General features: G+C 40.7%; 350 protein-coding genes, 7 pseudogenes, 7 riboswitches and 1 other annotated feature (1 of these 365 cut by a window edge). Of the genes and pseudogenes, 292 read left to right on the forward strand and 65 right to left on the reverse strand.

What is annotated here, in order from left to right; all coding sequences use genetic code 11:
• The 68 genes and pseudogenes from LJD61_RS03255 to LJD61_RS03590 form a co-directional block, all read left to right on the forward strand.
• Window positions 1–85, forward strand: the 3' end of a protein-coding gene (locus LJD61_RS03255; RefSeq protein ID WP_255226077.1) for a PTS sugar transporter subunit IIC. 1,229 nt of this gene lie to the left of the window's left edge; the window shows 85 of its 1,314 coding nt (coding positions 1,230–1,314); the start codon falls outside the window, past its left edge; it ends in the stop codon at window positions 83–85.
• A 225-nt stretch (window positions 86–310) separates the two neighbouring features.
• Window positions 311–1,633 (forward strand): 6-phospho-beta-glucosidase, encoded by a 1,323-nt coding sequence (locus LJD61_RS03260; protein WP_255226078.1) that lies wholly within the window; start codon window positions 311–313, stop codon window positions 1,631–1,633.
• Between the two features lie 55 nt (window positions 1,634–1,688).
• On the forward strand, window positions 1,689–2,021 hold the full coding sequence (locus LJD61_RS03265) for a PTS lactose/cellobiose transporter subunit IIA (RefSeq protein WP_333783052.1): 333 nt from the start codon (window positions 1,689–1,691) through the stop codon (window positions 2,019–2,021).
• Entirely contained in the window at window positions 2,014–3,096 is a 1,083-nt protein-coding gene (locus LJD61_RS03270; RefSeq protein WP_255226079.1) for a DUF871 domain-containing protein, read from the forward strand. The genes LJD61_RS03265 and LJD61_RS03270 overlap by 8 nt, the downstream gene beginning before the upstream one ends.
• 405 nt (window positions 3,097–3,501) lie before the next feature.
• The gene (locus LJD61_RS03275) at window positions 3,502–3,765 is read left to right on the forward strand and encodes an HPr family phosphocarrier protein (RefSeq protein WP_255226080.1); all 264 of its coding nucleotides are present in this window, start codon (window positions 3,502–3,504) and stop codon (window positions 3,763–3,765) included.
• An 11-nt stretch (window positions 3,766–3,776) separates the two neighbouring features.
• Window positions 3,777–5,480 (forward strand): phosphoenolpyruvate--protein phosphotransferase, encoded by a 1,704-nt coding sequence (gene ptsP / locus LJD61_RS03280; RefSeq protein ID WP_255226081.1) that lies wholly within the window; start codon window positions 3,777–3,779, stop codon window positions 5,478–5,480.
• Window positions 5,481–5,896: 416 nt separating this feature from the next.
• Window positions 5,897–6,037, forward strand: coding sequence for a hypothetical protein (locus LJD61_RS03285; protein ID WP_255226082.1), 141 nt, complete (start codon window positions 5,897–5,899; stop codon window positions 6,035–6,037).
• 1 nt (window position 6,038) lies between these two features.
• Entirely contained in the window at window positions 6,039–6,977 is a 939-nt protein-coding gene (locus tag LJD61_RS03290) for a hypothetical protein (RefSeq protein ID WP_255226083.1), read from the forward strand.
• Window positions 6,978–7,390: 413 nt separating this feature from the next.
• Complete coding sequence (locus LJD61_RS03295; protein ID WP_255226084.1) at window positions 7,391–9,208, forward strand: hypothetical protein; 1,818 nt, start codon at window positions 7,391–7,393, stop codon at window positions 9,206–9,208.
• 70 nt (window positions 9,209–9,278) lie between these two features.
• Window positions 9,279–11,267 (forward strand): vWA domain-containing protein, encoded by a 1,989-nt coding sequence (locus tag LJD61_RS03300; protein ID WP_255226085.1) that lies wholly within the window; start codon window positions 9,279–9,281, stop codon window positions 11,265–11,267.
• Window positions 11,268–11,494: 227 nt separating this feature from the next.
• Window positions 11,495–14,878 carry a tubulin-like doman-containing protein gene (locus tag LJD61_RS03305; protein ID WP_255226086.1) on the forward strand — a complete coding sequence of 1,128 codons (3,384 nt, stop codon included), beginning with the start codon at window positions 11,495–11,497 and terminating at the stop codon, window positions 14,876–14,878.
• A gap of 452 nt (window positions 14,879–15,330) precedes the next feature.
• On the forward strand, window positions 15,331–17,679 hold the full coding sequence (locus LJD61_RS03310; RefSeq protein WP_255226087.1) for a hypothetical protein: 2,349 nt from the start codon (window positions 15,331–15,333) through the stop codon (window positions 17,677–17,679).
• A 139-nt stretch (window positions 17,680–17,818) separates the two neighbouring features.
• On the forward strand, window positions 17,819–18,067 hold the full coding sequence (locus LJD61_RS03315) for a hypothetical protein (protein WP_255226088.1): 249 nt from the start codon (window positions 17,819–17,821) through the stop codon (window positions 18,065–18,067).
• Entirely contained in the window at window positions 18,061–19,338 is a 1,278-nt protein-coding gene (locus LJD61_RS03320; protein WP_255226089.1) for a VWA domain-containing protein, read from the forward strand. Before LJD61_RS03315 ends, LJD61_RS03320 begins: the two co-directional genes overlap by 7 nt.
• A 12-nt stretch (window positions 19,339–19,350) precedes the next feature.
• The gene (locus tag LJD61_RS03325; RefSeq protein WP_255226090.1) at window positions 19,351–19,989 is read left to right on the forward strand and encodes a hypothetical protein; all 639 of its coding nucleotides are present in this window, start codon (window positions 19,351–19,353) and stop codon (window positions 19,987–19,989) included.
• 10 nt (window positions 19,990–19,999) lie between these two features.
• Entirely contained in the window at window positions 20,000–21,271 is a 1,272-nt protein-coding gene (locus tag LJD61_RS03330) for a TRAFAC clade GTPase domain-containing protein (RefSeq protein ID WP_255226091.1), read from the forward strand.
• Window positions 21,268–24,000 (forward strand): GAP1-N2 domain-containing protein, encoded by a 2,733-nt coding sequence (locus LJD61_RS03335; RefSeq protein ID WP_255226092.1) that lies wholly within the window; start codon window positions 21,268–21,270, stop codon window positions 23,998–24,000. The genes LJD61_RS03330 and LJD61_RS03335 overlap by 4 nt, the downstream gene beginning before the upstream one ends.
• A gap of 120 nt (window positions 24,001–24,120) precedes the next feature.
• Window positions 24,121–25,101: an AraC family transcriptional regulator gene (locus tag LJD61_RS03340; protein WP_255226420.1), complete on the forward strand. Its 981-nt coding sequence runs from the start codon at window positions 24,121–24,123 to the stop codon at window positions 25,099–25,101.
• A 595-nt stretch (window positions 25,102–25,696) separates the two neighbouring features.
• Complete coding sequence (locus LJD61_RS03345; protein ID WP_255226093.1) at window positions 25,697–32,413, forward strand: hypothetical protein; 6,717 nt, start codon at window positions 25,697–25,699, stop codon at window positions 32,411–32,413.
• Between the two features lie 17 nt (window positions 32,414–32,430).
• Window positions 32,431–39,246 carry an S-layer homology domain-containing protein gene (locus tag LJD61_RS03350; RefSeq protein WP_255226094.1) on the forward strand — a complete coding sequence of 2,272 codons (6,816 nt, stop codon included), beginning with the start codon at window positions 32,431–32,433 and terminating at the stop codon, window positions 39,244–39,246.
• Window positions 39,247–39,457: 211 nt separating this feature from the next.
• Window positions 39,458–39,679, forward strand: a complete 222-nt coding sequence (locus LJD61_RS03355; RefSeq protein ID WP_255226095.1) for a DUF1659 domain-containing protein — start codon at window positions 39,458–39,460, stop codon at window positions 39,677–39,679.
• A gap of 37 nt (window positions 39,680–39,716) precedes the next feature.
• Window positions 39,717–39,935, forward strand: coding sequence for a DUF2922 domain-containing protein (locus LJD61_RS03360; RefSeq protein ID WP_255226096.1), 219 nt, complete (start codon window positions 39,717–39,719; stop codon window positions 39,933–39,935).
• A gap of 17 nt (window positions 39,936–39,952) precedes the next feature.
• Entirely contained in the window at window positions 39,953–40,099 is a 147-nt protein-coding gene (locus LJD61_RS03365) for a YvrJ family protein (RefSeq protein WP_255226097.1), read from the forward strand.
• A gap of 163 nt (window positions 40,100–40,262) precedes the next feature.
• Window positions 40,263–40,751 carry a hypothetical protein gene (locus LJD61_RS03370; protein ID WP_255226098.1) on the forward strand — a complete coding sequence of 163 codons (489 nt, stop codon included), beginning with the start codon at window positions 40,263–40,265 and terminating at the stop codon, window positions 40,749–40,751.
• Window positions 40,748–42,082, forward strand: a complete 1,335-nt coding sequence (locus tag LJD61_RS03375) for a TrkH family potassium uptake protein (RefSeq protein WP_255226099.1) — start codon at window positions 40,748–40,750, stop codon at window positions 42,080–42,082. Before LJD61_RS03370 ends, LJD61_RS03375 begins: the two co-directional genes overlap by 4 nt.
• A gap of 7 nt (window positions 42,083–42,089) precedes the next feature.
• Window positions 42,090–42,740, forward strand: a complete 651-nt coding sequence (locus tag LJD61_RS03380; RefSeq protein WP_255226100.1) for a potassium channel family protein — start codon at window positions 42,090–42,092, stop codon at window positions 42,738–42,740.
• Window positions 42,741–42,842: 102 nt separating this feature from the next.
• Window positions 42,843–44,297 carry a sensor histidine kinase gene (locus tag LJD61_RS03385; protein WP_255226101.1) on the forward strand — a complete coding sequence of 485 codons (1,455 nt, stop codon included), beginning with the start codon at window positions 42,843–42,845 and terminating at the stop codon, window positions 44,295–44,297.
• Complete coding sequence (locus LJD61_RS03390; protein ID WP_255226102.1) at window positions 44,287–44,982, forward strand: response regulator transcription factor; 696 nt, start codon at window positions 44,287–44,289, stop codon at window positions 44,980–44,982. The genes LJD61_RS03385 and LJD61_RS03390 overlap by 11 nt, the downstream gene beginning before the upstream one ends.
• A gap of 103 nt (window positions 44,983–45,085) precedes the next feature.
• Entirely contained in the window at window positions 45,086–45,697 is a 612-nt protein-coding gene (locus tag LJD61_RS03395; RefSeq protein WP_255226103.1) for a hypothetical protein, read from the forward strand.
• Between the two features lie 48 nt (window positions 45,698–45,745).
• Window positions 45,746–47,992, forward strand: a complete 2,247-nt coding sequence (gene recD2, locus LJD61_RS03400) for an SF1B family DNA helicase RecD2 (protein ID WP_255226104.1) — start codon at window positions 45,746–45,748, stop codon at window positions 47,990–47,992.
• Entirely contained in the window at window positions 47,955–48,650 is a 696-nt protein-coding gene (locus tag LJD61_RS03405; protein ID WP_255226105.1) for a ComF family protein, read from the forward strand. The genes recD2 and LJD61_RS03405 overlap by 38 nt, the downstream gene beginning before the upstream one ends.
• A gap of 58 nt (window positions 48,651–48,708) precedes the next feature.
• A pseudogene (locus LJD61_RS03410) lies at window positions 48,709–48,939 on the forward strand (MerR family DNA-binding transcriptional regulator); the annotation flags it as partial.
• Window positions 48,940–48,956: 17 nt separating this feature from the next.
• Window positions 48,957–50,084 (forward strand): RNA-guided endonuclease InsQ/TnpB family protein, encoded by a 1,128-nt coding sequence (locus LJD61_RS03415; protein WP_255226106.1) that lies wholly within the window; start codon window positions 48,957–48,959, stop codon window positions 50,082–50,084.
• Between the two features lie 176 nt (window positions 50,085–50,260).
• On the forward strand, window positions 50,261–50,680 hold the full coding sequence (locus tag LJD61_RS03420) for a TIGR03826 family flagellar region protein (RefSeq protein WP_255226107.1): 420 nt from the start codon (window positions 50,261–50,263) through the stop codon (window positions 50,678–50,680).
• Window positions 50,681–50,775: 95 nt separating this feature from the next.
• Window positions 50,776–51,081 carry a flagellar biosynthesis anti-sigma factor FlgM gene (locus tag LJD61_RS03425; protein WP_255226108.1) on the forward strand — a complete coding sequence of 102 codons (306 nt, stop codon included), beginning with the start codon at window positions 50,776–50,778 and terminating at the stop codon, window positions 51,079–51,081.
• Between the two features lie 18 nt (window positions 51,082–51,099).
• Entirely contained in the window at window positions 51,100–51,597 is a 498-nt protein-coding gene (locus LJD61_RS03430; RefSeq protein WP_255226109.1) for a flagellar protein FlgN, read from the forward strand.
• An 11-nt stretch (window positions 51,598–51,608) separates the two neighbouring features.
• The gene (gene flgK / locus LJD61_RS03435) at window positions 51,609–53,054 is read left to right on the forward strand and encodes a flagellar hook-associated protein FlgK (RefSeq protein ID WP_255226110.1); all 1,446 of its coding nucleotides are present in this window, start codon (window positions 51,609–51,611) and stop codon (window positions 53,052–53,054) included.
• A 12-nt stretch (window positions 53,055–53,066) separates the two neighbouring features.
• Complete coding sequence (gene flgK / locus LJD61_RS03440) at window positions 53,067–54,542, forward strand: flagellar hook-associated protein FlgK (RefSeq protein ID WP_255226111.1); 1,476 nt, start codon at window positions 53,067–53,069, stop codon at window positions 54,540–54,542.
• Window positions 54,543–54,550: 8 nt separating this feature from the next.
• Window positions 54,551–56,620, forward strand: a complete 2,070-nt coding sequence (gene flgL, locus LJD61_RS03445) for a flagellar hook-associated protein FlgL (protein ID WP_255226112.1) — start codon at window positions 54,551–54,553, stop codon at window positions 56,618–56,620.
• Window positions 56,621–56,840: 220 nt separating this feature from the next.
• On the forward strand, window positions 56,841–57,269 hold the full coding sequence (gene fliW / locus LJD61_RS03450; RefSeq protein ID WP_255226113.1) for a flagellar assembly protein FliW: 429 nt from the start codon (window positions 56,841–56,843) through the stop codon (window positions 57,267–57,269).
• Window positions 57,269–57,493: a carbon storage regulator CsrA gene (gene csrA, locus LJD61_RS03455; RefSeq protein WP_255226114.1), complete on the forward strand. Its 225-nt coding sequence runs from the start codon at window positions 57,269–57,271 to the stop codon at window positions 57,491–57,493. Before fliW ends, csrA begins: the two co-directional genes overlap by 1 nt.
• 359 nt (window positions 57,494–57,852) lie before the next feature.
• The gene (gene hag / locus LJD61_RS03460) at window positions 57,853–58,683 is read left to right on the forward strand and encodes a flagellin Hag (RefSeq protein ID WP_255226115.1); all 831 of its coding nucleotides are present in this window, start codon (window positions 57,853–57,855) and stop codon (window positions 58,681–58,683) included.
• Between the two features lie 166 nt (window positions 58,684–58,849).
• The gene (locus LJD61_RS03465; protein WP_255226116.1) at window positions 58,850–62,110 is read left to right on the forward strand and encodes a glycosyltransferase; all 3,261 of its coding nucleotides are present in this window, start codon (window positions 58,850–58,852) and stop codon (window positions 62,108–62,110) included.
• Entirely contained in the window at window positions 62,110–65,661 is a 3,552-nt protein-coding gene (locus LJD61_RS03470) for a glycosyltransferase (RefSeq protein WP_255226117.1), read from the forward strand. Before LJD61_RS03465 ends, LJD61_RS03470 begins: the two co-directional genes overlap by 1 nt.
• Window positions 65,662–65,779: 118 nt before the next feature.
• Complete coding sequence (locus LJD61_RS03475; RefSeq protein ID WP_255226118.1) at window positions 65,780–67,564, forward strand: hypothetical protein; 1,785 nt, start codon at window positions 65,780–65,782, stop codon at window positions 67,562–67,564.
• A gap of 3 nt (window positions 67,565–67,567) precedes the next feature.
• Window positions 67,568–68,308 carry an NTP transferase domain-containing protein gene (locus tag LJD61_RS03480; protein ID WP_255226119.1) on the forward strand — a complete coding sequence of 247 codons (741 nt, stop codon included), beginning with the start codon at window positions 67,568–67,570 and terminating at the stop codon, window positions 68,306–68,308.
• Window positions 68,305–69,174 carry an SDR family oxidoreductase gene (locus tag LJD61_RS03485; protein ID WP_255226120.1) on the forward strand — a complete coding sequence of 290 codons (870 nt, stop codon included), beginning with the start codon at window positions 68,305–68,307 and terminating at the stop codon, window positions 69,172–69,174. The genes LJD61_RS03480 and LJD61_RS03485 overlap by 4 nt, the downstream gene beginning before the upstream one ends.
• A 1-nt stretch (window position 69,175) precedes the next feature.
• Window positions 69,176–69,547, forward strand: a complete 372-nt coding sequence (locus tag LJD61_RS03490; protein WP_255226121.1) for a cupin domain-containing protein — start codon at window positions 69,176–69,178, stop codon at window positions 69,545–69,547.
• Window positions 69,529–70,137, forward strand: coding sequence for an AAA family ATPase (locus LJD61_RS03495; RefSeq protein WP_255226122.1), 609 nt, complete (start codon window positions 69,529–69,531; stop codon window positions 70,135–70,137). Before LJD61_RS03490 ends, LJD61_RS03495 begins: the two co-directional genes overlap by 19 nt.
• A 32-nt stretch (window positions 70,138–70,169) precedes the next feature.
• Window positions 70,170–70,358, forward strand: coding sequence for a hypothetical protein (locus tag LJD61_RS03500; RefSeq protein WP_255226123.1), 189 nt, complete (start codon window positions 70,170–70,172; stop codon window positions 70,356–70,358).
• 138 nt (window positions 70,359–70,496) lie between these two features.
• Window positions 70,497–71,309: an acyltransferase gene (locus LJD61_RS03505; RefSeq protein WP_255226124.1), complete on the forward strand. Its 813-nt coding sequence runs from the start codon at window positions 70,497–70,499 to the stop codon at window positions 71,307–71,309.
• Between the two features lie 2 nt (window positions 71,310–71,311).
• Window positions 71,312–71,719, forward strand: coding sequence for a sugar 3,4-ketoisomerase (locus tag LJD61_RS03510; protein ID WP_255226125.1), 408 nt, complete (start codon window positions 71,312–71,314; stop codon window positions 71,717–71,719).
• A 14-nt stretch (window positions 71,720–71,733) separates the two neighbouring features.
• Window positions 71,734–72,831 carry a DegT/DnrJ/EryC1/StrS family aminotransferase gene (locus tag LJD61_RS03515; protein WP_255226126.1) on the forward strand — a complete coding sequence of 366 codons (1,098 nt, stop codon included), beginning with the start codon at window positions 71,734–71,736 and terminating at the stop codon, window positions 72,829–72,831.
• Window positions 72,832–72,852: 21 nt separating this feature from the next.
• Window positions 72,853–73,752 carry a dTDP-4-dehydrorhamnose reductase gene (gene rfbD, locus LJD61_RS03520; RefSeq protein WP_255226127.1) on the forward strand — a complete coding sequence of 300 codons (900 nt, stop codon included), beginning with the start codon at window positions 72,853–72,855 and terminating at the stop codon, window positions 73,750–73,752.
• 11 nt (window positions 73,753–73,763) lie between these two features.
• Complete coding sequence (rfbC, locus tag LJD61_RS03525) at window positions 73,764–74,327, forward strand: dTDP-4-dehydrorhamnose 3,5-epimerase (RefSeq protein ID WP_255226128.1); 564 nt, start codon at window positions 73,764–73,766, stop codon at window positions 74,325–74,327.
• A 22-nt stretch (window positions 74,328–74,349) separates the two neighbouring features.
• Entirely contained in the window at window positions 74,350–75,429 is a 1,080-nt protein-coding gene (gene rfbB / locus LJD61_RS03530) for a dTDP-glucose 4,6-dehydratase (RefSeq protein ID WP_255226129.1), read from the forward strand.
• 5 nt (window positions 75,430–75,434) lie between these two features.
• Window positions 75,435–76,292, forward strand: coding sequence for a glucose-1-phosphate thymidylyltransferase RfbA (gene rfbA / locus LJD61_RS03535; protein WP_255226130.1), 858 nt, complete (start codon window positions 75,435–75,437; stop codon window positions 76,290–76,292).
• A gap of 211 nt (window positions 76,293–76,503) precedes the next feature.
• Entirely contained in the window at window positions 76,504–76,872 is a 369-nt protein-coding gene (locus LJD61_RS03540) for a hypothetical protein (protein ID WP_255226131.1), read from the forward strand.
• Between the two features lie 59 nt (window positions 76,873–76,931).
• The gene (locus LJD61_RS03545) at window positions 76,932–77,129 is read left to right on the forward strand and encodes a YjfB family protein (RefSeq protein ID WP_255226132.1); all 198 of its coding nucleotides are present in this window, start codon (window positions 76,932–76,934) and stop codon (window positions 77,127–77,129) included.
• 50 nt (window positions 77,130–77,179) lie between these two features.
• Entirely contained in the window at window positions 77,180–77,581 is a 402-nt protein-coding gene (locus LJD61_RS03550) for a CBS domain-containing protein (RefSeq protein WP_255226133.1), read from the forward strand.
• A gap of 63 nt (window positions 77,582–77,644) precedes the next feature.
• Window positions 77,645–79,051 (forward strand): AmmeMemoRadiSam system protein A, encoded by a 1,407-nt coding sequence (gene amrA, locus LJD61_RS03555; RefSeq protein ID WP_255226134.1) that lies wholly within the window; start codon window positions 77,645–77,647, stop codon window positions 79,049–79,051.
• A gap of 219 nt (window positions 79,052–79,270) precedes the next feature.
• Window positions 79,271–81,835, forward strand: coding sequence for a sensor domain-containing protein (locus LJD61_RS03560; protein ID WP_255226135.1), 2,565 nt, complete (start codon window positions 79,271–79,273; stop codon window positions 81,833–81,835).
• 45 nt (window positions 81,836–81,880) lie between these two features.
• Entirely contained in the window at window positions 81,881–82,735 is an 855-nt protein-coding gene (gene amrS, locus LJD61_RS03565; RefSeq protein WP_255226136.1) for an AmmeMemoRadiSam system radical SAM enzyme, read from the forward strand.
• 79 nt (window positions 82,736–82,814) lie between these two features.
• Window positions 82,815–83,213: a flagellar protein FlaG gene (locus LJD61_RS03570; protein WP_255226137.1), complete on the forward strand. Its 399-nt coding sequence runs from the start codon at window positions 82,815–82,817 to the stop codon at window positions 83,211–83,213.
• A gap of 5 nt (window positions 83,214–83,218) precedes the next feature.
• A complete protein-coding gene (gene fliD, locus LJD61_RS03575; protein WP_255226138.1) occupies window positions 83,219–84,859 on the forward strand; it encodes a flagellar filament capping protein FliD in 1,641 nt (546 codons plus the stop codon).
• A 161-nt stretch (window positions 84,860–85,020) separates the two neighbouring features.
• On the forward strand, window positions 85,021–85,413 hold the full coding sequence (fliS, locus tag LJD61_RS03580; RefSeq protein WP_255226421.1) for a flagellar export chaperone FliS: 393 nt from the start codon (window positions 85,021–85,023) through the stop codon (window positions 85,411–85,413).
• 39 nt (window positions 85,414–85,452) lie between these two features.
• The gene (gene flgN / locus LJD61_RS03585; protein WP_255226139.1) at window positions 85,453–85,938 is read left to right on the forward strand and encodes a flagellar export chaperone FlgN; all 486 of its coding nucleotides are present in this window, start codon (window positions 85,453–85,455) and stop codon (window positions 85,936–85,938) included.
• A 409-nt stretch (window positions 85,939–86,347) separates the two neighbouring features.
• On the forward strand, window positions 86,348–86,629 hold the full coding sequence (locus LJD61_RS03590; protein WP_255226140.1) for a zinc-ribbon domain containing protein: 282 nt from the start codon (window positions 86,348–86,350) through the stop codon (window positions 86,627–86,629).
• Window positions 86,630–86,801: 172 nt separating this feature from the next.
• On the opposite strand, the gene LJD61_RS03595 is transcribed toward LJD61_RS03590, so the two are convergent.
• The 4 genes from LJD61_RS03595 to LJD61_RS03610 are packed head-to-tail and all read right to left on the reverse strand — an operon-like array spanning window position 86,802 to window position 92,809.
• On the reverse strand, window positions 86,802–89,903 hold the full coding sequence (locus LJD61_RS03595; RefSeq protein ID WP_255226141.1) for a type I restriction endonuclease subunit R: 3,102 nt from the start codon (window positions 89,901–89,903) through the stop codon (window positions 86,802–86,804).
• Window positions 89,900–91,018: a restriction endonuclease subunit S gene (locus tag LJD61_RS03600; RefSeq protein WP_255226142.1), complete on the reverse strand. Its 1,119-nt coding sequence runs from the start codon at window positions 91,016–91,018 to the stop codon at window positions 89,900–89,902. The genes LJD61_RS03595 and LJD61_RS03600 overlap by 4 nt, the downstream gene beginning before the upstream one ends.
• Entirely contained in the window at window positions 91,015–92,583 is a 1,569-nt protein-coding gene (locus LJD61_RS03605) for a type I restriction-modification system subunit M (RefSeq protein WP_255226143.1), read from the reverse strand. The genes LJD61_RS03600 and LJD61_RS03605 overlap by 4 nt, the downstream gene beginning before the upstream one ends.
• Before the next feature lie 4 nt (window positions 92,584–92,587).
• Window positions 92,588–92,809 (reverse strand): helix-turn-helix domain-containing protein, encoded by a 222-nt coding sequence (locus LJD61_RS03610; protein WP_013810668.1) that lies wholly within the window; start codon window positions 92,807–92,809, stop codon window positions 92,588–92,590.
• Between the two features lie 625 nt (window positions 92,810–93,434).
• Here LJD61_RS03610 and LJD61_RS03615 point away from each other — a divergent pair.
• The 11 genes from LJD61_RS03615 to LJD61_RS03665 all read left to right on the forward strand — a co-directional run bounded on the left by LJD61_RS03615 (window position 93,435) and on the right by LJD61_RS03665 (window position 109,561).
• Complete coding sequence (locus LJD61_RS03615; protein ID WP_456298959.1) at window positions 93,435–95,753, forward strand: phage/plasmid primase, P4 family; 2,319 nt, start codon at window positions 93,435–93,437, stop codon at window positions 95,751–95,753.
• Window positions 95,754–96,025: 272 nt separating this feature from the next.
• Complete coding sequence (locus LJD61_RS03620) at window positions 96,026–96,925, forward strand: phage major capsid protein (RefSeq protein ID WP_255226145.1); 900 nt, start codon at window positions 96,026–96,028, stop codon at window positions 96,923–96,925.
• 74 nt (window positions 96,926–96,999) lie between these two features.
• A complete protein-coding gene (locus LJD61_RS03625) occupies window positions 97,000–97,203 on the forward strand; it encodes a transposon-encoded TnpW family protein (RefSeq protein WP_024833073.1) in 204 nt (67 codons plus the stop codon).
• 57 nt (window positions 97,204–97,260) lie between these two features.
• Complete coding sequence (locus LJD61_RS03630) at window positions 97,261–98,913, forward strand: DUF4368 domain-containing protein (protein WP_255226146.1); 1,653 nt, start codon at window positions 97,261–97,263, stop codon at window positions 98,911–98,913.
• Window positions 98,914–99,493: 580 nt separating this feature from the next.
• The gene (gene hpf, locus LJD61_RS03635; RefSeq protein WP_255226147.1) at window positions 99,494–100,024 is read left to right on the forward strand and encodes a ribosome hibernation-promoting factor, HPF/YfiA family; all 531 of its coding nucleotides are present in this window, start codon (window positions 99,494–99,496) and stop codon (window positions 100,022–100,024) included.
• A gap of 188 nt (window positions 100,025–100,212) precedes the next feature.
• The gene (locus LJD61_RS03640) at window positions 100,213–100,845 is read left to right on the forward strand and encodes a hypothetical protein (RefSeq protein ID WP_255226148.1); all 633 of its coding nucleotides are present in this window, start codon (window positions 100,213–100,215) and stop codon (window positions 100,843–100,845) included.
• A 202-nt stretch (window positions 100,846–101,047) separates the two neighbouring features.
• A complete protein-coding gene (locus tag LJD61_RS03645) occupies window positions 101,048–102,313 on the forward strand; it encodes an HD-GYP domain-containing protein (protein WP_255226149.1) in 1,266 nt (421 codons plus the stop codon).
• Entirely contained in the window at window positions 102,303–102,872 is a 570-nt protein-coding gene (locus tag LJD61_RS03650) for a DUF5317 domain-containing protein (RefSeq protein ID WP_255226150.1), read from the forward strand. Before LJD61_RS03645 ends, LJD61_RS03650 begins: the two co-directional genes overlap by 11 nt.
• 438 nt (window positions 102,873–103,310) lie before the next feature.
• Window positions 103,311–105,905, forward strand: a complete 2,595-nt coding sequence (gene secA / locus LJD61_RS03655; RefSeq protein WP_255226151.1) for a preprotein translocase subunit SecA — start codon at window positions 103,311–103,313, stop codon at window positions 105,903–105,905.
• A gap of 255 nt (window positions 105,906–106,160) precedes the next feature.
• A protein-coding gene (prfB, locus tag LJD61_RS03660) for a peptide chain release factor 2 (RefSeq protein WP_255226152.1) occupies window positions 106,161–107,268 on the forward strand; the annotation gives its coding sequence in 2 pieces (ribosomal slippage) (window positions 106,161–106,235 and window positions 106,237–107,268; 1,107 coding nt in all).
• Between the two features lie 313 nt (window positions 107,269–107,581).
• The gene (locus LJD61_RS03665) at window positions 107,582–109,561 is read left to right on the forward strand and encodes a methyl-accepting chemotaxis protein (RefSeq protein ID WP_255226153.1); all 1,980 of its coding nucleotides are present in this window, start codon (window positions 107,582–107,584) and stop codon (window positions 109,559–109,561) included.
• 33 nt (window positions 109,562–109,594) lie between these two features.
• On the opposite strand, the gene thrB is transcribed toward LJD61_RS03665, so the two are convergent.
• The 3 genes from thrB to LJD61_RS03680 are packed head-to-tail and all read right to left on the reverse strand — an operon-like array spanning window position 109,595 to window position 111,958.
• Window positions 109,595–110,449: a homoserine kinase gene (thrB, locus tag LJD61_RS03670; protein WP_255226154.1), complete on the reverse strand. Its 855-nt coding sequence runs from the start codon at window positions 110,447–110,449 to the stop codon at window positions 109,595–109,597.
• 12 nt (window positions 110,450–110,461) lie between these two features.
• Entirely contained in the window at window positions 110,462–111,505 is a 1,044-nt protein-coding gene (thrC, locus tag LJD61_RS03675; RefSeq protein ID WP_255226155.1) for a threonine synthase, read from the reverse strand.
• Window positions 111,506–111,517: 12 nt separating this feature from the next.
• Window positions 111,518–111,958 (reverse strand): ACT domain-containing protein, encoded by a 441-nt coding sequence (locus tag LJD61_RS03680; protein ID WP_255226156.1) that lies wholly within the window; start codon window positions 111,956–111,958, stop codon window positions 111,518–111,520.
• A 483-nt stretch (window positions 111,959–112,441) separates the two neighbouring features.
• Between LJD61_RS03680 and LJD61_RS03685 the strand changes: the two genes are divergently transcribed.
• The 23 genes and pseudogenes from LJD61_RS03685 to tsaD all read left to right on the forward strand — a co-directional run bounded on the left by LJD61_RS03685 (window position 112,442) and on the right by tsaD (window position 136,262).
• Window positions 112,442–113,446, forward strand: coding sequence for an asparaginase (locus LJD61_RS03685; protein ID WP_255226157.1), 1,005 nt, complete (start codon window positions 112,442–112,444; stop codon window positions 113,444–113,446).
• Window positions 113,447–113,809: 363 nt separating this feature from the next.
• Complete coding sequence (locus LJD61_RS03690) at window positions 113,810–115,954, forward strand: Tex family protein (protein ID WP_255226158.1); 2,145 nt, start codon at window positions 113,810–113,812, stop codon at window positions 115,952–115,954.
• A gap of 275 nt (window positions 115,955–116,229) precedes the next feature.
• A riboswitch (cyclic di-GMP riboswitch) is annotated at window positions 116,230–116,313 on the forward strand.
• 260 nt (window positions 116,314–116,573) lie between these two features.
• Window positions 116,574–117,140 (forward strand): signal peptidase I, encoded by a 567-nt coding sequence (locus LJD61_RS03695; RefSeq protein WP_255226159.1) that lies wholly within the window; start codon window positions 116,574–116,576, stop codon window positions 117,138–117,140.
• A 339-nt stretch (window positions 117,141–117,479) separates the two neighbouring features.
• On the forward strand, window positions 117,480–118,004 hold the full coding sequence (locus LJD61_RS03700; protein ID WP_255226160.1) for a TasA family protein: 525 nt from the start codon (window positions 117,480–117,482) through the stop codon (window positions 118,002–118,004).
• 96 nt (window positions 118,005–118,100) lie between these two features.
• The gene (locus LJD61_RS03705; RefSeq protein WP_255226161.1) at window positions 118,101–119,162 is read left to right on the forward strand and encodes a TasA family protein; all 1,062 of its coding nucleotides are present in this window, start codon (window positions 118,101–118,103) and stop codon (window positions 119,160–119,162) included.
• A gap of 93 nt (window positions 119,163–119,255) precedes the next feature.
• Window positions 119,256–120,326 carry a CalY family protein gene (locus tag LJD61_RS03710; protein ID WP_255226162.1) on the forward strand — a complete coding sequence of 357 codons (1,071 nt, stop codon included), beginning with the start codon at window positions 119,256–119,258 and terminating at the stop codon, window positions 120,324–120,326.
• Between the two features lie 22 nt (window positions 120,327–120,348).
• Window positions 120,349–121,554: an S-layer homology domain-containing protein gene (locus LJD61_RS03715; protein WP_255226163.1), complete on the forward strand. Its 1,206-nt coding sequence runs from the start codon at window positions 120,349–120,351 to the stop codon at window positions 121,552–121,554.
• 18 nt (window positions 121,555–121,572) lie between these two features.
• Window positions 121,573–122,946 (forward strand): hypothetical protein, encoded by a 1,374-nt coding sequence (locus LJD61_RS03720; RefSeq protein WP_255226164.1) that lies wholly within the window; start codon window positions 121,573–121,575, stop codon window positions 122,944–122,946.
• Between the two features lie 153 nt (window positions 122,947–123,099).
• Window positions 123,100–124,257, forward strand: a complete 1,158-nt coding sequence (locus tag LJD61_RS03725; protein ID WP_255226165.1) for an amidohydrolase — start codon at window positions 123,100–123,102, stop codon at window positions 124,255–124,257.
• A 259-nt stretch (window positions 124,258–124,516) separates the two neighbouring features.
• Window positions 124,517–124,849, forward strand: a pseudogene (locus tag LJD61_RS03730) (reverse transcriptase domain-containing protein); the annotation flags it as partial.
• Window positions 124,850–125,136: 287 nt separating this feature from the next.
• Window positions 125,137–125,373, forward strand: a complete 237-nt coding sequence (locus LJD61_RS03735; protein ID WP_255226166.1) for a hypothetical protein — start codon at window positions 125,137–125,139, stop codon at window positions 125,371–125,373.
• A gap of 25 nt (window positions 125,374–125,398) precedes the next feature.
• Window positions 125,399–125,783 (forward strand): annotated as a pseudogene (locus LJD61_RS20860) (group II intron maturase-specific domain-containing protein); the annotation flags it as partial.
• A gap of 244 nt (window positions 125,784–126,027) precedes the next feature.
• Entirely contained in the window at window positions 126,028–127,272 is a 1,245-nt protein-coding gene (locus LJD61_RS03745; RefSeq protein WP_255226168.1) for a sensor histidine kinase, read from the forward strand.
• 6 nt (window positions 127,273–127,278) lie between these two features.
• The gene (locus LJD61_RS03750; RefSeq protein ID WP_255226169.1) at window positions 127,279–128,130 is read left to right on the forward strand and encodes a DNA-binding domain-containing protein; all 852 of its coding nucleotides are present in this window, start codon (window positions 127,279–127,281) and stop codon (window positions 128,128–128,130) included.
• A gap of 143 nt (window positions 128,131–128,273) precedes the next feature.
• On the forward strand, window positions 128,274–129,470 hold the full coding sequence (gltS, locus tag LJD61_RS03755; RefSeq protein ID WP_255226170.1) for a sodium/glutamate symporter: 1,197 nt from the start codon (window positions 128,274–128,276) through the stop codon (window positions 129,468–129,470).
• A gap of 68 nt (window positions 129,471–129,538) precedes the next feature.
• A riboswitch (FMN riboswitch) is annotated at window positions 129,539–129,652 on the forward strand.
• A gap of 195 nt (window positions 129,653–129,847) precedes the next feature.
• On the forward strand, window positions 129,848–130,423 hold the full coding sequence (locus LJD61_RS03760; RefSeq protein ID WP_255226171.1) for an ECF transporter S component: 576 nt from the start codon (window positions 129,848–129,850) through the stop codon (window positions 130,421–130,423).
• 100 nt (window positions 130,424–130,523) lie between these two features.
• Window positions 130,524–131,003, forward strand: a complete 480-nt coding sequence (gene tsaE / locus LJD61_RS03765) for a tRNA (adenosine(37)-N6)-threonylcarbamoyltransferase complex ATPase subunit type 1 TsaE (protein WP_255226172.1) — start codon at window positions 130,524–130,526, stop codon at window positions 131,001–131,003.
• Entirely contained in the window at window positions 130,984–132,120 is a 1,137-nt protein-coding gene (gene tsaB, locus LJD61_RS03770; RefSeq protein WP_255226173.1) for a tRNA (adenosine(37)-N6)-threonylcarbamoyltransferase complex dimerization subunit type 1 TsaB, read from the forward strand. Before tsaE ends, tsaB begins: the two co-directional genes overlap by 20 nt.
• A 680-nt stretch (window positions 132,121–132,800) precedes the next feature.
• A complete protein-coding gene (locus tag LJD61_RS03775; protein ID WP_255226174.1) occupies window positions 132,801–133,373 on the forward strand; it encodes an RNA polymerase sigma factor in 573 nt (190 codons plus the stop codon).
• Complete coding sequence (locus tag LJD61_RS03780; RefSeq protein ID WP_255226175.1) at window positions 133,355–133,900, forward strand: anti-sigma factor family protein; 546 nt, start codon at window positions 133,355–133,357, stop codon at window positions 133,898–133,900. Before LJD61_RS03775 ends, LJD61_RS03780 begins: the two co-directional genes overlap by 19 nt.
• Window positions 133,901–133,913: 13 nt before the next feature.
• Window positions 133,914–134,795, forward strand: a complete 882-nt coding sequence (locus tag LJD61_RS03785; protein ID WP_255226176.1) for a bactofilin family protein — start codon at window positions 133,914–133,916, stop codon at window positions 134,793–134,795.
• Between the two features lie 97 nt (window positions 134,796–134,892).
• Window positions 134,893–135,117 carry a hypothetical protein gene (locus LJD61_RS03790; RefSeq protein WP_255226177.1) on the forward strand — a complete coding sequence of 75 codons (225 nt, stop codon included), beginning with the start codon at window positions 134,893–134,895 and terminating at the stop codon, window positions 135,115–135,117.
• Between the two features lie 131 nt (window positions 135,118–135,248).
• Window positions 135,249–136,262, forward strand: coding sequence for a tRNA (adenosine(37)-N6)-threonylcarbamoyltransferase complex transferase subunit TsaD (gene tsaD, locus LJD61_RS03795; RefSeq protein WP_255226178.1), 1,014 nt, complete (start codon window positions 135,249–135,251; stop codon window positions 136,260–136,262).
• A gap of 161 nt (window positions 136,263–136,423) precedes the next feature.
• On the opposite strand, the gene LJD61_RS20665 is transcribed toward tsaD, so the two are convergent.
• Window positions 136,424–136,501: a putative holin-like toxin gene (locus tag LJD61_RS20665; RefSeq protein ID WP_408614823.1), complete on the reverse strand. Its 78-nt coding sequence runs from the start codon at window positions 136,499–136,501 to the stop codon at window positions 136,424–136,426.
• A 173-nt stretch (window positions 136,502–136,674) separates the two neighbouring features.
• Here LJD61_RS20665 and LJD61_RS03800 point away from each other — a divergent pair, with 173 nt between their 5' ends.
• Together LJD61_RS03800 and LJD61_RS03805 are read left to right on the forward strand one after the other, a co-directional pair.
• Entirely contained in the window at window positions 136,675–137,679 is a 1,005-nt protein-coding gene (locus LJD61_RS03800) for an isocitrate/isopropylmalate dehydrogenase family protein (protein ID WP_255226179.1), read from the forward strand.
• A 15-nt stretch (window positions 137,680–137,694) separates the two neighbouring features.
• Window positions 137,695–138,327 (forward strand): GntR family transcriptional regulator, encoded by a 633-nt coding sequence (locus tag LJD61_RS03805; protein ID WP_255226180.1) that lies wholly within the window; start codon window positions 137,695–137,697, stop codon window positions 138,325–138,327.
• Between the two features lie 12 nt (window positions 138,328–138,339).
• Here LJD61_RS03805 and abc-f read toward each other — a convergent pair whose 3' ends face one another.
• Window positions 138,340–140,247 (reverse strand): ribosomal protection-like ABC-F family protein, encoded by a 1,908-nt coding sequence (abc-f, locus tag LJD61_RS03810; protein ID WP_255226181.1) that lies wholly within the window; start codon window positions 140,245–140,247, stop codon window positions 138,340–138,342.
• 253 nt (window positions 140,248–140,500) lie between these two features.
• Here abc-f and LJD61_RS03815 point away from each other — a divergent pair, with 253 nt between their 5' ends.
• From LJD61_RS03815 to LJD61_RS03840, 6 genes are all read left to right on the forward strand, one after another.
• The gene (locus tag LJD61_RS03815) at window positions 140,501–141,157 is read left to right on the forward strand and encodes a redox-sensing transcriptional repressor Rex (protein WP_255226182.1); all 657 of its coding nucleotides are present in this window, start codon (window positions 140,501–140,503) and stop codon (window positions 141,155–141,157) included.
• 300 nt (window positions 141,158–141,457) lie between these two features.
• The gene (locus tag LJD61_RS03820; RefSeq protein WP_255226183.1) at window positions 141,458–142,558 is read left to right on the forward strand and encodes a sodium ion-translocating decarboxylase subunit beta; all 1,101 of its coding nucleotides are present in this window, start codon (window positions 141,458–141,460) and stop codon (window positions 142,556–142,558) included.
• Window positions 142,559–142,569: 11 nt separating this feature from the next.
• Complete coding sequence (locus tag LJD61_RS03825) at window positions 142,570–142,698, forward strand: OadG-related small transporter subunit (RefSeq protein ID WP_255226184.1); 129 nt, start codon at window positions 142,570–142,572, stop codon at window positions 142,696–142,698.
• Between the two features lie 125 nt (window positions 142,699–142,823).
• Window positions 142,824–143,660, forward strand: a complete 837-nt coding sequence (locus tag LJD61_RS03830) for an Asp23/Gls24 family envelope stress response protein (RefSeq protein WP_255226185.1) — start codon at window positions 142,824–142,826, stop codon at window positions 143,658–143,660.
• A 15-nt stretch (window positions 143,661–143,675) separates the two neighbouring features.
• Window positions 143,676–144,584, forward strand: a complete 909-nt coding sequence (locus tag LJD61_RS03835; protein ID WP_255226186.1) for a DNA-3-methyladenine glycosylase family protein — start codon at window positions 143,676–143,678, stop codon at window positions 144,582–144,584.
• The gene (locus LJD61_RS03840) at window positions 144,581–145,264 is read left to right on the forward strand and encodes a DUF554 domain-containing protein (protein ID WP_255226187.1); all 684 of its coding nucleotides are present in this window, start codon (window positions 144,581–144,583) and stop codon (window positions 145,262–145,264) included. The genes LJD61_RS03835 and LJD61_RS03840 overlap by 4 nt, the downstream gene beginning before the upstream one ends.
• Window positions 145,265–145,401: 137 nt before the next feature.
• Here the strand turns inward: LJD61_RS03840 and LJD61_RS03845 are convergent, their stop codons facing one another.
• Window positions 145,402–147,678 carry a M56 family metallopeptidase gene (locus tag LJD61_RS03845; RefSeq protein WP_255226188.1) on the reverse strand — a complete coding sequence of 759 codons (2,277 nt, stop codon included), beginning with the start codon at window positions 147,676–147,678 and terminating at the stop codon, window positions 145,402–145,404.
• Window position 147,679: 1 nt separating this feature from the next.
• Window positions 147,680–148,063, reverse strand: coding sequence for a BlaI/MecI/CopY family transcriptional regulator (locus LJD61_RS03850; protein WP_255226189.1), 384 nt, complete (start codon window positions 148,061–148,063; stop codon window positions 147,680–147,682).
• A 181-nt stretch (window positions 148,064–148,244) separates the two neighbouring features.
• On the opposite strand from LJD61_RS03850, the gene LJD61_RS03855 reads away from it, so the two are divergent.
• The 9 genes from LJD61_RS03855 to LJD61_RS03895 all read left to right on the forward strand — a co-directional run bounded on the left by LJD61_RS03855 (window position 148,245) and on the right by LJD61_RS03895 (window position 154,577).
• Window positions 148,245–148,583, forward strand: coding sequence for a DUF134 domain-containing protein (locus tag LJD61_RS03855; RefSeq protein WP_255226190.1), 339 nt, complete (start codon window positions 148,245–148,247; stop codon window positions 148,581–148,583).
• A 45-nt stretch (window positions 148,584–148,628) separates the two neighbouring features.
• Window positions 148,629–148,850 (forward strand): DUF5320 domain-containing protein, encoded by a 222-nt coding sequence (locus LJD61_RS03860; RefSeq protein ID WP_255226191.1) that lies wholly within the window; start codon window positions 148,629–148,631, stop codon window positions 148,848–148,850.
• 169 nt (window positions 148,851–149,019) lie between these two features.
• On the forward strand, window positions 149,020–150,573 hold the full coding sequence (locus LJD61_RS03865; protein WP_255226192.1) for a glutamate synthase-related protein: 1,554 nt from the start codon (window positions 149,020–149,022) through the stop codon (window positions 150,571–150,573).
• 153 nt (window positions 150,574–150,726) lie between these two features.
• A complete protein-coding gene (locus LJD61_RS03870) occupies window positions 150,727–151,146 on the forward strand; it encodes a MerR family transcriptional regulator (protein WP_255226193.1) in 420 nt (139 codons plus the stop codon).
• Between the two features lie 71 nt (window positions 151,147–151,217).
• Window positions 151,218–152,075 (forward strand): Mrp/NBP35 family ATP-binding protein, encoded by an 858-nt coding sequence (locus LJD61_RS03875; RefSeq protein WP_255226194.1) that lies wholly within the window; start codon window positions 151,218–151,220, stop codon window positions 152,073–152,075.
• A gap of 35 nt (window positions 152,076–152,110) precedes the next feature.
• Window positions 152,111–152,479, forward strand: a complete 369-nt coding sequence (locus LJD61_RS03880) for a NifB/NifX family molybdenum-iron cluster-binding protein (protein ID WP_255226195.1) — start codon at window positions 152,111–152,113, stop codon at window positions 152,477–152,479.
• Between the two features lie 2 nt (window positions 152,480–152,481).
• The gene (locus LJD61_RS03885; RefSeq protein WP_255226196.1) at window positions 152,482–153,342 is read left to right on the forward strand and encodes a nucleotide-binding protein; all 861 of its coding nucleotides are present in this window, start codon (window positions 152,482–152,484) and stop codon (window positions 153,340–153,342) included.
• Entirely contained in the window at window positions 153,314–154,189 is an 876-nt protein-coding gene (locus LJD61_RS03890) for an ATP-binding protein (protein ID WP_255226197.1), read from the forward strand. Before LJD61_RS03885 ends, LJD61_RS03890 begins: the two co-directional genes overlap by 29 nt.
• Window positions 154,190–154,217: 28 nt before the next feature.
• Window positions 154,218–154,577, forward strand: coding sequence for a NifB/NifX family molybdenum-iron cluster-binding protein (locus tag LJD61_RS03895; protein ID WP_255226198.1), 360 nt, complete (start codon window positions 154,218–154,220; stop codon window positions 154,575–154,577).
• Between the two features lie 25 nt (window positions 154,578–154,602).
• Here the strand turns inward: LJD61_RS03895 and LJD61_RS03900 are convergent, their stop codons facing one another.
• Together LJD61_RS03900 and LJD61_RS03905 are read right to left on the reverse strand one after the other, a co-directional pair.
• Window positions 154,603–154,971: a hypothetical protein gene (locus LJD61_RS03900; RefSeq protein WP_255226199.1), complete on the reverse strand. Its 369-nt coding sequence runs from the start codon at window positions 154,969–154,971 to the stop codon at window positions 154,603–154,605.
• Window positions 154,972–154,994: 23 nt separating this feature from the next.
• Window positions 154,995–155,399, reverse strand: coding sequence for a YtxH domain-containing protein (locus tag LJD61_RS03905; RefSeq protein WP_255226200.1), 405 nt, complete (start codon window positions 155,397–155,399; stop codon window positions 154,995–154,997).
• Between the two features lie 364 nt (window positions 155,400–155,763).
• Here LJD61_RS03905 and groES point away from each other — a divergent pair, with 364 nt between their 5' ends.
• The 26 genes and pseudogenes from groES to guaA all read left to right on the forward strand — a co-directional run bounded on the left by groES (window position 155,764) and on the right by guaA (window position 184,336).
• Window positions 155,764–156,048 (forward strand): co-chaperone GroES, encoded by a 285-nt coding sequence (groES, locus tag LJD61_RS03910; RefSeq protein ID WP_255226201.1) that lies wholly within the window; start codon window positions 155,764–155,766, stop codon window positions 156,046–156,048.
• An 18-nt stretch (window positions 156,049–156,066) separates the two neighbouring features.
• Window positions 156,067–157,698, forward strand: coding sequence for a chaperonin GroEL (gene groL, locus LJD61_RS03915; RefSeq protein WP_255226202.1), 1,632 nt, complete (start codon window positions 156,067–156,069; stop codon window positions 157,696–157,698).
• Between the two features lie 154 nt (window positions 157,699–157,852).
• Complete coding sequence (moaC, locus tag LJD61_RS03920) at window positions 157,853–158,347, forward strand: cyclic pyranopterin monophosphate synthase MoaC (RefSeq protein WP_255226203.1); 495 nt, start codon at window positions 157,853–157,855, stop codon at window positions 158,345–158,347.
• 498 nt (window positions 158,348–158,845) lie between these two features.
• Window positions 158,846–159,355, forward strand: a complete 510-nt coding sequence (locus tag LJD61_RS03925) for a MogA/MoaB family molybdenum cofactor biosynthesis protein (protein WP_255226204.1) — start codon at window positions 158,846–158,848, stop codon at window positions 159,353–159,355.
• Between the two features lie 93 nt (window positions 159,356–159,448).
• Window positions 159,449–159,570, forward strand: a riboswitch (molybdenum cofactor riboswitch).
• 108 nt (window positions 159,571–159,678) lie between these two features.
• Window positions 159,679–161,415, forward strand: a complete 1,737-nt coding sequence (locus LJD61_RS03930; protein WP_255226205.1) for an NADH-dependent [FeFe] hydrogenase, group A6 — start codon at window positions 159,679–159,681, stop codon at window positions 161,413–161,415.
• Between the two features lie 3 nt (window positions 161,416–161,418).
• Window positions 161,419–161,907: an ECF transporter S component gene (locus LJD61_RS03935; protein ID WP_255226206.1), complete on the forward strand. Its 489-nt coding sequence runs from the start codon at window positions 161,419–161,421 to the stop codon at window positions 161,905–161,907.
• Between the two features lie 175 nt (window positions 161,908–162,082).
• Window positions 162,083–162,709: a TrkA C-terminal domain-containing protein gene (locus tag LJD61_RS03940; protein WP_255226207.1), complete on the forward strand. Its 627-nt coding sequence runs from the start codon at window positions 162,083–162,085 to the stop codon at window positions 162,707–162,709.
• Between the two features lie 152 nt (window positions 162,710–162,861).
• On the forward strand, window positions 162,862–163,860 hold the full coding sequence (locus LJD61_RS03945; protein ID WP_255226208.1) for a glycine betaine ABC transporter substrate-binding protein: 999 nt from the start codon (window positions 162,862–162,864) through the stop codon (window positions 163,858–163,860).
• 25 nt (window positions 163,861–163,885) lie between these two features.
• On the forward strand, window positions 163,886–164,749 hold the full coding sequence (locus LJD61_RS03950) for an ABC transporter permease (RefSeq protein WP_255226209.1): 864 nt from the start codon (window positions 163,886–163,888) through the stop codon (window positions 164,747–164,749).
• A gap of 20 nt (window positions 164,750–164,769) precedes the next feature.
• Window positions 164,770–165,927, forward strand: a complete 1,158-nt coding sequence (locus LJD61_RS03955; RefSeq protein WP_303740663.1) for a quaternary amine ABC transporter ATP-binding protein — start codon at window positions 164,770–164,772, stop codon at window positions 165,925–165,927.
• Window positions 165,928–166,264: 337 nt separating this feature from the next.
• Complete coding sequence (locus LJD61_RS03960) at window positions 166,265–167,077, forward strand: formate/nitrite transporter family protein (RefSeq protein ID WP_255226211.1); 813 nt, start codon at window positions 166,265–166,267, stop codon at window positions 167,075–167,077.
• 37 nt (window positions 167,078–167,114) lie between these two features.
• A riboswitch (molybdenum cofactor riboswitch) is annotated at window positions 167,115–167,234 on the forward strand.
• 112 nt (window positions 167,235–167,346) lie between these two features.
• Window positions 167,347–168,042: an ABC transporter permease gene (locus LJD61_RS03965; protein WP_255226212.1), complete on the forward strand. Its 696-nt coding sequence runs from the start codon at window positions 167,347–167,349 to the stop codon at window positions 168,040–168,042.
• A 1-nt stretch (window position 168,043) separates the two neighbouring features.
• On the forward strand, window positions 168,044–168,778 hold the full coding sequence (locus tag LJD61_RS03970) for an ABC transporter ATP-binding protein (protein WP_255226213.1): 735 nt from the start codon (window positions 168,044–168,046) through the stop codon (window positions 168,776–168,778).
• 13 nt (window positions 168,779–168,791) lie between these two features.
• A complete protein-coding gene (locus LJD61_RS03975; RefSeq protein ID WP_255226214.1) occupies window positions 168,792–169,916 on the forward strand; it encodes a substrate-binding domain-containing protein in 1,125 nt (374 codons plus the stop codon).
• Window positions 169,917–170,151: 235 nt separating this feature from the next.
• A complete protein-coding gene (locus LJD61_RS03980; protein ID WP_255226215.1) occupies window positions 170,152–171,378 on the forward strand; it encodes a molybdopterin molybdotransferase MoeA in 1,227 nt (408 codons plus the stop codon).
• Window positions 171,379–171,470: 92 nt separating this feature from the next.
• Window positions 171,471–173,369 carry a molybdopterin biosynthesis protein gene (locus LJD61_RS03985; protein WP_255226216.1) on the forward strand — a complete coding sequence of 633 codons (1,899 nt, stop codon included), beginning with the start codon at window positions 171,471–171,473 and terminating at the stop codon, window positions 173,367–173,369.
• A gap of 237 nt (window positions 173,370–173,606) precedes the next feature.
• Window positions 173,607–174,566: a GTP 3',8-cyclase MoaA gene (gene moaA / locus LJD61_RS03990; protein WP_255226217.1), complete on the forward strand. Its 960-nt coding sequence runs from the start codon at window positions 173,607–173,609 to the stop codon at window positions 174,564–174,566.
• A 34-nt stretch (window positions 174,567–174,600) separates the two neighbouring features.
• Window positions 174,601–175,038: an MOSC domain-containing protein gene (locus LJD61_RS03995; RefSeq protein ID WP_255226218.1), complete on the forward strand. Its 438-nt coding sequence runs from the start codon at window positions 174,601–174,603 to the stop codon at window positions 175,036–175,038.
• 20 nt (window positions 175,039–175,058) lie between these two features.
• Entirely contained in the window at window positions 175,059–176,174 is a 1,116-nt protein-coding gene (locus tag LJD61_RS04000) for an aldo/keto reductase (protein ID WP_255226219.1), read from the forward strand.
• Window positions 176,175–176,289: 115 nt separating this feature from the next.
• Window positions 176,290–176,416, forward strand: a riboswitch (cyclic di-AMP (ydaO/yuaA leader).
• Between the two features lie 2 nt (window positions 176,417–176,418).
• Window positions 176,419–177,483, forward strand: coding sequence for a peptidoglycan-binding domain-containing protein (locus LJD61_RS04005; protein ID WP_255226220.1), 1,065 nt, complete (start codon window positions 176,419–176,421; stop codon window positions 177,481–177,483).
• Window positions 177,484–177,594: 111 nt separating this feature from the next.
• The gene (locus tag LJD61_RS04010; protein ID WP_255226221.1) at window positions 177,595–178,077 is read left to right on the forward strand and encodes a DUF456 domain-containing protein; all 483 of its coding nucleotides are present in this window, start codon (window positions 177,595–177,597) and stop codon (window positions 178,075–178,077) included.
• A gap of 73 nt (window positions 178,078–178,150) precedes the next feature.
• Window positions 178,151–178,960, forward strand: a complete 810-nt coding sequence (gene larE / locus LJD61_RS04015; RefSeq protein ID WP_255226222.1) for an ATP-dependent sacrificial sulfur transferase LarE — start codon at window positions 178,151–178,153, stop codon at window positions 178,958–178,960.
• Entirely contained in the window at window positions 178,953–179,705 is a 753-nt protein-coding gene (gene larB / locus LJD61_RS04020; RefSeq protein WP_255226223.1) for a nickel pincer cofactor biosynthesis protein LarB, read from the forward strand. Before larE ends, larB begins: the two co-directional genes overlap by 8 nt.
• A gap of 67 nt (window positions 179,706–179,772) precedes the next feature.
• Window positions 179,773–180,968: pseudogene (gene larC, locus LJD61_RS20455) on the forward strand (nickel pincer cofactor biosynthesis protein LarC).
• A gap of 83 nt (window positions 180,969–181,051) precedes the next feature.
• On the forward strand, window positions 181,052–182,503 hold the full coding sequence (gene guaB / locus LJD61_RS04035; RefSeq protein WP_255226226.1) for an IMP dehydrogenase: 1,452 nt from the start codon (window positions 181,052–181,054) through the stop codon (window positions 182,501–182,503).
• A 303-nt stretch (window positions 182,504–182,806) separates the two neighbouring features.
• A complete protein-coding gene (gene guaA / locus LJD61_RS04040; RefSeq protein ID WP_255226227.1) occupies window positions 182,807–184,336 on the forward strand; it encodes a glutamine-hydrolyzing GMP synthase in 1,530 nt (509 codons plus the stop codon).
• A 101-nt stretch (window positions 184,337–184,437) separates the two neighbouring features.
• Here the strand turns inward: guaA and LJD61_RS04045 are convergent, their stop codons facing one another.
• Both LJD61_RS04045 and LJD61_RS04050 read right to left on the reverse strand, forming a co-directional pair.
• On the reverse strand, window positions 184,438–185,187 hold the full coding sequence (locus LJD61_RS04045; protein WP_255226228.1) for a Fic family protein: 750 nt from the start codon (window positions 185,185–185,187) through the stop codon (window positions 184,438–184,440).
• A 17-nt stretch (window positions 185,188–185,204) separates the two neighbouring features.
• On the reverse strand, window positions 185,205–185,420 hold the full coding sequence (locus tag LJD61_RS04050) for a helix-turn-helix transcriptional regulator (RefSeq protein WP_255226229.1): 216 nt from the start codon (window positions 185,418–185,420) through the stop codon (window positions 185,205–185,207).
• Between the two features lie 269 nt (window positions 185,421–185,689).
• Between LJD61_RS04050 and LJD61_RS04055 the strand changes: the two genes are divergently transcribed.
• The 8 genes from LJD61_RS04055 to LJD61_RS04090 all read left to right on the forward strand — a co-directional run bounded on the left by LJD61_RS04055 (window position 185,690) and on the right by LJD61_RS04090 (window position 192,648).
• Window positions 185,690–185,866, forward strand: coding sequence for a hypothetical protein (locus tag LJD61_RS04055; RefSeq protein WP_255226230.1), 177 nt, complete (start codon window positions 185,690–185,692; stop codon window positions 185,864–185,866).
• A 139-nt stretch (window positions 185,867–186,005) separates the two neighbouring features.
• On the forward strand, window positions 186,006–186,140 hold the full coding sequence (locus LJD61_RS04060; RefSeq protein ID WP_255226231.1) for a hypothetical protein: 135 nt from the start codon (window positions 186,006–186,008) through the stop codon (window positions 186,138–186,140).
• Window positions 186,137–186,436: a hypothetical protein gene (locus tag LJD61_RS04065; RefSeq protein WP_255226232.1), complete on the forward strand. Its 300-nt coding sequence runs from the start codon at window positions 186,137–186,139 to the stop codon at window positions 186,434–186,436. Before LJD61_RS04060 ends, LJD61_RS04065 begins: the two co-directional genes overlap by 4 nt.
• Window positions 186,437–186,672: 236 nt before the next feature.
• The gene (locus LJD61_RS04070; RefSeq protein ID WP_255226233.1) at window positions 186,673–187,983 is read left to right on the forward strand and encodes an ATP-binding protein; all 1,311 of its coding nucleotides are present in this window, start codon (window positions 186,673–186,675) and stop codon (window positions 187,981–187,983) included.
• A 278-nt stretch (window positions 187,984–188,261) separates the two neighbouring features.
• Window positions 188,262–188,963, forward strand: coding sequence for a DUF5058 family protein (locus LJD61_RS04075; RefSeq protein ID WP_255226234.1), 702 nt, complete (start codon window positions 188,262–188,264; stop codon window positions 188,961–188,963).
• 17 nt (window positions 188,964–188,980) lie between these two features.
• The gene (locus LJD61_RS04080; protein WP_255226235.1) at window positions 188,981–189,661 is read left to right on the forward strand and encodes a hypothetical protein; all 681 of its coding nucleotides are present in this window, start codon (window positions 188,981–188,983) and stop codon (window positions 189,659–189,661) included.
• Window positions 189,662–189,679: 18 nt separating this feature from the next.
• Window positions 189,680–190,855 carry a M20 family metallopeptidase gene (locus LJD61_RS04085; protein ID WP_255226236.1) on the forward strand — a complete coding sequence of 392 codons (1,176 nt, stop codon included), beginning with the start codon at window positions 189,680–189,682 and terminating at the stop codon, window positions 190,853–190,855.
• Window positions 190,856–191,007: 152 nt separating this feature from the next.
• Complete coding sequence (locus LJD61_RS04090; protein WP_255226237.1) at window positions 191,008–192,648, forward strand: PucR family transcriptional regulator; 1,641 nt, start codon at window positions 191,008–191,010, stop codon at window positions 192,646–192,648.
• Between the two features lie 145 nt (window positions 192,649–192,793).
• On the opposite strand, the gene LJD61_RS04095 is transcribed toward LJD61_RS04090, so the two are convergent.
• The 3 genes from LJD61_RS04095 to LJD61_RS04105 form a co-directional block, all read right to left on the reverse strand.
• The gene (locus LJD61_RS04095) at window positions 192,794–193,057 is read right to left on the reverse strand and encodes a Txe/YoeB family addiction module toxin (RefSeq protein WP_255226238.1); all 264 of its coding nucleotides are present in this window, start codon (window positions 193,055–193,057) and stop codon (window positions 192,794–192,796) included.
• Window positions 193,057–193,305 (reverse strand): type II toxin-antitoxin system Phd/YefM family antitoxin, encoded by a 249-nt coding sequence (locus LJD61_RS04100; RefSeq protein ID WP_255226239.1) that lies wholly within the window; start codon window positions 193,303–193,305, stop codon window positions 193,057–193,059. The genes LJD61_RS04095 and LJD61_RS04100 overlap by 1 nt, the downstream gene beginning before the upstream one ends.
• Before the next feature lie 93 nt (window positions 193,306–193,398).
• Window positions 193,399–194,283, reverse strand: a complete 885-nt coding sequence (locus LJD61_RS04105; protein ID WP_255226240.1) for a LysR family transcriptional regulator — start codon at window positions 194,281–194,283, stop codon at window positions 193,399–193,401.
• 376 nt (window positions 194,284–194,659) lie between these two features.
• Here LJD61_RS04105 and LJD61_RS04110 point away from each other — a divergent pair, with 376 nt between their 5' ends.
• From LJD61_RS04110 to LJD61_RS04220, 23 genes are all read left to right on the forward strand, one after another.
• Window positions 194,660–198,421 (forward strand): phosphoribosylformylglycinamidine synthase, encoded by a 3,762-nt coding sequence (locus LJD61_RS04110; RefSeq protein ID WP_255226241.1) that lies wholly within the window; start codon window positions 194,660–194,662, stop codon window positions 198,419–198,421.
• 257 nt (window positions 198,422–198,678) lie between these two features.
• Window positions 198,679–198,780, forward strand: a riboswitch (purine riboswitch).
• A 31-nt stretch (window positions 198,781–198,811) separates the two neighbouring features.
• The gene (locus LJD61_RS04115; RefSeq protein ID WP_408614825.1) at window positions 198,812–200,245 is read left to right on the forward strand and encodes an NCS2 family permease; all 1,434 of its coding nucleotides are present in this window, start codon (window positions 198,812–198,814) and stop codon (window positions 200,243–200,245) included.
• Window positions 200,246–200,328: 83 nt separating this feature from the next.
• Window positions 200,329–200,829 (forward strand): 5-(carboxyamino)imidazole ribonucleotide mutase, encoded by a 501-nt coding sequence (gene purE / locus LJD61_RS04120; RefSeq protein ID WP_255226243.1) that lies wholly within the window; start codon window positions 200,329–200,331, stop codon window positions 200,827–200,829.
• A 228-nt stretch (window positions 200,830–201,057) separates the two neighbouring features.
• Window positions 201,058–202,413 carry an amidophosphoribosyltransferase gene (gene purF / locus LJD61_RS04125; protein ID WP_255226244.1) on the forward strand — a complete coding sequence of 452 codons (1,356 nt, stop codon included), beginning with the start codon at window positions 201,058–201,060 and terminating at the stop codon, window positions 202,411–202,413.
• A gap of 457 nt (window positions 202,414–202,870) precedes the next feature.
• Entirely contained in the window at window positions 202,871–203,911 is a 1,041-nt protein-coding gene (gene purM / locus LJD61_RS04130) for a phosphoribosylformylglycinamidine cyclo-ligase (protein ID WP_255226245.1), read from the forward strand.
• Window positions 203,899–204,531, forward strand: a complete 633-nt coding sequence (gene purN, locus LJD61_RS04135; protein ID WP_255226246.1) for a phosphoribosylglycinamide formyltransferase — start codon at window positions 203,899–203,901, stop codon at window positions 204,529–204,531. Before purM ends, purN begins: the two co-directional genes overlap by 13 nt.
• A gap of 200 nt (window positions 204,532–204,731) precedes the next feature.
• Window positions 204,732–206,273, forward strand: coding sequence for a bifunctional phosphoribosylaminoimidazolecarboxamide formyltransferase/IMP cyclohydrolase (gene purH, locus LJD61_RS04140; RefSeq protein ID WP_255226247.1), 1,542 nt, complete (start codon window positions 204,732–204,734; stop codon window positions 206,271–206,273).
• 362 nt (window positions 206,274–206,635) lie between these two features.
• Window positions 206,636–207,889, forward strand: coding sequence for a phosphoribosylamine--glycine ligase (gene purD / locus LJD61_RS04145; RefSeq protein WP_255226248.1), 1,254 nt, complete (start codon window positions 206,636–206,638; stop codon window positions 207,887–207,889).
• Between the two features lie 541 nt (window positions 207,890–208,430).
• On the forward strand, window positions 208,431–209,837 hold the full coding sequence (locus LJD61_RS04150; protein WP_255226249.1) for a sigma-54 interaction domain-containing protein: 1,407 nt from the start codon (window positions 208,431–208,433) through the stop codon (window positions 209,835–209,837).
• 480 nt (window positions 209,838–210,317) lie between these two features.
• Window positions 210,318–210,563, forward strand: a complete 246-nt coding sequence (locus LJD61_RS04155) for a hypothetical protein (protein ID WP_255226250.1) — start codon at window positions 210,318–210,320, stop codon at window positions 210,561–210,563.
• On the forward strand, window positions 210,547–211,317 hold the full coding sequence (gene alr / locus LJD61_RS04160; RefSeq protein WP_255226251.1) for an alanine racemase: 771 nt from the start codon (window positions 210,547–210,549) through the stop codon (window positions 211,315–211,317). Before LJD61_RS04155 ends, alr begins: the two co-directional genes overlap by 17 nt.
• Before the next feature lie 62 nt (window positions 211,318–211,379).
• Entirely contained in the window at window positions 211,380–212,537 is a 1,158-nt protein-coding gene (locus LJD61_RS04165) for a pyridoxal phosphate-dependent aminotransferase (RefSeq protein ID WP_255226252.1), read from the forward strand.
• A 74-nt stretch (window positions 212,538–212,611) separates the two neighbouring features.
• Window positions 212,612–216,151 carry a pyruvate:ferredoxin (flavodoxin) oxidoreductase gene (nifJ, locus tag LJD61_RS04170; protein WP_255226422.1) on the forward strand — a complete coding sequence of 1,180 codons (3,540 nt, stop codon included), beginning with the start codon at window positions 212,612–212,614 and terminating at the stop codon, window positions 216,149–216,151.
• A 367-nt stretch (window positions 216,152–216,518) separates the two neighbouring features.
• A complete protein-coding gene (locus LJD61_RS04175; protein WP_255226253.1) occupies window positions 216,519–217,415 on the forward strand; it encodes a dihydrodipicolinate synthase family protein in 897 nt (298 codons plus the stop codon).
• 21 nt (window positions 217,416–217,436) lie between these two features.
• Window positions 217,437–218,915 carry a 4-hydroxyphenylacetate 3-hydroxylase family protein gene (locus tag LJD61_RS04180; protein ID WP_255226254.1) on the forward strand — a complete coding sequence of 493 codons (1,479 nt, stop codon included), beginning with the start codon at window positions 217,437–217,439 and terminating at the stop codon, window positions 218,913–218,915.
• A 120-nt stretch (window positions 218,916–219,035) separates the two neighbouring features.
• Window positions 219,036–219,914, forward strand: coding sequence for a DMT family transporter (locus tag LJD61_RS04185; RefSeq protein WP_255226255.1), 879 nt, complete (start codon window positions 219,036–219,038; stop codon window positions 219,912–219,914).
• 422 nt (window positions 219,915–220,336) lie between these two features.
• Window positions 220,337–221,476, forward strand: a complete 1,140-nt coding sequence (locus LJD61_RS04190) for an acyl-CoA dehydrogenase (RefSeq protein WP_255226256.1) — start codon at window positions 220,337–220,339, stop codon at window positions 221,474–221,476.
• Between the two features lie 16 nt (window positions 221,477–221,492).
• Window positions 221,493–222,281 (forward strand): electron transfer flavoprotein subunit beta/FixA family protein, encoded by a 789-nt coding sequence (locus tag LJD61_RS04195; RefSeq protein ID WP_255226257.1) that lies wholly within the window; start codon window positions 221,493–221,495, stop codon window positions 222,279–222,281.
• 14 nt (window positions 222,282–222,295) lie between these two features.
• Complete coding sequence (locus LJD61_RS04200) at window positions 222,296–223,498, forward strand: electron transfer flavoprotein subunit alpha (RefSeq protein WP_255226258.1); 1,203 nt, start codon at window positions 222,296–222,298, stop codon at window positions 223,496–223,498.
• Window positions 223,499–223,511: 13 nt separating this feature from the next.
• Complete coding sequence (locus LJD61_RS04205) at window positions 223,512–224,288, forward strand: short-chain-enoyl-CoA hydratase (RefSeq protein WP_255226259.1); 777 nt, start codon at window positions 223,512–223,514, stop codon at window positions 224,286–224,288.
• Between the two features lie 14 nt (window positions 224,289–224,302).
• Entirely contained in the window at window positions 224,303–225,139 is an 837-nt protein-coding gene (locus tag LJD61_RS04210) for a 3-hydroxybutyryl-CoA dehydrogenase (protein WP_255226260.1), read from the forward strand.
• 247 nt (window positions 225,140–225,386) lie between these two features.
• Complete coding sequence (locus LJD61_RS04215) at window positions 225,387–226,682, forward strand: homoserine dehydrogenase (RefSeq protein WP_255226261.1); 1,296 nt, start codon at window positions 225,387–225,389, stop codon at window positions 226,680–226,682.
• A gap of 54 nt (window positions 226,683–226,736) precedes the next feature.
• Complete coding sequence (locus LJD61_RS04220; protein ID WP_255226262.1) at window positions 226,737–227,615, forward strand: DMT family transporter; 879 nt, start codon at window positions 226,737–226,739, stop codon at window positions 227,613–227,615.
• A gap of 15 nt (window positions 227,616–227,630) precedes the next feature.
• On the opposite strand, the gene LJD61_RS04225 is transcribed toward LJD61_RS04220, so the two are convergent.
• A complete protein-coding gene (locus tag LJD61_RS04225) occupies window positions 227,631–227,855 on the reverse strand; it encodes a hypothetical protein (RefSeq protein WP_255226263.1) in 225 nt (74 codons plus the stop codon).
• Window positions 227,856–228,460: 605 nt separating this feature from the next.
• Here LJD61_RS04225 and pcrA point away from each other — a divergent pair.
• The 11 genes from pcrA to LJD61_RS04280 all read left to right on the forward strand — a co-directional run bounded on the left by pcrA (window position 228,461) and on the right by LJD61_RS04280 (window position 244,188).
• The gene (pcrA, locus tag LJD61_RS04230) at window positions 228,461–230,386 is read left to right on the forward strand and encodes a DNA helicase PcrA (protein WP_255226264.1); all 1,926 of its coding nucleotides are present in this window, start codon (window positions 228,461–228,463) and stop codon (window positions 230,384–230,386) included.
• Window positions 230,387–230,898: 512 nt separating this feature from the next.
• Window positions 230,899–232,902: an NAD-dependent DNA ligase LigA gene (gene ligA / locus LJD61_RS04235; protein WP_255226265.1), complete on the forward strand. Its 2,004-nt coding sequence runs from the start codon at window positions 230,899–230,901 to the stop codon at window positions 232,900–232,902.
• Window position 232,903: 1 nt separating this feature from the next.
• Entirely contained in the window at window positions 232,904–233,188 is a 285-nt protein-coding gene (gene gatC / locus LJD61_RS04240; protein ID WP_255226266.1) for an Asp-tRNA(Asn)/Glu-tRNA(Gln) amidotransferase subunit GatC, read from the forward strand.
• Between the two features lie 128 nt (window positions 233,189–233,316).
• The gene (gene gatA / locus LJD61_RS04245; protein WP_255226267.1) at window positions 233,317–234,774 is read left to right on the forward strand and encodes an Asp-tRNA(Asn)/Glu-tRNA(Gln) amidotransferase subunit GatA; all 1,458 of its coding nucleotides are present in this window, start codon (window positions 233,317–233,319) and stop codon (window positions 234,772–234,774) included.
• A gap of 13 nt (window positions 234,775–234,787) precedes the next feature.
• Window positions 234,788–236,218, forward strand: coding sequence for an Asp-tRNA(Asn)/Glu-tRNA(Gln) amidotransferase subunit GatB (gene gatB / locus LJD61_RS04250; RefSeq protein ID WP_255226268.1), 1,431 nt, complete (start codon window positions 234,788–234,790; stop codon window positions 236,216–236,218).
• Window positions 236,219–236,604: 386 nt separating this feature from the next.
• On the forward strand, window positions 236,605–238,269 hold the full coding sequence (locus LJD61_RS04255) for a peptide ABC transporter substrate-binding protein (RefSeq protein ID WP_255226269.1): 1,665 nt from the start codon (window positions 236,605–236,607) through the stop codon (window positions 238,267–238,269).
• 152 nt (window positions 238,270–238,421) lie between these two features.
• Window positions 238,422–239,339, forward strand: coding sequence for an ABC transporter permease (locus LJD61_RS04260; RefSeq protein WP_255226270.1), 918 nt, complete (start codon window positions 238,422–238,424; stop codon window positions 239,337–239,339).
• Window positions 239,340–239,354: 15 nt separating this feature from the next.
• The gene (locus tag LJD61_RS04265; RefSeq protein WP_255226271.1) at window positions 239,355–240,269 is read left to right on the forward strand and encodes an ABC transporter permease; all 915 of its coding nucleotides are present in this window, start codon (window positions 239,355–239,357) and stop codon (window positions 240,267–240,269) included.
• 12 nt (window positions 240,270–240,281) lie between these two features.
• Entirely contained in the window at window positions 240,282–241,304 is a 1,023-nt protein-coding gene (locus LJD61_RS04270; protein ID WP_255226272.1) for an ABC transporter ATP-binding protein, read from the forward strand.
• Window positions 241,304–242,260: an ABC transporter ATP-binding protein gene (locus tag LJD61_RS04275; protein WP_303740648.1), complete on the forward strand. Its 957-nt coding sequence runs from the start codon at window positions 241,304–241,306 to the stop codon at window positions 242,258–242,260. The genes LJD61_RS04270 and LJD61_RS04275 overlap by 1 nt, the downstream gene beginning before the upstream one ends.
• Before the next feature lie 296 nt (window positions 242,261–242,556).
• Complete coding sequence (locus tag LJD61_RS04280) at window positions 242,557–244,188, forward strand: hypothetical protein (RefSeq protein ID WP_255226274.1); 1,632 nt, start codon at window positions 242,557–242,559, stop codon at window positions 244,186–244,188.
• A gap of 107 nt (window positions 244,189–244,295) precedes the next feature.
• On the opposite strand, the gene LJD61_RS04285 is transcribed toward LJD61_RS04280, so the two are convergent.
• Window positions 244,296–244,865: a DarT ssDNA thymidine ADP-ribosyltransferase family protein gene (locus LJD61_RS04285; RefSeq protein WP_255226275.1), complete on the reverse strand. Its 570-nt coding sequence runs from the start codon at window positions 244,863–244,865 to the stop codon at window positions 244,296–244,298.
• An 825-nt stretch (window positions 244,866–245,690) separates the two neighbouring features.
• Window positions 245,691–247,007, reverse strand: coding sequence for a hypothetical protein (locus LJD61_RS04290; protein WP_255226276.1), 1,317 nt, complete (start codon window positions 247,005–247,007; stop codon window positions 245,691–245,693).
• 766 nt (window positions 247,008–247,773) lie between these two features.
• Here LJD61_RS04290 and LJD61_RS04295 point away from each other — a divergent pair.
• Complete coding sequence (locus LJD61_RS04295; protein WP_255226277.1) at window positions 247,774–250,221, forward strand: N-acetylmuramoyl-L-alanine amidase family protein; 2,448 nt, start codon at window positions 247,774–247,776, stop codon at window positions 250,219–250,221.
• A 242-nt stretch (window positions 250,222–250,463) separates the two neighbouring features.
• Here LJD61_RS04295 and LJD61_RS04300 read toward each other — a convergent pair whose 3' ends face one another.
• Window positions 250,464–250,907, reverse strand: a complete 444-nt coding sequence (locus LJD61_RS04300; RefSeq protein ID WP_255226278.1) for a DUF2935 domain-containing protein — start codon at window positions 250,905–250,907, stop codon at window positions 250,464–250,466.
• A 250-nt stretch (window positions 250,908–251,157) separates the two neighbouring features.
• Between LJD61_RS04300 and LJD61_RS04305 the strand changes: the two genes are divergently transcribed.
• The 7 genes from LJD61_RS04305 (at window position 251,158) to LJD61_RS04335 (ending at window position 258,390) form a co-directional block, all read left to right on the forward strand.
• Window positions 251,158–252,819, forward strand: a complete 1,662-nt coding sequence (locus tag LJD61_RS04305) for a nucleoside kinase (protein WP_255226279.1) — start codon at window positions 251,158–251,160, stop codon at window positions 252,817–252,819.
• A gap of 113 nt (window positions 252,820–252,932) precedes the next feature.
• The gene (locus LJD61_RS04310) at window positions 252,933–253,187 is read left to right on the forward strand and encodes a putative signal transducing protein (protein WP_255226280.1); all 255 of its coding nucleotides are present in this window, start codon (window positions 252,933–252,935) and stop codon (window positions 253,185–253,187) included.
• Window positions 253,188–253,231: 44 nt separating this feature from the next.
• Window positions 253,232–254,488: a tyrosine--tRNA ligase gene (gene tyrS / locus LJD61_RS04315; RefSeq protein WP_255226281.1), complete on the forward strand. Its 1,257-nt coding sequence runs from the start codon at window positions 253,232–253,234 to the stop codon at window positions 254,486–254,488.
• A 100-nt stretch (window positions 254,489–254,588) separates the two neighbouring features.
• Window positions 254,589–255,080 carry a YhcN/YlaJ family sporulation lipoprotein gene (locus LJD61_RS04320; protein ID WP_255226282.1) on the forward strand — a complete coding sequence of 164 codons (492 nt, stop codon included), beginning with the start codon at window positions 254,589–254,591 and terminating at the stop codon, window positions 255,078–255,080.
• Between the two features lie 204 nt (window positions 255,081–255,284).
• Window positions 255,285–255,830, forward strand: coding sequence for a MarR family winged helix-turn-helix transcriptional regulator (locus LJD61_RS04325; RefSeq protein WP_255226283.1), 546 nt, complete (start codon window positions 255,285–255,287; stop codon window positions 255,828–255,830).
• Entirely contained in the window at window positions 255,830–256,756 is a 927-nt protein-coding gene (locus LJD61_RS04330) for a S66 peptidase family protein (protein WP_303740649.1), read from the forward strand. The genes LJD61_RS04325 and LJD61_RS04330 overlap by 1 nt, the downstream gene beginning before the upstream one ends.
• Window positions 256,757–256,848: 92 nt before the next feature.
• Window positions 256,849–258,390, forward strand: a complete 1,542-nt coding sequence (locus LJD61_RS04335; RefSeq protein WP_255226284.1) for a diguanylate cyclase — start codon at window positions 256,849–256,851, stop codon at window positions 258,388–258,390.
• Window positions 258,391–258,399: 9 nt separating this feature from the next.
• On the opposite strand, the gene LJD61_RS04340 is transcribed toward LJD61_RS04335, so the two are convergent.
• Complete coding sequence (locus LJD61_RS04340; RefSeq protein ID WP_255226285.1) at window positions 258,400–259,530, reverse strand: rhomboid family intramembrane serine protease; 1,131 nt, start codon at window positions 259,528–259,530, stop codon at window positions 258,400–258,402.
• Window positions 259,531–260,213: 683 nt separating this feature from the next.
• On the opposite strand from LJD61_RS04340, the gene tig reads away from it, so the two are divergent.
• From tig to LJD61_RS04375, 7 genes are all read left to right on the forward strand, one after another.
• Window positions 260,214–261,500 carry a trigger factor gene (tig, locus tag LJD61_RS04345; RefSeq protein WP_255226286.1) on the forward strand — a complete coding sequence of 429 codons (1,287 nt, stop codon included), beginning with the start codon at window positions 260,214–260,216 and terminating at the stop codon, window positions 261,498–261,500.
• Between the two features lie 27 nt (window positions 261,501–261,527).
• Complete coding sequence (gene clpP, locus LJD61_RS04350; protein ID WP_255226287.1) at window positions 261,528–262,112, forward strand: ATP-dependent Clp endopeptidase proteolytic subunit ClpP; 585 nt, start codon at window positions 261,528–261,530, stop codon at window positions 262,110–262,112.
• Window positions 262,113–262,126: 14 nt separating this feature from the next.
• Entirely contained in the window at window positions 262,127–263,425 is a 1,299-nt protein-coding gene (gene clpX / locus LJD61_RS04355) for an ATP-dependent protease ATP-binding subunit ClpX (RefSeq protein ID WP_255226288.1), read from the forward strand.
• Window positions 263,426–263,573: 148 nt separating this feature from the next.
• Window positions 263,574–265,286 carry an ATP-dependent protease LonB gene (gene lonB / locus LJD61_RS04360; RefSeq protein ID WP_255226289.1) on the forward strand — a complete coding sequence of 571 codons (1,713 nt, stop codon included), beginning with the start codon at window positions 263,574–263,576 and terminating at the stop codon, window positions 265,284–265,286.
• Window positions 265,287–265,608: 322 nt separating this feature from the next.
• A complete protein-coding gene (gene lon, locus LJD61_RS04365; protein ID WP_255226290.1) occupies window positions 265,609–267,942 on the forward strand; it encodes an endopeptidase La in 2,334 nt (777 codons plus the stop codon).
• Window positions 267,932–268,513 carry a ribosome biogenesis GTP-binding protein YihA/YsxC gene (gene yihA, locus LJD61_RS04370; RefSeq protein WP_255226291.1) on the forward strand — a complete coding sequence of 194 codons (582 nt, stop codon included), beginning with the start codon at window positions 267,932–267,934 and terminating at the stop codon, window positions 268,511–268,513. The genes lon and yihA overlap by 11 nt, the downstream gene beginning before the upstream one ends.
• A gap of 25 nt (window positions 268,514–268,538) precedes the next feature.
• Window positions 268,539–269,303, forward strand: a complete 765-nt coding sequence (locus tag LJD61_RS04375) for a CPBP family intramembrane glutamic endopeptidase (protein ID WP_255226292.1) — start codon at window positions 268,539–268,541, stop codon at window positions 269,301–269,303.
• Between the two features lie 141 nt (window positions 269,304–269,444).
• On the opposite strand, the gene LJD61_RS04380 is transcribed toward LJD61_RS04375, so the two are convergent.
• The 5 genes from LJD61_RS04380 to LJD61_RS04400 all read right to left on the reverse strand — a co-directional run bounded on the left by LJD61_RS04380 (window position 269,445) and on the right by LJD61_RS04400 (window position 274,452).
• Window positions 269,445–269,771, reverse strand: coding sequence for a hypothetical protein (locus LJD61_RS04380; RefSeq protein ID WP_255226293.1), 327 nt, complete (start codon window positions 269,769–269,771; stop codon window positions 269,445–269,447).
• Between the two features lie 103 nt (window positions 269,772–269,874).
• Window positions 269,875–270,567, reverse strand: coding sequence for a hypothetical protein (locus LJD61_RS04385; protein ID WP_255226294.1), 693 nt, complete (start codon window positions 270,565–270,567; stop codon window positions 269,875–269,877).
• A gap of 38 nt (window positions 270,568–270,605) precedes the next feature.
• Window positions 270,606–270,887 carry a hypothetical protein gene (locus tag LJD61_RS04390; protein WP_255226295.1) on the reverse strand — a complete coding sequence of 94 codons (282 nt, stop codon included), beginning with the start codon at window positions 270,885–270,887 and terminating at the stop codon, window positions 270,606–270,608.
• A 990-nt stretch (window positions 270,888–271,877) separates the two neighbouring features.
• Entirely contained in the window at window positions 271,878–273,119 is a 1,242-nt protein-coding gene (locus LJD61_RS04395) for an IS256 family transposase (protein WP_255226296.1), read from the reverse strand.
• Window positions 273,120–273,399: 280 nt separating this feature from the next.
• Window positions 273,400–274,452, reverse strand: coding sequence for a hypothetical protein (locus tag LJD61_RS04400; protein ID WP_255226297.1), 1,053 nt, complete (start codon window positions 274,450–274,452; stop codon window positions 273,400–273,402).
• Window positions 274,453–275,299: 847 nt separating this feature from the next.
• Between LJD61_RS04400 and LJD61_RS04405 the strand changes: the two genes are divergently transcribed.
• Entirely contained in the window at window positions 275,300–276,253 is a 954-nt protein-coding gene (locus tag LJD61_RS04405; protein WP_255226298.1) for an Rpn family recombination-promoting nuclease/putative transposase, read from the forward strand.
• A gap of 33 nt (window positions 276,254–276,286) precedes the next feature.
• Here LJD61_RS04405 and LJD61_RS04410 read toward each other — a convergent pair whose 3' ends face one another.
• From LJD61_RS04410 to LJD61_RS04455, 10 genes are all read right to left on the reverse strand, one after another.
• Window positions 276,287–277,402 (reverse strand): hypothetical protein, encoded by a 1,116-nt coding sequence (locus LJD61_RS04410; protein WP_255226299.1) that lies wholly within the window; start codon window positions 277,400–277,402, stop codon window positions 276,287–276,289.
• Between the two features lie 347 nt (window positions 277,403–277,749).
• Window positions 277,750–278,040, reverse strand: coding sequence for a transposase (locus LJD61_RS04415; RefSeq protein WP_255226300.1), 291 nt, complete (start codon window positions 278,038–278,040; stop codon window positions 277,750–277,752).
• A gap of 264 nt (window positions 278,041–278,304) precedes the next feature.
• Window positions 278,305–278,796, reverse strand: a complete 492-nt coding sequence (locus tag LJD61_RS04420; RefSeq protein WP_255226301.1) for a hypothetical protein — start codon at window positions 278,794–278,796, stop codon at window positions 278,305–278,307.
• A gap of 22 nt (window positions 278,797–278,818) precedes the next feature.
• Window positions 278,819–279,535 (reverse strand): hypothetical protein, encoded by a 717-nt coding sequence (locus LJD61_RS04425; protein WP_255226302.1) that lies wholly within the window; start codon window positions 279,533–279,535, stop codon window positions 278,819–278,821.
• A 129-nt stretch (window positions 279,536–279,664) separates the two neighbouring features.
• The gene (locus LJD61_RS04430; protein ID WP_255226303.1) at window positions 279,665–280,105 is read right to left on the reverse strand and encodes a hypothetical protein; all 441 of its coding nucleotides are present in this window, start codon (window positions 280,103–280,105) and stop codon (window positions 279,665–279,667) included.
• A 442-nt stretch (window positions 280,106–280,547) separates the two neighbouring features.
• Window positions 280,548–280,847: a hypothetical protein gene (locus LJD61_RS04435; RefSeq protein ID WP_255226304.1), complete on the reverse strand. Its 300-nt coding sequence runs from the start codon at window positions 280,845–280,847 to the stop codon at window positions 280,548–280,550.
• A 279-nt stretch (window positions 280,848–281,126) separates the two neighbouring features.
• The gene (locus LJD61_RS04440; protein ID WP_255226305.1) at window positions 281,127–282,092 is read right to left on the reverse strand and encodes a hypothetical protein; all 966 of its coding nucleotides are present in this window, start codon (window positions 282,090–282,092) and stop codon (window positions 281,127–281,129) included.
• 42 nt (window positions 282,093–282,134) lie between these two features.
• Window positions 282,135–282,692, reverse strand: a complete 558-nt coding sequence (locus LJD61_RS04445; protein ID WP_255226306.1) for a hypothetical protein — start codon at window positions 282,690–282,692, stop codon at window positions 282,135–282,137.
• A gap of 105 nt (window positions 282,693–282,797) precedes the next feature.
• Window positions 282,798–283,238, reverse strand: coding sequence for a YggN family protein (locus LJD61_RS04450; RefSeq protein WP_255226307.1), 441 nt, complete (start codon window positions 283,236–283,238; stop codon window positions 282,798–282,800).
• Window positions 283,239–283,326: 88 nt separating this feature from the next.
• Window positions 283,327–283,746, reverse strand: a complete 420-nt coding sequence (locus LJD61_RS04455) for a DUF4367 domain-containing protein (RefSeq protein WP_255226308.1) — start codon at window positions 283,744–283,746, stop codon at window positions 283,327–283,329.
• A gap of 122 nt (window positions 283,747–283,868) precedes the next feature.
• Between LJD61_RS04455 and LJD61_RS04460 the strand changes: the two genes are divergently transcribed.
• Window positions 283,869–284,705 carry a transposase gene (locus LJD61_RS04460; protein ID WP_255226309.1) on the forward strand — a complete coding sequence of 279 codons (837 nt, stop codon included), beginning with the start codon at window positions 283,869–283,871 and terminating at the stop codon, window positions 284,703–284,705.
• Between the two features lie 518 nt (window positions 284,706–285,223).
• On the opposite strand, the gene LJD61_RS04465 is transcribed toward LJD61_RS04460, so the two are convergent.
• The 4 genes from LJD61_RS04465 to LJD61_RS04480 form a co-directional block, all read right to left on the reverse strand.
• Window positions 285,224–285,826, reverse strand: a complete 603-nt coding sequence (locus LJD61_RS04465) for a hypothetical protein (RefSeq protein WP_255226310.1) — start codon at window positions 285,824–285,826, stop codon at window positions 285,224–285,226.
• A 157-nt stretch (window positions 285,827–285,983) separates the two neighbouring features.
• Entirely contained in the window at window positions 285,984–286,424 is a 441-nt protein-coding gene (locus LJD61_RS04470) for a YggN family protein (protein ID WP_255226311.1), read from the reverse strand.
• Between the two features lie 88 nt (window positions 286,425–286,512).
• The gene (locus tag LJD61_RS04475; protein ID WP_255226312.1) at window positions 286,513–287,193 is read right to left on the reverse strand and encodes a DUF4367 domain-containing protein; all 681 of its coding nucleotides are present in this window, start codon (window positions 287,191–287,193) and stop codon (window positions 286,513–286,515) included.
• Window positions 287,186–287,740 carry an RNA polymerase sigma factor gene (locus tag LJD61_RS04480; protein ID WP_255226313.1) on the reverse strand — a complete coding sequence of 185 codons (555 nt, stop codon included), beginning with the start codon at window positions 287,738–287,740 and terminating at the stop codon, window positions 287,186–287,188. Before LJD61_RS04480 ends, LJD61_RS04475 begins: the two co-directional genes overlap by 8 nt.
• A gap of 300 nt (window positions 287,741–288,040) precedes the next feature.
• Between LJD61_RS04480 and LJD61_RS04485 the strand changes: the two genes are divergently transcribed.
• The 7 genes from LJD61_RS04485 (at window position 288,041) to LJD61_RS04515 (ending at window position 295,677) form a co-directional block, all read left to right on the forward strand.
• On the forward strand, window positions 288,041–289,288 hold the full coding sequence (locus LJD61_RS04485; protein WP_255226314.1) for a glycosyltransferase family 2 protein: 1,248 nt from the start codon (window positions 288,041–288,043) through the stop codon (window positions 289,286–289,288).
• A gap of 153 nt (window positions 289,289–289,441) precedes the next feature.
• Window positions 289,442–290,863, forward strand: coding sequence for a MocR-like pyridoxine biosynthesis transcription factor PdxR (gene pdxR, locus LJD61_RS04490; RefSeq protein WP_255226315.1), 1,422 nt, complete (start codon window positions 289,442–289,444; stop codon window positions 290,861–290,863).
• A 454-nt stretch (window positions 290,864–291,317) separates the two neighbouring features.
• Window positions 291,318–291,884, forward strand: a complete 567-nt coding sequence (locus LJD61_RS04495) for a biotin transporter BioY (protein WP_255226424.1) — start codon at window positions 291,318–291,320, stop codon at window positions 291,882–291,884.
• A 214-nt stretch (window positions 291,885–292,098) separates the two neighbouring features.
• Window positions 292,099–293,088 (forward strand): acyl-CoA dehydratase activase-related protein, encoded by a 990-nt coding sequence (locus tag LJD61_RS04500; RefSeq protein WP_255226316.1) that lies wholly within the window; start codon window positions 292,099–292,101, stop codon window positions 293,086–293,088.
• 3 nt (window positions 293,089–293,091) lie between these two features.
• Complete coding sequence (locus tag LJD61_RS04505; protein ID WP_255226317.1) at window positions 293,092–294,183, forward strand: CoA protein activase; 1,092 nt, start codon at window positions 293,092–293,094, stop codon at window positions 294,181–294,183.
• 12 nt (window positions 294,184–294,195) lie between these two features.
• Window positions 294,196–295,161: an acyl-CoA dehydratase activase gene (locus tag LJD61_RS04510; protein ID WP_255226318.1), complete on the forward strand. Its 966-nt coding sequence runs from the start codon at window positions 294,196–294,198 to the stop codon at window positions 295,159–295,161.
• 63 nt (window positions 295,162–295,224) lie between these two features.
• On the forward strand, window positions 295,225–295,677 hold the full coding sequence (locus tag LJD61_RS04515) for an FMN-binding protein (RefSeq protein WP_255226319.1): 453 nt from the start codon (window positions 295,225–295,227) through the stop codon (window positions 295,675–295,677).
• Between the two features lie 106 nt (window positions 295,678–295,783).
• Here the strand turns inward: LJD61_RS04515 and LJD61_RS04520 are convergent, their stop codons facing one another.
• The gene (locus LJD61_RS04520) at window positions 295,784–296,200 is read right to left on the reverse strand and encodes a transcriptional regulator PerR (protein ID WP_255226320.1); all 417 of its coding nucleotides are present in this window, start codon (window positions 296,198–296,200) and stop codon (window positions 295,784–295,786) included.
• A 336-nt stretch (window positions 296,201–296,536) separates the two neighbouring features.
• Between LJD61_RS04520 and LJD61_RS04525 the strand changes: the two genes are divergently transcribed.
• The 3 genes from LJD61_RS04525 (at window position 296,537) to LJD61_RS04535 (ending at window position 299,838) form a co-directional block, all read left to right on the forward strand.
• Window positions 296,537–297,784 (forward strand): argininosuccinate synthase, encoded by a 1,248-nt coding sequence (locus LJD61_RS04525; RefSeq protein ID WP_255226321.1) that lies wholly within the window; start codon window positions 296,537–296,539, stop codon window positions 297,782–297,784.
• Entirely contained in the window at window positions 297,781–299,169 is a 1,389-nt protein-coding gene (gene argH, locus LJD61_RS04530; RefSeq protein WP_255226322.1) for an argininosuccinate lyase, read from the forward strand. Before LJD61_RS04525 ends, argH begins: the two co-directional genes overlap by 4 nt.
• 159 nt (window positions 299,170–299,328) lie before the next feature.
• Complete coding sequence (locus LJD61_RS04535) at window positions 299,329–299,838, forward strand: GNAT family N-acetyltransferase (protein ID WP_255226323.1); 510 nt, start codon at window positions 299,329–299,331, stop codon at window positions 299,836–299,838.
• Between the two features lie 26 nt (window positions 299,839–299,864).
• Here the strand turns inward: LJD61_RS04535 and LJD61_RS04540 are convergent, their stop codons facing one another.
• Complete coding sequence (locus LJD61_RS04540) at window positions 299,865–300,749, reverse strand: nitroreductase family protein (protein ID WP_255226324.1); 885 nt, start codon at window positions 300,747–300,749, stop codon at window positions 299,865–299,867.
• Between the two features lie 503 nt (window positions 300,750–301,252).
• On the opposite strand from LJD61_RS04540, the gene LJD61_RS04545 reads away from it, so the two are divergent.
• The 11 genes and pseudogenes from LJD61_RS04545 (at window position 301,253) to LJD61_RS04590 (ending at window position 317,936) form a co-directional block, all read left to right on the forward strand.
• The gene (locus tag LJD61_RS04545) at window positions 301,253–302,236 is read left to right on the forward strand and encodes a tyrosine-type recombinase/integrase (protein WP_255226325.1); all 984 of its coding nucleotides are present in this window, start codon (window positions 301,253–301,255) and stop codon (window positions 302,234–302,236) included.
• Window positions 302,237–302,662: 426 nt separating this feature from the next.
• Complete coding sequence (locus LJD61_RS04550; RefSeq protein WP_255226326.1) at window positions 302,663–305,053, forward strand: fibronectin type III domain-containing protein; 2,391 nt, start codon at window positions 302,663–302,665, stop codon at window positions 305,051–305,053.
• A gap of 50 nt (window positions 305,054–305,103) precedes the next feature.
• Window positions 305,104–305,685: a fibronectin type III domain-containing protein gene (locus LJD61_RS04555; RefSeq protein WP_255226327.1), complete on the forward strand. Its 582-nt coding sequence runs from the start codon at window positions 305,104–305,106 to the stop codon at window positions 305,683–305,685.
• A 48-nt stretch (window positions 305,686–305,733) separates the two neighbouring features.
• Complete coding sequence (locus tag LJD61_RS04560) at window positions 305,734–307,419, forward strand: S8 family serine peptidase (RefSeq protein ID WP_255226328.1); 1,686 nt, start codon at window positions 305,734–305,736, stop codon at window positions 307,417–307,419.
• A gap of 21 nt (window positions 307,420–307,440) precedes the next feature.
• A complete protein-coding gene (locus LJD61_RS04565) occupies window positions 307,441–313,878 on the forward strand; it encodes an RHS repeat-associated core domain-containing protein (RefSeq protein WP_255226329.1) in 6,438 nt (2,145 codons plus the stop codon).
• Window positions 313,879–313,890: 12 nt separating this feature from the next.
• Window positions 313,891–314,376 carry a hypothetical protein gene (locus LJD61_RS04570; protein WP_255226330.1) on the forward strand — a complete coding sequence of 162 codons (486 nt, stop codon included), beginning with the start codon at window positions 313,891–313,893 and terminating at the stop codon, window positions 314,374–314,376.
• A gap of 129 nt (window positions 314,377–314,505) precedes the next feature.
• Window positions 314,506–314,580 (forward strand): annotated as a pseudogene (locus tag LJD61_RS20670) (type II toxin-antitoxin system HicA family toxin); the annotation flags it as partial.
• A 19-nt stretch (window positions 314,581–314,599) separates the two neighbouring features.
• Window positions 314,600–314,857: a type II toxin-antitoxin system HicB family antitoxin gene (locus LJD61_RS04575; RefSeq protein WP_255226331.1), complete on the forward strand. Its 258-nt coding sequence runs from the start codon at window positions 314,600–314,602 to the stop codon at window positions 314,855–314,857.
• Window positions 314,858–315,484: 627 nt separating this feature from the next.
• The gene (locus LJD61_RS04580; protein WP_255226332.1) at window positions 315,485–316,333 is read left to right on the forward strand and encodes a BRO-N domain-containing protein; all 849 of its coding nucleotides are present in this window, start codon (window positions 315,485–315,487) and stop codon (window positions 316,331–316,333) included.
• A 173-nt stretch (window positions 316,334–316,506) separates the two neighbouring features.
• Complete coding sequence (locus LJD61_RS04585; RefSeq protein WP_255226425.1) at window positions 316,507–317,736, forward strand: RHS repeat-associated core domain-containing protein; 1,230 nt, start codon at window positions 316,507–316,509, stop codon at window positions 317,734–317,736.
• Window positions 317,733–317,936 carry a hypothetical protein gene (locus LJD61_RS04590; protein ID WP_255226333.1) on the forward strand — a complete coding sequence of 68 codons (204 nt, stop codon included), beginning with the start codon at window positions 317,733–317,735 and terminating at the stop codon, window positions 317,934–317,936. The genes LJD61_RS04585 and LJD61_RS04590 overlap by 4 nt, the downstream gene beginning before the upstream one ends.
• Before the next feature lie 395 nt (window positions 317,937–318,331).
• Here LJD61_RS04590 and LJD61_RS04595 read toward each other — a convergent pair whose 3' ends face one another.
• Both LJD61_RS04595 and LJD61_RS04600 read right to left on the reverse strand, forming a co-directional pair.
• On the reverse strand, window positions 318,332–318,880 hold the full coding sequence (locus LJD61_RS04595) for a flavodoxin domain-containing protein (protein ID WP_255226334.1): 549 nt from the start codon (window positions 318,878–318,880) through the stop codon (window positions 318,332–318,334).
• Complete coding sequence (locus LJD61_RS04600; RefSeq protein ID WP_255226335.1) at window positions 318,855–319,319, reverse strand: MarR family winged helix-turn-helix transcriptional regulator; 465 nt, start codon at window positions 319,317–319,319, stop codon at window positions 318,855–318,857. Before LJD61_RS04600 ends, LJD61_RS04595 begins: the two co-directional genes overlap by 26 nt.
• A gap of 172 nt (window positions 319,320–319,491) precedes the next feature.
• Here LJD61_RS04600 and LJD61_RS04605 point away from each other — a divergent pair, with 172 nt between their 5' ends.
• Window positions 319,492–319,749 carry a hypothetical protein gene (locus tag LJD61_RS04605; RefSeq protein WP_255226336.1) on the forward strand — a complete coding sequence of 86 codons (258 nt, stop codon included), beginning with the start codon at window positions 319,492–319,494 and terminating at the stop codon, window positions 319,747–319,749.
• Between the two features lie 431 nt (window positions 319,750–320,180).
• On the opposite strand, the gene LJD61_RS04610 is transcribed toward LJD61_RS04605, so the two are convergent.
• From LJD61_RS04610 to LJD61_RS04625, 4 genes are all read right to left on the reverse strand, one after another.
• A complete protein-coding gene (locus LJD61_RS04610; protein ID WP_255226337.1) occupies window positions 320,181–320,996 on the reverse strand; it encodes an SPOCS domain-containing protein in 816 nt (271 codons plus the stop codon).
• A 190-nt stretch (window positions 320,997–321,186) separates the two neighbouring features.
• Window positions 321,187–321,870, reverse strand: coding sequence for an SPOCS domain-containing protein (locus tag LJD61_RS04615; protein ID WP_255226338.1), 684 nt, complete (start codon window positions 321,868–321,870; stop codon window positions 321,187–321,189).
• A 241-nt stretch (window positions 321,871–322,111) separates the two neighbouring features.
• Window positions 322,112–323,728: an ArsB/NhaD family transporter gene (locus tag LJD61_RS04620; protein ID WP_255226339.1), complete on the reverse strand. Its 1,617-nt coding sequence runs from the start codon at window positions 323,726–323,728 to the stop codon at window positions 322,112–322,114.
• A gap of 613 nt (window positions 323,729–324,341) precedes the next feature.
• Complete coding sequence (locus LJD61_RS04625) at window positions 324,342–325,457, reverse strand: DUF4932 domain-containing protein (protein WP_255226340.1); 1,116 nt, start codon at window positions 325,455–325,457, stop codon at window positions 324,342–324,344.
• 172 nt (window positions 325,458–325,629) lie between these two features.
• Here LJD61_RS04625 and LJD61_RS04630 point away from each other — a divergent pair, with 172 nt between their 5' ends.
• From LJD61_RS04630 to LJD61_RS04690, 13 genes and pseudogenes are all read left to right on the forward strand, one after another.
• Window positions 325,630–326,316: a response regulator transcription factor gene (locus tag LJD61_RS04630; protein ID WP_255226341.1), complete on the forward strand. Its 687-nt coding sequence runs from the start codon at window positions 325,630–325,632 to the stop codon at window positions 326,314–326,316.
• The gene (locus LJD61_RS04635) at window positions 326,313–327,443 is read left to right on the forward strand and encodes a sensor histidine kinase (RefSeq protein ID WP_255226342.1); all 1,131 of its coding nucleotides are present in this window, start codon (window positions 326,313–326,315) and stop codon (window positions 327,441–327,443) included. The genes LJD61_RS04630 and LJD61_RS04635 overlap by 4 nt, the downstream gene beginning before the upstream one ends.
• 147 nt (window positions 327,444–327,590) lie before the next feature.
• Window positions 327,591–328,502 carry an NUDIX hydrolase gene (locus tag LJD61_RS04640; RefSeq protein WP_255226343.1) on the forward strand — a complete coding sequence of 304 codons (912 nt, stop codon included), beginning with the start codon at window positions 327,591–327,593 and terminating at the stop codon, window positions 328,500–328,502.
• A 14-nt stretch (window positions 328,503–328,516) separates the two neighbouring features.
• The gene (locus tag LJD61_RS04645; RefSeq protein WP_255226344.1) at window positions 328,517–329,188 is read left to right on the forward strand and encodes a cysteine hydrolase family protein; all 672 of its coding nucleotides are present in this window, start codon (window positions 328,517–328,519) and stop codon (window positions 329,186–329,188) included.
• Entirely contained in the window at window positions 329,189–330,631 is a 1,443-nt protein-coding gene (locus LJD61_RS04650; protein ID WP_255226345.1) for a nicotinate phosphoribosyltransferase, read from the forward strand.
• Window positions 330,632–330,837: 206 nt separating this feature from the next.
• Entirely contained in the window at window positions 330,838–331,722 is an 885-nt protein-coding gene (locus tag LJD61_RS04655; RefSeq protein ID WP_255226346.1) for a DegV family protein, read from the forward strand.
• A gap of 86 nt (window positions 331,723–331,808) precedes the next feature.
• On the forward strand, window positions 331,809–332,654 hold the full coding sequence (locus LJD61_RS04660) for a transposase (protein WP_255226347.1): 846 nt from the start codon (window positions 331,809–331,811) through the stop codon (window positions 332,652–332,654).
• A gap of 35 nt (window positions 332,655–332,689) precedes the next feature.
• Window positions 332,690–332,935, forward strand: a pseudogene (locus tag LJD61_RS04665) (integrase core domain-containing protein); the annotation flags it as partial.
• A 593-nt stretch (window positions 332,936–333,528) separates the two neighbouring features.
• Window positions 333,529–333,618, forward strand: a riboswitch (cyclic di-GMP riboswitch).
• An 876-nt stretch (window positions 333,619–334,494) separates the two neighbouring features.
• Entirely contained in the window at window positions 334,495–335,034 is a 540-nt protein-coding gene (locus LJD61_RS04670) for a sigma-70 family RNA polymerase sigma factor (protein WP_255226348.1), read from the forward strand.
• A gap of 246 nt (window positions 335,035–335,280) precedes the next feature.
• Window positions 335,281–335,688, forward strand: coding sequence for a phage holin family protein (locus LJD61_RS04675; protein WP_255226349.1), 408 nt, complete (start codon window positions 335,281–335,283; stop codon window positions 335,686–335,688).
• A 917-nt stretch (window positions 335,689–336,605) separates the two neighbouring features.
• Entirely contained in the window at window positions 336,606–336,794 is a 189-nt protein-coding gene (locus LJD61_RS04680) for a hypothetical protein (RefSeq protein WP_255226350.1), read from the forward strand.
• Window positions 336,795–336,800: 6 nt separating this feature from the next.
• Window positions 336,801–337,151 (forward strand): sigma-70 family RNA polymerase sigma factor, encoded by a 351-nt coding sequence (locus tag LJD61_RS04685; RefSeq protein WP_255226351.1) that lies wholly within the window; start codon window positions 336,801–336,803, stop codon window positions 337,149–337,151.
• 778 nt (window positions 337,152–337,929) lie between these two features.
• Window positions 337,930–338,970 (forward strand): leucine-rich repeat domain-containing protein, encoded by a 1,041-nt coding sequence (locus tag LJD61_RS04690; RefSeq protein WP_255226352.1) that lies wholly within the window; start codon window positions 337,930–337,932, stop codon window positions 338,968–338,970.
• 23 nt (window positions 338,971–338,993) lie between these two features.
• Here the strand turns inward: LJD61_RS04690 and LJD61_RS04695 are convergent, their stop codons facing one another.
• A complete protein-coding gene (locus tag LJD61_RS04695; protein WP_255226353.1) occupies window positions 338,994–339,521 on the reverse strand; it encodes a C39 family peptidase in 528 nt (175 codons plus the stop codon).
• A gap of 253 nt (window positions 339,522–339,774) precedes the next feature.
• Between LJD61_RS04695 and LJD61_RS04700 the strand changes: the two genes are divergently transcribed.
• Complete coding sequence (locus tag LJD61_RS04700; RefSeq protein ID WP_255226354.1) at window positions 339,775–340,620, forward strand: transposase; 846 nt, start codon at window positions 339,775–339,777, stop codon at window positions 340,618–340,620.
• A 118-nt stretch (window positions 340,621–340,738) separates the two neighbouring features.
• Window positions 340,739–342,367 carry a hypothetical protein gene (locus LJD61_RS04705; protein ID WP_255226355.1) on the forward strand — a complete coding sequence of 543 codons (1,629 nt, stop codon included), beginning with the start codon at window positions 340,739–340,741 and terminating at the stop codon, window positions 342,365–342,367.
• Here the strand turns inward: LJD61_RS04705 and pheT are convergent.
• The 4 genes and pseudogenes from pheT to LJD61_RS04725 form a co-directional block, all read right to left on the reverse strand.
• Window positions 342,327–344,708: a phenylalanine--tRNA ligase subunit beta gene (pheT, locus tag LJD61_RS04710; RefSeq protein WP_255226356.1), complete on the reverse strand. Its 2,382-nt coding sequence runs from the start codon at window positions 344,706–344,708 to the stop codon at window positions 342,327–342,329. The two genes, LJD61_RS04705 and pheT, sit on opposite strands and share 41 nt — an antisense overlap.
• 12 nt (window positions 344,709–344,720) lie before the next feature.
• Window positions 344,721–345,752: a phenylalanine--tRNA ligase subunit alpha gene (gene pheS / locus LJD61_RS04715; RefSeq protein ID WP_255226357.1), complete on the reverse strand. Its 1,032-nt coding sequence runs from the start codon at window positions 345,750–345,752 to the stop codon at window positions 344,721–344,723.
• A gap of 67 nt (window positions 345,753–345,819) precedes the next feature.
• Window positions 345,820–346,153, reverse strand: a binding site (T-box leader).
• Window positions 346,154–346,298: 145 nt separating this feature from the next.
• Window positions 346,299–346,573, reverse strand: a pseudogene (locus LJD61_RS04720) (type II toxin-antitoxin system YafQ family toxin).
• On the reverse strand, window positions 346,563–346,844 hold the full coding sequence (locus tag LJD61_RS04725) for a type II toxin-antitoxin system RelB/DinJ family antitoxin (protein ID WP_255226358.1): 282 nt from the start codon (window positions 346,842–346,844) through the stop codon (window positions 346,563–346,565). The pseudogene LJD61_RS04720 and the gene LJD61_RS04725 overlap by 11 nt, the downstream one beginning before the upstream one ends.
• A gap of 312 nt (window positions 346,845–347,156) precedes the next feature.
• On the opposite strand from LJD61_RS04725, the gene LJD61_RS04730 reads away from it, so the two are divergent.
• Window positions 347,157–348,227 (forward strand): M24 family metallopeptidase, encoded by a 1,071-nt coding sequence (locus LJD61_RS04730; protein ID WP_255226359.1) that lies wholly within the window; start codon window positions 347,157–347,159, stop codon window positions 348,225–348,227.
• 138 nt (window positions 348,228–348,365) lie between these two features.
• Here LJD61_RS04730 and LJD61_RS04735 read toward each other — a convergent pair whose 3' ends face one another.
• On the reverse strand, window positions 348,366–348,635 hold the full coding sequence (locus tag LJD61_RS04735) for a type II toxin-antitoxin system RelB/DinJ family antitoxin (RefSeq protein ID WP_255226360.1): 270 nt from the start codon (window positions 348,633–348,635) through the stop codon (window positions 348,366–348,368).
• Here LJD61_RS04735 and LJD61_RS20675 point away from each other — a divergent pair.
• The 20 genes from LJD61_RS20675 (at window position 348,627) to LJD61_RS04830 (ending at window position 370,643) form a co-directional block, all read left to right on the forward strand.
• Entirely contained in the window at window positions 348,627–348,890 is a 264-nt protein-coding gene (locus LJD61_RS20675; protein WP_408614795.1) for a DUF6809 family protein, read from the forward strand. The genes LJD61_RS04735 and LJD61_RS20675 overlap by 9 nt on opposite strands.
• Window positions 348,891–349,074: 184 nt before the next feature.
• Window positions 349,075–349,830: an IclR family transcriptional regulator gene (locus LJD61_RS04740; protein ID WP_255226361.1), complete on the forward strand. Its 756-nt coding sequence runs from the start codon at window positions 349,075–349,077 to the stop codon at window positions 349,828–349,830.
• A 271-nt stretch (window positions 349,831–350,101) separates the two neighbouring features.
• Window positions 350,102–351,394 (forward strand): YjiH family protein, encoded by a 1,293-nt coding sequence (locus tag LJD61_RS04745; protein WP_255226362.1) that lies wholly within the window; start codon window positions 350,102–350,104, stop codon window positions 351,392–351,394.
• Window positions 351,395–351,541: 147 nt separating this feature from the next.
• The gene (locus LJD61_RS04750; protein ID WP_255226363.1) at window positions 351,542–352,000 is read left to right on the forward strand and encodes a (2Fe-2S)-binding protein; all 459 of its coding nucleotides are present in this window, start codon (window positions 351,542–351,544) and stop codon (window positions 351,998–352,000) included.
• Between the two features lie 48 nt (window positions 352,001–352,048).
• Window positions 352,049–352,915, forward strand: a complete 867-nt coding sequence (locus LJD61_RS04755) for an FAD binding domain-containing protein (protein ID WP_255226364.1) — start codon at window positions 352,049–352,051, stop codon at window positions 352,913–352,915.
• A gap of 28 nt (window positions 352,916–352,943) precedes the next feature.
• A complete protein-coding gene (locus tag LJD61_RS04760) occupies window positions 352,944–353,810 on the forward strand; it encodes an FAD binding domain-containing protein (protein ID WP_255226365.1) in 867 nt (288 codons plus the stop codon).
• Window positions 353,811–353,835: 25 nt separating this feature from the next.
• On the forward strand, window positions 353,836–354,318 hold the full coding sequence (locus LJD61_RS04765; RefSeq protein WP_255226366.1) for a (2Fe-2S)-binding protein: 483 nt from the start codon (window positions 353,836–353,838) through the stop codon (window positions 354,316–354,318).
• A complete protein-coding gene (locus tag LJD61_RS04770; RefSeq protein WP_255226367.1) occupies window positions 354,318–356,624 on the forward strand; it encodes a xanthine dehydrogenase family protein molybdopterin-binding subunit in 2,307 nt (768 codons plus the stop codon). The genes LJD61_RS04765 and LJD61_RS04770 overlap by 1 nt, the downstream gene beginning before the upstream one ends.
• 44 nt (window positions 356,625–356,668) lie before the next feature.
• Window positions 356,669–359,008, forward strand: a complete 2,340-nt coding sequence (locus tag LJD61_RS04775) for a xanthine dehydrogenase family protein molybdopterin-binding subunit (protein WP_255226368.1) — start codon at window positions 356,669–356,671, stop codon at window positions 359,006–359,008.
• 519 nt (window positions 359,009–359,527) lie between these two features.
• Entirely contained in the window at window positions 359,528–360,907 is a 1,380-nt protein-coding gene (gene allB, locus LJD61_RS04780) for an allantoinase AllB (protein WP_255226369.1), read from the forward strand.
• 36 nt (window positions 360,908–360,943) lie between these two features.
• A complete protein-coding gene (locus tag LJD61_RS04785; protein WP_255226370.1) occupies window positions 360,944–362,140 on the forward strand; it encodes a Zn-dependent hydrolase in 1,197 nt (398 codons plus the stop codon).
• Window positions 362,140–362,478 (forward strand): winged helix-turn-helix domain-containing protein, encoded by a 339-nt coding sequence (locus LJD61_RS04790; protein WP_255226371.1) that lies wholly within the window; start codon window positions 362,140–362,142, stop codon window positions 362,476–362,478. Before LJD61_RS04785 ends, LJD61_RS04790 begins: the two co-directional genes overlap by 1 nt.
• Window positions 362,479–362,549: 71 nt before the next feature.
• Window positions 362,550–363,059 carry a (2Fe-2S)-binding protein gene (locus LJD61_RS04795; RefSeq protein ID WP_255226372.1) on the forward strand — a complete coding sequence of 170 codons (510 nt, stop codon included), beginning with the start codon at window positions 362,550–362,552 and terminating at the stop codon, window positions 363,057–363,059.
• Window position 363,060: 1 nt separating this feature from the next.
• Window positions 363,061–365,325, forward strand: coding sequence for a xanthine dehydrogenase family protein molybdopterin-binding subunit (locus LJD61_RS04800; RefSeq protein ID WP_255226373.1), 2,265 nt, complete (start codon window positions 363,061–363,063; stop codon window positions 365,323–365,325).
• Window positions 365,326–365,355: 30 nt separating this feature from the next.
• Entirely contained in the window at window positions 365,356–366,354 is a 999-nt protein-coding gene (locus LJD61_RS04805) for an FAD binding domain-containing protein (protein ID WP_255226374.1), read from the forward strand.
• A 90-nt stretch (window positions 366,355–366,444) separates the two neighbouring features.
• The gene (locus tag LJD61_RS04810) at window positions 366,445–366,978 is read left to right on the forward strand and encodes a nucleoside-triphosphatase (protein ID WP_255226375.1); all 534 of its coding nucleotides are present in this window, start codon (window positions 366,445–366,447) and stop codon (window positions 366,976–366,978) included.
• Window positions 366,962–367,717, forward strand: a complete 756-nt coding sequence (locus tag LJD61_RS04815; protein ID WP_255226376.1) for a class I SAM-dependent methyltransferase — start codon at window positions 366,962–366,964, stop codon at window positions 367,715–367,717. The genes LJD61_RS04810 and LJD61_RS04815 overlap by 17 nt, the downstream gene beginning before the upstream one ends.
• Before the next feature lie 21 nt (window positions 367,718–367,738).
• Window positions 367,739–368,752, forward strand: coding sequence for a FecCD family ABC transporter permease (locus tag LJD61_RS04820; protein ID WP_255226377.1), 1,014 nt, complete (start codon window positions 367,739–367,741; stop codon window positions 368,750–368,752).
• Window positions 368,743–369,540, forward strand: a complete 798-nt coding sequence (locus LJD61_RS04825; RefSeq protein WP_408614804.1) for an ABC transporter ATP-binding protein — start codon at window positions 368,743–368,745, stop codon at window positions 369,538–369,540. The genes LJD61_RS04820 and LJD61_RS04825 overlap by 10 nt, the downstream gene beginning before the upstream one ends.
• Before the next feature lie 14 nt (window positions 369,541–369,554).
• Window positions 369,555–370,643: an ABC transporter substrate-binding protein gene (locus LJD61_RS04830; RefSeq protein ID WP_255226379.1), complete on the forward strand. Its 1,089-nt coding sequence runs from the start codon at window positions 369,555–369,557 to the stop codon at window positions 370,641–370,643.
• 290 nt (window positions 370,644–370,933) lie between these two features.
• On the opposite strand, the gene LJD61_RS04835 is transcribed toward LJD61_RS04830, so the two are convergent.
• The 5 genes from LJD61_RS04835 to LJD61_RS04855 form a co-directional block, all read right to left on the reverse strand.
• A complete protein-coding gene (locus LJD61_RS04835) occupies window positions 370,934–372,826 on the reverse strand; it encodes a cadherin-like beta sandwich domain-containing protein (RefSeq protein WP_255226380.1) in 1,893 nt (630 codons plus the stop codon).
• Between the two features lie 16 nt (window positions 372,827–372,842).
• A complete protein-coding gene (locus LJD61_RS04840) occupies window positions 372,843–376,676 on the reverse strand; it encodes a fibronectin type III domain-containing protein (RefSeq protein ID WP_255226381.1) in 3,834 nt (1,277 codons plus the stop codon).
• Between the two features lie 78 nt (window positions 376,677–376,754).
• Window positions 376,755–377,102: a LytR/AlgR family response regulator transcription factor gene (locus LJD61_RS04845; protein ID WP_255226426.1), complete on the reverse strand. Its 348-nt coding sequence runs from the start codon at window positions 377,100–377,102 to the stop codon at window positions 376,755–376,757.
• Window positions 377,103–377,437: 335 nt separating this feature from the next.
• Window positions 377,438–378,004 carry a DUF1062 domain-containing protein gene (locus LJD61_RS04850; protein ID WP_255226382.1) on the reverse strand — a complete coding sequence of 189 codons (567 nt, stop codon included), beginning with the start codon at window positions 378,002–378,004 and terminating at the stop codon, window positions 377,438–377,440.
• A 216-nt stretch (window positions 378,005–378,220) separates the two neighbouring features.
• Window positions 378,221–378,496: a CD3324 family protein gene (locus LJD61_RS04855; RefSeq protein ID WP_255226383.1), complete on the reverse strand. Its 276-nt coding sequence runs from the start codon at window positions 378,494–378,496 to the stop codon at window positions 378,221–378,223.
• Between the two features lie 348 nt (window positions 378,497–378,844).
• Here LJD61_RS04855 and LJD61_RS04860 point away from each other — a divergent pair, with 348 nt between their 5' ends.
• From LJD61_RS04860 to LJD61_RS04935, 16 genes are all read left to right on the forward strand, one after another.
• Window positions 378,845–379,792 carry an ROK family protein gene (locus tag LJD61_RS04860; protein WP_255226384.1) on the forward strand — a complete coding sequence of 316 codons (948 nt, stop codon included), beginning with the start codon at window positions 378,845–378,847 and terminating at the stop codon, window positions 379,790–379,792.
• Between the two features lie 267 nt (window positions 379,793–380,059).
• Entirely contained in the window at window positions 380,060–380,644 is a 585-nt protein-coding gene (locus tag LJD61_RS04865; RefSeq protein WP_255226385.1) for a manganese efflux pump MntP, read from the forward strand.
• A gap of 87 nt (window positions 380,645–380,731) precedes the next feature.
• Window positions 380,732–381,949 carry a 2,3-bisphosphoglycerate-independent phosphoglycerate mutase gene (locus LJD61_RS04870; protein ID WP_255226386.1) on the forward strand — a complete coding sequence of 406 codons (1,218 nt, stop codon included), beginning with the start codon at window positions 380,732–380,734 and terminating at the stop codon, window positions 381,947–381,949.
• Window positions 381,950–381,968: 19 nt separating this feature from the next.
• Window positions 381,969–382,250, forward strand: coding sequence for a YkvA family protein (locus LJD61_RS04875; RefSeq protein ID WP_255226387.1), 282 nt, complete (start codon window positions 381,969–381,971; stop codon window positions 382,248–382,250).
• 13 nt (window positions 382,251–382,263) lie between these two features.
• A complete protein-coding gene (locus LJD61_RS04880) occupies window positions 382,264–383,334 on the forward strand; it encodes a CapA family protein (RefSeq protein ID WP_255226388.1) in 1,071 nt (356 codons plus the stop codon).
• 49 nt (window positions 383,335–383,383) lie between these two features.
• Window positions 383,384–384,091 carry a PrsW family glutamic-type intramembrane protease gene (locus LJD61_RS04885; protein ID WP_255226389.1) on the forward strand — a complete coding sequence of 236 codons (708 nt, stop codon included), beginning with the start codon at window positions 383,384–383,386 and terminating at the stop codon, window positions 384,089–384,091.
• Between the two features lie 122 nt (window positions 384,092–384,213).
• Window positions 384,214–387,177 (forward strand): AAA family ATPase, encoded by a 2,964-nt coding sequence (locus LJD61_RS04890; protein ID WP_255226390.1) that lies wholly within the window; start codon window positions 384,214–384,216, stop codon window positions 387,175–387,177.
• Window positions 387,178–387,750: 573 nt separating this feature from the next.
• On the forward strand, window positions 387,751–388,785 hold the full coding sequence (locus tag LJD61_RS04895; protein WP_255226391.1) for a zinc-binding dehydrogenase: 1,035 nt from the start codon (window positions 387,751–387,753) through the stop codon (window positions 388,783–388,785).
• A gap of 40 nt (window positions 388,786–388,825) precedes the next feature.
• Window positions 388,826–389,671 carry a class I fructose-bisphosphate aldolase gene (locus LJD61_RS04900; RefSeq protein WP_255226392.1) on the forward strand — a complete coding sequence of 282 codons (846 nt, stop codon included), beginning with the start codon at window positions 388,826–388,828 and terminating at the stop codon, window positions 389,669–389,671.
• Window positions 389,646–390,686: an anthranilate phosphoribosyltransferase gene (gene trpD / locus LJD61_RS04905; RefSeq protein WP_255226393.1), complete on the forward strand. Its 1,041-nt coding sequence runs from the start codon at window positions 389,646–389,648 to the stop codon at window positions 390,684–390,686. Before LJD61_RS04900 ends, trpD begins: the two co-directional genes overlap by 26 nt.
• 71 nt (window positions 390,687–390,757) lie before the next feature.
• Window positions 390,758–391,381, forward strand: a complete 624-nt coding sequence (locus LJD61_RS04910; RefSeq protein ID WP_255226394.1) for a phosphoribosylanthranilate isomerase — start codon at window positions 390,758–390,760, stop codon at window positions 391,379–391,381.
• Window positions 391,382–391,443: 62 nt separating this feature from the next.
• Window positions 391,444–392,379, forward strand: coding sequence for a phosphoglycerate dehydrogenase (locus LJD61_RS04915; RefSeq protein ID WP_255226395.1), 936 nt, complete (start codon window positions 391,444–391,446; stop codon window positions 392,377–392,379).
• Between the two features lie 107 nt (window positions 392,380–392,486).
• A complete protein-coding gene (locus LJD61_RS04920; protein ID WP_255226396.1) occupies window positions 392,487–393,155 on the forward strand; it encodes a class I SAM-dependent methyltransferase in 669 nt (222 codons plus the stop codon).
• A gap of 227 nt (window positions 393,156–393,382) precedes the next feature.
• On the forward strand, window positions 393,383–394,708 hold the full coding sequence (locus LJD61_RS04925; protein ID WP_255226397.1) for a YjiH family protein: 1,326 nt from the start codon (window positions 393,383–393,385) through the stop codon (window positions 394,706–394,708).
• A 193-nt stretch (window positions 394,709–394,901) separates the two neighbouring features.
• On the forward strand, window positions 394,902–396,281 hold the full coding sequence (locus LJD61_RS04930) for a TldD/PmbA family protein (protein WP_255226398.1): 1,380 nt from the start codon (window positions 394,902–394,904) through the stop codon (window positions 396,279–396,281).
• Between the two features lies 1 nt (window position 396,282).
• A complete protein-coding gene (locus tag LJD61_RS04935; RefSeq protein WP_255226399.1) occupies window positions 396,283–397,578 on the forward strand; it encodes a TldD/PmbA family protein in 1,296 nt (431 codons plus the stop codon).
• 11 nt (window positions 397,579–397,589) lie between these two features.
• Here LJD61_RS04935 and LJD61_RS04940 read toward each other — a convergent pair whose 3' ends face one another.
• The 4 genes from LJD61_RS04940 to LJD61_RS04955 all read right to left on the reverse strand — a co-directional run bounded on the left by LJD61_RS04940 (window position 397,590) and on the right by LJD61_RS04955 (window position 401,156).
• A complete protein-coding gene (locus LJD61_RS04940) occupies window positions 397,590–398,669 on the reverse strand; it encodes a CoA protein activase (RefSeq protein ID WP_255226400.1) in 1,080 nt (359 codons plus the stop codon).
• Window positions 398,666–399,619, reverse strand: coding sequence for an acyl-CoA dehydratase activase-related protein (locus LJD61_RS04945; protein ID WP_255226427.1), 954 nt, complete (start codon window positions 399,617–399,619; stop codon window positions 398,666–398,668). Before LJD61_RS04945 ends, LJD61_RS04940 begins: the two co-directional genes overlap by 4 nt.
• A gap of 473 nt (window positions 399,620–400,092) precedes the next feature.
• Window positions 400,093–400,623 (reverse strand): chromate transporter, encoded by a 531-nt coding sequence (locus LJD61_RS04950; protein WP_255226401.1) that lies wholly within the window; start codon window positions 400,621–400,623, stop codon window positions 400,093–400,095.
• Window positions 400,620–401,156 carry a chromate transporter gene (locus LJD61_RS04955; protein WP_255226402.1) on the reverse strand — a complete coding sequence of 179 codons (537 nt, stop codon included), beginning with the start codon at window positions 401,154–401,156 and terminating at the stop codon, window positions 400,620–400,622. The genes LJD61_RS04950 and LJD61_RS04955 overlap by 4 nt, the downstream gene beginning before the upstream one ends.
• Window positions 401,157–401,462: 306 nt before the next feature.
• Here LJD61_RS04955 and LJD61_RS04960 point away from each other — a divergent pair, with 306 nt between their 5' ends.
• The 14 genes from LJD61_RS04960 (at window position 401,463) to LJD61_RS05025 (ending at window position 415,240) form a co-directional block, all read left to right on the forward strand.
• Window positions 401,463–402,713, forward strand: coding sequence for an adenosylhomocysteinase (locus tag LJD61_RS04960; RefSeq protein WP_255226403.1), 1,251 nt, complete (start codon window positions 401,463–401,465; stop codon window positions 402,711–402,713).
• The gene (locus tag LJD61_RS04965; RefSeq protein ID WP_255226404.1) at window positions 402,714–404,009 is read left to right on the forward strand and encodes an amidohydrolase; all 1,296 of its coding nucleotides are present in this window, start codon (window positions 402,714–402,716) and stop codon (window positions 404,007–404,009) included.
• 12 nt (window positions 404,010–404,021) lie between these two features.
• The gene (locus tag LJD61_RS04970) at window positions 404,022–405,734 is read left to right on the forward strand and encodes a glycosyl hydrolase family 18 protein (RefSeq protein WP_255226405.1); all 1,713 of its coding nucleotides are present in this window, start codon (window positions 404,022–404,024) and stop codon (window positions 405,732–405,734) included.
• Window positions 405,735–406,177: 443 nt separating this feature from the next.
• A complete protein-coding gene (locus tag LJD61_RS04975) occupies window positions 406,178–407,383 on the forward strand; it encodes a DUF401 family protein (RefSeq protein ID WP_255226406.1) in 1,206 nt (401 codons plus the stop codon).
• 13 nt (window positions 407,384–407,396) lie between these two features.
• Window positions 407,397–407,663 carry a GIY-YIG nuclease family protein gene (locus tag LJD61_RS04980; RefSeq protein WP_255226407.1) on the forward strand — a complete coding sequence of 89 codons (267 nt, stop codon included), beginning with the start codon at window positions 407,397–407,399 and terminating at the stop codon, window positions 407,661–407,663.
• Window positions 407,660–408,034: a CoA-binding protein gene (locus LJD61_RS04985; protein WP_255226408.1), complete on the forward strand. Its 375-nt coding sequence runs from the start codon at window positions 407,660–407,662 to the stop codon at window positions 408,032–408,034. Before LJD61_RS04980 ends, LJD61_RS04985 begins: the two co-directional genes overlap by 4 nt.
• A 20-nt stretch (window positions 408,035–408,054) precedes the next feature.
• Window positions 408,055–408,816, forward strand: coding sequence for a class I SAM-dependent methyltransferase (locus LJD61_RS04990; protein WP_255226409.1), 762 nt, complete (start codon window positions 408,055–408,057; stop codon window positions 408,814–408,816).
• A 68-nt stretch (window positions 408,817–408,884) separates the two neighbouring features.
• Window positions 408,885–409,433 carry a hydrolase gene (locus LJD61_RS04995; RefSeq protein WP_255226410.1) on the forward strand — a complete coding sequence of 183 codons (549 nt, stop codon included), beginning with the start codon at window positions 408,885–408,887 and terminating at the stop codon, window positions 409,431–409,433.
• An 11-nt stretch (window positions 409,434–409,444) separates the two neighbouring features.
• Window positions 409,445–409,762: an MGMT family protein gene (locus LJD61_RS05000; protein WP_255226411.1), complete on the forward strand. Its 318-nt coding sequence runs from the start codon at window positions 409,445–409,447 to the stop codon at window positions 409,760–409,762.
• 79 nt (window positions 409,763–409,841) lie between these two features.
• Window positions 409,842–410,774 carry a DMT family transporter gene (locus tag LJD61_RS05005; protein WP_255226412.1) on the forward strand — a complete coding sequence of 311 codons (933 nt, stop codon included), beginning with the start codon at window positions 409,842–409,844 and terminating at the stop codon, window positions 410,772–410,774.
• Window positions 410,775–410,793: 19 nt separating this feature from the next.
• Entirely contained in the window at window positions 410,794–412,104 is a 1,311-nt protein-coding gene (locus LJD61_RS05010) for a patatin-like phospholipase family protein (protein WP_255226413.1), read from the forward strand.
• Between the two features lie 96 nt (window positions 412,105–412,200).
• Window positions 412,201–412,779: a class I SAM-dependent DNA methyltransferase gene (locus LJD61_RS05015; RefSeq protein WP_255226414.1), complete on the forward strand. Its 579-nt coding sequence runs from the start codon at window positions 412,201–412,203 to the stop codon at window positions 412,777–412,779.
• Between the two features lie 24 nt (window positions 412,780–412,803).
• Entirely contained in the window at window positions 412,804–414,462 is a 1,659-nt protein-coding gene (locus tag LJD61_RS05020) for a Na/Pi cotransporter family protein (RefSeq protein WP_255226415.1), read from the forward strand.
• A 31-nt stretch (window positions 414,463–414,493) separates the two neighbouring features.
• Window positions 414,494–415,240, forward strand: coding sequence for a YwaF family protein (locus LJD61_RS05025; RefSeq protein ID WP_255226416.1), 747 nt, complete (start codon window positions 414,494–414,496; stop codon window positions 415,238–415,240).
• Window positions 415,241–415,254: the final 14 nt, after the last annotated feature.

Raw genomic sequence — 415,254 nt, forward strand, 5'->3', positions numbered from 1 at the left:
CGTGAGGATAGCAGAGAAGCAGGCATCAGCAGGGGAGAAAGAAAAAATAGTGACGGCTAAAAAGGGAGAAAAATTGAATGCCTGATATATAGAAGGCCTTCAGAATTACTATGCGTTATCCGCACCACGATAAACGAAAACATATCTGGTCATTCTGAGAGCACAGCTCGAAGAATCTCAAATTAGATCCTTCGGGCGCAGCCCTCAGGATGACAAGAAAGCCGGTCTTTCATAACAATGACAGAAAATGCTTTAATTTACCGTGAAGCTGGCACAACAAATTAAATTAAATGAAAAGAGTGCAGCGAATATGGATAAAAAGCTTAAAATTGCAACCATAGGAGGAGGCTCTTCCTATACCCCGGAATTTATAGAAGGCATCATCAAGAGATATGATGAATTGCCGGTGGATGAGCTTTGGCTTGTCGATATAGATGAGGGGCTTAGAAAGCTTGAGATAATAGGAGCTTTATCCAGAAGAATGGTCAGCAAGGCAAATCTGCCCATAAAGATATTTACAACGACTGACAGGAGAGAAGCATTAAAGGACGCTGACTTTGTGACCACCCAATTAAGGGTGGGAGGATTGAATGCAAGGGCCAAAGATGAGAGTATCCCCTTGTCTCATGGCTTTATCGGGCAGGAGACAAATGGAGCGGGAGGTTTGTTTAAGGGATTGAGGACAATACCTGTCATACTCGGGATAGCCGAAGAAATGGCAGAGCTATGTCCGGAAGCCTGGCTGATCAATTTTACAAACCCTGTAGGCATGGTGACGGAGGCCCTGGCAAGGTATTCCAAACATAGAAGGTTTGTGGGGCTTTGCAATGTTCCCATAGGAATAGAGCGGGGTATAGCAGACATGCTGAACATAGATCATGATAGGATAAGAATAGATTTTGCAGGGCTGAACCATTTAGTATATGGCTTCAATGTATTCATTGACAACGAGAATAAGACAAAAGAGGTATTTGAGAAGTATATGGAAGGTTCTATTTCCGTCAATATGAAAAATATAGAGCCGATGGCATGGGATAAAGAATTCTTGCGAGCTTTAAATCTTATTCCCTGCCCTTATCACAAATATTATTATAAGACGGTCGAAATGCTGAAGAATGAACTGGAGCAATTCCAAAAAGGGATAACGAGAGCCACAGAAGTTATGAAAACAGAAAGAGAGTTATTTAAGATATATGAAGATCCAGGAGTGGATACAAAGCCTGTTGAATTGGAAAAGAGAGGGGGAGCCTATTACTCTGACGCGGCATGCAATCTAATATCTTCTATACACAATGACAAAGGCGATCTGCAGGTAGTCGATACCATAAATAACGGAGCAATAAAAGACTTTGCAGATGAATATACCCTGGAGATGACGTGCCGGATCACAAGATCAGGTCTCAAACCCTATAAATTTATAGATGAGTTTCCCATGACCGTCAAAGGCTTGATACATGAAATCAAAGCCTTTGAAATACTCGGAGCTGAAGCTGCGGCGGAAGGCAATATAAGCAAGGCAGTGCTGGCAATGATCCTGAATCCGTTAATAGCTGATGATTCAGCCGGCAAAAGGCTCTTTTATGATATGCTGGAAGCAAATCGACAATATTTGCCGAGGTTCAAAGGAATTTGAAGAATAAACTATGCCCTTACCACTAAAGTATAAATCAATACAAGGAGAGATAGATATGGAGCTGGAATTAATAATAATGAACATAATCAACTTCAGCGGCGAATCAAGAAGCCTTTGCATGGAAGCTATCAGTTATGCCAAGAATGGGCATTTTGAGAAGGCAGGAAGAGCTCTCGAAGAGGCAGGAGAGAAGCTATCAGAGGCTCATCAGAGCCAAACCCGCCTTATACAGGAAGAGGCAGAAGGAAAAGGGGAGCACGTATCCCTTTTGCTGGTTCATGCTCAAGATCATCTGATGAATGCCATAACTATGCGCGATATAGCAAATGAATTTATAGAATTATATCGATCAATAAGGAAAATAGAAGGAGCAGGAAGCCATGAATAAGCTTGGAGTTTCTATTTATCCGGACAAATCTTCCCAGGAGGCAAATAAAAGTTATTTAAGCCTGGCATCAAAATATGGCTTCAGGAGAGTATTTATAAATTTCCTGACTGTGGAAGGCAAAGATTCCTTGGAGGGATTCAAGGATATAGTCCGCTATGCGGGAGCATTGGGCATGGAGGTCATAGCGGATGTATCTCCTTCGGTTTTCAGAGATTTAAAGGCAGATTACAGGGATCTTACTATATTTCATGAAATAGGCCTGGCGGGAATAAGGCTCGACATTGGATTCAGCGGCATCGAGGAGAGCATCATGTCTTTTAATCCCTATGGGATAAAAGTAGAGTTGAACATCAGCAGCGGCACCAGATATTTAGACAATGTGATGAGCTTTTTGCCTAATAAGGATAATATCATAGCATGCCATAATTTTTATCCTCACAGATATACGGGCATATCCCGGGAGCACTTCGTGGAGACTACGGAAGGCTTCAAAGAATACGGGATCAGGACTGCAGCCTTTGTATCTTCTAATCATGCAAGCTTCGGGCCATGGGGCGTCAACGAAGGGCTTCCTACCTTAGAAGAGCATAGGGGGTTGCCTATAGCGGTGCAAGCTAAGGATCTGCTGAATACGGGATTGATAGATGATATAATAATAGCCAACTGCTACGCATCGGAAGATGAGCTCAGCGCATTGGGCTCCATGAATAAAGAGGTTTTGGAGCTTAGCGTTGAGGCATATGTCGATCTTCCTCAGGTTGAGAGAGATATTTTGTTTGAGGAGCTTCATATCAACAGGGGCGATGTTTCCGAATACATGATAAGATCAACTCAAAGCAGAGTGAAATACAAGAACTATGAATTCAAGCTGATGAATCCCATAGATATGGAAAAAGGCCATATTGTTATAGAATCCAGTCTCTATGGCCATTATGCCGGGGAATTGCATCTGGTATTGAAGCCCATGAAGAACAGCGGCAGGTCGTCGGTAGTGGGAAAGATCGTTGATGAGGAAATATTTTTGCTGGAGCACATCAAGCCCTGGCAGAAGTTTAAGCTGAATATACCGCGTTAAAGAGATTGATTATACAGCAATAATGTTATTATGACTGATAAAAGAGTGCAGCACTGAACTAACTCGCCCTAAGACCCACACCGCTATAGGCGGCGTGTGTCTAAGGGCGGCTAAGTCCAGCATGGACTCGACTAACATTCAGTGGAGTTGAAACCCCACTGAATGAAGTCTTGTTCAATGTGAAGGGACTTAGAGTTTGTTAGCGAAGTATAGGATAAGTTGCGTCAACTGTTTGAGCCAAAGCGAGTTTTGACGCAACCCTATACAAGCTTACAAAGTCTTAGTCTCGAAGCATAAGGTGAATTGCTCCGGAGGAGCAAGAGAGGATGCCCTGGGGCATTTGCAATCGTTATCAGTCATAATAACAGCTATATATAAGTATATCATCATGCAGGAGAGGATGTCATGTTTAGAAAAGAAGCAACATTATCAAATGAAACAGGCTTACACGCCCGCCCCGCATCCATGCTTGTAAAGGAAGCAGTCAAATATGGCTGTGATATAAAGATAATTAAGGGTGAGAAACAATATAATGCAAAGAGCATAATGAGCATATTGAGCATGGGTGCTGTAAAAGGAGATGCCCTCATAATTCAAACAGAAGGCCCTGATGCCGAAAGGGCTGCCCTGGAGCTGGCAGATTTTATTGAAAACAAGATAAGGGATTAGGGGGTGACCTTGTGAGGGGCTTAGGGATTTCAGCCGGCATTGGGATCGGCAAGGCATTTATTTATAAAGAGCCTGAGTTAAATATATCAAAGGGGCATATATCAGATCTCGAGGCGGAGATTCAAAGGCTTGAAGAAGCTATCAGCAAGGCTGCCGGGCAGATAGATGACCTTTATGAGATGACCTTAAAAAAGACAGGGAAAAAGGAAGCGGATGTATTTGCCGCTCACAGAATGTTTCTGGAGGATCCGGAATACTTATCGTATATTAAAGAAAAGATCATTGGAGATAGGGTAAATAGCGAATGGGCCGTTCGTGAGGCAGCCGATTTTTATACATCTCTGTTTGAGGCGATGGAAGATGAGTATATGAGAGCCAGGGCCGCCGACATAGAAGATGTCTCAAACAGATTGCTCAGGATTCTATCGAAGGCTGAGCAAAAAGAATTGCTGCAAATAAATGAAAAAACTATTATTGTGGCTAAGGATCTGGCTCCATCTGATACTGCACAGATAAATAAAGATATGATAGCGGGAATAGTGACAGAAGCAGGAGGCCGGACCTCTCATACGGCAATAATGGCCAGGACCATGAATATCCCTTTGGTATGCGGATTGAAAAATATTACTGATATTGCGAAGCAAAATGATTTTATTATTATTAACGGCAATACAGGTGAAGTCATAATAAATCCTACTAAGGATGAAATCGCATTTCATGAAAAGGAAGCGGAGAGTATAAAAAGGCTGCAAGAGGAATTAAACAAGATGAAGGGGCAGGAGAGCATAAGCAAGGATGGATATAAGGTGGAGGTGTTGGGAAATATCGGCACCTGCCAAGATGTGGACATGGTGATGGAAAACGACGGTGAAGGAGTGGGACTCTACAGGACGGAGTTTCTATATATGCATAATGACAGGCTTCCCACGGAAGAAGAGCAGTTTGCGGCATATAAGATTGCTGCGGAAAAGCTGGGCAAGAAGCCTCTCATAATAAGAACCCTGGATGTAGGTGGAGATAAAGGTATCCCTTATTTGAACATCCCTGAAGAGATGAATCCCTTTTTAGGATATAGGGCCATCAGGTTCTGCCTTGATATGAAGGAAATTTTTGCGGTCCAGCTAAGGGCTATTCTCAGAGCAAGTGCCTATGGAAATGTCAAAATAATGTTCCCCATGATTTCCGGCATTGAGGAAGTCCGAAGAGCTAAGGCAATGGTAGAGGAAGTCAAAGCCGAGCTAAGGAAAGAAAACCTTGATTTTAATGAAGATATTGAAATAGGAATCATGGTGGAGATCCCATCTGTCGCGATACATTCAAGAGCCTTTGCGAAAGAAGTCGATTTTTTCAGCATAGGCACCAATGATTTGATCCAATATACTCTGGCGGTAGACAGGGGAAATCAGAAGGTCGGTCATCTGTACAATCAATTTCACCCTGCTGTACTATCCTTGATAAAAATGACCATAGATAATGGACATGCAGAAGGCATCAGGGTAGGCATGTGCGGTGAAGCCGCAGGCGATGAGAGAATGATCCCGCTGCTTTTAGCCATGGGATTGGATGAATTCAGCATGAACGCTTCACAGATCCTGAAAGCACGGCATGTGATCAAAAACACCTCAAAAGAAGCTGCAGAAGGCATCCTGAACGCTGTACTGGAACTGCCCACAGCCCCGGAAGTAGAAAGCTGCATAGATGAAAATATTCCATAGAGCGCATGACGCTCTATGAGCATTCCGATACAGTAAAATAGCATCCATGTATAGACTAAGTATGCTTATATAAAAATTGTCAATGACCCTTATGAGCTGAGCCTTAGAAAAGCCGTATGTGAGGCACGGACGCCGAGCAAGCTTTCCAGGTCACGGATGACCTTTGGAAAGCGTTAGGATTTTCTTAGGCTCAGTGAATTAGTGTCATCAATTTTTATATACTATACGTGACTATACATGGATGCTATTGCTTATGAAGCTTGTCATTGAGCTTACAGAGTGCATGACGCTCTATTTTTTTATCAAATTGTAAAAGTTTATGCAATATCCTTCTTGTATTTACGTCAATATTGTATAATGAATATTGGAGATATAAATTTGAATTGTATATTTTGTCAAGAATAAAGGTGATTAATGTGGCTTTTTATATTATTATGGCAGTAATCGGGGCTCTGGCAATTTACAGGATTATTTTCTATATCAGGATAAGCAAAGGTGTAGAAAATTCCAAGGAAATTGATGAAGAGCTTTTAAGGCTGCTCAATGAGGAGGAATAGCGTGATAGAAAGGAAGCTGGTCAAGCTTAAGGAATTTTCCCATACCCCATATTCCTATGAGAAATTGAGCTATTGCTTAAATTGCAATACCTATACCACATTATCCTATAAGCCCTGCATCAGCTGCGGCAAATCAAAATTTATCAGCCTTGTTAAGCAAACAGAGCTTATAACCAAGAAGCATTATACCATACATAATATTTTAATAATTATGGCTTTCTTTACGGCGATAGCTTTTTCAGCAAATTTTAATCAAATATTGCTGAGCGTTTTTGCTGCCTTTGCTGTATTGGCATTGCAGATATTTGTGCAAAGGCTTTACTATAAAAAGCATATTCAATATACTTTAGCTAGGATAGTCAGAGAAGACATCGGCAAGATGAAAGAAGATATGGAGCAGGATTTACAAAGCGCCATGAAGGATTTCGAGTCGGAAAACTTTAAGGAAGCCTATGAAAGCTTGAGGGAGATTGGCGCCATTATACAAAATGACTTTATAAGAGAATTAAAAATACAATGCCTTAAAAGATTTGAATTAAGAAAAGATATGGATCTGGAATTGGACACTCTTATTGTAGAGGATTATAATGAGGATTTAATCGGATATATTTTTGAAATCATTAAGCTTAACAATGATCTCATAACAAAAAAGGTCATGGATTATATTGTGAGATATGAAGAGCAGGTTTTGGACGAAAGAAACGGGCAGGCGATCATCATCAATACCTGTGAAGCCATGCTGAAGAGCAAGAGCTATATAGACATTTATAAGGATTTTATAGTCAAATACATCGGATATATGAGAAAAAACAGATTGATAAGATTATGCAGCCTGCTGGCGAGCAATAATAAGCCTGATTGGCAGGATTTATATGAGGAGACATTCAGGGTTATCAAGGAGAAATACAGAGGAGATGCGGACTTTGGAGCCTATCTTTGATTTTGCTGCAGAACTCATTTTTAGCAGCCTGTTATGTTGACTGATAACGATTGCTAAAGCTCCGAAGCTAAGACTTTGTAAGCTTGCATAGGGTTGCGTCAAAACTCGCATGTAGCGTTTATCATTGCTGTTAAGACTCAAGTAAGCTATATGGTTTTCTGATTTAACAGTATATAGGCTCAAACAGTTGACGCAACTGTTCCTATACTTCGCTAACAAACTCTAAGCTCCTTCACAATGCATTCTTTTATCAGTCAGCACAACAGAAACAGATTGAAACAAAGAAATTGCAGTAAAATCAAACCTATGGGAAATAAAAAATTCCTGCCGTGTTAATCCGTGAAGGGAATCCGTGAAAATCCGTGCTCCCCGTAACCCATACTCCAGAGCCCTACTAAGGAGGAACATATATCATGACAATGCTGAGCTATAACTATAAAAAATTAAAAAAGCAGAGATTTTTAATACTTGTTATTGGGATACTGCTCTTCGCATTGGCAGTTTTAAAGCTTGGCACCATATATTATAAAATAAGATATATGAATCAAGGGGAAAAGCTTTATAAGGAAAACAGCCTGGTTTTGTCGGAAGAGTACTTTCAAAAGTCCAATAATATAAAGTATTTTGATTATAAAGATGAGCTGATAAATGACAGATTGACCGAATTGGCTCATGTCACCGAAACGAAGGCAAAGCTTAAAGCCTTGAGCAAGAGGGCTTTGCCTGCTGGAGAGAAAAATGATATCAGCGAGCTGCTGGATATATATAATACTTATAATGCTGACAAAGCAAAGATTGAGAAACAAGGAGATGAGGCTGAACACAAAATATTTATTGAAGCAGCAGATTTTTATGAAGTGGAAGATAATATTAAGACGGCTTTTTTAGACTATAAAAACCGTTTGATCAAGGATATGAGAGGGAAAATAAGCAAAAATGATTTTAAGGACAAGAAGTTTAAAAGCGATTTATTGAGCATACCGGCAGAATATTATGGAGATGAAGAAAAGAAGCACAATGAGATAGAGGGTTATTATAAGGAATACGATCATGCCATGCTCGGTCATATGTTTAAAAACAGCCCCTATAGTAGTATTCTTGATGAGGCGGTCAAAATAATACAGGCAAATAAGCAGCATAAAATGGACAGCTCCTGGGTTGAAGAGGAGATGCTAAGCTACCTTAAGGGTGTTTTTGGCAAAGACAAGGCTTACGTGAGCTATCGGGCCTTTGCCGATCATGCAGCTTACTACGAAAGCAGCTTTCAGGCTGAATTCAACAAATCAAAGAGAGCGGAGATCAAGAGCTTGCTCAAACAATACACCGATAGTTTTCTAGAGGATGGCCGGGCTTATATCAACGGCAAAGAGTATGCCAAGGCTGTAGAGCTATATGAGGCTCTGGCCGGTTATGCGGATACCGGTCATTTGATAAAGGAAGCGCAGATAAAATGGATAGAAGAAGAGCCCCAAAAGATGCTCGTTGATAAATATGGAAACAAGATGTTTGATAATATGAGCGTCATAAAAGATAAATGGGATTCAGGAGTATCTGTTATAGCGAGCGATGTATCCGGCGGAATGAGTACCCTGATATTATGCATGCAAAAAAAAGATGCGAGCATAATCGATATGACCACAGAGGTATTCAATGATGGAACATCAATAAAAGGAATTGCTGTAAAGAGTGAATACAATGAAAGCCATCCTTTTATTTTGGCGGAAGGGACCAGCGACCTTCGCAATTCCAAATATGTGTTGTATCAAATAGCGGAAGACGGCTTCAAAGAAATATTCAGAGCGGAAGCTGATGATTTGGCCTTGCTGGCTGACGGCACCATAGAAGTCAGCAATCCTGTAGGCCAATTTGAAGGCCTGTTGAGCTATTATCAACCAGCCGACGGATATTACAGACTATCCTTTGTTGAGATAAAAGGCTACAAGGATTTGATGGCTCATATACAAAGCAAGCCTGAATATGGTTTTATAATGAACCTCAATATTGTAGATGTGATTGAAGGCACTGATAAGGCGCTATCAATAATAAATGAGAGTCTTGACGATTCACATGGAGACAGATATATCATACTGGAGCACTCCGGCGGCTTTAAAACAGGAAATGCAGTTGTTGCCGGCTATTATACCGGCGATGAACAACTTTATATAGATAGTGAATATCTTAAGATAATACCGAAGATAAAAGTCACGAAGATAGGAGACGGAAAACGATGAAAAAATTAGGAATGAGGAGTATTCTTTTCATTCCTCACTCCTCATTAAAAAAAGGAGGTAAATGAAATATATGCTTAAAATAAATAAAAGAACCAAATCCATAATTGTTGCTATCATAATACTGTTTCAAATTGCATCAATAACTAATGCCTATGCTCCGTCTGCGGGGCCATCCAAAATAGATGCGGTGCTTGTGCTGGATTCGAGCGGCTCCATGAAATTCAGCGATCCTAAGGGGATCAGCATAGAAGCTGTCAAAATGTTTATAGATATGTGCTCCATAGAAGGGGATAAGATCGGTATAATCGCCTATAATGACAGCATTATTGCAGAAAAGCAGCTGACGGAGATAAAGAGCTCCAAGGATAAGCAGAGCTTAAAGGACATGGCAGCAAGTATTCCCAGAAAATCAGATACGGATATAGGCTTAGCCTTGAGAAGGGCAGCGGAAATGCTTGATAAAAACAGGGACGATGCACACAAGCCCATGATCATCTTGCTTTCGGACGGCAGAACAGATCTGGGAAAGTCCAAAAGGACCCTGAGCCAGTCGGAAGCAGACAAAAAAGAAGCATTGAGGATAGCCCAATATAAAGGCTACCCAATATATACAATAGGACTGAATGTGGATGGCAGTGTGGACAAAGATGAGCTTAAATCATTATCCGAAAGCACAAAGGCAAAAGACTTCATAACGGATAGGGCAGAGGATCTTCCCCAGATACTGAGTGAAATATTTGCGGATCATTTGAAGTTGAAGATAGTATCGCCGGGCTATTTTACCGGTACAGGAAGCTTTGAGGATATCAAGATACCCATACCTGATTCCAATGTAGTAGAGGCAAATATATCCATGCTTTCCCAAAGCCCTGTAGAGCTTAAGCTTTATGATAATAATGGCAAGGAAAGGGATATAAACTCCGACGGCATATATTATGCTACCTCCAGCAAGTATTCCATGCTAAAGATACTGAATCCGGAAAAGGGAGAATGGCTGTTAAAGGTCAAGGGAATCTCCGGAGATAAGATAAAAATAAACCTGATCTTTAACTATGATATAGATATCATCATGGAGCTTGACCCCGGCAAGGATATGCATGCAGGAGACAGTGTAAATGTTTCCTGCCATATGTCGAGCGGCGGACAGCCTGTCAGCGATCCGGAGATATATAAGTCCTCTAAGGCCAAGCTGATAGTGACTAATATTGATAAGGCCTCAGATCAGGAGATAGATTTAAAGAATGAAGGGCTGAATTTCTCAGGAGCATATACCTTCTCCGAAGAGGGTAAATACGAATTAAAGGCCAGAATAGAAACAGAAAGCTTTTTTAAGGAAAGCGAAGCAGTCATTATAGATATTCAAAACAGGGCCCCAATAATATTAAAGGATCCGGGAAACCAGAAAGTATTTTTGAACAGGACAAAGGAAATAGACCTCAGTAAAATATTCAGTGACCCGGATAACGATGCAATGACCTATACTGTTGTAAATGAAAAACCTGATATTGCTCAAGCTTCGATAAACGGAAATTTTTTGAACATAACAGGAAAGGAAAAGGGCAAGACTCAATTTAGTATTACGGCAGATGACGGAAAGGGCGAGAATATAAGCCTGAGCTTTACACTGGAATCCGCAGCGCTGCTGCCCTATATACTATTGGGAGTAGGGGGATTTCTGGCCATTGCTTTTGCCATAATCGGCATTCCCATCATAAAAAGGGCAAATAAAATCCTGCCGGGCCAGGTAATGCTGGAGATCAAGGATGATAATACGGGGAAGTCGGCTCCCCCTCAATACAGGAGACTCGATAACTACAAGGGAAAGGTCAGTCTCCACCATTTATTGCAGCTGCTTCCGGAATATAAGGAAACGGAGAAGATCATATTTGAAGCAGGCAAAAATGATTCGCTGATTTTGAAAAATAGATCATCCTGCACGATACAAAAATCAGGGAGGATCATAGATGCGGGCAAGGGATATCAAATCAGAATAAACGACAGGATAATAATAAATTTGGAAAATACCTCAAAAAGCATCGCTTTGGAATATTATTTGTAACGATATTTATGAGGAGACGGAAACCACGGAAAGACACGGAAGCTCCACAAAAAAGCACTGAAGGCTTGATAATATTAAACTTATGTGAAATAAAAAATATTTCCGTGTTTTTTCGTGAAAAATTCAGTGACTTTCAGTGGTTCCACGCTCCCTAAGACCCGAAAGGAATACATTCACCCTGAGCTCTGAGTTCTGAGCTCTGAGTTCTATTCTAAGGAGGAGAATTTATGAAGGCTATAGTAAAGGAACATATAGAACAGCTTGATGTAAAGCTGGGCGGCGGAATTATAAGCGATAAAATAAGAGTGGACACCATCGATAATCCTATGTTGGTCATAGGGATAGGCGGAACCGGCATTGATGCATTGCTCAGATTAAAATACCAGATAAACAGAAGATTTAATCTGCCTGAGGATAGGCTGACCAAGAGAAAGAAAGAAAAGCCAGACAACATGGAATTCCTGGCTTTGGAAACAAATCAGCATGACAGAAATAAAAAGTACAAGGGAATAGGCTTAGACCCTATAAATGAGCTGATCTTGCTTTCCAATCCGGAGATAGGCAGCATACTTCAAAACAGAAGCATATTGGACCCCTGCATTGCAGAATGGCTGTCGCCGGAATTGAATGTTGAGGACGGTATAACGGGAGCCAACGGAATAAGGCAGGCAGGCAGATTGCTGCTGTTTACCAAGGCTATCCAAGTAGTAAAAGGGATTGAAAAGAAGATAAATGTGCTTTTAGAGGGCACAAGCCAAAAGCTTATGGTGTTTATCCTCACAGGGCTTTCAGGCGGTACGGGAAGCGGATGCTATCTGGATATTGCATATATGGTCAGGGGGCTTATGGAGAGAAGATTTGGAAGTGCGGGTGTAGACCGGGTCAATATATTGGGCTACCTCTTTACTCCTGATGTAAACCTGAGCAGCCCGAGCCTGAGCAGCCATACCCAGGATTATATCAAAAAGAACGGCTATGCCGCACTGAAGGAACTGGACTACTGGATGAATGTGGCTGAAAGAGGAGAACGCTTCAAGCAAAAGTACAGGGACGTGCTGACTGTTGATTCACCGCTGCCGCCTTTTAATCTATGCCATCTGATATCCGCCACCAATACGGACGGCAAGCTGTTGGAGAATGCCTATGATTATTGCATGAATGTAACGGCGGAGAACATCACCAACTTTATGGCCAATGAAGAAAAGCATTCCGGTGAAGAATTTGCTATACACGATTATATAAGCAATATAAATACTAATATCGCACAGATGACCCACCCCTATAGTGCGAACTATAAATACAATATCATCGGCGCATCATCTGCAGTGCTTCCTATAGAAGAGATAACCACCTATCTCGCCTACAGGCTGTTTAAGAAGATTGAAAAGATGTTTACTGCAGGGCCGAAGGAAAATGATGTGGATGATTTTATGGGGCAAAACAGGATGAACAAGGATTCCATAGAGAGAAGATTTGAGCAGAATGTGCCGGATATGCTCCCGGGCTACCGGCATAGTGAAAGATTTAGTTTCAATAATGTGATCAAGACCCAGTCCATCAATATAGATAATGAGCTGGAAGGCTGCCTGACCAGGATAAGGGAAGAGTATATCAAGGTGAGGAGACAGCTTCCCGGAGAAATATTGGAGGAATTCAATGCTCAGATCAGTAGGATGTTTTTAAATGCCGATCAGGGCCCCTTCTATGTGTCAAGGCTTATTAACAATAGCACGGGCTTTTGCGTTCTAAAGACCATACAATCCTATATCGAGTCTTTAAAGGAAAGCTTGAAGAGGCTTCCACAGTATAAGGATGAACTGAAATTCAGTGCCGATGACAAGCTCCTGGAAGCAAGGAAGGCCATTATCAATAAAGAAAAGAAAAAGAACGATTATATAGAAGCTAAGATCAATGAGTATATGACCAAGGCCGAGGAAGAAAGAACGAGATACATCATAGAGTTTTACGAAGATTTATTCAACCTCATAAATGATGCGAATAATAAGATATATAATGTATTTACCGAAATACTGAATGCCCTCAATCAAATATTCGAGAAAAACGGCAGCATACTGGTAAGCAGTGAAGAAGTAGAGCATAAAGGAGGCAAGACCTATTATTGGAATGTGGTAAATATTCCCGATGTGCTGAAGACCATTGATAAGACCTTTGCCAATGAGGATGAGGACGATCTGATCAGGAACTTTACCAGGGAGCTTTTAGACAGCTCGGACAAGTGGATCAAAGAGCAGGATATAGATATCGTGGGCAGCATAAGCGATTTTATGTCGGATAAATTCGGGGATTTAATAACAAAATCCATGGAGGACTTTTTAATAATAAAATATGGCGAAGGCGAACTGATAGAGAAATTGGTGGAAAAGAATATCGCCAAAAGATTGGACGATGACGCTATACCGGTTTTCAATCTCAGCAACAGCGACGGCAATCTTGACTTCCCGTCCTGGGGCTTTGTATCCGTACCCATAAAAGCTCCCGGCATATTAAAGGGTATAAAAAACTATCAGACCAATGCTTTGGGCAAATCCACCTTTACTATAAAGGAAAGCGAAGTAAAGAACAGGATATTCTGGCTTAATACAAAAAACGGCATACCCCTTTATGCATATACGCCGCTTAAGATATATGAAGAGGCCTATGAACGCACCATCCGGGAGAGAGAAGGCATCGGCAGGCATCTCTCCCAGACTAAAGATAATAACTGGGCCAATCTGCCCTCGCCTATTCCTGTCCAGTCCTGGGGAGACAGCTACAGCTCAAGAAGGATAAAGGAGTATAATGATGAAATAAGGGTAATGTTTGATAAGGCGTGCAAGCTTGGCTGCATCAGGGAGAAGGAAACAAACAGCGGCACCAACAACCGGTTTGAATGCATAATCACCAAGGCTTTTGATCTGGATAAATACCTCACGGCCTATAATTTAGTGCTGCCCAACGAGCAGCCTAATTTCTCCGAAATGAAAAGATGTCTGACGGATCTGAAAAATATAATGGCAGCAGGCATTGAAGAGGAAGGCAGGAGGGATATATTCAGCAGCTTTGACAAGGAAAGGGCTTTTGTAAACCTCACCCGTTCTCCGGAGCTCATAAAGCTATTGAGGATAGAATTGAAAAAATACGAGGGAATACAAGATAAGATAGAAAGCCTGAATTCCGTCTTTGAAGCAATGGAGAATAAGGATAAGGTATTGGAGCAGTTTATTGAGGTGATGTATACGGACACCATCTATAAAAAGGGAGCCCAATATGTGTTTGACAATGAAAAGGAAGAAGACGGCTGCGAATCGCTGATAAACTTGCTGAGGGTCAAGAAATATTTCGAATACGAAATCTTTAATAGATTTACCGGACTTGATGAGAAGAAAAAAGCGCTGATAATGAGAAGGGCCGAAAAAAGGAGTGACGAATTAAGCTCTTCTGAAGATATTTCCGGGCTTTTGGGCAAGGTAAATTCGCTGATGGAAATTTGCTCCGCCTGCAAAGAAGAACTGGAATTCACAAAGGACGAACTCATCAACGGGACAGAGATTTATGATTTTTATAAGAATATGCTGGCAAAATTGAATGAGCTGAGAAAAAATATAGAATGAGAGGAGACGGGGAACACGGAAAGTCACGGATTAGCACGGAGGGGAACGGAAACAAGGTTTGATAATGTTAAACTTATGTGAAATTGTTGAGTGAGACCTTGGAGGAATACCTAGCTATGAAAGCCCAGCTTCGTTGTCATCCTGAGGGCTCTGCCCGAAGGATCTAATTTAAGATTCTTCAGTCGCTTTGCCCTTCAGAATGACAGGAAATGTTTTCGTTTATCGTAGTGTGGGTACCACATGCAAATTCTGAGCGTAAGCGAAGAATCTAGATCCTTCGGTCGTTCCTCTCTCAGGATGACATATATGATAAATAAACACTCCTAGCCGTGAAATCCGTGTTCCCCGTAACCCAGACCCTAGAGGAATACCCAAATACCAGAGGCTAGAGACCAGAGGCTAGAGACATGAAAATTGCTTCACAATTTTCATAGTATTTTCAGGAGGACGCTATGGAAGACTTGATCATCAAATATGCGGAAGGGTATGCTCTTTCTGCGGATAAAAGCATGAATATAGAGGATGAACAAAGGACTGCTTTTAATCCCGCAATATTTGTATTTGTAGGGGATAAGGTTTATGATGCCATAAGCTGTATCAGACAGGATATAGAGGGCAAATGGGATAATAGCAGCGGAGTATTATACTTCCATATATATTCTCAGGATAAATGCCGTGATGAAAATACGCCCGGCTTCAAAATTCAATGCTCAGGGGTTGATTATAAGGATCTAAGGGCCCATATCAGCCATAGCTTCTATAAAGATGAAAAGGGCCTGATAGAATTGAACGATGTCATAAGAAGGCTGAAGAATGATCTATTGCAATATGGGCGTATGTATTCCAACTTTGAAAAGGTCAATATATCATTGATTACCAGGGCAGATGATCCCTTGAATATATTGATCCCTGAAATAGCTTTGCTCTTGAAAGCAAAGCTTTATGAGGATTTTAAGATCGTATCGGCGGATTTGTATACGTTGATCCTGGAAAGAAACCATGAGGATAATTTCGGCTTTTATTCTGCTGCAGCCATGAGCTTTTTTAGAGAAATAGAATATTTTCAATCAAAGGATTATAATTTCAATGCACCCCTGGAAGTGCTCGAAGAAGGAATAGAAATAAATGTTTCAAATAATAGCACTCCCATATTTGATCTGGTCTATTTGCTGAGCGATAAGAATGAAGCAGGGCTGATACTGGAGAATGCACTGAGGAAAAACTATGAGACCATATCCTATATAAGCCTGCTGAAAAACAGGAGCGTTGATGAGAGTTCCTACGATGCCGAAAATGGGATATATAATAACAACCAATTCAAGAACAATATCGGCATAAATTCCCCGAGGGTTTCTTATGCTACGGCCGGGCTATCCAAAGTAAAAAGACCGAATAGCGCCATCGCTGTTGCCGTATTATATAATTTTTACAGAGGGCTGATAGAAAGGCTGAAGGATAACGGAAGCTGTGATAATCCGGTAATAATGAAAGCCCTGGGCCTGGATGCAGACAGGATTGAGGCCGCGGTGGCAGACATAACTGAAGACAGCTTTGATGTTGAGGATATGATGTGCCTTATGACCAATAACGTTTCCTTTACGGACTTGCAGGGCATGAACCTAGGTCTGGCAGAAAAAAAGCTCTATAATGATGTATGCAGCAAATTTTTTCAAGATAATTATGAAAAGCAGATGGAAAGGAATATTGAAGCGCTGGACCTGGGGAACGAAGTGATAAGGGATATAAGGGAAAACATAATAAACAAGCCGGAGCTGGGTATATACTGCGCTTATCTATGGACAAAGGGCAATGTGATATCCAATGAGATAATCGAATTAAATAAAAGCATTCAGAGGGATATCAACAGGCTCAATAAGGAATTGGATGCCATATATGAGGAACCGGTGTATTTCGGCCCTATGCAAAAAATATTTTTCAATCAAAAAAGTGCAATGAGAAATTTCAAACGAAGCATGCTGGAGAGGATATACGGGCATAAGCTTCAGATATTGAAGCTCAGAGGACAGCAATGCATTGTGAATAAATATGAAGAGATTTTGCTGAAGCTCAATTCAGACTTAGAAAAATATATCAACAGATTGCTCGATATTCAAAGCAGGATAGAAAAATGCCTATTGAAAAATGTTAAGCAGGAGGATGAATATCTGGGACAAAATATAGAAGAATATTATGAAACAGTGGTTAAAAAAATAATAGAAGATTTTAAAGCCAAATACGGAGATAATTTTTATTTCGAAGAAAGATTTATTGGAAATATATATGAGCTGCTTAACAGAGATGATGCGAAATTAATGGAGAAGCTGATAGATAGCTGCAATAAATACATCCTCCCTACAGAATACTTTAACAGGAATTTTGAGGATGAACTGCATGACAGGGCGAATATCAATATCAAGTTTAACGATGAAAGAGACATATTGACTAAAAAAGAATTATTTAAAAAGCTATATGATATACTTGAAGATAATGGAAAGGTAAATATTTATATATTGAATTTTACCACAAGGCATAGATATGAGGAAAAGTACTTATTCGGCAACTACAACAGCGATTTTATCCGTTATGCTTTTGAGCTTGATCATGGCAGCAGGACCTATAAACTAGGCTGTATACATGAGAGAAGGACCAGCGGGATTGAAAAGCTCAACCTTATGGGAGGATTCACGATAGAGGATGTCATATATGGAAAAAATGCCATGAAGTATTATGAAATATTTATGAAAAAGGGCTATAGATTACATGCAATAGATGAGGATAAGCTTCCTCGCATCGAATATTAGGTTTCAGAGCTCAGAGCTCAGAGTTCTGAAGCTATGGTATTCCTTATGGGTCAGCTGCTAGCTTCTGGCTTCTAGCCTCTAGCTTTGAGTATACCGCTGGGGTCAGATGGATACGGAAACACGGATGGGGTTTTATTATTTGTATCTGTTGTTTATTTGTGAGTGGCGTGTTGTACTGACTGATATAAGAGTGCAGCGCGGTGCCCGCACAACGGTAAACGAAAGTATTTCCTGTCATTCTGAAGGAGCAAAGCGACTGAAGAATCTTAAATTAGATCCTTCGGGCATAGCCCTCAGGATGACAAGGTCGCTGGACTTTCATAGCAATGAAGTCTCGTTCAATGTGCTAGGGTTTGAGTTCTATTTAAGGGGGAAAGGTAAATGGTAAAAAGAAGGGTTAGCATTTTAATGCTGTGCTTTAGTATGACCGGAGGGCTATTAGGATTTTTCTTTGGAGAATGGCTCATTGATAAATTTTTGCTGGTATGGCCCAGCACTGTTTTGATGGGGATGTATTTTGGAATTTTAGCCCTGTTTATCGGTATAATGTGCATATTGGCTGAAAAAATAAGGCCTGTTTTGATCAGTGCAAGCTGGACGAGCAAGTATTATAAAAGCTCCCTGAAATATCTTGTTCCCTGTACCCTTGTTCTATTGTTCTTATGCGCAGGCCTTTTCCAATATATTTATGGGCTGAATTTTCAAAAGGCAAGGAATATAGATGATATAGTTATACTGGTAGACAATTCGGGCAGCCTGAAAGACACTGACCCGCAAAATAAAAGATTTGAAGCCGTGGAAAGCCTGATCGCTGAAATGAATGTGCAAAACAGAATATCTGTTTCTGTTTTCAGCGACAATGTAAATAAAGTTCAAAATATGGAGGCTGTGACCCCGGAGGTCAAAAGCAATATTTTAAGTAAGCTTGATGATTACAAGATACCGGATGGAAGGACGAATATCAAAGGCGCTATTTTAAATGCCTTTTCAGATATATATAATGCGGCTCAAGATGACAGGGCTGCAATGGTTATACTCCTATCGGACGGAGGAGATAACTTTAATCTGGCCGATACTTTTCAAGAGACACTGGAACCCTATATAGAATCCAATATCCCTATATTTTCTATAGGAATGGCGGGCAGCGATGTAAAAATGCTGAAGAGGATATCCCAGGCCACAGGAGGCAATTACTATAATGTATCCAGAGTTGAAAATGTTGAAAATATATTCAACAAGATATACAGGGAGAAAGATTTAAGGCTATTGGTAGGAGAAAGGCATGGGAGCACTTCCTACAGCATTCTTTATTCAATAATGCGAATAGCTTTTATAGCCGTTATCGGCGCCATAATAGGAATTTCCGTGGGAGTGCTGTTTGATGATAAATATATTGCAAGAAGCTTTGCACTGGGAGGATTATTGGCAGGCATAGCAGGGGGAGCAATAATAGAAGCAGGCTTCCGATTGGCGCCGTGGATGGGCTTTTTCCACAGGCTGCTGGCGGATATTTCCCTCTCGGCAATATTTGCTCTCTTCCCCTTCGCCGTAGGTATCAACGAAGCTCAAAATACAGGGAAGAAAAATGCGGATATCCGGAAGGAATCAAGCTCAAGAGGATCAAGGGATATAGGCAAAACCCAAAGTAGAAGCTTTTAGGGGGGATGTTTTGTGGAATATAGAGAGCGCACATCATCGGGAGGGCAAATAAAAGACATTCAGGGTTTTGTGGATGGAGACAAGCTTGTTTTGAAATGGCTTTGGCCCAATGGGATAGATTTCGTATATATATACAAGTCTTGTGAAGATGAAGCAGCGACCGCAGACATGATCAATAATAATAACGCCAGGTTATACACAAAAGAAGAATATAAAGAGTTCTACGGATATTATGAAAGAATAAATGAAATAGAAAAGATCACATATTGGATTTTCCCATGTGTGAAAGAAAACGGGAAGCTATTGCTTATCGATCAAAATGGGATAGATAACAGGATAACATTGAGCCTGGGCAAGGCTAACATATTTTATTCCATTAAGGAAAAAAGAAGATTATTTAAGGATACAAAAATCATTAAAATAATTGTCAGATGCGATAAGGCCATAGAAAAAGAAGCGCTTTGCTACGTAATAAAATCAGGGGCCAGTCCAATAAATAAGGATGATGGCAAGTGCTATTCCTTTAATCAGGATTTTAATGTAGGAAGAAATCAGCTGCCGGAGATAGAGATCAAAAAAGACGACAGCATAAGAATATTTTTTCAGGACGGCAAAAAATACGGCGAGATTTATGAATTAATACGGGAGTAGGAGGATAAAAATGGGCATATTTGATAATATTAAAAAAAGCTTAGGCGGGAGGAACAAGAAAGAGCATATACCACCCTATTATGATATAGTCTGTCCTTTTTGCTTTAAGAAATACTCTCCCAAGGAAGTAGTTTTCAGGGCCGCACATGCAGAGGAAGATGATGAGGAATTCTTTCTGAAAGAGGACAGGCTTCTGAATGAGTATAGAAGCAAATTTAATCTGGCGCCTTTGCCCGATATGGAGGCGATCATCGAGGATCTGGACCGGATACCCGAGGAGAGCAAGAAGTATGCAGACGGGGTTTTGGTCCAAATAATAGACAAACACGGCATAGCCACGAATAAAAGATTATGCCCCAAATGCCATAATGAATTGCCTATAACAGCAGGGAAATTTCCCAGCAATATTATATCAATAGTGGGAGCATCCCAGGTAGGAAAATCTGTATATATGACCTCGCTGATACATACCCTCCAGAACTTCACCGCCTACAATTTTGATGCTGCTTGCCTCCCCGTAAGCGTTGATGTGAGCAAGAAATTCAGGGAATCCTATGAGGAGCCGCTGTATGACAGGGGAGTATTATTTGATCCGACACAAAAAGAAGTCAGGCAGGAGCCGCTGATGTTTCAGTTTAAGTTTAAAAATGAAAACAAACCCCCTGTCACTTTAGTCTTTTTTGATGTGGCGGGCGAAGGTATGATAGACCAGGATTATATGGATATATTTGCAACTCATATAAAGAATTCTGCAGGTATTTTATTTTTGGTAGACCCCCTTCAAATAAGGACCATAAGAAATAAAATTGATATAAAGAAAGGTGAGGATTCGGGAGAATTTGCCTCCAAGTATGATGAGCCCAGGGAGGTTATAATAAGTCTTTTCGAAAACTTTATCGGACATCAGGAAAAGGGCAAGACCGATATACCGACAGCCGTGGTCCTTACAAAAAGCGATATGCTGAGAATACTGTCAGAGGATGAGTATATAAAAGAGAATAGTAATATATTCTACAATGTAAATCACAAGAACACTTTTAATCTGACAGAATTTGAGAATATAGACGGTGAAGTAAAAAGATTTTTGGAAAAGGTTGACAGAGCCTTTACGGATGCTTTGGAAGTGCATTTTAAAGACAGAGCATTTTTTGCGGTATCAGCGCTGGGAAGCAATCCGATAGATAGAAGAGTTCAAGGGATAGTCAGTCCCGTTAGAGTAGACGAGCCTTTTTTGTGGCTTTTATATAAGCTTGGTTATATAGAAGGGAGCAGGTCTAAGTGATAGAGCAGCAGTATTATACAAGAGAGAGAAGGGGCATATTCCGTTCTGCCGAGGGTTATGACAGCATAGCGAAATCCAAGGGCTTGAATGATAATTTCATAAAGAAGTATCTCCATCCCTTTTGTTTCTACAGCCCGCCAAAAAGCCTGGAAGAGATCGATGAAAGGGATATTAGCAAGTTCCCTCAATGCCTGACCTGCTTTCAGGTTGAAAGCGGCGAATTGATCATAGGGAATACTTCTTATGTGGGCGCCGACTTCACCGGACTGAGGAATACCTTTTTCACCCATAACTTTATAATACCGGGCAATGAAAAGGAAGGGTACCTGAAGGACTTCAACAGATTAATATTTGCTGAAGGCTTTGCTTCGAGTTATGACATAGAAAAAGGGAAGCTGATAGAGCAGATCAGCCGGCTGCAGTATGATGATGCAGGAGACCTCAAGGCAAACAAGCGTGTGCTTACCGAGAAGCTTGGAATAACCAAAGAAATATTCAAGAAAATGCTTTATGCAGCATTTATGACTGTCGAGGGGAAGAAAAAGCTGTATATATCATTGAATGTGGAGGCAAAGGATATATCCCTGTATGCCAAAGTTTTATTGAAGCATATCTTTATGGGATTGCCCTATGATCTGAAGAGCAATATGGGGTTCATGACCTATTCGAGGGAAGCAGAGGCGAAAAAGTATATAAATATAACCTTTGTTGAAAAGGGCAGCATCAGAATGGGCGACAGCAGGTATGAAAGGGATTATGTATTCGATCTGTCTCAAAATAGGATTCCATATAATGATTTTAATATAGACCATCATGATTATTTAGATTTTATATGGGAAAACATGATGAGCGGCAAAAGCCCTGAGGAGTTTTATAGATTTTGTCAGCCTATTTTAGCGGATATGAAGCAGGATAAGCGGATTCAATTGGAAACCTATGATGAGCTGAGCAGGATTTTTCAGATCAGAAACGGAGATGAACAGCTGTTCATCGATAATAGGGAAGAAATCCTGGAAAGCTTTTTTAAGTATTTAAATAAAACCAACAGGCTTGATAAAAAGGAACTGGACGGTGTTTTCCTTGAGCTGCTGGATAAGGAAAAGAAGGATTTGATGGAGGCTAGCCGGTATATACCGACAAATAATACCATTTTGTCCTATATGAGATATTACGGATTTGGCGACAGTAGCGTTAATGTAAAAATAGCTTTTATAATACTGCTGGCTATAAAAAACAGCAAGGCCTTTAAAGATGCAAGCTATGCCTCCCAGGTATTTAAGACCATATCCAAGGACGGAGATCTCCTTAAAGAATTGATAGATATGACCTTCAAATATAATGCCCTATTTATCATAGAGGATTATTTCAATGAAAGGCTGAATAGCATAACCGGCCTGAAGGAGCTTTTCAATGAGATCAAATTCTGGGCTGATACATCCTATAAGGTTGTTTCAGAGGGATTTTTCATAAATGGAACTCTGGATAAGCTGCTGGGTTTTTTAGAAAAGTCAAGGGACAAGATCTATATGGGAAAGGAGATACATCAGTTTATCCCCGGGCTTTGCAATAACTCTGGGTCGCCCCAGGCCGGCAAAGCCTGCAAGGAGTACGGAGAATATATTCTGAAGAGAGTAAAGGAATATATATATAGAAACATAGAATTAAGCCAATTAGAGAGCAAAGACATAATAAATCTGGATTATCTGAAGCTCGGCACAGATGAAGAGAAATATTTAATACTGAAGGATATCAGGGGCCTGATGGCGGAAGACGGCGAAAAAGCCAGGAGCAGCATCAGGGAAAGAATGCTTGATAAGAGATATGGCATATACGCAGATAATATGAAATCCCTGATAAAGAAGCTTTATAAAAGCAATATTGAGCCTTCAAGCTTAGAGAATATTTCAATGGCATTTATCCAAGGGGGAACTGTGAGGGAGCCGAAATATGATGCGGAGCAAATGCTGGGCTATATTTATTCCAATGGAGGGAAAGCTTCGGTTTACGATTATATAATATGGTCCTTTGAAAACAATGTTTTCACCAATACTCTCAATTATGAAAGCCATAAAGATGCAGTGAAGAATTATTTTATAAATGATGACAGAGAAGCCATTAAGGATAAAGCGATAAGGAAAAGACTATATGGCTGCAATAACAAACTGTTGGATATGATGATAAAGGATATAGATTATGAGATTTCCAGTCCTCTTATGAAATTTATCGAAAAAAACAAGACTCAAATATTGGGGACCGCAGGAATAGCTTTAGCATCTCTTCTATTGCTGTTTGCCTCTTTATTTTTCCTGGAATATGTAAACAGAGGAGAGAATGGGCCTGATGAAAATCCTGCAAGGGTCCAAATAGCTGATATGAAGGCTCAGATTAAATCGGAGATAGATAATATAGCAGGAAAGGATTTTAACTATAAAATTTTTGCAGGTGTTGAAGACATCGGAGAAGATGATATTGAAACCGGGATCACCTATAAAAATATCATGATTGACAATGATGGTAATTCCTCTATAGAAGCAGAGGATGTGGAAGAGCTTGATAGAGAAGGAAAGAGCAAGATAAAGGATGATATTGTTCTGAAGTATTCCATAAGCTTAAAAGCAGAAAAGGGCTCGGAAGCTGAAAATGCTGACACTCAAGAAAGATTAGAAAAGGCTTATAAAGCTATAGAAAAGATATTGGTTGACAATTACCGCATGCTGTGGAGCTTGTAGGGGCGGTGCCATGCCGCCCCGCAGACTCAACATTACATTGCCAATTCTTGCAATATGCTAAATCTTGCAATATAATAAAACCAGGCAGCATATTGAAAGGGGGCATGGCCTGTGGATTATATGACCGTGAAGGAAGCCGGTGAAAAATGGGGGCTTGGGATCAGGATCGTGACGCTGTACTGTGTTGAGGGCAGAATAGGCGGTGCGGTGAAAAAGGGAAACCTGTGGCTTATTCCTGAAGACGCTGCTAAACCTGAAGATAGAAGACGCAAAAAAGCCCCGATTCAAGAAGAAAAGGGGCCGGCGATATCTAAAGACATATATGACCTATATGAACAAAGAAAGCACGAAGACTCATGGCCCTTTCAGTCACTGTATGAAAACAAAGAACTGTTTGTCCAAATCGTGAAGCACTTTCCCTATCCTATGCACATATGCACGCCGGACGGCACGATGCTCTTGGCCAATGAAGAGTATTTAAAGTTCGCTAAGATATCAAACCCTGAAAGGCTTTATAAAAAACATAATATTTTGCTGAATCCCAACCTTGAAAGGTGGGGAGTCAAAGACTTTGTTCTGAGGGCGTTTCAGGGAGAAACTGTTTACGCATATGATGTGAAAGTACCGCATCAGGAAATCATTGAACGGTTGGGAGATAATAAAGAATTGGTTTCCGGAAGCATGTTCCACAACATGACTGCCTTGCCTATACGCGACAGCAATGATCAATTGTTATTTATCGTGTTTATTTTTATCACATCCAGGTATTATCAGGACAGAGAAGAAATTATGAAAGGAAAAGAATACATAGACGACCACTGGAAAGAGGAATTTGACATAGATAAGCTGGCGGATATTGTTCACATGAGCAGGTATCACTATACCCGTTTATTTAAACAGTATACGGGCATCACGCCCTATAGCTATTATCAAGATGTAAAGTTCAGCAAGCTCAAGGAAATGCTTTGCGACAACAATCTGTCCATAACCCAAGTCTTTGACGAATGCGGTGTGGATTATAACGGGAATCTGGCAAAAAAATTTAAGCAAAAATTAGGAATGACTCCTTCCCAATATCGGGCGAAGATGACGCAAAAATAGGGAATTTGACAAAGGGCCTCCGACCATAACGGTTTTGGAGGTCTTTTTTTATATAAACATAGCAAAAATCACCGGAAATAGAGCTATCAATAGAATATACTGCTTGCCATTTTTTTATATATACTTGAATTAAAGAAATTTTTATATAACGCATTAAATATTTTACAAAACTGTCATTGCTATGAAAGACCGGCTTTCTTGTCATCCTGAGGGCTGCGCCCGAAGGATCTAATTTGAGATTCTTCGAGCTGTGCTCTCAGAATGACCAGATATGTTTTCGTTTATCGTGGTGCGGATAACGCGTAGTAATACGGCATATGCCTTTTTAAAACTACAAATGCATTTATCACTGAACTAACCCGCTCTATACCCACAGGGCACAGGCGACCCCCGCCTCTATAGGCGGCGGGTACCAAGAGCGGCTAAGTCCAGTGCCCCAGGGCACCTTCTCTTATCCCTGCGGGACAATTCACCTTGTATGGACTCGACTAACATTCAGTGGGGGTTGAATCCCCCTCTGAATGAAGTCTCGTTCAATGCGTTATATATAGAAGAAATAATACTTAAATAATTATATAAGGAGTTGAGTTGAAGAATGCAAGCAAAAAGGCTAATGCCGATAACGGTTATAATCGTGCTGTTACTGCTAATGATAGCTCCTGCCGCCGTATATGCCGGTCCATTTATTGATTATACGGTACCGGCGGACGATTATGGGTATGCATATCGCCTTTCAATAGCGGTGGAGGGTGACAAAAGTGACGGAACGGATGGAGATATCGATGCTCGCTTTGTTTTCCATGACGGCACAGTAAGGATGTTCCGTCTTGACGATCCCAAAAATAATGATTTCGTAAGAAACACCTTCAGCATGTATAGAATAAGGATCGACAAGCCTGGCTATATGCTGAAAACCGTTGAACTCATTAACCAGAGCGGGGATGGCCTGTGCATAAAAAGTATAGCTGTTACCCTGGGGGAGCTCACAGAAAAAGTATTCGAATTCAGCCATCGTTGGATCAGCAAAAGCGGCGGGAATCCGGATAGAATAACGCTGGATGTTACTGATCTGTCCAGAAGAAAGGTAAAGGGCAGCGGTGATTTCAATTCAGTCTTCAATGATGTCTTATATTTGGAAGAAGGCGCACAAAGCGGTATAAAGGATTTTAACTGGAATGCAATCATATCTGACCAGATCTACCTCAATCCGTATTTATATTATGAAAAACGCGGAGGAGATGTTCCTGTTTTCAGCATAGCTTTATCCGGGATGGGTTCCGGTAAAGCCAGATATACGGCTCCTGATGCCTTCATCACAACCAATAGCGTTAAATATGACGGTATTGATTACGGAAGAGGCTTTACCGTGGACAAAAGCAAAATTTACAGCGAGATGGCTAAAAAAGGCGTGAACAAGCTGACGGTTACGCCGACACTCACTTACGCCAGCCGCAGCACAAACAGCTTTAACGGCGGATATAAGTTTTCGGGTGCTGTGGATATAATAAGAAAGAATTTTGCAATCGGAGAGCTTGCTGTCGTAAATGATAGCGAGGCCTTCAAGGCTTATAAGGACAATAATTTTTATAATGCATCAGCCGGTCAAATAAAGCTGAGGCTTGAAATCATGAGCGGGGATAATCATGATAATTATAATGCGGCCGATATTGCCAAAAACATAAGCGGTATCTTCAGGCTGCGTTATAATGCGAATAAGGATTATGTGGAACCGACAGAAATAAAGAACGAAGGCAGGTATGTATATCTTACCTTCCCTGTTCCCCAGGGAAAGGATAATGACGGCAGCGGACTTACCCTGGAAATGAAGGGCGTAACCTCAAAGTCAGGCAATATGGCAGGCTTTAAGCTTGTTGACGGCGATAAGCCCTATTCCGAAACGGTTGAGCGCTACATCTCAACCCATAAGATAGATACCAAAGCCCCTGATTTAACGCTTTCAGGAAATATAACAGGGATATGGAAAAACACTCACGAATTCAGCGTAAATTCCAGCGAAAACCTATACATAAATAATGCCAGCCCCCGGGAAGAAAAAAACGCAGGGTATTTTTGCTATACTCTGTATGACTCGGACAGCTATGCTCAAAATGGTGAAAAGGCTCTCAGCATCAACATTAAAAACTTTGATAACAATAAGGGAAGCACGGGGAGCCACATCGCGCCCCGCTCCGCCGGCACAAAAATACCATTAAAGCTTATGAATAAGGAAGAAGGAAGGTATACGCTGGTTCTTTCGGGCTATGACTTTGCGGGGAATAAAGCGCAAAAGGCATATCCCGGCGTATGGCTTGACAATAAAGCTCCTGATGTCTCCTTTAATGCAACAGAGCGGCCGAAAAATAATATTGACAAATCAAGGTCAACCGAATTTAGGTTCACAATAAAGGACTTATCCGAGAGAGGCGTTTTATACTACTGCTTTGTTGAAGACGGCGAAGCTGTTCCGAAGGTTGAGGGAGAAACAAAGACAAGCGGGAACATCGTAAGCCTGATCGGAAAATGGGCATATATTGAACAAAGTGACGCTCCCACGTCAACGGTGGTGTTAAAACTAAAGGACGGCGATATTTTCAAAGGCAGGCTTTATTATTTCGCAACCGATTCCTCCGGAAACAATACAGCTGCCGATAATATTGAAATTAAGCAAAGCGGTGTTGACTATAAAACCGGATATAACTATGCAGATATCGATATGAATAACGAGAGTATAGAATGTACCCTTATTGCAGGTTCATATTCCTATCCGGCCTCTGACTATAACATCAGCTTTGATTACAATCCGAACTATACCATAAAATATAGATGGGTAGGCTATACGCCAAGCCATCTGTATACAAATCAAAATGTGGGAAGCGGCTCGCAGCTTAACGGGAGCGGCAAGGAAATTCTGCTGAATGGCGAGTGCACACTTGAATATACGGTAACAGATAAAAGCGGAAATTACAGGGTTTATACAAGAAGCTTTGTATTCGACAACAAACCGCCCGAGGCAGGTATCACGGTTAAAAACAGCGGGTCTGTGCGGAATTCACATAGCTTTATATTAAATGCAAACGATATTTCAGGAATAAAAAATGCATCATATATCATCGCCGACGCCTCCAATACGGATGTGGCGATAGCAGCGGGAAGAGCCGAAATAAACAACGGGATTGTCAATACCGACCTAAGTCTTGAAAATGTCAAGAGCGGCGCATATAAGCTGATTTTCACGGCGGAGGACAATAACGGCATCAAGACAGAGGTGCAAAGCAGCACGGTCTATATAAGAAGCGGTGCGCCAAAAGCCGAAGCAAAGCCTGATTTGAATGATACTGCGGGTGATTTTTATCTTACCTCTAAGAATGACTATAGGATAATGCTTAAGGTTATGGAGCTGATGAACGGTGCAGGTTTATTCGCTGAAAACCAGCATGTGAAATATAGGATATCGGAAGACGGAATAAAATACGGAGACTGGATGACCGGAGAAAAGCTTAAACCGGGCGACGGCGGCTTGTCTGCCGAGTTTGGCATAAGCAATCCCATAGGGTTGGAGGAAGGCCTGAACACGATATACATTCAAGTTGCAAACGCCGCATTTGCCGATAATCTGGCGGATATTATGCCGGACAGGATAACAACCATAGAGCCCATAAAAATCCTCTATGATATAAAGGGCCCTGAATACCTCCTCATGATGGAGGACAGCATGCCGACGAGGCTTAATATATCGGGGACAGTCATTCTTCAGGATACCGCTTCAGGCAATGAGGGGATGACACTTCGTTCCGATGACGGCAATATTGTTGTTTCAGAGCCTCAGCTTGACGAAGGAACCGGGCTTTACAACAGATATAATATTACGGTTACTGACAGTGTTGATTCCAAAATAACTGCAAGGGATAAGGCCGGAAACGAGACGATAATCCCGATCAAAGTCACATGCATTGATCGCCGGGGGCCAATAGCCGATGGAGGCATTATGGACAGAGAAGAAGATGATCTGGGGAATCCCGCTCCTACAGGCTTTATAAATGTAGAAGGGGCAATAGCTGAAAAAACAAGATTCGCCTTTATAAATGAAGTCTCGTTCAACGGCGAGATAAGAGAAGAAGACTTTATCTATAATTCACATGATTTTTCTGTAGTTATGGCTCTCAGCACTGAAACCGGCTTTGGAGAGACAGCAAGCTCATATTTTTATTATCTCAAGGGTGTAACAGGCTCATATAAGATAGGCGTTTACGCCGTTGACCATCTGGGCAATGAAACACTAGAAATAGTATGCCAGGGGGTTAAGGCAAAATATCAGGGGGAAGCGCAGATCATTGATTATAAAATTGCTTCGAACCTGGTCGGAAAAAATGCAGCAGTGACCATAAACTTTAACATGCCGGTTTATATACTTCCAAAGGACTTGCAGACAAGCCAGGCAAAAGAAGACATGACGCTGGACGAAACAAATGAGGAGCTTGCTTTAAATAACGCAGGAAGACATACAAAGACTCATATATATACGGCTTCTAAAAACGGCACATTTAAAATATATGCAGCCGACAATTACGGGCGCACCTATACCTTTGAGATAACTGTGGATGGTGTTGAGTTCGGCCAGGGCGTCCCTTTGACACAGAGGCTTTACCGTGATACAGAAGAGCTCGACATGGAGGAAATTCATGGGGAATACCGCACTGAGCCTGTGTATTTGCATATCACATTTGACAGTGATACATATGATGATTTTGTCTTAAATCCTTTGGATGATGAAAATGAAAATACTGATTTTGCCTTTGAGCCTAACCTTTCCGAAGAGTTCAGCGATGATAAAAGGTCTGGCGGATATAAGGAATTAGTCTACTACTCTAATTGTACGCCCAATTTCTATAAAAATGTCCAGCTAACTGTTAGTGAGGCAGTTTACGGCGCAGGTTTTATTGGAAGCTCCTATCAAGCCGGCAAGCTCACTGTGAGTGAAGCGGTTTATGGCTCCTATCCTGCCAATGACTTCTATCAAAATGGGCAGAGTATTTACGAAACACTGGTCATAAACTGCCTTGACAGCACAGCACCAAAAGTTGATTATTCCGTGAGCACGCCTTACATGACCGCAAACAATGTGTTTGTATCGCTCATGCCTTCAGATCCGGAAACAGGCATTAAATCATTGAAATACTATCTGAGGAAGGGGCTGGAGGAAATTGAATATATACCGATAGCTGACAATGCATTGATTGAAGTCCCCGAAAACGGCACACTGTATGTGCTTGCCGAAAATGGGTCAGGTATGGAAACGGAGATTCAAATACCCATACAAAATATTCAAAAAGAGCCGATTGTTTCCGGTGAGGACTACACGGTATCCTATTATTACCAGGACCACGAAGGCAACTGGCAGGAAATGAAGGATGGAAAATATTACAGAACTGCCAAAGCGGTGATAAACTTTACGGATAAAGGCAACACGCGGAAAATGTATGCAGCCAATAATTCCGGTTTGGCTGAACGGCTCCTTACCCCCTATGACAACACCTTTGAATTTGAACTGTCCGACGGCTTCGGATACACAGTGAAGCAAGAAGTCTCTGCGGATAGGTTTGACCTGGATGGCCCCGAAATTTCATATACCATTGATAATACTTCCAAAACAAATCAGCCGGTTAACATCTCAATAACAATAAAAGATGCAAAGAGCGGAATTGCCCAGGTGAAATTTTCTGCGAAGGGGACGGATGTACCGATCGTTTTAACGCCTGAGGGAGACGGAAGCATAACAGGCACTGCGGTTATCAGTGAGAACGGCACATATGTTATAACCGCATACGACTGGAGCGGAAATAAAGCGGTAAAGTCATTGGCTGTTGCTAATATAGATAAAGAGCCTCCGCAAATCACCGGTCTGTCATACAGCACAGAGGCCGTCACAAACCAAAACGTCAGCGTTCAGATCAAAGGCTTTACGAAATCCGGTGTAACCATAACGAACACAGAGCCTGTTGATCCGCTGACAACCAAGGACTATCAGGTATCCACCGCAAACAATCTGTTTAATTTCAGCAAAAACGGAGCTGTATCGGTGTTTTTCGAGGATGAATGCGGGAATAAAGGCAGTGATGTCATAACAGTAAGTAATATTTATGATAAGCCCCCAAGCCTTGCGGCAGTCGCAGAGCTTGCCGCTGACCAACTCAGTGTGAAGGTAACATTTGAGCGGGAAATGAAAGACGGTGAGCCTGTTGATCCTTTCAGAAAGCTTGAGGACTTATATGTGAGCTGCAACGGCATTGTATATCGTGCAAATGCCGCATCATTTACGCTTATAGAAAATGAGACCTATACCTTTAAGGTGTACGATGACGCGGGGATGATACAGTACATTGACCTGGCTGTTAGCGGTATTGATAAGGCCGCTCCGAAAATCACCAAGGTGACATGGAGCTATTACTACTACAAGAATGAAAACCGGGATTGGGTATTAAAACCGGCAAGCGGCTCTGTACTTCCGGGCAGCGAGGCAGGATATACCGTTGCGGACGATCTGTATCCCGCGACCAATCAGGATGTCACCGTTACCGTTACGACGGACAAAGAAACTTCATACATCGGAGGAGCGGAGGATGCGGTGCTTTCTACAGCTCATGAATTGAAATATAAGGAGAATGGACTTTTCAATTTTAACCTGAAGTCCGCAAATGGATTAAGCGATTCCTACGGCGTCGATATAGCGATCATTGACAAGAAGCCGCCTGTGATTGAGCTTACCAATGCCTCCGAGCTTATGTTCATAGAAAACAGCGGCACCTATAAAAAAGAGCTGCTTTTAGACTATAAGGCTTATGATACATTTAACGGCAAAACCACTGATCTGACTGCAAGTGTAGTCGTTGACTGGGGCGGGTTTGACCCCGATGACCTTGCCAGGAATACCTTTGACAGGGCAAGGCCATATTACATTACCTATAAGGTATATGACCCGGTGGGCAATTATTGTGAAATACGCCGGACAGTCAGCCTTATAGGGTTCTACGATACGGTTGCACTTATAGACGGCGCTGTGCCGGATGCGACATCTTCAGTGGTTGTAAATGGAAGAGGCTTTGATGTATCTCTCTATAATTTCAGCGGGACTGCATATGTCAAATACGCACCGGGTCAATACACCATGGGGCAAATGAAAACAAGGGGGACGGTTGTTGCCGAAAACAGCGGAAAGTATGCTCTCAGGCAGCTTTCAAAGGGCTGGTACACCATTTACATTCAGACCGATAAACGTGACTATTTCAATGTCTATGTCTATGTAAGCGGTAATTAAGTAAGGGAGGCGATTTGATGGAAATGATGAAAATACTGAAAAAGACACTTGCTGTGTTACTTGTTGCTTCAATGCTGACCGCCTTGATACCGCTGAATGTGTTTGCGGAAACAGCGGAAAAGGAATACAGCATTTCAAACGGCTATCTGACTTACACCATCAATAATAAAACCGGTGGCTTCTCAATAGTAACAACTGGGGGCCACCCTCAGAAAAAATACGACAACAATATTCCTCTTCTCTACAAGGAAGATAAAACAAGAAGCAATGGCACAAGCTTCACTACAGCCCGCATTGACGGAAAGGATTATATTTTCGGTCAGAGCTACGGTATGTTCGGTATTGCATCGCAGCTGCACGAACCGGTGATCTCCGAAGAAGGCAGGCTTTTGACCGTACGGTGGGATATCAAGGGATATTCGGTTGTTCAAAAAGTTGCTCTTTCTGTTGATGAAAAAAATGATCTGACGGGAAATGTGGGTATATCCTATCAGATTATAAACAATACCTCTTCATCGGGAAATGTGGGATTAAGGATCCTGCTTGATACGGCGCTGGACAACAACACTGACGCGCCTTATATCATGACTGATGCCAAACCAAACCCGCAGATCACCGAAAAAGAATACAAGGGCTCTGAGCTTCCTCAGCAAATAAGGCTTGTAGATTCGCTGTCATCTCCAACTAAAATGGCATATGCATTGCTGAAAGGGTGGAATGACGGAGCTGTTCCCGATAAGGTGATTGCCGGCCACTGGGCAAATCTTGCAAACACCAGATATAGCTATACCGCCGATGCTTACTGCGATTTTTCAAACTACTCCAACCAATACAGGACACCGGACAGCGCCCTGGTCTTCTACTGGAGTGAAAGCAACCTAGCGGCGGGAGGGAGCAAAAATGCGGAGCTGCTTTACGGCGTGGGCAACTTCTCGTCCGATACCGCCTCCGACAGGGTTGGACTTGATATCGCAGTGGATAAGGTAAAGCTGGACAAGGATAAAACAGGGTATGAAAATGACGGTCTGTTCGATGTTAGGATAAACCTTGATAACTCTGTAGACGGCGCAAACAAGCTTATGGCAGCCATGCTCACACTTACGGCGGACCCCGGCCTCAGTATCATAGGCGAAAACCATAATATCTGGACAGAGATTGAGAAGGGCGAAACCAAAACGGTAACTTTTAAGGTGCAGGCAGACAAGCAGAATTCTATTACCGCAAAAATGCTTTATGCATCTCTTACTGCAACGGAGGTCACAGTTGACAAAGATAAAACAATCGAGGCAAGCGCTTCAAGGGATATACTGCTGCCTGCTGTAACGGGAAATCTTCCTGATATTCAGATGAATTCATTAAAACCGGGGATTGTATATACGCAAGGTGAGAAATGCGTTACAATATCCGGCAAAATGAAGGAATTTGAATCGCTTAAGGGCAGTGATCTGTGGGATATGTATCTTGTTCATACCACCTCCGGGAGTGAGGTGCGGATTAAGAAGACTGATATGGCATTTACTGACGACACATATACGGCATTAAGCTTTAAAACGCGGGAAGAGCTTTCGGTAGGTGAATATAAGATGGTTTTCCGCTTAAGAGACCCTCAGCTTGAAGAGGGGTTCGGAACGGATGAAATCACTGCCGGCTGCCGTCTTACAGTATCTGCCGATGAGAAATACAAACAGCTTTCCTACGGTATTCTTGCCATTGTGAGATATAATAATTCGAATTATAAAATTATTACATTCGCCGGTGAAGGCGAATATAAGAAATTCTATAGAGGTATGACAACCGCTGACCGTATATGTCATGATTTCAGCGAAGAGGATACCAGTGATTACGAAATTCTACTTATCATACGCGGGTACATCATTCAGATGGAAAAGGAGGACGGCGGTCAAAAGAGGATATATTATCAGGCATCTTCCGCTGACAGCCCAATAACCATAAACAATATGCTCGCTTATGAAAGCGATACGCCTCTAATCATTCAAGAGGACGGAACAAATTATTCTGTAAGCGGCGACGGTAAAATAAACGTTATCAATTCCATCAGCGTTTGGAAATCAGAATGGAGCATTAATGTTAAAAAAGGAACCCCTTATACCCTTGATGAGGAAAGATATAATCCCGGCAAGGATCCGCGCATAAAAGACTGCAAAGGATTGACGCTGTCTTTTGAAGGCGCTGCATCCATGGTTCAATCCATTGGCGGACTGCTGATAAAGATGCAATACGGCGTCTTAAGCTCAGAACTGCAAAGGGATGAGGAAAAGTCCACAACCTATGGTGTCGGGTTTGGCGGTATGGTAAGCATTCCCATCAAGGATACAAAGAAAAAGGATAAGGACGATGATGATGATGCGCTTACAAAAAAGAATGTTTTTTCCAAGGGTAAGATTACCGCAGCAATAAATGAGATTCGTTACGGTGAAATGGCGGAAGTAACAGACGGAAAGCTTGAGGTTTATGATACCGGATTTATAGGTATAGACACCAAAGTTGAGATAGCTCTTCCCCAGGATATTCTGGGCTCCCTTATAAAAAATGCGCCCGGGATATACGCACTATTGGAAATCAACACAATAGATAATATATATAAGCTTGATTTGGGGGTAAAAGTAAAGGTACTGGAATGTCAGGGCGTCATATCCTTCAAAGAGGTTACGGTCAAGAATTCTGAAAAGATAATCCCGAACTCCCTTCAATTCTACATCAGGGACGGGCTGATAATCCCTATCGTTCCGCCCCTCTATATGACCGGCCTTGGGGGAGGGATAGATAATCTTGCCGATACCGTCGGAGGCGATACAGTCAGCGGATTGCCGCCGATAACGCTCCTTTTGTTTACAAGGCTTAAGCTTATGGATACGCTGATCGGAGATTTTGATCTGGCCTTAAGCCTGCAAGAGATGGGTCTGAACGGCTCATTGGCCTTCAGGGGCGACAAAAGAATTGTCAATCTTGACGCCGGAGTATATGCAAGATGGGTTGAACCGTGGCATTTAAAGGCTTACGGCAGTATAAGCGTGATTGATGGGCTGATAAAGGGAGGCATTACCATAACGATTGCGGAGAATTATCTGTACGGCTACGTATGCGCGAGCATCTGCATACCCGATTCAGTGCCTCTTGTCGGCGGCAAGGAAGTAGCCGGCGTTGAAGCCGCTGTGACCAATTCCTATATAGGAGCCAACTTCAAGATCATCGGGATAAAATTCGGTGTAATTTACTACTGGAGCGGCAGCCATAGCTTTGGCAGCGCCATTGATCTCACGCAGGGTTCAAAAATGATGCGAAGCGCTTTGACGGAGGATGAAAATACGGAAGGAAATTATGAAGCCTTATACGGTACGAATATTCATCCTCTGAGATCCGAAACGGTAATCCCAAGATTTGCCCTTATGAATACAGGCCATACTATCACAAAAAACTTCGATCCGAAGGATCAGGACGCGCTGCTCTTTGAAATCCCGTACAAAGGTTACGCCATCCCGAAACCGGAAGACCTGGGCATCACATCTCCAAGCGGTCAGGATATCACAATGATAGAGGATGATGGCAAGGGAGGCGGTAATTTCCTGGTTCAGGACAGAGCCGGGGACGGTAAGTATATCTATATCACCGTTACAGATAAGGCTTTGATTGAAAAGGGTGATTGGACTTTGACGGTTAAAACTGATTCTATAGAGATCACCACTTATTCCGTAAGCGGAGTTGACAATCTGCCGGAGCTTACAGAGACGGCTTATACACGCACCGGTGAGAATTCATTCGATGTAGATGTGAACTGGACAACCGATGGGCAGTACGATGAGGATACGACTCTGGACATTTATCTGACAGAGGATAAAGATGCGCTTGAAAAGATCAAGACCTCATCAAACGGAAAGGACGAAACACTGGGGATATCCGTTGCCCATGCAGAGCTCAAAAAGTATGAAAGCGGCAATCACAAGGTAACGCTGCCCGATAGCTTTGAAAACGGCACATACTATGTCATCACGACGCTGTCATCGAAAAGCTGCGGAATAAGCCTTGCAATAAGCGATAGCCCCTTTGAATTTGTCAACACCAATTTGCCTCAGCCCGTCAAATCCGTTAAGGTCGATTACGGCGGAGACGGAAACCTCCTGCTTGAGGTTGAAGACGCAGACAATATTGATTATACGGATTATCTGGTAAATATTGTGACCGCTGACGGTGCGAAGCTTGATAATGCTTACGGACAGTTTAAGGTCGGCGGCGACATCATTTTAGGAAAAGAAGCAAACCTTTCCCCGGGCGAAGCTTACTATGCAGAAGTGAAGACGCTTCGTGAAGGCAATAACAAATACTATTACGGTGCAGACACGGTGCGCAGCGGGCCTTATACAATGCCCGAACTGCAAAAACCCAGGCTTCTTTCTGTGACGACAAATGCGGGCTCCCAGTATCTCAATGACTCAAGCTTCACCGCAACCTATAAATTTGACAGGCCTGTGCAGATGGTGCTTTACAAAAATTCGGAGCCTGTAATAAAAGGCTATGAGTTCAGGGATACATGGACTTTTGACGAAGAACTGGATGATGGCGAGTATATCATAGACTTTTGTGCATATTCCGAGACCAAAGACTCTGCGACGGGTGCAGATTTTGCAGAAAGTGTGGATAATGCACAGCTTGGATTTACAGTTGATACCCAAGCCCCTGTTTTAAGCCTTGGGCAGAAAAATACAGAGAGCCTGGAGATGGACGGAGAGGGTCATATCACCTCAGCTTTCGGCACAAATGTGGTGTTTGCTGACAGTCACGGAAAGTATACTGTTACCGGAATGACTGAGGTAAATGCCGCCCTTACTGTAAACGGAAAGGCGGTCAGCATTGATAAGGCGGACGGAACCTTTGCGTACTCAGGGATTTGTGATAATAAAGATACTTATGCGGAGCTTACATTTAAGGCAGTGGATAAAGCGGGCAATACTACATCATTGCTTGTTTATGCAGTCAATCAAAAATATGCGTACATTAACAGCATTGAGCTTAGGGCAAACGGCAAACCAATAACCCTTGATCCGGAAGGAGTTCCTACTCTTGATGTAAAGGTGGGCGATACGATTGCTTTATCGATTGCCGGAAAAACAGCCGGCGATGAAATAACCATTGATAATGCCGACATACAATGGCATATCATGTATGCGAGAGAGCTGATTCAATTAGATGAAAGCAATATTAAGACCCTGCATACCGGCAAAACGGCAATACGGGCAAAATATATTTCCGCCCGGCTTTCAGGCGATATTCAAGTGGGGCCGGAAGGATACGCTGTCATAAACATCAGCCAAAATGATAAATCAGACCTGAAAGCCGCAATCGATGCCGCCAGGGCAAGCCTTGCTGCCGGAGGCAGAGCTTCTGAAGCCTTAAGGGCCTGGTATAAGGCTATAATTGACGAAGCACAGGCTGTTTATGATGATCCAAACGCCGGCGCCGAGGAGATATCCAGAGCAGCTGCAAAGCTGAAATTAGCCACAAAAACATTCAATGAAGAAAATAATAAAGGCGAGGATAAGGATAAGGATAAAGGCGACGGATCATCCTCCGGCAACAGCGCGCCTTCTATGCCGGGCATCACCACCGATAAAAAGCCCGCTCAGCCCAATATGGCATCCATGAATCTGACAGGCACGGTGGATAGGAGTGGTGTGGCTTATGTCACCATCACAGAAGCGCAAGTCAAAGCACTGATCGAAGCGGCGAAAAAGGATGGCAAAGGCCAAACAGCGGACGGCATCGGAGCAGCGCTAAATATCGGGTTCGGCGCAGAGGGCAAAAGCATGAGAATAAAGCTGGAGGAAAAAGCCCTTGAACTGCTGGAAAAGGAAGGCATAAAACGCTTTGATGTGAACACCCCACTTGTCAGCTTTTCCTTTGATAAAGAAGCCATAGGGGAGATGAAATCTCAGGCGTCGGGAACCGTTACCATTGCGGCTGACCCCATTACCGGGCTGTCCAATGCGGCAAAGGCACTGATCGGCAAACGGCCTGTTTATGATTTGAGCGTAAGCTATCAGAAAGATGGCAAGACTGTGCATGTTTCTGACTTCAAAAAGGGCAGGATCATGCTGGGCATCCAATATAAGCCTGAAAGCGATGAGCAGATCGGCAGCCTCTGCGGCGTATACGTCGATAAAAACGGCAGGCCGCATATGCTCAGCGATTCCGGCTATGACAACGGCAGACTGATTTTTGGAAGAAGCAGCCTGTCAATCTACGGCGTGGGCTATAAAGCTTTCGGGGCCGCTTTCACCGATACGGTGAACCATTGGGCAAAGGACGACATTGACTTTGTTGCCGGTCTTGGTCTTATCAGCGGAAAGAGTGCAATCACATTTGCTCCCAATACCGCCATCACCCGCGGGACATTCCTGATGGCGCTGGGCAAATTGTCAGGCGCAGATGTGAGCACCTATAAGGCCAGCAGCTTCACAGATGTAAAGAGCAGCGATTCCGCAATGCCCTACATCGAGTGGGCGTTCAAAAACAAGATAGTGCAGGGCATTGGCGGCGGCAAGTTTGACCCCGGCAGCTATATCACCCGTGAGCAGATGGCTGTGATGATGGTGAATTACGCCAAAGCTACCGGCTGCAAGCTGCCTGCATCACGGCAGGCTGTTGCCTTTGCCGACGGCACAAAAATCAACTTATGGGCGAAGGACGCCGTAAAAGCTATCCAGCAGGCAGGTATTATCATTGGCAAACCCAACAACCTGTTCGATCCTGCGGGAGAAGCTACCCGTGGGGAGGCTTCGGCCATCCTGCGCCGCTTCGTGGAGCTTGTTATCGACTAGGGCCTATGGCCGCAAAAGGGGCTGTTGCATAACGCGTTCAACTTGTCATTCTGAAGGAGCAAAGCGACTGAAGAATCTTTTTGTTGCAATGTCTTAAAGATTCTTCGCTGTGCTCAGAATGACAAAATTGGAATTTTGCAACAGCCTCTTTATTTTTTTGGAAAATCACCTTCCTTGCAGTTACTTGTATATCAGAAGGGAGGTGATATGAATGGCAGTAAGCGCGAACGTAAAAAATGTAAAGCTCCAGATAAAATATCTGGGCGAGGTCAAAGACGGCAAGCAGACATATATCTCAAAGACTTACAACAAGGTAAAGCCTGAAGTTGCAGATCAGGACATCTATGATGCCGCAGGGATCATAGCAGGGCTTCAGACCAAAGAAGTATTCAGCATAAACAAAGCTGAGGACTCCGAACTGGTAGAGGCTTAGCCCAATAAGTGAGAATGATTGAAGGGAGGTGTAAAGCATGGCAAAGAAACTTGAAATGGTATTTAAGGATGCTGCCGGCAAGACCATGAAGATAAGCGTGGACAATGCAGACGACAATCTTACTCCGGAAACTGTAAAGACAGCGATGGAGGGTATCATAGCCAAAGATGTGTTTGCAACTGAGGCTGGCGGCCTGGCTGCAATCCATGGAGCAAGAATAGTGGACACCACTATTCAAGAGATGGATATGAAATAGAGCAGGAGGGAGATATCGTGGAAGAGATATTTAACGGAGTGGCAAATGTAGGTTTTCCTATAGCGATATCCATCTATCTCCTGATAAGGATAGAGGGTAAAATGGAAAACCTCACCAGTTCCATAAACGAACTATCCAGAGTAATAGCATCAAAGCTTGATTAGAAGCAAATAAGGGGCCGGCATTTCTGCGGTAAAAGAAATGCCGGCCTCGTTGGATTTGTTTCCTTATACTATCTTTATACTGCAAGCGCCAATCTTAATACAAAATTTATACCATGCGTGCTACACTTATTTCTATCGGATAGATGCCTGGAAGGTGATGTTGATGGATGCGGCTCTTTTGATCATTTGTTTTTTATACATTGGAATATTGGGTTTTATTATGATGAGCAAGCTGGACTGTTTTATTGCTTCGGACGGTTTTGTCAAAGAGTATCCCGAGGATTGCACGCAGCCGGCTGATGCTGATGCAGTAGTTTATATAGGCAGTGATGTGCATGCACCTGCCTGGTCCTATAAAAATGGTGAAAATTTAAATATAGTTTTTATTACTGAGGTGAGTGAAATCTTAGATGAAAAAAATTTCGGATATATTTTTGCTTTTTCTGAAAGCGATTTGGAAAACTTGATGGTCTCGTCAATGGCGAAGAAAAGGGATGAGAAAGTATATGCCGGAGCTGTCTGCAATGATCCGGGAAACAAAAAACTTTTTAATATGCTCAATATTGCCATATTGCAGCCGGAGCATTTTTCTCCGGAATATATTGTCTCGATAATTAAATCAGACGTTGATAGAAGGGTTAATCTGATATGAAAAAATGGTATCTTTCATATATACAAATCATTGCTGTAGGATTCATGCTTATAATATTGACGGGCGCTGTTCTCCTGAGCCTGCCTGCAGCCTCACGGACGGGCACTTATACGCCGTTTATCGATTCATTCTTTACGGCGGCATCGGCGACCTGCGTTACGGGCCTTGTTGTTTATGATACCTACACCCACTGGTCATTTTTCGGGCAGATAGTCATACTTTTGTTGATCCAGACAGGCGGTTTGGGATTTATGAGCATGGCAACTCTCATATCCATGTTCCTGCGCAGGAAAATAGGCTTGAAGGAGCGTGAACTTATGAAGGAAGCAGTAAGCTCCATGTATCTCGGAGGAATCGTAAGGCTTACGCGCCATGTCCTCATAGGAACGCTCCTTTGCGAAAGCATCGGTGCTATACTTCTTGCTGTTCGATTCTGTCCTGAAATGGGGCTTTGGCAGGGGATATACTATGGAATTTTCCATTCGGTTTCAGCTTTTTGCAATGCCGGTTTTGACCTCATGGGGAGGTTCGAGCAGTTTTCATCCTTGACGAGATACTCGGGAGATATTTTGGTCAATCTGGTCATCATGTCCCTTATCATAATCGGCGGCATAGGATTTTTTGTTTGGGAAGATATCCATAAGCATAAATTGTCTTTCCACAGCTATCAGCTTCATACAAAGATCGTTCTTACCACCACTGCCGCTTTGATAATAGTTCCGTCCATATTGTTCTTCCTGATGGAGAGAGGTTATGCTCTCAAAGAGATGGATACTCTTCAGGCTGTCATAGCATCAGCCTTTCAATCCGTTACGCCCAGGACGGCAGGGTTTAATACCGTTGATATAGCTTCGCTCCGCAGCGGTACGCTGCTGTTGACCATAATCCTCATGATGATTGGAGGATCATCCGGCTCTACAGCCGGCGGTATCAAGACTACAACGCTTGCAGTGCTTATTATGTCGGCCATCTCGGTTATAAAGGGAAGAGATTTTTTGAGGGCATATGAGCGGAAGCTGGAGGGAAACGCTCTAAGGCGGGCTTGTGCGGTATTTCTTACGTATCTTGCCGTAGCCATGTCAGCTACGCTAATACTCAGCCTGCTGCAGGATTTTACCATGGAGCAGTTGCTCTTTGAAGTGTTTTCTGCAATGAGTACCGTAGGCCTGACTACGGGTATAACACCGGCTTTGAGTGCGGTATCAAAGCTGCAGATAGCTTTATTGATGTACTTCGGGCGCGTTGGAGTATTGTCCATCGCTCTGGCATTTACGAAAACCCCTGAAAATGTTCCGGTGGAGTATCCGTGTGAAAAAATAATGATAGGGTGAAGAAAAAATGAAATCTGTATTGGTAATAGGTATGGGTCGTTTTGGACAACATATAGCAATGAAATTTGAAGAGCTTGGCAACGAGGTCATGGCAGTCGATATTTCTGAAGAAAAGATCAACGAGATATTGCCTAAGGTGACCAGCGCTCAGATAGGGGATTGTACTAAAGAACCGGTTTTACGTTCGATAGGTGTCGGCAACTTTGACATATGCATCGTTGCGGTAGGAAATAATTTTCAATCATCCCTTGAAATCACGCTTTTGCTGAAGGAACTGGGTGCCCAGAAGATAATAGCGAAGGCCAGCCGGGATATACATGCAAAATTTCTCATGCGCAGCGGAGCCGATGAGGTCATATATCCGGAAAAAGAGATGGCTGAAAAGGCAGCGGTAAGGTATAACGCAAGAAATGTCTTCGATTACATCGAGCTGACACCGGAGTATTCGGTATTTGAAATCACACCGATGGATTCGTGGATAAACAAGACCATAGAACAGGTGGCCGTAAGAACCAAATATCACATATCCATCCTTGCAACAAAGATAGGAGATAACATAAGGCCCCTTCCTAAGCCGGATCATGTTTTTACACATGAAGAACATTTGATAGTTTTCGGCAGGAAGGAAGACGTATTTAAGTTCACAAAAAGAATATAGGGGAAACTGTGATATAATGGGAATATGAGGAGTTAATTTAACTTGTTATCAGCTGGCACAACAACAGATTAATTCAACACTTTTCTAAAGGTGGATAAGTCTATGGGGAAAATAAGAGCCGTATCCTTTGCCAAACAAATGGCATATGTAGTCATGATCACCGCCTTTGCCACGGGTGTATCCATACTGATCGGGAAATTGGGCATCAACAAGGAAAACGCATTAATGGTCTTTCTCGTTGGAGTCCTTGCGGTGACCGTTCTGACCAGTGGATATATTTATAGTATAACTGCGGCATTTTTCAGCGTGCTGCTCTTCAATTTTTTCTTTACGCCGCCGCTGAGAACTCTAAGGATGAACAATTCAAGTGATGCGATACTTTTGTTCTTCTTTCTCAGCGTAGCACTCATAGCAGGTTCATTGACATCAAGATTTCAAAAACAAGCGGAGGCAGCGCGTAAAAGCGAGCGCATGACAAAGCTGTTATTTGAGGTTAACGAAGGCTTTCTGAATGTCACGGGAGAAAAAAATGCCATAGAGCTTGCTCTGTCATATGCTCACAAATATACGGGATGTCATTGCTCCGTATTTATCGAAGGAAAGGATCAGGTTTTCACCAGCCTTCAGGATAAAGAGCCGGAGCAATTATCGCATCTTGCCGATTTTCAGGAATTGCCCATAATAAGCTCAGGCAAAAGCTTAGGCGTGATGAGAATATATGGAGATGCCTCACAGCTTACTACCGACGGCAGGCATATAGCTAAAAGCATCACTTCTCAGCTGGCTCTCATACTTGACAGAGAATTTATATACAGGGAACGTGAGAATATAAAAGTGGCGATGGAAAGAGAACACATAAAGAGCAATCTGCTCCGCGCCATTTCCCATGATCTGCGAACGCCCCTAACCGCTATTGTCGGAGCAAGCGGTCTGCTTGCGGAAGGCAGTGCCGGTTTCGATTCCGAATCGGTCAGAAAGCTGGCGGCAGATATAAACGAAGAGGCCCTCTGGCTTACGCAGCTTGTTGAAAACATTCTAAATATGACGCGCATTGACGAGGGAAAGCTTACGATCAATAAAAGCATGGAAGTGGTAGATGATGTGGTCAATGAAGCCCTCTCTCATATTCCCGGAACGGCATTCAGAGACAGATTGACAGTATACCTGCCGGACAATTTGATTTCGCTTCCAATGGATGGAACTCTCATAGCACAGGTGCTGACAAATCTTCTTGACAATGCTGTAAAGCATACAAGCGATAAGACAGATATAATATTGCGAGTATATGCTCAAAATGATAATGCTGTATTTGAGGTGCAGGACAATGGACCAGGTATTGACCGCAGCATCAAAGACAGCTTGTTTGACGGTTTTGTCAAGGCTTCTTTAGGCAAATCGGCGGATTCAACCCGCGGAATAGGGCTGGGCCTGGCCATCTGCAAGGCCATTATCGATGCCCATGGGGGCACGATATCGGCTGAAGCTCCGGCTGATGGCGGGGCTTTGTTCCGGTTTAGCCTTCCGATGAAAGAAGGTGATGAGGAAAATGGAAAATAGCTTTAGCATACTTCTTATTGAGGATGATAAATATATAGTCAATTTTATATCCATGTCGCTTAAAGCCTATGGATATGCGTTTGTTACAGCTGGTACGGGCAGAAGCGGGATTTCATTGTTTCGCTCCAATAATCCGGACCTCATCCTGCTCGACCTTGGTCTTCCTGATATGGATGGCATAGACGTCATAAGGGAGATCAGGAAAGACTCGGATACACCTATTATGATAATTTCGGCCCGGGGCCAGGAGCATGAAAAGATAACAGCTCTTGATGCAGGGGCAGATGATTATATAACAAAGCCTTTTCATATGGGTGAGCTCTTAGCCCGTATACGTGTTGTCGAAAGAAAAGCCAAAAGGGAAATGATTCCTGCACAGTCGGAAGAATTTATCTGCGATTATTTGACTGTCAATTTTGAAAAAGGGCGTGTATTCGTTGACGGCTCAGAGGTACATTTGACGCCTATAGAGTTTAAGCTGCTTTCGCTATTGATCGCGAACCGGGGGAAAGTCCTTACCCACAATTATATTTCAAAAGAAGTTTGGGGTTATGGGGAAGCCGGAGATCCGCAATCTATCAGGGTTTTCATGGCAAGCCTCCGGAGAAAGATAGAAAAGGACTCGGCACAGCCCCGTTTTATTATTACGAAGGTAGGAGTAGGATATCGCTTTGCAGACGAATGAGGCTTCGCTTTACTCAAGGATATATTACACAGTTGACACCGAACGTATGTTCGGTTATACTTTAAGAAAATAGTGGAATTTATCCGATGAGGAGGTGGCTTATGTGAATTTGGATTTTTTTCAACAATATGATATTTGTGCATTCACCCCGGAATATTTAAAGGGCGTGGGAGAAGTGACCAAAGTCGTGGTATCCGAAGGGGAAGACCTGATGATATCCATGACTATGAGGGCATTCAGGGCCAATCTGTGCAAATTTTATTCAATAGACTATGGAAGCTTGAGAAAAAAATACAGCCGGATTATAGAGAGTGTAAATTGTATACCTTTGCCTATAAACGGCAATAAGATATTTTTGCAGCTGAAGGTTCGGACTCCTGAGTTCAGAAATGATTGTGCCATGGGGTATCTGGATCTCGGCTCGATAGCGGAGATAAAGGAGTACAAGGATAGAAACAGGGCGCAAATCTGCCTTAGATGCGGGAGAAAGCTGGAGGTCTTATGCAGTATCGGTACGGTAAACAAGCATATAAAAAATGCAAGGCTGGTCCTGGAGCATTATAGAAATGAAAAAGGCTGCGGCCCGTATCCGGAGGTATTGGAGAAAATGTACTCCAACATGGATAAGCCGGCCACAAAAGCGGACATTCTAATTCTGGCCAGAGAGATACTTACCCTTAAAAATAGTTTGAAGGACTATGAAAATGGGGTATAATGAGAAATGAGGAATTAGGAATGAGAAAGTAAGATCGAGGGTTTTAGCATGGATGAAGTTCAAGGCATGATAAATGAAATAGTTTTCAGAAATGAAGTGAACGGATACTCAGTTATTGAGATTTGTGATGAGGGCGAAGAAACCACTGTAGTGGGGTACTTCCCCTATTTGAATATTGGAGAGACCATAAGGGTTGCAGGAGCGTGGGTGGAGCATCCGGATTATGGAAAGCAGTTTAAGATGGAGGCCTATCATGTGGTGACCCCTGCTACCTTAAATGGGATAGAGAGATATTTGTGTTCGGGCCTTATACCGGGTATAGGACCGGCTACCGCTAAAAAGCTGGTGGAAAGGTTCGGCCTGGATACTCTGGATATAATCCAGTACAACCCGCAAAAGCTTACGGAGATAGAGGGCATAGGAGATAAAAAAGCCCAGAAGATATATGATGCATTCATCGAGCAGAGGGAACTCAAGGACATAATGCTTTTCCTTGAAGGCTACAAGATAAGCCCCGCTTATGCGGTGAGGATATATAAGACCTATGGGGCCGAGACGATAAAGGTCATAAGGGAAAATCCGTATAACCTGGCCGAGGATGTATTCGGGATAGGCTTCAAAATGGCTGACAGGATAGCTCTCACAATGGGAATACCCCTTGATTCCGAATACAGGATAGCCTCCGGCACCAGGTATGTGTTGAATCAATTTCACAATAACGGGCATAGCTATGTTCCCCAGGAGCTGCTTATTAAGACTTCCGCTGAGCTTCTCAATGTGAGGGAAGAAGTGATTGAAAATATATTGCTCAGCCTTTTTATAGACAGAAAGATAGTAATAGAAAATCTGGACGATGTAAAGGCCGTATACTCTATAGCTTTTCACAAGGCAGAGGTAGGCATAGTGAGGAGACTTCTCACCTTAGCTCAATTTCCTATTTCAACGGTGCAATTTGATATAGATAATGAAATAAGAAAGCTGGAAGCAGAGGACGGTATAGACCTGGCGGCAAATCAAAGAGAAGCGGTGCAGCAGGCTGCAACAAAAGGCTTGCTGGTGATCACCGGAGGTCCCGGAACGGGGAAAACCACAACCATAAAGACCATAATAAGGCTTTTTGAGAGGATGGGGCTTGACGTCCTGCTTTGTGCGCCTACCGGAAGAGCAGCTAAGAGGATGCAGGAGGCTACGGGCAGGGAATCCCGCACCATACATAGGCTTTTGGAGTATGGTTTCGGTGACAAGGATGAGGATATGGTCTTTCAGAAGAATGAAGACTCTCCTTTGGAGGCGGATGCGATCATAGTGGATGAGGTTTCCATGGTCGATATATTGCTTATGAACAGCCTGCTCAAGGCTATATGTGAAGGTACCAGGCTCATCTTGGTGGGTGATGTGGATCAATTGCCCTCAGTAGGCCCCGGCTGCGTGCTCAAGGATATCATAGACAGCAAGGCTGTTTCTGTGGTAAGGCTGGATGAAATATTCAGACAAGCCCAGGAAAGCATGATCGTTGTCAATGCTCACAGGATAAACAAGGGAGAACCGCCTGTCCTCAATATAAAGGATAAGGACTTTTTCTTCATCCGAGAGGAAAATCAGGCGGAAATCCTGGAAAAGATAAAGGCGCTTTGCAAGGAGAGGCTGCCCAAATATTCGGGGTATAACAGCCATGAAGGCATACAAATACTATCTCCTATGAAAAAAGGAATCTGCGGAGTGATAAATCTCAATACTGAGCTGCAGAAAGTGTTGAATCCACCGCATTTCAGCAAGACTGAAAGACAGTTCAGGGATGTGATCTTTCGTCAAGGGGATAAGGTAATGCAGATCCGCAATAACTACAAGATGAAATGGCAGAGCCTGTCAGACCCCGATTATGAGGGAGAAGGGGTCTTCAACGGAGATATGGGTATAATATCCAAGGTGGATAATGAGGAACAAACCATTGAGGTCATATATGACGGCGAGAGAGTAGTGAAGTATGAAGGCTCGGATCTGGATGAACTGGAGCTTTCCTATGCAGTGACAGTACATAAAAGCCAGGGATCGGAATTTCCTGTATTGGTTATGCCTGTCACATCAGGACCTCCGATGCTGCTGACCAGAAACCTTTTATATACTGCCTTGACAAGAGCAAAGCAGATGGTGGTTTTGGTAGGGCAGGAAAGGTGTATTTATTCCATGGTAAAAAACAATTATGTTACAAGGAGGTACTCAGGCCTGGAGTACAGGCTCCAAAGGCTTGGAAACTTGAATGAACATAATGAAGCTTCTATATCCTCCCAAGAATAGATGCATATTGTGCGGGGTCAAAACTCCGAAAGCACTCTGCAATATCTGCAGTGCTTCCATAGAGTTCATACATGAAAGAAAATGTTTAAAGTGCGGAAAGGGTTTAGCCGATAATTATAGTAAGAATATATGCCCGGACTGTATGGAAAGAAGTTACTCTTTTCATTCTGCCTATTCCTGCTTTTATTACAGAGGAACCGGCAGAGAGCTGATTCATGCATTTAAATATGAAGGCAGGCTGGATATAGCCAAAATATTGGCCAGGCATATGGCAGATGTGATGCATGCTGAAAGCCTGAATGCCGATATGATCGTGCCTGTGCCTATTTTTCAAGCCAAGCTGCACAAGAGAGGCTTCAACCAGGCTGCGGTCATAGGAGAGCATCTTTCAAAGCTTGTGGGCATTACGATGCAGGATTGCCTCATAAGGAATAGGGATACAAAAGAGCAATATGGTCTGGACAAGCTGGAGAGAAGATTAAATGTAAATGATGCATTTTCTCTAAATATGTTATATAATGTAAAGAACATGAAGATTTTGCTGGTAGATGATATATATACCACAGGCAGCACTGTGGATGAATGCAGCAAAATACTTTTGACCTCGGGGGCAAAGCAGATTTATGTTTTAACTGCAGCGGCAGGAATAAATACTTAGATTTGGAGGTATTGTGACAGCTATCGAGTATTTACAAAACTTTATAAAACACCTAAAAATGAAATATTATTCAATCGGAGAATTTGTGAGATTAATAGGAGTTACTCAGCAAACACTTAGAAATTGGGATAAGGCAGGCAAATTAAAACCAAACCATTTAGGTAAAAGTGGTTACAGGTACTATTCTCAACAACAACTTCAATATTATTTAGGGCTTAAAAGTGAAAATTCTGCTAAAAGAAAAGTTGTAGGATATTGTAGAGTGCCGAGCAACAAGCAAAAAGATAATAAAGGAGTTGTTGGAAGATGATAACAGCCTTGAAGGTTAGACTTGAGCCAAATAACAAGCAAAAGTCAAAACTGTTTCAAAGTGCTGGAACAGCTAGATGGGCCTATAACTGGACCCTAACAAAGCAGGAAGAAAACTATAAAAACGGTGGCAAACTTGTAAAGGATGGAGATTTGAGAAAAGAGTTAACGCTTTTAAAGCAAACAGAAGAATACAAGTGGCTTAATAATTACAGCAACAACATAACGAAGCAAGCAGTAAAAGATGCATGCGATGCTTACTATAAGTTTTTCAAAAAGCTTGCGGATAAGCCGAAATTCAAAAGTAGAAAGAAAAGCCAACCTAAATTTTATCAAGATACCGAAAAGATAAAATTCAAGAATGGAAAGGTAAGAATTGAAAAAATAGGTTGGGTACGGCTTTCCGAAAAATACAGGATACCGGAAGATACAAAGTACATTAATCCGAGAGTTAAATTTGATGGAGTTCACTGGTATTTATCGGTAGGTATTGAGGTGGAGCAAGAGCCTATTGAACTTACAGGCGAAAGTATTGGAATTGATGTTGGTGTAAAGGATATGGCAATATGCTCCAATATAGAGCAACCCTACAAAAACATCAATAAAACAAAAATAGTAAAAAAGTTAGAAAAGAAACTGCGTAGGTTGCAACGCAAAATATCGAACAAATATGAAATAAATAGAGAAGGGAGGAGTTACGTTAAAACAAGCAACATTATAAAACTTGAAAAAAACATTAGAAAGTTACATAAACGTCTTGATAATATTAGAACCGACAATAGGCACAAAGTAACTACCGAGATAGTGAAAACCAAGCCATCAAGGATAGTTATGGAAAACCTCAATATTAGCGGAATGATGAAGAATAAGCATTTATCGAAAGCAGTAGCACAACAGGGATTATATGAATTCAAGCAAATGATGCAGTATAAATGCCAAAAGAATGGAATTGAATTTGTAGAAGCAGATAAATGGTATCCTTCATCAAAAACTTGTTCAGAATGTGGGCATATGAAAACCAAACTGTCACTTTCTGAAAGGGAATTCAAGTGTGAATGTTGTGGTTCTGTAATAGATAGGGATAAAAATGCTGCAATTAATTTATCAAGATACAAGGTATCGTAAGACACTAAACGGATTATGATACTATGTACGCTGAGTTACAGCGGAATCTAAGCCTCTGGAGCATCACATCAAACGATAGTAGGTTCGCCGAAGTCGGATGCGTTGAATGAGGAAGTAAACATAAACTTTTATAATGGTTTAAAGAGTTTTATAAGTTTTACGTAACGGGTGGGTCAATGGCAGAATTAAGAAATTGTGTAAGATGCGGTAAGATTTTTGCATATACCTATAATCCCATATGCAATAAATGCCTGGAAGAAGATGAAGAAGAGTTTAAGCTTGTGAAGGAGTACCTCTACGAAAACCCGGGTGCTATAATACCTGAGGTATCTGATGCTACGGGAGTATCGGTGGAAAAAATAATGAGATTCCTTAGAGACGAAAGGCTGGAAATAAATTCAGAGAACAGCAACTTGGTTCTGGAATGTGAGTCCTGTGGAAGGCCTATCAAATCGGGAAGGTTCTGTGAGGAATGCAAAAACAATATTACCTATCGAATGAAGAAAGAATTCGGCATAAACCAAAAAAGACATGATTACATCAAGACTTCAGGAAAAGAAAAAATGCATGTTATTAGAAGGAGAGAAGGCAGGTAGAAGAACTTAGCCTTCTTTTTTTTATTGCCCTATAAACTATATAGGTCTATATACCGATAGATAATATGAGTAGAAGATATAGATGAGGTGATATTATGGGATTTAATATAGACAAAATTCCGGGTATAAACAAAATATACAAGAGCTTTTCTGTGGAAAGGAAGAAGGAAACCCAAGAGGTGTTTTCTTTAAACGGCGGGAAGGATGAATTGACCATTTCTCAGAAGGCAATGGACTATCAAATTGTCAATAAAGGTATGAAAGCCATAGATCAGATTCCGGATATACGCGAGGATAAGGTCAACGACATAAAAGAGAAGATGGATAAGGGCCTGTATGACGTAGACGGCAAGGATATTGCAGAAAAGATGATGTCAGGCAAGTTTGATAAAAAGATATAATGTTGAGGTGCTGTGGTCATGGATAATTTAGATAAGATAATACTGTGCCTGGAAAATCAAAAAAATATATATGAGAAGCTTTTATCCCTATCCATGGAAAAAAAGGATGCAATAATAGAGGGTAAAGTCAATGAGCTTGACAACTTTATTAAGCTGGAAGGGAATCTTATACTTGAAATAGGAAAGTTGGAAGATGAAAGAGACAGTACCGCAGAGGCTTTAGCTAGGGAGCTGGGCTGCAGCCGGGAGAACTTGACCATAAGCTACATATGCAATGAGGTAAAGGACAGCCGCTGTGATCATCTCAAGCAGGTTGCAGGTTCAATAGGAAACACGCTAAACCAGCTGAAGGAAATCAATGATTTAAACGGTGAGCTTATAGAGCAGTCTCTTGAATACATAAATTTCTCCATAAACCTCATTTCAGACTCTATGGAGGGTCAAAATGTTATATACGAAGGGAAACCGGAAGAAAGCAAAGATAATAATGTAAGGCTCTTTGATGCTAAAATATAGGGGGTATTTTCATGAGTTCATTCGGCGGTTTGAGTATTGCAGTATCCGGTTTGTTTGCCCAGCAGAGATCTCTGGATGTTACCGGTCATAATATAAGCAATGTCAATACTATAGGATATTCGAGGCAAAGCGTCATCCATGCATCCTCCAGTCCCCAGCAGATAGGCTGGACCAGGGCAGGGGTAAAGATGGGAAAAGGCACCGGAGTAGATGCAGTTCTCATAATGCAATACAGGGATGAATTTTTAGATAACAAAATAAGAAGGATCAATAAGGATTTGGGCTATTGGACAGCCAAGCAAAGCGGCATAGAGGATATGGAAGGCATTTTCAATGATTTTTCCGATGAAGGCATACAATCTGCCATGAATAATTTCTGGAATGCTTGGGATCAGCTGTCTAAGCCAACCGGCAGGCTTACTTCCAGAGCTCTGGTAAAGGAAAGCGCAATAGCTCTGGTAGAGTCTATCAAAAACACAGATCAACTGCTTAAGGATTATAGAGCTGATAAAGATAGAGAAATCGTAGAGAATGTAGACAGAATAAACCAGATAACTAAGAGAGTAGCAGAGCTCAATGGATTGGTGCAGAAGGTTGAAACCAGCGGGGCGATTGCCAATGACTTTCGAGATGAGAGAAACCTTCTCATCGATGAGCTTTCAACATTGGCGAATATACAAGTCAGTGGCAGCAAATCAGTTACCATATTGATAGAGGGCAGGGCTGTGGTGGACTACGGAGTCGTGGAACAGCTTAAGGCAGTGCCGGATCCCTCGAAAAACGGCCTGGTCAAGCTTGTCTGGGAAGGGGATAATCAGCCTGCATCAATAGAAGGGGGCAAGATAAAGGCTCTCTTTGATACGAGAGATGAGCTGGTGGATAAATTCCGTACCAGATTGGATGAAATGATAAAGGGCCTGGCGGCAGAAATAAATAAGATCCATATTTCCGGCTACGGAGTGAGAGATGATATTCAGAGAAAGTTTTTTATAAACGGAGGAGATCCGGACAGCGATTTCATAGATATGTCAAATATCGCTTTTAACCCGGAGCTAAATGAATATGACAATATCGCAGCCGCAATAACTCCGCCTCCGTATAATGCGGAGGACAACAAGATAGCACTAAAAATCTTGGAGCTGCGCAGCGGCAAGGTTTTCGGAGAGGAAGCTTATGATTCGGCAGGCGGCAAATATAATTTTGATGAATACTACAGAAATATTATATTGGACCTTGGCAAAGCCGGTATGGAAGCCGCCATCAATGCTGAGGCTCAAAGTTCTATGGTGATAGAACTGGAGAATAAAAAAGGAGCCATTATGGGCGTCTCCATGGATGAGGAAATGGGCAATCTCATAAAGTTTGAACACTCCTATAATGCATCTGCCAGAATGGTGAATGTAATGGATGAGATGCTTGAAATCATAGTAAATAAACTTGGAATAGTCGGAAGGTAGGTATGCAGTGATATGAGAACTACATTCGGAAGCTTAAACATAGTGAATAGCGGTCTATTTGCCAGTCGCAGGGCTTTGGATGTGACAGGCCATAATATCGCGAATGTCAATACGGAAGGATACTCAAGGCAGGTATTGATGCAGAAAGCCTCTATGCCTCTTTGGGGAGACCCTAAAGGTGTCATAGGCACCGGGGTAGATACCTACAATATATTAAGGATCAGAAACGAATATTTGGATAAGAAGTATTGGAACCAGAACAGAGCGGTAGGAGAGTGGCAAATAAAGCAGCAGAACCTGGAGAATATGGAGTCTATCTTTAACGAACCCACCGAGACAGGCATAAGAAAGGTCATTGATGAATTTTTCATTGCTTTGGATGAGCTTTCTAAAAAATCCGGAGATTCCACCAGGCGCATAGCTGTTGTGGAAAATGCCAATACTTTGGCCAAATCTATAAACCGAAACGGAAATGAAATAATAAGCTCCATAAGAGAGACCAATGAGGAAGTAAAAACCAAAGTCGACGAGATAAACTCTCTGGCCTATCAAATATCAGTGTTGAACAATAATATATTCAACATGGAGCTGGGGGACTCTCAGGCCAATGACCTGAGAGATCAGAGAAATGTGCTGTTAGATAAACTCTCCAAGATAATCGATATAGATGTAAGCACAAGGAAAGACAGCAATAAAAATGAATACATGAGCATAAAAATAGGAGGCATAACCTTAGTCGATCATACAAATTACGACGAGCTCGCCTATGTAGAGGAGGATGTGGCAGGCATAACCGAGCTGGGTGCGGGCAAGATGGCCCAGGTGGTCTGGAAGGGCCTGGAGAGCCAGAAGGTGAGCATAAGAGGCGGCGAATTGAAGGGCCTGCTGGATATTAGAGATGGCAACGGGCAAGGATTGAATTATAGAGGTTTGGTCTACTATCTCGATAAACTCAATGAGTTTGCCAGGGACTTTTCAAGCAAGATAAATGAAGTGCATCGCAAGGGTATTGACTTTAAGGGCGAGGCCGGCGGTGATTTCTTTAATGTACCTGACGGAGATTACAGCAAAATCAACTGCACTAATTTCGGAGTAAGCGGAGCTCTGCTTGTAGATCCGGATTTGATAGCAGCTTCCTCTGACATAGGAGGAGAAAGCAATAATGATAATCTGAAGGAATTGATAAAGCTCAAGGACAAAGCGGATATGTTCAGCTCTACCACAGGTACCCCGGATGACTTTATAAAGGCCCTGCTTTCCTCTCTTGCAGTGGATTCACAGCAGGCAGAGAGAATGGCGATCAATTCGGAGATCCTCATCACTGATACGGATAACAGGAGAATATCCGCTTCCGGAGTCTTGATGGATGAAGAAATGGGAAACATGGTGAAATTCAGCCAGGCCTATAATGCGGCAGCGAGAGCGATAACTACTCTGGATGCCATTTTGGACACCACTATCAATAGGCTTGGGCTTGTAGGAAGATAGAACTCAGGATGAAGAACTCAGAACTCAGAGTGCATGTATTCCGTACTAACCCCATAGAAATACAAAGAGGTGATGAAATGCGAGTTACGAATACTATGATGGTTAATAACCTGTTAAGAAATCTATATAAAAACTATACAAAAATGGACAAGTCCCAACAGATGCTTTCTTCTCAAAAGAAATTTCTCAGGCCATCTGATGACCCTATAGGTGTCACCAGAAGTCTTCGCTTGTCCACTGAAATACTAAATATGCAGCAATATAAGAGAAATACTGAGGACAGCGACTCCTGGCTCCAGAGCAGTGAGCAGGCCGTCAATAACATAATATCTGTCATGCAGAGAATAAGGGAATTGACAGTCCAGGGCTCCAATACAGGCACCTATTCCCCTGATGATAGAAAGAAGATTGCCGACGAGATAAAAGAACTGAAGGAGCAATTAATAGGCATCGGCAATACTGCTTATGCCGGCAGCTACCTCTTCTCAGGCTTTAAAACCGACAAGCCCCTTCTCAATAAGGACGGCACCTATGATTTGGATGGAGGTATACTTAGAGCCGGGGAAACCATCGAAGTCAATGTAGGAATAAGCGATAGGATAGGCATGAATACTCTTGGCCAGAAGATCTTTGGCAGCATGGCCACCACCACCTATGATGAATACATTTTGAAAGGCGTCAGTGAATTTAAGGGCGTGACTTTCGACGGAAGCAACAATACCATAACCATAGAATATGAAGGCATGGCACCTATTAATATAACTATGGATAATGAGACCTATAACTCTATAGACGGCCTCAGATTCGTAAAGGACTTAAATGAAAAAATTGATGCCACTCCATTGAAGGGTCTGGTAAAAGCAGAACTGGAAGATGGAATCGTAGTATTCAAAGGACCCAGAAACTTTAATATAGATAGCGCCGGTACTACCATGGATGTCAAGGATATCATGGGCATTGAAAAGGGCAAAAACGCTGATTTATCAAAGGTTGTAGTGTCGGATATTGACGATATTGACCGGGAAATATTTCATGGTTCTACAGAGTATTTGCTGAAAGCCGAAGGCGGTTTTAGCGGAACTGCAGCAGGCGATAAATTTGTCATATATTATGGCGACAATAAATATGAGATTGAAATGGATAGAGCTTATGGTGCTGCAGAAGATAAAGAATTCATATATGATTTTAATAAAAAATTGGCTGAAACCTCCGGTTTGGCAGGTCATGTCAAACTGTATGAAAAGGATGGGGGCTTTGCCATATCCGCCGATAAGAATTTTAAATTAGATGCTGCAAATTTTGACAAACTGGGATTTGAAGATGCCACCAGCGGCTTAAAAGGCGCTAAAGCTGCCTATGCTATAGAAGGCGGCGCATTGGACTTGGTCTACGGCGATATCACAATACCTGCATCTCCAGATAACAAGCTTTATATAAACTATGGCGGCAATAATTATACAATAAACTTGACTGCAAAAACCTATGATAATACACCCGGTAATACATTTGATGATTTGATAAAAGATATTCAGCATCAAATTAATACTGACCCTGCTCTTAATGACCTTAAAGGGTACGTGACCGTTACCGGCGTAGATGGAAGCATAAAATTCAACTCGGATTCTCCTTTTGATTTGGTATATGGGGGCACTCCTGTTACTAATGTTGCATTGATGGCTTCCCTGGGATTTACTACGGAAAAAGAAGGGCTCCTTATAGGAGACAGGGTAGAATCCGGAGGTGCCACCCAATTATTAGGGATGCTTGATAAACTGATTGAAGATTTGAATACAAACAATTCTGATGGAATCAGCAAAAATCTTGCAAGGCTGGACGCTCATATAGGAAACCTTAACTCTGTGAGAGCAGAGATGGGTGTAAAAGCCAATAGATTGGAGCTGACACTTAATAGGATAGAGGATGACAATGTAAACCTGAGGGGCCTGCTATCCAAAAATGAAGACATCGACATGGCAGAAACCATAATAAAGCTTCAAATGCAGGAAAATGTATATAATGCTGCTCTCTCGGTAGGCTCTAAGATAATAAGCCTTTCTCTGGTTGATTTTATCAGGTAAGGGAGACGCAAACCACTGAAAGTCTCGCTTTGTAGGGAACGCATTCTATGCGTTCCGCGACCCTAGAGGAATACATTCACCCTGAGCTCTGAATCCTGAGTTCTATCACCTATTTATAAAATTCCTATTGTAAAAATTGGTTGAAAAATGTAGAATTGAATTATAAAACTGGGTTCAAAAGGCACTCATTCGCCTATGGCCCTGATAGGAGGCCTCCAAATTGAAAGTCAAAACCAGATTTTTTGGCGAAGTAAATATAGACGAAGATCAAATAATCAGCTTTGTAGAGGGAATTCCAGGCTTCCCGGAACAAAAAAAATACATAATTCTTAATGACGATGATACAGACTTTACATTTTTGCAATCAACTGAGGAAGAAGGCCTATGCTTTATCACACTGCCTCCTGCTATGATAGTAGGAGACTATAGCTTTGACATCAGTGATGAGACTGTAGAAAAGCTGGAACTCAAAAGCCCGGAAGATGTCTTAACATTAGCCATACTGAATATTCCGGAGGACTTAAAAAAAATGACGGCCAATCTGAGAGCTCCTATAGTTATAAACACAAAGAACAAAATAGGGGTTCAGGAGCTGTTGAATGACGACAATTACAGCATGAAGCATCAAGTCTTTAGGAGGGATGTCTAGTGCTGGTTTTGGCAAGAAAGAAAGATGAGGCCATAGTCATTGGTGACGATATTGAAATAATAATAACAGAGATATCCGAAGACAAAGTCAAGATAGGCATCAAAGCCCCAAAGCATATGAAAATCTTTAGAAAAGAGCTTCTGGCGCAAGTAAAAGAAGAAAATCTGGAATCTGCATCTGTCAAAGTAGACTTGGAAGCATTGGCAAAGGCTATGAAGAAATAGGACAGGAATCGCTAAAAGACACGTTTGTCATCCTGAGGGCTCTGCCCGAAGGATCTCAGATCCCAAAGTAAAACCCAAATACCAGTGGCTAGCGTCTAACATGTCATTCTGAACGATAGTGAAGAATCTAAGACCCAAAAGGAATACCCAGGCTTACCCATTTGCCAAAATATCTAAATAAACCACAAAATATTATAAAAAGAGCTAAAGTTCCATAAACCAACATCCGATATATAAATATGAAAGCAAAAGACAATATTTTCTATGAAGTAGGGCCCACGGATTAGAGAATGGAGTCTTTGCAAATAAATTCCGGAAAGGACTCCGGATAAAAAACATAATTCAAGGAGGAAAAATAAATGAGAATTAACAACAACTTAATGGCAATGAACACTCATAGACAGCTAGGTGTTAACAATGCAGCAGGTGCAAAGTCTATAGAAAAATTATCATCGGGCTTCAGAATCAACAGAGCAGGTGATGATGCAGCAGGCTTGGCGATATCCGAGAAAATGAGATCACAGATCAGAGGCCTCAATATGGCTTCAAGAAATGCACAGGATGGTATTTCCTTGATCCAGACAGCAGAAGGCGCATTGACTGAGACTCATGCAATGCTTCAGAGAATGAGAGAATTGGTTGTTCAGGCTGCCAACGATACGAACACTGATGAAGAGAGAGTTAGAATCAATGAAGAATTGGCTCAATTAGAAGAAGAAATAACTGCTATTACAGAAAAGACTGAATTCAATAAAAAGACATTGCTTGCCGGAAGCTTTGCTACTTCACAGATAAACCTTCAGGTTGGAGCAAACAGCGGTCAATTTATTTCCTTTAATATAGGAAATATGGATGCATCTGCAATAGGAGTTAGCGGTATTGCTGCTGCAGTTTCAAACGGAGATGCTACTGCAATTACTGCTAAGATAGCCGATGTTGATTCTGCAATAGAAATGGTTTCAGCTGAAAGATCCAAGCTGGGTGCTGTTCAGAACAGATTAGAGCATACTATCAAAAACGTGGATAATACTTCAGAAAACTTGTCAGCTGCAGAAAGCAGAATAAGAGACGTAGACATGGCTAAGGAAATGATGGAATTCACTAAGCAGAACATATTGCAGCAGGCAGCCACAGCAATGTTGGCTCAGGCAAATCAAGCTCCTCAGTCAGTATTACAATTACTGAGATAGTCATAATTAAAATAAAAACATTCGGAAGGATCCTTCCGAATGTTTTTATTTTAATTCAAGTATATTGCGGTATATGTCTTAAGCGAATCAAGAAAAATGTCGATATTAATAATATGGTGGTATATAATGAAATATAATAGAATTGGAAGTATAAGGTGGGATGAGAGTGAAAATTAGCCTTTGCATGATAGTAAAAAATGAAGAAAAGAATATAGTAAATTGTTTAGATAGAGCCCTTGAGGTGGTGGATGAGGCAATAATTGTTGATACCGGATCTACCGATAAAACAAAGGAGCTTTTAGGAGAAAAATATGCCCGGGATTCCAGGGTAAAAATAATAGAATATATCTGGGAAGATGACTTCAGCAAAGCAAGGAATAAATTCTTAGAATATGCTGAGGGAGAATGGATACTCGTATTAGATGCGGATGAAAGACTTTTTTGTGATAGGAAAAGGTTGGAGGAATTTTTGAATAGCCGGGAGGATAAGGCTTATATAATCCCTATTTATAACATTATGGACAGGGATAATATTACTATATCTTCTACAATGACAAGGCTTTACAGAAATGATAACCCAAGTTATAGGGGGGCTATTCATGAGCAGATTCTTATAGATGGGAAGATTCTTATTCCCGATATAGTGGACGGAGATATTTGTAAAATCTATCACTACGGTTATACAGGAACTGTTTTTAAGGAAAAAGGGAAACAAGGAAGAAATATGGATATCATAAAGGCTCAGATAGAAGAAGAACCAAATGTACCTTTCCACTGGTACAACAAAGGCGTTATGGAAATGTGCCAGGAAAACTATGATACTGCAATTGATGATTTTATAAAATCCCATAGACTGACTAATAAAACAAGGATGGCTTTCCACGATGATTTGGTAATCAGGCTCATACAATGTATGGTTATTGAAAAGAAATATAAAATGGCAATTGAATTTATAAAGACCGTAGCTAATGACCCATATATAGGGAAAATACCTGATATATATTATTATTGTGGGATAGCTTATGCCAATATAAAAAAATATTCTTTGGCAACAAAGAATTTCAAAAAAGCTGTAGAAATGGGAGAATATGAAAAAGGCACTTCAAAATACGGAGCAGGAAGTTTTTTGCCCAAAATTGAATGGGCTAAGGTATTGCTATTTCAGAAAAAGAAAGATGCAGCCATAGAAAAATATAAGGAAGCTGTTTTCGATAAGAATAACATAAAGAAGCAGGGTTTGGAAGAATTAAAGCATTTATTAAAAGAGGAAAATAAAATAGAGGAACTAAACCAGCTAGAAAAAAATTTATCCAACCATAAAACAAATCAATTAGATAATACGGATTTTGATAAATATAAAAGCGGAGTAAAAGAAAATATAAAAACCTTAGTTGAAAGCGGCATGTTGAAAGAAGCGAAAGAAGCTATTGAAGAGTATGAAAAGATAGTCAAGGATGATATAGATATCTATTCCATCAAAGGGGTCATAGCTATAATGGAAGGCTATATGGACGAAGCGGAAAAGGTGCTGAAAGAAGGACTTGATATAGATGGGACAAGCTTCGATTTATTATATAATCTTGCTTATTTATATCAATCAAATGGCCTCAATGAATTGGCAATAGAATACTATAAGAAAGTGCTGCAAAATGCCAGAAAAGAAAGCGATGAAGATGAGATATATGAGATATTGCAAGAACTGGGGGCTAAGGAGAGCAAGGAAGAGATATTAAAGTATGCGATACCTAAAACCAGCATTATCATATTGACTTATAATAATCTTCAATATAATAAGCTATGTATAGAAAGCATTAGAAAATACACACCAAAAGGTGCATATGAAATTATAGTAGTTGATAATAATTCTACTGATGGAACCGTAGAATGGCTTAAAGAGCAAAAAGATTTGAATCTAATCCTTAATGATGATAATATGGGATTTCCCAAGGGCTGTAACCAAGGGATTAAAGCAGCAAAGAATAATAATGATATTTTGCTGCTTAATAATGATGTGGTAGTTACACCGAACTGGCTGACTAATTTAAAAAAATGCTTATATAGCAGTGATGATATAGGGGCAGCAGGATCAATTACAAATTCTTGTTCTAATTATCAGACTATATCTGTTAACTATACTAATTTGGATGAGATGATTAACTTTGCAGAAATTAATAATATCAACAATGAGTCTCTATGGGAAGAAAGATTGAGACTTGTTGGTTTTTGCATGCTGATCAAAAATGAAGTAGTTAAAAAAGCAGGTTTATTAGATGAAATATTTACACCGGGGAATTTTGAAGATGACGATTATTCATTTAGGATAAGACGAGCAGGGTATAGGCTGATGCTGTGTAAAGATAGCTTCGTTCATCATTTTGGAAGCGTATCATTTGGAAAAGTATCTAAGGAATACAGCGAATTATTAATAAATAACAAAAGAAAATTCGCAGAGAAATGGGGATTTGATCCTTATTATATTATAGAGATAAAAAAAGAAATAACAGAATTGATTAGTAAAGAAAACAACAAGCATGATATCAGCGTATTACATATTGGATGTGCCGGTGGCGGGACACTGCTTGATATAAAAAATGCGATTCCATCTGCTGAGCTATATGGAATAGAGGCTATAGAAGAAGTAATAGTAAATACAAATCATTTTGCCCATATTGAAGCAGGTAAACTGGAGGAAATAAAGACTTTCAAGAAGAGCACTTTCGATTATATAATAATCACTGAACTTCAAGACAATGAAACAAGCATTTTAGAAATTTTAAGATACACAAAAAAGTACTTAAATGATGAAGGAAAAGTGTATATTTGTCTCTATAAAGATAAAGTAACACTAAGCAATAAACTAATGGAGAAGTTATTAGATGAGATAGGAAATTATAAATTTGAATTAATTCAAGTCAATGGTCAGCAAATTTTTTGTATGAAAAAAGACTGTATAAAAGAACCTATAAAAAATATAAAACTAACTTTTTACAGAAAAGAAGATTTAGATAAAATTAGCTATAGCTTAATAGATGGTAATGCTCACGACAACAAAGCCCTTGAAAAGCTTATCAGAAGATTGGACAACAATATAGATTTTGAGAACAATTTAGAAAAACTTAGAAATATGATTAGTGGCGGTAATATAGAAGCAGAAGATTTAAAATCGATTATAGTAAAGCATGGAATTGATAAAGTAAACCTGTTTAATATAGTCGGTATTGTATACTATCAATTTAATATTATTGATAAAAGCTTAATGTTTTTGGAAGAGGCATTTAAAATGAATAACAAAAATAGTGATACTATCTATAACATTGCTTATGTGCTGCATCAAATCAAAGAGAATAAACTTGCTTTAGAATTTCTAGCTGATATTGATGACTCGGAACTACAGCAGCTTAAACAGCAAATAGAGGAGGCAATATGATGAAGGAGAATAAGATTTGCTTTATAAGCTGTGTAAATAATCAACAGCTTTACAATGAAGCTCTTTATTACATTGATCAGCTAGAAGTGCCAAAAGGATATGAAATAGAATGTATTTCAATAGAAAATGCTAATTCTATGACAGCAGGATATAACAAGGCCATGGGAGCTTCAGATGCAAAGTATAAGGTATATATGCATCAAGATGTTTATATACGAAATCGGTCCTTCATAAATATCATGCTAAATATTCTAACGAGCAATAGAAATATAGGCATGATAGGGCTAACAGGCACTAAGGTTATTCCTGTCAATGGGGCCTGTAATGAATGCAGTCAAAAATATGGGCAGGTTTATAGTACCCCGACTGGAGTAATAAAGTTATTAGCATATAATGAAGTTGTAAGCGAATATGAAAAAGTTCAGGCAGTAGACGGATTCATTATGGTAACGCAGTATGATATTCCTTGGAGAGAAGATATTTTTGATGGATGGTCTTTTTATGATATATCGCAAAGCCTTGAGTTTATGAAAGCTGGTTATGAGGTAGTCATTCCAAAACAGGAAGAAACGTGGGTGATTCATGAGGCTAGTGGCTCTAATACCGGAGTTGAGTTCGGAGATTATTGCAATATATTTATGGAAGAATATCATAAATATATTATTGAAACTTTTATATATGATATAGAAAAAGAAAATAATATTCTTGACGAAGCTGCTATAGTATGGAGAAATTATTATGCTACTAAAACTAATGATAAAGAATATGTAAAGCCTATTGATGATTATATAATTAATAAATTTAATCTTCATTCAGAAAAAACTAGCGATTTATTTGATTTCGATAAAATTCCAGCTTTGGAGATTGTATACAATAATAAAAATGAATTTTTGAAGTATGTCCATAATGCAAAAAATAGTTTACATAATAGAAATTATGAGGAAGCATCAAGATGGTGTTTTGAAGGAGCAAGATATGCTTCAGAAAATCATCCGGGTTTTTATACATCACCAGAGCTGGAAAAAATATTGATAGAATGCGCAGAACATGTGCCACAAAGTAATTATAAGCTAGATATACCCCAAACTAACAACAAGAAGAGAAAGGTTCTGCATGTCTTGAGTGAGGGGTATTCTACTGGCGGGCACACCAGATTAGTTAAAAATTGGATAGGAAAGGATAATGAGTCAATTCATTCCCTCATAACTACTTGGCAAATTAACACAACTCCGATGGGGCTAATTAACGCGGCCCAAGAAAGCGGTGGGTGGGCTTATTCATTACAGCAGCTTGCTAATTTTATAGATAGAGCTTCCGTTTTAAGGAAAATAGCCTATGAATGGGCAGATATTGTTGTTCTTCATGTACATATGTTTGACCCTATTCCTATTATGGCGTTTGGCGTAGAAGGAGGACCACCGGTTTTATTTATGAATCATGGAGATCATGTTTTTTGGATAGGGACAAGCATAATTGACAACTTAATAAACTTTAGAGAATCCGGAAGAAAATTATCAAAAATAAGAAGAAATATATGTAGAACTTCACTTCTGCCTTTGCCTCTTGAGTTGCCAGATATAAAACTTGAGTATAAAAACAGGATTAGGAATAAGTTAGGTATTAAACAAAATGCCGTAGTTTTATTAACTATAGCGTCAGCTTATAAGTTTAAAACATTCGGTGAAATTCATTATATAGATATATTAAAAAGAGTGCTTGATAGACACAATGATGCTGTGGCTATTGTCGTTGGGCCTGATAATATGGAATTATGGGGGAAGGCGAATAAAGAAACAAAAGGTAGAATTCTTCCTATAGGGATACAACAAGATATAGAAAAATATTATGCCATAGCGGATATATATATAGATTCTTATATGGTTGGTTCCGTAACTTCGGCATTAGATGGCGGATTAAATAAACTGCCTGTTGCAGCATTACAAAACTATAACAATAGAACGCTTTCCTTTAATGACATATCATATAATAGTGATGATATGAATTTCAATAATATGGAGGATTTTGTTAATTATATAAGCAAGTTAATATCAAATAAAAACTATAGAGAAAAAGAAGGAAAAGAGTTATCCATACAAATTGAGAAGGATCATATTTACAAATGGTGTGACTATTTAAATGAAATATATAAAGGAGTAGAGAATAAAGCTCATAATATATATTTGAATCATAATGTTGAAAATTTATTAAGTAATGAAGATTTATCTCTTGCTTTATTCCAAAGAAAAGAAATTTGTAATGGAAATAAAGAGCAGTTAATTTTTTCGGAAAGTGTTTCTCAATTGATAGTAGAGACCACATGCGAAGATATAGAGATTGAAATACAACCACTACTCCATAAAGAAGCACTTGAAAGAGTGAAAAAGAAAGAAATTATTAAGGTAGCCTTTTTTGCAATTCATTCGTCAGTTTGGAAATATGATAAAATATATCAACTTATGGAGCAGGATCCAAGGTTTGATCCTGTTGTGGTAATATGCCCAGTAGTTAATTACGGTAAAGGAAATATGCTTGAAGAAATGGAAAAGTCATATAAACTCTTCAAAAATAAAGGATATAATGCGATTAAAACATATGACGAAGAGGATGATACTTATCTAGATGTGAAGCATGAAATTGCTCCGGATATTATTTTTTATACTAACCCTTATGAAGGATTAATAATGGATAAGTATTATATTACAAATTTTAAAGATACACTGACTTGTTATACACAATATGGCTTTTATATAGGGAAAATACATGAAGTTATGTATAACCTTTTTTTTCACAATATTCTATGGAAGGCTTTTTATCAGACAAATATGCATAAAAAAATGGCAATAGAAATCGCCAGAAATAAGGGACGCAATGTAATTGTCACAGGATATCCGGGAGTAGATGACCTTGTATACGGGGTTAGAACATGTGATAATATTTGGAAAAACCCTGATGAAAATTTAAAACGAATCATATGGGCACCGCACCATACGATTGATGATAGAGAAAAACTCAATCTTAATTTTTCAAATTTCATGAGGTATTATCAAACTATGATTGATATAGCGCGGAAATACAGCAATAAGATTCAGATTGCATTCAAACCTCATCCACTTTTAAAGGTTAAACTATATGATTATTGGGGCAAGGAACGCACAGATAGCTATTACAAGCAATGGGAGAATTTAAATAATACTCAGGTTGAGCTTGACCAGTATATTGATTTATTTAATTCATCTGACGCGATGATTTTAGATAGTGCTTCTTTCGTTGCTGAATATTTGTATTGTGGCAAACCTTCTTTATATACATTTGCAGACGATAACGTAAAAAATAGATTTAATGATTTTGGAAAACTTGCACTTGAGCAACATTATCATGCATATAATGAAACGCAAATAGTTGAATTTATTGAATTAGTATGCAATGGAGAGGATCCTAAAAAAGAAAGCAGACGAGAATTTTATAATAATTTTCTGATTCCCCCGAACAATAAATCGGCATCAGAGAATATTTATATTGAAATATGTAAAGAAATTTGGAATAGTCATTAGCGTAAAGCTACTGGAATTGTAAATAAATTTTATAGATACTCAAATAAATATTGTACATTAATTATAAAAAATAGGAGTGTAAACTTTACGCTACCTTTATTATACAAGGGGTGTATATATGAAAGCTATTATTTTAGCGGCTGATGGAAAAACATTTAATATAAAGGGAGAAGATGTGCCAAAATGCTTCCTACCAATAAATGAAAATTTAACTATACTAGAAAGGCAGATACGCATACTTAATTTTTATGGATTCTTTGATTCTGAAATCATAATAGTTATTGGCTCTAAGGGATCATGGAGCAAAGATAATATTTCAGAAAAAGTACATAACTTAAATGCTAATATTTTAGTGAATGAAGAGAATTTAAAGCAAGGCAACAAATATAGTTTGTTAATAGCCCTTAATGCAATTGAGGATCAAGAAGTATTGATTATTGATGGTGACCTTGTGTTTGAAAGTATTATTATTGAAAAATTATTAAATAGTAGAAATGATAATATATTATTAACTCGTAATATGCTAAATCCACAAGAAAGCGGGAGCAAAGTATTATGTCAAGATAATCGGGTAGTGGAGGTTGGAAAGGATATTGAAGGAGGTATGTTTCCTTGGGCAATATATTCCGGTATTGCCAAGATATCAAATAGGACTCTTAAAGATCTCAAATTAGCTTTATATAAAGAGACAAACTATGATATGGTTGATGGCATTAAGGATATTTTAAAAGATAATAATTTTATTGCTTTAGATTATTTGGATTTAGTTTACGGAAACGCAACCAAGGAACAGAATAATAAACTTGTTGGGGGTTCTTATGCAAATCTAAGATGTAAACTAATCGTCAAAAAAGAAGCAAGAAACGAGGGCAAGGAGAAGCTATCTAATGAGATAAAATGGTTATTAGATTTGCCTGCTGAGCTGAAAACATATTTTCCGGAAGTATTGAATTATAAGATATCTAATGAAGTAACGTGGTTTGAAATGCCATATTATAGTGGTAAAAATTTAAGGGAACTAATTATGCTGGGAGAATTTGACGCTAAAAATACTGTTAATTTTTTGGAAAGATTACTGGATTGGATGTTTAAGAAAATATATTCAAGAAGAATAGGTAAAGCGCCTAAAAACTGGGTTTACATAAAGCACATAGCCCGAGTTAACCAAAGGCTGATAGAGGCATGTCAAAAGTCCTTAACTATAGCTAAAATGATAAAATCTGATTATATTGTTCTGAATGGGACAAAGTATAGGAATATTCCGGAACTTTTCTTAAAAATAACAAAGAGACCTTCACTGATAGACGCTCTTACGCCAGAAGCCCTATCAATGGTTCATGGAGATTTGCATTTTCAAAACATACTTATAGAGCCGGGTAATAATCAAGAATTTTTATTAGCAGATCCAAGAGGAGAAATAGAAGGGTCGGATATTTATTATGATATGGGCAAATTATGGCACTCTTTTAATGGAAAGTACGATTTTTTGCATACAGATCAGTTTGTGGTTGATTTGAAATGGAGAGAAGATACAGATATCTTAGAGGCTAATTTAGAGTTAACAAATAAGTCAGCAATGTTGACGTATGATGAGATATGCAAAAGAATGGAAGAACTTTTGACTAGATATGAGTATATCAAGAATGATCCATATTGGCATATGAAAACTCTATTTGCCGAAGTAAGTCATTTTAGTAGTGTTATGCCTTTTCATATAAAAGGAAATGGAGATGATAGGAGAGCGATTGCAATGTACTTAACTGCTGTAAAACTGATTAATCAATTCTATGACAATTTTCAAATAGAAAATTGGAAAGAAGAAATTACTTTTTATAATGTTAACTCTGTAGAAGACTATAATATGATGATGAATTCCATGGATATGGGAGGGGGATTAGTTTAATATATGAATGCATTCATCTTGGCTGCAGGGCAAGGTAGTAGACTGAGAGCAAGCATCCCTAAATGCTTACTGGAGGTTAATAATGAGCCTTTATTAGAAAGAAGTCTAAAATGCATGAAAGGTATTGATTCGATCATAAAAAGTGTTGTTATTATTGGAAATGGAGGAGTATGGACAAAAGATACTGAGGGACAAGCTTTAAAAATTGCTCATAAATACTCAGCAGAAACAATAGTTAACAAGAATTCAATGGAGACACATAGCACAGAGAGTTTGAAAATTGCTTTAGAAGAAATGAAACAATTAGATGATTTATTAATAATTGATGGAGATCTTGTCTATGACGAGCGCATAGTTAAAGAGTTAGCACAACAAGAAGGAAGCGTACTTTTAGTTGGCGAGCAGCACAGTAGCTCCGGAAGTAAAGTTAAATATGAAAAAAATAAATCTGGACAAGTAATACTTCAAGAAATTTCTGAAAGCATTCAGTCTGAATATGTATATTTAGGGATGATGAAGTTAGACAAAGACCATGTTCTTATTATTAAGGATTTAATAGAGGAGCCAAAGTATAAAAAGGATATTCTGGCTGTAATTTTAAATGATATATGCAAAGTGATTGAGTTAAGATGTTTTTTCCTTATAAAGGATGTTGCTGAAAGGGTTCCGTGCATTCAAGGAAACGTAATTAATATTAATACCAAAAATGATCTAGAAAATGCTGGGAGGATTTTTAATAAATGAAAATTCTTATAACCGGGGCAAATGGATTTTTAGGCAAAAATGTTTATAATAAACTTTCTGAGAGATATGAAATCAAAGGTACATACAATCGCTACAAATCAAAAGATTTAGTTAAGTTGGACCTAAGCGATTCTAAAAGCATACTGGAACTTTTAAATAGTTATAATCCTGATGTAATTGTTCATACTGCTGCTATAACAGATTTAAACCAATGCGAGAAACAACCATATATAGCGAAGATTGTAAATACTAATTCTACTAACACAATAGCAAAATGGTGTAAAGATAAAAATACAAAACTTATATATTTATCAACAGATTATGTGTTTGATGGAGAAAATGGACCTTATAGGGAAAAAAGTGAGACAGGACCTTTGCAAATATATGGCTATACTAAACTAATGAGTGAAATATTAATAGAAAATCGAGGGATTAATTATGCAATTGTTAGAATTGGAATATTGCACGGATTCAATGATAGATTCGATAAGAATACCGTTACTATGCAAGTAATCAATGGGTTAAAAAACGAGCAGGAAATAGTTCTGGATGACGGACGTATCAAATATCCGACGCTTATTGATGATGTTTCAAGTGCGATAGAAAAAATTATTGAAGATGATTTAATAGGAACATTTCATGTAGCAAGCCAAGAACCTGTCACAAGATATGAGTGGGGATTAAGGATTTCAAGGGTATTTGGCTTTAATGAATCCTTAATAATACCTGATAAAAAATTAGATAAGATGAGTTTTCCGGCAAGACCTAAGGATATAAAGCTTTTGGACACAATGGTAGGATTCAAAATAAGATGTTTGGATGATAGTTTGGAATATTTGAAATATCAATTACTAAGGGGGGATTAGGTTGAAAATTATTAGAAAAGATGTTGCGCATTGTTCAATACGTAAAGATGGCAGAAAAGTTACCAAATTACTGGAAATGAATATTGATTCATTAAGTTCCTCTATGGTTCTTTATCATTGTGATGTTCCAAAAGGAGAGTTTGCAGAGCACTATCATGCAAAGTCAACCGAGTTAATTTTTTTCCCAGAAGGAGGCAAAATCAAAGTCAATGGAAAGCTTTATGATATGAATCCTTGGGATGGAGTGCTATTGGAGCCGGGAGACAGACATGGCTATAATGAATCGGAGTGTAAAGATATTATCCATTTTGCAATTAGGATACCAGCTGAAGATGATAAAGTTGAGGTGCAGGAATGTCCAAGCATATTATAATGATGAATGGTTTTACTGCAAGCGGAAAAAGTACAACAGCAATTAAAATCTTTAATAAGCTAGAAAATGTGCAAATATTGCATACGGCCTTTATACGTAAAGAATTAGGGCTTTATCCGAATCAGCAGGAATCTCTAAAATACAAGTTTGAATTAGACGATGAAAGATTTATTGCAGTATCTAAAATAGTATATAACGAAGTTCTAAATAAAGCGGGTAAAATATTAGAAACCTTTGATAATGTGATTCTAGATGCGACATATAATTTTAAATGGCAAAGACAACAAGTTTATGAATTTGCAAAAAACGTGGATGCTCACATAACGATTATTAATTGTGTTTGCAATGATGAAGAAAAGATAATTAAACGTCTGCAAAAAAGGAAAATATCAAAAGATGACCTTTTATCGGAAGCAAGCGAGTATGAAACATATCTCAGCACAAAGAAGCTAGCAGAAAATGTTTTTTATGATAAGCTTTCTGATGGAGAAAGGCCACATATTTTAATATATGATAGTGGAAATGGGCAGGTTAGGCAAAATGATATTATAAACTGTGAGTTCTGTAATAAAGTAAGAGATGTACTATGATATTATCATATATTATTTATAGGAGTATTTAAATGGACAACATTAGTCCAACGATCGCACTAGACTTTGATTTTGTAGATGATTCTTTTTGCAAAGTTAAAGACATTTGCGGCTCAAAAATAAAAACAAATATATTTCTATTTAGAAATATAGCAAACAGTCATTACATGGAAATAGTAAAGAATTATGATGATATAATTGTTTTTATAGAAAAACTTTGAAAATAATATATGTAATATATGTTAGATTCTGAATAGTTAATAGAATTAATAATGGTTTTTTCCATTTTAATATATAGATCCAAGATGTTACTGTAAAGTGGAAAGCAAGCAAAGAATTAAGAGGGAGGATTTGAATAAATGATCCATCCAACAGCTCAAATAGGACAAGATGTAACTATAAAAGAAGGGGTTATAATTGGTGACAAAGTAATAATAGAAGATAATGTATATATAGACTATGGGTGTATAATAAGAGAAAATGTTCATATAAAGAAGGGTAGCTTTATAGGAGCAAGATGTATATTAGGAGAGTATTTGATGGATTTCTATAAAGACAGAACTAATAAGTTACATCCATTAATAATCGGTGAAAACTCTTTAATCAGAACCGAGAATATAATATACGGAGATACAATAATAGGGGATAATTTCCAAAGCGGGCACAAAGTCACAATAAGAGAAAATACTAAAATCGGACATAATGTTAGAATTGGAACATTATCTGATATACAAGGACATTGTAAAATTGGCGATTTTGTGAGTATACATAGCAATGTTCATATTGGCCAAAAAAGTAATATAAATGATTATGTTTGGATTTTTCCATATGTTGTTTTAACAAATGATCCAACTCCACCATCAGGCAAATTAGTAGGAGTTACCGTTGATTCATTTGCAATTATTGCTACTGGAAGTATCATAATGCCGGGAATTCATATTAATGAAGATGCTTTAATTGGTGCTGGGGCAATTGTTACTAAGGATGTACCCAAAGAGACTGTAGTTGTAGGAAATCCATCTAAAGAAATCTGCTCTGTACGGAAAATAAGAAACAGAATAACAGGAGAGCCAGTCTATCCTTGGAGATATACTTTTAAGAGGGGTATGCCATGGGAAGAATCTGATTATGAAACATGGTTTAATAATTTAAGTTTACAAGAAGGTGATTAGTTATGTTAAACTGTGCATTAATAAAATTTAAGGAAGTTAGAGATAAATATGGATATCTTACTCCAATAGAAGAAAAAATCGATATACCTTTTGAAATAAAGCGAGTTTACTATATCAGCAAAGTAGAGCAAGGAGTAACAAGAGGATTCCATTCTCATAGAAAGCTTCATCAGGTTCTTATCTGCCTTAATGGTTCTGTAAAAATAAGACTCAAAAATCCTGATGGTGAAGAAGTGATAGAATTAAATGAACCATCTTTAGGATTGTATATAGGTCCTTATATATGGCGTGAGATGTTTGATTTTACTGAAGGTAGCGTATTGTTGGTTCTTGCTTCAGAGTATTATGACGAGGATGACTATATTAGAAATTATGATTACTATTTAGAAGAAGCTAAAAAAAGATTTTAGGAGAAGTGAGTCATATGAACATTCCATTTGCAAGCTTTGAACCCATGCATAAAGAAATTGAAGATGAGCTATTAAATAAGTTTAAAGAAGTGTATAAAAAGAATTGGTTTATTCAAGGAGAAGAAGTAAAAAAATTTGAAGAAGAATTTGCAGCATTTTGCGATTCAAAGTATTGTATAGGCTGCGGCAATGGGCTTGATGCGCTCTATCTGATTTTGCGGAGTTATGGTATAGGTGCTGGCGATGAAGTAATAGTGCCATCTAATACATATATTGCTACTGCACTTGCAGTATCTTATACAGGAGCAAAACCTGTTTTTGTTGAATCGGAGCCCAAAATATATAATATTAATCCAGATTTGATTGAAAATGCAATTACGGATAAGACAAGAGCAATAATAGCGGTTCACCTGTATGGACAAGCAGCCGATATGGATAAAATAAATAAGATTGCAAAGAAGTATAATTTAAAAGTTATAGAGGATTCGGCCCAATCTCACGGAGCTTTGTATAAGAATAGAAAAGCAGGGAGTTTAGGGGATGCGTCCGGTTTCAGCTTTTATCCGGGAAAAAATTTAGGAGCGTTAGGAGATGCAGGTGCAGTAGTCACAAATGATAAAGAATTAGCTGATAAGATAAGAGCAATAGCAAACTATGGATCTGATAAAAAATACCATCATATATATAAAGGTATAAATTCAAGACTTGATGAAATTCAGGCAGCTTTTTTAAGAATAAAGTTGAAAAATCTGGACAGATGGAATGAGGATAGGGTAAGAATTGCGAGAAAATACATTGAAGGTATTAATAATCCCCAAATTATAAAACCGATAGAAGCTGATTATGCAAAGCATGTATGGCATTTATTCGTCATAAGGACAAAGAAAAGAGACAATTTACAGGAATATTTGAAAAATAAAGGAATAGATACATTGATCCACTATCCGATACCAATGCATTTACAGCAGGCTTATCAGGATTTAAACCTTAAGCTTGGCGACTTTCCAATTGCAGAAGAAATATCAAAAGAAGTTCTTAGTTTACCTATATGGTATAGAATGAAAGATAGTGAGATTGAATATGTTATAGACACGATTAATTCGTTTAAATAAATAGGATAATAGGTGGTAATGGTGAGAAAGCTCTTGATAGTAGGCTATAAGGGACAATTAGGTTCAGAAATCATAAAAAATTTAGAAGACAATATTGTTGACTTTGAATCTTTAGCCAAAGCTAATATTTTTTTGCTAAAAAGAAGTTCTAAAGAATTAAATATCTCAGATAGATCTTCTGTATTAAGCTTCATACAAGATATTAAGCCAGACATTATCATCAATTGTGCAGCTTATACCAATGTAGATAAAGCTGAAGAAGATTACGGAAAAGCTTTTCAAGTCAATGCGTTAGGCCCAAGAAATCTAGCGGCCGCCGCTGAATCCGTCGGAGCCAAGCTTATTCATATTTCAACAGATTATGTGTTTGATGGAGAAGGGATTACTGTAAATGGAGAAAAAATGCCCTACAGAGAATACGATACACCAAATCCTATAAATGTATATGGCAAAACAAAGCTATTCGGTGAAAATTATGTACGAGATTTTTGCAGCCAATATTTCATAATAAGAACTTCTTGGCTTTATGGAGAAAACGGAAATAATTTTGTTAAAACAATTATAAGACTGGCAAGAGAGAAAGGGAAATTGCAAGTAGTTAATGATCAGATTGGTAATCCAACCAATGCAGAAGATTTAGCAAGGCACATACTAAAGTTAGCATTTACCGATGAATATGGCATTTATCATTGTACAGGGAATGGTATTACCAGCTGGTATGACTTTGCCTGCAAGTTAATTGAGTATGCCGAAATTGATTGTATTGTTGAACCGGTTACTTCAGAGCAGTTTACAAGAAAAGCTAAACGGCCTTCTTATTCCTGTTTAGACAATATGATGTTAAGAAGTACAATAGGAGACGGTATGAGGGATTGGGAAAAGGCCCTTTATGATTTTGTAAAAAACAGGCTGCAGCTTTAGGAGATGAAGAAGTGAGCAATTTTACATTTACAGAAACAAATATCAAAGGTCTTTATATTATAGAGCAAAAGATTTTTAACGATTCAAGAGGCTATTTTATGGAGACTTACAATGAAAAAGCTTTTAAAGAAGCGGGATTAAACCTGAAATTTGTGCAAGATAATCAATCGAAATCAAAAAAAGGTGTGCTACGGGGATTGCATTTTCAAAAAAGGCATCCCCAAGGAAAGTTAGTTCGAATCCTTAAGGGAGAAGTATTTGATGTAGCTGTTGATTTAAGAAAAAATTCCCCAACTTTTAAGCAGTGGTATGGGTGTATTATAAGTGAAGAAAATAGAAAGCAAATGTATATACCTGAAGGATTTGCTCATGGCTTTTTAGTATTGTCGGATGAGGCTGAGTTTATATATAAATGTACTGATCTTTATCATCCGGAAGATGAAGGCGGTTATCCCTGGGATGACTCTTCTTTTAATATTGAATGGCCCCTGGATAGAGTTGAGGAATTACTGCTTTCGGAAAAGGATAAGAATTATCCGTACTTTAGAGAAACTGCCTTTATCTATGACTTTTAGCAATATATAGGGGGTAATCAATGTGAAAACTTATCTGGTTACTGGAGGAGCAGGTTTTATTGGCTCTAATTTCATTAACTATATGATTGAGAAATATGAAGATATCTTTATTATAAATCTGGACAAGCTTACATATGCAGGGAACCTAAATAATTTAAAAGGTGTTGAAGAGAGTAAAAATTACATCTTTATTAAAGGTGATATTACAGATGTAGAATTAGTGCAGTTAATATTTAATAAATATTCCATTGACTATGTAATAAATTTTGCGGCAGAATCTCATGTGGATAGAAGCATAGAAAATCCTATGGAATTTATAAAGACAAATGTTGAGGGAACCTTCGTGTTATTGGAAGCAGCAAAAAGATCCTGGATGAAGGGAGACCAATGGGAAGAGGGGAAAAAATTTATCCAGGTTTCTACCGATGAGGTATATGGTTCTTTAGGAGAGACAGGATACTTCAGCGAAATATCTCCTCTTGATCCAAGAAGCCCTTATTCTGCTAGTAAAACTTCTGCAGATTTGCTGGTAAAATCCTATCATGATACTTATAAAATGCCTGTAAATATAACGAGATGTTCAAATAATTATGGGCCATACCAGTTTCCCGAAAAATTGATTCCTTTGATAATTAATAATTGCCTAAATGGTAAAGATCTACCTATTTATGGAGATGGGAAAAATATTAGAGATTGGATATATGTAGATGATCATTGCTGCGCTATAGATTTAGTAGTTAATAGAGGAAGAGCTGGACAAGTCTATAACATAGGCGGAGAAAATGAAAAAACAAACATTGATATTGTAAAGACGATTATCAGGATACTAAAAAACTTATTAATAGATGATGTACGGAAAGAAGGTATAAGCGAAAACCAGATTAAATATGTGAAGGATAGGAAGGGTCATGATAGAAGATACGCTATTGATCCAACTAAGACAAAGAATGAACTTGGATGGAGTGCTAAAACATCTTTTGATGAAGGAATCATAAAGACTGTAAAATGGTATTTAGATAATAGCAAATGGCTTGAGGAGATCACTTCTGGGGCTTATGAAGATTATTATAAAAAAATGTACTTTGACAGAGAAAGAGGGTAGCAGTTTTGAAGGGAATTATATTAGCCGGAGGGAGCGGAACGCGTTTATATCCTATTACAAAATCTATTAGCAAACAGATTGTGCCGATATATGATAAACCCATGATCTACTACCCACTATCTGTATTGATGCTGGCCGGAATTAGAGAAGTGCTAATTATATCTACGCCTAGAGATTTGCCAATGTACAAAGAACTTTTAGGTGATGGAATTCAACTAGGTATGCACTTTTCTTATGCAGTACAGGCTGAGCCCAACGGTATCGCAGAAGCCTTCATAATAGGGGAGAAATTTATTAACAATGAATCGGTTGCTTTAATTTTGGGAGACAATGTTTTCTATGGCTACGGTTTTTCTGCTATGCTGCATGAGGCTTCTAACTTGAAGGAAGGAGCATACATCTTTGGGTATTATGTAAATAATCCTGGAGCATATGGAGTAGTTGAGTTTGATGCTCAATGGAATGTACTGTCTATAGAAGAAAAGCCTAAAATGCCTAAATCAAACTATGCAGTTCCGGGACTATACTTTTATGATAAATATGTAGTGGAGATTGCCAAAAATCTGAAACCATCAGCTAGAGGCGAATTAGAGATAACAGATTTAAATAGAAAATATCTGGATAATAAAAGCTTAAGGGTTAAGCTTTTAGGTAGAGGATTTGCATGGTTGGATACCGGCACCCACGATGCACTCTTAGAAGCAAGTAATTTTGTTCAAACAGTCCAAAAAAGACAAGGGCTTTATGTTGCATGCATTGAAGAAATTGCTTACCGCAACGGGTTTATTTCGAAAGAACAACTGCAATCATTAGCAGAGCCTTTGGCAAAGACTGAATATGGCAAATATTTAATGACAATATAAGTTTTTATCACTGAACTAATCCGCCCTAAGACCCCCATACCCCAGGGCACCTTCTCTTGCCCCATAGGGCAATTCACCTTGCCTCTGTAGGCGGCGGGTTTCAAAGGGCGGCTAAGTCCAGCATGGACTCGGCTAACATTCAGTGGGGGCTTCCATCCCCCTCTGAATGAAGTCTCGTTCAAAGTTAAAGATAAGTTCAAAGGAGGACAATATGGGAAAATACCATGAAGTAATAGAAAAGTCTTTACAACTGCTGGAGACAACAGAAGAAGGGCTTATCTATATACAAAAACAATTGGAAGAGCTGCGCTATGAAGAAGCTTTCATCGTCTTAAAAGACGTAATGGAAGCCATAGCTAGTATTGAAGATGCCATATATCCCATGAAGGATAGACTGCCGGAAAATGATATAGACATTTTAGCAGTCTCCCTAAGAGAAAGCATGAATAAGGCGATAAGCAGTTATGAACAGGGCAAAGAGGCAGATTTGAAAAAGCAAATATCAGGAAATATTCTTCCATCATTTAAGAATTGGAGAGAAGAAATCAAGAGGATATTTGTACCTTATATTGTTTCATAATAAATATGCCTTAAAACGGATGATAGGAGAGATTTTATTTAGTAAAAGGAGATGATCATATGGACATAGCGGCATTAGCATCAGCAATGAATCATTCGGCTATAAAGCAGCAGGCAAGTATTTCAGTGCTGAAAATGACAATGGAGCAGGCCAAGGTGCAAGCTGCAGATTTAAATCAAATGCTGGAGCAGACTGTGAAAGCAATGGAATTGTCGGTGAATCCGAATTTAGGACGAAATGTAGATATAAGATTATGATATTTCTATAAGCTGCATAATAGGTCTATTGGAAAGGAGAAGTTATTTCAATGAAGATAAGAGAAATAATGAGAACACCTGTAATAGCTGTAAAGCCTAGTGATACTGTTGACAAGGTTTTAGAAATAATGAACAGGGAAAAAATCCATGGAACTCCTATTGTCAATGAAAATAATAATCTTCTGGGAATAATAGTAAAGGCGGATATCCATCGCTTCCTAATGGAGCCGGGGCATTATAAAAGCTGTCCTGTAGAATGGGTGATGACAAAAGAAGTGGTGAAGGCTCAGGCAGATGAAGAAATTATAGAGGTAGCCAAAAAATTAAGGAGCAAAGATGTTATCGCATTGCCTATAGTAGAGGGAAATGTCCTGGTGGGTCTTGTATCCATTGAGGATATTGTTGATTATTTTTTAGAATCCAATAAACAAAAAAATCCTGCTGGATCGTAGCAGGATTTTTTTGTCCCTTATGGTACAATATAGCTAATATATAAATAAAATCGAGGTGATTTTATGGGCAGCATATCTGCTTTTTATACCATGCCCCATCCTCCCATAGTTATCCCGGAGATTGGCCGGGGAGAGGAAAAAAAGATAAGAGCGACTTTTGATGCATTTGATAAAGCAGCAGCGGAGATAGCATCTTTGGATGCAGATACAATAATTATAGTGACTCCTCATGGGCCTGTGTTTAGCGATGCGGTGGCTTTGACCTATGATAACAGCATAAAGGGAACCTTGGGGAAATTCAGCGCTCCTCAAGTAGCATTTAAGGAAGAAATAGACATATACCTTACTGAGAAAATAATAGAGATGGCAGAAGAAGAAGGCATTATGACAGCGGAGATAACCAAAAACTCTGCAAAGCGATACGGAATAGGTTATGAGCTGGATCATGGTGCTATGGTGCCTCTATATTTTATCAACAAAAAGCTTTCCGGCTATAAACTGGTGCATATAACCTATGGTATGCTCCCTAAGATACAGCTATATAAATTTGGCATGTGCATAAGAAAAGCTGTAGAGGAGAGCGATTCCAAAGCTGTATTTATCGCAAGCGGAGACTTGTCTCATAAGCTTAGGGCTGAAGGCCCCTATGGCTATACATCGGAAGGCGAAGCCTTTGACAGAGAGATCATATCCTTGCTGCAGGCGGGAGATGTTCAGGGAGTATTCAATATGGACTGCAATATTGTAGAAAAAGCTGCTGAGTGCGGCCTTCGTTCATATTACATAATGCTTGGCGCTATGGACGGCTATAATATCAAAGGGCATCTTTTATCCTATGAAGGCACCTTTGGAGTAGGCTACGGAGTCATGAGCTTTTCTCTTGAAGCTTCCGATACAGATATGTACAATGCTTTGCTTGAGTCGGGCAAAAGAAGATTCAGTGAGAAAATAAATAATTCGGACCCATATGTAAGGCTTGCTCGTGAAAGCCTCACCCATTATTTGCTTTATGATAAATATATTGATTATAGGCCTGCTTATGTGACAGAGGAGATGAAAAACACCAAAAGAGGAGTCTTTGTATCTTTGAAAAAGGAGGGCCAGCTGAGAGGCTGTATAGGTACCATCTTTCCTGTGACAGAAAATATTGCTGAGGAGATTATAAGGAATGCTGTGGAGGCAGGAACCCAGGATCCGAGGTTCAGCCCTGTAGCAGAAGCCGAACTGGAGGAGATAGATTTTTCTGTAGATGTGCTGACTGAAGCCCAAAAGGCTTCAAAGGAAGAACTGGATCCCCAAAAGTACGGCGTAATAGTCAGATGGAGGGGAAGGACAGGATTGCTGCTTCCTGATCTGGAAGGTGTAGATACTGTGGAGGAGCAGCTTGACATAGCCTTGCGGAAGGCAGGCATACCGAATGGAGCAGATTATTCCATCGAAAAATTCGAGGTGATAAGGCATAAGGAGTGATTATTTTCACTTCCTTATTTTTTTACTCTGATGACAGAGAATAAATAGAACTGGTGAGAATCTTTAGAATTGATTTTAAATTACGACAATATAAGCATTGTAGAAATTTACCGAATTTAGTAGAATGAATATAAAGCGGGTACAGGGTTAGCAATGTTACAGCGCATCAGCAAGTACGGATTTGATATATAGCATAAGAATAGGGAAGGGGAAGTCTTTATGAATATTGAGAAATTTTTTAAAAGAGTTATCGAGGTGCTGCCTGATCCTATTTTTGCTATAGATAAGGATGGAAAGATAATATTATGGAATAGTGCGATGGAAAGGCTTACAAGAGTAAAGAGAGAAGGAGTATTGGGCAAAGGAGACTATGCACATTCAGAAATATTTTACGGATATAAAAGACCGACACTCATAGACCTGGTGCTAAAGCCGGATGAAGAAGCGGAGAAAAGATATTATACAGGTTTCCTGCGAAATGTAGAAGGTGCTGTAGAAGGTGAGACATTCAGTTCAAAATTGGATTACTATGACTGGGGGAAAGCGGTGCCTATTTTTAATGATGAGGGAGAAATTGAAGCGGTAGTATCTATATCAAGAGATATAAGCGAAAATATAAAGTTTCAAAAACAACAGGATATATTGCTTAAAAGGTATGAGACTCTTTTTGTCAATAGCCCCGATGGAATCGCATGTTTTGATAAGGACCACACCGTATTTGATGTTAACGAAAGCTTTTTGAGGATTTTCGGATATACGAGAGAAGAATGTATAGGAAGGAACCTTGATGATCTGGTGGTGCCGAGAAAGTTAAAAGAAAAAGCGGTGCAAATGACCGAAGAGTTGTTTGAAAAGGGCATAGTAGATTTTGAAGACGTAAGATATACAAAGACGGGAGCTCCTATCGTAGTCAATATCAGGGCTATTCTTATGAAGGTAAAAGATGAACTGCTGGGAGGCTATGGTATATATACGGATGTCACTGAAAGGGCAAGGTATAAGGAAGATCTGGAGTCGACCAATGTGGAGCTGGAGGCCACCATAGAACAGCTGGTATCCAATGAGGAAGAGTTGAGAGCTCAATATGATGAGATACAAGAGTATTCGGAAAAGAATGAAGAGTTAAGGCAAAAATATGAAATAGCTATTGAAGCAACCGGCAGCTTCATATGGGAGATAAACACCAGGAAAAAAACAATAGAATTTTCAAAGAATTTTGTGGACTTAGTTGGTTATAAAGCCATTCAAAAGGAGAGCATCTATGAGATAATCGATGAAGTCGTTCATGAAGAGGATAAAAGCTCGCTGATCCATGAGATCGATAGATGCATTGATGGGACAAGAGAGGAAATCGATACACAGATCAGAATCATTGACAAAGATGATGAGATCCACTGGTATATGATAAGAGGCAAGGGGATCAAAGGCAAGAGAGATAGGATCAATGCTCTGCATGGAGTGTTGATTGATATCACTGAGATGAAGCATAAAGAAGAGTATATAGAATTCTTGGCAGTTTATGATCCTTTAACGGGACTTTATAATAGAAGGAAGCTTACAGAAATATTGATGAAGGAGCTGGGGAATAATAAAAAGGGAGCTCTGCTTTTGCTGGATATAGACGACTTCAAAAATATAAACGATATTTTGGGGCATGTTTATGGAGATGAATTGCTGAAACGCTTTGCAGCATTGCTCAAGGAGTGGGCCGCTGAAAACACAATTCCCTTTAGATTTGGGGGAGATGAATTCCTTATTCTTATCAGAGAAGAGGCGCCTCATAGGATTGCAGAGTACGCTCAGAATTTGAAAAATATTGTCAGGGACAGAATCATTGTGGACAATATGGAAAACGGCATAACCGTGACCATGGGCATAGTTCAATACCCCGGTGATGGAAACGGCATCGATGAGCTTCTGAGCAAAGCGGATATCGCGATGTATAGCGCTAAAAAATCAGGCAAGAACAGATACTTATTCTTTGATGAAAAGATGAAGGAGAAATTCAATGATAAGATCAATATAGAGAACGCATTGAGAAAAGCTCTTAGGAATGAAGACTTTTTATTGCTTTACCAGCCTATAATAGAAACAAGGACAGGGTATATTTCTTCTTTTGAAGCTCTTTTGCGAATAAGGGGCAATGATATTTCTCCTGAGGAATTCATACCTATAGCAGAGGAAACAGGGCTTATATTGCCCATAGGCAAATGGGTGATAAAAGAAGCGGTAAAGCAGATAAGCATATGGGCTGAAAAAGGTCATAGACCATTGCCCGTATCTATAAACTTATCTCCAAGACAGTTTTATGATGCCAGTCTTGTTGAATATATCAGCAAAATATTAGAGGATTATGGCGTAGACCCTTCGCTGCTGGAAATAGAAATAACGGAAAATACTTTTGCAGAGAAAAAACATGAAATAATAAATATTCTAAATAGGTTAAAAGCTTTGGGAGTAGTGATTTCCCTGGATGATTTCGGGACAGGCTATTCTTCTTTGAATTACCTTACTTTTATGCCCATAGATAAAATAAAGCTGGATAAAAGTCTCAAGGATAAATTTATAGAATTGGAAAGCATAAAGATAATGGGCAGACTGATAGCGCTCGTACATGGATTGAATCTGAAAGTGGTTACTGAAGGCGTAGAGGAGATAGAGGAATTCAAAAGGATGAAAAGAGCCGGAAGCGATTATCTTCAGGGGTACTTATTCAGCAAGCCTATAAAGCAGGAAGAAGTCGAAAAGATCTTCAATAAGAATTATATGGATTTGCTGTCCTAGCTTCTACTGTGAAATTTGAGATCATAAGGCATAAGGAGTGATTCTGTGATAAAGGATGCACGATTTTGGGAGAAGCATGATGATAGAATAAGATGCTTTTTATGTCCTCATAACTGTGTCATATCGCAGGGCAAGTTCGGCTTGTGCTCTGTTAGAATTAATGCGAATAATGCTCTCAAGACTATAAACTATGGAGAGATAACAGCCATAGCCATGGACCCTATAGAAAAGAAGCCTTTGTATCGCTTTGAGCCGGGAAGGAAAATACTATCTGTGGGCAGCTTCGGCTGCAACTTTTCTTGTGATTTTTGCCAAAATTATTCGATAGCTCATTACAGAGCCGAGAGCAGGTATATATCACCGGATGAGCTGGCAGAGCTTTGCAGATCTACGGAGGACAATATAGGCCTTGCCTTTACCTACAATGAACCATCCATATGGTATGAATATGTGTATGATGCTTCAAGGCTGCTGAAGGAAAGGTATCCTGAGTTCAAGGCGGTTCTGGTGACCAACGGATATATTCAGACAGAGCCGCTGTTAAAGCTTCTGCCCTATGTGGATGCCATGAATATTGATTTAAAGGCCTTCAATAAGGGTTATTACAAGAATATATGCGGCGGAGATATAGAGCATGTGAAAAGAACCATAGAAGAGTCCCATGATAAATGTCATGTAGAAATAACTACGCTTTTGGTCAGCGGCCTCAATGATTCGCCAGAAGAAGTAGCAAGTATAGCTTCTTATTTAGCAAGTCTGGATAGGGATATTCCTCTTCACCTGTCCCGGTATTTCCCAACCTACAAGATGACTCTGCCCCCCACGGATATAGATGTGATGCTAAAAAGCAGGGATATCGCCAGGCAATATCTGAATCATGTATATTTGGGAAATATGTAAATTATGCTAAAGAAAATCCTTTATTATTACGATATATATTAATAAAGGATTTAATTTTTTTCCATGGAGGGAGATAATTGTGAGAATTGAGTCTGTGGCGAATATTTCGCCTATGCAGACAACTGGTAGTATCAGCAGCGAAGTGAGAAAAAATGCGAGCAATGTACAGGCAATAAGCAGCAATAGCAACAATCAGAAGGATAACTACAGCTATCAGGAATTGTCTCAAAAAACAAAATATGAGCTTTCTATTGATGAATCCGTATGGATAAACATGATAGAAAGGGCTAACAAAGCCATTACCGGTGCCACCTGCAGCTTTGAGTATTCAATACATGAAAGCACAAAACAGATCATGGTGAAGGTTATCAATAGAGATACGAAAGAGATTATAAGGGAAATTCCACCGGAAAAGATACTTGATATGGTAGCCAAGATGTGGGAGATGGCAGGTATCTTGGTGGATGAAAGGAGGTAGATATTATGGTTAATAATATCTCTGGTATGTTAAATTCGAAGTTAAGATTTACCGGTATGGCTTCAGGACTTGATACCGACAGCATCATTCAGCAGATGATGCGCGTAGAGAGGATGAAGGTTGACAAGGTCAAGCAGGACAAGCAGCTGCTGGAGTGGAAAAGAGACGACTACAGATCTTTCAGCAGTATACTGAAAGGTTTTAAGGATGAGTTTTTTGAAACAACAAGGCCAGCCAGCAACATGAGATTTTCGAATACTTATTATGCATATAAGAGCAAGTATTCGGTAGAGGGTGTTGTAACCGCATCGGCGAACTCCCAGGTTTCTATGATGGAGCATACCATAGATGTTGTACAATTGGCAAAAACTGCAAGGCTTGAGGCGGAGGCTGGTAAATTAGGCGCCAATAGTTTAAGCACAAGCAGCAGCATGGAGGATGTAGCCAATAAATTTGGTGGTTTAACTTTGGCTGATGGCAAGTACTCGCTGGAGATCAATGGTGAGACGATAACAGTGGGTGCGGATAAAAAGTTCAGCGATTTGATTTCCGCTATCAATAATAGCAAAGCTGATGTAAAGATTTCCTACAGCCCATTCCTGGATCAATTTTTCATGGAATCAAAGGGCACGGGCACGAATGCCAAGATAGATTTGACTCAGAGTGCCGCATTCTTCCAAGAGTTAGGTTTTGCTGCTTCAATAGCTACAGAAGTTAAAACAGGCGAGAATGCTAAGTTTTTCTTGGATGGCAAAATAGAAGGCACTGATGGTGGAAACAATCCTATTCCTACAGAAAGAGATAGCAACATATTTACCATAGACGGTGTCACATACACGTTGACAGGTACAGGGGAAACTAAAATAACCCTTGCTCAGGATACGGACGCCATATTCGACAAGATAAAGAATTTTATAGACAAATACAATGAGATTGTAAATAAAATAACTGCTAAGATAAACGAGACAAGGCCCAAAAGCGGAGGGAGATACGGTTCATATTACCTGCCTCTCACAGATGAGCAAAAGGATGCAATGGATGAAGACGAAATCGAAAAGTGGGAAGAAAGTGCCAAAAAAGGCCTCGTCAGAAATGACGGACTGCTGAACAATGTGTTGTATAGCCTAAGAAGAGCCATGGGAGACAACACGGAGGCCGGAACCCTTGCTTCCATAGGCATTTCTACAGGAGAATGGAGAGAGGGAGCCAGGCTCAATATTGATGAAGAAAAGCTGAAAAAAGCCATTGCTGATAATCCTGATAAAGTTATGAATATATTCGCGAAGCAGCCTGAGAAAAGATATGATCCCGATGCAACTGCAGCTGAAAGAAAAGAGAGATATGACGGAAGCGGCGTAATAGAAAGGCTTTTTGATGTACTTGAGGACAATATAAGGACTACAAGAGACAAAGATGGCAAAAAGGGCCTTCTTTTGGAAAAGGCCGGCATAATCGGTGATTTGACAGAATTCGAAAGTACTATGGTCAAACAGATCGGCGACAAGGAAAAGCTGATATACGATCTTACAGAGAAGCTTTATGATAAGGAAAATGCTCTTTATATGAAGTTCGCAGCATTAGAAACTGCCCTGAGCAGGATGAACTCTCAGTCTGCATGGCTGTCACAGAGTCTTGGAGGCAACTAAGGTTGAACGAGACTTCATTCAGTGGGGGATTCGACCCCCACTGAATGTTAGTCGAGTCCATACTGGACTTAGCCGCCCTTAGGCACTCGCCGCTTATAGAGGCGGGGGTCTTAGGGCGGGTTAGTTCAGTGATAAAGAATCGAAATGGGGGAGACAGATTTATGGTAACAGCAAATCCATATCAGCAATATCAGCAAAACGTGATCAATACATCCACGCCTCAAGAATTGACTCTGATGCTATATAACGGATTGGTGAAATTTCTGAAGCTTGGGATAGAAGCTATTGAGGAGAATAACCCTCAAAGCGCGCATAATAACATTATTAAAGCTCAAAATATAATAGAAGAATTTATGAGCACTTTGAATATGGATTATGATATTTCTAAAAATTTATACTCTATTTATGAATATATGAACTGGCAGCTGGTAAATGCAAATATTAAAAAGGATAAGGCTGCCATAGAAGAGGTAGTGGTTTTTGCAGAAGATTTGAGAAATACTTGGTCTCAGGCTATGAAATTGGCCAAAAACCGCCAGACAGTGAATAAATAAGGACATGGTGATCATGCCCTGTTTTTTTGAGGTGATAATATGGATATGGATGTAATGGATATGATATCAAAGCTTCAGAGCTTGCTGGAGCAAAAGAAAACTTCTATGGAATCAATACATAAGCTGACTTTAGCTCAAAAAGCTGATATTGATAAAAACCAGGGAGAAAACTTGAGCAGATTTATAGATGAAAAGCAAAAAGAAATCGATAGGATCGAAGATATTGATCAAGCTTTTGCCGAAATCTATCAGCTTATGAAATCAAAGTTAAAGGTGGATACTTTGGATAGCATAGACGCTGAAAGCTATCCCCAGCTGAAAATTGTTAAAAAAATTACAGGTGAAATTCTGGATTTGGCTGGTGATATAATGAAGCTGGAGGAGGAAAACAAAGGCAGAGTTTCGGACTTGATCGATGGTATAAAAAGACAATTAAAGACAGTAAAGCTTGGGAAAAAATCATTAAAAGCATATGAAACACCTAATGTTAATGTAGGCGGAGTATATATTGATAGAAAAAAGTAGAATTCGTACAATTTGTACAAATATTTAATAAATACATACAAAAATCTTGTATATTCTAATAATAAAGTATATAATATAAAAGTAGTAAATTACCAGGTCTGTGGTTGAAAATCGATGCCAGTCGCAGGCAAAGCGATCCACGTAAACAAAGTAAATACTTTGCGAGCATGGTGCGGCTTAGGGGTAAGTCCGTCCAGGTTTTAACCTGAGAGGAGCTGTAGTGAGGGGCATAACTGCTTGAGCGAAACTTCCCGGCGGCGAGTGTGGGGGCAAAGACCAGGTCAGCTGGTAAATTTATATTATCGGGTATATGTGATTAGGTCAAGAACGTTTTTCTGGAAACTTAAATCCCAAAAAAAGTTCTGGAGACCGGCACTAGCCTAAAGTATTTAAGGAAAGAGGGATTTTCATGTTTCAGGACAAAACGTTAGTATGCAAGGATTGCGGCCAGGATTTCGTGTTCACAGCTGGAGAACAGGAATTCTACGCAGAAAAAGGTTTCCAGAACGAACCTGCAAGATGCAAAGATTGCAGGACTGCTAGAAAAGCAAGCAGCAATGGCGGTGCAAAAAGAGAAAGAGTAATGTATGATGCAGTATGCGCAGAATGCGGCAAAGAGACTCAGGTTCCTTTCAAACCAACAAATGATAGACCTGTATATTGCAAGGAATGCTTTGACGCTAGAAGATAAAAAGGTAAATAAAATAGCCACATAAAGAAGCGTTCTCTTAGGGATTGAAGAAAAACTTAAATGAACAGCTTCAAGCGGGGCAAAAAAGACCAGTCACTTCAAGCATTCATGCCTGATTGTGACTGGTCTTTTTATAAAGATATTATTTTTTGAATTAGCGATTGATATTAATCTATATCAACCCTAAATACTTCTCAAAGAATAACATTAGTTTTTCGATAATTCCTTGTTTTTTCGCGGCTCTGCCTCCGCCAAAGCGAGATATAGGTGGCATGATTTTATCAATGGCTGTACCGGTTGTTTTAAGTATCCCATCTCGGAAAGCATTGTCGATGAATCGGCGGGTTTCTTCAGGCTTTAACTTTTCTTCTTCTATAATTGCTGAAATATCCGCTTCCTTACGCTCATGGAGGAATTTACGCCAATCTTCATCTACTTTGGTCGATACATTGACTTGCTCAATAAAACGCTCGATAAGTTCTTTCTTACTTCGAAGTTCAATACTCGAATTGATAGCCTTATCAATGGTCGTAAGAATGGTTTTATCCTTGCAGCTGGATTGTTGATATTTGGCTACAAGCATAAGGATGTAGTCAATATTTACCTCTATCTGTTTGACCAGTTCAATCTCGAAAACTATGTCATCATTGATAGTTTCTTTGTCACCATCAGCACCTTTTCTATATTCCTGATACAGGTCAATATAAATGCTCTGATAGTCCTGAAAATCCCTTTCAGATAAAATCTCATTTCCTTCAAAGTCATCGAAAGAAGTAAGAATATTTCTGAGCCTGAGTATTGCTCCATATAACCGGATAAAGTCTTTTTCTGCTTCTTCCCCCAGAATAGGTTGACCAAGGGGATACTGTGTTGTAAGATTTACAATCAGTTCTGCATAGCCCGGCTTATATTCACCTTTATCATCATAGCCGTTATAGTATTCTTCGTATGTTTTTAGCAGTACAATACCGCCTGCATCCTTATTGCCGAATAGTGCAATAGCTTTGTCTGTTTCTTCTTTCAAATCTCGGAAACAAACGATATTACCATAAGTCTTAACGCTGTTTAGGATGCGGTTAGTTCTTGAAAAAGCCTGAATCAGTCCATGCTGCCGCAGATTTTTGTCTACCCATAGCGTATTAAGGGTTGTTGCATCAAAGCCTGTCAGGAACATATTGACAACAATCAATATATCAATCTCCCGATTCTTTACACGAAGAGAGAGGTCTTTATAATAATTTTGGAACTTGTCCGAGGAGGTATCGTAATTTGTGCTAAATGTGGAATTGTAATCTCGGATAGCCGCATCAAGAAAATCCCTGGAGCTCTGGTCGAGGTTTTCCATATTAAAATCCTCTTCAGGAAGCAGTCCATCTGGCTCCTCCTCATTTGCACTAAAACTGAAAATAGTTGCAATGGTAAGGTTACGGTTCTTTTCCGCTATCTGCTTCTTAAACTCTTTATAGTATCTGATTGCCATTGGGATGGATGCAGCAGCAAATATAGAGTTAAAACCGGCAACTCGCCTTGTTTCACGCTTTTCTATCATCTTTTTAGGGTTGTGCTTATCTGCTTCTTCCCATTTCGCAGAGAATGTATAATAACTATTGCGCTTCGTCTTCTGATCAAAGTGTTCAAGAACGTAAGAAACAATTTCACTGATTCGCTGTGGATCTGCTAAGGCTTTTTCCCTATCTATGCTATAGACTTTTTTATCATTAACGTAATCAGGCATCTTAATGGTATTGATAAAATCTATTCTAAAAGGCAGAACATTCCCATCATTGATGGCATCCACAATGGTATAAGTATGCAGTTTTTCTCCAAAAGCCTGCTCGGTTGTGCGAAGCAGTGGGTTACCTCCTGAACTAGCATTGGCAGCAAAAATCGGAGTTCCCGTAAAGCCGAAGATATGGTAGTTCTTAAAACTCTTCGTGATAGCTTGATGCATTTCACCAAATTGGGAACGGTGGCACTCATCAAAAATCAGTACCACGTGTTTCTTATAAATATCATGCTGTTTGTTTTTACGTATAAATATATCCAGCTTCTGAATAGTGGTTACAATGATTTTGTATTCATGAGGATTTCCTTTTTCGTCCCTGTCTTCCAATTGTCTTTGAAGAACTCTTGTGGACGTATTACCGTTAGCTGCTCCCTTTTCAAAACGGTCATATTCCTTCATCGTCTGATAGTCCAGATCTTTACGGTCAACAACAAACAGCACCTTGTCTATGTAAGGCAAGGCAGAAGCTAATTGGGCTGTCTTAAAACTGGTCAATGTCTTACCAGAGCCTGTTGTATGCCAAATATATCCTCCAGCTGCAGTTGTGCCCATCTTCTTGTAGTTGGTTGATACTACAATACGTGATAAGATACGTTCCGCAGCAGCTATTTGATAAGGACGCATTACAAGGAGCAGGTCTTCAGATGTGAAAATACAATATTTTGTTAGAATATTTAAGAGGGTATGCTTGGCAAAAAATGTTTTAGTAAAGTCCACAAGATCAGGAATAATTTTGTTGTTTGCATCTGCCCAAAAGCTGGTAAACTCAAAGCTATTACTCGTTTTTTTACTTCTTCGTCGCTCACTGCTACTTTGCTCCTTGATATGAGCATTTCTTGTGGTGTTACTATAATACTTTGTATGTGTGCCATTGGAGATTACAAATATTTGCACATACTCAAATAAACCAGAAGCCGCCCAAAAACTGTCACGCTGGTATCTTTTTATCTGGTTGAAGGCTTCTCGGATAGCAACACCGCGCCTCTTTAACTCCACATGAACCAGCGGAAGTCCGTTTACAAGTATGGTCACATCATATCGGGTTTCATGTTTGCCGCCTGCTTCTTCGTATTGATTAATAACCTGCAAACGATTGTTATGGATATTCTTCTTATCCAAAAGGTATATGTTCTTTGTTGTTCCATCTTCTCGTTTTAGAATCTGGATATGGTCATCCTGAATTTTTCTGGTTTTTTCAACAATTCCTTCATTTGTATTGGCAATACATTCTGTGAAAAATCTATCCCATTCACTGTCAGTAAATGTAAAATCATTAAGCACTTCAAGTTGTTTTCGGAGATTTTCTATCAATGAAGCTTCATTGTGTACTGAAATATATTCATATCCTTGGGAAGTTAGTTGCCTGATAAACTCCCGCTCAAGTTCTGCCTCGCTCTGATACTTTTCAGGTCGGACATTATATTCAGCTGCATATTCAGCAACAACAGTTGCTTCGTCAGTACTGGCAACGATGTTGTAAATGCTCATGCCGTCACCTCCTTGAAAGATAACAGTTTATCTCTGTAATATTCATATTGCTTTTGCCGTGCTTCGATTTCGGCAGGAATGCCGCTAGTTAAGTCGTTACACAAAGCGTCAAAACGGTCAAGAATGGCGACAATGCGTTTCTGTTCTTCAAAAGGCGGTATTAATACACGTGGTTTTTTTAATATTTCATAAGAAACAAATGGTTGTGACCCACTCTTTGCTTGAGCCCTAAAATCTTGTAGCAAAAGCAAATAGTATGCATACCTGCTATGAACACTATTGTTTTTTAGTTTACAAATAACCCCATTATACGTTACAAAGTGCTTTCCATATCCCCAGTTTACAATTCCCGCATATGCACCAATATGGCCAATTACAGGTGCATCTTCGCTGTTATATTCAAAATGTGTTCCTACAATCCCGTTACTTCCATAAACAGGATATTCACCTCCATTTGTAGGAATTACATTGCCCTTTCCATATTGAAAATCGTAAATATCTCCTAAAGACATTTCCGTAATAGTTTTTCTATCATGCCAATGTTTTAGTTGCATAATTTCATTGCGGTAATACTCATACTGCTTTCTTCTTGCTGTAAGCTCTGCTGTAAGCTCTGCTGTAAGCTCTGCTGTAAGCTCTGTGAAATTGTCCAGAATACGGACAATTTCCTGCTGAACAGCTAGAGGGGGAAGGGGGATTGGGATTTCCTCCATATTCCCCTTATTTAGTTTAGCTCTTGTTCCTCCGGTCAAGAAGGGGATAAAATTAAAACTTGTTAAGTAGTAATATAAAAACTTGGTATCTAGATCCTTACGGCCTTTTATAACATGGACATGGTTGTTAGCCCAAAAGAAACCATCTACATATTGTACAGAATAATTTTCAAGACTTGCAGAGCCATCTTCTGCAATTAGTACATATTGTCCATAGTGCGTATATCCCTCAACATAATCTTGGATATTGTTAGCACCATAATACGGAGTGTCACCTGGTATGCGTAATGATGATTTAACAGGCTTCCGTTTATTGTCCTCTATATCACAACATTCCGCAAGTCGAACATACTCCACTCCATCTGGACAAAGTTCAGCAATCAATTCATCTAACCTACTCATTTGCTCACCTCGATTTCCGCAATAATCTTATCTATTTCTTCCCTTAAAACCTGCTCTCTCGCCACAATCTTTTCTATCTCAGCATTGAGGGCAACAATATCAATCTTTTCTCTCGTATCCTCTTGTTCCACATATGTTGAAACAGACAGGTTATAATCCTCTTCAGCAATTTCGCTGTTTGGCACAAGCCTAGCAAAATGCTCAATATCTTTTCTATCTTTGAATGCGTTAAGAATGGTCTCAATATTTTCCTGTGTCAGCTTGTTGTTATTCGTAACCTTTACAAATTCCTTTGATGCATCGATAAATAAGGTACTATTTTCTGATTTAGACTTCTTCAGCACCATAATGCAGGTAGCAATGCTGGTACCATAGAACAAGTTATCCGGTAACTGAATGATACAGTCGATATAGTTATTATCAATCAGGTATTGTCTGATTTTCTTTTCAGCGCCTCCGCGGTACATTACACCGGGGAAACAAACGATAGCCGCTGTTCCGTTTGTTGCAAGCCAAGAAAGACTATGCATGATAAAAGCAAGGTCTGCCTTGGATTTAGGAGCCAATACTCCCGCTGGAGAAAAGCGAGGGTCATTAATCAAAATAGGATCATTGTCGCCCTTCCATTTAATAGAGTAAGGTGGATTTGATACAATGGCTTCAAAAGGCTCATCATCCCAATGTTGCGGATCTGTTAGTGTGTCCCCAAGGGCAATATCAAATTTGTCATAATCAATATCGTGCAGGAACATATTAATTCTGCACAGGTTGTAGGTTGTAATGTTGATTTCTTGACCGAAAAATCCCTGACGTACATTTTCTTTTCCCAAAATTTTTGCAAACTTTAGCAGTAGAGAGCCAGAACCGCAAGCGGGGTCATATACCTTGTTGACTTCAGTTTTTCCTACTAATGTTAAGTGGGTAAGGAGTTCAGAAACCTCCTGCGGCGTATAGTATTCACCACCACTTTTTCCTGCATTGGATGCATACATACCCATTAAAAATTCATAAGCATCACCGAATGCATCTATAGTATTGTCTTTGTAATCTCCCAGCTTCATTTCTCCAACAGAATTCATTAGCTTAACCAGCTTTTCATTACGCTTTACTACAGTGTTACCTAGCTTATTGCTGTTAACATCAATATCGTCAAACAGACCTTTGAAATTATCTTCACTCTCTGTTCCTTGCGCAGATGCTTCTATATTACTGAAAACCTGTTCCAGTGTTTCATTTAAGTTTTCATCGTCCTTTGCACGAGCTCGGACATTTTCAAAAAGTTCGCTGGGTAAAATAAAGAAGCCCTTTGTCTTAACTAAATCCTCTCGTGCCTGTTCTGCTTCTTCGTCGGATAGCTTAGCATAATCAAATTCCGTATTGCCAGCTTCCCATTCTCCGGCGTTAATATAGGCAGTAATATTTTCAGATATGTAGCGGTAAAACAGCATACCTAGAACATATTGCTTAAAGTCCCATCCATCTACACTGCCTCTTAGATCATTTGCCATATTCCATATCGTGCGGTGTAATTCCGCCCGTTCCTGTTCTTTTCTGTTATTTTCCATAACTCTACTCCCTTTCTTCAACCATATTAGGCACTAATTCCATGATATCTTTAAAATCAACGCCAAGCGCCGTACAAACCTTTACAAGAACATCCATACTGACATATTCGTTTTTAGAAAGCTTTGAAATTGACGATGGACTTATTCCCGCAGCAGCTTGCAAATCTTTCTTCTTCATATCGCGGTCTATCAACAATTTCCAAAGCTTTTTATAGCTAACGGTCATCTTGGTCACCTCTTTATATATGTTTTTTCCATTATAGCACATTTTCTTCAAAAATAACATGATAATTCTGTGTTTGTGAAGTAATTTTACAATGTTAACAAAAATAATGATAGTTGTATATGTCTTTCTTTTTTACTTTATTCAAATAAATACTTTTAGACAAAAAAGTCGGAAACTCTAATTGAAAAATCCAAAACTACAGCATTCAGCCTCCTTAAACTTAATATCGCTTTAGCTCAAATTTGAGCAAAAGCATAAGCATTACAGCCGTCTTTTCTGGAAAATAGACAGGCTGTTTTTTTATTTTAGGGGTTCGAATCAATAGAATTCTTCGCTTATGGATGAGGAAGAAAATATTTTTCTAAAATCCTCAACTAATGTGTTCTACCAAGGCTATAAGGTGAGAGGAAAAACAATCCCCCAATAAAAGCATAGTTTTTCTCTCACTGCTCCTTGACAACTGAATACCCCGAAATGCAAGAGATACTTCAAGCAGAATATGCCATGACGATAATTCCGAGCGTATTCCTTGAAAGATAACGAGGTTGTGTCAAACAAGGCAAACCCTCTGGAACCGTAGCGTTTCGGGCCATTTATAACAGGCAAGGAGGTGAAATAACTGAATATACAATATGAAAACTTGCCGCAGGTGCTTAAAGATAAGCCACAGTTTTGCTGTTGGAAATATGAAGAACGAAGTGGTAGAAAAACCAAAGTTCCCTATAACCCGGTAACAGGAAAAAGGGCAAAAGCAGATCAGCGGAGTACATTTTTAGATTTTAGTTCGGCGGTAGCTGCTATAAGTGATTATGACGGTATCGGCTTTTTGGTGGGTAATGACATATGTGTTATCGACTTAGATGATTGCTTTGATAGCAGCGGTAAGCTTAAGCCTATTTCCCAAATTGTTGTAGAGGCTTTTAGTGGTTGTTATATGGAACACAGTCCATCTGAAAAAGGGCTTCATATTTTCTTTAAGGCCACAGGCTTTAACTTTGACAAAACAAAATACTATGTCAACAACAGAAAGCTGGGAGTTGAGGTCTATGTGGGCGGAGCAACAAATCGTTTTGTTACCGTAACAGGCAATGTATATGCAGATGGTGATATAGCGGAGAAATCGAATGAACTACAGATGATACTAGACAAGTATATGCTACGTCCTACCACTGTGAAGCAACTTCTGGATACAGAAAGTCAATCCTATCTGTCTGACAAGTCTGTTATTGAGAAGGCTTTAAAATCGGCAAATGGAGAAAGGTTCAAAGCATTATGGCAAGGGGATACATCAGGCTATGCTTCTGCCAGTGAAGCTGATTTGGCACTTTGCGGTATGCTGGCATTTTGGTGTGGCAGGGATATTGGACAGATGGACAGACTATTCCGGCAGAGCGGCCTAATGCGGGATAAATGGAATAGACCACAGTCTGGCAGTACTTATGGAATAATAACCATAGAAAAAGCAATCGCAAATGCTACTGAAATATATAAACCAGGTGGCAAGCGTTCATCAGCTACAGAGGATTTTGGTGAATGTTCTCTTACTGGCTTTAAGCCTGAGAGTAACGATCGCTACCCTTGGACGGATATTGGGGCAAGCAGGCTGTTTGCTGATTATTATAAATCTTTTGCCCGCTTTGTTCCCGAAAGGAAAATGTGGTTTTGCTATGAAAATGGCATTTGGATTCCTGATGTCGGTAATCTCAAAGTGATGGAAATGTGTAAATCATTGGCTAACCAACTGCTAACCTATGCTTTGACTATTCAGGATGAACATCAAAGAAAGGCATACATTGACTATTGCCGAAAGTGGCAGTCAAGAAGATACCGAGAAACGGTACTTAAAGATGCACAGAGTGTATATCCCATAGCAATGGCTGAATTTGACCAAGAACCGCAGGTTCTCAACTGTTCCAATGGCACATTGTTTTTAATGCCTATGGATTTTCGTCCCCATAACAGCGAGGACAGGCTTACAAAGATATCTGGTGTTAAATATGACCCAGAAGCAAAAAGTGAGCGATGGGATAGATTTATTCATGAGATTATGAGCGGAGATGAGGAAAAGGCAAAATTCCTCCAAAAAGCCTTTGGCTACAGTATCAGCGGAGACACTCGGTATGAATGCCTGTTTGTTCTCTATGGTGCTACAACTCGAAATGGTAAAGGTACGCTATGTGAGAGCGTTCTTAAGGTGTTAGGCAGTTATGGCTGTACCGCAAGGCCGGAGACTATCAGTCTGAAAAAGAACAATAACAGTTCAAGTCCAAGTGAAGATATTGCCCGGCTTGCAGGAGTACGCTTTGTGAATATCTCCGAACCTAGCAGAGGACTTGTCTTAAATGCTGCACAGGTAAAAAGCATGACGGGTGGTGACACCATCAACGCAAGGTTTCTACATGAGAATTCTTTTGACTTTTCACCAAAGTTTAAGCTGTATATCAACACCAATTATCTGCCCGTTATTACGGATATGACGCTGTTTTCCAGTGGCAGAGTGGTGATTATCCCTTTTGAACGACACTTCGATGAAAGCGAGCAGGATAAAAACTTAAAACGCGAATTCGCCAAAGCGAAGAATCAGAGTGCTATCCTTAACTGGCTAATTGAAGGCTATCAGCTGTTAAAGAAGGAAGGCTTGACTTTACCTAATTCCGTTAAGACAGCCACGGAGGCTTATAAGCGTGACAGCGATAAAATAGCATTATTTTTCGAGGATGCCTTGGAGGAAAGTCCTAACAGTGAGGTGCGGACATCCGAAGTGTATGGCCGGTATCAGCGTTGGTGCAGTGCCAATGGCTGTTATTCGGAGAATGCAAGAAACTTCAAACAAGCATTAACAGCTATCGCCCGTGTAGAACGGAAACGACCACGTTCTGGTGGTGGAATGACCACAATGCTTATCGGATATAAGCTGACTGAAGAAGAATTTCTTCTTATTTAAACACAGTGTAGCAGCTTGTAGCAAGAAAAACAGGTTATATAAAAAATCGCTCTCGTATAGAGAGTTTAGTTTTTACCTGCTACATCTTGCTACAAAGCTTAAAACCAGTGAAAACAATGGATACAACTCCATGTGTTAATACCTGCCCCTAGGGGAGGTCAAATCTCCACACTTTTTCATCTGGACAACGGGCGTGGGGCAACGTGTAAAAAAACGCGGTTTCAAACGGGGTATATACCCCACATTTAATAAAATTTAGGAGGTAAAGGATTATGGCAACATCAACAACTTATAATAGAGCGTTTTGGAATGTTATGAAAGGAAAAGAAGAAAACAATCAAAATCTAAGCGAGGGCTTTGATAATGTAGGAGCCTATGTCGCACCAGATGAGTTCAGAGAAGGCTTTAACACTGCTTTGGCAAAGGAGAATATATTCCGCAGATTTGCTACTGTTATCAATCTATCTTCTGCAGAAGGTAAAATTCAAGCGGTATCATCAACGGGTACAGCAGATTGGATTGAAGACGGAGATCCAATCCCTGAAAGTGCCGATGCATTTACACAGTTTCTGGTGAAATCATACAAGCTGGCATCTCTTGTCAAGCTAAACCGCTCATTCGTCACTGATATGAACTTTAATCTTGAAAAATATCTGATGGGTGATTTTGCGAAGCGTTTTGGCAAGGCTGAGGAAAATGCATTGCTTAATGGAAATGGCACAACACAGCCTACAGGTATCCTTACAGCAGATGCAGATGTAACTACAGCAGATAGTGCTATTATCTCTTTTGACGAGATTATTTCGCTGTATTTTTCATTAAAAGATGAATACCGAAATAACGCTGTGTTTATCATGCACGATAATACTGCCATGCTTCTTAGAACCCTTAAAAATACAAATGGCAGTTATCTGTGGAATTCTTCAGATAACACCATTTTCGGAAAGCCTGTAGTTACCTCTCCATATATGCCTACATTATCTGCAGGAGCGAAAAGCATTGTATTTGGAGATTTATCATACTACTGGCTGATTGAGCGTCAACCAATAACGATAAAAAAATTAAGTGAGTTATATGCATTGCAGGGGCAGATTGGCTTTTCTGCTTACGAGAGATTGGATGGGAAGCTAATTCAACCGGATGCTCTGAAAATATTACAAATAAAAGCTTAAATAATGGATTAGCACTAGATCATTAATTCGGTTCAGTGCCAGTTCCTTCAAAACATCGGACAGGAGGTCACGATATGGAAAATCAAAGTAACAGCCGCACAACCAAATCCGATATCGGAGGTACGGTCTATGTGGTGGAATCACGAGTAAGTGATTCAGCAAAGGAAAGTGCATATTCCAAGCTGAAACGACTGATTACAGTCAACGCAAAAAGCCTTTCAAAGTTATCAGATAGTTCATATAAACCCACGGAAATCAACTCGACTTCTTCAAGGTAGTACGGTAATATACATAGTGCTAAACCGCTTGAAGACTGTCGGAAATGGAGGAGAAAAATGAATAGGCAGTCAACATTTAGCACTATACGTAAATCAACAATAGCATTTGAAGAAGCAAAAATTACTGCTCTTTACTGCAGGCTTTCACGTGATGATGAGCTTGCAGGAGACAGTAACAGCATAGTGAACCAGAAGGCAATACTAAAAAAATATGCTGAGGACAACGGTTTTCGTAACATCGAATTTTATGTGGATGATGGGGTCAGCGGTACAACTTTTGATAGACCAGACTTTAACCGCATGATTGCTGATGTAGAGTCCGGTAGAATTGGAACGATTATCATCAAGGATATGTCACGATTCGGCAGGGATTACCTTAAAGTAGGTTATTACACAGAGATTATGTTTCCTGAAGCAGATGTACGATTCATTGCTATTAACAACGGTATTGATAGTGCAAACCAAGCAGACAGTGACTTTACACCGTTTCTTAACATTATTAATGAATGGTATGCTAAGGATACTAGCAAGAAAATCCGTGCTGTGTTCAAATCCAAGGGACAGTCAGGCAAGCCACTCTGCACCAATCCGCCTTACGGTTATATTAAAGACCCTGAAGACAAGTTGCACTGGATTATAGATGAGAAAGCCACCGAAGTGGTCAGAGATATTTTCCGACTGTGCATGGCTGGCTTTGGACCCACGCAGATAGCAAAGCAACTTGAAAAGCGATGCATTGATACACCTACGGTTCATCTTCGCAAAATGGGTATTAACACTCCAGCAAGACCACCTGAAAACCCATATGCTTGGTCGGCTCGTACCGTAGCAGATATTTTGGCTAAAATGGAATATCTAGGTCACACGGTAAATTTCAAGACTTCTAAAAAGTCCTACAAGAGCAAAGTCAAGATATTGAGCAATCCAGAAGATTGGCTGGTTTTCAAAAATACCCATGAAGCAATTATTGATGAGGGCACTTGGGAAACAGTGCAGAAGATCAGAGATGGCAAGCGAAGACCATCGCGATTAGGTGAAATGGGAATGCTCTCTGGCATGATGTTCTGTGCCGACTGTGGAGCAAAGCTGTATCAGGTTAGAGGCAAGGGATGGACACACGATAAGGAATACTTCGTTTGTGCTACTTACCGCAAGAAAAAGGGTATGTGCAGTTCACATCAGATACGCAATGTTGTAGTGGAACAGCTTTTGCTAGAAGACTTAAGACGTGTAACCTCCTTTGCCAAAGACCATGAACAGGAATTCATCCGTATAGTAATGAATAATTCAGAAAAGGAACTTGCCAAAGAACTCCGCCAAAGTCAAAAGGAGTACGAACAAGCACAGACTCGCATTGCTGACATAGATAAAATCATTCGAAAGCTATATGAAGACAATGTGATGGGCAAAATTCCCGAAGAGCGTTTTTACAAGATGTCGGCTGAATATGAAACCGAGCAGAAGGCACTGGAAGAAAGGATAACCAAATTAAAGCATACCATTGATACAGTAAATGAACAGTCCCTCAATACCGACCGCTTTTTGGCACTGGTTAAAAAGTACACAGAAATTACAGAATTGGATGCAGAGATTATTCGAGAGTTCATTGACAAAATTATAGTATTTAAGGCTGAAAAGGTAGATGGCCGCAGAACTCAGCGGATTCAAATTTTCTATAACTGCATTGGCGCTATCGACTTACCAAAATAAACGAAAAAACGGCATAGCCGAATATCAACGACTATGCCGAATTTTTCAGGAATTATAAATCCCTATCTGACCGCTCCTAATGTGGCTTTTTTATTTACCTTTTTTAATGTATTTATATAAGCGGATAGTAAATTTTTATGCATACGGGATTTTCAGAGGTTTCGACATTTTTTTCTTTCACAGGTAATCAACAATCTTTCAACAGTATTAACCCTGTAAACGCAAGTTATCAACAGACTTATGCACATTATCCACAGGACGGCGGTAATTATATGTGGATAAGATTGTGATTTAGATAAAATTTCCTATTTTTTACGAAAGCCTGAGCAAGCTTTGGTAATACGCAGTTCTTTGTTCTATTATGTAACCTAATAAGTATTCATCACAAATTGACAATTTTTTATAGTTAATAGAAGGACCTGGATTACATAAATATTCCATAATATTATAGAGCTTCAGAGAATAATGAATGTGATAAATATAACTAAATAATGGATAAATAAATGAAGGATTATTTAACCTGATGTAGAATAAATTATATATAAACGGTAGCATAATAGTTGCGAAAGGAGATGTTTTTATGCGCATAAGAGTCAGTGGAAAGAATATTGAAGTAACAAATGCCTTGAAGGAGAGAGTAGAGAAGAAGCTATCCAAATTTGAGAAGTATTTCAATCCTGATACTGAAGCAAACGCAACTTTGACAGTAGAAAAGAACAGACACATTATTGAGGTTACAATTCCCTTTAACGGTGTTATTTTGAGGGGTGAAGAGGCTACCGAGGATATGTACTCATCCATTGACAACGTTGTGGAAAAGCTGGAAAGTCAGATTGCCAAATATAGGACAAAGCTTGAAAGAAAGATAAAAGACGGCAGTGTGAGATTCGAGAATTTCTCCTTTAACCAAGAAGAAGATGATGATGATGAGCCCAAAATAGTTAAGACCAAGAGATTTGCCATGAAACCTATGCCTGTGGAAGAAGCGGTTCTGCAAATGGAGCTTTTGGGGCACAGCTTCTTTATGTTTCATAATGCAGAGAGCGATGAAGTCAATGTGGTCTACAAGAGAAAAGACGGAGATTACGGTTTAATAGAACCGGAGTTTTAGCAAAAAGGCTTCTATTTTAGAAGCCTTTTTTATTGTAAAGTCATTTGTCAGCCTTCTGTCTTATGGCAAATATAATAAGCACCGGACGTTTATAGTCCGGCTTGTTCATTTTTTTGCCAATAAAGAGGAATTGACAAGTTTTGGTCGAATATAATAACAGATCGATGATATCTATAGGGGTGAATTTTGTGGATGATAATAAAATTGCGTTGGAAGACGAGATAAAATCTCTGGTTTGCAGGATTCCGGATGTCTTATCCTGCAAGGTCATACTGGGTGATAAGAACGAGGTTGAAGATATCCACGTTTTATGCTCTACCGGCAGGAATATCAAGCAATTGGTTCGGGATATACAGTCGGCCATCAGTGCAAGATTCAACATGGAAATAGATTATAAAGTGATCAGCGTTGCTCAAATAGAAGAAAATGAGTATAAGGATAACCGTTTGAGAATAGACAGCATATCCATGATGAATATGGATAACAGCCTCAAGGCTACTGTTGTTCTTGATAATGAAGGAAAGACCTTTGAGGGTGTCAGCATCAAAGTAAAATCCACAACCAATAAATATAAGGCTGTTGCTGAGGCTACCATACTGGCTTTAGAGGCTTTTATCAATACCAGCAGCATATTTTATCTCGAAGGCATTGAGAAGGCAAAAATTGCCGGCAGGGATGTTTTTCTCTGTCTGGTTGGATATACATATAAAAATACTGAGAATCTCCTTATAGGCAGCAGTCTAATAAAGACTGACGAAAACGAAGCTGTAGTAAAATCCGCACTCAACGCTTTAAATAGGATGATAAGCAAAATGGTTTAAATTTTGACCGGCATTTTTCTAGCGGAGTGAGTTTGCCTGTTCGATTAGCGGAAGGACAGAGCCTTGAAAAGAAGGAGGGCAAACCGTGAAAAAGATAGTTTCCATATTAATAACTATACTTTCTCTTATATTGGCTGGAGGAGCAAACCAGACCTGGTTCTAAAAACGGAAAATGCCGGTCATTCAACAAAGGAGTGATATGATGCCCCGAAAATTGAAGTATTATGTTTCTTTTATTATAGTATTAGGCGTGCTATTTACGGTGCTCACTTTTAATAGACTGGATGTTTTGGATTTAAAAACTATTCTTTTTTTCCTTGTTTTATCTATTGCAGCAGAGTCCCTTCTTATTCCTACATCAAATCAAAGGGGTATCTCTGTAGGCTTTGCTGTAAGCCTTACTGTATTACTTATTTTGGGAATACCACAAGCTACTTGGATACCGAGTTTAGGAGTAATGTTTAGAGTAGCCTCAAAGGACGGAAAAAGGTATCATATATTCAACACCCCTATATATAAAACTCTGTTCAACGGCGCCAATATAGTTCTTTCATCAGGCTTGGCAGGACTGTGCTATGAAGCATTGGGCGGCATTCCGGGCCAATTGGAATTCATAAATATATTGCCTATGCTTGCAAGCATAGTAGTATATATAATAGTGAATGCCCTTATCATGTCCATATTGATGACCATATTGTCCGGCGACAATTTTTATAAAATGCTGTATACAAATATGATTTGGGTTATCAAAGATTATTTAGCTTTAGCACCTTTAGGAATAATAATGGCTATAGCCTATATCAATTATAAAATACTTGGAGTCCTGTTGTTCTTCGGGCCTTTGCTTTTGGCCAGGTATTCTTTTAAGATGTATGTAGATATGAGAAGCATGTATCTGGATACTGTAAAAGCATTATGCCAAGCTGTAGAAGCCAAGGACCCTTATACTCAGGGCCATTCCCAGAGGGTCAGCGAGCTGGCTTACAAGCTGGGGCAGAGGATGAGACTGTCTCATAAAACCACAGAAAACCTTAAGCTGGCAGGGATGCTTCATGATATAGGCAAGATCGGTGTGGACGAGCATATTTTAAACAAGCCCGGCAGGCTCACCGACGATGAATACGGAAAGATAAAGCTCCATCCGGCCATAGGCTCCAGGATCATTCAGGAGATTGATTTTTTAAAAGCAACCGCTGATATTATACTGAGTCACCATGAGCATTTCGACGGCTCAGGATATCCCAACGGGAAAAGGAAAAGCGAGATTTCCATAGAGTCATGCATCTTATGTGTAGTCGATGTCTATGATGCGCTGACTTCCGACAGACCCTATAGAAATGCCATGACCGATGAGGAAGCTATGGAGATAATAAAGCGGGAGTCGGGGACTTTGTTCAATCCTATAGTAGCCCAGGAATTCATGAATATGATGGGACACAAAGGGGAGGTAGAGAAGGTTGCTGGTTGAAAGTCTGGGAGGAGGCCTGCTGGTAGGAAAGGCCAGGGGAGGGAAATTCTCAAATATATCCTCGGGAGAGATTAGAGGGTGGTATTTTATAGGAGCTTCTTTCTTGGTCGAGTTCTCAGCAGTATATTTTGCTTCCAAAGGCGTTAAATTAGTAGTGGATGGAATACCATTCATCCATTTGCTGTCATATATATTATTATTTTTTGGATTGTTTATGAATCTTGATAAATATCCGTTCTGGATCATCACTGCAGGAGTCTTGCTTAATTTCATAGTCATAATGGCAAACGGAGGGCAAATGCCTATATCAAAGGAAGCCCTTATTTCGGCAGGATTGATCGATAATGCTGCCGCCATAGAACAAGGCAGGATAATAACGCACACCTTGATAAGCGATGCTACAAAGCTTAGATTTCTATCGGATATATTGGCACTGCCAAAGTATTATCCACGGCCCAAGGTATACAGCCTGGGAGATATATTAATGGCGGTAGGAGTATTTATATACATACAGCATCTTATGCTGGGAAAACAGAAAAATAGGCCAATAGGCAAATAGAGGAACGGAGAACACGGATTAACACTGAAAGGACACGGATTTTCACGGAAGGATAGTTTTTATATCTAACCGCGGATTTTCGTGCTTTTTTAATATTAACCGGTGTTTTTCCTTTGTCTATTATTTAAAATTCTGAATTTATAAGGGATGGCACGCAAAAATGTTAGTTCACAGTCAAGCTAAACATGTATTTGCTGAAGAATTTATGGGCTATTTATAGTCTAAAGAGTGTAGTTAAATTGTGTTGTGGAATACTGATATTGATTGAAGATTAAAAGGTTAACCGTGTATTTCCGTGAAATATTCCGTGAAAATCCGTGTTCCCCGTTTTCCTAGACCTAAGAGGAATACCCTCCATTTTTATTGTTATAATAATTTTATTATGTTAAAATTAAATGAATGTTTATTGATATGGAGAATTAATAGGAGTGATGATATATGTCAATTTTGACAAAAATATTCGGCAGCCAGAATGATAGAGAGATAAAAAAGCTGGATAAGCTGGTAGATGAGATCGAAGCTCTTGAGCCAAAAATGCAAGCTCTCAGCGATGAAGAACTCAGAAGCAAAACTGATGAGTTTAAAACCAGGCTTGCCGATGGTGAGACCCTGGATGATCTTTTGACCGAGGCCTTTGCCGTAGTGAGGGAAGCCTCACGAAGAATTTTGGGCATGAGGCATTTCAAAGTCCAGCTCGTAGGCGGCATAGTGCTTCATCAGGGCAGGATCGCGGAGATGAAAACCGGTGAAGGAAAGACCTTAGTAGCTACTTTGCCAGTTTATCTCAATGCACTGGAAGGTAAGGGAGTCCATGTAGTGACGGTAAACGATTACCTGGCAACTCGTGACAGCCAATGGATGGGCAAGGTTTATAATTTCTTGGGATTATCCGTAGGCCTTATAGTCCATGGCCTTGATCATAGCGAAAGGCAGCAGGCTTACAATTCTGATATTACTTACGGTACCAATAATGAATTCGGCTTTGACTATCTCAGGGACAACATGGTTATATACAAAGAGCAGATGGTTCAAAGAGAGCTCAACTTTGCCATAGTGGATGAAGTGGACAGCATTTTGATAGATGAAGCCAGAACTCCTCTTATCATATCCGGTGTCGGTGAGAAATCCACCCACCTTTATTATGTGGCAGACAATTTTGTTAAAACATTAAAGAGAGGTGCCGATACCAAGGATGAGAGCAAGGCGGAGATGCTGAGCAAGTATTTTGAAGGTGAGGAAGAGGACGAAGAAACCATCAAGAATAAAGGGGATTACTCTGTTGATCCCAAGGCAAAGACGGTTATCCTCACTGAAGCGGGAGTGGAAAAGGCAGAAAGATTCTTTGGTGTAGAAAACTTAGCCGATCCGGAAAACATGGAGATACAGCATCACATCAACCAAGCCTTAAAGGCAAGGGCGCTGATGAACAATGACATCGATTATGTGGTTAAGGACGGGGAAGTAATAATAGTAGATGAATTCACCGGAAGGCTCATGTATGGGAGACGGTACAGCGATGGATTGCATCAGGCCATTGAGGCAAAGGAAGGAGTTAAGATAGAGCGAGAAAGCCAGACTCTGGCGACCATAACCTTCCAAAACTATTTCAGGATGTATCAAAAGCTTGCCGGTATGACAGGTACTGCAAAGACCGAGGAAGATGAGTTCAGGGCCATATATAATCTGGATGTTGTAGAGATACCTACAAATAAGCCTATGATAAGAGAAGACCATCCTGATGTTATATATAAAAACGAGAAAGGCAAATTCAATGCTGTAGTAAATGAGATTGCAGAGCTTCATGGGAAGGGCAGGCCTATACTGGTGGGCACCATATCCATAGAAAAGTCGGAGCTTCTGAGCAGCATGCTTAAGAAAAGAGGCATACCTCATGAGGTGCTGAATGCAAAGTACCATGAGAAAGAAGCTGAAATAATAGCCAAAGCCGGACAAATGAACGCTCTCACAATTTCCACCAACATGGCCGGCAGAGGTACGGACATCGTGCTGGGCGAAGGAGTCAAGGAATTGGGAGGCCTTCATATAATAGGCACGGAGAGACACGAATCCAGGCGTATAGACAACCAGCTGAGAGGCCGTGCAGGCAGGCAGGGAGACCTGGGCAGCAGCAGGTTCTATATATCTCTGGAAGATGACCTTATGAAGCTTTTCGGCTCAGACAAGATAATGAACCTTATGGAGACAATCGGCATGGAGGAGGATATGCCGATAGAGCACGGGCTCCTCACCAAAGCAATAGAAAATGCCCAGAAGAAGGTTGAATCGAGAAACTTTGATATAAGGAAGCATGTGCTCCAATATGACAATGTAATGAATAAGCAAAGAGAGGTCATATATGCTCAAAGGCGCCAGGTACTGATGGGAGAAGATATTAAGGATTCCATCATGGATATGCTGGAAGAAGTGGTTTCCGATGCGGTAAATAACTTTACGGTAGGAAGCCAATATCCCGAGGAGTGGGATATTGCAGGGCTTCTGGAATATCTCCAGTCGATTTTCCTGCCCAAGAGAGCTTTGAAGGTTGAAGATATCAGCGGCTTGACAAAGGAAGAGCTGAATGATGTTCTGATGGATAGAGCCCTGAAGCTATATGAGGCTAAAGAAGCAGAGGTAGGCTCAGAGAACATGAGAGAGCTGGAGAGGGTTATACTGCTGAAGGTTGTGGACTCTAAGTGGATGGATCATCTGGATGCTATGGATCAGCTGAGAGACGGCATAAACCTCAGAGCCTTTGGACAGCAAGATCCGGTTCAAGCTTATCAGATTGAAGGCTATGATATGTTCCTGGAGCTTATAAAGAATATAAGGCAAGAGACTATAAAATATATATACAGCGTGAATGTGAACAGGATACCGCAAAGGGAGCAGGTTGCGGAAGAAGTCAGCACAAATCAGGAACAAAGCGGCGGCTATAAGCCCGTTGTGAAGGAAGAAAAGATAGGCAGGAATGACCCGTGCCCTTGCGGCAGCGGTAAGAAATATAAAAAATGCTGCGGAAGAAACGAGAACTGAGGAACACGGATTGACACGGAATCTTTCACAGATTAGCACGGAGGGGAACGGAATTAGAATAAAGAATGGGTATTACTGAATTAACATAATGTTATAGTTCAGCCCTCTCAGTTGTCATTCTGAATGGAGCGTAAGCGGAGTGAAGAATCTATAGAAAGATTCTTCGCATACGCTCAGAATGACGGCTTACGCCATTTTTAACGATTAAAAAAGAAGACCCCAAAGGAATACCCCAAAGATAGAGGAGGAAAAACTATGATTGAACTTGAACAATACAGATTTGAGCTGCCGGATTTGGAGGCGGCAATCCATGATATAGAGGTGTCACTTTGACCCGGAAAGGCTGAAGGAGCAGCTCGAAGAAACTCACAGCAAGATGGAGCAGCAGGACTTTTGGAATGACTCCGACAATGCTGCCAAAGTGCTGCAGGAATCAAAGAGGCTCAAAGAAAAAATAGAAAGAATAGAAGAACTAAAAAAAGCTTTTGAAGACTTGAAGGTTCTCATGGAGCTCTGCGAGGAAGAGGAAGACGGCTCATTGCTGGGTGAAATAGAGGAAGAGCTTGAGGGCCTGAAGAAGAATATAGAGCAGTTTACCATGGAGACACTTCTCACAGGAGAGTTTGACGGAAATAGTGCCATACTTACCATTCATGCCGGGGCCGGAGGAACTGAAGCCCAGGATTGGGCTGAAATGCTCCTCAGAATGTTTACAAGATGGGCAGAGGGCAAGGGATACAGCATCACAGTCCTTGATATGCTGAAGGATACTGAAGCAGGCATTAAGAGCGCTACTCTTTTGATAGAAGGAGAAAATGCTTATGGATACCTGAAATCAGAAAAGGGAGTACATCGCCTGGTGAGGATATCGCCCTTTGATACGGCCGGAAAGCGTCATACATCCTTTGCATCTGTAGATATAATGCCTGAGCTGGATGACAGCGTGGAGATCGATATAAATCCTGAGGATCTGAGGGTTGACACCTACAGATCAGGAGGTGCCGGAGGCCAGCATGTAAACAAAACCGAGTCGGCGGTGAGGATCACTCATATACCTACAGGAGTTGTTGTTCAATGCCAGAATGAGAGGTCTCAGCACAGCAACAGGGAAATGGCTATGAAAATGCTCTATGCCAAGCTCCTTGAAATAAAGGAGCAGGAGCAGAAGGACAGGATAGAGGACATCAAGGGAGAATATAGGGAGATAGCCTGGGGAAGCCAGATACGCTCATATGTTTTTCACCCTTACAGCATGGTAAAGGATCATAGGACCGGCGAAGAGACAGGAAATGTGTATGCCGTTATGGACGGAGATATAGACAACTTTATTAATGCATATCTGAAATGGAAGAGACAGGCTTAGGCCTGTCTTTTTAGCATTTATGACATCCTATCTGCAGAAATCTAGGACAAAAGTCACAAAATGTATATGAGAGTGTTTTTGTGTTGAAAACGATGTTTTTTTGCAAAAACTTTGGTAAAATATAATTATTAGCAATTGTTGTTTTATTCTGTTAATTAACTCTAATTTTATCCGATGGTTAGCCTCCGCTGATTTATCACTGAACTAACCTGCGCTAGGCCTTCGGATAAACAGTCTCTAAGGTTCAGCCGGAGCTGCAAGCTTCATCCGGACTGATAGCATTCTTATTATTAAAGACAGGGGGAAGGAATCTTTGAAAATTTTTACTTTAAAGTTCAGGATCTCTCTTGTGGTTATTATTTTTACTATTGCACCCCTCTTCGTACAACTTTCTTTAAGCTTGAAATCATCTACTGAAAACATGACAGCAAGCATACAAGCTCTCAATGAATCGGTAAATAAGAGCTACTTGGAGAAGTTTGACAATTACATTACCCAGACAGCAAAGATTATAGAGATCATACCGCAATCTGCGGATCTATTATCTCTTGACCCAATTGGCAAGGAACGGGCAATACGAAAGCTGGCTGCCTCCGATCAAAGTATAAAGCAGGCCACCTTAGCTGATGAAAATGGCAATATTCTCTTCTCCACAGACACATCCTTAAACGGAAGCGACGCAAGCCAAGAGGTTTGGTTTACAGAAGCTTTCGGAGGCAAACGCTACATTTCAAATTCGTTTTTCGACAAAAGGACAAAACTTCCGGTGTTTATCATAGCTGTTCCTGTATTGGACCAGAGCCAAAAGCCTGCCGGAGTAATGAGCGCACATATCGGCTTTGACTACATACAAGGCATTTGCCAAAAGATACAAACAGGTGAGACAGGCTATACATACATAGTTGACAGAAATGGCGCAATATTGGCCCATCCCCAATACAAGGAAAAGGTACTTAACGGCTATAATGCGGTAACCAGCATGATACAAGGCGCCACGAAGGTCATAAAAGGAGAAAGCGGTACCGGGCAGTACGAGAACAGTGAAGGCGAGAAAGTAATGGGTACATATGATATCATACCATCGACGGGATGGGGAGTGATCAGCGAGATAGAGCTTTGGGAAGTTTTACAGCCGGTAGAAAAGGAGAAAAACAGATACGCAATTATCGCAATCATATCATTTATTATTGCTGCCGCAGCAAGCTACTGGTTGGCCTTGATTATAACAAAGCCACTTTTGGCAATGACTAAAGTAGCCGAGGAATACCAGAATGGAATTCTTTCAAAGCGTATAACCGTCAAATCCAATGATGAAATCGGCAAGCTTCAAGGCTCTCTTAATGCTATGGCGGATTCCCTGGCGGGAATCCTCAAGGAAGTAAATAAAGCGGTAGAAGAAGTAACTTCTTTTTCCCAGGGCTTGAGTGAAAATGCCAATATCAGCGCCGCTTCGATTCAGGAGATCTCCGCCATCGTTGATCATGTGGCAGACGGGGCATCTTCACAGATCGGCTCGCTGGGTGAGACCACAAACATTGCTAATGAAGTATCTTCTTCTGTTGAAAGGGTGTCCGGGGATTCTAAGGAAGTCGCTGATTATGCCAGAAAAGCAGCACAGAAAGCTCAAGAAGGAACCGATAACATTAAAGCGGTCAATGAGAGCATGGAGATAATAAAGACTAATGTAGAAAATTCAGCTGCTTTGGTGGAGAAGCTTGGAGTAAAATCCTCAGAGGTTACAGGCATAGTAAATATCATCAGGGATATTGCGGACAGAACCAATATGCTTGCTCTAAACGCCGCCATCGAAGCTGCCAGAGCAGGCGAAGCAGGGAGAGGCTTTGCGGTTGTGGCTGATGAAGTGAGGAAGCTGGCAGATCAGACGAAGGAAGCCTCCATGGATATAGAGACGGTTATAAGTGAAATACAGAAGGAGACTCAGAATACTGTGGATGCTATGAATAAAGGATTAAATGATGTGGATCACAGTGCAGAAGCCATAAGAAAAACTTATGGTGACTTTGATAGCATAATTTCCATGATTCAATCCGTTTCGGAAAAAATTGTTGCCGTATCCGACTCGATCTACCATCTCAAGGATGACATGGACAGAATAATAGGGTCATTGGATAATGTCAGCCAGATATCTGCTTCTACCTCTGAGGGGACTCAGAACATTTTGGCGGGCACCGAAGAGCAAGCCTCGGCTTTGCAGCAGATAAACGAATCCGCATCCAAGCTGAACGAGATGGCAGAGAGCCTTCAAAAGAATGTTGGAAGGTTTAAACTATAGGTTAAATTATAGGGAACGCATACAATGCGTTCCCTACACTATTTCCACCCCTGTATTAGATGCAGCGGCCACATTCAATGTCCAATTGCCTGCCATGCCTTTCAAATGCTTTTTCATGGCAGACTCAAAGCCCATATCATCCGCCGGTAAAACTGCAATGATGGTGGGGCCGGCGCCGCTCAGGAATGCTGCCAGGGCGCCCAGCGAATGAGCCCTGCCTGTTATTTCATCAAAGCCCGCTACTAAGCTCTTCCTATAGGGCTGATGCATGGCATCCTTGCAGGCATATTTAAGCAGCTCTCCGTCCCCTGTGATCATAGCAGCAGTTAAGAGGGATGATCTGCTGATATTGAATACTCCGTCACCAAAGGCTATTTCCTTCGGAAGCACTCCCCTGGACTGGGAGGTGGGGAGGGTAAATTCGGGATACATTACCGCATACCTAAAGCCTTCATAGGCCTCCTTGCGGAAATAAACTACCCTATCTTCGTCTTGAGAAGACACAGTGAAGCCGCCTAAAAAGGCAGGTACAATATTATCGGGATGGCCTTCTATTTCAGTGCCCATCTTTATCAGCTCATCTATGGACAAATTTGCAGCGGACAGGGCATTGCCGGCTGTACAGCCGGCGGCAATGCAAGCGGCGCTGCTTCCCAAGCCTCTGCAAATGGGTATATTGATCTCCTGTTCTATATGTATGAAAGGCATGGCTTTTCCCACAGAATCAAATACTTTTTTGGCAGACATATATATCAGATTATTCTTATCTTCAAAATCCATATCCGATTCAGTAAACCTGACCCTGTTCTCTATATCCAGGGCCAGTCCCAGGCAGTCAAAGCCGGGCCCCAGATTTGCCGTTGTGGCTTTTACAGCAATTTCTATCATGATCACACCGCCTCAGGACAGGATTTTCATCAAATCATCAATATTTGCGGATATCTTTTTGATATCGATTTCACGGTTCATGGCGGTATCAGGATCCTTGAGGCCATTCCCCGTCAGTATGCAAACAACGGTTTTGCCGGAGAGATCATGAGTTTTGACATACTTCATTAAACCTGCAAGGCTTGCACAGGAAGCAGGCTCAGCGAATATGCCTTCACGAGCAGACAAAAGTCTGTATGCTTCCAGGATCTCCTCATCGGTTACTTTGTCTATGGCTCCTTGAGACTCTATGAGAGCAGCATTGGCTTTATCCCAGGAAGCAGGATTTCCTATCCTTATCGCAGTAGCGATGGTTTCAGGGTTTTCAATGACTCTTCCTTCAACTATAGGTGCAGCTCCTGCGGCCTGCACGCCCATCATCCTGGGAAGATGGCCTATCACATTATTTTCTCTATATTCCTTGTAGCCCTTCCAATAGGCAGAGATGTTTCCGGCATTTCCTACAGGCATGAATTGATAGTCAGGAGCTTTTCTCAGATCATCACAGATTTCAAAAGCTCCGGTTTTTTGCCCTTCGAGCCTATAGGGATTTATAGAATTTACTATGGTCACGGGGAATCTCTCGGCAGCCTCCTTTACCAGAGTGAGAGCTTGATCGAAATTGCCTTTTACCTGAATTATATCTGCTCCGTATACTATAGCCTGCGCCAGTTTACCCATGGCTACCTTGCCCTCCGGTATAAGCACGATGCACTTTATTCCGGCTCTTGCCGCATAGGCAGCTGCCGAAGCTGAGGTGTTGCCGGTGGAGGCGCATATAACGGTTTTGGAGCCTTTACTGACGGCTTTGGTGATCGCAGCGGTCATACCCCTGTCCTTGAAGGAACCCGTAGGGTTGACCCCCTCATATTTGAAATAGAGATCACAATTTCCTACCGCGTCACTTAAATTCCTTGAGTGAATAAAGGGCGTATTTCCCTCATTAAGCGTAATTATATCCTCACAATAAATATCCTTTAAATAATCCTTGTATCTTTCTATTAAGCCCTTATACAATCTGTATGCCTCCTATTCCATGGCGATTATTTCAATCTTATTGCAGCCTTTTTTCTCAGAAAGTTTTTTTACCAATTGATCCGGAGTGACATCCATTGCTTTAGTGTCCACCGTAATGGTCAGCGATGCCACATCCATAACAGGTATGTTTTGATTTATAGTTAGTATATTTCCTTTTAGAGAAGCTATGACATTTATAATATCAGAAAGGACCCCAGGCTCATGCCTCAGCAGCATGAAAAGGTTTACTATCCTGCCTCTCTCCTGAGTAGTGTAATCAAACACCGTATCCTTGTATTTATAAAAAGTGCTGCGGCTCAGAGCTACCATTTCACAGGCCTGCTGTATGGTGACGGCATCTCCCCTTTTCAGCAGTCTTTTTGCATTTATTACCTTCTCAAAAACATCCGGCAGCACATTGGATTGAACTATGAGCATTCTATCCCCAGTCATTTTTACATCTCCCTTCTGTACGCTTCATAAACACACTTGTCTATCGCATGAACATATATTAGCACAAATACGGAGGGTTGGCAAGAAAGAACTCAGGACTCAGAGCTCAGATCTCAGAAACTAGGGTATTCCTCATGGGTCTTTTTTAAGAACACGGATTTACACGGCAATTGATGTATTTATAACCACTGAAAGACGCTGGCTGTGTGCAGCCTGTCATTGTTATGAAAGACCGGCTTTCTTGTCATCCTGAGGGCTGCGCCCGAAGGATCTAATTTGAGATTCTTCGAGCTGTGCTCTCAGAATGACCAGATATGTTTTCGTTTATCGTGGTGCGGATAACGCGTAGTAATTCTGTGTAAAAATACCGTGTTAACCCGTGTTTCCCGTTAGCTAAGATCCCGGAGCAATACCTTATCATTGAAAAATCTTGAAAAGAAATGTATATTGTAAATGGATTATTTTTGTCAGGAGAGATGATATATGTCTGAAATACTGGTAAATGTCACCAGAGATCCTATAGTGGAGAATATCCACAGGGGTGATATCGTTGTTGTAAACGGAGAGGGCAAGACCGTTGCATATCTGGGAGATCCGGACAAGTTTACCTGCATGCGCTCTGCCGCCAAGCCTTTTCAAGCCTGTGCGGTGCAAGAGAGCGGTGCCATTGACTATTTCGGTCTGACGGAGAGAGAACTGGCGGTGATGTGCGGTTCTCATTATGCAGAGGATTTCCATGTCATGGCAGTGCTTTCCATACTATTTAAAATAGGGTTGGATGAACGCTATCTGAAATGCGGCCTATCCTATTCTTTGAGTGAAAAGGTTACTATGGAGTATGTTAAAAAAGGCGTTGAAAAGAAAAGTGTATTTCACAGCTGCTCCGGCAAGCATGCGGGTATGCTTGCTATTGCAATGAAGGAGGACTTTGATGCTCATACCTATCTGAGCCCTGAGAATCCGGTGCAGCAGAGGATATTGGAGCTGATAGCCGATTTTGCCGATATAGACAAGGAAGACATAAAAATAGCTATTGACGGCTGCGGCGCTCCTGTTCATGCGATGCCTATAAGCAGCATGGCAAAGGCCTATATGAAGCTGGCCAACCCTTCTCATATTGAAGAAAAGCATGCTGCGGCCGCAAGAAAAATAGTTATGGCCATGACCGGCTATCCTGAAATGATTGCAGGCACAAGAGGCTTTGACAGCGAGCTTATGAGAGTCACCCGAGGCAGGATGGCAGCCAAGGTCGGATCGGATGGCGTATATTGTGTAGGTGCTGTTAGAAAGGATATTGGCATAGCCGTAAAAATAGAAGATGGCAATATGCGGGTATTATCCTCAGTGGTCATGGAGACCTTAAAGCAGCTTGAATTGATAAGTGATGAAGAATTGGCAGAACTCAAGCATTTCCATATCAGAGATATAAAAAACAGCCAGGGAGATAAAATAGGAGAGATAAGGCCAACTTTTAGGTTGATAGGTTAATAGGAAAATAGGCAGATAGGCAGATGGGCAAATAGGAAGAGACGGAGAACACGGATTAACACGGAATTTTGGACTGAAGGACACGGCAGGGAAAGGTTAATGATTAGTGATGAGTATCTTGAATTATATGCGAAGCACATTCATATATACTAAGCTTAATTGTCCCTTTTGTACTAATCCGTTCTCCTCAGAGCCCAGAGTCCAACCCTAACTCCTGAGCTCTGAGCTCTGAACCCTAAGTTCTAAAACCCGTATTCCCCGCCACCTATGACCCATAAGGAATACCCAAATGCTAGAGGCTAGCAGCCAGAAGCCAGTGGCCGCCCCCAAATAAATACCCCATAGAGAGAGGAGCGATTTTTTATGAATATAGTAAACACCCTTAGCCGCGAATTAAATATCAAGCCATGGCAGATAGAGAATACCATACAGCTTATAGATGCAGGCAATACCATACCTTTCATTGCGAGATACAGGAAGGAACAAACAGGAGAACTATCGGATACACAATTAAGAGAATTGGGTGAAAGGCTGGAATACCTTAGAAATCTGGAGAACAGAAAGGCTGAAGTCATAAGGCTCATAGACGAGCAGGGCAAGCTCACAGATGAACTGAAAGCAAAGATAGAAGATGCAAAGGTGCTTCAGGAGGTGGATGATTTATACAGGCCCTATAGGCCCAAAAAGAGGACCAGGGCTTCCATTGCGAAGGAAAAGGGGCTGGAGCCTTTGGCTCAACTATTATGGGAGCAGAAAAAATCCGACGGGAGCCTGGAGGAGATTGCATCCCAATACATAAATCAAGAGCTTGGAGTAGAAACATGGGAAGATGCTTTAAAAGGAGCCCTGGATATAATTGCTGAGGATATCTCGGACAATGCAGATTACAGGAAGTTTATAAGAGAATTGACCTTTAATCTCGGCACCATAAGCACCAAGGGCTTGACGGAGGAAAAGTCCGAATACCAGATGTATTATGATTTTGCAGAGCCTATAAAGAAAATACCGTCTCATAGAGTATTGGCCATAAACAGAGGAGAAAAGGAGAAGATGCTTTCAGTCAAGATCGATGCACCTAAGGACAGGATAATATCCAAGCTGGAGGCAAGCATAATAATGGAAAGATCCCCCTATGGAACGATACTTAGCGATACGGTGCTGGATTCCTATGACAGGCTCATTGCTCCTTCTATAGAAAGGGAAATAAGAAATGAGCTCACAGAAAAAGCTGAGGAGCAAGCAATAAAGGTATTTGGGACCAATTTAAAAAATTTACTGCTTCAGCCTCCCATAAAGGGAAAGAATGTCATGGGCTTTGACCCTGCCTATAGGACCGGCTGCAAGATAGCCGTACTGGACGATACAGGCAAGCTTTTGGATACCACAACGGTTTATGCCACACCTCCGCAGAACAAAGTGGAGGAAGCCAAAGAGGAATTGAAAAAACTTATCAAAAAGCATAATGTAGAAATAATCTCCCTGGGAAATGGTACGGCTTCAAGAGAATCTGAAAAAATATGCGCAGAGATCATAAAGGAAACGGATAAGTCCTTGCACTATATTGTGGTCAATGAAGCAGGAGCTTCCGTGTACTCTGCATCTGAACTGGCGGCAAAGGAATATCCGGATGTAAATGTTTCTTTGAGGGGTGCCATATCTATAGGAAGAAGACTCCAGGATCCTTTGGCGGAGCTGGTCAAAATAGATCCGAAATCCATAGGAGTAGGCCAATATCAGCATGACGTGTCTCAGAAGAATTTATCAGGAGCCTTAAACGCTGTGGTGGAGGACTGCGTGAACTCTGTGGGGGTGGATCTGAATACTGCCACTCCGTCTCTTCTGCAATATGTATCCGGCGTTAACTCTGCAGTGGCAAAAAACTTGGTGGCCTATAGGGAAGAAGTCGGCAAGTTCAAGAGCCGAAAGGAGCTTTTGAAGGTGAAAAAGCTTGGAGAGAAGGCTTTCGAACAATGTGCAGGCTTCCTGAGGATACCCGAATCCCAAAACATACTGGATAATACGGCGGTGCATCCAGAATCCTATGAAGCCGCTACAATACTGCTTGAAAAGCTGGGCTGCGATAAAAGCGAGCCCAAATCACTGGCAGAAGCTCTGCAGCAGGTCAACGGCCTTAGTGTTGAAAAGCTGTCGGAGGAGATAGGTATAGGAGTGCCTACATTGAGGGATATAATAAAGGAGCTGCAAAAGCCGGGCAGAGATCCGAGAGATGAGATGCCCAAGCCCATTTTTCATACCGATGTGCTGGAAATGAAGGACCTGAAGCCGGACATGATACTTACAGGGACCGTGAGGAACGTAATAGATTTTGGCGCATTTGTGGATATAGGTGTCCATCAGGACGGATTGGTTCATATATCGGAGCTGGCAGATAAATTTGTTAGGCGTCCCATGGAAGTTGTACAGGTTGGGGACATTGTAAAGGTCAAGGTGCTGGAGGTGGATCTGGAAAGAAGCCGGATCAGCCTCAGCATGAAGGGCTTGAACTGATCCGGCCCCCCGCCCTGAGCGGCAGCGAAGGAATGGAAAAAAACAATCCGACAAAATAATATTAAAACCTCTCCTAAAGGATTGTAACAACCCAAAGAACATCATTTGCTGGCTATATCTTTAATTAATCATATAGAAAAAAAAGGTATAAGCGGAAGAAAAAGCAAAGAATCAATAAAACATTGTTTTCAAAAAAATATAAAACGACAACTGAATATAACAAAATTTGCCTTCCTGCCTGTAGTAATATAGTCCTGTGGAAAATAAGTCTTTTATACTATATGGGAGGCAATGAGATACACTTCCTAAATGGGCACCTGGAGTGTATTTAGCCAATGGTGCAACCGACCCATCTACTTACAAGTAGGTGGGTTTTTCTATGTGTGCCAGGCATGGCTTTAAAATAATTATTTTTCTCCTTCTATGGTGATTATTATTTATTCGAAGCGAATGCATAAAATATTTCCATAGAATAAAATCCTAAGGAATAAAAAATATGGAAAAGTCAATACTATAGCTGCAAATATAGTAAAAAATTCCTATGGACATAGGAATAAAACCTTATTCATGTCTATATATTTAATTAAAAAAATCAGAGGGATATGGGGGGAAGGAACAATTGATAAAAAAATATATCAAGATATTTTTTGATGTGATCTGTGCAGCCCTGGTTTTGTGCCTTGCACTTTTTATTTTTTCTTCTTTCAAAGCGAAATCAGATCCAAAGCATGTTCCCGGCATCGGAAGCTTAAAATTTATGTATGTTCTCACAGGCAGCATGAGCCCTGCTATTAAGCCGGGAGACATGATAATAACAAAGACTGTAAAGATGGAGGAACTGGATAAAGGAGATATCATAACCTTTAGAGCCTCCGGAAACACATTGGTGACTCACAGGATAACAGATAAAAATCCGGACGGAAGCTTTGTCACCAAAGGAGATGCCAATAACGTAGCGGATTTAGACCTTAAGGCCAATAGCGAGAACATTGTAGGCAAATATGTTTTCAAGATACCCAAAGGGGGATATGTGACCAAATTTATCCAAACTCCCATTGGCATGGTACTTTTTATATTGATACCCGTAGGGGTGCTGGCCGGAGGAGAGATAAAGAATTTCCTAAAAGAGATGGATGAAGAAGAAAAGAGGAAAAAAGAAGAAAAAGCTGAGGATATAAGGGGCTAGCCCTTTATCACTGAACTAACCCGCTCTATACCCACAGGGCACAGGCGACCCCCGCCTCTATAGGCGGCGGGCACCCCAGGGTGCCTTCTCTTGCCCAGAGGGGCAATTCACCTTATGCCAAGAGCGGCTAAGTCCAGTATGGACTCGACTAACATTCAGTGGGGGTTGAATCCCCCTCTGAATGAAGTCTCGTTCAACATATATGCCCGTTAAGGATATGAAAAATACATGGGAAAGGAGCAATTAGGGGAGCAATGAATTTTTTCATTGAAGATGTAGGATGACAGGGCTCAGGTTTCGGTATCAAAAAATTAATTTAAAAATTGGGAGGAAGAAAAAATGAAAAAGAAAGCGATAATCAGTTTGGTATTGGTGGCAATGCTAGCCTTTGGTATAGGGGCAGGATCCTTTGCGTGGTTTACAAGCCAGGCAACGAGTGCAGATAATGTGTTTGAAGCAGGAACATTAAAGATTGGAGTCCCAAATGAAGGCGAGAATACTGCTTTTATTACCGCTTCTAATTGGGCACCAAATGATTCAATAACGCAAGATTTAGTAGTAAAAAATATTGGCTCATTAGCATATAAGTATAAAGTCAGTGCATCAAAAACTGCGGGTGATGATTTATTCTACAATGTACTTGATGTAGTAATAACAAAAGGCGGAACCGAAATATATAACGGCAAGTTGAGCGGATTGACAGACAAAGTAGTTTCAACTGATGTAGCAAGCGGTGTAGATGAAACTTTAACCTTCAAAGTTGCATTCCCATCTACAGCAGGTAATGCTTATCAAGGATTGGGCGCTACAATAAAATTCGTATTTGATGCTACTCAGACCACAAATCCAGGCTGGGCTGAATAATATAGCCAGCCTCTATAAAATAATACTGGCCTGCAGCGCTGATTTCGCTGCAGGCTAGTTGGTAGGGCAATAATAAAGATGTGAGGAGAAGTGTGTATGAAGAAAAAATATATAGCAATGATGCTGGTTGTAGCTCTTGCATTCAGCATGATAGGCGTAGGCACCATGGCGTGGTTTACAAGCACGGCAACCAGTGCAAATAATACGTTTGTAGCAGGAACTTTGACATTGGGCGGCATCATAGACGGTGAAGATGTTGCAAACCGATTTGCCACATTAAACCTGAGCAATATAAAACCGGGAGAACCGAGGGATTTAGGAACTACAGAGCTGAAAAATGTAGGCAGTTTGTCTTTTAAACTATATCGCATAACTGCGTCAAACTTTACAGGGGACTTGAATTTTACAGATACCCTCGGCAGAAAGATGGATGATGTATTAAATTTAATTGTAACAATTGGCGGAGAACGAGTATATGAAGGAAAATTCAGTCAGCTTGTATGGGAAAATGGCGGTTTCTTTGATCCCATTGTCGATGTTCCGGTAGGGGATGTAAGAACAATGCAGCTTTCAGTGCTTATGGACGAATCGGCAGGCAACGACTTCCAAGGCAAAAACTTTAAATGTGATTTGACTGTTTATGCAACACAGAATGAAGTACCGGAAAACGGTGAGCCTATAGGGACAGAAGTTTACTTAGGCAGAACCAGCGGAGCCGGCACAACAATTCCATGGGATCCGGCATTTAGCGTTGTAGGCAAGAATGACAATACTTATGTCAACTTTGATTGGGATTGGGAACCCAATGATGATGTAGGTTCAGGTATATTTAGAGCAGGATTTGAACATTATCAAATCGATATCAAGCATGAGAAGGGGAGCCCGGACAATACTATTGACGCAGAACAGACAATCATCATTATTCCAGTTGACAGAGAGATAGATGTAACAGGAGATGGCCCATTAACAGAAAGTGATATAGTTGTTGACTGGTCTGGAGATGTAGTAAAGATTAAAAAAGCAAAACTTCTCAATGCCGGTTGGGATGGGTTTGAAGTCAGACTATCAGGAATACAACTGGTTGATGGCACAGTAAGGACTATTTTAGCAGATGGTTCCGAATATCAATACTGGTCTTTGCTTCCTACTGCAAATTGATCAATTCCTATCCGCAGCCGGCATCATCGCCGGCTGCGGATAAATACTAATAAGCGTTTAGCCCAAGGAGGTAGATAAAAGAGAGGTGTTTTCATGAAGAAAAGATTGATCTATATAATTCTTATACTATCTATAATGATGTACACATTAGGCCGCGGCTCCATATCATGGTTTATGAGCACTGCTGCCAGCGAAGCCAATGCCTTTACCGCAGGCACCCTTGATATAGCTATAGCAGAGGGGGAGAGCGGCTCAGGGCAGATCGACCTTGGAGGACTGGCGCCTGATAAGGTATTGGAGCAAAGGACAAAGATAGTAAATAAGGGGACATTGCCCTGCGAATTATATGGTATAAGATTTTCCCAGGACAGTATTGCCGGCCTGGCGGGCTTGTCGGATGCTTTGAGTTTTCATATCTATTTTACCCATGGCAAAGATAAAGATATAACTGCTTTGGACATTCCTGTATTTTACAATTATGTAGATACTATAAAAGAAGACCTCATAATTTTTTACCCAATAACAGTTGAATCAGAAGATGAAATAACCATGGTATTCAGGGCTGAACTGGATCTGATGCAGATAGAAGAAAGACATCGCGAGGCAGAAGATAGCCTGCTGGAATTTGAGATATTGGCATCTCAATTGGGTACTCCTCTTAGGGAGCTATCGGAGCGCTATGTGCTTTTAGAAGGTGATAAAGTTGTGCAGGAGGCGCTGAATGGCCTGGATGACGCAGATGTGCTTGTAGTAGAGGAAGGAGAATACCAATGCGACAGACTGATTTTAGATAATAAAGAGAATATATCAATAGTCGGTATTGGAGAGGGAGATGCACCGGAATTCAAGCATACAGAGGATAGCAATAACAGCAAGAAGAGCAATCCGGATCAATATTTCTTAAGTATTGAAAATTGCAGCGGCGTTATCATGAGAAATATATCCCTGGGCTATTATAAGGATAATAAAGCATTATCAGGTGAGGCTTCAGCAAATGGAGCAAAGCCTAAAAAACCTCTTTATATTGATGGTGATTATAATCAGGTTAATACCTATTTTTGCGGAGAATTTGAAGGAAAGGTTAATCAAGGACATATAGAGGTTATAGGGCGCAATAACATAATATTTATTGACGATAACCGATACAATCCACCTCAATCATAGATGAGAGAGAAGGTGATCAATTTTGTGGCGTAAGAGGACCTATTTATTCTTATTAGTATTTATATTCACATTTTGCTCATCGGGATTTGCTTCTGTCTCGGCAGATGAAGGAAATATAATAAATATTGACCTGACATCCGGCGGAAGCAGATCGGGAGCCCTATTTGGAGGCGGCATGCCGTTGGCTCCCGGCGTATCTCAAAACGGCATCATGAGGATAAACAATCAAACAGGGCAGACTGTAACTGTGAGAAGCTTAGCCTTGTCACAAAACGAGATAAGGGGAAAAGACGGAGCCATCATTGCGGATAAAGAAAACGAATCCTATAAGGCTTTTGTAAATAATATTGAATTTGATATAAAGGTCAAATTCGGTGGATTGATACCTTATAGCAAAACCGTTACACTGGGACAGTGGATGGAGACGGCGTTAGAATTGGGCGTGGGCAGTACAAAGATTAAAAACGGCCAATCAGTGGATATCGACTTTACGGTGAAGATGCTGGGCGGGGCGGGAAATGCAGCCCAGGGGGTATCAGCCAAAGCTGATATTACGGCAGTATTGGCCGGAGATAAGGATGATGAAGATCCCGTAAAGCCTCCAAAAGACAAAGACGACGACGATGACGGCGGTGGCAGGGCAGCAGCGGCAGTAAAGGAGCCTGAAAAGCCAAAGCATATTCATATTTTTAACGATATAGACGGTCACTGGGCTGAGGATTATATTCATAAATTAGGCTGTGACTTAGGGTATGTAAACGGCTATGGAGACGGGACCTTCAGACCGGATAGAAATATTGCGAGGGCTGAGGCAGCAAAGATCATTGTCAATGTGAAAAAGCTGAAGCCGGAGGAGGGCAAGACCGGGTATAAGGATAGATTGTTCTTTGCGAATTGGGCAAAGCCTTATATCTATACGGCTACTAAACATGGTATAGCAAAGGGCTATCCTGACGGGCAATTCAAGCCCAAGAAAGAGATCACCCGAGACGAGGCTGTGGCTATGATAATAAGGGCTTTTTATGATGATAAAGAAGAACCTGCAAGCATCCTCTCAGGGGTTTTTAACGATGAGAAGACCTTTCCGATGTGGAGCAAAGGATACCTGACCAAGGCATACAAGGAAGGCATAATCAACGGTTATCCTGACGGAAGCTTCAAACCGCTTGGTAAAATAACGAGGGCTGAATTTGTATCCATTATCGTAAGATATTTAGATAAAGAGTAATACGGGGAGGGAGATTGTATGAAGGTAAGCAAAAAAGCTGTAAATATTCTTGGAGTTGCTTTGGTATATACTGTGACATCTTCCTTTGTAGCATTGATGCCGCAAGATTTGATAGCTACAAAATCATATTTCAATGCAAGCGGACATGTGAATGCTGCAATAAACACTTTAAAATCAGATAAGATTATTTATGTGGATGCAGAAAGCTTCGACGCAAAGAAATGGATACAAACCGGTGCTACAAATATATATATCATTAATGCAAGGGATGATGGGAAGCCAATTGTAGTATATTTTGAAATAATAGGCAATCTCAGAGATTTGGTAGGCGGAATAAGCCCTATAAAAGTATATCCCGGAGATGAAGGTGAAGAGCTTGTGATGCCCATAAGGGATATCAGCATGTTTGAGCTTAGGGATAATACTTTTTACGGCACTATTAAGGTAAGAGCATTCAATGATTATATAAATGATTTTGAAATAGAGATTCCAGAGGTAGAGGGCAATGATATTCTATCTATGAGGAGGGGCCAATGGCCTTACGGCGGCGGTGATGCCTCCATCATGAGCATGCGGACAGATGGTGCGATGGCTATTGATATTTTGGTCAAGTATAACATCAATACCTATGAGGATATGGCTAAGTTCATTAATGACTTTGAGATATTAGAGGAAAAGTTTAATGATCTGCAAAAGTCATACGATGCTTTGCTTGCAGAGAAAGAAGAATTGATCAAGAAAAAGGAAGAGCTTATGAGAAACAATGAGGCTCTATCCCATGATAAGGAACAGCTTCTTGGAGAAATTGACAGGATCGAAAATGAAAAGGATCAGCTGGCCCAGGATTATGAGTCATTGAGTAAAGATGTGGAGAGGCTTAGAAACCATACCTGTCCGAGCCCGTCAACGGGAGGTTCCCCGATACCGGCCCAGCCGCCGGCGCCTGCAGAACCAATACCGACGGACCCTGTACCGACAGACCCTGTACCGACAGACCCTGTACCTACGGATCCTGTCCCCGGTGACCCGACACCTGAAGAGCCCACACCTACCGATCCTGCGCCTACCGAGCCTGCTCCAGGTGACCCGGAACCGGCTGAGCCGCCGACGCCTTCAGAGCCAGCACCTGCCGATCCAGCTCCCGGCGATCCGGCACCGGCTGAGCCGGAGCCCGCAGACCCGGACAATGAAGATGATGACGGTGGTTCACAACCGGGCAATGCAGATATAATAGATAACGGAAGCAAGGATGATGATGATGCGGGCGAAGTGATGCCGGAGGATGACGGAAACGATAATGTACCGCCCGGCGATAGCGGAGCGCAAGCAGGTGAGGATAATGTATCAAGTGCAATAAAGGATATGGCGGATAAGCTGAAAAACTATATATGATAATGTTATTTATAATCACTCCGGACGGAGTGATTATATTTGTTTTATCCTACAGAAAGCCACCATTAAATAGCTTTTCTTACACATTTCATTATTATATAATGAGGTATAGGGGCTGGGGCCTCAAAACGAAATAAATGAGGTGATATTGCTATGATACTTATAAAAAACGGCAAAATACTTACAATGGCCGGCAAGGATTATGAAATGGGAAGCGTGCTTATAGATAACGGCAAGATAATAGCTGTCGGCAAATCTGTAGAAGCACCGGAAGATGCCCTGGTAATGGATGCAGAAGGCAAGATAGTAATGCCCGGTATGATAGATGCTCACTGCCATTTGGGCATGTGGGAGGATTCAATAGGCTTTGAGGGGGCAGACGGCAACGAGATGACAGACCCTGTCACACCCCAGCTTAGAGCCATAGATGGTATAAACCCAATGGACAGAACCTTTGAGGAAGCGCGGGAAGGCGGCATAACCACGGTATGCACCGGTCCGGGCAGCGCCAATGTAATAGGCGGTACATTTGCAATCATTAAGACCTATGGTAAAAGAATCGATGATATGATAGTCAAAGAACCTGCGGCAATGAAGGTTGCCTTTGGTGAAAATCCTAAGAGGGTTTATTCTGAAAGGAAGCAATCCCCCTCAACCAGGATGGCTACCGCAGCCATATTGAGAGAACAGCTTATGAAAGCGAAGGCCTACAAGGAAAAGCTGGAAAAGGCCAAGGAGGATACGGATAAGAAGCCGGAGCCGGATGTAAAGATGGAGGCATTGCAGAAGGTCATCAATAAGGAGATACCTTTGAAGGCTCATGCCCACAGAGCAGATGACATATTCACAGCCATAAGGATTGCAAAGGAGTTTGATGTGGATATAACATTGGATCATTGCACGGAAGGCCATCTCATAGCTGATGAACTGGCCAGGGAGGGGAAATATGTGATAAGCGGGCCTCACCTGACGGAGAGGTCAAAGCACGAGCTAAAGAACAAAAGCTTTGAATCCCCTGTAGCGCTTTGGAAGGCAGGGGTCAAGTTCTGCATAATGACGGATCATCCTGTTATACCGATTCAGCATTTGCCTATCTGCGCCGGTTTTGTTGCCAAAGAAGGCCTGGATGAAATGGAAGCTTTGAAAGCCATCACAATCTATCCTGCCGAGATACTTGGCATAGCTGACAGGGTGGGCAGCATCGAAGTTGGGAAGGATGCGGATATCGCTATATTTGATGGGCATCCCTTCAATGCAACCGCCAAAACGGAAGCAGTGCTGATAGACGGACAAGTTGTTTATCGAAGATGATATATAAGCTGTTAGGTCATCGCAAGACTTGGCTTTGCGATGACCTTTTCTTTGTGCGCCCAGCATGGGCGCAATCTAACGGGTGAAAGTTCCGAGTGCGGGTTAATAGTGCCAAGCACATAGCCAAGAGCAAGGGTGCCCATTGTGAAGTGGAATCTGAAGGAAGCTTAAGGCAAAATTCTGGTCTGACGAACAGAAACTACATCAGGCATATATATGCTGGGTAAGATTGCAAAACAAATTAAAGCCCAAAACTATAGTGAGTGAACTTTTACAATATCTCAAAGATAATGGAGAGCAACTTAAGCAATCAATCTTGGACGGTAAATACCGTCCTAATCCGGTCAGAAGGGTGGAAATACCAAAAGAAGACGGAAAGCAGAAAAGGAAATTGGGAATTCCTACAGTAGTAGACAGGGTTATACAGCAGGCAATAGCACAAGTTCTTACGCAGATTTACGAGAAACAATTTTCTGACAATAGTTTTGGGTTCAGACCAAAGCGAAGCGCTCACGATGCCATCAAAAGAAGCCAAGAAAATATTGAACAGGGATATAAATATGCTGTTGATATGGACTTGGAAAAGTATTTTGGTGCGCCAGGATAAGCTGGGTAATTTCAGTTGGTGAGATTCCAACCTAGGCAAGAGGTGTAGCCGCCTCACCTAGAATCAAGTCTTGGGTGTGGGAAGGTAACGACTCATACTAAGCGTAGACAGAGCGACACTAGGCCGTAACGCAAGTGAAGCGATTGAGCCTCGTTAAAACGTCCGGAGGCCGACAAGGTCGAATACTTGGAAGGCTATAGTAATTTTCCGATAAAGGCGAGGAAAATGGAGACTCCGGCGGGGTCTGAGAGCATGGCATGGTGGAAAGGGAATTGTCACGGAACCTGGGAGATCCGTCACGGTCTTTGCGAAAGCAGAGTACGCAAGCTGAAAGGACCATCCACAAGCAAACGGATGCCATGGCGGGAGTCGGACTTGCTGATAGTACTCGGAGCATAGGAAAGCTATGTACATGGGGAAGCGGCAGGACAGAACGTACCGTTCTGGGGAGCCCGGTGCGGAAAAACTGCACGCCGGGTTCTGATTGGGGCTGGCAGTACAAGGGTTAATCCAAGGCTGCCTTCTACCAACCATAACATTGATCACCAATTGCTGATGAAGGCAGTGCGAAAACATGTGAAGGAACAGTGGATTCTGCTGTACATTGGGAGATGGCTGAAAGCGCCATTTCAAACGGAAAAAGGAGAGATAATTCTTAGAACTGCTGGCACACCACAAGGTGGAGTTATTAGTCCAAATAGCCGAGGTACTGAATCCCATCCTGCGAGGATGGATGAATTATTTTGGCAAGTTCAATCGTTCGGCAATGAAACGCACGCTAGACTGCGTGCAAAGACGCCTGATAAAGTGGGCTATGTGCAAGTACAAGAATTTCCGCGGACACCGTCGAAGAGCCGAAGAATGGCTATGCCAAGTTAGAAAAAGAGAACCCAACATGTTTGCACATTGGGCTCTCTAGGGAAACTGTATGAGCGAATGATAAGAGCCGTATGAACTGAGAGGCTCACGTACGGTTCCGTGAGAGCATTGAGGTGAAACTCCTCTTTGCTACTCGACTGGAAGGTCGGGAATTAAAATAATTAATTCCCTCCTATCCGATTTTATACTAATGGCAATAATAAATAAGGGTGATCCATTGATCCAGGATGAAACATCATGATTCGAGATAAAGTGTAACTGGACTATATGCAGGAGAAAATAATATGGAAAGATTGAAAAAATATTTATTGCCCATGATCTGCGTAGCTTTTTTTGGAGAAATATATTTTTACCCCTTTAGCAGCAGCTTGAGATTTTCGGCAGGCATAATAGTACTAAGCTTGATAATACTGATCCAGGACAATGTTTCGGAATTTTATGCTTCTGTTTTTTCCGGTATAATGGTTTTTATTTTGCGCAGCTTAATAGATGTGTTATATGCAAATACATCCATTGAAAATATTATGCGATATAACCTGCCATCTGCCGCCTATTACTTGACCTATGGGCTTCTGGCAGCGGCCTTCATGGTAAGGAGATACAAAAGCCATATCCTTGCCGGGATAATCCTTTTGTCCGCGGTTGATTCGCTGAGCAATATAGCCGAAGCATTAATCCGCGATAGATATGTAAGCTTCGGAATGATACAGCTCATCCTCCTGGTAGGTATAGTGAGAAGCACCACCGCATATTTTATCTACCTTTTGTATAAGAATCAGGAGCTTTTCATATTGCGAAGGGAGCATCAAAAAAGATACAGCCAGCTTAATATACTGGTTTCAGATATACAAGCCGAGATGTTCTATTTGAAAAAGTCAATGCTGGACATAGAAAAGGTTATGGGGAAAAGCTATAAGCTCTATGAAAGATATAGGGATGATAAGGTGCTGCAGGCGGACACCCTTGATATCGCAAGAGAGATACATGAAATAAAAAAAGACTACAACAGGGTGCTCAGCGGCTTTGAGAGCTTCCTCAAAGACTTTGAAACGGACGGCGCTATGAACCTGGCGGATATGCAGGAGATTATAAAGGAAAACACAAAGCGTTATCTGAATGTCAGGGAACATGGCAAGGATATTTCCATAAGCTTTGACTTTAAAGATAATTTTTCTCTTAATAAATATTACAGCTTATTCACGGTGCTTAATAACTTGATAGTGAATGCGATTGATGCCTGCGGCAGCAGCGGTGAGATAAAAGTGACGCAAAGCAGCGGCGAACATCGTATATATTTTAAAGTGGAAGATGATGGAGAAGGCATAGAAGAGGATATATTGCCATACATATTCAATCCCGGCTTTACCACAAAATATTCCGGCAGCACGGGCAAAGCATCAACGGGCATCGGGCTTTCCCATGTAAAAAATATCATAGAAGAACTGCAGGGAACCATCAGAGTTGATTCAAAACCGGGGCAGGGGACTTTATTTACAGTAAGCTTGCCGAAAAATATATTATTAGGGTGATGATTTATGTCAAATACTTTTTTTATTATTGATGATGATATAAATATAAGAAAAATGCTCGCTCATATCATTTCAAAAAATGACTTGGGCAAAGTGGTCAGTGAGCTTGATAACGGCCTTCACGCTGAAAAAGAGATACTTTTTTACAATCCTGACATTGTACTCATTGATTTGCTTCTGCCGGTTAAAGATGGGATACAGATAATAAAAGATGTCAAAGAAGAAGGCTATAAGGGCAAATTTATAATGATTTCACAGGTCGAAGACGAACATATGATTTCGCGGGCTTATGAGAACGGCATTGTATTCTTCATAAGCAAACCCATCAATATGACGGAGGCTGTCAACGTGATCAAGGGCGTTTGCCATAGCATCGAATTGGAACGCTCTGTGGAATTGATCAAAAATGCGGTAGGCCGCATCAATAATGACAATGTCTCCATGCCGAAGCTGAGCATAGATGATGAAATAACAAGGATTTTTACGGAAATAGGCATTATTGGCGAATCGGGGGTCAGAGATCTTACTAAACTTATTCATGCAGCCATAAGCTTTAAAAACCAACATGAGTCCCAGCAATACCAGCTTCAGGATTTCTACCGTGAGATTGAACCTTCCCTCCATGTCAAAGCTGTTGAGCAGCGCATAAGGAGAGCTATATTAAAAGCCCTGGAAAACATCGCTGCTTTGGGGCATGATGATTATTACAACAGCAAATTTGTTGAATACAGCACCGCTTTGTTTGATTTTAAGCAGGTAAAGCAGGAAATGCGATATATAGAAAATTCAAAAGAGGAAAGAGGAAAAATAAATATCAGAAAGTTTGTGGAAGGAGTCATATCCAAACTGAATATTTAGAAAATTGAAGGCTAACATGCATATATATGCTAAATAGTGAATAATAAAAATCTTTTTTGTTACATTAAATAGAACTTTGTAGTTTGACGTAATGCCTCCATATAATTTATTTATGAAATTATATTTTTTTTGGAGGTATATAAATGACTTTAAAGCTTGATATGATTCAAACCATCGCTTTAGCTGCGGTCGTTCTATTCTTAGGCCAGGGCTTGAAAAAGAAAATAGGGTTTTTAGAAAAATACTGCATCCCGGCGCCTGTTGTAGGAGGGTTGATATTTGCAACTTTAGCTTTGTTATTGAGACAGACCGGAGTATTGACATTTAAGATGGATGATGCCCTGAAAGATGTGTTTATGACCGCTTTTTTCACTACAGTAGGCTTTACTGCAAGCTTCCAGTTATTAAAAAAAGGCGGTACGAAGGTCATAATCTTCTTGGGTGCAGCCGTGATCTTAGTAGTGCTGCAAAACATTTTAGGTGTGAGCCTTGCAAAGGCATTTAATCTAAACCCGCTTATAGGACTTGCTACAGGCTCTGTTCCTATGACAGGGGGTCATGGTACTTCAGGGGCTTTTGCACCTTTGTTTGAAAAAGCCGGGGCTGTTGGTGCCAATACAGTGGCAATGGCTTCTGCAACCTTCGGATTGATCATGGGAAGCATGATAGGCGGACCCATAGCAAAAAGCTTGATCGAACGAAACTCTTTAGTAAAAATCAGTTCAAAATCAGGAAACTCTTCAGCTTCATCGGATATAAAGGAAGAAGCGAAAAAGCTCATATCCGGCAATTTCGCTGCAGCTGCCTCCCAGATAATAATTGCCATGGGGCTTGGAACTATTATTTCAGCCATATTGCAAAAAACCGGCATGACTTTCCCTCCATATATAGGCGCTATGTTTGCAGCAGCAATAATGAGAAATATTTCCGACAGCACTAAGGCTATGAAAGTACACATGGAAGAGATAGATATTATAGGCAATATATCTTTGTCGTTATTTCTTTCAATGGCTCTCATGGGGCTGAAGCTCTGGGAGCTGGCAGATCTGGCAGTGCCTTTGGTGGTCATGCTGCTTGCACAAACAGTTTTGATGGCGATATTTGCTTGCCTGGTAACCTTCAACCTCATGGGCAGAGATTATGAAGCGGCAGTGATAACAAGCGGACATTGCGGCTTCGGCATGGGTGCTACTCCAAATGCGATTGCCAACATGGAGACCATTGCAGCCAAATTCGGTCCTGCTCCGGCGGCTTTTTTCATACTTCCTTTGGTAGGAAGCTTGTTCATAGATTTCTTCAATGTCGGCATAATTACGACATTTATGAATTTTGTAAAATAAATATTTTGTAAAAAAATATTGACGCAAAATTAACATTGTAATATAATACAAATAGAAATTGAATATTTTGTAATCTTCAGGGACGGGTGCAATTCCCTACCGGCGGTACAGCCCGCGAGCCGAATGGCAGATCCGGTTAGATTCCGGAGCCGACAGTAAAGTCTGGATGGAAGAAGGTTTATTTTTATTGGTATTGTATGAAATAAGTCCCTGATGTAATCGGGGACTTTTTTTGATGGGGACGGGGAAGATGGGTTAACGCTGGAACATTTCCGTGTTTTTTAGTGAAATTCAGTGTCCCTCAGTGGTTCCAAAAAAAGTCCCAAAAGTAATACATTCACCCTGAGCTCTGAGCTCTATTATAAGGAGGCAAAAAAATGAGAAACTCAAAACTTCAGTTGGTAACAAAAATAGGTATTCTATCCGCATTGGCATTCCTCTTGTACTTAGTTGAATTTCCTCTTCCTTTATTTCCGCCGTTTTTAAAGATTGATTTAGGGGATTTGCCGGCTATTATTGGTGCTTTTGCTCTTGGACCATGGGTGGGAGTCATGATAGAGCTTATAAAGAATATACTTCATCTGGTTGTACGCTCATCAACAGGCGGAATCGGAGAGGTAGGAAATTTCCTTACAGGCTCAGCCTATGTGCTGGTTGCAGCATCGATGTACTTTAGAAATAAAAGCAGGAAGACTGCTATATTGGGCTTGACCACCGGTACAATAGTTATGGCGGCAGCCATGTGCGTCTTCAACTTCTTCATTCTGATACCGGTTTTCACCAACAGCCCGGTTTCTATGGACAATATACCTCTTATACTTACGGCGATACTGCCTTTTAATCTGATAAAGGGTATTGTTTTATCCATAGTTACCTTGATGCTTTACAAGAGCTTATCTCCTATACTTCATGCCGATGTTTATAACGAAGTGGCAGATAAAAGAGCCAGATAAGGTATACTTTTAGCAAAAAATGAAATATAATAATTAAAATGAAAAAAATATCCGGAGCAAAGCATCTTGCTCCGGTATTTGCATTGTGCTGGAGGTTATTATGCTTAGGATTATTTCTAAAAATGCAGAAGATACATATAAATTAGGAGAAAGATTGGGCAGATCGCTTTTCCCGGGCAGCATAGTCTGTCTTACGGGGGACCTGGGGGCAGGCAAGACCGCTTTTGCTCAAGGCATAGGAAAAGGCCTGGGAGTATCGGAGCATGTTATAAGTCCAACCTATACTATAATAAATGAATACACTTCCGGAAGGATTCCGTTTTATCATTTTGATGTATACAGATTGGGAAGCTCCGATGAGATGTATGAATTGGGCTGCGATGAGTATCTATATGGGGACGGAGCGACTGTGCTGGAGTGGGCGGATAGTGTGGAGGATGTGATACCGGCCCAGCGGCTCTGGATAACCATCAGAAAGCTGGAAAACCAGGACCAACGGGAAATAAGGATGGAAGCTTCAGGTTTGGCTTATGAAAACCTATTGAAGGAGATGGAGAAGGATGAGAATATTAGCGATTGATACATCTACGGCAGCGGCGTCTTCAGCCCTTATAGAGGATGGAAGGCTGCTGTGCGAGTTTATGATAAACGATGGGAAAAAGCATTCGGAGAAGCTGATCAATATTATGAATACTGCTTTGGAAAGCAGCGGCATAGAAGTCCGGGATATAGATGCCTTTGCTTGCTCAACAGGTCCGGGTTCATTTACAGGACTCAGGATAGGAGCAGCGGCTGTAAAGGCTTTGGGCCAGGCTCTGGACAAACCGGTAATAGCCGTTCCTACTTTAGATGCACTGGCTTATAATGTATTTCCGCGCCGGGGATTGATATGTCCGATGCTGGATGCTCAAAGAAATATGGTATATGCAGTTCTCTACAGATGCGATGGCAAAAAGCTGACCAAAGAGGAAGATTATAGGGCCATAGATATTGATAAGCTCATCGAAAGGCTTGAGGATTTTGGAGAGGATATAATCCTGCTTGGAGATGCCATGCCTATTTTTGGAGAAAAGCTGAAAAATGCTCTTCCAAACGCTGTTGAAGCTCATTCTGGTGCTCTATATCCGAGGGCTTCCTCAGTGGCAATATTGGCAGAAGAGCTGTATAAAGCAGGAGAAGCCTTGAATTATGATGATCTAGGGCTTTATTATATAAGAAAATCCCAGGCGGAAGTGGAATACGACAAGAAGCAGAAAATTGAGATAGCACCGATGACAGGAGAAGATATTCAGGCTGTATATGATGTGGAATGCTTGAGCTTTGCCACTCCGTGGTCTTTAGACTCCTTCACATCAGAGATTTACAGCAATAATATGGCAAAATATTTGGTGGCAAGAATCGGAGAAGAGATAGTAGGCTACGGAGGAATGTGGATCATACTGGACGAGGGGCACATAACCAATATAGCCGTGCATCCGGAGCACAGGGGCAAAGGCATCGGAGATGCATTGGTGCAGGCTATCATAAACATTGCCGTTGAAAACGGCGTAAAGAGGATGACGCTGGAGGTAAGGCCTTCGAACTGGGCGGCCTTGAATCTGTATAAAAAATATGGTTTTAAAGAAGCCGGAGTCAGGAAAGGATATTATGAAGACACCGGAGAAGATGCGGTTATAATGTGGCTGGAGTTATCTTAGAACTCAGGGTTCAGAGCTCAGAACTCAGGAGCCAGAGCAGGGCTTTGGGGTCGTGGAAGACGGGGAACGGAAACCACTGAAGGACACTGAATTTCACAAAAAAACACGGAAGTTCTTTGAGGTTTTGTGAAAGACGGGGAACACGGATTTGCACTGAATCTTTCACGGAGGGTGTTTAACTAAACCCATATCTAAGCAGGAATTTTGTGAAGAACCTTAGAGTAAGTTAACGACGCGTAACGCCCGCAGCTTCAACTGTTTGAGCCAAAGCGAGTTTTGAAGCTGCAGTAAGCAAGTTTACCCCGTTCTATCGTGCCTAAGCCTTCAGTTTTTATTAACTGCAGGCAAGGCACGCTACGAACCCGATTGACATTTCTAACATTCAGCCGGAGATAAACTCCACCTGAATGAAGAACTGTCTTACTTAGTCTTAGGTTTGTAATTCGCATTCCTGTGTGATATGGCATTAGTTAAAATAGAAAGCTGTGTTAATCCGTGGAAAAATCCGTGAAAATCCGTGTTCCCCGCTCTCAATTGACCCTAGACTCGCGACCTTCATACCAGAAGCTAGAAGCCAGAGGCTAGAAGCTGACCATAAAGGAATGCATAAGCTCTTTTCTCAGACAATTGTCTGAGAAATCCGTATATATATCAGAACCGGCAAAAGAGGTGGGGTTAATTTGGATGGGGCAGATATAGATATAATAAACAAATGCCTGGAAGGTGATGATTTGGCTTTTGAAGAGCTGGTGACCAGATATAAAAAGCTGGTTTTCAATACATCCTATAGGATGCTCGGCAGCTATGAGGAAGCGGAAGATGCCTCTCAGGAAGCTTTTATAAGGATGTATAAAGCCCTTAAGAGATACGATCCCCAATTTAAATTTTCTACCTGGGCTATGAAAATCACGACGAATTACTGTCTTGACTTGTTGAGGAAGAGAAAAGGAGATACGGTTCCTATTGAAGAGCAATACGATTTGAAGGATGAAGGCTTAACTCCCGAGGAAGAGTATATAAGGCATGAGAAGCAGCAAATGGTAAGAAAAGCCATAGAAAGCTTACCGTCAAAATACAAAGAGCTCATAGTGCTTTTCCATAATAGGGGGCTATCCTATTCAGAAATAATGGATGTAACGGGAGAATCTTTGACAATAGTCAAAAACAGGCTGTACAGGGCACGTCAGATGCTTAAAGATAGTTTGGAAAAGTTAGACAAGGAGGGTGAGAGCATATGGAATGCAGCAAAATAAGCGATTTTATTATGAAATATGTAGATGGTGATATAAGCGAAGTTGAGCTGAAGATGTTGAATAGGCATATGCTTTACTGTGAAGGATGCAGCCGGGAATTTCAGATATTGACGGAAATGTCAAAGTGCATAAGCGAGCTGCCGGAGGTTGAGGCACCCGCAAGCCTTGAAGCTAAGGTTATGGCAAGGATAAAGCAGCAAAGAACTCAAGCCAGCATGCTCAGCATGCTTATGGGTGCTGCAGGTTTATTCGTATTTGCATACTATATGGCTATTTTTGCAATCTTGCCTTTCTTTAGGGAGCTTGGAACTTTCCAAATGATGCTTAACTATGGCGCTTATTTTCTAAAGCTTATTGGAGCGTACATCATGAAGATAATTGTTTATTTACCCATTACCATAGAAAATTTACTCATACTGAGAAATATTCTGGTCAGGGATTATATGAATATTATGCTGTTGATTGCCGGCGGGGTAATGCTGCTGAATCTGGAGCTTATCAGGTTCATTAATTTGCAGCAGGAATAAGGAGGGATGCGGGATGAAAAAGAAATATTTTCTGGCGGTCATGTTGCTGATATTGATGGTTTTTTTCACCGCTGCTTTTTCTGTGAGGGATGATAATTCATCCTTTACTATGGGTCAAGATTTAAAAATCAATAAGGACGAAAATATAAAAGGCGCCGTGGCAGTAATGTTCGGTGATGCTGTTGTAGACGGAACCATTGACGGAGAGCTTGCCGTCATATTCGGAGACGCAAGGATCAATGGCAGGGTAAGCGGTAATGTGGCTTCAATATTCGGAGATATTATAGCGGGTGAAAACGCTGTTATCGGAGGCAGTGCTGCCGCAGTAATGGGAGAGGTGGATAAATCCCAGGGCTCTGTCATTGCAGGAGAGATTGCAAGCCTAAAGGGGCCTTTCGATACCAGAGGGATGAACTTCATACCTTTGCTGGGAATCGTATCTTTGATCGGGCTCATAGTGTTTTACGGGCTGTCAGCCTTGCTGCTGATCATAATTCCCGATAGGATTGACTTCATGGCCGAAAGCGCCCCTGTAAAGATATGGAGGAGATTCGGCATAGGCATAGCGGCTTATCTGTTGTTTTTGCCTGCCATCATAGCATTGGCTATAACTATTGTCGGCCTTTTCCTGATACCGTTTTTTATTGCCGCCTTTTTCCTCACTGTTTTCCTGGGATTGGCTGCGATAAAATTGGCCATAGGCAGGAGAATTACGGGTAATCTGGAGGGAAGAAGTGCTCCGTATATTTATTTGCTGGTAGGTTCGATCCTGATTTTCATCTTGCCATTCATACCTGTCCTCGGCTGGCTGGTATATATATTTGCATCCTGCGCAGGCCTTGGAATAGTGCTGGATACCAGGCTTGGCAGACCCAGAGCAAAGGCAGTTCAATAAAATATTAATTATTTTGCTTTATATGTCCCAAGCTATGTGATATAATATGTAATTGTTATCATATTATATTATATTCATGCATTTAGGGGGAATAGAATTGCTGCTCCGGGAATTTGAAATAGATGGTCATATTATACGCCTAAGCGAAGTGGATGATATCTTTGTTGCTGAAGTCGCACAAAGCAGCGGCGAAAGGCTGTTCTATCATGAGTTTTCAAGCTACGAAAACATAAAAAATGGCTTCAACCAAATTATTGAGGAAAATGAAGCAAACAGTATAGATATAAGAAGGGTTTTAGATATTCTGGAAAACAGTAAATAATAGCAGACGGGGCAGGATAATATCCTGCCTTTTGTTCATAATATAAAAAATACGAAGCATTTTTTAGGGTACGTGGTGCGCAGCCTAGGGTTACTTCCTCGTATCCCGCAGCCATAAAAGGAGAGATGAAAATGGGAAAAGATGCGGTAATATTAGCCGTAGAGAGCTCCTGCGATGAAACCTCGGCTTCTTTAGTCAGAAATGGGAGAGAGGTTTTGTCTAATATTATTTCGAGTCAGATAAGCGTACACAAAAAATTTGGCGGGGTAGTGCCTGAAGTGGCTTCGAGGAAGCATATAGAGAATATAAGCCAGGTCATAGACTTGGCTTTGGATGAGGCAGGCTTGAAGCTTGACGATATAGACGGAATAGCTGTCACTTACGGCCCGGGTCTGGTAGGAGCCCTGCTCATCGGACTCACTACTGCCAAAGCATTGGCTTATGCCAGGAAGCTGCCTCTTATCGGCGTCAATCATATAGAGGGTCATATATATGCAAATTTTATTCAGCATAAAGAGCTGGAGCCTCCTTTCGTATGTCTTGTGGCTTCGGGAGGGCATAGCCATATAGTCAATGTCCGATCCTACGGCAAATATGAAATAATGGGCATGACAAGGGATGATGCGGCAGGAGAAGCTTTTGACAAGATAGCAAGGGCTTTAGGGCTGGGCTATCCCGGCGGACCGCTGGTAGATAAGATAGCCAGGGAAGGAAATCCCCATGCTATAGATTTTCCCAGAGCATATTTGGAAGAAGGCAGCTATGATTTCAGCTTCAGCGGATTAAAATCTGCCGTCTTAAATTTCTTGAACAGCCTATCGATGAAGGGCAGTTCCCCGGATATTCCCGATGTGGCGGCAAGTTTCCAGCAGGCTGTAGTGGATGTTCTGTCGGATAAGCTCATTGCAGCGGCAGAAGAGAAAAAATCGCCTTATGCGGTACTGGCAGGCGGTGTGGCTGCAAACAGCAAGCTGAGAGAGGAACTCAGCAATAAAGGGTTGGAAAAGGGAATAAAGGTATTATACCCAGACCCGATATTATGTACGGATAATGCGGCCATGATAGGCAGTGCCGGTTATTATAAGCTTCTGCGAGGGGAGATATCGGAGATGAACCTCAATGCGGTGCCTAATTTGACGCTGTAGGAAGACGGAAACCGATTTATTATTTATTACTTGTTGATTAATAATTTCAATTTGGTATAATAATATTAAAGAGACTGCCACAAATGTGGTTGCCTCATATTAGCGGATTAAAAAGTAATCACACTGCAGGGCAATTGCAGTGTGATTCTCTTTTCGATATATTACTTCTTAAAGAATATCGACATTATCGAAATTATTAAAGATAGTAACGCTATTATAAACATCCCAAAGGTTAGCATTATTCTCCGTCCCCCCTCGACCTAAAAGGAATACCCTAATGCCAGAAGCCAGCGGCTAGAGGCCAGAGGCTTAATTCTGAGCCCTGAGTTCAAATAAATATTGACACCGTCTTCAAACAAAAGTATAATTGTATACAATAATACAAATATACGAATACGAAGGGGGTCTTCTTGTGTACAAAGCTACTTTAATACCCGGTGATGGCATAGGTCCGGAAGTAATAAGTGCAGCAACTTCAGTGATCGAAGCTGCAGGAGTTGATATCAAATGGGATGAAAAGCAGGTAGGGCAGGCAGCTATGGCTAAGTACAATAATCCATTGCCTGAGGACACCATTAATTCTATTGAGATCAATAGGATAGCCCTTAAGGGTCCAACTACTACGGAAATAGGAAAAGGCTTCAGAAGCGCCAATATAAGCTTGAGACAAAGGCTGAACCTGTATGCAAATATCAGGCCCATTAAGACTATTGAGGGTGCTAAAACAAAATATAGAGACGTAGACCTTGTTATATTCAGAGAGAATACAGAAGATTTATACATGGGTATAGAACATATGATAGGGAAGGATGCGGCAGAATCCATCAAGATCATAACAAGGGAGGCATCGGAGAGGATCGCTTCCATGGCTTTCAGCTATGCCGTTAAAGAAAAACGAAAAAAAGTTACCTGTGCTCATAAGGCAAATATTATGAAGCTCAGTGACGGGCTTTTCTTATCCAGCGTCAGAAGCGTTGCCGGCAAATTTCCTGATATTGAATACGAAGAAGTGATTGCCGATGGTTTATTTATGAATATGGTAATGAATCCTCAGGACTATGATGTGCTGGTATTGCCGAATCTCTATGGAGATTTATTGTCGGAAATGAGCGCCGGGTTAGTAGGCGGGCTCGGCGTTGTACCGGGTGTGAATATAGGTGTAGAAGCTGCGGTATTTGAGCCTACTCATGGGACGGCTTTGGATATAGCAGGCCAGGGCATAGCCAATCCCACGGCTGCAATTCTATGCGGTGTAATGCTTCTAAGGCATTTGGGAGAAAAGGATGCAGCAGAGAGAATCTATAACAGCGTGTCCCGGGTAATAAAAAACGGCAAGCATGTGACGAGAGATCTGGGCGGAACTGCTTCTACTCTCGATATGACAAAGGCTATAATTGATAGTTTACCTGGTAGCTAAACGGCAGGTGATTTAATGGAGTATTTTACAAGGGTACAAATATATGAGAAGATCCGACAGGACATCCTGGATGGAAGATATGAAAGAGGCGAAAGCCTCATAGAGCAGAAACTGGCACAGGAGTTTGGAGTGAGCCGGACACCTGTAAGAGAGGTTCTGCGCCAGCTTGAGCTGGACGGTTTGGTTGGAAGCATACCGAACAGGGGAGTATTTGTTATAGGCATCACTCAAGAAGATATAGAGGATATCTATGAAATAAGGCGAAGGATCGAAGGCCTGGCTGCATTATGGGCGACGGATAAAATGGCGGAAGAGGAATTCGCTGAGCTGGAGAATATATATAACCTTATGGAATTCTATACCCACAAGCATGATGTTTCTCAAGTAGCAAAGCTTAATACTCAGTTTCATGAAGTAATTTTCAAAGCATCTCACAGCAAATACCTGAAAAACATGCTGAGCAACTTTCAAGTATACATTCAGTGGGCCAGGTATGCTTCGCTCAAGGTGCCCGGCCGCATGGAGGCAGCCCTTGCAGAGCATAAGGGCATCTTGGAGGCCTTTAGGCAAAAAGACAGGCTTTTAGCCGAGAAGCTCATAATGGAGCATGTTGCAAATTCCAGCAAGAACATCAAGACGGCACAATAGAAAGCGGGCCGGCTATTGCATGTCGGCCCACTCTTCCAGCAGCTCATCTATTTGAGCGCATAAATTTTCTTTTTCTTCACTCAGTTCATTGCACCTGATATGATCTGAGTATATATCCGGCTGTCCCAGCAGCGCATCGATCTCTTTTATCCTGGCTTCAGCAATTTCAATCTCATCTTCAATGGTCTCCAGGCGTTTTTGCTGGCGCCTTTCCTTGGCTTTTTCTTCCTTCTGCTTCAGCCAATCATTTTTTACTTCCGAATTTTTTTCGGGCTCGTTTGTGCTGCCGTCATCAGTATCGAACAATTCTCTTTTTTTCAGATAATAGGAGTAGCCTCCGTCATACAGCTTGCCTTCCTGGGGGGTGAGCTCCACTACTTTGGTAGCCACCTTATTGAGAAAGTACCTGTCATGGGAGATAAAAAGCACGGTGCCGCTGTAGCCGGACAGGGCTGCTTCCAATACTCCCTTTGACTCCATATCAAGATGGTTGGTGGGCTCATCCAGCAAAAGAAAATTAGCCTTTGAGAGCATTAGCTTCAGCAGTGCTATCCTGCTCTTCTCTCCGCCGCTCAATACGGATATTTCCTTAAAAACATCTTCTCCTTGAAAAAGGAAAGCTGCCAATGCATTTCTTATGGTCGTTTGGTTGAGTTCCGGATAAGCATCCCATATCTCATCGATGACCATTTTGTCGGTGCTAAGGCTTTCCTGTTCCTGGTCATAATATGCGGGGAATACGGACATGCCGAATCTCAAAGTACCTTTATCAGGCTTCAGCATGCCGGCGATTATTTTGAGCAAAGTAGTTTTTCCTATCCCATTTGGGCCCAGCAAGGCCACCTTGTCGCCCCGCTTGATTTCAAGACTGAAGTTTTGAAACAAAGGCCTGCCAAAGGCTTTGGAGACGTTTTCCAACCTCAATACATCATTGCCGCTTCTCAGCTTGGGCTCAAATTTAAAATGAGCTCTCTTAGGCAATGCTTCAGGCTTTTCAAGCCTTTCCATCTTTTCTAACATCTTTTCCCGGCTTTCAGCCTGCTTTATGCTTTTTTCCCGGTTGTACTGCCGGTATCTGGCTATTATGGCTTCCTGACGGGCTATCTCTTTCTGCTGGTTTTCATAATCTTTTTGCGCTTGCTCTCTGTTCTCATCCTTTTTTACAATATAATAGGAGTAATTTCCCTCATATTCTAAAATCCTGCCGTTTTCCATCTCAAAGGTTCTGTTTGTCACATTGTCCAGCAGATATCTGTCATGGGATATTATCATCAGTGCGCCTTTATAGTCTTTGAGAAAGCTTTCCAGCCACTCCACAGCTTCAATATCAAGATAATTGGTAGGTTCATCGAGGAGCAGGATATCTCTTTTCTCCAGCAAGACCTTGCCCAGGGCTACCCTGGTCTTCTGGCCACCGCTGAACAAAGCCACCCTCTTATCATAGTCCTGAGGAGAAAAACCAAGGCCCTTGAGGACGCCCCTTATTTTGCTTTCATATGCGAAACCGTCGTTGTTTTCATATTCTTGCTGCAAGGATGAGTAAGCCTTCATCAGCGATTCCATTTTGGCTTCATCAGTGCCGGCTTTCATGCTGCTTATTTCATGTTCCAGACCTTTCAGCTTATTTTCTATACCTATTATGCCGGAAAAAACCTTCAGCATTTCCTGCCATAGAGTCGTATCCCATTGAAAATCCAAGAACTGAGACATATACCCTATGCTCATATTCTTGCCCAGATACAATTCACCGCTGTCCCTGTCTTCGATTCCGGCAATTATTTTAAATAAAGTGGATTTTCCGGCTCCATTCACACCTATTACTCCGACCTTGTCCTTTTCCTGCAGGGTAAAGGAAGCATCTTTTATGATCAAATCCATACCATAAGATTTTTGTATTTCTTTTGTCGATAAAATTATCATTGTGACCTCCTGAAAGGATATTTACAATAATAATTCTACCAAAGATTCATAAATATATAAATATATAAGGCACAATTGGAAAATATAATATCAGTTGCCCGGTTTGAAATTTTACTTTGATTACCAAATAAATTCGGTAATCAATTGACTTTTGAACCTACATATAATAAAATATTAACAATAAAATTGTTGTTGACTATAGCCTGAATTTAGAATATTGCAATAATTTACCTTTGATATAGGAGTTGATATAGTGGAAAGATTTAGCAGCATTTCTATGGCAGTTGTAAGGAGATTACCTAAATATCATAGATATCTCTCAGAATTGAAGAAGAATGATGTAAAAAGAGTGTCCTCTCAGGAGCTCAGCAGGATTACAGGCTTTACCGCATCTCAGATAAGACAGGACTTAAATTGCTTTGGTGGCTTTGGGCAGCAAGGCTACGGGTATAATGTGGACGATTTGCACCAGCAGATCAGCAAGATTTTAGGCCTTGATAAGGTATATAAGACGGTTATAGTAGGTGCGGGCAATCTTGGGCAAGCTATAGTGAACTATACTTTTTTTGAAAAAAGCGGTTTTGTTCCTCAGGCAATATTCGATGTCAACCCAAGGCTCATCGGCCTTAAAATAAACGATATCAAGGTTCATGACGTAGAAAACCTTGAGAGCTTTGTAAAGGATAATGGTATTGATATAGGCATAATATGCACTCCCAAAAGCCAATGCCAAAAGGTAGCCGAGGCTTTGGCCAAAGGCGGAGTTCAGGGGATCTGGAATTTTGCGCCCTCAGATGTCAGCGTGCCTGACGATATTATCGTAGAAAACGTGCATCTAAGCGAAAGTCTTTTTACCATCTCGTATTTGCTCAAGGAGAGAGAAGAAGTTTTAAAGACGAAAAAATATTGACACCCAAAAATTCAGGTGGTAAAATCTACTTATTAAAGGGGAGTAACTGCTCCTTGAGTTGATAGAGTCAACATCACAGCTTATAAGCCTGGCTCTATCGTGACTGCGTCAAGTGAGACCTTTAACGCAATGTTATTTTGTGTTAAAGGTCTTAATATCTTTTTGCTGAAGAATATGATAATATGATTTAAGAAAGATATCTTGCATAATTAAAAAATAATGAAGGATATCATTCGAATTTTTTAATAAGGATTAAAAAATTTGTAAAACATAGCTTATATACTAAAGGAGATGTAGAAAATGCTGGACTTATTTACCGGTTTCCAGGCGCTGAGCCTCGGAAACATCATCATGTTTGTGATTGCCTCTGTACTTATTTATCTTGCAATTGTAAAGGAATATGAGCCCATGCTCTTATTGCCTATCGGATTCGGAGCCATATTGGCCAATATTCCGCTGTCCGGAGCTATTGGAGAGCACGGGCCGCTTACAATCCTATATAATATAGGAATACTTACTGAGTTATTCCCATTACTTATTTTTGTAGCCGTAGGTGCTATGATAGATTTCGGACCGCTCCTCAAGAATCCTAAGATGCTTCTTTTCGGGGGTGCTGCTCAGTTCGGCATTTTTTTTACCATGAGCTTGGCAGCTCTTATGGGATACAGCCTCAAAGAGGCTGCATCAATAGGGATAATCGGTGCGGCGGACGGACCTACCTCAATATTTGTGGCCACCAAGTTTGCTAAAAATCTTTTGGCGCCCATATCGGTAGCGGCCTATTCGTATATGTCTCTGGTTCCAATAATACAGCCCCCGGTCATCAGGGCTTTGACGACCGTAGAAGAAAGAAAGATAAGGATGCCCTATGAGGAAAACAGCATATCCAAGAGGGTTAAAATAATATTCCCCATTGCAGTCACAATTATTGCGGGCATAATAGCCCCTACCAGTGCTGCTTTGGTAGGCTTCTTGATGTTCGGAAATCTTCTTAGAGAGTGCGGCGTGACGGAAAGGCTTTCTAAATCGGCACAAAATGAGCTGGCCAATCTGGTAACTATTCTCTTGGGGATCACAATAGGTTCTACGATGACTGCAGAAGGCTTTTTAAATATCAGTACCGTAAAGATAATATTGATGGGCCTGGCGGCCTTTGTTTTCGATACGGCAGGCGGCGTAATGTTTGCAAAGTTCCTCAACCTTTTCAGCAAGAATAAGATCAACCCTATGGTAGGAGCAGCGGGCATATCGGCCTTCCCAATGTCTTCACGGGTTATTCAAAAAGAAGCGCAAAAGGCAGATCCGACAAACTTCATACTCATGCATGCAGTAAGTGCCAATGTTGCCGGACAGATAGGCTCTATAATTGCAGGCGGATTGATTTTGGCATTAGTGAAATAGGAGGGTAAGAGATGAATATAGCAGTTTTTTATGAAAGCTTGAAGGTTATGGTAAACGGCATGGTGGGAATATTTGCAGTAATAATTATTTTCTATATGCTGATAACGATATTGACAAAAATATTTCCTGAAAACAGATAATAAATATGTTACAATGGTAAATATATTAATATCTTAGAATGCTGTTAATAAACGGGGACATACCCCAGGTAGAAGGGTCGTTTGGAGGGGGTGTATCCCCGTTTATCGTAAAGGAGTAATATCTTATGGAAGTATATGCCCTCATAGGCCATAGCGGCACCGGCAAAAGCTATAAGGCATTCATGGTTGCCAAAGATAAAAATACTCAATATATTATCGATGACGGCCTTTTGATCGGGGGCACCAGAGTCATCACTGGAAGCTCCGCCAAAAAAGAGAGCACCAAGCTTGCTGCAGTCCGCAGAGCTCTGTTTAAAGATGAAAAGCACAAGGAAGCGGTGAAAACTGCTTTAAAGGAGCTCTCGCCGGAAAGAATACTTGTGCTTGGGACCTCGAAAAAGATGGTGGAGCAGATAACAGAGGCTTTGGATATACCAATGCCTTGTGAAGTCATATATATAAACGACATATCCACTGATTCAGAGATCGATACTGCCGTAAAATCCCGGCGCTTTGAAGGCAAGCATGTAATACCTGTACCGACTGTGGAAGTTAAAAAGGACTTTTCGGGATATTTTATAGACTCCCTAAAGATATTCAGAAGGAAGGAAAAAGCCGGGGATATAGCCGAAAAGACCATAATAAGGCCTACCTTCAGCTATCTGGGAAAGTATGAAATATCTAAAAATGCTTTGGCTCAGCTTGTAGAGATGACTGCATTGAAAGCAGAAGGTACAATTAAGGTGAATAAAGTCAGGATAGACAACAAAGCCGAGGGCGTTATCATAGATGTCGAAGTATCCTTGAGCCTGCAAAAAAGGCTTGATTTAATGATGAGGGATATACAGCAAATCGTGAGAGAAAAGCTGGAGTATACCACCGGCTTGAATGTTATCGCTGTAAATGTATGGACTGTGGGTCTGATGTTGCCGGACAGAAAAATATATATAGGCGAGATTTGATAGGATGTGAGAAATATGGAAATTAATGATATGAGCATAAGAACTGTAGAAAATGGAGTAGTGCTGGAAAATATTTGTCATTTCAATGCCCAGCACATATTTGAATGCGGCCAATGCTTCCGGTGGAAGCCTTCGTCTGACGGCAGCTATACGGGCATTGCCTTCGGCAAGGTGATAAATGTCAAATCAGATGAAGAAAACAACAGAGTGCAGATTTTAAATACAAATATGGAAGACTTCAAAAATATATGGTTTGATTATTTTGATTTAGGCAGGGATTACGGAAAGATCAAGGAAATGCTTGCTGAAGATGAAATCTTAAGAACAGCCATAAAATATGGAGAAGGCATAAGGATATTAAAACAGGACCCGTGGGAGATGCTTATATCCTATATAATGTCGGCCAATAACAGGATACCCATGATAGCCAGGAGCATAGGGCTGCTTTCTCAAATGTATGGACAGCCTGTTTATTATGAAGGCGAAACCTATTATACTTTTCCTTCTCCCGAAGAGCTGTCAAAGGCTGAGCTTTCCGATATAGAAAAGTGCAGAGCAGGCTTTAGATGCAAATATATAGTCAAAGCCATACAAATGGTCATAGACGGTACAATTGATTTGAACCGCATTAAGGCTATGGATATCGATAGTGCAAGGCAGGAGCTTATGAAGGTGCCAGGAGTGGGTATCAAGGTAGCAGATTGCATAATGCTTTTTTCTATGCAGAAATATGCTTCATATCCTACGGATGTGTGGATAAAAAGAGTGACTGAGCATTTTTACCTTCATCATGATGTGCCTATGAAAGCTATCCATGCTTTTGCCCGGGAAAAGTTCGGAAACTTGGCAGGCTTTGCACAGGAATATTTGTTTTATTATGCAAGAGAGATGAAGATAGGCAGCGATAAGGGGGAAAAGGAATGATATTATTAGGAGCAGTGGCTAATGCTGCTGCAGTTTTTGTCGGCGGAATTACAGGCTTGTTTATGAAAAAAGGTCTGCCGAAGAGATTTGGAGATTCGATAATGCATGCCCTTGCCCTATTCACCTTTGGATTGGGCGTGGCATTTTTCATGAAATCACAGGATATAATGGTCGTAATAGCCAGCTTGCTGCTGGGAACCCTTATAGGGGAAATTATCGATATAGAGAAGAGATTGGAAAGCTTGGGGAATTCCCTGCAGTCTAAAGTCAAAGGTGTCGGCGGAAGCTTTTCTGAAGGCTTTGTAACTGCAAGCCTTCTTTTTTGTGTCGGCTCAATGGCAATAATGGGTTCTTTGCAAAGCGGCCTTTCGGCAGATCATGAGGTTCTCTATGCAAAAGCCGTGATGGATTTGGTGGCTGCGCTTATATTTGCTGCTGCCATGGGACTTGGGGTGGCGATGTCCGCCGTACCTGTGTTGATCTACGAGGGGAGCCTGAGCCTGCTGGCATCTGTAGCATCTCCTTACCTCAGCAATGTAGTAGTGGATGAAATGACTGCCGTAGGCGGAGTATTGCTGATGGGACTAGCACTTTCCATATTGGAAATCAAAAAGATCAGGGTAGGCAATATGATTCCCGGCATATTTTTGCCTATAATCATAATGTTGTTTATGAAATAAGGGCTGTTGCATAACGCATTCAACCTGTCATTCCGAAGGAGCAAAGCGACTGAAGAATCTTTTTATTGCAATGTCTTAAAGATTCTTCGCTGTGCTCAGAATGCCAAAATTGGAATTTTGCAACAGCCTTTATATTTTTATTGACCAGTATCAGAATTTATTACCTTTTCGCTTATCAGGCTCTTTAATATTTCCTCTTGATTTTCTGCTTCAGGAGAAAATGAAACAGTACAATAGAAACCGTTTTCTTTCCAAATGTAATCAGTTTCGCAAATTTTATCTTCATATGTAAGTTCATATCGCAGGACATCTTTGCCGGAAATCAATAATGATTGGGTTTTTATTTTATTTGATTCATCTGCTTTGCCGATGCTTAGCTCAAAGTATCCCTTTTCCCTTGCGTGATCATATATTTTAGAGCCTTCCCTTTGAACAAATGTGAGAGAGTCATTGGGAAGCTTATAAATCATTACAAGCTCATAGTTGATCTTATTGCCTTTTATATCCGAATCAGGGGATATGCCCACACTTGCATAGGATGCCTTTATATCCTTCGGAATGGTTAAAGGAAATTTGATCGGAAATCCCAAAAGAGTTTTTGCTTTTTCAAGATCTTCCTTATCATATATTGATAGTTGACCGATTTCAGTGGAAATTTCGGGAGTTATAGGGACATAATCCACATTTTTTATATGCGGCAGGTATTTTACGGATTCTGCGATCTTCATCGCATCTTCCTGGGACAGGTCTGTTCTCTTGTTGATGTCTCCTTTAGGTGTTTTTATATCCCGGATATATTCTATACCATAGAATATATCTTCATCCTGCCATAGTAAATATTTTTTTGTGGTTTCCCAGCTGCTTTCATCATCAGCCATTATTGCCGTGATAGTAAGAATTGAGCCTTTTAGACTTCCATAGCCAAGGGGTTCTTCATTGCTGTTTATTTCAGACTGAATATTCTCGTTGCCCATGTATTCATTTTTTGCACTTTCTTTAAAAAATCCTTTCAGATCCTTTGTGGAAGCGTGAAAAGCAAAGCTTAACCTTTTACCCGATTCTTTATCAAAGAAAATCTTTACCGCATTTGTTCCTTCATAAGCCTTTATAATGTGGAAGGCGCTTGGATTATAGTCTGAAGGAACAAAATCCGGCACTTTGAATTTAAAGCCTGCAACTTTTGCCATTTTATTAATATCATTGTAGGATTTTAGCGGTGCATCAATGAGAAATTCGGCCTCGTCTGCCGGAGCCTTATCAATCAACATGTCCGGGGATTTTTCTGCGGTCATGATGCCGCTGTCTGTTATGCTGCTGGAGCTCACAGCGTTTGTAAGGGTTATGCTTCCTATGAGTATGCAGCATATAACCGCAGCCGCAGAAATTTTATAGGAACCTTTTTTAAATGCTTTGATCATATGAATTCTCCTTTTAATTTGATTTTTTGTTTCGAAAAAGCTTATCAGGCTTAACTGACTATGCTCATTAAAAAACATCCTGGAAAGATTGACCATGGTCATACCGTATGGCATTATTTCTTCTTCCCCAAGTATTTCAAGCACATAGGCATCGCTGGCAATTTCTCTGAGCAGCTTCATCCTTTTTGCAGCAAACCATACCACAGGGTTAAACCAATGTACCATCACGGCTATTGTTCCCAATAGATTATAAACAGAGTCCCTTCTTTTGTAATGGACCAATTCATGCAAAAGGATATGCATAAGCTGTTTGCCGCTTATTTTGCTGCATATGCCTTCCGGCAAATAGATTCTGGGCCTTATAATTCCCGATATGCAGGGACTTTTGAAACTTTCATCTGTGTAAATAGGAATACCGCTTTTTATTTCCAGCTTTTTTAAACAGTCCTCCAGTAAAGAAACAATCTCCGGTTCTGCAAGTCTTCTGAAATATATGGCTTTACCCTTAAATTTAAACATAGCTGTTAAAGCAAACAGAGCCATAGAAAGGAATCCGGCAAACCAGGTCAGGGAAGCTATTCTTAAAGCGTATCCAGCCGAAGTTTCTTTTCCTTGATCCTTTGAGTATTCCTCAAAGGAAAGCACATAGTCGTTTTCATAATAATTCCTGCCATGATCTCTGTAGCTATTAACTTCACCGCTAATATCATGATCATATCCTTCCGCTGAAAAAGCGGAGGCATCCAAAACAGCAGTCTTTTTAGAGTCAATAACATTTTGAATTTTTGCAGGCAAAAGATTTAATATGCTTAAAGGGCTTTCGGGAACCACCGGTGCAAGAAGCCTTATCAGAACTAAAAGCCATAATGCATGATGAAATCTTGGGCCGATTCTATCATTGAAAATCAGTTTTATCAGTATTATGATCAATGATAAAATACCGGCGGCTATCGAAGAATATAGAACCCAGAGAAAAAGCTTGCTTATCATATCCATATTAAATCCTCTCTGCTTTCTTTTCTTCAAGAAGCTTTTGGAGCTTTTCAATCTCTTTGTCGGTTAAAGGTTCGTCTTCCAAGAAGTTTGAAAAAAGCATGCTTACAGTACCGTCATATACTCTCTCAAGAAAAGACTTATTTTCAGCCTTTATACATTCCTTTTCGGATACTATGGGATTATATAAATAGTTGCGGCCGGATTTTTCAAAGCCTATTGCACCTTTTTTAAGAAGCCTGTTTATGAATGTTTTTATGGTCTGGCCGGACCAATTCATTTTATCTGACAGAGATGCTATTATCTCATCTGATGTTATAGGGCTGCTTTTCCATACAAGCTTCATTATTTCCCATTCTGCTTCCGAAATCCTCGGAATATCGCCCACAAGCAATACCTCCTATCTATCATGATTTTGTTTACAATTGTAAACATTAATTTAAGTTTACGATTGTAAACAAAATATGTCAAGTAAAATATTTCTATTTTCTAAAAACTTATTGACAGAAGTAAGAATCAGAGGTATTATTAGTTATGAGCATATGCACATAACTAAATGAGGTGATAAAATGCCTAGGCCAAGAAAATGCAGAAGAATAGAGTTTATGCCCGATAATCAATATTTTTATCCCCAATCCAAAGATTTCGAAGAAGTCATAATCAGTTTTGAAGAGGTAGAAGCTCTCAGACTTTCTGATCTTGAAGCTATGGAACAAGATTCCGCATCAGAAAAAATGAATGTTTCCAGAGGTACCTTTCAGAGAATTATTAATTCTGCCAGACATAAAATTGCAGATGCCATTATAAATGGAAAAGCAATTAGGATAGAAGGCGGAGATTATGAGCTTATGAGTGACAGTCGGAATGGTATGGGTCATTGCAGGAGATTCAGAGGAGGCAGAGACTAAAAGGGATAATCGCATGCATCTCTATAAAGAGGAGGAGGTGTAAGAATGAGAGGATGGAATATGAGAGGACAGGGTCCTAATGCTTATCCCTTTTGCAGATGCAATCCTTCATTGCCCTCCAGAAGAGCAATGAGAGGCTATTGTGCTGAAGATATGAATATTTTTTCTATGAATGAAGCTGAGCATTTAAAAAGCACCGCAGAATATCTCAAAGGCCAATTGGATGCTGTAAACAAAAGGCTTAAAGATATTGATAAAGCAGAATAGTTTTCACCTTAAACTTCAATAAATTTATTGAAATATAATAAATAAAAAGTTATAATTTAATGAGATGCATGTGTATTTTTTGTCTGGAAGATGCGGCTTAATGTATACATAATTTTATTTATAAGAATAGAGAACTGTGTCCAGATTTAAATTTAAAGGAGGGTTTTTCATGTCTTTTAGTCCATCCTTAGGCAGTACGGTTACCAATACGAAAATGAGGACTCCTGAAAAATTATCGCCTTTTTCAGGGATGTGTTCCGTATGTACGGCAGATTGCATAGGAAGCTGTGAAATCGGTTATTCCGCTATCCGGGGGGAGGAAGCCCTTTATCCTGTCGGAGCCGATAAAAGCCAATTTGCATCGGAAAAGGATTATCCGGTAGATTTTTCGCATTTCAATATCAATGGTCATGTATTTGGTGCATCAGGCATTGATGCGGATACATACAAGGCCAGCTTCCCTAACGTGGATATCGGCACTGCGGTGGGGATTGATAATCCAATCAAACTAAAAGCACCTTTTATTCTGCCGGCTATGGCTAAGCTGAATTGGCCCGACTACTATGGGGGTGCTGCCTTGTCAGGAATAATGGCAGTCATCGGCGAAGATGCAGTGGTCAAAGACGCGGAACTGCAAATGAGCAATAATAAGGTAGTAAAATCTCCTCTTTTGGAGAAAATGATTAATAGCTTTAATAGATATCATAATGGCTATGGTGATATTGTACTGCAGGCTAATGTGGATGATGAACATATAGGAGTTTTAGATTACGCAATAAAAGAATTGGGAGCAACCACGGTAGAGCTTAAGTTCGGGCAGGCAGCTAAAGGCATACAAGGCATGGGCTTTGTATATAAGCTGGAGGATGCTTTGGAATTTCAGAAAAAAGGATATTTAATAATTCCGGACCCTTCTGATCCGATAGTTCAGGAGAAGCATAAAAAAGGCATCGGCCCCCACTTTCAAAGAATAGGCAAGCTTCCCATGTGGAACGAAGAAATGCTGGAAAAAAGAATAGCTCAATTGAGAGAGCATGGAGTAAAGCGCATTCTCTTTAAGATGGCGGCTTTTGACCCGGCGGATATTATAAGGGTGCTGAAGGTTGCTTCGAACAATAAGATTGATCTGGTTACCTTTGACGGCGCCGGGGGAGGCAGCGGAAACAGCCCGTGCAAGATGATGAATGAATGGGGCTTGCCGCCTGTATATATGGAAAGCATCTTGTATGATATATTGAATGAGATGAAAGATAAAGGCTATACCTTGCCAAAAGTCGCAGCAGCCGGAGGATTTGCAATGGAAGACCAGATTTTTAAGGGCCTTTCCTTAGGGGCACCTTATATTTCCATGATCGCCATAGGAAGAGCCGCAATGGCTGCAGCTATGGCAGGCAAAAGAGCAGGGGAATTGATCGCTAAAGGAGAGATACCTAAAGATCTGCAGAAATATGGAGATAGCCTGTCGGGCATTTATAGAGATGTGAGGCTGCTGAAAGATACATATGGTCCTGATGCCGAGAATATTGCCCCCGGAGCTATTGGGGTATTTTCCTATATCAACCGGGTTTCTACAGGGCTTCGCCAGATGATGGCTCTGAATCGTAAATTTGCTTTGGACAAAATAGATCGAACCGACATAATAGCTCTTACTAAGGAAGCCGGTGAAGTGTCAGGTATTTCAACAATTATGGATTACAGGAATAGAATAAGAGAGATGATATAGCCTTCTCTATTTGCCCCTGATGATATAAAATATCTATATATGACGCATTAAATATTTTACAGCAGTAAGCTTATATTAACTGATAAAAGCTATGTAACGTATTTATTGCAACTTATATAATATTAAAAAAGAAATATTTAAATGGTGATTGTTATGTTTGACGAATGCACAGGACTTTATACCATAGGTACGGTTGCTCGCCTTATAGGCGAGCATCCGGAAACTCTGAGGGTATGGGAGAGAAATGGACTTATACAACCTGACAGGCAGGGTTATCAAAGAAAATATTCCAATAATGATTTAAAAAGGCTGAAGTTCATTAAATATTTGATGGACGAAAAGGGTCTCAATATTGCTGGAGTAAAGCATATTATTTCCATGTATCCTTGCTGGTTCAAAAAGGATTGCCGGGGAGGCGCCCGCAAAAATAGCCCGGTTCCGGTGAATGAGGCAAAGCCTTGCTGGAAGATTGAAGACACATATTGCATGATAGCAAGTGATAAAGCAGAGATGTGCAATACCTGTGAAGTGTATAAGAATTGCACCAATTGCAATGGATGCAGAGGCAGATAAATTTTATTTGTCCAAAACTTCAAAGAATTTATTTAATAAATATAAATAATAATATATAGGAGATGGGTTTTATGGATAAGAATAAATGTGAATGCGAAAACATGAGCTGCGAGGAAGGAACTGGCTGCTCAGGAGGCTGTGGAGATGCACAAATAGAAAATGATTTCAGTGTCGAGGCTCATAAGTTGAATTCAATAAAAAGAGTCATAGGAGTAGTCAGCGGAAAGGGTGGGGTAGGAAAATCCCTGGTGGCCTCCGCTCTTGCAGTCCTGTCAAGGAGAAAAGGTTACAAAGTGGGAGTTCTGGATGCGGATATTACAGGACCTTCAATACCCAAGATGTTTGGGATAAACAGGAGGGCAATGTCCTCTGAGTCAGGTATATTGCCGGAGAAAACCCATAATGGCATAAAAATAATGTCTGTAAATTTACTGTTGGACAGTGATGATTCTCCCGTGATATGGAGAGGGCCTCTTATATCCGGTGTAGTGAAACAGTTTTGGTCTGATGTCATTTGGGGAGACATAGACTATTTATTCCTTGACATGCCTCCGGGAACAGGGGATGTGCCGCTGACAGTATTTCAATCCATACCTTTGGACGGCATTATAATAGTGACCTCTCCCCAGGATCTGGTCCATATGATAGTGCGGAAAGCTTACAATATGGCAAAATCCATGAATATACCCGTATTAGGCATTGTAGAAAATATGAGCTATGTGAAATGCCCGGATTGCAGTAAAGAGATTAAAATTTTCGGAGACAGCCATATAGATGATATTGCAGGTGAGTTGGGGATTGAGGTCCTCGGCAGAATGCCAATAGACCCTTCTATAGCTGAGGCTTGTGATAAAGGCGAAATTGAGAGGCTGAACAATGATTATCTATCTGGAGCTTTGGACTTTATAGAAAAGAATCTCAAACCATAAATCAGTCCAAAATTATTATAGGGAGGTTGTTCATTGTGAAAATTGCAATACCTTCAGAGGGGAAAAGCCTTGAAAGCCCGGTAAACCAAAGCTTTGGGCGAACAGAAACTTTTATTTTAGTGGACATCAAGGATATGAGCTATAAGGTAATTGACAATACTGCAGCCGGTGCACAAGGAGGAGCGGGAATAAAAGCTGCTCAGGCTGTTGTGGACAGCGGAGCCGATGCAATTATCACCTTTCGTTGCGGTCAGAATGCAGCGGATGTATTGCAAGCGGGAGGAATCAAAATTTATAAAGCTTCACCCGGAACTGTCAGCGATGCAGTGCAAATGTTTATTTCAGGAATACTTGAAGAGCTGACAGATATACACGCCGGATATCATAACCATGGAGGAGCTTAAAAATGCAGATTGCTGTGCTCAGCGGCAAAGGAGGCACGGGGAAAACCTTCGTCTCAGTCAATCTCGCCTTTGCAGCTCAAAACGCAACATACATTGACTGTGATGTAGAAGAGCCGAATGGCCGGCTGTTTCTTAAACCCGAGATTACCGCCGAGGAAAATGTAGAGGTCATGATACCTAAAGCTGATTTCGAGAAATGCAATGCCTGCAGAATATGTGTGGATTTTTGCCAGTACAATGCCTTGGCTTTGGCTAATAATAGATTGCTTGTTTTTAAAGAGCTTTGCCATGATTGCGGGGGCTGCATATTGCTATGCCCGGGAAAGGCTTTGACAGAACAGGGACGGGTCATAGGAAAAGTCGAATATGGAATATCAGGGAGAGTCAAAACGAGAACAGGTATATTAAATACCGGCGAAGCAGTGGGCATACCCATTATAAAGAAATTATCGGAGAATATCTCAAAAGACGATACTTATATTATTGACAGCCCTCCCGGAAGCTCTTGCGCCGTTATGGAGAGCATAAAGGATTGCGGCTATTGTATCCTTGTTACAGAGCCTACTTTGTTTGGCGTCCATAATTTGGCTATGGTGTATGAGTTGGTGAAGCTGTTTGACAAACCTCACGGAGTGATAATAAACAAATATATTGAAGAAGAAACCGTAGCGGATGATTACTGTTCACAAAATAATATTCCTGTTATTTCCAGGGTTCCATACGATGCCAGGATCGGATCTATGAATTCACAAGGAAGGATTGCTGCTGCAGAGGATGATAAATACCTTGCTGTATTCGAGGAAATCCTTCAAAGAGTTCAAGAGGAGGTGCAGCATGAAGCAGTTGCTCATATTGAGCGGTAAGGGCGGTACAGGCAAGACCACCGTAGCAGGGGCTTTCATAAAGCTGGCTGGGAAAAAAGCCTTCGCAGATTGCGATGTAGATGCACCAAATCTTCATATAATTTATTCTGATGGGGAGATAAAAGAAGAAAAGCCCTATTATGGATTAAAAAAAGCCGTGAAAAATTATGATATATGTATACAATGCGGCAAATGTGAAGAGCTATGCCGCTTCTCAGCCATCAGGAATGGCATTTTGAAGCCTATGGAATGCGAGGGCTGCGGTGTATGTGAGGCTTTTTGCCCTGTAAAAGATGACAAAGGGAAAAAAGCGATTCATTTGGAGAAAAATATATCAGGGATTACAACGGTATCAGCAATTAATGGGGAAATCTTTTCACAAGCCCAGCTTAGAACTGGAAACGGAGCTTCCGGAAAGCTGGTGACAGAGGTAAGAAAAAATTTAAAAAACTTCGCCGCTGATGAAGAGTTTGCTATAATTGACGGTTCACCGGGTATTGGCTGCCCGGTAATAGCTTCTATAACAGGAGTAGATTTAGTCCTTATCGTAGCGGAACCGACTATTTCAGGTATTCATGATATGAAAAGGATCATCGAAACTGCAGAGAGATTTGGGGTACCTTGTTTGATATGCATAAATAAATATGATGTAAATACAGACAAGGCTTATGAAATTGAGGAATTTTGCAATCAGGAGAGCATTTCTTTAATAGGCAGGATACCTTTTGATGCTTCGGTAGTCAAAGCAGTAAATCAATGCAAGACCGTTATGGATATGCCAGACAGCCCTGCAGCAGATGCATTAAGAGGTATATGGGAAGAGATATATAAGGTATTGACAAGCTGATAAAAATAAATGAGAGGAGAGATAATTTATGAAAATCGCAGTAGCAAGAGAAGGAAATCAGGTAGCGCAGCATTTTGGACATTGCGAGGGCTTTGAAATATTTACAGAGGAAGCAGGCAGGATAAGCGGAAAGCAATTTTTCCAAAATCCAGGGCATAAACCCGGTTTTCTGCCTAATTACCTAAATGACTTGGGTGTTAACGTAATAATTTCCGGTGGTATGGGCAGCGGAGCCATCGAAATATTTAATGAAAAGAACATCGAAGTCATAACAGGTGCTTCAGGTGACCCGTCACACAATGCGGAGAGCTATTTAAAGGGAGAGCTTAAATCTGCGGGCAGCGTCTGCCATGAGCACGAACACCATGACTCATGCGAGGGACACTAAAAAAATAATACCCCTGATCGGGGTATTATTTTTTCCCAAAGGTGCTTATCAGTACCTTAACTATTTCGCTGATAATCTTCACATATTCTACAGCTTCCTGAGTGCCTGAGCTCACAGCGGCCACGGTCTCAGTTACCGTATCGCCTATAGAATCTACCGTAGCAGCTGCCTTCTCCACACCCTGCTTTACATTTACTGCAGCCTCATCAATATTGCCGGCGATGGAAGGAAGCTTGTCCAAAGTTTTGTCAATATCAGACTCGTGCTTGTCCAATATTCCTCTTACCCTTTTCAATATGCAGGTGAGGTGGTTCAATGCAATAAACAGATATATGCCCAGCCCTGTGGCGATCAGAAAAAGTATGAGCAGTCCCAGATCCTTATACGATATCATATCCTACTCCCCTTTTCTTCTTATTAATCTTCACAGCAGCTGCCCATTTTTGGTTCTTCGACCTCAGCGCATCCTCCGCAGCAGCTCTCATGATCGTCGCAGCATTTGTCTCCTCCTGCGGCAACTTCTTCATCGGCTTCTTTATCCTTCTTAAGATTAGCTATCTTCTCTTTTCCTTCTTCCACTATTTTGGATATCTTTTCTCCTACTTCTCCTGCGCCTTCCTTTACGCTTTGAGCAGCATTTTTAGCAGCATCTGCTATGTCCTTCCTGGTCTCTTCGCCGGCTTTAGGCGCAAAGAGCACACCTGCGGCCGCACCAACTGCCGCGCCTACCCCCAGGCCTACTCCTACTTTCTTAGCTGTATCTATTGCCTGAGCTTTTTTCTTCTCTTTTTTAGATTTGTTCAAAACATCTCTTAACGACATTGATAACCCTCCTTATATCGAATACTTGGTATATTTATATAATTATACTGGAAAACCATGCTAATTTCAATAAACGATTCAACGAACGAATATATTAGCAATAATGGGTGACAATAAATTAGGTAAAATTTTCATATAGATAGCTTGATTGCATATATAGGGAGAGAAAAACAATGTAATACGGAGTTAAATTGAAATATTAGGCGAATATAGCCAAAAAACCCACTAAAATAGAAAATTATGAATTTGCTAATAATAATTTCATTAATTATTATAATAATGTAATTAGCACTCAACGCTAATGAGTGCTAATAAAGGGGATACATATAAATTTTAAATACAAAAACTTTAAGGAGGGTTATTAATGAATATCAAACCACTTGGAGACAGAGTAGTTATTAAAGTATTGGAAAGCGAAGAAACAACCAAAAGCGGTATAGTTCTGCCCGGTACTGCAAAGGAGAAGCCTATGCAGGGTGAAATCCTGGCTGTCGGCTCAGGCGAGATTGTAGACGGCAAGAAAGTTCCTTTGGAATTAAAGGTTGGAGACAGGGTAATATACTCCAAATATGCAGGAACAGAAGTCAAGATGGACGGAGCAGAATATCTGATCCTCAGACAAAATGATGTATTGGCAATAGTAGAATAATAAAGGGAGGTTAAATAAATGGCAAAGCAGATTAAATTTAGCGAAGATGCAAGAAGATCTCTTGAAAGAGGAGTAAATCAACTGGCTGACACAGTTAAGATAACTCTCGGACCAAAGGGAAGAAATGTTGTTTTAGATAAGAAATTCGGTTCTCCCCTGATCACAAATGATGGTGTTACCATAGCGAAAGAAATAGAGCTGGAAGATGCTTTTGAAAATATGGGAGCTCAGTTGGTAAAAGAAGTTGCAACAAAGACAAATGATGTTGCAGGTGATGGAACAACTACAGCTACAATTCTGGCTCAGGCTATAATCAGAGAAGGCTTGAAAAACGTTGCAGCAGGTGCAAACCCGATGGTATTGAAGAAGGGTATAGCCAAGGCTGTCGAAGCCGCTGTAGAACAATTGAAGAGCGTTTCCAAGCCCATAGAGAGCAAATCCGCCATAGCACAGGTTGCTTCCATATCAGCAGGAGAAGAAGCCATAGGGGATATAATTTCAGAAGCTATGGAAAAGGTAGGCAAGGATGGCGTTATAACTGTTGAAGAATCAAATACCTTCGGCACAACTTTGGATGTTGTTGAAGGAATGCAGTTTGACAGAGGCTATGTTTCCATGTACATGATCACAGATACAGAAAAGATGGAAGCTGTATTGGATGATCCATATATACTTATCACGGATAAAAAATTATCCAACATTCAAGATCTTCTCCCAGTATTAGAGCAGATCGTACAGCAGGGCAAAAAGCTTTTGATAATCGCAGAAGATATCGAAGGCGAAGCTCTTTCAACATTGGTTGTAAATAAACTCAGAGGAACCTTCACTTGTGTTGCTGTAAAAGCTCCAGGCTTCGGCGACAGAAGAAAGGCAATGCTTGAAGATATAGCTGTGCTCACAGGCGGCCAGGTGATATCCGAAGAATTGGGCCTAGACCTTAAGGAAACAAAGCTGAGCCAATTAGGAAGAGCAAGACAGGTCAAAGTTCAGAAGGAGAACACCATAATCGTTGACGGTGCAGGTGATGCTCAGGTTATAAAGGATAGAGTAAGACAGATAAAAGCTCAGATAGAAGAGACAACTTCTGATTTCGATAGAGAAAAGCTTCAGGAAAGGCTTGCAAAATTGGCAGGCGGCGTAGCAGTTATCAAGGTTGGTGCTGCAACAGAAACTGAACTCAAAGAAAGAAAGCTGAGAATCGAAGATGCCCTTGCAGCAACAAGAGCAGCCGTAGAAGAAGGTATAGTACCCGGCGGCGGAGTTGCTTTGGTAAATGCTATAAAAATAGTTGAGGCTCTTTTAAAGGATACTCATGGGGATGAAAAGACAGGCATTCAGATCATAAAGAGAGCTTTGGAAGAACCTGTAAGACAGATTGCAGAAAATGCAGGCCTTGAAGGTTCAGTAATAGTTGAGAAGGTCATCAACAGCGAAGCCGGAGTAGGATATGATGTGGCAAACGATAAGTATGTCAATATGATAGAAGCAGGTATAGTTGATCCTACAAAGGTTACAAGATCCGCATTGCAGAATGCTGCATCTATAGCATCAATGCTTCTTACAACCGAAAGCATAGTAGCAGACCTTCCTGAAAAGGAAAAACCCATGATGCCTGGAGGCGGAATGGGCGGAGACATGGGAATGTACTAAAACAGATAAAAAGCTGCGAATTATCGCAGCTTTTTTTATGCCTTTTTCTAAAGCTCGGATGGAGTTATCGTTTGATTTGAATAAAGTATACTGTTAATAATTGGCTTGAGGAAGTATAATAGTAGATAAGAAACTGGATTGGGAGGTAATCGCTTTGGAAAGATTGACTCACATAAATGAAAAAGGCTATGCAAAGATGATGGATGTTACGGAAAAGGAGGAAAGCTTGAGAGAAGCGGTGGCTCGAGGTTCCGTCTACATGAAAAAGGAAACCATAAGAGCTGTAATTGAGGGCAAAATAAAAAAGGGAGATGTGCTGTCTGTAGCTCAGGTGGGCGGAATAATGGGAGCCAAGAGCACTTCTGTAATAATACCGATGTGCCATAACATCAATATTTACGGTGCGGATCTTGAATTCAATATAGATAAGGAAAACTGCAAAATCGATATCATTGCAACGGTAAAAACATACGGAGTTACGGGCGTGGAGATGGAGGCTTTGACGGCCGTATCGATTGCAGCCCTTACTATATATGATATGTGCAAAGCCATAGACAAAGAGATGGTCATATCTGATATACATCTTGTGAAAAAAACAGGCGGCAAATCAGGAGATTTTTATTTCAGGGATTTGAGCTCTAAGTGTTAGGGCAAATGGGTTTTAGAACTCAGGATTCAGAGCTCAGAACTCAGGAGGGACTGGGGTGTTCCTTACGGGTCAGCTACTAGCTTCTGGCCTCTAGCCTCTGGCTTTGAGTATGCCGCTGGAGTCAGAGAGTTACGGGAACCACTGAAAGACACAAAGACAACACGAAAAAACACTAAATGAATATCAAATAATCTGACAGGTAGATGGGCGGTTTAAAGCGAAGCTTGTCATCCTGAGCACCAGCGAAGGATCTTGGTATTCCTCTGTGGTATAAGATCCTTCGGTCGTATTCTCCCTCAGGATGACAGCAAAACATGATTTTCATAACAATGACATGGGTTATTGCTCTCTTCCGTGTAATTCAGTGCCCCATTCAGTGTCTTTCAGTGGTTCCTGCTCCCCAGGACCCCAAAGGAATACCCTAATGCCAGAGGCTAGCGACCAGCGGCTAGTGGCTGACCTATAAGAAATACCCCATAGAAAAGAAGGAGGAAGCTTATGAACAAAGATTTTGCATTTACATTCGGCATAATAACCGTCAGCGATAAAGGCTCCAGAGGAGAGCGGAAAGATGAATCGGGGCCGGCCGCAGAAGAATTGCTGAAGCCTATGGGCGGCATTATGAAAAAATATATGATCGTGCCGGATGAAAGAGAAGATATAAAAAAAGCGATAAAAGAAATGGCTGACAGTTTAAACATCGATATGATTTTGACAAGCGGCGGAACCGGCTTTTCACCCAGGGATGTTACTCCGGAAGCCACTTTGGAGATGATTGAGAGGATTGTACCGGGGATACCTGAAGCCATGAGGGCTGAAAGCCTTAAAGCGACGCCTAAGGCTATGCTTTCCAGAGCTATGGCAGGCATCAGAGGCAGATCCCTTATAATAAATTTGCCCGGAAGTCCCAAGGGAGTCCGAGAATGTCTAAGCGTTGTAATTCCAGTGCTGAGGCATGGTATAGAGACTTTAAGGGGAGAAACTTCTGAATGTGCCGAAAGGAATTAGAATCAATTTCACATAAATCCGATAGCCGATAAATAGAATTAATTGCTTCTAAACTAATTGACAAAGCATTAACAATATATTAGAATAAATATGATAAAAAAATAACTCCGAGTCGGTAGTCCAGAGAGCATTTTTCTTATGGAGTACAGGCTAACGGGTTTGAATGAAAATGCTCATGCTGCCCGTGTTTGGAAAGGAGCTAAATTTGAGAACCGTAGCCTTAGTGGTATACGGATTTGTTTATGGTTGTTAATAAACTCCTTTTTTGGGGAGTTTATTTTTTAGTAACTTATCCAATTTACATGACAAGGGGGATAAACATTATGGAAATGGTAAACCTGACAATTGATGGTATCAAAACCCAAGTACCAAAAGGTACAACAGTTTTGGCAGCTGCTAGGTCATTAAACATTAATATTCCTACACTTTGCTTTTTAAAAGATATTAATGAGGTCGGAGCTTGCAGAATGTGCGTTGTAGAGGTAAAGGGAGCCAGATCTTTGCAGGCGTCATGTGTGCTTCCCGTTGCAGAAGGCATGGAAGTAAAAACCAATTCAAAAGACGTGAGAGAAGCCAGATCTGTAATTCTCAAGCTTATATTGGCCAGACATGAAAGAGAATGTTTGACATGCTCCAGAAACCTTAACTGCGAGCTTCAAAAGCTTTGTGAAGAAATGGGCATAGATGGTTTGGACTTCCAAGGAGAAAAGATAACATACGCGGTAGACACGGCATCACCTTCAGTGGTCAGGGATCAGAATAAATGCATACTCTGCGGAAGGTGTATAAGCGTTTGCAGGAATGTACAGGGCACTGGGGTTATTAACTTTGCAAGAAGAGGAGTCAAGACGACTGTAACCACATCCTATGATAAAGGCTTGTCTGAAGTAGCCTGCATAAATTGCGGCCAATGCATAAAGATATGTCCTGTGGGTGCATTAAGGGAGAAAGATGACAGAGACAGAGTCTGGGAAGCATTGGATAACAGCGATATGTACGTTGTAGCACAGACAGCTCCTGCGGTTAGAGTTGCTTTGGGCGAAGAATTCGGTATGCCTGTAGGCACTAACGTAGAAGGAAAGATGGTATCTGCCTTAAAGAGATTAGGTTTTGATAAAGTTTTCGACACGGATTTTGCTGCAGACTTAACAATAATAGAAGAAGGCACTGAACTTTTAGGCAGGATTAAAAACGGAGGCAAGCTTCCGATGATCACTTCCTGTTCTCCAGGCTGGATTAAATATTGTGAACATTATCACAACGATTTTCTTGATAATCTTTCAAGCTGCAAGTCACCGCACCAGATGCTGGGCGCATTGACAAAATCCTATTATGCAGAAAAGATGGGTATTGATCCCAAGAAAATTTTTGTTGTATCCATAATGCCTTGTACGGCCAAGAAGTTTGAATCAGGCAGAGAAGAATTGAAAGTTGACGGCTTGAGGGATGTAGATGCTGTCATAACTACCAGAGAACTGGCAAGGATGATCAAGGAAGCAAGAATGGATTTCGGTACCTTGGAAGATAGCAAATTCGATAAGGTTATGGGTGAATCAACAGGTGCTGCCGTAATATTCGGAGCAACCGGCGGTGTAATGGAAGCTGCTTTGAGGACTGTAGCAGACATTCTTACAGGACAGGATTTAAAGGACATAGATTATAACCCTGTCAGAGGACTCGAGGGAATTAAAGAAGCAGCAGTTAAGATAGGAGACCTTGAGGTAAAGGTTGCTGTAGCCCACGGCACAGCCAACGCAGGAAAGCTTCTTGATAAAGTTAGAAATGGGGAAGCCAACTATCACTTCATAGAAGTGATGGGTTGCCCCGGAGGATGCATAAATGGCGGAGGACAGCCGATTATAATAGATAAGGAAAAGACTGAAGAGGTATGCAAAAAGAGAGCTCAGGGGCTATATACCATGGACGCTGAAATGCCTTTGAGAAAATCTCATAAGAATCCTGAAATCAAAGCCTTATACGATGAGTATTTAGGAGAAGCCAACGGGCATAAAGCTCATCACCTGCTCCATACTCATTATGTGAAAAGAGAAAGGGTATAGATCATGATAGATAAAAGTACCAAGACCTTAACCAGAGCCGCTATACTCCTTGCGGTGGCTTTAGTCTTTCAGTTTGTGAAGATGGGTCAGCTGGTAACGGGCTCTGGTATCAATGCAGTGCTGATCGTTGCAGCCCAGCTCTGCGGCTTGCCCTGGGCGGCAGCAATCGGTGCTATAACCCCTCTTATGTCTGTAGTTTTGGGGGTTAATCCTCCTGCATTGATTCCCGTGGTTCCATTTATTGTAGCAGGCAACATCTTATATGTGGCCGTCTACTCTATATTGAAGACTAAAGGGAAGATAATGGGGGTTGGCCTTGCTGCCTTATTGAAGTTCGGATTGTTGTATTCTGCAGTAAACTATTTTGTGGCTGTAAAACCGCCTATAAAGGTCGCTCTCAGCTTTCCGCAGCTATTTACCGCATTAATAGGAGGGGCAGTAGCTCTTATAATAATCAAAGTATTGGATAGAACTCAGAAGACTGAAGAATAGAGGACTTTCAGAATCACTGGTACAACATTCAGTTAGAAAAATAAATAATAGAAGACTAACTTTGCATCAATTATTTATGCATAGTTAGTCTTTCTTTTTTGTGTATTAACAGGCAAATATGTTATAATTTAGATACAAAATGATAGATGTGCTATCTCTGCAAGGAGTGAGAGTTTTGGATAAAAGTATCAATATTACAGGTCCAAGGTATCAACATATTGCGTTGGACATAGCATCAAAAATTGCCAGCGGACACTATAAAGTGGGTGATAAAATATATACACGCTCGGTTCTGTCAAGCCAATATAATGTTTCTTCGGAGACTGCCAGACGTGCAATAAGCATCCTATCGGATGTAGGAATTGTTGAGGTTTGGAGAGGCAGCGGCGTTTTGATAAAATCATACGAAAAAGCAATCGATTTTGTAAAGGAATATACAGCCATACAATCTGTAAATGACTTAAAAAATGAAATTCTAGATTGTCTTGAGCGTCAGGACAAAGAAAACGATTATCTAAAAAAAATGCTTGATAAGCTCATTGACAAAACCCACAGTCTAAAAGCTATCAATCCTTTTATTCCGTATGAAATAACAGTTGATGCAAATTGCAAATATTTAGGTGAGACTATTAGTGGTATTAATTTTTGGCATCATACCGCAGCAACTATTGTAGCAATAAGGCATGATGATGAGTTAATGATGTCTCCCGGTCCCTATGCGGTTATTACACAAGGAGATGTACTATACTTTGTAGGAGATGATAATTGTCCTGAAAGAGTGAAAAATTATTTATATTTGTAATTTATGGCTTTGAAAAATATTTATCAAGCAGGTGGAAATCATATAAATACATGATTTTATGCCTGCTTTTTGATTTCCTCAATTTGACCAAAGTGACAACTTTGTGATATTATAAAGTTGTTTGTTAATTTTTATGAAGGAGGAGTTAATAGATGAAAAGAAAAGCAGCATTTATTTTAATGCTTATATTTAGCATTACTGCAGTATTTGGAGGCTGCAGCGGCAAGGAGGTTGAAAAGATAACCATAACAGCAACAAACAACGGTTGGGACAGTCAGATGCTGCATAATGAGATAGCAAAGCTGATTGTTGAAAACGCGTATGACGACTACGATTTTGAAGTTTCCACAGGCTCATCTACTATGAACTGGCAGGCAATGATCACCGGTGATGTGGACCTGGACATCGAGAGCTGGACAGACAATGTGGCAACCTATCCGGATGATGTGGCAAAAGGCGATATTGTTGATGTGGGTGTATTGGTTCCTGATAGTGCTCAGGGCTTATATGTTCCCCGTTATGTAATTGAAGGAGATGAAAAGCGCGGAATAAAAGCTGTTGCTCCGGATTTGAAAACAGTTGAAGATCTGAAAAAATATGCAAAGCTTTTTCCGGATGATGAGAATCCAAACAAAGGAAGGATCTATGGTTCAATTCCCGGATGGATGGCAGATGAAATACTATATAAAAAGTATGAAGCCTATGGCCTTGATGAGATGTACAACTATACACGACTTGGCAGTGAAGCAACTCTATTTGCATCACTTGCATCTGCATATAACCTGGGAGAACCTTGGGTAGGTTATTGCTATGAGCCTACATGGATCAGCGGAAAGCTGGACTTAGTGCTTCTTGAGGACGCACCCTATGATCCTGAGCTTTACTTGGAGGGTAAATGCGGCTTCCCCAAACAGGAGCTTAAGATTGTGAGCAGCAGTAAATTTGCAGAAAAAGCTCCTGATTTACTGGAATTTTTCCAGAAGTACAAAACAGGCAGTCAGCTTATAAGCAGCGCTTTGGCACATTTGGATGAGACGGGGAAAACTCATGAGGAGACAGCTAAATGGTTTCTTAAGGAGCATGATTACTTGTTGGATGAATGGCTGCCCGCTGAGAGAGCTCAGAAAGTAAGGGATGCTCTGAATTCATAAAGACATTTAGAAGGGGGACAAGCATTTGAACGAATATCTAATAAAATTTCCCGAGATATGGCAGTTTAACGTTGGCGATAGCATTGATATATGGATTAAATCCTTCAGCCGAGAGCATAGAGCGGTTTTTACCGCGATAAAATCTGCTGTAATAGGTTCGATTAAAGGGATAAATTGGTTACTGACCATCATACCGTGGTGGATGCTGATTTTAATCATTATGATACTTGGCTGGAAAATAAGCGGGAAGAAGCGTATAGGTGTGCTTTACGGAGCGATGTTGTTTTTCGTAGGCACTTGCGGACTTTGGGATCATATGCTGGAAACCCTCAGCATTGTTATAGCTTCTGTCATTCTTTCCTTAGTGCTGGGATTTCCTCTGGGCATCTTAATTGCGATGAATAAAAGGGCAGAAGGAATCATACGCCCCATTTTGGATTTAATGCAGACTATGCCGACTTTTGTTTATCTTGTGCCTGCTGTTATCTTGTTCAGTACAGGAAAGACTCCTGCGTTGATGGCAACCACCATCTATTCAATCGTACCTATGATTCGCATGACTAGCCATGGAATTACTCACGTCGATAAAGAAGTGGTCGAGGCAGCCCAGGCTTTTGGCTCAACTGCTATGCAGGTCTTGATTAAGGTACAGATACCTCAAGCAATGTCAACTATAATGACCGGTTTAAATCAAACAATTATGATGGCTATGTCAATGGTGGTGACCTGTGCATTAATCGGCGCAAACGGACTCGGTATGGAAATACTCTTAGCCACAAACCGTACAGAGATGGGTAAGGCTTTGATGCCTGGCATTTGTATTGTTATTGTGGCTATTATACTTGACCGCCTCACTCAAGGACTTGTCAAGAACAAGGAGGTGCAATAGAAGTGGATAATCACATTATAATGAGGGCCCAAAACGTATCAAAGCTATATGGAATAAATAAAGCTGAAGCCATAAAGCTTATAAAGGAAGGTACAGACAAGGAAACGGTGCATAGAAAAACCGGAGTTACTGTTGCTCTTTGGGATGTATCCTTTGAGGTAAAAAAAGGGGAAGTTTTTGTCATAATAGGACTGTCAGGCTCAGGAAAGTCCACAATTGTACGCTGCTTGAACAGGCTGAACAAGCCCAGCTCAGGAGAAATATTTTACGAAGACAGTGAAATTGATAAATTCAGCAAAAAGGAGCTTCTAGACTATCGACGCAATAAGATTTCAATGGTATTTCAAAATTTTGGTCTCATGAGTCACAGAACAGTCCTTGAAAATGTGGCCTATGGTCTTGAAGTAAAGAACATACCAAAGGAGGATCGTAAGAAGAAGGCAACGGAGATGATTTCCATGGTTGGATTGGAAGGCTGGGAAAATCAACATATTAACAGTCTTTCTGGAGGCATGAAGCAGAGAGTGGGGCTTGCCAGAGCCCTTGCAAATGATCCCGAGGTGCTATTGATGGATGAGCCGTTTTCAGCGCTGGACCCATTGGTGAGACGTGATATGCAGTTCGAACTTCTTTCAATCCAAAGAAAGCTTCAGAAAACAGTAATATTTATTACCCATGATATAAATGAAGCTTTCAAATTAGGAGATACTGTTGCTATAATGCGTGACGGCAGAATTATTCAGATAGACACACCGCAGAATATGTCTGCTAAACCGGCGGATGATTATGTTTCTAAATTTATCGGCAGCGCAGATAAAGCAAAGGTGCTGAGCGTCAAGAATGTCATGATTACACCCACATGCCTGGTGAGGCCCAAGGATGCTCCCATCCAAGCCATAAGAGAGATGAGAGCCAATAGTGTATCTACGGCATATGTGGTAGACGATGAAATGAAATTCATAGGCGTTATAACTATCAATGATGCGGTTCGTGCAAATAAAGAGGGATTGGCTTTATCCTCCATGATAACCAGCGATGTATATACTGTAAATGAAGAAAAGCTTATCGAAGATGTATTGCATTTGGCCGCCAAATCTAAATATCCCATAGCAGTGCTTGATGAGGAACAAAAACTAAAGGGAATTATCAGCAAGGCAGCGGTATTGTCTTCGCTATAAGGCATTAAAAGGTTTTATATGAAGCAAACGCATATGTTAACTAAATAGGAAAACAGGTTCAGAAGGATATTCTTTTGGGCCTGTTTTTTTATAATGCATAGGAAAGTATAAATTTCCTTTGTTCTATATAGCGGTAATTCAGCAAGTATGGATGAAGTCTCGTTCAATTTTATTGCATTGTAATAAGGATTTGCCTAATGTAAAATATGTTTAGAACAAAAACATAGCGCATGAATCAATTATTAAAAATCTCTACCGCTCATAGACGCATTGTGAGGAAAATGTTAAAATTAACCTGAGGGAAATAATGTATATTATAATAGAAAGGAACATCTTGATGGAAAAGAGATTGCTTACTCCAAAAGAGATTGCTCAGGCTACTATTGATGCCGGTGCCGGAAAAGCGAAGCTTTCGGTGATTCATATGATTATTTTGGGTATTTTCGCAGGCGCCTTTATAGGCTTTGGCGCTCAAGGAGCGATTATTATCGGGCAGACTTATGCAACCATTGATCTGGGCATGTCTAAATTTATTTTTGCCGCAGCCTTCCCGGTCGGATTGATGCTTGTTGTTATTTGCGGCGGAGAGCTTTTCACCGGGAATAATTTGATGGTATTGGGCTGCTTGAATTGCAATTATAAAGTCAGGGACCTTCTTAGAAATTGGGTAATAGTTTATTCCTCAAATTTTGCAGGCTCCGTCATATTGGCCTTACTGGTGGCTAACAGCGATCTCATGACGGGAGCAGCGGCAGAAAAGGCAATCGCAATAGCAAATGCCAAGGTTGCCATATCCTTTGGAGCTGCTGTTATAAGAGGCATTTTGTGCAATATCCTTGTTGTGCTGGCTGTCTGGATGGCCACAGGCTCGAGAGATATCATAAGCAAAATATTTTCCTGCTGGTTTCCCATAATGCTTTTTGTGCTCTGCGGTTATGAGCATAGCGTAGCAAATATGTATTTTGCCCCTCTGGGGATGTTTATAGGTGCGCCGATTACCTGGGGCCAGATCTGGATGAAAAACTTGATCCCCGTAACCATCGGAAACATTATCGGCGGCGCTGTAATAGTTCCCTTATCCTATTATAACGTGTATATAAGGACAGCAAAGGTATCATCCGATGCTGAAGACGGCGCAGAAAAGGTATAAAAGCTTTGAAAAAAATATCAATATATGGTATCTTAAATATAGTGAGATTTTCCGAGTTTAATTTTCTAAAGGACAAGCCCATGGAAATTAAACCAAAGGGCTCCGGCAGAAATGCTGAAGCCTCCCGTATTTGGAAAGGAAAAATCAGATTCTATTATATTAGAATTAAAAGAGCAATCCTTTCGGGTTGCTCTTTTTGAGTCTATGCCAAACATGGTTATATGCAATAATCTTTATTTTTTTATTAAAACAGGCGAAAGGTGATTTTCATGGCATATTTTGCAGAAGCATTTACTAAAGCTCTTAACCTTCTTTTTTCCTTCGATAAAGAACTTTACGGTATAATTTCTCTGACGCTCAGAATATCTGCAGTATCCCTGATAATAAGCAGCATCATAGGCATTCCCACTGCTGCAATACTGTATATGAAGAAGTTTCCCGGGCGAGGGATCATACTCAATATAATAAGTACCTTTATGGGCCTTCCTCCTGTGGTGGTAGGCTTGTTTGTGTATATCATGCTTTCCAATCAGATGGGGCTGTTCGGCGATCTGAGATTGCTGTTTACACCGGCTGCAATGATAATAGCACAGATAATATTAGCACTGCCTATCGTTACGGGGCTTACCCATACCGCTCTTATGTCTCTTGATGGCCTGGTAATAAAAACTTCGATTACAATGGGTGCATCTCCCTCTCAGCTTTTTGCTACCATCCTGAGAGAAGCCAGATATGGCATCGGCACAGCGGTTATAACTGCCTTTGGAAGGCTCATGGCTGAGGTCGGTGCAGTTATGATGGTCGGTGGAAACGTCAGATATCAGACTAGAGTGATGACCACTGCTATAGCATTGCAAAAAGGCATGGGAGAATTTCAGACAGCCCTTGCATTAGGAATTATACTCTTGCTTCTTTCTTTTATCATAAATTTCTTCCTTCAGTTTCTTAAAGGAAGGAGGGTTTAACTTGGCAGACTACATATTTAAAACAGAGGGCTTAAAAAAAGAATACTCGGGCAAAACTGTATTAGATATTGAAGAGATGGAAATACAAAAGGGAAAGATTACTGCCGTCATAGGTCCAAGCGGGGCAGGCAAGAGCACTCTTTTACACCTGCTCAATGTAATAGAAGCTCCTTCCTCAGGCAGCATATGGTTTGAGGATTCTATGATAGGGCATAAAGCTTTGACATTGGACATAAGGCGAAGCATGGTCATGGTATTTCAGAAGCCTTTGGTGTTCACCGCCACGGTATATGAAAATCTGGCCTATGGCTTAAAGCTTAGAAAAATGAAAAAAGAAGAGATCAGTCAGAAAGTTGAAGAAGTGTTGGAGATAACCGGGCTGAAGGATAAGAGGAATCAAAATGCCGCCACTTTATCAGGGGGAGAGGCTCAAAGAGTGGCAATCGGCAGAGCTATGGTAGTAAGACCTAAGGCGCTTCTTTTGGACGAGCCTACAGCCAATCTGGACCCTGCAAATATATCCATTATTGAAGACCTGATCAAGTTTGGCAAAGCTAATTATGGCCTTTCTGTCATCATAGTTACTCATAACATGTTTCAGGCGAAGAGGCTCTCAGACAATACGATTTTTATGCTAAACGGCAAGATCATAGATTATGATACTACGGAGAGTTTGTTTAATTGCCCCAAAAATGAAATCACCGGGGCTTTTATAGATGGTAAAATGATTTATTAAAGGAGAGGGAAAAATGAGAAGGAATTCAAAAATTTTCGCAACCATTATGGTTTTCGTCTTTGCTTTCAGCATAATGCTTGGAACAGCAACTGCTGCGTATGCGGACAATGCTCCTCTCGTAGGAGGACTGGCCAGGACTACAGTCAATGCATATTTCAGAAAAGGACCCGGGGTTGATCAGGATATTTTAGATGTAATTAAAAAAGGAACTGAAGTAGTTGTTTTAGGCAAGGCGGGCAATTGGTACAAAATTAGCCATCCTGACAAAAGGGTGGGCTATGTCACCGGCAAATATCTGGAAGGTCTTGATAAAAAATTAGATGAGGTAATGGAAGAAAAAATAAAGCTGGAGGAACGGATCAAATCGTTAGAGACCAAAATCGACCTGTCCAAGCTGGAGAAGAATATAGTATTGGCAACTACAACCAGCACTCAGGACACAGGCCTTTTGGACACATTGGTGCCTGCCTTCAGTAAAAAATATGGTGTCAATGTGAAGGTCATAGCAGTGGGCACCGGTGAAGCTATAGAGATGGGAAAAAGAGGAGATGCGGATGTGATCCTGGTTCATTCCAGAAAATCAGAAGATGCCTTCGTAGCAGAGGGCTTTGGAGTGAACAGAAGAGATGTAATGTACAATTTCTTCCTGCTGGTCGGACCCAAGGATGATCCGGCCAAGGTATCTGAAGCAAAGGATGCGGTTTCAGCCATGAAAGCGATTGCTGACAATGGATCGACCTTTATATCCAGAGGTGATGAATCGGGAACCCATAAGAAGGAGAAGGATTTATGGAAGCTGGCCAATATTGAACCACAAGCCCAGAAGTGGTACATGGAGGTTGGGCAAGGAATGGGAGCAACTTTGACCATGGCAAATGAGCAGGGAGCTTATACATTGGTCGACAGCGGTACCTGGTATGCTTATCAGGACAAGGTGAACATGAAGATAGTGCTGGAAGGGGATAAAGCATTGTTCAATCCCTACGGAGTGATTGCAATAAATCCTGCTAAATATCCGAACATAGGCTATAACTCAGCCATGGCTTTTGTTGAATTTATAACCTCCCAGGAGGGACAGACCATCATAAAAGAGTACAAAAAGAATGGTTATCAGCTCTTTGTACCCGATGCGAAATAGGGGGAATGGAAACCACTGAAAGACACGGAAGATGTTGGTATAGGCAATGCGTTAGATCATATGCGAAGCATAAAAAATGCTTCGCATTTTCTATCACTGACTATGGAATTATATGCAGACATGTGCTATTTTAAACTAAGGATGTGAATACATAGGAAACTATGACCCTGTAGGAATACCCAAAATCCTGAGTTCTGAGCTCTGAAACCTGAATTCTGTTTAAGGAGGCGAAATGATGAAGCTTTTGAATGTGGATACATCAGATAAGGTTAGAAAAAAGATCGATGAATCATTTACTGATAGCTATGATAGATGGGAACAGATTCCTATTGGACAAAGCCTGGGGAGGATAGCATTTGAAGATGTGCTGTCCCCGATTGAACTGCCTCAGTTTTCCAGGTCTGTAGTGGACGGCTATGCAGTATTATCAAGGGACACATATGGAGCAGGCGAGAGCATGCCGGTTTTTCTGGATGTCTCGGGTCATGTGGAGATGGGTAAGGCTGCCGAGGGCAAGGTTTCAGCGGGCGAGGCCATATATGTGCCTACAGGAGCCATGATCCCTGAAGGTGCCGATGCAGTCGTGATGATAGAATATGTGGAAAACCTGGATGAAAGCACCGTAGCTGTTTATACGCCGGTGGCTCCGGGCCAGGGCATCATACAAAAAGGCGATGATGTGGAATTAGACAGCAAGGTTTTGTCAAAGGGGGAAAAAATAAAGTCCAGGGATATCGGAGTTTTATCAGCCCTGGGCATTGAATATATAAAGGTATTTAAAAAGCTAAGGCTTTCGGTGATATCTACAGGAGATGAAATAGTAGACTCCTTCGGAGAGGTTCAGTACGGCCAGATAAGGGATATCAATACACATCTCATATCTGCCATGGCTGAGGAGTCGGGAGCGGAGATAAGCCTTAAGCTGTTGGTGCCTGATGATTTCAGCAAGCTCAGAGAAGCTATAGGCCAGGCTTTGAAAATGTCGGATATAGTCGTGCTGTCGGGGGGCAGCTCCGTCGGTGCCAAGGACATGACTGCCAAGGCTATAGAATCTATAGAGGGCGGGCAGGTCTTTGTCCATGGCGTGGCAGTCAAGCCCGGCAAGCCCACCATAATCGGCAGAGCGGGAGGGAAGGCCCTGTTCGGATTGCCGGGGCATCCTTCCTCCGCAATGGTTATATATAAGGTCTTTGTAGACCATCTCATAAGAAAATATTACTATATGAGCGAAGATACAGTATATATCCAGGCTTCATGCGGAGAAAACATACATTCTGCACCGGGCAAAGAAACCTATCAGCCGGTGGAATTGATTGAAAGGGATGGGGAATACGAAGCTGCTCCCATCTACGGCAAATCCGCCGCCATAACAACAGTCGCCAGATCTATGGGCTATATCAGAATATCCGAGAATAAGGAAGGCGTCAAAAAGGGCGAGAAGGTAAGAGTGGCGCTGTTTTGAGACTGAATAGGAGACGGAAACCACTGAAAGACACGGAAATTTCACAAAAAATCACTGACCTTCAGCGGTTAAAAAATAAGGAGGTGGATAGAGTGGATAGAAATTTATACCTAGATAATATGGATGTGGATGAGGCTTTGAAGCTTTTTTTGAATAGAGCAGGACAAAAGCTGGAGGCTGAGGAGATACCTGTTGCAGAATCCCTGGGAAGGGTAACTGCAGAGCCTGTCTTTGCCGTCTATTCTTCTCCAAATTTCAACGCTTCTGCAATGGATGGCATAGCAGTCAAGGCCAGGGACACCTTTGAGGCTTCCGAAGTCAACCCGGTGATATTAGAGAAAGGCGGGCACTATGAATATGTGGATACCGGAGACCCCATAGCAGAGCCCTATGATGCGGTCATAATGATAGAAGACATAGTTGAAGCGGGGGAAGACAAAGTAAAGATAATAAGCCCTGCCTTTCCATGGCAGCATATAAGGCCTATAGGAGAGGATATCGTAGCCAATGAGATGATAATTCCCTCATATCATGTGATAAGGCCTGTAGATATTGGCGCTTTGCTATCCGGCGGTATTACGAACATAATGGTTTACAAAAAGCCCAAAGTGGGGATAATCCCCACAGGTACGGAAATAATCGAGCCGGGGGAGGAGCTCAGGCTCGGAAATATAATCGAATCCAACTCCCGTATATTTGAAGGGCTTGTCGTAGAGTACGGAGGAGAGCCCAAAAGATATGCACCTGTTCCTGATGATTATGACAAATTAAAGGCAGCCCTGAAGAATGCAACTGCGGAAAATGATATAGTTGTGATAAATGCAGGCTCCTCTGCAGGCTCGGAGGATTATACAGCTGAGCTGATACGAGAATTTGGAGAGCTGATCCTCCATGGTATAGCCGCAAAACCGGGCAAGCCTGCTATATTGGGGCTGATAGATGGCAAGCCGGTCATCGGAGTGCCCGGATATCCTGTATCCGCATGGGTCGTATTCGAAATATTTGCCAAAGCATTGATAAAAAATTGGGCGGGCAGGCCTGAAAAAAAAGAGACGGTGCTGGAAGCCGTGCTTTCCAAGAGATTGGTCTCTTCTCTCAAGAACAGAGAATACGTGAGGATAAAGCTGGGCAAGGTCAATGGCAATCTGATCGCTACACCGCTAAATAGGGGCGCAGGCGTCACCATGTCTTTAGTTAGGGCTGACGGGATATTGGAAATTCCCCGGACCAGCGAAGGCTTTGAGGCTGGCGAAAAGGTAAGGGTAAACCTTTTGAAGGATTTGGAGGACATTGAAAACACCATAGTATCCATAGGAAGCCATGATCTGATCATGGATATAGCCGCTAATATGATGCACAGGAGAAATTCAACCTATAATCTTTCTTCTGCCCATGTAGGAAGCATGGGAGGCATAATGGCAATACGCAGAGGAGAAGCCCATATGGCTCCTATACATCTTTTGGATGAGAAAACAGGAATATATAATATTGAATATATAAAAAAATATCTGAGCAATCTGGATATGGCCTTGATCAAAGGTGTAAAAAGAGTCCAGGGCATCATGACGAGAAAGGGCAATCCCAAAGGCATCACAGGCATTGAGGATTTATCAAGAGGCGATATACAGTTTGTGAACCGTCAAAAGGGCGCAGGAACAAGGATACTGGCGGACTACCTTCTGAAAAAAGCAGGTATTGATCCGAATGAGATCCATGGCTATGAGCGGGAAATGACCACTCACATGGCTGTAGCCGCAGCAATAGCTTCGGGTACCGCGGACATGGGAGTAGGAGTCTATTCGGCGGCAAAGGCCATGGAGTTGGATTTCATTCCCATAGGGGAAGAAGACTATGATTTTGCAATTCCCAGAGCATTTTTGGAGCTGGATATGATAAAATTATTCATAGAAGTTATAACCTCACAAGAATTCAAAGATTGCCTCCGGGACATGGGAGGCTACGGAACGGAAAATACGGGGGAGATTATATAGAGCTCAGGGCTCTAGCCGCTAGCTTCTAGCCTCTGGCTTCTAGCATTAGGGTTGGGCTCTGGGGTCTTGGAAACGGAGAACACTGAAAGACACTGAATTTTGCACGGATTAATACGGAGGGCTTTTATTTCATTTATCATTTTATATAGTAAATATAAATATGGACAATAAAAAATTCTTTTCGTGAAATTTAGTGAAAGTTTCAGTGCCCTTCAGTGGTTAAAAAAGGAGAAAAATATGAAGGATAAATTTGGGAGAAATATTGAATATCTCAGAGTTTCAGTCACTGACCGTTGCAATCTTCGATGCAGATACTGCATGCCGGAGGAAGGCATCAAGGATAAAAAACGCCATAGCGACATAATGACCTTGGAAGAAATATATGAGGTGGTGAAAGCCTGCGCTGACCTGGGCGTCAACAAGGTAAGGATCACCGGAGGAGAACCCCTGACCCGCTACGGCATCACAAGCCTGATAGAGAAAATTTCCAGGCTTGAAGGGATAAAAGACATAGCAATGACCACCAATGCGGTACTCCTTAAAAAGTACGCCAAGGGATTGAAGGAAGCAGGTCTCAAAAGGGTTAACATAAGCCTTGACACCATGAAAGCAGAAAAGTATAAGGAGATCACCCGCTTCGGGTCTATAGGAGAAGTATTTGCAGGCATGGAAGAGGCCAGAAAAGTCGGGCTTTTGCCTTTGAAAATAAACGTAGTATTGATAGGCGGTTTCAATGATGACGAAATAGGAGATTTTGTAGAGCTCACAAGGAATGAGGATATCCAGGTAAGGTTTATAGAGCTGATGCCCATAGGTCAGGCTGCTGATTGGGCGAGAGACAACTTTATCCCCAACACTACCGTGCTGGAAAGATTTCCGGAGCTCCAGCCTGTAGAGACAGGGGACAAGTCGAGCCCGGCAGAGTACTACAGGCTGCCGGGAGGATTGGGCAAAGTAGGGCTCATAAACCCTATAAGTCATAAGTTTTGCAGCAGCTGCAACAGGCTGAGGCTTACCGCCGACGGCAAGATAAAACCCTGCTTGCATTCCAATCAGGAGATAGATGTTTTGCAAACCTTAAGAAAAGGACAAAATGTGAAGGAATTGATAGAAAGCGCCATACGGCAGAAACCTTCGGAGCACCATCTGGATGACGGTGAAGCCATAGACCGTGATATGATGCGGATAGGCGGATAATATAAAAAATATATATAAAGGGGAGATAAAATATATGGAAGGTAAAATTCTCGCTGTAAATATAAGTGAAAAAAAGGGAGTAATAAAGACACCCATAGATGAAGGCTATTTCAAAATAGATCACGGTTTGGTCGGGGACGCGCATGCAGGGAACTGGCACCGGCAGGTAAGCCTTTTGGGCATCGAGAGCATAAATAAAATGAAAGCTCTCGGGATAGAAGGCCTTTGCACAGGCAAGTTCGCAGAGAACCTTACTACCGAGGGCATAGTATTATATGAGCTTCCAATAGGCACCAAGCTCCAAATAGGTGAAACCGTTCAGGAGGTCACTCAGATAGGAAAGGAATGCCATGTGGGCTGTGCCATATTCCAGCAAATAGGCAGCTGCATAATGCCTCTGGAAGGAATTTTTACAAAGGTATTGAAGGAAGGAACCATAAAACCCGGAGATACTATCAGGGTTATCGAATAGATTTTGGAGGTGGGGCTTTAATGCGATATAAAAGCTTCGGCAAGACGGGAAAGAATATATCTGTCATAGGCTTCGGGGGCATGAGATTTCCCAAGGATGAGGACTATGGGGCGGAGATGGTCAGATATGCCAACAAAATGGGAATAAACTATTTTGATACTGCTCCGGGCTACTGTGATGACAGAAGCGAGCATATAATGGGCAAAGCCTTCCTAAATATGCCGGGAGAATTTTTTGTGTCCACAAAGAGCTCTGCCAATTCGGATCCTACAGCAGATGATGTGATGAGAAGGATAGAGGCGTCTCTGAAAAGGCTTAATGTTTCTAAGATAAACTTTTATAATATGTGGTGCATACTTGATATGGAAAAGTACGGAAGAGTTATGATGAAGGGCGGACCTCTTGAAGGAGCTATGAGAGCCAAAAGAGAGGGCCTTGTAGAACATGTATGCTTTACCACTCACGCCAAGGGGGAAGAGATAGCTCAGATCATTGAGGACGGACATTTCGAAGCCGTCACACTAGGCTATAACATCATAAATTTTCCATACAGGGAAAAAGGTGTAGAAGCAGCTTATAAGCATGGCATACCTGTAGTCACAATGAATCCTCTGGGAGGCGGAGTCATCGGCAAAAACAGCGATTACTTCAAATTCCTCATAAAGCGTCCGGGGGAGACCGCCGTACAAGCCGCTCTGCGATTCAATGCAAGTCATAAGGGGATCAATGTGGTCCTGTCTGGTTTCAACAAGCTGGAGGAAATAGATGAGAATATCAGAGCGGTAGAAAATCTGACAGAGCTGACGGATGAAGAAATATCTCAGATAAAAGGAAACATCAGAGAGTCTTTGAATCAATTGTGCACTTCCTGCGGCTACTGTATGGATTGTCCTCAGGGCCTCGATATAGTAGAATACATGGACTTGTACAATGAATATATCCTCTTGGGAGATGATCCAATAAAGGAATATGCAGAGTTTTTAAAGTCAAAGTTTAAGCTGGAAAGCTATATAAGCGGTATAAACAGCTGCATCAACTGCAAGAATTGTGAGGGCAGCTGTACCCAGAAGCTTACGATCACTGACAGACTAAAGCATCTTGTACGTATGATGTCAAAGTTTGTTGCTTCAAAATAGCATAGGGGTATAGCCTGCAGCCTGATGGGATGGTGGTAATTACCATTGCATCAGGCTTTATACTTATGTAAACTATAAGAAGCCGTACTGTTTTAGCTGAATCTCGTTAGAATCTGTTTAGTATATGCTAAACAGGTTCTCTAGGGAGCGGAGGATATTTCTGGGGTGAATTGGGACAAACCCATAGGGCACTCTCTGCCCGAACCCGTCAACTAACTTCGTAAGCATTAGAGAGGAGAGTAGTATGAGGAAGAAAAAACTATTACTATTTTTTATGGTACTGGCTTTGTTAATGGCGACTCCGGTTTTTGGAGACACATTGAAAACCGGAAGCACCGGGACGTTGGTCAAACAGCTTCAGACAAAGCTAAAAGCATTGGGTTACCTTAATTCCAGCATAACAGGCTATTATGGTAATCAGACGAAGAGTGCCGTATTAAAGTTTCAGGCAAAAAGTGGGCTCAAACAGGATGGCATTGCAGGCACTGCAACACAAAAAGCTTTGTTCAATGCCGGGACAAGCAGCAATACCATAGCGAGCAGAAGCAGCACAGGATCCTACAGCACCAAGGATGTGCAATCAGCCTTGAAAAGCTTGGGTTTATACAGCGGAAGCATTGATGGGATCACAGGGTCAAAGACCAAGGCTGCATTGAAAAAGTTCCAGAAGAGCAAAGGCCTTGCAGCAGACGGCATCATGGGTCCAAAAACAGCCGAGAAGCTTTTTGGAAAGAGTGAAACAGCAGCATTGGCAGATAGAGGCGGAGCGGATCGCAAAGAAGCTTCTAAGGATACTATAAAAGACGCAGAAGATACATACGATTCTTCGAAGAATGACGAGTATGGAGAATTGCTGGATTGGTGGTCTGAGGTTGAGAGCATATTCTACAGGGGTGCGGAAGCCCGGCTCATAGATTTATGGACGGGAAAGAGCTTTGACATAATGAGGACCTATGGCAGCAATCATGCCGATTGTGAGCCTTTGACAGCAGAAGATACAAAGATCATGAAAGAAATATACAGCGGAAGCTGGAGCTGGAACAGAAGGCCTGTCGTCATAGTGACAGGGGGCAGGAGGATCGCTGCTTCCATGGCAGGGATGCCCCATGCAGGGCTGGAAGCAAAACCTAAGAATGTTACAGTAAAGGGCCGCAGCGGCGGCTTTGGCACCGGAACCAACTTAGATACTATTAAAGGCAACAATATGGATGGGCATTTTGATGTTCATTTTCTCAATAGCAGAACTCACGGCACCAATAAAGTAGATTCGGCACACCAAAAAGCAGTAAAACAAGCAGCAGGAAAATAGCAAATATCGCAGTACGGTTTTTTAAAGCCCGGGTATATCCCGGGCTTTAATTTTAAACTTTTTCTTAAAACCTGCGTATAATAGAATAAATTGATATAAGGGGAATCAGAGATGAGCGGAATATATTTGATTGTCAGCACTGCATTGATAATTGTGGGGTTATTGGGCATTTTCATACCTGGATTGCCCGGTACGGGCCTTGTATTTGCAGGTACATTGGTTTATGCTTGGGGAACAGGCTTTCAAGCCATTGGCTGGGGGACTCTGCTGCTATTCTTATTTCTTACATTGCTGTCCATGGCGGTGGACTATGGCGCAGGACTTATTACAGCTCAAAAATTCGGAGCCTCTAAGCAGGGGATTTTCGGCAGCATCATTGGAGGCATATTGGGCATGATCACCTTTAACCTTCCCGGCCTTATACTGGGTCAGCTGATCGGCGTTATAGCGGGAGAGCTCATGTTCGGCAGGAAGATGAAGGAGTCCATGAAATCCGGCTTCGGTGTATTTATAGGCTATTTGCTGGGGAGCATTGCAAAGGTAATAATAACCACCTTGATGGTGATCATATTCTACTTTAAGGTATTTTTTTAGATTTTACTACTTCATGGCCCAACAATAAAGTATAATAATATACAAAGTATTATATTTGTCGCAGGAGGAAAGCATGAATAAATACGAAAGCCTAAAAAACCTGTTGAAGAAATATGGGAAATTGGCAATAGCATATTCGGGAGGAGTGGACAGCAGCTTTTTGCTCAAAGCCGCAATAGAGGCCTTAGGAAAAGAAAATGTGCTGGCGGTTACGGTAAAATCCCAGGTCATACCGGAGGAGGAGCAAAAAGAAGCGGAGGAGCTGGCCAGACAGATGAAGGCCAGGCATCTGGTGCTCAAAATGGATGTGCTGTCTTTGCCTGAGTTTAAGACCAATCCGAAGGACCGCTGCTATTTCTGCAAAAAGCACATCTTTAAGGATATAATTAAAGCTGCATCGGGAAGAGGCTTCAATACAGTGGCTGACGGGACGAACTCTGATGATGAAGGGGATTACAGGCCGGGAATGAAAGCACTGCAGGAGCTTAGGGTTGTAAGCCCTTTGAAGCAGTGCGGCCTTACTAAGGCTGAGATAAGAGAGCTTTCAAAGGAGCTGGGTCTCAGCACTTATGACAAGCCGAGCCTTGCATGCCTGGCATCGCGGGTTCCCTATGGCGAAGAGATAACGGCAGAAAAGCTTCTGATGACAGGAGCCGCCGAGAAATACTTAAGATCCCTGGGGTTTAATCAGCTGAGGGTGAGATGCCATGGCCCTGTCGCAAGGATTGAGGTTATGCCCCAGGATTTTGACAGGTTTTTTAGAGATGATTTAAATATAAAGGTTTATGAACATTTTAAAACCTTGGGCTTTAAATATGCTGCCCTGGATTTGGCGGGTTATAGGACAGGCAGCCTGAATGAGGAAGTGAAGATAGATGGATGAAAAACATATCATGGAAATGCTCAAAGACTATAAGAGCGGGAAACTAGAGGAAGAAGAGGTCATAAGCAAGCTGAAAAAGCTTCCCTATGAGGATATAGACTATGCCAAAATAGATAACCACAGAAGCCTCAGGAGAGGCTATGGAGAGGTTGTATATTGCGCGGGAAAGACTCCTGAGCAGACAGCCAATATATTTCAAAGGATGCTGTGCGGCAGGGGAAGGGTCCTGGGTACCAGAGCGGATATAAAGACTTATGAAGAGGTAAAGGCAAAAGCCCATGATGCTGTGTACCACAAGGATGCAAGAGCCATAACAGTGATAAGGGAAGACATAGATAAAAACAAGGGACTGATATTGATAGCTACAGGAGGGACTTCGGACATACCCGTAGCTGAGGAAGCAGCCATCACGGCAGAGTTTATGGGGAATACTGTGGAGAGGCTGTACGACGTGGGTGTAGCCGGTATTCACAGGCTGTTGATGAATACCGACAAGCTTTACTCGGCTTCTGTGATCATCGCGGTGGCAGGTATGGAAGGGGCTTTGGCCAGCGTTATAGGAGGCTTGGCGGATTGCCCCGTCATAGCAGTGCCCACCAGCGTAGGCTACGGAGCCAATTTCGGAGGATTGTCGGCGCTTTTGACGATGCTGAACAGCTGCTCCAGCGGGATAGGTGTAGTCAATATAGACAACGGCTTCGGAGCCGGCTGCCTGGCGGCTATGATAAACAGGGACAGAAAATAACAGGATATACGGAGGATTGGAAATGAAGGTTTTATATTTTGATTGTTTTTCAGGCATAAGCGGCGATATGACCATAGCCTCTTTGCTGGATCTGGGAGTAGATAGGGAAAAGCTGTTGGACGGACTGTCAAAGCTGGGCCTGGACGGCTGCAGAATCAGTATAGAAAAGAAATCCAAGATGGGCATAACCGGTACATATTTCAATGTGATTTTAGACGGCCATCATGATGAGCATAGCCATGAGGATAAGCATGATCATCATCATGAGCATGAGCACAGCCATGAACACGAGCATCATCACAGAAGCCTGAAGGATATAGAAGGCATGATCGATAGCAGTACCCTGAGTGAAAGAGTAAAGGACCTGAGCAAGAAGATTTTCCTTATTGTGGCGGAAGCAGAAGGCAAGATACATGGCACAGCTCCTGAAGAAGTGCATTTTCACGAGGTCGGAGCCGTTGATTCGATCATAGATATAGTAGCAGCGGCCATATGCATAGAAGAGCTCAAGCCGGATAAAATAGTGTTTTCCAAGCTGCCTTTATCGAGAGGCTTTGTGAAATGCCAGCATGGCCTATTCCCATTGCCGGCCCCTGCCACCCTTGAGATATTAAAGGGCATGCCTGTCTATTTTACCGATGCTCCTATAGAGCTTGTGACCCCTACAGGTGCGGCTATTGCAAAGGCTTTGGCAGATGAATTCGGAGATATGGATGAAATGGAAGTTGAAAAGGTAGGGTATGGCTTGGGCAATATGGATTATCACATACCCAATGTGTTGAGAACCATCCTATTTGACGTAAAAAAAAAGACCATAGCAAGGTAGTATTGCTGGAAACCAACATTGACGATATGACCGGAGAAGCCTTGGGCTATGCTATGGAGAAGCTCTTTGAAGCAGGAGCTCTGGATGTATACTTTATTCCCATAACGATGAAAAAGAACAGACCGGGCATAATTTTATCTGCTTTATGCAAACTAGAGGATGCGGCCCGTCTGAAAAAACTGATCTTTTTAAATACAAGCACCTTTGGAATACGGGAGACCCCGATCAATAGGGATGTACTGGACAGAGACTTTATCGAGGTGGAGGTTTCAGGCGAGACTATACGCTGCAAAGTGGGCATCTTTGAAGGAAAGGTTATAAAGGTCCTTCCCGAATATGAGGACTGCAGGACTGCAGCAATAAAGACCGGTGCCGGCTTTTCGGACATATATCAACAAGCAGTTGCAAAGTCAAGAGAATATTCTGTATTTTTTTAAAGGCTTTGACAAATAAATATACATTAAATATAATAGAAAGAATAAAAAAATCGGCAATATGTTGCAAAGTGAGGAGTGTAATTATGGAGAAGTTTTTAAAGGAAGGGTTGACCTTTGATGATGTACTGTTAATTCCCGCAAAATCAGAGATTCTTCCAAAAGAAACAGATGTATCCACTATGCTGACTAAAAGAATCAAACTCAATATTCCTATAATGTCCGCCGGCATGGATACGGTCACAGAAGCAAGGCTTGCGATAGCCATAGCAAGAGAAGGCGGTATAGGGATTATCCATAAGAATATGTCCATAGAAAGCCAGGCCATGGAGGTTGACAAGGTAAAAAGATCAGAGCATGGAGTCATAGTAGATCCCTTCCATCTGTCACCGGATCACATAATATCCGATGCTATGGAGCTTATGGAAAGATACAGGATATCCGGAGTGCCCATTGTGGATGAAAAGGGCAAACTGGTAGGCATTCTTACCAATAGGGATCTGCGATTTGAGACAGATATGTCAAGGCCCATACATGAAGTGATGACGAAGGAAAACCTTATAACCGCTCCTGTGGGCACTGATTTGATTCAGGCAGAGAATATTTTGAAGAGACATAAAATCGAAAAACTTCCCTTGGTTGACGATAACGGTTATCTGAAAGGACTAATCACAATAAAAGATATAGAAAAGGCGATCCAATTCCCCAATTCCGCAAAGGATAAGGGCGGGCGGCTTTTGGTAGGAGCAGCCGTAGGAGTCACTCCCGACATGATGGAAAGGGTCAAGGCTCTGGTTGAAGCCAAGGTTGATGTGGTTGTATTAGATACTGCTCACGGCCATTCAAAGGGTGTAGTTGAAGCAGTGAAGAAGATAAAGGTAAATTATCCTGATATTCAGGTCATCGCAGGAAATGTAGCTACGGCAGAGGCAACGAGAGAGCTTATCGAAGCCGGAGCAGATGCCGTAAAAGTAGGAATAGGACCGGGCTCCATATGCACCACCAGAGTTGTTACGGGCATAGGCGTTCCTCAGATAACGGCAGTATATGATTGTGCCATGGAAGCGGATAAATACGGAATACCGGTAATTGCAGACGGAGGCGTCAAATACAGCGGAGATATTACAAAGGCAGTAGCTGCAGGTGCGAGAGTCATAATGGTGGGAAGCTTGTTTGCAGGCACTGAAGAAAGCCCCGGAGAGAAGGAAATATACCAGGGAAGAAGCTTCAAGGTATACAGAGGCATGGGCTCTTTAGCGGCAATGGCATGCGGCAGTAAGGACAGGTATTTCCAGGAGGACGCAAAGAAATTGGTGCCTGAAGGGGTAGAAGGCAGAGTACCGTTCAAGGGAGCTTTGGCTGATACTATATATCAATTGGTGGGCGGACTCCGCTCCGGCATGGGCTACTGCGGCACAGCCACGATAGAAGACCTGAGGAAAAACGGCCAGTTTATAAGGGTAACCGCTGCAGGACTTAGAGAAAGCCATCCTCACGATGTCCAGATAACAAAAGAAGCACCGAATTATAGTCTGTAGGTAAAATAGCCACTGGCCACTAGCCTCTGGCTTCTGGCTTGGGGTATTCCTTACGGGCCGTGGAGGACGGGAACCACTTATTCTATGAAAGATACCGTGGAATGATTTAGTTCCAGTAACCTCAGATTCCAGATGTATATCAAAAGTTATAAAGCTATATTGGAATTGGCGGGAATCATACAGGCCAGACACTATCAAATAACAGAGAGAAGCCATTCCGTGGTTTTTCGTGAAAAATTCCGTGTCTTTCTGTGGTTTCCGTTCCCCATAACCCCTGAGTTTTAATAAGAAGGAGCGTGAAATATGGATAGAGAATTGGTTTTGATATTGGATTTCGGCGGGCAATATAATCAGCTTATAGCCAGAAGAGTAAGAGAAAACAATGTCTACTGCGAAGTAGTGCCCTATGATATATCCGTTGAAGAAATAAAAAGCAAAAATCCCAAAGGCATAATATTTACCGGAGGGCCTGCCAGCGTCTATGAAGAAGATTCACCTAAATGTGATCCGGAGATACTCAAAATGGGCATTCCCATATTGGGAATATGCTATGGAATGCAGCTCATGTCCCATCTGTTGGGAGGCAAAGTAGGCAGGGCTGAAAAAAGAGAGTACGGGAAAACCTCTGTAAAGCTTGATGAAAGCAAGCTTTTTAAGGGCATACCGGGAGAAAACATATGCTGGATGAGTCATACCTGCTTTGTAGATGCACCGCCTTCAGGCTTTAAGGTCATAGCCAATACAGGCACCTGCCCTGCGGCAGCTATGGTTGACGAAGACAGGAAGCTGTACGGAGTGCAGTTCCATCCGGAGGTTGAGCATACAGAGCACGGCAAGGAAATGCTCAGGAATTTTCTTTTTGATATATGCGGACTTAAAGGTACATGGACTACAGGAAGCTTCATAGAGGAAGCGGTTGCTCACATAAAAAAGACTGTGGGCGATAAAAAAGTGATTTGCGCTTTAAGCGGCGGAGTGGATTCCTCGGTAGCGGCAGTCCTGGTGCATAAAGCCATAGGAAATCAGCTTACCTGCATATTTGTTGATCACGGCCTTATGAGAAAAGATGAAGGCGATCAAGTTGAATCGGTTTTTAGAAAGCAGTTTGATATGGACCTCATAAGGATCAATGCACAGGATAGATTCTTAGACAAACTGGCCGGAGTTACAGATCCTGAGAAAAAGAGAAAGATTATAGGCGAGGAATTTATAAGAGTATTTGAAGAAGAAGCAAAAAAGCTTGGCAAGATCGACTTCCTTGTCCAGGGAACGATTTATCCAGATGTCATAGAGAGCGGCACCAAGACAGCAGCCGTCATCAAATCTCATCACAATGTAGGCGGACTTCCCGAAGATATGGAGTTTAAGCTTATCGAACCTTTGAGACAGCTTTTCAAGGATGAGGTGAGGCTTGTAGGCATAGGCTTGGGAATACCGGAGGATCTGGTATGGAGACAGCCCTTCCCCGGACCCGGGCTTGGTATAAGGGTTCTGGGCGAGATCACCGGCGAAAAACTTCATATAGTGAGAGAATCCGATGCGATTCTGCGGGAAGAGATAAAGAATGCAAACCTTCACAGGAGCATATGGCAATATTTCACAATGCTTCCTAACATAAGAAGCGTAGGAGTCATGGGGGATGAAAGGACCTACAGCCACACTGTGGCGATAAGGGCAGTGACCAGCAATGATGCTATGACTGCCGATTGGGCAAGGATACCCTATGAAGTATTGGAGAAGATATCCTCCAGAATTGTAAACGAAGTTGAGCATGTAAACAGGGTGGTATATGATATAACAAGCAAGCCGCCGGCAACTATCGAGTGGGAATAGTCCATGAGATGAAGGAAAGCTCGGCGTAGGCTCTCTTGTATTTCTGATATATAACAAAAGCGGAATCCTGGACTGAAATGGGATTCCGCTTATTTTCTATTTTAAGGCAGCTTAGGGAACGGGATATGCAGCAGCCGCATGATGTCCTTTTCCGACTCAAGAACTCGTTCAGCAATAAAGTCAGTAAACGGCCGGTCGTCTTTGTGAGCCCGCTCCAGCAGGCTTATATACTCCTGCCGCAAAACCGGAGGAATGACAGCCAGCATGTAGCCATCCTGAATGAGAGACGTATTCATAAGCAGCCTGGAAATTCGGCCGTTGCCATCGATAAAAGGGTGAATGAATACAAAACGCTTATGCAGCTGGGCCGCAAATTCCACCGGATGATATTTGTCACGGTCAGAGGCCACCCACTGGAACAATTTATTCATTTCTGCTTCTATTAGGCCTACTTTACACACTGCATATTTTGAACCGGTGATTATTACCGGCTCGGTGCGATACTGGCCAGCTCTATCAGGATCAATATCTTTATAGAACATCCGATGCATTGTAAGGACGTCAGTCTCGGTAATCCGGTGGCTGCCGAGCAGTGTAAACATGAAATCATAAGCCTGGGCATGCCCAAGTGCCTCGAAGGTGTCACGAAGCGGTTTCCCTCCAACGGTCAATCCGTCTTCCAGGAGCACCTTTGTTTCGCTTTCCGTAAGGGTATTCCCCTCTATGGCATTGCTCGACCAGGTGAGGCCAATACGGTAGTATCCCTTTATTTCATTCAGCAGATGGCCTTCAAAAGGACGTAACTCATCAATAGCCTTCTTATAGCGGTCGATTTTTTCAATTAACTTCATACAAGATCCTCCATCGATTAATATTCCACCTTTTCGCCATTTGGCAATTCAAAGGCACCTATATATTTGCAGCCTGAAGCTTCGGCAATTTTCTTTAATTCATCAACGGTGAAACTTTCCCGTTTCATTTTCTGACTGAAGGCCTGCGGACTTTTTCCGGATAGCCTGCCAAGTTCTGAGACACTTATACCAAGCTTGACGCATAGAATTTTCAACTGTTCAGACACTGACATATTGACCACTCCTTCCAATATCCTTATTATAAACGAAAATGTTTAATAAATCAACGTTAATAGCTCTGTTTTATTGAGAAACGTTAAAAAGCTCATTGACTGCATAAAAATAATGTTTATAAGGCAAATGAATAATATCAGGGCTCATGTATGAGTGCAGAAGAAATAATATGAATGAAATAATCTCTATTTAATTTCTAAAATGCTTCTTGACTAAAGGCTGTCTTAAGTGCTATACTTAGGGCGGCCTTTAGTCTGGAGGTGAATTATTGGGCAATAAAAAAATGGGTCGGCCAACCGATAATCCGAAGCCGTATAAAATTGCCGTAAAGCTTGACCAAGAGGCAAAAGATGTACTCGATGCCTATTGCAAGCAAGAATCTGTTTCTATAATGGAAGCGGCAAGACGTGGAATAAAACGGTTGAAACCTGACCTAAAAAAATGAAAGGAAGCGGCTCGCTCTTGGTGAAGAATACAGCCACTTCCAGTACGGCAACCGTCTAAAAGACAGTTACAGCGTAAATATTATATCATGCGCTGCACTTTCTTTCAAGGGTTGTACGATTGTTGAAAGGAAGGCGTTTATGAGTAACAAAGAAGGATGGAAGGAAATTTTACTTGAACTTACTTTAGCTGCCGAACATGAAACGGAGGGTATTTATCATCAGGGCTTAAAAGATTGTGTATGGCTGCTCAACGATTTGGAGGTGCCGGCATGAGTTATATTTCAGAGATTTTTGATAGGACGAATATTCAACACATCCGAGAATTTTTATTGTACGGAGTTGAATGTGCAGAAATCAGCGATAAGTCCTACAAGCAGAGGATTGATGAATCAAGTAAGACTGCTATTGAAATGATACAGGCAAAATTTCCTGATATGGCTGAATATGAAAAAATAACGGCTGAAGTTTATAGCTATGCCAGTACGGTTGAAGATGTCTATATGGAAATTGGCCTGCAATGTGGGATAACGTTAGCGATGCAGTTATTGACTAACTTTAATAGAGGATGAATGATTATACCCGACGGATTATTAAAATTCGGCGGGTATATCTGTGTGATATGCCCCCCTTATGGTAGACAGTTAAAATAATAAAACTGTTTACTGCAAGGAGGAGCATTTTTTTACTGAAAACAGGCTGAGAAAAAGCAAATGAGTTATATTCGTCGTAAAAAATGTAATTTATCCACATAATATCATTGTAATTTTCGTAAAATAGCCTATAATACTATTATGAGGTGATGAAATTGTACCGTACTGCGATTGAACAGCTTCATAAATGGAAGCAGAAGAAAAATAAAAAACCGCTCATTATCCGAGGAGCTCGCCAGGTCGGAAAGACCTGGCTGATGAAAAATTTCGGACAGACCGCTTATAATAAGACGGTCTATGTTAGCTTTGATAATAACCGGCAGATGAAGGACCTGTTTGAAGCAGATATGAAAATTCAGCGGATTATCACAGGATTGGAGCTTTATGCAGGGCATAAGATCAATCCGGCTGATACCCTGCTGATTTTTGATGAAATACAGGAAGTACCCAAAGCATTGACATCCCTTAAATATTTCAATGAGAATGCACCGGAATATCAAATCATATGTGCAGGTTCATTATTAGGCGTTGCCTTGCATCAAGGCACATCATTCCCTGTTGGCAAGGTAGAATTTCTCGACTTGTATCCTCTATCCTTCACAGAGTTTATGAGGGCAATGGGGAAAGAGCAATTTGTTGAGCTCATTGCAAAAGGTGATTTTGAGCTGGCAACCGCTTTTAGGCAGGAGTATATAGATTTGCTCAAATATTATTATTATGTTGGCGGTATGCCTGAAGTGGTTGTGAATTTTGCTGAAAACCATGATTTCAATGAAGCACGGGATATACAACAGCGTATTCTTGCCGCCTATGAGCAGGATTTTTCAAAACATGCCCCCAATGAGGTGGTGCCGCGTATACGGATGCTTTGGAACAGCATTCCGTCACAGCTTACGAAAGAGAACAAAAAGTTTATCTATGGGCTTATCAAAGAAGGTTCACGGGCAAAAGACTACGAAATGGCTATGCTTTGGCTGACGGACTGCGGCCTCGTCCATAAAGTACAGCGTGTAACAGCTCCCAGCCTGCCATTAAAAGCCTATGAAGACTTAAAGGCATTTAAACTGTATATGCTGGATGTGGGATTGCTGTCATGCATGGTAAGGCTAAATCAAAGGGTACTTCTTGATGGCAATGGGCTTTTCAAAGAATTCAAAGGTGCTTTAACAGAACAATATGTTTTGCAGCAGCTAAAGACGATGAATGGATTAGAAACCTATTACTGGACAAATGACCGCGGCAATGCTGAAATTGACTTTTTAATCGATACCGGAGGAGATATCATTCCGATTGAGGTAAAAGCTGAAACCAATTTAAAAGCCAAAAGTCTTAAAACCTACTATGAGAAATTCAAGCCTAAGACTTCAATACGTACAGCCATGACGGATTATAAAAAGGAGGACCGGCTTCTAAATTTACCTTTGTGGGCTATCGGGTCAGTCGATAGACAAAGCGGATTTATATAAATATAGCAGGCACATGATATCCAATGGAGATGCATATTTCCATTGGATATTTTTTTATGCAGCTGTGTGCAGAAGAACTAGGTCTCTGAATTTAGTCATCCTTATTTTATTTTTTGTACATATGTGCAAAAAAATCTTAAAAGTTTTAAGTAAATCACAAGCATACAAATATATGCTTTAAGTTCTATCTATCATACAAAAGATAATGGGCTTGTCTATAGAATTATTCAATAGATAAGTGATGCATCATTGAAATTATTTATATCAGGAGGGAGAATATGAAGGAATATTTACAAATCGCCAACGATCCGATCCTATGGCTGATGTGTTTACCTGTGGTTGCTTTAGTAGCAGTCCAAGCAGTCATATTTACTAAGAGGGCTTTTCAGACGGCCCATATTGTCAAGCTTACGAAAGAAGAATGCTGGCACGCATTCAGAGTAGGAGCCATATCTGCCATAGGCCCTGCTATTGCCGTCTTTATCGTTATGCTGGGTATGATGGCTGTGGTTGGTGCTCCCGTTACTTGGATGAGGCTCGCTATTATCGGTGCCGCACCAACTGAACTCACCGCTTCGGCAATGGGAGCTAAAGCCATGGGTGTTGAGTTTGGATCAGCGGACTATGGAGTGCTTCAATATGCCAATTCAGTTTGGGCCATGACACTAAACGGCAGCGGCTGGTTATTATTTTGCGGATTATTTACTCATAAGCTGGATTCATTAAGGGATAAGATTGCCGGCGGCAATACAAAGCTGATGGGTGAAATAGGCGGAGCTGCCATGCTTGGCACGATGGCTTATCTTACTACCGGACACATATTAGCTGGCGGTGGAAGGCTTATAGCTTCAGTTATAGCAGGTTTGGCAATGGCAGTATTGGTTAATATATCCAAAAAGATTCCGGGCCTTACAGAATATAACTTAGGCATTGCTATGCTGATAGGAATGTTCACATCTGTATTGATAATAGGTTTTTAATAAAGGGGGCAACATAAATGGAAGATAAATTATTGAATGAAAGTTATGAGCAATCCTTTACCAAGCATATAATAGGTGCAGGAAGATGGACCCTTCTATTATCCGTGCCCTTGTGCTTTTTACCGGCAATCTACCTGTGGATACGCTATGGCGCTTTGCCGCCTCTTGGCTCCATATTGACGGGCTGGTTTTTAATAGCCTCTATATATGGCTCCTGGTATATAGTTGAACCGATATCCTATTTCCCCATATTAGGACTTTCAGGAACCTATATGTCCTTTTTGAGCGGAAATATTGCCAACATGAGAGTACCTTGCGCAGCAGTGGCGCAGGAGGTATTAAAGGTTGAGCCGGGTTCCCAAAAAGCTGAATTGGTTGCCACGATAGGCATAGCAGGGTCTATAATAACAAACCTTATTGTAGTCACTCTGGCGGCAGTAGCAGGTAACGAGCTATTCAAATATTTCCCTCCCGTAGTGGTAAAAGCTCTTGATTTTGTTCTTCCTGCTATATTCGGTGCATTGTTTGTAATGTTCTCGATAAAGTATCCTAAATACGGAGTGTTTGCTATAGGCGTAGGAATGTTCCTGTTAGGTATTGTAAAGGTTTTGCCTACTTGGGCTATCATACCTATATGCATATTTACAACTATAGCCTATGCGGTAACTTCATTTAAAAGAAAAAATAAAGCTGATTAGAACAGAGAGGTGTAAGCATTGAATAACAAAGACATATTAAAGTATATCGACAGAGACGAAACAGTGGCGCTTCTTCAGGAAATGGTGCAGTTCAAAACAGTTAATGAGCCTGGAGATGAGAAGCCTTTGGCAGAATTCATCAAGGCAAAGCTGGAGGCTTTTGGAATTGATGCTTATGTAGATGATGTAAGCGACAATAGAGCCAATGTAATAGGAAGAATGAAAGGCAGCGGTGAAAGAGAAGCTCTTCTATTCAACGGGCATTTGGATACGGTGCCCCCGGGGGATATTGAGTGGAAGCATAGTCCGTACAGCGGAGCATTAGAGGATGGGAAAATATACGGGCGAGGCTCAGCGGACATGAAGGGTGGACTGGCCGCCATGCTAATGGCTCTTAAGGCTGTTAAAAAGGCAGGCTTGGAGCTAAAAGGAGATTTCATATACAGCGCTACTGCAGGCGAAGAGACAGACAGCATAGGGGCCGTTAAGTTTGTTAAAGAAGGCGGACTTGATGGAGTAGGCGCCATAATAATTGGAGAGCCGAGCTCCTGCGGCGTGAATGCAGCAGAAAAAGGAGCATTCTGGATAGAGATAACAACCTATGGGAAAACCGCTCACGGTGCCTTCCCCGAGAAAGGAATAAATGCAGTTGTAAACATGAATGCACTGCTTTCTGAGCTTATAAGCTATAAATTCAAGTATGAAGAGAATGAAATCTTAGGGCATCCCACCATGAATATTTCTACAATAAAAGGCGGGGTCAAGACCAATGTGGTGCCCGACAAATGCAGTGTGACCATTGATATGAGGACAGTGCCGGGAATGCATCACGGTGACATAATAAAAGATTTTGAAAAGATGATAAGCAAGCTGGCTTCCGACATCGATGATTTCAAGGCAGATATTAAAGTATTGAACGACAGGGCTGCAGTAGAAACAAAGGCATCCCATCCCTTTGTAAAGTTAGCAGTGGATACTGTAAAGGAAGAATTCAATAAAGAGATTAAAGCAGCAGGTGTTAATTTTTATACCGATGCCTCCGTATTCCTGCCGGCAAAAGAGCTGCCCTGCATATTCTATGGACCGGGGGATGCTAATATGGCCCATCAGCCTAACGAACATGTAACTGTAGACAGCCTTATGGAAGCGGTACATTTCTACTGCGCAATGATAGAGAGATATCTGGCTCTATGAATCTAAACTCGCTTCAAAAACCCTATGGAGAGCAGCAGAGCCGGTAAACAAGAGCATGTGCGTTGAAGTACATGCTCTTAAACTATATACAGCACCAGGATTTGTAATTTTCATGTGAACTATCAAGTGTTATAATATTTTGGGGTGGTAATATGGGAGTAACCGTTAGAGAAATTCTTCAGTCACAATATTTTTCGGATTACAGAGTATTAGCTGGGAAGGAAGCTTTGGATCTGAAAGCACAGGCCGTTGTTCTTTTTGATGCCCCCGATGGATACAAATGGTTTAAAGGCAAGGAATTCGTCATTACCTCGGGATATCTTTTCAAGGACAATACTGAGCTTTTCAAGGAAGTGATAATGCATCTTTTCAAGCATAAATCCGCAGCATTAGGAGTAAAAACTCAAAGATATCTTAATGAGGTGCCTAAGGAAATCATCGATTTGTGCAACAGCCTGCCGCTGCCGCTCATCGATATCCCCTATGATGTTCCTTGGATTGATGTCATAAATGCAGTGAACTCCATTGCCATGAATCGTTACATCAACAGGATCAACGATAGAAACCATAATAATTCTCTCTTTGTAAATCCCCATAGCTTAAGCAAAAAAATAGAGCAGATCGGGATCAACCTGTCCCATGAGATCATGAGCCCTGTGTCAATCGTTGATATTATGGATAAAAAGATATTTACATATCCTTCAACCTATAAGGTAAGAGGGGATTGTGTGCCATTTAGCCAGCACTATGATCTGCCTTTTAACTATCAGAAGGAGGTAATGTGCGACAACCTGAATATGTTCAGAATCAAGGATTTAAGCGGCAATAGCTGCTGCCCGTGGATAGTGGTGCCCATAACCCTAAGGGATATGACCGTATCCAATCTTATAATATGGGAAGAGTGTGAGGCTATTGATTATTATGATATGTTTGCCCTTAGACTCAGCTATACGCTGCTTTTAAGCATTTATGAGCAAGCTTATTTCGCAACCTCCTTTGAGCGCAGATTTTATGATGATTTTATAAAATCCTTGATAAGCGGAGAACTGGACAGCAAGTCAAAAGTTATCAGAGCTCTGGCTAATTTTCAGCAATCCAGCCTGATGATTGATAACGGTTTTATTTGTATATGTATCAGGGCAGAAGGGGAAGAAGTATCCTTATATACAAATCGAGAGAAGATTTATCGATCCTTCCTTTTTGACTTGCCCAAGAAAAAGTGCATACTGGGCATAATAAATGATAGCACTATGGTTCTTTTATATGACATAAGTGATTTTAAGAAGGATATTATAAGAACATTAAAACTCAATTTGAAGAATATCCTGAAAGAATTGGAAGCAAATATACCCAATTATTATTTTAAAATAGGCATAGGAGATCCGGAAAAGGATATATGCAATATGAAGAAAAGCTATATGGAGGCTCTAAAGGCAATCGAGATAGGCTCGTATATCTATCCCGATTCAAGGATTGTGGCCTTTGAAGACCTTGGGCCCTTTGGACTGATCAGAGTAGAAAACATGCAGAGGAAAAGCTTCGGAAGCAATTTTAAAAATATATATCCTTTATTGGACGAGGAAAATGCAGAGGAATTGCTTGAGACCCTCAAAGCATTTTTGGAAAGTGAATCAAATTATAATATTGCAGCAAAAAAGCTATATCTTCATAGCAATACCGTAAGATACAGGATTGGTAAGATACAGCAACTGTGCAATATTGACCTGGAGGATTCGACGGAGAGATTAAAGGTTGAAATCGCCTTGAAGTTTATAAATATGGTGAAAAAGTAAGACTGTGATTTATATATCAACTACAACTCCGTACAGCCATGACGGATCATAGAAAGGAAGATTGGAGCAAAAACAAAAGTACTTTCTGCATTAGTTGTCCAAAGTGCTTTTGCGTAATACAATATAAAGGTTGTTAGGTTTGTCGCTAGAATTCATAGTGAGACCACATGCTGATGATTTTTACTGTTTGCATGTCTTCAATGACCTCATAGACAAGCCGATGCTGGATATTGATTCTGCGGGAATATGCACCTTGTAAATCGCCTTGAAGCTTTTCGTATGGCGGCGGCGATTGATAAGGATTTTTTCGTAAAATATCAATGAGTGCTTTGACTTTATTGTCAAGTTTGCCAGCTTTCAGCTTTGGTATATCTTTTAAAGTATTTTTATCATAAACGATGGAATACATTACCACTCAACCTCGTTTTCAGAAATACATTCATCAATGGGTGTTTTTAAGCCTTCCATGATGCGTTCGCGCATATTCGGAATGGAGCATAGATAAAGTGTTTCCATCAAGCCATTGTAATCATCTTCACTGATAATTACTGCATTTCCGTCTTTAGTGCTGATGTTGACAGGCTCATTATATTTTATTGTTTGTTCCAACATGTTAAACAGATTCTTTCTGAAATTAGTGATATTTGTATTAATCATGCGATATACCTCCAATCTATCTTATATGTACATTATAATGTACGCAAATGATATTGTCAATGTTAATGTACATTTTTGCTTTGAATATAAAATTTACTTTAGTACATTGACAAACTCCTGTGACGCTGCGGGGAGAGGTATATTTTTGTGTATCAGCAGCCCCAGGTATCTGGGGCTTATATTTTCTTTGAGATTTATCTGAAACAGGCTGCCTTCATCCATGGCAAGGGAGGCGGCTTCTTTTGTCACATAGGATATGCCGAGGCCTATCTTTGCCATATCTATAAGCAGGTCTACACTGGACAATTCGATTTCCGGCTTTACATTCAGGCCGTGCTGCTGAAACAGCTTATCGAAAAAAACTCTTGTATTGGTGTTTTTTTCTAAAGCCAGCAAAGGGTATCTTGAAAGCTCCGCCAGAGATATAGTCTTTCCCTTCAGTTTTTCATACTTTTTCCCTGCCGTAAAAATATCATCGACCTGCTTCAGTATCCGGACTTCAAAATTCTTATATTCGCTTTCCTCATCTATATTCACCACTGCCAAATCGACTTCGCCCTTTTGCAAAAGGCTTGTGCACACCGGGGAGGTTCTGTTTATTATATGGATTTTGATATTGGGGTACAGGACGTTGTATTTTTCTATATAAGGCAGCAGGAAGTGCCGGCATATGGTGTCGCTGGCGCCTATCTTGACTTCTCCTTCCTTAAGATTCTGCATTTCGTCCAAAAGCCGCTCCCCTTTGGAAAAAAGGTTGACGGCTTGCTCCACATATGCAAAAAGCTTTTCTCCCTCTGCAGAAAGCCTTATATTTTTTGTATTTCTTATGAAAAGCCTACTGCCCAGCTTCGCTTCAAGAGTTTTTATGGATTGGCTCACCGCGGATTGGGAAATATAAAGCTTGGAGGCAGCTTCTGAAAAGCTTTTGTATCTGCCCACATAGTAAAAAACCTTGTAAAGCTCGAAATTGACATCCATATATAAGTCCTCCTTATAAATAACATTAGAAACATTAATTATTATAATTAATAATACTATGCTAAACTTTAATTGTAAAGCACTGAAAACTCGAAGCTTTTAATAGACAAAACTTGATTTTACTGAATAAACTCTGTTGTGCTGGCTGATAACGATTGCAGAGCTTCGGGACTAAGACTTTGTAAGCTTGCATAGGGTTGCATCAAAACTAACAAACTCTAAGCCCCTTCACAATGCACTCTTATATCAGCCAGCACAACTAAGGTGAATTGCTCCGCAGAAGCAAGAGAAGATGCCCCGGGGCAAGATTGAATTAAAGTTATTATGGTAAAAACAAAACTTAAATAGGATAAATATAAATGGGAGTGAAATATATATGAACAATGTAAGACGAATATTCGTGGAGAAAAAGCCTGATTTTGCAGTAGAGGCAAAATCCCTTCTGGCAGATTTAAAGGAGAATCTGGGAATAAAAGGACTTGAAGCTTTAAGGATAATAAGAAGATACGATGTAGAGGGCATAAGCGATGCGGCTTATGAAAAGGCCAGAAACACTATCTTTTCCGAACCGCCTATAGATTTCGTATATGATGAAGAATTGAAGATCGATGAAAAGGATGAAGTATTCGGAGTGGAGTATTTGCCCGGCCAATACGACCAGAGGGCTGACTCGGCTGCTCAATGTCTTCAGATAATAAGCATAAAAGACAAGCCGGTCGTCAGAACTGCCAACATTATAGTGCTGAAAGGGAGCATATCCGAGCAGGAACTTTCAAGAATCAAATCCTATTATATAAATCCTGTTGAGATGAGAGAGGCGGCTCTCGGGAAATTCAGCAGCCTGGTATCTGAGGCTCAAATTCCTGAAAACGTTATGGTTTTAGAGGGCTTTATCGACGAAACAGCCGAAGGGCTTAAAGCTTTGCAAAGCAGGCTTGGCCTGGCCATGAGCCTTGAAGATCTGGCTTTTTGTCAGGACTATTTCAAAAAAACTGAGAAAAGGAACCCTACTATTACTGAGATAAGGGTTATTGATACCTATTGGTCCGATCACTGCAGACATACCACCTTTGACACAATAATCGATGAGGTTGCTATTGATGAGGGTAAATACAAAGATGTGATCCAAAAAGCCTTTGGGCTTTATTCGGAAGGAAGAAGCTTTGTATATCAAGAAAAGAAGAAAGAAATATGCCTTATGGATATGGCCCAGATGGCTATGAAAGAGATGAGAAAGAGAGGCCAGCTGGAGGATTTGGAAATATCCGATGAAATAAATGCTGCCAGCATCGAAGTGGAAGCAGAGGTTGAAGGCAAGACGGAAAAATGGCTGGTCATGTTCAAAAATGAGACACACAACCATCCCACCGAGATAGAGCCTTTCGGCGGGGCTGCCACATGCTTGGGCGGCGCCATAAGGGACCCTCTCTCAGGAAGGTCTTATGTTTATGGAGCTATGAGGATCAGCGGAAGCGGTGATCCAAGGACTCCTGTAGCCGATACTATAACAGGCAAGTTGCCCCAGAGAAAGATAACTACAGGCGCAGCGGCGGGCTACAGCTCCTATGGCAATCAGATAGGCCTGGCAGCAGGGCAGATAGCAGAGGTTTACCATGAAGGCTTCGTTGCCAAGAGGATGGAATTAGGAGCTGTGGTTGGAGCGGCTCCCAAGTCTAATGTCGTAAGGAAGGCTCCTTCTCCCGGCGATGTTGTGATCTTATTGGGAGGAAGGACCGGCAGAGACGGCTGCGGGGGAGCTACAGGCTCTTCAAAGGAGCATGACGAGAAATCCCTTGAAACCAGCGGAGCTGAGGTGCAAAAAGGGAACGCGCCTACAGAGAGAAAAATACAAAGACTTTTCAGAGATCCAAGGGTAAGCACTATGATAAAGAAGTGCAACGATTTCGGCGCAGGCGGAGTATCGGTGGCTATCGGAGAATTGGCGGACGGACTCCATATAAATCTTGATGCGGTGCCGAAAAAGTATGAAGGCCTGGATGGAACTGAGCTGGCTATATCCGAGTCCCAGGAGCGAATGGCGGTTGTCATAAGCCCCGAGAATGAAAAGGAGTTTATCCGGATGGCGGTTGAAGAAAATCTGGAAGCCGTTGTGGTGGCTCATGTGACTGATGAAAACAGGCTGACCATGATGTGGAGAAACAATCCCATAGTGGATATCAGCAGAGAGTTTTTAGATACCAACGGCATAAGGCAGAAGACCAATGTAAGAGTAGCAATGCCTCAAGGAGGAGATATTTTCAGCGGCAGAAAAGCCGATGTTTCAGATATGAAAAAAGCCTGGCTGGAGAATTTGGAGGATTTGAACGTATGCAGCCAAAAAGGGCTCGTGGAGAAATTTGACTCTACGGTTGGCTCCAATACTGTTTTGATGCCCTTTGGAGGAAAGCATCAGGCGACGCCCAGCGAAGGGCTTTTGATGAAGCTTCCTGTACTGAGCGGAAATACAAGCACCGGGACGGTAATGACCTATGGCTACAATCCCTATATCTCAAGCTGGAGCCCTTTCCATGGCGCCATATATGCTGTAGTCCATGCCGTATCAAAGGTTGTAGCAATGGGCGGAGATTATAGGAGGGTCAGATTGACCCTTCAGGAGTATTTCGAAAAGCTAGGCAAGGATGAGGAGAAATGGGGAAAGCCCTTCTCAGCTCTATTAGGAGCCTATATGGCTCAAAAGCATCTGGGAATACCGGCTATAGGAGGCAAGGACAGCATGTCCGGAACCTTCCTGGATTTGAACGTGCCTCCTACTTTGGTAGCTTTCGCGCTGGCTCCTATGAATGTAGAGCATGCAGTGTCCCAGGAATTCAAGGGCAATCGCAGCCAAATTGTGTTATTGCCTGTGAAAAGGGACGAAAATGGCTTGCCGGATTTTGAAAGCTTAAAAGAAACCTATGATAGAGTCCATGAATTGGTCAAAGCGGGTCATGTGCTTTCTGCTTCCACTGTAAAAGAAGGCGGTGCTGCCGCTGCAGTGACTAAAATGTGCTTCGGAAATAGAATAGGTATGAAAGTTTTTGGGAATTATGATTACGAAAAGCTTTTTGCAACCGATTTTGGCTCTTTGATATTGGAATTAGGAGCGGAAGCTGATTTATCCGAGCTATTGCCGGGCATTTCACACATCCGCCTGGGTGAAACATGGAACAAAGAGATAATAGATATAGATGGCATAGAAATAGAACTGGCAGAAGCTCATGACCGCTGGAGCAGACCTTTGGAATCTATATTCCCGGCTAAGGCGGAAAAAGCAGATAGTGTATTTGAAGTGGAATACAAAGAGAGAAATACTCAAAAGCCGGTCATAAAGTCTCCGGCACCCAGAGTTCTGATACCTGTATTTCCGGGCACCAATTGCGAGTATGATACCGCAAGAGCTTTTGAAGATGCCAAAGCCAAAGCGGACATAATGGTGATAAAGAATATTACTCCAAAGGATATTGAGGAATCGGTAAAAGAATTGGCCAAGAGGATAAGGGCTTCTCAGATACTGGCATTCCCCGGAGGCTTCAGCGGAGGGGATGAGCCTGACGGCTCCGGTAAATTTATTGCGGCAGTATTCAGGAATGATTACGTGAAGGAAGCCGTCATGGAGCTTTTAAACAACCGGGACGGCTTGATAATAGGAATATGCAATGGATTCCAGGCCCTCATAAAGCTGGGACTCTTGCCCTACGGCGAGATAAGGGATATTGACGAGAGCAGTCCGACTCTGACCTATAATAAAATAGGACGCCATGTATCTCAGCTGGTAAGCACAAAGGTGACCTCAACCTTATCGCCATGGTTTGCCTATTCTAACGTAGGAGATATTCATACAATACCTGTGTCTCATGGAGAAGGCAGATTTGTAGGCGATGAGGAGCTGATGAAGGAACTGGCAAGAAAAGGCCAGGTAGCAGCTCAATATGTGGATGAAGAGGGACGCCCCTCAGCGGAATTCCCTCATAACCCCAACGGTTCTGCTAACGCAATAGAGGCCATAACCAGCCCGGACGGCAGAATCCTCGGCAAGATGGCTCATTCTGAGAGAGTGGCGAAATATGTATATAAAAATGTGCCGGGAAATAAGGAACAAAGCATATTCAGAGCCGGAGTAGATTACTTCTCCAAATAATGATTTTACGAGGATACGGGGAACGCGGATTCACACGGATATCACGGAGGGGAATGAGGAGTGAGGAGCTTTCGCAATCGTTATCAGTCAGGACAACAGGTGAAAGTAAGCTTATTGCATAAAAAGCGAATAATAAACATAGAAATGATGAACATAGTTCGTGTTTAAATGTACTAAATAACAAATTAATGATAAATAGTTCGAAAAAAGCTTGACGGCTTGTTCAATTATATGATAGTATTAATTTGTCGATAAAACTTATATCGCATTGAATTACTCATATAATATCGGGAATATGGCCCGAAAGTTTCTACCAAACAGCCGTAAATTGTTTGACTATGAGTGAAATGTACGATCCATGTTTTTTTGGATGGGTTTCACCGCCCATCCATTTTATTTTTGTCACACAATAACGGAAAGGGGAATAATATCTTGGAAAAGTACTTCAGACTCAAAGAAAACAACACTACAGTGAAAACAGAAATTATCGCAGGCATCACAACCTTTGTAACAATGGCCTACATAATTTTTGTAAACCCATCTATTCTTAAAATGGCAGGAATGAATCTAGAAGGCGCTTTAGGTGATGCGGCAATTCCCTTCAATGCATTCAACGACCCTGTTGTAGGCTCGGTAATGGCTGCTACATGTATTTCGGCAGCAATAGGAACATTGATAATGGGGCTTTATGCCAACTATCCTTTTGCTCAGGCCCCGGGAATGGGACTCAATGCATTTTTCGCGTTTTCAGTAGTTTTAGGCATGAGCTATACCTGGCAGCAAGCCTTAGCAGCAGTTTTCATCTCAGGTTTGGTATTTATACTTATTACTCTTACTAAGATCAGAGAAATGATAATTGATTCTATACCCATGTCTCTTAAGCATGCAGTAAGCGGCGGTATAGGATTGTTTATAGCACTTATAGGATTTAAAAATGCAGGAATCATAATTGCTAACCCTTCAACATTAGTAGGCTTTGGGGACTTGATGGCTCCAAATACTCTTCTGGCTATATTCGGACTTTTTCTTACGGCAATACTCATGAGCAGAAATATAAAAGGCTCTATGCTGATGGGAATATTTGCTACGACTTTGGTAGGCATTTTTACCGGCGTAGTGGCTATTCCTGAAGGCTTCAGTCTGGTATCCGCTCCGCCCAGCATATCCCACACTTTTATGAAGATGGATTTTGCAGGCTTATTAAAGATAGGAGAAGGGGCCACTCTTGCAACGGCAATCACCAGCATTTTAACGGTTATACTTTCTTTTACATTTGTAGATATGTTTGATACCATAGGAACTTTGGTAGGAACAGCTTCAAAAGCAAACATGATGGATAAGAACGGCAAGCTTCCCAGAGTCAATAAGGCTTTATTGGCAGACGCTGTCGCAACTTCGGCAGGTGCTATGCTGGGTACTTCCACAGTTACCACATATGTTGAAAGCGCCGCAGGAGTATTGGAGGGCGGCAGGACAGGGCTTACTTCTGTGGTCACCGCTGCATTGTTCATATTGGCTTTGTTCTTTGCTCCATTGGTAGGCTTAGTACCTTCAGAGGCTACGGCTCCTGCTCTTATCATAGTAGGAGTTTTGATGATGAGTGCATTGAAAGAGATAGATTTCAATGATTTTTCAGATGCTTTTCCTGCATTCCTCACAATAGTCATGATGCCTTTCAGCTACAGCATTGCGAATGGAATAGCAGCAGGAATGATCGCATATCCCATTATAAAGATCGCTACAGGCAAGCATAAGGATGTTCATCCTGTGGTTTATATCTTAGCATTATTGTTTATACTGAGATTTGCCACGATGGCTGGTTAATGTAAATTGCGAATCCGATTAGAGCTAGACTTTAATCGGATTCTTTTCACAAATAGGAAGAGTTTTTAATAGGAGGGAGATACATGGATAAAAATCCAAAGGTTGCAATCATAATGGGAAGCGACTCAGATTTGCCCATAGTGGCAAAAGCCATAAAGGTTCTGAAGGAATTCAAGGTTGATTTTGAAGTAAGGGTCATATCTGCTCACAGAACACCGGATAGGGCTTCCACCTTTGCAAAGGGAGCAGAAGCAGAGGGCTTCGACGCGATCATAGCGGCAGCCGGCAAAGCTGCTCATTTGCCCGGGGTGCTGGCAGCATATACTGTACTTCCGGTAATAGGAATACCTGTCAAATCCTCTGCTTTGGACGGGATGGATGCTTTATTATCCATAGTTCAGATGCCTTCGGGCATACCGGTGGCTACAGTAGGGATCGACGGAGCAGAAAATGCAGGGCTTCTTGCCGTAGAGATGCTTTCGATAAAGCATGAAGCTTTGAGAAAAGCCTTAAAGCTCCATAGGGAGAACATGGCTCAGGAAGTAATAAAAAAAGATGAAAGAATAAGTGAAGAAAAATTTTAATTAGAACTCAGGGTTTTAGGGTAGGGCGCTGGAGTTAGTTGGAAAGATGGAAGGATGATTGAGTTGTAGGGGATGCCGCCCTCGGCATACCGTCATTGCGAAAAGCTTTAGCGACGAAGCAATCCAAAAAAGAAGATAAGCTTAAATCGCTGGATTGAAGATTAACAAATTGACCCAAAGGAATGCCCTAATGCTAGAAGCTAGAGACTAAAAAAAGGAGATTATAAGATGTGTGGAATTGTTGGTATCTATGATAAGGGCAATATAAATGCAGCTAACGGAGCTTATTACGGCCTGGTGGCTTTGCAGCACAGAGGTCAGGAAAGTGCAGGCATTGCTATAAATAATGATGGCATAATAACCTGCTATAAGGATATGGGCTATGTAAATGAGGTATTTGACGATAAGATATTGAGCCTTTTGAAGGGAGACATGGCCATAGGACATGTGCGCTACTCGACTTCAGGCGCAAGCTTTGCAGCCAATGCTCAGCCGATTTTGATCAAATTCAAGAATGGAAACCTGGCTATGGCTCACAACGGCAACCTGGTAAATGCGGAAGCGTTGAGAGAGCAGCTGGAGGATCAAGGCATGATCTTCAGCACCACCACAGATAGCGAAGTGATAGCGGCACTGATAGCCAGAAACTATAAAGGCGATATCGTTAACGCAATTCAAGATACCATGGATATGGTAAAGGGTTCCTATGCTTTGGTTATAATGACAGTTGACAAGCTCATAGCCGTAAGGGACGGTTATGGTCTCCGCCCATTGGTCATCGGGAAGCTTGATGATGGCTACGCATTGGCATCGGAAAGCTGCGCTCTTGATACCCTGGGCGCGGAGTTCATGAGGGATGTGAAGCCGGGTGAGATAATAGTCATAGATAAGGATGGAATGAAAAGTATGGCAAGCAGCATCAAGATGCCAAAGAAGGGCTGCTTATTTGAATATATATATTTTGCAAGGCCTGACAGCATTATTGACGGTATCAGCATGTACAAGGCAAGAGAAAATGCAGGCAAAATACTTGCCGAAGAGCAGCCTGCCATAGCCGATACGGTTATTTCGGTGCCGGATTCGGGAACCCCGGCTGCCATAGGCTATGCAAATGAGTCGGGAATTCCGTATTCCGTTGGCCTGATCAAGAATAGATATGTGGGCAGAACCTTTATTCAGCCGACACAATCCATGAGGGAGCTTGGCGTTAAGCTTAAGCTCAATCCCTTGAAGGGCAATATTAAGGGAAAAAGAGTGGTAATGGTGGATGACAGCATAGTGAGAGGAACGACAAGCAGAAAGATCGTCAAGGCATTGAGGGATGCCGGAGCAACTGAAGTTCATGTGAGAGTCGCCTCGCCGCCGGTGATACATTCCTGTCACTATGGGATAGACACCCCTACAACTGAGGAATTGGTCGGAGCAATAAATCCTGTGGAAAAGATAAGAAAATATATCGGAGCAGACAGTTTGGGCTACCTGAGCTTGAAAGGACTGCTGGCTTCTGTGGACAGCGATGGCGATGGCTATTGCACCGCATGCCTCAACGGAGAATATCCGATACCGTTAGACTGTCGAAGATAGGCGGATGGCTTTAGGGTATTCCTTATAGGTCAGGGCTCAGGATTCGGAGCTCAGAACTCAGAAAATTAGGGCCGGAATCTGGAGGCGGAAGGTTACGAGGAACACGGATTTACACTGAATCTTTTACGGATTTACACGGAGAGTTTCTATTTTATTGTTTAAGAGAATACAGGGTAAATTCTTCATCTGTCATTCTGAATGAAACGAAGTAGAGTGAAGAATCTGGCTGAGCTTCTTCGCTACAAATAAAAAACCTCTGTGCACCTCCGTGTTCACCGTAACCTTTGACCCCAGAGGCATACCCAAAAGTATATCGGATTAGCATCAAAAACTATAAAAGAACAATAGCGATAATATAATTCCCATTCCGTGATTTTTAGTGTAAAATTCAGTGTCTTTCAGTGGTTCAAGAAACCCAAGAGGCATACCTAATTATTAATAGAAGAGGTGAATATAAATGGATGATAGATTGACTTACAAGAACGCCGGAGTAGACGTAGAAGCCGGATATGAAGCTGTCAAGCTCATGAAGGAACACGTGAAAAAGACCAATATACCCGGCGTCATGGGCAACCTGGGAAGCTTCGGAGGCTTCTTCATGCCCAATTTATCCGGCATGAAAGAGCCGGTTTTGGTCTCCGGAACCGACGGAGTAGGAACAAAGCTTCAGATAGCCTTTATGATGGATAAGCATGACACCATAGGCATTGACTGTGTTGCCATGTGCGTGAATGATATAGCCTGCCACGGAGCAAAGCCCCTGTTTTTCCTTGACTACATCGGCACAGGCAGGCTTAACCCCAAAAAAGCAGAAGCCATTGTCAAGGGGATATGCGACGGCTGCATAGATGCGGGCTGTGCCTTGATAGGAGGAGAGACCGCGGAGATGCCCGGCTTTTATCAGGATGAGGAGTATGACCTTGCAGGCTTTGCCGTAGGTGCAGTAGATAAGCCGAAGGTCATCAACGGAGAAAAGGTGAAGCAGGGTGATGTCATAATAGGGCTCCAATCCAGCGGTATACATAGCAATGGATACTCCTTGGTAAGGAAGCTTTTCTTTGGAGTCAATGATTATAAAGTCGATCATAAATTTCCGGAGCTTACGGGCTTACTTGGAGAAGAACTGCTAAAGCCCACAAGAATATATGTGAAGACCATCCTGAGCCTTATAGAAAAGCATGATATAAAGGGAATAGCGCATATAACCGGCGGCGGATTTATCGAAAACATTCCCAGAACCATCCCACAGGGCTTAAAAGCCAAAATAGAGATGGGAAGCTGGGAGATACTCCCGATATTCAAGCTTATGAAGGATTTAGGCAAGATTGAAGACCAGGCGTTATATAATACATTCAACATGGGGATAGGGCTTGTCATGATAGTGGACAAAGCTGAAGCCGACAGCGTAATGGGTTCCCTTAGGGCTATGAGAGAGAAAGTATACATTATAGGAGAGATCGCAGCGGGAGAAGGGGGTATCGAGCTTTGCAAAAAATAAGGATTGGTGTTTTGATCTCCGGCGGCGGCACTAATCTTCAAGCTTTGATTGACGACATCGAAAAGGGAAAGATAAAGGGCGCAATCTCTATAGTCATATCCGATAAAAAGGATGCTTATGGCATTGAAAGGGCAAAAAAACATGGAATAGAAGCCATAGTTATAGATAAAAAGAGCTTCCGTGATAATGATGAATTCATGGACTGCCTTATGGATGAATTGGAAAAATACAAAGCGGACTTAGTGGTATTGGCCGGATTTTTAAGTATTTTGTCCAAAGCATTTATAGAAAAATACAGGAATAGAATAATGAACGTACATCCCTCCCTCATACCTGCTTTTTGCGGTAAGGGCTATTATGGGCAAAAGGTTCATAAAGCGGTGCTGGAATACGGAGCCAAGGTTTCCGGTGCTACTGTTCATTTCGTTGATGAAGGAGCAGATACAGGCCCCATAATTTTGCAGCAAGCTGTACGGGTAGAGGATGATGATACACCGGAAACCCTGGCCGCCAGGGTGCTGGAGGTTGAACATAAGCTGCTGCCCGAAGCTGTAGGACTGTATTGCGATAGTAAGCTCGAGATAGAAGGCAGAAAAGTTAGAATTAATGCAGGCAAATAGGCTCATTGGCAAATAGGCAAATGGGTTTTGAGCATGCCGCTGGGGTCCTGGAAACGGGGAACACGGAATTACACTGAATCTTTCACGGATTTACCCGCCCTTCAAGACCCAAAAGGAATACCCTAATGCTAGAGGCTAGCAGCCAGAAGCTAGTGGCTGACCCAAGAGGTAAAATAAAATAAAAATGAAAGGTGATAATTATGATAAAACGTGCACTGATAAGTGTTTCAGATAAAATAGGCATAATCGATTTTGCTAAAAAGCTGGACGAAAAGGGCATAGAGATAATATCTACGGGAGGTACTGCAAAGGCATTATCCGATGCAGGCATTAAGGTCATATCCATATCCGACATTACGGGCTTTCCGGAATGCCTGGATGGCAGGGTAAAGACCCTTCACCCCAATATATTTGCCGGCTTGCTCGCCATGAGAGAAAAGCAGGAGCATATGGACACCTTAGAAAAGCTTCACATCAACACCATTGATATGGTGGTGGTAAACCTCTATCCCTTCAAGAAAACTATAGAAAAGGATGGAGTGCTTCTTGAGGAAGCTATAGAAAACATTGATATCGGCGGTCCATCCATGCTTAGAGCGGCAGCCAAAAACTATAAGCATGTAGCTGTCATCACCGACCCATCGGATTATGATATGGTCCTGGATGAAATCATGAAAACAGGTGCAGTGACGGATAAAACAAGATTTAAGCTAGCGGCTAAGGTTTTCAATCATACCGCTCATTATGACGCTCTCATAGCTTCTTATTTGTGGGAAAAAGCTGAGATGGAGAAGTATCCGCAGCTCCTGACCCTTACCTATGAGAAGGCACAGGATTTGAGATATGGAGAAAACCCTCATCAAAGCGCGGCCTATTATAAGGATCCATTGAAAACTACGGGGAGGCTCCATAATGCAGAGCAGTTAAACGGTAAGGAGCTTTCTTATAATAATATAAATGATGCAAATGCTGCTTTGGAGCTTTTAAAGGAGTTTAATGAGCCCGCCTGCATAGCCGTCAAGCATGCTAATCCCTGCGGCGCAGGTGTGGGAAAGAATATTTTCGAGGCGTATAAGAAAGCCTATGAAGGAGATCCCATATCTATCTTTGGCGGCATCGTGGCTGTCAATGAAGAGATTGATGAAAAGACAGCCGAAGAATTGGTCAAGATATTCTTGGAGATTGTTATAGCGCCTTCATATAGCGATAGGGCTTTGGAAATCCTGAGAGAGAAGAAAAATCTGAGAGTTTTGAAGCTGGAGGATATAAGGATCAGACCTGAAGAGGCTTATGAGCTGAAGAGGGTATCCGGCGGCTTGCTTATTCAGGATTCTGACTACAAGGATTTCTCTATTGACGACATAAGCTATGTGACGGAAAAGAAGCCTACAGAACAAGAAATGAAGGACTTGTTATTTGCCTGGAAGATTGTAAAGCATGTAAAGTCCAACGCTATTGTGATAGCCAAGGATGGAAGGACATTGGGCGTAGGGCCCGGCCAGACGAACAGGATCTGGTCTGCAGAAATGAGTATAGCCAGGGCTGGGGAACAAGTACAAGGAGCAGTTATGGCATCCGATGCATTCTTCCCCTTTCCGGATGTCGCGGCTGCTGCAGCCAATGCCGGTATAAGAGCCATCATCCAGCCCGGTGGCTCTTTAAAGGACAAAGACTCTGTTGAGGTATGCAATAAAGAAGGTATAGCCATGATATTTACAGGCATGAGACATTTCAAGCATTGATTTTACTTAGGAGACGGGAACCACTGAAAGACACGGAAACCTCACAAAAAATCACTGAAGGGTTGATAATATTAAACTTATGTGAAATTGCTTATTTAGACCTTATGACATATATTACGCATAAAATTAGTTACTATTAACAGCTAAAAAAGATGCACGCCGGCATTCTGAGTGCAATGAAGAATCTTAGCGAGATTATTCACTATTAACAAAAATCAGTAAAAAATCAAAATATGAAATAAAAAAATCTTTCTGTGTTTTTTCGTGAAAAATTCAGTGACTTTCCGTGGTTTTCGTTCCCAGTTGCAAACTGCTAAAAATGGGTTATTGAAATGGAAGCAAGATGATGAGAGGTGAAATGTATGAAGGTTTTGGTAGTTGGAAGCGGTGCCAGGGAGCATGCTATTATATGGAAACTGCTTCAAAGCCCAAAGGTGAGCTATATCTACTGTGCTCCGGGCAACGGAGGCATAAGACAGATGGCGGAATGTGTAAATATAAAAGCCGATGATGTGGAAGGTTTATACCGGTTTGCGAAAGATAATAAAATAGATCTTACCGTTGTAGGGCCTGAGCTGCCCTTAAGCCTTGGAATAGTTGACTATTTCCAAAGCCGAGGACTGAGGATATTCGGACCTGCTCAAAATGCGGCTTTATTGGAGAGCAGCAAAGCCTTTGCAAAGGATTTGATGCAAAAATATGATATACCGACTGCAAGATATAAGACCTATGAGGATGCAGCTTTGGCCAGGATGGAAGTGGAAAGCTTTGGTTTTCCTGTAGTTATAAAGGCGGACGGTTTGGCTGCAGGCAAAGGGGTAATAATTGCCGGCACAAAAGAGGAAGCCATAAAAGCCATAGATGATATAATGACGGATAAGCATTTTGGGAATGCAGGCAACAAAGTGGTCATAGAAGAGTTCTTACAAGGCAAGGAGGCCTCCATATTGGCCTTTGTAGACAGCAAAACTGCCTTGCCGATGGTGAGCGCACAGGATTACAAGAGAGTCTTTGATAATGACAAGGGGCTCAACACAGGAGGAATGGGTGCCATCTCTCCGGCACCTCATTATGATGAAAAGACGGCGGATATTGTTATGGAGAAGATCATAGCTCCCACTGTGGAGGCTATGAATAAGGAAGGCAGGCCCTACAAAGGAGTATTATACTTTGGGCTGATGCTTACTGAAGCCGGGCCTAAGGTAATAGAGTACAACTGCCGCTTCGGAGATCCAGAGACAGAGGCAGTGCTCTTAAGATTGGAAAGCGATCTGGCGGAGATTATGGAAGCTGTTATAGAAGAAAGACTCCATGAGATAGATATAGAGTGGAATGATAATGCGGCTGTATGTGTGGTAATGGCTTCGGGAGGTTACCCGGAGAATTATGAAAAAGGCTATGAGATAAAAGGGCTGACGGCTGCGGAAGAAGGGATCATATTCCATGCAGGCACAAAATATACTGACGGCAGGGTTGTAACCGACGGAGGCAGAGTGCTGGTCTTTTCGGCTCTCGGCTCTTCACTGGACAAAGCCAGGGAGGCCGCCTACAGGGATATAAACAAGGTCAACTTTCACGGCCACCACTACAGAAAGGATATTGGGCTGATAGGATAGGGATTTTTTTAACCACTGAAAGACACTGAAGGATATTGACTTTATAGACACTATAGCGTGCATATAGGATATGTGCTTCGCATATCGATGTTCGCTTTGGCAGTTCTAGAGCTTAATCTCACAAAAAGCCTAACGGCACCCAAAGGACCTCCATGTCCTGGATGCCTTGGGCGGCGCTAGATTTTTCTTAGGATAGGATGTGAGCTTTAGAGTTGCCTGTGACCCTTGCGGTTATCAAAATCAATACCTTTGTGAACTGCACATATGCTTATTCTGTTTCACTGCAGTAGTGATAAAATAAATACTCCTCCGTGAAAAATCCGTGAGGCTTCCGTGTTAATCCGTGGTTTCCGTTCCCCGTCCCCATAACCCGTTAGGAATACCCTAACATTCCTAAGTTCTGAGCTCTGAATCCTGAGTTCTAGGCTTATGCCCAAAGCCAGAGTATAGCGTGCCTTTGTTTTTAAATATATATGTGATATAATTTTTAATGATTATCATTTAGAAAGGGTAATGAAATTTTCATTATACGGAAATTTTTATGAATATTAAAGAACCTATAAAAGATGAAAATTATATTAACAAACTAGAAATGATAATAGAAACATCCTTTGATGGAATTTATGTAACTGACAAAGACGCTAATACAATATTGGTCAATAAAAGCTATGAAAGAATTACAGGATTAAGGCGGGATGAGCTTATTGGGCGCAATATGGCGGAGTTTGAGAAAGACGGTATTATGTCGGAGGTTACATCCCTTTGGGTTTTAAAGAACAAGAAATCCAAAACGGTATATCAGTATTTTAATACAGGAAAAAGCGCATTGGTCACCAGCACACCATTTTTTGATGATGATGGTGAAATAAAAATGGTGGTATCCAATGTCAGAGATATTACCGAGCTTAAAGAATTGCAGGAAAAGATTAAAGAAAGTAAAAATGAAAATATTAAGTACAGAGGCATAATTGAAGAACTAAAGCTGCAGATTGCGAGCAATAAATATATAATAGCAGAAGATGAAAACATGCTGAATTTGCTTTTGCTGGCAAAACGTGTCGCTAAGGTAGATACGACAGTCCTGATAAGTGGTGAGACCGGTACGGGCAAAGAAGTGTTGGCAAAATATATCTACAATAACAGTCTAAGAAAAGATATGCCATTTATTAAGATTAATTGCGGAGCTATTCCTGAAAACCTGATTGAATCTGAATTTTTCGGTTATGCGGAGGGCTCATTTACGGGAGCGGCCAAAGGCGGCAAGATGGGGATTTTTGAAGCAGCCAACAACGGGACTTTGCTTCTCGATGAAATCGGTGAATTGCCTTTAAACATGCAGGTAAAGCTTTTAAGAGTGCTTCAGGACGGCCAATTTGAAAGGATAGGCAGCAATGATACCATAAAGGTTGATGTCAGAATAATCGCATCAACAAATAAGAACCTGAAGGAAATGGTTGAAAAAGGGCTGTTCCGTGAAGATTTATTCTATCGGCTGAATGTGGTACCCCTTAATGTGGCACCTTTAAGAGAAAGAAAAAGCAGCATAATTCCATTGGCGGAACATTTTTTTAGAGCTTATAATGAAAAATACAACATGGAAAAAACGATTTCGAAAGAAACTTTGAAATATTTTTATGAATACAATTGGCCGGGCAACGTCAGGGAGCTTTCCAATTTAATTGAGATGCTGGTTGTGACAACGGTGGATGATACTATTACAAAGATGAATCTTCCGGCTTATTTGACAAGTAATATAAATGAAGATAAAGCCTATGTAGAAAATAATAATATTCCGAAGCTGTCCGATGCCCTGGAAAAGATAGAAAGAGACTTGATTTTCAAGGCATATGAAAAACACGGAAATGTCAGAGATGCTGCTAGGGAATTGGGGATAGATGCATCCACATTTGTGAGAAAAAGAAAAAAGTATAGTGGCATTAAAAATTAGTTGCATAAATGCAGCAAAATGTTGCAAAATTACAACAAACATATTGGACTAGTGCCATCCTTTATAAATCGGTTATAATTTGACAATTGATTTTACAGCAAATAAAAAAGTTGCATAAGTGCAACATTTTCAAAATATCAGTATTTTGATGATATATGAGTAAAGGTTAAATTTCAACACCTTTAGTCATATATCATTTTTTTTATATTTTGGCATGAGCCTTGCTTCACCATTAATATAAAAGAGTATGAAAAATGGTTTTAATAATTGGGGAGGAATATTACATAAGAAAGTATTAAAAAATGAATGCTGAAAACATTTTTATCGTTATAAGTTTCTTCCTGTTGTAGCTTTGTTTTTCCGGTGATTGCGTTGCCATAGCAGGAGAGAAATTTATATAATAATATGCAACCCAACAAAGTAGATGGGTTGGGGCATTTAGCAAGTGCCTAATTTTATATTGAATGAGGAGGAAATTTAATGAACGAGAACACAAAAAAAATGGAATTTTATGGTGGCGAAATAGTTTCACTACTACCTTTTCTGATTTTCTTTATTACAGTAATTTATATTTCCATACTAAAATCAGCATCAGAAAAAGGAATGTGGATAGGTGCTATTATGGGAATAATGATTACATTTTTCTTTGTAAAAGATAAGCTGTATTATGGAAAAGTAATAATGGAAGGTATGGCGGATGAAATGACAATTGTACCAAAAATGTAATGATGAAAGTGTAGATATTATAAAAGACATAACGAAATTATCAAACATTAATGTTGAAGGGATCTTTACTCACTTTGCAACTTCGGATATGAAAAATAAGGAGTATGTATATAAACAATTTAAGAGATATAAACAATTTATTGAGAAACTGGAAAAAAAAGGTGTTATGATTCCCATAAAACACATATCTAATACCGGAATAATTTTAGATTCCCCGGAGTTGCATCAGGATATGGTTAGATTTGGAAGTATGGTATATGGAACATATAGTTCCTATGATATAAAAACGGAGAGAGTTAGACTTAAAGATGCATTATCAATAAGAGCCGAAGTTGCACAGGTAAAAGAGGTAGAGCCTGGTGAGGGAATTGGCTATGATTTGACTTATATTACTAAAAAAAGGACCAAGATAGCAACATTACCAATCGGATATGCAGACCTTGCAATTAGAAAATTAAAAAATAAAGGTTATGTATTGATTAAAGGAATAAAAGCCCCTATTGTAGGAAGTGTGTGCATGGACCAATTAATGGTGGATGTGACTGGAATTGATGTTAAAATGGGGGATGTAGCTACATTAATCGGAGAAGATGCTGGTAATATCATAAGTATTAAAGAGGTAGCTGATTTACTAGGTATTGATGATTATGAATTGATTATTTCTATAGATAAAAGGCTTCCCAAAAAATATATTAAAAATGGAAAGGTGATTAAGATTATAGATATCAATGTAGAACTTAGTAATTTAATATGATTACGAAAAGTAAAGCTATAATAAAAAAATATATTGATAAATTAAAAGAGGAGGTATAAATAATGAATTATTTATCACAAATTGCAATGCGGTATCCTGCTTCGGGTATTAGGAAAATGTTTGATTTAGCTGAACAGTATGATGATGTAATCAAGCTAACGGTTGGCGAACCAAACTTCGATACCCCGGCGAATATTAAAGAGGCAGCCAAAAAGGCTATTGATGAAGGGTTTACACATTATGCCCCAAATGCCGGTTTAAAGGAGTTAAGAGAAGCTATCGCCAATAGATATAGTAAGTATTCAAAGGATTATACTTATGAGAATGTGATGGTAACAGTAGGTGGGATGGAAGCAATTTCATTATGCTTGCTTGCAACTGTGAATCCGGGAGATGAGGTTATTGTTCCTGATCCGTGTTTTCCGAATTATTTCGGCCAAATTATGATTTTTGGAGCCAAACCTGTAAGCGTTCCTGTATATGAAGAAAATGACTTTAACATAAAGGCTGAAGACATAGAAAAGGCAATAACTCCAAAAACAAAAGCTATTCTGTTAAATTCGCCCAGCAATCCTTTAGGTTCTGTAATAAGTAAGGAAGAAATAGTTAAAATTGCAAAAATAGCTGAAAAATACGATTTATTAGTCTATTCTGACGAAGTATATGACCAGATAATCTTCGACAACATAAAATATTTCAGTATGGCTCAGATACCTGAAGTAAGAGATAGAGTCCTGATAATTAACAGCTTTTCAAAATCTCATGCCATGACAGGCTGGAGAGTTGGGTATGTTGTGGGCAGCAAAAATATTATATCTAATATGCCGAAACTGCAGGAAGGAATTGTATCATGTATACCTACATTTACTCAGAAAGCAGCTATAGAGGCACTGTCCGGTCCGCAGGATTCAGTCAGACAAATGGTGAAAGATTATGCAAGGCGACGTGATATTGTAATAGACGGATTGAATAATATACCGGGAATAAGCTGTAAGAAATCGCCGGGAAGTTTTTACGCATTCCCAAATATAAAATCCTTTGGTAAAAGTTCTCAGGAATTTGCCGAAGAGCTTGTAAGAGAGGCTGGAGTGGTTGCAGTACCTGGTTCTGCATTTGGAAGCATGGGTGAAGGCTATTTGCGTATTGTTTTTGCCAACTCGGATGAAAATTTAAAAGAAGCAGTCAGAAGAATAGGAGAACATGTAAGGAAGAAATATTAATATTTTAAACCTTAAGCGATAATTATGTAAACGTAGTAGGTTTATAACTTGAATGAAAGGAATGAATGTGCGAAATGACAAAACGCAGGACTCAAACAATGGATGGAAATACAGCCGCGGCGTATGCATCTTATGCATTTACAGATGTTGCCGCAATATATCCCATAACACCGTCATCACCGATGGCCGGCTTGGTAGATGATTGGTCATCCAAAGGGAAAAAGAATATCTTTGGGGAGACTGTCTTCGTTAAGGAAATGCAGTCCGAAGGCGGTGCTGCAGGTACCTTGCATGGAGCATTGCAGTCAGGAGCCCTTACTACCACATATACAGCTTCACAAGGGTTATTGTTGATGATACCAAACATGTATAAAATAGCAGGGGAATTATTACCGGCGGTATTTCATGTAAGCGCGAGATCCCTGGCATCTAACTCTCTCAGCATTTTTGGAGACCATCAGGATGTCATGTCAACCAGACAAACAGGATTCACTTTGTTAGCATCAAGCAGCGTTCAACAGGCAATGGATTTAGGGGCAGTGGCACATTTAAGTGCAATAAAGTCAAGGCTTCCTGTTCTTCACTTCTTTGACGGCTTCAGGACATCCCATGAAGTACAAAAGATAGAAATGCTGGAATACGATGAATTAGAAAAGCTTGTAGATTTTGAAGCATTGAAAGCGTTCAGAAACAACGCTCTCAGCCCAAACCATCCTGTACTGCGGGGAACAACACAAAATCCTGACGTGTTCTTCCAATTGAGAGAATCTGTAAATAAATTCCATGATGCAGTTCCGGAAGTTGTACAGTCCTACATGGATGAAATCAACAAGCTTACGGGCAGGAACTACAGACTGTTTAACTATTATGGAGCTGAAGATGCTGAAAACATAATTATAGCAATGGGTTCCGGCTGTGAAACAATAAGCGAGGTAGTTGATTACCTGAACAGCAGAGGCGAAAAGGCAGGGCTTCTGGAAGTTCATCTTTACAGGCCTTTTGCGGCTGATTTTATGTTAAATGAAATTCCGAAAACAGTTAAAAAAATTGCCGTACTTGACAGAACAAAAGAACCCGGCGCAAATGGAGAACCGCTTTATCTGGATGTTAAAAACGCATTCTATAATGTTGAAAATGCCCCGTTGATTGTAGGCGGAAGATATGGATTAGGTTCTAAGGACTTCAAGCCTGATGATGCGTTATCAGTATTCAATAACTTAAAATCAGATAGTCCCAAAAATGATTTTACTGTAAGCATAGTAGATGATGTTACAAATAAATCATTGCCTCTTGCTGAAGAAAGCATTGATACAACGCCAGAAGGAACAATTGCATGCAAGTTCTGGGGCTATGGCTCTGACGGAACTGTGAGTGCTAATAAATCTGCAATTAAAATAATAGGCGATAATACGGATTTTTATGCACAGGCATATTTTGAATATGATGCAAAGAAATCCGGAGGCCTTACAATATCACATCTTAGATTTGGAAAGTCTCCGATTAAGGAACCATATGCAATCAACAGGGCAGATTTTATTGCATGCCACAATCAGGCGTATGTTAACAAGTACGATTTGCTGTCAGGAATAAAAAAAGGCGGAAAGTTCCTGCTGAACTGTATCTGGAGCGAGAAAGAACTGGAAGAGCAGCTTCCTGCATCTATGAAAAGAAGCATAGCCGATAATGATGTGGAATTTTATATAATAGATGCTGTCGATATTGCCAAAGAAGTCGGACTCGGCGGAAAAATCAACATGATAATGCAGGCTGCATTTTTCAAGCTTGCTCAAATCATACCTGTTGAGGATGTTTCAAAATATCTGAAAAAAGAAGTAGAAAAATCATATGGCAATAAAGGCCAGAATATAGTAGATATGAACTATCTTGCTATCGACAAAGGATTCGACAGCATGAAAAAAGTGAATGTTCCTGAATCATGGAAGGCTGCGGTTGATAATAATGCTGAGAAAGATTCTGAAATACCCGAATTTGTGGAGAAAGTCATATTTGCAATGAATCGGCAAGAGGGAGACAAGCTTCCTGTCAGTGCATTCTTGAATCGTGAGGACGGGTCATTCCCTCTGGGTGTGACAGCATGGGAAAAACGCGAAATAGCAATAGAGGTTCCCCAATGGGATGCAAGTAAATGCATACAGTGCAACCAGTGCTCTTTTGTATGTCCCCATGCTGTTATAAGACCGACACTTTTGACAGAAGAAGAAATGAAAGGCGCTCCGGAAGTATTCAAGGCCGTTGCTGCAACCGGACTTAAAGAAATGAAATATCATCTGGCAATATCTGCTCAGGATTGTACGGGATGCGGCAGCTGTGTAAATACATGTCCGGCAAAAGAAAAAGCAATAGAAATGAAGCCATTAGCTTCAAAAAGAGAGCAATATATCAGGAATTGGAATTTTGCAAAGGATATAATTCCGAAGGATGTACCGAAAAATCTTGAAAAGACTGTTAAGGGAAGCCAATTTAAAAAACCGTTGTTAGAATTCTCCGGTGCTTGTGCAGGTTGCGGTGAAACTCCGTATGCAAAATTAGTTACCCAGATGTTCGGTGACAGGATGATGATTTCCAATGCAGCAGGATGTTCGACGGTTTGGGGAGGTTCACCTCAGGTCTCATATACTACAAATCATAAGGGTCATGGCCCTTCATGGGGATTCTCTCTGTTTGAGGATAATGCTGAGTATGGTTTTGGAATGTACCTGGGTGTGCAAAAAATCAGGAATGCTGCAAAGTCAAAGGTTGTTGAAGCAATTGAAAAGGCCGCCGGCGAAAGAGCAAAAGAAGCATTGCAGGAATGGCTTGACGGATTCGACAATTCGGACGGAACCAGAGAGCGTGCAGATAAACTGATCGCGGCACTTGAAGAGGAAAAAGGGAACAATAAGCTTTTAAATGAGATTTATGACAACAAGGATTATCTTGTTAAAAGGTCTCATTGGATATTCGGCGGTGACGGATGGGCTTATGACATCGGTTACGGCGGATTGGACCATGTATTGGCATCGGGAGAGAATGTGAATGTATTAGTTTTTGATACAGAAGTTTACTCCAATACAGGGGGGCAATCATCCAAGTCGACACCGACAGCTGCAATTGCAGAATTTGCCGCAAGCGGAAAGAGAACAAGGAAAAAAGACTTAGGAATGATGGCAATGAGCTATGGCTATGTATACGTGGCACAAATAGCCATGGGCGCGGATAGGAACCAAACGCTCAAGGCAATAATTGAAGCAGAAAATTATCCGGGTCCGTCACTGATTATTGCTTATTCACCTTGTATAAATCATGGAATAAAAGTCGGTATGGGAAAATCCCAGATGCAGGAAAAAGAAGCTGTCGAGTCAGGATACTGGACATTGTACCGCTACAATCCACAGCTTGAAGATCAGGGCAAGAACCCGTTTGTTCTGGATTCCAAGGAACCGGCTAAGAGCTTTAAGGAATTTTTAATGAGTGAAGTAAGATATGCATCACTTTACAAGCTGTTCCCTGAACAGGCTGATGAGTTGTTCGCAAAGGCAGAGGCCGATGCCAAGTACAGATATCAGAAATATGTGGATATGGCCAGATTGGAACCTGCAACAGAATCAATTTAACATGTTGTCCTAATTGAATATAAGAGTGCATTGTGAAGGGGCTTAGAGTTTGTTAGCGAAGTATAGGACAAGTTGCGTCAACTGTTTGAGCCTATATGCTGTCAAATTCAGAAAATCTTATAACTCAACTTGAATCTTAACAGTAATGATAAACGCTGCATGCGAGTTTTGACGCAACCCTATGCAAGCTTACAAAGTCTTAGTCCTGGAGCTCTGCAATCGTTATCAGTTAGAACAACTAAGGTGAATTGCTCCGCAGGAGCAAGAGAAGATGCCCTGGGGCAAGGACTGCTAAAAATGAGTTACTGCAGTGCAATCAAAATTAAACAACGAAACTTGACATATTCTTATTGAAAGGAGACAAGTTATGAATAAAGCATTATTTTTTACACCTGCCGTAACAGCTTTTGATTCGTGCGGTAATATAGATGTACAAGCTAATAAAAATATCTATGACCATCTGATAAATGGCGGAATTGACGGAATCGTACTTATGGGCAGTACAGGAGAATTCTTTGCAATGACAGAAAAACAAAAGCTTGAGCTTATTGATCTAGCTGTCAATCATATAGAACACAGGGTTAAGTTATATGTCGGAACGGGCTGCATGACTGTTGCAGATACGGTGAAGTTATCAGAATACGCTTTAAATGCCGGAGCTGACGGAGTGATGATCATTAGCCCGTACTACTTTGCTTTGACAGATGAAAGCATTGAATATTTCTATGATCAGGTTGCCTCACAAATTAAAGGAGATATCTTTATATACAATTATCCGGATAGAACCGGACATGATGTAAGCCCTGAAATCACGTACAGACTGCTAAAGAAACATAAGAATATAACTGGCTATAAGGATACTGTCACAGATATGACTCATACATTGAAGCTTATATCGACGGTAATGGAAGAGTTTCCGAATTTCAAGGTGTTTTCGGGGTTTGAAGAATATTTTGCACTTAATGTTATAAGCGGTGGAGCCGGTTGTATAGGCGGATTAGCCAACCTGTACCCGGATATGTTCTCTCAATGGGCAAATGCGATCAATACATTTGATGCCGAAAAAATATCGGAAATTCAAAAGAAGGTAAATAAATATTCTGAGTTATATGCGATAGGTAAGCCCTTTATAAGCATAATGAAAAAGGCAATGGAGCTTCATGGCATTGAGATGGACGGCTATTGTATTGCTCCGATTTTGCAAGCAAACGGAGTGCAAACTGAACAAATTAGAAACTTAATGACTCAAATAGAAAACATGTAATATATATTTTGGAGGTGCAATATGGCTTTAATGACTGGAGAACAGTATATAGAAAGTATCAGAAAAATGAAAATGCAGATTTATATGTTTGGTGAAAAGGTGGAAAGCTCTGTGGATAATCCTATACTTCGACCATCATTGAATTCTGTAAAAGCAACTTATGATTTAGCACAAATTCCGGAATATGAAGAGCTGATGACTGCGACGTCTTCAATAACAGGGGAAAAGATCAATAGATTTACACATATTCACCAAAGCGCGGATGACCTTATAAAAAAGGTCAAGATGCAGAGGCTGTTAGGCCAGAAAACTGCATCATGCTTTCAAAGATGCGTTGGTATGGATGCATTTAATGCCGTATACAGCACAGCTTATGAAACAGATAAGGCTCACGGAACAAAGTATTTTGAAAGCTTCGTTGAATATTTAAAATATGTTCAGCAAAATGACTTGACGGTAGACGGAGCGATGACGGACCCGAAGGGTGACAGGTCATTATCACCTGGTAAACAAGCAGATCCGGATTTATATCTGCGTGTAGTTGAAAGAAGAGCCGACGGTGTTGTAGTGAGAGGGGCTAAAGCGCACCAAACCGGAATATGCAATTCCCATGAGGTTTTGGTGATGCCTACTATAGCGATGTCTTCGGAAGATAAGGATTATGCGATTTCATTTTCTGTTCCGGTTGACGCGGAAGGTGTCTTGATGATTATAGGAAGGCAGTCATGCGATACCAGAAAGCTTGAAGGGTCCGGAATAGATGTAGGGAACAGTGAATTTGGAGGAATGGAAGCATTAGTGATATTTGATGATGTCTTTGTCCCGAATGACAGGATATTCTTAAACGGCGAAACAGAATTTGCAGGTATGATGGTTGAAAGATTTGCAGGATATCACAGACAAAGCTACGGAGGATGCAAAGTAGGTGTTGGTGATGTTTTAATCGGCGCGGCAGCATTGATAGCCGATTATAACGGAGCACAAAAAGCATCTCACATAAAGGATAAGCTGATAGAGATGACTCATCTTAATGAAACCTTATTCAGCTGCGGCATCGCCTGCTCGGCCCAAGGGTGCAAAACAGAGTCCGGAAATTATATAATAGACTTACTCCTGGCTAATGTTTGCAAGCAAAACGTAACAAGATTTCCGTATGAAATAGCAAGATTGGCTGAAGATATAGCAGGCGGCTTAATGGTGACGGCTCCTTCGGAAAAAGACTTAAGAGATCCGAAGATAGGCTCATATATTGAAAAATATCTTCAAGGCGTGAAGGGTGTTTCGGTAGAAAACAGGCTTAAAATACTGAGACTCATTGAAAATATAACATTGGGAACCGCCGCCGTAGGGTACAGGACCGAATCGATGCATGGGGCCGGGTCTCCCCAGGCTCAAAGGATCATGATTTCTCGGCAAGGCAATATCAACGGGAAAAAACAATTGGCAAAAGCAATTGCCAAAATAGAAGATCAAGATGATAAAGAGGGTAAATCATTGTAAGGAATACCCAAAGCCAGGGGCTAGGGGCTGGAAGCCAGCAGCTGTTTACCTATACTTCAGATACAATGCCGTGATATAATGATGATGGTAAAGCCAATATAAGAGAATGGAGAGTTATATATGCAAGAACATCGGCAAAAAGCCACAAATCCATATATTATACTTATCCTTGCGGTATTATCCGTTTCTACCTCATCAATTTTTGTCAGGTATTCTGATGCACCGGCTATGGTAATCTCAGCCTATAGGATGCTGTTTACATTATTGATGATAGGCCCTGTTGTACTTGTGAAGCATAGGGAGGAATTGGCGAAAATCGGCGGCAGAGATATGCTGTATGCAATCGCAAGCGGCTTTTTCCTCGCATTGCATTTTGCAACCTGGATCACTTCCCTCAAGCTGACTACTGTATCGGCATCTACGGTTCTGGTCCAGATGTCTCCTATATTCGTTGTGGCGGGCTCCTTTATATTCTTCAAGGAGAGCATAACCAGGGCCTCTCTCATAGGTGTGCTTACCGCCGTGGTCGGCAGTGCATTCGTGGGAATAACGGACTTTAAAGTAGGAGGCACCGCATTAATGGGTGATTTTCTGGCTCTGGCGGGAGCTTTATTTATAGCCGGTTATTTGCTCATAGGGCGAGAATTGAGAAAAAGGATAACGCTTTTGCCTTATACCTTCATTGTATACGGAAGCTGCACATTGTTTTTAGTGCTTGGATGCATTTTGATGGGCATTCCCCTTTACCCGTATTCTCCAAATAACTATGCAATATTTTTTGCATTAGCTTTCTTTTGCACCATATTGGGACATACTGTTTTCAATTGGGCATTGAAATATGTGCCGGCATATACAGTATCCATATGCAGCCTGCTTGAGCCGATAGGTGCCACATTTTTGGCGTTTCTGTTTTTGAGAGAAATACCGGGTTTGATGCAAATTTTCGGTCAAATACTTGTTTTAACAGGACTATACATATTTATTTCGAAAAGTAAATAGGATAATTATGAAAAATTTAACAAATTTCAGAAAATCATGAAAGGATTGATGCCGTAAATTCGGCGATAGTCCTTTCTTATCGTGAAAAAAATTATAGAAGAGCCATAATTTTATCTAATTTTGTAAAAGGAATATTGATGAGAAATTTAATCGATGGCTGTAATGCATTGAATTCTCCGAGATTAGAGAAAATAAGCTATATTTGGCATAATACTTGCTAAAAAATTAACAATGTAGCGCTTGCTTTTCAACACTGAACTAACCCGCCCTAAGTCCCCCGCCTCATAAAGGCTATAGGTGCCAAAGGGCGGCTAAGTTCAGTATGGACTCGACTAACATTCAGCGGGGGATTCAACCCCCGCTGAATGAAGTCTCGTTCAACAGCGCTGTAAAGTGCTTGCATATTGTGAGGAGGTAAAGATATGAATTTTAACCTGACGAAAGAACAGGAAATGGTCAGAAAGCTCATGCATGAGTTTGCAGAGAAAGAGGTTAAGCCTATCGCTGCGGAGATTGATGAAGAAGGAAGATTCCCAAGAGAAACGGTAGATAAAATGGCCAGATATTCTATGATGGGCATACCGTTTCCAAAGGAGCTTGGCGGCGCCGGCGGAGATACTTTATCCTATATAATTGCAGTTGAAGAATTATCAAGGGTTTGCGGAACCACAGGAGTTATATTGTCAGCCCATACTTCCTTGGGTGCACATCCCATATACCAGTTTGGGACTGAGGAACAGAAAGAAAAATATTTGAAGCCCCTCGCAGAAGGCAGATACCTGGGAGCTTTCGGTCTTACAGAACCGAACGCAGGTACTGATGCGGCTTCCCAGCAGACCACGGCTGTTTTGGACGGCGACCATTATATATTGAACGGCAGCAAGGTTTTCATTACGAATGGCGGAGAATCAGATATATATATAATTTTCGCAATGACGGATAAATCAAAGGGGACAAGGGGCATCAGCGCTTTCATAGTAGAAAAGGATTTCTCGGGCTTCTCCATAGGCAAAATAGAAAACAAAATGGGCATAAGAGGTTCCAGCACTTCAGAGCTTATCTTTGAAGAATGTAAAGTCCCGAAAGAAAATCTTCTCGGCCAGGAGGGCAAAGGCTTTGGAATAGCTATGCAGACCCTGGACGGAGGCAGGATCGGTATAGCGGCTCAAGCCCTGGGCATAGCTCAGGGAGCTATGGATGAATGTACAAAATATATGAAGGAAAGAAAGCAGTTCGGCAAGCCTTTGGCAGCCTTCCAGGGGCTTCAATGGATGTATGCTGATATGGCGACAAAGGTTCAGGCTGCAAGATTCCTGGTATATAACGCAGCGGTAAAAAAGGATAAGAAGCAGCCTTTCGCGACTGAGGCAGCCATGGCAAAGCTTTATGCAGCGGAGACAGCTATGGAAGTGACCACCAATGCGGTGCAGATACACGGCGGCTATGGTTACATCAAGGATTATCCTATTGAGAGAATGATGAGAGACGCAAAGATAACTGAAATATATGAAGGTACTTCACAGGTGCAGAAGATGGTAATCGCTGCAAGCCTGCTTAAGTAGACGGAGGTGCGATGTGATGAAGATAGTTGTTTGCATAAAGCAAGTCCCGGATACCAATGAGGTAAAGATAGATCCAAAAACCGGCACTCTCATTAGAGAAGGAGTTCCAAGCATAATCAACCATGACGACAAAAATGCCCTGGAAGAAGCATTGAAGCTGAAGGATAAATATAAGGATGTCCATATTACTGTATTGACTATGGGCCCTCCTCAAGCCGATGTAGCATTAAGAGAAGCCCTTGCTATGGGCGCAGACAGGGCTATATTGATATCAGACAGAGCATTTGCAGGCTCGGATACATGGGCAACTGCCAAGACTCTTACTGCGGCAGTCAAGAAGATCAAAGACTACGATATCATTTTCTGCGGAAGGCAGGCCATAGACGGAGATACAGCCCAGGTAGGCCCTCAGTTGGCTGAGGATTTGGGTATACCTCAAATAACTTATGTAACCCATTTGGAGATAAACGGCAGCGTAGTAAAAGCTCACAGAGCTCTGGAGGATGGCTACGAAGTTCTTACAACAAAGATGCCCTGCTTGCTGACCGCTATTAAGGAACTGAACCAGCCCAGATATTCCAGTATAAGAGGAATATTTGAAGCATATAATGAAAAAAATGTCGAGGTATGGAATGCCAAGGATATTGATATAAGCTCCGATGAAACCGGGCTTAACAGCTCTCCTACAAATGTCAGACAAACCTTTACTCCCAGCCCCAAGGGACAGGGAATGGTACTGGAAGGAAGCGGACGGGATACGGTCTGTGAACTGCTTTTCAAACTCGGCGAAAAGCATTTAATATAGAGGAGGCGAAAAGGATGAGCGTTACAATATTAAAGGATAAATGCAGAGGATGCAGGCTTTGTCTTAAGGCATGCCCCTTTGATGCCATAAAAATGGAAGACGGCAAAGCTGTTATCAATTATGATAAATGCACCAATTGCGGTGCCTGCGAAGCTTCCTGCAGATTTGAGTCCATATTGGTGGAAAGAGAAGAAAAAAAGACAGGCATAGACTTGTCTGCATATAAGGGAGTCTGGGTTTTTGCGGAGCAGAGGCTGGGCAAGCTCATGTTTACTTCTCTTGAATTATTGGGGGAAGGCAGAAAGCTGGCAGATAAACTGGGTGTGGAATTATCCGCTGTGCTTCTGGGGTACGAGGTCGACGGCATATGCGAGGAGCTCATTCACTTTGGTGCAGATAGGGTAATATATGCGAATCATCGCCTATTGCAAAATTATACCACTGACGGTTATACTAAAGTTATAGCAGACCTCATCAATGAGAAAAGACCGGAAGCTATGATCGTAGGGGCTACCAATATAGGAAGAGACCTGGCGCCAAGGATTGCGGCAAGGCTGAACACAGGCTTGACTGCAGACTGCACAAAGCTTGATATCGATGAAGAGCAGAGAATCCTTCTTCAGACAAGGCCTGCTTTCGGAGGCAATATAATGGCTACTATTGTTACTCCAAAGCATAGGCCCCAGATGGCTACCGTAAGGCCCGGGGTCATGAAAAAGCTGGAGATGGATAAGAGCAGGAAAGGCATCGTTGAAAGCGTTAAGGTCAAGCTTAATGAAGATGATATCAGAGTCAATGTAGAAGAGGTAGTAAAATCAGCCAAGCAAATAGTCAATCTTATAGAAGCCCAGTATATTGTTTCGGGCGGAAGAGGCTTGGGAAACCCTGAGGGCTTCAAGCTCATAAAAGAGCTGGCAGATGCTTTGGGCGGAGTTGTAGGTTCCTCCCGTGCGGCTGTGGATGCCGGCTGGATATCTCATGATCATCAGGTGGGACAGACGGGGAAAACCGTCAGACCAAAGGTCTATATTGCCTGCGGAATATCCGGAGCCATACAGCATCTAGCCGGAATGCAAAGCAGTGATTGCATAATAGCCATCAATAAAAATCCTGATGCACCAATATTTTCTGTTGCCGACTATGGGATAGTAGGCGATCTTTACAAGGTGGTTCCCATGCTCATTGAAGAGGTTAAGAAGTTAAAGGAACAAAATTAAAGGAGGGCACCATATGGAATTTAAGAATCTGTCTTTGACTCAAGATGGAAGAGTGGGGATTATTGCCATAAACAGACCTAAAGCCTTAAATGCTCTCAATACCAAAGTGCTTCTGGAATTGGATGCGGTACTGGATGAACTGGAAAAAAATCCTGAAGTTTATGTAATAGTCTTGACCGGAGAAGGCAAAGCCTTTGTAGCCGGTGCAGACATTGAGGAAATGAAAGACATGACTCCGGATGAAGCAAGGAAATTTGCAGAATTAGGCTCCCGGGTTTTTAAAAAGCTCGAGATTATCAATAAACCTGTAATTGCAGCTGTAAACGGATACGCTCTCGGGGGCGGCTGTGAACTTGCTATGGCATGTGATATAATAATAGCAGGTGAACAGGCAAAATTTGGTCAGCCTGAAACGGGCTTGGGCATAACCCCTGGTTTCGGCGGCACGCAGCGATTGCCAAGGATAGTTGGTACGAAGAGAGCCAAGGAGATTATTTTTACCGGCGAAATCATAGGCGCTGAAGAAGCTTACAGAATTGGGCTCGTCAATAAAGTTGTCCCGCCGAATACATCTTTTCAGGCTGCAATTGAAATGGCTAAAAAAATAGCATCTAAAGGGCAGATCGCAGTAAGAAATGCAAAGGCTGCCATAAATCGCGGCATTGAAACAGATATTGACGGAGGAGTGGCCATAGAAAACCAACTTTTTGCCTTATGTTTTGCAAACACAGACCAGAAGGAAGGCATGACGGCTTTTATAGAAAAGCGCAAAGCAGATTTTAAAAATTAATGGAGGTGCATCATATGAAAGTATTTGTGTTAGGATCCGGCACTATGGGTACAGGCATAGTGCAAACCTTTGCTCAGGCTGGCATAGAAGTCGGCATGAGAGAGAGAACTCCGGGCAAGGGCATGAAGATCATTGTTAAGGGCTTGGATAAGCTTGTGCAAAAAGGCAAAATGACAGAAGAGCAAAAGAACAATATTCTTTCCTTTATCAAACCGACTCAAAATCTTGACGATGCAAAGGATGCAGACCTGGTTATAGAAGCTGCAGTGGAGGAGCTCCATCTAAAGAAGGAGCTTTTTGCAGAACTGGATAAAATATGCAAGCCTGAAGCTATTTTGGCCACAAATACTTCGTCCTTGTCTATAACTGAGATAGCCAGTGCTACAAGCAGACCCGACAAGGTAATAGGAATGCACTTTTTTAATCCGGTGCCTTTGATGAAGCTGGTAGAGGTAATAAAGGGAATAGCTACATCACAAGAAACCAGAGATAAAATATTTGAATTAGCCGAGCAGGTAGGCAAAAAGCCTGTTGAAGTAGAAGAAGCTCCCGGTTTTGTAGTAAACAGAATACTTATCCCTATGATAAACGAAGCAGTTGCCATATTGGCAGAGGGAGTAGCAAAGGCTGAGGATATAGATGAGGCCATGAAGCTTGGAGCCAACCATCCCATGGGGCCCCTGGCCCTTGCAGACCTCATAGGCAATGATGTATGCCTCGCCATTATGGAAGTATTATACACCGAATTTGGTGATTCCAAATACAGACCGCATCCTCTCCTCAGAAAGATGGTAAGAGGAAATCTTCTGGGCAGAAAGACTGGCAAGGGCTTCTACGACTATAGCAGATAGAAGCATAAGCCGCTTTTATCTCGGCTCTGATAGATACGATAAATATTATAAGGGCTATAAGCTTAAACAAGCTTATAGCCCTTATAATATTGCAAATTGTGATAAAAGCTGGTACAATGTTTATTATATGTATACAGATGTACGCGAATAGAAAACATAACACTAAAAACATATGTACCCGGCAGTCAAGCACCGCTGATTTACATAAGCAGTGATAAGCTCCCGGATGATATTGGAGGAGATAAGCATGACAAAAGAAAAAATAAAGGTAGGGATAATGGGATTCGGAGTTGTTGGGACAGGCACCTACAAAGTATTGACAGAAAATTCGGAGATGGTAAAAAACCAGACAGGTGCGGAGATAGTTGTAGAGAAAGTCTTTGTGAGAGACAGGCATAAGAGAAGAGCGGTTGAAATACCGGAAAGCTTGCTCACTACCAATCCGGAGGACATAATTGATAATCCGGAAATAGATATAGCAGTGGAGCTTATGGGAGGGCAGGAGCCTGCATATTCCTATATGATGAGGGCTTTGGATAACGGCAAGCATGTGGTTACTGCAAATAAAGAGCTTATGGCCAAAAAGGGAAGGAGTATTCTGGAGAAGGCAGATAGCGCTGGCGTCGGCTTAGGCTTTGAGGCAAGCGTCTGCGGAGGCATACCCATAATAAGAGCCTTCAAAAGATCTCTATGCACCGATAAGGTGGAAAGGATAATGGGAATTGTAAACGGCACTACCAATTATATACTGACCAAGATGGCCCAGGAGTGCAGCAGCTATGAAGATGCACTAAAGGAAGCCCAGGCCAGAGGTTATGCAGAAGCCGATCCGACGGCAGATGTGGAGGGCTATGATGCGGCATACAAGATGGCGATACTTGCCTCTATAGGCTTTCATAGCAAGGTTGATATAAATATGGTTAGAAGAGAAGGGATATCTAAAGTAGGCAAGAGGGATATAGAGTGCGGAAAGGAGCTTGGGTGGACCATAAAGCTTCTTGGGATTGCAGAGGAGACGGAGGGCGGCCTGGAGGTAAAAGTGAGCCCCGTCATGCTCCCCATGGAGCACCCGCTGGCTTCTGTAAACGGTGTCAATAATGCGGTATTTGTAAACTCGGAGGCTGTTGGGGAGCTCATGTTTTACGGGCCGGGAGCAGGTCAGATGGCGACAGGAAACTCTGTTGCATCGGATATAATGGAAATAGCCAGGCAGATTGCATCTGAAAACAAAATGCTTCCAAACTGCAGCTGCTTTGCCGATAAGGTCTTTGCAGAAGAGTGCAGCTCCAGTTTTTATATAAGATTGAATGCCATGAATAAGCCCGGGGTGCTGGGGAGGATTGCCGGTGTATTCGGCAGCTTTGGAGTCAGCCTGGAGTCCGTGCTTCAGAAAAAAACCGAAGGTGAATCTGCGGAGATAGTGTGGATCACCTCAAAGGTAAAGGAGAGCAGCTTTAACAAAGCTCTGGAATCCATAAAAAGCCTTGATGCTGTCAATGAAGTCTGCAGTATTATCAGGGTAGAAGCTAATGGCCATTGTTAATTTTATATCTCTCTGATATAATCAAATAGGAATAATTTTGTAGGAGATAATAACATGGCGGAACTGGATTCAAAAGCATTGGAGTTAAAGAGATACAGAGCCTATACGGAACTGTTGTTTACTGCTTTCGGCTGGGCTTTGAGCACGATATTGATAAAGATGTATATAGGGGCAGTCCCTCCTTACCATCTCCTTATGGGGAGATTTGTTATAGGTACTCTTTTTATTTTTGCTTTGCAGCCCAAAAATGTCATGAGGATAAAAAAGCAGGATTTAAAGATCGGTATACCCTTAGGTATTCTGGTGTTCGGAGCATATTCTTTCGGTGTGGTATGCCTGAAGTACACCAGCGCATCCAAATCCGGATTTCTGGTTTCCCTATCGGTATTGTTCATACCTTTAGTGGATACTATGATCAAGAAGGCCGCCCCTTCCAGATGGACCATAATAAGTGTAGGAATGTCAATGATAGGCATGAGCCTCATATCCGGGATAAACGGAGGAGGCTTTAATTTCGGAGATTTGCTTGCTGTCGGCTCGTCTGTGGTATACACGGCCTATATTCTGGCTCTGGACAAGTATGGCAAATATATTGAAGATACCCTGCTGACCTTGATACAGCTTGGGGTTGTAGCGGTGTTCAGCATATTGACAGTTGTGTTCTTCGAGGGCTTCAGCATGGCTTACATCAAAGAGGCATTGCTTCCCATCCTTATAATAGGCGTTTTGTGCACGGGCATGGTCACATTGTGCCAGACCAGGGCTCAGAAGATAGCCAGCCCCGAAAGCGCAGGGATATTGTTTCTGGGCGAACCTCTTTTTACATTGATAATGGCACATTTTGTATTAAATGAAACCATTGTTTTCAGCGGAGTGATCGGGGGATTGCTTATACTTGCAGCTTTGGTCATAGCAGTGTTAAAAAAGATTTAGGAGGGATAGCCCCTCCTATTTTGTTTTTGCATCCTTCCAGACCTTGACCGTGCAGCGCTCTTTCACACAGCTGTCGATTGCCTCGCTTTGGGCTTCCATATTGTCCGGATTATAGTTCTCCGGGAAATAATATGCATTATACTCCCTTTCAACGATCGGATAATCAGCTCCGTTATAAGTTTCATCGATTATGTTTTCATCGATCATATTTCTTTCAGCAGTATTCTTAACCTTATCCACCGTTACACCTCTTTTCAATGGGTTTCACAATTGATTTTACTGCAAAACTCTAATCTGATTTGTTGGTCTGACTGATATAAGAGTGCAGCACTGAACTAACTCGCCCTAAGATCCACACCGCTATAGGCGGCGTGTGCCTAAGGGCGGCTAAGTCCAGTATGGACTTGACTAACATTCAGTGGAGTTGAAACCCCACTGAATGAAGTCTCGTTCAATGTGAAGGGGCTTAGAGTTTGTTAGCGAAGTATAGGAAAAGTTGCGTCAACTGTTTGAGCCAAAGCGAGTTTTGACGCAGCCCTATGTAAGCTTACAAAGTCTTAGTGCCGGAGCTCTCGCAATCGTTATCAGTTAGCACAACAGACTGCTAAAAATGTATTACTGCAGTGGAATCACAGTTTAATATATTTTTTGTATAAAATATAGGATTATGCTATAGAATTTTGGTATTTTTTCTTGATCAATGCCAAAATTGGATACCGGTGAGGTATAATATAACGAAACCAACAACTCGCTGAAACGGTGTACTGTAATTGCTTGTGCAATTACTTCCGTTGTTATAAAATATAAGAATAAAACATGCAGCAGAATAAATTTTGGAGGTCATGATGGAAAACCTTTTAGATAATTTGAACAAACAGCAAAGAGAGGCTGTAGAGCATACCGAGGGGCCTTTGCTGATACTGGCCGGTGCAGGATCGGGAAAGACCAGGGTGCTCACTTACAGAATCGCATATCTGATAAATGAAAAAAACGTGTACCCGTCAAACATTCTTGCCATTACCTTTACCAACAAAGCCGCCAAGGAGATGAAGGAGAGAGTCCAAAGCCTTCTTGAGGGCTCTTATGATATGTGGGTATCTACTTTCCACGCGGCCTGCGCCAGGATTTTGCGAACGCAGGTAGAAAAGCTTGATGGTTATAAGAAGAATTTTATCATATTTGATACGGATGATCAGGTAAAGGTCATCAAGGAATGTCTGAAAGAGCTGAACTATAATGAAAAGAATTTTCCGCCCAAGGAGATGCTGTCCTCCATATCCAAAACCAAGGATCAGCTCATGACGCCCGGCAGGTTCATGGACAGATATGGAAGAGACTTCAGGCTTAAGAAGGTGGCTGATATATACTCGCTCTACCAGAAAAAGCTTATGGCAAATAATGCCCTGGATTTTGATGATATACTTTTTAAGACAGTGGAGCTTTTTCAAAATAATCCTGATGTGCTTCAGTATTATCAGAACAAGTTCAAATATATCATGGTGGATGAATACCAGGACACCAACTATTGTCAATATATGCTCGTGAACCTGCTGGCAAAGAGCCACAGGAACCTATGTGTCGTAGGCGATGACGACCAGTGCATCTATAGCTGGAGGGGCGCCGACATAGGGAACATTTTAAACTTTGAGAAGGATTTCCCGGACGCAAAGGTAATAAAATTAGAGCAGAATTACCGCTCTACCCAGACAATATTGGATGCCGCCAACAGTGTCATAGATAGAAACTTCGGAAGGAAGAGCAAGAGGCTTTGGACTGAGAATGGAGAGGGAAAGCCCATAGTTTATTATAAGGCTATGGATGAAAGGGACGAAGGCGACTTTATCATCGGAGAAATAGATAGGCTGGCTTTTCAGGAGCACAGGGATCTCAAGAGCTTTGCCATACTATACAGGACTAACTCCCAGTCCCGTGTGATTGAGGAAATGTGTATGGCAAGAGGGATACCGTATAAGATTGTGGGAGGCCACCGCTTTTACGATAGAATGGAAGTCAAAGATGTTATCGCATATTTAAGGGCAATACAGGACCCGGATGGGGACCTAAGCATAAAAAGGATAATCAATGTTCCCAAGAGGGGGATCGGCAAGGCTACCCTGGATTTGCTGGAAGCTTACGCCAGAGACACCGGGAACTCTTTGTACGAGGCGCTTCTCTTTGTCGACAGCATTGACGGCATAGGCAAAAAAGCAAAGAACAGCATAAAGGACTTTGTAAGGCTTATAGCTGAGCTTATGGATGTGGCAGAAAAAGAGAGCGCATCCGCAGTGATAAATGAGGTAATAATGAGAAGCGGATATCTGGAAGTATTGGAAAAGGGTGATGATGAAGACCAGGAAAGAGGGAAGAATATAAAGGAATTGATTTCCGCTGCATTGGAGTATGAGGAAAAAAATGAAGACAGTTCACTCCAGGGATTTTTGGAGAACATGGCTTTGATGTCGGATATCGATGGGCTGAAGGAAGAAAGGGAAGGCATAACTATGATGACCCTCCACAGTGCCAAAGGCCTGGAATTTCCCGTGGTGTTTATCTGCGGACTGGAGGAAGGGCTTTTCCCCACCCAGAGAGCCTTTTTCGACGAGCATCAGCTTGAGGAAGAGCGAAGGCTTATGTATGTAGGAGTCACCAGAGCCAGGGAAAAGCTTTATCTCAGCTCTGCCTTTGAAAGGACCATATATGGAAGCAGCTCCTACACAATGGAATCCAGATTTTTACGTGAAATTCCCAAGGATTTGATGATAAAGATGTGATTTTAGGGCTCAGGATTCAGAGCTCAGAACTCAGGAGAAACGGGGGACGGGGAACACGGAAATTTCACGGATTGGATCATGGATTTGCACGGTGGGTTATGGTTACCGTCATCCCGAACGGAAGTGAAGGATCTTAGACTCAAAAGTATTAGATTCTTCGTTATGCTCAGAATTAGCATGTGGTACCCACACTACGATAAACGAAAACATTTCCTGTCATTCTGAAGGAGCAAAGCGACTGAAGAATCTTAAATTAGATCCTTCGGGCAGAGCCCTCAGGATGACAACAAAGCTGGGCTTTCATAACAATGACAGCTACGCTCAGAAAATGACTAGTTATGAGAGTGATGTAGAAACAATAATTACATTTTCCTCCGTGTAATTTCGTGAAAAAATTCGTGTCTTTCAGTGTTCGCCGTAACCTTTGACCCCAGAGCCCAGCCCTAATGCCAGAGGCTAGCAGCCAGAAGCTAGTGGCTGACCTAAGAGGAATACCCGAAAGGAGTAGAAGTATGGATAAAGAAAAAGCCAGGATAGACGAACTCATTGAACTTATTAATCATCACAATTATAGATACTATGTGCTTGACGATCCGGAAATAGGAGATTATGAATATGATCTTCTTATGAGAGAGCTTATTGACCTGGAGAAAAAGCACCCGGAGCATCTGAGACCGGATTCGCCTACCCAAAAGGTTGGAGGAGAAGTGCTGAAGGGCTTTACGGAAGTATTCCACAGGACCCAGAAGCTCAGCCTCTCGAATGTGTTTGATGAAGGGGATATAAGGGATTTTGACAACCGGGTCAAACGCGGCCTTGGCGTGGAAGAAGCCGAATATGTGGTAGAGATGAAGATAGACGGCCTTACGGTGGTATTGAATTATGAAAAGGGGCTGTTTGTACGCGGAGCCACAAGAGGCGACGGTATCAGAGGCGAGGATATAACTGCAAACCTGAAGACAATAAAATCCATACCCCTGAAGCTCAAAGAACCTGTAGATCTGGAAGTAAGGGGAGAGGTGTTTATTTCCAAAAAGGATTTTGAGAAGCTGAATGCCCTGAGGGAGGAAACCGAAGAACCTTTATTCGCTAATCCGAGAAACGCTGCTGCAGGTTCTTTGAGGCAGCTTGATACTTCAATAACTGCCAGAAGACCCTTGGATATATTTGTATTCAACCTGGAAAGAATAGAGGGCAGGGAGTTTGCGACCCATATAGAGGCCATGGAGTACCTTAAGGCTGTGGGATTCAAGATAAGCCCCTATTTGATCATCTGCAAAGGCTGGCAGGATATATATGGGAAATGCACCGAATGGGCGGATAGGAGAGGGAGTCTGAGCTTTGAGATAGACGGTTTGGTGATCAAGGTGAACAACCTGGAATATAGAGATATTTTAGGCAGCACGACAAAAACTCCCAGATGGGCTACGGCTTATAAATTCCCACCGGAGAAGAAGATGACCAGGCTGAAAAACATAATAGTTCAGGTGGGACGCACAGGAGCTATTACCCCCACAGCTGAACTTGAGCCGGTCAGGATTGCCGGTTCTACTGTAAGCAGAGCTACCTTGCATAATGAAGACTTTATTAAAGAAAAAGGCATCATGATAGGTGATATGGTAATACTCCAAAAAGCAGGAGATGTGATACCTGAGATAGTGGAAGTGGTAAAATCTGAGAGGCATGGAAGCGAGAAGGCCTTTGAAATGCCGAAAAATTGCCCTGTATGCGGCTCCGAAGCATTGAGGATCGAGGGGGAAGCGGCTATAAGATGCACCAATGCATCCTGCCCGGCTCAGCTCAAGCGGTCGTTATTCCACTTCGTCTCAAGGGATGCAATGAATATAGACGGTTTGGGGCCTCAGATAATAACCATGCTCCTGGATAAAGGCTTTATCAAGGATGCAGGGGATCTATATCTTTTAAAGGGTAGAAGAGATGAACTGATACAAGTGGAGAGAATGGGTGAGAAATCTGTAGACAATCTGTTGAATGCTATTGAGAAATCAAAGGAGAACGGGCTTGAAAGACTGCTGTTTGCTCTTGGGATAAGGATGATAGGTCAAAGGGCGTCTAAGCTTTTGGCAGAGGCCTTCGGCAGCATAGACAGGATAAAGGCTGCAGGCTGCGAAGAACTTACATCCGTACAAGAAATCGGCGACAAAATGGCAGACAGCATAATGGCGTTCTTCAAGCTGGATCAGAACCTGGCTCTGATAGATAAGCTTAAGTGCTTGGGAGTAAATACAGAGGCCGAGAAAAAGGAGATCATAGAAAATCCTAATTTTCAAGGCAAGACCTTTGTCCTCACCGGAGCCTTGACGAGCTTTACCCGCGATAAAGCTAAAGAAATAATAGAAAGCTTTGGAGGCAAGGTTTCGGGAAGTGTGAGCAAAAAGACGGATTATGTGCTGGCAGGTGAAGATGCCGGCTCGAAGCTTCAAAAAGCCAACGAATTGGGCATAACTGTAATAGATGAAGAAACCTTCAAGGAATGGGTTGAAAGGCGGGAATGATATGATAGAAAAAAAGGATTTGGAATACGTTGCAGCTCTGGCTAAGCTAAAGCTCAGAGAAGAGGACCTGGAAAAGGTGAGAGAAAAATTCAGCATGGTCCTGGATTATGTCAGCATGCTGAACAAGCTGGATATTGAGGAGGTTGAACCTCTGATAAATGTCAACGGCATGACCAATGTGATGAGGGAAGATGAAGTCGGAGAATCGATGAACAGGGAAACTTTGCTTGCCAACGCTCCGGAAAAGATGTACGGCTGCATAAAAGTCAGCAAAATAATAGAGTAGGAGACGGAAACCACGGAAGGTCACTGAAACTTCACGAAAAATCAATCCGTGTTCTTTAGTGAAAAATTCCGTGTCTTTCAGTGGTTGTCGCCTCCCCGTTCCAAAATAATACAGAAGAGGTGAAAATATTGGATTTACATAATCTGACCCTGCATGAGATAAGGGATATGATAAGAAGCGGCGAGGTAAGCGCCAAGGATGTGCTGCAAAGCGTCTACGGCAGGATAGATGCCGTAGATGATAAGGTAGATGCTTATATAGCTTTGACAAGGGATAAAGCCTATGAGGCTGCTGAGGCTATAGACAAGAGGCTTGCCGGTGGAGAAGCGTTGGGAGATGTAGCGGGCATACCCATGGCCCTGAAGGATAATATCTCTACAAACGGCATAAAGACCACCTGTGCATCAAAAATGCTGGAAAACTATACTCCGGCCTTTGATGCTCATGTATATGAAAAGCTTAAAGAGGCAGGGGCAATTCTAATAGGGAAGACAAATCTCGATGAGTTTGCCATGGGCAGCTCTACTGAGAATTCTGCTTTCAAAACCACCAAAAATCCCTGGAATTTGGACAGAGTTTCCGGTGGCTCCAGCGGAGGATCTGCAGCAGCAGTCGCAGCAGGAGAAGCTTTCTTCGCATTAGGCTCCGACACGGGGGGCTCCATAAGACAGCCTGCTTCGCTATGCGGGATAGTAGGATTTAAGCCTACCTACGGAGCTGTATCAAGATACGGCCTGGTGGCTTTCGGTTCATCCTTTGACCAGATCGGTCCCTTCACCAAGGATGTAGAAGATTGTGCCATTGTGCTGAATCATTTGTATGGATATGATAAAAATGATTCGACCTCTCTTGCGGTAGAGCATGGGGATTTTAAGGAAGCTTTGAACAAAGAAATAAAAGGAATGAAAATAGGTTTGCCTAAGGAATATTTCGGCGAAGGCATAGCTCCGGAAGTGAAGAAGCTGGTGATGGACGGGGTCAAGGTGATGGAAAGCCTTGGAGCTCACGTGGAGGAAACCAGCCTGCCATATTCGGAGTATGCTCTCCCGGTATACTATATAGCATCATCGGCGGAAGCCTCCTCTAATCTGGCAAGGTTTGACGGAGTCAGATACGGCTATAGAGCTAAGGATTATGAGGATTTGAATGATTTGTATATCAAGAGCAGAAGCGAAGCCTTCGGAGACGAGGTAAAGCTTAGAATAATGCTGGGCACATATACCCTGAGCTCCGGATACTATGATGCTTACTACAACAAGGCATTGAAGGCCAGGAGGCTGATCAAGCAGGATTTTGAGAAAGCCTTCGAAAAATATGATATTTTGATATCTCCCACATCTCCTACCACTGCTTTTAAGATAGGAGAAAGATCCGATGATCAGCTGGCAATGTATATGTCGGATATATGCACCGTACCTGTAAATATAGCGGGCATACCTGCCATATCCATACCCTGCGGGTTCTCGGGAGGATTGCCTGTAGGCATGCAGATAATGGGCAAAGCCTTGGGAGAGGCCTCAATAATAAAAGCCGCTCATGCTTTTCAAAGAAATACGGATTTCCTCGGAAAAAGACCGACTCTATAAGGTGGTGTAAGATATGAATTATGAAACGATTATAGGTCTTGAAATACATGCGGAGCTGAGCACAAAGAGCAAGGCTTTTTGCAGCTGCAAAAATGAATTCGGCGCAGAAGTAAATACTAACTGCTGCCCAGTGTGCATGGGCTATCCCGGAGCCCTTCCGGTGATGAATAAAAAAGTTGTAGAATATGCTGTCAAGGCAGGCCTGGCCTTAGACTGCCAGATTTCATTATATAGCAAAACAGACAGAAAAAATTATTTCTATCCTGATTTGCCCAAGGCCTATCAGATCTCTCAATATGATATACCTTTGTGCAAGAATGGAAAGATACAAGTTCAGGTTGATGGTGAGAATAAGTCCATAGGTATTACGCGAATCCATATAGAAGAAGATGCGGGAAAGCTCATACACGGTACGGAAGTAGAGGATTATTCTTTGGTAGATTTCAACAGATCCGGAGTGCCTTTGATTGAGATCGTATCGGAGCCTGATATGAGAAGCCCTGTGGAAGCCAGATTATATCTGGAAAAGCTTAAAGGCATATTGGAATACCTGGAGATTTCCGATTGCAAGATGCAGGAAGGCTCCCTAAGATGCGATGCCAATATTTCCATAAGGCCTGCAGGACAAAAAGAGTTCGGGATAAAAACGGAAATCAAGAACATGAACTCGATGAAAGCATTGCAGAAAGCATTGGAATATGAGGAGGAGCGGCATAAGAAAGTGCTCTCGGAAGGCGGTACCATAGTTCAGGAAACCAGACGCTGGGATGAAGCCAAAGGCATCACCGTATCCATGAGGACCAAAGAGCAGGCTCATGATTACAGGTATTTTCCGGAGCCGGATCTGGTTCCTATAGTATTGGAAGAAAAATGGATAGATGAGATACGAAAAGCTTTGCCGGAGCTCCCGGATGATAAAAGGAGAAGATTTGTGGAGGAATACGGAATCCCTGATTATGATGCTTCCGTTCTTACTCTCACAAAAGAACTGTCTGATTTCTTTGAAGCTTGCGCAAAAGGTCACAAAAATCCGAAGGCGATAAGCAATTGGGTAATGGGAGAAATACTCAGAATAATGAAGGAAAAGGAGCTGGATTTCAAGGATTTAAAAATAAAGCCGGAGGATCTGAGAAAGCTGGTGGACCTGATAGAGTCCGGAGTATTGAGCAGTACAGGAGCCAAGCAGGTATTTGAAGAAATGTTTAGGACCGGCCGTGAGCCCGAAGCTCTGGTGGAACAATTGGGCTTAAAGCAGATAAGCGATGAGGATGTAATAGTCGAATTAGTAAAAAAAGTCCTGAGCGAAAATCAAAAATCCGTAGAAGATTATAAAAACGGTAAAAGCAATGCTCTGGGATTCCTGGTAGGCCAATGTATGAAAGCATCCAAGGGAAAAGGAAATCCGCAGCTCATAAATAAAATACTTAAAGATTTGTTGGCTTAAAATGTACAAGAGCAGCATATCAATAATTAGTATAAACAGTGTTATAAAGTTGATAAAGTGCTTTTATGTCCATCAAATATGAATTTTGTAAAAAAATGTTGAGGTAAATTTTATAATTTTTATGAGAATGAAGCATTGATTTTCCTTAGTTACATTATTCTGAATTTGTTAATTATTTTGATATATATATTTCATGGATATAAAATGTATTGAAAAAATCTCTCCATTCGTGTAATATAAATATAATAAAAATATAAAGAGAAATACCATACAGTTTCATTTTTATTGTTTTGTTGTAGTACAGCCTACGGCTGTTTCTGCATATATTTCATTAATTTTTAGGTGTAAATAAAATGCGCCTAAGTAAAAAAAAGGGGGATGAATTGATGAAAAGATCACTAACATTAGTGCTCGTAATGATGCTGGTACTAAGCTTAGCTCTTACAGCATGCGGACCTAAGGCTCCGGCAGAACCGGCAGAACCCGGCGAACCGGCAGCAGCAGAACCAAAGCTATTGAGGTTTACTATTGGTGCAGAACCTCCGGCTCTTGACCAACAGATAGCTACAGATACCTATGCTATTATGCTGGGCAACCATCTCTATGAAGGCTTAGTCAGAGTTGCAGACAATGGTAAAGTAACTCCAGGTATGGCCGAGAAATGGGAAATTTCCGAAGACGGACTTACCTACACTTTCCATTTGAGAGATGCTAAGTGGAGCGACGGAAAGCCTGTAACAGCAAATGATTTCGAATATGCTATAAAGAGACTTCTGAATCCTGCTACAGCTTCCGAGTATGCATTCCAGGGCTACTATATACTGAACGGTGAAGAATACAACACAGGAAAGATCACAGATCCTTCCCAGATCGGTATTAAAGCTCTTGACGAAAAGACTCTTGAAATCAAATTAAAGGTTCCAACCGGTTATTTCTTAGCTTTAACAAACTTCATATCCTTGTTCCCGGTTAGACAGGATTTTGTAGAGGCTCAGGGAACAGCTTATGCTGCTGAAGCTGACAAGATACTTTACAACGGACCATATATTCTGAAAGAATGGAAGCATGAAGAAGGTCTTGTTCTTGAAAAGAATCCGGAATATTGGAATAAAGATGCTGTAAAGATTGACAAGGTTGAAATAGCTATAGTTACAGACAGCAATACAGCAATGAGCATGTATGAAGCAGGAGATCTTGACTTTGTTGCTCTTCCAAAGGACAGAGTAGAGGAATTCGACAAAGCAGGCAAAGCTAACTTCTACTATGACGGTGCTGAATTCTACTTCCAGTTCAACGTAAAAGGAAGAAACAAGGAAGTTGGAAAATTAACAGGCAATGCCAACTTCAGAAAAGCATTCGGATATGCTATAGACAGACAGGGCTATGTTGATGCAGTTCTAAAGAACGGCTCAGACGCAGCTACAAGATATGTATTGCCATTGCTTGCAGGCGCTAATGACTTATTTGCAAAAGAATATCCATTGGAGTTCTATCCAAAGAATGCTGACCCTGCAAAAGCAAAAGAATATTTGGACAAAGCTCTTGCAGAGCTGAACATGACAGTTGATCAGATTCCTGCAATCGAATTCTTGACTGACGACTCAGACAGTGCAAGAATATCTGCAGAAGCTATCCAAGACATGCTTGCTAAGAATGCTGGAATAAAGCTTGATATCAAACAGGTTCCATTTAAGCAAAGACTTGAACTCATGAACAAGAAGGATTATGACCTTGTATTCGCAGGTTGGGGCCCAGACTATGACGATCCGATGACTTATCTTGATTTGTGGGTAATCGGCGGCGGACATAACAATACAAACTGGGAAGACAAGACTTATACAGATCTGATCAACTTCTGCAAATCTGCTCCGGACGTGAAGGAAAGAGCAGACAAGATGTTCGAAGCAGAAAAATACTTGCTTGAAAATGGTCCTATAGTTCCTGTTTACTTCAGAAGAAGAGCTTGGACTCATGTTGATGGTTTAACAGGATTGATCAGAAACTTCATAGGCTCTGACCCAGACTTCGTATTTGCTGATATTACAAGATAAAGAAATATAAAAAAATTATCAGTACGCAAGACAAAGGTATATGTTAACATATACCTTTGTCCCATATTTAAGGCTGATATTTCTTAAAATAATCACAATTGGTTCACAGAAAATTCACAAATTTTAATCTTAATGTGGGAGGTGCCTATATTTTGTTTAGATACATCTTAAAAAGATTTTTTGTATCTTTGATCACAGTTTGGATCCTGGCCACCTTGACGTTCTTCCTGGTAAGAGTGCTGCCCGGTGACCCTTTTACAAGCGAAAAAATTACCCCGGAAATAAAAGCAAATATGATGAAATATTATGGCCTGGACAGGCCTTTGCCGGAACAATATATTAAGTATATGGGCAATCTGGTCAAAGGTGAAATGGGCTTTTCCTTAAAATATAAGAATAGAACGGTAAATCAAATAATCAGAGATGCCTTTCCCAACTCAGCAGATTTAGGACTTCGATCCCTGGCTTTTTCAGTCACCGTTGGTTTGATTCTTGGAATTATAGCTGCTATTAATCATAACAAAGGTTGGGACTATACAAGCATGATCATTGCCGTAATAGGCGTATCAGTGCCAAGCTTTGTAATAGGCGGGCTGGTGCAATACTTTTTCGGCATATATTTGAAGGTACTGCCTGTTGCTCAGTGGAAGAGCTTTGCCCATACTATTTTGCCGACCTTCTCATTGGGCTTGTCAACTTTGGCTCTTATTGCGAGACTTATGCGCACAAGCATGCTTGAGGTTGTAGGACAGGATTATATAAAGACAGCAAAAGCAAAAGGGTTGTCCCCCGTACAGGTAACCGTAAAGCACCAGATAAGAAATGCAATACTTCCTGTTGTTACCGTATTAGGTCCATTGGTCGCCGCACTGCTCACAGGTACCTTTGTTGTAGAACAGATATTCGCGATTCCCGGGCTTGGAAGACACTATGTAATTAGCATACAAAATCTAGACTACACTATGGTTTTGGGATTGACTATATTCTTCGGGGCGTTCCTGGTATTCATGAACTTCCTGGTCGATATAGCCTATGGTTTCGTAGATCCCAGAATCAGGGTAGGCAGATAAGGAGGAGCTGGAGAGATGGAAATAAGCAGGGAAAAGTTTAAGCATGTCGGCATAAATGAAGAAAAAAGCCAGGCAATCGTTCGTCCCAGCATGACATACTGGCAGGATGCATGGAGAAGGCTTAAAAAGAACAAGATTGCTATGATAGGGCTTGTTATAATTGCTGTTTTTACAGTTATGTCAATCATTGGACCAATGATGGTTCCTTATGTCCACAGCGATAATGATTTGAGCAATACCAACCAGCTTCCTAATGCACAGCACTGGTTCGGCACCGATGATTTAGGAAGAGACTTATGGGCTCGTGTATGGATGGGAGCACGTGTGTCGCTGTTCATAGGCTTGATGGCAGCTCTTCTCGATACTTTGATCGGAGTATTGGTCGGCGGAGTATCAGGCTTTTATGGCGGCAAGGTAGACATGTTAATCATGAGATTCATAGATGTAATGATAGCCATACCCAGCATGATATTCATAATTCTTATAATGGTTATCGTAGGAGCCGGTGTATTCCCCATAATTTTGTCCTTTGCTATAACCGGATGGCTCAGTATGGCCAGATTGGTAAGAGGACAGATACTTCAGCTTAAGGAGCAGGAATTCGTATTAGCTGCCAGAACCCTGGGAGCGAGCTCCTCGAGGCTTATACTCAGGCACTTGATACCGAATACATTGGGTGTAATAATAGTAAGCTTGACGATGAGAATACCAAGTGCGATTTTTACTGAAGCATTCCTTAGCTTTATAGGTCTAGGTGTAAAGCCTCCCACATCCAGCTGGGGCCAGTTGGCATCATCCGGAGCTGCTGTTTTGAGGGTTTATCCTTATAGATTGTTTATACCTGCATTTTTTATCAGTTTGACGATGCTTTCATTGAATTTATTTGGTGACGGATTGAGAGACGCTCTGGATCCAAGACTAAGAAAGTAGGAGGTGTAAGAGATGGAGAAAGAAAAAATACTCGAAGTTAAAGATTTGCACGTTTCATTTGACACATATGCAGGTGAAGTCAAAGCCGTCAGAGGAGTATCCTTTCATCTGGACAAGGCTGAAGCTATAGCCATAGTTGGAGAATCAGGCTGCGGCAAGAGCGTTACTGCCCAATCCATTATGAAGCTTATACCTATGCCTCCGGGAAGGATCAAGAGCGGAAATATAATTTTTAACGGTGTTGATATTACAAAGTTTTCTGATAAGAAGATGGAAGCCATAAGGGGTTCGGAAATAGGCATGATATTCCAGGATCCTATGACATCCTTAAATCCGACAATGACTGTTGGAAAGCAAATAGCTGAAGGCTTGATAAAGCATCAGCATCTAAGCAAAAGAGACGCCATGGAAAAGGCGGTAGATATGTTGAAATTGGTTGGTATTCCGAATCCGGACAAGAGAGCCAATCAATATCCCCATGAATTCAGCGGCGGTATGAGGCAGAGAGCTATGATAGCTATAGCTTTAGCATGCAAACCCAAGCTTCTGATTGCAGACGAGCCTACAACCGCACTTGATGTTACTATACAGGCTCAGATATTGGATCTGATGAAAGAATTGAAATCAAAACTGGATACTTCAATAATATTGATTACACATGATCTTGGCGTGGTTGCCGACATGGCTGAAAGAATAATAGTCATGTATGCTGGAGAAGTTGTTGAAAGCGGTACTGTAGAAGACATATTCTACAATGCGCAGCACCCCTATACCTGGGGACTTCTAAAATCAGTGCCAAGGCTTGATGCGGAAAATAAGGAACAATTGATACCGATCATAGGTACACCGCCGGATCTTTTCGCCCCGCCGAAAGGATGCGCATTTGCGGCCAGATGCAAGTATTCTATGGAAGTTTGCTATGAAACAGCTCCAGCCAATATGGAATACAACAAGGATCATTATGCAGCTTGCTGGTTGGGCCATCCTGATGCACCTAAGGTTGAAAGACCTGTAACTGAAAGAGGGGTGAAATGATGGAAAACAAAAAGTTGATAGAAGTCAAAGATCTGAAGAAGTACTTTAATGTAGGCAATAATGCTGTATTAAAGGCAGTAGACGGGTTAAACTTCTTCATTAGAGAAGGCGAGACCCTGGGACTTGTTGGAGAATCCGGCTGCGGTAAATCTACGGCAGGAAGAACTATAATAAGACTTTATGAAGCTACAGGCGGAGAAGTAATCTTTGATGGTATGAATGTCCATAAATTGGATAGAAAACAAAGCAAGGAATTTACCAAAAAAGCACAGATGATATTCCAGGATCCATATGCTTCCCTGAACCCGAGAATGACGGTAGGAGATATCATTGGCGAAGGAATAGATATCCACAATATATATTCCGGCAAGGAAAGAACAGAAAGGATATACGATCTTTTGCATACGGTAGGACTCAATCGAGAGCATGCAAACAGATTCCCTCATGAGTTCTCAGGGGGCCAGAGGCAGAGAATCGGTGTAGCTCGTGCATTGGCTATAGAACCCCAGTTCATAGTTTGCGATGAGCCTATATCAGCTCTTGACGTTTCTATTCAGGCTCAGGTTGTAAACTTGCTGATAAATCTCCAAAGGGATTATAAGCTTACCTATTTGTTTATAGCTCACGACTTGAGCATGGTTAAGCATATATCAGACAGGGTTGGAGTTATGTATCTGGGAACTTTGGTTGAATTGGCTTCAAGCACAGAACTGTATAAAAAGCCAATGCATCCATATACTCAGGCTCTTTTGTCCGCTATTCCCATTGCGGACCCTGAGGTAGAGAGATCAAGAAAGAGAATACTGCTGGAAGGCGACGTACCGAGCCCGATAAATCCGCCGCCGGGATGCAGATTCAAGTCCAGATGCAGATATGCTACGGATATATGCTCTCAGGAGATGCCTGAGTTCAGAGAACTTGAAAAGGATCATTTCGTAGCATGCCATAATGTGTAATTAGGACTCAGGATTCAGAGCTCAGGACTCAGTAGCTAGGGTATTCCTTTGAGGTCCAAGGAACGGGGAACATGGATTAGCGCGGAAGAATCCAAGACCCAATAGGAATACCCTGATGCCAGAGGCTAGCAGCTAGAAGCCAGAGGCTTATATATGATATGTGCTGAGGATACTTTGTTTGCTTTGCCAACAGTTCTTGGTGAAGAGCGAACATTGATATACGAAGCACATATCTTTATATAAGCGGATTGATCTTGAAATTTTATATTTATATCAAAACTGAGAGGGGGGCTTGAATGAAAAAAAAATATTACATACCTATCCTATATAGCATATTGATTTTTTTAATCATATTTTCCTTTCACAGCTATCAGAATCTAAAGGCCATCGCTGCTCCTCCTTCTGAGGAATGGGGGAGAGAAATCCATATTGATAAAACTCCCTACAAGAAGGCTGCGAGTTTAAACATGGATAAGGAAAACATATGGATACTTACGGCAAAAGAAGACAGGTTCACTAAAACTATTCTTGAGAAAGAAAACGGAAATATAAAAGAAACACAGGATATAATCATACCGGGATCAGCTTTGAATAAACTGGTAAAGTATAAGAGCATGGAACCCTATATCTTTTGGACGGAGAATTATGAGCTTTATATGTCAAAGAAGCAAGAGAGCGGAGATTACAGCACCAAAAGCCTTATTGCGGCAGAAGTAAAGGATTTTAATGTGTTTTCACAAAATGGTGAGATTGTGCTTGCAGCTGCATACAACCAGGGACTCCGATATTATAAAATCAATGGACAGGGAGCAATTGCCTGGGGCGATGAGTATCCTTTTGATAAGGCTGTACACATAACTGCTGCTTTGGATGATTCAGGCATATTTCATACCGTATCTATCAGGGATATCTCTCCAATGGAAAAGGAAATAATATATTTGCTTTTCTCTCAGGGCAAGTGGACATTGAGGTCTCAGAAAATAGAATATGCACAGGTATCCAACGAAAGCATAGGAAATCTGGAAATCGGTTTGGATAAAGACTTGGCATATATATTCTATGAGAACAATGTGTGGAATAGTTTCGGCCAGACTGCAAGGACGTGGTATGCAACAGTGCCCTTGTCTCAGGCAGGCAATCCGGATATGGAGTTCAAGCTGTTGACCAGTCAGGATACTGAAAGCTCTGCGGATGTATATGTGAGTGAGGTAAATTGTCCATATTTAAAGCAGGATACATTGAACGCAGTTTTTATAGAAAAATATTGGGATGAAACCGGTGAAGGCTTTAAAATCCTCAATACAACTTTTAAAGATGGCAAGATCTCCGGCAAAACGGATTCTACAAGAATTCTCGGATGGATCAAAGGAATCGATATTGCTCAGCATGGAAAAGATGAAGTCTTAGTATTTTTGCAGACTGCTGGGGAATTCAAGAATGATGTATGGTTTACACAGACCGGCGAAGGGTATAAGGAGATAGCCAATAAGCCTGTTAAGCAGGATTATGTAGTCGCAATGGAAAACAGCATATCTCCATATATAAGCGGTTTAGTCATCGCTTTGATAAGAGCTTTTATGTTTTTCCCTGCTGTATTGTGGCTGCTTTTTGTAGAATTTTTTGAAGTCAGGAAATTTTTATGGAATCCCAGGCTTAACTATTCGGTTGCAACAGGCATTTATATGATTATTAAAGTTTTATCAACGAACTTCTATTATAGAGGTCTATCATACTATATGATGCCTGATTTTATGAAGCCTATGGTCATCAGGTATTTGATAATGCTTTCTATAGGTGCTATAGCATATTTCATGGCAAAGGCATTCAAAAAGAACAGGACTGATATGCACATAATACCGGAATTCTTATTGTTCATGCTCTATGATTTGCTGATAACCGTATTCCTATATGGACCTTATATCACTTGATTCGGAGATATAACTCAGGGCGGCGGCAAGCCATGTATAGTATAGCTCAAGTATGAATACTATATTGAGCCATTCATGGCTGCTATTGCCTATAAAGCCTGCCATAACTACATCCATTTGCCGGGAGGTATGATATCATGATCGGATATTATGCAAATACACTGGATGTTTTCCGGAGGGATATCCTGAAAGATGAGAACTTCCGCATCGTATCCATTTTCTTTATCTCTCCTCACTTTCATATTCTCCTCCAGGCTCAAAGAATCCTTCCAATATTCTTTAACCATATTGGGTCCGTTTTTATTTATAAAATCCTTTGCTTTCCCAAAACACTGTATATGTTGTAAAATGAAGGGCTCAAACAAAGGATTGGCCTTATTTTCGTTGCATACCCAGCATTTCTTTATATCTGCTTGAATCTTAAGCAATGCAGTATGAGAGTGCCAATTATGGCTTTCATCAAAATACATGCTTGCAAAAATAGCTTTTCTTCTTTCTACCCAGAACGGGATATTATCTGTTTTATATTTATCAAAATAATTATGAAAATCATAATACTTGTTAAGGTAAGTCAATTTGTCGTCATAGCGTATGCCTTCCGCCAGTGTTTTCTTCAAATCCATGATGCTGACCACATGATAAAGAGCTCCTGTCAGGGAAGAATTCTCAAAAGCCAATATAATGCCTCCTTATAGTAGAATTTACCTTGATATTCACTACATTAGTTTTAGCCAATTGGAGAAAATTATTATGGGAGGTGTTTATCCTGATTTTTATAAATTGTACTGAAAACTGCATACATCAGAAGGATGGGATGTGTTCCTTAGAGCATGTTGGTAAGATTTCGAATACTACATCAACAGGTTGTGAATTCTATGTAGAAAAAAGCAGGAAGCCTTCTAACAAAGAAAGCGACAGAGTGTAATGCTGTCGCTTTTTCGTATTTCCTGGGAAATATAAAAAAAGAGGAGGCGGAAACCACTGAAAGACACGGAAGTATTTTCTAATGCCATATCACACAGGAATGCGAGTTACGAACCTAAGACTAAGTAAGACAGTTCTTCATTCAGGTGGAGTTTATCTCCGGCTGAATGTTAGAAATGTCAATCGGGTTCGTAGCGTGCCTTGCCTGCAGTTAATAAAAACTGAAGGCTTAGGCACGATAGAACGGGGTAAACTTGCTTACTGCAGCTTCAAAACTCGCTTTGGCTCAAACAGTTGAAGCTGCGGTCGTTACGCTTCGTTAACTTACTCTAAGGTTCTTCACAAAATTCCTGCTTAGATATGGGATTAGTTAAAATAGAAAACCGTGCTAATCCGTGTTCTCCGTTCCCCTATGACCTCAGCGGGCTACCCTAGCTCTCGTAACTCTTATATATTGCACTACAGTAAAATAGCATCCATGTATAGACTAAGTATGCTTATATAAAAATTGCCATCAATTTTTATATACTATACGTGGCTATACATGGATGCTATTGCTTATGTGATGATCTCATGCTTCACAGGAGCTGCCTGCACGCCCAGAGAGAGTGCCCTGCATTGAAGGTTTCGTCAATAAGCTTGAATTTATTGCTGGATTTTTTGTATTCAATCCTTTCCAGGAATACAGGAGGGGATTTTCGTGATGTACTTGTACTCTTGGGAAGGCTTATTTTTTCATCTTCCAATATAGGGTAGCTTTGATTGACAAAGATTCCGCTCTTCAATATCATGTTTTTAAAAGAATCTGATATCATTTTATCCAAATCATAGGTAGCAGCTCCGGCTGCATATTTTTTAAAGTTTTTCAGAGCTGATAGAATAGCTGCGATGTCTTTGATGGAATACTCGATCTTATTCTCTTCATTTTTTATGAATATGCCATCTTCCGGGCTCATGCGGCTGCATAATGCTTTAAACAACACAATAGAGCAAGAAAGATAATTGTCAAATCCGCAAAGGTGGAAAAGCCTGCTCAAGCATGATAATGCGATAAACATAGTAAAGAAGGAGCTTATCTTTGAATCATCAGGCTTTCTCAAAATATCGCCCCTTGAAGACACCCTTTCACAGAGCTCCTGGCCTAATATATTTATTGTCTTATGGATCAAAGCCTTGTTAACGTCGGTATATTCATAGATATTCATCAAGCTGTCGCATATCTGGCATAGAGTGCGTGATGAGCTATAGAGAGAATCCTTTGCAGCTATATGGCACAAATCCGGCAGCAGGATGGTCAGCGCATCTTTGGATCTTTGACCCAGTTTTTTATCATACCTGGTTTTGTACAGCAGATCCTGGGTCAAAGCGGCAGCTTCGGCAGCAAAATATTGAGGCAGTATTTCAAGGCTGTCTTCATCTATTTCCAGGCTGCCTTTTCCTAATGCATCTGTTTTGGGCTTCGAAACATATAAAAGGTTCTCCCTGAGCAGATTATCATACATAAAGTTCAATTGCTCTGCTCCTGCATCAGAAAAGAAATAGGCAATATAATCTCCATTTCTTATGGCCAAAGAGCCGTCAAGTATCTTTCTGGCGCAAAGATTCATAGATATGATAGAAAGAGCTTGGACCATGGGACTTATGGCTTTTTTCACCTTCTTGTCTTTCCATTGATATGTACTGAAATCATAAGGATTTTCAGGTTTGCCCATATATTGAGGCAAAGCTTTTCTGTATAAACCCACGTTGATGAAGATATTGATGAATTTAGACTTTTCATCTTTGTTATATTTTTTTATACCACAGCCTGAGAGAAGACAGTAGGATATGGTATTCAAATAGGCCATATGCTCCAGGTATTTCATAACTGCCTCATTATCGTAAAAACTGTCCATAATTCCACCACCTTGTTTGGTTATATTGAAATATATGCGAATGCATTGAGGTTTATGGCAATGAAATTTTTTTATTGCCGACAGCGGCTTATATAAGATATGTGCAGTTCACAAAGGTATTGATTTTGATAACCGCAAGGGTCACAGGCAACTCGTCTAAAATAGAGTGCTTGGAGAATTATATATCACGCAGGGATCAAAGCTTTTAACCTAAGACTAAGTAAACTCGCTCACTGCAGCTTCAAAACTCGCTTTGGCTCAAACAGTTGAAGCTGCGGCCGTTGCGCTTCGTTAACTTACTCTAAGGTTCTCCGCTAAGTTCCTGCTTAGATATATTAATTTCTCATGTGATAGTCTCTATTTTAGACTTTTTGTGAGATCAAGCAATAGAAATGCCTGTAACCCTTGCGGTTATCAAAGTGAACATCGATATATGAAGCACATATCCTATATGCACACTACAGTATCTATAAAATAAATGCCCTTCCGTGAAAATCCGTGCAAAATTCCGTGCCCTTCAGTGGTTTCCGTTCCCCATGACCCATAAGGAATACCCTAACCCCCTGAGTTCTGAGCTCTGAATCCTGAGCTCTAAAACCCGTGTTCCGCAACATAATTGGCAGATATTACGTCAATATATGATTAGATGATATAGTTAGATGACAGATTGCAACAAATTTGTTATCAAACTGAAATATAAAAAATAAAGGAAAAGAGCTGGAAAAGTCGAATTATTAATTGAAAGCACAGGAAAAGGAGGAGTTTGATGAAAAAAACAACAATATTTGTAATCGCATTGTGCCTTATTCTTACACTTAGTACAGGCACTGCTTATGCAGCAGCACTTCAAAGCCAGAAGAAACCTTCCTTGTCCATGCAAGTCATGGGTAAGACTCTGAAAGATGTTGATCCGCCTATTTTGCAGGGGGGCAAGGTATATGTTCCATTGAGGGCTGCCGGAGAAGCGCTGGGCTATAAAGTCACCTATAATGCAAGCACCAAAGTCATGGACTTAAAAAGCGGCAGCAAAAGCATAAGGATTACCATTGGAAGCCTGAACACCGTAGTAAATGATAAGAAGGTTAAGATTGAAAAAGCGCCGTTTTTAAGTAATGGCAGAGCTTATGTTCCCATAGCCTATATCAAGACGGCATTTGGAGTAGAAGCCAAATATGAAAGCAGCAAAAATATAGTGACCATCGGAATGGCACAAGCTCCTGCACAGCCACCAGCCTCTGATAAGTCAAAGGGCATATACATATTGGGGAAAAAGATGGATGCAGAATTCGCTCCGATTATAAAGGACAACAAGGTCATGATCCCCTTGAGACCGATCGGTGAGGGCCTCGGCTATGATGTGGTGTGGAATATAAAGACCCAGACCATGTCCTTGAGAAAGGATGGACAAGCTATGGCCTTTGTGATAGACAGAGATAAGGCTGTGGTAAACAGCAAGGAAGTAGGCATGGATGCCAAAACGATAATGGTAAACGGCAGGGCTTATGTTCCACTTACATTTATTGAAAAACAGATTGATTATGAATTCGCATATGATAAGGCTTCCAACAAGCTGGAGGTAAATGCGAAAAAAGCCCCGGCGGTTATTGCCAGAGTTCAGGATATAAAGTTTGATGAAAACGGAGGCTTCCCTCAGTTAGATATTATTTCGGATAATCCTGTGGAATATAAAACCTTTACAATGGAAAACCCTGACAGAATGGTCATAGACATTATGAATGCAATAGCAGATACGGAGTTTGAAACTAAGAGCATAGATAAGGAAGAGATCATCCGGGTAAGAATAGGACAGTTCAGCTCCAACCCGTACATAACCAGAATTGTTGTAGACCTGAAGGATCAGCAGAAAGCCAAGATAGTGCAGTCCTCTGACAAGAAAAGCGTATCATTGGTATATGCCAATATCATTCAGCCGGTAACAGTAGCCAAAGAAGGATTCAGTGATGTAGTCACCATAAAAGGAAGCAAGGCCGTGGACAGCATTATAACAAAGCTGGAAGATCCCGAAAGGATAGTAATAGATGTTCAAGGAGCAGTATTGGAAGGAACAGAACAAAATCTTGAGGCAGGATCTTCCGTGGTTAAGACTGTCCGCACCGGCCAGTACGAGGTTGGTACGGCAAGGATCGTGGTGGATGTAAACAAGAGTGCATTTTATGATGTAAAAAGCGAAGACAATGTAACAAAGATTTATATTTCTGATATGCCCTATTCTTTTATGGGGTATGATAAATATTACAATTCCTCTTTCGTATATCTGAACCCGGGAGAAGAATCCCAGTATAATGCCAGCTTTGATGAAGAAAGCAGGATACTTAAGGTAGAGATAAAGAAGGATATAGAATTTGATAAGGATGTATTTGAAATAAATGATAATCTTTTGGAATCTATAAAGCTGAGCAAGGAAACGCGCGGAGAGAATATTTTTACTCAGGCCGAATTCAGGTTGAAGGATAAAGTAGAATATGAATTGATATCTCCGGAAACTACCAAGCTGGTCAAGTTTAAGCTCAAATATGCGCCCAAAACAGCCCAGGATATATTGGTGGTCATCGATCCGGGCCATGGCGGAAAGGACCCGGGAGCTAAAGGTATAGATGGCGTTACTTTTGAGAAAAATCTCAATTTGGATGTAGCGAAGAGATTGGAAAAGAAGCTTAATGACCTGGGCTTCAAAACTATTATGACGAGAGTGGACGATACCTATACCACATTGCAGCAAAGGACAGACCTGGCAAATGGGAGCTATGGAGACTTCTTCATGAGCATACATTTCAATGCTTTTGTCAGCAAGACACAAGGTATAGAAACATTGTATTATCCCAACTCAACTACGGAAGGATATGGGATAAACAATAAGGATATGGCAGGGATATTCCAGCAGGAATTGATAAAAACCCTAGAAAGGCCGTCCAGAGGGACTGTGCCAAGGCCCAATTTGTTTGTATTGAATAAGACTAAAATGCCTGCCATACTTGCAGAGCTCGGGTTTATAACAAATAAGGAAGAGCTTGCACAAATAAAGAAGGATGCATACAAGGACAAGGCGGCAAATGCTCTTGCGGCTTCCATCGTAAGATATTATAAAGAAATTCAAAATGTAGATTTGGGGCTGGACATAGCTGCAATATATTCGGGAAATATTGCAGCTCCACAAAATGCTGAGAGCAGTGAACAAAATACGGCGAAGAATTAAAGCTTCGGGCATATGCCCGGAGCTTTTGCTTTATATGATTCATTCATATAAAATAACCGATAAACAAAGCAGCACTTGCTTCTATAAGCAAGTGCTGCAAAATTTATGAATGAGGGGGAGGAATAAAGAGTATTAGCACTAATTTACCAATAATCCTTGTAATGTAATTATATACAATGTTCATGCATATTGGTATAGCATAACAGCATTTGTTACAACAAATTTACAACTTATATGTTTTTTCAACACTCGCCCCCTTGAATTTGATCCAAAAGCATGCGGAACAGCTTATACATATATCTTTGCTCATGGATTATATGCTCTATAAGGGTTTGCCATACCTTATCCTCCGGGCCTGCGTTTTTTAATTCATCGTATAGCCTAAGCGCTTCCCTGTCAAGCCGCAAAAACCTTCGGCACAGGTCTATGGCTTTTCTTCTTGCACCGGGTGATATATTTTGTGCTTCGTTATAATTAGGACTATAAAAATTCTTCACCCTTTTGTTCAGATCTGCGAACTCATTATGGATATCATCCAGTCTTGATATTGTTTCCTCTGCAAGGTTCTTATTCGTAAGCTCTGCCACGGTCTTTAAAAATATGGGATGCTCACTGGATATTTCCGTCCACATATTCAGCTCATTGACCACACATCTTATGCCTGTGACCACTGCCAGACAATACATAATTTCCCTCCTTCAGAATATTGAATCCGATCGGCACTGAGAATTTTATTGACACTGAACTAAATCTCCTTCAATAATAAATATATGTGGGAGAAACCAACAGTATTCTTAGTTCGGATGGAGCATCAGCGGTGGTCAGCCATGGAATAAAAATATTTCATAGGATGCATACAGAAATAAATAATCTGAAAATTATATATATATATGGTAGAATGATATATAGCAAAATAATTAAAAGGGGCTGAAGAATATGGGAGAAATGATTAAGGTCACATTGAATGATCATCAAACCCGTCAATATCCCAAATCCATAAAACTATTGGAAATTGCGAAGGAAATCCAGCATAAGCTTGAATATAAAATTGTAGGGGCGATTGTTGACAATAACCTGAGAGAATTGGACTATACCCTGGAGGAAGATGCAGATGTGGAGTTTGTGGATATTGCTTCTTCTTATGGAAATAGATTTTATACCAGAAGTCTGGCCTTTTTGTTCATAATTGCTGCCAAAGAAGTTTTAAAGGGCTGCAAGGTTACCGTAGAGCATTCTCTCAGCAAGAGCTTATATTGTGAAATACATAATGCGGGCTCTTTGGATGGAAGCCGGGTAAAGAAGATAGAAGAAAAAATGAGAGAGATTGCACATAAAGATATACCTTTTGTAAAGAAGAAATATTCCAAAAAAGATGCAGAAAAGCTTTTTATGGAAAGAGAGCAATATGATAAATTGGAGCTTTTAGCGCACAGGAATAAAGATTCGATAAATATATACAGCTGCATGGGATATTATGATTATTTCTATGGCTATCTGGTGCCTTCTACAGGCTATCTGGATAAATTTGAGCTTTTATGCTATCCGCCGGGGATCGTGCTGCGCTTCCCCACAAGGGAGAACCCTCATGAAATACCTGAGTTTTTTGACCAGCCAAAGCTCTTCAATATATACCGGGAATTTGAAGAGTGGGGAAAGATAATGGGAATAGGGAATATAAGCCAGCTCAATGACTATATTTTAAAAGGCGATATAAAAGAGCTTATTTGGATAGCGGAGGCTTTTCATGAAAAAAAACTGGCAGAAATTGCGGATAAAATATGTTCTTCCAAAGAAAAGAAAAAGCTGGTGCTCATATCGGGACCGTCCTCATCAGGCAAGACCACCTTTACCCAAAGGCTGTCCATACAGATCAGGGTGAACGGTCTCAAAACAGTAGCCATATCTATAGATGACTTTTTTAAGAACAGGGACGATACGCCTAAGACCCCTGAAGGGGAATATGATTTTGAGACCATTGATGCAATAGATATCGACTTGTTCAATGAGCTGATCAATAAGCTTATAGCAGGTGAGGAAATTGAGCTGCCTTATTTTAACTTCCATACGGGAAACAGGGAATGGAGGGGCAGGAGACTTAAGATATCCGAAGAGCATATAATACTTGTGGAAGGTATACACGGCTTGAACCAAAAGCTTACTCAGGGCATTGATGCAAGCAAGAAGTATAAAATATATATCAGTCCTCTTACACATCTCAATGTGGATAATCATAACAGAGTGCCTACTTCCGACTTGAGGCTGATCCGAAGAATGGTGAGAGATTATCAATTCCGTTCGACGGATGCACTCACAACCATAAAAAGATGGGACTCTGTGAGAAACGGGGAGGACAAATATATTTACCCATACCAGGAGGCAGCCGATATAATGTTCAATTCATCTCTGGTATATGAGCTCAGCGTATTAAAGAACATAGCGATGCCGCTTCTGGAAAAGATAGATAAGTCAATGGTAGAATATGTAGAAGCAAAGCGGCTGATGAAGTTTTTAGACTACTTGCTGCCTTCGGATTCCAAATGTATACCGAATAATTCCATACTTAGGGAATTTATAGGCAACAGCTGCTTTCAAGTGTGAATGGAACTTAATTAAATGATATAGTTTAGCTTGTTGTCCTGACTGATAAAAGAGTGCAATCGTTATCAGTCAGCACAACAAATGAATCAAAATTGATTTTTGGAGGAGATTTTATGGATCTGGTCCATCTTGTACAGGTATACAATGACATAGAAGCGGATATAGTAGAAGGGCTCCTGAAGGACTATGGCATAGCATCAATAAAAAGGTATAAGGGCACTAAAGGATATATGAAAGTGATAATGGGCACGGCTTTGGGCGTGGATATATTTGTAAAGCCCGAAGACTACAAACAGGCTAAAGAAATATTAGAGAGCATCGATATGAATGATGATGATTTAGATTATCCCGGCAACGAAGAAGAGTAAGGATGATGCGCTAATAGATGCCAGATTAAAACGGGGGGTAGAAAATGTTTGATGTGATGAGCTTTATTGCAGAGCTGGAAAAAGAATGTTCAGATTTTAAAAGAAACTTAAGCCAACTTGAAGCTGAAGAGCAAATGGAGATAATAAAATTGGCTTGCTCTCATGTATATCCTGAGGAAAGCATAGTTGAAAGATTGCCCCAAGCAAAGCAAAACAAAAAGCCCTTGACCGTAAAATTCGGAATAGACCCTATGAAGACCAATGTTATGATGGATCGCATGCCTCCCATTGTTCTTTTGAGCAAGCTTCAGAGGATGGGATATAAAGTGGTGTTTTTAATAGGGGATTTTACAGCATTGATCGGAGATCCGTCAGACATAACAATCAATCAAAAGAAACTAAATCGAAAGAAGATCGAGGCAAATGTCAAGACACTGAAAAAAGACCTGTCCCAATTTATTGAGCTTGGAAAAACGGATACCATATTTAACAGTGCATGGCTTAATGAATTGAAGCTTCCGGATCTTGTGGAAATAGCAAAGGAAATAGATATAGCTCATACTTTGAATCGAGAAGACTTTAAAAATAAGCTGGATAAAAAGGAAAGCATATCCTATGCTGAGCTGATGTACCCTCTTATAATGGGTATAGACTCTTTGCAGATGGGTCCCGATATGGAATTGGGGAGAGAGGACCAGCTGGATAATTTGTATATGTGCAGGCGTATGATGGAAGCTAAAGGCATGGAATCTGAAGCATTTATGACTACCTATGCCCTTCCTAAGGGTGATATCTTTTCTATAAGCCAAGATCCTCTGATCATATATGAAAAGATTGCAAAGCTCGAAGAACAGCATGTCCTCATGTGGTATAAACTATTGACGGAAATAACGCCTTCTACTGCATCAACGCTGGAAAAAGGAATAAAGGATGGACTGGTAAACATACAGACTGCAAAGGAAGTCCTGGCAAAGATAATAGTGAGCAAGCTTCATGGAAAAGAGAAAAGCGAGCTCGCTTATATAGAATATATCAAGAATTTTGTCAAAACCGCACCGACTAAAGAAATAAGAATGATATCGGGCAGCATCATGAGCATAGGGGAGTTCATAGCTGCATCAACAGAGTTTACGCTTACAGAAGCCGAAAGCATAATAATGTCCGGCGGCGCAAGGGCTTTAAGCTGTGACGGCGGCTGTCTCACATATATTTTAGACAGCAATGCGGATATAAGCACCATATATTTTGATAAATTTTACATAATCATGGGGGACAAGCTTGTGCTGAGAATCAAAAAATAGAGATATTAACATTTTATCAATATATTGCATTCATATATTTTACTCCCAAGCAAAAAATAAAGCTGAACAAAGCAGCTTGAAAATTTAAGGGGTGGAATATATGAAGACTTTTGAAGCCAAAGCTTTGACGGTATGTTTGATACTTTGCATTGCTGCAGCTTTCTCGGGATGTGCTATACGGAGGGTTCCGAATCCTGCTCCGGGCAGCGGCATCAGTCCCGGAAAAAGCTATAGCCCCGAATTAGGAACTCCGGCAACAGACGCAGACAACCTGGCAAAAGCAGTGCAAAGGATACCCGGAATAAGGAGTGCTGCTGCGGTTATCAGCGGAGATGCAGCTTATATAGGAATTAATATTGATATAAATAGCAGTATAGATAATACTTCAAAGATACAAAACATCAAGAAACAAGCAGCAGACACGGTAAGAAATACAGATCGGAATATAAAGACGGTTTATGTCAGTGCAGATGCTGATTTTATACAAAGGATCGACAAAATATCCAATGACGTAAGGAATGGAAAACCGGTCGAAGGCTTTGAAGATGAGCTTAATGAAATTGTTAAAAGGATAACACCCGAAAAGCAGTAGGCTAAAATTGTAAGATTTGGGCTAAAAACGTATACGGTTAAGGCATAACAAGATCCGAAGCCCTTGTTATGCCTTAACCGTCTTTATACTTTTAATACCAAGAGTATGCAAGAATTTTTAATTATCTTGTAAAATTGCTTGATAAATAACAAACTAATGATGTATTATATAAGTGTACAAAATAATTATTAGGGGGGTGGGAGGATGAATAAAGAGGATGCTTTGATCAGCTTGCATAAGCTGAACTATGTTTATCTTGCTACGAATAAATGCGTCATAGATGATTGGGAGAAAATAGTCCAGCTTGGGGGATTGACTTACCCTCAGGCAAAGCTTCTCATTATTTTGAAAGAAGGCGGTCAGGCTACAATGTCTCAGATTGCCGAAAGGGGTCTATGGCATATGTCAACAGTCACTGAATTGGTCAATAGAATGGATAAGGAAGATCTGTTAAGAAAGCAGATCGACCAGATAGACAAGAGGGTAGTGAAGGTTGATATAACAGAAAAAGGAATTGAAGTCCTGAACCATACGAAAAGGCTTTACTTCAAGAATTCTGATATATTTAAAGGATTGTTGGCCATGGATAAAAAGGATCTGGATGCAGCCTTTGATGTTTTTGCAAGTATATGCAGGAACACGAAAGGAGTAGTAGGACCTTGCGGCCTCACAACTGCACTGGAGACGGCTGAGAATCCTAAATGCAACTGCCTTGAAGTATTGAACAGCCTGGACTGGAGTGAAGAATAATGAAGCCGAAGCCGTTAAAAAAGGGAGACACCATAGGCTTGATTGCCCCATCCAGTCCTGTTGGACGCAGCAAAGCCCAAGCTTGCATAGATTGGGTCATAGCTATGGGATATAGAGTAAAATGGGGTGAATCCATATTCGGCGAAAGAGGATACCTCTCAGGCAGCGATGAGTTGAGAGCCTACGATATAAATTCCATGTTCGGCGATAAAGAAGTTGACGCTGTTTTTTGTATCAGGGGCGGTTACGGCTCCATGAGGCTTTTGGATAAGCTGGATTACGAATTGATAAGGAATAACCCTAAAATATTTATTGGATTTAGCGATATAACTGCGCTGCATACTGCTTTTTATCAAAAAACAGATCTTATAACCTTTCACGGCCCCATGGTAGCCGGATATGCTAAAAAAAATCTGGACAGCTTAAGCCGTGACTATATGGATAGGGCCCTGATGAAAGCGGAACCGTTGGGGGAAATAATAAATCCTCCCGATATCCCCATAAAGGCGTATAATGGAGGATGTGCTTCAGGTAAGCTGGTGGGAGGAAATCTATCCCTTCTTGCCGATACGATGGGTACTCCTTATGAGATAGATACAAAGGGCAAGATCCTTCTCATTGAAGAAGTGGAGGAAAGGCCATATAAAATTGACAGAATGCTGCTGCAGCTTAAGCTCGGAGGGAAATTCAAGGATGCGGCAGGGATTGTGATCGGCGATTGGGCGGGTTGCGTCCCTGAGGAGGGCAAGGAAAGCCTTGCTATAGAAGAAATCATAGAAGATATCGTGGTACCTTGCGGAAAGCCTATATTATCGGGTTACAAGATCGGTCACTGCACGCCCAATATCACGGTACCTATAGGTGCCGAAGCATGTATAGACTGCAGCGATATCCGCTTTGCCATAACCGAAGCTGCAGTATATTAAGAAAAGATAGGACTATATACCTATGTCAGTGGTAATTATTGCTCATTGATGCTATAATGGATTTAAAGGCTTTTAGGTTATAGAGGTGTTCCATGGATAGCATCAGAAAAAAATTCTACATATATATATTATTGTTTATAATTATTATATGCTCCATCAGCATCTTCATCTTTGTTTATTCCATAAAAAATGTAGAAAGCATATATGAGAAAAATGTTCAGGAGAACATTTACAGTTTAAAAAAGGGTTTTCTCAAGGATACGGTAAATAATGTTATCTCTCTCATTGAGCAAGCCCGAGAGCAGAATATAAATCAGTATGCCTTATTAGCAGATAATGCTTCAAAAGCTTTTCACGAGTACTATAAGCTGGATCCGGATAAGTTTCCGGATCTGGCTATTGATCATTTTAATCAAGATGATATGCGAGAAATCTTTGAAGTTATCATCATAGACAATTCACAAAATGAGATCATTTACGAGCGCCTGGCTCATCCTATGGATGCTGGGGTTCTGATCAAGGACAAGCTGGGGCGCATCAAGTCGGAAAATCCTTTCTATTATGAGAAGACCTATGGCATATACACGGTCTTTTACGCTATACGCATGACTTTTATAGATGAACTCACGAAAAAGCATATCGCATATGTGATACATAATTCCACATTTGAAGATGATGCTTATATATGGGTCAATGAGGTCATTGACTATAACGGTGGAGAGAACTATGCCATCAGAAGGATACACCCAAATCTGAAGGATACGGAGGGAAGCTATTTATCTACAGAAACACGCGATATAAAAGGCAATAAGCCATATCTGACGGAATTGGAAGGCGTTAAAGACAATGGAGAAATTTTTTTTAAATACTATTTCAAAAGGATGAATTCCAAAGAAATATCGGAAAAGCTTACCTATTCCAAGCTATATAAAGAATACGATTGGATAATTGCCATGGGCATTCATGTGGATGATATAAAGGCTTATATAAATAAAGTGAGCAGCCATAGCCAAAAAGTAATAACCGATATGTTTTTCTACATCTTGCTGATAATATTTTTAATGTTCATAAGCGGTTATCTATGGCTGACGCGCTTGGAAAAATGGTATTATCAAAACTCCAATAAAGCTTTGAAAGAAGAGATAAACCTGGATCCCCTGATAAAGATATATAACCGGCGTGCGGCTCAGGCTAAGCTTGGGGCTATATTTGACAGCTTTAAGCGCAATGGCAGCATCTACGCGATAATAATATATGATGTTGATAACTTTAAGAGCATAAATGATACTTATGGCCATGATGCAGGCGACGCAGTCCTCATCAATATTGCAAAAATAATAAACAGCAACATAAGAAGTACGGATAGCTTATATAGATGGGGCGGAGAGGAATTCCTGCTGATCTGTGAAGGCATGAAGAAGGAGCACGTCATGGACTTCACGCAGAAGCTGCTGGAGACTATTGAGCAAGCAGAATACGGCCAGGGTGAAGAACGGTACGGCGTTACCGTTTCCATAGGCATCTCATTCTTTGAACCTTCCGATATTGATTATAACGCAGCAATAAAGCGTGCCGATACAGCGCTGTATGATGCAAAAAAATCAGGAAAAAACTGCGCCTGCTTATGCAAATAAGCAGGCTTTTTACAGCTCCTTCAGTACCTTATCAACAGCATCTGTCAAGCCGGGCTCCAGCTTCTTTGCCTCCTCCAGCTCCTTCTTTGCTGCACTGATATTTCCCGTATCCACATACAATAAGCCTTTCATATATCGCCCTCGCGGTGCATCCAGCTCTATTATCTGATCTGCATATTCAAAGGCTTCGGAATATTTGTTTTGAGAGGCTGTCGATATTACCAGCGCCCATAAGGTGCGAAGCCTTATATAATCATCCTTTGGATTTGCAGATAATATTTCCTTGCCGATCTTATCGGCTTCCTTATATGATCCCTTTTGGAGCAGGCCATCCAATTGTTCAACCTTTAATATAACGGTATTTTGGGCATTGGTGAACCCATAGGTCAAAGAAGCTCCGAGAACCAATAATGTCAATATGATAAAAACAGGCCTTTTCAGCCATCTTCGATGTGTCCCTCTCAGCTTGACTATACCTGATGTAAGAAAGCCTCCCAGCAGGCCTCCCAGATGAGCATAATTGTCTATGCCCGGATGGATAAAGCCATATATGATATTGATAGCTATGGTGATCATTATGTTATGGCCGAAATATCTCCTGAATAATTCAGGATTCTCAACTCCGAAATAAAGCAGCGCGCCGAGAAGTCCGAATATGGAGCCGGATGCGCCTACACCGGGGTTGGGGGAAAATATGAAGCTCAATATGTTGCCGAATATTCCCGCGGCTAAATAAATAACCAGGAATTTCATATGGCCGTACAGCTTCTCTGTCACACTCCCCACCCAATACAGCGAATAGCTGTTCACCAGAAGATGGGTAAAGCTGGCATGAAGAAATATGGGAGTCAGAAACCGCCAATATTGGCCCTCCATTATGCTGAGGTTTTCTTTCGCACCGAATATATAAAGCGCTTCATTGAAATCTATGCCCTTTAAAAATGAGTATGCCATGACTGCCGCCCATACTGCCCCATTTATTATTATCAAACATATGGTGAGGGTTGCCTTTGGCGGAGAATACTCAGGCATGTATCTATATTCATGCTCCCCATATTCTGCCGGATTCATTTCATTGTCATTGTCCCCGTAAAAAATCATTGGATTTGTTTGTTCTCCATCGATATATTTTCCCTGCATATTTAACCTCCGGTATGAAAGCTATTGTTAATATCACTATAATAAATATTATACCAATAAATGCTTAATAAATTAACTCGTTGTGCCAGTTGATAAAAAAGTATTTCACTGAACTAACCCGCCCTAAGAAACCGCCTCTATAGGTGGCTAGTACTAAGGGCGGCTAAGTCCAGCATGGACTCGACTAACATTCAGTGGAGTTGAAACCCCACTGAATGAAGTCTCGTTCAATGTGAAGAGGCTTAAAGTTTGTTAGCGAAGTATAGGAAAAGTTTTGACGCAGCCCTATATAAGCTTACAAAGTCTTAGCCTTGAAGCTTTATACTTGTTATCAGCTAGTGCAACAGATTAAATTAATAGCAGAGCAAAAAGGATGATCAGCAAATAAAATCGGATATTTGTAGGACAAACTATGATATTTATAGTAAAATATACTTAGGGATAATAATTATGGATTAGAAATAAATATTGAGGAGCTGTGCTCTGTGCTCTGATTTTTAAAAAATTATATAAAGCAAAGTATAATAGAAGAAACAGAGTAGAAAAATAGCAAAAATGCTTGATATGCATTTACAGTATGTTATAATTAAGTGGTTAAAGTGGAATGCTGGACTTCATTCCCGCGTGGAAGCGGGAATACTGATAAAGCCGCTGAGATTACTTGATATATGAGGAGGATATTGATGAACTCTAAATTAGAAAAATTAGAAAAAAATGTTGCTACATTAGAAATCACTGTCTCTGCTGAAAAGCTGGAGGAAGGGATAGCAAAGGCATATATAAAAAATGTGAAGAAGTTCAATTTGCCCGGTTTCAGAAAGGGAAAGGCCCCAAGAAAGCTTATTGAAAAACATTATGGTGAAGGAATATTTTACGAAGATGCCATAAATGAGGTTTGTCCGGAAGCCTATGAAGAGGCAGTGAAAGAGCACAATCTGGATCCGGTCGATAGGCCATCCATTGATATAGTTGATATTGAGAGCGGAAAAGGAATAGTATTTAAAGCAGAAGTAACAGTAAAACCTGAAGTTAAACTGGGACAATACAAGGGAATAGAAGTAGAAAAAAAGGAGTATAATGTTACAGATGAAGATGTTTCTAAGGAATTGGAAGCTCTCAGAAACAAGAACGCAAGGATAATCGATATCACTGACAGGCCTGTGAAGATGGGAGATAATACCACAATAGATTTCAAGGGCTTTGTGGATGATAATCAGTTTGAAGGCGGCACAGCTGAAAATTACAAGCTGGAGATAGGCTCCGGCCAGTTCATACCCGGCTTTGAAGAGCAGCTTGTGGGCGCGTCAATCGGCAATGAAGTTGATGTAAATGTAACCTTCCCCGAGGATTACAGGGCCGAGGAACTGGCAGGCAAGCCGGCTGTTTTCAAGGTTACTGTGAAAGAAATAAAGGAAAAGGAATTACTGCCTTTAGACGACGAATTTGCTAAAGATGTTAGCGAATTCAACACCTTGGATGAATTGAAGGAAGACATAAAGAAGAAAAAGACTGAAGAAGCAGAGCATAGGGCTTTGCATGAATTTGAAGATAACGTGATCAAAAAGGTTGTTGAAAATGCTGAAGTGGATATCCCGCAGGTGATGGTAGATAATCAAGTTGAATCAATGATAAGGGATTTTGACTACCAGCTCAGGTACCAGGGATTGGATTTAGACTCATACATGAAGTATATGAACATCGGCCATGAAGAACTGCATCAATCCTATAAGGAAACAGCACTGGACAGAGTCAAGACTCAGCTTGTATTGGAAGCGGTTACAAAGGCAGAGAGCATATCAGTTTCAGAGGAAGAGCTTGAAGCAGAAATTGTAAAGACAGCGGAGCAATATAAGCAGGAGCCTGAGAAGTTTAAGAAATCCTTGAGGGAAAGAGATATTGAATATATCAAAGACGGATTGGAAGTACAAAAAACCATTGACTTCCTAGTAGAAAATAGCGCAAGCAAATAGTATTTAACAATAGTGAGGAGGATGTTTATGAGCTTAGTGCCTATAGTCGTAGAACAAACCAACAGAGGCGAACGATCATATGACATTTATTCGAGACTTTTGAAAGACAGGATAGTTTTCCTGGGTGATGAAGTCACTGATGTGACTGCATCCTTAATTGTTGCCCAGCTCTTATTTTTGGAAGCAGAAGATCCTGAAAAGGATATTAACCTTTATATCAACAGCCCCGGCGGCTCAATAACTTCAGGAATGGCTATTTATGATACCATGCAGTTTATCAAGCCTGATGTTTCAACCATATGCGTAGGCATGGCCGCAAGCATGGGTGCGTTTTTATTGGCTGCAGGCGCAAAGGGCAAGAGATTTGCACTGCCCAGCAGCGAGATCATGATACATCAGCCCTTAGGCGGAGCCAGAGGGCAGGCTACCGATGTGATCATCCATGCTGAAAGATTGATCAGGACTAAAAAAACATTGAACAAGATATTGAGTGAGAAAACCGGCCAACCATTGGAGAAAGTTGAAAGAGATGTAGAGAGAGATTATTTCATGTCATCGGAGGAGGCTAAGGCTTACGGGATAATTGACGACATTCTATCAAAGAGAAAGTAAAAAGAGGTGTATATATGGCCAAATTTGAGGATAAGAAACAGCTCAAATGCTCCTTTTGCGGTAAGAATCAGGACCAGGTAAGGCGCCTTATTGCAGGACCGGGAGTTTATATCTGCGATGAATGCATAGAGCTTTGCCAGGAAATAATAGATGAAGAATTTGAGGACGAAGTTGATCTGGAGGTAAAGGATGTACCTAAGCCTAAGGATATAAAAGACTTTCTCGATAAATATGTCATAGGGCAGGATGATGCAAAAAAATCCATGGCTGTAGCAGTTTATAATCACTATAAGAGGATTAACTCTGATAACAAATATGATGATGTAGAGCTCCAAAAAAGCAATATAGTTCTGGTAGGGCCTACAGGCTCCGGCAAGACTCTGTTAGCTCAGACTTTGGCCAAAATGCTCAATGTACCCTTTGCCATAGCTGATGCCACATCACTCACAGAAGCAGGTTATGTAGGCGAAGATGTAGAAAACATATTGCTCAAGCTTATTCAAAACGCAGACTATGATATTGAAAGAGCCGAAAAGGGCATAGTATATATCGATGAGATAGATAAAATAGCCAGAAAATCTGAGAACCCTTCAATTACAAGGGATGTATCCGGAGAAGGTGTGCAGCAGGCGCTTCTGAAGATATTGGAAGGAACTGTTGCCAGCGTGCCGCCCCAGGGCGGAAGAAAGCACCCCCATCAGGAATTCATTCAGATAGACACAACAAATATACTATTCATATGCGGCGGAGCCTTTGACGGATTGGACAAAATAATAATGAACAGAACAGGTAAGAAATCCATGGGCTTTATTGCAGATATTCAAACCAAGGAAAACAAGGATGTGGGAGAGATACTCAAGAATGTCCTTCCGGAAGACCTGTTGAAATTTGGCTTGATACCTGAATTCGTCGGCAGGCTTCCTATTATAGTGACCTTGAGCTCTCTTGATAAAGACGCTCTGGTCAAGATACTGAAGGAGCCCAAGAATGCTCTTGTGAAACAATATGAAAAGCTGTTTGAAATGGATAATGTGGACCTGGAATTCCAGGATGAAGCTTTGGAGGAGGTCGCAAGGCTGGCATTGGAGAGGAAGACAGGAGCGCGCGGCCTTAGAGCCATACTCGAAGACATCATGCTGAATGTAATGTATGAAATACCCTCAAGGGAAGACATAGATAAATGCATAGTGTCCAAGGAGACCATATTGGAGCATAAGCAGCCGGAACTGGTATATCTGGAGCCGGGTACAAAAAAAACACCGAAAAAGCCGAATAAAAGAAGCGGAAAGCCGAAGAGGGAGACCGCTTCATAATAGAAAGCAAAAATTACAAACCACGGGGGCCGTCCTCGTGGTTTTTTGTTTTGAAATTTTTAGCAGTTTCAAATCTACAGGATAAAAAAATCCACAGTATCCAATAATATTATTGACAGTTAATCAATTGTGATGGGAGGCAAAAACCATGTCTCAAGTTTTATTTTTTGTACAGCTTTTCTTTCTTCTGGTGATGGGTTTATATTTTTTCAATATGCTGAAAGGACAGCAAGGAAGCAAAGTTGTCGTTGAAAAAGAGTCAAAAAAAGAATTGGAAAAATTGCAGAAAATGAGGGAGATCAAGCTTACCAAACCTCTATCTGAGTTGACCAGGCCCTCAACCTTCGGAGAAATAGTGGGCCAGGAGAATGGGATCAAGTCTTTGAAGGCAGCACTGTGCAGTCCTAATCCACAGCATGTGATCATATATGGCCCTCCGGGTATCGGCAAAACAGCAGCCGCCAGGCTTGTTTTGGAGGAAGCAAAGAAAACCAAGGGCAGCCCCTTCAGACAGGATGCAAAGTTTATGGAGATAGATGCTACAACCGTAAGATTTGATGAGAGGGGCATTGCCGATCCTCTTATCGGTTCTGTACATGATCCAATATATCAAGGGGCGGGAGCCATGGGTCAAGCAGGCATCCCACAGCCTAAACCCGGTGCAGTCACGAAAGCTCATGGGGGAGTGCTCTTTATAGATGAAATAGGAGAGCTGCATCCCATTCAAATGAATAAATTGCTTAAGGTTCTGGAGGACAGAAAGGTATTTTTAGAAAGCGCCTATTATAACTCAGAGGACCCTCATATACCGTTTCATATACATGATATATTTCAAAACGGCCTGCCTGCAGACTTCAGGCTCATAGGGGCAACTACCAGGGGCCCCGAATCCATACCTCCGGCTCTTAGATCCAGATGCCTGGAGATATATTTTAAGGCATTGAGCCCCGATGAGATAAAGATAGTATGTGAGAATACTATCAAAAAGATATTTTTTGATATGGAAAAAGGCGTCGCAGATGTCATTGCCAAGTATGCCACTAACGGCAGAGAAGCGGTTAACATTATTCAAACAGCAGTAGGCATAAACATCAACGAAGGAAGAAGCAAGGTCTTGATAAGGGACATAGAATGGGTGGTAAACAGCGGACAATACAGCCCCCGCCCCGAAAAGAAGATAAGCCAGGAGCCTCAGGTGGGCTATGTGAACGGTTTGGCCGTATATGGCCCCAATATGGGGACCATACTGGAAATTGAAGCCTCCTCTTCATATGCTGATAAAGGCAAAGGAAAGCTGACTATAACGGGCATAGTAGACGAGGAAGAGATAGGGTCCAATGACGGCAAAAAGATAAAAAGAAAGAGCATGGCGAAATCCTCTGTAGAGAATGTCCTGACCGTGATAAAAAAATACTTGGATATAAATCCGGGGGACTATGATATACATCTGAACTTCCCCGGCGGCGTGCCCATAGACGGCCCTTCCGCAGGCATAGCCGTGGCGGTTGCAGTTTACTCCTCCATTACAAACATGCCGGTGGATAATAATATAGCTATGACCGGTGAAATATCCATAAGGGGTAAGGTTATGCCGGTGGGCGGCGTAGTAGCAAAGGTAGAAGCTGCGAAATCCGCAGGCGGAAAAAAAGTTATCATACCGAAGGAAAACTATCAGGAGATATTGAATAATATAGGTATAGAAATAATACCTGTCGAAGATATAAAAGAGGTTATAGATATTGCATTGAACAAGACTCAGCAGAGATCAAAGCATCTCACAGCGCTGCCGGACACAGGCCTATTGGCTGCTAACGGTGTAGCACCGATGAAAAGCAGCTCCAATGTAACCTCGGCGCAGTAAGAAACGGTTTATAACCGCTGCTCAGCTGCTTTTGCATTCCATGTTGCAAGAGGGATATGTACACATATCCCTCTGTTACTTATATGCTTCATCACTGAACTAACCCGCTCTAAGACCCCCGCCTCTATAGGCGGCGGGTGCTAAGAGCGGCTAAGTCCAGTATGGACTCGACTAACATTCAGTGGGGGTTGAATCCCCCCTCTGAATGAAGTCTCGTTCAATATTCAAAAAGTGGTTGCTTAATGAAGAGTATAAATATATAATATACTAGACATGGAGGAAGAAAATTATTACAATATAATCATTTACAGGAGTGATCGTTATGCCAAGCAACATGAAAAGGCTGCCTCTCCTTCCGTTAAGAGGCTTAAGCATATTTCCATATATGGTCCTTCATTTTGATGTAGGAAGAGAAAAGTCTGTAAAGGCATTGGAAGAGGCCATGATAGATGATCAGCTCATATTCCTGGTCACCCAGATGGATGCCAATACTGATTTGCCTGAAGAAGAGGATTTCTATAAAGTAGGGACTATTTCCAAGGTAAAGCAGCTGCTAAAGCTTCCCGGGGATACTATCAGAGTATTGGTAGAAGGGATATCAAGGGCAGAAATACATTCAATCGTATCCGATGAACCGTTTTTCCTTGCCGATGTTATGGAATACAACAGTGACACAGAGGATGGGGAACCGGAAATCGAGGCATTGAAGAGAAGTGTCACAGATGCATTTGAAGAATATGTAAAGTTGAATTCGAAGATAGCACCGGAAATACTGGTTACCATCTCTGCGGTAGATGATGCCGACCGATTGGCGGATATAATTGCATCAAATATGACGATAAAAATAGAAGAAAAGCAGGAGATACTTGCTAAGTTTGAAGTCAAAAGCAGGCTTGAAAAGCTTTATTCCGTAATACTTAAAGAACTCGATATACTTGAGCTGGAAAGAAAGATCAACAACAGGGTGAGAAAGCAAATAGATAAAACCCAGAAGGAATATTATTTAAGAGAGCAGCTAAAGGCCATTCAAAAGGAATTAGGCGATAAAGACGGTTTTGAAGAAGAGATCGAAGAATACAGGGATAAATTAAAAAAGCTTGAGCTTCCTGAAGAGGTAGTAAATAAGGTTGAAAAGGAAATAGACAGGCTTACAAAGATGGCGCCGGGCTCACCGGAATCAGGGGTTATCCGGACTTATCTCGATTGGATATTTGACTTGCCGTGGAACAATGAGACGGATGATAATCTAGATATAAAGAATGCCAGGAATGTGCTGGATGAAGACCATTACGGCCTGAAAAAGGTGAAGGAAAGGGTATTGGAGTATCTGGCAATACGACGGCTTTCGAATAATATGAAAGGCCCCATACTTTGCCTTGTAGGCCCTCCGGGAGTCGGAAAAACCTCGATTGCCAAATCAATAGCCCGGGCTATGGGAAGAAAATTTGTCAGAATGTCTCTCGGCGGAGTCAGGGATGAAGCAGAGATCCGGGGACATAGGAGAACCTATATCGGGGCAATACCCGGCAGGGTGATATACTATATGAAGCAAGCCGGTACCAGGAATCCGCTTTTCCTTTTTGATGAGATTGACAAGATGAGCAGTGACTTTAGAGGAGATCCTTCTTCAGCCCTGCTGGAGGTTCTGGACGCGGAGCAGAATAAGGATTTTAGAGATCATTATCTTGAATTGCCCTTTGACCTGTCAAAGGTAATGTTTTTGACTACTGCCAATACCACAGATACTATTCCGGGGCCTTTGCTTGACAGGATGGAAGTCATACACCTGTCTGGCTACACGGAAGAAGAGAAGCTCAGCATAGCCAATAAATATCTGATACCGAAGCAGATCAAGGAGCATTCTTTGAAATTGGGCAATGTAGCCATATCTGAGGCTGCAGTCAGGGATATAATAAACAGATATACCAGAGAATCCGGAGTAAGGAGCCTGGAAAGAGAACTGGCCAAAGTCATAAGAAAGGCTGCAACAGAAATAGTTGAAAAGAATAAGAAAACTGTGAGGGTAAATCCGGGAAATCTCAAGAAATTCCTGGGCATACCCAGATATAGATATGATGTGGCAAATATGAAAAATGAAGTAGGGGTTGTCACAGGCCTGGCCTGGACACCTGTAGGCGGAGACACTTTATTTATCGAGGTTTCCACTATGCCCGGCACAGGCAAGCTGGAGCTTACCGGACATCTGGGAGATGTGATGAAGGAATCTGCCAAGGCAGGGCTCAGCTACATCCGCTCCAGGGCGGACAAATTCGGGATAGATAAGGATTTCAGCAAAAATGTGGATATACATGTTCATGTGCCTGAAGGCGCAACTCCAAAGGATGGGCCCTCAGCAGGCATAACAATGACCACTGCGCTGATCTCTGCGCTGACCGATATACCTGTGAGAAAAGACGTTGCGATGACGGGGGAGATCACCTTGAGGGGCAGGGTTCTGCCCATAGGCGGCTTGAAGGAAAAAACCCTGGCGGCCAATAGGGCCGGCATCAAGAAGATCATATTGCCTAAAGAAAATGAAAAAGACCTGGAGGAAATTCCTAATAACGTACGAAAAGCAATGGAATTCGTATTGGTTGACAGCATGGATGAAGTGCTGGAACATGCCTTATGCAGAGGTGAGGCAAATGATAATTAAGGACTGCCGATTTTTAATAAGCGCTGTTTCAAGCAGCCAATATCCTGAAGGACAACTGCCGGAGATAGCCTTCGCCGGCAGGTCCAATGTTGGAAAGTCCTCTCTTATAAACTCTCTTTTGAATAGAAAAAAGCTGGTTAAGGTAAGCTCAAATCCGGGCAAAACGAGAACCATCAATTTTTTTATGATAAATGAAGAATTGATCTTTGTGGACCTTCCCGGCTACGGATATGCGGCAGTATCCAATGCAGAAAAGCTCAAATGGGGTACTATGATCGAAGAGTATCTGGCCAAGAGGTATAATTTGAAATCTGTTGTGCTTTTGGTGGATATCCGCCATAAGCCTACGGCTGATGACAAGATGATGTATGACTTTATAAAGCACTACATGGAAAAGGTCATCATCGTAGCTACGAAGAGAGATAAAATCAGCAATAATGTTTTAGGGAAAAATTTAAGGACTATAAAAGAGACCTTGGGAACTGATGAAAAGGATATTTTGATATCCTATTCTTCCGAGAATCATAACGGAAGAGAAGAACTCTGGGAAGAGATAATGAGATCATTTTGAATCGGCTGAATCAGGAGGGAAGATATTGGATGCCATACGCTACATTGTATTTATATTTGTATTCCTAATAGTGAATACACCCATATACCTCCAGCTTTACAGAGTCTTTCTAATAAATAAAAAACCAATAACAATAATTTCACTGACGGTATTATATTGGTTTGGAGCTATCTTCACAGAGAATTTCATACCTTTCATAGTCGTTATCCTGCTGCTTTACCGATATCATCTCCATAAGGTGAATTGCTCCGAAGGAGCAAGAGAAGATGCCCTGGGGCATAAGGTGGATAACGGGGAAAGCTATATGAGAGATATTGATGTGTGGCGCTTTGACAGGCACAGCGTATTAAATGTTACAATTGCTACATTGGTGGCCAAGGTGCTCGTCACAATAATAAACGCCATATATATAAACATGCTTAGCCTTATTGTGAAAACTGAGATACAGCCTCAGGAGGTCGTAACGGACTTTTATGAATCCGGCTTCTGGCCCAGGTTTGTCTTATTTTTCGTTATCGTAATATTCGCTCCCTTTGTAGAGGAATATGTATTCAGATATTTTTTGTATGATAAGCTGTTTCTTCCAAGAATGCCGAGAGGCTTTGCAGCAGTTTTGTCCGCTGTTATATTTACTACAGCCCACTATAATTTGAGCGGCATACCTTCCTTTTTCGGACTTGCCCTGTTTTGCACCTATATGTATGAAAAAAGGGGATATTTCGCAGCGGTGACAGCCCACATGGCATTCAATCTCAGCACCGTGATATTGCTTGTGTTTATTAAGATGTAAGCCAGCTCGAAATTCGATCTGCTCTAGAATTGATATCAACATATTTTTAGTATTTCCCTAGGCCTTTTCAACCTTCATCACTTCCTATATTATTCACCTTCTACCTATATAACGAAATGAAGGGGGATTTTGTGACACTTGCTATGAAATTCTTTTTTTGATACTTCCGGAACGAGCGATAAGGTAAAGCACCATAGAAAAGATAGCATATATGACTACATTAAACATGCTTAATTCCTTTGAAACAATTTTATATGCGATTGAGAATGATATTGTAGTAATAATTATAAGGGCAATATTGCAAATCTTATTATTCAATCTGTATAAATAATCTGTTATAAAAATAGCAGCGGTAAATATCAGGCTTACAGTTAATGCTGTCGCTAAATCAGTTACTCTTGAATATAGAAATGTTATTGCTGCAATAAATAATAGAGCCCCTATGCATTTATAAGCGTATTTTTTCATATAATCACACCACCTCTATTAGCTTAAAATTGACAGCTGAAATATACTTTACGAGGCCATAAGCTTTCTTTCCATGCTCGAATCTAAATCCCCAACGGTTGTATCATCTCAAATAATCCAACATGGTCTTGACTTGGTCTGTACCGGATTTCATGCTCTCATTTTCATTTTCAATCATATTTTTTAGTTCTTTATCCATTACAGCATCTTTTGCAGATAGTACACCATCATCAATCAAAAAGCATCCTTGCTCACCGCCCTTGATAAAGTAAGTATTTTCCCCACTTTTTGATTGGTCTCCGAGTAATAGAATGTACTCTTTGCCCTCTTTTAGTATATAGTCTTCATCACTTAGAGAGCCTGACTTAAGTACATATATTTCGTCAACAGCCTTTCCTTTTATTGTATTTGTGACCATGATAGTATTTTTAATACCTATTTCGCCATACTCTGATTGTTCGATAACCTTTCCTACTACTATCAAATCAGCATTATTTTTTACAGCTTCCAATGACTCCTCATAGTCTAAATAAAACGCCTCGGTATTATTCGCCCTAGTGGTATCCAAACTATCGATCTCTTCAATGGCTTGATAAACTTTAGCAGGGTTAAAATTTTCTTCAGTTATTATCCCATTAATTTCAACAGGCATAAGCTGGCTCTTTTTGTTAATTTTATAGGTTCTTTTATCAAAAATATTATTCGATATGGCATAGTTTATACTATAGGAGCCGATTATTACACCAAGAATAATCGCAAAGACCATTGTTATATTGATTTTTTTATATTTAACCATTTATTTTACACCTCGACTTCTATAGGTCGTATGCTGCCTTAATTTTTAGCTGTTATGCAATTGCCGCCAATAACATAGAAAAAAGCTGCAGCAGCAATGATTAAGAAACTCCTTATATTCAATAAGCATTCAAAGCTTGCGATCTTGAGCAATATACCGCTTATGGTAAATGACGCTATACCTAAAATAAATCTATTTCTTTTGCTGAGATTATCAATCTGTTTGTCTATCCGGTTTATAAGTCCGGCAATTTTAAGTATATAATATATAATAAGGCCTGATATGATTACTAGTACCATATATTTAATTATCCATAACATTAAAATCACAAGCCCTCCTTCATTTGTCTTTTACCTATATAACGAAATGAAGGGGAATTTTGTGACACTTGTTCTAAAATTCTTTTATATATAATTGACAATGATTCTGTACTACTTGTAAAACCGGTCAGGCCATATAAATAAAAGATAAATTGCAATTGATACAGATAAGAAGCATAGCAATATATAAAGAACGGAATTTGCTCTGGCGCTTAAAGAATCGCGTTTCCAATGCTTTTTAACTTGTGAAATACTTATTAATGCAATGCTGATTTGTTGAATCCCAAGCAATCTAAAAGCAATGTTGTATAATCCCATTATAGAGACTATAAGAATACTTATACTCTCAATAATGATTAGGAAAGTGTGAATATCAGGCAGAATGCCTTCTAATCTATTTTTATGGCTCATATTATCACTTCCTGTCATCATTCACCTTTTACCTATATAACGAAATGAAGGGGGTATTTGTGACACTTGCTCCAAAAAAATTTCAAAGAAAAGAGACAGACTGCATAAAAGCAATAATGCCTGTCCCTGATGCTTTATATATAAGTCTGTTTTCTTATTCTTTCAGAACGAGCAACAAGGCAAAATATTACAGAAGAGATTGAATATATAATTATGCTAGATATGCTTAGCTCTTTCGAAGCAATTTTATGAGAAACCGAAAGTATTGTTGTATTAATTATTATAAGGGTTATATTCCAGATTTTATTATTTAATCTGTATAGAGAATCTGTTATGGAAATAGCTACGACAAACATTAGCATTTGAATTACTGATGCTAAGTTAGCTTTTGTTAAATATAATATTGACGTTCCCATAAGGAGCAGAGAGACTGTAAACAATTCTGTGTAAACCCCCTGGATTAATGATAAAATAGGCCGGTTTACCTAATAAATTTCGTAATACTGTTGATGTCTGTATTTTTACACATGTTAAGAACGCTGTCAACAACTTGTTGGCAGCGTTCATTTTGTCTAGTAGCTAATCTATATCTGCCAAGGTAATTCTACCCTCAAAATAAATGCACAGCTGCTCTAAAATCTTACCCCATTCCCAAGGCTTACCGTTCCACTTCTTTGTGATATCAATCATTGAAAGGTACAGCATTTTAAATAGGGCGTCATCGGTTGGAAAAATAGTCTTGGATTTTGTAACCTTCCTCAGCTGCCGATTGAAGTTTTCGATGGAATTGGTCGTATATATGATCTTACGGAGTTCCGGCGGATATTTAAAGTAGGTAGCCAGTTGAGGCCAATTATTCCGCCAGGATGCAATGGAACTCGGATATCTGCCTCCCCATTTCTTCTCAAGTTTATCAAGCTCCTGAAGTGCGATTTCCTCCGTTGTGGTTTGATATACTCGTTTCAGGTCAGCCATGAATGCTTTTATGTCTTTATAGGAGATAAACTTTGTGGAATATCGTATCTGATGCACAATACATCGCTGTATTTCCGTCTGTGGGAATACTGCATGAATTGCATCACCGAAACCGGTAAGGCCATCAACCGAAACAATCATAATATCTTCGACACCACGATTCTTAATCTCATTCAACACACCAAGCCAGTATTTTGCACTTTCGTTACCACCTACCCACATGCCAAGGACCTCTTTGGATCCGTTCAGCTTAATTCCTATTGCTATGTATACAGCTTTCTTCACAATGGCATTATCTTGCCTTACGTTGTAATGAATGGCATCCATAAATACCACAGCATACTTTCTATCCAGTGGTCTGTTTTGCCATTCTTTTGCTATCGGAAGTATGCGGTCGGTCATCTTGGATATCATCTCTGCAGACGCATCAACCCCATAAACAGTTTTCAGGTGATCAGAAATATCCCTCGTTGTCATTCCTTTGGCGTACATAGACAGTACTTGATCCTCGATGTTTGAGATATCGGTCTGATTCTTCTTAACAATCTGAGGCTCAAACTCTCCTTTGCGATCACGGGGAATGTCCAGACATATCTCACCAATGGATGAGACAACATTCTTCTTACTGTAACCGTTCCTGCTGTTGTCGGTGTCCTTGTTGGAGTAATCATACTTGGAATAACCCAGTTCATCTTCCAACTCACCTTCCAGCATCCCCTGAAGTGTATCTCCTAGCAGGTCTTTAAGCATCTCCTGAACGTCCTGTGCTGTTTCGGGTTTGTAATGCTCAAGCAATCCACTAATGAACGCTTTGCGTTCTGGGGTAAGTTTTCTTTGTCTTGCCATAAAAAATCCTCCTGAATTAATATTTATCTTAACATTAATCCAAGAGGATTCTCTACTAGTTTACACAAAATATTTTACACTATCGGAGCAGAAGTATTATATATTTATCAGCGTTCTCTTTCATATATACCACCCATTCTAAATCATTTGAGTATTTTGCCCTTTTATCCCGGCAATCCATTACTATATATCAGTACCTACCACGGATATACTTAATAAGGGATTCATTGTTATATAATGATGAGCTTATACTTCCGCTGAGTGAGTTATATCCGATATCTTATTGATAATGTGAACTTATTATTTCAATTTCTATGCCTTCTTCAATATCTTTTATCTTGCTTTCCCAATATTCTCTATATTTTTTATTGATATCCGGGCTCATAATAATTTTATTCTCAGTTTTTTGAACTTCCGGCAATATCCCTAATTCGATACCTTCTTTGATAAAGCTATTCTTCAGATTTTCAATAGAATAGTATAGCTGAATCTGGCCAGGGCGAAAGTCCGACCAGTATTGCTCTTCTGTCAAGCCTAATGCTTTGATATAATCTTCCATGAAAGCTTTTCCTTCTTCTTCGAGTTCTTGATCATAAGCTTCTTTTTCTTTCAAAGACAGCGCTTTAGCTTCCTCAATAGAAATGTCTAATCCATTATCTTCAGCCATTTCGTATAATACTTTTATTTTGGCTCTTTTTCCAATGACATCCGCATAACTACCTGAATCTTTAATTGTTCCGTCTATACTATAAAGCTTTTTATACATTTCAACTTCATCTTTGTAAATTTCTATGCCATTTGCTCTGGCAACAACTTCTTTATTATCCAAGCTCATATGCTCTTTGATAACCTGCCCTAATTCCAATACATCTGTTTTATCTTTCAGTATTTCACCTATTGAGTATTTTTTAGAATGCTTATATCCATTAATAGTTTCTAATTCTATTGTTATAAATTCGTCCTTTAGCATTTCCTTGATTTTATCATAGTTTAAGCGTTCCGGAATAAGTGTTATTTCAATATTGTTTGCATAATCTTTAAAAGCAGGGCCTTTTTCAGTTCTATCTTCTGCCTTAGCAATAATATAATTGCTTATTGCACCATAGTTATCTCTATTAACGTAATCTATATCTATTGACTTATATTTTTGAAAGTCGCTAACTTTTGTATTTATATTAATTATAAAGTATTTTTTATCAGGCTTCTTTTCAGAAGTAGATGTATATTCCAGATAGCAGTTTATACTGATATTTGGTGGCATATTGCTATAATATGCAAAGATGAGACTGAGACAAAGCAGTAGTGCAACAAACATTAAGTTTTTTTTCTTCACATTATCCCCCTCCTGCTGGAGTATTTTTATGTTCGACAACTTTTATCCTCTGTTATATATATCGGCTATATAATGTATTTTTAATAAAAGCAAAGCATAACATTATTGAAGACTATGCTTGAAATACCAAACTTACAACAAACATTAGGGACAAATTAATTGCGTGTCATATTCATTACTTTGAATAAGAGCACAGTAAATATTGGACAAACTAAAAGCCATATAAGCATATTAAGTGAAAATAATTTTTTTATCGGTAATAATCCAGGCAATACCCAATGCAGCGCTAATATATTCAGGCAGTATAAATAAGCAATAATTATAATTCCTGCTATTATTGCTTTCATACTCAACAATATATACCGATTATTTATTCTGTTGATTTTTTTGGAGAACTTATTAATAATATTAGAAATTATTAATACAATGAGTATGACATTTGCAACAATAAAAAAACCCATAAAGCTTCCAGTCATTATGTTTTTACTCCTTTCCAAATATCATAGAATTTGATATGCTGATCACATTTACACAATGGTAATTGTGATCACTTCTTCTTAGCAGAATAATCTCTAAATATAGAACAAATATAATGCTTAAAATACCAAGAGTTAAATAGATTTTATTAAATCTCATTCGTATCCATCCTTCTTATATGCCTGAATCAGGCTTAAGGCTTCGAGGAATTTTCAACTTTATCACTTCCAATCTTATTCTATTATTTGCCTTTTACCTATATAACGAATGAAGAGTGTGTTTTGGGACACTTATTTTAAAAATTTCAATTTGATTTACACCTTTTGGAATTATTGATATAATATAATTAACAAACGAAAGGGGGATGAAATTGGGGAATAATAAGCAGGAGCTTTTAAGCCCTTTGAGCGATATAGTATTTAAAGCCTTATTTGGCAGGGAAGAAAAAGATAGCAGAATAATACTCATAGATTTTCTGAATTCTGTACTATCTCTTGAAGGTAATGAAAAGATAACTGAAATAATTCACTTAAGCCCTTTCAACATAAAAGAATACAAAGAGGACAAAGGCTCCGTATTTGACATAAAGGTAAAGAACCAAAGAGAAGAAAGAATAAACATAGAAATGCAGATAAACAATGTAGACGATTTTAGGAAAAGAAGCTTATATTACTGGAGCAAGATGTATTCCGAAACCATAAAGGAATCTGAAATCTATACAACTCTAAAAAAGGGCATGGTAATAAACATAATGGATTTTGATATAATAAAAGAAACAGACAGATATCATACAGAATATAAGATACTGGAGACAAAAGAAAAATTTCCACTAGTGGATGATTTGGAAATACATTATATAGAACTGCAGAAATTCCATCCTGAAAAGGATTTAGAAGAAATGGAAGCCATAGAATTATGGCTAAGCTTCCTAAAAAAAGCCGGGAATGAAGAAATAGAAAAATTAGTAAAAAGGAAGGAGGAGCTCGGTATAGCTATGGAGATGTTGAAAAAAGTAAGCGCCGATGAACAATTAAGGGAAAAATATGCAGCTAGGGAGAAGGCTAGGCTTGATGCCATATCAAGCATTAAATTTGCTGAAATGAAGGGGAAAGCGGAAGGCATAGAAGAAGGAATAGAAAAAGGTATGGAAAAGGGCAAAGCTGAATTATTGGTGAGACTTCTCAGCAAAAAAATTGGTGTATTACCTGTATCTTTAGAAGAAAAGATACGAAATGCTGATCTTCCTGTTTTGGATTTACTGGCAGAGAGTATATTTGAGCTCAATTCTATAGAAGAGGTTGTAGAATTGATGGATAAAAAATAGTAAGGTAGTTTTCAAAGGAAATATTAAACCGTTTCAATAAAGAAAAGGGACAGGTAGGGTTAACGCAAAAGTACCTGTTCCGAATTCCTTATATAATTTCTTATTTTTATTATCAATTATGCCAGTTACTTTCTTTTCAGAGTCAATTACATTCCAAACCTCATCCTCCCTTATATGAATTGCACCCTTAAATTCCCCATCCTGAATTGCGCAAATCAAGCTCTCAGGCTGTTTGTCCCCATATAGTTCAATATCCAGTATTACTATATCCTTATATCCTCCGACAATCTGCACTCGGTTTTTAAGATAATCCGGAACAAACTTCCCTTCTTTAACCGTACTTTTACATGTTTGGATTGACCTTTCATTTATCTTTGATTCTCCGGTATCTATATCGACTTCTGTCAAAGCTTGGGCTGTCCCTATGTAGTATCTTGAGTCTATTAAAACGCTATTATCCGGATAAACAGAGTATCCTCCGCCTGTTTGTTCTGCGTCCGGCAGCACAATTTTTTTCCACTGTATATCATTTATATTGTTAATGTTGCATTTGCCGACATAAAGCAAATAGCATTCTTCCCAATTGCTAAACATCAATGTTATTTCGCCGGTGTTTTTATTAAAGTCAATATAGCGGAGTCCATCATTTTCAAACATAATGTCTTCCTTTTTCCCATCAATGGTTTGATATTGAGCTTTAACTTTCTTTTCAACTACACCATCTGAACAATTCAAAAAAAGATCATAATCAGGCACTTCGCCATCCGCAGTCCGATTTCTTACTGCTATAATGTCCCTTCCATAAATCGAATCCATTGGATATTTTTCTATAACTTTTGATTCCGATTCATATGAACCTTTTGGTATTGCTGTCTTATGCAATATTAGCTTCTTGTTCCCATCCCATATAATTGGCTCTACAAAGCCATTATGATTTTCTATCGGATACACCAAATCATCTGAAAAAGTAATAGTACCTTGGTCTATATCCCACATACTAAGCTTTGCATCTATTTTTTTATCTTGTTCTTGATAATAAGTAAGAAATGGTATTTGAGTTTCAGTATCAATGTTTAGCTGACTATTCGTGTTGGTACATCCAATGATGAGCATCGATACAACTACAACCATAATAAATATTTTTTTCATAGTAGGTTTTCTCCTTTTAAAGCATTTATAGTAACAAGAAGAAGCAAGTAAGCTTCTTCTTGTTATCATAAACAATACATACTCATATTACCACAATTTGTAGTAAGTCCAGCCGGAAGGGTTTGTATAGGGCGCATATACTCTATCATTTGTATGACCGGTATAGTATTTGGTGACCGAGTCATTTCTAACACATTACCACATGTCCAATAATACTGAGCCCTTAGAACTTGCAGCGGGCCGTCCTGCGTTTACCCAATCGTAGTAACCGCTTCTAGATATATTGAGTGCGCGGTATATTTCCTGCACAGTATACTTGAAACGAATACCATATACAAAAGCGTATACTACCGGCAGTTTTTTGCGAAATATGCCGCGGCTTGCTTTAAAATTGCTACCTCATTCTCGAGCTCTCTTATGCGTTGTTGGGCTTTTTTCATAGCTTGACCTTCTAGTTTTAAGTTACCGGACCCAGGGAAAGCAGCTTCTGGATCTTTTTCAAGCTCCTGAGCCCATTTATATATAGTATTTGGGTGTAAACCTAATTTAGCAGCCAAACTTGGGCCGGTTCTGCTGCCGGAAAGATATAGCTGAGCTATTTCTTTTTTGAACTCTGCATCGTATCTTTTGCTTTTCATATAGGACACCTCCACTTATATTGTATCAGCCATTTGTCGTGTCCGCAAAAAGCAATACGGTTTAGCAGCAGCACTAGATAAAAATAGAATCGTCATTGTAAGCATAAGTAATATTAACCTTTTTCTCATAGGTAATACCTCTGTCTTTTACTATATAACGAAATGAAAGGGGTGCTTTGAGACAATTATTTTAAAAATTTTTCGATTTAAGCGAGTGCTTTATATTGAAACACTCGCTTTTGTCGCCTATGCTCGGATAACTTGCTACTCATTTGCAGTATCTAATAAAAGTAATAAATAGACCTCTTCCTCATGTATGCTTATTTGACTTCTATTTTTACTAATTATTTTATATTTTTCTATTAACCCTTCTAACTTATCGGAGTTTTTCCAAGCATAAAAAGTTAGAGTTTTATCTTCTACATCATATTTACCATGAATCATCATAGGAGAAGGCTCACCACCAATTTTCCATGAGCAAGTCTTGTTTTCTACAATAAATTTCGTTTTATTTTCTACTGAGCATATTGTCGCTATAAAGATAGCTCCAGTAGGACTATCATAAAAAACAAACACTTCTCTGCTATCACTGACAGAAATTACTCTTAAAACAGATACTTTATTTCGCAATAAGCTGCTTATTGCAGACTCTTTTGTAGTATAATGAGTCTCAGGTGAGCTTGGAGATAATATGAATAATAAAGTTAAAATAATAGTTAAAATAGAAAATATAATATAGGACGTTCTATTTTTCAATTTACACCTCAATTTACAGTTGCTACATATATTCTAAATAATATAATCCATCTGCGAACTTACCAACTTTTCTTACGACAATTCCAGAAGATGGCTCTTCGGATATAAGTCTTGGATTTAGTTCGTCTTCTAGTTGCTGCCATGTTTGTAAAATACCCTCAGTTTCTCTCGTTGTTGGAGCAAATATCACACGTGCTGTTTCATATGGAGCTATATCAAATTCCATTCCAAAACTCGCGCTGCTTGATGCTGATTTTGCATATGATGCACCTATTTCCTGTAAAATGGCATTTATCTTAGATGAAGTTAATCCAACGCTAAAAGTGCTAGTATAGCTTTCACTTTGTCCATAAGATATTCTGGCACCATTTCTAGAGCCATTTATCCAAGGAGTGACAGGTTTTGCCATGTCGTAGTTTAGGTCGTCCTCCCCTTCTATTTCTATATATTTATAAAAAGTAATGGACATCGGAGAAATAGGAGTATTTTCAATGATAGAATTTTTAAAACCAATCCCATCATTAGCATGTATATGTTTAGAAATTACATTCATAGGATAGATTCTTTTCAACTCATCAAATGTAATTTCCCTTGGTACACCATTTTGTACAAGAACCATTTTCCCTATAGGCTTTGGCAATTTATTATTTTTAGTATCTGCGTAAGAAACATTAAAGCAGCTAAATAGCATTACTCCTATTAACATAATCAGAACTAACTTTTTAAATTTTGAATTCATATAAATTTTCCTCCTTATCATTAGGTAGTGTAACGTTTTACACTATCATGTTTCTTTTTTCAAGTTTATTTCTCACCAGTAATAAACCAATGGACTCACCCCTTCCAATAAAAGCAGCCTTCTACAGCTTCAATAATATACTTCGCTGCTTATTACGGTTTGGGTTTCCGAGTCGCTGCCGCTATAGGCAGTAACATCTGCGACTACTTGATATGTATATCCCTTTGGGACTGCCATTGATTTGGAGAGTGTAAGCCTATAGCTGCTGCTCGATTGATACCAGCTGTTTATGGTGACCCAATCTCCATCTTTATACTGCTGCAATTCTGCTTCGATTGATACTTTGGTGACTGTACCGCTGTATCCTTCTACATAGCATTTAACCTGAGCCTGTCCTGTTGAAGTAATATTTAATTTGCTTTGAGACTCATAAATATAAACCATCTGAGGGGTTATGATGATATTGTCTCGAGAATGATCATTGCTGCCAGCATCTGCATAGGTAATGCTGGAAAAGCATAAGAGCAAAGCTCCACACAGGATGGCCGTTATTAATCTTTTAAAGTACATATAAAACATCTCCTTCATTTGTCTTTTACCTATATAACGAAATGAAGGGGGCGTTTTGGGACACTTGTCCTAAAAATATTTCAAAGAAAGGAGACCGGAGGCTATATAAAAGCAATAATGCCGTCCCTAATATTTTATATATAAGTATGCTCTCTTATTTTTTCAGAACGAGCAACAAGGCAAAATGTTACAGAAAAGACTGCAGATATAATTATGCTAGATATGCTTAGCTCTTTCGAAACAATTTTATGAGAAACCGAAAGTATTGTTGTATTAATTAATATGAATATTACGGCCAACAGAAATCAGCTGTCCGTTAAGTATGGAATCAGGATTCCGTTAATCGGAAATCACCTTACTTTTGCTTAATTATTATTTGGATATATAGATTAATTCTGTCAAGGGCTTGCTGCATAAGCAGTGCGTAGCACCCTTGATAGGATTAATCTATATATCCTACACTAAGCAATGCAAAAGCAATCACCCTGTGTATGATTTCCACTACCGGGGTGATGATTTCCAAGTACCGGTCAGGTGATGTAATGTGCACCGGAATACTCATTAATATAAGGGCTATATTCCAGATTTTATTATTTAATCTATATAGAGAATCTGTTATGAAAATAGCCACGGCAACCATTAGAAATTGAATTACTGATGCTAAGTCAGCCTTTGTTAAATATAAGATTGACGTTCCCATAAGGAGCAGAAGTATTATATATTTATAAGTATTCTCTTTCATATATACTACCCATTATAAATCATTTAAATATTTTATCAATTTAGTTCATACATAAGTAAATACAGTAGTTACGGATCCGTCAATAACTCTGTTAACATTATTATAGGTAAAGCTTCTTTTTACTAACGAGGTTATTCTTATAGCTTTTAAATCTGAAGTTGGTTATCGAAAGCCTTTATGGAACCATTTGTTAAGCAAATTAGCAGGTTATATGAAAATAAGGTTTTGAAGCCTGACCCTTGCCTTCTCCTTTGATTATCTCTACTCCTCTTTAATGTCCTATTCAACTTTTATGCCTGTTCTAATTGATGTCTCTACCCTCTTATTAGAAATATTCAACACTTTGTAAGGATTATGAATTAATATTGGCGTGATATCATAGATACCTTTTTCCCCTGGCATTTTTAATTGGGAATGAATTATTGATTCTTGCCCTCTTTTTACTTTTAAAAACAGCACATCTTTATCATTTATTATTGGCACCTGATTCCAGTTAAATAGAATGACAAGAGCATATTCATTTATTTCAGAATCTGTTCTATTTCCGATATGTACATAATAATCTAAATTTGAGCTTTGTTTTTGTTCCTCAGATAGCCATTGCATAAGCTTGTCATTATATTTAGATAAAAATACTCCATTTAATATATCCCGATTCAAAATTGTAACTTTATCGAATGAATAATTAGGAACAGCATTGCTTTCGACTGCAATATTAAATCTTAAAAATAATAGATGAGTCATATCAGTTGACTTTCTAAAATCATCATCTAGTGAATCATTATCAGGATATTTAACTATTACGAAAATTGCATCGTGCAGACCTTCCTCCAGTGGCTCTATTTCAACGGGTATTTCTATTGTTTGATTCGGGGCCATATTTATAATATAACTGTTGATTTTCTTTTTTCCATCCACAATAAATTGGCTTTGTTTATAGTCCAATATTAAGATTATTTTATAATCTCTTGGCTTGTCAACCAAATGACCTAAAGATATAAATTTCTTTATACTTTCTCGTCTTTTTACCTTAATAACAGGATATTTTTCTATTTGGCCATCAATATTATAAAGTCCTAAACTAACGCCACCTGCTGTAGCCATTGGCATTCTATTTCTATTTGAAGTGCTTTCAATTTTATTATTAAAAATGTTGTTATTATCTCTTAACCCCAAAATATAAATTATGCATAAAACCATAGAAATAGCTGCTGTAAAGATAACTATTCTTTTTAATTTTTCCATAGCTCTCCCTGCCTTTATTTACAAGTTATATACTTATATTAATCAAAAATGCCCTGTAAAACCAGGGCATTTTTTACTTATTGCATTAAGTATCATATGTTTCAGGATACAGCTTTGGTAACCGCTCTGTTCAAATGTGTGATTACCATATACCTCGTAATCACTAAAACCGGCAAATTCATCATAGTCGAATCTTGCACCTGCCTGAGAGGAGTTTGTATGACTATCAGAGCCAGAGCCTACCAGTCCTCCGTCTCTATAGAGCCTTGTATCTGCTGCAATATAATCTATTGTTTTTTTAGTACTTTTAGTAGAGTCGGTAAATGAGAGTGATGCACTTGTTGCTCTTTGGGATGTTTTATCCCAAACTGATATTGCATACCACCAGTATCCAGAACCACCTTGGCTTGCATTAATGGTCACCTCACCAGAAGGATCAATTTTAATTGCTTTTGGTGAAAAACTTTTTTCTGGTATCTTTCTGATATCATAGACTTTCTTGCTTACTTTTACCTTGTTCGGGTTTTCTGTATAGGCATAAACCTCACAGACACTGAAAACTAATATAAGTGAAAGTGCAATAGCTAAGAACCTTTTCATCACGATACCTCCTCAAATTTATTACTCATACACATTCAAATGCCTAAAGCCACATTCTTAAACCAATGGACTCACCCCTTTCCATAAAAGCAGCCTTATACAGCTTCAATAATCTATCTCGCTGCTTATTACGGTCTGGGTTTCCGAGTCGCTGCCATTATAGGCAGTAACATCTGCAACTACCTGATATGAATATCCCTTTGGGACTGCCATTGATTTGGAGAGTGTAAGCCTATAGCTGCTGCTCGACTGATACCAGCTGTTTATGGTGACCCAATCTCCATCTTTATATTGCTGCAGCTCCGCTTCAATGGATACTTTTGTGACTGTACCACTGTATCCTTCTACATAGCATTGGACTTGTGCCAGTCCGGCGGAATTAATACTTAAATTGCTGTATGCCCTGTTAATGCAAACCATCTGAGGCGTTATGATGATATTGTCTCGAGAATGATCATTGCTGCCTGCATCTGCATAGGTAATGATGGAAGAGCATAAGAGTAAAGCTCCACACAGGATGGCCGTTATTAATCTTTTAAAGTACATATAAACATCTCCTTCATTTGTCTTTTACCTATATAACGAAATGAAGGGGGCGTTTTGGGACACTTATTTAAAAATATTTTAAAATTTCTTATTTTACGCTTTCCGCCATTTTTATTATTTCATCTTTTTCTATCGTCGTTGAGGCCAAGTTGAATAGATATTCGCCTTCAAACCACATCAGCCTGTTTGTTCCCTTATTTGATACATAATAGGCTTCACAGCCTCTTATCCATAGCTTTTCCATGATAGCTCCTTCTGTGTCTATGATGATTTTGTCATTTGTAATATATGTCTGATCAAATATTATTTCTTCTCCATCATCGTTTGTGTAAATGATAAAAATTATAGTAAAGAGTTTCTCAGTGCTTGCCTTCTTAAAGCCTTCGGGTATATATTCCGGTTCTGCCGGTTCCACCGTTATATCTCCCGGCTGTTCATCGTGCTGGAATGAAAAGGAGGTCAGCTCTTGATATATTTCTATGATCGCCTTGAAGAACTTTGTTCTCAATGCTTCGACGCTCACTATGGTTGGAGTGATAAGTGCCAGGTATAAAGGTTATTAGGTTATTGATGGAATGCACTTCTTATAGTAATATATGTATATATGTTATTATAAGGGGTGTATTTTTTATGGCAAGAGAATGGAGGGAAGAATATAAAGGCGGAATATATCATGTGATTGCAAGGGGAAATAATAAGGAATATATCTTCAAGGAAGGCATAGATAAAGGATACTTTATAAAGCAGCTAAAAGAATATAATGATACCATGGGGTATAGAGTATATGGATATGTCTTGATGGACAATCATTATCATATAATAATACAGACTTTTGACAAGAAGCTTCAGGAGATAATGCATCAGATAAACAATAAATACAGCAAATATTTTAATGGTAAGTATAATAGGGTTGGACATGTGTTCCAAGGCAGGTACAAAGCAATATTGGTGCAGGATGAGAGGTACATGTTGAAGCTTCTAAGATATGTACACCAGAATCCGGTAAGGGCAGGGCTATGCAGATTAGTTGAGGAGTATAAGTGGAGCAGCGATATATACTATAGGGAAAATATCAAAGGCTTTATAAATACCCTAATAATCTATAATATGTTAGATAAAGATACAATTGGTGCAATACATAAGTATAAGGAATTTATGGCCGAACCGGAAGAAATGAATTATAGTACTCTAAAAGCGATAGGCGATGAAGCATACGTGGTATTATGTATGAGCAGGAAGGAAGAAAAGCAGAGAAGAAGGCTGGATGAATTATTATTTGATACCGGAATATCTTTGATAGAATATGAACAGATAAAATCGGGATCACGGAAGAGAAAACTTACAGAATATAAGTTAAGATATGCAATTGCTGCAAAAGAGGAGCATTATACCTTAAAGGAAATAGGAGAGCATATAGGCATGACAGCTATATCAATAAAGAATATGCTAGACAGGTATGAAACATAGCTGGATAACCTAATAACCTTTGTACCTGGCACCTAATTGGCACCTAATTGTGGCATTCTATTGATAGCGCAAATATCCCGTTGTTCTCATTTGTAGCATCTATTTTTTCTATATATGATTCGCTGAAATTTGAGTGCAGCATTTGCTTATTCCCCTCTCCTTAAATTCTTATATTATCAATATTATAATAAAAACCAGATCTTATTTTCTACTCTACTTACCTCATATGATAAAGTGAAAGAAATGGCTGATAAAGTTTTATCATCAGCCATTATTAAGCCCAGTGCCCTAAGATACCTTTCTTTGCCCTTACGAGACAATTCACATTGCATGGACTCGACTATAACATTCAGTGGGAGGTGAATCTCCCACTGAATGAAGTCTTGCTTAATCTAAAGCTAATATCTTATTATACGGAAGTTTCCATCCGGGAGGGTTGCTTGATGTAGTTGTGTACACTTTGGTAACCTTGCCATCATCATCAATATCTGAAGGATATCATAAGAACTAATTGAGAATTAATATCCATGTTCATCACAATAAATTTCATAGGCACCCATTATTCTTTCACAACAACAAAAATAAAACCCCCGTTCACAGCCACAATCATCGATTTCATCTGGAGATTTGTAGCATCTTTTATGCTCTTTGCCTTCGTGACACGTATGAGGTTTATACATTAAATCTATGCTTGTTTGAATTAACTTTTCATGTTCATTTTCTGCTTGGAAGAAACTTATTGGATTCTCTGTTTCATTATAGGGAGCTTGATGTCTGCTGCATAAATATAAGTCAGTATTCATTTTTTTGCCACAGCAGCAGTAATTTGTAATCGCTTTGCAGCCACAACTTTTTGTAAGTGTCGCTACATCGCAGTTTCTGTGGTCCGGTGTTCCGTGGCATGGATGGGAAGAGTTGGTATGAGCATCAAAGTTTAAATTGTCCCTGGTTCTTAGAATGTCAAGCATTTTCTCTGCGTCATGCAGTTCTTCATAAAGCTTATTCATATCATATGAGTTTATATTGTTGTCATAGTCAAATGATGCATAGGCCTGGATCGTAGATACAAATAGAAAAGCTAAGGTTAATACTAGATAAGCTATCTTTTTCATTGGCTTCATGATGATTTTCCTCCTCGTTTTTAAATTAAAAATTCTTTAGCTTTGTTATTAAATATATGTCAATCTTAAATACTTGCTGTTACACATTCTACTGCCTAAAGCCACATTCTTAAACCAATGGACTCACCCCTTCCCATAAAAGCAGCCTTATACAGCTTCAATAATCTATCTCGCTGCTTATTATGGTCTGGGTTTCCGAGTCGCTGCCATTATAGGCAGTAACATCTGCAACTACCTGATATGAATATCCCTTTGGGACTGCCATTGATTTGGAGAGTGTAAGCCTAGAGCTGCTGCTCGATTGATACCAGCTGTTTATGGTGACCCAATCTCCATCTTTATATTGCTGCAGCTCCGCTTCAATGGATACTTTTGTGACTGTACCACTGTATCCTTCTACATAGCATTGGACTTGTGCCAGTCCGGCGGAATTAATACTTAAATTGCTGTATGCCCTGTTAATGCAAACCATCTGAGGCGTTATGATGATATTGTCTCGAGAATGATCATTGCTGCCTGCATCTGCATAGGTAATGATGGAAGAGCATAAGAGTAAAGCTCCACACAGGATGGCCGTTATTAATCTTTTAAAGTACATATAAACATCTCCTTCATTTGTCTTTTACCTATATAACGAAATGAAGGGGGCGTTTTGGGACACTTATTTAAAAATATTTTAAAAAATTTTATTTTACGCTTTCCGCCATTTTTATTATTTCATCTTTTTCTATCGTCGTTGAGGCCAAGTTGAATAGATATTCGCCTTCAAACCACATCAGCCTGTTTGTTCCCTTATTTGATACATAATAGGCTTCACAGCCTCTTATCCATAGCTTTTCCATGATAGCTCCTTCTGTGTCTATGATGATTTTGTCATTTGTAATATATGTCTGATCAAATATTATTTCTTCTCCATCATCGTTTGTGTAAATGATAAAAATTATAGTAAAGAGTTCCTCAGTGCTTGCCTTCCTAAAGCCTTCGGGTATATATTCCGGTTCTGCCGGTTCCACCGTTATATCTCCCGGCTGTTCATCATGCTGGAATGAAAAGGAGGTCAGCTCTTGATATATTTCTATGATCACCTTGAAGAACTTTGTTCTCAATGCTTCGACGCTCACTATGGTTGTAAAGGTCACAAGGGATATAAGAAATATTACGATTGCTATTCGCCTTGTTTTATTGATAAGCCCTCTTACAAGGAAATTGCTCTTCTCCATTGCTATAAGAAGCTTCATCCTGCGGTCAAAGCTTTTGGTGAAGGTATGTCCAAGCTCTTGCTCAGGAGGTATCTGCTCAAGCAGAAGCTCTTCGGCTTTTGGTACGAATTCAAACAGCATGGCATCTGTTATTACTGCATCAGTCATAAATATTTATCTCCATTTCCTCCAGGATTTTTGCAAGCCTTTTCTTACCCCTGGCTATGCGCTTTCGGACATTTTCTTCGGATATGGACAGTATCTTTGCTATTTCCTTATCCGTATATCCATGGCTGTATTTAAGCTTTATTGCAGAGGAATAGTTTATCGGAAGCATTGCAATAGCCGCTGCAATTGAACTATTGCCAACCTCTTCAAAGCTTCTGTCCGCTCCGGCGGCCATCTCCTCCGCGCCGAATATGACTTCATCAAAGGGGATCGTATATTGCCTTCTCCGCTTCCTGTATATATCGATGGCGGTTCTTTCAACTATTATAACGATGAAGCCTTTGGTTTTGGGACACTTGATTTCATTTATTTTATCTAAATTTTCAATAATTTTTATAAATGCCTGATGGACTGCATCTTCTGCCAAATGCTCATCCTTTAATATGCTGTTTGCCACATAAAACATTGTTTGCCTGTAATTAATATATATTTGTTCAAATTTAGACTTATCATCAGAGCTTTCGATCATCGCCAAATAGATTGACAATTAAGCACCTTCTATACCTATGATTTTCCATATTATGAAAAGATATATAGCTGTCAATACAATTTTACCATATTTTGCTGATAAATTGCTTTTATTTGGCTATTAAAAACCCAAAAAAGTGGAATAATAAGCATAGCTACAAAAATAACAGCATGATTACAAAAAAAGAAGAAAAACAGTCCATAAAAACGTCTAATAAAGCGGATATCTATAATAGCGTTTTTCTGAGCCATTTTACAATTTTAAGGAAAGTGTTATTATATAACTTGGTTTTGAAAGACTGAATACAGGGGGCATAATATGTTAAAGGATACATTGCATTTTGTATTTGTTGTGCTGCAGGTTCTTGCCGTAGTATACGGATTATATTATTTTTCAACTTCAATATATGGCATAGTAGAGAAATTTAACAGAAAGCCTACGAGGAATTATCTGCCATTGAAGAGATTTGCCGTATTCATACCTGCTCACAATGAAGAGAGAGTAATAGGAAATATAGTGGAAAATCTGAAGCAGTTGAATTACCCGGCGGATGGCTATGATGTGTTTGTCATTGCCGATAATTGCACTGACGACACGGCGGATATTGCCGCAGCCGGGGGAGCCAATGTGCTGGTCAGGACAAATAATGAAAAAAGAGGCAAAGGCTTTGCTCTGCAGTGGGCTTTCAAAGAGATATTGTATAAAAAAGATTCGGATTATGATGCTGTAGTGATATTTGATGCGGATAATCTTGTATCCAAAAATTTCTTGAGGGAAATGAACAATAAGCTTTGTGAAGGTCATAAGGTACTTCAGGGCTATATCGACAGCAAGAATCCCGAGGATTCCTGGATTACTTGCAGCTATTCCATGGCTTTCTGGTCTTCCAACAGGCTCTTCCAATGTGCCAGGGAATACCTGGGCTTGAGCTGCCAGATAGGCGGCACGGGATTTTGTGTTGATGTAGATATATTGAAAAAGATAGGCTGGGAGGCAACCTGCCTGGTAGAAGATCTGGAATTCACCATGAAGCTCATGCTCAACGGAATAAGGGTCGGCTGGGCTCATGATGCCGTAGTATATGATGAGAAACCTCTTACGATGGCTCAGTCATGGAAGCAAAGGAGAAGATGGATGCAGGGCTTTGCGGATGTATGCTCCAGATACTTCATGAAGCTTTTGGTAAAGGCTGTGAAGGATAGAAGCTTTGCTTTACTCGATTGTGCCCTTTATACCCTTCAGCCGTATATGATAATAATGGGCGGTTTGATGTTTGCGGTACCATTTGTGAACGCTTATGTTTTTGATAATGAGATGTTCATATTTACTGCCAGTGTCTTTCCCAACTTTTTCAAAGCCTTTGGGATGATACAGTTTCTGCTGATACCTGCAGGTCTCCTTATAGACAAGAAGTTCAGCTACAAATTGTTCCTGTACTATCCGACTTATGTGCTGTACTGCCTGACATGGATTCCTATATCCATTCAGGGCGTGATCATGAAGAACAACAAGGAATGGAGCCATACTCTCCATACGAGAACCGTGTCTATACATGAACTGGAATAAAAGCATAAGTGATGATATTAAGTGATGATATAAAGAAGAGCAGCATTAGCGAATAATGCTGCTTTTTGTTATATCATTATTGCTCAACAGAGTTTGAAATAATTGAATCTTGTGATAAAATTGTATCGATACAAGCTTAGAAAGGGTAATAATATGTCATTGGATTTGAGAATAGATAAAAACAAGGATGAAGCTGCATATTTTCAGATTTATGAGCAGATACGAGCGCTTATAATAAGGGATGCCCTAGAGGGCAACAGCAAGCTGCCTTCAATAAGGGCGCTGTCCAAGGCTCTGGAGGTGAATTCCATTACGGTTATAAATGCTTATAATATGCTGGAGAAGGAGAGGCTGGTCTATAAAAAGGAGGGCAGCGGGACTTTTGTGATACCAAAAGGAGAGGATTTGCTGTTAAGTGCCGAGCCGGCCATGTATTTTGAACCCGGCGAGCTTGATATGGAGCTTGAATATGATGAGGAATACATAGATTTTTCCATATCGTCTCCGGACCCCAAATTGTTTTCCATAAAGGATTTTCGCCGGGTGATGAATGAGGTCCTGGAAGAGGACGGGGCCAAAGCATTCATGTATCAAAAGAGCATGGGGTATACACCATTAAGGGATGCTCTCGCGGGTTATGCCAAAGGATACGGCATCAACTGCAGCCCCGATGATGTTTATGTGGTATCCGGAGCCCAGCAAGGTATAGATATCATTTCCAAGGCTTTGGTCAGAAGCGGAGATTGTGTCTTTGTAGAGTCCCCGACCTACAGCGGTGCCCTGGCAGCTTTCAAATCAAGGGGGGCAAAGCTGGTGGAGGTGCCGATCAGCGAGGACGGTCCCGGCATAAAGGAGCTGGAAAGGCTCGTTAAGCTGTTTAAGCCTGTTTTGTTCTACACTATGCCTAATTTCCACAATCCGACGGGCAGCATATATTCGGAGAGGAAGAAGAGGTATATGCTGCTTTTGGCCCGGAAGCATGACTTCAGAATACTGGAGGATGATTACTCCGGAGATTTGAACTATACGGATTCCAGGCTTTTGCCCGTAAAGGCTTATGACAGCAATGAGCGGGTCATTTATCTGAAAAGCTTCTCTAAAATTTTCATGCCCGGTTTCCGCCTGGCATATATGATAGTGCCTGAGGACATCAGAAAGAAGGCCGCCGATGCCAAAATAGCCTCTGATATTTCTACTTCAGGCCTGATGCAGAGGATATTATGCAAATATATCGAAAAGGGTATATTGGATAAACATATTTCATATTTAAGAAAAGAATTTAGCGTAAGGTACCTGGAAATGGTAAGAGCAATAAAAAAGTGCATGAGGGGGGTCAGCTTCTTTGAGCCTAAGGGGGGCTTGAACCTATGGATAAAGCTTCCCGAAGCGATCAATTCACAAGAGCTTTACGAAAGATGCAAAGAAAAAAAGGTGATTTTTTCACCGGGCACATTTTATTATAACGACGGCAGGGGACAGGACCATATCAGAATGAGCTTTGCAGCTTCAGATATCGACAGGATATGGGAGGGCATATCTATTATAAGCATGGAAGCAGAAAAGATGAGGAGTTGATGCTTTCTATTGTTAACCAAAATAAAAATGAGAGTTGACAAATCTAAACTAAAGTCGTATTCTCATAATGTAAACTTGATTCCACTGCAAAAACACTAATTAAGCTTGCCCCAGGGCATCTTATCTTGCTTCTGCGGAGCAATTCACCTTAAGTTGTACTGACTGATAAAAGAATGCGTTGTGAAGGGGCTTAGAGTTTGTTAGCGAAGTATAGGAAAAGTTGCGTCAACTGTTTGAGCCTATATGCTGTTAAATCAGAAAACTTAATAACTTACTTGAGTTTTAACAGTAATGACAAACACTACATGCGAGTTTTGACGCAACCCTATACAAGCTTACAAAGTCTTAGTCCCGAAGCTTTCGCAATCGTTATCAGTTAGCACAACAGACCTGCTAAAAATGAGTTATCGCAGTAAAATCAAATCTTAAAATGGAACGGTTAACAATAGAAAGGATGGTCAATTTGAAATTTACAACAAAAGAAATCACTCTGGTATCCCTCTTTGTTGCTCTTATCACGATAGGCTCCAAGATCACAATACCATCGCCCATAGTGCCCTTTACCATGCAGTGGATGTTCGTTGCATTATCCGGCCTGCTGCTGGGGTCCAGGCTCGGCAGCATCAGCGTAGCCGTATATGTTATTTTAGGGCTTATAGGATTGCCTGTTTTCACAAAAGGAGGAGGTATAGGATATATATTGTCCCCAACCTTTGGATATCTGGTAGGCTTCACAGCTGCTGCCTATATTATTGGAAAAGCCGCTGAAAAGATGAAAGGCGATATGAGCTTTATAAAGGTTCTAGGAGTTATGTCTTTGAGCTTGCTGCTGGTATATGCCATAGGTGTCACCTATATGTACCTTATAGTCAATGTTTACCTTGGCAGGTCCATACCGCTGGCAAAGGCCGTCTGGACAGGTGCATTGATCTTCATGCCGACCGACATGCTTTCGGCTGCCCTGTCATCTTTGCTTGGAGTGAGGATAGCCCGCCAGATCAAAACGATTATACAGAATTAATCTCTTAACATTTTTTAAGAACTCAACAAAAATGCCTTGATATGTATAGCGTGCTTGCATTATATTGCAATAAAGAGAGCAACAATTATGCCATTTATCATTAGAAGCGCAACAAACAATATTTGTCATGATATCAGTCCTAATCAAAGTTGGTAGTTTTATAAATCAAAGTATAGAATTGATATATATTGTATTTAGAAGGGGGTTAACTTCCTTGAAGATAGGCATCCCAAGAGCGCTATTATATTATTATTATCACCCTTTATGGAAAACATTTTTTGAAAAACTGGGTTTTGAGGTAGTTACATCAGGGAAGACCACTAAAGAGCTTATCGATAGGGGAATCAAGGCCTCGGTGCCTGAAATATGCGTTCCCATCAAGATATTCAACGGTCATGTTCTGGAGCTTCTGGATGCAGGGGTAGACTATCTTTTTGTGCCCAGGATGATGAACATAAGGAAGGGTGAATTTTTTTGCCCTAAATTCATGGGGCTTCCCGACATGGTCAGATATAGCTTGCCGGGGGCTCAGGACAGGATTCTCTTTCCCAAGATTGCGTCATCGTCCGATGATATTTCGGATGTCCATATATACTCGGAGATGGGAGAAGCTCTGGGCGTATCACACAAGCAGATAAAGGATGCTCTTCTGGATGGGCAAAAATCCTGGGAAGAGTTCAGAAGGATATCCCAAAAAGGCTATACTGCTTTGGAGGCTTTGGATTATGTTGAGACGGGGAAGAAGTCTGATAAGCCTATGGAAGCCTATAAGGTCACGATAGGGCTTATGGGCTATGTATATGATGTGTATGATGAATTTGTAAGCATGGGAATAGTAGACAGGCTGAGAGAAATGAATGTCAGGGTCATAACCTTTGAGATGATGGACGAAGAATTGCTGGACAAAGAATTGACGGATATGAAGAAAAGGCTTTTTTGGACATTTTCCAACAAGCTCCTTGCATCTGGCTATAGATTTCTTAAGGATGATGATATAGACGGCATCATCCATGTCACAGCCTTCGGCTGCGGGCCGGACTCATTGATAGGGAAGCTTATGGAGCTGGATTCCAGTGAATACGGCAAGCCCTTCATGACCATCAGAGTGGATGAGCATACAGGAGAGAATCACCTTCAAACACGAATTGAGGCGTTTATAGATATGATCTACAGAAAAAAGTTAAAGGCTAAGAAGGAGGCATAAACCATGAAAGTTGCGTTTCCCTACATGGGAACCACAGTGATCTATAAAAAACTTTTAGAGCTTTTAGGACATGATGTCATTGAGCCTCCTGAGCCTACTCAGAGAACCATTGATCTGGGTGTAAAATACAGCCCGGAGTTTGCCTGCTTTCCTCTCAAGGTTGTCCTTGGGAGCTATATAGAAGCCGTTGAGCTGGGAGCCGAAACCCTGGTCACATCCGGGGGACATGGGCCTTGCAGAGCCGGTTTCTACGGAGAGACCCACAAGAAGATATTAAAAAATCTGAACTACGATGTGGATATAATAATATTTGATGATTACAAAAGGGATGTTTGGGGAACAATTAAAAAGGTGTTCAAGATAAAAAACGGCAAATCATGGCTGTATCTGTGGCGAGCCATTAAAACAGTGTATTCCATGGCTAAAGCCCTGGATGATATAGAGAAAAGAATTGAGAGAATGAGAGCCTATGAAGTGAGCAAAGGCGAGTGCACCAAAGCATGGGGAACCATAAAAAAATGGTTCGATGAGGTTAAGAATGTTGAAGACGTGCACAAGGCTGAGGCGGAAAGCAATAAGCTTTTGGACGGCATAAAGCTTATTGAGGTTTCCGAGGCTGATAGGATCAGGATAGGTATAGTAGGCGAAATTTATGTTGTAATGGAGCAATCCATCAATTTGAGGATAGAAGAGATGCTGGGAAACCTCGGCGCAGAAGTGGAGAGATCCCAATATCTTTCTCAGTGGATAGATTTCAATCTGATACCGGGGGCTTCGGCCAAAGCCCATGAGCTGGAAATTTTGAAAAAGGGTGAAAAATATATACAGGAGATCATAGGCGGCCATGCAAAACAAACCGTGGGCCATATTGTAGATTATGCCGAAAGAGGCTTTGACGGGGTAGTCCACCTTATGCCTTTTGCTTGCTTGCCGGAGCTTATAAGCCAGAGCATAATACCGGCCATCAGCAAAGAGCATAATATTCCGGTCATAACCTTGTCTATCGATGAACAAACCGGGGCTGCCAATACCTTGACCAGGCTGGAAGCCTTTATGGATCTTATAAGAAATTTTAAAAGGACAAAAATTGCATGATGGAGGAAGCATATGGAGAGAGTGTTCGTAGGTATTGACGTAGGTTCCGTCAGTACCAATGTAGTTGCTTTGGATGTAGAGGGGAATATTGTCTCGGTTCAGTATCTGAGGACCAATGGGCAGCCCATAGAAGCTGCAAGATGCGGTTTAAGGAATTTAAATAATGAATTCAATAAAGAGATCGAAGTCCTGGGAATGGGGACCACGGGCAGCGGCAGGCAGCTTACCGGAATAATGGTGGGCGCCGATGTGATAAAAAATGAAATAACTGCTCATGCGACTGCAACCATAACGCTTGTTCCGGAAACCAGAACCATATTTGAAATAGGGGGACAAGATTCCAAGATAATATTTCTAAGGGACGGAATGGTCACCGATTTTGCGATGAATACTGTATGTGCGGCAGGTACAGGCTCCTTTTTAGAGCATCAGTCGGAGAGGCTTGGAATTCCCATTGAGGATTTCGGGGATTTGGCTTTGACGGCCCAAAAAAATGTGCGAATCGCAGGACGCTGCACAGTATTTGCGGAATCGGATATGATAGCAAAGCAGCAGTATGGTTTTTCTAAAGCAGAAATAATCAATGGGCTATGCGAAGCCCTGGTGAGAAACTATATCAATAATCTAGGCAGAGGCAAAAAATTAGAGCCGCCCTATGTCTTTCAAGGCGGAGTGGCCGCCAACAAAGGTATAGTCGCTGCCTTTGAAAGAGAGCTTGGCCATGAGGTCATCGTGCCGCCAAACTTCAATGTCATGGGAGCTGTAGGGGCGGCGATTTTGGCCAAGGAGCACGTTGAAAGGTCCGGTAAGGGCACAAGCTTCAGAGGCTTTGAATGTGCAGATCTGGAATTTACCCCCACCAGCTTTATATGCGGCGGCTGCGATAATTCCTGCGAGGTAATAAAGGTCCAGATGGCCGGAAGGACCATGGCGATGTGGGGAGACCGCTGCGGCAAATGGACAAATTCAGTAGTGTAAAATAACATATTGTATGCATATATTAAGCCCTTCCATAATAACTTATATAAGAGATAGAGTTAGATGGGAGGGATTTTTATTAAACATAAAATTATATTGCTGACCAGAAAAAGAGTGATGATTTATGCACTGATTATTGTTGTCCTTATTTTAGCAATTATTGCGCTGACACACTTAATGAGAAATAGAGAAGAACCTGCGGCATCCTCAAACAGCTTCATTTATTTGCAATATAAAGATGGGAAATACATAGGCAATGAGAAAACGGATAAAGGGAATATTCAAGTGGAGGTTACAATAAAAAAGAATAAGATCAAGGATATAGAAATATTGGAATTTCCGCAGGAGTACCTGTCGGCTCGCAAGGAACTAAAGGATGAAACGGCTAAAGTGATAGAGAAAATAATAAAAACTCAGGAGATAACCAGCATTGAAGGTATGGAAGAGTCATCATATATAGTGAACAAGCTCCTGAAAGCCGTAAGAATTGCGCTTGATCAATCCTTGCTGCAATAGCTTATTTTTAGCAGTCAGCACAACAAGCTCCAATCAGTATCGCAAGTAAAATCAACGCTAAAAAACCCTGTCAGAACGTGATCTGACAGGGTTTTATTCTGCGCTTTTAATGGGTCTGCTGACAGTGAGGGCAATAGCCGTAGAAATAAAGCTGCTGCTTTACGAGGGTATAGCCGGTTCTTGCCTTAACATTATCCAATAAGTCATATATCATGTCGTCATTGACATCATCTACTCTGCCGCATTTTAAGCAATGTATATGAGGATGCTGTGTAGTGTTGGCATCATATCTGAAGCTTCCCTCCCCAAGGTTAAGCTCCTGGACCAAACCGATGCTTTTGAATACTTCTAAGGATTTGTATACTGTAGCCAGGCTCATGGTAGGGTACATGGGGAGCAGTTTGTTATAAATCGCTTCAGCTCCGGGATGCGCTTTTGTTTCCTTTAAAGCATTATATATAGCCAACCTTTGCGGTGTTACCTTAAAACCGTGATCTTTCAACATTTTAGTGACTTTAACCATGATATTCCTCCAGGAAAATATACTATACTAAAAGAATAATTTAAATAAAACTTTTTGTCAAGCGTCTGTTTGGATGCTGCATTAATAAGTATACTAAAAATGTGAATATATTAGCCTGGCATTTGCTCATACATATGCACAAACAATATGCAAGAAAGACCGGATAATGGCTTAAAACACTTGAAATAAAAGAGATGCTTGATATCTGCAATGGAAAAATTATTTAATATCGATGCATATACATAAAAAATAATAGGAAATTTATGAAATGTACTTGCATAAATATACTAAATTCGTTATAATTATAATTAATTTTAAAAATAGGGAGTAGATATCATGAAAGTGTCAAAGAAAAAAGTAATCCTGGCTTATTCGGGCGGTTTAGATACTTCGGTCATTATACCATGGTTAAAGGAAAACTATGACCTGGAGGTCATTGCCTGCTGTATTGATGTGGGCCAGGGCGACGAAACAAATATAGTAAAAGAAAAAGCTATAAAGAGCGGAGCATCAAAAGTTTATGTAGAGGATGTAAAGAAGGAGTTTGTGGAGAATTATATATTTCCCACTCTCAAAGCAGGTGCTGTCTATGAAGGCAAATACCTGTTGGGCACTTCCTTTGCAAGGCCGTTGATTGCAAAGAAGCTGGTTGAAGCAGCCGAAAAAGAAGGGGCTGAATACATAGCTCACGGCTGTACAGGAAAAGGCAACGATCAGGTTCGATTTGAACTTTCGATAAAATCGATGAGACCGGATATTAAAATAATAGCTCCATGGAGGATATGGGACATAAAATCCAGGGAAGATGCGATAGATTACGCCGAAAAAAGAGGAATACCGGTTCCTGTTACTAAGGCGAAGCCGTACAGTATGGACAGGAACCTATGGCACCTGAGCCATGAGGGCGGAGACCTGGAGGATACCTGGAACGAGCATCCTGCCGACATGTATCTGATGACAACACCGCCGGAGAAAGCACCGGATAAACCCAGCTATGTGGAAATAGGATTTAAAAAAGGCATACCCGTATCAATAAACGGCGTATTTTATGACCCTGTAGCATTATTGGAGAAGCTGAACAAGATAGGCGGAGAGAATGGGATAGGTATATCGGACATGGTGGAGAACAGGCTTGTGGGCATGAAATCCAGGGGCGTATATGAAACTCCCGGAGGCACTTTGCTGTATACGGCTCACAAGGAATTGGAGTACCTGACATTAGACAGGAACACCATGCAGTTTAAGGATATGGCAGCTCAGAAGTATGCCCAATTGGTATATGACGGCCTTTGGTTCACACCCTTAAAGGAAGCCCTGGATGCCTTTGTAGACTCTACTCAGGAGTGCGTCACAGGGGTCGTGAAGCTTAAGCTTTATAAAGGCTTATGCTCCAGTGTAGGCTCCAAGTCCCCGTATTCCTTATACAACAAGGACTTTGCCACATTCGGAGAAGATGAGGTATATAATCAGAAAGATTCGGAGGGCTTCATAAATCTATTCGGGCTCCCTTTAACCGTAAGAGCTTTGATGAACAAGAAAAACATGGAGGAAATGCTTGAAGCTTCAAGCAAAAAGGCTATATGAAATTATGGGGCGGCAGATTTGAAAAGAATACCAATGAGATTGTAGATTCCTTTCAAAATTCCATAAAGTTTGATTACAGAATGTATAAGCAGGACATAAAGGGAAGCATAGCCCATGCCGGGATGCTTGGATATAAAGGAATAATCGGCCAGAAGGACGCAGAAACCATCATCAAGGGGCTGGCTGAAATATTGGCGGATATCGAGGCAGGCAAGGTGGAATTTAAGCAGGAGGCTGAGGATATTCATATGAATATTGAAAGCCTCCTCATAGAAAAGATCGGCCAGGTAGGCAAGAAGCTGCATACCGGAAGGAGCAGAAACGATCAGGTGGCATTGGATTTCAGGATGTATCTGAAGGAAGAGATGGATGAAATAATATATCTGATCAAAGAGCTCTGCAGCCTGCTTTTAAAGAAAGCAGAAGAAAACGCTGAGCTCATAATGCCCGGATATACCCATATGCAAAAAGCCCAGCCTATAACCTTAGGCCATCATTTGATGGCTTATTTCCATATGTTCTGCCGGGATATGAATAGATTCCATGATTGCTATGGGAGGACGGATGTAATGCCTTTGGGCAGCGGCGCGCTGGCCGGCACCACCTACGACCTGGATAGGGAGATGGTAGCAAAGGAGCTGGGCTTCGGCAGCATCAGCGGCAACTCCATGGATGCAGTGGGAGACAGAGACTTTGTCATAGAATTCATAAGCGGCTGTTCTATACTTATGATGCATTTGAGCAGGTTCTGCGAAGAGCTCGTGCTATGGAACAGCCATGAATTCGGATATATAGAAATGGATGACTCCATGAGCACGGGCAGCAGCATAATGCCCCAGAAGAAAAATCCCGATGTGGCTGAGCTTATCAGAGGCAAAACAGGAAGAGTATACGGGGATTTGATGGCTATGCTCACGATCATGAAGGCGTTGCCTCTGGCCTATAATAAGGATATGCAGGAAGACAAGGAAGCCGCTTTTGATGCGGCTGATACGGTAAAGAACTGCATAGCTGTATTCATACCTATGTTTGATACCATAACCTTTAATAAGGAAAAGATAAAAGAAAAGCTCAAAGGCGGATTCCTCAATGCGACGGATGCCGCTGATTACCTGGTATATAAGGGAGTTGCCTTCAGGGATGCCCATGAAGCCATAGGCGGCATGGTCAATTATTGCATCAAAAATAAAAAAGCCTTGGAAGATTTAAGCCTGGAAGAGCTTAAGACCTTCAACCCCTCTTTCGAATCGGATATATACGAATATATAAGCATGGAAAGCTGTGTGCTGAGAAGGAATACGGCTGGAGGGCCTTCGCCAAAAAGGGTTCTGGAAGCCATAGAGGAAGGAAAGAGGCATTTAGATATCATTATTTCTAAGGATTGAGGGAAATGGCAGCATAATAATATATTTGGCATAATATAGCGGTATGGATAGTTGAAAAGTAGCAGCATATAGGATAATATTAACTATGAGGATATTTTTCATGATTATTTGAGCTATATTTGAAGCAAATGCATTATTATGATATGGAGGCCTATTATTGTGGACAATAATATTATCGGTCAGAAATCTGTCCTTATCCCGATGACCCAGGAGGACTTGAAGATGTTGCATGCGTGGGCATGTGACCCTTTGGTATGTCAGAATTATCATAAATGCCTGACGGATGAAGAATCAATGTTGAAGCAGCTGCTTTGCAAGCCTGATGACAATATTGAACTGTATACTATAAATACAAAAGACAGCATATCCATAGGCAAACTTTCGATAGAAATAGCAAATGATAATACTGCAAACCTTGATATGCTTATCGGAGAAAAGATATACACAGGGAAAGGCTATGGCAAGGATGCGCTGAAAGCAGCAGTAAAGCATTGCTTTGAGGATCTAAACCTGGACGCAGTCAAGATGGTCATCAAACAGGATAACATGAGGGCAGAATATTGCTGCTGGTCCTGCGGCTTGAGAGAAGATAAGTATTACGTTTCAGAGAAAGAAAACAATAATACATCCAGAATGGTAATTTATAAAAAAGATTATACAGGATATTGAAAATAGCAGGCTTGGGCCTGCTATTTTTAAAGCTCTATTTTGGCTATGATGCTGTATTCCTTACTATCGGCTCTGTCTTCAAAGAAGCTCCATTTTCCCGGAATCCCCAGGTCCTTGGCCAGGCCTTCCGCCGTATACATCATTATGCCTGCATCCACATAGTTTTCTTTATTTTCCGGGTTGAGGATGGCCAAATATGCTTCCCCGTCCTTCAGTATGAAGCGGCAGGGCTGAATATTCTTATAAGAGGGAGCATTTCTAACATATAAGAATAAATCTGCAATGCCTCTGGTCTCCAATTCCTCATAGGAAGCCTCATTTCCCCATTCATGCATATAAACGACTTCACCTACTCCAAGCCTTGCGTTATCAAGGCCGGTGGTCCCGATGACCTGAGTTCCATAAGGATCTGTCTTGTATGATGAAGAGACATTCTGTACAAACATAGACGGTGCTTTTTGCTTCAGGGCTTTTTCATCTACTTTACCAAAGGCTAGCAAGTAGTTTATATTGTTTTTATTATCCTTCAAGATATCAGCTTTTACTTCGGAGGGCACATTCCTTATATTTATCCAGCAGCTTCCCAAATCCGTTTCAAATAGCTTTTTTACTATGGACTGCATAAAATATGCGCCTAAAAACTCGGTTTCAAGCTTTTCATTTGCCAGGGAAAGACCTATATAATATGGGCTTTTGATCATTACACCGCTGTAACCGCCCACACCTTCAAGCTTTTTAAAAACTTCAGAACCATTTTCAAACAATATGAATGAAAAGCCTTTTTCTCTGCCGACAGTAGTATTTATCTCGCCCAAATATGCTTTAATATCGCCGAGAACAATGCTTTCTACACTGCTTTCTTCATAATCTCTGATAGATTGAAGATTGGCTAAAAATTCTCTAAAATTCATAGTTGCGCCTCCTTGTTAAACATTTCTAATTTATTATATATTAATCCATCTAATAAAAAATATCAACAAAGTTGAACGAGACTTCATTCAGGGGGGATTCAATTCCCACTGAATGTTAGTCGAGTCCATAGAAGGTGAATTGCCCCACAGGGGCAAGAGAGGCTGCCCTGGGGCACTGGACTTAGCCGCTCTTGGCAACCGACGCCTATAGAGGCGGGGTCTTAGAGCGGGTTAGTTCAGTGATAAAGTCAATGTCAAGTTCAAAATATAAGCATTAAATAGGTATGTAAATAAAAGGAATAATATGTTGAAAAATGGTGAACGGTATATAAAGGTAAATAATGATTTATATAGAAAATATTAGTATATCGAAAATTGTATTTGCTCATTTCATTACGAGCTTTAAATCGACAAAAACTTATAAATTATATATTTAAAAACCATAATTACCCTGTGTGTTATATTGGATATGTATATTATTAATCGATTTGGGGGGGGCAATTATGGAAAAAGAAATCAAAAACTTTGGGTATCATCTGTCTATCGAAAAAAACTTAAGCAAGAAAACTGTAACTACATATACGAACTGTCTTTATTGTTTCACTTCATATGTAACAAATGTAGAAAACTTCGATGAAATCACTATTCCGGATATCAAAACAGAAACAGTTAAGAGATATTTGATCTATCTAAAGGATGTAAAAAGAAACCAAATATCAACGATCAGCTTGAAAATATCTGCGCTAAAATCCTTCTATACATATCTGGTTGAACAAAAAAAGATAAAAAACTATGAAAATATAATGCTGGAAATAAAAAAGCCTAAGCTTCCTAAAACTTTACCTACATACCTGACAGTTGATGAAGCTGAAAATTTTTTGCTCGGCATCAAGCTGCTATCTAATAATGTCGTCAGAGATTATGCCATATTTTCACTATTCTTGCTGACCGGGGCAAGGCTTTCTGAATTGCAGCATTTGCGGCTTGATCAAATAAACTATAGAAATCATACAGTAATCTTCTATGGTAAAGGCAGCAAAGAAAGAACGGTGCCGCTGCCCGAAAGGGCAGAAAATGCTTTAAAAGATTACATAAATGACTCCAATATATATAAAGCCAATAATATGCATGGGCGCGTGCCAAAAGAAGAAACAAACATTGTATTTCTAAACAAGTACGGTTTGCCATTCAGCGAAAGAGGGGTACAAGATTTGTTTATAAGGTTAGCAAAAAAAACCGGCATCTATCGCAAAGGGCTATCCGTGCATAAGCTGAGACACACTTGTTTTACCTTGCTATATGCAAGCGGTATGGAGCTTTTAAAGCTAAAATCAATAGCAGGACACGAAAACCTTAGAACAACTGAAATCTATACACATATCGATACTACTGACTTGTATAAAGATATGCAGCACCACCCATTAAATCATAATAATATTGATACTGCAGCAATTTATCGTATAAAAGAGACGCTTTTAAAGAAATAAAAATGGAAATTTTCTAAGAAATAATGAAGTATAAATATTCATACAAGAATTGGCAAAAAATCTTCATCTAATAAACATTTTCTACAGCTGTGGATAGATGAGGTTGAGGCCGATGACTGGAGTCAAGATATACAAACCCACTGGGGAAGCGTTTTTTATACTGGCAATTATGAAAGTTCAAAATGGTATTCACCCGAACTAAGCGCAACCGTAATTAGCGGGCCAAGAATACACAGAACAAACGGTGTTTATTATGTAGATGTAGAAATATATGGACAAGCAATAATAAAAAAACGAGGAAGTTCTGGTGAATCTGTTAAGTATTCAGGTACGGCCAATACTTCTGTAAATCTAGATAGCAGCTATGATTTTGATAAGTATGATTATAACTTTCAAGTCACGCGTGTAACTTGCACTGAACACAGTATGAGAGGAAACGAATATGGAGTTAGAGCTTATTTAAAAGTCATAAGGCAATTAAAAAATCAATCACCTACCCTAACCATAACCCAACCTACATCTAATAGTCCATTATCTGAAGCAGATACTGCTTTTGTCCCTTCTATATCCGTATCTGACCCTGATGATGATACCTTGACATGCAAATATTATATCGATGCAGAGACCACACCAAGAGATACGAAGATGGCTACGAGTACCAAGACAGCTAAAACAGTAAACTTTAATTCTATTAATATAGGGACCTTAACAGAAGGAAACCATACCATGAAATTTGAGGTAAGCGACGGCAAAGCAGCCGCTGTGACAGCTTCGGTGGCTTTTAAAGTGGACAAGACACCGCCGACTTTGGGCACCGTAACCTTTTCTTCCACGATGACAGGCATTACGATATCAGGAACTGCAACGGACAGCATAGCAGGCATGGACCCATATCCATACAAATATACAGTATCTACAAAAGCAGCAACCTCATGGGTTACTGCAACAACATATACACAGACGGGGCTTTCACCTAATACTCAATACACAGCAACCTTCGAAGCAAGAGATATAAAAGCACATATAGCAAAAAAGACCCAAAATATATACACAAAGGCAGAAGTGCCTTCAAAGGTGACAGTAAACAATCCTACCTCGTACACGCTGGATGTATCGGTAACAGACGGGAATCCGGCTGCAACCCAATATCAGATAAGCTTAAATAACAATACAAAATATGTGACGCCGGAAGGAACATTGACATCATCGCCCGTATGGATAACACTCTCAGGCAAGAAGATAACAGTAAAAGGGTTAAGCCCAAGTACGGCATATACTTTCCAGGTCAAAGCCAAAAACGGAGACGGCGTAGAAACAACGCAAAGCTCTGGTGTAAGCGGTACGACCTTGATCGCTCCGCCTGCTGCACCGGCCAATATAATAGCTACAGCTACAGACAAGACCATAACCGTATCCTGGGAAGGAGCGGCCACAGCGACAGGATATGATATAGAAGCAGATGGAGTAATAATCGACAGGGGGACAAGCACTACATTCACCCATACAAATCTCTACCCGGGGACACCTCACACATATAGGGTAAGAGGCAAAAATGCAGGAGGGCCGGGAAGCTTCAGCGCGCCAATATCAAAGTCGACCTTGCCGAGCAAGCCCGAGGTGCCTGCAAATATAAAAGCGATTCCACAAAGCACTTCAGTCACAGTAACATGGAACAATGTGCCCGGAGCGACAGGCTATGATATAGAAGTAGACGGAGTACAGGTGAACAATGGCCCCAATACAAACTATATACATGGAAGTTTGACCCCCGGAACCAATCATACATACAGGGTCAGAAGCGTCAATGCAGGAGACAAAAGCGATTGGAGCAGCCCTGTTGCCACTACGACACTGGTAGACTCAACGCCGGTACCGGTGAACCTAAAAGCAGAGCCGTCATATAACCAGATAAAAGTTACATGGAGTGCCGTCGATGGGGCTACAGGCTATGAAGTGGAAGTAGACGGCATAAGGATAGATAATGGAGCAAATACAACATATATTCACAAAAATCTGATACCTGACACCCAGCATATGTATAGAGTGAGAGCAAAGAAAAACTCTGTGATATCAGACTGGAGTGCAGCAGTGATATCCACAACCCTTATAGAAGCATTCGGCACACCGATGAACTTCAGGGCAGATGCGGACGACACATTTGTAATACTTACATGGGACCCTGTAGCGGATGCAACAAGCTATGAATTAGAGATTGACGGAGTAGTAATGGATAACGGGATGGAGACTATCTGTATCCATGAAGGACTGCTGCCAAGCTCAGAGCACAGCTATAGGATCAGGGCGAAGAATGAAGAAAAAACAAGCGAATGGAGCCAGATATTAAATATTACAACATATGTGCTTCCCAGTCCAAAAGACTTTACTGCGACAGTGACGGAAAACTCAATAAAAACGGTATGGGAAGAGGTATACGAAGCTGCATCCTATGATCTAGAATTCGACGGCTCCATAATATCGGATATACGTACGGCAGAATACGAATCCACAGGACTTCTGCCAAATACGCAGCACACTATGAGAGTAAGGGCTATTGGACAAAATGGCTCGAGCAACTGGAGCGAAAAGCTTACAAAGTCCACATTCTTTAATGGCTTCAATACGCCTCATATATCAGGGCTGGCCAGAAGGACCTCCGTCTATCTGATGTGGAATCCTATGGATGAAGCAATAGCATATGACATAGAGATAGACGGACAAATTATTGAAGATATAGCAGATACAAGCTATCTCCATAACTCACTGGTCCAGGGGACAGAACATTCATATAAAGTGAGGGCAAAATATGAATCAAAATAGGAGATTGGAGCAGCAGCTTTAAAGTATCCACGCTGTCGCAGAACCCGGAGATGCCCACAAATGTAGCGGTATCATCAACAACAAGCTCCATACTGGTATCATGGGATAAAGTCAACGGAGCAGAAGCCTATGAAGTAGAAGTAGACGGGGTAATAGTTGATGGCGGAAACAGTACAAGCTACCTCCACAGTGGCTTGATACCGGAGACAGAGCACAACTACAGGGTAAGGGCAAGGAATGTAGGCGGATACAGCATGTGGAGCGAAATAAAAAATATAAAGACAAAGAGTACGGTACAGATATATGTCATAGACAGCCTTCAAGAAGAAGATGTGAATTTAATACTATCGGCAGCACATATACAAGATCTGAACAATTATACCTTTACAGTAACATACAATGTGGATGACTTTGAGGTGATAGACCTGTGCGCCATGACTCCAAGGACAGATTTGAATACCGGAGTTATAACGGGAACGGACATAACCATCACCCAATTCACACCGGGAACAATAGTGTTCAAAAAGGCGGGTGCCGCCCAAACCTGGGAGGTATGGTCCGGAGCTGTGAACAGCATCAGATTCAAAGCAAAACGGGAAGGACAATCTACTATCACATATAGTATCAATTAGCAAATATCAAGATGCAACAAAATGATATCAGTATGGAAGGAGATTATGATGAAGAGGATTAATTCACATACATCAAAATTACTGATGATAGCTTTGATAGTTTTTAGCCTTTTCAGTTTTTCTTATGCTGCAGCAAAAGACATACCGGGAGATGGAAAAATCAATGTTGAAAATAATGAAAGAGAAAAAAGCGAGATATTAGTAAAATATAAGAAAAATGCTGATGAGAAAAAAATTAAGGACAGTATAAAAATCAAAATGAACCTGCCAAAGCTGGAGGTAAAAAAACAATATAAAAGTGCAAAGCTTGACTTGATCTCGATAGATAAAAATTCAGACATAGATAAGGTTATCGAAGAGCTGAAAAAAGATCCTAATATAGAATACGCACAACCAAACTACAAGCTTGAAATAATGGCGCTGCCGACCGATGCCAGGTTTACCGAGCAATGGGGGCTTCAAAACACAGGGCAGGAAGTGGAAGGAAAGTTCGGAAGATCCGGTGTAGATATCAATGCGGCAAATGCATGGAATATTACAAAAGGATCATCCAATGTTGTCATTGGGGTGCTGGATACGGGCATTGACATAAACCATAATGATCTTAAGGATTCCATATATGTTAATACAAAAGAAATCCCAAACAACGGAATAGATGATGACAAGAACGGGTATATAGATGATGTAAAGGGATGGGACTTCATAAATGCGGACAACACTGTATATGACTCACCGAGCCTCGACCTTCACGGCACTCATGTGGCGGGGATAATAGCAGCCATGTCAAATGCCGACGGTGTTACGGGTGTGGCTCCGAATGTGAAGATCCTGCCCCTAAAATTCATACATGGAAACTGGGGCTATACCTGTGATGCCATAGATGCCATCGAATATGCCATGGCTGCAGGGGTCAAGATCATAAACTGCAGCTTCGGAGGGACAGATAATAACTTTGCCTTAAAGGATACCATGGTGAATAGCGGGATTCTCTTCGTGTGTGCAGGAGGCAATAGGGCAGCGGATGTATCTATGTCCCCTGTATATCCTGCATGCTTTGATATACCCAATGTGCTCTCAGTGGCATCCATAGACAGCAATGGAGTGCTCTCTCCATACTCTAGCTATGGAAGCAAAATACATGTAGCAGCACCGGGGATAAATATACTTAGCACCACACCGGGAAATACCTTTGATTATCAATCAGGCACCTCAGCATCTGCGCCTTTTGTCACAGGTACTGCTGCTTTGGTCAAAAGCCAATTTCCAAATCTCACATATGCCCAGGTAGCCCAGAGGATAAAGGACAATGTAGTGCCCTGTACGAACCTTGCCGGCAAAGTCAGCACAGGAGGCAGGGTCAATGCAAATGCGGCACTAACCAATGTAAAGCCGGCGGCGGACACATATATGGGGCCCGGAAATGATGATGGCACAGTGCCCGGGGGGCAGCAGGGAGGAAATGAAGACACCTGGTATACCCAGGACCAGCTTGCCAGGATAAAGGAAAGGATGCACTACGGCGAAAGCGGAGTAAACCCTGCATCGGGAAACTACTCCTTTACCTGCAATGACCTAAGCATCCTGGCTCCCGGCTTTATGGTCAACATATCCAGGACATATAATTCGAGAGATGATATAAATCCGTTGATGGGGCAAGGCTGGACCTTCGGCTTTGAAGGTTATCTGAGGGGTACGAATGTGGTTGACGTATCTCTTCCGAACGGTGGTTCTTAAAGATTCAGGCTCCAAAACGGCGTGTACACTCCCGAGGATTCCAGAAGCGCTCTTGCAAAGAACGCAGACGGCACATATGTGTTGACTGCGAAGGATCAATATAAATACTATTTCAATACAAACGGGCGACTCAATAAAATGGAGGACAGAAATGGCAATGCTGTAGTAATTTCCTTCGGCACCAACGGCAAAATAAATGCAATTACAGATACCGTAGGGAGGACATACACAATAAATTACAATACCACAAATGGCTATATCGATAATATAGTATGCCCTGAGGACAGGATCATAAGCTATAAATATGATGCCAGCAACAGGCTTACTGAGGTCAAGGATGCCATGAACAACCTTATGAAATACTCCTACGATACATGGGGATTTATGACGGAAATAAAGGATCACTACGGCAAGCAAATCACAAAGATCACCTACAATCATAATGAAGGAGAGAACCAGCATAAGGTATCCCAGGCCATCGACGCTTTAGGTGATGTAGTGAATTATTCCTACGATACCACAAACAAAAAGACCACCATTACAGACATGAACAATAGAGTGTATACCTATTGGTATGATTCCTCCATGTATACTACAAGAGTCCAGGACCCGGATGCAAAGTCCACATACACCGAGTATTTCCTCACAGGCGGGAAGAACAAATATGGAGATGTAAAATCTGTAATAGATAGAAACGGCAATAAGACAGAGTACGAAATAGACGATAGAGGAAATGTTATAAAGACAATAAATCCCGATGGAAGCTGCAAGATATACAGCTATGATGACAAGAACAATCTTATATTGGAAAAGGATGAGCTGGGCAATCAAACCTTCTATATATATGACACCAATAAGAAGCTTCTATTAAAAAAGGCCCAGCCTCTGAACGGGACAGATGTGTATTCCCAGGGCTGCGACGAGACAAAATTTGCCGTCACCCAATACGCCTACTACACTGCTGCGGAAGCTAAAGCCCAGTTTAACTGCAATGCAGGGGGGCTCCTAAAAAGCATTTCAGACCCTGAAGGGAATATTACAAGCTATACCTATGATGCTGACGGGAATATAAAGACAGAGACAGACCCTGAGAGCAAGGTGACAGCTTATTTATATAACAGGATAGGGCAAAAGACCAGAGAAACGACACCCAAGGGATACAATACTGATTATGTGTATGACAAGAACGGCCTGCTGGAAAAGACTATTCTTGACGATGGAGAGACTACCAGGATCATATATGATGCCAACGGGCGAAAGGTGCAAGAAATATGGCCCGGCCAGTATGACCCTGCCAAGGATGATATGGCCAATCACAAATACAATGATGCAGGAGCAGGCTTCAGATACACATACTATGACAGCGGCATGGTCAAGACCATTACAGACCCTTTGAACAATACGACAAGCTTCACCTATGACGTATATGGGAACAAGATTACCGAGACAAAGCCAAACGGAGCGGTTTACAGATATGAATATGATAATATGGACAGGCTCACCAAGGTTTTCTTTAAAGATAGTGCTGTTTCCTTTGAGTTCATTCTTTATGAATACTCCTATGCTGTGCTCTCCGACGGCAAGACTCAAAATACGGAGATAGAGCATATAAATGATGGGCTGAAGGCTTCAGCAGTATATATCTATGACTATGCAGACAGGCTTGCAGAAAGGCAAAATCCTGACGGAACGAAGGAGACATCGACATATAAGCCCAATGGATTGCTTGAAACAAGCACAAATGTGGACGGAAGCATAACCTACTTCAAATATGATGCTCTCAACAGGCTTACCGAGCAGTGGACTCCTTTTGAAACATCAAGCCAGGGCATACTATATACCTATACGAAGATCGAATACGATAAGGCAGGCTATAAGAAAGCGGAAAAAGCAGGCAAAGGGAAAGTTGCTCTTTTCGAAATGCCCTCCGGTTTTGTAACTACTAGCTATGCCTATTATAGAAATGGCCTTTTAAAATCAGCAGCTGATTCAGCTGGGAGAAGGACAGAATATCAATATGATGATGACGGCAATATGTCAAGAGAAGATGTATATGTCAGTGCTGAGAATATGAAGACCAAAGAGTATTCATATAATCATCTGAACAAAGCAGTGGAACAAAAGCTCCATGTCAGCGCCAAGGATATTTTCGGCAACAGCTTTGACAGTACGGATGAAAAGATACTTCTGACATCCTACTCTTATGATAAAAACGGCAACCTAAAGACAGTCACTGATCCCAGGATGGTGACAACTTCTTATACCTATGACCATCTAAACAGGCTCCTCAGTGAAAGCAAGCCTGGAACGGATGAAAACGGCGCGCCCGTCACTATAATGACCTCCATGACCTATGACTGGGAAGGCAAGCCGCTGACCACTAAAGACGCCAATGATAATACTGCTTTCTATGAATATGACAAGAGAGGATTTTTGACAAAGGTAACTAACGCAGAAGGTGGAATAACCCTATACGCCTATGACAGGGCAGGCAGAAAGCTGTCGGAAGTATCACCAAAAAACTATGACTCCGCCAAGACCATGGATGAGATGAATAGAATAGAATATGTCTATGACATTATGGGCAGGATCCTGCAAAAGATAGACATATATAAAGATGCCGGCAGCGGCAGTTGGATAAGGATAAACGCAAAAAATCTTGAATACGATAATAGAGGCAATGTAATAAAAGAATCCGATGCATTGGGATATGAGCAGGACTATGGAACGGAATACACATATAACCTTGCAGGCAAGCCGGTGACTTTTATAGACCCCGTTACCCGGCAAAGAGGCTTGCCCTTCACCATAAAGTACGAATATGATTCATTGGGAAGAAAGATCAGCGAGACCAATGCAAAAGGGGTAGAAACGCTATACTCCTATGATGATGCAGGCAATCTTTTGACTGTAAAGGTAAAGAAAAACTCATATTCGGAGGAAAAGGCCTTAAGGACGAATACTTATGACCTGACCGGAAGGCTATTGGCGGAGACCGATGGAAATGGACATACTACAACCTATGAATATAACGCTTTGGACAAGATCAGGAAAGCAATAACCCCCGGTGACAGCACGATAGAACCCAATATATTAATATACCAGTATGATGAAAATGCCAATACGCGCTTGAAGAAGAATTCCATAGGAAGGATAGAAGAATATTCCTATGACGGCCAAAACAGGGTGATATCATACACCAGCAAGAAAGCTGATGGGACCCAGGCCATAACTACCTCGGCCAAATATGACAGGAATGGAAATAAAAGATTTGAAACCGACGGAAATGGCGTGACCAGAGAAAACATGTTTGACAGTCTGAATAGACTCATAGAGACAAAGACGACTGTAAACGGCATAGAGAAAAGCACATCATATGCCTATGATGCAAACGGAAACCAAACAGAAATGACTGATTGGCTGGGCAATGTATACACAAACATATACGACCCGCTTAATAGGCTGATTGAAAAGCAGGATCCATATACCACCATACAGATGCTCGAATACAACAAAAATAATCTTCAATCAAAATCCTATGATGCGCTGGGAAATATGACTCAATTCAGCTATGACAGAAACGGAAGGCTCATCTATACCATCGATGCCGAAGACCATGTGACGACCCAATCCTATGATGATCTAGGCAATATTGAAGCCGAAACAGACGGACGGGGCATATCCATAGTATATGAATATGACGAATTCAACAATATGACAGCCGTAACCAATGCAAAAGGAGAGAGGACAGAATATGCCTATGATCTTAACGGCAATATACTGACCCAAAAAGATGCAAAGGGCAATACGACCACCTATGAATACAATGCAGCAAACAAAGCAATAAGAAGGATCGACCATGGAGGCCGGACAGGACAAGCAGGGAGATATGTATATATAAATGACAAAGTAGAGAGCTTCACATATTATCCCGACGGAAATATGAAGGCAAAGAAGGATAGAAAGGGTCAAATAACGAACTATACCTATGATATACACGGAAGGCTCACCGAAGAAAGCATAGGCTCTGAATCCGTATCATACACCTATGACGGAAACAGCAACGAGCTCACAATGACAGACGGCACCGGAACAACTAAACGCACCTATGATGAAGAAAACAGAGTGCTGACAAAGACAGTGCCCCATATGGGCATCTTGACATATCAATATGATATAACGGAAGCCGAAGGCTGTCATGCAGAAATATCAACAGACCCGAAAGGCAATGAAACCACAAAAGTATATGACAAAGCAGGAAGGCTCATAAAAGTAATATCAAATGCTGAAGAAACAATATTTACATACTATGGCAACGGCAGCAGAAAGAGCGTAGAATACCCGGAAGGAGCAAAAGAAGAATACACCTATTACAAGGATAACCTGGTAAAGACCCTTGTAAACAAAAAAGCAGACGGAACCATAATAGACTCATACAGCTATAAATATGATGCTGCCCACAATCAAATAGAAAAGCAAGACCAAAAAGGAATAACCAACTATGATTATGACAGCCTGAACAGACTTGAGAAAGTCACCGAACCAGACGGGAAAATAACGGAATACATATTTGACAAGGCAGGCAACAGGATACAAGAAACCATCACACAAGGCTCCGAAACCATAGCGACCACCTATGAATACAACGAACAAAACAGGCTGATAAATACGATCACCAGAAACGGAGCTGTAACCGAAACCGCCAAATATGAATATGACCCAAACGGCAACACAATGACCAAGGTGGTAGAAACAACAAAGCCTGTAGACCCGAACCTCACTGGAAGCTTTGACTTCAACAAAGCAGGTCAAAGCACAGACAAAAACATAACCTACTATGAATATGACTCATGGAATCAACTGATAAAAACAATAGAAGGTGACAAGACGATAATAGCTGCCTACAACGGATATGGGCAAAGGATAGAAAAAACAATAAACGGAATAACCCAAAGATACCTCTATGAATATGACAAAGTAGTCCTGGAGACAGACGGTCAAGGCAATGAAACAGCAAGAAATATATATGGAACAAATCTGCTTGTAAGAGAAGCAGAAAATGAAACAGCCTACTATATGTATAACGGTCATGGAGACGTAACAGCTTTGCTGAATGACCAAGGCAATATAATAGGGAGCTACTACTACGATGCATTCGGCAATATCACAGAAGAAACAGGAGAAGCCGATAACCCATACAGATATGCAGGCTACAGATATGATGAAGAGACAGGCATATATTATCTTAATGCTAGGTACTATGACCCCAAAATAGCAAGATTCCTTACCGAGGATACCTATAGGGGGCAAATATATGATCCGCTGAGTCTGAATCTATACACATACTGTTATAATGAACCGATAATGTATTATGACCCTAGTGGACATATAGTAACAGATTGGGATAAAGAACATCTAAGCAAAGCTGAACAAGATTTAGTGCAGAAATATTCGGATAAATGGACTGAATACAATGAAAAAGCAAATGACCCCGGTCTTACTCAAAAAGAAAAAGAGAAAGCATTAGAAAAAAGAGACGAACAACATGACTCTGCTGAAGAAATAAGAAAAAAGCATAGAAACGAAAATGAAATAGGAAGAGGAGACGGGCATACAGTAAATAAAAGCACAAATGAGATAGTAGGGAAAGAAAAAGAGAAAAAGGATAAAGCAGATAAAGAGGATAAAAAAAGTAAAAGCACAAATAACACCATCCCACAAATAAATGACAGCCCAAGTTATCCAACAACGGGAAGCAAGCTGCTTGACAACTTTGGTGGATGGATAATATCTGTAGATGATAGCTTATTTGGTGGGAAAGCTTATAAAGTAAGTGAAAAGATAGACCAGTTAAGAGGAATAGATTCTTTTAGTAAGAGCGATTGGCTTAGAAACCCGGATTTTAGCAAGACATATACTGCTGGATCGATCACCAATAGTATATTTGGTGTAATATCCTTAGGAAATGGACTTAAGAGCCTTATAACGAGCTCAGGAGAAATAATAGTAAACTCAAGTGGAGCGATAGTAGACATAATAGCAAGTAACGGAACAGCAGTAATACAAACAGCAGAAGGTGTCCGGATTACCTATAATAGTATTGATAATGTTAATAGGAGCAGTGGCTATGTTGGAAATGAGGGCGGGAGTAAAGATAATTCCATGTTTGGGGAGAATGGAACCCAGGTAATAAGTAAGACTGTATGGAAAGAAAAGGGTAGCCAAGCAAGAATAGATGTTGAAAACCCTAACCCTGGACAAAGACCTGGACAGATTCACTATCAAGACGCAAATGGAAAGAAGTACTTATTTGACCCACAAAAGCAAGTGTTCGTTGATAAAAATGGAAATGTTGCACCCAAGTCAGTAAATGCTAATCTAAATAATCCTGATTTTGTGAAGAAACTAAATGTTGGATTAGAGCAGTATTTGGGGGAACCAGGAATAAAATTACCATAGGGAGATAATAGTATGATAATAAATAAAAAAATGGAAGAAATGATTGAAGAAATTAAAAATGGAGATATTGATTATCAACTACCAAATATAAATATATTAGACAAGTTTCCTCCCCAAGTTATTGAATGGGATGGTTGTATCTTATTGCAATTAGGAAGTAATTTAGATGATTTACCAGAAAAATTTGAGTCTAATAATGTTTTTTGCGATAAAACTCAATTTGAGGCAACTAATAATCATGTTCATTTGTCAGATATTTTGCCAGAGTTAGATGATAACCCTAAACAATCCTTAAGAATAGCGTTAGAATTAATTGAGATTTGGGAGAATAAGTTAAAGACAGAGTTTCCTAAGGAGAAATTTCATCTTATAATATCTCATGATGAGTTTGGTAGCACTGTAAGGTTCTACAAAATAAGACCTTCAGATATTCCATGGATAAATATTAATAGCATTGATAATTACAAGGAAGAAGCAATTTTAGTAAAAGAAATATAATTATTTTATGCTGGAGGCGGTTATCCATATGATGACCGTCTTTCTTTCTTCTTAAGTAAAGAGTAGACATAAAATTTGTAAACCGAAACTGGAAATAGATAGACAGCGCAATATCACAGAAGAAAAACGGTTGTACCTGTTCATGGGAACAAGTCATTAGGTAGAGGTTTGTTAGAGGCTATTAAGAAGCAAGCAGGATTTTAAATGTAAGGGGAAGAGAAGTATGGATAGGAATATAATGTTTTATGCAGTTTTTGATTATGATGATGACCCAATATCAATATATTTCCCGGATTTACCTGGCTGTTTTTCATGTGGTAGTTCTACAGAAGAAGCAATGACAATGGCTAAAGAAGCATTAGACCTATATCTTGAGGATATGAAAGAAGATGAAATACCTAGGGCAAACCCATATGAAGAAATAAAAGCCAAAGGGCTAAATCAAAGGATATTTCCTATAAAAACATCAAGGAAGCGTTAGGACGGTTCTTTTTGCTTCTAAAATTTATACCTATACTATTGACAGCGGCAGCATGTAAAAGGAAATATATATGTAAGTAAAGAATATTCATATTTTTACTCTGCCTTTGTTTATAAGAAAAGCAGACATAGAGACGTAACAGCTCTGTTGAATGCAAGGTACTATGACCCAAAGATAGCAAGGTTCCTTACAGAGGATACCTATGGGGGGCAAATATATGACCTGCTGAGACAGCATGGGATAAAGAACATTCAAACAAAGCAGAACAAGATTTAGTGCAGAAATATTCAGATAAATGGACTGAATACAATTAAAAAGGAAGAAAAGACGGATATACAGTAAATAAAAATACAAATGAAATAGTAGGGAAAGAAAAAGGCAAAAAGGATAAAGAGGGCAAAAGCACAATTGTAATTAATAGAAAAGCGGTTAAGCCTCGAAATGCTGTGTTTCAAGCGTATTTCCAGCAAAAGATTAGTGAAGAAAAAACTAAGTCTTAGGCACTTGTATGCATCATGCGTAGACTTGTGAATATTATTATGGTACGCTGGAAAATCGACCGCCCAAACTATCAAAAGATAACGCTGTGTGATAAAATGGTAGCAGAAAATGTAAAGGGTGGGGGTTATGAGCAATATAAAACTTTTTGAATCAAAAAAAGTAAGATCCCAATGGAATGAAGGCGAGCAAAGATGGTACTTTTCTATAATAGATGTGGTTGAAATTCTTTCAGAAGCTGATAATGCTAGAAGATATTGGAGTGATCTTAAAAGAAAGCTGAAAAAAGAAGGCTTTGACGAACTGTACGAAAAAATCGTACAGTTGAGAATGGAAGCAAAAGACGGTAAACTTAGGGAAACTGATGCTGCTGATGCAACGACCTTACTAAGAATTATTCAGTCCATTCCATCGCCTAAAGCGGAGCCTTTCAAAAGATGGTTGGCCCAAGTTGGAAATGAACGGCTTGAGGAAATCGAAAATCCTGAACTTGCTACTCAACGGATTAGAGAAACCTACAAAATGAAAGGCTATAGCGATGATTGGATTGAAAAACGTATGCGTGGCATTGCAGTTCGCGATGAATTGACAGATGAGTGGAAAAAACGAGGAGTTAAGGAGCAGAAGGAATATTCAATTTTGACTGCCGAAATAAGCAGATCCACATTTGGAATGACACCCACTGAATATAAGAAATTTAAAGAATTAAACAGACCAACCGAGAACCTTCGTGACCACATGACAGACCTTGAATTGATTTTCACAATGCTTGGTGAGGCTTCTACAACAGAGATAGCACGAAACCGGGATGCACAAGGTTTTATAGAGAATCTTACGGCAGCATATGAGGGTGGTACTGTTGCCGGAAACGCCAGAAAAGAGCTTGAATCAAAAACGGGGCAGAAGGTTGTAACAAAGAAAAACTACAAGAAACTTACAGAAGGTGAGAAACGAAAGCAGTTGAAGGATAAGCAATAAAGTTTTTGACAGAAGCATTGGGGAGCAGTGGTTCTTTTTGCTTCTGATTATATATACATATTCATGACGGCAACATGCAAAGAAAATATGTATGATATGTAAGTAGAGAGTATTCATATTTTTACTCTGCTTTTGATTATAAGAAAAGCAGACATAGAGACCTAACAGGTCCGCTGAATGTCAGATACTATGACCCCAAGATAGCAAGATTTCTTACTGAGGTACCTATAGGGGACAAATATATGACCCGCATGAGCTTGAATCTATACATATACTGTTATAATGAACCAATAATGTATATAGACCCAACCGGACATATAGTAACAGATTGGGATAAAGAACATCTAAGCAAAGCAGAACAAGATTTAGTACAGGAATATTCAGATAAATGGACTGAATACAATGGAAAAGCAAATGACCCCGGTCTTACTCAAAAAGAAAAAGAAAAAGCATTAGAAGAAAGAGACAAACAACATGACGATTCTGAAAAAATAAGGGACAAGTATAGAAACGAAAATGAAGTAGGCAGAGGAGACGGATATGCAGTAAATAAAAACACAAATGAGATAGTGGGTAAAGAAAAAGAGAAAAAGGATAAAGAAGATAAAAAAGGTAAGAGCACAAATGATGTAGCTGGAAAAGACAAAATTAAACCTAGTACTCAAGGAACTATAGGGCTTGGAAGCACACCAAAGGGAACGGGCACTGCTGGAACATCTACAATATTCGCTATAAGTAGTGAGAATAAAAATGTGGACATTGCATATACCAAATGGTGGGATACTCATCCGCAGCTATCATATACTAATGATCCAAGATATTCTGAAATCTCCATAGCTGCTTTCCAAAATAAACTGCTTGATATGTCAAAGCGTGGTGTAGATGTAAGCAAACTATCTATAGAAGAACTATATAAGCTTTTTGAAGATGAAGCCAGCTTCCAATCAGGTGCCACCTTGGCATTGTCTGGCATTGCAGTAAGCATAACAAAGAATGGTGTTATGGCAGTCAGTGGGGGAGCGAGTAGTACTATAAAAGGATTTAATGCAGTAGAATCCAAAATTATCAATGAAGCGAAAACCATAATTAGCTCACCAGACTTTGCAAAGATTAAAGCTGCACATGGAGCTGGTCAGAGTGTGACAGTTAACATTGGGGATAGAATAATACAGTATGAGCCCGGATTACCTGCATCAGGAATGACAATGTTTGGAGAAAACGGATTCCTAATTGGTAGGGAAGCTTTTACCTCAAGTGGAGAATTGTCAAAAACGGTACTGCATGAATTATATAGGTTAAATACCAGTGCTTCTTCGGCGGGGATATCAGGAGGACTTGCAGCACAAGAAACAAAGGCAGCATTCGACTTTGCAGAAAGAGCATTTAAGGAGTTGATAATATGATATCATCAAAAACACAAAAATGGATTGAGGCGGGTAAGTTAATTGCTGAGAATCCAGATGCAAAGATTTTGTGCCCAGAATGTGAACAGAATAATCTTGAGGTAAAAGATATAAGAAACGACAACAATGTTTCAGAGTTAGAGAGAATAATGTATTGTTCCAATTGTGGAGCTAGAAATATTTTAAGATTGAAACGATAGAGCTATTATAAGGTCACACAGTTTCGGCTGATGAAAAGCATTGGGGACGGTTAATTTATTATAATTTTTATAGATTAAGATGTTTTTGTTTATAGAGACTGGGGGGGCATGCCCCCAGAGACTGTGAAAAAAAGGGGCTTTAACGTTACGTAACTGGGGTAAGGTCTATGGGGAGCTGTCCATCATGTATGAAGGCAGGCTTTCTGAGTAGCAAAAAACAAACGGCATATCAAGAGTAAATAAACGTCCTTTCCAAGGGCGCTCTTGACATGCCATTCGTTTTTCACTAAAGTGTAGTTAGGGCTTGCATGCCAAACTCTGGCCTGCAAACCCACACAAATATTGTCATAGAAAGCTATTTACAAAGAAAATTTCACACCGCCATGAAAATGTGATTATTTTCGGGCTTTTATGGCATCAATCATGGTGACGATGGCGGATTTGTCCGTAAAATCCACAACCTGACCATAGGTTGCCAGCATATCTTTCTCTTCCTTACTCAATTCGGCTTCAGGTTTCTTTCTGATCATTTTAACCATCATGCTCATCATGATGCGATGAATAAAATTGAGCCTCGGGTAATCAATGCCGCCTCTAAAATGGAAGATATTAATTTTGCTCTCCATTTCAGGAGTAAGCACCTTCGATAACGAACTGCGGATGCTGTTTATATTCTTTTCATCGCTTACATCAGCAGCGCCTACAGTAAAAAGGTACAGTGACTTATCCGCAATAGATTGAAACGACTTGGTGATCAACGAAACGCCGTTTACGCCGCCCGCATAAAGGCCGCCGCCATAAATAATGACATCATAATTTCGTAAATCTGAAGGTTTTATCCTTCCGGCTTCCATTAGCTCCGCGTCTAACTCCTGCGCAATCCACTGCGCATATCTTTTAGTAAAGCCATACCTGGATTTATATATGACGATCGCTTTTTTCATATTGCATTTTCATCCTTTCGAGATTGTTAAAAAGTGTTTCCATCGTGATTCTGGCGCTTTCCTGAAGATCAGCGTTAATTCCATCAAAAAGCTGTTCCAGAAAGGCAGCTCCCTTGGCTTCAAATTGGGTGAAGAACAGAAATGTCTTTTCAGTCAGAGCTACGGATAAATTCCGTTTATCCTGCTTGTTTACGCAAAGCGTAACATAGCCTTTAGCAGAGAGAACCCCCAGCATTTTTCGTACATTCTGCCTGGTGCTGCCAATAAACTCTGCTATTTCCGTTACGGATGGCTGTTTATTCTCCATATTAAAAATCATGATAAGCAGTAACCATTGCTTTAATGTCATCTGCTCCAAGAAAGCGTCTCCCAAAGTTTGCAGCTTATTTGCGAGAAGAAAAATACTGCCAAAGAGGTATTCTTTGGTCGGAATATCCATATTGTAATCCTCCAAATCATTACGCAACTTATTGCTTATTATTATACGCAACAAGTTGCGTTTTGTCAAACATATTGAAGGATTACACATTGTAGGAATTAAAATTGTTTTATGCTTGAGTTTAGGCTATAATAAAAATAATTATACAGATTTTTAAGAAGGGGTTGAGAGAATGACAAATGAAGAATTTCAAAACCTTGTATTAGAAAAATTAAACAAAATAGATAAAGAGGTAAATGGAATTAAAAATCATACCGCAAGTTTAATGGAATTTAGAACAGAAGTTAATGCACAATTGGAAACAATAAATAAAAGATTAGATACAACTAATGAAAAAATAGACACTATAATTGAGGACAATAAATCTATTCATGGACTTCTTGGAGAGCATGAAGTTGCGATAAGAACGCTAAGGCGCAAGCCGGTATAAGATGATTCTTTATATCGGCTTTTCTTTTTACTTCTATAATAGTATCCGAATATTTACAACGGCAATATCACAGAAGAAACAGGAGAAGCTGATAACCCATACAGATATGACGGAGAAACAGACCCATATAGGGAGTGTTCCGCAATCTGTGTAAACGGAATAATCTAACAAAAATTTTTGCATAATAATGCTTTTATTCATACGCAAGATAGGGCAACGCTGGGGAGCGACCCCCGCCTCGAGCAGAAGGAATATTCAATTTTGACTGCCGAAATAAGCAGATCCACATTTGGAATGACACCCACGTTTTAATAGCAATAACAGTAATTCCTTGGGTTATGACGATATTTCCGGCATTTTCATGATTATAAATCACAACTACCGGCTAAGCCGGTAGTTTGCTTTCCCGTATAAGGATTCAACATATTTTTTTATTGCTTGGTAATTTTCACTGCAAATTTTATAACATCTGTATCCATTATACCTTGAATATAAGGTAATACGTAAGCAGCAGTATCATTTTCAGCAGACATATCTGCTTCTTCATAATTTATGCTCTTACTTATACTGCCATTGTCAAGCAATTCAGCTGATATGATTTCACATGCATCTCCTATCTGTGCACCTTCTATAGGAATATAACATCTAAAAGGTATCCAAGCAGTTGTATGGCGAACAACCCCATCGACAGCTACAGGATTTAATTCATTAATCTTGACAGCAAGTTTTTCTTCTTCTTTCTTTTCCTCATTTTTCTTGTCTTCCTTATTCTCATCCTTTTCCTTATTACTATTTTTTTGATCCTCAGCTTTTACTGTATTATACATAATGGTTTTCTGTATATGGCCACCGACAAACACGGCGTTTTCAATTACATCTACATCTGATAATTCAAGCGTTCTTTCAGCATTAATTACTTTAAGCACCCTATCTTTTTCTGGTGGTGCAAAGTAAACCTCACTTTCAATTGCATGTTGACATATTTTTATATTAGATTCTTCGGAGGCTTCATTTATCCCCACAAAGGTTCTTTTAATCGCTGTGCCAGACTCCCGCTTCCTTTTGTTAGATTTGTTAGTTTCTTCGTTAGATTTGTTAGTCTCTTCGTTAGATTTGTTAGTCTCTGCGCTGGATTCCTCAACATCAGTTGCAGATTCACTTGATTTGTATTTTTTTTCTTCATTAGTCCTGCAGTTTTTTACATTTTTACTATGGTTATGTTTATATTTTGAATTATGAGTGTACAATTCAATTAACCTCCTTATTAACTATTAATTTAGTTAAGAAATAACATAACAGGTAGATTTAAAGGCTATCTATCCACATACTCAACAGCTGTAAATCTATAATTATAAATCTAACTGTAAAATCATCTGCAATCCCCTGTTTCCAAGTGGCTATTGTTATTTTTTACTTCAATGCAAGTAAAATGTGAATCTATGACTTGATCACTTTCACAACAATTTTTATAACATCTGTATCTATTACTCCTTGAATATAAGCTGGCTCATTAGTAGTATCATTTTCAGCAGATACATCTGCATCTTCATATTTTATATTTTTAATTCTGCTGCCATTATCAAGCAATTCGGTTGAAACAATTTCACATGAATCTCCTGTATGAGCACCTTCTATAGGAATATAACATCTAAAAGGTATCCAAGTAGTTGTATGACGAACAACCCCATCGACAGCTATTGGAATTAAATCAGCAATCTTTATAGAGGCTTCTCTTTTGCCTTTTTTTTCGCTATCTTTTTTATTCTTCTCTTTTTTATTTTTATCTTGTTTATCGTTGGCTTGTTCATTATTTTTCTGATCTTCATTTTCCTTATTATTGTTGTTCTGACCCTTCACAGTCTTATACATAATGCCTTTGTGAATTCGACCATTAACAAATACGGCATTTTCACTTGCTTCTGCATCTGCTAGCTCAATCTTTCTATCAATACTGATTATTTCGAGCACCCTATCTTTTTCAGGCGGCGCAAAGTATATTTCACTTTCAATCATTTGCTGGCATGTTCCTACATAAGCTGTATTAATAGATTCATTTATCTCAGGTTTTTCTATCGATTCGGTTTCCACAGCGTTTTTACCTGTGTTATAATCAATTGACATTTCAATTCCTCCTTATTTAATTTCCAATATATTTTTGAAGTGATAAATAATGTAAAACTTGCCTACTACATATTATTATGTGATATCAGCTTGGTTACAGTTTAAAGAAAATTTTTAGCATACGATTGAATCATAAAACTGAAGAGTTCTGATTATACTTGCCGATAACCTGAATTCTGATTATTTTCATTTATAATACAAGCTTTAGTTAAAAATAAAAGAATATTTAGTCCAAAGAACACTAAAATATTTTTAGATATAGAATCAATATTAAAGCATTCAAAACCACCATAATAAGTGAAAAAGGTATTGAAAAAGCTAAGTAATGCTTAAGATCAAAAATCTCCATCACACTTTTTTTGTCTTTCATTTTTAAATTAGGCAGCTTTAAGAAACGAGTTACTTCCCCTAATAATACAGGTCCACCAGTTGCTGACCACGGTAGCATACTACTTCCTGCCAGAATACCTAGAGCTAAGGCAGCGTATACCAAGTTGTTACCCACTATAGACGACAGTTGGTTACATATTGGCAGCAAAGTTGCAGCCGCAGGGCCAGCAGAGAGAAAAGTCGCTATAATAAATGCCATGAGCATAATACTTATTAATATTAAAGCTCCACTTTCTTCAGTAAAAGTTAGTACATAGTTTACAGCTATATTTAATATTCCACTATACTCCAACACTCCGCCTATTAAAAATAGTGCTACGATAAATATAAGTGAGTCTAGAACCGGTATAGCATTTATGGTGTCTTCAGGGTTATGATCATTAGTTATTAAAAGAATTGAACCGAATATCACTGATATAAATGCTATAGATAAATTTATAAATGGGCCTATGCAAATAAAAGTAATGAATAGAAAGAATAAAACCAGTGGTAATTTCGCTTTCTTCCAATTTATATTCATATGTGCCTCCTCAAAAGTATCAAACGGATCTGTTTTTATCATAAGCTTTTTATGCTTTTTTATAGGGGGAGGCTCCTTATCATGGGGTTTAGGTTTTATAGTGTAGTGAATTTTATTAATATCAGATGAAAGTTCTTCAGAAGGTTCAGTTCTTTTATAATGTGATAGTTGAATTTCCTGATTCTTAGTTCTTTTTATTGGCTTTGCCTTATCTTCATGGAGTTTAGGTTTAATAACATAGCTAATTACAGAAGTATCTGCTGGCAGTTTTCTATCTAAGCTTAATGGAGAAACGTTATTATCTCCTTTCCTGGTAAGAAGTGTTTGTTTTTCGGATGGATATTTTTTCTTCTCTAAGTAATTAAACCAAGTCATGCTATATTTAACTAGCAATATCGTATAAATAAAACAAGGAATAAATAATTTTATTAAGAAATCCCATAAAGAAAAATCTGTATATAATGTGATGATTACTGCTGGAGTATCGGCCCAAGGCAAGGCTGCTCCTCCTATATTTGATGCAATAATTGCAGATACTAGTAATGGTATAATAGGTAAATTAAATTTTAGTGCAAGTTTTAAGCAAATAAATGTAAACAACAGAATGACAGTTAGGTTATTCATGAATAATGAAGTAGCATACATTACTATAGGAAGCAGTATAACTATTAAAATTCTCTTCTTCTTGGAGTAACGGACAAATTGATAACCAATATAGTTAAAAAGGCCGCTTCTTTCAAATATTTTCGTAAATAACCCTAATACTATTATTAAGATAACTATTTCCTGTGGAAAGTTTTGAAATGCTAAATTAGCAGGAAATGAACCTGATAGATTACCGTATATTAATAGTATTGCTGACCCTAATACTGCAATCGGCGTTCTGTATTTTGTAAAAAACACCATTCCAAGATATGTTACGGAAGCTATCATCAATATATTTAACATAAATTCATCTCCTAATATTATGGTTATATATTCCAGATATATTCAACAATGATAATATTCATCGGATTTGAGAATGTGCTTGCCAGATTCCTATTTTTTTGGCCTTTCTCAGTTTAACTTATGCAAGGTGCTCATTTTAGGACACATGTTTTAGTATATTATTTCATCTAATTTCTTTGCTTTAAATTTAGTTATTATGAGGTTTGTTTTTATAGGAAGCATTAGGACAGTTCTTTTTGCTTCCGTATATCAGAAGAGAATAAGGCGTTATATATAGTCTGCTATGAATATGACAAAGTAGTACTTGAAATAATCGGACAAGGAAATGAAACAGTAAGAAATATATATGGCACAAACCTTCTTATAAGAGAAGCAGGCAATAGAACAGCTTACTACATGTACAACGGTCATGGAGACTTGACAGTCCTGCTGAATGCAAGATACTATGACCCCAGAATAGCAAGATTCTTACTGAGGATATCTATAGGGGAATAAATATATGACCCGTTAAGCCTGAATCTATATACTTATTGTTATAATGAACCAGTGTTGCGTTTTTTACTGGGTACAAAAAGACCACATCTAAAGAATAGATAGTGGCCTTTTATATTCATTATGGATATGTGACAATCAAATCTTCAATAATTAACGGTATAAACGTATTGAAATTTTTATATACGGCACGGTCGGCAAGATATTTGTTAATGCTTTTGCAAACGGTATCGATATAAATAAATCCATTTTCTCGCTCTTCCGCCAACAATTGCTCTGCTCGTTCAGGATTGTAATATTTCATCATCTCAACTACACAAGCTCTTAGAATCAGTTCTTCCAGAACGGTATCCCAATCAGAATAAGCGAGGCCTGCCATCTCTTCGGAAATTGGCTCCAATAAATGCTTGCTCTTTTCAATCCATTCGGCAAAATGTTCTTCACCGGAAATCGGGATAAAGCTGTGACCAAACTCGTGGGCTTCCAGTTCCGTAAAATAGTCACAATCCCAAAAGACAGGGATGCGGTCTGCTACATCATTGGGTCCCAGCAAAGAATAAATAAATCGCTGCTCGCCTTTGGCTATTGAGGGGCCAAAGCCTCCGGTGTGGAACAGGGTGACCAGCACCACATTATACTCGTCAAACTTCTGGCCATAGAACTCTTCCATGTAGCCAAGCAGGTTTTCTTCGGGCAAAATCGCCAGAGTATTATTCAATATAGTTTGGTAGTAATCTATATGCTTTTTAAAGAACGATTCAAAATCGCTGGCTAAATAGAAATCTTTCAGCAGGTCGAAAAACTCCTGCAGTTTTTCTATTTCATCAAAGTAGAAGTCATTTGAGTCAAACTGTTTGATATAGCTTCGATAAGCTTCTTCATCCACCGTAAAGTCCGGTCTCATAAACAGAATCATGGCAGGCGGTTCATCAATGGCACTAAAAGCTGCATTTTCATAATACTGCACGGCCGGATGATTATCATACTTTCTAAAATGATCATCAATGTCCTTTTTATAATTCGTGTAAAAACGGCTGATCAATCCATAACGGATATTCATATTATCCTTGCCCATGTATTGGACAATTGTCAGCAATTCCAGCTCCGGCCTCACCGACATAATAAGGCCATTGCGGGTAACGGTAATAGGCTTTGGCAGCTGCGGTTCTCCGCCGGCTTGTATGCTTCCGGAAAAAAGCAGAGTAAAGCAGCAAATGGCTATTATCATTTTTTTCATTATAAAACCTCCTCGTAAATTTTTGATCTTTTAAAAATATTATATAAAACAACAGGTTAAGAAAAGGTTAAGCTCAGAAATGTTTTTGCGTCTTAACTCAAAATTAACCATGACACTGCTATACTATAATTATGATAGTGTAAAGGACAGGTTTGACAAAGGAGGAAATAAAATGCGGCTATTGATTATAGAAGATGAAAATGATTTGCGCATTGCTTTGCTGCGGGGATTTCGGAAGCTGGGCTATCTGGCGGATGGAGCGGCAGACGGAGTGGAGGGGTTGGAACTGGCTCAAATAAATTCATATGATCTTATTATACTTGACTTGAACCTGCCGGGTATGGATGGCTTGGAAATATTGCGGGCCATCCGCGAAACGGACTGGCAGCAAAGAATTATCATTCTTTCGGCCCGTTCCGACTTTACCGATCGTATTGAAGGATTGAATTTGGGCGCTAACGATTACCTGATAAAGCCCTTTGATTTTGGCGAATTGGAAGCCCGTGTGCGCAATTTGCTAAGGCGGTCCTTCGTGCATAGGGAAAGCGTACTGCAATGTGAGGGGATTTTACTGGATACGGTGAAGCGTATTGTGAGGACTGCCGCAGGTGCAGTAGTCGAACTTCCGCCCAAGCAATACGCCATCTTGGAATACCTGTTTTTAAATCAAGGCAGACCGGTTAGCGCAGAGGAATTGCTTGAGCATGTGTGGGCCGGGGATGATGTTTTATTTTCCGGCACTGTCAAAGTGCATATAAGTTTGCTGCGTAAAAAGATGAGTGAGATCGTGGGATATAATATCATTTGCAATATACGAGGGGCAGGCTATCTGCTGGGAAAGGAGAAGGAGCAGGGATGAAGATACTTTCTTTACGCATGCGGCTGACGCTGGTTACGGTCGTAATCATAATTATTTTAGCCTTTATCCTGACCGGCAGTTCTATTTACAATGCAAGTTCCATATTCAAGGCAGCCCAATCCTCTGATAGTTCCAGTACGATCTATAATGTCAATTCGGCTAATGAGGGCGGTTATGCAGGCGAATATACAGATCAAGATACAATAACCATAGCTCAGGCCAGTGAGGAATTTAATGATCAGAGCATTATGCTTATGTGTGCCGTAATTGTGCTGGGCGGCTTTTTTACTTATTTTGCTTTGGGTTATGCTCTGAGGCCTGTACATCAATTGAGCCAAAAAATCAGTAGCATCACTGAAAATAACCTTAATGTCCGCATCGATGATTTTCAAGCCGGAGATGAAATCAACCGGCTGGCGGATTCTTTCAATATGCTTTTATCACGTTTGGAAAAAGCTTTTCACATGCAAAAAAGCTTTGCTTCTGCTGCCGCACATGAATTAAAAACGCCGCTGGCTGCTATCAAAACCAGCTTGGATGTGCTGCGGCTGGAAGAAAACCCTTCTTCGGAAGAATATGCCTGGGCGGTACAGGTAGCAGAGAAGCAGACCGGACGAATGATCAAACTGGTAAACGATTTGTTTACGATGTCTATGCAGCACGATTATGGTTTTGAAGACAGCGTGGATTTGAATTTGATGCTTCAGGATATTTTATGGGATTTACAGCCGCAAATAGAAGAAAAACAGCTTACTACAAGTATAACCGACAAATTCCAACGGCTTTTGCCTGCTAATTCAGCTATGCTCTATCGAGCTCTGGCTAACTTGGTGGAAAACGCAGTCAAATACAACGTTAAGGGCGGCAGTGTTGAAATTTGCCTTGCTGCAGAGGAAAGGCACGTGTCCATCAGGATTGCCGATAGCGGCATTGGCATCAGTCAGCAGCAGCGAGAGCGGATATTTGAGCCTTTTTACAGGGCGGATACTTCGCGTTCCCGCAAAACCGGCGGGGCCGGACTAGGTTTGGCGATTGCTAAAGATACCATAGAGCGTCACGGCGGTCAAATCGGGATTGAATCCAATGGCAACCAGGGTACAGTATTTGTGGTGCGCCTGCCTATTTAGCAAATCAATAAATATCTTTATTTATGATAAATGCAGGTGTTTTTATTAAATAATAAAAGCGTATTGACAAGAAAATATAAATGGCAATATAATGATAATAACAAAATGATAATATCATATAATAAATAACAAATTGAAGGTGATGTAATGCCGGATAATCTACTAATAAATAAACAGGGCCTTACCGAGGAGCAATTCTTAGCTGCATATGATGCGAGTAAATATGAGAGACCTTCGGTGACAGTGGATATGCTGATTTTTACAGTGACCGATGAAGAAAAGGAAAACTACAGGAAGCTTCCTGAAAAAGTCTTAAGGCTGCTGATGATTAAGAGAGGCGACCATCCATACATTGGACAATGGGCTCTGCCCGGTGGGTTTGTAAAAATGGGTGAAAGCCTGGATGAAGCTGCCATAAGGGAATTAAAAGAGGAGACCAACATTGATGATATATATATGGAGCAGCTTTATACGTGGGGGGATGCAGCCAGAGACCCGCGTACAAGAGTAATAAGCACCTCCTATATGTCATTGGCTGATAGTTCGACGCTTGAAATCAGAGCCAGTGATGATGCAGATGATGCAAAATGGTTTACGGTTTCCTGTAAATTGTATCAAGAACAAAAGACAGTGACTGAAAAGGGATACATACTTCAAAGACTGTTGAAATTAAGTTTGTCCAGCGATGAGGATAATCTTTCTGCAATTCTAAAGCTTGTGAAGACTGTAGAAGGGAAAGTGACAAAAGTAGAGAGAGAAGTCGTTGAATCAAATGGGATAGCTTTTGACCATGCGAAAATCATAGAGTATGGAATTGAAAGGCTGCGCAGCAAAATTGAGTATACGGATATAGCATTTAATCTGATGCCGGAACTATTTACTCTTACTGAGCTCCAGCAAGTATACGAAGTTATCCTTGATGCGGAGCTGTTAAAAGCAAATTTCAGAAGGAAGATCGCTGATATGGTGATCGAAACCAATGAGTATACCAAGGACGCAGGTCATAGGCCTTCAAAATTATTCAGGTTTAACCCAAACTGGAATAATATTTCAAAGTGAGAGGAGAAATCTATATGAGAATGATAAATAAAAATGAATTTTTGAAAAGAAGTGTTAAGACTCTTGAAGAAATATATGATATGCTGGCAAAACTCCCTGGTATCCGGTTGAAAGATTTACAGGGGAAACAAACAGCCATTGTAATAATTGATATGGTAAATGGCTTTGCCAGGGAAGGGGCGTTAAGGAGCCCGAGGGTGGAAGGCTTGATACCGGAAATAGCAGGATTGTTAAAGGCTTGCGACGAATTGAAGGTTGCAAAGCTTGCATTTGCAGACTGCCACACAAAAGCTTCGCCGGAATTTGATGCTTATCCGGCACATTGCATGGCAGGAACCAGCGAAGGGGAAATCGTTGACGAGCTCAAGGAGATCGGAGGCTATACTCTTATTCCTAAAAATTCTACAAATGGCTTCCTTGAAGAAAAATTTCAGAAATGGCTTAAGGAAAATGAACACATCAATACCTTCATAGTTACCGGTGACTGTACAGATATTTGTATACAGCAATTTGCGATAACATTAAAGACCTGGTTCAATATGCAGGACAAAAAAGCAAGAGTGATCGTTCCTGTAAATGCGGTTGAAACTTATGATTTAGGCTTGCATGACGGTGACCTGATGAATGCAGCGGCCCTATACAATATGATGATCAATGGAATAGAAGTGGTTGAGGGGGTAAAATAAATGGATAGGATGAACTTGGCCATGCTGACGGATTTTTATGAATTAACCATGGCAAATGGGTATTTTCAGAATGGCTTAAAAGATAAAATTGCATATTTTGATATGTTCTTCAGAAAGGTTCCCGATAACGGCGGCTTTGCAATAATGGCTGGAGTTGAGCAGCTTATACAGTATCTGAAAGACCTCAGATTTGATGATGAGGATATCGAATACCTGAGGAGTAAAAATCTGTTCAGTGAAGAATTTTTGCAATATCTTAAAGCTTTCAGATTAAGCTGTGATGTTTGGGCTGTACCTGAAGGCACTCCGATATTTCCCAATGAACCTGTAGTAACGGTCAGAGGACCTGTCATCGAAGCTCAGTTTATTGAAACAATGATTCTATTGACAATAAATCATCAAAGCCTCATAGCTACAAAATCAAATCGTATCGTCAGGGCTGCCCAGGGAAGGGACATCATGGAGTTCGGCTCAAGAAGGGCTCAAGGCTATGATGGAGCTATATACGGTGCGAGGGCTGCATACATAGGCGGGTGCGTTGGAACTGCATGTACGATCGCAGAGAAAGAATTTGGTATTCCGGCTATCGGCACGATGGCGCATAGTTGGATTCAGATATTTTCAAATGAATTAGAGGCGTTCCGTGCTTATGCAAGAACATATCCTGATAATTGTACACTTCTTGTAGATACCTATAATGTATTAAAATCCGGTGTTCCCAACGCAATAAAAGTATTTAACGAGGAGGTACTTCCGAGAGGCTTCAGGCCCACGGGAATCAGGATCGATAGCGGTGATATTACATATCTTTCGAAAGAAGCCAGAAAGATGCTGGATGAAGCCGGGTTTCAGGATTGCAGAATCGTTGCGTCAAATTCACTGGATGAATTTATTATCAGGGATATACTTATACAAGGCGCACAGGTGGATTTGTTCGGTGTCGGGGAGCGCCTGATCACTTCCAAGTCAGATCCTGTGTTCGGCGGGGTTTACAAGCTGGTAGCAGTCGAAGAAAATGATGAAATTATTCCTAAAATAAAGCTTAGTGAAAATGTAGAGAAAATAACCAATCCGGGGTTTAAACAAATTTGGAGGCTTTTTGATAAGAAAAGCGGAAAAGCAATTGCAGATGTGCTTACAAAGAATGATGAGACTATAGATGAAAGCAAGCCTTATGAACTATTTGATCCTGAATATACATGGAAAAGGAAGACTGTATCTAGCTTTATTGCGAAAAGGCTTTTAATCAGACTTTTCGATAAGGGCACCTGTGTATATGCAAGTCCAAAGTTAAAAGAGATAAAGAGTTATTGCAAGGAGCAGATCGATACATTATGGGATGCGGTAAAAAGATTTGAAAACCCGCATAAATACTATGTCGATTTGTCAAAGCCATTGTGGGATATAAGAGAAAGATTACTGCAAGAGTATTCGGCAAAATAGAAATTGATGGCGGTAGCACGTAAAGGAAAAATATATATGCAAGTGCTTAAAATGTGAAAAAGTAGAAAATTTTACATTGATGTGGTATAATAACTTACTAAAACCAATTTAGTTTCTGGAATTAATGTGCACTTATGAATAGAACAAAAATATCGTGTATAAAAAGTATAAAAAAATAATTACCATGGTATAAAGGAGCATCGAATATGTCTGATTATGTTCTTACTTGTTGTTCTACAGCAGATATGCCATATGAGTACTTTCAAAAAAGGAATATCCCATTTGTTTGTTTTCATTACAACATGAACGGGAAGGAATATTTGGATGATTTGGGACAAACCATGTCTTTTGAAGAATTTTATGGTAAAATTGCGGCAGGAGCGATGCCAACTACATCCCAGGTGAACGTAGAGCAGTTTATTAGATTTTTTGAACCGTATTTAAAGGATGGCAAGGAAATCTTACACATTTCCCTTTCCACGGGTTTGTCCGGAGCTTACAATTCAGCCTGTGTAGCGAGGGAGGAACTTTTAGAAAAATATCCGGATCGAAGAATCCTGATTGTGGATTCGCTGGGTGCATCATCGGGTTATGGACTGCTTACCGATGCGGTTGCTGACATGAGGGACAATGGCGCAACACTTGAAGAGGTGTACGCTTGGGTAGAGGAAAATAAACTGAATGTGCACCATTGGTTTTTTTCCACCGATCTTACACATTATAAACGCGGCGGCCGTATATCAGCTGCATCTGCAATTGCGGGAACTCTGCTGAACATATGCCCACTGTTAAATATGAGCTATGACGGAAAACTAATTCCCCGCATGAAGATTCGCGGCAAAAAACACGTTATCGCCGAGATTGTGCACATGATGGAAGTGCATGCGCAAAACGGTGCCGAATACTCTGGCAAGTGCTTTGTGTCCAATTCAGCATGCTATGACGATGCACGCAAGGTGGCGGATCTGGTCGAGAAAAAATTTCCCCACCTCGACGGCCCGGTCATGATCAACAGTGTGGGCACCGTAATCGGTGCGCATACAGGACCTGGGACTGTTGCACTTTTCTTTTTCGGTGACAAGCGAGAATAAGTGCCAGGCACGACGTTTAGACGGATATTGAATTAGGGACAGCCTTCTGATATTATGTAAGCAGCATAGTATCAGGAGGTTTTTTTATGGGGAGACCTTGGAGAGAAGAGTACAAGGGCGGAATATATCATGTTATTGCAAGGGGGAACAACAAGGAGTACATATTTAAGGAGGACATTGATAAGGGGTATTCCATCAAGCAGCTAAAAGAGTCAATAGATGGAATGAATTATCGGGTTTTTGGATATGTCTTGATGGACAATCACTACCATATTCTGATACAGACAATGGATAAGAAACTGCAGGAGATAATGCATCAGATTAATAACAAATACAGCAAGTATTTCAATGCTAAGTATAAAAGAGTAGGACATGTATTTCAAGGAAGGTACAAGGCAATCCTCGTGCAGGATGAGAGATATCTGATATGGGTATTGAGATATATACATCAGAATCCGGTACAAGCGGGTATATGTGAGACGGTCAGTGGATATAAATGGAGCAGTGATGTTTTTTACAGAAGAGGAATCAAAGGTTTCGTAAACGTGGATATTGTGCTTAACATGCTGGCTGCTGACAGGAATAAAGCGGTGAAAAAATATATGGAGCTGATGTCTGAGAGAGAGGAAAAGGATTATGAAAAAGAGGAAATTATCGGAGATGAAGCGTACCAGCTTATGTGTCTAAGCAGGAGAAAAACAGAGGAACGAAAACGGCTGGATGAGATACTGATAGAAACGGGAATTAGTGAAGAAGATTATGTATTGGTAAAATCAGGTTCAAGGAAAAGAAGACTGACACAATACAAGCTGGAATATGCAAGAGCGGCATTATGCCTGAAATATACATATAAGGAAATCGCACATAACATCAACATAACAGAAAGCTCAGTAAAGGATCTGATCTATAGAAATGAGAGCAAAAGTGAATAACAGTCTAAACGTCTGGCACTTATTTCCTTATTTCGATAGCTAAAGAATTTGAAGGATTCTGCAATAGCAATAGCTTAATTCATCAAAGGATACCTGTAAAAACTCCTAATATGAATGCACACATAGAATCATTCCACTCTATATTAGAAGATGAATGTTGCAGTCGCAATGAATGGAGCAGCTTCAAGGAGGCATATAAAGCAGTAGCAGAATATATGAATTATTACAATAACCGTAGAATACATGGAAGCATAAAATACATGGCTCCAAATAGATTCTAAGATGCATTTATAAATAAGACTATAAATGCTAAAGATTTGCTGCATGATCTCCATAGTTAGGGGGTCAAGCCGCCAGTGGTGTCGTACAGGACGGCAAAAGGTTATACGTCTATCTTGCAAAATACGTGTTAGTAGAAGGTGGAAATCCACGATTTCTGTGGATTTTCTCGTATTTTCGGGTTCATCCACTGAGTACTGTCAAAAAGGGTTTGCTGGTGATGATTGCGGTTTGATCTGAACATTCCGCGTTCTCCTTTGTATACCAAATATGTTGATATTTACTATGTCTAGTATACGCGGAAATACCTTGGGGCTCAGTATTCTCAATGGTTTGTGAAGTTTTCAATATTTGAATTACCAGTTTTATACAGGAGCCATTGCAGTGAAATCAAATTTAGATGTTCTAAGATAAAATAGGGGGAGAATATAAATCGGCCAACAAAATAAACAGTATTATTTATGAATTGGTCATACATAAATAGAATAGCAAATTGAAACATTTTACATTTTTTGCCGTCTAAATAGTGTACGATTAATAAATCAAAACTCACTTAATTGAAAACTTTTGTGAATTATTTTACAAAAAAAATCATCAGCGCTAAGGGTAAATCTGTCAGAAGATAGGGACGCAAAGCCATAAAGTCTAAGGTATTTATCGGTACTATGACTGCCTGGTTGCCATAGATGGATACGTGTCTACATCTGCCATTTTAGCGGTAGATTTTTTGTCTGTTGAGCACAATATTCATTACTTTAGTGCTGAAGGCCACAAGAAAGCTGACTATTTTCGACAACATATGACAGTGATGTAAACATTGTCCTTATCATTACTTTTGTTTCTGATTTTTAAGTAAGCGAGATGCTGATAGATGAAAAATAAATTTATGTTAATGGTGCTAAAATATCGGGTTTGGATTATCTATATTTATTTTCTGTTCTTATGGAATAAAATATGGCCTCCGATTATCCCACAACTTAATATATGCCATATAATCCGGAAAACCACAATTTGTTATAAACAAATTGTGGTTTTCTTATTGACAAAATCCTTATTTATTCGACTAACGAGCCTAAAGCTTACTTCCTTATTTCCAAAACCTTTTGGAGTAAATAAGATAAGACTTTTTGTATTTTAAGATACTCATTGTCGTTCCCTTCTTTTATCTTTCTAGTTTATAAAATCACAAATTACAAATGGTGGGGATAAAAATGCAAAAGAATAAACGGATATGCTTTTTATTGACAAAGAACCCTTCCCAACAAAGAAAATTAGAAGATATTACCTGGACAAGCTTTCTCTTGAAAGTACTTATAATCTAAATCTGGCAGGAAAAGTAATTCGGATTGATTGCACTCTACCTCAAACAGGTGAGCACATAAGCAGACTGATAATGACCTATTATTATCACTCTTAATAAGACTATAAAAAGGCTATCAGAACTACAAACTTAATACTGATTTATTCATTGATACTGTTATTTGAAGATTTTACAAATTTTATAGTTTACATTTTCTGTGTCTCCACCTCTTTAACAAATAGAAAGGTGGGATAGTGTGCCATGTTGACAGATTTAATTTTCAAAGCGCAAGAAGGAAATGATGAAGCAAGTCTCCGTCTAATAGAGCAGTTTAAACCTTTGCTTAGAAAATACGCATATAAGCTTAGTTATGATGATGCATACAATGACCTATTAGTGGATTTTTTAGAAATTATTCAAAGCATTGACATTAATAATCTTCACAATAATTGTAACGGGAGCATAGTTTCATATATTTGTAAATCAATATATTCAAGCTATATTGATAAATCAAAAGCTAAACATAAATACTTTCAATCTGTGATCCCTTTTTCTGGGCTTAGTGAGAATGAACAGTATTATGCTGAAGTATCTCTGTCATCATTTGACAATTATGATATTTTGTTAATATTAAGTCTTGATAAAATTTTGAATCAGCATGAGTTCCTTGTTATTTATATGATTTATTTTTCCGGGTATTCTTCAGCAAGTATTGCACAAGCAAGCGGTATATCCAGACAAGCAGTCAATCAAACGAAGGTTAGGGCTTTAAAAAAGTTGCGAAATGCTCTTGCTGTTTAGTCAAAATTAATACAACCGATTCTAACATTCTGAGAAAGAATTATTATATTTCTATAGTAAGTGAAAAGTGTAACGGTACTGATTTGAACAGGCTAGGTTAAACAATACTAATACATAATGTTACCAGAGAGATAGCTTATAGACTACGGTGTATTTTTATAAAGGAAAACGGATTTACTATTCTGTGTAGTATTTCTCAGATTGTTTCTTATATATTCACAAATTCTACTATATAAGGAGGAAAAGATGAAAAATAGTAATGGATTATTACAAGCTATATGCACCTTTATTGGTGCATTTATTGGACGCTATATAGGAGGATTTGATGGTATTATTTATACCCTGTTAGTTTTCATCGTTGTTGATTACATAACCGGAGTTTTGGTTGCAATTATTCAACAAAAGTTATCAAGTGAAATTGGATATAAAGGTATCAGCAAAAAAGTCTTAATTTTTATGCTAATAGGGATAGGCCATGCGATTGATAGCTATGTAACTGGACAGCAGGGAGCAATACGGACTGCTATTGCTTTCTTTTACTTGGCAAATGAGGGTATAAGCATTATTGAAAACTACACGAAAATAGGATTACCTATACCACAAAAACTAAAAAGCATATTGAAAGAATTACATGACGACGCTAACATTAAATAAAAAAGCATTTTGGATAACCTGATTAGACCTAAAGTGGTAAATTTGATTGCATATTAAAGGTTGCTGATGCTTCCTACATATGATTTAGGCAGTAAATTGGCTGATACTATCGCTCGGGCGGTGGAGTGCAATGGTAGTTATGGTATAATTGAATATATTCCATTTATGTATTGCACTGTCTGTTTTGCTTTCCGGAAAATATAGACAGCGCTGTTTATTTCTTGGTTTTTTACCTGTTAGTGCTATTCCACAGCACAAGGGCGGAATATATAAAGAGCTTCTTTTTCAGTGTAAAATAAAAAGCTTCAAGCTATTTTTAAAGCATGGACCATTTTTGTCTGGATTTGAATTGTAACCACAAAAAACCTTACACAATAAAAATTATAAGCAAGCGGTCTTACAATTCCGTATTTCCTTTCGTTCCGTTCCTTCTCCTTCAGTATCTCCATGTCATAATAAATTCCATAAGAAAATATTAGCAAAAAAAATTTAGTTTATCGTTTACAAAGAGCATAATTTTTTCTCTTTATAATATGAGATTCAAAAACAATGAAACCTTTGTAGTGTTTGCTACAGAAGCCACTATCCAAGCGATTTCTATATTTTTGACTTTCAAATAAATAATTAAAGGGAATGATGAGTGCTTATATGATATAAAAGGCATTTAATTACTCTTACCTAAGTACATTAGCCGGAACTGTATTAATAATTGAATTTCTAAAAGAAACACCGAGCATTACAGGAAGTCTGTACACGGTCACTTATTTCTATTGTGATACTCATTGTTACATTAGGCACTAACATATTTACTCAGAAGTTCTTCCTAAAGTATATTTTCTAATGCGGCCTAAATGCTTTATTAATAGCGTCTTCTGCAATCGGAAGTTGGGATATTTTAATTGGAAGGAGGAAAAACAATGGAAAATAATCTATACAAGCTTATTGTAGAAGCACAAAAGGGTAATAAAGATTCATGCATAACATTAATAGACCAGTTTAATCCAATTGTAAAGAAATATAGCAAAAAATTAGGTTATGATGGAGCTGATACTGATCTTATTATCTGGTTAATTAAAACAATTAATAAGATAAACAAAAGGAGGTAGCACTGCATGAATCAAGATAAGGAAATTGTTGCATATATAGCTAGAGGGATTAAAAATGAGTACATAAGATTATCAAGAAAAAATAGCCTTATATGTAAAAACGAAATTCCTATATTGGAAGATATGCAGATTACAGATGAAGACAGACAGGATTCTATCGAATTACGAATTGAGATTCAAAGTGCGCTATTACAACTCACTCCACTGCAAAGAAAGATTATTGAGGAAATAATTATTAAAGATCGCAAAGAAAAAGATGTTGCTAAAGAGTTGGAAATAACAAGACAAGCTGTCAATAAGGCAAAAAAATACGCTCTTAGAAAATTGAGATCATTACTCTTGGATGCTCTTACTTAATGTAGGAGCTATATTATTGCGTTTTTATGAAATGCGGATATAATCACATATAAACTCATAAATTTCCGATGAATGTTTTTTTGTAAAGGTAGTTTAGCTATACTACTTGTATAATATTAACAAGTACTGATTTTAAGTGGCTTGCAGGATGTTAGTAATTGTAAATTTATTAAGGAATATGAATTTTATTCTGAAATTCCAAATTTGAAGTATACCAATTCGAATTGGTTTTAGCAAACAGAATGTTATATATTATAGAATGCTCGATACTAAAACAGGTATACAAGCAACTGCATGGAAAATAAGTAATATCTCAATAAACAAAGATAATCAATTAAGCATTGAATCAGGATTGAACCTGGTGAGATTGATAAATTATTTATTGATTCAGTAAATGACAAGAATACAATTCATAGATATATAGTTTTTATAATAGCTGATAACAGTAGTGCTGCATTAAATAGTTTTACAAAAATCAATAGTAATAATCTACAGGTATAATCTGCACCCATAAGAAAAGTATGGATATCGTTATATAAAAAGTGAAGGTGCCATTAAGCCTAATGATATAAAGTTTTAAAATTTAATATTATTTGTTGACCAAGCACAATGCTAACAATGAAGTATACTCCCTTTTTAAGTTGAACCGCTTTCTTTTGGTACCTGGTAGCTTCGTGACATTTAAGGAATTAATTAGCTTGCTTATGTATTCACAAAATGAGCCATATATAGTAAAATATAGCTGATTTAATCTTATATTTCACGAAGGGGGATTGCAATGAAATTTATTAAAATGTCTCTATTAGTTCTAATGTGTACTCTTTTTATTATTGGGTGCAGTAATACTCAGTATAACAAAAACATATCTAATACTTCGACTAAAAATGGTAGCAATGAAATATTATATGGTAAATATCCTGAACCTTTAGTAAAAGCAATAGGAGAAAATATTGATGTGAATAAAAATTATAAAGAGCTTACAAAAGATGATTTGAAGAAGGTGAGAAATTTTTATTTCGAGAGGGAGATGGATGAAAATTATCCTGATAAAAATTACGGTTTCCAGGATGGTAAAAAATATGATTTTTCCATTCTTTTAGAGATGCCAAGTCTAACAGCCCTGGATGTAGACCTTGGTGAAAATATAAAATTGGAAGACTACTCAATACTAAGACAATTGAGCAAATTGGAAAGACTAGTTGTTGGCAATGTAAATGATAATGATATTAAAGATATAGTGGAATTAACTTCGTTAAAATATTTCTATATTTGTAACAGTAAGGACATAACGAATATCGAGTTCCTAAACGATATGAAACAATTAACATTCTTTGGACTTGATAACGTGCCAAATGTTCATGATTATCAGCCACTAAATAATTTAACCAATGTTGAACATGTAAATTTAACAAATAGTGGATTAACTGAAAAAGATGTAAATAGTTTTCCTGACATGGATGCAATAGAAACGCTTTCTCTCTACAATAATAAAATAGTATCGTTAAATAATTTTCCCGAAATGAAAAACCTTCAGTATTTACTATTAAGCAATAACCCTTTAACAGAAATCAATATTTTGTCTGGTAAAACGCCAAGCCTGAAAGTATTATTGTTAGATAATACAAAAATATCTGACCTAAATAAACTATCAGGAGTAAATAATATAGAATCTATAACTTTAAGGAATACTGGTGTAAAGAGAATATCACCACTTAAAAAATATAAGAATTTAAAAGAGATTAACATAGACGCGAACAATGTTGAAGATTTAGATATGTTTAAGGGCAGTTCAGTAATTATTGGTGAAATCGAGGGGTAAATTAATTACCCCTCTAATTTTTATTAATAGAAGAAATGAATAGTTTTTAAATCGCCACTATAATGATTCATTACATCGGCTAATGTGTAATGGTCTGTGTATCCAGGGTCTACAATTTTAAACATAGCTGCTGTTGCTCCTGCTGGTGAAGGATACTCAACACCACCTTCATCTAAGAAGAATGCCAAAGTACCGTGGAAACCATTCACAACAACAAAGTGCTGTCCTCCTGTATTGTTATTCTTTACATAAACAATAACAGGTCTCTCATTGTAGTAGAGTTCGTTAAACAAATCTGTTTTTAGTGTAGCAAAGTCAGACATTGCTCCACCTGATGGAATTCTTGTATGACTTAATTCTAACTCTCTAGCAATTTTTGACCAGTCTACAGTTGTAGTACCACCATTTGCAGACTTAATATCTTTATAAGTGTAATTTGCACCCGTGACAAAGTTTACATCCATAGTGGCAGAAGCTATACCACAGCCATCAGGATCGTTTTGAGCAACCCTTGTTATAGGATAATTAAGACTTACTGTTTTGTATCCCATTAGAATATTCCTCCTCTATACTTTTTTAGTTATTCAAACGGCCGTTTGTTTAACCTTTCACTATATAAAAAGATATTTATACTGAAAAAAGCAACCTGTGAAAAATATATTTAAACTGGTTCTTTCCAGCGTTAGTTGATATTGCGCGTTTTCTCAAGCGAGAGTAAGTGCCAGGCACGACGTTTAGACGGATATTGAATCAGGGACAGCCTTCTGATATTATGTAAGTAGCATAGTATCAGGAGGCTTTTTTATGGGGAGACCTTGGAGAGAAGAGTACAAGGGTGGTATTTATCATGTGATTGCAAGGGGGAACAACAAGGAATACATATTCAAGGAAAGCATTGATAAAGGGTATTTCATCAAGCAGCTAAAAGAGTCAATAGAGGGAATGAACTACCGAATATTCGGATATATCTTGATGGACAATCACTACCATATTCTGATACAGACAATGGATAAGAAACTGCAGGAGATAATGCATCAGATTAATAACAAATACAGCAAGTATTTCAATGCTAAGTATAAAAGAGTAGGACATGTATTTCAAGGAAGGTACAAGGCAATCCTCGTGCAGGATGAGAGATATCTGATATGGGTATTGAGATATATACATCAGAATCCGGTACAAGCGGGTATATGTGAGACGGTCAGTGGATATAAATGGAGCAGTGATGTTTTTTACAGAAGAGGAATCAAAGGTTTCGTAAACGTGGATATTGTGCTTAACATGCTGGCTGCTGACAGGAATAAAGCGGTGAAAAAATATATGGAGCTGATGTCTGAGAGAGAGGAAAAGGATTATGAAAAAGAGAAAATTATCGGAGATGAAGCGTACCAGCTTATGTGTCTAAGCAGGAGAAAAACAGAGGAACGAAAACGGCTGGATGAGATACTGATAGAAACGGGAATTAGTGAAGAAGATTATGTATTGGTAAAATCAGGTTCAAGGAAAAGAAGACTGACACAATACAAGCTGGAATATGCAAGAGCGGCATTAGCATTGAGATATACATATAAGGAAATCGCACATAACATCAACATAACAGAAAGCTCAGTAAAGGATCTGATCTATAGAAATGAGAGCAAAAGTAAATAACAGTCTAAACGTCGTGCCTGGCACTTAGAAACTTTTTACAGTCTAAACGTCGTGCCTGGCACTTAGAAACTTTTTTAAGTGGCTTTCGTCATAATGGTAGAATGCTGGGGGTGGATGTATGAAGAGATTGACTATCCTATTGACTGTTTTTTTTATGTTTTTAGCAGTAGCAATCAGCTGTTCTAATTCAAATGAAGAAAATAAGAAGGCATCATCGGATTTTAAGATATATTTAGTGAAGGAAACGGATTTTTCAAAGCTCATTGATGCTGAACTGGAGGACATACCTTTAGATGATGAGCCGCTGATCACTGAAGAAGATATAAGTGCTTACTACTGGAAAGGGCAAAGTGACAAAGTGAGCAGCCTATTTGAGCTCCAGGATGATAAAACTCTTACTGAAATAATGAAGGACAGGGGATATGCGGAGCTAGGATACTATCCCTTTATTGTAACGGTAGGGGATGAAAGAATGTATTTAGGGGCTCTATATTCTCCGCTGACATCAGTATCACCGCCGCAGGGCATTAATATTTTTATCAGCACAATCCCCTTAAACTCCGTGGCATATGAAATAAGCGAAGAGGATTCAAAAGGATTGATCCATAATAACCGGATTTATGAGGCTTTAGAAAGGGCAGAAATATTAATCCTGGAAAAGCATGAATTGATCAGAAGCTTGGATGACTTGTACAGCTCCTATCATTCTTTGAAAATCCAGAAAAATGGCGAGGACGCTGTTTACGATGCAGACAAAGCTCTCGTGTACATATTTGGTGATATGCTTTCAAAGGTTGAGGAATTGGACATGAATCTACAAGAAGAGGGGGAACTGACAGAAGGGTTTGACTACACATATTGGGATTACCGGCTGCAATTTGAAGGAGCAGCGGATATATTTTTTACATTAGAAGGAAATGTATTTCACTTTGATGGAGAAACACAGCTTTATACTTTGTGGGGAGACAGCAAGCCCTTGTGGGACAGCCTTGTTTTTGATAATGGAAATCAGGCCGTTAATATTACTAAAGAGAAAATACAGGTGATGGTTAAAAACTATGCAGAAGATGTAAATGGTGATGGAATAGATGAAAATATTGAGCTGTCCTATGAAAGAGTCGTAAGAGAAGATCTAAAGGGCGATTTGACCGTAAGCATAAATGGAAGCAAAGCTATTGCCTTGAAAGATGAAGAATGGTTTACCAAGCCTTATCGTACCATAGGGGAAATGCCTAAAATAAAGTTTCAGCAGGAGCAAAACGGAAAAAGAAAAGCAGTGCTGTTGATATATTCCTGGGCTACCAATGGAATAGGCTCTACAGGGGTAATAAATGCATATGAGTACGTCGAGGGGGATATTAGAGAAGTTAAGATCAAGGATGCGGAACGAGTTATAAAGTATATGGGAGAAAATAATGTGAATGTCAGCTTTCCAGCTCTCAATAGTTCTATTGACCTGAAGATTGACACAGATGAATTTAAAAGGTTTCTAGGAGAGAAGGGCTCTTTCAAACAGCAATTGGAAGCAAAGGATACATTCTATCCTCATCCGCTTTGGTATACTGTTGAGGACTATGATGGAGACGGACAGCCAGAGCTTTGCAGCGTTTCTATCTTGCGCTGTCCGCCTCTTGCATTGTGCAAGCTGCATACTTATTATAAATATGAAAATGGGGAGCTTAAACCTGTTCAGGTGTCTGATGCTTTTACCTCAACGAATAACCCATTGCTCCCATATAATCTATAAAACTTTTTGCAAATGTGCTTATATCATCACTGGACAAGGTTTTTTCATTTGAGCCGATGACAAATCTGAAGGTCATACTCTTCTTACCCTCCGGGAGACCCTTTCCTGTATAAATGGTTACGAATTCAAAGCCATTGAGCAGTTCCGACTTGTATGCGCTTATATCCTCCTTCAGCTTATCAAAAGTGATTCCATTATCGACAAGGAAGCTGTAATCCAATACAACTTCAGGGAATTTTGAAGGCTCCCTGTACTTAGCGACCTTTGAATTTATAGCTTGAAGCGCATCTCTATTTATTTCCATAACAGCGACATTAAGTTTCTTGCCTATATTTCTTTTGATAAGCGGATGCACAACCGTAATATATCCCATCAGATTTCCATTATGGCTTACATCAACGGACTTCAAAGGATGCACCCAGTTATATCCGCTTGTGCAGGGCGCAAAATCAAGGCGGGTATTCTTTATAGCTTTTGAAATAAAGGTGATCATGCCCTTCAAATCATAGAAAAGCTCACCCTCGCTTTTGATTTTGCTCGCAGCAAGAACACATATATTTTTATGCTGTTCACATTTATCTTTTGGAGAAGCTGCCTTAAATACGCTGCCGATTTCAAATAATGAGAAATCGTCATATGCTTTTTCATTCTTTTCAGCAAAAGCCAGCATTCCCGGAACCATGCTGTCTCTTAAGGTGTTTGAGTCCTGAGACTGGGGATTTAAGATCTTGACCTGACCGTCGGTCTTTATGCCTGCCTTGCTGTTGAAGGCATTGTCATACCAGATGTAACTGTTTACCTCACTGGCACCGAATCTTTCTGACAGCAGCTCTTTTATCTTGTGGTCTGTGAGCCTTTCCTCATTATATTGAAGCGGTTTTAATGCAATATCCAGGGTTTGAGGCTGAATATTGTCATATCCGTATACTCTGGTGATTTCCTCTATGATATCCACCTTCATAGTGATGTCCTTAGTAGCTCTGAAGGTTGGAACTTTGATATTCAAGGTATCATTGTCAACATCAACCTTGAAATCCAGCGATCTTAAAATATCGACTATCTTTTCCATGTCTAAGGTGTTTCCTATATACCTGTCAATGTATGGTTTCGTTATTGTGATATCTATAGGCTCAAGCTTGCTGCAGTAAATGTCGGTTAACGCAGATGTGAACTGGACATCCGGCTGCATATCCTTCAGCAGCTTGACAAATCTCTGTATTGCAGTAACAGTCATATTGGGGTCAAGCATTTTTTCGTAGCGGGAGCTTGCCTCGGTGCGAAGGCCTATTCTTGTTGAGCTCTTTCTGGTGGAAGAACCTTCAAAGGCAGCCGACTCCAAAAGAATGGAAGTAGTTTTACCGTGTATTTCTGAGTTTTCTCCGCCCATTATTCCTGCTATCGCCACAGGCTTTTCCTTGTTGCAAATAAGCAAAACATCTTCAGGTAGCATTCTTTCCGAGCCGTCAAGGGTTTTAAAAGCTATAGCTTCCTTTGTGCTCCTCACAACTATACCGCTTTCAACCTGGCTGCTGTCAAAAGCGTGCATGGGCTGCCCCATTTCGAGCATCAGATAGTTCGTCAAATCTACAAGGGGTGAAATGGACCTCATACCGCAGTAGAACAATCTTACCTTCATATTTATTGAGGTTTCAAGCTTTTTGATCCCGTCAATCTTCAAACCTGAATACCTCAGGCATTTTTCAGTATCTTCTACAGTTATATCAAGCTTTGGTTTATCCTTTGCAGCTTCCAGGCTATCCAGCTGCATGGGCTTTAATTCCCTGCTGCATATCGCTGCAATTTCGCGGGCAATCCCATAGTGTCCCCACAGATCGGGCCTGTTTGTAAGCGATTTATTGTCAATCTCCACGATGACATCATCAATATCTATTATTGACTTGATGTCAGTTCCGGGTGTATGATTGCCATCCAGTATAAGAAGGCCGCTGTGGTCATCGCTGATACCCAATTCCTGGGCTGAGCACAGCATCCCAGAGCTTTCCACTCCGGCTAATTTAACTTTCTCAAGCTTCGGGAGCTTCTTTACCGAACCGCCTATCTTTGCCAGAGGAACCGAGATGCCTTCAGTAACATTTGGAGCTCCGCAGACCACCTGCAGGATCCCATCACCTGAATCCACCTGAGCTATTTTAAGCTTCTTTGATTCAGGATGAGGAACAACGCTCAAAACCTTGCCGACGACCACATTCTGTATGTCCTGACCCATGAATTCAATCTCTTCAACTTCAGCGGCAGACATTGTAAACCTGTACCACAGCTTCTTTATATCGATGCCATCCAAATCAACATAATCTTTTAACCAATTTAATGATATCTTCAATTTGCTTCCCTCCTATCTTATCGAAAATTGTTCCATCATTCTCAAATCACCCGAATTGAGAACGCGTATATCATTTATTCCATATTTCATCATCGCGAGCCTGGTAAGTCCCAGACCGAATGCAAAGCCTGTATATTCTTCTGGGTCGATGCCGCCGGCGCGCAAAACATTTGGATGGACCATTCCACAGGGCAGCAGCTCTACCCAGCCTGAGTGCTTGCAAGTGGGGCAGCCTTTGCCGCCGCATATCATGCAGTTCAGGTCCAGCTCAAAGCCTGGCTCAACAAATGGAAAGAAGCCCGGCCTAAGCCTTATTTCCACATCCCTGTTAAACACCTCCGACAGTAAAAGCTTCATAACATATATGAGATTTGCAATAGATATATTTTTGTCTATCATCATGCCTTCCAGCTGAAAGAATGTGTTTTCATGGGATGCGTCGGTGCTCTCATTCCTGAAGCATCTGCCCGGTGCAATGATCTTTAATGGAGCCCCGTATTTCTGCATAGCTCTGACCTGGCAGGGAGAAGTATGCGTCCTCAGCAGCGAGCCGTTCTCAAGCCAATAGGTATCCTGCATATCCCTTGCAGGGTGGTGCTTGGGTATATTTAATGCTTCAAAGTTATAGAACTCCTCTTCTGCTTCGGGCCCGTCAACAATATTGAAGCCCATTCCCGTAAATATCCTTTCAATTTCTTTCTGAACAATGGTTACAGGGTGCAGCGAGCCTACCTTGAACTGAGTGCCCGGCAATGAGATATCAAAGCTTGAGCTATTGCTCAAGGATCTTTCCACATCATTTGCGCTTAGCTCCTTAAACTTTATCTCCAAGGATTCACTCAGCTCATTTTTCAATGCATTTGCTTCTTGACCGAGCAGTTTTCTTTCATCGATAGCCATGTTCTTGAGCTCCTTGAGCATTTCGGTCAATTCACCTTTTTTTCCCAGAAGCTTTACTCTGAGCTCTTCGATCTCTGCACTGCCGGCAGCTTCTTTGATCTTACAAAGAGCAGTTTCCCTTAAAATACGGATTTTCTCGATCATGTCCATTATCCCCTTTCATTAAGCCGATTGGCGTAATTCAAACATAAATAAAGCCTTCATCCCCAAAAAAAGGGACGAAGGCATTTTTCGTGGTACCACCCGGATTCTTCAGACAATATTACCGGTTTTCTTTTATCTCCGGCATAAATATCCTATGATCTAAGAAAACAGATATATTCTCTAAACTCTCTGCAATATAACGGTTTTTACCGGGAGCTCCTACATTTGAAAGACTGCTTGCTGCTTATAAATTGTTCTTTGCAGTCAATCCTGATAACAGTTCAGAGCTACAGCTCGGGAGGGAACTTGGGCAAGCAGCTTGTTAAAGGTACTTTCAGCCGGTGATACCTTCTCTCTGCAATAAACTCTTCTTGCTTACTTTTCTCCGTCATTGCTTTTAATACATATAATGTTCAATAGTCTTAATATTTTGTTAGTTATTATATCAGTATGGAATAGATTATTCAAGGGAAATCCAAGATGAAACACCAAAATTCCGAAAATAATATATAGGTGCTAGGTTTCCATGCTTACTCGATTGCTTTGTCAAAACAAGTCGCTGTGTGTACCTGTTCTGGTTAGTGTCAAAACTAAAACGTCGTTGTCAATTCTGTAAATCAAAAGCCAGTCAGGAGTGATATGGCATTCTCTATGTCGGTCCAATCACCTGCCAGCATATGATCCTTGCTTTTTTCTGGCAATGGAATTCCAGCCGCCAACAGAGAAATAATATCTTGCAGCAATTGAATATTGTACCCTCGCTTCATAATCACTTTTAAATCTTTTTTGAATCTGCCTGTAGGTAAAATCTCATACTTCATTCCGGACCTCCGCTACCAGTTCTTCAAAACTTGAATAGCGTTTTGCATCTGGGTCACGGCTTATTCTATTGGCTTCTTCCATAGCTGCTATTGTTTCAGCGTTTGGAATATTTAAAGAAATTTCAAAAGGTATCTTGCCCTGCCGAACAGCCTGTCGGACAAAGACGGTGAATGCCGTTGTCATATTCATGCCCAATTCAGAAAAAAGCTGTTCTGCCTGTTCCTTGAGCTCTTTATCCATGCGAATGGTTAAATTTGTCGTTTCAGACATTTCCCATCCCTCCTTTGATATTATTATATACATTTTAATACAAGATATGTGCGTTGTAAATACAATGCACACAGAAATGTTATTATTCCTTATTTCAGACCAGATTTTTCCTTTGAGAAGCTCAACTTCTATTTGCGATTTCACGTTTACCAGGTAAAATGCAAGAACTTTGATAAAGTTCTGAATTTTAGAGTTCCTTATTTTTGAGCATGTTGTATAATGCTGTTAGAAGCATTTTTGCAATAACAAAGAAATATTCGCTCGAAGCCAAGCTGTTTCATATCGTTTTGTGCCTTGAGCGAAGAGAAAGGAATGGATATAAATATGATGAAACGTATAGAAAAGCTTAGGAAATTATTGAGATACGAAAAGATTGATGCGTATTTATCTGTAAATCCAATCAATAGGAGATATATAAGCGGCTTTACAGGCAGTACGGGCTATGCCGTCATAAGTGAAAAAAGCAGTGATTTTGCAACGGATTTCAGATATTTTGAACAAGTAGCCAAAGAGTGCCCCGGATATGAGCTTATTGAAATTGGAAAGGACTATACGATTTATGATTATTTAAAGGAGAAATCTTACAAAACTGTAGCTGTTGAAGAAGATTTTATGACTGTTGAAGCCTTTAAAAGCTTTGAAAAGAATGTACCTGAGACAGAGTTTGTGTATGGAGCAAAGATGCTTAATAAAATAAGAATGATCAAGTCCGAAGATGAGCTGGAGCTATTTAAGGAAGCATGCAAGATCACAGATGAAATCATGATGCATGTAATAGAAACAATAAAAGCAGGAATGACTGAAAAGGAAATCAATGCGCTTATATTATCCAAAATCATAGAGTTTGGAGGCGAGACATATTTCTTTATGCCTATTGTAGCATCAGGCGAAAGGTCCTCTATGCCCCATGGAAAGCCGACGGATAAAAGGCTTGAAAACGGAGATTTCGTCATAATTGATATGGGAATAATATATAAAGGATATTTTTCTGATATGACGAGAACAGTAGTTATTGGAAAGGCTGCAGACAAGCAAAGGCAGATATACGATACGGTTCTTAGGGCTCAATTGGAAGCAGTCAAGCTTATAAGTGCAGGTATGACAGGCACTCAAGCCGATAGAATAGCAAGAGATGTGATTGAAAAAGCTGGGTATGGACAATATTTCGGACATGCTTTGGGCCATGGCTTTAACGATGGGCTTGTATTATCAAGCGATTCTAGAGGAAATGCCGTACTTGAAGAAAATATGGTGTTTACGATAGAGCCTGGCATATATATTGAGAATTATGGCGGTGTAAGGATTGAAGACACGGTGATCCTAACGAAGGACGGCTGCATTCCACTTTATAACACGTCAAAGGAATTGATAGAAATATTGTAAAAGATAAGAGCATGATGACCTTATGATTTATGCAAAATACCAAAAAAAGAGTACGCTTTAAACCGGAGCCTCTAACAGCATAGCGTGTATAATGAAAAAGACCTCCAATTAGAGAGGTCTTTTAGATTTGCGCTATACTTAATCATCCTCTGCCTCAATCAGCTCGTGAACGGTGCCTTTGCCAGCATTGAGCTGTTCAAGGGATTTTTTCAGTCTTGCCTGATTTTTTTCCGAATAAAAAGGATCGTCGCTGGCGGCAATTTCAAATGGAATGCGTCTTTCACGGATGACCGCCTTTGCAAAAAGATTGATGGCAACCGAAGCGTTCATACCCACATCGGCGCAAAAAGCGTCAAATTGTTTTTTTACTGCTTCGTCCATGCGGACGCTTAATGTGGTTTGTGCCATAAAATCAACTCCTTAATACGCTGTAATAACATTGTAATACATATTATATACAATGTCAAGCTATTTTATTCATGCTTTTACCGTCCAAATAGAGATGGAAAGGATGATTACTCAGCCCCTGAAGAATTGCCGGACATACGTTTTCAGATCGATCACATGCACTCTGCATCCTCGTTTATGTATGGCTTCAAATTGGGGACAATGATTATGATAGAGGTGCTGGCAGGAGAAGGAGAGCTTGTGAAGGGCAATTAAAGGGAAATTAAAGGGAAATCCCAATAATAATTAGATATAAAAAGCGTCGTTGTATTCAATCCTTTAGTAGCTCATACACCTTATTATAGAAAAATTCTATAATTTTGGAGAAGGATTTTTCTATTTTTAAGGAGAATTATATGGAGATACTTAGTATCACATAGAGAAACGAAGGGGAGAAAACATGGATAGAAGTGAATACTATAATCAGTCGATAAAACGAGCTATTCAGATAATGCATTTATTTAATTCTCAGGAGAAGGAATTAAGCTTAGCTGAAATCAGCAGGAAAATGGATATTCATAAGAGCATTGTTTACAGGATTCTCATAACCCTGGAAAGCGAAGGCTGGCTGGTAAAAAACCCGGAGACCAATAAATATATGTTAGGAATTAAGCTTCTTTTATTAAGCAGTGTCGTTTTAGATGATCTGGTAGTCAGAAAAACAGCATTGCCTATAATGAAGAAGCTGTCAGCTGAAACCGGTGAAACTGTTGTATTGACAATGTATTCTGATGGCGGCGCCATATGCATAGAAAAAATCGAAAGTGACAACAGCATAAAAATAACTTCCCAGGTTGGCAAGTTTTTTCCATTGCATGCAGGGGCTACAGGCCTTGCTGTTCTTATGGGCATGCCTGATGAGATCAGGAAGGAAATATTAAAGCGAAAGCCTCTGGAGAAATTTACGGAGAAGACGGAAATCGATCCGGATAAAATAATAAAATTAGTTGAAGAGGCTAAAAAAGATGATTATATAATATCGGTAGGTTCGGTGGATCCCGGTGTTGTTGCAATAGGGATACCTATTAATTTTACTCAGGGGAATATTTTTATGGGATTAAGCATAACCGGGCCTGAATACAGGTTTGACGAGAAAAAGATTTCATTTGTTGTAGATGAGCTTAAAAAGGCTAAAAAAGAAATTCTATTGGGCTAAGAAAGACACCTCTTGTTAAGGCAGGGGGTGTTTTTTATTTTTTGAAATTATATCAAATATTTAAAAACTTCTGTAAAGTTAGCAGGAAATCTGAAAATTGTGTCGAATTATAGTTATATATAGAGACGACGTTCCGAATATAGAAACGAATGAAAACAAGTAACGCAATGAGGAGGGATATGCAGAGAAAATATGAAAACATAAGATAATACCGAAGATCAATTATCTATGAAAGGAAGGGTTAGCAAATATGGAGTGTAGAGGGAAAAACATGACTAAGTTCATTGTTTTCAGTTTTATTGGAATAGTTTTATTTTTTGTACCTGTAATGAATTCCCAGGTTCCGATAGTTGCTATGGTAGACATTATTAAAAAATTACTGGGACCTGCTTTAAATTATTTGGTATTGATCGTTTGTGCTCTTTTGGTAGTTACTTTTGTCATGGCAAAGTACATGGGTGTGGAGCGTCTTAAGCCATATCATGAAGCTGACGGTCCCATAAAAGGGATTTTCTACGTTATTGCGGTAGTTTTTGCAGTGATGATAATTGCAAATAAGGGACCTCAATTTATACTGAACGAAAACGTAGGCGGTTTGGCGATGGACTTGGCAGGGACTGTTATGATCACCGTAACCTTAGCAGGCTGGCTTGTTGTTTTCATATTAAAGTCCGGTATAGTAGAATTTTTAGGTGTTCTAATAGAGCCCGTTATGAGACCGGTGTTCAAGCTTCCCGGTGAGGCGGCAGTAAATGGTATTGCATCCTTCGTATCAGCTCCTGCAGTAGGAGTATATTTTACAGAGCAATTATATAAAGGTAAAGTATATACCGAAAAAGAGGCCGTTGCAGTTCTTTTTAACTTTAGTGTATGCAGCCTTGGCTTTTTCGGACTTTTAGTATCGATTGGAAATATAGTTGAACTATATCCTCATGTAGTATTGACATCCTTTATACTTACCTTTGTCATGGCGGCTATATGCATAAGAATACCTCCATTATCAGGCAAGCCCAATGTTTATATCGATAATCATGAACAAACAGCTTCTGATATAAAAGCTCATGAAAAAGGCCATGCTTTTTCAAGGGCAATTGAAGCTGCATTAAAAGTAGCTTCCGAATTTAAGCTAAAAGATTTTAAGGATAGCCTCTGGGATGCCGTTAAATTTTCACAAAAAATCGTTACATATGTTGTTTCTATCGCAACAATAGCCCTGGCATTGACTGAATACACTTCATTATTTACATGGCTGGGCAAACCTATGATACCTTTATTAAAGCTTTTCGGCCTTCCAAACGCAGCTGAAATAGCTCCGGCTACTATTATAGGCATTGTTGATTTAGCTTTACCTGTTATGATTATTGCCGGTAAAAGTATAGCGATAAAGAGTGTATTCTTTATCACCGTATTGGCATCACTTCAGATCATATTCTTTACAGAAAGCGCCAACGCAATGTTGGAATCTCAGATTCCTGTTAAAGTGAAGGATCTTGTGCTTACCTTCATTATCAGGACTCTCATTGCAATTCCGCTGGTTGCAATAGTCTCTCATCTTATTTTTTAATTTGAGCCTGTATAAGTTTTTATAAAAGCTATATCTTTATGCAGGATTTTTTAGTCCGGCGTTGAATAGTTATATTTATATATAGAGACGTCGTTCAACATAGCGGAACAAATAGAGGGCGATATAGAAGAGAAAGGGTGAAGAGCAGTGTTACTACAGTTTAAAGTAAATGGTAAAGATTATTCTATAAATGTTGAACCTCAACAAAGATTAGTGGACATACTGAGGAACAATTTGGGCTTGACGGGGACGAAGGAGGGCTGCGGAGAGGGTGAGTGCGGAACTTGTACTGTAATAATGAATGGAAAGGCAGTGCATTCCTGCCTGGTTTTAGCTCCTCAGGCGAGGGGAAAAGAGATAATCACGGTAGAAGGCCTTGAAATAGACGGCAAACTGGATAAGCTTCAGGAATCCTTTATAGAGCACGGTGCCATTCAGTGCGGTTTTTGTACTCCCGGAATGCTTATGTCGGCAAAAGCCTTGTTAATGGAAAATCCCAATCCTACAGTGGAAGATATAAAGACTGCGATTGCAGGAAATATATGCCGGTGCACAGGATACAATAAAATTGTTTCCGCTATAAAAGCCGTCACAGAGGCTAAATAAAATAGACTGCAATTGATTAAAAGATAGTTTGAAAAAGGTGGGTGGACAATGCGTAGTTTTGATGTATTAACTCCAAGCAATATTCTTGAATTAGTCCAGGCTCTTAAAAAGGCAACAGCAAACAGCAAAATACTGTCAGGGGGGACTGACCTTGTCATCGCCCTTCATGAAAGGCGTATCGAGCCGGATCTGATAATTGATATGTCTGGGATGAGAGAATTAGATTACATTAATGAAGATAATGACAATATTTATATTGGAGCTATCACAACATTTACACAAATAACAGAAAGCCAGCTTTTAAATAAATATGCGGCATGCTTGGTGCAGGCTTCAGAGACAGTAGGCTCCAGACAAATACGCAATCGTGGGACAATAGGAGGCAACATCGGAAATTGCTCTCCTGCAGGGGACACACTTCCTGTTCTTATGGTTCTGGAAGCTGCGGCAACAATTTTAAATAGTCAGGGCAATACACGGGAGATGCCGATTGGAGATATTCTTAAGGGGCCTAATAGAACTGCATTAAATTATGATGAAGTGATTATTGGAGTAAAATTCCCCAAGGGCAAGGGGAATTGGATAAGCTCCTTTGCAAAGCTAGGGTCGAGGACTGCAGTGACCATTGCAAAAATAAATGTTGTCCTAAATGCAGATTATGACGCTGATACAAAAACGATAAGAAGTGCCAGGGTGGGTCTTGGAGCAGTCGGAAAGACAGCCTTCAGAGCATTAAGAATAGAAGAAATGCTAAAGGGTCAAAAAGTATCCGACCAGCTAACGGAAAGACTATCGGAGGAGCTGTCTAAAGAGATAGAAAATGCAATACCGGGAAGAGCTTCACTGCCATATAAGAAGGAAGCTATAAAAGGAGTTGCACACGAGGCTTTTGAAAAATTATTAAATAGTATTTAAATAATTGGTTGAAAGAGGAGCGATGTTAATGAAACAGTCCAATGTTAAAGCGTATTTTAAGCCGTTATCCTTAAACGAAGCAATTTCTATACTCAAGGACTATGAGGGAGAAACCCGTATCATTGCCGGGGCAACAGATTTCTTTGCTGACGATCATCCTGCTGTAGAAGCATTAATAGATATATGCGGCTTGGAATTAAGCTACATAAAAGAAGATGAAGGATTCTTGAAAATAGGTGCATTGACGACCATAAACGAACTGGTAAAATCAGAGGTTATAAGCTCCAAATATCATGGATTGTGGGAAGCTTCAAAAGTTCTGGGGGACAAAACCATAAGAAACACAGCCACAATAGGAGGAAATATATGCTCATCCGTTCCCTCCGCTGATTCTGTTCCGGCTCTTGTTGCATTAGGAGCGGTATTGTCCATTAAAGCACCTTCCGGAGAGAAAAAGGTCAAGATAGAAGAATTCTTTACAGGGCCGAGAAAAAATGTGCTTAAGAAAAACGAAATACTTACGGAAATACAAATACCTATTTGCAATTGCAAATTTGGTACTGGCTTTGAAAAAATGACGAGAAATTCTGAAGATCTGGCCCTTGTAAACGCTGCAGCATATATAAAAGTAGACGGCGATAATAAGATAAAAGAGGCGAGGGTGGCTCTTGGAGCAGTAGCGCCTACTGTAGTGAGAGCAAAAAAACTGGAAGAAGCATTGATGGGGATAAAACCCGAGGAAGAAAAATTAGAAAAATTAACAGAATTGGTTAAAGAAAGTATTTCACCTATATCAGATGTAAGATGTTCTGAAGATTATAGAGAACATGCAAGCAAGGTTCTTGCAAAGAGGGCTATATTAGAAGCTTATAAAAGAGCTGTAGAAAAAAACTGAAAAACTGAGGAGTTGAGGTGAAATCATGGATAATAAATATAAAGTTTCATTTACAGTTAACGGCGAAAAACATGAAAAGTACATAGAGGCAGGCGAATCCCTGGCAGGAGTGATAAGAGACAAGCTCGGGATCACAGGCACCAAGGTAGCTTGTGACAGGGGTGACTGCGGTGCATGTACGGTAATAATGAATGGGAAAGCCGTAAAATCATGCATGGTGCCCGCTCTAAGGGCAGATGGTGCCGAAATCACCACAATTGAAGGTTTAGGGAAGGGGAAAATCCATCCTCTTCAGGAGGAATTCGTAGATATAGCTGCGGTGCAATGCGGTTATTGCACACCTGGTCTGATAATGGCAGCCAAAGCATTGCTCGACGAAAATAGCAACCCTACAGAGGCAGAGGTCAAGGAAGCAATAGCAGGGAATATTTGCAGGTGTACAGGTTATGTAAAGCCTGTTAAGGCCATACTGAATGCGGCAAAAAGGCTTAATGGGGGGTGCAAGTAATGGAGAAGAAGTGTTGTGTAGTCGGTAAAAACGTTAAAAAGCTTGATTCTGTCATAAGAGCTACAGGAGATGCTAAGTATACTACGGATATGTCAGTGCCCAATATGCTTTTTGGTAAGATATTAAGAAGTCCGCATGCTCATGCCAATATCAAGTCGATAAATACTGAAAAAGCTGAGGCATTGCCGGGCGTAGGAGCAGTTATCACATGGAAGGATGTTCCCAGAGTGCCTTATTCTACGGCAGGATATCCTAAACATACCATATCCGGTATACTGCCTGTGCCGATGAGTTATCTGGAAGATAAATACGTTTTGGATAACAAGGTAAAGTATTATGGCGAGCCTGTAGCAGCAGTCGCAGCCGCCGATGAGAAAACCGCAGAAGAAGCCTTGAAGCTTATAGAAGTAGAATATGAAGTTTTAGAGGCCGTATTTGATGTTGAAGAGGCAACAAAACCCGATGCGCCGGATGTACATCCGGGCACCCGCAAAAACGTTGCTGATAAAGTTATAAAAAAAGGCGATGTAGAAAAAGGCTTTGCCGAAGCTTATTATACATTTGAAGATACATTTACAACAGTAGGACAGCAGCATGCCTGTATGGAACCTTCTGCATCTTTGGCACAGGTTGATGCATCAGGGAAGATCACACTTTGGTCCACCACTCAGGTACCATTCCATATCAGAAGAAATATACATGAAATACTTGGTATCCCTATGAATAAAATAAGGGTAGTAAAGCCTCCATTGGGGGGAGGATTTGGAGAAAGGCAAATGCTCCAGTATGAGGTAATGTGTGTTTCCCTTGCTATGAAGGCTAAAAAGCCCGTAAAAATTGTGACATCAAGGGAAGAAAACCTTTCATATTCGACCCAGCGTCACCCTGCAAAGATGAAAATAAAAACGGGATTTACCAAGGACGGAATGCTTACTGCAATGCAGGTGGATGTCACTACGAATGCAGGGGCCTATACAGGACATAGCCCTTATGTCACAGGAGCGATGTTCTCAAAGATACCATACAGATGTGAAAATATTTTATTCAATGCTCACATTGTATATACAAACCTTCCTGACTCCGGAGCTTTTAGAGGCTATGGCAATCCGCAGATTTCTTTCGCAAGGGAGTGTCACTTTGATAGGGTGGCAAAAGAATTAGGCTTAGATCCTATAGAATTCAGAATTAAGAACTTTGTAAGAGTCGGAGAAAAAAATCCGTTGGCCCTTTCATCATCTTGGATTCTTGAAGCTAACGGCATTGAAGAATGTTTAAGAAAAGGTGCTAAAGAAATAGGATTCTATGAACCAAAGGTTAAGCCGGCTGACAAGAATAAGGTAAAAGGAAAAGGACTTTCGGTCGCAATGCACGTAAGCGGAACATCTGCAGAACCGGACTTCTCCTCAGCACAAATCAGGCTGAATGAAGACGGAACATTAATGGTTCTTATAGGCTCTCCTGATTTAGGACAGGGTTCTGATACATCTTCTGCTCAAGTTGCTGCCGAAACAGTAGGTGTAAAGATAGAAGATGTCAGCGTATTTTCTTCTGATACGGATTTCACTTCCTTTGATATGGGAAGTTATGCATCGAGACAATCCTATGTTGGATTAAATGGTATCAAGAGGGCTGCTCAAAAAGTAAAGGCAGATATTCTAAGATATGCCTTTGAGATGAATCCTAAAATCCATAAAGAGAACCTGGATACGGTAGATGGCTGGGTAGTACGAAGAGAAAACGGCGAAAAGGTAGTTAAAATATCCGAAGTTGCTTTCTATGCATTGTATCATTCTCCTGATCCAATGCGTATAGAAGAAAGTGCAAGCTATAGCGCCCAGAACTGTCCTCCGGCGTTGGCGGCTCATTTTGCGGAGGTAGAAGTGGATAAAGAAACCGGAGAAATAAAGATATTGCAATATGTGGCAGCTCACGATGTAGGCAGAGCGATAAATCCGTCCATAGTAGAAGGCCAGATCGAAGGGGCCACCGTGCAAGGCATAGGATATGTACTAAGCGAAGACATGCAGTATGACAAGAATGGAAGGCTGATCAATCGGACTTATACTGATTACAAGGTTCCAAGAGCTCTGGATATACCTGATATAGACAAATTCAAATCTATAATAGTTGAATCCTATGAGCCCTCAGGCCCATACGGTGCCAAAAGCGTTGCAGAGATGGGTGTTGCACCGGTGCCTGGAGCTATTGCAAATGCTGTTCATGATGCTATAGGAGTAAGGTTCAATGCTTTGCCTATCACAAAAGAGAGAGTGATTGCTGCATTAAAAGAAAAAGAGAATAAATGATGCTGGTTTTAAAATTAACCTGTAATGGTTAAGGAGGCGTTTAAATGCGAGTAAATAATTTTAATATAGTAGGTAAAAGGCAAGAAAAGATCGAAGCAAAAATGAAGGCTACGGGAAAGATGAGATTTACAGGGGATTTGAGGTTCCCTGACATGCTTCACTGCCGTATCCTGCGCAGCCCTTATGCACATGCCGTTGTAAAGAGCATCGATGTGTCCGGTGCCTTTGAGGTTGAAGGTGTTGTTGATGTGATAACTTATGATGATGTTCCTAAAATATTGAGCATGCACCAGTTTCTGCATGTTCCTGAGATAATGTTTCATGACAGCTATATATTGGAAAAGCATGTGAGACATGTCGGAGACAGGGTAGCTGCCGTGGCTGCAACCAGCGTTGAAGCTGCTGAAGAAGCCTTAAATAGGATAAAGGTAGAATATGAAGTGCTCCCCGTTGCTGCAACGGCGGAGGACGCTCTGAAGCCGGATGCCTGTCAAATACATGAGGAAGCCAAAAAAGGCGATAAATATATTGAATTGAAAGGCAATATTTTAGATTCAACGGATGTAAGCATAGGGGATACGGAAAAAGGTTTTGCAGAATCGGAATATATAATAGAAAGAGAATATCGCACTTCTAAGCCGAACCCTGCACCTTTGGAAAGAACTTGTGTAATTTGCGTTCCCAGAGATGATGGAAGATTGGATGTCTATGCTACATCCCAGGGCATTCATGCTATGCGCATGAATATGTCGCATTCCCTCGGAATCTCTGCAAGCAAACTAAACTGCCACCGCATGTACCTTGGAGGCGCTTTTGGTGCACATATCCATACAGGCTTTATTGAGAACATCTGTGCCCTGTTGGCTATGAGGACGGGAAAGCCTGTCAGAGGTGAAAAGACAAGAGAAGAAATGTTTCTGTCCTGCGGCCGCCACCCTATGATCATAAAAGTAAAGGCAGGGTTTAAGAAGGACGGCACCATGCTTGCCCTCCATGCTGACGTTACTGATGATACGGGAGCTTATGCCTTCAGCGGAAGTTCCAAGATGTCCCTTGCTGCAGGTACCTGCCTCTCCATGTATAGATGTCCTAACATGAGGATCACGGGAGTATCTGTGTATACAAATACCCCTCCGCTGTCGGCAATGCGCGGAGCCGGCAATCCTCAGGGAAACTGGGCCGTTGAAACTATGATGGATGAAGCGGCAATGGAGCTAGGCATTGATCCGGTTGAGCTGAGATTCAAAAACAATGTCGATGTCGGTGATCTCTTCTATGGCCAGGGTCCTGCTGTAAAGAGCACCATCAGGAGCTGCGGAACTTCTGAATTGCTGAACAAAAGCACTGAGATCATGGACTGGTATGACAGGAATAATATGAACCATGTTCCTTATCCGGACAAGCCATGGATTCGAAGAGGCATCGGTATGGCGAGAGGCTTCCATACCTCCGGCTGCGGGTCTGAGAAGCCAAATGCGTTCATCATAGATCATAGTGCGGCATTTATGAAAATGAATGAAGACGGTACAGCGCAAATAATGAACTCGGCTGCTGATTGCGGTTCAGGATGCCTTAGCTCACATGCGGCTTTGGCGGCTGAAATCATAGGACTTAAATATGAAGATGTGATGGTTAACCAGGGAGATACCGATACCACACCATTTGACGGTGCGACCCACGCAAGCCGGGGACTTTACGGATCGGGACAGCCTATAGTCAAATGTGCGGAGGAACTTCATGCTAAGCTTCTTGAATGGGGAGCCAGGTTGTTCCAGTGCGGCCCGGAAGACCTGGAGATCAAGGATAGCAAAATATATATCCATAATAAGCCTGAAGATTCCAGACCTGTTGCTGATGTGGTGCGTGCGGCTCATTTCAAAGGCTGGGGGGTTGCAGCCTCCAATGCGAGTGTAAGGCCGAATGCATGCCCGCCTCACTTTGTAACAATATTTGTAGAAATTGAGGTCAATACTTTGACGGGTATGGTTAAGGTCGTGCGCGCATTGAGCGGAGTAGATGCAGGCACAATAATAAATGCAAATAATGTAGAGGGGCAAGTCACCGGCGGTATGCATATGGGTTTGGGTTTTGCCCTTATGGAAGATACATTGTTTGATAAAGGGACAGGCAAGCTGCTGACTCCTAATTTTTCGAAATATCATCTGTTGACATCCATGGACATGCCGGAGGTCGAAATGATTTTTGCAGGCACTTATGAACCTACAGGGCCTCTCGGGGCCAAAGCCATAGGGGAAGGAGTTACGAATCCTGTTGCCGCCGCTGTCGGCAATGCGATATATAATGCCTGCGGAATTCGTATCAGAGATCTTCCCTGCACACCTGAAAAAATAATAAAAGCCTTAAAAGAAAAGAATGAGGCTTAATAAATAAAAAATGCGACATACGGGGGGAGGAAAACGGGGAACACGGATTTTCACGGAATCTTTCACGGATTAACACGGCGGGGTTATTTTTGAAACCACTAAAAGTCACGAAAGGACACACTAAATGACACGAAATGGGTAAAAAAAGCTATAGTCAAGCTTGTCATCCTGAAGATTCTTCGCCTATGCTCAGAATTCTCATGCGGTGTCCGCACAACGATAAACGAAAGCAGTCGCGGTCATTCTGAAGGAGCCTGCGACTGAAGAATCTCAAATTAGATCCTTCGGGCATAGCCCTCAGGATGACAAGGTCGCTGGACTTTCATAGCAATAACCGCAGTGTAAGGGTTTTATGATATTATATAAAAATTCCTCTGTGCTAATCCGTGCTAAAATCCGTGTAAATCCGTGTTCTCCGTTCCCTTTGACCCAAAAGGAATACCTAAATCTAGAGATTAGTGACTGGCGACTAGTGACTAAATTAAAATACAGAGTTGAAAATAAGGAGACTGATTATATATGGTAGATTTAGTTATAAAGAATGCTCATGTTGTTACGCCTGCCAATATTTTTTTGGGCGGAGTAGCAATAGAGAATGGTAAAATAGCAGCTGTTGCTTCTGACGGTTCCTTGCCGGAGGCAAAAGAAGTCATTGACGGAAAAGGAAATTACCTCATACCGGGAGGCGTGGACCCTCATGTTCATATACGTTTCCCTGGAGGAGCCCACAGGGAGAATTTCAAAACCGGCACTGAAGCCGCGGCAGCAGGTGGTATAACCACCATAATAGAGCATCCCATCTCAAATCCCCCTCAGTATTCGGTTGAGATCCTGAATAGAAGAGTTGAGGCTGTTAAAGAGCAGGCTATTGTGGATGTAGCCTTTTTAGGTGCGGCAGGAGGCGGCCATTTAGATAAGATCGGTGAAATAGGCAAAGCCGGTATAGTCGGCTATAAAACCTTCCTCCATGATGCACCTGAAGGAAGGACAAGCGAATTTGAGGGCCTTACGAGCAAGAATAATTTTGAACTCAATGAAGTATTAAAGGAAATAAAAAAGACATCACTTTTAGCATCTGCTCATGCGGAAGATAATGATCTGGTTTCCGGAGGTATTGCTAAACTTAGAAAAGAAGGAAAAACATATCCAAAGGCACACTGTGAATCCCGCCCTGCTATCGTTGAGGTGCTTGCTGTTGAAAGACTTATAAGGCTTGCAAAAGAAAACGGGACAAGATTATACCTTGTTCATATGTCAACTCCGGAAGCAGTTGAGTTAGCTAAGAGAGCAAGACAGGAAGGCCAGGAAATTTATATTGAGACATGTCCTCATTATTTATATCTTGCTGACGACGCTCTCGATAAGTTTGGCACCTATGCAAAATGCAATCCTGCATTGAGAGACAAGGATCGAGTTGCCAAGATGTGGGATTATATCAAAGACGGAACAATCGATACAATAGGCAGCGACCATGCTCCATATACGGTTGAAGAGAAGGAGAAGAAAAAGGAAGATATATTTGTGGCACCTTCCGGTTTCCCCGGGATTGAAACGAGCATGCCCCTTATGTTTACGGCAGCAAAAGAAAACAAAATATCCATTGATAGAGCGGTCAAGCTTTTATCTACCAATCCAAGTAAAATATTTGGATTGTATCCTAAAAAGGGTGCAATATGCCCTGGAGCGGATGCAGACCTTGTGCTGATCGATCCTGATGAAGGATATACGATTCATGCAGGCGAAATGTTTACCAAAGCCCGTGATGTTGCAAAGGTATTTGAAGGAAAGCGCGTATACGGAAAAATAAAGAAAACCATACTTAGAGGCAAGGTTGTTTTCGATGAAGGCAAGATACTTGCAAAACCCGGATATGGCCAATGGGTGGTGCCGGTTAAATAAAAGCATTAGGATATATGCTATTGGGAGGTTTACGATATGATCAAGATCAATGGGGCCCGACTTATAGAAGATCTCGAAAATCAAGGGAAAATAGGCTGGAAGAAAGGCGAGGGCCTTTTTAGAGAAGCATATTCGGAGGACTACATAAAAGTCAGAGATTATGTTGAGCGAAGGATGAAGGAAGCAGGTCTAAAAACCCGCGTGGATACTGTAGGAAATATCTTCGGCAGATTGGAAGGAAGAGATTCAAAGGCGAAGACTATCCTGACCGGTTCACATCTTGATGCAGTCAAGGCCGGAGGGATGCTTGACGGTGCATATGGTGTTATAGCCGGTCTCGAAGCCCTTAGAACCTTAAAAGAATCGGGAGTGCAGCCCAGGCATTCTATAGAAGCAGTCGGGTTTATAGCAGAAGAAGGCGGACCGTTAGGCGGGACATATGGAAGCAGAGCGTTTACAGGTCAGATGGAAACGCCCCCGTCGGACGAAGTTCTGGAGAGTTATGGTATGAAAAAAAAGGATATTGCCGATGCAAGGGCAGATATTGAAAGCTATGCAGCATTTATGGAGCTTCATATAGAGCAGGGACCTGTTCTCTGGCGCAAAAAAATCCCTATAGGAATACCCACTGCCATTGTGGGAATAACCAGGTATAAGGGCTGCGTATCGGGGGAAGCCAATCATGCCGGCACAACTCCAATGCTGGAACGCAAGGATGCGGTATATCAAACTGTTGTACTCCTTCATGAGTGGCTTGAATATATGAGGGCCCAGGAAAATATGGTCTGCAATATTGGATATATTGATGTAGAGCCCGGTCAGATAGGAATAGTTCCCGGCGAAACCAGGTTTGGAATAGAGATACGTTCAACAGAAAAGGAAAATACACATAATGCTGTAAATAAATTAAAGGAGATATTCTCAAAAGCCGAGATATGCACAGCTAATGTTGAACTCTGGGTTGATAAACCTCCTGTCAAGCTTGATGAAAAAGTCATTGATGCTATAGAAGGAGTAAGCCGTGAGCTTGATATAGAGTGCATGAGGATGCCGAGCGGGGCTTCCCATGACGCAAGCCCTCTTGCCCGCGTAATGCCTGCAGGCATGATATTCGTTCCGAGCATAAATGGCATAAGCCATAACAAAGAAGAATCTACTGAAAAAGAAGATCTGATAAAAGGAGCTGCTGTTCTTGCCAACACATTGCTGAAGCTGGATACGATTTTGGCATAATGAAGCTTGAGAGTCGTTTCTGGCTGGAAGAGGACGGCGTGAAGGTGTTTGGGAAGGGGCCTCTGATACTTCTTGAAGCAGTAGATAAGCTGGGTACCCTCAATAAGGCTGCAAATAAGCTTGATATGTCCTACAGCAAGGCATGGTCCATGATAAAAAGAGCGGAGGCTAAATTGGGCTTTTCGCTTCTTGAACGACACACCGGAGGCATAGAAGGCGGTGGGTCTGACTTAACACCTGAAGCCAGAGCCTTGATCAAAAGCTATAGGAATTTTTGCAAAGAAGCCGATAACATTTTGGATGAACTGTATAATAAGCATTTTGAAAATGGGTTTTAATTTTTGCTGTCGTTATTTTATTTAAAAGATAACGGGGATCGGAATAGGGAAATTAATAAGGAGTGAGTCTGGTGGGCAATCAAACATCCCATATCCATATATATATTAATGGAAAAGAGTATGAGTCGGATATATCGCCTAATTTGACGCTTTTAGATTTTTTAAGGGAAAATATCGGACTCAAGGGAACAAAGAAAGGCTGCGACAGCGGCCATTGCGGTGCGTGTACCGTATTGCTCGATGGAAAGCCTGTAAATTCCTGCATGCTTTTGGCCGTGCAGGCCGATGACAAGAGGGTAACCACAATAGAAGGACTGAATGGAGGGGGAAAGCTTCACCCTATCCAGCAAGCCTTTATAGAAGAAAATGCAGTTCAATGCGGATTTTGTACACCCGGCATGATCATGTCTGCAAAAGGCTTGCTGGACAAGAACTCTAATCCTACTGATTTACAGATAAAAGAAGCTCTTTCGGGAAACCTCTGCAGATGTACCGGATATACAAAGATAATAAAAGCAGTAAAAAATGCAGCAGATAAACTCAATAATGAAGAGAAGCATTCTAAATTGGAGGAAAAGTAATATGGATGATTTTAAAGTCGTGGGCAAGTCACATCCGAGGCTTGAATCTGCAGCGAAGGTTACAGGTCAAGCAAAATATGTAGATGATTATGTCCTGCCTCATATGGTGTATGGCATGATCTTGAGAAGCCCTTATGCCCACGCCAGAGTGAAAAGCATTGATAAAACCAGGGCGGAAAAGGTTCCTGGAGTGCTGAAGGTGCTTCTTCCTGAGGATATGCCGGACAAGCTGTTCAACTGTTCAGGCAATCCTCCCTCTCCCTTATTGATAGAGGATGAAAGGATATTAACGGATCACCCGTTGTACATGGGAGATCGGATAGCTGCAGTCGCTGCAGTTACAAAAGAAGCATGCAGAGAAGCCCTGGATGAATTGATTATAGAATATGAGGAGCTGCCTGCATTATTTGATGTTGATGATGCTTTGAAAGAAGATGCGCCGCTGCTGCATCCGGAAATAAGCGGCAGCAATGTCGTGAAAAAGATAGAAGCTGAGCAAGGGGATGTAGATAAAGGCTTTGAAGAATCGGACTATGTTTTTGAAGATACATATTATACACCTATGATACAAAATGTTTCTATGGAGCCGAATAGCTGCATCTGCGATTATACCTTTGAAGGGAAGCTGAACATAATTAGCACTTCCCAAACCCCTTTTCAAGAAAGACGAGTATTGGCAAAGCTAATGGGCATGGCTGAAAACGATGTAAGGATAACGAAGCCTATGATGGGAGGCGGCTTTGGCGAGAGGCAGCAGCTGCACAACCAGCATGTAGGTGCCATACTCTCAAAGTCTGTCGGAAGGCCCGTTAAGATTATAAATACGAGAGAAGAACAAATGTATGCTTCGGTGGTAAGACATAGTGCAAGGATAACCCTGAAGATAGGTGTATCAAAGGATGGCTATATCAAGGCATTAAAGGCCAAAGCCTATTATAATACGGGAGCATATACGACCCATGGGCCGACAGTAGTCGCGGCAGGGAGCAGAAAGGTGAACTACAGGATACCCAACTATCTCTTCGAGGGCTACTGTGTCTATACTAATTCACCCGTGAGCGGAGCGGTAAGGGGATATGGAAATCCTCAGATGACCTTTGCACGAGAAGTGATGCTCAATACAATAGCGAAAAAGCTGAATATGGACCCTATAGAATTCAAAATGAAAAATCATGTGAGGGTCGGAGATAAGCTTCCGGCCGCATCAGCCCCTCTTCTCAGCTGTGCTGTTGAAGAATGCTTAAATAAAGGGGAAGAAATAAGAAGGAGAATAGACGAAGAAGAGGCGAGGAATAGCTCAAACAATGATACTGACATAAAAGAAGCTTGGGGCACGGCTTTTTGCTGCCATACCTCCGGACCATCCTCAAAGGAAGGCATGAGCTCCAGTGTGGTATTGATAAATGATGACGGTACGGCCAATTTGCTTATGGGCTCTGCCGATATAGGGCAGGGAAGCGAGACCATACTTGGCCAAATCGCGGCAGAAGGGCTGGGGATTGACCTTAAGGATATAACCATAACAGCTGCCGATACTAAATTCACTCCATATGATACAGGTACCTTTGCCAGCAGCCAGACATACGTGGGGGGCAACGCTGTATTTCTGGCTGTTAAGGATGCAAGGGAAAGAATAATGAAGGCATTGGCGAGAATATATGAAACTGTTGGAGATGATATCGTATTTGAGAATGGCAGATTTGTTGTCAAGAGCCCTGATAAAAATTGTGAGTTAACTTTTAAAGAAGCTGTATCAAAGGTAACCTTTGGGCAAAAAGGGGTGATCATAACCGGAAGCTCCAGCTATAAAGCTGAGGAGGCCCCGCCGCCTTTTGCGATTTGTTGGGCTAAGGTCGCTGTTGATATGATTACGGGCAGTGTTCAACTAAAGCATATAATCGAAGCAGTGGACGTGGGCAAAGCAATAAATCCCGAGTTTGTGGAAGGGCAGGTACAGGGCGGGGTAAGCATGGGCATAGGCTATGCTATGATGGAACAGATCGAAATTGATAAAAAGACCAAAAAAGTCCTATCCTCAGACCTTATCAATTATGAAGTTCCTCTAACCCTTGACATGCCGGAAATCCATGTGTATATTGCCGACGGATATGAACCTACCGGACCCTTTGGAGCCAAGAGCGTGGGAGAATTGGCCACTGTTCCGGTTGCTGCGGCAATAGCAATTGCGATATCCAATGCTGCCGGGGAAGAAATAAAGAAGATCCCTATAACTCACTCATACATTGCCAAAGGCTTGAGAGCATAAAAAACATAAAACAACAGAGGTGATCCTATTATGATAAAATCCGGTTTTGAATATCTTGTTCCTGAATCCCTTTCCGATGCTTATGATTTCAAAAAAAAGCATGAAGAAGCTGCTTACATTGGGGGAGGGACAGATTATATACCTTTATTGAAGTACGATCTGAAAAAACCTGAGACGATTATAAGTCTGGGAAAAATAATGGAATTAAAAAAGATAGAAGCGGATGAAAAAGGGATGTTTATAGGTTCGATGGTTACCTTGGAAGAGATCCATGAAAACAGATTTGTCATAGATTCCTTTCAATCATTGGCACGGGCTGCCCAAAGTGTTGCTTCTCCGCAGATACGAAACATGGGAACTATAGGAGGCAATATACTTCAAGATAGGAGATGCATGTATTTCAATCAATCGGAAGATTGGAGGAGCAATCTGGCATCATGCTTTAAAATAGGCGGGAGCATATGTCATCAAGCTCCTAAATCCGAGGTTTGCAGGGCGTTATATTATTCGGATATAGCTCCTGTGCTGTTGAGCCTGGATGCCGAAGCAGAAATTTATGACGGAGAATTGATAAGAATGCCTGTCAGCCATCTTATCAAAAGCCATATTGAAAGAAACGGAAGGATAAAAACCAATGATTTTATTTTAAAGGGCTTTTATATTCCTTATTTACCTGAAGACTCCTGGGCGAAATTTGGGAAATACAGCTTAAGGGCTTCAATAGACTTCCCTGCTATGAATATAGCAGCCAGATATTCTAAGCGTGAAGAGAGTTGTATTGTCAGGATAATAGCAGGAGCCGTATCCCCTGTTCCAATAGAATTGAATGATATTGAGAGCATGATAGTCAACCATCTTGATAAGCTGGAAGAATATAAGAAGGATATCGTTGAAGGTGCACTTTCGGAACTGACAAAAAAAAGCTGTCTGATAAGAGAAACTGGGATATCCATAAATGCAAAAAGGAATGCTTTTAAAAATATTTTACGAATGACAGATGGTTTAATTTCTGCGATCATAAAAAAATAATTGATGCCGTTTAAAGGTTTACAAAGTTTTGACATTGCGTTATACTTTTGTTAGTATAACGCAGCATTATTTGACTCAGGAGGATAAATGTTGAAGAACATATTTTTAACGGGCAGCATACATATCGGCAAAACTACAGCATTGAATGCTTATTTAAGCAGCTTTAGGGGAACTGTTGGAGGATTCAGCACATTTCGCATGACCCATGACGATAAGGTTATCGGTTTTTCAATGAAGCCTTTAAATGCCAGGGGTACTGTCATGCCCGCATATATTGCAAGACAGGATGAAAAAGGCAACTGGATACCTATGCCGGATACCTTCAATGATATGGGTGTCCATATATTAAAAAAAGCTTTAGAGGATAAGGTTGATCTTATCATAATGGATGAATTAGGTTTTTTTGAGGAACATGCCTATCCCTTTCAGAAAGCGGTCTTTGAATGCTTGGACTCGCACATACCTGTATTGGGAGTTATTAAAACAGTATCATCAGGCTTCTTAAATGATTTAAGGAAAAGAAAAGATATACAAATACTTGAAATGACAAAAGAAAACAGGGATGAAATACCGAATAAAATTTTAAAATTGTTAGGATATGACGGATATGTTTGTGTGGAATGAATATAAAATAAAATGGTTTGAGAAGGCAGCCTATTTGACGGATTTCTATGAAGGCATAGCGGAAAAGTGCGATGAGAGAGGCCTTGTAAACAAGAACTCGGATGTATTGGATGTGGGATGCGGCTTAGGCTATCTGTCCATGGCCTTATCCCCTTATGTAAACTCTGTTACGTCTTTGGATATCAGTGAAGAAGCCATTGGATTCCTGAATAAAAAATGCGATGAAAAAAAGATGAGCAATATAAAGCCTATAGCCTGCGATTGGAAAAAACACAAGCCGGAAAAAATATATGATGCAGTTTTTATATGCTATTGCGGCGGCTTTGGCACAGAGGAATTTTTTAAATTGGCCGGGCTTAGCAGTAAGTATGTAGTAGGTATTATCCCTAATAGCTCATTTGGAGATAATTTTGGCATAAACCGGTTTTTTGAGCCGGTTAAGACCTATACGAGGAGAGAAAACTTAAACAGCGTATCTAACTTTTTTGAACAAAACAATATCATATTTGGCAATATTGAGCATAACTGCGAATTTGGCCAGCCTATGGACAGCATGGAAGAATACAAAAGCTTTATGGAGCATTACTTTGATATAAAAGATGATGCTTTGTTGAAAAAGCATTCTGAAGCTTGTCTGAAGAAAAAAGGAAAGGCCTACTATCTTCCTAATATTAAACGCAGCAATATAATAATAGTCGAAAACGGCTTATGCTCTGGCAATCATAAAGCTTTTCAGTGAAAATGGCTAAAGGAGTATAGTATGTTGGATGAAGCTTATAAAAGGAAAAAATACTTTCTGATACTCATACCTATCATAATTTTTATAGTGTCTATAATCCTTGGAAGATACCCTATGAGCTTGAGCGACATAGGGGATGTGCTTGGAAACAAACTACTCGACCTGAATAAGCCTGTTGACGAGGGATTGGAAACTGTTATTTTCCAAGTCCGCCTGCCGAGGATTACAGCAGCATTTTTAGTCGGAGGCGCATTAGCAGCTTCAGGTGCTGCATATCAAGGCATGTTCAGAAACCCGCTGATATCCCCTGATATACTTGGAGCTTCTGCAGGTGCAAGCTTTGGGGCATGCATAGGGATTTTGTTTTCCTGGTCAATTGCAGCTATACAGCTTTCTGCATTTATATTTGGCTTAATATCGGTTTTTATTACTTATGTCATAAGCAAAAGCATAAGAGGAAGGGATGCCACCCTTATGCTTGTATTGACAGGTATTTTGGTAGGAACCGTTTTCTCATCATTAGTTTCATTGACCAAGTTTGTTGCAGATCCTTATGGAAAGCTCCCGGAGATAACCTTTTGGCTTATGGGAAGCCTGGCTGCCGTAAAAGACACAGATGTCTATATGCTCTTGCCTTGCTTTATTATTGGGATAGTGCCTCTTTACCTGCTGAGATGGAAGCTTAATGTACTCTCCTTCGGAGAAGAGGCCCAAGCCATGGGCGTGAATGTAAACAGATTGAGGATGATCGTGATCATCTGTGCAACTTTAATGACAAGCTCATGCATCGCGATAAGCGGATTAATAGGCTGGATAGGCCTTGTGATACCTCATCTTGCAAGAGCTGTTGCAGGCCCTGACTATAAGAAGCTTCTGCCTTATGCTGTCGTAACCGGAGGAACATTCCTGCTTATTATTGATGATATAGCAAGATGCGCAAGCTCTCTTGAGGTTCCTCTCGGTATATTGACCTCAATCATGGGTGCACCGTTTTTTATTTACCTTTTGATGTATTCAAGGAGGGGATGGAATTGAAGCTCGAAATAAGAGATTTGACCTTCGGCTATGGCAAGAAGGCTGTGGGGCACGACCTGAGCATCGATGTCGGCGAAGGCCAGTCTTTATGTATTTTAGGATCAAATGGAGTAGGCAAAACAACGCTTTTAAAAACAATATTAGGCATATTGAAGCCTATGGAGGGAGAAGTACTGATCGATGGCATAAGCACCAGGGGATGGTCGCCTGCAGAATTCGGCAAAGCCATAGCCTATGTGCCGCAGCAGCATATTCCGCCTTTTCCTTTCTCTGTTTTGGATGTAGTGTTGATGGGAAGAACAGTACATATGAGCACTTTCGGGATGCCTAAAAAGCAAGACAGAGATATAGCTTGTGATATTTTAAAGAAAATGGGAATAGATGATCTGAAAGACAAATCCTATACGGAGATCAGCGGAGGGGAAAGGCAGATGGTATTGATCTCCAGGGCCCTGGCCCAGAAGCCTCAGATACTTATATTGGATGAGCCCACATCGAATCTTGACTTCGGTAATCAGGCAAGGGTGCTTGAATATATTATAAAGCTGGTAGAAGAGGGGTTGACTGTGGTGATGACATCTCACCGGCCGGAGCATGCTCTGGCTGCTGCATCTAAGGTTGTTCTGATGAAGGGAGGGGATGCAATAGATTACGGATCGCCGGAGAATGTGATCACCGAAGAAAGCATGAAAAGCCTTTACGGCATAGACGTGGTGATGGTGGATGCAGACATGCCCGATAGGAGAAAAGCAAAGCTGTGCATACCTCTTATGAATTCTTATAACTAGAAAGGAGAAGAAGAATGAATAAAAAATCAATCAAAGCATTATCCTTATTGATCGCATTTACACTTATATTCTCTGCTATTACAGTCAATGCATCTAAAGCTGAAAATCAAACCCGAACCATAGTTGATATGGCGGGAAGAAAGGTAGCTGTTCCTGAAGCAGTAAACAAAGTATATTCAATGGGTCCTTCAGGCACTATACTTTTATACACTCTGTGCCCCGATAAGATAGTGGGAGTTAATTATGAGTTTACCCCAAGGGAGCTGAAATTCGTACCGTACAAATACAAAAAATTGCCTGTCCTTGGAGGCTGGTTCGGCAAAAACAATACCGGCAATATCGAGGAGATACTGAAGGCCAAGCCTGATTTTATATTGTCATATGGCACTATCGATAAAACCGCGATCTCTACTGTGGAGAAGATCCAAAAACAACTTAGCATACCTATTGTGATGGTCGATTCCAACCTTGAAAAGTCCTATAAGGCCTATGAATTTGTAGGCGACATTGTAAATGAGAAGGAAAGAGCAAAGGTTTTAGCTGATTATTCAAAAGCGATAATCAATGAAGTTAAAGAAAAGGCCGGTAAGCTGCCACAAAAAAAGGTAAGGATATACTACGCCGAAGGGGCTGAAGGCTTGCAGACTGAAGGAAGAAATTCCATAAGAACGCTGGTTTCCGATATGGTAGGCGGCCTGAACGTAGCGGGAATAAGCACCACAACGGATTATGGCAAGAGCCCTGTATCCATTGAGAATGTATTGGCCTGGGGTCCTGAAGTGATACTTGTAGGGTCAGATCCAAGCGGCGAGCATAAAGTTCAGAGCAAGATAATGAATGACAAAAGATGGGCAGGAATAAAAGCGGTAAAGAATAAGAAAGTCTATGAAATCCCCCATGGCCCCTTTAATTGGTATGACAGGCCCGATTCAGTCAACAGGCTTATCGGCCTGAAATGGATGGGAAATCTATTTTACCCTGATGTATTCGACTATGATATGAAAAAAGAAGCGAAGAAATTCTACAAAGAGTTCTACCATATCGATTTGACGGATGAACAATTGAAGGACTTGCTGGGGAACGCATATAACCCTATAAGATAACTTTGCAGTATTAAAAAGCAAAAATGGCAAATCACTTCTGGCTTTTTAATATCCATGGTAGCTTTTCTTGGGTTCATAGTGGGATAAATAAACTATTATAAATCTATTATAGCGTAAACTGGGGAACCGCCTGATACCGAGCTGTATGATAAGTGTTGTGAGAGTGAGGTAGGTGAGCTGATCACCTACCTCACTCGATTTTTGAAGTAATCCTATTTTGTATTCCTCGCCCTGTTTATTGTCTTCCTCATATTACCTTATGCTGTCCGCATAAATGTAGAACAGATAGCCTATATGCGAATAATTGTAAGGATGTATGTCTTTGTTGTGCCATCCTCTGCGGTCACAATGATATATACTTGAACGCTCCCTTCACCAACTTCTATAGGGGCTGATGGGCTTCCGCTAGCCACAGGCGTGCCATTGGCCGTGATCGTTGCAGCATCATCGCTTGCCGTAGGAATCACTCTTATTGTGTTTAGCTCCGGCAGCATTTCCATAGCATAAACATACTCAGTAATCGATGGCGTGAATTCCTGCAAATCTGCAAAGGTCTCACCATAGCTGAGAGCAAGGCCTGACAAATTAGCATCGCTGGATAGATACTCTCCGGGAATAACCGTGAGGATGTATGTCTTTGTTGTGCCATCCTCTGCGGTGACGACAATATTTATTTGAGTTTCATCTTCGGCAATATATATCATTTGTGATGGGCTTCCGCCGGCCACGGGCTCTCCATCTACCGTAATCCGTGCATTGCCATCCTTTGTCGTCGGAGTTACAGTTACGCCATTGCTTTGCGGATTCATTACGGCAAGATATTCGGTAGTCGATGATGTAAATTGTGAAGGCTCTTCAAAGGTCGCACCGTCCAGAATAAGGTCGCTCAAATCAGCATTGCCGGACAATATAGGCTGGGACGGTGGTTGAGGCGTAGGCCGGGACGGTGGTTGAGGCGTAGGCCGGGACGGTGGTGCAGGCAGCCTTTCGATGTCGATAATATATGTTCTGCTGCTTGTGCCATCCGCTGATGTTACCTTAACCCTAACCGTGTTCAATCCCGTATACAGGGAAATTCTTCCCGATGCTTCCCCGCTATTTACCAAAGCACCATTTACGGTTATGGTCTGGCCTTCATTACTTGCCTCCGCTATCACTTTGGTATTCCTAATATTATCAAAAACCACATCAAAGTATTTTGTCTTATCCGTAGAAAAGCTGGGATTTAACTGTATATTTTCAAGAAAAAGGCTTTTAAGCTCTGCATTAGAGGGGTCATAGATAAAAAAGGTTTCAGCCACGGCGCTCATTCCTTCAGCACCGACAGTGATATAATACCTTCCTGCCGTACTGTTTTTCATTGTATATTCCAGACTGAAATTGCCACTGGCCCTGCTAATTGTGTTTCCGACATATTCAATTCTATTTAAAGGATCGGTAATCTTAACTGTTACCTGTTGCCCTGGCTCTGAGTCAATGCTTCCCGTTATGTTAACCTGCTTATTTTTATTTATACTGGCCTTCAAGCTCACATCCGCACCATAATCAAAATATGTGGATACCGGCAAATCCAGGCCTGACGAACCTACAGCGACAAGATATCTTCCTTTTTGCTTATTTTTCATAATATATGAAATTTCATATTTGCCTCCATCCCTGCTAATACAATGCTCGATAAGCTCAATTCTTTTTTCGGGATCTTTTATGAGAACAGTAAGTTGCTGTCCGTTTCCTGTGCTGATCGTGCCGGACACTGTAACCTTATTGCTCTTATCAATGGAAGCATTTACGTCCACGCTTGCTATTATGGCACCTGTTCTATCCGGATAATAGTCAAAATACGTTCGTACAGCATTTAAAATGCCATACGCTCCAATCGTAACTTGATAACGTCCCTCCTTGTTTCCTGACAGTAAGTTTATAAAGGAAAAATTTCCATCAATTCTGCTTGCTGCTTCGTCAACGTACGCTAAACTTCCATCAGGTGCTATTACTTTGACTGTAATTTCATGCCCCGGGCCGCCGCTATTGTAGCCGACTATTGTTACAACGCCTCTTTTGTCAACCTCAGCCTTCACATTGCTGATATAAGCGTCGGAAGCGGCAACAACAGCGACCGGGCAAAATGAAAGCAGCATTACCGCTAAAATTACCGCTATGATGCGTATACATCGTTTTTTCATGCCTTATTCCCCCTTTTCATGGGAGCTGGACAGGATATGCTTTTGGAGTTTGTTTTGTTGCATTGATATCATTTCCATCCCACACAAGGACTTTTGCCCTATATTGATTTACATCGAAAGGCGTTATTACTGACAATGAATAAACCTCAGTAGCACCCGCGCCAATTCTCCTGCCAAGGGAATTCATACTTACCATACTGCCGTTTTGGTCATAGAGAACCAGTATTACCAGTACGTCCTGAGTCATTGAGGTGTTGTTTCTGATGCCGGCATAGGCATAAAGCGGTACACCCGGTGTCACTCCTGCTGCACGGGAAAGGGTATCCCACGGTATTTTAGGTGCTATCACTTCTGTTGCTCCGTTTTGTACAACCTGCTTGGGCAGCAGATCCTCCTCTTTGTATTGTGAATAGCTGAATACGATGTTTGCGGTTATGTCGCCGGAGCCTTTAGAGGATACGCTGATTTCCTGAGTCTGAGTAGATAGGGTTTTGTTGGCATCCTTATAAGTAACGGTGATTTTTTTACCCGTATCATAAGTATTCAACACCTTTTGATCCGAGCTGTCGGCGGCAAGGTTGTTTTTTGAAAAATCAATGTACCCGACGGTGTCTATTTGTCCGTCGCTGTATTTTAAGGCAACAGCAAGGCCTGAAAGATCCAGCTTTTCGCCCTCTGTATAGTTCAATTTCGGTTGGCTCGGCATACTGATGCTTTTGACCTCAATAGGAATAATTGGCACGGACTTCGATGCTATGCCTTCCCTTAAGGTGGTGGAAACGGCCGAAACCTTGAAATAAGTCTGAGTACCGCTTTCCAGGCCGGTAATACTATAGCTTGTATTTGCAGACCCCATTGCTGTTCCCGGCGCCGTGCCAACTTTTTCATATCTGCCATCCCACGAATGGGATTTGTAAATATTGTAGGCTGCCGCATCCTTCACTGCATCCCAGGTAATCACAGCAGAGTTTAAGGTAAGGGACTTATCCTTTAGTGCTAAGTTCTGGGGCTGTGCAGGTGGGAAGGAGCCTATGGGCTGCGTCAGGTAATTGACCACGTGACACTCCGAGATATTTTTGCCGTCGTTTGTGGTCAAATTATAATTGTAGACCGCGAGGCACCACCGGTAAGCATAATATGAGTAGTCCTCGGGAACATTGGCCACGGTTCCCGAGCTTGTGATGGATTTGGATTTTGCGCTGGAGGTTGTGACTGAAGCACCCACTCCTCCGCTGACACCCTTTGTTACGCCCAATATGTTAGTTTTCACCATTACATTAGTCTCCAGAGAGAAATCAAAGGCTTTCTCATCCTCTTCGGACACTGTGATTTCCTGGGAGGTTATGCCTTCACCTATTCCCGTTCCTATAAAGCTTTTCTCGTAGGCGCCTCCGCGGTATAGGGTGTTTTTGCGGAAAGCTTGACCAAGGCGCATACCCATGACATTAGAAATCTCATTTGGCTTTTGCCCATTCTTTAATGTATAGGTTCTGGGGTCTCCGACAACATGGTTATTTAAAACCTCAGGCGATACCTTGGGTGCACTGGGCATATTCTGTGTCACCCGATTGTAGTAATTAAGGGACATGCTCTGCATAATAGGTGCGTATGGGAGCCGGATCTCCATCAGCTCAGGTTTTTCGCTGTCCTTGGCATACATCTCATAATAGAATACATCATAGGGTATGACCATGGCCACCACCTGGTCATCAGCAGTAAGGTTAGTAAAGCTTTGGCTTGTGCTTACCGACGTGGTGGACGTCCAGCTTTGGGTAAATGAGCTTTTTACTTCAACCTCAAACTCTTGAGAGAATATTTTTTTGCCCAAAATACTTAGTCCGTCCTCAAAGCCAAAGGTGACACCTGCGCTGGCTGAAATGCCTCCGCCTAAAGAGGAGGACTTCTCCGCTCCCGTTCCGTAGGTAGTTCCGATATTGCCGATGACACCTGAATATTCTCTGCTCTGCTCGTTCAGTTCCTTATAATAGGGTGCCGCACCCAAAACCGCTATTACAGAGGGGTCTGAAAAAGTAAAGGTAGTCAGTTCAGGCCTTGCAACCACTGTGATGCCGGTATTTAAAACATCTACCGCCGCTATAGAAGGATAATTGGTTTTTCCTTGATCACCGCCCCATATTTTAGTCAAATGAGTGGTAATATCAGTGGAGTTGTTATCCTCACGGCCGCACCATGTCACGAAGACATGCTCTCCATCGTAAAACCGGTTATAATGGAGCATTAAAACCTGCTCTCTTCCGGACAAGTTGCCATCAAAATTCCCGACGATTGTGCTTATGATGTATGTGGAATCCTCTCCCTTGCCTCCGCCATAAATATCGGTGATATCTTTAAACCAATGACCGCTTTTGTGCTGGTATCTCAAACTCGTATTTTTATATTTATTCGCCGCTTTGGGATGTGCAACGTCATGCTTTATAAAGCTTGCACCGTCATATTTCAAAAGGATATTTCCAAACACTACATATTCTTGCATGCCAGGGCCGTCAAGGGCAGCGCAGGCAATGCCCGGAAGCCAGCTTTTAAGACCCTTCGCCGCATTATCGCTTATGGGATATACCGGATAGCTAGCACTTGATATATCGCCAAAGCCTTTGCCGTCATATATGAGATAAGTAATGGCAAGGCTTTGATCATTCAGTCTGCCTCCTATGATAATAGCATTTTCTCCTGTATTAAATGCATCACCTACGCTTACGCTGGCACTGGTAAAGATGTATTTGTCCGGGTCTTTTTTATTGCTGCTTTGGGGATGCAGGTCGATTTTTGTTGTGGGGCTGTTTAAATCCGTAGTACCGCTGTAAATATAGAGCACCGCCGGATTCAAATCCGGTATTCTTTTCTTGCCCTCCTGTATTTGAGTTACTGTATCTCCGCTGCATATCAGCAAATCTGCATAACCGTCTGAATCCGCATCGCCTGCGGCGATATCAATGACATTTCTGGCGCCATTAGGCTTGATTTGCAGCGGATTGCTGGTATCAATGCCTTCGGCTATATACGGAATCAAAGTATCATTTCTGATGATTTTATCTTTGCCCAAATCAGCTGAAGCAACATCGCTATTCTTTTCCAAAGCATAGGAAACCGAGCCGGTATTGGGATTCATCTCCTTGTTGATGTTAATGATAAACAAGCTGCTGCTTACAGCAATTGCCAGCTCATCCTTGCCATCATGGTCAAAATCGCCGGCAGCCATATCGATGGGGTATTCCCGGTTGGATGTGGTACGGTCGTCATAGCGCTCAGGCTTTTTTATAGTTGCGATGAGAAAAGAGGAATGTACTGGTTTACCCCCGTTATAGTCGCTTACAAATAGCTTTAAATCTATATTTTTGTTGTTAGCTTTGTTTTTAGGAATGGCGGCTGTTACAAAGACCTGAATGCTTCCCTGATCCGTCTGCCCGAAAGCCCCTATTCCGCTAAAGTCCGCCGCAACTGATACCTTGGGCGCATTAAGGGATTCATTATCCAAAACACCGTTCAGATTCATGAGATCCTGATTTGCCTTCATTCCGTCGTTAGTCAGAGGCAGGTTGGAAACTCCGCTGCCGATCTTAAAGGATGTGTTGGAAATTATTCCAATTTGCGAGATTCTGTTGAAATAGGATATATCAACTCCAAGGGGGTGCTTTGCGGTATCCACCGGATTGCCGGCTTCATCGGTTCTTTGTCCTTGAGTTGTGTCAAAGCCAAGAGCCTTTGCCTGCTCTGCGGGATCAGTGATCGGCGCTGTTATGTCATTTTCATCTGCGTATGCCGGCTGAATGTTAACCAAAATACAGGTGCAGAATAAAGCAAAGGCGAGTAACAGAGAAAGAGATTTTTTCATAAAACAAACTCCCTTCATCACAAATATCAGGTATGTGCAAATTATTTCATCTTCATCCGTTTTCCTCCTTTTCCTTTTTCAGTCTGGCAAACGCCGGAGGAATTCTTGGAGTTTTAGCCTGCTTATTGGCTTTAAGAGGCTAAAGACCGCCGGACTGTTTCTAATTCTTGCCAGTTCCTTTCTATAGGCCGTGACGAACACGATCTTCAAGGCGGGGTTGCGTTCAAGCAGTTCCGTTGCAAGTTTTGCGCCGTTTAGGTTCGGCATGATAAGGTCGATAAAAGCCACTCCGGGATTTAAGGTTGCCGATGCCTGAAGCGCTTCCCGGGGGCTTGTAAAAGCGCCTACGATTTCTATATTTTCCTGCCCTGAAAGAATATAGACAAGCTCGTCAAGGCAGGGTTTTTCATCGTCCACCACCAACACGCGCAAGAAATCAACCTCCTTTCATATCTGTGCCCTTAACTTAACACAGGGTTATCACAAAATCTCACAAACTGGAAACGCGCCTGATAAAATAGTGGGGGTTAACTATTTGTGATGATCGCTTCCAACCTTGAAAAATTTTATAAGATAATTTTGCAGTATTAAAAAGCCAAAATGGCAAATCACTTCTTTGCCATTTTGGCTTTTTAGTTTCTCTATATTTTAGATAATTGCGATCTCGGTTTGCTTGTCAAATACATGCATTTTGTTCATATTGAAGGCCACCTTGATCATCTTTTCCGCTTCTGCCGCGGATGAAGATTCGACCTTGGCGATCAGGCTTTGATATCTCCTCTCAATAATATTCTGGCCGTCTGGCCTACGTAATTTTTTTCACAACAGATCATTTCATCCTTCATTAATTGCTTAATCTGATTTCTGGTTTTATGCAGTATTTCAGATAATACCTTATCAACTCTTATATTGAGCTCAAAAGGATTCTTGATGATTATGTAATCATTAGCCTGTGGAAGTGTCTCTCCTTGTTGAATTATATTATAGCTAATATGTTCCAAGTCGATTTCAGCCTTGTTCTTCGCAAAGAGAGTCTTTTTATTGCCATATTCTGATGCCAGCACGATATCATTAGCCATGAACCTGTCATACTCATCTCTGCTTATGGCGGATGGTGCTACTCTTTTATAGATAGCCAGGTTATATGTGTTTCTGCATTTTTCACACTGATAGATCAGCCATACATCTATTCGATTACCATTTGCATTTATTCTGAATTTATCTGTATTAATATACTTTGTCTTGCATCCGCATTTTGAACAATTCCTGATAATCTTATATGAATCATTAGGTAAAATTTTATATTCAATTTCTTTAAAATAGCTCATTTTGCATCTCCTAAAATATTATTTTGGGATTTGCAAAGGCTATCTAATTATTCATTTATTGCAATAGCCTTTGCTATGCAAAATAAACTGGTGTGCACATATAATGGTCTCCTTGATTTTTTCTTAATCATACTATATATCTGACGTGCACACTATCTCAAACATTTTTCTAAAAAAAAATGAGCCAATATCTATTCCATATTGACCCATTATCTTTCACGCCGCATTTTTCATTTTACTTATGATGCGCTGTATACTTTTTTCAGACAAGAAGTATTTTTCCGCCAATTCTGCAGTTTTTAAACCATTTTGATAATCTTCATAGATGCTGATATTCCTTTCATGTAGCTCCTGACGGATCTTTGTTCCTTCGCCCCATTTTTTTCTGGTGTTCTCTTTCCTTGGAATATAAATGCATTCCCCGTCCACATAATTTTGTATTAATTCTATAACTTCAATTGGCAGAATCTGTTCTGCTTTTCTATAGCTCATTTTGCCCTCCTAAAATATATACTATTAGGAACAGCAAGGGCTATAACAGATTTAATTTATAAAAATGCAATAGCCGCTGCTATGCAAAAATAACATATCTTCTCATAAAACAAGCCTCCTTTTTTACACCTGCTGCATAAATTGTAATTTATTTTTCAACTGAGGTCAATATATAAGAGCTTTTAGCCTTTAGGTAAAATTATTGTAAATAAAATGCTATATGAAAATGCTTAATGTTTAGATAAAATGATATTGTAAGCAAAAGCTGGAATTTGGGGAGCCGAATGAAATGGGCTTGCGGATTATATCGGAAATGTTATTTTCGGGCATTAGATGGGGGGTGTAAAGATGAGTAAGATTGCTTGCGGCATAGACTTAGGGGGAACAAAGCTAGAAGTAGGCCTTGTAGATGACAATGGCAATATCATAGCGAGAGTGAAAAGGCCTACGCATGCACATGAAGGGCCGGAAAGTGTCATAGACAAAATAAATGACAGCATAATGACCGCTCTTGAAAAATCGAATATCAAACAAAGGGATTTGCGGGGCATTGGAATAGGTGTACCCGGATTGATCGATGCCGATATGGGAAAGGTAATCTTTCTTACAAACCTTCCGGGATGGAGAGATATACCTCTTGCAGAAATTATGGAAGAAAAGTTTCATATACCTGTTAAGCTTGGCAATGATGCCGATGCGGCGGCCTATGGGGAATATTTATTCGGCTCAGGGCGGGGTGCAAGAAACTTTGTATATATGACTGTAAGCACTGGGATAGGCGGAGGCGTGATAATAGAGGGTAAGCTTTACCGTGGAGCCAGCTCAGGCGCGGCAGAGATTGGCCATGTCGTGATTGATGTACACGGGGAAAAATGCAACTGTGGGAATTATGGCTGCTTTGAAGCCCTGGCCTCCGGTACAGCCATAGCAAGATTTGCAAAACGGGCTATTGATAGAGGCAGGCATTCATTAATAGAAGAATTGTCAGGAGATGAACCTATAAAGGCGGAGCATGTTTTTGAAGCCGCCGGACAGGGGGACAGACTTGCACTGGACATAATCGATGAAGAGGCATTTTATCTGGGCATAGGGATATGCAATATAATGGCTATGTATAATCCGGAAAGGATAGCTATAGGTGGCGGAGTATCAAATCAGTGGGATATGTTTTATCATAAGATGATGGAAACTGTCAGGGATAGGGCCTTGAAGCAAAATGCAAAAGTGTGCAGGGTGATAAAGGCAGAATTAGGAACAGATGCCGGCGTTGTGGGTGCAGCTGCATTGATAATCTAAGTGAGAATTGATACCGCAGGAAACACTTGACGTATTGACTATATGATACATATAGTTTAATATATCTATAGACAAAAGGATATGCATGCATAACCTATCGTTGCTGATATAAGCATAGGGGAGTAATTGCCGCAAATATTTGCGGGGTAATGTCAACATACTGATGGAAACATCTGGCATACCTGAAACAATGAGACTTATGCGCAGCTATTGCTGCGCCTGAGTCTTTTTTTATGCGTGTAGGACAAAATATGGAAGGGGATAGAAATGGATATTTTAACTATTGTACTTATCGCTTTGGGACTGGCTATGGATGCCTTTGCCGTATCTGTGAGCAGCGGTATAACGATCAAGGATCTTAAGCCGAGACATGGAGTAAAAATTGCTTTATTTTTCGGAGGTTTTCAGGCTTTGATGCCTATATTGGGCTGGCTGCTGGGAATAGGATTCAAGGATTATATCGAAAAGTATGACCACTGGATAGCCTTTGTGCTATTAGGCTTTATCGGGGCAAAAATGCTCAAGGAAGCTATGGATGACGATTGCGAATATATTTCCGATCCGCTGCAGAACAAGGTGCTTTTTATGCTTGCAATAGCGACAAGCATAGATGCTATGGCAGTTGGAGTAAGCTTTGCCTTTTTGAAAGCTTCCATACTCAGCTCTTCTCTGATCATCGGCGCAATAACCTGTGTGATCTGCTTCGGTGGGGTATACCTGGGCAATAAATGTGGCTGCGTATTTAAGAAAAAAGCGGAGATCGCAGGCGGCGTAGTGCTCATACTGATAGGCTTCAAGATTTTAGCCGAGCATTCCGGCTTCACCACTGTGGTGCTCAACATGTTTAAATAAAGAAAGAATAAATTTGCTGACTAATGTACAAAATTAGAGAGTATATTGTTATAATGTAGACAACAAGAATGAAAGAAGGGGTACTACATGGACAACAATGACAAATTGGTGGAAAAGTTGATTCAGCGCAATAATGCCAACATAGTGCTGCTTGTTATGGATGGGCTTGGAGATATACCCAATAAGGATTTCGGACGAAAAACTCCTTTAGAGTATGCAATAACTCCAAATCTGGATAAACTGGCAAAGGAATCTGCTTTAGGCAGGCATATACCTGTGCTGCCGGGTATCACGCCGGGAAGCGGCCCCGGACATTTAGGCTTGTTTGGCTACGATCCCTTGGAATATGAGATAGGAAGAGGGATGCTGGAAGCTGCGGGCATGGATATGGATATAAAGGATGGAGACGTAGCAGCAAGATGCAATTTTGCATCGGCAGATGAAAACGGAGTGATAACTGACAGAAGAGCAGGCAGGATTCCTACGGAGAAATGCGTTGAAATATGTGAGATATTGAGCAATAATATAAAAACCGTAGACGGTGTGGAGGTAATAATCAGACCGGGCATGCAGCACAGGTTTGTGGTCATGTTCAGGGGCGAGAACCTTTGCGATAAGCTTACGGACTCAGATCCTTTGATGGAGGGGAAAGAGCCTCTGGATGTTGAGCCTCTGACAGAGAATGCAAACTTTACCGCAGAGATAGTAAATAAGTTTTTCAGGGAAGCACGCAAGGTGATAAAGGATCTAAAACCGGCCAACTCCCTCCTGATGAGAGGATTTTCTGCAAAGCCGAGGATTCCAAGCATGTGCGACAGATTTGGACTTAATACTGTTTGCATAGCTCATTATCCCATGTATAGAGGGCTTTCAAAGTTTGTCGGTATGAATGTTTTGGATGCAGGCAATACTCCTGAGGATGCATTCAATGTATATACAGACAATTGCTCTAAATATGATTTCTTGTTTATACATATAAAATATACGGACAGCTTCGGAGAGGACGGAAATTTCCAGGGAAAGGTTAAGACCATTGAAGCCGTTGACAAGGCATTGCCCATTCTTCTTGAGAAGAAACCCAATGTGCTGTGCATTACGGGCGATCATTCAACACCTGCGGCAATGAAAGGCCATAGCTGGCATCCGGTGCCTGTTATGATACATTCGGACTTCTGCGGCTTTGACGATGCTTCAAGATTTACTGAGAATGATTGCAATAAAGGAAGCTTAGGGATGTTCCAAAGCAAATACCTAATAAATTATTTGCTTGCTAATGCCATGAAGCTTTCAAAATTTGGAGCTTAAATAGAAGGAGTTTTCTTTTATGAAAAAAATCAAGCTTTTGATCAGATATATAAAGGACAAAGAAGTTTCTATTTTTAAAAAGCTGTTGATTTTTGGGGGCTTGTTTTATCTCATATTCCCTATGGATATTGTTCCTGACTTCATAATAGGTTTAGGCATATTGGACGATGCTGCGGTGCTGCTGTTTGTCTGGAATGCCATAAAATCTGAACTCAGCGAATATGAAGAAAAAGTTATCAAGACTGGTGTGGATCCATCCAGGGTCATCGAGGTGGATTTTAAAAAGGAAGATGATGATTAACAGGGGTGTTTTTGTGAAGAAGTCATTGCTCATATTATGGCTTTCGATATTTGTTTTTGCTATGGTATCATGCGCCGGATTTGCAGGGCCTGATGACGGCATCCTTCCTCCCGATGATGCAGAAGCTGTGTCGCCTGAAGAAAAAAATGAAATTACGATTTCCATGGTAGGCGATATGATTTTTTATTGGAATGTAGAGGCTTCCATGAAAAAATATGGAGACGGCTATGTATTTGAAGGCTATGGTCCTATGATGAAAAAAAGCGATATAGTGCTGGGCAATCTGGAGACCTCCATATCCAGGCGCGGCAAGCCTGCAGAGGATAAGCAGTATACCTTCAGAGGCAGGCCGGAGGTTTTGAAGGCATTGAAGGACAGCAATTTCTCTGCTGTCAGCATAGCGAACAATCATGTATTGGATTTTGGCATGGATGCTTTTTTGGATACCTTGAGCCATCTGAAAAAGCATGAGCTTTCCTATGCAGGCGGAGGCAGGAATCGGGAAGAGGCGGACAAAGGAACGATAATAGAGAGAAATGGCATAAAGGTAGGCTTTTTAGCCTTCACAAAAGTGGTGCCTGTGGTTGAGTGGTATGCAAGAAAGAATAAGCCTGGCATAGTGGGCGCATATAAGGTTCACGAGCAGGAATTTGTAAGGACTATAAAGGAAATGAAGACAAATTGCGATGTGCTGGTCGTATCCGTTCATTGGGGTAAGGAAGCATCGACGGAAATAAGAGATGAGGAAAGGTACATAGGCCGCAGCATGATAGATGCTGGAGCTGACATAATAATGGGACATCACCCCCATGTAGTTCAAGGGATTGAGATATACAAGGATAAACCCATCTTCTACAGCTTAGGAAATTTCATTTTCACAAAATCAAAGCTTGATATCAGCAACAAAACTATAATGGCCACTGTCACAGCTGATGATAAAGGCAATATATCCAACATTGAAATTATTCCCGGGAATATTGTTAATGGAAAGCCCACTCCTATGGAAGGCATCGAAAGAGACGAATTCATCAAATATTTCAACGGGCTAAATGTGAATTATACAGTAGTGAATAGTGAAATTTAGTGAAAGATTCAGTGACCTTCAGTGGTTAAATAGAAAAAGGAGGTAAAGCATGGTTCTATTATTGGCATCCATAGCTCCATCGATAGCGTTAATGTATTTTTTCTATGTGAAGGATAAATATGAAAAGGAACCCAGGCAGCTATTGATCAAGGCATTTTTCCTTGGAGCTCTTGCTGTTATTCCTGTATTATTGGTGGAGATGCGCTTGAATGTATTTGATGCGGCAGCAAATAGAAACCTGATAGCTGCAGGCTATACAGCTTTTATTGTAGCGGGTCTGGTGGAAGAGGGCTTCAAATTTCTTATGTTTTACCTTCTTATATGGCGCAATCATGAGTTCAACGAGATGTATGACGGCATAGTTTACAGCGTCTTTGTTTCTTTAGGATTTGCCACTATAGAAAATATAGGATATGTATTATCTACCGGATTTAGTGTGGCGCTTTTGCGCTCTCTCACCGCTGTCCCTGCCCATGCCATGTTTGGCGTAGCAATGGGATATTACCTGGGAATAGCGAAGTTTGCCAGAACGCCTTATAGGGAAAAATATTTCAGGCTAGGCTTGATAGTTCCTGTTGCTTTGCATGGAATTTATGATTTTATCTTGCTTTCTCAAAGATACTATATCATGGCTGTGTTTATATTTTATGTTATATATCTTTGGAAGCGAGGCATGAGCAATGTGAGGGAACTGGTGGAATGTTCGCCTTACAAGGATTTGCCGGATAAGGATTACGAAGATGACCAAAGGCGATGATATTTAATAAGATTCCACTTCATAAACTGTGTTGTGCTGCACTCTTATATCAGTCAGCACAACAGATCATCAATGAATTATTGCAGTAAAATCAAATAAAGATTTTAAAAGGGGCATGCCGAATGAACAGGATTTATGTACATTTTTTCGGGACTCCAATGATTTATCTTGATGAAAACAGGACAAGCTTTCCCTTCAAAAAAGCAGAAGCACTTTTTTATTATTTGGTTATTAAGAAGAGGGCTTTGAAGGATGAACTGTCTGCGCTTTTTTGGCCTGATATTGAATCTGAAAAAGCAAGGAAGAATTTACGAAATTCAATATATAATATCAGAAATATATTGGGGAAGGATGTTCTGCTTTCACCTCAAAAAGATTTTGCAGCGCTGAATCCCGAAATAGAAATACAAACAGATATAGAAATATTTGCTTCAACAAACAGCAAAGAAGCCTTGTTCTTATACAAGGGTGAATTTTTAGAGGGCTTTTTTATCAAGGATTCAGATCGTTTTGACTCATGGGTATTTGAGCAGAGAGATTACTATAATGAATTATACAAGTCAAAATTGGACAATATCATAAAAGGCTCGATCAATAAAAAGGATTACAAGGATGCAAGGCAATATCTTAAGCAGTACATATCAACAGATGAATTTAACGAAGAGGCTTACAGGACCTTGATGAAGGTTTATGCGAAGGAAGGCTTGATAAATGAAGCCTTGGATTTGTATGGTAAATTGAAATACAGGCTGGAAACGGAGCTTTCGGTTAAGCCGGATGCAGAGACCGCTATGCTGTATAAAAGACTCCTGGAGGCCAAAAATCACCGACCGGCATATCTTAGAACCAATGGGGGAAATTTCTTTTATGGGAGGCTGAGAGAACTATCTTTGATGCAGGATCTCTTTGCTTCATTTTTAAATAATATAAATGCTCAATCCTTTATACTCATAGGTGAGGCAGGGGTGGGCAAAACCGCCCTTCTTCAGCATTTCTTAAATAAAATAGATACAAAGGATATGATTTTGCTCAGGACCGATTGCAATGCTAACGAAGAAAAATATTCTCTTAGGGCATGGACACCTATTTTAGCAAAAATAATTAAGGTATATGGGAAGAAAAATATGAAGATACCCGAGGCTTGGGTAAATATAATTGCAAGTCTCTTTCCCGGAGTGTTGGAAAATGTAGAAAATTATCGCAATGAAGCCTTGTTGAATCCAAGCGCTATCGCTTATGGAATAGTGGAGGAAATAATGTCCGGCATTCTTTCCGCTTTGAGCCGGGAGAATAAGCTGCTGGTTATAATTGAGGATATTCAATGGATCGACAGCCTAAGCCTTAGTATTATCTCAAAGATTATTTCTGTTGATAAAAATAAAAAAATATTGTTCATAATGACCAGCCGCAATGAATATTTAAAACGCACTTCATACTTTGTATCGGAGCTGTCCCGGCATCATCTGATAACCAAGTTTGAAATTCAAAGGTTTACCAGGAATGAGGTGGCGGAGCTTTCTGCTGCCACATTGCCTCAAGGCATGGCAGATAAGGAATTGACGGATAAAATATATGCCGAAACCGAAGGCAATGCATTTTTCATAACCGAATGCCTTAATTTGCTGAAGAGCGGTGAAGGCTTGACAGCTTTGTCCCGAGGCATGGAAGCTATTTTAAGCACCAGAATATCTTATTTATCCGATGAAGCACAAAAGATACTAAATATATTATCGGTATTCTTTTCTCATATTAATTTTGATCTTGTCTTATCTTTAAGCGATAAAAATGAGCTGGAGCTTTCAGATATTATGGAAGAGCTTCAAAACAAGTTTATCATTGAAGAAATTTCTTCCGATCATTCGGGCTATCCCTGCTATAGGTTCACCCATGCAAAAATTCGAGAATTTGTGTATTCAAAGCTTTCCTCTTCAAAGAAGAGCATCATGCATAATAAGGCAGGACTCATTATAGAGACCGGATTGAAAAATGAATTTACAGACAGCTCTATTTATCCTTTGCTGATATATCACTTTACCAATGGGGGCAACAAGGCAAAAGCTCTATATTATAGAGTGAAGCTTATATATACATATTTCCCGCTGAAAAATGAGTTGTTTCCCACGCTGAATGATATTTATCTGGGCATCAACTATTGCTATATGACGCAGAGAGATATGGATAATCATATAAAAGAAATCAATGCTCTCATAGAAGAAATCAGGATTGAAGGAGGAAACCTAGAAAATCAGTACGGAACAGATATGATGGTTATGCACATAAAAGGGCAATATTGTATATGGCAAGGGGATTACAGGAATGGAACCGGCTATATCAATAAAATGATACAATTATCGGATAAGATCCATAATGTTGAATATGCTGTAAAAGGCTATCAGCAAATGGTTTACTACGGTATACAGATAAACAATGCTAAAACCGTAGCCTTTTACTCCAATAAAATCCTTGACGCGGCCAAAGAACATAATATAGAAGAGCTCATAGGCATTGCTTATAGATTTCTTGGGGTATATAATTCAATGATATTGGACTTTGAAGAAGCTAAGAGTTTTTTTAGACGATCGATATCATTATTTAAAAAATTAGAATTAAGAGGTAAGCATTATACTTTAAGTATAGCTGCTTGCTTTAACTACATTGGTGAGATAAACCGGCGGGAGAAAAATTATACTAAAGCTATAGAATGCTTTGAAAAATCAATAAAGCTTTGCGAGCAAAAAAATATATTTATAGGCTTGCAGGTTTTTTATACAAATGCCGGACGCGCTGCCTTCGATATGGAGGATTACTCCAAAGCTAAAGCTTATCTTGTCAAAGCTCTTGATTATTGCAAGAATTGCAATTTCTTAGGAAGCCAATCCATTGCCAATGGAATAATGTGCATGGTATATATCAATGAAGGAAAATATGATGCTGCCCTGGACAGCTTTGTAAAGGCCAATGAATATGCCGGGCGTTATAAAAACGATGATATATACAAATTGCTGAATGATATAAAATCTCGTATTCAGGATATGATGCTGGCGGATGTGCAGTTAAAAAATGTTTTTTATCATAGGTTGAGCTAAAATCCAAAATATTCACAATAATACGAATATTTGACGTAATTTAGACGCTGCTCATATATAATGTTAATAATGTTCTATATTGTTAATTAATGGGCGTCGAATTTAAAAAAGAAGGGGGCGGTTATCGATATTATCAATTAATCAATTCAAAACCCGGCATAATATCATCATCCTAAAAAATATGCTAAAGGGACAAGAACATACTAGGAACATAAGCAAATCAAACGTATTTGACCTTGCTAATAGCTCTAAAAATGGGGTAATTAAATATATTGGAGCTACTTTTAATCTCAGCCTAAATACTCTGCATTACGCAACAATTCTACAATGCCTAAATAAGGGCAATGTGAAAAACACTCTTCTACGAGCTCATATGCGCCATGATTTTATCGTCTACCCCTGCCACCAGCCTCCTTTATTGTAGTCGGGCTACAAAGAAATTAAACGTGGTCTACTAAATAAATAACTGGAGAATATGAAAAATTTCACTGAGAATTGAATTATTTGAAAAGATTTTTGAAATATGAGCTATATATTTATTTATATATGCTCCTAGAGGAGAGGAGGATGTGTATGAAAGCAGCTATTTATCGTGGGACAGAAGATATTGTTATTCAAGATGTACCTATGCCTGAAGCCCCTGCCGGCGGGATGCTTGTAAAAGTTCATGGCTGTGCCGTGTGCGGCTCGGATGTAAGAACCTACTTTTTTGGCAATTCAATGATTACGCCTCCGTGGATTATTGGACACGAAACGGCTGGCGAAATTATTGAAAACAACTCTGGAAATGGTATGCAGGTCGGTCAGAGAATTACTGTTGGGACGGCAATACCTTGTGGCCACTGCCGGCAATGTTATTTGGGGCACTATACTATGTGTGAGAATATGACCGCACACGGTTTTGAATTTCCTGGAGGGTATGCGGAATACATGGCCATAGAACCATATGCTATTCAACAAGGTGTACTTAATTGCATCCCCGAACATGTCAATTCTGACGAAGCCTGTCTTACCGAGCCGCTCGCCTGTGTTCTCAACGGGCAGGAAATTTTAAACGTAGGGCTCGGTGATCGGGTTCTGGTCATAGGTACTGGTGCAATTGGCTGCATGCATATCCAAGTTGCACATGCGCGTGGAGCGGCGATGGTGCTCGCACTCGAATTAGATGATCGGCGGTTAGCTGTTGCAAAGGAATTTGCTGATCATATTGCAAATCCTGCAAAAGAAGACCCCAAAGAATTTGTTGACCGGTGGACAAAGGATTTAGGCGGAGTAAATGTTGTTATTGTGGCATGTGGGGTAGCAAAAGCACAAATGCTGGCCTTAGAGTTAGCCTCTCCGAGAGGACGAATTTGTAATTTTGGCGGACTCCCAAAGACTGATCCTATGAGCACTATTAATGCTAACTTGATTCACTATAAAGAGTTAAGCATTTTTGGCAGCTTCTCATCAAATCCCAGACAGAATCAACAAGCGCTGAGCTTGATTGCATCCGGCGCTGTCAATGTGAAACCACTTATTTCCAAAAGTTTGCCACTTGACCTGCTTGAATCCGCAATTTTAGAAATGAAACGCGGAGAAAGCATGAAGATTGTGATCCATCCTTAAGCAGATAAGGATCAAATATATTTGTACGGAGGTATAATCAATGAGTGCACAGTGTGGAAAAAATGTTCGTTTGTCCAGAATTATTAAAAAGTCTACAGGCAAAAGTGTCTCTGTCGCATTCGACCATGGGCTGGATGATGGTCCGATGCTGGGAAATATTCATCCCCGCGAAACCATGGAAAAAATTATTGAGGGTGGCGCAGATGGTGTACTGATCTCTCCGGGTTGTGCGAGAATTTGCAATGATTTGCTCTGTGATGACAACGCCCCTTCCGTTATCCTGCGTCTTGACTGGACCAATACATTCCGGGCCCCTGATGAACTCAACTATGAGGAAGGGCGCAATATCCTGATTAGCGATGTTGAGTCCGCGTTAGCCTTGGGTGCGGACGCAGTTCTAACCTTCATGTTTATCGGATACGAACATTCGGAAGTCGAAGCAAGAGAAATCGCCAAGAATGCAGAAATTTGTCGTGCTGCAGCACGCCTTGGTATCCCTCACATTATGGAGCCTATGGCCCGAGGTAATGCTAAGCGCACCGCCGGGAGAGAAATGGACCCGAAACTGATTGCCTTACATACACGCATGGCAGCCGAAATTGGAGCTGATGCCATCAAAACTGACTATACTGGCGACGCTGTGAGCTATGCCAAAGTCATTGATGGATGTCCTGTACCCATTTTAATTGCCGGCGGACCCAAGACTAGTTCCGTGAAAGAAAGTCTGGATATGGTCAAGGGAGCCATCGATGCTGGAGCCTCCGGAATCTTGTTAGGCCGCAATGTTGTCCAAGCCAAAGACCCTGCCGAAATGATTCGTGCGTTGAGAGCCATTGTTCACGGCGGAGAAGAGGTCGATTATGTTCTCAAACATTTCGACATCTGATGCTTCCCGTCATCTTGATACATTCAAAAAAATGGTAGTGGACCATTCTGTTCTTACGCAAGATGAGACAGCAGACTTATTTGAGTACCTTATCAGCACACCGGAAGCCTCATGTCTGTGCTCTGCCGCTCTCGCCGTGATGCAATATCGCGGCGAGAGCGAAGGCGAAATATTAGGACTCTGTCAGGTTATGTCTCGTCGTATGAAGAGAATTTCACTTTCAGTTGATAATGCCATTGATATAGGGGGCACAGGTGGTGGTCGCTCTACCTTCAATATCTCCACTGCGGCAGCACTCATTGTTGCTGCTGCAGGGGTCCCGGTATGTAAACATGGAAACTATAGAGTTTCCAGCCAATCAGGTAGTTTTGATGTGTTAAGTGCCCTCCAATTAAAGATTGAAAAGTATACGTCACCAGAATTTGCAAAACAAATATTCGAGAACTATGGAATTACTTTTCTATCAACCAGGGCCTATCACGATCATCCTGAATTTCTTATCACCGTCAGAAATCAATTGGGAATCAGGACAGGATTCAATATCATTGGTCCTCTTTTAAACCCTGCTTGCGTTCAATTTCAAGTTGTTGGCGTATCAGTAGCGGCAGAGATGCCATTCATGGCTGAAATTTTGATCAATCAGGGACGCAAGGGTTTTATACTTGCGCACGGCCTTGATGGAATTGATGAGATCAGTCCTTGTGCTCCAACAAAAATTATCGAATACAGAGAAGGTGTACTGCAGTCCTATACACTAACCCCAGAGGACTTCGGCTTCTCCCCTCTTAATCAAGAATTATTATATGGTGGGCCACCAGAAGTAAACGCAAAAATCGTTTCTGGTATATTAAATAATGAATTACCCGATCGTCTAAGGGTAGTCCTTCCGACTGCTGCTGCATCATTATATATATGTAATGCTGTTTCAAGCTTGCCGGAGGGGGTACAGCTTGCCCAGGAAACAATTAAGTGCGGTAAAGCCGCAAAATTGCTTTCTCAACTGCAGGCCTGCTAGTTAGAGTCAATAGTTTTTTATATAAAATCAACGTAACTATGTTACGAATTTATTATACTAGGGGGGATTAAATGCGTACACGAGTTAAATTCTGTGGGATCACATCGGAAGCAGATGCTATGGAGGCAGTTGCTGCTGGTGCAGACTCACTTGGCTTTGTTATCTCTAAAAGTCCTCGTCAAATTCATCCAAAGAGTGTACGGGATATAGTTATGAAACTACCTCCAATGGTAACCTCAATAGGCGTCTTTGTGAATGAAAATGCGGCATATGTAGAGCAGGTTTCTGAGCTCTGTAAGTTCAACGCAATTCAGCTGCAAGGGGCAGAGAATCTTGATGAATTTTCTTTCAAGATACCAGTGATCAAGGCATACAAGATCAATGCCCCTCACGATCTTAAACAATTAAATATTGACACAAGAATATGTGCTTGCCTTTTTGACAGTAAAAGTCATGATGCCCCTGGGGGTACAGGAATCACATTTGACTGGAATATTATAAAAGGCACTATCTTTCCGAAGCCTTTAATTTTAGCCGGTGGGCTTACTCCGGCCAATGTAAGTGAGGCTATTAGGGTATTGCGGCCCTATGCAGTTGATGTTAGCAGCGGGATAGAGAAGGCTAAAGGGATCAAAGACGTTAATCTTATGCACGCATTTGTTCAGCAGGTAAGAATGGCAGACCGGTCTGATTAAAAAAGAAAAGACAATTTTATTATGAACTATTACTACAGTGATCTGCTTAAGGGGGTATCCACATGACATTTAAACTATTGATTACTTCAAGATCATTTGGCACCGTTGAGAGTGAGTCAAAAGCCCTGTTAGAAAGCGAAAATATACAAGTTGATCACGCCACAGCCTCAGAATTTGATTCATTAATAGAAAATTACGATGCTCTTATTATCGGTGCTCATCCATTTCCAAGCGAGCTTATGGAGAAGTGTCGCAAGTTAAAAATAATTTGTAAGCATGGTGCTGAAATAGATAATATTCCTCTGGCAAAAGCAAAAGAGCTCGGAATTATAGTAACAAATGTTCCGGGTGTGAATTCGCAGCGTGTTGCAGACTTGTCATTTGGCTTATTACTGACTATAGCACGGCAAATTGCATATACCAATATGCTGGTTCATAATGGAATATGGCAGACAGCAGTTGGTACAGATGTATTTGGGAAAACACTGGGGATCCTTGGTTTAGGTGCAATTGGGAAAAACGTCGCTCTACGTGCAGAAGGATTTAGCATGCGCGTTTTGGCTTACGATCCATATGTAGATACAATTCCAGCAAATCTGTCTTTTGTCTCCCTTAAAGATTTGGAGTACGTCCTCCAAAACAGCGATTTTTTGTCTCTACATTTACCACTAACTGAAGAAACATTTAAGCTTCTAACTGAGGACAGACTTCTGCAAATGAAACGAGGCAGCTATATTATTAACACCGCAAAAGGCGAACTAATTGATGAGGATGCGCTTTTTAAAGTGCTAAAGTCAAAGCATCTTGCAGGTGCAGCCATGGATGTATGTACGATTGAACCTATCGCCCCCTCCAACCCATTGCTTTCTTTAGAAAATGTTGTCATAACACCGCATATCGGTGTCTATTCCAAGGAGGCAATTGCAATGGTCAGTTTAATATGTGCCAAAAATATTGTTGCTCTAAAAAAAGGATTGCCAATTTCATTTGTTATTTAATAGACAGTATCAAATATGAGAGGAGGAGATTAAGCTATTTGTATGCAAACCAGTTTAAGGTAGAAATTTCGTAGAAAAATCAATGTGGATTAAGAAGGGATGATACGATGAGTAATTATTATGCCGATAAACTAAACTCCCAAAGTCTGTTTCAGGTATATGAGACGGATATTCCTCGCGTCAAACAGTATTTGGACGCTGAGATCGATTTCGTCCGGAAGAACCTTTCCGGATCGGAACGTGTCTTAGAAATGGCTGCTGGTTACGGCCGCATTGTGAAGGAACTTGCCTCTTATTGTGGTTCCATCGTAGGAATGGATATCTCTGCCGAGAACGTGGAATTGGGCAAGGAGTATTTAAAGGACTTTCCTAACGCATCCATGGTGACCATGGACGCTCATAAGATGACCTTTGACGACACCTTCGACGTCATTCTTTGCTTGCAGAATGGGCTTTCCGCCGTGCGGGCAAATCCTGCCGTCATCGATAACATCATTAATCTCCTCGCACCGGGAGGCGCAGTCTATTTCAGCAGCTACAGCGCTAGGTTCTGGGACTGGCGTGTGAAATGGTTTGAGGAGCAGGCTGCCAAAGGGCTGCTCGGCGAGATTGACTATGACCAGACAAAGAACGGCGTTATTATTTGTAAAGATGGTTTCAAAGCTATGACACATTCGCCCGAAGATTTTAAAAAAATCGGAGACGCAATTGGTTTGCCCTACCAGATCAAAGAAGTGGACGAATCCAGCATTTTCCTCATCATTCAGAAAAAATAACTGGTTATTAGCCAAATAAAGGAGATAGTCCTCCTTGCCGCCCCCTTGTGCCTTGTGCCCATCGGGAATGTTTTTTATCATATATGCTCTGACAAACCGAGTCTAAATCCAAAATATTCATAATAATATGAGTATTTGACGTAATTTAGACGTTACTCATATATAATGTTAATAATGTTCTATATTGTTAATTAATGGACATCAAATTAAAAAAGAAGGGGGATATTATGAGCAACGTAAATATCGAAAGCAACCTGAAAAAACCATACAACGGGGTTAAGGCTTTTAAGTTTATACTTTACAGCTTAATAGGTATTTTTATGTTTTTCGTACCTATTGAAGTAGGCGGTAAAAGTTCAATTCCTCTTGACCACATCGTAAATGCAATCAAAGCAATACCTCATTATGGCACTATATATGGAGGAATAATCGTAGTAATTGGCGGTATTTATCCTTTTATTACAAAGACATGGAATAAAGACAAAGTGACAACGGTATTTTCTATTCTTAAGCTATTAGGTATAGTTTTTGTTTTTATGGCAATTTTTAAGCTTGGTCCTGCTGCTTTCTTCGAACCTGATATGATGCCATTTATATATGATAAAATCGTAGTGCCCGTAACTACTATAGTACCGATAGGATCTGTATTTCTGGCATTCCTTGTAAGCTATGGATTGATGGAGTTTGTCGGTGTTCTGATGAAGCCCATAATGAGACCCGTATGGAAAACACCGGGACGTTCGGCTATAGATGCGGTTGCATCCTTTGTAGGCAGTTATTCATTAGCACTCTTAATCACTAATAGAGTTTATAAGGAAGGCAAGTATACTGCTAAGGAAGCTTGCATAATAGCTACAGGCTTTTCCACAGTGTCTGCGACTTTTATGATCATAGTTGCAGGAACCCTTGGGATAATGGAATATTGGAATCAGTATTTCTGGGCTACCCTTGCAATCACATTCATAGTTACCGCAATAACAGCAAGGATGTATCCCCTAAACAGGAAGTCTGACAAATATTATAACGATCAACAGGGTGTTATTGAACCTGAACCGAAGGGCAACAGATTGAAGATGGCCTGGGAAGAGGGTATGGAAGCCTTTGATAAAGCCCCCACTGTTTTTCAGAATATAATTATAAATCTTAAAGACGGTATGAAATTGGCTATAGCTATAGGCCCGAATCTTATGGCCATTGGATTCCTTGGCTTGATAATAGCTAATTTTACTAACTTCTTTGATATTGTAGGGTACATATTCTATCCGTTTACACTTCTGCTCAGAGTTCCGGAGCCTCTTTTAGCCGCAAAGGCAAGCGCTATCAGCATAGCTGAGATGTTTTTGCCTGCTCTTGTTGTAGCGGAAGCTCCAATGATAACAAAGTTTATAATCGCCATAGTTTGTGTGTCGGAAATATTGTTTTTCTCGGCTTCGATACCTTGCATGCTGGCAACAGATATTCCTTTGACAGTAAAGGATCTTATTATAATATGGATTGAGAGAATTATACTCTCGCTGATACTGGCAGCGCCTATAGTTTATCTGATTTTATAAATGAGAAGCGGCATGGTTTTACGAGCAGGCGGATAAGGGACTATTGGGAGAGGACTTTGGCCTTTTTAAGCCCATATTATGTAGCGGTTATTACATAATATGGGCTTATATATATTTCCATCACACATGTTATCACAATATTGAAAATATATTCCTTCAAGAGTACAATTATCCTAAAAGGGGGGTTAAATCAATGATACAAAAAAATCTTAGTTCCTATTCAGGGCTTGTTTCACGTTATACAGAGCTGCGTATGCAGGAAAACAGAAGCCTGGAGATAGCATTTGTCAAAGGAAATCTTATTCGCAACATTAAGGATGTGGGGAGCGGCGTCAGTGCGAGAGTTTGCAAAAATGGCTCCTGGGGTTTCGCATCCAGCCCTGAATTGGATTCTGAAAATATCAAGTCTGTCATTAAAGCAGCAAATGAAAACGCAGCTTTTCTGGATTTGCGAGAGAACAAAGGCAAAAGCATGCCGGAGCAAGATGGGGTATCCTTTGAAAAAGACTTCTCAACAAAAAAAACAAGGCTGAGCCAGAAGCAAATCATGGATTTCATCAGAGAAATAGACAGCCATATAGAAAAGAAATACCCGGGACTTAGCAACAGAGCAGTGTCACTGGAGTGCCTTGATATGGAAAAATCGCTTATAACCTCCGAAGGGGCGTCTCTTTATTCCATGCTTCCCAGGAGCATAGTGCGCATAGCGCTTACCATGGACAAAGGCAGAGGCCCCATTGAGGTGAATGATTCCATGGGAGGATTGGGACAATTTGAAGACATATTCGGCTCTCCATCGGATCTGTATGGAAGGATTGATGATTTATACCGGCATCTTCTAAACAAATGCGAAGGCATTTATGCCGAAGCCGGCACCAAAACCTGTATTCTTGATGCAAAGCTGGCAGGTATTTTGGCTCATGAAGCCATAGGTCATACTACAGAGGCTGATCTGGTTTTGGGCGGCTCTGTAGCGGCAAATTATATGAATAAGGAAGTGGCAAGCCCTCTTATAACCCTTGTGGATTTTGCCCACACCGCATTGGGCAGCAATTGCCCTGTTCCCATATACATAGATGATGAAGGGACCCTTGCAAAGGACGCTGTCATAATAGATAAAGGCATCCTGAGGAGCTATATGCACGACAAGGAAAGCGCAGCGCTCTTTGGCGCAAAGCCTACCGGGAACGCAAGAGCCTTCCAATTCTTTGACGAACCGCTGATCAGGATGAGAAATACTGCAATACTTCCGGGCTCCAGCAAGCTCGATGACATGATAGCATCCATAGATGACGGGTATTATTTGATTCAGCCGAGCAACGGGCAGGCCGATACCACGAGTGAGTTTATGTTTGGAGTGACTTTAGGCTATGAGATAAAGAACGGAAGGCTTGGAAGGGCGATTAAGGATATAACTATTTCAGGCGTTGCCTTTGATGTATTGAAGACGGTCACAATGGTTTCTGACGATATGAAATGGATCTCAGGAGGATACTGCGGCAAGAAGCAATTGATCACCGTTGGCATGGGCGGGCCGGCAATAAAATGTAAAGTAAATATAGGGGGTAGATAAAATGGAAAATAAGAAATTAGCAGATTATTGTATTAACTCCCTTCGGGAAGCCGGAATAGATAAGGCTGAATTTTATTTGACAACCAGCAAGAAGTATGAATTGAATACAGCTGGCGATGAATTATCCCTTATGCGCACTACTTTTGATACAAACGTAAATATTACGGCTATTAAAAACGGCAAAAAAGGCGTAATAAGCTTAAATAAAACTGATGAGGAATCATTAAAGGATGCTATAGACAACGTAATAGAAATTTCCAATGATTCGGAGGAGGATGCTGCAAATGATATTTCTCCTATGCAGCCTGTAAAAAGCTTCAGCCGGGGAGAATGTGAGCCGGATCTTGATAAGATGTATATAAGACTGAAGAATTATCTCACTGAAATCAAGACTTCATATCCTAAAATAAGTTTAATGGAGAGCTATTTAGACTTTACACATAGATGCGACTATTATGCCAACTCCAACGGAGTGGAATTGAGCTCAGCTAAGGGTAATTATAGCTTCCAAACGATGTTTTCATCAAAGGATGGAGAAAGATCCTCTTCATTTAACTACACAAGCTTTTCTGCTGATGATATAGATAGAGAATTGTTGGACTGCGCTTCTATAAAGCTTTTGATCCAACAATCCGTTGAACAGCTTTGTACAAAACCGCTGGAGGGTAAATTCATCGGAGATGTGGTGATTGCCCCGGATTGTCTTGAGGCCATGATAGAGATGTATCTTGGAGTGTACCTTAGAGATATGGCGCTGATCTCCGGTACAAGTGCCTTAAAGGACAAAATCGGCCGGAAGGTAACCAGTGAAAAGCTTACACTGCATTCAAATCCTGTGTCCGATGAAATTTCAAGCGGCTATTTTATAACGCCTGATGGATTTGAAGCAAAGAATATGACTATAATCGATAAGGGCATATTAGAAACCTTTATGCTCAGCCTATACGGAGCGAACAAAACCTCCGGGGATAGAGCATTGAATCCTGGCGGTGCATATGTCGTAGATCAGGGAGATAAGTCCCTTGATGAAATCCTGAAATCAATTAAAAAAGGCATATTGGTGGTCAGATTTTCCGGAGGAAACCCCAGCAGGAGCGGAGACTTCTCCGGTGTGGCAAAGAACAGCTACTATATTGAGGATGGAGAAATCAAATATCCGGTGAGTGAAACTATGATCTCGGGAAATCTATACGAAATGTTTAACAATATTACAGACATATCAAAGGAACGAATAGACTATGGAAGAGCAATCCTGCCATGGATTGCGGCATCCGGGGTCACAATATCGGGCAAGTAAGACGAAGCGCATTAGCTTCGTCTTCTTCTATTCTCCACATAATCATAAAACGCTTCCAGCCGCGTCTGGTAGCCTGCCTCCCCTGTTTGTTCATCGACTATGAGATATAGTATCGGTATGCCGTAATCCTTTTCCACTTGAGGGAGTATGGAGCGGGAGACTATTTCCGGCATGCAGCTCAAAGGATATATCTGCACAAGGCCGTCATAGCCTGATCTGGCGTAGTTTACAGCATGCCCTATGCACTGCTGAGTATGGCCTCCTATGAGCACAGGGAGATAGGGTTTAGATAATTCTTTTTCCATCTTATATGGCCTTCTTACTGTAAATGGTTTAATTATATTATTTTCCGTCCATTCCCTTATGGTCATGGATCTATGAACTTCAACCCCCATGTTGCCCAATTTTTCTTCTACATGGAGGTTGGAAAAAGGATCAATAATGGTGTATATTTCTCCGATTATTCCTATTTTCAGGGGATTCATATCTCTATCAATATCAAGAGCCAGCATTTTATCAATGGTTTCTCTGATTAGATTGCGGATCTCAATAGTACCGTGGGTGCTTAGAACTTCAGATTTGAAATTATGCATTATATTATTTACCTTTGATTTATCCTTGACTCTAGGTCTTATATAATATTGAATATTGTTTAATTCGTCTATATCTACACAAACCTTGTAAGCATCATAAACAGACTTAAAACCTTTGATTCCTTTGCCGCCGCTTAACCGCTTAATGTTGTCGAAAAGATTTGATAATCCTTCTCTTGGCGGGTCGATTATTATCATGTCCACATCATAACCCATATCTTTCAGAATGAGCTTTTGAAGAGGGCCGTAATAGCCGAAACGGCAAGGGCCGCAGCTTCCTGTTATTACTATTGTATCTGCTCCGGCTTCTATGCTTCTTACGTAGTTGCCAAGCATAATTTTAAAGGGCAGGCACACACTTTCAGGCGATTCTTTAGCGCCTAATCTTAAGGTTCCCTCTGTAGTAAAGGGAGGTATTATGCTTTCAATACCCAAGTCATCAAACATAGCTTTAACAGCAATATATGCTTCACCCATATGGGGGTATGTAAGCTTCACAGTCTTTTCCTCCTGTCTATTAGGTCTAAAAATGCTTCCAAACGAGTATTAAAATTGGCATCACCGGTATGTTCATCCAGTGTTATTACCATAAAAGGTTTCTTATAGGTTTTTTTTCTTAAACGCTCAATATAATCGATGGATAAGGAATCAATACCACAGCCAAAGGAGGTCAGTATGAGGATTCCGTCAATTTTGTTATTATCCATCATATATAAGGCGCTGCCTATAAAATCCTTGCCGCTGCTCCAGAACATTCTTTTCTCAAGCATGCCGCATTTTTCTTCGATAACTTTTTTCTCCAACATTTCCGGCAGCAAGAACTTGATGCCTTTATTAGATAGCTTTTCTAAAAGCTTCATGTTTATGAAGCCATCATAGAGAAGATAGGGATGAGTAGCAATACCAATTAAAGGGCCATTATGGCTTATAGGAATATCCGCTTCACCCATATATTTCTCGGGAAGATTGCCTTTTAGCAGGCTGGTCTGGTATAGGTTATGCTCTCTAACCGCTTTGTCGGCGGCCCTCTTTATACGGTATGGATTATTGGTGAACATTTTTCCAGCTTCATAAAGCGATTTGATAAGATTGCTTTTGCTCTTGTACAGATCGATTTCCACATCGATTATGTGAGGAAGCTCAGCAATAGAGTATTTCACCATTTCCGGGAGGCCGCCGAACTTAGGGCATATGTACTCTTTGGGAACTACACTGGTCAGCCTGGGAAGGAGCATATGGTCAACCTTATCCTTGAGATAATGGGCGTGTCCGTGATATACCTTTACCGGCAGGCAGGCATCATCTATGCAATATCTTGAGCCCATATCCAGTATCTCTTTGTTGGTCTGGGGAGACGGCACTACCTCTGCACCCAGCTCTGTGAGAAATGCTTTGGTAAAGGGATAGTATTTGTAGAAGTACATGCCTCTTGGAACACCAATTTTCATACTCAAAAAAATCACCTCTCCATAGCTAGTATTATTAGCCGTGAAGAGGTTTTTTAAACGCTTTTTTGTTTAAACCACGGAAGGAGAGACAGAGAACACGGATTAACACGGAAGAGTATTGATTTTATCGGTACTATAGCTAAGAATAAGCATATGTGCAGTTCACAAAGGTATTTATTTTGACAACTCTTAGCAAAATCAATATATATGTTTACTTGCATATATGCTTATTCTTTAGTTACTTCAGCTTTCTCCTATAAAATAGAACTGCCAAAGCGAACATCTATATCTGAAGCACATATCATATATGCACGCTACAGTATCTAAAAAATAAATGCCTTTCCGTGTTAATCCGTGTTCTCCGTTCCCCTATGACTCCAGAGCCTCGCCCTAATCCCCTGAGTTCTGAGCTCTGAAGCCTGAGCTCTAGACTCATACCCAAAGCCAGAGGCCAGCGGCTAGAAGCCAGTAGCTTATATAATTCCGTATAAAATCAGCCCCAGCCCGCCGGATATGACGATTGCCAAAATAGGATTGATTTTAAGCTTATATACCCCTAAGAAGACCAGCACTCCTATAATTATGCTTTTGTAATCCGTAAAGGATACCTTGCCGATGGTATAGCAGGCTGCGGCAATGATACCCAGCACAGCAGGCCTGATGCCTTTGAGTATCCATTTCACCCAGCTTAGGTGCTTGAATTTATTAAAGTATATAGAAACGATAAGGGCCAAAATCGTAGGAACTAAAAGCACCCCTACGGTCCCTATCAAAGAGCCCCAGAATCCTGCCACTTTGTAGCCTACGTATGTAGAAGAATTTACAGCAATAGGCCCGGGGGTCATCTCAGCTACTGCCACAATATCTATGAACTCTTTGGTATCGAGCCAGCCTTTTCCCTGAATTATTTCCTTCTGTATAAAGGATACGACTGCATAGCCTCCGCCAAAGCTGAAGGCACCGATTTTTAAGAAAGAAAAGAGTATTTGCAATATCAAATTCATTGTTCTTTCTCCTCCTCTCTGAAAAAGAAGAAGCCAATAATTCCGGACGCTGTGACTGCTATAAAGGGATGTATATTTAGAAATATCATGCCCAATAAGGTCCCAACGGATATGATTATATTTTTTGCTTTAAAGCCTATGGCTTTTGCCAGCTTTATGACGGCGTAAACGATCAATGATACCACTGCTGGCCTTACACCACTGAAAATATGCTGAACCATTATATTATCCTTTATGCTGGTAAAGAAAACCGCGATGACCAGTATGATCAGGAAGGAAGGCAAAGCCGTAGCAAAGACTGCAGCGAGAGCACCCGGTATTCCTGCCATCTTGTAGCCCACATATGTAGCAGCGTTTGTGGCAAGAGGCCCCGGCAGGCTGTTAGTCAATGCTATGGCATCTAAAAACTCATCCTGAGTTATCCACTTTTTATTCTCAACAATTTCCCTTTGTATCACAGGGACCATTGCATAACCGCCGCCTATGGTAAAACATCCGATCTTGAAGAAGGTACTGAAAAGTTGATAAAGCATAATCTCACCTACTGTCATTAAAATATAATTTAACTTGTTGTGATAGCTGATAAAAGAGTATTTTGTGAAGAGGCTTAGAGTTTGTTAGCCATGCGAGTTTTGACGCAGCCCTATACAAGCTTACAAAGTCTTAGCCTTGAAGCTCTATACTTGTTATCAGCTACCACAACAGATTAATTTTATATTACGTTATTTGAAATGAGCTGTCAAACGCACTGAAAAAAGGTATGTAATATAAGAGGATGTACAGTATAATATAATTATCCGAGCACAAAAGAATATTTAAAATGCAGGAGGTTTTTACATATGAAGAATAATATAATAAGGGATATAAATCTGGCTCCTTCTGGTCATAGAAAGATTGAGTGGGTAAAGAGGAATATGCCCGTGCTTTCAAAGATTGAAGAGGAATTTAAAAGGGAAAAGCCTTTCACGGGCAAAAGAATAGTCATGTCAATACATCTTGAGGCTAAGACGGCTTATCTTGCAAAGGTATTGAAAGAAGGAGGGGCTGAGGTCTCCATTACCGGCAGCAACCCCCTGTCCACACAGGATGACGTAGCTGCCGCATTGGCAGAGGACGGATTGCATGTATATGCCTGGTACAATTCAACAAATGAAGAGTACAACGAACACCTCAATGCGGCATTGGATATAAAGCCGCATATAGTGATAGATGACGGAGGAGATCTGGTGCATTTGCTCCACAGCACGAGGACGGAGCTTGTTTCTGAAGTACTGGGAGGCTGCGAGGAAACCACGACAGGGGTGCTGAGGCTAAGGGCGAGAGATAAGGCAGGCCAGCTTTTATTCCCTATGATTTCTGTAAACGATGCTTACTGCAAATATCTTTTTGACAATAGATACGGTACCGGGCAATCTGTATGGGACGGTATAATGAGGACCACAAACCTTATCGTAGCCGGAAAAACGGTAGTGGTCATAGGCTATGGTTGGTGCGGCAAGGGTGTAGCCAACAAAGCAAAGGGCCTGGGCGCAAATGTGGTCGTTTGCGAGGTGAACCCTATCAAAGCCATAGAAGCCTATATGGATGGCTTCAGAGTGATGCCCATCAATGATGCGGCTTCAATTGGAGATTTCTTTGTTACCGTTACGGGATGCTCCAAGGTACTCACAAAAGAGCATTATGAGAAGATGAAAGATGGAGCCATACTTGCTAATGCAGGCCATTTTGATGTTGAGATATGGAAGCCGGACCTTGAAGCCATGGCGGCAGAGAAAAAACTCATGAGAAACAACATAATGGGATATGTGATGAAGGATGGAAGGGTCATAAATGTTTTGGCCGAGGGAAGATTGGTAAACCTGGCTGCCGGGGATGGTCACCCTGCGGAAATAATGGATATGAGCTTTGCCCTTCAGGCTTTTTGCGCCAAATATATAAATGATAATCATAAGGCTCTGGGTAAGAAGGTATATGAGGTTCCTGAAGAAATAGATAAGAAAGTAGCCTTTATGAAGCTTGAGGGAATGGGCCTTATGATTGATAAGCTCACACAAGAACAAGAGGAATACCTTAAAGGGTGGGGTGAATAGATGAGTCTGCTTTTGAAGAATGCTTCCATAATCACCTGTGATGAGACAGGCACAGTCATAGAGGACGGAGCCCTTGGTATCAGGGATGGGTTAATAGACTATTTAGGGAAATACGAAAATGAATTGCATAAAAAATATGACAGGGTCATAGAGCTTAAGCAGAAGACTATAATGCCGGGTTTTGTAAACGCTCATAACCATGCTGCAATGACTCTGTTAAGAAATTATGCGGACGATATGAAGCTGATGGATTGGCTTTTCAATAAAATATTTCCCCTGGAGGATAGGCTTACGGAGGAAGGAGCGTATTGGGGCTCATCCCTTGCCATGCTGGAAATGATAAAGGGAGGAACCACATCCTACTGCGACATGTATATGTTCATGGATAAGACTGCAGAAGCAGCTGCCCAATGCGGTATTAAGGCCAGCTTGGGCAGGGGTCTGCAAGGCGAATCGGGTGACGATATGGACTACAGGATATCAGAAGCCCTTGAGTTATACAGAAGCTTTCATAAAGGCAGTGACGGGCGGATAAGGGTGAACCTGGCTCCTCATTCGGTTTATACCTGCTCACCCGCTTACCTGGAGAAGGTTGCAAGGGTCGCCAGGGAAATTCAGGCTTCCGTACAGATACATCTTTCTGAGACGGGAGATGAAGTGACAAATTGTGTGGAGAAGTACGGAATGTCTCCGGTGAAGCTGGCTGACAAAGCAGGATTGCTGAATGAAAGAACGATAGCTGCCCACTGTGTTGCAGTGGACGATGAAGATATGGAAATCCTCAGGGAAAGAGAAGTGAATGTAGTGCATAATCCCGGCAGCAATATGAAGCTTGCCAGCGGGATATCCCCCGTAAAAACAATGGCGGATATGGGGATCAATATAGCATTGGGCACTGACGGGGCTTCCAGCAACAATAATCTGGATATGCTTGAGGAAATCAGAACCGCATCATATCTCCAGAAAGTTATTTCAAAGGATCCCACAGCTCTTCCTGTGGATCAGGTCCTTAAAATGGCCACCGTAAACGGTGCCAAAGCTTTGGGCTTTGAGAATACAGGGGTCATAAGAGAAGGCATGGCCGCAGATCTGATAGTAATAAATACGCAAAAACCCTGGTATTATCCCAGATACAATACAAAATCTGCCATAGTTTATTCGGGAAACTCTTCCGATGTTGAATACGTCATAATAGATGGACGCCTTATCATGGAGAAAGGCGAGATAATAACTATGGATGAAGAGCGAATTTTATATGAAGTTCAGAAGATAGCGGAAAGGATGTCATCCATATAAGGGGGAAACAGGTTGAAAAAATTTGTAGCTGTTTTTTTATCTATGATAATAATAACAGGCGCAGCAATATTCTATATCACATACATATGGACCCAGAACCCATATGAGCCGGACAAGAACCATCTCATAATAGGGGGAGACATTATCACAGATATTGAGGAACCTTTGCTGGAGGATGGCAATATACTTCTTTCCTTCAATGCAATAAAAAAATATCTGGACCCTAACGCATATTGGGATGAAAAGCTGGGCAAGGTGGTTTTTACTACCAAGGACAAGCTCATCACCATGAAGACGGACAAGCTGAGTGCCATGGTAAATCAAAAACCGGTAGATTTGAATATCCCGGCCAGAGTGGTTGATGAAACCCCCTATATACCCATACAATTTTTGCAGGAAATGCTGGATATTACTGCCACCTTAGCTTCGGGAAGAATTGCGGTAATAGATTACAACAGGGAGCCTGTAATAACGGGAAAATTGCTGGAGCCAAGGGGTATAAAAAGAGACAGCAGCATATTTTCACCCTTTGTGGTAAAAAAGCTTGATGCCGGAGAAAAAGTGAGAGTGTTTGACCGGGCCGGGAAGTGGTGCAAGGTCAGAACCAAAGACGGTGTGATGGGATATATAGAAGACAAATATCTTGAAACCGGCGAAGAAGCCAGACCTGAGCCTCTGCCTCAGGAGCCTGCCATAGAACCCTTTAAGCCGGAAAAAGGGAAGATAAACATGGTATGGGAGCATGTGGTGAATAGGAATCCGGACATAAGCAAGCTAAAGAAGATGGAAGGCCTGGATATAGTGTCTCCCACATGGTTTGCCGTGACGGACGGAGAAGGCAATATAGCTAACAAAGGCGATATGGAATATGTGGAGTGGGCTCATCTGAACGGTTATCAGGTTTGGGGGCTGGCCACAAATGATTTCAATCCCGATAATACCCATATATTTCTAAACAATACGGATACCAGAGAAAAGATCATAAACCAGCTTCTTATTTATGCAAATCTGTATAAACTGGATGGAATCAATATAGACTTTGAAAACATATATGTAAAAGATAAGGACATGTTCACCCAATTCATGAGAGAACTGTATCCTTTGTGCAGAGAGCAGGGTCTCACATTATCCGTAGACGTGACCATGATATCGGGAAGTGCAAATTGGTCCCAATCCTTCAATAGAAAAGCCCTGTCCGAAGCCGTGGATTATATGGCGGTCATGGCCTATGATCAGCACTGGGCATCAAGCCCCAAGGCCGGCTCCGTAGCTCAATACAAATGGGTGGAATATGGGCTGAAGAGGATACTGGAAGAAGTCCCTGCAGAAAAGATAATACTGGGAATGCCGTTTTATACAAGGCTCTGGCAGGAGCAAAAAGTGGATGGAAGCATAAAGGTGAGCTCAAAGGCTTTATCAATGAGCGGTATACAAAAAATACTGAAGGAGAAAACCCCCGAGGTCAAATGGGATGCAGAGAGCGGCCAGTATTATGCTCAATATAAAGAAAATGAGATAACATATAAGGTTTGGATAGAGGATGCCAGATCTATAAACCTGAAATCCTCCCTTGTGCACAAATATGGCTTGGCCGGAGCCGCAGCATGGAGGAGAGGCTTTGAGACTGAGAACATCTGGGCTGTGATCGCTGATAATCTCAAGGATAAGGAAGATTATCAGCAGTGGGCACAGGCGAATAATTTTGACCTATTATCATTGGAATAGGCAATAGCATCCATGTATATCTGAGTACGGGTTTTAGAACTCAGGATTCAGAGCTCAGAACTCAGGGGATTAGGGTTAGACTCTGGGGTCAGAGGGTTACGTAAACCACTGAAAGACACGGAAAGGTTTTTCTAATGCCCATATCACACAGGAATGGGAGTCAATCCGTGTTCTCTGTTCCCCTATGACCTTAGCAGGCTACCCTAGCTCTCGCAATACGCAACTCGTAACTTTTACTTATTCCGCTACAGTAAAATAGCATCCATGTATAGACTAAGTATGCTTATATACTATACGTGACTATACATGGATGCTATTGACTTATGGAGCTTATCATCAGTCCAAGGAGCGGTTTCCTAATTGTATTCAGCGGTGACTGAAGCTGTGGTATAATACTTTTAAAGGAGATGACATCATATGCAGATATAGAAAGGGGTCACTTAATGGACATAATAAAATTGCTCTTAATCTTTGCTAGCATAGCTCTGGTAATGAAATTCAACAAACCTCTATACATGTCAATAGCTGCAGGCATCGCAGCGGCAATAGCATTATATGGCATAAATGCCGCAGAAGTGTTAAGGCTCATGGCAATAGGCACATTCAGCAAAGCTACTTTGTATCTTGTTCTGGCGTTTTACTCCATCACATTTTTGCAAAGAATGATGGAAAAAAGGGGGCATATAGTGCTGGCGGAGAAATCCTTGAACAATCTATTTAACAACAGAAGGATAAATGTGATGATTGCGCCTTTCATAATAGGCTTGCTCCCGTCTGCAGGCGCGGTTTTAATCGCAGCCCCCATTGTTGATAATTCTGTAGGCGATTATTTGAACAAGGAAGAGAGGACATTTGCAACAAGTTACTACAGACATGTTTCAGAGGCCTTTCTCCCCACATATTCTTCAGTTTTACTGGCATTGAACCTATCCGGCGTTGACATGACATCCTTTGTATTGGCAATGCTGCCCATGGTTGTTGTGCTATTTTTATTGGGTTATTTGTTTTATATCAGAAAGATTCCCAGGGACACCGGAATGCCACCATCTGATGACAAAATGAAAGAAATCAAGAATATAATTGTCAGCCTTTGGGCGATAGCATTATCAATAACAATTATCCTGGTGTTTAAAATCACTGTACATTTAGCAGTCATACCGGTCATTGTTTTATCCTTCCTGTTGAATAAGTTCAGCTTTGAAGAAATAAAACCAATGTTCAAATCGGCTTTTGAAGCAAAGTTGATCATCAATACCATCATAATAATGATATTTAAAGAGGTATTGGCCTTTACAGGACTTATAGAAAGATTACCTGATCATCTTTCCATGCTGCCTGTCCCATCGATAGTTATTTTCGCATTGGTAGCTTTTCTAGGCGCTTTGGTCGCAGGGTCCCAGGGAAGCATTGCCTTGGCAATACCCCTGGCCTATGCTGCCATACCCGATGGAGGGGTAGTATTGCTGGTGCTTATTATGTCCATGATATATATATCCATGCAGATTTCGCCCATGCATATATGCCTGTCGATTATCACAGAGCACTATGGCACCCCATTTATCGATCTGGTTAAAAAAACTATGCCCATAGTGATAGCATTTGTGATAATAAGCTCGGCATATAGTTATTTATTATATTTAATTCTTTAGAAAGAGTGATAAGATGGCTTATACATATATGCTAAAGTGTTCCGACGGAACATTATACACAGGCTGGACAAAGGATTTGGATAACCGCCTGAAGGCTCACAACAGCGGTCAGGCATCAAAATATACAAGAGTGAGGCTGCCTGTTTCTATCGCATATTATGAGTATTTTGAATCGGACAGCGATGCTATGAAGCGTGAAGCGGCAATAAAAAAGCTGTCCCGCAAGGAAAAAGAGGAGTTGATCAAGCTAAGCATAAATTATAAGGAGGAAGATGCATGATTAAAGACACAATGCTTGAAAAGAAAGTCTGGGCAGTGATAGGAGCTAATCAAAACCCCGAAAAATTCGGCTGGAAGATATACAAAAGATTAAAGGATAAGGGGTATGAAGTATACCCTCTAAATCCTGCTTATGAAACGATTGACGGCGATATTTGCTATAAAAGCCTTTCTTCCATGCCTAAGGTTCCTGAGGTCATCAATATGGTGGTAGCCCCTGAAAGGGGAAAGCCGTATATAGAAGAAGCAGCAAAGCTGGGTGTGAAATACCTTTGGTTTCAGCCGGGCACCTTTGACAAAGAAATATTGGCTCTTGTAAAAGAGCTTGGCATGGAAGCGCTTCAAGCCTGTGTTCTTGTAGCGACAAATTGATAAAAAAAGGAGGATTTGAAATGTCAGAAGCTCTTTATGAAAATCCGGATATATATGACATAGCTTATACAGAAAAAGTGGATGAAATGATTGCGGAGCATTATAAGAATGTGTTTACTGGTAAGGATATAGAGACGATCCATGACTGCAGCTTTGGAACGGGAAACCTCTCAATCGTTTTGGCCAGAATGGGGTATAAGCTTTCCGGCTCCGATATAAGCGGGGATATGCTTGAAAAGGCAGGAAAGAAGATAAAAGAAGAAGGATTGGCCATCGATTTGGTTCAGAGTGATTTCAGAGAATTAACGGCTAATGTAAAAAATGCCTATGATTGTGTGATGAGCACAGGAAATTCACTGGCACATGTGAATAATGCCGATGTAGTAAAGGCCATATACGAGATGAGCAAGCTGGTCAATGAAAACGGGTATATCTATATAGACTCAAGAAATTGGGATAAAATAAGGGATACGAAGCAAAGATTCTATTATTACCCGCCGTTTTTTAGAGACGGCGAACGCATTAATTTAGTCCAGGTATGGGATCACAATATTGATGGAACTATAACGTTCAATTTCTTATACTCCTTTGAAAAAGACAACAAAATTTTGAGGCATGAGGAGTTTGCGGAGACTTACCATCCCCTTAGCATAGAATTGATAGTAGATTCTTTACACAAGCTGGGCTTCGGTAATTTTGAGATACACAACTTCGGCAATGCCAAAATACACAAATTCGAGGATATGCAATGGTACTCAATCATTGCACGGAAGCTGTCATAAGCATATAATAATTTTTCTGAATTTGTTTGAGATTAAGATAGCATTATTATTTTGAGAGGAGCATAAAAATGGATAAATATTATTTGAATAGGGAAGAAGCTGTTCTGGTCATCATTGATATTCAGGAAAGGCTGGTCCCGGCGATGGACCGGGGGGAGAGGGCCATAAGGAATACCAACGTATTGATTTCCATGGCTAAAGATATGGATATACCGATCATAGTAACTGAACAGTATCCAAAAGGATTGGGCAGCACCGTGCCTCAGATTGAGGAAAACCTGGAGGGTGCCGGGAGATTTGAAAAGAACACCTTCTCAGGCTGCACAGAAGGGGTAATGGCTTCTTTGCATGAGTCAGGGAGAAAAAAAGTGATAATAACGGGTATGGAAACCCATGTGTGCGTGTTTCAAACAGTGAGAGAGCTGCTCAAGCAAGGCTATCACGTATTTGCAGCCGCTGATGCGGTATGTTCCAGGACCGAAGAGAATTATAACAACGGATTGTCCCTTATGAGAGAGATGGGAGCAGTGGTAAGCAATACCGAGACCATATTGTTTGATCTGCTGAAGGAAGCAGGGACACCGCAATTTAAGGCTTTATCCAAGCTTATAAGATAAGGTGGCATCATATGAATGGCTTTTTTTCAAGGGTTTATGAAATAGTTGCCCGGATCCCAGAGGGAAAAGTGGCTACATACGGCCAGATAGCTTTATTGCTGGGTGAGCCGAGAAGTGCAAGAATAGTGGGCTGGGCCATGAGGGCAGCACCAGAACATCTCAATCTGCCTTGTCACAGAGTAGTGAACAAGCTGGGTGAGATGTCGCCCGATTATGTATTCGGCTCCTCAGAAATTCAAAAAACGATGTTGATTTCAGAAGGGATCACCTTTAAAGCTAATGGATGCATAGATATGAAGAAGCATTTGTGGAATGTATTAAAGTTGTGATGCTGCTGATTAAATATGATATAATTTAGTGTGTAGGCCTGATATTTTTAATCCGATATAATGGGATGGGGGAATTCAGATGAACAAGGAGGAAGTCAAGTCCAGCACATTGCTGCTGCTGACAGCGGCTATTTGGGGCTTTGCTTTTGTTGCCCAGAGGGTAGGCACAATGCATGTGGGAGCTTTTACATTTACGGGACTGAGATTTGCATTGGGAAGCCTGTCCATCTTACCCATGCTGTTTATTTCAGCTAAGAAGACGGATGAGGGGAATGAAAGGACAGAAGACAGAAAAGATGTCATTCGTGCCGGCATAATGGCAGGATGTGCTCTTTTTATAGGTGCATCGTTTCAGCAAATAGGCTTGATTTATACAACAGCAGGCAAAGCCGGCTTCATAACAGGTCTTTATATTGTTTTTGTACCTGTATTCGGTATTTTCCTTAAGCAAAAGACTCATGCGAGCACCTGGCTCGGTGTCTTTGTTGCAATCATAGGCTTGTACTTTTTAAGCGTTAATGAGGGCTTCTATATTGAATTAGGAGATTTGCTTGAAATAATAGGGGCGGTTTTCTGGGCTATCCATATACTTATCATAGACCATTTTGCAAAAAAGGTTTCTGTTGTGAAATTATCCCTTGGACAATTCATCACCTGTTCTGTTCTGAGCTTGACTGCTGCGCTCATTTTTGAGAAAATCAGTCTGGATGCATTGTCTCAAATCATAATACCCCTTCTTTATGGTGGTATCTTGTCGGCTGGGGTTGCCTATACTATTCAAGCCATAGCACAAAAACATGCAAGACCTTCCCATGCGGCCGTGGCATTGAGCATGGAAGCGGTATTTGCAAGCATAGGCGGATTATTATTGCTCAATGAAAGGATGGCGCTGAGAGGATATATGGGTTGTGCTCTTATGTTGACCGGAATGCTGTTATCTCAATATGAGAACTTTACCAAAGGCAAGAATGAAGCCGCAATAGAAATTGTGAATCAAGAAAAATCCAGTTAATAGCAGGTGATTTAGATTTATGAATGGCTACGGTTTAGTTTTAGGAGGCGGGGGAGCAAAGGGCTCATATGAAATAGGGGTATGGAAAGCCCTTCACGAGCTTGATATACCTATCATCGGTGTGGCCGGAACTTCTGTAGGCGCATTGAACGGGGCTATGGTAGTACAAGGGGATTACGACAAAGCCTTTGACTTGTGGACGACTATCTCCGTAGAAACTGTCATAAGCATGAACAAAGCTATATCAGAGCTTGACAGCAGGAAAAAGGCAGAGGAAATAAAGAAGCTCATAATAGCTGCTGTCAATTCAGGAGGATTGGATGTAACTCCTTTAAAAAAGCTGCTGGCATCAACGATAGATGAAGATAAAATCAGAAAATCAGGTATGGACTTTGGCGTTGTGACTTTTTCGCTGACGGATCTGAAGCCCGTGAGCATATTTATAGAGGAAATACCTGAAGGGCAGCTGGTGGACTATTTGCTCGCCAGTGCTTCTTTCCCGGCCTTTAAGCCTATGGAGATAGGAGGGAAGAAATATATTGACGGAGCCCTTTATGACAATGTACCTGTATCTCTTATGCTGCAAAAGAAGATATACAATGTAATATCCGTTGATATATCAGGAATAGGAATTGTGAGAAAGATCAAGGATAAAAATTTGAAGCTCATTGAGATAAAAAATTCAGAGAATCTTGGTCCTGTACTGGAATTCAGCATAGAAAGGGCAAAAAGAAATATAGAAATAGGTTATTATGACGCTATGAAGGCGTTCGGCAGGTATAAGGGGAAATACTATTATCTCACCGATACAAGCAGCAATATGGAACTGGATGAAGATGACATCAAACTGGTTTACCGGTGCTTGGGGATAGATTGGGATAAACGTTTCAGCCCCCAAAACAGATTCATTATATATAAACTCATAAGAGATCTGAAAAATTATTGCAGAGATAAAAAGTTTAAAAATACTGAAGGTGTAATTTCAGCAGCAGCTGAGATTACCGCAGAAGCTCTGGAAATTGAGAGGCCCAAGCCTTATTCCTTGCAGAGCCTTATAGATGCTATCATAGACAAGTATAATTGTGAAAAGAAAGATATATCTTATGAAAATTTTTCAAAGCTTATGGATGATGAAAGCTGGGGCGGCGATAAGGGCAGCCTTAGCGAAAAGGTGAAAAAAATAACTTTTGAAAGCAGGCATGCGGCTTTATATAAGGCCGATATAAACGATATATCCGATAAAGCAATATTATACCGCCGACTTTTAGCTATTGCTTTTCCTAAAATCTGTATTGCAAATATTTTTATTGCTTTATTGACGAATGATTGAACGAGACTTCATTCAGAGGGGGATTCAACCCCCACTGAATGTTAGTTCAGTGATAAAATATGTAATAATTTATCTGACCATTGAGGAGGACTGACGGTGAAAGAAAATTTCAGCGAACTTGCTAAAGAATGGGCGAAGAACATACCACAGAAGAATTTTGAAATAGCACGCGATCTCATAAGAAAATCAAATATCAAAGAAGGCGATTCGGTACTGGATGTAGCAGCAGGTACGGGCATTCTATTTTCCATACTTAAGGATAAAGGGCTTTCAAATTATGTGGCAGTAGATATTACTGACAAGATGGTAGAAGAATTTTTGAGGATTTATCCGGGGATAGATGTGAGATGCCAGGATTATGAGAAAGCGCTGGAGCTTGAGCAAAATTTTGACTATATCATTATTTTCAACAGCATACCTCATTTTAATGACTACGATGCTGTATTTGCAAACTCCTATAATAATCTTAATGAGGGAGGTAAATTTATTATCTGCCATGCCAGAACAAGGGACGGGCTTAAGGAGCATCGCAAAAAAATAGGATATCCCCCAGATAAGGAGGAGCCGATTCCTACAGATGCTATGCTTTCAGAGCTTTGTGAAAGGCATGGCTTTAACAATATTACGATAGAGGATGAAGAATACTTTTTATTTTGCTGCCAGCGAAGGCAATAAAAAATTTTCACTTTGGGGGCGCGTATGAGAGATTTAATTTTTGGGCTTATCGGCGGAACTGCTTTGCTCATGTATGGCGTTGATACTATGGGTGAAGGTTTAGAGAAAGCATCCGGAGAAATGATGAAAAAGATGCTGTCTATACTGACAGGAAGAGTATGGAGTGCTTTTCTTGTAGGTGCTTTTTTAACAGCGCTGGTACAAAGCAGTACCGCGATCACAGTTCTTACAGTGGGATTTGTTAATGCGGGTCTTATGAAGCTGCCTCAGGCTATCGGGATAATCTATGGGGCCAATATCGGCACTACGATTACCGCCCAATTGATGGCTTTCAGCTTCAGCTTCAAACTCACAGAAATTGCTCTGCCCGTTCTGGGAATCGGATTCGGGATAAGCTATTTCGCAAAAAATAAAACCGTAAAGAATATAGGAAATGCTCTTATGGGATTTGGCATGATGTTCCTTGGGTTAAAAATACTTAATCAGGGAATACCTTTCATGAGGGAAAATGAAACTCTCAGATACTTTTTTGAAAAGTATGCTTCTATGCCCATCATAGGCATATTGCTGGGCATGGTTGCAACTGCTCTTGTACATAGCAGCGCTGCTACAGTCGGACTGGTAATGGTTTTAGGACAAGCAGGACTTATTGATCTTCAAGCGGCGATTTGCATAATGCTCGGAGATAATATAGGAACATGTGTAACTGCTCAGCTCGCAAGCCTCTCCGGAAATATACATGCAAGAAGGACTGCATGGGCCCATACTCTATATAATATCATTGGTGTCATAGTCGTAGCATTGATCTTGCCATACTTTGTACGTATAGTTGAAGCTACGACTATCTATTTGCAGCCCAACGGCGATATAGGTTCCCAGATAGCCAATTCCCATACCTTTTTTAATCTATTCAGTGCATTGGTATTTTTGCCTATTACAAAGTATTATGTCAAATTTCTTGAGACTGTCATTAAAGGCAAGGGCGTGGATCATGAAAACAGGTCCATATATCTGGATAAATTGCTTTTGGACACACCTGCCGCTGCAATAAAAGCATCTGTTTCCGAACTGATAAGAGGTGCTGAAATCGCCAAGATAATGCTGAATAATGCGGCAGAAGCCCTATTTGAAAATGATGAGAAAAAGCTTGAACTTGTTCACAAGGATGAAGAAGTCGTCAATCAACTCCAGAAGGATGTAACTGTTTATATGGTAGAATTATCAAAACGCCTTCTTTCCGATACAGAGTCTATCACCGTAACTGCCATGATCAATAGCATAAACAATATAGAAAGAATGGGAGATCATACCGAAGATATTGCAAGGCTGATTAAAAGCAAGATTGACAAGAATCTTATTTTCTCGGATGCGGCAACGGATGAATTAAAGCATCTGCTTGAATTGGTCACCTGGATGTATGATAATACTATAATCTTATTGAAGGATAAAAATCCTGAGCTGGCTAAATCCACAGCAGAGCTGGAGGATAAGGTGGATGAATTGTGCAAGGATTTGGCAAACCATCATATAGCAAGGTTGGAAGCCGGCAAGTGCAATGTAGAATCGGGAGTAGTTTTCCTGGATATAATAAACCACTTTGAAAGGATAGCAGACCATATTTATAAGGTTTCCCTTTTGTCAAAGGATGAGCTTCAGGGCGTTTTCAGGGCGGAAGCGAAATAGTCATTTCAAAATTATCAAGGAGATGTTTTGCATGGGGAAATGGTTTAATGGTGAGCCCTTCAGGCTTCTTTCAAGGGTACATATAGCAGCTCTTTTGATAATATTTATTTTGAATATGATGATTTACTTTTTTTCCGACAGGCTAAGAGAGGTCAAGACAGATAAGCTTTGCAGGAATATTATTGCTCTGGCTCTCATAACCACAGAGCTTTCCTTTCAAATTTGGTGTGCCGTTATAGGTGTGTGGACGGCTGAATACAACCTGCCTTTTCATCTTTGCTCCGCTGCCACAATAATCTGTGCGATCATGCTATTCATGAAGAGCTACAGAATATATCAGATAGCATATTTCTGGGGCCTGGGAGGAGCTTTGCAGGCGCTTCTGACCCCTGATTTGAGCGGATATAACTATCCCCATTATGTCTTTTTTAAATACTTCATTCTTCATGGGCTGATAGTGATCTCAGTTCTTTATATGGCCTTTGTACATTCATATAGGCTTGCTTTCAGATCTGTTTTAAATGCTTTTGCCGTCACGAATCTATTTGCTGTAATTGTGATACCTGTAGATATTCTGACGGGGGGCAATTACCTTTTTTTGTGCAGAAAGCCGGAGGCTATGACCTTGCTCGATTATTTAGGCCCCTGGCCGTGGTATATAATCCCTATGGAAGCAGTGGTATTTGCGATGTTCGTCATATTGTACCTGCCTTACGCCATAAGCGATTTTGTGCAAAAGCACAGGGATATAAATTCAGGCATAAGCCCAGGGGCATAAAAGATTTATAAATA

This window comes from Lutispora saccharofermentans, from assembly GCF_024363565.1.
In the GTDB taxonomy this organism is placed as follows: Bacteria; Bacillota; Clostridia; order Lutisporales; family Lutisporaceae; genus Lutispora; species Lutispora saccharofermentans.

Bases quoted from the DNA above. Each gene is read 5' to 3' on its own strand.
- LJD61_RS03260 (WP_255226078.1), top strand. From the start codon at position 311: ATGGATAAAAAGCTTAAAATTGCAACCATAGGAGGAGGCTCTTCCTAT.
- LJD61_RS03265 (WP_333783052.1), top strand. From the start codon at position 1,689: ATGGAGCTGGAATTAATAATAATGAACATAATCAACTTCAGCGGCGAA.
- LJD61_RS03270 (WP_255226079.1), top strand. From the start codon at position 2,014: ATGAATAAGCTTGGAGTTTCTATTTATCCGGACAAATCTTCCCAGGAG.
- LJD61_RS03275 (WP_255226080.1), top strand. From the start codon at position 3,502: ATGTTTAGAAAAGAAGCAACATTATCAAATGAAACAGGCTTACACGCC.
- LJD61_RS03295 (WP_255226084.1), top strand. From the start codon at position 7,391: ATGACAATGCTGAGCTATAACTATAAAAAATTAAAAAAGCAGAGATTT.
- LJD61_RS03300 (WP_255226085.1), top strand. From the start codon at position 9,279: ATGCTTAAAATAAATAAAAGAACCAAATCCATAATTGTTGCTATCATA.
- LJD61_RS03305 (WP_255226086.1), top strand. From the start codon at position 11,495: ATGAAGGCTATAGTAAAGGAACATATAGAACAGCTTGATGTAAAGCTG.
- LJD61_RS03310 (WP_255226087.1), top strand. From the start codon at position 15,331: ATGGAAGACTTGATCATCAAATATGCGGAAGGGTATGCTCTTTCTGCG.
- LJD61_RS03320 (WP_255226089.1), top strand. From the start codon at position 18,061: ATGGTAAAAAGAAGGGTTAGCATTTTAATGCTGTGCTTTAGTATGACC.
- LJD61_RS03330 (WP_255226091.1), top strand. From the start codon at position 20,000: ATGGGCATATTTGATAATATTAAAAAAAGCTTAGGCGGGAGGAACAAG.
- LJD61_RS03340 (WP_255226420.1), top strand. From the start codon at position 24,121: ATGACCGTGAAGGAAGCCGGTGAAAAATGGGGGCTTGGGATCAGGATC.
- LJD61_RS03345 (WP_255226093.1), top strand. From the start codon at position 25,697: ATGCAAGCAAAAAGGCTAATGCCGATAACGGTTATAATCGTGCTGTTA.
- LJD61_RS03350 (WP_255226094.1), top strand. From the start codon at position 32,431: ATGGAAATGATGAAAATACTGAAAAAGACACTTGCTGTGTTACTTGTT.
- LJD61_RS03355 (WP_255226095.1), top strand. From the start codon at position 39,458: ATGGCAGTAAGCGCGAACGTAAAAAATGTAAAGCTCCAGATAAAATAT.
- LJD61_RS03360 (WP_255226096.1), top strand. From the start codon at position 39,717: ATGGCAAAGAAACTTGAAATGGTATTTAAGGATGCTGCCGGCAAGACC.
- LJD61_RS03370 (WP_255226098.1), top strand. From the start codon at position 40,263: ATGGATGCGGCTCTTTTGATCATTTGTTTTTTATACATTGGAATATTG.
- LJD61_RS03375 (WP_255226099.1), top strand. From the start codon at position 40,748: ATGAAAAAATGGTATCTTTCATATATACAAATCATTGCTGTAGGATTC.
- LJD61_RS03380 (WP_255226100.1), top strand. From the start codon at position 42,090: ATGAAATCTGTATTGGTAATAGGTATGGGTCGTTTTGGACAACATATA.
- LJD61_RS03385 (WP_255226101.1), top strand. From the start codon at position 42,843: ATGGGGAAAATAAGAGCCGTATCCTTTGCCAAACAAATGGCATATGTA.
- LJD61_RS03390 (WP_255226102.1), top strand. From the start codon at position 44,287: ATGGAAAATAGCTTTAGCATACTTCTTATTGAGGATGATAAATATATA.
- recD2 (WP_255226104.1), top strand. From the start codon at position 45,746: ATGGATGAAGTTCAAGGCATGATAAATGAAATAGTTTTCAGAAATGAA.
- LJD61_RS03405 (WP_255226105.1), top strand. From the start codon at position 47,955: ATGAACATAATGAAGCTTCTATATCCTCCCAAGAATAGATGCATATTG.
- LJD61_RS03415 (WP_255226106.1), top strand. From the start codon at position 48,957: ATGATAACAGCCTTGAAGGTTAGACTTGAGCCAAATAACAAGCAAAAG.
- LJD61_RS03420 (WP_255226107.1), top strand. From the start codon at position 50,261: ATGGCAGAATTAAGAAATTGTGTAAGATGCGGTAAGATTTTTGCATAT.
- LJD61_RS03425 (WP_255226108.1), top strand. From the start codon at position 50,776: ATGGGATTTAATATAGACAAAATTCCGGGTATAAACAAAATATACAAG.
- LJD61_RS03430 (WP_255226109.1), top strand. From the start codon at position 51,100: ATGGATAATTTAGATAAGATAATACTGTGCCTGGAAAATCAAAAAAAT.
- flgK (WP_255226110.1), top strand. From the start codon at position 51,609: ATGAGTTCATTCGGCGGTTTGAGTATTGCAGTATCCGGTTTGTTTGCC.
- flgK (WP_255226111.1), top strand. From the start codon at position 53,067: ATGAGAACTACATTCGGAAGCTTAAACATAGTGAATAGCGGTCTATTT.
- flgL (WP_255226112.1), top strand. From the start codon at position 54,551: ATGAAGAACTCAGAACTCAGAGTGCATGTATTCCGTACTAACCCCATA.
- hag (WP_255226115.1), top strand. From the start codon at position 57,853: ATGAGAATTAACAACAACTTAATGGCAATGAACACTCATAGACAGCTA.
- LJD61_RS03470 (WP_255226117.1), top strand. From the start codon at position 62,110: ATGAAGGAGAATAAGATTTGCTTTATAAGCTGTGTAAATAATCAACAG.
- LJD61_RS03475 (WP_255226118.1), top strand. From the start codon at position 65,780: ATGAAAGCTATTATTTTAGCGGCTGATGGAAAAACATTTAATATAAAG.
- LJD61_RS03480 (WP_255226119.1), top strand. From the start codon at position 67,568: ATGAATGCATTCATCTTGGCTGCAGGGCAAGGTAGTAGACTGAGAGCA.
- LJD61_RS03485 (WP_255226120.1), top strand. From the start codon at position 68,305: ATGAAAATTCTTATAACCGGGGCAAATGGATTTTTAGGCAAAAATGTT.
- LJD61_RS03495 (WP_255226122.1), top strand. From the start codon at position 69,529: ATGTCCAAGCATATTATAATGATGAATGGTTTTACTGCAAGCGGAAAA.
- LJD61_RS03500 (WP_255226123.1), top strand. From the start codon at position 70,170: ATGGACAACATTAGTCCAACGATCGCACTAGACTTTGATTTTGTAGAT.
- LJD61_RS03505 (WP_255226124.1), top strand. From the start codon at position 70,497: ATGATCCATCCAACAGCTCAAATAGGACAAGATGTAACTATAAAAGAA.
- LJD61_RS03510 (WP_255226125.1), top strand. From the start codon at position 71,312: ATGTTAAACTGTGCATTAATAAAATTTAAGGAAGTTAGAGATAAATAT.
- LJD61_RS03515 (WP_255226126.1), top strand. From the start codon at position 71,734: ATGAACATTCCATTTGCAAGCTTTGAACCCATGCATAAAGAAATTGAA.
- LJD61_RS03540 (WP_255226131.1), top strand. From the start codon at position 76,504: ATGGGAAAATACCATGAAGTAATAGAAAAGTCTTTACAACTGCTGGAG.
- LJD61_RS03545 (WP_255226132.1), top strand. From the start codon at position 76,932: ATGGACATAGCGGCATTAGCATCAGCAATGAATCATTCGGCTATAAAG.
- LJD61_RS03550 (WP_255226133.1), top strand. From the start codon at position 77,180: ATGAAGATAAGAGAAATAATGAGAACACCTGTAATAGCTGTAAAGCCT.
- amrA (WP_255226134.1), top strand. From the start codon at position 77,645: ATGGGCAGCATATCTGCTTTTTATACCATGCCCCATCCTCCCATAGTT.
- LJD61_RS03560 (WP_255226135.1), top strand. From the start codon at position 79,271: ATGAATATTGAGAAATTTTTTAAAAGAGTTATCGAGGTGCTGCCTGAT.
- fliD (WP_255226138.1), top strand. From the start codon at position 83,219: ATGGTTAATAATATCTCTGGTATGTTAAATTCGAAGTTAAGATTTACC.
- fliS (WP_255226421.1), top strand. From the start codon at position 85,021: ATGGTAACAGCAAATCCATATCAGCAATATCAGCAAAACGTGATCAAT.
- flgN (WP_255226139.1), top strand. From the start codon at position 85,453: ATGGATATGGATGTAATGGATATGATATCAAAGCTTCAGAGCTTGCTG.
- LJD61_RS03590 (WP_255226140.1), top strand. From the start codon at position 86,348: ATGTTTCAGGACAAAACGTTAGTATGCAAGGATTGCGGCCAGGATTTC.
- LJD61_RS03595 (WP_255226141.1), bottom strand. From the start codon at position 89,903: ATGAGCATTTACAACATCGTTGCCAGTACTGACGAAGCAACTGTTGTT.
- LJD61_RS03600 (WP_255226142.1), bottom strand. From the start codon at position 91,018: ATGAGTAGGTTAGATGAATTGATTGCTGAACTTTGTCCAGATGGAGTG.
- LJD61_RS03605 (WP_255226143.1), bottom strand. From the start codon at position 92,583: ATGGAAAATAACAGAAAAGAACAGGAACGGGCGGAATTACACCGCACG.
- LJD61_RS03610 (WP_013810668.1), bottom strand. From the start codon at position 92,809: ATGACCGTTAGCTATAAAAAGCTTTGGAAATTGTTGATAGACCGCGAT.
- LJD61_RS03620 (WP_255226145.1), top strand. From the start codon at position 96,026: ATGGCAACATCAACAACTTATAATAGAGCGTTTTGGAATGTTATGAAA.
- LJD61_RS03625 (WP_024833073.1), top strand. From the start codon at position 97,000: ATGGAAAATCAAAGTAACAGCCGCACAACCAAATCCGATATCGGAGGT.
- LJD61_RS03630 (WP_255226146.1), top strand. From the start codon at position 97,261: ATGAATAGGCAGTCAACATTTAGCACTATACGTAAATCAACAATAGCA.
- hpf (WP_255226147.1), top strand. From the start codon at position 99,494: ATGCGCATAAGAGTCAGTGGAAAGAATATTGAAGTAACAAATGCCTTG.
- LJD61_RS03645 (WP_255226149.1), top strand. From the start codon at position 101,048: ATGCCCCGAAAATTGAAGTATTATGTTTCTTTTATTATAGTATTAGGC.
- secA (WP_255226151.1), top strand. From the start codon at position 103,311: ATGTCAATTTTGACAAAAATATTCGGCAGCCAGAATGATAGAGAGATA.
- thrB (WP_255226154.1), bottom strand. From the start codon at position 110,449: ATGATAGAAATTGCTGTAAAAGCCACAACGGCAAATCTGGGGCCCGGC.
- LJD61_RS03680 (WP_255226156.1), bottom strand. From the start codon at position 111,958: ATGACTGGGGATAGAATGCTCATAGTTCAATCCAATGTGCTGCCGGAT.
- LJD61_RS03685 (WP_255226157.1), top strand. From the start codon at position 112,442: ATGTCTGAAATACTGGTAAATGTCACCAGAGATCCTATAGTGGAGAAT.
- LJD61_RS03690 (WP_255226158.1), top strand. From the start codon at position 113,810: ATGAATATAGTAAACACCCTTAGCCGCGAATTAAATATCAAGCCATGG.
- LJD61_RS03700 (WP_255226160.1), top strand. From the start codon at position 117,480: ATGAAAAAGAAAGCGATAATCAGTTTGGTATTGGTGGCAATGCTAGCC.
- LJD61_RS03705 (WP_255226161.1), top strand. From the start codon at position 118,101: ATGAAGAAAAAATATATAGCAATGATGCTGGTTGTAGCTCTTGCATTC.
- LJD61_RS03710 (WP_255226162.1), top strand. From the start codon at position 119,256: ATGAAGAAAAGATTGATCTATATAATTCTTATACTATCTATAATGATG.
- LJD61_RS03720 (WP_255226164.1), top strand. From the start codon at position 121,573: ATGAAGGTAAGCAAAAAAGCTGTAAATATTCTTGGAGTTGCTTTGGTA.
- LJD61_RS03725 (WP_255226165.1), top strand. From the start codon at position 123,100: ATGATACTTATAAAAAACGGCAAAATACTTACAATGGCCGGCAAGGAT.
- LJD61_RS03745 (WP_255226168.1), top strand. From the start codon at position 126,028: ATGGAAAGATTGAAAAAATATTTATTGCCCATGATCTGCGTAGCTTTT.
- LJD61_RS03750 (WP_255226169.1), top strand. From the start codon at position 127,279: ATGTCAAATACTTTTTTTATTATTGATGATGATATAAATATAAGAAAA.
- gltS (WP_255226170.1), top strand. From the start codon at position 128,274: ATGACTTTAAAGCTTGATATGATTCAAACCATCGCTTTAGCTGCGGTC.
- LJD61_RS03760 (WP_255226171.1), top strand. From the start codon at position 129,848: ATGAGAAACTCAAAACTTCAGTTGGTAACAAAAATAGGTATTCTATCC.
- tsaE (WP_255226172.1), top strand. From the start codon at position 130,524: ATGCTTAGGATTATTTCTAAAAATGCAGAAGATACATATAAATTAGGA.
- tsaB (WP_255226173.1), top strand. From the start codon at position 130,984: ATGAGAATATTAGCGATTGATACATCTACGGCAGCGGCGTCTTCAGCC.
- LJD61_RS03780 (WP_255226175.1), top strand. From the start codon at position 133,355: ATGGAATGCAGCAAAATAAGCGATTTTATTATGAAATATGTAGATGGT.
- LJD61_RS03785 (WP_255226176.1), top strand. From the start codon at position 133,914: ATGAAAAAGAAATATTTTCTGGCGGTCATGTTGCTGATATTGATGGTT.
- tsaD (WP_255226178.1), top strand. From the start codon at position 135,249: ATGGGAAAAGATGCGGTAATATTAGCCGTAGAGAGCTCCTGCGATGAA.
- LJD61_RS20665 (WP_408614823.1), bottom strand. From the start codon at position 136,501: ATGCTAACCTTTGGGATGTTTATAATAGCGTTACTATCTTTAATAATT.
- LJD61_RS03805 (WP_255226180.1), top strand. From the start codon at position 137,695: ATGGAGTATTTTACAAGGGTACAAATATATGAGAAGATCCGACAGGAC.
- abc-f (WP_255226181.1), bottom strand. From the start codon at position 140,247: ATGATAATTTTATCGACAAAAGAAATACAAAAATCTTATGGTATGGAT.
- LJD61_RS03820 (WP_255226183.1), top strand. From the start codon at position 141,458: ATGCTGGACTTATTTACCGGTTTCCAGGCGCTGAGCCTCGGAAACATC.
- LJD61_RS03825 (WP_255226184.1), top strand. From the start codon at position 142,570: ATGAATATAGCAGTTTTTTATGAAAGCTTGAAGGTTATGGTAAACGGC.
- LJD61_RS03830 (WP_255226185.1), top strand. From the start codon at position 142,824: ATGGAAGTATATGCCCTCATAGGCCATAGCGGCACCGGCAAAAGCTAT.
- LJD61_RS03835 (WP_255226186.1), top strand. From the start codon at position 143,676: ATGGAAATTAATGATATGAGCATAAGAACTGTAGAAAATGGAGTAGTG.
- LJD61_RS03840 (WP_255226187.1), top strand. From the start codon at position 144,581: ATGATATTATTAGGAGCAGTGGCTAATGCTGCTGCAGTTTTTGTCGGC.
- LJD61_RS03845 (WP_255226188.1), bottom strand. From the start codon at position 147,678: ATGGATATGATAAGCAAGCTTTTTCTCTGGGTTCTATATTCTTCGATA.
- LJD61_RS03855 (WP_255226190.1), top strand. From the start codon at position 148,245: ATGCCTAGGCCAAGAAAATGCAGAAGAATAGAGTTTATGCCCGATAAT.
- LJD61_RS03860 (WP_255226191.1), top strand. From the start codon at position 148,629: ATGAGAGGATGGAATATGAGAGGACAGGGTCCTAATGCTTATCCCTTT.
- LJD61_RS03865 (WP_255226192.1), top strand. From the start codon at position 149,020: ATGTCTTTTAGTCCATCCTTAGGCAGTACGGTTACCAATACGAAAATG.
- LJD61_RS03870 (WP_255226193.1), top strand. From the start codon at position 150,727: ATGTTTGACGAATGCACAGGACTTTATACCATAGGTACGGTTGCTCGC.
- LJD61_RS03875 (WP_255226194.1), top strand. From the start codon at position 151,218: ATGGATAAGAATAAATGTGAATGCGAAAACATGAGCTGCGAGGAAGGA.
- LJD61_RS03885 (WP_255226196.1), top strand. From the start codon at position 152,482: ATGCAGATTGCTGTGCTCAGCGGCAAAGGAGGCACGGGGAAAACCTTC.
- LJD61_RS03890 (WP_255226197.1), top strand. From the start codon at position 153,314: ATGAAGCAGTTGCTCATATTGAGCGGTAAGGGCGGTACAGGCAAGACC.
- LJD61_RS03895 (WP_255226198.1), top strand. From the start codon at position 154,218: ATGAAAATCGCAGTAGCAAGAGAAGGAAATCAGGTAGCGCAGCATTTT.
- LJD61_RS03900 (WP_255226199.1), bottom strand. From the start codon at position 154,971: ATGATATCGTATAAGGATCTGGGACTGCTCATACTTTTTCTGATCGCC.
- LJD61_RS03905 (WP_255226200.1), bottom strand. From the start codon at position 155,399: ATGTCGTTAAGAGATGTTTTGAACAAATCTAAAAAAGAGAAGAAAAAA.
- groES (WP_255226201.1), top strand. From the start codon at position 155,764: ATGAATATCAAACCACTTGGAGACAGAGTAGTTATTAAAGTATTGGAA.
- groL (WP_255226202.1), top strand. From the start codon at position 156,067: ATGGCAAAGCAGATTAAATTTAGCGAAGATGCAAGAAGATCTCTTGAA.
- LJD61_RS03925 (WP_255226204.1), top strand. From the start codon at position 158,846: ATGAACAAAGATTTTGCATTTACATTCGGCATAATAACCGTCAGCGAT.
- LJD61_RS03930 (WP_255226205.1), top strand. From the start codon at position 159,679: ATGGAAATGGTAAACCTGACAATTGATGGTATCAAAACCCAAGTACCA.
- LJD61_RS03935 (WP_255226206.1), top strand. From the start codon at position 161,419: ATGATAGATAAAAGTACCAAGACCTTAACCAGAGCCGCTATACTCCTT.
- LJD61_RS03945 (WP_255226208.1), top strand. From the start codon at position 162,862: ATGAAAAGAAAAGCAGCATTTATTTTAATGCTTATATTTAGCATTACT.
- LJD61_RS03955 (WP_303740663.1), top strand. From the start codon at position 164,770: ATGAGGGCCCAAAACGTATCAAAGCTATATGGAATAAATAAAGCTGAA.
- LJD61_RS03960 (WP_255226211.1), top strand. From the start codon at position 166,265: ATGGAAAAGAGATTGCTTACTCCAAAAGAGATTGCTCAGGCTACTATT.
- LJD61_RS03965 (WP_255226212.1), top strand. From the start codon at position 167,347: ATGGCATATTTTGCAGAAGCATTTACTAAAGCTCTTAACCTTCTTTTT.
- LJD61_RS03975 (WP_255226214.1), top strand. From the start codon at position 168,792: ATGAGAAGGAATTCAAAAATTTTCGCAACCATTATGGTTTTCGTCTTT.
- LJD61_RS03980 (WP_255226215.1), top strand. From the start codon at position 170,152: ATGAAGCTTTTGAATGTGGATACATCAGATAAGGTTAGAAAAAAGATC.
- moaA (WP_255226217.1), top strand. From the start codon at position 173,607: ATGAAGGATAAATTTGGGAGAAATATTGAATATCTCAGAGTTTCAGTC.
- LJD61_RS03995 (WP_255226218.1), top strand. From the start codon at position 174,601: ATGGAAGGTAAAATTCTCGCTGTAAATATAAGTGAAAAAAAGGGAGTA.
- LJD61_RS04000 (WP_255226219.1), top strand. From the start codon at position 175,059: ATGCGATATAAAAGCTTCGGCAAGACGGGAAAGAATATATCTGTCATA.
- LJD61_RS04005 (WP_255226220.1), top strand. From the start codon at position 176,419: ATGAGGAAGAAAAAACTATTACTATTTTTTATGGTACTGGCTTTGTTA.
- LJD61_RS04010 (WP_255226221.1), top strand. From the start codon at position 177,595: ATGAGCGGAATATATTTGATTGTCAGCACTGCATTGATAATTGTGGGG.
- larE (WP_255226222.1), top strand. From the start codon at position 178,151: ATGAATAAATACGAAAGCCTAAAAAACCTGTTGAAGAAATATGGGAAA.
- larB (WP_255226223.1), top strand. From the start codon at position 178,953: ATGGATGAAAAACATATCATGGAAATGCTCAAAGACTATAAGAGCGGG.
- guaB (WP_255226226.1), top strand. From the start codon at position 181,052: ATGGAGAAGTTTTTAAAGGAAGGGTTGACCTTTGATGATGTACTGTTA.
- guaA (WP_255226227.1), top strand. From the start codon at position 182,807: ATGGATAGAGAATTGGTTTTGATATTGGATTTCGGCGGGCAATATAAT.
- LJD61_RS04045 (WP_255226228.1), bottom strand. From the start codon at position 185,187: ATGAAGTTAATTGAAAAAATCGACCGCTATAAGAAGGCTATTGATGAG.
- LJD61_RS04050 (WP_255226229.1), bottom strand. From the start codon at position 185,420: ATGTCAGTGTCTGAACAGTTGAAAATTCTATGCGTCAAGCTTGGTATA.
- LJD61_RS04060 (WP_255226231.1), top strand. From the start codon at position 186,006: ATGAGTAACAAAGAAGGATGGAAGGAAATTTTACTTGAACTTACTTTA.
- LJD61_RS04065 (WP_255226232.1), top strand. From the start codon at position 186,137: ATGAGTTATATTTCAGAGATTTTTGATAGGACGAATATTCAACACATC.
- LJD61_RS04075 (WP_255226234.1), top strand. From the start codon at position 188,262: ATGAAGGAATATTTACAAATCGCCAACGATCCGATCCTATGGCTGATG.
- LJD61_RS04080 (WP_255226235.1), top strand. From the start codon at position 188,981: ATGGAAGATAAATTATTGAATGAAAGTTATGAGCAATCCTTTACCAAG.
- LJD61_RS04090 (WP_255226237.1), top strand. From the start codon at position 191,008: ATGGGAGTAACCGTTAGAGAAATTCTTCAGTCACAATATTTTTCGGAT.
- LJD61_RS04095 (WP_255226238.1), bottom strand. From the start codon at position 193,057: ATGTATTCCATCGTTTATGATAAAAATACTTTAAAAGATATACCAAAG.
- LJD61_RS04100 (WP_255226239.1), bottom strand. From the start codon at position 193,305: ATGATTAATACAAATATCACTAATTTCAGAAAGAATCTGTTTAACATG.
- LJD61_RS04105 (WP_255226240.1), bottom strand. From the start codon at position 194,283: ATGGATGTCAATTTCGAGCTTTACAAGGTTTTTTACTATGTGGGCAGA.
- LJD61_RS04110 (WP_255226241.1), top strand. From the start codon at position 194,660: ATGAACAATGTAAGACGAATATTCGTGGAGAAAAAGCCTGATTTTGCA.
- purE (WP_255226243.1), top strand. From the start codon at position 200,329: ATGGATAAAAATCCAAAGGTTGCAATCATAATGGGAAGCGACTCAGAT.
- purF (WP_255226244.1), top strand. From the start codon at position 201,058: ATGTGTGGAATTGTTGGTATCTATGATAAGGGCAATATAAATGCAGCT.
- purM (WP_255226245.1), top strand. From the start codon at position 202,871: ATGGATGATAGATTGACTTACAAGAACGCCGGAGTAGACGTAGAAGCC.
- purH (WP_255226247.1), top strand. From the start codon at position 204,732: ATGATAAAACGTGCACTGATAAGTGTTTCAGATAAAATAGGCATAATC.
- purD (WP_255226248.1), top strand. From the start codon at position 206,636: ATGAAGGTTTTGGTAGTTGGAAGCGGTGCCAGGGAGCATGCTATTATA.
- LJD61_RS04150 (WP_255226249.1), top strand. From the start codon at position 208,431: ATGAATATTAAAGAACCTATAAAAGATGAAAATTATATTAACAAACTA.
- LJD61_RS04155 (WP_255226250.1), top strand. From the start codon at position 210,318: ATGAACGAGAACACAAAAAAAATGGAATTTTATGGTGGCGAAATAGTT.
- LJD61_RS04165 (WP_255226252.1), top strand. From the start codon at position 211,380: ATGAATTATTTATCACAAATTGCAATGCGGTATCCTGCTTCGGGTATT.
- nifJ (WP_255226422.1), top strand. From the start codon at position 212,612: ATGACAAAACGCAGGACTCAAACAATGGATGGAAATACAGCCGCGGCG.
- LJD61_RS04175 (WP_255226253.1), top strand. From the start codon at position 216,519: ATGAATAAAGCATTATTTTTTACACCTGCCGTAACAGCTTTTGATTCG.
- LJD61_RS04180 (WP_255226254.1), top strand. From the start codon at position 217,437: ATGGCTTTAATGACTGGAGAACAGTATATAGAAAGTATCAGAAAAATG.
- LJD61_RS04185 (WP_255226255.1), top strand. From the start codon at position 219,036: ATGCAAGAACATCGGCAAAAAGCCACAAATCCATATATTATACTTATC.
- LJD61_RS04190 (WP_255226256.1), top strand. From the start codon at position 220,337: ATGAATTTTAACCTGACGAAAGAACAGGAAATGGTCAGAAAGCTCATG.
- LJD61_RS04195 (WP_255226257.1), top strand. From the start codon at position 221,493: ATGAAGATAGTTGTTTGCATAAAGCAAGTCCCGGATACCAATGAGGTA.
- LJD61_RS04200 (WP_255226258.1), top strand. From the start codon at position 222,296: ATGAGCGTTACAATATTAAAGGATAAATGCAGAGGATGCAGGCTTTGT.
- LJD61_RS04205 (WP_255226259.1), top strand. From the start codon at position 223,512: ATGGAATTTAAGAATCTGTCTTTGACTCAAGATGGAAGAGTGGGGATT.
- LJD61_RS04210 (WP_255226260.1), top strand. From the start codon at position 224,303: ATGAAAGTATTTGTGTTAGGATCCGGCACTATGGGTACAGGCATAGTG.
- LJD61_RS04215 (WP_255226261.1), top strand. From the start codon at position 225,387: ATGACAAAAGAAAAAATAAAGGTAGGGATAATGGGATTCGGAGTTGTT.
- LJD61_RS04220 (WP_255226262.1), top strand. From the start codon at position 226,737: ATGGCGGAACTGGATTCAAAAGCATTGGAGTTAAAGAGATACAGAGCC.
- pcrA (WP_255226264.1), top strand. From the start codon at position 228,461: ATGGAAAACCTTTTAGATAATTTGAACAAACAGCAAAGAGAGGCTGTA.
- ligA (WP_255226265.1), top strand. From the start codon at position 230,899: ATGGATAAAGAAAAAGCCAGGATAGACGAACTCATTGAACTTATTAAT.
- gatC (WP_255226266.1), top strand. From the start codon at position 232,904: ATGATAGAAAAAAAGGATTTGGAATACGTTGCAGCTCTGGCTAAGCTA.
- gatB (WP_255226268.1), top strand. From the start codon at position 234,788: ATGAATTATGAAACGATTATAGGTCTTGAAATACATGCGGAGCTGAGC.
- LJD61_RS04255 (WP_255226269.1), top strand. From the start codon at position 236,605: ATGAAAAGATCACTAACATTAGTGCTCGTAATGATGCTGGTACTAAGC.
- LJD61_RS04265 (WP_255226271.1), top strand. From the start codon at position 239,355: ATGGAAATAAGCAGGGAAAAGTTTAAGCATGTCGGCATAAATGAAGAA.
- LJD61_RS04270 (WP_255226272.1), top strand. From the start codon at position 240,282: ATGGAGAAAGAAAAAATACTCGAAGTTAAAGATTTGCACGTTTCATTT.
- LJD61_RS04275 (WP_303740648.1), top strand. From the start codon at position 241,304: ATGGAAAACAAAAAGTTGATAGAAGTCAAAGATCTGAAGAAGTACTTT.
- LJD61_RS04280 (WP_255226274.1), top strand. From the start codon at position 242,557: ATGAAAAAAAAATATTACATACCTATCCTATATAGCATATTGATTTTT.
- LJD61_RS04290 (WP_255226276.1), bottom strand. From the start codon at position 247,007: ATGGACAGTTTTTACGATAATGAGGCAGTTATGAAATACCTGGAGCAT.
- LJD61_RS04295 (WP_255226277.1), top strand. From the start codon at position 247,774: ATGAAAAAAACAACAATATTTGTAATCGCATTGTGCCTTATTCTTACA.
- LJD61_RS04300 (WP_255226278.1), bottom strand. From the start codon at position 250,907: ATGTATTGTCTGGCAGTGGTCACAGGCATAAGATGTGTGGTCAATGAG.
- LJD61_RS04305 (WP_255226279.1), top strand. From the start codon at position 251,158: ATGGGAGAAATGATTAAGGTCACATTGAATGATCATCAAACCCGTCAA.
- LJD61_RS04310 (WP_255226280.1), top strand. From the start codon at position 252,933: ATGGATCTGGTCCATCTTGTACAGGTATACAATGACATAGAAGCGGAT.
- tyrS (WP_255226281.1), top strand. From the start codon at position 253,232: ATGTTTGATGTGATGAGCTTTATTGCAGAGCTGGAAAAAGAATGTTCA.
- LJD61_RS04320 (WP_255226282.1), top strand. From the start codon at position 254,589: ATGAAGACTTTTGAAGCCAAAGCTTTGACGGTATGTTTGATACTTTGC.
- LJD61_RS04325 (WP_255226283.1), top strand. From the start codon at position 255,285: ATGAATAAAGAGGATGCTTTGATCAGCTTGCATAAGCTGAACTATGTT.
- LJD61_RS04330 (WP_303740649.1), top strand. From the start codon at position 255,830: ATGAAGCCGAAGCCGTTAAAAAAGGGAGACACCATAGGCTTGATTGCC.
- LJD61_RS04335 (WP_255226284.1), top strand. From the start codon at position 256,849: ATGGATAGCATCAGAAAAAAATTCTACATATATATATTATTGTTTATA.
- LJD61_RS04340 (WP_255226285.1), bottom strand. From the start codon at position 259,530: ATGCAGGGAAAATATATCGATGGAGAACAAACAAATCCAATGATTTTT.
- tig (WP_255226286.1), top strand. From the start codon at position 260,214: ATGAACTCTAAATTAGAAAAATTAGAAAAAAATGTTGCTACATTAGAA.
- clpP (WP_255226287.1), top strand. From the start codon at position 261,528: ATGAGCTTAGTGCCTATAGTCGTAGAACAAACCAACAGAGGCGAACGA.
- clpX (WP_255226288.1), top strand. From the start codon at position 262,127: ATGGCCAAATTTGAGGATAAGAAACAGCTCAAATGCTCCTTTTGCGGT.
- lonB (WP_255226289.1), top strand. From the start codon at position 263,574: ATGTCTCAAGTTTTATTTTTTGTACAGCTTTTCTTTCTTCTGGTGATG.
- lon (WP_255226290.1), top strand. From the start codon at position 265,609: ATGCCAAGCAACATGAAAAGGCTGCCTCTCCTTCCGTTAAGAGGCTTA.
- yihA (WP_255226291.1), top strand. From the start codon at position 267,932: ATGATAATTAAGGACTGCCGATTTTTAATAAGCGCTGTTTCAAGCAGC.
- LJD61_RS04380 (WP_255226293.1), bottom strand. From the start codon at position 269,771: ATGAAAAAATACGCTTATAAATGCATAGGGGCTCTATTATTTATTGCA.
- LJD61_RS04385 (WP_255226294.1), bottom strand. From the start codon at position 270,567: ATGGTTAAATATAAAAAAATCAATATAACAATGGTCTTTGCGATTATT.
- LJD61_RS04390 (WP_255226295.1), bottom strand. From the start codon at position 270,887: ATGTTATGGATAATTAAATATATGGTACTAGTAATCATATCAGGCCTT.
- LJD61_RS04395 (WP_255226296.1), bottom strand. From the start codon at position 273,119: ATGGCAAGACAAAGAAAACTTACCCCAGAACGCAAAGCGTTCATTAGT.
- LJD61_RS04410 (WP_255226299.1), bottom strand. From the start codon at position 277,402: ATGAAAAAAATATTTATTATGGTTGTAGTTGTATCGATGCTCATCATT.
- LJD61_RS04415 (WP_255226300.1), bottom strand. From the start codon at position 278,040: ATGAAAAGCAAAAGATACGATGCAGAGTTCAAAAAAGAAATAGCTCAG.
- LJD61_RS04425 (WP_255226302.1), bottom strand. From the start codon at position 279,535: ATGAATTCAAAATTTAAAAAGTTAGTTCTGATTATGTTAATAGGAGTA.
- LJD61_RS04430 (WP_255226303.1), bottom strand. From the start codon at position 280,105: ATGTACTTTAAAAGATTAATAACGGCCATCCTGTGTGGAGCTTTGCTC.
- LJD61_RS04435 (WP_255226304.1), bottom strand. From the start codon at position 280,847: ATGAAAGAGAATACTTATAAATATATAATACTTCTGCTCCTTATGGGA.
- LJD61_RS04440 (WP_255226305.1), bottom strand. From the start codon at position 282,092: ATGGAAAAATTAAAAAGAATAGTTATCTTTACAGCAGCTATTTCTATG.
- LJD61_RS04445 (WP_255226306.1), bottom strand. From the start codon at position 282,692: ATGAAAAGGTTCTTAGCTATTGCACTTTCACTTATATTAGTTTTCAGT.
- LJD61_RS04450 (WP_255226307.1), bottom strand. From the start codon at position 283,238: ATGTACTTTAAAAGATTAATAACGGCCATCCTGTGTGGAGCTTTACTC.
- LJD61_RS04460 (WP_255226309.1), top strand. From the start codon at position 283,869: ATGGCAAGAGAATGGAGGGAAGAATATAAAGGCGGAATATATCATGTG.
- LJD61_RS04465 (WP_255226310.1), bottom strand. From the start codon at position 285,826: ATGAAGCCAATGAAAAAGATAGCTTATCTAGTATTAACCTTAGCTTTT.
- LJD61_RS04470 (WP_255226311.1), bottom strand. From the start codon at position 286,424: ATGTACTTTAAAAGATTAATAACGGCCATCCTGTGTGGAGCTTTACTC.
- LJD61_RS04475 (WP_255226312.1), bottom strand. From the start codon at position 287,193: ATGACTGATGCAGTAATAACAGATGCCATGCTGTTTGAATTCGTACCA.
- LJD61_RS04485 (WP_255226314.1), top strand. From the start codon at position 288,041: ATGTTAAAGGATACATTGCATTTTGTATTTGTTGTGCTGCAGGTTCTT.
- pdxR (WP_255226315.1), top strand. From the start codon at position 289,442: ATGTCATTGGATTTGAGAATAGATAAAAACAAGGATGAAGCTGCATAT.
- LJD61_RS04495 (WP_255226424.1), top strand. From the start codon at position 291,318: ATGGTCAATTTGAAATTTACAACAAAAGAAATCACTCTGGTATCCCTC.
- LJD61_RS04505 (WP_255226317.1), top strand. From the start codon at position 293,092: ATGAAAGTTGCGTTTCCCTACATGGGAACCACAGTGATCTATAAAAAA.
- LJD61_RS04510 (WP_255226318.1), top strand. From the start codon at position 294,196: ATGGAGAGAGTGTTCGTAGGTATTGACGTAGGTTCCGTCAGTACCAAT.
- LJD61_RS04515 (WP_255226319.1), top strand. From the start codon at position 295,225: ATGGGAGGGATTTTTATTAAACATAAAATTATATTGCTGACCAGAAAA.
- LJD61_RS04520 (WP_255226320.1), bottom strand. From the start codon at position 296,200: ATGGTTAAAGTCACTAAAATGTTGAAAGATCACGGTTTTAAGGTAACA.
- LJD61_RS04525 (WP_255226321.1), top strand. From the start codon at position 296,537: ATGAAAGTGTCAAAGAAAAAAGTAATCCTGGCTTATTCGGGCGGTTTA.
- argH (WP_255226322.1), top strand. From the start codon at position 297,781: ATGAAATTATGGGGCGGCAGATTTGAAAAGAATACCAATGAGATTGTA.
- LJD61_RS04540 (WP_255226324.1), bottom strand. From the start codon at position 300,749: ATGAATTTTAGAGAATTTTTAGCCAATCTTCAATCTATCAGAGATTAT.
- LJD61_RS04545 (WP_255226325.1), top strand. From the start codon at position 301,253: ATGGAAAAAGAAATCAAAAACTTTGGGTATCATCTGTCTATCGAAAAA.
- LJD61_RS04550 (WP_255226326.1), top strand. From the start codon at position 302,663: ATGAGAGGAAACGAATATGGAGTTAGAGCTTATTTAAAAGTCATAAGG.
- LJD61_RS04555 (WP_255226327.1), top strand. From the start codon at position 305,104: ATGCCCACAAATGTAGCGGTATCATCAACAACAAGCTCCATACTGGTA.
- LJD61_RS04560 (WP_255226328.1), top strand. From the start codon at position 305,734: ATGAAGAGGATTAATTCACATACATCAAAATTACTGATGATAGCTTTG.
- LJD61_RS04570 (WP_255226330.1), top strand. From the start codon at position 313,891: ATGATAATAAATAAAAAAATGGAAGAAATGATTGAAGAAATTAAAAAT.
- LJD61_RS04575 (WP_255226331.1), top strand. From the start codon at position 314,600: ATGGATAGGAATATAATGTTTTATGCAGTTTTTGATTATGATGATGAC.
- LJD61_RS04580 (WP_255226332.1), top strand. From the start codon at position 315,485: ATGAGCAATATAAAACTTTTTGAATCAAAAAAAGTAAGATCCCAATGG.
- LJD61_RS04590 (WP_255226333.1), top strand. From the start codon at position 317,733: ATGATATCATCAAAAACACAAAAATGGATTGAGGCGGGTAAGTTAATT.
- LJD61_RS04595 (WP_255226334.1), bottom strand. From the start codon at position 318,880: ATGAAAAAAGCGATCGTCATATATAAATCCAGGTATGGCTTTACTAAA.
- LJD61_RS04600 (WP_255226335.1), bottom strand. From the start codon at position 319,319: ATGGATATTCCGACCAAAGAATACCTCTTTGGCAGTATTTTTCTTCTC.
- LJD61_RS04605 (WP_255226336.1), top strand. From the start codon at position 319,492: ATGACAAATGAAGAATTTCAAAACCTTGTATTAGAAAAATTAAACAAA.
- LJD61_RS04615 (WP_255226338.1), bottom strand. From the start codon at position 321,870: ATGTCAATTGATTATAACACAGGTAAAAACGCTGTGGAAACCGAATCG.
- LJD61_RS04620 (WP_255226339.1), bottom strand. From the start codon at position 323,728: ATGTTAAATATATTGATGATAGCTTCCGTAACATATCTTGGAATGGTG.
- LJD61_RS04625 (WP_255226340.1), bottom strand. From the start codon at position 325,457: ATGAAAAAAATGATAATAGCCATTTGCTGCTTTACTCTGCTTTTTTCC.
- LJD61_RS04630 (WP_255226341.1), top strand. From the start codon at position 325,630: ATGCGGCTATTGATTATAGAAGATGAAAATGATTTGCGCATTGCTTTG.
- LJD61_RS04635 (WP_255226342.1), top strand. From the start codon at position 326,313: ATGAAGATACTTTCTTTACGCATGCGGCTGACGCTGGTTACGGTCGTA.
- LJD61_RS04640 (WP_255226343.1), top strand. From the start codon at position 327,591: ATGCCGGATAATCTACTAATAAATAAACAGGGCCTTACCGAGGAGCAA.
- LJD61_RS04645 (WP_255226344.1), top strand. From the start codon at position 328,517: ATGAGAATGATAAATAAAAATGAATTTTTGAAAAGAAGTGTTAAGACT.
- LJD61_RS04650 (WP_255226345.1), top strand. From the start codon at position 329,189: ATGGATAGGATGAACTTGGCCATGCTGACGGATTTTTATGAATTAACC.
- LJD61_RS04655 (WP_255226346.1), top strand. From the start codon at position 330,838: ATGTCTGATTATGTTCTTACTTGTTGTTCTACAGCAGATATGCCATAT.
- LJD61_RS04660 (WP_255226347.1), top strand. From the start codon at position 331,809: ATGGGGAGACCTTGGAGAGAAGAGTACAAGGGCGGAATATATCATGTT.
- LJD61_RS04670 (WP_255226348.1), top strand. From the start codon at position 334,495: ATGTTGACAGATTTAATTTTCAAAGCGCAAGAAGGAAATGATGAAGCA.
- LJD61_RS04675 (WP_255226349.1), top strand. From the start codon at position 335,281: ATGAAAAATAGTAATGGATTATTACAAGCTATATGCACCTTTATTGGT.
- LJD61_RS04680 (WP_255226350.1), top strand. From the start codon at position 336,606: ATGGAAAATAATCTATACAAGCTTATTGTAGAAGCACAAAAGGGTAAT.
- LJD61_RS04685 (WP_255226351.1), top strand. From the start codon at position 336,801: ATGAATCAAGATAAGGAAATTGTTGCATATATAGCTAGAGGGATTAAA.
- LJD61_RS04690 (WP_255226352.1), top strand. From the start codon at position 337,930: ATGAAATTTATTAAAATGTCTCTATTAGTTCTAATGTGTACTCTTTTT.
- LJD61_RS04695 (WP_255226353.1), bottom strand. From the start codon at position 339,521: ATGGGATACAAAACAGTAAGTCTTAATTATCCTATAACAAGGGTTGCT.
- LJD61_RS04700 (WP_255226354.1), top strand. From the start codon at position 339,775: ATGGGGAGACCTTGGAGAGAAGAGTACAAGGGTGGTATTTATCATGTG.
- LJD61_RS04705 (WP_255226355.1), top strand. From the start codon at position 340,739: ATGAAGAGATTGACTATCCTATTGACTGTTTTTTTTATGTTTTTAGCA.
- pheS (WP_255226357.1), bottom strand. From the start codon at position 345,752: ATGATCGAGAAAATCCGTATTTTAAGGGAAACTGCTCTTTGTAAGATC.
- LJD61_RS04725 (WP_255226358.1), bottom strand. From the start codon at position 346,844: ATGTCTGAAACGACAAATTTAACCATTCGCATGGATAAAGAGCTCAAG.
- LJD61_RS04730 (WP_255226359.1), top strand. From the start codon at position 347,157: ATGGATATAAATATGATGAAACGTATAGAAAAGCTTAGGAAATTATTG.
- LJD61_RS04735 (WP_255226360.1), bottom strand. From the start codon at position 348,635: ATGGCACAAACCACATTAAGCGTCCGCATGGACGAAGCAGTAAAAAAA.
- LJD61_RS04740 (WP_255226361.1), top strand. From the start codon at position 349,075: ATGGATAGAAGTGAATACTATAATCAGTCGATAAAACGAGCTATTCAG.
- LJD61_RS04745 (WP_255226362.1), top strand. From the start codon at position 350,102: ATGACTAAGTTCATTGTTTTCAGTTTTATTGGAATAGTTTTATTTTTT.
- LJD61_RS04755 (WP_255226364.1), top strand. From the start codon at position 352,049: ATGCGTAGTTTTGATGTATTAACTCCAAGCAATATTCTTGAATTAGTC.
- LJD61_RS04760 (WP_255226365.1), top strand. From the start codon at position 352,944: ATGAAACAGTCCAATGTTAAAGCGTATTTTAAGCCGTTATCCTTAAAC.
- LJD61_RS04765 (WP_255226366.1), top strand. From the start codon at position 353,836: ATGGATAATAAATATAAAGTTTCATTTACAGTTAACGGCGAAAAACAT.
- LJD61_RS04770 (WP_255226367.1), top strand. From the start codon at position 354,318: ATGGAGAAGAAGTGTTGTGTAGTCGGTAAAAACGTTAAAAAGCTTGAT.
- LJD61_RS04775 (WP_255226368.1), top strand. From the start codon at position 356,669: ATGCGAGTAAATAATTTTAATATAGTAGGTAAAAGGCAAGAAAAGATC.
- allB (WP_255226369.1), top strand. From the start codon at position 359,528: ATGGTAGATTTAGTTATAAAGAATGCTCATGTTGTTACGCCTGCCAAT.
- LJD61_RS04785 (WP_255226370.1), top strand. From the start codon at position 360,944: ATGATCAAGATCAATGGGGCCCGACTTATAGAAGATCTCGAAAATCAA.
- LJD61_RS04790 (WP_255226371.1), top strand. From the start codon at position 362,140: ATGAAGCTTGAGAGTCGTTTCTGGCTGGAAGAGGACGGCGTGAAGGTG.
- LJD61_RS04800 (WP_255226373.1), top strand. From the start codon at position 363,061: ATGGATGATTTTAAAGTCGTGGGCAAGTCACATCCGAGGCTTGAATCT.
- LJD61_RS04805 (WP_255226374.1), top strand. From the start codon at position 365,356: ATGATAAAATCCGGTTTTGAATATCTTGTTCCTGAATCCCTTTCCGAT.
- LJD61_RS04815 (WP_255226376.1), top strand. From the start codon at position 366,962: ATGTTTGTGTGGAATGAATATAAAATAAAATGGTTTGAGAAGGCAGCC.
- LJD61_RS04820 (WP_255226377.1), top strand. From the start codon at position 367,739: ATGTTGGATGAAGCTTATAAAAGGAAAAAATACTTTCTGATACTCATA.
- LJD61_RS04825 (WP_408614804.1), top strand. From the start codon at position 368,743: ATGGAATTGAAGCTCGAAATAAGAGATTTGACCTTCGGCTATGGCAAG.
- LJD61_RS04830 (WP_255226379.1), top strand. From the start codon at position 369,555: ATGAATAAAAAATCAATCAAAGCATTATCCTTATTGATCGCATTTACA.
- LJD61_RS04835 (WP_255226380.1), bottom strand. From the start codon at position 372,826: ATGAAAAAACGATGTATACGCATCATAGCGGTAATTTTAGCGGTAATG.
- LJD61_RS04840 (WP_255226381.1), bottom strand. From the start codon at position 376,676: ATGAAAAAATCTCTTTCTCTGTTACTCGCCTTTGCTTTATTCTGCACC.
- LJD61_RS04850 (WP_255226382.1), bottom strand. From the start codon at position 378,004: ATGAGCTATTTTAAAGAAATTGAATATAAAATTTTACCTAATGATTCA.
- LJD61_RS04855 (WP_255226383.1), bottom strand. From the start codon at position 378,496: ATGAGCTATAGAAAAGCAGAACAGATTCTGCCAATTGAAGTTATAGAA.
- LJD61_RS04860 (WP_255226384.1), top strand. From the start codon at position 378,845: ATGAGTAAGATTGCTTGCGGCATAGACTTAGGGGGAACAAAGCTAGAA.
- LJD61_RS04865 (WP_255226385.1), top strand. From the start codon at position 380,060: ATGGATATTTTAACTATTGTACTTATCGCTTTGGGACTGGCTATGGAT.
- LJD61_RS04870 (WP_255226386.1), top strand. From the start codon at position 380,732: ATGGACAACAATGACAAATTGGTGGAAAAGTTGATTCAGCGCAATAAT.
- LJD61_RS04875 (WP_255226387.1), top strand. From the start codon at position 381,969: ATGAAAAAAATCAAGCTTTTGATCAGATATATAAAGGACAAAGAAGTT.
- LJD61_RS04885 (WP_255226389.1), top strand. From the start codon at position 383,384: ATGGTTCTATTATTGGCATCCATAGCTCCATCGATAGCGTTAATGTAT.
- LJD61_RS04890 (WP_255226390.1), top strand. From the start codon at position 384,214: ATGAACAGGATTTATGTACATTTTTTCGGGACTCCAATGATTTATCTT.
- LJD61_RS04895 (WP_255226391.1), top strand. From the start codon at position 387,751: ATGAAAGCAGCTATTTATCGTGGGACAGAAGATATTGTTATTCAAGAT.
- LJD61_RS04900 (WP_255226392.1), top strand. From the start codon at position 388,826: ATGAGTGCACAGTGTGGAAAAAATGTTCGTTTGTCCAGAATTATTAAA.
- trpD (WP_255226393.1), top strand. From the start codon at position 389,646: ATGTTCTCAAACATTTCGACATCTGATGCTTCCCGTCATCTTGATACA.
- LJD61_RS04910 (WP_255226394.1), top strand. From the start codon at position 390,758: ATGCGTACACGAGTTAAATTCTGTGGGATCACATCGGAAGCAGATGCT.
- LJD61_RS04915 (WP_255226395.1), top strand. From the start codon at position 391,444: ATGACATTTAAACTATTGATTACTTCAAGATCATTTGGCACCGTTGAG.
- LJD61_RS04920 (WP_255226396.1), top strand. From the start codon at position 392,487: ATGAGTAATTATTATGCCGATAAACTAAACTCCCAAAGTCTGTTTCAG.
- LJD61_RS04925 (WP_255226397.1), top strand. From the start codon at position 393,383: ATGAGCAACGTAAATATCGAAAGCAACCTGAAAAAACCATACAACGGG.
- LJD61_RS04930 (WP_255226398.1), top strand. From the start codon at position 394,902: ATGATACAAAAAAATCTTAGTTCCTATTCAGGGCTTGTTTCACGTTAT.
- LJD61_RS04935 (WP_255226399.1), top strand. From the start codon at position 396,283: ATGGAAAATAAGAAATTAGCAGATTATTGTATTAACTCCCTTCGGGAA.
- LJD61_RS04945 (WP_255226427.1), bottom strand. From the start codon at position 399,619: ATGAAAATTGGTGTTCCAAGAGGCATGTACTTCTACAAATACTATCCC.
- LJD61_RS04950 (WP_255226401.1), bottom strand. From the start codon at position 400,623: ATGAATTTGATATTGCAAATACTCTTTTCTTTCTTAAAAATCGGTGCC.
- LJD61_RS04955 (WP_255226402.1), bottom strand. From the start codon at position 401,156: ATGCTTTATCAACTTTTCAGTACCTTCTTCAAGATCGGATGTTTTACC.
- LJD61_RS04960 (WP_255226403.1), top strand. From the start codon at position 401,463: ATGAAGAATAATATAATAAGGGATATAAATCTGGCTCCTTCTGGTCAT.
- LJD61_RS04965 (WP_255226404.1), top strand. From the start codon at position 402,714: ATGAGTCTGCTTTTGAAGAATGCTTCCATAATCACCTGTGATGAGACA.
- LJD61_RS04975 (WP_255226406.1), top strand. From the start codon at position 406,178: ATGGACATAATAAAATTGCTCTTAATCTTTGCTAGCATAGCTCTGGTA.
- LJD61_RS04980 (WP_255226407.1), top strand. From the start codon at position 407,397: ATGGCTTATACATATATGCTAAAGTGTTCCGACGGAACATTATACACA.
- LJD61_RS04985 (WP_255226408.1), top strand. From the start codon at position 407,660: ATGATTAAAGACACAATGCTTGAAAAGAAAGTCTGGGCAGTGATAGGA.
- LJD61_RS04990 (WP_255226409.1), top strand. From the start codon at position 408,055: ATGTCAGAAGCTCTTTATGAAAATCCGGATATATATGACATAGCTTAT.
- LJD61_RS04995 (WP_255226410.1), top strand. From the start codon at position 408,885: ATGGATAAATATTATTTGAATAGGGAAGAAGCTGTTCTGGTCATCATT.
- LJD61_RS05000 (WP_255226411.1), top strand. From the start codon at position 409,445: ATGAATGGCTTTTTTTCAAGGGTTTATGAAATAGTTGCCCGGATCCCA.
- LJD61_RS05005 (WP_255226412.1), top strand. From the start codon at position 409,842: ATGAACAAGGAGGAAGTCAAGTCCAGCACATTGCTGCTGCTGACAGCG.
- LJD61_RS05010 (WP_255226413.1), top strand. From the start codon at position 410,794: ATGAATGGCTACGGTTTAGTTTTAGGAGGCGGGGGAGCAAAGGGCTCA.
- LJD61_RS05020 (WP_255226415.1), top strand. From the start codon at position 412,804: ATGAGAGATTTAATTTTTGGGCTTATCGGCGGAACTGCTTTGCTCATG.
- LJD61_RS05025 (WP_255226416.1), top strand. From the start codon at position 414,494: ATGGGGAAATGGTTTAATGGTGAGCCCTTCAGGCTTCTTTCAAGGGTA.